At 41.1% G+C, this 461,373-nt stretch carries 347 protein-coding genes, 5 tRNA genes, 3 rRNA genes and 9 pseudogenes (2 of these 364 running past the window's edge); 198 read left to right on the top strand and 166 right to left on the bottom strand.

What is annotated here, in order from left to right; all coding sequences use genetic code 11:
• From HUW48_RS10000 to HUW48_RS09975, 6 genes are all read left to right on the top strand, one after another.
• Positions 1-1,379: the end of a GEVED domain-containing protein gene (locus tag HUW48_RS10000; protein ID WP_182415531.1), read on the top strand. Its footprint begins 2,986 nt before the window's first position; only the last 1,379 of its 4,365 coding nucleotides appear in the window; the start codon falls outside the window, past its left edge; it ends in the stop codon at positions 1,377-1,379.
• 570 nt (positions 1,380-1,949) lie between these two features.
• Entirely contained in the window at positions 1,950-3,050 is a 1,101-nt protein-coding gene (locus tag HUW48_RS09995; protein ID WP_182415530.1) for an alpha/beta hydrolase family protein, read from the top strand.
• Positions 3,051-3,306: 256 nt separating this feature from the next.
• Positions 3,307-4,197 carry an AraC family transcriptional regulator gene (locus HUW48_RS09990; protein WP_182415529.1) on the top strand — a complete coding sequence of 297 codons (891 nt, stop codon included), beginning with the start codon at positions 3,307-3,309 and terminating at the stop codon, positions 4,195-4,197.
• 186 nt (positions 4,198-4,383) lie between these two features.
• Positions 4,384-4,863 carry a cupin domain-containing protein gene (locus HUW48_RS09985; RefSeq protein ID WP_182415528.1) on the top strand — a complete coding sequence of 160 codons (480 nt, stop codon included), beginning with the start codon at positions 4,384-4,386 and terminating at the stop codon, positions 4,861-4,863.
• Positions 4,864-4,894: 31 nt separating this feature from the next.
• Positions 4,895-5,260 carry a hypothetical protein gene (locus HUW48_RS09980; RefSeq protein WP_182415527.1) on the top strand — a complete coding sequence of 122 codons (366 nt, stop codon included), beginning with the start codon at positions 4,895-4,897 and terminating at the stop codon, positions 5,258-5,260.
• A gap of 234 nt (positions 5,261-5,494) precedes the next feature.
• Complete coding sequence (locus tag HUW48_RS09975; RefSeq protein ID WP_182415526.1) at positions 5,495-6,118, top strand: YceI family protein; 624 nt, start codon at positions 5,495-5,497, stop codon at positions 6,116-6,118.
• A gap of 299 nt (positions 6,119-6,417) precedes the next feature.
• On the opposite strand, the gene HUW48_RS09970 is transcribed toward HUW48_RS09975, so the two are convergent.
• On the bottom strand, positions 6,418-7,632 hold the full coding sequence (locus HUW48_RS09970; RefSeq protein WP_182415525.1) for a sensor histidine kinase: 1,215 nt from the start codon (positions 7,630-7,632) through the stop codon (positions 6,418-6,420).
• 639 nt (positions 7,633-8,271) lie between these two features.
• Here HUW48_RS09970 and HUW48_RS09965 point away from each other — a divergent pair.
• The 4 genes from HUW48_RS09965 (at position 8,272) to HUW48_RS09950 (ending at position 11,779) form a co-directional block, all read left to right on the top strand.
• Complete coding sequence (locus HUW48_RS09965; RefSeq protein ID WP_182415524.1) at positions 8,272-8,415, top strand: hypothetical protein; 144 nt, start codon at positions 8,272-8,274, stop codon at positions 8,413-8,415.
• 137 nt (positions 8,416-8,552) lie between these two features.
• Entirely contained in the window at positions 8,553-8,774 is a 222-nt protein-coding gene (locus tag HUW48_RS09960) for a sensor histidine kinase (RefSeq protein ID WP_394368473.1), read from the top strand.
• Positions 8,775-8,784: 10 nt separating this feature from the next.
• The gene (locus HUW48_RS09955; protein ID WP_182415522.1) at positions 8,785-10,779 is read left to right on the top strand and encodes a nuclear transport factor 2 family protein; all 1,995 of its coding nucleotides are present in this window, start codon (positions 8,785-8,787) and stop codon (positions 10,777-10,779) included.
• 31 nt (positions 10,780-10,810) lie between these two features.
• Positions 10,811-11,779 carry a sensor histidine kinase gene (locus tag HUW48_RS09950; RefSeq protein WP_317173785.1) on the top strand — a complete coding sequence of 323 codons (969 nt, stop codon included), beginning with the start codon at positions 10,811-10,813 and terminating at the stop codon, positions 11,777-11,779.
• Positions 11,780-11,840: 61 nt separating this feature from the next.
• Here HUW48_RS09950 and HUW48_RS09945 read toward each other — a convergent pair whose 3' ends face one another.
• From HUW48_RS09945 to HUW48_RS09935, 3 genes are all read right to left on the bottom strand, one after another.
• Positions 11,841-13,349 carry a SpoVR family protein gene (locus HUW48_RS09945; protein ID WP_246343810.1) on the bottom strand — a complete coding sequence of 503 codons (1,509 nt, stop codon included), beginning with the start codon at positions 13,347-13,349 and terminating at the stop codon, positions 11,841-11,843.
• 22 nt (positions 13,350-13,371) lie between these two features.
• Entirely contained in the window at positions 13,372-14,640 is a 1,269-nt protein-coding gene (locus HUW48_RS09940; RefSeq protein ID WP_182415521.1) for a YeaH/YhbH family protein, read from the bottom strand.
• A 205-nt stretch (positions 14,641-14,845) separates the two neighbouring features.
• Complete coding sequence (locus HUW48_RS09935; RefSeq protein WP_182415520.1) at positions 14,846-16,774, bottom strand: PrkA family serine protein kinase; 1,929 nt, start codon at positions 16,772-16,774, stop codon at positions 14,846-14,848.
• A 738-nt stretch (positions 16,775-17,512) separates the two neighbouring features.
• Between HUW48_RS09935 and HUW48_RS09930 the strand changes: the two genes are divergently transcribed.
• Entirely contained in the window at positions 17,513-18,733 is a 1,221-nt protein-coding gene (locus HUW48_RS09930; protein WP_182415519.1) for an acyltransferase family protein, read from the top strand.
• Between the two features lie 132 nt (positions 18,734-18,865).
• Here the strand turns inward: HUW48_RS09930 and HUW48_RS27260 are convergent, their stop codons facing one another.
• The 5 genes from HUW48_RS27260 to HUW48_RS09910 all read right to left on the bottom strand — a co-directional run bounded on the left by HUW48_RS27260 (position 18,866) and on the right by HUW48_RS09910 (position 23,954).
• The gene (locus HUW48_RS27260) at positions 18,866-18,994 is read right to left on the bottom strand and encodes a hypothetical protein (protein ID WP_262891505.1); all 129 of its coding nucleotides are present in this window, start codon (positions 18,992-18,994) and stop codon (positions 18,866-18,868) included.
• 72 nt (positions 18,995-19,066) lie between these two features.
• Positions 19,067-20,452, bottom strand: coding sequence for an enolase C-terminal domain-like protein (locus tag HUW48_RS09925; protein ID WP_182415518.1), 1,386 nt, complete (start codon positions 20,450-20,452; stop codon positions 19,067-19,069).
• Positions 20,453-20,571: 119 nt separating this feature from the next.
• A complete protein-coding gene (locus HUW48_RS09920) occupies positions 20,572-21,651 on the bottom strand; it encodes a dihydrodipicolinate synthase family protein (RefSeq protein ID WP_182415517.1) in 1,080 nt (359 codons plus the stop codon).
• A 69-nt stretch (positions 21,652-21,720) separates the two neighbouring features.
• Positions 21,721-22,671, bottom strand: a complete 951-nt coding sequence (locus HUW48_RS09915; RefSeq protein WP_246343808.1) for an NAD-dependent epimerase/dehydratase family protein — start codon at positions 22,669-22,671, stop codon at positions 21,721-21,723.
• A gap of 14 nt (positions 22,672-22,685) precedes the next feature.
• A complete protein-coding gene (locus HUW48_RS09910; protein ID WP_182415516.1) occupies positions 22,686-23,954 on the bottom strand; it encodes an Nramp family divalent metal transporter in 1,269 nt (422 codons plus the stop codon).
• A gap of 565 nt (positions 23,955-24,519) precedes the next feature.
• On the opposite strand from HUW48_RS09910, the gene HUW48_RS09905 reads away from it, so the two are divergent.
• The 6 genes from HUW48_RS09905 (at position 24,520) to HUW48_RS09880 (ending at position 34,144) form a co-directional block, all read left to right on the top strand.
• The gene (locus HUW48_RS09905; RefSeq protein ID WP_394368458.1) at positions 24,520-27,909 is read left to right on the top strand and encodes a two-component regulator propeller domain-containing protein; all 3,390 of its coding nucleotides are present in this window, start codon (positions 24,520-24,522) and stop codon (positions 27,907-27,909) included.
• A 31-nt stretch (positions 27,910-27,940) separates the two neighbouring features.
• Positions 27,941-29,296 carry a sensor histidine kinase gene (locus HUW48_RS09900; RefSeq protein WP_182415514.1) on the top strand — a complete coding sequence of 452 codons (1,356 nt, stop codon included), beginning with the start codon at positions 27,941-27,943 and terminating at the stop codon, positions 29,294-29,296.
• 38 nt (positions 29,297-29,334) lie between these two features.
• Entirely contained in the window at positions 29,335-29,712 is a 378-nt protein-coding gene (locus tag HUW48_RS09895; protein ID WP_182415513.1) for a response regulator, read from the top strand.
• Positions 29,709-30,755 (top strand): adenylate/guanylate cyclase domain-containing protein, encoded by a 1,047-nt coding sequence (locus tag HUW48_RS09890; protein ID WP_182416336.1) that lies wholly within the window; start codon positions 29,709-29,711, stop codon positions 30,753-30,755. The genes HUW48_RS09895 and HUW48_RS09890 overlap by 4 nt, the downstream gene beginning before the upstream one ends.
• Before the next feature lie 184 nt (positions 30,756-30,939).
• Complete coding sequence (locus tag HUW48_RS09885) at positions 30,940-33,678, top strand: hypothetical protein (protein WP_182415512.1); 2,739 nt, start codon at positions 30,940-30,942, stop codon at positions 33,676-33,678.
• Positions 33,679-33,685: 7 nt separating this feature from the next.
• Positions 33,686-34,144 (top strand): Crp/Fnr family transcriptional regulator, encoded by a 459-nt coding sequence (locus tag HUW48_RS09880; protein ID WP_182415511.1) that lies wholly within the window; start codon positions 33,686-33,688, stop codon positions 34,142-34,144.
• On the opposite strand, the gene HUW48_RS09875 is transcribed toward HUW48_RS09880, so the two are convergent.
• From HUW48_RS09875 to HUW48_RS09865, 3 genes are all read right to left on the bottom strand, one after another.
• Positions 34,113-34,715, bottom strand: a complete 603-nt coding sequence (locus HUW48_RS09875) for an HD domain-containing protein (protein ID WP_182415510.1) — start codon at positions 34,713-34,715, stop codon at positions 34,113-34,115. The two genes, HUW48_RS09880 and HUW48_RS09875, sit on opposite strands and share 32 nt — an antisense overlap.
• Positions 34,716-35,363: 648 nt before the next feature.
• The gene (locus HUW48_RS09870) at positions 35,364-36,299 is read right to left on the bottom strand and encodes an SMP-30/gluconolactonase/LRE family protein (RefSeq protein WP_182415509.1); all 936 of its coding nucleotides are present in this window, start codon (positions 36,297-36,299) and stop codon (positions 35,364-35,366) included.
• A gap of 315 nt (positions 36,300-36,614) precedes the next feature.
• Positions 36,615-40,985, bottom strand: a complete 4,371-nt coding sequence (locus HUW48_RS09865; protein WP_182415508.1) for a CheR family methyltransferase — start codon at positions 40,983-40,985, stop codon at positions 36,615-36,617.
• A gap of 222 nt (positions 40,986-41,207) precedes the next feature.
• On the opposite strand from HUW48_RS09865, the gene HUW48_RS09860 reads away from it, so the two are divergent.
• Positions 41,208-42,266, top strand: a complete 1,059-nt coding sequence (locus tag HUW48_RS09860) for a chemotaxis protein CheB (RefSeq protein ID WP_182415507.1) — start codon at positions 41,208-41,210, stop codon at positions 42,264-42,266.
• A 413-nt stretch (positions 42,267-42,679) separates the two neighbouring features.
• Here the strand turns inward: HUW48_RS09860 and HUW48_RS09855 are convergent, their stop codons facing one another.
• From HUW48_RS09855 to HUW48_RS09845, 3 genes are all read right to left on the bottom strand, one after another.
• Positions 42,680-43,807 carry an MFS transporter gene (locus HUW48_RS09855; protein WP_182415506.1) on the bottom strand — a complete coding sequence of 376 codons (1,128 nt, stop codon included), beginning with the start codon at positions 43,805-43,807 and terminating at the stop codon, positions 42,680-42,682.
• 14 nt (positions 43,808-43,821) lie between these two features.
• A complete protein-coding gene (locus tag HUW48_RS09850) occupies positions 43,822-44,616 on the bottom strand; it encodes a thymidylate synthase (RefSeq protein WP_182415505.1) in 795 nt (264 codons plus the stop codon).
• A gap of 185 nt (positions 44,617-44,801) precedes the next feature.
• Positions 44,802-45,128, bottom strand: coding sequence for a hypothetical protein (locus tag HUW48_RS09845; protein WP_182415504.1), 327 nt, complete (start codon positions 45,126-45,128; stop codon positions 44,802-44,804).
• A 108-nt stretch (positions 45,129-45,236) separates the two neighbouring features.
• Here HUW48_RS09845 and HUW48_RS09840 point away from each other — a divergent pair, with 108 nt between their 5' ends.
• From HUW48_RS09840 to HUW48_RS09820, 5 genes are all read left to right on the top strand, one after another.
• Complete coding sequence (locus tag HUW48_RS09840; RefSeq protein WP_182415503.1) at positions 45,237-47,531, top strand: efflux RND transporter permease subunit; 2,295 nt, start codon at positions 45,237-45,239, stop codon at positions 47,529-47,531.
• A gap of 126 nt (positions 47,532-47,657) precedes the next feature.
• Positions 47,658-47,819 carry a hypothetical protein gene (locus HUW48_RS09835; protein WP_182415502.1) on the top strand — a complete coding sequence of 54 codons (162 nt, stop codon included), beginning with the start codon at positions 47,658-47,660 and terminating at the stop codon, positions 47,817-47,819.
• A gap of 801 nt (positions 47,820-48,620) precedes the next feature.
• A complete protein-coding gene (locus tag HUW48_RS09830; RefSeq protein WP_182415501.1) occupies positions 48,621-49,178 on the top strand; it encodes a hypothetical protein in 558 nt (185 codons plus the stop codon).
• Between the two features lie 179 nt (positions 49,179-49,357).
• The gene (locus HUW48_RS09825) at positions 49,358-51,319 is read left to right on the top strand and encodes an AAA domain-containing protein (RefSeq protein ID WP_182415500.1); all 1,962 of its coding nucleotides are present in this window, start codon (positions 49,358-49,360) and stop codon (positions 51,317-51,319) included.
• A gap of 77 nt (positions 51,320-51,396) precedes the next feature.
• Entirely contained in the window at positions 51,397-51,909 is a 513-nt protein-coding gene (locus HUW48_RS09820) for an FKBP-type peptidyl-prolyl cis-trans isomerase (protein ID WP_182415499.1), read from the top strand.
• Between the two features lie 393 nt (positions 51,910-52,302).
• Here HUW48_RS09820 and HUW48_RS09815 read toward each other — a convergent pair whose 3' ends face one another.
• Positions 52,303-52,884, bottom strand: a complete 582-nt coding sequence (locus tag HUW48_RS09815; protein WP_182415498.1) for an acyl carrier protein phosphodiesterase — start codon at positions 52,882-52,884, stop codon at positions 52,303-52,305.
• 175 nt (positions 52,885-53,059) lie between these two features.
• On the opposite strand from HUW48_RS09815, the gene HUW48_RS09810 reads away from it, so the two are divergent.
• The 3 genes from HUW48_RS09810 (at position 53,060) to HUW48_RS09800 (ending at position 55,527) form a co-directional block, all read left to right on the top strand.
• On the top strand, positions 53,060-53,554 hold the full coding sequence (locus HUW48_RS09810; RefSeq protein ID WP_182415497.1) for a pyridoxamine 5'-phosphate oxidase family protein: 495 nt from the start codon (positions 53,060-53,062) through the stop codon (positions 53,552-53,554).
• Positions 53,555-53,628: 74 nt separating this feature from the next.
• Positions 53,629-54,360 carry a spheroidene monooxygenase gene (locus tag HUW48_RS09805; RefSeq protein ID WP_182415496.1) on the top strand — a complete coding sequence of 244 codons (732 nt, stop codon included), beginning with the start codon at positions 53,629-53,631 and terminating at the stop codon, positions 54,358-54,360.
• A gap of 75 nt (positions 54,361-54,435) precedes the next feature.
• Complete coding sequence (locus tag HUW48_RS09800; protein WP_182415495.1) at positions 54,436-55,527, top strand: alpha/beta hydrolase; 1,092 nt, start codon at positions 54,436-54,438, stop codon at positions 55,525-55,527.
• Between the two features lie 86 nt (positions 55,528-55,613).
• On the opposite strand, the gene HUW48_RS09795 is transcribed toward HUW48_RS09800, so the two are convergent.
• Entirely contained in the window at positions 55,614-57,290 is a 1,677-nt protein-coding gene (locus HUW48_RS09795; RefSeq protein WP_182415494.1) for an alginate lyase family protein, read from the bottom strand.
• Between the two features lie 401 nt (positions 57,291-57,691).
• Here HUW48_RS09795 and HUW48_RS09790 point away from each other — a divergent pair, with 401 nt between their 5' ends.
• On the top strand, positions 57,692-60,637 hold the full coding sequence (locus HUW48_RS09790) for a leucine--tRNA ligase (protein ID WP_182415493.1): 2,946 nt from the start codon (positions 57,692-57,694) through the stop codon (positions 60,635-60,637).
• Positions 60,638-60,698: 61 nt separating this feature from the next.
• On the opposite strand, the gene HUW48_RS09785 is transcribed toward HUW48_RS09790, so the two are convergent.
• A complete protein-coding gene (locus HUW48_RS09785; protein ID WP_182415492.1) occupies positions 60,699-62,396 on the bottom strand; it encodes a PAS domain-containing hybrid sensor histidine kinase/response regulator in 1,698 nt (565 codons plus the stop codon).
• A gap of 23 nt (positions 62,397-62,419) precedes the next feature.
• Positions 62,420-64,864 carry a bifunctional aminotransferase class I/II-fold pyridoxal phosphate-dependent enzyme/GNAT family N-acetyltransferase gene (locus tag HUW48_RS09780; RefSeq protein WP_182415491.1) on the bottom strand — a complete coding sequence of 815 codons (2,445 nt, stop codon included), beginning with the start codon at positions 64,862-64,864 and terminating at the stop codon, positions 62,420-62,422.
• An 88-nt stretch (positions 64,865-64,952) separates the two neighbouring features.
• On the opposite strand from HUW48_RS09780, the gene HUW48_RS09775 reads away from it, so the two are divergent.
• The gene (locus HUW48_RS09775) at positions 64,953-65,360 is read left to right on the top strand and encodes a DUF7793 family protein (protein WP_182415490.1); all 408 of its coding nucleotides are present in this window, start codon (positions 64,953-64,955) and stop codon (positions 65,358-65,360) included.
• A 248-nt stretch (positions 65,361-65,608) separates the two neighbouring features.
• On the opposite strand, the gene HUW48_RS09770 is transcribed toward HUW48_RS09775, so the two are convergent.
• From HUW48_RS09770 to ispG, 3 genes are all read right to left on the bottom strand, one after another.
• Positions 65,609-65,989 carry an MmcQ/YjbR family DNA-binding protein gene (locus HUW48_RS09770; RefSeq protein WP_182415489.1) on the bottom strand — a complete coding sequence of 127 codons (381 nt, stop codon included), beginning with the start codon at positions 65,987-65,989 and terminating at the stop codon, positions 65,609-65,611.
• Entirely contained in the window at positions 65,989-66,153 is a 165-nt protein-coding gene (locus HUW48_RS09765) for a DUF6728 family protein (RefSeq protein ID WP_182415488.1), read from the bottom strand. The genes HUW48_RS09770 and HUW48_RS09765 overlap by 1 nt, the downstream gene beginning before the upstream one ends.
• Positions 66,154-66,322: 169 nt before the next feature.
• On the bottom strand, positions 66,323-68,302 hold the full coding sequence (ispG, locus tag HUW48_RS09760; protein ID WP_182415487.1) for a (E)-4-hydroxy-3-methylbut-2-enyl-diphosphate synthase: 1,980 nt from the start codon (positions 68,300-68,302) through the stop codon (positions 66,323-66,325).
• Positions 68,303-68,519: 217 nt separating this feature from the next.
• On the opposite strand from ispG, the gene HUW48_RS09755 reads away from it, so the two are divergent.
• Entirely contained in the window at positions 68,520-68,978 is a 459-nt protein-coding gene (locus HUW48_RS09755) for a hypothetical protein (protein ID WP_182415486.1), read from the top strand.
• Positions 68,979-69,070: 92 nt separating this feature from the next.
• Here HUW48_RS09755 and HUW48_RS09750 read toward each other — a convergent pair whose 3' ends face one another.
• Positions 69,071-71,263 (bottom strand): glutamine synthetase III family protein, encoded by a 2,193-nt coding sequence (locus HUW48_RS09750; RefSeq protein ID WP_182415485.1) that lies wholly within the window; start codon positions 71,261-71,263, stop codon positions 69,071-69,073.
• A gap of 253 nt (positions 71,264-71,516) precedes the next feature.
• Between HUW48_RS09750 and HUW48_RS09745 the strand changes: the two genes are divergently transcribed.
• Both HUW48_RS09745 and mtaB read left to right on the top strand, forming a co-directional pair.
• Entirely contained in the window at positions 71,517-73,370 is a 1,854-nt protein-coding gene (locus tag HUW48_RS09745) for an LTA synthase family protein (RefSeq protein WP_182415484.1), read from the top strand.
• 214 nt (positions 73,371-73,584) lie between these two features.
• Positions 73,585-74,910 (top strand): tRNA (N(6)-L-threonylcarbamoyladenosine(37)-C(2))-methylthiotransferase MtaB, encoded by a 1,326-nt coding sequence (mtaB, locus tag HUW48_RS09740; protein ID WP_182415483.1) that lies wholly within the window; start codon positions 73,585-73,587, stop codon positions 74,908-74,910.
• Between the two features lies 1 nt (position 74,911).
• On the opposite strand, the gene HUW48_RS09735 is transcribed toward mtaB, so the two are convergent.
• The 3 genes from HUW48_RS09735 to HUW48_RS09725 all read right to left on the bottom strand — a co-directional run bounded on the left by HUW48_RS09735 (position 74,912) and on the right by HUW48_RS09725 (position 78,975).
• Complete coding sequence (locus HUW48_RS09735; RefSeq protein WP_182415482.1) at positions 74,912-75,559, bottom strand: hypothetical protein; 648 nt, start codon at positions 75,557-75,559, stop codon at positions 74,912-74,914.
• A gap of 928 nt (positions 75,560-76,487) precedes the next feature.
• Positions 76,488-78,020 carry an ATP-binding cassette domain-containing protein gene (locus tag HUW48_RS09730; RefSeq protein WP_182415481.1) on the bottom strand — a complete coding sequence of 511 codons (1,533 nt, stop codon included), beginning with the start codon at positions 78,018-78,020 and terminating at the stop codon, positions 76,488-76,490.
• 82 nt (positions 78,021-78,102) lie between these two features.
• Entirely contained in the window at positions 78,103-78,975 is an 873-nt protein-coding gene (locus HUW48_RS09725) for a hypothetical protein (protein ID WP_182415480.1), read from the bottom strand.
• Between the two features lie 381 nt (positions 78,976-79,356).
• Between HUW48_RS09725 and glgP the strand changes: the two genes are divergently transcribed.
• Both glgP and HUW48_RS09715 read left to right on the top strand, forming a co-directional pair.
• A complete protein-coding gene (glgP, locus tag HUW48_RS09720) occupies positions 79,357-81,006 on the top strand; it encodes an alpha-glucan family phosphorylase (RefSeq protein WP_182415479.1) in 1,650 nt (549 codons plus the stop codon).
• A gap of 288 nt (positions 81,007-81,294) precedes the next feature.
• Positions 81,295-81,852, top strand: a complete 558-nt coding sequence (locus tag HUW48_RS09715; RefSeq protein ID WP_182415478.1) for a DUF1003 domain-containing protein — start codon at positions 81,295-81,297, stop codon at positions 81,850-81,852.
• A 6-nt stretch (positions 81,853-81,858) separates the two neighbouring features.
• On the opposite strand, the gene HUW48_RS09710 is transcribed toward HUW48_RS09715, so the two are convergent.
• Positions 81,859-83,097: an ABC transporter permease gene (locus HUW48_RS09710; RefSeq protein WP_182415477.1), complete on the bottom strand. Its 1,239-nt coding sequence runs from the start codon at positions 83,095-83,097 to the stop codon at positions 81,859-81,861.
• A gap of 154 nt (positions 83,098-83,251) precedes the next feature.
• Between HUW48_RS09710 and HUW48_RS09705 the strand changes: the two genes are divergently transcribed.
• Both HUW48_RS09705 and HUW48_RS09700 read left to right on the top strand, forming a co-directional pair.
• Positions 83,252-84,517: an asparagine synthetase B gene (locus tag HUW48_RS09705; RefSeq protein ID WP_182415476.1), complete on the top strand. Its 1,266-nt coding sequence runs from the start codon at positions 83,252-83,254 to the stop codon at positions 84,515-84,517.
• A gap of 205 nt (positions 84,518-84,722) precedes the next feature.
• The gene (locus HUW48_RS09700; protein WP_182415475.1) at positions 84,723-85,253 is read left to right on the top strand and encodes a hypothetical protein; all 531 of its coding nucleotides are present in this window, start codon (positions 84,723-84,725) and stop codon (positions 85,251-85,253) included.
• Positions 85,254-85,642: 389 nt separating this feature from the next.
• Here the strand turns inward: HUW48_RS09700 and miaE are convergent, their stop codons facing one another.
• The 3 genes and pseudogenes from miaE to lpxK all read right to left on the bottom strand — a co-directional run bounded on the left by miaE (position 85,643) and on the right by lpxK (position 89,422).
• Entirely contained in the window at positions 85,643-86,254 is a 612-nt protein-coding gene (gene miaE / locus HUW48_RS09695) for a tRNA-(ms[2]io[6]A)-hydroxylase (RefSeq protein WP_182415474.1), read from the bottom strand.
• A gap of 172 nt (positions 86,255-86,426) precedes the next feature.
• A pseudogene (locus HUW48_RS09690) lies at positions 86,427-88,345 on the bottom strand (putative porin).
• Positions 88,346-88,375: 30 nt separating this feature from the next.
• Positions 88,376-89,422 carry a tetraacyldisaccharide 4'-kinase gene (gene lpxK / locus HUW48_RS09680; RefSeq protein ID WP_182415472.1) on the bottom strand — a complete coding sequence of 349 codons (1,047 nt, stop codon included), beginning with the start codon at positions 89,420-89,422 and terminating at the stop codon, positions 88,376-88,378.
• A 78-nt stretch (positions 89,423-89,500) separates the two neighbouring features.
• Here lpxK and HUW48_RS09675 point away from each other — a divergent pair, with 78 nt between their 5' ends.
• From HUW48_RS09675 to groL, 10 genes are all read left to right on the top strand, one after another.
• Positions 89,501-90,598 (top strand): Nif3-like dinuclear metal center hexameric protein, encoded by a 1,098-nt coding sequence (locus HUW48_RS09675; protein WP_182415471.1) that lies wholly within the window; start codon positions 89,501-89,503, stop codon positions 90,596-90,598.
• A gap of 7 nt (positions 90,599-90,605) precedes the next feature.
• Positions 90,606-91,340, top strand: a complete 735-nt coding sequence (locus HUW48_RS09670; protein WP_182415470.1) for a zinc ribbon domain-containing protein — start codon at positions 90,606-90,608, stop codon at positions 91,338-91,340.
• A gap of 182 nt (positions 91,341-91,522) precedes the next feature.
• Complete coding sequence (locus tag HUW48_RS09665) at positions 91,523-92,809, top strand: anthranilate synthase component I family protein (protein WP_182415469.1); 1,287 nt, start codon at positions 91,523-91,525, stop codon at positions 92,807-92,809.
• A 355-nt stretch (positions 92,810-93,164) separates the two neighbouring features.
• Positions 93,165-94,595 carry a tRNA (N6-isopentenyl adenosine(37)-C2)-methylthiotransferase MiaB gene (miaB, locus tag HUW48_RS09660; protein WP_182415468.1) on the top strand — a complete coding sequence of 477 codons (1,431 nt, stop codon included), beginning with the start codon at positions 93,165-93,167 and terminating at the stop codon, positions 94,593-94,595.
• A 181-nt stretch (positions 94,596-94,776) separates the two neighbouring features.
• Positions 94,777-96,039 carry a sigma-54 interaction domain-containing protein gene (locus HUW48_RS09655; RefSeq protein ID WP_182415467.1) on the top strand — a complete coding sequence of 421 codons (1,263 nt, stop codon included), beginning with the start codon at positions 94,777-94,779 and terminating at the stop codon, positions 96,037-96,039.
• On the top strand, positions 96,026-96,547 hold the full coding sequence (lptE, locus tag HUW48_RS09650) for an LPS assembly lipoprotein LptE (protein ID WP_246343806.1): 522 nt from the start codon (positions 96,026-96,028) through the stop codon (positions 96,545-96,547). The genes HUW48_RS09655 and lptE overlap by 14 nt, the downstream gene beginning before the upstream one ends.
• A gap of 196 nt (positions 96,548-96,743) precedes the next feature.
• Positions 96,744-98,177: a hypothetical protein gene (locus tag HUW48_RS09645; RefSeq protein ID WP_182415466.1), complete on the top strand. Its 1,434-nt coding sequence runs from the start codon at positions 96,744-96,746 to the stop codon at positions 98,175-98,177.
• Between the two features lie 5 nt (positions 98,178-98,182).
• A complete protein-coding gene (gene secG / locus HUW48_RS09640) occupies positions 98,183-98,587 on the top strand; it encodes a preprotein translocase subunit SecG (RefSeq protein ID WP_182415465.1) in 405 nt (134 codons plus the stop codon).
• A 331-nt stretch (positions 98,588-98,918) separates the two neighbouring features.
• Positions 98,919-99,209, top strand: coding sequence for a co-chaperone GroES (gene groES, locus HUW48_RS09635; protein ID WP_220464010.1), 291 nt, complete (start codon positions 98,919-98,921; stop codon positions 99,207-99,209).
• A 68-nt stretch (positions 99,210-99,277) separates the two neighbouring features.
• Complete coding sequence (gene groL, locus HUW48_RS09630; RefSeq protein ID WP_182415464.1) at positions 99,278-100,918, top strand: chaperonin GroEL; 1,641 nt, start codon at positions 99,278-99,280, stop codon at positions 100,916-100,918.
• A 103-nt stretch (positions 100,919-101,021) separates the two neighbouring features.
• On the opposite strand, the gene HUW48_RS09625 is transcribed toward groL, so the two are convergent.
• Positions 101,022-101,618 carry a hypothetical protein gene (locus HUW48_RS09625; RefSeq protein WP_182415463.1) on the bottom strand — a complete coding sequence of 199 codons (597 nt, stop codon included), beginning with the start codon at positions 101,616-101,618 and terminating at the stop codon, positions 101,022-101,024.
• Between the two features lie 221 nt (positions 101,619-101,839).
• Positions 101,840-103,366 (bottom strand): peptide MFS transporter, encoded by a 1,527-nt coding sequence (locus HUW48_RS09620; protein ID WP_182415462.1) that lies wholly within the window; start codon positions 103,364-103,366, stop codon positions 101,840-101,842.
• Between the two features lie 214 nt (positions 103,367-103,580).
• Between HUW48_RS09620 and HUW48_RS09615 the strand changes: the two genes are divergently transcribed.
• Positions 103,581-104,297: a 16S rRNA (uracil(1498)-N(3))-methyltransferase gene (locus HUW48_RS09615; protein ID WP_182415461.1), complete on the top strand. Its 717-nt coding sequence runs from the start codon at positions 103,581-103,583 to the stop codon at positions 104,295-104,297.
• Between the two features lie 10 nt (positions 104,298-104,307).
• Positions 104,308-104,970 carry a DUF4159 domain-containing protein gene (locus tag HUW48_RS09610; RefSeq protein ID WP_182415460.1) on the top strand — a complete coding sequence of 221 codons (663 nt, stop codon included), beginning with the start codon at positions 104,308-104,310 and terminating at the stop codon, positions 104,968-104,970.
• A 15-nt stretch (positions 104,971-104,985) separates the two neighbouring features.
• On the opposite strand, the gene HUW48_RS09605 is transcribed toward HUW48_RS09610, so the two are convergent.
• Positions 104,986-105,480 (bottom strand): hypothetical protein, encoded by a 495-nt coding sequence (locus tag HUW48_RS09605; RefSeq protein WP_182415459.1) that lies wholly within the window; start codon positions 105,478-105,480, stop codon positions 104,986-104,988.
• 865 nt (positions 105,481-106,345) lie between these two features.
• Here HUW48_RS09605 and smc point away from each other — a divergent pair.
• Both smc and HUW48_RS09595 read left to right on the top strand, forming a co-directional pair.
• Positions 106,346-109,873 carry a chromosome segregation protein SMC gene (gene smc / locus HUW48_RS09600; protein ID WP_182415458.1) on the top strand — a complete coding sequence of 1,176 codons (3,528 nt, stop codon included), beginning with the start codon at positions 106,346-106,348 and terminating at the stop codon, positions 109,871-109,873.
• Between the two features lie 1,318 nt (positions 109,874-111,191).
• On the top strand, positions 111,192-114,125 hold the full coding sequence (locus HUW48_RS09595; RefSeq protein WP_182415457.1) for a ligand-binding sensor domain-containing protein: 2,934 nt from the start codon (positions 111,192-111,194) through the stop codon (positions 114,123-114,125).
• 149 nt (positions 114,126-114,274) lie between these two features.
• On the opposite strand, the gene HUW48_RS09590 is transcribed toward HUW48_RS09595, so the two are convergent.
• The 3 genes from HUW48_RS09590 to HUW48_RS09580 form a co-directional block, all read right to left on the bottom strand.
• A complete protein-coding gene (locus HUW48_RS09590; protein ID WP_220464009.1) occupies positions 114,275-115,156 on the bottom strand; it encodes a glycoside hydrolase family 16 protein in 882 nt (293 codons plus the stop codon).
• Between the two features lie 922 nt (positions 115,157-116,078).
• Complete coding sequence (locus HUW48_RS09585) at positions 116,079-117,383, bottom strand: MFS transporter (protein ID WP_182415456.1); 1,305 nt, start codon at positions 117,381-117,383, stop codon at positions 116,079-116,081.
• A 199-nt stretch (positions 117,384-117,582) separates the two neighbouring features.
• Positions 117,583-118,581, bottom strand: a complete 999-nt coding sequence (locus HUW48_RS09580; RefSeq protein ID WP_182415455.1) for a 2-dehydro-3-deoxygalactonokinase — start codon at positions 118,579-118,581, stop codon at positions 117,583-117,585.
• Positions 118,582-119,093: 512 nt separating this feature from the next.
• Between HUW48_RS09580 and HUW48_RS09575 the strand changes: the two genes are divergently transcribed.
• From HUW48_RS09575 to HUW48_RS09525, 11 genes are all read left to right on the top strand, one after another.
• Entirely contained in the window at positions 119,094-120,119 is a 1,026-nt protein-coding gene (locus tag HUW48_RS09575) for a LacI family DNA-binding transcriptional regulator (protein ID WP_182415454.1), read from the top strand.
• Between the two features lie 68 nt (positions 120,120-120,187).
• Positions 120,188-121,429 carry a mandelate racemase/muconate lactonizing enzyme family protein gene (locus HUW48_RS09570; RefSeq protein WP_182415453.1) on the top strand — a complete coding sequence of 414 codons (1,242 nt, stop codon included), beginning with the start codon at positions 120,188-120,190 and terminating at the stop codon, positions 121,427-121,429.
• A gap of 251 nt (positions 121,430-121,680) precedes the next feature.
• Positions 121,681-122,919 carry a galactonate dehydratase gene (gene dgoD / locus HUW48_RS09565; protein ID WP_182415452.1) on the top strand — a complete coding sequence of 413 codons (1,239 nt, stop codon included), beginning with the start codon at positions 121,681-121,683 and terminating at the stop codon, positions 122,917-122,919.
• Between the two features lie 654 nt (positions 122,920-123,573).
• A complete protein-coding gene (locus HUW48_RS09560; RefSeq protein WP_182415451.1) occupies positions 123,574-126,708 on the top strand; it encodes a SusC/RagA family TonB-linked outer membrane protein in 3,135 nt (1,044 codons plus the stop codon).
• A 44-nt stretch (positions 126,709-126,752) separates the two neighbouring features.
• Positions 126,753-128,309, top strand: coding sequence for a SusD/RagB family nutrient-binding outer membrane lipoprotein (locus tag HUW48_RS09555; RefSeq protein ID WP_182415450.1), 1,557 nt, complete (start codon positions 126,753-126,755; stop codon positions 128,307-128,309).
• A 75-nt stretch (positions 128,310-128,384) separates the two neighbouring features.
• Positions 128,385-129,746: an enolase C-terminal domain-like protein gene (locus HUW48_RS09550; RefSeq protein ID WP_182415449.1), complete on the top strand. Its 1,362-nt coding sequence runs from the start codon at positions 128,385-128,387 to the stop codon at positions 129,744-129,746.
• A gap of 153 nt (positions 129,747-129,899) precedes the next feature.
• Positions 129,900-132,992: a SusC/RagA family TonB-linked outer membrane protein gene (locus tag HUW48_RS09545; RefSeq protein ID WP_182415448.1), complete on the top strand. Its 3,093-nt coding sequence runs from the start codon at positions 129,900-129,902 to the stop codon at positions 132,990-132,992.
• 21 nt (positions 132,993-133,013) lie between these two features.
• On the top strand, positions 133,014-134,480 hold the full coding sequence (locus HUW48_RS09540; protein ID WP_182415447.1) for a RagB/SusD family nutrient uptake outer membrane protein: 1,467 nt from the start codon (positions 133,014-133,016) through the stop codon (positions 134,478-134,480).
• Between the two features lie 102 nt (positions 134,481-134,582).
• Positions 134,583-136,043, top strand: a complete 1,461-nt coding sequence (locus HUW48_RS09535; protein ID WP_182415446.1) for a glycoside hydrolase family 140 protein — start codon at positions 134,583-134,585, stop codon at positions 136,041-136,043.
• Positions 136,044-136,298: 255 nt separating this feature from the next.
• The gene (locus HUW48_RS09530) at positions 136,299-137,285 is read left to right on the top strand and encodes a hypothetical protein (RefSeq protein WP_182415445.1); all 987 of its coding nucleotides are present in this window, start codon (positions 136,299-136,301) and stop codon (positions 137,283-137,285) included.
• Positions 137,286-137,319: 34 nt separating this feature from the next.
• A complete protein-coding gene (locus tag HUW48_RS09525; RefSeq protein WP_182415444.1) occupies positions 137,320-139,551 on the top strand; it encodes an outer membrane protein assembly factor BamB family protein in 2,232 nt (743 codons plus the stop codon).
• A 533-nt stretch (positions 139,552-140,084) separates the two neighbouring features.
• On the opposite strand, the gene HUW48_RS09520 is transcribed toward HUW48_RS09525, so the two are convergent.
• The 10 genes from HUW48_RS09520 to HUW48_RS09475 form a co-directional block, all read right to left on the bottom strand.
• Positions 140,085-140,252, bottom strand: coding sequence for a hypothetical protein (locus HUW48_RS09520; RefSeq protein ID WP_182415443.1), 168 nt, complete (start codon positions 140,250-140,252; stop codon positions 140,085-140,087).
• Positions 140,253-140,278: 26 nt separating this feature from the next.
• Entirely contained in the window at positions 140,279-140,713 is a 435-nt protein-coding gene (locus HUW48_RS09515) for a nuclear transport factor 2 family protein (RefSeq protein ID WP_182415442.1), read from the bottom strand.
• A gap of 179 nt (positions 140,714-140,892) precedes the next feature.
• Positions 140,893-142,053 (bottom strand): mannonate dehydratase, encoded by a 1,161-nt coding sequence (locus tag HUW48_RS09510; RefSeq protein ID WP_182415441.1) that lies wholly within the window; start codon positions 142,051-142,053, stop codon positions 140,893-140,895.
• Between the two features lie 185 nt (positions 142,054-142,238).
• Complete coding sequence (locus HUW48_RS09505; protein ID WP_220464008.1) at positions 142,239-143,423, bottom strand: mannonate dehydratase; 1,185 nt, start codon at positions 143,421-143,423, stop codon at positions 142,239-142,241.
• A gap of 103 nt (positions 143,424-143,526) precedes the next feature.
• Positions 143,527-144,663, bottom strand: coding sequence for a mannonate dehydratase (locus HUW48_RS09500; protein WP_182415440.1), 1,137 nt, complete (start codon positions 144,661-144,663; stop codon positions 143,527-143,529).
• A 90-nt stretch (positions 144,664-144,753) separates the two neighbouring features.
• Entirely contained in the window at positions 144,754-146,358 is a 1,605-nt protein-coding gene (locus tag HUW48_RS09495) for a SusD/RagB family nutrient-binding outer membrane lipoprotein (protein ID WP_182415439.1), read from the bottom strand.
• Positions 146,359-146,405: 47 nt separating this feature from the next.
• A complete protein-coding gene (locus tag HUW48_RS09490) occupies positions 146,406-149,846 on the bottom strand; it encodes a SusC/RagA family TonB-linked outer membrane protein (protein WP_182415438.1) in 3,441 nt (1,146 codons plus the stop codon).
• Between the two features lie 192 nt (positions 149,847-150,038).
• Positions 150,039-151,088, bottom strand: a complete 1,050-nt coding sequence (locus tag HUW48_RS09485) for a FecR family protein (protein ID WP_182415437.1) — start codon at positions 151,086-151,088, stop codon at positions 150,039-150,041.
• Between the two features lie 201 nt (positions 151,089-151,289).
• Complete coding sequence (locus HUW48_RS09480; RefSeq protein WP_182415436.1) at positions 151,290-151,871, bottom strand: RNA polymerase sigma factor; 582 nt, start codon at positions 151,869-151,871, stop codon at positions 151,290-151,292.
• A gap of 384 nt (positions 151,872-152,255) precedes the next feature.
• Positions 152,256-154,457 carry an outer membrane protein assembly factor BamB family protein gene (locus HUW48_RS09475; RefSeq protein ID WP_182415435.1) on the bottom strand — a complete coding sequence of 734 codons (2,202 nt, stop codon included), beginning with the start codon at positions 154,455-154,457 and terminating at the stop codon, positions 152,256-152,258.
• Between the two features lie 426 nt (positions 154,458-154,883).
• Between HUW48_RS09475 and HUW48_RS09470 the strand changes: the two genes are divergently transcribed.
• The 7 genes from HUW48_RS09470 to HUW48_RS09440 all read left to right on the top strand — a co-directional run bounded on the left by HUW48_RS09470 (position 154,884) and on the right by HUW48_RS09440 (position 164,470).
• Positions 154,884-156,758, top strand: coding sequence for a PQQ-dependent sugar dehydrogenase (locus tag HUW48_RS09470; protein WP_182415434.1), 1,875 nt, complete (start codon positions 154,884-154,886; stop codon positions 156,756-156,758).
• Positions 156,759-156,849: 91 nt separating this feature from the next.
• Positions 156,850-158,232: a glycoside hydrolase family 88 protein gene (locus HUW48_RS09465; RefSeq protein WP_182415433.1), complete on the top strand. Its 1,383-nt coding sequence runs from the start codon at positions 156,850-156,852 to the stop codon at positions 158,230-158,232.
• Entirely contained in the window at positions 158,232-159,062 is an 831-nt protein-coding gene (locus tag HUW48_RS09460) for a sugar phosphate isomerase/epimerase family protein (protein ID WP_182415432.1), read from the top strand. The genes HUW48_RS09465 and HUW48_RS09460 overlap by 1 nt, the downstream gene beginning before the upstream one ends.
• 311 nt (positions 159,063-159,373) lie before the next feature.
• The gene (locus HUW48_RS09455) at positions 159,374-160,600 is read left to right on the top strand and encodes an alpha/beta hydrolase family protein (RefSeq protein WP_182415431.1); all 1,227 of its coding nucleotides are present in this window, start codon (positions 159,374-159,376) and stop codon (positions 160,598-160,600) included.
• A gap of 62 nt (positions 160,601-160,662) precedes the next feature.
• On the top strand, positions 160,663-161,814 hold the full coding sequence (locus HUW48_RS09450; RefSeq protein WP_220464007.1) for a Gfo/Idh/MocA family protein: 1,152 nt from the start codon (positions 160,663-160,665) through the stop codon (positions 161,812-161,814).
• A 68-nt stretch (positions 161,815-161,882) separates the two neighbouring features.
• On the top strand, positions 161,883-162,653 hold the full coding sequence (locus tag HUW48_RS09445) for a 3-ketoacyl-ACP reductase (protein WP_182415430.1): 771 nt from the start codon (positions 161,883-161,885) through the stop codon (positions 162,651-162,653).
• A 521-nt stretch (positions 162,654-163,174) separates the two neighbouring features.
• Entirely contained in the window at positions 163,175-164,470 is a 1,296-nt protein-coding gene (locus tag HUW48_RS09440; protein ID WP_182415429.1) for an MFS transporter, read from the top strand.
• Between the two features lie 396 nt (positions 164,471-164,866).
• Here HUW48_RS09440 and HUW48_RS09435 read toward each other — a convergent pair whose 3' ends face one another.
• From HUW48_RS09435 to HUW48_RS09425, 3 genes are all read right to left on the bottom strand, one after another.
• The gene (locus HUW48_RS09435; protein ID WP_182415428.1) at positions 164,867-167,014 is read right to left on the bottom strand and encodes a TIM-barrel domain-containing protein; all 2,148 of its coding nucleotides are present in this window, start codon (positions 167,012-167,014) and stop codon (positions 164,867-164,869) included.
• Between the two features lie 210 nt (positions 167,015-167,224).
• A complete protein-coding gene (locus HUW48_RS09430; RefSeq protein ID WP_182415427.1) occupies positions 167,225-168,583 on the bottom strand; it encodes a Gfo/Idh/MocA family protein in 1,359 nt (452 codons plus the stop codon).
• Between the two features lie 182 nt (positions 168,584-168,765).
• Positions 168,766-169,890 carry a mevalonate kinase family protein gene (locus HUW48_RS09425; RefSeq protein ID WP_246343805.1) on the bottom strand — a complete coding sequence of 375 codons (1,125 nt, stop codon included), beginning with the start codon at positions 169,888-169,890 and terminating at the stop codon, positions 168,766-168,768.
• 263 nt (positions 169,891-170,153) lie between these two features.
• On the opposite strand from HUW48_RS09425, the gene HUW48_RS09420 reads away from it, so the two are divergent.
• Complete coding sequence (locus tag HUW48_RS09420) at positions 170,154-171,158, top strand: LacI family DNA-binding transcriptional regulator (RefSeq protein ID WP_182415426.1); 1,005 nt, start codon at positions 170,154-170,156, stop codon at positions 171,156-171,158.
• 408 nt (positions 171,159-171,566) lie between these two features.
• Here the strand turns inward: HUW48_RS09420 and rrf are convergent.
• The 11 genes from rrf to HUW48_RS09365 all read right to left on the bottom strand — a co-directional run bounded on the left by rrf (position 171,567) and on the right by HUW48_RS09365 (position 183,237).
• Positions 171,567-171,678: ribosomal RNA gene (rrf, locus tag HUW48_RS09415) — 5S ribosomal RNA — on the bottom strand.
• Between the two features lie 143 nt (positions 171,679-171,821).
• A 23S ribosomal RNA gene (locus tag HUW48_RS09410) occupies positions 171,822-174,715 on the bottom strand.
• Between the two features lie 186 nt (positions 174,716-174,901).
• Positions 174,902-174,975: transfer RNA gene (locus HUW48_RS09405), tRNA-Ala, on the bottom strand.
• Between the two features lie 6 nt (positions 174,976-174,981).
• Positions 174,982-175,058, bottom strand: a tRNA-Ile gene (locus HUW48_RS09400).
• A gap of 208 nt (positions 175,059-175,266) precedes the next feature.
• Positions 175,267-176,787 (bottom strand): 16S ribosomal RNA (locus HUW48_RS09395).
• The 16S, 23S and 5S rRNA genes sit together here with 2 tRNA genes alongside, the layout of an rRNA operon.
• Positions 176,788-177,395: 608 nt before the next feature.
• Entirely contained in the window at positions 177,396-177,569 is a 174-nt protein-coding gene (locus HUW48_RS09390) for a hypothetical protein (RefSeq protein WP_182412023.1), read from the bottom strand.
• Positions 177,570-177,696: 127 nt separating this feature from the next.
• Complete coding sequence (locus HUW48_RS09385) at positions 177,697-177,768, bottom strand: DUF2480 family protein (RefSeq protein WP_246343891.1); 72 nt, start codon at positions 177,766-177,768, stop codon at positions 177,697-177,699.
• Positions 177,769-178,062: 294 nt separating this feature from the next.
• Positions 178,063-178,899, bottom strand: a complete 837-nt coding sequence (locus tag HUW48_RS09380; protein WP_182415425.1) for an FkbM family methyltransferase — start codon at positions 178,897-178,899, stop codon at positions 178,063-178,065.
• 791 nt (positions 178,900-179,690) lie between these two features.
• Positions 179,691-181,199: a sodium:solute symporter gene (locus tag HUW48_RS09375; protein ID WP_182415424.1), complete on the bottom strand. Its 1,509-nt coding sequence runs from the start codon at positions 181,197-181,199 to the stop codon at positions 179,691-179,693.
• Entirely contained in the window at positions 181,196-182,140 is a 945-nt protein-coding gene (locus HUW48_RS09370; RefSeq protein WP_246343804.1) for a dihydrodipicolinate synthase family protein, read from the bottom strand. The genes HUW48_RS09375 and HUW48_RS09370 overlap by 4 nt, the downstream gene beginning before the upstream one ends.
• A gap of 62 nt (positions 182,141-182,202) precedes the next feature.
• A complete protein-coding gene (locus tag HUW48_RS09365) occupies positions 182,203-183,237 on the bottom strand; it encodes a sialidase family protein (RefSeq protein ID WP_182415423.1) in 1,035 nt (344 codons plus the stop codon).
• A gap of 417 nt (positions 183,238-183,654) precedes the next feature.
• Here HUW48_RS09365 and HUW48_RS09360 point away from each other — a divergent pair, with 417 nt between their 5' ends.
• Both HUW48_RS09360 and HUW48_RS09355 read left to right on the top strand, forming a co-directional pair.
• Positions 183,655-185,295: a M28 family peptidase gene (locus HUW48_RS09360; RefSeq protein ID WP_182415422.1), complete on the top strand. Its 1,641-nt coding sequence runs from the start codon at positions 183,655-183,657 to the stop codon at positions 185,293-185,295.
• A gap of 307 nt (positions 185,296-185,602) precedes the next feature.
• Positions 185,603-186,358: a DUF6503 family protein gene (locus HUW48_RS09355; protein WP_182415421.1), complete on the top strand. Its 756-nt coding sequence runs from the start codon at positions 185,603-185,605 to the stop codon at positions 186,356-186,358.
• 103 nt (positions 186,359-186,461) lie between these two features.
• On the opposite strand, the gene HUW48_RS09350 is transcribed toward HUW48_RS09355, so the two are convergent.
• Together HUW48_RS09350 and HUW48_RS09345 are read right to left on the bottom strand one after the other, a co-directional pair.
• The gene (locus HUW48_RS09350; protein ID WP_182415420.1) at positions 186,462-186,710 is read right to left on the bottom strand and encodes a peptidase associated/transthyretin-like domain-containing protein; all 249 of its coding nucleotides are present in this window, start codon (positions 186,708-186,710) and stop codon (positions 186,462-186,464) included.
• A 1-nt stretch (position 186,711) separates the two neighbouring features.
• Positions 186,712-187,044, bottom strand: coding sequence for a winged helix-turn-helix domain-containing protein (locus tag HUW48_RS09345; protein WP_182415419.1), 333 nt, complete (start codon positions 187,042-187,044; stop codon positions 186,712-186,714).
• Between the two features lie 82 nt (positions 187,045-187,126).
• On the opposite strand from HUW48_RS09345, the gene HUW48_RS09340 reads away from it, so the two are divergent.
• Positions 187,127-187,873 (top strand): DNA-formamidopyrimidine glycosylase family protein, encoded by a 747-nt coding sequence (locus HUW48_RS09340; RefSeq protein ID WP_182415418.1) that lies wholly within the window; start codon positions 187,127-187,129, stop codon positions 187,871-187,873.
• A 214-nt stretch (positions 187,874-188,087) separates the two neighbouring features.
• Here HUW48_RS09340 and uvsE read toward each other — a convergent pair whose 3' ends face one another.
• Positions 188,088-188,999 (bottom strand): UV DNA damage repair endonuclease UvsE, encoded by a 912-nt coding sequence (gene uvsE / locus HUW48_RS09335; protein WP_182415417.1) that lies wholly within the window; start codon positions 188,997-188,999, stop codon positions 188,088-188,090.
• 433 nt (positions 189,000-189,432) lie between these two features.
• Between uvsE and HUW48_RS09330 the strand changes: the two genes are divergently transcribed.
• The 4 genes from HUW48_RS09330 (at position 189,433) to HUW48_RS09315 (ending at position 195,353) form a co-directional block, all read left to right on the top strand.
• Entirely contained in the window at positions 189,433-190,134 is a 702-nt protein-coding gene (locus HUW48_RS09330) for a dihydrofolate reductase family protein (protein WP_182415416.1), read from the top strand.
• A gap of 176 nt (positions 190,135-190,310) precedes the next feature.
• Positions 190,311-190,961 (top strand): NAD(P)-dependent oxidoreductase, encoded by a 651-nt coding sequence (locus tag HUW48_RS09325; protein WP_182415415.1) that lies wholly within the window; start codon positions 190,311-190,313, stop codon positions 190,959-190,961.
• Between the two features lie 460 nt (positions 190,962-191,421).
• Positions 191,422-192,078 (top strand): 3-keto-disaccharide hydrolase, encoded by a 657-nt coding sequence (locus HUW48_RS09320; RefSeq protein ID WP_182415414.1) that lies wholly within the window; start codon positions 191,422-191,424, stop codon positions 192,076-192,078.
• A gap of 398 nt (positions 192,079-192,476) precedes the next feature.
• A complete protein-coding gene (locus HUW48_RS09315; RefSeq protein ID WP_182415413.1) occupies positions 192,477-195,353 on the top strand; it encodes a PVC-type heme-binding CxxCH protein in 2,877 nt (958 codons plus the stop codon).
• Between the two features lie 199 nt (positions 195,354-195,552).
• Here the strand turns inward: HUW48_RS09315 and HUW48_RS09310 are convergent, their stop codons facing one another.
• The gene (locus tag HUW48_RS09310) at positions 195,553-196,608 is read right to left on the bottom strand and encodes an LLM class flavin-dependent oxidoreductase (RefSeq protein WP_182415412.1); all 1,056 of its coding nucleotides are present in this window, start codon (positions 196,606-196,608) and stop codon (positions 195,553-195,555) included.
• Positions 196,609-197,028: 420 nt separating this feature from the next.
• Between HUW48_RS09310 and HUW48_RS09305 the strand changes: the two genes are divergently transcribed.
• Positions 197,029-197,943 carry a pirin family protein gene (locus tag HUW48_RS09305; protein WP_182415411.1) on the top strand — a complete coding sequence of 305 codons (915 nt, stop codon included), beginning with the start codon at positions 197,029-197,031 and terminating at the stop codon, positions 197,941-197,943.
• Between the two features lie 18 nt (positions 197,944-197,961).
• Here the strand turns inward: HUW48_RS09305 and HUW48_RS09300 are convergent, their stop codons facing one another.
• The 8 genes from HUW48_RS09300 to HUW48_RS09265 all read right to left on the bottom strand — a co-directional run bounded on the left by HUW48_RS09300 (position 197,962) and on the right by HUW48_RS09265 (position 208,589).
• The gene (locus HUW48_RS09300) at positions 197,962-200,145 is read right to left on the bottom strand and encodes a carboxypeptidase-like regulatory domain-containing protein (RefSeq protein WP_220464006.1); all 2,184 of its coding nucleotides are present in this window, start codon (positions 200,143-200,145) and stop codon (positions 197,962-197,964) included.
• A 327-nt stretch (positions 200,146-200,472) separates the two neighbouring features.
• Positions 200,473-201,702, bottom strand: coding sequence for an efflux RND transporter periplasmic adaptor subunit (locus HUW48_RS09295; RefSeq protein WP_182415410.1), 1,230 nt, complete (start codon positions 201,700-201,702; stop codon positions 200,473-200,475).
• Entirely contained in the window at positions 201,699-203,114 is a 1,416-nt protein-coding gene (locus HUW48_RS09290; protein WP_182415409.1) for an efflux RND transporter periplasmic adaptor subunit, read from the bottom strand. The genes HUW48_RS09295 and HUW48_RS09290 overlap by 4 nt, the downstream gene beginning before the upstream one ends.
• On the bottom strand, positions 203,092-204,348 hold the full coding sequence (locus tag HUW48_RS09285) for a TolC family protein (protein WP_182415408.1): 1,257 nt from the start codon (positions 204,346-204,348) through the stop codon (positions 203,092-203,094). The genes HUW48_RS09290 and HUW48_RS09285 overlap by 23 nt, the downstream gene beginning before the upstream one ends.
• Positions 204,335-206,227, bottom strand: coding sequence for an efflux RND transporter permease subunit (locus HUW48_RS27255; RefSeq protein WP_182415407.1), 1,893 nt, complete (start codon positions 206,225-206,227; stop codon positions 204,335-204,337). The genes HUW48_RS09285 and HUW48_RS27255 overlap by 14 nt, the downstream gene beginning before the upstream one ends.
• Positions 206,220-207,515 carry an efflux RND transporter permease subunit gene (locus HUW48_RS27250; protein ID WP_182415406.1) on the bottom strand — a complete coding sequence of 432 codons (1,296 nt, stop codon included), beginning with the start codon at positions 207,513-207,515 and terminating at the stop codon, positions 206,220-206,222. Before HUW48_RS27250 ends, HUW48_RS27255 begins: the two co-directional genes overlap by 8 nt.
• Before the next feature lie 49 nt (positions 207,516-207,564).
• Complete coding sequence (locus HUW48_RS09270; protein ID WP_182415405.1) at positions 207,565-207,843, bottom strand: heavy metal-binding domain-containing protein; 279 nt, start codon at positions 207,841-207,843, stop codon at positions 207,565-207,567.
• A 347-nt stretch (positions 207,844-208,190) separates the two neighbouring features.
• On the bottom strand, positions 208,191-208,589 hold the full coding sequence (locus tag HUW48_RS09265; RefSeq protein ID WP_182415404.1) for a hypothetical protein: 399 nt from the start codon (positions 208,587-208,589) through the stop codon (positions 208,191-208,193).
• Between the two features lie 401 nt (positions 208,590-208,990).
• On the opposite strand from HUW48_RS09265, the gene HUW48_RS09260 reads away from it, so the two are divergent.
• The 5 genes from HUW48_RS09260 to HUW48_RS09240 all read left to right on the top strand — a co-directional run bounded on the left by HUW48_RS09260 (position 208,991) and on the right by HUW48_RS09240 (position 212,062).
• The gene (locus HUW48_RS09260) at positions 208,991-209,434 is read left to right on the top strand and encodes a hypothetical protein (RefSeq protein ID WP_182415403.1); all 444 of its coding nucleotides are present in this window, start codon (positions 208,991-208,993) and stop codon (positions 209,432-209,434) included.
• Positions 209,435-209,485: 51 nt separating this feature from the next.
• The gene (modA, locus tag HUW48_RS09255) at positions 209,486-210,238 is read left to right on the top strand and encodes a molybdate ABC transporter substrate-binding protein (protein ID WP_182415402.1); all 753 of its coding nucleotides are present in this window, start codon (positions 209,486-209,488) and stop codon (positions 210,236-210,238) included.
• Positions 210,239-210,256: 18 nt separating this feature from the next.
• The gene (gene modB, locus HUW48_RS09250; protein ID WP_182415401.1) at positions 210,257-210,928 is read left to right on the top strand and encodes a molybdate ABC transporter permease subunit; all 672 of its coding nucleotides are present in this window, start codon (positions 210,257-210,259) and stop codon (positions 210,926-210,928) included.
• Entirely contained in the window at positions 210,925-211,542 is a 618-nt protein-coding gene (locus HUW48_RS09245) for an ABC transporter ATP-binding protein (RefSeq protein ID WP_182415400.1), read from the top strand. The genes modB and HUW48_RS09245 overlap by 4 nt, the downstream gene beginning before the upstream one ends.
• Before the next feature lie 295 nt (positions 211,543-211,837).
• A complete protein-coding gene (locus tag HUW48_RS09240; protein WP_182415399.1) occupies positions 211,838-212,062 on the top strand; it encodes a hypothetical protein in 225 nt (74 codons plus the stop codon).
• A gap of 575 nt (positions 212,063-212,637) precedes the next feature.
• On the opposite strand, the gene HUW48_RS09235 is transcribed toward HUW48_RS09240, so the two are convergent.
• Complete coding sequence (locus HUW48_RS09235) at positions 212,638-213,984, bottom strand: GntP family permease (protein ID WP_182415398.1); 1,347 nt, start codon at positions 213,982-213,984, stop codon at positions 212,638-212,640.
• Positions 213,985-214,019: 35 nt separating this feature from the next.
• Here HUW48_RS09235 and HUW48_RS09230 point away from each other — a divergent pair, with 35 nt between their 5' ends.
• A complete protein-coding gene (locus HUW48_RS09230) occupies positions 214,020-214,367 on the top strand; it encodes a hypothetical protein (protein WP_182415397.1) in 348 nt (115 codons plus the stop codon).
• Positions 214,368-214,838: 471 nt separating this feature from the next.
• On the opposite strand, the gene HUW48_RS09225 is transcribed toward HUW48_RS09230, so the two are convergent.
• Entirely contained in the window at positions 214,839-217,877 is a 3,039-nt protein-coding gene (locus HUW48_RS09225) for a TonB-dependent receptor domain-containing protein (protein WP_182415396.1), read from the bottom strand.
• Positions 217,878-218,943: 1,066 nt separating this feature from the next.
• Between HUW48_RS09225 and HUW48_RS09220 the strand changes: the two genes are divergently transcribed.
• Complete coding sequence (locus HUW48_RS09220; RefSeq protein ID WP_182415395.1) at positions 218,944-219,348, top strand: T9SS type A sorting domain-containing protein; 405 nt, start codon at positions 218,944-218,946, stop codon at positions 219,346-219,348.
• A 301-nt stretch (positions 219,349-219,649) separates the two neighbouring features.
• A complete protein-coding gene (locus HUW48_RS09215; RefSeq protein ID WP_182415394.1) occupies positions 219,650-220,159 on the top strand; it encodes a hypothetical protein in 510 nt (169 codons plus the stop codon).
• A 754-nt stretch (positions 220,160-220,913) separates the two neighbouring features.
• Here HUW48_RS09215 and HUW48_RS09210 read toward each other — a convergent pair.
• Positions 220,914-221,291: a T9SS type A sorting domain-containing protein gene (locus HUW48_RS09210; protein WP_182415393.1), complete on the bottom strand. Its 378-nt coding sequence runs from the start codon at positions 221,289-221,291 to the stop codon at positions 220,914-220,916.
• Between the two features lie 71 nt (positions 221,292-221,362).
• Positions 221,363-221,530: a pirin family protein gene (locus HUW48_RS09205; RefSeq protein ID WP_262891527.1), complete on the bottom strand. Its 168-nt coding sequence runs from the start codon at positions 221,528-221,530 to the stop codon at positions 221,363-221,365.
• Positions 221,531-221,773: 243 nt separating this feature from the next.
• Here HUW48_RS09205 and HUW48_RS09200 point away from each other — a divergent pair, with 243 nt between their 5' ends.
• The 3 genes from HUW48_RS09200 (at position 221,774) to HUW48_RS09190 (ending at position 224,396) form a co-directional block, all read left to right on the top strand.
• The gene (locus HUW48_RS09200) at positions 221,774-222,673 is read left to right on the top strand and encodes an SDR family oxidoreductase (protein WP_182415392.1); all 900 of its coding nucleotides are present in this window, start codon (positions 221,774-221,776) and stop codon (positions 222,671-222,673) included.
• Positions 222,674-223,025: 352 nt separating this feature from the next.
• Positions 223,026-223,691: a GTP cyclohydrolase I FolE gene (folE, locus tag HUW48_RS09195; RefSeq protein ID WP_182415391.1), complete on the top strand. Its 666-nt coding sequence runs from the start codon at positions 223,026-223,028 to the stop codon at positions 223,689-223,691.
• 39 nt (positions 223,692-223,730) lie between these two features.
• Positions 223,731-224,396 carry an FAD-binding oxidoreductase gene (locus HUW48_RS09190; RefSeq protein ID WP_182415390.1) on the top strand — a complete coding sequence of 222 codons (666 nt, stop codon included), beginning with the start codon at positions 223,731-223,733 and terminating at the stop codon, positions 224,394-224,396.
• A 102-nt stretch (positions 224,397-224,498) separates the two neighbouring features.
• On the opposite strand, the gene HUW48_RS09185 is transcribed toward HUW48_RS09190, so the two are convergent.
• Genes HUW48_RS09185 through HUW48_RS09175 form a run of 3 tightly spaced genes read right to left on the bottom strand, consistent with a single transcriptional unit; the run spans position 224,499 to position 226,079 of the window.
• Complete coding sequence (locus HUW48_RS09185) at positions 224,499-225,158, bottom strand: sigma-70 family RNA polymerase sigma factor (RefSeq protein ID WP_182415389.1); 660 nt, start codon at positions 225,156-225,158, stop codon at positions 224,499-224,501.
• Between the two features lie 45 nt (positions 225,159-225,203).
• Complete coding sequence (locus HUW48_RS09180) at positions 225,204-225,530, bottom strand: plastocyanin/azurin family copper-binding protein (protein ID WP_182415388.1); 327 nt, start codon at positions 225,528-225,530, stop codon at positions 225,204-225,206.
• 6 nt (positions 225,531-225,536) lie between these two features.
• Positions 225,537-226,079 carry a DUF4142 domain-containing protein gene (locus HUW48_RS09175; RefSeq protein ID WP_182415387.1) on the bottom strand — a complete coding sequence of 181 codons (543 nt, stop codon included), beginning with the start codon at positions 226,077-226,079 and terminating at the stop codon, positions 225,537-225,539.
• An 801-nt stretch (positions 226,080-226,880) separates the two neighbouring features.
• Here HUW48_RS09175 and HUW48_RS09170 point away from each other — a divergent pair.
• The 3 genes from HUW48_RS09170 to HUW48_RS09160 all read left to right on the top strand — a co-directional run bounded on the left by HUW48_RS09170 (position 226,881) and on the right by HUW48_RS09160 (position 229,236).
• Positions 226,881-227,837, top strand: coding sequence for a glycosyltransferase family 4 protein (locus HUW48_RS09170; protein ID WP_182415386.1), 957 nt, complete (start codon positions 226,881-226,883; stop codon positions 227,835-227,837).
• Positions 227,838-228,035: 198 nt separating this feature from the next.
• Positions 228,036-228,230 carry a hypothetical protein gene (locus tag HUW48_RS09165; protein WP_182415385.1) on the top strand — a complete coding sequence of 65 codons (195 nt, stop codon included), beginning with the start codon at positions 228,036-228,038 and terminating at the stop codon, positions 228,228-228,230.
• 577 nt (positions 228,231-228,807) lie between these two features.
• Entirely contained in the window at positions 228,808-229,236 is a 429-nt protein-coding gene (locus HUW48_RS09160) for a hypothetical protein (RefSeq protein ID WP_182415384.1), read from the top strand.
• A gap of 344 nt (positions 229,237-229,580) precedes the next feature.
• On the opposite strand, the gene HUW48_RS09155 is transcribed toward HUW48_RS09160, so the two are convergent.
• From HUW48_RS09155 to gwsG, 4 genes are all read right to left on the bottom strand, one after another.
• Entirely contained in the window at positions 229,581-230,879 is a 1,299-nt protein-coding gene (locus HUW48_RS09155) for an HlyD family secretion protein (RefSeq protein ID WP_182415383.1), read from the bottom strand.
• 309 nt (positions 230,880-231,188) lie between these two features.
• The gene (locus tag HUW48_RS09150; protein ID WP_182415382.1) at positions 231,189-233,393 is read right to left on the bottom strand and encodes a peptidase domain-containing ABC transporter; all 2,205 of its coding nucleotides are present in this window, start codon (positions 233,391-233,393) and stop codon (positions 231,189-231,191) included.
• Positions 233,394-233,398: 5 nt separating this feature from the next.
• Positions 233,399-234,568, bottom strand: coding sequence for a grasp-with-spasm system SPASM domain peptide maturase (gwsS, locus tag HUW48_RS09145; protein ID WP_182415381.1), 1,170 nt, complete (start codon positions 234,566-234,568; stop codon positions 233,399-233,401).
• 185 nt (positions 234,569-234,753) lie between these two features.
• Positions 234,754-235,758, bottom strand: a complete 1,005-nt coding sequence (gene gwsG / locus HUW48_RS09140) for a grasp-with-spasm system ATP-grasp peptide maturase (RefSeq protein WP_182415380.1) — start codon at positions 235,756-235,758, stop codon at positions 234,754-234,756.
• Positions 235,759-237,182: 1,424 nt separating this feature from the next.
• On the opposite strand from gwsG, the gene HUW48_RS09135 reads away from it, so the two are divergent.
• From HUW48_RS09135 to HUW48_RS09125, 3 genes are all read left to right on the top strand, one after another.
• A complete protein-coding gene (locus HUW48_RS09135) occupies positions 237,183-238,415 on the top strand; it encodes a DcaP family trimeric outer membrane transporter (protein WP_182415379.1) in 1,233 nt (410 codons plus the stop codon).
• A 51-nt stretch (positions 238,416-238,466) separates the two neighbouring features.
• The gene (locus HUW48_RS09130) at positions 238,467-239,813 is read left to right on the top strand and encodes a M20 metallopeptidase family protein (RefSeq protein ID WP_246343802.1); all 1,347 of its coding nucleotides are present in this window, start codon (positions 238,467-238,469) and stop codon (positions 239,811-239,813) included.
• 515 nt (positions 239,814-240,328) lie between these two features.
• Positions 240,329-240,820 (top strand): VOC family protein, encoded by a 492-nt coding sequence (locus HUW48_RS09125; protein WP_182415378.1) that lies wholly within the window; start codon positions 240,329-240,331, stop codon positions 240,818-240,820.
• A 149-nt stretch (positions 240,821-240,969) separates the two neighbouring features.
• On the opposite strand, the pseudogene HUW48_RS09120 reads toward HUW48_RS09125, so the two are convergent.
• The 7 genes and pseudogenes from HUW48_RS09120 to HUW48_RS09090 all read right to left on the bottom strand — a co-directional run bounded on the left by HUW48_RS09120 (position 240,970) and on the right by HUW48_RS09090 (position 250,929).
• Positions 240,970-241,485 (bottom strand): annotated as a pseudogene (locus tag HUW48_RS09120) (NADPH-dependent FMN reductase).
• Between the two features lie 583 nt (positions 241,486-242,068).
• A complete protein-coding gene (locus HUW48_RS09115) occupies positions 242,069-243,589 on the bottom strand; it encodes a TolC family protein (protein ID WP_182415377.1) in 1,521 nt (506 codons plus the stop codon).
• Positions 243,570-244,961, bottom strand: a complete 1,392-nt coding sequence (locus tag HUW48_RS09110; protein ID WP_182415376.1) for an HlyD family secretion protein — start codon at positions 244,959-244,961, stop codon at positions 243,570-243,572. The genes HUW48_RS09115 and HUW48_RS09110 overlap by 20 nt, the downstream gene beginning before the upstream one ends.
• A gap of 2 nt (positions 244,962-244,963) precedes the next feature.
• On the bottom strand, positions 244,964-247,150 hold the full coding sequence (locus tag HUW48_RS09105) for a peptidase domain-containing ABC transporter (protein ID WP_182415375.1): 2,187 nt from the start codon (positions 247,148-247,150) through the stop codon (positions 244,964-244,966).
• 10 nt (positions 247,151-247,160) lie between these two features.
• Positions 247,161-247,838, bottom strand: a complete 678-nt coding sequence (locus HUW48_RS09100) for a TetR/AcrR family transcriptional regulator (RefSeq protein WP_246343801.1) — start codon at positions 247,836-247,838, stop codon at positions 247,161-247,163.
• A gap of 610 nt (positions 247,839-248,448) precedes the next feature.
• The gene (locus tag HUW48_RS09095; protein WP_182415373.1) at positions 248,449-249,408 is read right to left on the bottom strand and encodes a bestrophin family protein; all 960 of its coding nucleotides are present in this window, start codon (positions 249,406-249,408) and stop codon (positions 248,449-248,451) included.
• 342 nt (positions 249,409-249,750) lie between these two features.
• Positions 249,751-250,929 (bottom strand): glycoside hydrolase family 1 protein, encoded by a 1,179-nt coding sequence (locus tag HUW48_RS09090; RefSeq protein ID WP_182415372.1) that lies wholly within the window; start codon positions 250,927-250,929, stop codon positions 249,751-249,753.
• 428 nt (positions 250,930-251,357) lie between these two features.
• On the opposite strand from HUW48_RS09090, the gene HUW48_RS09085 reads away from it, so the two are divergent.
• The 5 genes and pseudogenes from HUW48_RS09085 (at position 251,358) to HUW48_RS09070 (ending at position 258,510) form a co-directional block, all read left to right on the top strand.
• Positions 251,358-251,513: a hypothetical protein gene (locus HUW48_RS09085; RefSeq protein WP_182415371.1), complete on the top strand. Its 156-nt coding sequence runs from the start codon at positions 251,358-251,360 to the stop codon at positions 251,511-251,513.
• Positions 251,503-251,739: pseudogene (locus HUW48_RS27695) on the top strand (hypothetical protein); the annotation flags it as partial. The gene HUW48_RS09085 and the pseudogene HUW48_RS27695, both read left to right, overlap by 11 nt.
• Before the next feature lie 422 nt (positions 251,740-252,161).
• Positions 252,162-254,939 carry a hybrid sensor histidine kinase/response regulator transcription factor gene (locus HUW48_RS09080; protein ID WP_182415370.1) on the top strand — a complete coding sequence of 926 codons (2,778 nt, stop codon included), beginning with the start codon at positions 252,162-252,164 and terminating at the stop codon, positions 254,937-254,939.
• A gap of 453 nt (positions 254,940-255,392) precedes the next feature.
• The gene (locus tag HUW48_RS09075; protein ID WP_182415369.1) at positions 255,393-257,810 is read left to right on the top strand and encodes an outer membrane beta-barrel protein; all 2,418 of its coding nucleotides are present in this window, start codon (positions 255,393-255,395) and stop codon (positions 257,808-257,810) included.
• A 157-nt stretch (positions 257,811-257,967) separates the two neighbouring features.
• Entirely contained in the window at positions 257,968-258,510 is a 543-nt protein-coding gene (locus HUW48_RS09070; RefSeq protein ID WP_182415368.1) for a DinB family protein, read from the top strand.
• A gap of 181 nt (positions 258,511-258,691) precedes the next feature.
• On the opposite strand, the gene HUW48_RS09065 is transcribed toward HUW48_RS09070, so the two are convergent.
• Positions 258,692-259,171: a transposase gene (locus HUW48_RS09065; RefSeq protein ID WP_182415367.1), complete on the bottom strand. Its 480-nt coding sequence runs from the start codon at positions 259,169-259,171 to the stop codon at positions 258,692-258,694.
• A gap of 6 nt (positions 259,172-259,177) precedes the next feature.
• Positions 259,178-259,414: pseudogene (locus HUW48_RS09060) on the bottom strand (transposase); the annotation flags it as partial.
• A 196-nt stretch (positions 259,415-259,610) separates the two neighbouring features.
• Between HUW48_RS09060 and HUW48_RS09055 the strand changes: the two are divergent.
• The 4 genes and pseudogenes from HUW48_RS09055 (at position 259,611) to HUW48_RS09040 (ending at position 261,960) form a co-directional block, all read left to right on the top strand.
• Positions 259,611-260,075 (top strand): PolC-type DNA polymerase III domain-containing protein, encoded by a 465-nt coding sequence (locus HUW48_RS09055; protein ID WP_182415366.1) that lies wholly within the window; start codon positions 259,611-259,613, stop codon positions 260,073-260,075.
• A gap of 321 nt (positions 260,076-260,396) precedes the next feature.
• Positions 260,397-260,837: pseudogene (locus HUW48_RS27575) on the top strand (DEAD/DEAH box helicase); the annotation flags it as partial.
• A gap of 158 nt (positions 260,838-260,995) precedes the next feature.
• The gene (locus tag HUW48_RS09045; protein WP_182415364.1) at positions 260,996-261,667 is read left to right on the top strand and encodes a 3'-5' exonuclease; all 672 of its coding nucleotides are present in this window, start codon (positions 260,996-260,998) and stop codon (positions 261,665-261,667) included.
• Positions 261,652-261,960 carry a hypothetical protein gene (locus tag HUW48_RS09040; protein ID WP_182415363.1) on the top strand — a complete coding sequence of 103 codons (309 nt, stop codon included), beginning with the start codon at positions 261,652-261,654 and terminating at the stop codon, positions 261,958-261,960. Before HUW48_RS09045 ends, HUW48_RS09040 begins: the two co-directional genes overlap by 16 nt.
• 268 nt (positions 261,961-262,228) lie before the next feature.
• Here HUW48_RS09040 and HUW48_RS09035 read toward each other — a convergent pair whose 3' ends face one another.
• Complete coding sequence (locus HUW48_RS09035) at positions 262,229-262,681, bottom strand: transposase (protein WP_182415362.1); 453 nt, start codon at positions 262,679-262,681, stop codon at positions 262,229-262,231.
• A gap of 63 nt (positions 262,682-262,744) precedes the next feature.
• On the bottom strand, positions 262,745-263,143 hold the full coding sequence (locus HUW48_RS09030; protein ID WP_182415361.1) for an IS110 family transposase: 399 nt from the start codon (positions 263,141-263,143) through the stop codon (positions 262,745-262,747).
• Between the two features lie 556 nt (positions 263,144-263,699).
• On the opposite strand from HUW48_RS09030, the gene HUW48_RS09025 reads away from it, so the two are divergent.
• From HUW48_RS09025 to HUW48_RS08990, 8 genes are all read left to right on the top strand, one after another.
• The gene (locus HUW48_RS09025) at positions 263,700-264,677 is read left to right on the top strand and encodes a GNAT family N-acetyltransferase (RefSeq protein WP_182415360.1); all 978 of its coding nucleotides are present in this window, start codon (positions 263,700-263,702) and stop codon (positions 264,675-264,677) included.
• Positions 264,678-264,687: 10 nt separating this feature from the next.
• On the top strand, positions 264,688-265,428 hold the full coding sequence (locus HUW48_RS09020; RefSeq protein ID WP_182415359.1) for a long-chain fatty aldehyde decarbonylase: 741 nt from the start codon (positions 264,688-264,690) through the stop codon (positions 265,426-265,428).
• On the top strand, positions 265,404-266,507 hold the full coding sequence (locus tag HUW48_RS09015; RefSeq protein WP_182415358.1) for a hypothetical protein: 1,104 nt from the start codon (positions 265,404-265,406) through the stop codon (positions 266,505-266,507). Before HUW48_RS09020 ends, HUW48_RS09015 begins: the two co-directional genes overlap by 25 nt.
• The gene (locus tag HUW48_RS09010; protein ID WP_182415357.1) at positions 266,497-267,606 is read left to right on the top strand and encodes a DUF3419 family protein; all 1,110 of its coding nucleotides are present in this window, start codon (positions 266,497-266,499) and stop codon (positions 267,604-267,606) included. The genes HUW48_RS09015 and HUW48_RS09010 overlap by 11 nt, the downstream gene beginning before the upstream one ends.
• 12 nt (positions 267,607-267,618) lie before the next feature.
• Entirely contained in the window at positions 267,619-268,515 is an 897-nt protein-coding gene (locus tag HUW48_RS09005; RefSeq protein WP_182415356.1) for a fatty acid desaturase, read from the top strand.
• Positions 268,516-268,902: 387 nt separating this feature from the next.
• Positions 268,903-269,517, top strand: coding sequence for a Crp/Fnr family transcriptional regulator (locus HUW48_RS09000; RefSeq protein ID WP_182415355.1), 615 nt, complete (start codon positions 268,903-268,905; stop codon positions 269,515-269,517).
• Between the two features lie 85 nt (positions 269,518-269,602).
• Entirely contained in the window at positions 269,603-270,070 is a 468-nt protein-coding gene (locus HUW48_RS08995; RefSeq protein ID WP_182415354.1) for a cupin domain-containing protein, read from the top strand.
• A gap of 614 nt (positions 270,071-270,684) precedes the next feature.
• Complete coding sequence (locus HUW48_RS08990) at positions 270,685-272,919, top strand: GEVED domain-containing protein (RefSeq protein WP_182415353.1); 2,235 nt, start codon at positions 270,685-270,687, stop codon at positions 272,917-272,919.
• Positions 272,920-273,104: 185 nt separating this feature from the next.
• Here HUW48_RS08990 and HUW48_RS08985 read toward each other — a convergent pair.
• The 14 genes and pseudogenes from HUW48_RS08985 to HUW48_RS08925 all read right to left on the bottom strand — a co-directional run bounded on the left by HUW48_RS08985 (position 273,105) and on the right by HUW48_RS08925 (position 285,037).
• Positions 273,105-274,638: pseudogene (locus HUW48_RS08985) on the bottom strand (IS1182 family transposase).
• Positions 274,639-274,778: 140 nt separating this feature from the next.
• Positions 274,779-275,666, bottom strand: a complete 888-nt coding sequence (locus HUW48_RS08980) for a cation diffusion facilitator family transporter (protein ID WP_182415352.1) — start codon at positions 275,664-275,666, stop codon at positions 274,779-274,781.
• Positions 275,667-275,707: 41 nt separating this feature from the next.
• Positions 275,708-276,061 (bottom strand): efflux RND transporter periplasmic adaptor subunit, encoded by a 354-nt coding sequence (locus HUW48_RS08975; protein WP_182415351.1) that lies wholly within the window; start codon positions 276,059-276,061, stop codon positions 275,708-275,710.
• A 53-nt stretch (positions 276,062-276,114) separates the two neighbouring features.
• Positions 276,115-276,897: an HAD-IC family P-type ATPase gene (locus HUW48_RS26765; protein WP_246343880.1), complete on the bottom strand. Its 783-nt coding sequence runs from the start codon at positions 276,895-276,897 to the stop codon at positions 276,115-276,117.
• 192 nt (positions 276,898-277,089) lie between these two features.
• Positions 277,090-278,265, bottom strand: a complete 1,176-nt coding sequence (locus HUW48_RS26760; RefSeq protein ID WP_220464003.1) for an HAD-IC family P-type ATPase — start codon at positions 278,263-278,265, stop codon at positions 277,090-277,092.
• A gap of 164 nt (positions 278,266-278,429) precedes the next feature.
• Entirely contained in the window at positions 278,430-278,675 is a 246-nt protein-coding gene (locus HUW48_RS26755; protein ID WP_220464002.1) for a heavy-metal-associated domain-containing protein, read from the bottom strand.
• Between the two features lie 566 nt (positions 278,676-279,241).
• The gene (locus tag HUW48_RS08965; protein WP_182415350.1) at positions 279,242-280,156 is read right to left on the bottom strand and encodes a ClpXP adapter SpxH family protein; all 915 of its coding nucleotides are present in this window, start codon (positions 280,154-280,156) and stop codon (positions 279,242-279,244) included.
• Positions 280,157-280,244: 88 nt separating this feature from the next.
• Complete coding sequence (locus HUW48_RS08960) at positions 280,245-280,691, bottom strand: DoxX family protein (RefSeq protein ID WP_182415349.1); 447 nt, start codon at positions 280,689-280,691, stop codon at positions 280,245-280,247.
• Positions 280,692-280,832: 141 nt separating this feature from the next.
• On the bottom strand, positions 280,833-281,624 hold the full coding sequence (locus tag HUW48_RS08955; RefSeq protein ID WP_182415348.1) for a glucose 1-dehydrogenase: 792 nt from the start codon (positions 281,622-281,624) through the stop codon (positions 280,833-280,835).
• Between the two features lie 232 nt (positions 281,625-281,856).
• On the bottom strand, positions 281,857-282,432 hold the full coding sequence (locus HUW48_RS08950) for a YceI family protein (protein ID WP_182415347.1): 576 nt from the start codon (positions 282,430-282,432) through the stop codon (positions 281,857-281,859).
• 23 nt (positions 282,433-282,455) lie between these two features.
• Positions 282,456-283,118, bottom strand: coding sequence for an NADPH-dependent F420 reductase (locus HUW48_RS08945; RefSeq protein ID WP_182415346.1), 663 nt, complete (start codon positions 283,116-283,118; stop codon positions 282,456-282,458).
• A gap of 114 nt (positions 283,119-283,232) precedes the next feature.
• Positions 283,233-283,817: a Crp/Fnr family transcriptional regulator gene (locus HUW48_RS08940; protein ID WP_246343798.1), complete on the bottom strand. Its 585-nt coding sequence runs from the start codon at positions 283,815-283,817 to the stop codon at positions 283,233-283,235.
• Positions 283,818-284,123: a phosphoribosylpyrophosphate synthetase gene (locus HUW48_RS08935; protein WP_182415344.1), complete on the bottom strand. Its 306-nt coding sequence runs from the start codon at positions 284,121-284,123 to the stop codon at positions 283,818-283,820.
• A gap of 344 nt (positions 284,124-284,467) precedes the next feature.
• Positions 284,468-285,037, bottom strand: a complete 570-nt coding sequence (locus HUW48_RS08925; RefSeq protein WP_317173781.1) for an NADPH-dependent FMN reductase — start codon at positions 285,035-285,037, stop codon at positions 284,468-284,470.
• Positions 285,038-285,592: 555 nt separating this feature from the next.
• On the opposite strand from HUW48_RS08925, the gene HUW48_RS08920 reads away from it, so the two are divergent.
• The 4 genes from HUW48_RS08920 (at position 285,593) to HUW48_RS08905 (ending at position 287,675) form a co-directional block, all read left to right on the top strand.
• Entirely contained in the window at positions 285,593-285,763 is a 171-nt protein-coding gene (locus tag HUW48_RS08920) for a hypothetical protein (protein ID WP_182415343.1), read from the top strand.
• A gap of 133 nt (positions 285,764-285,896) precedes the next feature.
• Positions 285,897-286,988, top strand: coding sequence for an NAD(P)-dependent alcohol dehydrogenase (locus tag HUW48_RS08915; protein ID WP_182415342.1), 1,092 nt, complete (start codon positions 285,897-285,899; stop codon positions 286,986-286,988).
• A 72-nt stretch (positions 286,989-287,060) separates the two neighbouring features.
• Positions 287,061-287,309, top strand: a complete 249-nt coding sequence (locus tag HUW48_RS08910) for a glycoside hydrolase family protein (RefSeq protein ID WP_182415341.1) — start codon at positions 287,061-287,063, stop codon at positions 287,307-287,309.
• Between the two features lie 60 nt (positions 287,310-287,369).
• Entirely contained in the window at positions 287,370-287,675 is a 306-nt protein-coding gene (locus HUW48_RS08905; RefSeq protein WP_182415340.1) for a glycoside hydrolase family protein, read from the top strand.
• Positions 287,676-288,258: 583 nt separating this feature from the next.
• On the opposite strand, the gene HUW48_RS27010 is transcribed toward HUW48_RS08905, so the two are convergent.
• The 3 genes from HUW48_RS27010 to HUW48_RS08890 form a co-directional block, all read right to left on the bottom strand.
• Positions 288,259-288,468, bottom strand: coding sequence for a DoxX family membrane protein (locus HUW48_RS27010; RefSeq protein ID WP_246343796.1), 210 nt, complete (start codon positions 288,466-288,468; stop codon positions 288,259-288,261).
• 98 nt (positions 288,469-288,566) lie between these two features.
• The gene (locus HUW48_RS08895) at positions 288,567-289,775 is read right to left on the bottom strand and encodes an MFS transporter (RefSeq protein ID WP_220464001.1); all 1,209 of its coding nucleotides are present in this window, start codon (positions 289,773-289,775) and stop codon (positions 288,567-288,569) included.
• Positions 289,776-289,891: 116 nt separating this feature from the next.
• The gene (locus HUW48_RS08890) at positions 289,892-291,466 is read right to left on the bottom strand and encodes an aryl-sulfate sulfotransferase (protein WP_182415339.1); all 1,575 of its coding nucleotides are present in this window, start codon (positions 291,464-291,466) and stop codon (positions 289,892-289,894) included.
• 230 nt (positions 291,467-291,696) lie between these two features.
• Between HUW48_RS08890 and HUW48_RS08885 the strand changes: the two genes are divergently transcribed.
• The 3 genes from HUW48_RS08885 (at position 291,697) to HUW48_RS08875 (ending at position 294,630) form a co-directional block, all read left to right on the top strand.
• Positions 291,697-292,377, top strand: a complete 681-nt coding sequence (locus tag HUW48_RS08885; protein ID WP_182415338.1) for a sulfotransferase family protein — start codon at positions 291,697-291,699, stop codon at positions 292,375-292,377.
• Positions 292,378-292,610: 233 nt separating this feature from the next.
• Positions 292,611-293,474 (top strand): sulfite exporter TauE/SafE family protein, encoded by an 864-nt coding sequence (locus tag HUW48_RS08880; protein ID WP_220464000.1) that lies wholly within the window; start codon positions 292,611-292,613, stop codon positions 293,472-293,474.
• 460 nt (positions 293,475-293,934) lie between these two features.
• A complete protein-coding gene (locus HUW48_RS08875) occupies positions 293,935-294,630 on the top strand; it encodes a VOC family protein (protein WP_182415337.1) in 696 nt (231 codons plus the stop codon).
• Between the two features lie 578 nt (positions 294,631-295,208).
• On the opposite strand, the gene HUW48_RS08870 is transcribed toward HUW48_RS08875, so the two are convergent.
• The 4 genes from HUW48_RS08870 to HUW48_RS08855 all read right to left on the bottom strand — a co-directional run bounded on the left by HUW48_RS08870 (position 295,209) and on the right by HUW48_RS08855 (position 301,990).
• Positions 295,209-296,129, bottom strand: a complete 921-nt coding sequence (locus tag HUW48_RS08870) for a hypothetical protein (RefSeq protein WP_182415336.1) — start codon at positions 296,127-296,129, stop codon at positions 295,209-295,211.
• 186 nt (positions 296,130-296,315) lie between these two features.
• Positions 296,316-296,987, bottom strand: a complete 672-nt coding sequence (locus tag HUW48_RS08865) for a hypothetical protein (protein WP_182415335.1) — start codon at positions 296,985-296,987, stop codon at positions 296,316-296,318.
• Between the two features lie 145 nt (positions 296,988-297,132).
• Positions 297,133-297,588, bottom strand: coding sequence for a hypothetical protein (locus tag HUW48_RS08860; protein ID WP_182415334.1), 456 nt, complete (start codon positions 297,586-297,588; stop codon positions 297,133-297,135).
• Between the two features lie 265 nt (positions 297,589-297,853).
• A complete protein-coding gene (locus HUW48_RS08855; protein WP_182415333.1) occupies positions 297,854-301,990 on the bottom strand; it encodes a hybrid sensor histidine kinase/response regulator transcription factor in 4,137 nt (1,378 codons plus the stop codon).
• A 574-nt stretch (positions 301,991-302,564) separates the two neighbouring features.
• On the opposite strand from HUW48_RS08855, the gene HUW48_RS08850 reads away from it, so the two are divergent.
• Entirely contained in the window at positions 302,565-302,984 is a 420-nt protein-coding gene (locus HUW48_RS08850; protein ID WP_246343795.1) for a helix-turn-helix domain-containing protein, read from the top strand.
• 429 nt (positions 302,985-303,413) lie between these two features.
• On the top strand, positions 303,414-303,929 hold the full coding sequence (locus HUW48_RS08845; protein WP_394368472.1) for a DDE-type integrase/transposase/recombinase: 516 nt from the start codon (positions 303,414-303,416) through the stop codon (positions 303,927-303,929).
• A gap of 283 nt (positions 303,930-304,212) precedes the next feature.
• On the opposite strand, the gene HUW48_RS08840 is transcribed toward HUW48_RS08845, so the two are convergent.
• The 6 genes from HUW48_RS08840 to HUW48_RS08815 all read right to left on the bottom strand — a co-directional run bounded on the left by HUW48_RS08840 (position 304,213) and on the right by HUW48_RS08815 (position 309,599).
• The gene (locus HUW48_RS08840; protein WP_182415331.1) at positions 304,213-304,878 is read right to left on the bottom strand and encodes a hypothetical protein; all 666 of its coding nucleotides are present in this window, start codon (positions 304,876-304,878) and stop codon (positions 304,213-304,215) included.
• A gap of 49 nt (positions 304,879-304,927) precedes the next feature.
• Positions 304,928-306,295 carry an amidohydrolase family protein gene (locus HUW48_RS08835; RefSeq protein WP_182415330.1) on the bottom strand — a complete coding sequence of 456 codons (1,368 nt, stop codon included), beginning with the start codon at positions 306,293-306,295 and terminating at the stop codon, positions 304,928-304,930.
• A 155-nt stretch (positions 306,296-306,450) separates the two neighbouring features.
• Positions 306,451-307,782 carry a T9SS type A sorting domain-containing protein gene (locus HUW48_RS08830; protein ID WP_182415329.1) on the bottom strand — a complete coding sequence of 444 codons (1,332 nt, stop codon included), beginning with the start codon at positions 307,780-307,782 and terminating at the stop codon, positions 306,451-306,453.
• Positions 307,783-307,885: 103 nt separating this feature from the next.
• Entirely contained in the window at positions 307,886-308,320 is a 435-nt protein-coding gene (locus HUW48_RS08825) for a hypothetical protein (RefSeq protein ID WP_182415328.1), read from the bottom strand.
• Between the two features lie 134 nt (positions 308,321-308,454).
• Positions 308,455-308,952: a cupin domain-containing protein gene (locus HUW48_RS08820; protein ID WP_182415327.1), complete on the bottom strand. Its 498-nt coding sequence runs from the start codon at positions 308,950-308,952 to the stop codon at positions 308,455-308,457.
• Positions 308,953-309,029: 77 nt separating this feature from the next.
• The gene (locus HUW48_RS08815; protein WP_182415326.1) at positions 309,030-309,599 is read right to left on the bottom strand and encodes a Crp/Fnr family transcriptional regulator; all 570 of its coding nucleotides are present in this window, start codon (positions 309,597-309,599) and stop codon (positions 309,030-309,032) included.
• Between the two features lie 607 nt (positions 309,600-310,206).
• Between HUW48_RS08815 and HUW48_RS27690 the strand changes: the two are divergent.
• The 8 genes and pseudogenes from HUW48_RS27690 to HUW48_RS08770 all read left to right on the top strand — a co-directional run bounded on the left by HUW48_RS27690 (position 310,207) and on the right by HUW48_RS08770 (position 316,985).
• Positions 310,207-310,922: pseudogene (locus tag HUW48_RS27690) on the top strand (IS1 family transposase).
• 110 nt (positions 310,923-311,032) lie between these two features.
• Positions 311,033-311,809, top strand: a complete 777-nt coding sequence (locus HUW48_RS08800) for a hypothetical protein (RefSeq protein ID WP_182415323.1) — start codon at positions 311,033-311,035, stop codon at positions 311,807-311,809.
• Between the two features lie 108 nt (positions 311,810-311,917).
• Positions 311,918-312,133 carry a hypothetical protein gene (locus HUW48_RS08795; protein WP_182415322.1) on the top strand — a complete coding sequence of 72 codons (216 nt, stop codon included), beginning with the start codon at positions 311,918-311,920 and terminating at the stop codon, positions 312,131-312,133.
• A 136-nt stretch (positions 312,134-312,269) separates the two neighbouring features.
• The gene (locus HUW48_RS08790) at positions 312,270-312,509 is read left to right on the top strand and encodes a hypothetical protein (protein ID WP_182415321.1); all 240 of its coding nucleotides are present in this window, start codon (positions 312,270-312,272) and stop codon (positions 312,507-312,509) included.
• Positions 312,510-313,363: 854 nt separating this feature from the next.
• On the top strand, positions 313,364-313,945 hold the full coding sequence (locus HUW48_RS08785) for a hypothetical protein (protein ID WP_182415320.1): 582 nt from the start codon (positions 313,364-313,366) through the stop codon (positions 313,943-313,945).
• Positions 313,946-315,124: a serine hydrolase domain-containing protein gene (locus tag HUW48_RS08780; RefSeq protein WP_182415319.1), complete on the top strand. Its 1,179-nt coding sequence runs from the start codon at positions 313,946-313,948 to the stop codon at positions 315,122-315,124.
• A gap of 75 nt (positions 315,125-315,199) precedes the next feature.
• A complete protein-coding gene (locus tag HUW48_RS08775) occupies positions 315,200-316,237 on the top strand; it encodes a sensor histidine kinase (protein ID WP_182415318.1) in 1,038 nt (345 codons plus the stop codon).
• Positions 316,218-316,985, top strand: coding sequence for a LytR/AlgR family response regulator transcription factor (locus HUW48_RS08770; protein WP_182415317.1), 768 nt, complete (start codon positions 316,218-316,220; stop codon positions 316,983-316,985). Before HUW48_RS08775 ends, HUW48_RS08770 begins: the two co-directional genes overlap by 20 nt.
• 101 nt (positions 316,986-317,086) lie before the next feature.
• On the opposite strand, the gene HUW48_RS08765 is transcribed toward HUW48_RS08770, so the two are convergent.
• From HUW48_RS08765 to HUW48_RS08750, 6 genes and pseudogenes are all read right to left on the bottom strand, one after another.
• Positions 317,087-317,749 carry an IS5 family transposase gene (locus HUW48_RS08765; protein ID WP_182416319.1) on the bottom strand — a complete coding sequence of 221 codons (663 nt, stop codon included), beginning with the start codon at positions 317,747-317,749 and terminating at the stop codon, positions 317,087-317,089.
• 437 nt (positions 317,750-318,186) lie between these two features.
• Entirely contained in the window at positions 318,187-318,999 is an 813-nt protein-coding gene (locus HUW48_RS27000) for a transposase (protein ID WP_246343791.1), read from the bottom strand.
• Positions 319,000-319,232: 233 nt separating this feature from the next.
• Positions 319,233-319,721 carry a transposase gene (locus HUW48_RS26995; RefSeq protein WP_246343789.1) on the bottom strand — a complete coding sequence of 163 codons (489 nt, stop codon included), beginning with the start codon at positions 319,719-319,721 and terminating at the stop codon, positions 319,233-319,235.
• Between the two features lie 133 nt (positions 319,722-319,854).
• Positions 319,855-320,910 (bottom strand): annotated as a pseudogene (locus HUW48_RS26990) (DUF885 domain-containing protein).
• Positions 320,911-321,131: 221 nt separating this feature from the next.
• The gene (locus HUW48_RS26740) at positions 321,132-321,485 is read right to left on the bottom strand and encodes a DUF885 family protein (protein WP_220464048.1); all 354 of its coding nucleotides are present in this window, start codon (positions 321,483-321,485) and stop codon (positions 321,132-321,134) included.
• A gap of 199 nt (positions 321,486-321,684) precedes the next feature.
• Positions 321,685-322,588, bottom strand: a pseudogene (locus tag HUW48_RS08750) (IS982 family transposase).
• A 493-nt stretch (positions 322,589-323,081) separates the two neighbouring features.
• Here HUW48_RS08750 and HUW48_RS08745 point away from each other — a divergent pair.
• The 14 genes from HUW48_RS08745 (at position 323,082) to HUW48_RS08680 (ending at position 334,706) form a co-directional block, all read left to right on the top strand.
• Entirely contained in the window at positions 323,082-323,519 is a 438-nt protein-coding gene (locus tag HUW48_RS08745) for a transposase (protein ID WP_182415316.1), read from the top strand.
• Positions 323,520-323,953: 434 nt separating this feature from the next.
• On the top strand, positions 323,954-325,180 hold the full coding sequence (locus HUW48_RS08740) for a site-specific integrase (RefSeq protein ID WP_182415315.1): 1,227 nt from the start codon (positions 323,954-323,956) through the stop codon (positions 325,178-325,180).
• Positions 325,181-325,216: 36 nt separating this feature from the next.
• Positions 325,217-326,044 carry a hypothetical protein gene (locus tag HUW48_RS08735; RefSeq protein WP_182415314.1) on the top strand — a complete coding sequence of 276 codons (828 nt, stop codon included), beginning with the start codon at positions 325,217-325,219 and terminating at the stop codon, positions 326,042-326,044.
• A 107-nt stretch (positions 326,045-326,151) separates the two neighbouring features.
• Entirely contained in the window at positions 326,152-326,511 is a 360-nt protein-coding gene (locus HUW48_RS08730; RefSeq protein ID WP_182415313.1) for a helix-turn-helix domain-containing protein, read from the top strand.
• Between the two features lie 4 nt (positions 326,512-326,515).
• Complete coding sequence (locus HUW48_RS08725; protein ID WP_182415312.1) at positions 326,516-326,734, top strand: hypothetical protein; 219 nt, start codon at positions 326,516-326,518, stop codon at positions 326,732-326,734.
• A complete protein-coding gene (locus HUW48_RS08720; protein WP_182415311.1) occupies positions 326,727-328,235 on the top strand; it encodes a DNA primase family protein in 1,509 nt (502 codons plus the stop codon). The genes HUW48_RS08725 and HUW48_RS08720 overlap by 8 nt, the downstream gene beginning before the upstream one ends.
• A gap of 111 nt (positions 328,236-328,346) precedes the next feature.
• Positions 328,347-329,714 carry a DUF6965 family protein gene (locus HUW48_RS08715; protein ID WP_182415310.1) on the top strand — a complete coding sequence of 456 codons (1,368 nt, stop codon included), beginning with the start codon at positions 328,347-328,349 and terminating at the stop codon, positions 329,712-329,714.
• A 134-nt stretch (positions 329,715-329,848) separates the two neighbouring features.
• Entirely contained in the window at positions 329,849-330,169 is a 321-nt protein-coding gene (locus HUW48_RS08710) for a hypothetical protein (protein WP_182415309.1), read from the top strand.
• Complete coding sequence (locus HUW48_RS08705; RefSeq protein WP_182415308.1) at positions 330,153-330,488, top strand: hypothetical protein; 336 nt, start codon at positions 330,153-330,155, stop codon at positions 330,486-330,488. The genes HUW48_RS08710 and HUW48_RS08705 overlap by 17 nt, the downstream gene beginning before the upstream one ends.
• 4 nt (positions 330,489-330,492) lie before the next feature.
• Positions 330,493-330,684, top strand: coding sequence for a hypothetical protein (locus tag HUW48_RS08700; protein ID WP_182415307.1), 192 nt, complete (start codon positions 330,493-330,495; stop codon positions 330,682-330,684).
• A 21-nt stretch (positions 330,685-330,705) separates the two neighbouring features.
• Positions 330,706-331,323, top strand: a complete 618-nt coding sequence (locus HUW48_RS08695) for a hypothetical protein (RefSeq protein ID WP_182415306.1) — start codon at positions 330,706-330,708, stop codon at positions 331,321-331,323.
• A gap of 245 nt (positions 331,324-331,568) precedes the next feature.
• On the top strand, positions 331,569-332,219 hold the full coding sequence (locus tag HUW48_RS08690) for a hypothetical protein (protein WP_182415305.1): 651 nt from the start codon (positions 331,569-331,571) through the stop codon (positions 332,217-332,219).
• A 257-nt stretch (positions 332,220-332,476) separates the two neighbouring features.
• Positions 332,477-333,493 (top strand): AlbA family DNA-binding domain-containing protein, encoded by a 1,017-nt coding sequence (locus tag HUW48_RS08685; RefSeq protein ID WP_182415304.1) that lies wholly within the window; start codon positions 332,477-332,479, stop codon positions 333,491-333,493.
• 427 nt (positions 333,494-333,920) lie between these two features.
• The gene (locus HUW48_RS08680; RefSeq protein ID WP_182415303.1) at positions 333,921-334,706 is read left to right on the top strand and encodes a hypothetical protein; all 786 of its coding nucleotides are present in this window, start codon (positions 333,921-333,923) and stop codon (positions 334,704-334,706) included.
• A gap of 104 nt (positions 334,707-334,810) precedes the next feature.
• Here HUW48_RS08680 and HUW48_RS08675 read toward each other — a convergent pair whose 3' ends face one another.
• From HUW48_RS08675 to HUW48_RS08645, 7 genes are all read right to left on the bottom strand, one after another.
• Entirely contained in the window at positions 334,811-335,881 is a 1,071-nt protein-coding gene (locus HUW48_RS08675; RefSeq protein ID WP_182415302.1) for a tetratricopeptide repeat protein, read from the bottom strand.
• Positions 335,871-337,238 (bottom strand): hypothetical protein, encoded by a 1,368-nt coding sequence (locus HUW48_RS08670; protein ID WP_182415301.1) that lies wholly within the window; start codon positions 337,236-337,238, stop codon positions 335,871-335,873. The genes HUW48_RS08675 and HUW48_RS08670 overlap by 11 nt, the downstream gene beginning before the upstream one ends.
• A gap of 522 nt (positions 337,239-337,760) precedes the next feature.
• Entirely contained in the window at positions 337,761-338,366 is a 606-nt protein-coding gene (locus HUW48_RS08665) for a hypothetical protein (protein ID WP_182415300.1), read from the bottom strand.
• A gap of 178 nt (positions 338,367-338,544) precedes the next feature.
• A tRNA-Arg gene (locus tag HUW48_RS08660) sits at positions 338,545-338,618 on the bottom strand.
• A 151-nt stretch (positions 338,619-338,769) separates the two neighbouring features.
• On the bottom strand, positions 338,770-340,860 hold the full coding sequence (locus tag HUW48_RS08655) for a M3 family metallopeptidase (protein WP_182415299.1): 2,091 nt from the start codon (positions 340,858-340,860) through the stop codon (positions 338,770-338,772).
• A gap of 269 nt (positions 340,861-341,129) precedes the next feature.
• Positions 341,130-341,203 (bottom strand) — tRNA-Pro (locus HUW48_RS08650).
• A gap of 110 nt (positions 341,204-341,313) precedes the next feature.
• A tRNA-Ser gene (locus HUW48_RS08645) sits at positions 341,314-341,401 on the bottom strand.
• 604 nt (positions 341,402-342,005) lie between these two features.
• On the opposite strand from HUW48_RS08645, the gene HUW48_RS08640 reads away from it, so the two are divergent.
• The 13 genes from HUW48_RS08640 to acs all read left to right on the top strand — a co-directional run bounded on the left by HUW48_RS08640 (position 342,006) and on the right by acs (position 356,877).
• On the top strand, positions 342,006-342,977 hold the full coding sequence (locus HUW48_RS08640; protein ID WP_182415298.1) for a vWA domain-containing protein: 972 nt from the start codon (positions 342,006-342,008) through the stop codon (positions 342,975-342,977).
• A complete protein-coding gene (locus HUW48_RS08635; RefSeq protein WP_182415297.1) occupies positions 342,974-343,936 on the top strand; it encodes a tetratricopeptide repeat protein in 963 nt (320 codons plus the stop codon). Before HUW48_RS08640 ends, HUW48_RS08635 begins: the two co-directional genes overlap by 4 nt.
• A gap of 103 nt (positions 343,937-344,039) precedes the next feature.
• Entirely contained in the window at positions 344,040-345,224 is a 1,185-nt protein-coding gene (locus tag HUW48_RS08630) for an acetyl-CoA C-acyltransferase (protein ID WP_182415296.1), read from the top strand.
• 324 nt (positions 345,225-345,548) lie between these two features.
• A complete protein-coding gene (locus HUW48_RS08625; protein ID WP_182415295.1) occupies positions 345,549-346,961 on the top strand; it encodes a toxin-antitoxin system YwqK family antitoxin in 1,413 nt (470 codons plus the stop codon).
• Positions 346,962-347,427: 466 nt separating this feature from the next.
• Complete coding sequence (locus HUW48_RS08620; RefSeq protein WP_182415294.1) at positions 347,428-348,177, top strand: DUF4349 domain-containing protein; 750 nt, start codon at positions 347,428-347,430, stop codon at positions 348,175-348,177.
• A 602-nt stretch (positions 348,178-348,779) separates the two neighbouring features.
• The gene (locus HUW48_RS08615) at positions 348,780-349,094 is read left to right on the top strand and encodes a DUF485 domain-containing protein (protein WP_182415293.1); all 315 of its coding nucleotides are present in this window, start codon (positions 348,780-348,782) and stop codon (positions 349,092-349,094) included.
• 8 nt (positions 349,095-349,102) lie between these two features.
• Positions 349,103-350,683, top strand: coding sequence for a sodium:solute symporter family transporter (locus HUW48_RS08610; RefSeq protein WP_182415292.1), 1,581 nt, complete (start codon positions 349,103-349,105; stop codon positions 350,681-350,683).
• Between the two features lie 669 nt (positions 350,684-351,352).
• Positions 351,353-351,793, top strand: coding sequence for a VOC family protein (locus tag HUW48_RS08605; protein ID WP_182415291.1), 441 nt, complete (start codon positions 351,353-351,355; stop codon positions 351,791-351,793).
• Between the two features lie 248 nt (positions 351,794-352,041).
• Positions 352,042-352,521 carry a GNAT family N-acetyltransferase gene (locus HUW48_RS08600; protein ID WP_182415290.1) on the top strand — a complete coding sequence of 160 codons (480 nt, stop codon included), beginning with the start codon at positions 352,042-352,044 and terminating at the stop codon, positions 352,519-352,521.
• A 316-nt stretch (positions 352,522-352,837) separates the two neighbouring features.
• Positions 352,838-353,437 carry a dihydrofolate reductase family protein gene (locus tag HUW48_RS08595; protein WP_182415289.1) on the top strand — a complete coding sequence of 200 codons (600 nt, stop codon included), beginning with the start codon at positions 352,838-352,840 and terminating at the stop codon, positions 353,435-353,437.
• A 13-nt stretch (positions 353,438-353,450) separates the two neighbouring features.
• Positions 353,451-354,020: a dihydrofolate reductase family protein gene (locus tag HUW48_RS08590; protein WP_182415288.1), complete on the top strand. Its 570-nt coding sequence runs from the start codon at positions 353,451-353,453 to the stop codon at positions 354,018-354,020.
• A gap of 126 nt (positions 354,021-354,146) precedes the next feature.
• Positions 354,147-354,524 carry a VOC family protein gene (locus HUW48_RS08585; protein WP_182415287.1) on the top strand — a complete coding sequence of 126 codons (378 nt, stop codon included), beginning with the start codon at positions 354,147-354,149 and terminating at the stop codon, positions 354,522-354,524.
• Between the two features lie 454 nt (positions 354,525-354,978).
• Positions 354,979-356,877 carry an acetate--CoA ligase gene (gene acs, locus HUW48_RS08580; protein WP_182415286.1) on the top strand — a complete coding sequence of 633 codons (1,899 nt, stop codon included), beginning with the start codon at positions 354,979-354,981 and terminating at the stop codon, positions 356,875-356,877.
• 268 nt (positions 356,878-357,145) lie between these two features.
• Here the strand turns inward: acs and HUW48_RS08575 are convergent, their stop codons facing one another.
• The 5 genes from HUW48_RS08575 to HUW48_RS08555 all read right to left on the bottom strand — a co-directional run bounded on the left by HUW48_RS08575 (position 357,146) and on the right by HUW48_RS08555 (position 368,332).
• Entirely contained in the window at positions 357,146-358,225 is a 1,080-nt protein-coding gene (locus HUW48_RS08575; protein WP_182415285.1) for an amidohydrolase family protein, read from the bottom strand.
• 236 nt (positions 358,226-358,461) lie between these two features.
• Positions 358,462-359,616 carry an acyltransferase family protein gene (locus tag HUW48_RS08570; protein WP_246343786.1) on the bottom strand — a complete coding sequence of 385 codons (1,155 nt, stop codon included), beginning with the start codon at positions 359,614-359,616 and terminating at the stop codon, positions 358,462-358,464.
• An 8-nt stretch (positions 359,617-359,624) separates the two neighbouring features.
• Positions 359,625-363,233: a VCBS repeat-containing protein gene (locus tag HUW48_RS08565; protein WP_182415284.1), complete on the bottom strand. Its 3,609-nt coding sequence runs from the start codon at positions 363,231-363,233 to the stop codon at positions 359,625-359,627.
• Between the two features lie 431 nt (positions 363,234-363,664).
• Positions 363,665-365,200, bottom strand: coding sequence for a RagB/SusD family nutrient uptake outer membrane protein (locus HUW48_RS08560; RefSeq protein WP_182415283.1), 1,536 nt, complete (start codon positions 365,198-365,200; stop codon positions 363,665-363,667).
• A gap of 42 nt (positions 365,201-365,242) precedes the next feature.
• Positions 365,243-368,332, bottom strand: a complete 3,090-nt coding sequence (locus tag HUW48_RS08555) for a SusC/RagA family TonB-linked outer membrane protein (RefSeq protein WP_182415282.1) — start codon at positions 368,330-368,332, stop codon at positions 365,243-365,245.
• A 668-nt stretch (positions 368,333-369,000) separates the two neighbouring features.
• On the opposite strand from HUW48_RS08555, the gene HUW48_RS08550 reads away from it, so the two are divergent.
• A complete protein-coding gene (locus tag HUW48_RS08550; protein ID WP_182415281.1) occupies positions 369,001-370,473 on the top strand; it encodes a flavin monoamine oxidase family protein in 1,473 nt (490 codons plus the stop codon).
• A gap of 765 nt (positions 370,474-371,238) precedes the next feature.
• On the opposite strand, the gene HUW48_RS08545 is transcribed toward HUW48_RS08550, so the two are convergent.
• The 6 genes from HUW48_RS08545 to HUW48_RS08520 all read right to left on the bottom strand — a co-directional run bounded on the left by HUW48_RS08545 (position 371,239) and on the right by HUW48_RS08520 (position 382,947).
• Positions 371,239-374,010 carry a S8 family serine peptidase gene (locus tag HUW48_RS08545; protein ID WP_182415280.1) on the bottom strand — a complete coding sequence of 924 codons (2,772 nt, stop codon included), beginning with the start codon at positions 374,008-374,010 and terminating at the stop codon, positions 371,239-371,241.
• Between the two features lie 261 nt (positions 374,011-374,271).
• Positions 374,272-375,045: an ethanolamine ammonia-lyase subunit EutC gene (gene eutC / locus HUW48_RS08540; protein ID WP_182415279.1), complete on the bottom strand. Its 774-nt coding sequence runs from the start codon at positions 375,043-375,045 to the stop codon at positions 374,272-374,274.
• A gap of 264 nt (positions 375,046-375,309) precedes the next feature.
• Positions 375,310-376,686 (bottom strand): ethanolamine ammonia-lyase subunit EutB, encoded by a 1,377-nt coding sequence (locus tag HUW48_RS08535; RefSeq protein WP_182415278.1) that lies wholly within the window; start codon positions 376,684-376,686, stop codon positions 375,310-375,312.
• Positions 376,686-378,062 carry an ethanolamine permease gene (gene eat, locus HUW48_RS08530; protein WP_182415277.1) on the bottom strand — a complete coding sequence of 459 codons (1,377 nt, stop codon included), beginning with the start codon at positions 378,060-378,062 and terminating at the stop codon, positions 376,686-376,688. Before eat ends, HUW48_RS08535 begins: the two co-directional genes overlap by 1 nt.
• A 1,443-nt stretch (positions 378,063-379,505) precedes the next feature.
• A complete protein-coding gene (locus HUW48_RS08525) occupies positions 379,506-380,126 on the bottom strand; it encodes a porin family protein (RefSeq protein ID WP_182415276.1) in 621 nt (206 codons plus the stop codon).
• 265 nt (positions 380,127-380,391) lie between these two features.
• Positions 380,392-382,947 (bottom strand): Kelch repeat-containing protein, encoded by a 2,556-nt coding sequence (locus HUW48_RS08520; RefSeq protein ID WP_182415275.1) that lies wholly within the window; start codon positions 382,945-382,947, stop codon positions 380,392-380,394.
• 657 nt (positions 382,948-383,604) lie between these two features.
• Between HUW48_RS08520 and HUW48_RS08515 the strand changes: the two genes are divergently transcribed.
• Positions 383,605-384,468, top strand: a complete 864-nt coding sequence (locus HUW48_RS08515) for a DUF6371 domain-containing protein (protein WP_182415274.1) — start codon at positions 383,605-383,607, stop codon at positions 384,466-384,468.
• A 370-nt stretch (positions 384,469-384,838) separates the two neighbouring features.
• Here the strand turns inward: HUW48_RS08515 and HUW48_RS08510 are convergent, their stop codons facing one another.
• The 7 genes from HUW48_RS08510 to HUW48_RS08480 all read right to left on the bottom strand — a co-directional run bounded on the left by HUW48_RS08510 (position 384,839) and on the right by HUW48_RS08480 (position 393,319).
• The gene (locus HUW48_RS08510) at positions 384,839-385,789 is read right to left on the bottom strand and encodes an NADP-dependent oxidoreductase (protein WP_182415273.1); all 951 of its coding nucleotides are present in this window, start codon (positions 385,787-385,789) and stop codon (positions 384,839-384,841) included.
• Positions 385,790-385,934: 145 nt separating this feature from the next.
• Positions 385,935-387,995, bottom strand: coding sequence for a hypothetical protein (locus HUW48_RS08505; protein ID WP_182415272.1), 2,061 nt, complete (start codon positions 387,993-387,995; stop codon positions 385,935-385,937).
• Between the two features lie 123 nt (positions 387,996-388,118).
• Positions 388,119-388,331: a hypothetical protein gene (locus HUW48_RS08500; protein WP_182415271.1), complete on the bottom strand. Its 213-nt coding sequence runs from the start codon at positions 388,329-388,331 to the stop codon at positions 388,119-388,121.
• Positions 388,332-388,696: 365 nt separating this feature from the next.
• A complete protein-coding gene (locus tag HUW48_RS08495) occupies positions 388,697-389,593 on the bottom strand; it encodes a helix-turn-helix domain-containing protein (RefSeq protein WP_182415270.1) in 897 nt (298 codons plus the stop codon).
• Positions 389,594-389,658: 65 nt separating this feature from the next.
• On the bottom strand, positions 389,659-390,663 hold the full coding sequence (locus HUW48_RS08490) for an aldo/keto reductase (RefSeq protein ID WP_182415269.1): 1,005 nt from the start codon (positions 390,661-390,663) through the stop codon (positions 389,659-389,661).
• Positions 390,664-391,339: 676 nt separating this feature from the next.
• Positions 391,340-392,284 (bottom strand): manganese catalase family protein, encoded by a 945-nt coding sequence (locus HUW48_RS08485; protein WP_182415268.1) that lies wholly within the window; start codon positions 392,282-392,284, stop codon positions 391,340-391,342.
• Between the two features lie 405 nt (positions 392,285-392,689).
• Positions 392,690-393,319 carry a MarR family winged helix-turn-helix transcriptional regulator gene (locus HUW48_RS08480; RefSeq protein ID WP_182415267.1) on the bottom strand — a complete coding sequence of 210 codons (630 nt, stop codon included), beginning with the start codon at positions 393,317-393,319 and terminating at the stop codon, positions 392,690-392,692.
• Between the two features lie 365 nt (positions 393,320-393,684).
• Between HUW48_RS08480 and HUW48_RS08475 the strand changes: the two genes are divergently transcribed.
• From HUW48_RS08475 to HUW48_RS08400, 16 genes are all read left to right on the top strand, one after another.
• Positions 393,685-396,117, top strand: coding sequence for a TonB-dependent receptor (locus HUW48_RS08475; protein WP_182415266.1), 2,433 nt, complete (start codon positions 393,685-393,687; stop codon positions 396,115-396,117).
• 642 nt (positions 396,118-396,759) lie between these two features.
• Positions 396,760-397,569 carry a hypothetical protein gene (locus HUW48_RS08470; protein WP_182415265.1) on the top strand — a complete coding sequence of 270 codons (810 nt, stop codon included), beginning with the start codon at positions 396,760-396,762 and terminating at the stop codon, positions 397,567-397,569.
• A gap of 359 nt (positions 397,570-397,928) precedes the next feature.
• Positions 397,929-398,531, top strand: a complete 603-nt coding sequence (locus tag HUW48_RS08465; protein WP_182415264.1) for a hypothetical protein — start codon at positions 397,929-397,931, stop codon at positions 398,529-398,531.
• A gap of 787 nt (positions 398,532-399,318) precedes the next feature.
• Entirely contained in the window at positions 399,319-401,916 is a 2,598-nt protein-coding gene (locus HUW48_RS08460) for a thiol protease/hemagglutinin PrtT (protein WP_182415263.1), read from the top strand.
• The gene (locus tag HUW48_RS08455) at positions 401,913-402,425 is read left to right on the top strand and encodes a hypothetical protein (RefSeq protein WP_182415262.1); all 513 of its coding nucleotides are present in this window, start codon (positions 401,913-401,915) and stop codon (positions 402,423-402,425) included. The genes HUW48_RS08460 and HUW48_RS08455 overlap by 4 nt, the downstream gene beginning before the upstream one ends.
• A gap of 389 nt (positions 402,426-402,814) precedes the next feature.
• Positions 402,815-403,300, top strand: coding sequence for a GyrI-like domain-containing protein (locus tag HUW48_RS08450; RefSeq protein ID WP_182415261.1), 486 nt, complete (start codon positions 402,815-402,817; stop codon positions 403,298-403,300).
• Positions 403,301-403,474: 174 nt separating this feature from the next.
• A complete protein-coding gene (locus HUW48_RS08445) occupies positions 403,475-404,347 on the top strand; it encodes an alpha/beta hydrolase family esterase (RefSeq protein ID WP_182415260.1) in 873 nt (290 codons plus the stop codon).
• Between the two features lie 1,485 nt (positions 404,348-405,832).
• Positions 405,833-407,083, top strand: coding sequence for a GDSL-type esterase/lipase family protein (locus tag HUW48_RS08440; RefSeq protein ID WP_182415259.1), 1,251 nt, complete (start codon positions 405,833-405,835; stop codon positions 407,081-407,083).
• A 1-nt stretch (position 407,084) separates the two neighbouring features.
• A complete protein-coding gene (locus tag HUW48_RS08435; protein WP_317173780.1) occupies positions 407,085-410,642 on the top strand; it encodes a PVC-type heme-binding CxxCH protein in 3,558 nt (1,185 codons plus the stop codon).
• A 575-nt stretch (positions 410,643-411,217) separates the two neighbouring features.
• Positions 411,218-411,553 carry a hypothetical protein gene (locus HUW48_RS08430; protein ID WP_182415258.1) on the top strand — a complete coding sequence of 112 codons (336 nt, stop codon included), beginning with the start codon at positions 411,218-411,220 and terminating at the stop codon, positions 411,551-411,553.
• Positions 411,554-411,687: 134 nt separating this feature from the next.
• A complete protein-coding gene (locus HUW48_RS08425) occupies positions 411,688-412,344 on the top strand; it encodes a hypothetical protein (protein ID WP_182415023.1) in 657 nt (218 codons plus the stop codon).
• A gap of 302 nt (positions 412,345-412,646) precedes the next feature.
• A complete protein-coding gene (locus HUW48_RS08420) occupies positions 412,647-413,096 on the top strand; it encodes a hypothetical protein (protein ID WP_182415257.1) in 450 nt (149 codons plus the stop codon).
• 337 nt (positions 413,097-413,433) lie between these two features.
• Positions 413,434-414,441, top strand: a complete 1,008-nt coding sequence (locus HUW48_RS08415; RefSeq protein WP_182415256.1) for a sensor histidine kinase — start codon at positions 413,434-413,436, stop codon at positions 414,439-414,441.
• Positions 414,438-415,079, top strand: a complete 642-nt coding sequence (locus HUW48_RS08410) for a response regulator transcription factor (RefSeq protein WP_182415255.1) — start codon at positions 414,438-414,440, stop codon at positions 415,077-415,079. The genes HUW48_RS08415 and HUW48_RS08410 overlap by 4 nt, the downstream gene beginning before the upstream one ends.
• A gap of 296 nt (positions 415,080-415,375) precedes the next feature.
• Entirely contained in the window at positions 415,376-416,077 is a 702-nt protein-coding gene (locus HUW48_RS08405) for a pseudouridine synthase (RefSeq protein ID WP_182415254.1), read from the top strand.
• Positions 416,078-416,431: 354 nt separating this feature from the next.
• A complete protein-coding gene (locus HUW48_RS08400) occupies positions 416,432-417,439 on the top strand; it encodes an SDR family oxidoreductase (RefSeq protein WP_182415253.1) in 1,008 nt (335 codons plus the stop codon).
• A 169-nt stretch (positions 417,440-417,608) separates the two neighbouring features.
• On the opposite strand, the gene HUW48_RS08395 is transcribed toward HUW48_RS08400, so the two are convergent.
• Positions 417,609-417,956 carry a hypothetical protein gene (locus HUW48_RS08395; protein WP_182415252.1) on the bottom strand — a complete coding sequence of 116 codons (348 nt, stop codon included), beginning with the start codon at positions 417,954-417,956 and terminating at the stop codon, positions 417,609-417,611.
• A gap of 334 nt (positions 417,957-418,290) precedes the next feature.
• On the opposite strand from HUW48_RS08395, the gene parS reads away from it, so the two are divergent.
• From parS to HUW48_RS08375, 4 genes are all read left to right on the top strand, one after another.
• Entirely contained in the window at positions 418,291-418,797 is a 507-nt protein-coding gene (gene parS, locus HUW48_RS08390) for a type II RES/Xre toxin-antitoxin system antitoxin (RefSeq protein WP_182415251.1), read from the top strand.
• Positions 418,794-419,258 carry an RES family NAD+ phosphorylase gene (locus HUW48_RS08385; protein ID WP_182415250.1) on the top strand — a complete coding sequence of 155 codons (465 nt, stop codon included), beginning with the start codon at positions 418,794-418,796 and terminating at the stop codon, positions 419,256-419,258. Before parS ends, HUW48_RS08385 begins: the two co-directional genes overlap by 4 nt.
• Before the next feature lie 116 nt (positions 419,259-419,374).
• Entirely contained in the window at positions 419,375-420,202 is an 828-nt protein-coding gene (locus tag HUW48_RS08380; protein WP_182412169.1) for a transposase, read from the top strand.
• 413 nt (positions 420,203-420,615) lie between these two features.
• Positions 420,616-422,790 (top strand): penicillin acylase family protein, encoded by a 2,175-nt coding sequence (locus HUW48_RS08375; RefSeq protein WP_182415249.1) that lies wholly within the window; start codon positions 420,616-420,618, stop codon positions 422,788-422,790.
• 276 nt (positions 422,791-423,066) lie between these two features.
• On the opposite strand, the gene HUW48_RS08370 is transcribed toward HUW48_RS08375, so the two are convergent.
• A complete protein-coding gene (locus HUW48_RS08370; RefSeq protein ID WP_182415248.1) occupies positions 423,067-426,468 on the bottom strand; it encodes a DEAD/DEAH box helicase in 3,402 nt (1,133 codons plus the stop codon).
• A gap of 310 nt (positions 426,469-426,778) precedes the next feature.
• Here HUW48_RS08370 and HUW48_RS08365 point away from each other — a divergent pair, with 310 nt between their 5' ends.
• From HUW48_RS08365 to HUW48_RS08350, 4 genes are all read left to right on the top strand, one after another.
• A complete protein-coding gene (locus HUW48_RS08365) occupies positions 426,779-428,458 on the top strand; it encodes a GMC oxidoreductase (protein ID WP_182415247.1) in 1,680 nt (559 codons plus the stop codon).
• Between the two features lie 30 nt (positions 428,459-428,488).
• Entirely contained in the window at positions 428,489-429,088 is a 600-nt protein-coding gene (locus HUW48_RS08360; protein ID WP_182415246.1) for a gluconate 2-dehydrogenase subunit 3 family protein, read from the top strand.
• Between the two features lie 270 nt (positions 429,089-429,358).
• On the top strand, positions 429,359-429,814 hold the full coding sequence (locus tag HUW48_RS08355; protein ID WP_182416316.1) for a cold-shock protein: 456 nt from the start codon (positions 429,359-429,361) through the stop codon (positions 429,812-429,814).
• A gap of 350 nt (positions 429,815-430,164) precedes the next feature.
• Positions 430,165-430,755, top strand: a complete 591-nt coding sequence (locus HUW48_RS08350; RefSeq protein WP_182415245.1) for a hypothetical protein — start codon at positions 430,165-430,167, stop codon at positions 430,753-430,755.
• 484 nt (positions 430,756-431,239) lie between these two features.
• On the opposite strand, the gene HUW48_RS08345 is transcribed toward HUW48_RS08350, so the two are convergent.
• Positions 431,240-431,449, bottom strand: coding sequence for a Sec-independent protein translocase subunit TatA/TatB (locus HUW48_RS08345; protein WP_182415244.1), 210 nt, complete (start codon positions 431,447-431,449; stop codon positions 431,240-431,242).
• A gap of 526 nt (positions 431,450-431,975) precedes the next feature.
• Here HUW48_RS08345 and HUW48_RS08340 point away from each other — a divergent pair.
• Positions 431,976-432,527 carry a hypothetical protein gene (locus tag HUW48_RS08340; protein ID WP_182415243.1) on the top strand — a complete coding sequence of 184 codons (552 nt, stop codon included), beginning with the start codon at positions 431,976-431,978 and terminating at the stop codon, positions 432,525-432,527.
• A gap of 103 nt (positions 432,528-432,630) precedes the next feature.
• On the opposite strand, the gene HUW48_RS08335 is transcribed toward HUW48_RS08340, so the two are convergent.
• Entirely contained in the window at positions 432,631-433,425 is a 795-nt protein-coding gene (locus tag HUW48_RS08335; protein ID WP_182415242.1) for a hypothetical protein, read from the bottom strand.
• A 217-nt stretch (positions 433,426-433,642) separates the two neighbouring features.
• A complete protein-coding gene (locus HUW48_RS08330; RefSeq protein WP_182415241.1) occupies positions 433,643-434,146 on the bottom strand; it encodes a nuclear transport factor 2 family protein in 504 nt (167 codons plus the stop codon).
• 620 nt (positions 434,147-434,766) lie between these two features.
• On the opposite strand from HUW48_RS08330, the gene HUW48_RS08325 reads away from it, so the two are divergent.
• The 11 genes from HUW48_RS08325 to HUW48_RS08275 all read left to right on the top strand — a co-directional run bounded on the left by HUW48_RS08325 (position 434,767) and on the right by HUW48_RS08275 (position 448,636).
• A complete protein-coding gene (locus HUW48_RS08325; RefSeq protein ID WP_182415240.1) occupies positions 434,767-436,557 on the top strand; it encodes a thiamine pyrophosphate-requiring protein in 1,791 nt (596 codons plus the stop codon).
• Positions 436,558-436,600: 43 nt separating this feature from the next.
• The gene (locus tag HUW48_RS08320; RefSeq protein WP_182415239.1) at positions 436,601-437,596 is read left to right on the top strand and encodes an SMP-30/gluconolactonase/LRE family protein; all 996 of its coding nucleotides are present in this window, start codon (positions 436,601-436,603) and stop codon (positions 437,594-437,596) included.
• A gap of 73 nt (positions 437,597-437,669) precedes the next feature.
• On the top strand, positions 437,670-438,206 hold the full coding sequence (locus tag HUW48_RS08315; protein WP_182415238.1) for a (2Fe-2S)-binding protein: 537 nt from the start codon (positions 437,670-437,672) through the stop codon (positions 438,204-438,206).
• The gene (locus HUW48_RS08310) at positions 438,199-439,194 is read left to right on the top strand and encodes an FAD binding domain-containing protein (protein ID WP_182415237.1); all 996 of its coding nucleotides are present in this window, start codon (positions 438,199-438,201) and stop codon (positions 439,192-439,194) included. The genes HUW48_RS08315 and HUW48_RS08310 overlap by 8 nt, the downstream gene beginning before the upstream one ends.
• Positions 439,194-441,419: a xanthine dehydrogenase family protein molybdopterin-binding subunit gene (locus HUW48_RS08305; RefSeq protein WP_182415236.1), complete on the top strand. Its 2,226-nt coding sequence runs from the start codon at positions 439,194-439,196 to the stop codon at positions 441,417-441,419. The genes HUW48_RS08310 and HUW48_RS08305 overlap by 1 nt, the downstream gene beginning before the upstream one ends.
• A 376-nt stretch (positions 441,420-441,795) precedes the next feature.
• Positions 441,796-442,350 (top strand): hypothetical protein, encoded by a 555-nt coding sequence (locus HUW48_RS08300; RefSeq protein WP_182415235.1) that lies wholly within the window; start codon positions 441,796-441,798, stop codon positions 442,348-442,350.
• Positions 442,351-442,622: 272 nt separating this feature from the next.
• The gene (locus tag HUW48_RS08295) at positions 442,623-443,183 is read left to right on the top strand and encodes a carboxymuconolactone decarboxylase family protein (protein ID WP_182415234.1); all 561 of its coding nucleotides are present in this window, start codon (positions 442,623-442,625) and stop codon (positions 443,181-443,183) included.
• Between the two features lie 20 nt (positions 443,184-443,203).
• A complete protein-coding gene (locus HUW48_RS08290) occupies positions 443,204-445,972 on the top strand; it encodes a TonB-dependent receptor (protein WP_182415233.1) in 2,769 nt (922 codons plus the stop codon).
• Positions 445,973-445,976: 4 nt separating this feature from the next.
• Positions 445,977-447,245, top strand: coding sequence for an MFS transporter (locus HUW48_RS08285; RefSeq protein ID WP_182415232.1), 1,269 nt, complete (start codon positions 445,977-445,979; stop codon positions 447,243-447,245).
• Between the two features lie 279 nt (positions 447,246-447,524).
• The gene (locus tag HUW48_RS08280; RefSeq protein WP_182415231.1) at positions 447,525-448,082 is read left to right on the top strand and encodes a carboxymuconolactone decarboxylase family protein; all 558 of its coding nucleotides are present in this window, start codon (positions 447,525-447,527) and stop codon (positions 448,080-448,082) included.
• A gap of 2 nt (positions 448,083-448,084) precedes the next feature.
• On the top strand, positions 448,085-448,636 hold the full coding sequence (locus HUW48_RS08275; RefSeq protein WP_182415230.1) for a carboxymuconolactone decarboxylase family protein: 552 nt from the start codon (positions 448,085-448,087) through the stop codon (positions 448,634-448,636).
• A 140-nt stretch (positions 448,637-448,776) separates the two neighbouring features.
• Here HUW48_RS08275 and HUW48_RS27225 read toward each other — a convergent pair whose 3' ends face one another.
• The 4 genes from HUW48_RS27225 to HUW48_RS08260 form a co-directional block, all read right to left on the bottom strand.
• Entirely contained in the window at positions 448,777-448,911 is a 135-nt protein-coding gene (locus tag HUW48_RS27225; protein WP_262891498.1) for a hypothetical protein, read from the bottom strand.
• A 506-nt stretch (positions 448,912-449,417) separates the two neighbouring features.
• Complete coding sequence (locus HUW48_RS08270; RefSeq protein WP_182415229.1) at positions 449,418-449,834, bottom strand: hypothetical protein; 417 nt, start codon at positions 449,832-449,834, stop codon at positions 449,418-449,420.
• A gap of 626 nt (positions 449,835-450,460) precedes the next feature.
• Positions 450,461-450,814, bottom strand: a complete 354-nt coding sequence (locus HUW48_RS08265; RefSeq protein WP_182415228.1) for a bleomycin resistance protein — start codon at positions 450,812-450,814, stop codon at positions 450,461-450,463.
• Between the two features lie 217 nt (positions 450,815-451,031).
• Positions 451,032-451,394, bottom strand: a complete 363-nt coding sequence (locus HUW48_RS08260; protein WP_182415227.1) for an iron chaperone — start codon at positions 451,392-451,394, stop codon at positions 451,032-451,034.
• Positions 451,395-451,776: 382 nt separating this feature from the next.
• Here HUW48_RS08260 and HUW48_RS08255 point away from each other — a divergent pair, with 382 nt between their 5' ends.
• The gene (locus HUW48_RS08255; RefSeq protein WP_182415226.1) at positions 451,777-452,835 is read left to right on the top strand and encodes an AI-2E family transporter; all 1,059 of its coding nucleotides are present in this window, start codon (positions 451,777-451,779) and stop codon (positions 452,833-452,835) included.
• Positions 452,832-453,500, top strand: a complete 669-nt coding sequence (locus tag HUW48_RS08250; RefSeq protein WP_182415225.1) for a hypothetical protein — start codon at positions 452,832-452,834, stop codon at positions 453,498-453,500. The genes HUW48_RS08255 and HUW48_RS08250 overlap by 4 nt, the downstream gene beginning before the upstream one ends.
• A 249-nt stretch (positions 453,501-453,749) precedes the next feature.
• On the opposite strand, the gene HUW48_RS08245 is transcribed toward HUW48_RS08250, so the two are convergent.
• Positions 453,750-454,178 (bottom strand): hypothetical protein, encoded by a 429-nt coding sequence (locus HUW48_RS08245; RefSeq protein ID WP_182415224.1) that lies wholly within the window; start codon positions 454,176-454,178, stop codon positions 453,750-453,752.
• 421 nt (positions 454,179-454,599) lie between these two features.
• On the opposite strand from HUW48_RS08245, the gene HUW48_RS08240 reads away from it, so the two are divergent.
• The 3 genes from HUW48_RS08240 to HUW48_RS08230 all read left to right on the top strand — a co-directional run bounded on the left by HUW48_RS08240 (position 454,600) and on the right by HUW48_RS08230 (position 456,404).
• Positions 454,600-455,010, top strand: coding sequence for a hypothetical protein (locus HUW48_RS08240; RefSeq protein ID WP_182415223.1), 411 nt, complete (start codon positions 454,600-454,602; stop codon positions 455,008-455,010).
• Positions 455,011-455,260: 250 nt separating this feature from the next.
• The gene (locus HUW48_RS08235; RefSeq protein WP_182415222.1) at positions 455,261-455,830 is read left to right on the top strand and encodes a Crp/Fnr family transcriptional regulator; all 570 of its coding nucleotides are present in this window, start codon (positions 455,261-455,263) and stop codon (positions 455,828-455,830) included.
• A 109-nt stretch (positions 455,831-455,939) separates the two neighbouring features.
• The gene (locus HUW48_RS08230; RefSeq protein WP_182415221.1) at positions 455,940-456,404 is read left to right on the top strand and encodes an SRPBCC family protein; all 465 of its coding nucleotides are present in this window, start codon (positions 455,940-455,942) and stop codon (positions 456,402-456,404) included.
• Positions 456,405-456,678: 274 nt separating this feature from the next.
• Here HUW48_RS08230 and HUW48_RS08225 read toward each other — a convergent pair whose 3' ends face one another.
• Both HUW48_RS08225 and HUW48_RS08220 read right to left on the bottom strand, forming a co-directional pair.
• Positions 456,679-457,257 (bottom strand): hypothetical protein, encoded by a 579-nt coding sequence (locus tag HUW48_RS08225; RefSeq protein ID WP_182415220.1) that lies wholly within the window; start codon positions 457,255-457,257, stop codon positions 456,679-456,681.
• A gap of 915 nt (positions 457,258-458,172) precedes the next feature.
• The gene (locus tag HUW48_RS08220) at positions 458,173-459,195 is read right to left on the bottom strand and encodes an ABC transporter ATP-binding protein (protein ID WP_182415219.1); all 1,023 of its coding nucleotides are present in this window, start codon (positions 459,193-459,195) and stop codon (positions 458,173-458,175) included.
• A gap of 306 nt (positions 459,196-459,501) precedes the next feature.
• On the opposite strand from HUW48_RS08220, the gene HUW48_RS08215 reads away from it, so the two are divergent.
• Positions 459,502-460,608, top strand: a complete 1,107-nt coding sequence (locus HUW48_RS08215) for an SGNH/GDSL hydrolase family protein (RefSeq protein ID WP_182415218.1) — start codon at positions 459,502-459,504, stop codon at positions 460,606-460,608.
• A 154-nt stretch (positions 460,609-460,762) separates the two neighbouring features.
• Here HUW48_RS08215 and HUW48_RS08210 read toward each other — a convergent pair whose 3' ends face one another.
• The gene (locus tag HUW48_RS08210) at positions 460,763-460,951 is read right to left on the bottom strand and encodes a hypothetical protein (RefSeq protein ID WP_182415217.1); all 189 of its coding nucleotides are present in this window, start codon (positions 460,949-460,951) and stop codon (positions 460,763-460,765) included.
• 187 nt (positions 460,952-461,138) lie between these two features.
• Positions 461,139-461,373, bottom strand: partial view of a peptidoglycan DD-metalloendopeptidase family protein gene (locus HUW48_RS08205; protein WP_182415216.1) — the 3' end only. Its footprint extends 1,097 nt past the window's final position; 235 of the gene's 1,332 nt are visible here — the last part of the coding sequence; its start codon lies beyond the right edge, outside the window — the gene reads right to left on this strand; the stop codon is at positions 461,139-461,141.

The raw sequence follows: 461,373 nt of genomic DNA, 5'->3' as shown, positions 1-461,373 counted from the left end.
CTTTAATTGCTACTAGCGACGGTGGTTATTTATTGGGCGGTAACTCCTTATCAATTCAAACGGGAGATAAAAGCCAGGGTTCCCGGGGAAGCAAAGACTACTGGGTGGTGAAGGTGAACGCCAGTGGCGTGAAGCAATGGGACAAACGCTTCGGCGGAACTTTAGATGATGATCTGCGCGCACTTATTCAATTACCAAGTGGTGAATATATTTTGGCGGGTCATACTTTATCCGGTGACAATGGTGATAAAAGCGAAGAAAACTGGGGAGCGAGCGATTTCTGGGTTGTAAAAATCAGTAGCACCGGAAATAAAATCTGGGACAAACGTTTTGGTGGTACTGGCGAAGATTGGTTAGAAGCCGCCTTGCTAAATTCCGATGGCAGTCTGTTGCTGGGCGGTCGTTCCACTTCAGGCAGCAATGGCAATAAAACGCAGGCTTCGAGAGGCGGCAGAGATTACTGGGTAATCAAAATCAATTCAAGCGGTACCAAACAATGGGATAAACGGTTCGGCGGCAGTTTAAATGATGATTTACAAACTATCATTCGCACTTCTGATGGTAATTACCTGTTAGGCGGTACTTCCAATTCTTTTGCCAGTGGAGATCATTCGCAAACTAACCAGGGAGGTACGGATTACTGGCTGGTGAAGATGAACAGCAGCGGCAATAAACTTTGGGACAAACGCTTTGGCGGCACGGAAGTAGAAGAACTTCAATCGCTCATTCAAACCACAGATGGCGGCTACTTGTTGGCTGGGCGGTCCAACTCAGAAAAATCCGCCGATAAATCGCAAGGAACCCATGGAGGCTTCGATTATTGGATTCTGAAAACCAACAATAACGGAACCAAACAATGGGATAAGCGCTTTGGCGGTAATGCCGATGATAACTTACGTTCTGCCTTACAAACAGCAGATGGAGGGTATTTACTGGGCGGCAGATCCAATTCCGACCTTTCGGGCGATAGAACCCAGCCTACTCAGGGAAGCACCGATTACTGGCTGGTAAAAGTATCGCCCACCGGTGGTGCCATTGCTCCACCAGCAGAAGCTAACTCACCAGTAGAATTAGCACCAGAAGTAACATCCGTATCGGAGCAAGCAGTTGAGAAAAAAACCTTTCGCTTAGAAACGTATCCTAATCCTTTCTCAGATAAACTCACCGTTAGCTTTACTCCGCAAAAATCTGAATTTATTACCGTTAAAGTATACAACAGCCAAGGGCTGGAAATAAAAACTTTGTTCCAGGGATCAGCAGAAGCGGGCAAAAAGTTAGAACTCACCTGGCAGGTTTCTTCCGAAAAGGCTGGTATGTATATCGTCCGTTTTGTTTCTAACAGCATTACTACTTCCCAGAAAGTGCTGCTCAGAAAGTAATGAAAAAGGCGTAATGGAGGCGAATGGTAGAAATTCATAAAAAATTTCCTGCCATTCACCTCTCTACGGCCACTACTACATTCAGACAAAAACTTACTATGAATTTGAGGCCATTATGTTCTCGATTTCTTTCGCGAGCACGCCATGCTAATGAGCTTTATCTTCAGGCCTCAGGTCGGTTGGAATTAATTACTGTCTTATCTTTAAAGAAAAGTAAATCGATTCGCTAGGATGTAGATTTACTAAATTATTAAAAACGATGCCTCAGCGCCAGCTTTTCATCTAGCAAACTTAACAGCCCTAACCTTTAATAAGAGTTAGGGTATCTGGAAGCATAAAGTTATTAATAGGGGTTTTAGGGATTAGTAACTTTCAATAACAGCCCTTTTCCTCTTATTTATTTTCTCTTAAAGGCCACTTTTCAGATGTGTAAAGAGCTTGCTTGGATAGGTAATTTAAATAAATAACTTTTTCCTAAGCGTAGAATTAATGATCCTGTCCAATTCTATAATCCGAAATCTTCTTTTGCCAGCCCTAATCTAAAAAGTCAATAAACTTTATTTAAACGCTATGAAAACAAATAATCCATTCATTTCTACCATCTCCATGGTACCGAATTTAGAAAAAAACCGTTCCCTTACCCGACGCTCTTTCCTGCAATTATCTGGTTTGGGCTTAGGCGGGCTTCTTTTATGGAGTTGCAACGAGCCTCCACCTAATCCTTCACCGATTAGCTGGCAACCGCATGCCTTAACGCCGGTATTTTACGGCTTCAAAGACTACAGCACTACCGAGGGTGTACCGGGTAAATGCCGGGTATTCTTTCCTACTATTGATGGTTCACCCCAAAATGCGACTATTTTACCCGCCCGCTATTCTTACCCACTTATAATTTTAGCGCATGGCCACTGCGACGAGATGAACCATTATACAAAATGGTTTCAACTACCGGCTCAACTAGCCCGTTGCGGGTACGTGGTAGTGGTACCCGAAATGCCCGGCATTAGCATTCACCCTTCTAATCCGGATCATCCCAGTTTAACCCGCCTGGCTCAAATAGTAACCTGGATGCGGTCGGGTTGGCCGCATAGTAATTTATTATTTTCTTCGGCTGCGCACACGGGCATTATTGGTCATTCTTACGGAGCCTTATTGGGAGCCCGTTTTGCGGTGCAGCAGCAATTAGCGGCTTATGCCTCTATAGCCGGAGTTTGGGAAGATTGGCCATCCGGCTCGTTGCCTATAGCAGGATTTACTAAACCTACTTTATTTATCCGGGGCACGGATGATTGGTTTACTAATGTGAGTAATTTGTTATGGTCTTCGCTGGCCTTGCAAAAACACATGACAGTATTTAAAGATGGCCGGCACTGGGATTATTTACCAGCCGGTATGAGTACCTGCGAGAATGGCCGCGGCCCTTGTACCCGCACTCCGGTCATAACCGCCGATATAGTTTCCATGTTCTTTGCCAAATACCTGCAACCGAAATTTACCTCGGCCTTAAGCCTGCGCATTCCCGACAGCCTCGTTCCGCCACTTCCCCTGCAACTCACCTACGAGCAGGAATTTTACGCCGGATCTCATCTTACCGGATTTCCCATTTCTAGCAACTCGGGGTGTACAGTTACTTTATCCTGGGAAACCTACAACGGAAGTGGCAGTGTTTAAAATAATAATTCAGTAACAATAAAGAAAAGTTGTTTTTACATAATTATGCTTATAAGTCTAGTATTATCTGACTCCATATTCATTAAGTAAATTCATAAAAATATAAGGCCTAAATAATATTCGCAGCACGGCTTTTTACCAATAAGGGTAAAAGATAAGGAATACTCTTTCTTCTACATGTCGTTTTTGTACAAGCGTAAATATTTTTAATACTATATCTTTGAAGAAAGTAAAAATCTTATTAGTTTAAGAGTACATGAAGGCCGAAATATTTAAACCAAGTCCTTTTCTTAGGCAATACATTGATAATTACATGCTGGTAGATATCAACTGGCAAGATACGGCTGCGCTGGCATCGGTGTGGCGGTTAATACCTTACGGAAAAATATCGATGCTCTTTCTGTACGGCGATGCCCATGAATATAACTTAATAGGGCCAACTGCCCCCATGCAAAAAACCCGGCAAGCTTTTATGGTTGGGCAGCTAACGCAGCCTATTTGGTTAAAATTTTCCGGTCATACCCGTTTAATAAAAATTCAGTTTAAAGATACCGGCGCGCAGCAATTTCTGCCCATGAACATGGAAGAATTTACGAATGTACCGAGCCTGGATTTAGAAGCCATTTGGGGTAAGTCTATTTCTTTACTGTTAGAGCAAATTTTTGAGGCCAACTCAGATGTGGAAAGAATAAATTACTTAAACAATTTTTTGGAAAATCGCCTGTTGCCCCAAAACAATCAGGTAGATTACGTAGATTATACGTTGGCTCAATTAAAGTTAAACCAAGGTAATTTAGCAATTAAAAGCCTGGAAGGGCAACTAGGTATCAGTACCCGGCAACTCGAACGGTTATTCCGGACCCGGCTAGGTTTATCGCCTAAGGAAATGAGTAAAATTATTCGGCTCAACTGCGCTTTTTCTAACCTCGAAGCTAACCCTACTGCTTCTCTCACGCAACTTTCTTACGAAGCGGGTTACTACGACCAAGCTCACTTCTCCCGCGACTTTAAGGGAATTGCAGGGGTTAGTCCTTCCCAGCTTTTTTCGCAAACTTCCCATGAATTATTTGTTACCCACGGGGAATGTTTTGTGAAGCAAAAGCCTATGAACTTGTCTCGGAAAACGAGCATTTTAGCAACTAAGTAATACTGCAAATATTTATAAAACAGATAGGCGAACCACATTTTTTTGTGTGTTCGCTTTTATCATTTTAATCCTAAACAAAAATTTATTTAGTTAATCATCAATTAATATCATGTCGTTTTTATACAATCATTAACTTTAGCGGTGTTCTATATTTGTATCATTCTAAATCACTAAAAATTTATAAAGATGCAAACCTTAACCACAAACCTTATTAACCCTGAGATTAGTGCTTACCGTAACTACCAGGGTGGATTTTTTAAAGTTTTAATTTCGCCGGAAGAAACCCAGGGCAACTTTGCGTTGATTGATATGACCTTACCGCAAGGAGTGGAACCTCCCGTACATTTACATTCGCGCGAAGACGAAACATTTTACCTTTTAGAAGGGGAAATTACTTTTTACGTAGGAGAAAAAGTTACTAAATTAAAGACCGGAGAATCTATTTTTGCTCCCCGGCAAGTGCCGCACCATTTTAAAATAAATACCCCCAGTGCCCGGTTTTTATCTTTAATTACCCCCGGTAACTTCCTGGAATATTTTATGCAGTTTAGTTTTCCGGCCGCCGAAGAAGTACAAGTAATTCCTCCTCAAGGGCCTCCACCCTCTGAACATATTGCGTTTATGATGTCGGAATTAAATCAAAAATACGGGGTATTATTTATATAAGCCTTTTTCAACCAGCCATTATTCTGTAAATATGACTAAAGCAACCATCCTTTTTAAATCACCGAATGTTTCGGTACTCCGGCCACCGGAAAATAAGGATGGTACGTTTACAATTAATCCGGCCAAGCTCGTTATTGGCAAAAAATCCGTATTACTGGAGCAGGATGCGGCAGAGCTACTAGTAAACTATTTACAGGTTATTAGCGCTTATTTTTATTCTTTTCAAAATTCAAAAAATATAATAGCAGGTTTGTTTGAGCAGATAGGCGTTATTTTAACAGAAATCTCGCTTAAACCAGGTCATTCAGTAATTACCAACGGCCAGATATCCCTATTAATTCAACAATTGGGCTGCCTCGACGAATGGCGAAAACAATATCCTTACACCCTTAAATAAATCTTATCTTATAAAAACTAGATTGTGCAAGTAAACAGCTAGCGCTGGCTGTTTTACCTTTCTAAATCTGGCAGAAATTTACTTTTTTTAAGTTTACCCACTCTTATCTAAATAAAACAACAACTATAAATAATACAAAAGCAGCTATTATAAAAATAATAGCCTGGCAGTCTTATGCCCAAAACTTACTAAATTCTAATTAATTCTTAAACTATAAAATTTTCTATAATCGTCATGAAATCAATTCTAACTTTTTGCACCCTCTTATTTATAAATGTTTTGCTTTTATTGAGTAGCTGCAAACACACCGAACCAGAAGCAAAAGAAACGTATGTACTCGATAACAACTCAGTTGCCGAATGGAAAGGCTCCAGTCCAGCCTTATTTCACGAAGGAGATTTTTCGGTAAGTAGTACTAACCTAAAAGTAGTAAATGCTAAAATAAAGAGTGGTACGTTTACTATTCCCATTGCTTCGATCCGGAATTTTGATTTATCAGAAGAAGTAAAACCGCAGCTTTTAAACCACTTAAAAAGTCCTGACTTTTTTAATTTAGCTTTGTATCCGGAAGCTTCTTTTACGATTGTGCAGGTAACGCCTTATACTGGCAAAGAAAGTACGGCCATTATAGGCGCTAACTACCTTGTAAACGGCAATTTTACTCTCTTGGGAAAAACTAACTCCATCAGTTTTCCGGCTAAAATAAATATAAATAACAAAAAGCTTACGGCGGAAGCTACTTTTACCCTCGACCGCACTAAATGGGGCATGAACTATGCCGCTGATCCTGCCTTAGGAGAGCATCATATTTTACCCGCAGTAAGCATTCACCTACTATTAAACGGACACAGATCTTAAGGGTAGGCATTTTAATGTAGGTCCTTCCGGAGAAAACTAGTGACCACGTGACGCTAATTTTTTCTCCGGAAGAACCTCATTAAAGTAGAATAACTAATTTCTAAAGGTGTTCCTTTCTTAACTTGAACGCATATTAGAATAAGTAAATTAAGACGTAAACAGTCTATTATTTATTTAAAAGGAGAGTTGACTGTAAGTCTTAAAAAAGTTTTTGCCGAAAAAATTCATGCGTTATTATAACTTTGTTTCCAGGGATTCTTTAAATTATAGTTAAAGAAAATTAGTAATTAAACTCACCTTTAAAATAAAATAGTAATTGTGGTGCCTTGGTTTAAGGTGCTGTTTACCAGAATTTGACCGTTAATATTATCGACCATTCGCTTTACAATGTACAAACCAACACCGCTGCCTTCTACGTGGTTGTGAAAGCGTTTAAACATAGTAAATATTTTATCCTGTTTGTCAAACGGAATTCCCAAACCATTGTCGGTTACTGTAAGAATTACCTTGCCATTTCCATGGTTTATTTTTACTAAAACTTCCGGAACTCTTTCTGGCGAACGATATTTTAAGGCATTACTCAGTAAGTTATATAAGATGCTTTTAAAATTCTTTTTAGATAAATTTAACCAGATATGATCTTCTCCCTGCACCTTGATGTTGGCGTTGGATTCAATAATCCAATTATTTAAATCTTGTTTCACACTTTCTACCACTTCAGAAATATTTATTTCTTCGCATCTTTCTGTATCGTTACTATTATTAACTTCTACAAAAGTGGTAAGGTCTTTTATGGTGCCGGTAAATCTCTTTAAGTCAGACTTTATCAACCCTATAATTTGCTGAGTCATTGGTTTATCGATAATTTCTTCTTCCACAATTTCCCCCAAAATATCAACTAAGCTGGCAATATTGGTAATCGGCGATTTTAAATCGTGCGAGGCAGAGTGAACAAAATCATCTAGTTCGTTATTTACATTCGTGAGAATTCTGTTTTTATTCTGTAAACTAATATTACTGGTATGGCTCCGTTCCAGTAAGTCCACGCTTTGTAAATGAAAAGATAGAAGTTCGGTAAATAACGAGAAGGTGCCAACAACCTTTGTATTGTTTAAATCGGCTGGTTTAGCATCTATGGCGCATAGCGTACCGAAGAAAGTTCCATCTTTTAAAATAATTGGAAAAGAGATGTAGCTTTGTAAACCGTATATTTTAGGAGTATGATGGTTACAAAAAACCGGATCTTCCGCTACATTATCAATAATAATGGGCTGGCGAATATCCCGGATTTCGTTACAAAGTGTTGTTTCTACTTTTAATTCTTCACCTTCTTTTAAGCCAAAAGCCACTTCATCCCGCACCTTACAAGCCAGCCACCTGTCATTTGTTACCCTTGCTACAGCGGCAAAACCCATTCCGGTTAGTTGGCAAATAACTTCTAACATGGTGGGGATAATCGAAATCTGCCTTACGGTCTCGAAATCTTTAAACAAATCGTCTTGAGAATTAATCATCTAAATAGCTAGTATTAAATTACTACGGTGGAGTGCTACGCTACAGGTTAAATAGCCCGACTGTTAATCAGCAGGAAAACCTAAATGGATAGGGAAAGGTTTCAAGGTTCTATTGCTTTAAGACCAGAAATTAGTATTACCAGATTTAACCGGTATTATTTTGTTTAAAGTATTTACTCGGTTACCAATTATTGGCATTTATTAAAGTTGTAGTTAACATTAGTTACTAGCCTAATTATTTAAATTTTGGCCTATTTTTTCTATTATAATTTATAAAACCTTATATTGTTTAAGTATTTTATGCATTTAACAGCGGGCAACAAGAGAAGAGATTTATATCTACAATACTTTCTTTAGCGGCTTTAGAACCAGCACCTAACCCCAACAGCGCTTAATTTCTTATAATTATAAATGATTTTCAATTTATAAGAAAGCTGAATAGTTGCTTTCCTAAAGACAGTAAAATTTATATTTTTAAACAGAAAGGATGATTTAATGCAAATCAGAATATAACAGGTATCAATCATCGTGGACAAGATTTTTATTTACTAAAAATGCTATTCTAATTTAAATTTCTTTAAGTGCATCTTTCATAAGCTTAACGATGAAAGTTATTTTATAGCCCTGTTACTATGGTGTATGGCGGCAACTGCCCCAGCGCAAAGTACCCAATTAGATAGTTTGGAGTTACTAATTATAAAAGCTGCTTCGGAAACAGCCCGCATTAATTTGATAAACCAAAAAATACGGCTGTTGACTCGCGTTAACCTGGATTCGGCTTAAATATTAAGTAAAGAAATTATTAGAAGGGCTCAATTGCTGCGCTATCATTACGGGGAAGCAGTTACCCGGATTAATCAGGCCAGCAGTTCCAGCATGAAAGGTAATTTCTCTTTAGCCGTTCTAAATTTAGTAACGGAATAGTAAAAGTAAGAGTGGGCGACAATGGCATGGGTATTCCGGATTCAATCAAACAGAAAATCTTACAACCCTTTTTTACTACTAAACCCACTGGGCAAGGTACTGGTTTAGGCTTGTCATTAAGCTATGATATTGTTATTAAAGGTCTCGGCGGGGAGCTGAAGGTGGAGACAAAAGAAGGAGAGTTCGCAGAATTTATAGTTATATTACCTATTGCTTAAATATTGAAAGATGACCCTACAAAAAGAACAAGCCTTACTTGATGCGTATGAGAAATTTATACAGCTAAATTTAGGCAACGTGCCCTTAGAATTAGCTCCTGGTCTTGTGGCAGAAAACATGATGATCTATGATACTGCCAAGGATGAAAGAGTGTTTTCATTAAAAGATTATCTGCAAATAGTATCCAATCAACGGGAACAATCAAAAGGTCATATTGTCCAAATTGCAGCAACTCCTGTATTTCACAAAACTTCAGCAAAGGAAGATGTCGCAACCATTGTCACAAAATTAATACTAAAAATAATGGTAGAGGGCAATCAGCATGAAATCTGTATTAGACTAACAACGGTAATGGAATTTCAGAATGAACAATGGCTGGCTGTTCATGTACATGCTTCTAAATCTGACGATAGATCAACAAGCGGGGGCACTTTGCATTTAAAGGAGTGGGAAAGTAAAAATGAGCAACTACAACAGCTGGTAAATGAAAAAACCGCTGACCTGGAACATAAAAACCGGCAGTTAGAGATTGAAGCCGCTTTGGAAAGAGTACGAGCCAAGATGATGGCCATGCATAAAAGTGAGGAGTTGAAGGAAGTCATTCAACTGATACTGGATCAGCTATGCGGGCTACAATTCAATATAGACTCAGCGAGCTTTGTGGTAGATTTTAGAAAAAGCCTTGATTTGCGAGTTTGGGTGGCAGCCCCCGGTCAGCAATACGCTTCCCTAATCAATCTTCCTTATATAGATCATCCAATATTTAAACGCTTGGTTGAAGCACAGGAGAAAGAGGAGCATTTTTATGCACTTACCTGCACAACGGAAGAGAAAAACAGGTTTTTTGATCATTTTTTTAAATACGCTCCGGTAACGGAGGAAAGAAGAAAAGTCATGTACAGTAGCACTGGTTGGACGCAATCATCTGTATTAATGAAAACAGTGGCCTTAAATATTTATAATTACTCCGGAATTCCTTTTTCCGAAGAACAGAATATTACGGTTTTACGATTTGGTAATGTCTTTGAACAAACCTTTACCCGTTTTCTCGACTTGCAAAAAGCTGAAGAGCAAGCCAGAGAAGCCCAAATAGAAACTGCACTCGAAAGAGTAAGAAGCTGCTCCATGGCCATGCAAAAAAGTGAGGAGTTAAGAGAAGTAATTCAGTTGGTGTTGGATCGGTTATGCGACCTTAATTTTAACATCCATTCAGCAAGTTTTGCGGTTGAATTGAACGAAAGTAATGATTTAAGGGTCTGGGTGGCGGCACCCGGCCAGCAATATGCCTCCCGGATTAATTTTCCTTATTTAAATCATCTAATATTTAACCGTTATGTGGAAGCAAAAGAAAAAGGAGAAGAATTTTATATACTTACCTGTACCAAAGAGGAAAAAAACAGATTTTTTGACCATTTTTTTAAATATGCACCAGTACCGGAAGATAGAAGAAATATTGTGTATAGTAGCAATGGCTGGGCACAATCTTCTATGTTAATGAAAACAGTTGCCCTGAACATTCAAAATTACGACGGCGTTTTATATTCAGAAGAACAGAATAATACCCTAAAACGGTTTGGCAAAGTGTTCGAGCAAACCTATACCCGCTTTCTGGACCTGCAAAAAGCTGAAGCAGGCGCCAAAGAGGCAGTAAGGCAAGCATCATTAGATCGGGTACGTGCCGAAATAGCCAGTATGCGCACCACCAGCGACCTGGAACGGATTACGCCATTAATTTGGAAAGAATTATCCGTACTGAATGTGGCATTTATCCGATGCGGTGTTTTTATCATGAGCGAAGAACAACAGCAAGCTCATGTTTATTTATCTACACCCGATGGGAAGGCCATTGCTGCCTTTCAGCTGCCGTTTAAAAATACAGAATTAATTGAAGGTGTATTGAGCCACTGGCGAAACAATCGAATATTCGTTGACCATTGGGATGCACAAAAATTTGCCGCCTGGACAAAAAGCTTAGTGGAAGCAAGCCTTATAAAAAAAGGATGAAAAATACAGTGCTGAAAAACCACTAGAAAACTTGTATTTACACTTTGTGCCTTTTTTGCAAGGCATGTTGTATGTAGGCAATACCGCACCACTTACCGAAGATGAAATCAGCCTGGTTCAATCGCTGGCAAATGCCTTTTCTACGGCTTATGCCAGATACGACGATTTTACAAAACTGGAAAGTGCTAAACAACAAATTGAAGCAAGTTTATCTGAGTTAAGAACTATGCAGTCGCAGTTAATTCAAAAAGAAAAAATGGCTAGCCTCGGTGAACTCACCGCAGGCATTGCGCATGAAATACAAAACCCTTTAAATTTCGTCAATAACTTTTCAGAAGTAAACCAAGAGTTAATTGCTGAGATGAAAGAAGAACTGGCAAAAGGTAATCTGGAAGAAGTAAAAGAACTGGCAGCTAATCTGGAGGAAAACGAACAAAAAATAAACCACCATGGCAAACGTGCCGACTCCATTGTAAAAGGTATGCTACAACACTCCCGCAGCAGTTCGGGCGAGAAACAATTAACAAATATTAATGCTTTAACTGATGAATACTTACGCCTCTCCTACCATGGCCTCCGATCCAAGAATAAGGATTTTAATGCCATCTTAGTCACTGATTTTGATTATAGCCTTGACAAAGTGGAAGTTGTACCGCAGGAACTGGGAAGAGTGTTATTAAACTTATTAAATAATGCTTTCTATTCCACCCAGCAGAAGAAAGCACAATTGAACGGCCAATTTCAGGCCGAGGTGAGAGTAACAACCTGCCGGACTAATGGGAAAGTGGAAATTAGGATCCGCGATAATGGTACCGGTATTCCGGAAAGTGTAAAACATAAAATCTTCCAGCCTTTCTTTACCACCAAACCCACCGGACAAGGTACCGGATTAGGCTTGTCGCTGAGTTACGACATTATTACCAAAGGGCATGGCGGTGAGCTGAAGATTGAAAGCCGGGAAGGAGAATATTCGGAGTTTACAATTTTGTTACCGTTGTAATACCAAATAGTAAAAAACACCTAAGGTTACTTTTTTTATTTTTCGAACTTATAAAAACCTACTACGCTTCAAACGTATTTTCATTGATCCCCAGCTTGTTTTTAGAGTGAAGTTCAACCGGGAATTCCCATAAATACCGGATATGCTCCAGCGTTTCTTGCGTACTTTCAATATCCAGTCTGCGATCTTTTTGAATATAATGCGTCAGGTATAATTTACTGGTTTGGTGCTGATCTATTTTAGTAACCTGGATGTTCGGGACATGAAAAGATCGGTCGTATTGGTTACTTAACTGTTCCCGGATTTTTTTGTAACCCCGCTCATTGTGGATGGATCCTATCTCGTACTCTTCATCGTTTTCGTTATCTACAATGGTAAATAATTTCATATCCCGGATAACTTTCGGTGACAGGTATTGTAAAATAAAACTATCGTCCCGGAAATTTTCCATAACATAATGCATCTGTTCCAGCCAATCTTTTTCGATCAGGTTCGGGAACCATTGTTTATCTTCTAGGGTCGGATTCTGGCAAATCCGTTTAATATCCATAAAAATATTAAAACCTAAGGTATACGGGTTCAGGCCCGAATAATATTTACTATTGTATTCTGGTTGGTATAAAACGCCGCTGTGGCTTTTTAAAAACTCCAGCATAAAGCCATCGTTTAAATAGCCTTCCTCGAAAAGCTTATTAATAATATGATAATGCGTAAAAGTGGCAAAACCTTCGTTCATTACCTTAGTGGCACCTTGGGGGTAAAAGTATTGCGCTACTTTTCTTACAATTCTAATAATTTCTCTTTTCCAGGCGGGCAGAGCGGGGGCGTATTTTTCAATAAAATACAAAATATTTTCTTCGGGCTCTTTCGGAAACTTCTGTTCTTCTCCGGGGCTAGGTTCCGGTAATTTTAAACCGGTAGGTAAGGTTTTCCATAGTTCGTTAAAGTTTTCTCTTTTAATCGTAATCAGCTTTTTCAGCCTTTCGTTTTCTTCTACCGACGATAAACGAGAAGGCTTTTTGTAATTATCCACTCCGTGGTTCATCAGGGCATGGCAGGCATCTAAAACACTTTCTACTTCGTCTCCACCAAATTCTTCTTCGCATTTTAAAATAAAATCACGGGCAAAAACCATATAATCTACTATTGTTCCCGCCGAAGTCCATTCTTTAAACAGGTAGTTGTTCCTGAAAAAGGCATTGTGTCCCTGGCAGGCGTGCGCAATAACCAGCAGCATCATACAAGTAGAGTTATTCTCCATGTTATAACTAATGCAGGGATTAGAATTAATAACCATTTCGTAGGAAAGCCCCATACGCCCTTTGGTATAGTTATTCTGGTTCAAGACGAAATCTTTCCCGAATTTCCAGTGCGGGTAAGAAGTAGGTAAACCCGTTAGCGAGTATGCATCCAGCATTTGCTCCGAGGTTACAATCTCTATCTGGTTCGGGTACGTTTTTAATTTCAGGTATTCTTTCCCGATTTTACTTATAATTTTATCTGCCGCTTCCAGGGTGTCATAATCCCAATTCGGGTTACAGAACAGGGCCCTATAATTTTCTGTATCCATTATTATTTACTTTTTTCCGCCTCTACCCTGCTTTTACATTATTTCTTTTCCGGAATAGTCCCTGGAAGACCGGCCATATGTCAAATACTTCGTTAATATGCCTGATGGCAAAGTTTTCGTCATTGCTGATTTGGTTGTAAGCCTGCCACAGATCGCTTTGTTTGGTCCGATTGTTTATTTCGATATAGGCCATGTATTGAATAATTGGTAAAATAGTTTCCTTTACCAGCTTTTTACATTCCAGGGCATCTTGTTTCGACCACACGTCTCCGTCGGATGCCTGGCAACAATACACATTCCAGTTTTCATCGTACCGGGTGCGAATAATCTGATGCATTAATTTTAAAGAAGGAGCCACTACCGTTCCGCCGCTTTCTCTAGAGTTGAAAAATTCGTCTTCGTTTACTTCTTTGGCTTCGGTGTGATGACGGATGAATACCAGTTCTACATTTTTATACAGCCTGGTAAGAAAAATATACAAAAGCGTAAAAAACCGCTTGGATATATCTTTCTCGTGAAAGCCCATGGAACCTGAAACATCCATAATACAAAACATAACAGCAGATGTAACCGGAATATTTATCCGTTCAAAATTGTTATATCGTAGGTCGATATCCTCGAAAAAAGGAATGGTAATAGACTGCCGTTTTACTTTTTCTATTTCCTCTGCCAAAGCTTCCTTTTGGTCAGGATGGTTACAATTGGCAAATTGCGCCTGAAGGTTCTGCAGTTTTTTATCTAATACCCCTTTTAAAGCTAAACGTCGGCCCAACGATTGCTGGAAGCTTGACTTGATATTTAAGCGGGAAGGAACGCTATCGCGGGTATAGCCTGCCCTTTTCATTTCAAAGGTTTCGGTACTTTCCATTAACTTTTTTACCATATTGGGAAGCGCCAGATCATCGAAAAAGTATTTCATAAATTCTTCCCGCGACAAAACTACGGTAAACTCATCTTCCGATATTTCCGGGCTGTTAGATCCTTTTTGGCCACCAATACCGCCCTCTCCTTCTTTTGGTTTAGGGATGCGGTCCCCTTCGTTAAATCGGTCATTGCCTGGCTTTACAATTTGTTTTTTGCCGGTTTTAGGATCATGCTGAAAGTTAGGTTCTTTTAATCCCCGAACGGGTACTTTTACATTGCCCCCCGTATTGCTGTCTTTAATGCTTTCCTGGCTTATAATATCCGGAATAGCCCTTCTGATTTGGCCCTCCACCCTTCTCAGGAACTTTTGCCGGTTACCCGTAGATTTTCCTTTATCATTTTTTCTTCTATCAATTATATGGCTCATGCGTCTAAAATTAAAAGTTATGAGTTATGAGTTATGAGTTATGAATTACAATTAAGGAGTCCGGATTGTATGGGGTGGGTACTTAAGTAAAAACTATAGCCCGAAATGAACTCCTACCAAGAGCTTGATTAAAGTAATGAGCAATAAATTGATTCAATATGGTGCAATCATCAACTCATTACTCTTAACCCATAACTCTTAACTGCTAAGCTAGTGTTTTTCTAACGCGCATAAACCAATCTACCAGTATCCGGATTTGCTTATCGGTATAGCCTCGGTCTTTCATTCTTCTGGTAAAATCACGGTGTTTCTTCTCGTCTTCTTCGTTGGTTTTTACGGTAAAGGAAACTACCGGCAACAGGTCTTCGGTATTGGTGAAAATTCTTTTCTCGATAACGTTTTTAATTTTTTCGTAGGAATCCCACCGCGGGCTTTTACCGCTGTTATTAGCCTTATGCCGCAAAAAGAAATTAGTAACTTCGGCCCGGAAATCTTTTGGATTGGCAATACCCGCCGGTTTTTCAATTTTCTCTAATTCATCATTCAAGATTCTGCGGTCAAGCATTTCACCGGAGTCCGGATCCCGGTAATCATTATTTTGCATCCAGTGGTCGGCATAAATGACATACTTTTCAAAAATATTCTGACCATAAGAACTGTACGATTCGATATAGGCTTTCTGAATTTCATCGGAAATAAATTCGGCGTATTTACTGGCCAACAATGATTTTATCAGATGCAAATACTTGGTTTCCGTTTCAGGCGGCAACATCATTTTAATTACTTCCTGCTCCAGTACATACAATAAATGCACCGGGTTGGCCGCAATTTCCTCGCTATCAAAATTGAAAACCTTTGATAATATTTTAAAAGCAAATCGGGTAGATATTCCTTGCATTCCTTCGTTTATACCGGCATCATCGCGATATTCTTGGATAGACTTGGCATTCGGATCGGTTTCCCGTAAGGTTTCTCCGTTGTAAACCCGCATTTTAGAATAAATAGAAGAATTTTCCGGCTCTTTTAACCGCGACAACACCGAAAATTCGGCTAGTAACTCAATGGTTTTAGGAGCACAAGGCGCATCGCGGAGAGAGCTATCCCGGATGAGTTTTTCATAAATTTTAATTTCTTCACTTACGCGCAGGCAATAAGGCACCTGTACTTTATAAATTCTGTCCAGAAAAGCCTCGTTCTTTTTATCATTCAGGAATTTAGCCCATTCTGATTCGTTGGAGTGCGCCAGAATAATGCCATCAAACGGAATAGCGCCAATGGGTTCGGTGCCTTTATAATTCTTTTCCTGAGTGGCGGTTAAAAGTGGGTTAAGTACCTTTATGGGCGCTTTAAACATTTCTACAAATTCCAGTAAACCCTGATTAGCCAAACAAAGACCACCGGTATAGGAATAGGCATCCGGGTCGCTTTGCTGGTAATCGGCCAGTTTACGAATATCCACTTTGCCTACCAGGGTAGAAATATCCTGGTTGTTTTCATCGCCGGGTTCCGTTTTAGATATTGCAATTTGTTCCTGGATAGAAGGAAACAAACGGATTACTTTAAACCGGTTTATATCGCCGTCAAACTCCCGCAGCCTTTTAGAAGCCCACGGACTCATACAACTAGGAATGTAACGCGCCGGAATGTGGTACTCTTCTTCTAACTCTCCGGTATAATCGGCAAATAAACCCAGCGGGCTCTCGAACACCGGACTTATTTGATCACCTGCCTTTAATACGTAAATGGGGTTTTGCTGCATCAGGTGCTTTAATTTTTCGGCTAAAGAGCTTTTACCCCCACCTACCGGCCCCATCAAATATAAAATTTGTTTTTTTTCTTCTAAGCCTTGCGCCGAGTGCCGGAAATAAGAAACAATCTGTTCGATGGTACTCTCCATCCCATAAAAGTCCTTAAAGGCTGGATAAATTTTAATCTTTTTATTGGAGAATATCCTGCTAAGCGCCGGGTCCTGACGCGTATCTAATATTTCCGGCTCCCCAATTGAATCCAGGATTCTTTCAGCGGGCTTGGCATACACTTTCGGGTCCTTCTTACATTCCTCCAGGTAAGCCGCCACTGTCATTTCATTCATTGAGGCACTGTAATTAGTCTTAATTTTTTCTAAAATGTTCATGTTGGTAATCTTTAAATTAACATTCTCAGAAATACTTTACACCGTAGACTATTTAACAGCTAATCAACTCAATTATTTACATAACAAAGGTTGCTGTTAAGCAACTAATCTATTTTTGGGCATATAAAGCGCTTTTTGTATAAAATACCTGTTGTTTCTTAAGTTACAAAAAATATATGTAATGTGTAATATGTTCATTGTTATATTTATAACGCTTTTAATCTATTTTTTAACATACCAATTCAAACTATACTTTCAGACTTGTTCCTTTATTGTTCTGTACCATGCAACGAAATGGTAAAATCTGTAATTAGCCTGAATACGAACACTAGGATGGCTTTAAATAAGTTCTTAAACCCGCTTGTTTGATGTTTGTCTCCGCTTTTAAATAGTCTAGACTTTGTTCATCAACAGAACACCTGATTAAGTTATTCTAGATTAGGGAACAAATAGTAAATTTAGAATGCCAGTAGAGTTAACAGGCGAATTGCTGGAAGGTAAAGTTTTAAAAACTGTAGTGTAGAAAGAATGAAGCTATATTAATCGAAAAGAGATAATTTCTATTCCGAATTTTTAATTATATTGAAAGGATTCTTGTAGCACCCAAAGAGCATTTAGTTTAAGGCAACTAAGTCCTCAAATAATAACCAATAATTCAATTTTAGATAAAAGTACTTTCCCCATTTACGAATAAGCTTAAATCATGTAATCTGATATTTACAAAATTTCAATAGGTCCATGAAAAATCAATCTTTGCTCCATTCCTGGTCTTCTTCCGCGAAGCAATTGGTTCAACCCCAACGTTCATCGGATGTAAAAGCGAAGTATCCTGCCCCATCCACTCTACCTTTCAGTAACGACAAAAAAGCAAATCGCTTACTTTCGATTGATGCGCTACGAGGTTTTGATATGTTGTTGATTGCCGGCGGTGGTACCTTTCTGGTGTTAATGAAAGATAAAACCGGATTGTCTTGGATAAATTGGATAGCCGATCAATTAACCCATCCGGCTTGGCACGGATTTACTTTTTACGACTTTATTTTTCCTTTATTTCTATTTCTGGCCGGCGTGTCGTTGCCTTTTTCCCTGAACAAGGGCTTGGAAATGGGAATGAACAAATCAGATTTATACCGCAAGGCTTTCTGGCGGATGGTAATTTTAATTGTCTTGGGTATTTTAGATAAAAATGCACCTTTTCCTTTTTTCGAACCTTCGCAAATAAGACTTGGTAGTGTTTTAGGGCGAATTGGTTTAGCTGGTTTTGTTACCACTTTACTGTATCTAAATTATTCCTGGCAAAAGCGTTTAACTGTTGTAGGTATCATACTAATTTTATACTATGCCGCTCTCTTTCTTATTCCTGTGCCCGGTTATGGTGCCGGTAACCTGACTTTTGAAGGAAACCTGGTAGGCTGGATCGATCGTACTTTCTTACCCGGCCGGTTATTGCAAAAGACTTACGATGAATTAGGCCTCCCAACCCAATTTCCGGCTATTTGTCTTACTATATTAGGGGCTATGGCTGGCGATATTTTACGAACCACCTGGTCAGAAAACCGAAAAGTAATTACGCTTTTGCTGGTTGGTATTGCCGGAATTATTTTTGGTCTTCTCTGGGACTTGCATTTCCCGATTAACAAACACCTTTGGTCCAGCTCTTTTATTTGCTTAACAGCAGGCATGGCTTTTATTTTTCTGGCCGGTTTTTATTTAATTATTGATGTCCTTAAGTTCCGAAAATGGGCTTTCTTCTTTATGGTAATCGGGATGAATTCCCTTACCGTGTACCTGTCTTACCGGTTCATTGATTTTATGCATACTTCAAAACTGCTTTTTGGCGGTTTATATGCACCTCCTCCAGAACCCTGGCACGAGGTTTACCAGGCTTTTGGGGCTATGTTACTCGTGTGGTTCTTCCTGTATTTTCTATATCGGAATAAAATATTCTTGAAAGTTTAAATTCGGTAAAGATTTAATGTATTAAAGCAAGATATAGCACACAAGTTCTTCTAATTATTTACAGCCTTAATCAAAAATTAGCTTTGGTTAATCACAAAGGTTATGCTTATCGGCGAAATTTCATAAATATTACTACTGGCGCGAGCGTCCACGCTCGTGTCTACTATCTGGTAGGCCTCTGGCCGGGCGAACCGATAAACCTATATACAAAGGATATACAGATAAATTCCAACCGGCCAGAGGCCGGACGATCTTCATCACGAGCGTGGACGCTCGCGATATAAATGTTATAAAACGTATTTCAATCGCCAATAAATTTAGTTCTGCAAAAATTCACGGAGTTTTAGTAAATACCTGCTGATAATGAAGAGAGGGCTGAAGAATACCGCTGCTTTGGTCGTAAAAATCCTTACCTAACTCAAATACGCCATTGTTCACTTTGTTCCAGGAAGCATTTGCCGCTGGGTTATACCCCATCATGGTTTTCCAGTTTTGGTAATTCATGTTACCGTTGGTTTCCATTAACCCCATGTTTATACCCGGAAAAGGAGTAACCCGCGCCGCCAGGTTCTTATGCCAATCTACTAAAATGGGGTTTACCGTTAAATCGGCACACAGGCATGGCACACCCCGTTCTTGAGCGAGTTTGGCTACTTTCATCGAAAAACTTAAAGTTTTAGCTATTCCTTTCAAAACCAAAGCACCGTAACCTTGCTCCAACCTTCTAATAGCGCTGGCTTCGTCGTGAACACTTTCATCGCCGGCAATGGCAATACCCAGGTCTTTTACATTTTCATCGTTTTTTTCATTTAGCGGTTCTTCGGCAAATAAGATTTGTTCGAATGCGCCTATTTTTTTAGCATGATCGAGGTAACGTTGAAACGTTTCCTTTTTCTCATAGCGCGCATTGGGATCGATGGTGTAAATTAGTTTACCATTAGGCGTATGATCGGTCCGGAGATTCTTTAAAGTAGCATGAATTAAAGTAAGACGTTCCATGTCTTTTTGTAACATTTCGGCTTGAGAACCCGGTGCACCACTTTTTATTTTAAAGACAAAATAACCTTCCTGAGCCGCCGCTTTCAAATCGTTCGTGGGCATACCATAGGGCACCTGGTACATAATGGCTATTTTGTTGCTGCGCGCCGATAAAGCCTTTTTATAAGGCTCCGGAACCATCTCATCGAAATTTTTAAATTTATTTTCCGCCGTATACAAAACCCAGGCCGCATTGTCCAGACTTACCAAAGCGATATAAGTAAAAATAGGGCTTAAATCTTGCTTGCCGGTTATCTGTTTACCTAACCGCATCGCTTCCGGAAATATCTTTTGGATTAGTTCTACCGGTGTTGAAAAAGGGGTTTGCTTTACCAATTGTAAGGCTTGTTCGGTTAAAGCATATTTTAAAGCATTGCCGCCAGCCTCGGAATGAGCAGCAAATAAATCGGCATCGGCGTATAAAACGCTCTGGGTAGCCAAGCCAATGCCGCTATTACCCGAAGCTGTTTCCAGTTTCGTTATTGTTTGCCATAGCTCAGTTAAATACCCCCCTTTAAAACCAAATGGGCGCACCAATTTTTCACGCTCAAAATTAGAATCGGTACGGGTAACTTGTATTGTTTTGAGAGCGTATTTAATTGGGCTGGCAAATGTTTCCAAAGGAATAGTATTAGCGGTTATCAAGGCACTAGTTAACTTTACAAAATCGCGTCTGTTCATTAATTAGTAGTTGCTCGTTCTTAGTTGTTCGTTGTTCGACTAATAAGATTCAGGTTTTCAGGGTACTACTTTAAATCATGCTCTTAACTAATTTCGTTGAAGTACTTATTTACTAATGCTTATGCTTGGCTTACTCCTACTTCTCCGGAGAGTAGTTCCTTAACAAATTCATCGTCCACCAGGTCAGGGTATGCGGCACATACCCGCTCAATTTCTTCCATTTGACAGGGCGATAATTCTTCATCCGGATTTAAGCACCAAGTGCCGGCTAATAAACCTTGGCGGCGTAGAACTTCGTGAATACCCGGTATACAACCTTGAAAATGATGCGCCGGATCAAAAATGGCGGCATTCATATCAATTACGGCAATATTCTTGGTTAACAACTCTGCTAATCCTACTCCTGCCTGCTGCTTAACTGTTTTTACTTCGGTCAGCAATTCAACTGCTTTTTTGGTCCAAACGGCCCAATGGCCTAATAAGCCACCCACGAAATCTTTTTCTAGAATTTCACCTGCTACTCTAAAACGATAAGTAGTTAGCAAATCAGCGATAATGTTATCATCGTTGCCGGTATACAAAGCAATTTCCTTCCGGCGATTGGAAGAGCAAACGGCCCGCACCACATCTAAAGTCTGGTACCGGTTAAAAGCTGCTACTTTAATGGCATGTACATTTGAAATTTGAGCAAAGGCATACCAGAAATCATAACTAAAAATCCTGCCGCCGACACCAGGCTGCAAGTAAAACCCAAATACCGGAATAATATCTGCTACTGCTTTCACCCGCTCCAAAATTTGCTCTTCGGTCCAGCCTTGTAAACCACCCATGCTCAATAAACCTAAATCATAACCATGCTTAACGGCTATTTGCGCTTCTTTCAGGGCTTGTTCAGTTGGGCCTACTAATCCGGCAACTTTTATAATAGGTCGATTTAATTGGGCAGCTGCCACTTCTTCGGCGGCCAGGCGCAGTACCGTTTCGTACAGATTTACCTTCGGGTCCCGGATTTCGAATTGGGTAGAATGAACCCCTACGGCTATTCCACCGGCACCACTTGCCAGGTAGTAACGGGTGAGTCCACGTTGGCGTTCTTCGTCTAATTTCTTTTCCTGCGTTAAGGCTAAAGGATGCGCCGGAATAACCGTGCCCTCGTGCAATAAAGTTTTTATCTCGGGTTTTAATTCGTATGTTTTCATATATTAAAACTTACCTTGCCTTTCCTGAAAATGAGTAGGTTTATTGTAAATTTTGCCTCCGCCCTGCAATCAGGTAACCGTTATCTCCATCATTTGGCGCAAGGTAACGCGGGGGTAACCAAACAACCAGTGCGCTTCCGAAGCATTGCTTAATAAGGCAGTGGGTTGTACTTCGTTTATGAAAGTTGGTTCTTTGCCCAGGAGTCCGCCAAATTGTTCAGCCAGCCATTTAACAGAAACAGTTTCGGGACCGGTTACATTTAAGATTTTGGTCGGAACACTACAATGCTTTAAAGCCCGGAGAGCTATTTCATTAGCGTCGCCCTGCCAAATTACATTTACATTGCCGGTGGTTAAGTCAATTGACCGTTCCTCGTTAACCGCTTTTGCAATTTCCAGCAGTACCCCATATTTAAAATCGATGGCGTAATTCAGCCGGTAAATAAGCGTAGGAGTCTGGTTTTTTTCGGAGAAGTACTGGAAAATGCGCTCCCGACCCAAACAAGATTGACCGTATTCGCCCACCGGCCCGGTAGGATAATCTTCGGAAGGACCGCCCGAACTTACCGGGCTAAAGGGATATACATTACCCGTGGAAAAAGCCACAATCCGGGAATCTTTATAACGTTCCGCCACCCGGTCCGGCAAATAAGCATTCATGGCCCAGGTAAAAGGTTCTTTTCCGGTGGTGCCAAACTTAGTACCCGCCAAGTAAAGTACGTTGGCCGCATCGGGCAGCGCCGCTAAATGGCTTTCATTTAGTAAATCGGCGGCAATAGTTTCAATTCCTTCAGCTTCCAGTTCGGTTTGGGTCTGAGGGTCTGAAAAACGGGAAACTCCTATAATGCGTTTTTTTACTCCGGCTAAATCAATTGCTTGCCTGGCTAAGCGCGCCATACTTGGGCCCGTTTTCCCACCTACTCCCAACAAGATAATATCCCCTTCCAGGTCGTACATGTCGGCTATTAAAGCTTCCGAAGGTTTTAGTAATTCTTGTTCTAATAATTGTAAATCAATCATATAAAAGCTACATACTATTTTAAGAACAACTCGTTTATATTACTGGCGGCCAATAAAATAAGGATCAATAAGCCTAAAGAGCCAAATATTTTCATGGTAACTGTATTCTTGAGCTTACCCATTAAGTGGGCATCGTTGGCTACAAAATAAAGAGCAATGCCTATAAACGGTACTAAGAAAATAGTAACGCTCTGAGCAAAAACAATCAACTCCAAAGGCAATTTCCCAAAAACAATCGCGATTATGGCTCCAATAATCATTACCAAGGCAATAAGTAATCGTACCATTTGGTTGTTCAATTGGCTACCATAACCTAAGGCATCGCCCAATAAAGTACCACCTACACTGGCATTACCTACCAGCGAGGAAAAAGCTGCTCCAAACAAACCCGTTAAAAACAGGATAGAAGAATATTTACCAAATAGTGGTTCCAGTGCTTTGGCCATATCGGAAGCGCTTGTTACCGGAATGCCTTTGGGATGTAATACCGCAGCCGCACATATTAAAACAATGGCACTCATTAAACCCAGAATAAAAATACCGGGTATACTATTGCTATCTTTTTCTTTTATTTCCGGGTTTAGTTTAATCCGCTCCTGCACCAGGTAGGATTGGTAAAAAGCGCCCACAATGGAGAAACAGGAAGCCGTAAAGGCAATTACCAAACCTAAGGAACCCGCTGGAATAGAAGGTACAAACCCGCTGGCTACTCCCGATAAACTGGGCTTAACCATAAACAAAGTAGTAATAAAGGCAAAAAGCATAAGGGCAATCAGAAAGATCATTAGTTTTTCCAGTACCTTATAAAAACTCCGGAAAAAGAGTAAGGCAATGCCTAAAATATTAAAGAAAACAATCCAGATAACCGGTGAGGTACCGCTGGCTTCGGCAATGGAAATACCTACCCCCACGGAATTTCCCGCCTGGAAAGAAGTAGTCACAAAAAACACCCCAATGCCTATAGCAATGGCTGCCGCTTTCCCCCATTTAAGCCGGATAGTACTTAACAAGGATTGCTGCGTAGCTACTCCTATCCGGGCGCTCATGGTGGTAAATAAGGTCATAAAAAAAATAGCTACCACTACTATCCACAAAAGCGAATAACCATACACCGCCCCTAATTTAGAGGTGATGGTCATTTTACTCGGTCCAAAAACCAAAGCGGCTGTAATAATACCCGGACCCAAAGACAGCAAACCTTTTTTTAAATAGTTTATAATTTTGGGGGTATGGGTTCTACTGGCAGTGCTATTCTCTGGTTGGTCCGTAACTTTAATATCCATCCGATTTATGATTAGGAGGTTTAAGATGTTGTTTTCTTATTAAATTAAATCTATGTAGTGCATTAGGTTAAACTAATAATGATTGTAGTTTATTAATTTTTCGTTAGTTGTTTACTTATTCTATGTCAATGGAAATAAAGTAAAACTAACGGGTACATGCATCAATATAGAAATTATTTAAATAAAATTTGGCCTATCTATTTACCCCTTTAGGTTAAAAGAATTTTAGAAAAATAATTAAAACATTAAAAGCAATAATTATATAATTTATAAGAATAAGCTTAACTTGGAGAACTAATTTCAACCTTTTCTTTTAAGTTAATAAGGTGAAAGCAACCAAGTGGACTTGGCTTAACCTTTAATATAAATTGAACTCCCCGTTAAGCAAGGCACCTGCTCTTGTTTCTAATCTTCTTGAGCTGTTTGAATAGAAGGATAACCTTGCTATATTAAAAATTTTGCCTTAATTTTTAATCTAAGGCTTTAGATGGTTTGGGTCATAGTTCTATTTAAATCAGATTAGCTATATACGTTTTCATTTTAGTAATTCCTATTTCACAGGTTAATGAAAACTCTTTTACTCATTTGTTTAATTAGTTTATTCCTTCTAATAAACAATCAGTATATAAGTTTCGCTCAAACAGGAAAACTTCGTTTCGAACACCTTACCACTGCCGATGGATTCTCTTCCAATACAACTTGGAGAATGTTGCAGGATAAGAAAGGTTATCTGTGGTTTGGTTCATACATGGGTTTGGACAAGTACGATGGATATTCGGTTAAAACGTACAAAATGGATCCGTTTGATCCTACATCGCTTATCCACAACTTTGTTTCTGCTTTATATGAAGATAAAGATGGTTTAATCTGGATAGGAACAGCCGAAAGTGGTATAAGTAGATTTGATCCAACCACCGAAAAATTTACAAATTTTCAGCCTACTCAGCTTAAAAACAGTTTCGTACCAGAATTTAGATCGGTTTCGGTGATTAACAGTGATAACGAAGAGCTGCTTTGGATAGCTAATTGGGGCGGTGAATTACGTCGATTTAATAAAAAAACTGGTAAATTCTTGGCAAGTTATGAAATAGAGCCACCCTCCATTAAGGGAAATAATAGTTCCTCTGATTTCGCTATTTTAAGTTCTTTCAAAGATAAAAGCGGAACATTGTGGTTTGGTGGTAAAACTGGTTTACATCAACTTATTCTCACCCCCGAAAAGAACGGTGCTCCCAATAAGGTCAGTTTTAAACATTTCCATCATGATTCCTTCAATCCAAGCAGCTTAAGCCATAATTATGTAACTAGTATATACCAAGACCATACTGGGGTACTTTGGATTGGAACTGATGGCGGAGGTTTAAACCGGATGGATCCAAAAACAGGTGCCTTTACCCATTTACAGCACGACCCACAAAACTCTTTTTCTTTAAGTAATAATTTTATTGGCCTCTCCAGTATTGCGGAGGATTTAGCGGGTAATCTATGGGTAGCCACGCAAAACGGTTTAAACCGCTTTGATCGAAAACAAAGTAGATTTACGCATTATTATCATGATACCACTGATCCTTCCAGCCTCAGCACCAATTTACTTTCGTATCTCTTCCTTGATCGGTCAGGAATTCTGTGGATAGGATCCAATTCAAGTGGTATAAACAAATTGGATCCTCATCAAAAACCATTTAAGCTACTTCGAATTAACCAATATCTGCCTAATTCTTTAAGTAACAATTTAGTTACTTCTATTTGCGAGGATAAAGAGGGCGTTCTTTGGATTGGCACCCAGAAAGACGGCTTAAATGCTTTTGATAATAAAACAGGTAAGTTTACCCAATACCGACATGACCCGAACAACCCCCAAAGTATTTCAAGTAACAACGTACAACCCCTCTTGGTAGACCAGTCTGGGATACTTTGGATCGCAAGTTCCGGAATGCTATCTCAGTTCAACCCCAAAACCGGAAAATCTAATCCTATAATTAAGGGTTTAGACTATGTTATTACCCTTTACGAAGACCCTCATGGAATTATTTGGATAGGCACTAAAAATGGGATTAAAGGCTTCGATCCTGTAACCCGAAAAATAATTCATCATTACGGGCACGATCCCAAAAACTCCCAAGGGTTAAGTGATTACGAAGTCTATACTATCCTAAAGGATAAAAAAGGTGATCTTTGGGCAGGCCACGGCAGTGTTGGTGTAAGCAGATTAGATGCTAAAACAGGTAAATTTAAACACTACCTACCTAACCGGCTCGATACTACTAGTTTAAGCTCCAGTATTGTTTTTTCTATTTATGAAGATTCAAGGGGAAACCTCTGGTTTGCCACCTTGGGTGGCGGTTTGTGTAAATTCAACTTTGAGCAAGAAAACTTTACTACTTACACCGAAAAGCACGGTCTTGGTAACAATACAGTTTTCTCTATTCTAGAAGATGAAGGCGGTAATCTGTGGTTGGGTACAGGTAAAGGGCTTTCCCGGTTTTCACCTACTCAGAAAACATTTATTAATTACGATTATAGTGACGGTTTGCAAGGTAATGTATTCAGTATAGGAGCTGCCTTTAAAGGGAAAGATGGAACACTTTACTTTGGGGGAACAAATGGCCTAAGTTATTTCCAGCCAAGTTCCATAAAGCCTAATAATTACTTACCACCAATTGTAATTTCCCAAATAAAAGTTTTTAATAAACCACTGGTAGGCAAGCTCCCAAAAAGAGATATTGAGCTTAAGTACCGGGAGAATTTTTTCTCTTTTGAATATGCCGCTCTCAATTATACAAACAGTCAGAAAAACCAATATGCTTATAAGTTGGAAGGAGTTAACTCCGATTGGGTTTATTCCGGATCTCAGCGATTTGCCAGCTATACCAATATCGATCCTGGCACCTACATCTTCCGCGTAAAAGGTTCTAACAACGATGGAGTTTGGAATGAAAAAGGTACTTTTATCCGTATTATCATACATCCTCCCTGGTGGCGAACTAGGTTGGCCTATGGATTCTATTTTCTATGCTTTTTAGTTGGAATGTTTGCCTTAGACCGTTTTCAGAGGCGGAGGATAGTACAAAGGGAGCGGAACAAAGCCAGAAAGAGAGAACTAGAGCAAGCCCACGAAATCGAACGGGCTTATCATGAGTTAAAACAAACGCAACAACAACTTATCCAAAAAGAAAAAATGGCTTCTTTGGGTGAACTCACTGCTGGCATAGCCCACGAAATACAGAATCCTTTAAATTTTGTCAATAATTTCTCAGAAGTAAGTACCGAGCTGGTCGAAGAATTAAAAGAAGGGCCTTTCCTAAACCTGCCATTCTCAGAAAAAAAAGAAGCAGAAGTAATTTTGAATGACCTGGAGCAAAATTTAGAAAAGATACAACATCACGGCAAACGAGCCGATTCCATCGTTAAAAGTATGTTGCAACACTCCCGTGCATCAAGTGGTGAGAAACAATTAACCGATATTAATGCAATAGCTGAAGAATACTTGCGTCTCTCCTATCAAGGCGTAAGAGCAAAATACAAAGATTTCAACGCCAGCTTAATAACCGAATTGTATAGCACCATCGGGAAAGTTGAAGTGGTACCCCAGGACCTGGGAAGAGTACTACTTAATGTATACAACAATGCTTTTTACGCCACCCAGCAAAAGAAAACTCAACTAAATGGCCAATACCAACCGGAAGTAAAAGTAAGCACCTGCAATCACGATGGAAAAGTAGAAATCAGAGTGCGGGATAATGGCACTGGAATACCTGAAAATTTCAAGCACAAAATTTTTCAACCTTTCTTCACTACTAAACCCACTGGCCAGGGAACGGGTTTAGGTCTCTCCCTTTCCTACGATATTATTACCAACGTCCATAATGGTGAATTGAAAGTAGAAACCGAACTAGGTGCTTTTACCGAATTTATTATTATATTACCCCTAGCTACTAAAACCATTATAGGCTAAAAACCGCCTTTCAGATTTAGAATATTATTTTATGTATTTTTTTACGTTTCTAGCGGTTTTCCTGCTTTTAAGACGCCTGATTAGTTCTACCCAGGGCAGTCCGGCTTTTTTTAAATGGAAACAATGGTTGAATATTACCAGTTGGGTGACGGTTGGTCTTGCTTTTTCTATCAGCGGTTTCGTAAACGATAAAGTAGCGGGCTTAGCGGCAGCCTTTTACCTCTGGATAGTATTGGTTTACATTTATAAAGAACCTGAATTTTTTCCTTTCCGCTCGTTTCTTTATCCGGTTATTCCATTTGCGGTAATCACCTTTTTAAGCGCAATTGTTGATTTAATTTTACCTGAATTTTATGAAAAATGGGAAAACTATTGGAGCACCGCTCTACTGGCCGCTTTTGTCTGGAATTTTGCGAATTGGGTAAATGCCAACAAACAGCAAAAAGCCCTGGAATACGAAAGGCAGCAACGCTTACAGGAAGAACAACAGAATAAAATTATTTCAGCCCGGAAAGAAGAGTTAGAAGTTTTAGTAGCCCAACGCACCGCCGAAATTACCAAACAAAAAGAAGAACTGGAATTAGCCGTAAAGGAACTCCAAACCACCCAAGCCCAATTAATTCAGCAAGAAAAACTAGCCTCTTTGGGGGAACTTACAGCTGGCATTGCCCACGAAATCCAAAACCCGCTCAACTTCGTCAATAATTTTTCTGAAATAAACATGGAGTTGCTGGACGAATTACAGCACGAAATAGATCAGGGTAATCTGAACGAAGTAAAATTAATCGCCAAAGATATTGTAGATAATGAGCGTAAAATTATTCAGCATGGTAAACGCGCCGATAATATTGTAAAAGGAATGTTGCAGCATTCGCGGGCAAGTGTGGGCGAAAAACAATTAACGGATATAAACGCCTTAGCCAGCGAATATTTGCGGCTTTCGTACCATGGTTTACGTGCCAAAGACAAAAATTTTAATTCGGCTTTGCAAACCGATTTAACGCCCGATTTAATTAAAATAGAAGTAGTGCCCCAGGATATAGGCCGCGTATTGTTGAATTTGTTTAATAATGCATTTTATGCCGTTGCCGAGAAAAAGAAAAAGCTGAATGGGACCTTTAACCCAACTGTAACCGTATCTACCAGAGAACAAAACGGACAAATAGAAATCCGGGTGCGCGATAATGGCACGGGTATTCCGGAAAATGTAAAAAATAAAATTTTTCAACCTTTCTTCACTACTAAACCTTCGGGGAAGGGAACCGGCTTAGGCTTATCTATTTGCAACGACATTATAACCAAAGGGCACGGCGGGACTATGGATATTAACACCATAGAAGGAGAGTTTTCCGAATTTATCTTGCGATTGCCTCGGAGAAATGGATAATTAATAACAATTTAGTAATAATCTGTAATAGAAAATTCATGAAAATATTGGTTGTAGACGATGAAGCAGATGTACGCCCGCTGTTTGAACAACGTTTCCGGCGCGAAGTGCGGGCGGGTGAGCTGGAGTTTCAATTTGCTCTATCGGGCGAAGAAGCCTGTGCTTACCTTGAACTACACGACTCTGAGGTAGTGCTTATTTTATCGGATATTAACATGCCCGGAATGAGTGGCCTGGATTTGTTGCGCTTTATCCGGACGAAACACGCCAGCAAACCGCCCGCCGTAATGATGATTACAGCTTACGGCGACGAACAAAATTACCAGCAAGCCATGCAATATGGGGCCGACGACTTTTTAACTAAACCCTTGGACTTTAGTACCTTAAAAGAAAAACTTAAAACGATTGCAACCTGATGGCCAAAATATTGGTGGTAGACGACGAGACAGATTTAGAATTACTTATAAAGCAAAAATTCAGGCGCAAAATAAGAGAAAATGTTTATGAGTTTGTTTTTGCTCATAACGGGCTGGAAGCTTTGCAAAAAGTAACCGAGCACCCTGATTTAGACATTGTTTTGAGCGATATTAACATGCCCGAAATGGATGGCTTAACACTATTAACTAAATTGCCCGAATTAAACCCGCTGTTAAAAGCAGTAATGGTTTCGGCCTACGGCGATATGGATAATATTCGGATGGCCATGAACCGTGGGGCCTTCGATTTTGTGTGCAAGCCCGTTAATTTCGAAGACCTGGAATTAACCATGGATAAAACTTTGAACCACGTAGGGCAAATGCGGGAAACCATGCAGGCCATTAAGGAAAATAACATCCTAAAAATGTACGTGGACGAGAATGTGCTGCAATTTATGACGCACAAAGAGTTCGAGAACGGCCTAATGGTAAACGAGACCCTGGAAGCCACCATTATGTTTATTGATATTTGCGGCTTTACATCCATTACCGAAAAAGTGTCGGCGAACTTGGTAGTAAATCTGCTAAATAAATATTTCGACTTGATGGTAAAAGAAATTATTGCGCAGAAAGGGCACGTAGATAAATTTATGGGCGATGCGGTAATGGCAGTATTCCGGGGAAAATTCCACCTGGACCGGGCCATTGATGCTGCCCTGGCGGTTAAAGAAAAATTAGCCCGCGAAGCAGAAGTGCAGTTAGAAGGCATTGCGTTTCAACCCAAAATTTCCATCGGCATTAATTCGGGCGAAGTGATTTCAGGTAATATTGGCTCGGCTTCGCTGCGGCGTTTAGATTATACTGTTATCGGCGACGAGGTAAACTTAGCCCAGCGCTTGCAGTCTATTGCCGAACCAAACCAGATTTTAATTTCCGAGGCTTCTTACGAAAAAGCAAAAGAATCTTTTAGCTGCCAGAAAATCAAAGAAGTAAGTCTTAAAAATAAAGTGAAGCCGGTTGTTATTTACGAAGTTTTAGAATAACAATAGATTTTAGACGCTAGATGTTAGACAGTAGACAATAAATAGTAAATGTTCATTATTCTACTTACTTGATAATAACTGGCTTAATTTGTTTTAATATAAATGCCTGACAGATTATCGTATTAACCAATAGTATCCAACATCTAATATCTAATGTCTAGTGCCTAGTGCCCAGTATCTTCTTATGAAAAGTCGGATAGTTACCTTATTAAATATTAAACCAACGGAAGTTGGGCTGGTAAAGCAACTTTTTCTGGTGCAGTTTTTTTTAGGGGTAGCTACTTCCTTTTTATTTACCAGTGCCCTAACGTTATTTTTAGCAACCTACCCCATTAAAGAACTGCCCAAAGTATCGTTGCTGGCGGCCGGGTTATTGTTGGTGGCCAACTATATTTACGCTCGTTTAGAAGCCAAATTATCCGCGAAGAAGCTGCTTCAGGTAATAATATTATTTTCTTTAGGTTCTATTGTTTTCACCTGGTTAGAGGCTACCCTTTTTTCCATTTCGTGGCTGCCCTTTTTCTTATCTGCCTGGAATTTAGTAGTGTACATGCTGGTAGGTTATGCTTTCTGGGGAATGACGGCCATTATTTTTAACGTACGGGAAAGCAGAAGAATATTTTCTATAGTGGGTTCCGGCGATATTCCCGCCAAAATTATTGGTTATTCAGCCGTGGCCGTTTTAGCCCCCTTAATTGGGGTAATAAATGTGTTAGCTCTTTCTATAGTGGCTTTCCTTTTAGGCTATTATTATTTAAATAAATTTAATCATGCCAGTATTGTAGCTATTCCGGAACATAGCCATTCTTCCCATGCGCCTGGCCATTTAACCAATCACCATTCCGGCCTGGTTGAACGTTTTTTTCAGAATAACCTCATATTGGTAATTGCTTTTTGGTCCTTCGTTGGTTTTACTATTTACTCCCTTATCGATCTTACTTTTATTACCGAGGTTAAAGTTAGATTTAAATCGAGTCACGAATTAGCTTCTATTCTGGGGATTTTCTTTGCTATTGGCCGCGTGTTAGCCATTTTTTTAAAATTACTTTTTAGTAGCCGCGTAATTAACCGGCTGGGTTTAGCTAATTCTTTACTTATTACTCCGGCTGTTTTATTATTTATTACCGCCACCGTTTTAATTCCGGGCAATTCCTTAAATACAGGTTTAATCGTTTTTGGAATAATGGTTTTATTCTCGGAAGTCTTGAAATCGGCGGTACAGGACCCGGCTTTTTTTATTTTGTTCCAGCCTCTTCATCCCCATACCCGTTTAAAAGGCCATTTAATTACCAAAGGCTATACTTTGCCCTTTGCCTTAGTAGTGGTTAGTATTTTTGCTTTTATTTTCCGGAATAAAAATGGCGATATTTCCATTTCGTTGGTTTGCGGTACGCTGGCGGTATTACTAATTTTCTGGTCAGTACTCGTTTACCGGATTAAAAAAGAGTATTTACAAATAATTATTCAGGCCTTAAAAAAAGGATATTTTACCGGTAACCAGCTATTCTTAAACGACCAGGCCGTCAGAAATTTATTATTAGCCAAAGCCGAAAGCGCAAAACCCAAAGAAGTGCTTTTTGCTTTAGAATTATTGGAAAAATCGGGCTATACGAAATTAAATAATTTACTTTTAAGAGAACTTATTAGCCCTTTTGCCATAGTTAAAAAATTTGTTCTTTCCCGCATTATCCGCCGGAACATTTCTGGTGCCTTACCACTGGTGCAACAACAATTACATACTGGTCCTGATCCGGAAATAAAACCCGATTTAATTAGAACTTTTTATTATTTAAACCCGGACCAAACCTGGGCACAAGCTGAATTTAATAATTATGAACCGCTAAGTAAGAAAGCTGCTTTGCTAGGTTTGGCTGCCCGAACCGAATTGAAATTTAGTAATCTTGTAGAGCAGGAAGTAAGTTTACTAGCCTCCAGTACACACAAAGAAGACCGAACACTTGCACTGGATATTATATCCGAAGCGCTTCATGGTAATTTTAACCTTAGTCTAAAACTTTTATTGCAAGATCCGGCGCCCTCTATTTACAGAAAAGCAATAGAAACAGTTGGTAAGGTAAAAGCCTTTACTTTGTGGCAAGCAGCAGCACAAATGGCCATTCAAAATAAAGCGGTTCATTCTCTGCAGAAAGCAATGTTTTTTTTTGGTGATTCTATTTTTGCTCCGGAATATAGGCTTTCCGATAATGTACCAGATACTTTTCTATTAGCACAGATAAATACGGCAGGTAATTGTACCGGCAAATATTCAACAGCTTACCTACTACATTGCTTAAATTTACAGAAGGAATTTAAAGATGCTGCTATGGCATCGCTCTTCCACAAAAAAGTAAATCTGGCTGGCTCCGGTGAAAAAGAAATTGTTTTATGGCTGGAAAATAAGTTAGATCAGTGTACCCATAAGGTAAGTACTTATCAAAAGCTAGCGTCTTTTGCATCCGTGGCTTTGTTGGCTAATGCCATTAAATCAGAAATAGAGCAAGACTTGCTGGTTATTATTAAAGCATTTGCCCTGTTGTACGATCGGTACGGACTGGAACGGGTGTTGCAATTAGTAAAAAATGCCGGCAACGATACCCGCATTTATAATGCCATTGAGATGTTGGAACTGAGTATTCCCAAACGGTATTTTTCACGGGTAGATAGTATTCTGGAATTTTTACTCGATAGTAGCCTTACTCCAACTGAAAAATCATTTAACTCTGCCTCAGAATTTACCCCGGTTATACAGGATGTAATAAGTTCCGCCAGTTTTAATGTCTGGACGAAGTCGGTGGCTGTTTACTTAATTCCGACTTTCAGGGATAAATCGCTAAATAAAATCTTAGTGGAGGCTCAGGTCGAAGAGAATAATCCTTTGTACAGCGAAACAAAAAATTTTATTTTATCGCAAGTAGAGTTATAATTGCCCAATGTTATTAATTGAAAAAGTTTTAACCTTACGGTCTTCGGAAATTTTCCATAATACTCCCGAAGCAGAATTAGTGGAGCTGGCCAGCGTATTAGAAGAACTTTACCTGGAACCTAACGAGACTTTATTTAAAAAAGGGGACGTGGGCGAATGCATGTATTTTATTTACAAAGGACAAATCCGCATTCACGACGAAAATCTTACGCTAGCGGTTTTAGAAGAGAATGAAATTTTAGGTGAATTATCGGTGCTGGATGCCGAAACCCGCTCGGCGAGTGCTACGGCGCTGCAGGAAACTATCCTTTTAAAGCTGGAACAAGAACCTTTTTACGATATTATGATGACCAATGCCGAAGTACTCAAAGGAATTTTAAAAACTCTGGGCCGGCGTTTGCGCATAATGGACGCTAAAATGGCGGAAGTAAAAGTTAACTCTCCAGCCGGGCAACCTTCGCTTTAATCTGGGCTAAATGCTGCTGTTTCACAGGGTTACGGCGTTGCCTAGAAGAAGGCGTAAAATAATGATGGCTTTCCAGGAACTTAACCTGTACTTTGTTCCAATCTAAATCATTTTTTACCAGGCCTTGCCACAAAAACTCCTGGTACAGGCTTTGGGCAATAACATCAAAATCCTGTCGGCCGAGGTAATCTAAATCGGCATCACAAATTATTTGCTGCAATTTTGTTTCAGGAGCTTGCGGAATGCGGGTAGCTCTGATTAAGCCAAACACAATTTCTTTTTGTAAGGAAGTTAAGCCAAAATACGTTAAATCTTTTTCCGCAATTTCACATCCTTTTTCTTCGTGGCCCTGGTAAGTATCTAAAAATCCTACATCGTGGTACAATGCCCCTATTTTTAGTAAAAATAAATCTTCTTCGGCAGTGACATTTTCTAAATCAGCAATAACTAAACTTTGTTCGAACACATCCAGAGTATGTTTGAGGTGGTGATAGGTAAGTTTTTCTGATAATCCGGTAACTAATTTATGCGTAACAAATTCTTGAATTTTAGAAAAATCAATGTGTTTCATTTTATCGGGTGGCTTAGCTAAATATACTTAAAAAACTATTTTTTGAATTCTGATTTAGGTTACACTTAACAAATGTACCTTTTAATTATAATGAGTAAAATAAAGTAAGAGACCAGAAAAAAAGTAAATTATTCTAATATTCAGGCGGAAACTTCCCGGTGGCAGTATAATTAAGTTCTTTTATACAAAACCTGGCGCGAGCGTCCTCGCTTGTGTCTAGCTATTTGGGAGGCTTCTGGCTGGGCTAACCGATATACCTTTCTTAAAAGCAAATCAGCAACAAATTCCAATCGGCCAGAGGCCGGACGATGGGCATCACGAGCGAGGACGCTCGCGATATAATGAGAATTCTACTTTTTGGAGAGAGTAGTATAAGATATTTTCGTTTTTAATAATTAAAACTTTGGCAAAAGCAGGCAGTGAAGACACTGCCCATGAGCGATTAAATTTTGTTGCAATTGTTTGTGTCTTCACAAACGATTTTCCGTGTACAATCCCAAAAAATTGTCTTTCGCTACTTTAAGCTAATTTCGTCCACTTACTTATATCCTTTCCATTTAAACCGTATAATTATATAAATAAAGTAAGCCGGTCTTTCTTCTTGAAAGACCGGCTTACTTTATTTATGCTGGTACAGAAACTAATTTTTTAAGGAATAGCTACCCGCGAAATAGTAAAAGGTAACACCGGATCGTTAGTTGTCCGTTTGTTCAATTGGCCGTTTACTACCAAAAAGTAATTTCCTACTTTATCAATTGTAGTATTAAATAATAAATTGCTGCCAAAGCCTGTGCCTACATTACCTTGCGTAAAATCGTCGTTTAAGGTTACCGGAAAAATCTGGCCGGTAGCGTTGCGGGAAACATACAAGGTTTTATCGATTAAATAAAGACCATCACCGGCAGTTACGGGGGTATTTAGCGTTATTTCGGTAATGGCTTTGGTGGCTTTTTCGATACGGTACAGCTTACCCGAGCTGGAAACTACTATAATTAAATATTTATTATCCGGCGTATTAACAATTCCATTCGCGTTGGTGCTGGTACCATAAGGTATTTGGGTATCGGTAAAAGTTAGCCATTCTTCCATGTCCTCCGAAACGGTTTCGCCAATGGTGGTGCGGTAAATCTTTTTTACCTGCGAATCGGTGAAGTAAATATGCGTATCGTCGTAAATGCAATCGTTAATAAAACCTGAGTCAAATAAAGCTTTGGTATTCCAGCTTTGCAGAACCATGCCGTTCATATCCAGCACCTGAATGGTATTACTTGATCCTCCGCACACCCAAAGGCGGTCCATGGGATCAATCTTTAAACCGGTAGCCGCTCCCCGGTATTGCAGGTCGCCTTTAGCAAATAAATTGGCTTCACCGTTTTGTACTTTCACCCGCAGAATATCGCCGTTGGTAACGCTACCGGTAAAAAAAGCATTGGACTTTTCGTGGTAAGCAATACCCTCCGGGAAAAAGGTATTACCGGGCAGCACATAACTTTCCTGGGTTACAGGACCAGAAGTGGTATCATCGTCTTCGGAGCAGGAAAAAACAAAAAAACTAATAAAAATAATTAAAAGTAAATTTTTCATCTGGATGCAATCTAGGTAACAAATACCTGGATAAACGGATAGCCTTGCCTATTGGTTGGCTAAGCCCCAAACTGCTTGATTAACCAAGGTGCTTTACAAGTTAGGACCTTAACATTACAAACGCGTAGCCAAAGCTTATCCACTTGCCCGGTCAGAGGCCTACCCGATAATAGCCACGAGCCAGGACGCTCGCGCCAGTTTATGCACGGAAGGACTTAACTATCCTGCCACCGGGAGTTTCTGCCTGAATATCAGAATAATTTACTTTTTTTCTGGCCTCTTACTCACCTACTGGTAAAATCAATTGATTTAATTTTACTTTAACTTAGTTTTATTAAACTTAATCGTGAACAAACTGCCTTTGCCGGGTTCGGAATCAATGTCGAGGGTACCGTCGATGAGTTGCAGGCGGTTGCGAATGCTGCTGAGACCAAGACCGGTTATGTCTACTTGTTCAGGGTCGAAGCCTATGCCATTATCTTCCACGCGTAATACAATTTTTGTTTTTTGATTTAAAATCTGGATGCTGGCTTCGGTAGCTTGCGAATGTTTTAAAATGTTATTGAGCAGTTCCTGGCAAATCCGGAAAATGGCCGTTTCCAGTATTTCATCGAGCCGGTCGGGTAAACCCAATACTTCGCATTGCAACTGAATTTTAGTAGAATTTACCCGTTTGCAGATTTCCTGAATGGCAGCGGCTAAACCAAAATCGCGCAGGATAGAAGGCATTAACTCAAACGAAAGCTGGCGGGTTTCTCTAATGGCATCGTTCAATAATGTATCAATACCGGTTTGTAATTCTTTATCTTCCTTTTTATCGGGGTGCATGTCACTGAGCTTTAACTTAGTGGCATAAAGCAACTGACCCAAACCATTGTGCAGCGCCTCTGAAATTCGTTTACGTTCGCTTTCCTGGGTTTCCAGAATAACATTTAAGATTTCTTTTTGTTGGTTTAGTTTGGTATTAATGCGCTCATCTTCCAGGCGCTTGCGTTCGGTAATATCGTGGATAATACTAAAACCGCCCATTACTTTCCCTTCATTGTCGAAGAGCGGAATGGTAATGGTTTCGTAATAGCCTTGCCGCAGCCCGTAAGGGTGATCGTGCAATATGGTTTTTTCGCCTTCTAAAGCTTTTTGTATGGCTTTACCTTCGTCGTTAATCCGATATTCCGGAAAAAGCTCGAAAATACTTTTACCTAATACTTCTTCCCGAGGTAGGCCGTTGTATTCTTCCATTACGGTATTCCAGGCAGTTATACGGGCATCCATATCAAAGGCCACAATACCATCGATGCTGTTATTGAGCAGGCTTTCCGAAAATTCTTTTTCGTGCTTTAATTTCTCCTGGGTAGTTACTTCGCCGGTTACATCCTGGGCCACACTCATTATTTGCAGGGGTTCGCCGGTGGGAGCGTATTTAAACACCGTAAAGCGGTCGCGGAACCAACAATATTGGCCTTTTGCGTCATTTACCCGGTACATTAATTCCTGAATAGGACTATCCTCCGAAATACTGGGTTTTTGTAAAAAATCTTTTAGCCGCGGTACATCGTCCGGGTGAGCGAGTTGAAGCAAAATAAATTCCGGATTGTGATTAAATTCTTCGGGCGAGTAGCCCAAGGCTTCGGCAATACTGCGGTTCACGTAAATCTCTTGTTGCGTAGCCAGGTCAAACACATAAATTAAATCAGGAGAGGTTTCGGCTATTTGCCGCACAAAGTAGCGGTTTGTCTCTAGTTCTTCTTCGGCCAGTTTGCGGTCGGTAATATCATTAAAAGTTAGTACCAGGCCATCGTTAAGTTTAACCGCTACTACGTAAAACCAGTAGGTTTTACCTTCGTATTCCTGGTTTACTTCTGTTTTTAAAGTTTGCTCGGTTTCTACTACCTGCACTAATTTATTAAATAAATCAGGTTGTAAAAAATCCGGAAATTCTTGTCGGATGCGCCGGCTAAGGAGTTGAAACTCGGAACATTTTAAAAATTCCTGGGCCGGCGCGTTTAACAAACTCCATTCAAAATCTACAATTTGGCCAGCCTGGTTGCGAATAGACTTAAAAGCCTGAATTAAATTTACAGAACTGTTTAAAATACCCGAATGCAATAACTGCAAACTTTTAATTTCATTAATATCTATAAAAATAATAATGGCGCCGTCTATCCGGCCATCCTGGGTAATGTAAGGCATTACCCGCATTAAATACCAGGTACCCACTTTGTCTTGTACTTCTTTCTCAATGGGAGTGGGCCGGACAATTACCTCTCTTATATCTTCAATTAAATTGTTATAAATTAAATTATTAGAAATCTGGTAAATAGAACGGCCTATGTCGCTTTCAATTAAGTTAATCTGTTGGGTAGCGGATGGCGTATATTTCCGGATTTCCAGTTTACGATCCACAAAAATCTGGCTGATATTGGTGCTCCGGAAATAATTATTCAGGTCGTCGTCGAGCTCCATCAGCAATTTTATTTTATACTGGTGCTCGGCGTTAATGGTATGCAGCTCTTCGTTTAACGATTGCAGTTCTTCGTTGGTGCTTTGCAATTCTTCGTTTGACGAAAGCAGTTCTTCATTAGTACTTTGCAGTTCTTCGTTCGAAGTTTCCAATTCTTCTACCACGGCCTGCAAATCTTCTTTGGTGTGCTGCAATTCCAGTTCCAGGTCAGAAACCCGGCTTTCGTTTTGCTGTTCGTACCAATGTTTTTCGGGATCTTTAATGCCAATAGACTCCGACACTTCTTCGGAGAAAAGCACTAGAATAAATTTTTGCAGTAAGCGGCGGTCCTCTAAGTAAGGTTTTATTACTAAGTTCAGGCGGCGCATCACGTCGTGGTGACGAACCTGTACGTTGGTAATGGTAATTTTTTCTTTATCGCGTACGGCTTTGCGAAGCAGTGTGCCCAGGTTCAAAGCCAAATCGGCGGGTACCATTTTCAGCAAATTCATGGTAAGCGCTCTGTCCGGCAAAGTAAGGTAATGATTATAATTACCGGCCCCATGCATAACGTTAAAATTTTCGTCGACGTAAACCGCAGCGTACCCGAGTTCTTCCAGCAGGGTTTCGTTTAAAGCTTCGGCAATATGATTGGTAAGCGCCAGATTATGGCTTACCTCCCGAATAAATTTTTGATTATCCGGATTATAATCTTTGCGGGTTAAGCCAACCGAAAAATTCTCCAGGCCCAGAGGCATAGCTTGCTCCGTGTTGCGGAAAATTTTCCATTTTTTATTAATCTCCACAAAGTTTTTCATGTCGCCCACGCTCTCGCTGGAACCTAAAAACAGGTAACCACTTTTCTGGAGGGCATAATGAAACTTGGCCATTACTTTTTTCTGAAGCAAAGGATTCAGGTAAATGAGCATGTTGCGGCAACTCACCAGATTTATTTTGCTAAAAGGCGGGTCGCTGATAATATTATGGGGCGCAAAAATTACCATTTTCCGGATTTGCTGACATACCCGGTACTTGCCTTCTTCTTTCACAAAATATTTCAAGATTCGCTGTTCCGATACCTCGTGCAAGCTGCTGTAGGGGTATAAACCTTTACCGGCAAATTCCAGCGAGTTCCGATCAATATCCGAAGCAAATACTTTTACTTCAATGTCTTTTTTGGTGTTTTCGAGATATTCGCGCACTAAAATAGCCAGAGAGTAAGCTTCCTCGCCGGTAGAGCAACCGGCTACCCAAATACGTAACTGACCGGAGTTTTCTATTTCGTCGATTAAATCGGGGATTACCGAATGCTCTATTACCTCAAAGGCATCTTCGTCGCGAAAAAACTTGGTTACGCCAATTAAAAATTCCCGGCTAATGGTTTCTACTTCTTCGAGGTGCAGTTGCAGGTAATCTAAATAATCGACCAGGTTGTATTGGTTGGTAACCGCCATTCGCCGCGACAAACGCCGGATAATAGTAGGCCGCTTATAATTATGAAAATCCAGGCCGGTGCGGTCGTGTACCATGCCCAATATTTGTTCTATGGTTTCGTTGTTTTGGCTCTTAATAGATTCGGATATTTCCTCGGATAAGGGCGCAACTTTAACGTAATTAAAAATTTCTTCGGGCATAAGCTCGGGCGGCAATACAAAATTAGCGTGCCCTTTTTGAATAGCATTGCGCGGCATGCCATCGAACTTAGCTGTTTCCGGATCTTGCACCACTACCAGGCCCCCGGCTTTTTTAATTGCCGTTACCCCCTCGGCACCATCGTTGCCGGTACCCGATAATATAACGCCAATCGCTTTTTTGCCTTTATCGGTGGCCAATGATTTAAAAAATAAATCAATAGACCGTAACGTGTTTATTTCGGTTTGGCGATCGGTTAAATACAATACATTATCCCTGATAATTACGTGCTTGCCGGCGGGCATTATATACACCCGGTTTTCTTCTATGGGCATGCTGTCCTGGATATCGGCAATTAATAATACCGATTGGCGCTTTAAGATGCTGCTGAGCACATTTTGGCTTTCCGGGGCCAGGTGCTGCACCACTACGTAGGCCACACTATCCGGGGGAGTATGCTCAAAAAAAAGCTGCAACGCCTGCAAGCCTCCTGCCGAAGCGCCAATTCCTACTACAAACGGATCGTTCTTTACATTAGTAGAACCAGCACGGGTTGGTTCTTCGGGTTTATCTTTATCCAGGTTGTTTCCTGGGTTCTCTTCAGAATACGTCATCACAAATAAGGCAAGAAAGCGTTAAGTTAGTAAAAGGCAGGCAGGGATTTGTATGGTAAACTATATAATACGTATAAACCGCTAAAATGCCGTAACAAACAAGTATACAAATTACGGTAAACCCCGATGGCGGCGGTAAGGATACTTAAATTTATGGGAGATTTATCCTTAATCTATTTTTATGCGTTAAGTAACTTATAAATTGTAAAATAAATTTAATAAATGGTTGCCTCAGGACATGATATTGTGGTTATTGGCACTTCGGCCGGCGGTATGGAAGCATTGTGTAAATTAGTTTCACAACTTCCTGCAGACCTGCCCGCGGCCATTTTTATTGTGCAGCACCTAAGTATGGACTCTTCCAGTAGTCTGTTGGTGAATCGTTTAAAAAAACATACCGCATTAAAAGTAAAGGTAGCCGAACATAACGAAGTTTTTCACCATGGCATGGTGTATATGGTACCTGCGGACCGCCACATATTGCTCACCAAAAAGCAAATTTTAGTAGTAAAAGGTCCCCGCGAAAACCAATTTAGGCCCGCGGTAGATCCTTTGTTTCGTTCGGCAGCCGCTTACCATGGTTCTAAAGTAATCGGCATTATTTTAACCGGTATGATGAACGATGGTACCGTAGGACTGGATGCCATAAAACGTAGCGGTGGTATAGCCATAGTACAAGACCCGGATGAGGCGGAGTACCCGGACATGCCCCGCAATGCCCTCCGTAGTGTATCGGCTGATTATGTAGTACCTATTTCGGAGATGGGTAAATTGGTACATAATATTAGTCGTATGCCCTCTAGTGATAGTATTACCGTACCGAATGATATTGTAAGCGAAGCCCAAATGGTTGAACGGGTTATGACCAATAGTACCATGAGTAGTATAGAAAGCATGGATGAATTAGGGCAGCGTTCCAGTTATAGTTGCCCCGAATGCGGCGGTGGCCTTTGGGAATTAAAACAAGGAAAGGTTAACCGCTACCGTTGCCACTCCGGCCACGCGTATAACGATGAAAGCCTATTGAACAGCATGAGCTCCATGCTCGAAGAAACCTTGTGGGTATCGATGCGGATATTAGAAGAACGCCGCAACATGCTCATGACCATGGCCGATCAAGACCGCAACAAAGGCCAGTCGCGCTGGGCAGCTATGCAACAGGAACGCGCCGAAGAAATGAAAGTACACGTAGACCGCCTAAAAGAAATTCTCCTGAATCGGAATTCAGTAGCCCGCCATTTAGATCTTAATAATGGAGATGATAACCGGGAAGCTAGTTGATTTTTACTTTTTTTGGGAATTCCCTATTAGAGTAATTTAGTTATAGTTTTATCGCAACCTTCTTCGCTCCTGATGCATATTGTCCGGTCTCAGGCCAGCTAGAGCTTTTATTTACTTTTAAATTCAAGTTTATTCGACCAGTGGCCTACCTGATAGTAGATACTATGCAGGAGCCTTGCGCCACCTTTTCGATGAAAGGATTTTAACCACTCTGTTTCTCTGAAGTAGTTAAGCGGAGGATTTTCGTTTTTTTAGGTTAATAGAGGGGAGATTTTATAAATCTCCCCTCTATTAACCTAAAAACTGAAAATCCTCCGCTTAACTATTCCAAAGAAGACATTTCATAACTAGATGTAGATTCTAAATAAAAGCAAAGAACAAAATTTAGTAAATATGAAATTAAAAAGCTTCCCCTAAAACTTACTTCTAAACCCCAGAAAAGTCATTAAAGCAAATAATACAGCTACAAAAAGAAGAGCGATCCGTAAAGTCTGCCAATCTGCGAGAAAACCAATAATGGGCGGGCCAAACAAAAAACCGGAATATCCGACCGTAGTAACCATGGATAGGCCCACTCCCGACGGCAAACCCGGCGCATTACCGGCAATGCTGTAGGCAATGGGTACCACGGTAGCTAGACCCAAACCCACAATAAAAAATCCAGTAATTACTAATAACGAAACCGGAAAAGCCAAGGACAAGGCAAGCCCAATAAAAGCTACGCTACCACTATAAACCAACAACTTCCGGTCGCCAAAGTAAGATCGTGCCCGATCGCCAAACAAGCGGCCAATGGTCATGGCCATAGAAAACGCGGCTAATGCAATAGGCGCTAATGCTTGGGAGGAATGGGCAACGTTTTCCATGTAATTCGAGCTCCAATCCGACATGGCTCCTTCACCGGTCATGCCGCAGAAGGCAATAATGCCAATACTCAATATGGCTTTAGTTGGTAACTGGAACCCTCCCCCACTTTCGCCGGATTGTGCCTGCGGAGTATCCCGGATCAGATGCCGGGAAGCCCAAGCCACTAACAATAGGCTGACAATGACTACACTTACAAAATGAGCGAATAAACTTACATTAAATTGGGCAAATAAAGCGCCGCATCCTGCTCCTATCATCATGCCCACGCTAAACAAAGCATGAAACGACGACATAATGGGCATTTGGTATTTTTTTTCTACTAAAACCGCCTGGGCGTTCATGGATACATCCAGTAATCCCGCCGACACTCCCAGTAAATAAAACAAAATTCTTACCTGCCACACTTCCGGCAGCAAGGGAATAGGCGGAACCAAAAGGCAAAAGATTATAGCTCCCAGCAAAGTAATAAAGCGGCTGCTTTTTTTATGAATTAGCCAACCTGTGAAAGGCATAGAACTGATGGCTCCCATCGAAACAAAGAGCAGTACCAACCCTAGAGATTTATTATCGAGATTATACAATTCCTGGATGCGCGGCAGCCGGGCAATCCAGTTCGCGTAGATAAAGCCGTTAATCAGGAAAATAACGTTAACGGCCAGCCGGTCTAATTTCATGCGATACCGGCGGCTTATACGGCTACCGGCGCTTTAATTGCCGGGTGAGGATTATAATTTTCGAGTTTAAAATCGTCGTAAGTAAAATCGAAAATAGAAGTAACGGCCTGATTTATTTGCATTTGCGGCAAAGAACGAGTTTCACGACTTAATTGTAGTTGCGCTTGTTCCAGGTGGTTCAGGTACAAATGAGTGTCGCCACCGGTCCAGATAAATTCGCCGGCTTGTAAGTTACAAACCTGCGCTACCATTAAGGTAAGCAAAGCGTAAGAAGCAATGTTAAACGGCACACCTAAAAATACATCGGCACTGCGCTGGTACAACTGGCAGGAAAGTTTACCATCGGCCACGTAAAATTGAAAAAAAGCGTGGCAAGGCGGCAGTTTCATTTTATTAATTTCGGCTACGTTCCAGGCGCTCACAATCAGCCGCCGCGAATCCGGGTTAGATTTAATCTGGTTAATAACCTGGGTAATCTGGTCGATGTGGCCACCGTCCGGCGTAGGCCAGCAACGCCACTGCGATCCGTATACCGGACCTAAATTACCATTTTCGTCGGCCCATTCGTCCCAGATTGAAACGCCGTTATCTTTTAAATACTTAATATTGGTATCGCCTTTTAAAAACCATAGCAGCTCGTGAATAATCGACTTTAAATGTACTTTTTTAGTGGTTACTAACGGAAAGCCTTCGGCCAAATCAAAGCGCATCTGGTAACCAAAAACACTTAGCGTGCCGGTTCCGGTCCGGTCTTCTTTCCGGGCTCCATTTTGAATAATGTGTTCGATCAGGTCGAGGTATTGCCGCATAGTTGTTTATTCTGCTGGTAAAAAAAGTAAAAATTTTAAAGCTGTTTACTCCCTGTATTCCCATCTTAACCCTAAACCTCTTTTTTTGTTTAAAGTTGAGGGAAGCTGAAACTGAAATTGCTTAAAGCCAAAAATAAAAAAGTCTGCCGAAACTAGCAGACTTTTCCCATGCTTATATTTTTTACTTAATTCAACAGAGATACGATAGGATCGGGTGTGGCTTTCGCTACCAGCAAACTAGCTTTTTGGTGTAGGCAAGATTTTTTAGGCCGAACAACAGTTTTAGTAACCACCGAGCAGGCTTTTACTTTTACTAAACATTTAGAAGCTGGAAAAGCTGAGCAAGTAGAATTAGTTGTACTTTTATTTACCTTTTTTCCAGTAACCGTATGGGTGGGTTTAACTTTAGCGGGCAAATCGGCAAACGAGACGGTGTTTACCAGAATAGAGCCTTCGGAGGCATAATTGCCCACGTAAGCTAAGAAAGAGAGCAATAGGGCAAATTTTTTCATGATAATATCCGTTTATAGTCGAACAATGGAGGTTATTATCGGGTTACTTACCTTAGAAAAGGCTTCCTATCTTTTTGTGAAACGCTGCATTCGGCGTAATATTTTAAAATGTTATATAAAAAACTTAGTTATAGCGTACTCCTCCTGATTTTTCTGTTTACGTGCCTTAGTTTATTTTTTATTTCGCGCCTGCGCTTTGATTATAACTTTGATCACTTTTTCCCGAAACACGATCCGGATCTGAGTTTTTATTTAAAGTACCGCGAAAAATTCGGCAACGATAACGATTATTTATTACTCGGTTTATCGCACCCCAAAACTCTGTTTGATTCAACTTTTTTAAAAAAAGTAGATTCTTTAACAACGTTTATTTCTCAGCTTCGCCACGTAGAACGGGTACAATCTCCCACTACCCTCAGCAGCCCGATTATTGAATCTTTTGGCATATTTGAAGTGCCTTATCTGCACGTGAACCAACCGGAACGATACCGGCAAGATAGCCTGGCTATTTACCAATCCGAAGGTTTGGTAGGTACATTTTTTTCGCCCGATGCCCGGTCCGTTACGCTCCTGATTCAAACTTCGCCGAACCTGACCAAATTACCCAGCGATTCTTTACTCCTTCACCTGAAAGAGAAACTCCAGCAAATCAATTTACCGGATTACCACATTGCCGGGAAAGCGGTAGCCCAATCTATTTTCGTGGACCGGATGCAATACGAACTGGCGTTGTTTATGTCCATTTCCATTGCGATGGTAGTTATTTTTCTCTACTTCACTTTCCGGACCTGGTGGGGCGTGGTAATGCCCTTAATGGTGGTTTTAATTTCTATTTGCTGGGCGATGGGCTTAATGGGTCTTACCGGCACCAACATAGATGTTATGACCATGCTGTTACCTACTATTATGTTTGTGGTGGGCATGTCGGATTCGGTGCATATTTTAACCCAGTACGTTTCTGAAGTAGCAGAAGGAAAATCCAAAACCAAGGCTATTGTTACCACCGTTAAGGATGTGGGATTAGCAACTTTTATTACGGCTATTACTACCGCTATTGGTTTTTTAACTTTACTAACGGCCGATATTGGTCCGATCCGGAATTTTGGGGTGTACACGGGTATTGCGGTGGTAGTAGCCTACCTGCTCTCTATGACAATGTTGCCCGCCATGATGATGCTCATGCCTTTACCACCGCGCACGGCTCCTAAAAAAGAAGCTTTTACCTGGCCTTTTTTATTGCGCCGCCTGCTTTTATTTGTGTTTAAATACCGCAATCGCATTTTGGCAGGTACCGTGGGTATTATTCTGGTTTCAGTTTATTGCATTAGTTTAATCCGGTTAGATACCACCTTGCTGGATGATTTATCAGACGATGATCCCGTAAAACTAGACTTTAAATATTTTGAGCAAAATTTTTCGGGTGTTCGCCCTTTTGAGTTGTATTTGAAAGCCGTTCCGGGCCACACTCTTTATGAATTACCGGTTCTGCGCGAAGTAGAAGAAATAGAAAAGTACCTGGGTTCTCAATATGGATTAAAATTTATTTTTTCTCCGGTAACTATTGTTAAAAACCTGAACCGGGCGGTAAATGGCGGCTCGGAGACTTTTTTTAAACTACCAGATACGGAAATTCAATGGCGTAAACTGCAATCCAAATTAAAACTATTCCGGAAACGTCCGGAGTTAAATTCCCTGGTAAGTGCCGATCAAACCGAAGGACGCTTAAGCGGCAAAATGGGGGATATTGGCAGTGCCCGGGCTACCGTGCTTACAGACCAGTTTCGGGAATTTATACGGCAAAATACAGACTCTAAATTGCTGCTGACCCATGTAACGGGTAGTTCTTTGCTACTGGATAAAAACAACGACACGCTTACCCGCGATTTAATGGAAGGCTTGCTGCTGGATATTTTATTTATCGGCGGAATAGTAGGCTTAATGTTCCGGTCGTTTAAAATGATTGTGATTACCTTGTTACCCAACATTCTCCCAATCGTTCTTATTGGAGCTTTTATGGGAATAGCGGATATCAACTTGAAAGTATCTACCTCCATTATTTTCACCATTGCCTTAGGTATTGCCATCGACGATACCATTCACTTTATTAGTAAATTAAAATTAGAATTACTAAGTGGCAAACCTTTGTATTACGCTGTTAAGCGAACGTATTTAACAACCGGCAAAGCAGTTATAATTACCAGTTGTATTTTAATGGCGGGTTTCTGTACCCTGATATTTTCTTCTTTTGAAGGTACTTTTTACGTTGGCTTACTAATCAGCTTAACCTTATTATTCGCCGTTTTATCCGATTTATTGCTGCTTCCCATTTTAGTAGTTTACTTCTTCCGGCCTAAAACTAAAGTGGCCGGGAAAGTAGCGCAGAAGCAAATTCAGAATCAGTAACATTTAGTTTTCCAGTAGTATTAGACCAGTGTTATCCTAATTAAAAAATTAAAGGCTTTTTCTTTGGAGCCTTTCCAAGGCTCGATGCTTAAGTGCTAACTAGTTTGCTAGCTTCAAGTTTGCCTCATGGCCGGCGGGCCTCGTTTGGCTCTCTCGGGCGGTTTAGCGAACCTTGGCTCACTCCGTTGCGCCATGCTGCTTTGCAGCACCGGAACGCTAAAAGGCCCTCCACAGCCAAACTGGTGTCAGTTGCCAGTAGCCACTGTTCTTGTAACTTTAAACAATTAGAGCATTTACTAATTGAGTGCCTGCACTAAATTAGTAAAATAAATCTATCCTTCTGGAGGAAACTAGTTAACTACGTAGCCAACTATTCTCTTCCTAAATTACGGGTACGATAGAAGGATTCAATTGAAGAAGCAAATCAATCCGATGGCAAACTCATATGAAACGGTAAGCTTTAAAAAAGCTAATTTTACTAAAATACTATAGTTAATATTCTGGTAAAAAAGGTAGCTACTCGCAACAATACCAGTTTGGCTATGGAGCACCTGCTAGATTTCCGGTGCGTAGCATGCCGACGGCAGGAGGAAAGATAGCGAGTGCGAAAGAGCCGAACGAAGCCCGCCAGCCACGAGGCAAACTGGTTACCGTTCCCCGCATCAGCACCATTAAATGAAGGCTTTTCAAGCCTTCACGTAAATAGCTATTATTAAGGAGTAACTAATTCCTTTTACAAATTCTATAAAATCATCTTTAAAAGAAAGCTGTATTGCCTTTTAGAAGTTTATCCATTATAGGGTAATTTCTGTAACAATAAGTCCGCTGAAAGCCCATACAAGGTTGTGAGGACACCACTTTAGGCGAATTTTTTACTTATTTTAAAAGTATTAAACAACTTTAAGGTGAATGACTACAATTTACTAAAAGCAAGTAAACTGAATATTGTTACGTTACAAACCAAGAACCATTTATAATGAGCGTTCAACGCGAATTAGAACTTGAAAGAAAAAGCTCCTTTGAGCGAAGATGTTAGAATTTGTCTATCTTTCCATCTGAATAAATTGCTTTTAATGCCTTACTTTTAAAATGAAAATAATCTTCTTTGCAATCCTGTTCTCGTTAATTACCTGGCAATCCTACGCATTTGTACAAGACGATAGCTTGCGTGTTTTATTAACGCAACGCGAAAAATTAGTAAAAGACTACCAGTTTTATAATGCGCAGAACAGCAACTTTTGGGGCAAAAAATCGAAAAAAGATTTACTCCGGATTATTGATACCTTGAAAGGTATTATCCGGAACGACAGCAAAATTATAAACACTATTAAAACCAGCACTTTACGGAAAGCGGCTACTTTAACGGTAGAACAAAACAAAGTTGCCGAACAGGTAAAAGACGATAAAGTAGCCATTACCAACACTATTTACACGCTTAAAACCCAGATTGCCAACCTGGATAATTTACAAAAATCGCGACAACGGAAAATAAACGAATTAACCGAAGAAGTAAATCAGGAACGTGCCAAACGCAGCGACCGCGACAAAATTATTGCCCTGACAGCTATGCTGTTAATTGGAATGCTATTGTATATTTTTAATTTACGCCGGAAACTAAGCCTTTCTGCCGGTAAATTCCGTAAATAAGCGCACACCCAATTTTCCCTGTCTAGGTTGGTAGTATACCCATTGAGATAGTACAAACCCAGGAATTTCGAAACCTTTTTACAGTTAAATGGATTATATACTATTGCACTTAATTGATTCATTTTTAAATACTAGGCTGCTTATTTTTAATAAGTAAAAGCAGCCTGCCACCTAAATTAATGATAGATATTACAGAAGAGTTAAGGCGAACCCAAGCCTTGCTTAAATTAGAACAAGAAGAAGACTTAAATCAATATAAATTAAAGAGTACCCGCAGTCCCATTTCGGAGCGAAAAGAAAATGGCTTATGCTGGTACCCGATTGTAGTTACTAAAACCGAAATTGGTTTTGGCAGTAAGGTAGTAGTTGAACTGGAACGCACCTCCGGGAAAGACCAATTACACTTATTTCAAACCGGTAAAGCAGCTCAGATTTTCTCCAATGCTTCGGGTAGCCAGGGCCACGATGGGCAGGTATTAACCGGGGTTATTACCAGTTTAAAACGCAACAAACTCACATTAGCTACTACCAAAGAAGACTTACCCGACTGGATTGACGAAGGCAAATTAGGTATTGACCTGACCTTCGACGAGATGAGTTACCGGGAAATGGAAATTGCCTTGCGGAAGGTGATAGAGGCAGATAAAAGTCGTTTAGCCCAACTAAGAGATATTTTACTGGGTAATGAGCCGGCTCGGTTTAAAGAACATTTTACGTTTCAGTCTATTCCGGAATTAAACGAATCGCAGAACCAGGCAGTAAAAAATATTCACCAGGCCCAGGATGTAGCTATTATTCATGGTCCTCCAGGTACGGGCAAAACCACTACCCTGGTACAAGCCATAATGCACACCTTGCAAAACGAGCGCCGCTTACTGGTATGCGCCCCCAGCAATACGGCCGTGGATTTACTCACCGAGAAACTTGCCGCCCAAGGGATTAACGTTATCCGGATTGGTAATCCTTCGCGCGTGTCGGATTTGCTTTTGGAACATACTTTGGATGCCCAAATTATGGCGCACCGGGACTACAAAGATATTAAGGTGCTGCGCAAAAATGCCGAAGAATACAAATCGATGGCCTTTCAGTTTAAACGCAAATTTGGCTGGGAAGAACGCGAACAACGTCGTTTAATGAAAGAAGAAAGCCGGAGAATGCTGGCCGAAGCCGAAAATATGGAACGGTATATTATTGATGATTTACTCGATCGGGTGCAGGTTATTACTTGTACTTTGGTGGGTTCGGCAAACCGGGTAATCCGCCATTTAACCTACGATACCGTTTTTATCGACGAAGCCGCTCAAGCCCTGGAGCCTGCCTGCTGGATTCCGATTACGCGGGCCAACCGGGTAATTTTAGCCGGCGATCATTGCCAGTTACCTCCTACGGTAAAATCCATTGAAGCCGATAAAAAAGGCCTAAGTACAACTTTGTTCGAAAAATGCATTGAGCGACAGCCCCAGGTAGCGGTAATGCTCAAAACGCAATATCGCATGCACGAGCACATTATGAATTTTTCGAACCAGCAATTTTACGGGGGCGAATTATTAGCGCACGAAAGCGTAGCTGCGGCAGATTTACCAGCCTTTCACGAGATTTTTGCCGGTAACCTGGCCGTTGAATTTGTAGATACAGCCGGTTGTGGGTACAACGAAAGAGCCTTTTCCGAAAGCTCCAGCGTAGCTAACCCCGAAGAAGCAGATTTACTATTACAGCATATTCAGAATTTACTAAAAGATTATAGCCCGGAGCAAAAACAGGAAATTCCGTTAAAGATTGGCATTATTTCGCCGTACCGGGCTCAGATTAATTACCTGAAAGACGAAATTGAACACAATCCCCAATTAAGCGATTTACAGAATCGTCGGATGTTAAGTGTGGGCACCGTAGATTCTTTTCAGGGCCAGGAACGCGATATTATTTACATTAGTATGGTTCGTAGTAACAGCGTGGGCGAAATTGGTTTTTTAGCCGACATCCGGCGCATGAACGTTGCTATGACCAGAGCCCGCAAAAAGTTAGTAATTATTGGCGATAGTGCTACGCTTACCCGGCATCCGTTTTACAACGAATTTTTAACTTACACCGAGAGTATTGGGGCATATAAAAGTGCCTGGGAACTGACCAATATTCTAGAATAACCGTATACCGGAAATAATTACCGGGAACGTAGATAATATATCCTTAACTTTGCCAACTTAAAAAACTATTAGACTTTATGAAAATTAGCAATAATACCGTGGTAACGCTGACTTATGATCTGAGTGTATTAGATGAAAACGGCGAAAAAAGCCACGTAGAAACAGCGGGTTCCGAAAACCCAATGGTTTTTCTTTACGGCGTGAGCGGTTTACCAGACAAATTTGAAGAACACCTGGATGGTTTACAGGAAGGCGATACTTTTTCTTTTTCTTTAGAATCTGGAGAAGGCTACGGCGATTACGACGAAAATGCTTTAGTAAGTATACCAAAGAATGTTTTTGAGGTAGAAGGCTCTATTCCGGATGGAATGCTGGAACCCGGCAACTTTATTCCTATGGCCGACAGCGAAGGTAACCAGATGCAGGGTCAGGTTGTAGAAGTGGGAGACAATGAAGTTCAGATGGATTTTAACCATCCTTTGGCTGGTCGTACTATGCATTTTGATGGGAAAGTAGTAAGTGTACGCGAAGCTACAAAAGAAGAACTATCCCATGGACACGTTCACGGCGAACACGGTCACCATCATTAATTTAGACTTAAGTTTAAATGTAAAAGCGGGAGAACATCCCGCTTTTTTTATGCTCGTAATTTCCTTCTTGCTGTAATATCTACTACAAGCAAACAGGGCTAAGGTCAATTACTTAAAACTTAGTAGTAGGTAAAAAATTAGTTAAAGTAGATAAATCTTTTTTCGATTCATTTAGCAGGAAACAAGTTTACTACGCACCTAAATAGTTTCCTGCTGAGTGAATCAAATACCTCAACTTATTTTTACTTTTTGCTTGAGTTTAATTTAGGTAATCAATCTATTTTACCTTGTTCTTTTCAGTTGAATGATACCAATAGAATAGTACTTAGATTTAGTAAAATTCAAACCCCATATAATCCTTCTAGCCGAAAAGAACAATCCCTCAAAACAAAATTAAGTAGCCACAACCTGTTTAACATAATTCTGCAACTCAGGAAAAAATTGCTCAAAATCTTGCTTATAAATTTGATAATTTTCTTCTAACGTTTGGGTGGCCGTAGACATATTGGAAGCAAATGTACTTCGGCGGCTTAAACCATTTAAAGAATCTTGAATGCCCGCAATTTGAGCGTAGCGGTGCAACCAGTTTTGTTTGACCATGTACGGCAAAAAATAGTGAACCCTTTCGGGTAATATATGGGAGTAACTTTCTACTGTTTGGTAGACGTACAACGAAAAATCGAGCAAGGAAATGGAAGCGTACTTCTCAAAATTTGCTGCCAGAAAGTGGTCGTAAAACATGTCGGTGGTAACACCAGCAAATTTCCCTTGCTCAGGCCGGAGCCGCTCTTTGGTCTGATGCACAATAGGATGCGAATCGGTATACGTGTCAATTAACCGGTGCAGTTCAATTCCCCGGCGAATACCCGCGGGGTATCCATCTTTTTGCCGGCCTTTTACCGAATCGGCAATAAAGTTACCTACTAATAGTTCTTCGTCGGAACCAGATAAAAAAGTATGCGCTAAAAAATTCAATATGCTTTTATTTATCTTCTCCAATCAAAACCAATTACCTGGTTTTTGGTTAAATCTACATAAATAAATTTATCCCGTATAAAAGAATTAGTACGTGTACGCTTGATTAGTCCGGAAATAACTTTTAAAAAAGTCATTCGTACTGGAATTAACGAAAAATTAAACGATAAAAACTATGGAAAATACGCCTAGCCAAGATCTGGAAAAGCTAATAGATTTAATTAAAGATATTAAAACGGCCATGTTTACTACCGCCGAAGTGGATGGTACTTTGCGCAGCCGCCCTATGCGGACGCAACAGGTAAAACCTGATGGTATACTTTGGTTTTTTACCGGAGAAGATTCGGCTAAAACGCACGAAATACAGCAAGACCGGCACGTAAACGTAAGTTATATGGATGATGCCAGCAATACGTACGTATCTGTTTCAGGCAGAGCCCGCACCGTTAAAGATAAAGCCAAAATAGATGAACTTTGGAAGGAACCGTTAAAAGCCTGGTTCCCCGAAGGCAAAGACGATCCTAATATTGCTTTAATTAAAGTTACAATTGACCAGGCTGAATATTGGGATGCGCCTTCGAGCACGTTGGTGCATTTGTATGGTATGGCGAAAGCAGCTATTACCGGCGAACCCGCTCATCCCGGCGATAACAAAAAAATTAATTTATAATAATTTAGTAAAATGGCACAGAAAGGAGCTGCATAGCTCCTTTTTTCATTTGGTATTTCTTAAATTCTTCATTCTTGCCTCAGTCCAACGTACCACCTACTTATACTACTCTTACTTTATTCGGCTTAAAGCCGAACCGAATCCGTTGGGGGCTGGCACAAATGGGAACCTCTCCTCCCCTGCTTAAATCAGTTCCAGGTTTAAGTTTTTTTAAATTATTAGGCAGCGGTAAAGGCCAGGTATTTTCTCTAAAACCTGATTTTAAGCGTTATGGTTTATTTGCTACCTGGCAATCCGAAGATGCCGCAAACGATTTTTTTACTAAATCGGAGATAATGCAACTTTATCAGGATAATAGCCAGGAAATATGGACGATTAAACTTTTACCTTATAAAGCACACGGGCTTTGGGATGGGAAAAACCCTTTACCTAACCTTGCTGTTGAACCTGCTCCCTTGCAATCAGTTGCCGTTTTAACCCGGGCTGCCATTAACTGGCGATCTTTGCCTGCTTTCTGGAAAAACGGTACGCTTACCAGCCAGGCTTTGGAAAGTGCTCCGGGTGTAATGGCAGCAATTGGTTTAGGCGAACTTCCCTTTGTACGGCAAGCTACTTTTAGTATCTGGAGCAGCCAGGCCCACATGCAAAATTACGCTTATCAAAACCAAGCCCACCGGAAAGTAGTGCACCGTACCCGCTCCGAAAAATGGTACAAGGAAGAATTATTTGCCCGTTTTCAAGTCCTCTCTGCCGAAGGTACCTGGAATGGAATTAATCCGCTGGTTACCGGATTAGCTGGTATTTAAAGGTTTGTACCTGTTGTTTATCTACCACTAATTATAGTTATTTAAGAAATTTTAACTTTTCAGCCTGCTTAAACCATGAGAAAATTAACAAGTACTCGTTGTTTTATTTTTGGTTCTGTAATTTGCTTTTTCTTTTTTCTTTCTTCACCGGTCATAAGCCAAAATACCCCAACTCTGGCTAAGCAAGGCACCGTAGAACGCATTAAAGTACACGGAAAAGGTTTGGAAGGTAATTTATCCGGCGACTCTCCCGACCGGGAAGTTTCTATTTATCTGCCGCCCAGTTATAAAACCAATCCTAAGCAACGGTACCCGGTTGTTTACTTATTGCATGGTTTCACCGACAATGATGCGCAATGGTACGGTTTTCAAACGCACTGGATAAACTTGCCCAATGTGGTAAACAAAGCATTAGCTGCTGGTCAGTTAAAAGAAATGATTTTGGTTACGCCCAATGCCTATACTCGTTTTCAGGGCAGTTTTTATTCGAATTCTGTTACTACCGGCAATTGGGAAGATTTTGTAGCCAAAGAACTTGTGGCCTATATTGATAGCCATTATCGCACTATACCGCAGGTGGCCAGCCGAGGCATAGCCGGACATTCCATGGGTGGCTACGGAGCTTTTCGGATTGGGCAGAAATATCCGGAAATTTTTTCGAGCGTGTATTTATTAAGTCCGTGTTGCCTTAGTCCTTCTGAAAACGAATTAAAAAATCTGGAAAATTTAACCCGATTAGAGAATATACAAACGCAGGAAGAAGTAAATAAAGCCGATTTTTTAACGCGAGCTACTTTTGCTACGGGTGCTGCTTGGGCTCCAAATCCCAAAAAACCACCTTTTTACCTGGATCTACCCACTGCTAAAGGCCAGGTTCAACCTTTAATCCTAGCCAAGAGAATGGCGAACATGCCCATCGCGAACCTGGATCAAAATATAAATAATGTAAAAAAGTTGAACGCCATAGGTTTTGATGCCGGTACAAAAGACACGAATATAGCCGCCAGCATCCAGGTTTTAGATCAGCAACTAAATAACTACGGCATTAAACATTCTTTTGAAATTTACGAAGGCGACCACATAAATCGGATTGCCGAACGGATTGAAACAAAAATGCTGGGCTTCTTTTCGCAAAATCTATCTTTTGAAAGTAAAAAGGTTAAATAAATTTACTTAAAAGCGCCTCTTATAAGCTTATTTTACCCACTTAGTATAAAACTAAGTGGGTAAAATAAGCTTATAAGGGTATTCATTTAGAAAGTGTAGCCTAGCTTGTGCACTAATATTTGCCAATCTAAACCTTGCCGGTAAGAGGTTTCGGAATAACCCGAATTTGCACCTAACAGCTTATCCAGTTGGGCCAAATATCCTTGAATACTTTTTTGTAATTCCTCGTCTTTGGGCCAGGCGCCACTTGCCCGGCGCATGGATTGCCGGAAAATACGGTAAATGGTGGGGTTCAATATATCTTCGTGTTCGGTGCACGGCCATTCTTTGGGATTAGCAGCAAAGTATAATATGGCTTCAATGGCTTTTTTAATTGAAACGCCTTCCGGAGTAACGTAATTCCATAAATCAATACCGGCATTTTCGGCCAAGCTCCCTAAGCGCAATAAAAAATCCAGGTTTTTCTGACAATAAGTCGCGGGTTTAGTCCGCCTTAACTCCTCGGGCATGGCGCCTGCGGGTACCGCAATTTCTTTAACAGCACCCATTTTATCTTTTACCTCAATTTTGCCCGCCTGGGGTAAAATTTGATTGGATAATAGACCTTTGGAGGTTTCCGTGTCTTTAATAATTTTGTTAATTTCATCTACCACCCAAGCATCTTCGCCGATAAATTGAGCATAAGTTAATACCTGAAGTTCGTACGCACTCCGGATATTATTATGGGCATTTTTTATACCCAACATCATCTCGTAATGGTAAAAATCTTCGGTACCTTCCTTGGGAGCTTCTTTATAATTGGTAGTCATCCATCCCCATAAGCTTCGGAACCAATCTTTTAAACCGGCATCCACATCAGAGGCAGCCGTTAATGCCTTCGAGCCTTGTAGCAATTGGTAGCCGTCTAATAATATCGTTAGTACTTCGGCATCTACAAACCCGGTGGCCCGCCCAAACCCTCCGTTCATACCCTGAATAATCTGAGAGTATTTAAAATGTGGATTCATTTGAGTGGTTTTATCCAGAAAAAATGCCTTTAATAAATTCAAGGCTTGTTCGGCATAAGCTTCTTTCCTTGTAAAAAAATAGCCTAAGCCTAAAAACTGAATATCCTCGCAAATATTTCGTAATAAAGTTTGATCCGGAATGGCGTTAGATTCAGGATTGGTTTTGCCGTCAATAACAACATAAGGCAAGCCTTTTTCATTGATTGGATCTGGCCACCAATAGGTTGCTAAACTTACATAATCGTTCGGCGACCCGGTTGCTAACATGGGCTTGGTTATTGTAGCGCCACTTTCATCCTGAAACCTATAGGTCTCGGGTTTAGGAGCAATACCGTAAGGAGTTTTATCTAAAATATTCCTTTTCTTAATATAGCTCTTAAGCTTATCGACAGCCGTTTTTAAAGCAATGCGGTTAGAGGACCCGGATAAAACAGCATTATACGTTTCGGCATTCGTTTGCAATGCCGCAAATGACCAGGTAAATGTACCGCGAAGGTTATTAAATGTGCCTAAATGAAAATCTGCATCCGTATCAGATTGATCAGTAGTATCATCGGTTGTTCCTGCTTCCGGTTCAAATTCAAAGTTAAGGTACTGGTCCTCCGAATAGGGTTGATCAATTTCTAGTTCAGACTCATCCACGCTAACAGCTTGGGCATTATCCGAAAGAGTTCTGGCTCCGGATAATGTAGCAGTTGGTAATGCCGAAGGTTCAACAAGTTGCTGATTATAATTTCCAATAGTATTATTTTCCATTTTACTGCGTAAAAATTACTTCATGCTCTAATTTAAACAGGTACGGGTTGCAAGTAACGATAGGGATAGGTAGTTTTTGAATACCTTTTAGGTAATAAATAACTTTGTTTCACCTGATAATTGAACTTATCAGGAATTGAAGTAGCCGGAATTCTGGTTATTTTTTTACTAAATATAAGTTTATTTTTAAACGCTACGATTAAAATATTTATTTAAAAATTTACAATTCTCTGCCTGGAATTTCCTTAGTTTTTAAACTCGCAACTAAATTGGGTTCTATTTATAATAACTGCAAGGTTTTTAGCGAAATGATGACATACTTAGTAAAAAAAAGTATTTTTGCTTTTATCTCGTTTATAGAGCGGATGAGATTGGCGAATTTATAGAAAGAAAGTACCGAAATGTCAGACTACAACTTTAACCAGATTGAGAAAAAGTGGCAACAATATTGGAATCAACACCAAACTTTTCGGGTAAGTATTGACCCAAACCGGCCAAAATACTACGTTTTAGATATGTTCCCGTATCCGTCCGGTGCCGGATTACACGTTGGTCACCCGCTGGGTTATATTGCCTCTGACATAGTAGCTCGTTACAAGCGAATTAAAGGATTTAATGTTTTGCACCCCATGGGCTTCGATGCCTTCGGCTTACCCGCCGAGCAGTACGCGATTCAAACAGGTCAGCATCCAGCCATTACCACCGAACAAAATATTACCCGCTATAAAGAGCAGTTAGCGAATCTGGGATTTTCTTTTGACTGGAACCGCGAAGTTCGAACCTCCGACCCTAGTTATTATAAATGGACGCAGTGGATTTTTTTAAAGTTATTTGATTCGTGGTATAACCAGGAAACGAACAAAGCCGAACCTATTGCTACTCTCCTACACAAATTTAAAAATTCAGGCAATGCCACAGTTAAAGCAGCCTGTAACGAAGAAGAAATTCCAGATTTTACCGCAAGTCAATGGCAGCAATACAGTGAAAAACAACAGCAGGAAATATTATTAAATTATCGCTTGGCTTTTTTGTCGGATGCTACCGTTAACTGGTGCCCGGCTTTAGGTACCGTTTTGGCCAACGACGAAGTAAAAGACGGCGTATCGGAACGAGGTGGCTATCCGGTAATTCGCCAGAAAATGAAGCAATGGAGTTTGCGCATTTCAGCCTACGCCGAACGATTACTAAACGACCTCGACCACATAGATTGGACCGATCCAATTAAAGAAATGCAACGCAACTGGATTGGTAAATCTATTGGCGCGGAGCTTAATTTTAAAATTAAAAATTCAGACCAACAGCTTAAAGTATTTACTACTCGTCCGGATACCATTTATGGTGTTTCTTTTTTAGTGATAGCACCGGAACACGAATGGGTACCCGAACTAACAACTCCTGACCAGAAAAAGGCCGTTGAAGAATACGTAAATACGGCCAAAAACCGTTCGGAACGCGACCGCATGAGCGATGTAAAACATATTAGCGGTGTTTTTACCGGTTCTTATGTTATAAACCCCATTAATGGCGAGGAAGTACCCTTATGGATTGCCGATTACGTACTAGCCGGCTATGGCACCGGTGTGGTTATGGCGGTACCAGCCAGCGATAGCCGCGATTTTAATTTTGCCAAACACTTTAATTTACCTATTATTCCGGTAATAGAAGGCTCTACCCCCGACGAAGTTTACGAAGCTAAAGAAGGAATACTAATGAACTCGGGCTTTCTGAATGGTTTAGCGGTAAAAGAAGCTATAAAAGCGGCCGTAGCTAAATTTGAAGAATTAGGAGTTGGTAAAGGTAAGGTGCAGTACCGGATTCACGATGCGGTGTTTGGCCGCCAACGTTACTGGGGTGAACCTATTCCTATTTACTATAAAGACGACATTGCCTACCCGTTACCCGAAAGTGAGTTACCGTTAATTTTACCAGAGATTGATGCCTTTTTGCCCACCGAAACCGGCGAACCACCTTTAGGCAGAGCCAAAGATTGGAATTACCAAGGTCAATATCATTATGAGTTAACTACAATGCCGGGTTGGGCGGGCTCAAGTTGGTATTATTTGCGGTACATGTCGCCGGAAAATAAGGCACAGTTTGTTACTCCGGAAGCCGAAGATTACTGGGGTAGCGTTGATTTATATATTGGCGGCTCGGAACATGCCACGGGCCACTTATTATACTCGCGTTTCTGGTATAAATTTTTAAAAGACCTGGGATTAGTTTCGCAGGAAGAGCCATTTAAAAAGCTCATCAACCAAGGCATGATTCAGGGTCGATCAAATATCGTTTATAAACAATTATTTGGTTTATTTAGTAATAATTTCACTGGTGAAGAAGAAGATGAAGGTTTTCCTAGTTATCACTTCCCAAGTGTTTTTGTTTCAAAGCACTGGTATAATGTTTTGAAGGAGAATGATGGCAAACAAGAGTATGAAAGTTTATTAAGCCCGATATTAGATAGAATTAAAATCGACTTAAAAGAAAAGTATCCAACTAAAAATATAGAACCGTATTTGCAGGTAATATCACCGCAGTATGTTGATGTTAATATTGTAGAGAACGACATACTTGATTTAGAAGCTTTTAAAGCCTGGCGGTCAGATTTAAGTGATGCTGAATTTATCCTGGAAGATGGAAAATACATTTGCGGTTGGGAAATCGAAAAAATGTCGAAGTCAAAGTACAACGTAGTCAATCCGGACGATTTAGTGCATAAAGTTGGGGCGGATACTTTGCGGATGTACGAAATGTTCTTGGGTCCATTAGAGCAATTTAAACCCTGGAACACCAACGGCATCGACGGCGTACATAAATTTTTAAAACGCTACTGGAAGTTATTTTTTGATGCAAACGGAGTTTTTTACGTTTCCGACGAAGACCCTACGCCAGCCGAGCTGAAAACTTTGCACAAGACCATAAAAAAGGTAGAAGAAGATATTGAACGGTTTTCGTTTAATACTTCGGTAAGTACGTTTATGATTTGCGTTAACGAACTTACTGCCTTAAAATGTAATAAGCGCGCCATTTTAGAACCGCTTACTATTGCTTTATCGCCGTACGCCCCGCATATTTCCGAAGAGCTTTGGCATTTGCTGGGCCATGTAGATAGTATTTCGTATGCCCGTTTTCCGCAATGGCAAGAACAGTTCTTAACGGAAAACTCATTTGAATACCCAATTTCAGTAAACGGCAAAATGCGCGGTAAGCTTACTTTCCCGACAAACATGCCAAAAGAACTTATTGAGCAGGAAGTAGTGAGTTCGGGGTTAATTGATAAATACTTAGAAGGTAAAACTCCTAAAAAAGTAATTGTAGTACCTAATAAAATTGTAAACGTAGTAGTATAAAATGTAAAAGCCCGGTAAGTACTAAAACTTACCGGGCTTTTAAATAGGATTTTATTTTAAATTATACCGGAAAACTATATTTAACAATTCTCTTATATAATTCATCCGGGTTAAAAGGCTTACTTAAGTAATCATTCATACCCACTTGAAAAGCTCTATCCTGAATATCTAACATAGCCGAAGCCGTTAAAGCAATAATGGGTAGCGTCTGGTACTTCTCCCCTTCTAAACGTCGAATGGCTAAAGTGGTATCATAACCATCTTGTTCCGGCATTTGCAAGTCCATCAAAACTAAGTTATAATCGTTGCTTTTCACAAGATCCAAAGCAATCAACCCATTTTCGGCAATATCAAAATCTATTTCCCACTGGTTCAGGAATTGCTTCACCAGAAAAATATTAATCTGGTTATCTTCGGCAATTAACAACCGGATTCCTTTTAAACTTTTTGGGGCAGAAACTATAGGATCTTTAGAGTCAGAAGAAAATTGCTGGGTACTATTTTCGAAAGTTAAGCTAAAGTAAAAAGTAGACCCCTTACCCACCTGGCTTTCTACCTGAATATTACTGCCTTGTAGTTTTAGTAAGTGTTTGATAATAGTAAGTCCTAAACCAGAACCTCCAAATTCGCGGGTAGTATCAGATTTTGCCTGAGTAAAACTCTCAAAAATAAGCTCCAGTTTATCTGCCGGAATACCAATACCTGAATCGGTTACCCGGAAATCAACAGTAGTGTGAGTTTTTGTTTGATCTTTTATAGCTGCCGAAACAATAATGCGTCCGGTTTTAGTAAATTTTACGGCATTGCTGATAAGGTTAGTTAAAATCTGACTCAATCGTACGGGGTCGCCCACCAAAGTAGTAGGTAAATCCTGATCTAATAATAATTTTAACTGTAAACCTTTTTCAATGGCTAATTGATGAAGCGGATCACTGATTCTGGTAATTAATTTTTTAGGATCAAAATCAATTTTTTCAAACTCAATTTTTCCGGCTTCTATCTTACTAAAATCCAGAATATCATTAATCAAGGTTAATAAATTATCCGCCGAAAATTTAAGTACTTTTAAATACTCCTGTTGATCTGGCCGGGGATCGTGATTCAATAATAAACTGGTAAAACCAATAACGGCATTCATTGGGGTCCGGATTTCGTGACTCATTGTAGATAAAAAGTTGCTTTTGGCTTCGTTCGCTGCCTCCGCTTTATTTTTTGCCTCAATCAGTTCTCTTTCGGTTTGTTTAAGTTTGGAAATATCTTTTGCAATAATCAGAATACCATCTACTTCTTTGGCATTATTCTTTAAAAATGAAAAAGAGCAGGAAGCAGGAATTTTAGAATCCTGCTTGGTAGTAAATAATAACTCCTCATTTAAGGCTTTACCTTCGTACCTAAACTTTTCCAGCAAGGCAGGCAATAAAGAATTATCACTCTGCTGCACCACCATTGAAAAAGGAATTCCCTGCAGCTCTGCTTCTGTATAACCAAGTAATTCTTCTACTGCTTCGTTTGCATTCCGAATAGTAAAATCCGTGTTAAGAATCAAGAGCATATCTACCACCCCTTGATAAATGCTCTGCATAAAATCGCGGGAGACGGTAGAGTTTTTCAACTCTTGTCCCAGCATACTTACCCCGGCAATTAAGGCATCTAATTCGTCGCCGGTTTCGGAAGCTTCCATAGTGTAATCGAAATTACCGTTAGCTACTTCCGCAATCAGGGTAGTTATTTCTTCAATTCTATCGTTCAGAACTTTCACGTACTTGATTTTAAACTTTGAATCTAGTCTTTTTCTACAGCAATGGTGGCTTCTATTAACTCCATGGCATAGTTGTCTTTGGCTTGGAAGTAACCTACTTTAGGGTAAAGGGTAGCTCCTACTCGTTTCTTTTCAATAGATGCCGAAATACCAAAGTTCACTTTTTTGCAGCCTAAAGCATTTGCTCTTCTTATTACCTGATATAAGGTTTGCCGATAAACGCCGTATTCCATTAAGTAATCATAATCCATACCAATTAACATTGGGCTGTATATTTCAGCAATATTTTTATGGCAAAAACAAACAGAAACGGGTTTACTATTGCTGGAATATTCTTCTTTCAGGTACAATACTACAAACTCCCATGCCGGATCTTCGTTCATTTCGTAAAACAACTTATCCGGGCTAAGGAAGGTATTTAAGTCAACATTGTTATCTTTTACGTTTTTAAACAAGCCAATTGCATATTCTAGTTCCTCAGCGGGTAATTGGTTTTTAACTTTTACTTCGAAAAAGTGCTCATTTCTCTTAATTTTTTGCGAAAAATGCCGTCTGCTTTTCGGAGAGATGCTTTCAACGTAACCATCCACCGAACTCCAGTCTAAATTCTCCAGTACACATGATTCCGGCATATCTATTTTCACAAAGCCTTGTTCTACCATAAATTCATCCATTACGGTATCACCAGCAGCAAAATCTCTTAAAACCAAATTACTCGCATTTACTTTATCCTGCTCTTTATAAACTTCTTCCAGTATACCTTTAAATGCTTTCTTCCAGTAAGGGCTTTCTCTATCTATGTAAAGATGGTCGCCTTCGGTGAACAAGCTACCCATAAAAATACCTGTCGAGGTCAGATAATACGGATTCAGTTCTCTTTCTTTCTCAATAACTCTGGATACAGAACCTTGGGAGAACATGTCTTCTTTGTGCAAGCCAACTACAAAAAACGTCATTAAAACTATTTTGCCTTGGCTGTCTTCTACTACATAGTATTTAAAGTCCCAGTTGTTTTCTTGTTCTTCATTATTCCGGAAAGATTTTTCTAAAAACATTAATCCATGCCAATCAAACATGCCTCTGTTGCCTAAATATTGGTTCCATAGAGTAGTATCAATTTTTTCAACGGTAGAGTAGCGTTTAACAGTAAGAAGATTTGAGGTTACCGGCTTGGCAATAGCAGCAGTTGAAATTTGGGCCGAGGGAGCCATTTTAAAAGCTTTCCGGATTTTTTCGTCTGTTTGATTCGTTTCAATCAAGGCACTTTCGAAATGAAGCTTCAATTTATCAACCAGTACTTCTATTTGCTCTATTGAATTGTTAAGCGAAATAGTAATTCTAATTCCAATATTTTTGGCAGGAACCGCCGGGAATGTAGCTAAATTTACGTAAACCCCATCATTTAATAATTCCTGAACCAAATAATTACCCATGTCCATGGTTCCGGTTCCAATAAAGAATATTGGGCTGTTATTTTCGTGAACCAAGGGTAAATTAGTTTGCTTCAGTAAGCTATTAAAATAAGCTATTTTCTGTTGCAGTTCTTCCTGGTACTCGTATATCTCATCACTTAAGTGGATGCGGGCTGAGGCAATAGCAGCTCCAAGAGTAGCGGGCTCTATCTGCACGGAGAAAGTAAGCGGCCCGCCAAAATTATTTACTTTATTATACCATTCTTCATTCGGGAATAACGACAAACCTCCGCAGGCTCCAAATCCTTTACCTAAGTTGGCGGTAAGAATCATTTTACGGTATAAACCTTCGGGCATTTGGCTCATTACATAACCCGTACCGTGTTTTCCGGCCCAGCTCATGCCATGCGCATCATCTACATATAAATATAATTGTTCGTATTTCTCGGCTAATGCAATTAATTCTTTAACAGGAGCATAATCTCCGTACATAGAGTAAACACCATCGGCCATGTACCAGATCTTATCATATTTATTGCGTTGCTTTTTAATACGATCTTCGAGCATTTCCAGATTATTATGCCGGATCATTTCTACCGCTACTCCTTGCGTAAGCAATTTTTTTACGGCTTCCTGCACACTGGCGTGTACCTGGTGGTCCAGAATTACTAAATCGGTAGAACGGATAATGCTGGGAATAGTAGTTAAGTGAGAAAGCGTACAGTTTTTAGAAATTACCACCGGAACATTGTACATTTCCTTAACTAAGCTTTCCAGTTCACTGTATAAAGGGTTAGATATATAAGTCCGGGACATTGGGAACTGAGTTCCGAAGCGCTCAATGGCATCAATAGCACCTGCTTTAAGTTTAGGATGATGCTCTAATCCTAAGTAGCCACACGTACCAAAATGTAAAACTTGATGGTTGTTTAAAGTTAAATATTGTCCATTTAAAGAATGGTCTTGCGCATGCAGGTGAATGATTCCTTTCTTCTTGGACACCGACAAAACAGAATCTACCGTATCAATAATGTTATTATGTCTAATTTTTGCCATTTTAATTTTTAAATTTGTAGGGTTGATTTTTCTTAGTTTTTCTCTTTAAATTGGACAACACTAATATTGCACTTTATATTCAAAATAAATGTCACAATTCCAAGAAGGTAGTAGAACCCGAACCCAAGAAACAAAATATGTCTTAATGTATATCCAAGACGGGATCTTTCAGTGCTTCTTTAAAGCAATGGATGTTATGGATATTAACGTGGCTAAGGTTACCGTAGAAAACCGGCTGGAGTTTTTTGCAAAAGAATCTTACCCTTGTTTGTTTGATATTACGCAGGTGAAAGAAACTACTAAGGAAGCCCGCGATTTTATGGCGAATGAAGGCAATGATTTAGTTTTAGCCAGTGCAATGGTGGTAAATTCCCCCATGCTGAAGATGATGGCTAACTTTTATATTATGGTAAATAAACCTAAAAACCCTACCCGCTTGTTTACGGACCGCGAAAGCGCTTTAGAATGGCTGAAACAATTTAAGAGCAATATTTAAGAAGATATTGTACTTAAGAAAGGTTAAACTAAATTAAAAAGCTTAAATCAAAAAATAGTTATTTATTCTTTTTTAAGAAGTATAATTTTCAGTTTTCAGAATGAAGTATGACTTATTTGATATTCCATCCAAAAAAGCAGCTATTTTCATTCCTTGCAACTAAAATTAAACCTGGTATTTAGCTGATTATAAAAAAGATAAGAGCAAAAGTAGTATATAAATTATACAAACTAATTCTGCTCTAATAATTATGAGAGAAGGCCAATAGGAGGCTCGTCCTGAATATTAATGTTTAATTTTTGAGCCCGGGTCAGTTTAGCATAAACAAGGTTGTAAGATTGATCTATCCAATCTTTTAGAACCAAGTCGGGTATGCTGCCCTTAGTACTAATAGTATTCCAATGCTTTTTATCCATGTGGTAGCCAGGCTTTACTTCCTCAAACTGCTCCCGAAGTTCAATAGCTTTTACAGGGTCACACTTTAAGTTAATGCTGGCAAATTCATTAATATCGGTAAGGGCAAAAATTTTACCTCCCACTTTAAATACCAACGTATTATCCCCGAACGGAAGTTCTTCGGTAACCCCAGCCTTAGAAAGACAATATTCCCGAAAATCTTCGATGTTCATTAGAACAAGTATTTGATGGCCATATAAATTAAACCTGCCAGAAAAATACTCATAGACAACTTATTAATAAAGTGCATGGTACGCAGGTTGAAATTAGTTTTACGGTTAGGGTCTTTTTTGCGAAAAAAATAAGTAGCTACTTCCGAAAAATTAAATAATCCCATTTTCTATAATTACATTTAAGGTATAAGTGTATAGTATTTAGTAACAATTCAGAAGCAAAAAGAATTTAATATAGCTGGCTTTAGTAAGTAATTAGCGCATCCAATTATTGATTATCCTCTATTACCAATTTTTAATCAATTAACCGATTAAAAGCTTTTATTTTAGTAATTAAGCAATATTCAGTTCTGCTTCTACGGGTTCCACCCAACGGTTATCTTCTTTAATTAAATTAATTAGTTCATTTACCGCTGCTTCTTCGGGTACCGATTTTTTTATTACGGCTTGCCCCCGGTATAAGGCTATTTTGCCTTTACCTACTCCTACGTAACCATAATCAGCATCGGCCATTTCGCCGGGGCCGTTTACAATACAACCCATAATTCCAATTTTTACGCCTTTTAAATGGTCGGTACGTTTCCGGATCATGGCGGTAGTTTCTTGCAAGTCAAATAAAGTACGGCCGCAGCTTGGGCACGAAATATATTCCGTTTTACTCATGCGGGTACGGGCTGCTTGCAAAATACCAAAAGATAAGCGGTTGAGTTGGTCAATTTCATTCAACCACGTTGTCTTTTCTCTATCCCCTAAACTTTCGGTACTTAATAAAATGCCATCGCCTAAACCATCAATTAATAAACCGCCAACATCCGTAGAAGCATATAACTGGGTTTGTTCTGCCGCCATCTCCGGATAACTTCTTTTAATAATTACCGGATTTTGCACCCCATTATTCATTAACCGGAAAAAGTTCTTGCGCAATTCGGCCATTGCATGGGCATTATCAGTTGCAGCGATTAATATCACCGAGGTATCCATTTTTAATCTTCCAACCATTGCATCGGTTAGATCCTCGATGTGAACGCTTAAAAAATTTACTTCAGGATGTTTCTCGGTTGGATTTAAATATTCGGAAGGAGTAAGTAATGGATAACGGTCATTCCGGTTTTCAGAAGTTAACCAAGCCGAATAATCTACTATTTCTTTTAAGCCGTTGGGCAGCATAAAAGTAATTGGCTGCTGACCTGTGTAAATATAATCCGCCCCCAAGTCGTTCATGTTGAACTTATCCAACAACATAGAATAAAGATGGCCAACACATTTTAAATCGGCGTACTGAATAGTAGTTAAACGGCTTAAATCGGCAAATACTCTGGGAACATTCTGCCCTCCTATATTATTTACTTCTACCGTTTCGCGCCGGAAATACTGAAAAGGATTAAGGGGTACGTTACAAATGGGTTTGATATACTTATGTCCGGCCCGTTGCGCATACCGATCAATGAGCATCCGGGCAACAGGAGCTTCGTATTCCGGTGCCTCAGTTAAAGAAACACGCACCGTATCTCCAATCCCATCTTCCAGTAAAGTACCAATCCCTACTGCTGATTTAATTCGTCCGTCTTCTCCTTCGCCGGCTTCGGTTACACCTAAATGAAAAGGATAAGGTTGTAAACCTTCTTCCTCTAATTTTTGGGCTAATAATCGGTACGCCTGCACCATTACCTGGGTGTTGCTGGCCTTCATGGAAAGTACAATATCGTAATAGTTCAAATCTTCGCAGATGCGCAAAAACTCCAACGCACTTTCTACCATTCCGAGTGGCGTATCGCCGTAACGGCTTAAAATACGATCGGATAAAGAACCATGGTTGGTTCCAATGCGCATAGCCGTGCCGTATTCTTTACAGATTTTAACTAATGGTACAAATCGTTCCCGGATGCGCTCCAGCTCAGCCTGATAAGTGCTATCGGTATAATCTATTACTTCAAACTTCTTTTTATCGGCGTAATTACCGGGGTTAATTCGTACCTTTTCAACAATACGCGCAGCCAGTTCCGCGGCATTCGGTGTAAAATGAATATCGGCAATTAATGGAACCTGGTACCCCCGGCGGCGGAGTTCCGCTTTTATATTTCGTAAATTTTCGGCTTCTTTTACACTTGGAGCGGTAATACGCACGTATTCGCAACCTGCATCAACCATCCGGATGGTTTGCTCCACTGAGCCTAAGGTGTCCATGGTATCCACGGTGGTCATGGATTGCACCCGAATAGGGTTATTTCCTCCTAGTGCTAAATCACCAATATAAACTTCGCGCGTTTGTCGGCGCAGGTATTCAGTAAGGCTGGGGCAATACGTTTTATTCATGATAACGATTGTTGTTATTTCTACAACAAACTAGCCGGTAGGTTAGTGTCCGGCACGGTAAAATTACTATGCAATGATTAAACCACCATCAACATTAGATTGTTTTACTTATAAATAAATACCGAATTTTATTATTATTCGTTGTAAAAATGGTAAATTAAAGATCTTAACAGAATTTTAAACATTAATTTTTATAAGAAATTTTAATTAGCATAGTATGTCACCTTTAAATATACAGAACAGTTGGCAAGGCAAGGTCTTTAAACAGGCAGCGGCCTTTGGCATTAAAGGTCAGCAAATTTTAGATGTTATTTCGTTAACCAGAAACGCGATTAAGGAAGAACTACATACAGAAGTAAGAAACGGCCAATATAAAACAGTTTTACAGTTTTTACTCAATCAATCGGTGCAGCACGGTAAAAATGTTTTATTTGATAAAATTATTCAGCGAGTAGCCGGTCGTTTAATTCTTCGATTGGGTTTACCTGGTGGCTTAGCCGTAACCATTGCGAGTTTAATTGTGCCGATTTTAGTAAAAGGACTTGCAAAGAAAGCAATGAAGAATGTAAACGTACAAAATTTATTGGCTCGCTTGGATGCCCGGGATCAACTGCCCGATTTAACTGCTTTAAAAAGTATTTTCCGGCGGAACAACCCTGGGGCAGCGGCGGCTTAAACGTTTGCTTTAAATTGTATACAATAAAAAAGGCGCCATTTGGAGCGCCTTTTTTATTGTATACGTTCTTATTTATATAAGAAAAAATATTATTAGTGTCTAAACAGCATTTCGCGGTATTTCACTAGTGGCCAATCCTCATCGTCCACCATTAATTCTAATTTATCTACGCTGTAACGAATAACATCAAAGTAAGGACGAACTACATCGCAATAGTTAATAGCGCGTTCCCGGGCATCTTCAATTTTATTAGCTACTTTACGGGCTTCAATCATTTCTTCCACGTTTTTCTTGATAATGTTTACGTGTTTAGAAATAAACTTAATAGATTCAATGGTTTCTTCGGTGTACTCACCCTGGTCTAAACCAAGATCCCGAAGTCCTTTAATATTATGAATTAATTTATTTTGGTAAGCTACGGCAGTTGGAATAACGTGGTTATTGGCCAGGTCACCTAATACACGAGCCTCAATCTGAATCTTTTTGGTATACTCTTCCAATAAAATTTCATGACGGGCATGTAATTCTACTTTCGAGAAAATACTATTCCGGATAAATATATCTTCTGAGGTTGAACTTACTAAGAAATCAAGTGCTTGCGGAGTAGTGCGTACATTAGATAAACCACGGCTCGCCGCTTCGTCTTCCCAATCCTGAGAATAACCATTGCCTTCGAAACGGATAGCTTTAGAAGCTTTAATGTATTCGCGGATAATTTCGACAATAGCTACTTCTTTTTTCTTGCCTTTTTCAATTAAAACATCCACCTTTTGCTTGAAGTCAACCAATTGGTCCGCTACAATTGCGTTCAGGATAGTCATAGCCGAAGAACTGTTAGCAGATGAACCTACCGCCCGGAACTCAAACTTATTACCGGTAAAAGCAAAAGGAGAAGTACGGTTACGGTCAGTGTTATCTAATAAGATTTCCGGGATTTTGTCAATACCTAATTTCAGGTAAAGGTTATCTCCTTTATCAATAGAAATCTGAGAATTATTTTCCAGTTCGTTTAATACAGCATCTAACTGCGAACCAATAAACACCGACATAATAGCGGGAGGCGCTTCGTTGGCTCCTAAACGGTGGTCGTTGTTAGCTGAGGCAATCGAAGAACGCAATAAATCGGCGTGCTTGTAAACTGCCATTATAGTAGAAGCAAAGAACGCTAAGAACTGCAAATTTTCTTTAGGCCGTTTACCCGGGCTTAACAAGTTTACACCAGTATCGGTCGAAATTGCCCAGTTATTGTGCTTTCCGCTACCATTTACACCTTTAAATGGTTTCTCGTGCAATAAGGCTTTAAAGTTATGACGCTCGGCTACCTTGCTCATTAAGTCCATTAACAACTGGTTGTGGTCAACGGCTAAATTAGCATCTTCAAACGTAGGGGCACATTCATACTGGTTAGGCGCCACCTCGTTGTGACGGGTACGTAACGGAATACCTAACTTTAAAGCTTCTTGCTCAAAGTCAACCATAAAAGTATGTACCCGAGGAGGAATAGAACCAAAATAATGGTCTTCTAATTGTTGCCCTTTAGCAGGAGCATGGCCAAACAAAGTACGACCGGTCATTACTAAATCCGGGCGGGCATCGAAAAGAGCTTTATCAATTAAGAAATATTCCTGCTCAATACCTAAGGTAGCAGTTACGCGGGCAACATCTTTATCAAAATACTGGCAAACATCTACTGCAGCTCTATCCAAAAAGGTTAAAGATTTAAGCAAAGGCGTTTTATAATCCAGGGCTTCACCGGTGTAAGCTACAAACACCGTAGGAATACAAAGGGTTTTAGCGCCGTATGTTTCCATGATAAAGGCCGGAGAAGTAGGATCCCAGGCAGTATAGCCCCGCGCCTCGAAGGTATTCCGGATACCACCGTTCGGGAAAGAAGAAGCATCCGGCTCTTGCTGAACTAATGCCGAACCTTTAAAATTTTCGATAGCTTGGCCATCGTTATTTAAATCAAAGAAAGAGTCGTGTTTCTCGGCGGTAGCGCCGGTTAAAGGTTGAAACCAGTGGGTGTAATGCGTAGCTCCTTTGGAAAGAGCCCAGGTTTTCATAGCAGCAGCTACCGCATCTGCTACTGCCCGGTCTACTTTAGTGCCATGTTTAATGGAAGCTACCAGCTTTTTGAAATACTCTCCTGACATGGTAGTACGCATGGCTTCCATGCCAAATACGTTTTTACCGTAATATTCAGATATTTTTTGAGAGATTTGAGGTACATCTACTGGTTTACGGTGATCTACCAGTTCCAGCGCTTTAAAACGAAGTACGGCCATAGTATGATTAAGTGTTTATTAATAAGTTAGTCAAAGGTAATAATTAATCTTTTGCCTCAAAATGGTAACATTAAATTTTTAAACATTTTTTTAAAAATAATAAAAATATTACAACATCTGCCTTTTATTAAAGACTGATTTTTTTAAAAAAGTATCTTTTTAGATCAAAATGATTAATTTTTATTGGGTAATTTTTAAAACCCATAGAGCTACTCTTTTAAACTTAAATTTAAAATAAATTTATATTTGCGGAGTGAAACAAGCATATCTCCGACCTGTTATTTACTTTTTTTTCTGGCTGTTTGTAAGTGTAGTAATTAAAGCTTTATTTATAGGATACCATTACACCAAGGCAGCCGAACTCACTTTTTTAGAAATTTTTAAGGTATTTTTGTACGGCTTGCGCATGGATGCTTCTTTTGCAGCCTACTTATGTGCTGTTCCGTTTATTTGTTTTCTGCTGGAAAGCCTTAAAAAACATTTATACCTCTACCGGTTAGTTAATGGTTATACCTTTCTAATAATCCTTGTTGTGGCCGGCCTGGTTACCGCTGATCTGGAAATGTATAATGCCTGGGGTTACCGGCTCGATGCAACTCCTTTGCAATATTTAAATACTCCCCAGGAAATGGTAGCTTCTGTTTCTGCAGCACCCGTATTTTTACTAACGGCTATTTTTTTGCTATTAGTTATTTTGTTTGCAGTAATTTACCACCGTGTTGTTAATCCACTTCTAAAGAAAAAAAACAACGCCTACTTTTCTAAAGGAAGTAGAGTGATGGCGTTTTGTTGCCTGGCTTTATTAATCATTCCTATCCGTGGCGGGCTGCAACATATTCCTATAAACCAGAGCGATGTCTATTTTTCCAATAAGTTGTTCGCGAATCACGCTGCGGTAAATCTACCCTGGAATGTACTCTATTCGTTAAACCGAAGAAATTACGCGGCCCAAAACCCTTACAAATACATGGCTATGGGTCAGGCACGAAAATACGTGGATTCGCTGTATGTACTGCCCGCTTCAGCCGATAACCAAAATATCTCCGTTTTAAAATCAACGCGCCCCAATGTTTTATTTATTATTCTGGAAAGCAATACTGCAAAGCTGGTGGGATGCTTGGGAGGCGAACCAGGGGTAACTCCACACATTGATGAATTAGCCCGCGAAGGAATTCTTTTCACGAATATATATTCTAGCGGCGATCGCAGCGAGAAAGGATTAGTGGCTTTATTAAGTGGCTATCCGGTGCAAACTACTACCTCTATTATTAAACTACCCCGTAAAACCGAGCACCTCCCCCACCTAAGCCAAGTATTAAAAGCGCAAGGGTACGGTACCAGTTATTATTACGGCGGAGAGCTGGCTTTTGCTAATATTAAGTCGTATTTACTAAATGCGGGGTATGATCGGTTAGTAAGTAAATTCGATTTCCCTTCTAAAACGTATAATTCCAAGTGGGGAGTACACGATCATGTTTTATTAAACCGGTGGTTAACGGATTTAAAAAACGATAAACAACCTTTCTTTTCCACCTTATTTACGCTTAGCAGCCACGAACCTTATGATATTCCTATTCCGGCTAAGTTTGCTGGTTCCGATGAAGCTACTAAGTTTAAAAATTCAATGTATTATACCGATTATGCCATTGGTAATTTTATAGAAGAAGCTAAAAAGCAACCGTGGTGGAATAATACGGTAATTGTTATGGCGGCAGATCATGGTCACCGGTTTCCAGGCGACGATCCTAATTTTAAACCTAGTAAGTTTCGCATTCCTTTTTTACTTACCGGAGGTGCACTTAAACAAGCTTATCCGCCCGTATCTATTATTGGTTCGCAAACGGATATTGTACCAACCTTGCTCCATCAGCTAAAATTACCTACCGAGCAATTTAAATGGGGAAAAGATCTTCTGAATCCGGCTACTAAATCTTTCGCTTTTTACGTTTTTAACGATGGCTTTGGCTATGTAACCCCTGCCGGCACTATTACCTTCGATAATGTTGCTAAACAAGTAATTACCAAAGATTATAACGTACCCCCGCAACAACTTAATTATGGTAAAGCCTACATGGAGCTTTCCTTCGAAGATTATTTAAATAAGTAGTCCATAGTCGATGGTCCACAGACCACAGTAGGTTTTTTAGTTTATTAAATCATTATAATTATGATGCCAGAAACGGTAAACTGTTAAACTTTCAGACAAATAAAGGGGCATTCATTTTAAGCATTACATAATAAAAAAATCTGCGGACTGTCGACTATGGTCTGTGAACTAACAACCAACAACTTTCAACTATTTTTACTAATTTTGCGGCGCAATGAAAAAGGTGGCATTTTATACGTTGGGTTGTAAACTGAATTTTTCGGAAACTTCTTCTATTTCCCGGATTTTTCAGGAGCGGGGTTTTCAAAAAGTAAATTTTGAAGATCAGGCCGATATTTATGTAATTAATACGTGCTCGGTAACGGATAATGCCGATAAAAAATGCCGGAAAGTAGTTAAAGAAGCTTTAAAACACTCGCCTAACGCTTTTATTACTATTGTAGGTTGTTATGCCCAGTTAAAACCGCAGGAAATTGCTTCTATTCCGGGAGTAGATGCTGTATTGGGCGCCGCCGAAAAATTTCAATTAGTGGATATTCTGGAAGATTTTGTAAAAAAAGAAAAACCCCGGATTCACGCCAGCGCTATTTCGGAAGCCAATACGTTTCATAATGCCTATTCTTTCGGCGACCGCACCCGTACTTTCTTAAAAGTGCAGGATGGCTGCGATTATTCGTGTTCTTTCTGTACTATACCTTTAGCTCGCGGTAAAAGCCGCAGCCAAAACGTAGCAACTGCCGTAGCTTCGGCCAAAGAAATTGCGCAAAGCGGCGTAAAAGAAATTGTACTTACCGGTGTTAACCTCGGAGATTTCGGGATTATACCCGTATTGGGCCGCCAGGAAACTTTTTTTGATTTAATTAAACAGCTTGATCAGGAAGTTACCGGAATTGACCGGTTCCGGATTTCTTCGATTGAACCTAATTTGTTAACCAACGAAATAATTCAGTTCGTAGCTGGTTCGCAAAGGTTCGTCCCGCATTTTCATATTCCGCTGCAATCGGGTTCCGATAAAATTTTAAGATTAATGCGCCGCCGCTACTTGCGCGAATTGTACGCCGATCGGGTGGCTTCTATTAAGGCAGTTATGCCGCATTGCTGTATTGGGGTTGATGTAATTGTTGGTTTTCCCGGCGAAACGGAAGCAGATTTCCTCGAAACCTATAATTTCCTGAACGAATTAGATATTAGCTATCTTCACGTTTTTCCTTACTCAGAACGCCAAAATACCAAAGCAATAGAAATGGCGGGCAGTGTACCTCTTTCTGAAAGAAACCGCCGAGCCAATATGCTTCGGATTTTATCTGAAAAGAAAAAACGCCACTTTTACGAACAACATGTTGGCCGCGAAACTACCGTACTTTTTGAAGCCGATATTACCAATGGTTTCATGGAAGGTTTCACCGATAATTACATTCGGGTGCAGGTGAAGTACGATCCCATTTTAGTAAATGAATTAAAAAAAGTGCGATTAGCGGGAATTAATGCTGTTGGTTTAATGGAAGCGGAAGAAGCTTTTGTGGAAGTTTTTCAGCATTAAATTAGTTAACGGAAAGCGGAACATCAGTATTCTTGTTCCCTTTATTGGTTTTCTTATCTAACTTAAATCGCAAACCAAACGATAAACTTATCAAACTGGGATATCCGGGTACGAAGGTGGTAGAAAAATCTAAATTATTGGTAAGCTGGTAATTATATTCTAACTCACCGGCGTACGGAATAAATTTATACTGCCAATATGATTCTGTAGTGCCATTGAAAAAGCCGGAATCCTGGTAATCTGGTAATCGGTACCAATTACGCCGGTAAATAAAAGTTGGCCCCAAACCACCGCTCAGAGAATGTCTGTGGTTTTGAAAAATAATGGCTCTAAGACCTATGTGCGTGAAACCACCTAGCTGCGCAGCGCAATCCGTATAAATAGCCTGAATTCCTTTTACCGAGAACTTTTGCGGTTTCCAGAATTGCTCGTAAGAAAGCATTCCGCCCAAATTAAAAACAAAATAACCTTTTTTGTCCGGATTGAGCGGCATTAACGGGGCGTTTGGATCTCCTTTAGGATGCAGACTTAGCCCAAAATACTTAATGCCCCAATATTGTTGCGCATTAGCATTATTCAAAAGCCCTACGCTTAATAGCAACAGCGTTAAACAAAATTGCTTTTTATAATATTGTAAGAGGCTCTTCATCCAATAAGTGAGGTTTGAAACTGCGCATTTATCTACTTGCCACAATTAGTTCAGATATAAAATTTGCACTAGATTGAAAGTAGATGCATTATTTATTTAATATTAAGGCAAACTATTGTACGTATTACGGCTATATAACCGCCTTTTTGCTTTAAGGTTCTGCTGGTTCCGGTTTAATTAATAAAACCAATTACCAATATTAAATCCTTTTTAGTTTAATCCTCAGGAAACGAAAAGAAAAATCCTCCAGTGGGTACTACAGATTTGATGAATTCAAATCTGTAGTACACTTACTTAGTAATCACCAGCCCTATATAGTAAAGAAAACTCATATGTTATTACCTTGCTTAACGTAAATCGGATTAGCCAATCGTCCGGTAGAGTCCACAATTTTTAAGAATGCACCTCATTTTACCTCTAAAAGAAGTATTACCTTGTCAAATAAAAGTTTCGAGATTGTTATCTGATGGAATGGCTGGGCACGTAGTTTATTATTTAAAGCTGTGGAATAATATTCCGGAAGGAAATTATAATATTATGGAAGCACTGCTGTTTTAAACCAACCAAGAATAATTATGGGGCGGCTACAATCCACTAAATCCTACAAAGCAGTGATATGGTTGGGAATTGCTGGCGGAGGTTTGGATGGTTCGGCGTGAAGAATAGATATTCGGTTAGCTCAAAAATTAGTTTCCGACGAAATTGCTGTTTTACGTTTGCACTACCGTTATGCTAATGATTTATAAGATTGCGTCCTGAATATTTTTTTAGGAGTAGATTATTTCAAGCTACCCGATACATGCTCCCGGGAAATTTACGCGTGGAAAAGTACCTAAATAAAATTACAGTCAAGTTGCTAGCACGAGTTAGACGAATACCAGGACCAGGTAGATCAGGATTTACTAAATTGGCTGAGTAAAAAATTAAATTAACTATTGATCATCCTTTTTATCCGCCCTTGTTCCAGGTAAAGATAGTTAGGCACAAAGTCTGGAATCTCATGATCGTAATGCGAAACCAGGATTAAAGTGGTGCCATTATCACAATATATGCTTAATAAATCGGTAGCCATTTCGGTATATTCCGGACTCAAGCCTTGAAAAGGTTCATCCCAGATTATAAGATCCGGATTCTTAACCAGCGACCGAATAAGTAAAACCAAGCGCTGTTCACCCGCCGAAAGTTGCAAAAAAGGCTTATTTAGTAAATCCAGCCGGTTGAAGAACGAAAAATGTTCCTGAATCAATTGAGATTGTACGTCGGTTAGTTGGCGCGGGCGAGTAAGCGTGTCGGTAAAACCGGTTGCTGCCACTTCATTGCCCGTTAACGGTTGCCGAAAATACAAGTGCAGTTCGGGCGATACAAACCCTATGCGTTTTTTAATATCCCAAATACTTTCGCCGGAGCCTTTACGGTGGTCAAACAATACAATTTTATTAGCAAAAGCCTGAGGGTTGTCCGCGTAAATTAAAGAAAGCAGGGTGGTTTTACCCGAGCCGTTAGGACCAACTAAGGCCCACTTTTCTCCTTTTCGCACTGTCCAAGTAATATTATCCAGAATTACATTTTGTTGGTATTGCACCCGTACTTTATTCATCTGAACGGCTATCTGGAAATCTTTACCCGGTTTAGGCATTTTTATTAAATCCCCGGAATCTAAACTAGTTTCTTTTAAAGGCTGGGCTGGCTCCTTCTTTCGTAAAACTTCGTAAAATTCCGCCCGGGAATACTGGCTTTTCATTTTAAAATCCTCCAACCAAAGTACCCGGGAAATTTTCTCCGGTAGATCGGGCTGGTTGGAGGCTAACAGCACCTGAGTGCCTTGTTGAATTAATTCGTTTATTATTTCTTTTAAATGCTGACGCGATTCCACATCCAATCCGGTAAACGGATTATCTAAAATCAATAATTTCGGCTTTTGCAGCAAAGCACGGGCAATTTGCAATTTTCGCGTTTGGCCATTCGATAGTTTTATCAGTTCAAATGGCAACAAATCTTTTAATTGCAATAAGTCCGTAATTTGCTCTAGTTCTGCCGGCGAACAATGCGAAGCTGCCGCAGTTAATAAATCATTTACGGTTGGTATTGCCAATTCACTTTCCAGACTTTGGTAGCGTTGCTGGTAAAAGGCGCGGCTGTAGTTAAAAAAAGAGTTTTGCTGCTGAAAAGTAACTAAAGCTGTTTGGCTACGGTATGCAGATCGATCTATTACCTGAAAAGAAGCATTTTCGGCGGACCGAACTTGCAATTCGAATTTACCGGACCGTAAAGGCAACTGGCCCGCTAAAGCGGATAAAAAAGTAGTTTTACCTGCTCCAACCGGTCCGTAAATTGCCCATTGTTCATCAGGCTGTAAATGCCAGTTTATATCAGAAAAAACTATTTGATTTTGCCGGATAAAAGAAGCATGTTCTAAAAATAATTGCAGCGAACCGGCCAGGTTCTTATCAGATGAATTCATGTATTGGAAAATCTGGGGCAAAATTAGTAAAACCCCAGATTATACAATTACGGAATTATGGTAAAGAACAAGTTTGTTGATTTTACTTGCGCTGGTAAAAATATAAATTAACCGTTTGCGTAAAACCTTTCTCGCTTAATGTAAAAAAACCAGAATTATCAACAGCAAATGTTAAAGCTTCGCCCTGGGGCTCTAACTGGTACGGAATATTCGTAAAATTATTCTTTAGGGCCTCTACAATAGATTCTTTATCTTGCCGGGTTCGGTGATACAAACTGGTGTAAGTTTTTAGTAAAATTTCTTTCCCATCTTCTGAAAGAGCAGCACTTACAATGCCCGTATATGGAGTATTACCAACCTGCGTAACTGAATTAACGCCGTTATAATTATAAGGAAAGGTCAATTGATAAATGCGCGAAGGATTATCCTGTTTGGTAATAATATAGATGTCTTTGGTTTCCGGATTTACTAAAAATGCTTCCGCATCGTGCGACCCATCGGGGTATTGGAAACGGATAGCTTTTACATTACGGACGGTATCTTCGGTTAAAGCGGGTTCGGTAAATTGATAAAAAGTATATTCTGGGTAAACTTTACTATTATCTCCAATATCGCCGATATACAGCTCATTACCTACTCGCGTCATATCTTCCCAATCCCGGTTTACTGCGCCAGCTAAATAAACGGGCTTTACTACATTTCCATCATGATTTAATAAATAAAGCTGCGTTGGTCGGCCACTGTCTTCGTGCACCCACAAATTACCCGGATTGGTTTTGCTATCTGCAATGCCGGAACTTTCTTCTATAATCGGTTTAACCGCGTGCTTATCGGGGGTTTGTTCAAATTCAGCCGTTTTAGTTAGCGGTATTTCAGGGAGCTTATCGCAGGCAGAAAGCAAACCCAAAATGGAAATTAAAACTATAATTAAAAAAGGAGAGAAATACTTTGCCATTTTCTGGTTAGTTAAACAACTAGATGCAATTTCATTTTTGAAATATCTGTAAAACTAAATAGCTAATAACCTGCCATTTATTTTAACTCCTTACGGCTAGTAAAAACAAAATAATAAATCAGTTTTCAGTTTTTATATAACTAAACCAATACCTAGCCCACAATAGCTGATTAACTTAATGCATATTTCGCAAAAAACATATTCATCCATTAAACTTTAGTAATTCGAGTATTCTGGAAACAATAATATTATCTCATTTATATTTAGTAGACTTCGGCGGCAATCAAATTACTTTATCTATATTTAATGCTTTACAGCATTAGCTTTTAGTTTAAAATGTATTTGTGAAACTTAAAATCAGTTTACTTTAAATAGAAATTTATGACATTTTCCGACCTACAACCATCTCCTACCTACGACAACGCCTATAAAAAGCGGGTGGCTTATTTTTCCATGGAATTCGCCATTCATCAACCTTTAAAAATATATTCCGGTGGCTTGGGGTTTTTAGCTGGTTCGCACATGCGAAGTGCGTTTGAGTTAAAGCAAAACTTAATTGGTGTTGGTATTTTATGGAAATACGGCTATTACGACCAAATCCGGAAGGACGATCAATCAATGAACGTTTTATTCCAGGAAAAGCTATACTACTTTGTAAAAGATATTGGTGTCCGGTTCCAGATTGATATAAATAACACGCCGGTTACCGTTGCCGCCTATTACCTGGCCCCGGAAGTATTTGATACCGTTCCTATGTTTTTCTTGTCCACGGACTTACCAGAGAACGATTATTTAGCGCGAACTACTTCCCACCATTTATATAACGCCGATACGGCCGGTAAAGTAGGCGCGAGTATTTTGTTGGGTGTTGGCGGGGCTAAGTTGCTAGATATACTGGAATATAACGCCGACATTTACCATTTTAACGAAGCCCATCCTCTACCCGCTGCTTTTTACCTTTACGATAAGTTTAAAGATTTAGAGGAAGTAAAAAAACGCGTGGTATTTACAACGCACACACCCGAAGAAGCCGGAAACGAAAAAACCGATATCCATTTATTAAATAAAATGGGCTTTTTCTGCAACACTCCGCTAGAAGAAGTACGCCGTATTTCCGGAGAGTGGGGCGATATTTTTAATCATACCCTGGTAGCGTTACGCATGGCCAAAATTGCAAATGGAGTATCTAAAATGCACGGAGAAGTAGCCCGCCAAATGTGGAATGCTTACCCGGATATTTGCCCCATTCTGCATGTTACCAATGCGCAAAACTGGTGTTATTGGGCAGATTCTCGTTTGTACCAGGCTTTAAAATCCGGCGATGACCAAGCATTCCTTAAACGGAAAAAACGCTTAAAAAAGCAGTTGTTTGAGGAAGTAGCTAATCAGGTGGGCGACATTTATAAAGAAAATGTATTAACTATAGTGTGGGCGCGCCGGTTTGCCGGTTATAAACGTGCCGATTTGCTAATGCGCGACCTGGCCCGTTTTGAAAGATTGGTAACTAATGAAAAATACCCAGTGCAAATTATTTGGGCGGGTAAACCTTATCCGATGGATTATGGCGCTATAGGAACTTTTGACCGGCTGGTACAAGAATCAAAAAAATTCCCGAATTGTGCAGTAATGGTAGGGTACGAACTAAAATTATCTAAATTATTAAAAGGCGGTGCCGACCTGTGGCTGAACAATCCGCGAATCCGGAAAGAAGCATCGGGTACTAGCGGTATGACCGCCGCCATGAACGGTGCCTTAAACTTTTCCATTCCAGACGGCTGGATTCCTGAATTTTCTGAGCACGAACACAACAGCTTTATTGTTCCGGCGGCTGGTTATATGAGCGATTTTGAAATGGATGAATTTGACCATAACAACATTATGGACATGCTGGAAAACGTTATTCTACCTATGTATTACGAGCAACCGGATAAGTGGCTCCAGATGGTAAAAAACAGTATGAACGAAATTATTCCAACTTTTGAATCCGGCAGAATGGCCGATGAATATTATAATAAAATTTATAACGCTTAATTAACGTTTGTAATTTAGGAATTTAAAAGCCGTCAGAGACTTAACTCTAACGGCTTTTGCTTTTACAAAAATTTACTTTTTCTTCAATCAGTTAAAGTTTCAAATCAGAAGCCTGGTTATGGGCAATAATTTACTTTTTACTATAAGTTCTTTACTTATCTTTTTTTGCTCCAAACTTTATTTTAGATTTTTTCAGTATTTATCCCAGAATAAAAAGGTAAAAAAACCTAAGTAAACAGTTTACATCTTCCGTAAAAGATTCTGAATACAGGTAAAAAGTGGATTTTAATGACTTCAAATAAAAATACAAAAAATAAATTAAGAGAATCGGCGCCTGGCATGGCCCAGATTGTGGAACGGAATATAAAAGCCTTACTACAACGCCGTCGCGAAGATGCCCAAAACAAATCGTGGCAAGATAAAATTGCTGATACAGTAACTAAGTTTACGGGAAGTATGAAGTTTGTGATTATTCACTTGCTTTTATTCGGTAGCTGGATTCTCTGGAACGCTAAAATTTTCCCCGTTAAACCGTTTGACCCTTCGTTTGTGGTGTTAGCTATGTTTGCATCCGTAGAAGCCATATTCCTATCCACCTTTGTGCTTATTAGTCAAAACCGAATGGCCGCCCTGGCCGATAAACGCGCCGATTTGGATTTGCAGGTAAGTTTACTATCTGAACACGAAATTACCCGGCTAATTACCTTAGTAACACAAATAGCCCGCAAAATGGATATTAAAGAATCACACGATCCGGAAATCTCGGAATTAGCCCAGGATGTTCACCCGGAAAAAGTATTAGATTCTATTGAGGAAAACGAAGAAAAATATTCCGAAAAAAATTAAATTTTACTACTCGTACCGTAAAGATTCAATAGGATCGAGCTTAGAAGCTTTAAATGCCGGATAATAACCCGAAAATAAACCTACCATTACACAAACCAATAACCCAACTATAACCCAAAGCCAAGGCACAATAAAAGTACCATTGCCCACCAGGGAAGCTACCCCGTTGCCCATCAGTACGCCAAATAAAACACCGGCAACACCACCTAAAAAGCAAATTACAATGGCTTCTATCAAAAATTGTTGCCTGATTTGCCGGGCAGTAGCACCCAATGCTTTCCGAACGCCAATTTCGCGGGTGCGTTCGGTAACGGAAACCATCATAATATTCATTAACCCAATAGAGGCACCCAACAAAGTAATAAAACCCACTAAAAAGCCGCCTACTTTTAAATAACCGGTAATCTCGTTCATAGATTTTAACATGGAATCGCTACGGTTAATTTCAAAAGAATCTTCCTGCCCTAAAGCGTCGCGCCGAACTTTGCGCATAATGCCGGTCGCCTGGTTCATGGCGAAAAATAAGTTTTCTTTTTTAAGGATAGCCGTTTTAATATCGTACGTAAGCGCTTTTTGCCGGGGCATTTGGTTGCCTGTTACTAATGGAATAATTACCAGGCGATCGGCTCCGCCACCACCCATGTTATTGCCGCTTTTCTCTAATTGGCCCACCACTTTAAATCGTCGGCCTAACATAAAAATAGACTTACCTACCGGGCTTTTGCTTTTAAATAATTTATCGCTGATTTCATTTCCTACAATTGCCACGTTGGCACCGGTTTCCAGTTCGCTTGCTGAGAATGGCCGCCCAATTTGTACGTTATAATTTTCGTTCAGCAAATAATTTTCGTCGCCAGCCGTAACGTTAATGTTAGGATTAGTTTTAACATTTCCGTTTTTAACAATAGTAGCGCCCGAAATAAAAGCTGCTAAACTTACCCGGGCCTCTTCGCCGGATATTTCTTTGTACCGTCGCGCCTGCAAATAAGTAATAGGTGGGTAAATTTTTCCTTGGCGGCCATTTTCCTGGTATCGATTAGTATACCCTTTCGCCACAATGTCAAAAGAATTGGCGCCTAACGAAGAAAAAGTTTGATCAATTGAATACTTAATGGAGTCAACGGCAGTTAATATACCTACCAACGACATAATACCAATGGATACTATAAGAGCTGTGAGAACAGTCCGGAGTAGATTGCTTTGAATAGAACGTAAACCTTCTTTAATATTTTCGATTAAATTCATGGTATACTTAGTTTTTCGCAACCCGATGCCGGAGGTTAACCGTTAGAACTACTTCGGGTTAGAAGGTTTAAATTTAAGCGTAATTTCGGGAAAACCCCTCGTTTATAAAGTTTAATTTGTGTAAGTTACAATAGTTTACTTAAGTAATAATTAAATGGTACATAAGTTATTTAGCACCTTGGTGCTTCTTATTTTTATTTCGTTGCGCGGGTTGGCATCGCAGGTACTTATTCCGATGGACGAATCCCAAAAAGATCATTTAAAATCGTATGGATTAGCCTATTGGGTTTTACAAAATCAGGTTGAAGTAGATTGGCTTTTAAATTATAAGGGCGGTTCTTTTGCCTTTGCACATAATCCTAAATTAGAGAACGAAATGGTAGTGCGCGGTATTACCTATCAGGTAATTTCGGATGCTCAGTATAACCAGGTTCTGTCTAAGATTGCTTCACCGGAATCGAACATGGATGTGATGAAGCTGGAAAAAGTGCCGAAAATTGCCGTTTACTCTCCTAAAACCAAACAACCCTGGGATGATGCCGTTACTTTGGTTCTCACCTACGCCGAAATTCCGTACGATGTAATTTATGACGAAGAAGTAATGCAAGGTGTACTACCCAAATACGACTGGCTCCATTTGCACCACGAAGATTTTACCGGCCAATACGGTAAGTTTTACATGTCGTACCGCAATTATCCTTGGTACATTGCGCAGCAACAAGAATCGGAAGCTACTGCTAAAAAGTATGGTTTTAATAAAGTAACCCAATTAAAGCTGGCTGTTGTAAATAAAATTAAAGAATTCTGCGTAGGGGGTGGTTTCATGTTTGCCATGTGTTCAGCTACCGACACTTATGATATTGCGCTGGCTGCGGATGGAGTAGACATTGTAGCCGAAATGTTTGATGGTGATGCGGCGGATCCGGGCGCTCAAAAGAAGCTTGATTTTAGTAAAACCTTTGCCTTTAAAGACTTTATAATTAGCCGTAACCCTTATGATCCGGAGTTTTCGAATATTGATAACCAGCAACACGAGCGGGGTTTAATGGAAAGCAACGATTTTTTCCAGTTATTTACTTTTTCGGCTAAATGGGACCCCATTCCTACTATGCTCACGCAAAACCACGAGAAAACCATTAAAGGGTTTATGGGGCAAACTACTGCTTTCAAAAAACAACTCATAAAATCAGAAGTAGTTATTATGGGGGAAACCAAAGCTGCTAACGAAGTTCGCTACATGCACGGCACCTTGGGCAAAGGTACCTGGACCTTTTACGGGGGCCACGACCCCGAAGATTATCAGCACCACGTAGGCGAAGAACCCACTGATTTAGCACTCCATCCTAACTCACCGGGCTATCGTTTAATTCTGAACAATATACTTTTCCCTGCCGCCAAAAAGAAAAAACTTAAAACCTAGTTTAGTTGCTGGTTGTTAGACAAGACAAAAATTAACCACTAACAACCAGCAATTTAAGTTTTACATTCATTTGCAAAAAAGCCGGTTAAACCGGCTTTTTGTTTAACCCCAAAAGTAATAATGAATATATGTTACTATGTTCAATACCAACCCGTTGCAAGTAAAAATATATTGAAATAGATGTCTAGGACTCGGTAATTCAAGTATGGGTTCTGCAGAAGTACAATTATCTTTAGGAATTATTAAAACCAGATTTACTGTGCACCTGAATAATTTATCTTTCCTTTTACTATTAATTTTACTATGTTTTAATTCTTCTTGTTCTATTGTGAGCCACAATTCAGGTTACGATGCTAATCCGGTATTTACGCCTTTTCACGAGAAATCCGGCGAAATAAAAGCTAGTGCTGGTTATGGCCGGGTATTAGGTATTCAGGCTAATGCTTCTTATTCGTTTTCTAACCGATTTACCGTAATGGCAGGAGGTGTTTACAATCATCAAACTATTTCTACGATTGGCATATTTAACTCGGTTTATTTTAAAATGAAAAGCCATTATGCGGAAGGTGCATTAGGTTATTATTTTCTACTGCCAGGAAAACCCTTTACGCAAGTAGAAATATTTGCTGGATTAAGCTCTGGTATAATGAATAAAAAAACAGATCGGACCGGGATTTCTCGAGTTATCAGGAATGGAGAAGTAGTTATAAAAAGCCATTTTTACAAATTTCAGTAAGGAAATCAGCGGCTGACAATTTAGAAGTGGGCCTTGCAAACCGTTTTTCCGTTGTAAGATTTGGTGAGTTAAACTATACTGCTTATGCCGATACTGCCAGTTATAAAAATGTGAGTGCACTGTTAACTGAACCTGTACTAGTAGTAAGTTACGGAAAACGTTTAAAAGCTACTTCCCAAATTGGGATAGCTATCCCACTCACCAAGGCTTTAAATTCTTCAAGCGGAACAAGCTTTTCCAATGCCAGTATACTTTTTCAACTCGGAATAAAATACACTTTTAGGTAAAAATCCTGGTATCTAATTTTAGTAGTTGGTAGTTCGTTATTCGTGAGCATTAGTAATTTTCCTTTTATTTCAAAAGCCAACAACAATCAACCAGTAACTAAATCAATGCATTCTATCCGGGCGGTGTTCCAGGTTTTGGATGATTTCGGCTTCAATTTTTAGAAGTTCCTGCAAACGGGCGTCTACTACTTCGGCGGGCATGTATTCTTTGGCTAGTTTTACAAAGCTAACGTAGTGCCCTGCTTCTGAAGCCATTAACTCGTAATAGAATTTTTGCAATCCTTCGTCGGGAATATTTTTCCAGAGCAGTTTAAAGCGTTCGCAACTCCGGGCTTCAATTAATGCATTTACCAGCAAATGGTCCATTAACTGGCGTTCGCGCTTATCACCTTTTCTTATGTGTTTGCTTAATTCTACAACGTATTCATCCGGACGGTTGCGCCCCAGTTCATAACCACGTTTTTTTAATTCTTCTAAAACCCGTTCAAAATGGCCCCATTCTTCGGCAACTAAGGCCGTCATCTCGTCAACCAATTTACTTTTATCAGGGTATTTAACAATTAAAGAAATAGCCGATGTAGCCGCCTTCTGCTCGCAGTATGCATGATCAATCAAAATTTCCTGGATATTTTTTTCTGCTATATTTACCCAACGCGGATCGGTAGGTAATTTTAATTTCAATATAGTTTTACCCGGATTAGTTGCTTCTTCCATTAGGTTACAAGTTGCAGGTTGTAAGTTACAGATTATAGGTTTAAAGTTTTAAGTTATTCTATTACAAGTAAGCAGGAGTTTGTTGAAACTGGGATTGATACTAGTTATACGATTAATAAAATCTTTCTTTTAAACACAACTTGCAACTTGCAACTTGTAACCTTTTAACCATTTAATCAAAAAACATCCACCGAATACCAAAAGTTAAATTGCGGGGCTGTCCCAGATAAATGGGTGTAGTAAAATATCCGTCTCGCGGAAACCCTTGATTTACGTGGGCCATTTTAATAAAAATATTTAACGACTTTATATCAGCCGTAATAAAGGCATCTATAACCGGGTAAGAAGGCAACAGGAAAGTATTCTGCAAATAAAAATGCTGGTTAGCCGGCATGTAGGCATCGGCGTAAAATTGATCTTGCAAAAACATTTCGGCACCCACCTGGCCATACAACACCTTTTTAAATAAATGGCCTTCAAAATAAACTTTAGAATTTACCATCCATTTCGGTACCCGGATAACTTCAGCTTTTGTATTGTCGGTGTAATTAAAAGTATTATCGAAATGAAAGGAGCCTAGCCCCAAATGATGGTGCAAGCTTAAAGTATATAGTTGCAACTGTTGGCTAGTTTGCCTTGGAACTGCATCAGTGTCAAAATAAATGTAATTCTGCAGGTTCGTACGGGCAAATTCTACATCTAAAGTATTATGAAACAACTTGCCGTTAACCCGAATAGACGTTCGATCGGCAACGGTATTCTGGAAATTATTATTTTCCCAATCAAAGTGATTCGACAGTAATCGTTGTTGGGTGTAAGTAGGTGAATACGACATGCGGGTTTGCGCTACCGTTAAGAATTTTAGGCGAAGGGCTGCTTCTAACCTATAATCTTTAAATAACTGATACTCGCCATTAGCGGTAATATCAAATATATCTCTAAACTTAAACTCGGCCTGTCCACCTAAAAAGTATTGTCTTTCTTTGCTTTTAAAACTTAGATTTATGGTATCAGTTGGTGGAGTTACCTCTTTTTCTACATTTATTAAACTATTTAGGTAACTCGTATTGCGTTGTTTAAAATACCCTTTAAAAAAATGCAGTTTACTGTCGCTCATAATGCCAATGGAGTTTTCCAGAAACCGAAAGTCAGCTGCTTCGTTGGTGCGTGCCGAATCATAATAAGTCGCCGGATAAAAATAAGAACTCGTTTTCCTGCCTGTACTGTCGTTATTATAAGTTAAAGCATTGTCTTTAAATCGATTAAACTGCGAATAGTAATCAAAAGTATGATAAACTTTCAGGTGTTCATTTGCTATACGGAACACCTGACTCAAATGTACATTTTTACGGTACTCACGGTTCGATGCTGAAGATAGATATACCTGTACTTCGTCGGTTTCATATAAACTATCTAAACTGCCTTCATCCAGTGGATCGGGACGGATACCGCCGGATTCGAGCATGGCTTGCTCAGTATACCGCACGTTGGCAAATAAATGATACCGGTTTTCTTTGGTTTGCAGGTGAGTAAAAAAAGTAATTCCTGTTCTTTCTACTTGCCTCGATCCACGGACATTACTGCTTCCATAAAATTTTTCACTGGCGATACGCTCGTACGTGAAGCCTACATTAGCGTTCTCATTAACATTGCGGCTAAAAGTACCATCAAAAATCTGCTGCCCATTGCCCCCTGAACATAATTTAAGCGCGAGAAAGGTGACTTAGTATCATAATACGTTTGATTGGCGGGGTTCAGGTTATAACGGTCAAAAATAGTACGACCAAAACGGGCTCCAATTTGTTCGGGCAAGGTAAAGAGCAAGCGCTTAGCCGGAGTAGCTAAATTGCCTAAATCCTGGTAAAAGGTAGTATCGTGGTACCAGTTTCGCAGTTGCTGTAAGTTTGTAAGGGCAGTATCTACGGTGGGTAAATTATAATTACCCCGGAAAATTAAATCTTCCCGTATTACCTTGGTGGTTTTAGGACTGTAAAGGTTAACGGTAGAATCATTTAAGATTTGCGCCTGGGCAGTAGAAAATACCAGAAGGCAAAATAAAAACGAGGCTAAGACGGTTTGAATATACTTCACGTTCAAAATTAATTAATTTCCAGTTCTTCTTTACCTCTTACCTGCCACATGATTTAAAATAAGGTTATCAAAATTAATTTGATCTATTAAAAAATTTACTTTTACCGGAATATAAAATAAAGGCATTGTTTGCCAGATAGCAGCTAATTTAGGTTCAACCAGTTTAACTGCATCTTTTCGGGTAGTAAGGACACTTACCGGTTTATCCAGAGCATAACGTTGCCAGTCTGATAAAATTTTCTGTATATCTTTTTCTGTGTACGCGTGATGGTCAGGAAAACGATAATGGTGCAAGATCTGATAGCCTTGCTGCTGCAAATATTCTTCTAAAGGCTGCGGTTGAGCAATGGCCGTTATTAATAGTACAGCTGGAGTAAATTTTACATTTGCACTGCAAGCTACTGGCGTACCATATTCGTAGCGGGTAAAAAATACCGGCACAGTTTTACCGGCGGTTTGAATAATAGCTTGCCGGATAATTTTCATTTTCTCCTGCGGCAAAGCAGTTTGGCATTTAGTTACTACTACAGCATCAGCCCGGTTTGCTCCCTTCGGAAATTCGCGCAGACGACCCGCCGGTAAAACTGAATCTTTGTAAAATAAACGCGAGTAATCAGTTAATAAAATATTTAGGGAAGGCTGCACCGGGCGGTGTTGAAAAGCATCGTCCAGAATAATTACTTCTAAATCTGGTTGCTGCTGAAGCAAGTGTTTTATTCCAATTACCCGATTTTCCGCAACCGCTACGGTAGTTGCCGGAAAATCGAGGAAATATTGAAAAGGTTCGTCGCCCAAGGTAGCCGCCGAGGCAGAGGTATCTGCCAGTAAGTAACCTTTAGTTTGGCGTTTATAGCCTCGGCTAAGAGTCGCAACTTTTTTATTGGAGAGTAACCGCAGTAAATATTCTACGTGCGGGGTTTTGCCCGTGCCGCCTACCGTTAAGTTACCGACACTTATAACCGGCATCGGAAATTTAGTTGCAGAAAAATATTGCTGATCGTATAACTGATTACGCACCGCCATTACGGCACCGTAGAGCAGCGAAAAAGGATACAATAAAAATTGGCTTACGTTCATGCCGCTCGTAATTTGACGGCAAAATTAAAATATTTTTAGGCTTAAAACAGTCCGAATCTAAAATTATCAATTGCTACCATGACTAAAATAAGAGAAATAACCAACCTACTCGAAAAATCAGCGCCTCTCTCCTACCAGGAAAGTTATGATAATGCGGGTTTGCAAACCGGAAACCCCGCGGATACCGTTACCGGAGTTTTATTAACCTTGGATTGTACCGAAGAGGTAATAGAAGAAGCTTTGGCAAATAACTGTAATCTGATAGTTGCTCATCATCCGGTTATTTTTAAACCTCTAAAAAAATTAACCGGCCAGAATTCAGTTGAAAGAGTAATTATAAAAGCTTTGCAAAATAATCTGGCTATTTACGCCTGCCATACCAACCTGGATAGTATTTTAACCGGGGTAAATGATAAAATCTGCGAAAAGCTAGGTTTACAAAACCGGAAAATTTTAGCTCCTAAATCCGGATTGCTCCGCAAACTTATCACTTTTGTACCCGTCGAAAATACTGAAACTGTATTGCAAGCGCTTCACATGGCAGGTGCCGGCAATATTGGCGATTACAAAAGTTGTTCTTTCCAGGTAACCGGAACGGGTTCCTTCCAACCAACCGGTAATGCTAACCCGGCCATCGGAGAAATAAATAAACAGGAATACGTTAACGAAGACCGGATAGAAGTTATTTTTCCCACTCCCATAGAAAGTACTTTATTAAATGCCTTGCGCGAATCTCATCCGTACGAAGAAGTAGCCTATGATATAATTCCGCTTACCAACCTTAACCAGGAAGTAGGAGCAGGTATGATAGGTGAACTACCGGAATCTTTACCCGAAAAAGCTTTTATAGAGCACTTAAAACAAAGCATGAATTTAAATTTAGTAAAACACACCCGTTTCCGGCAGCAGAATATTAAAAGAGTGGCGGTATGTGGCGGAACCGGCAGTTTCCTGATTAAAGATGCTATCCGGCAACAAGCCGACGTATTTATAACGGCCGATTTAAAATACCACGAGTATTTTGACGCCGAAAATAAAATAATTTTGGCCGATATTGGCCATTATGAAAGCGAAGTTTTCACAAAGGAATTATTTTATGATATTATTAAAAAAAGTTTTACTAATTTTGCAGTCTTGTTATCAAAAGTAAATACCAATCCTGTCAGTTATAGTTAAGCACTAAATGGAAAGTACCGTAGCTAGTAAATTGGAAGCCCTCATGAAGCTTCAGCAAATAGATTCCCAGTTAGATGAAATAAGACGTGTTCGGGGAGATTTACCGGAAGAAGTTAGGGATTTAGAAGATGAAATAGCCGGTTACGAAGTTCGGGTAAACAAATTTGATGAAGAAATAGAAAACCTAAATCAAACTATTGCCGCCAGAAAACAAGCCATTAAAGATTCTGAAGGTCTCATCCGGAAATACGAAGACCAACAATCAAATGTGCGTAATAACCGGGAATACGATGCCATTACCAAAGAAGTAGAACTGCAACGGTTAGAAATTCAGATTTCTGAAAAGAAAATCAAAGAAGCCTACTATCAAATAGATCAAAAACACAACGAAATTGCCGGCACAAAGCAAAGATTAGATGAACGTCGCAAAGACCTTAACTCTAAAACTGGTGAATTAAACGTTATTGTTTCGGAGAGCGAGGAAGAAGAACGCAAACTTTTAACGGACCGCGAAAAAGCTGTTCAGAATATTGAAGACCGTTTGTTAAATGCCTACACCCGTATTCGTCAGAATGTGCGCAATGGTTTAGCCGTAGTAACCGTAAAACGCGATGCTTGCGGCGGTTGCTTTAACACTGTTCCGCCACAACGTCAGTCAGATATTGCTTCACACAAAAAGATTATTGTTTGTGAGCACTGCGGTCGTATTTTCGCCGATGTAGAGCAAAAAGCAGTTATCTAAGTCTAATAACGAAAAGAATATAACAAAAAAGGATGGCCAATAGCCATCCTTTTTTGTTATTCCTGTACCAGAGTTTCTATCTTAATCACCTGGAATTTACTTTTAAGAGATAAAGAGTTTATCAATACGTTCTGCCGTAAATGAACGTAATAACCAGTTTACCTATTACTCTCAAATAGATTATGTTTCAACAGGCATTTTCGGTTGATCCACTACCCATTTCTTTGGCCGAGTTTAAACAGAAAGCCTTACACTGGGCGAACTCGTTTCCACAGGTAGCATATTACGAACCGAACCAGATTGCGTTCCCTCACCAAGGTTTTCAAAACTTTCTGGCGGTTAGTAATACTTTTCTGACGATTAACCAAGATAAGGCTTTAGATTCTTTACAAACCAAAGTCGATAATATTCAGCAAACCCTGTGTTGTATTCTCAGCTACGAATTAAAAAACCAAATTGAACCCTTAACTACCCGCCATACGGATAAAATTCAATTTCCAGTTTTGCATTACTTTTATCCTGAAATCACTATTAATTTTAGGGAAAATTTTATTATTATTTATTCTAAATCAAACGATTGTCACCATCTATTTAAAGAAATACTAAATACTCCTTTACCGGATAAAATATCAGAACAATCCATTCAAGTAAAAGAAAGTATTTCAAAAAAAGAGTATATCCGGCAGGTAAATAAAATAAAAAAACAGATTCTGGAGGGGGATGTTTACGAACTTAATTACTGCCAGGAATTTCACGCCGAGGTAAAAGCTTTCAATCCAATAACAGTGTTTAATGCTTTAAATCAACTTTCGCCAATGCCATTTGCCGGCTTTTACAAGGTGAATGACCGTTATTTGCTATGTGCCTCGCCCGAACGTTTTTTAAAAAAGTCCGGAAATACCTTAATTGCCCAGCCTATTAAAGGCACCATCCGCAGGGGGCAAACTGCTATAGAAGACGAACAATTAAAACAGGAATTAGCTACCAACGAAAAGGAAATTGCGGAAAACATGATGATTATGGATTTGGTGCGGAACGACCTGGCCCGATGTTCCAAAATCGGCACGGTAAAAGTTGAAGAAATGTTTTCCGTTTACGCGTTCCGGCAGGTTTATCAAATGATTACTACTATCCGTTCCCAGGTAGCTCCAACAACTCCCTTAAGCCAAATATTACGTTGTACTTTCCCGATGGGCAGCATGACCGGTGCCCCCAAAATACAGGCTATGCGCTTAATTGATCATTACGAAAACTTTGCTCGTGGTTTATACTCCGGAAGTTTGGGCTATATTTTACCAAATGGTAATTTTGATTTTAACGTGGTTATCCGAAGTATTCAATACAACCAGTCAAATGAACACTTATCTTTTGCGGTAGGAAGTGCCATTACCTACGATTCGGATCCGGAAAAAGAATACGAAGAATGTTTACTTAAATCTGAATCTATATTAAAGATAATCAACAGTTAATAACTATTTAATTAAACAATAACATTAAATCTTAAACTACTTATAATATCGGTTTTTAGTAAGTAAATAAACCTTTTACCTAATAATAACCTCTCTTATTATTCGAACCTTGGAAGTTCTTTATATTTAGTAAATATTATTAAAGCTTAACCAATTTAGTTCATCCAATCTAATTGGTTAATCAAACATTGGCTAAAGGGAATAGTTAATTATTCGTATTTATTCAGCTATCAGGCAAATAACTCCTCTGGTGTTTTCGTTCAGTTTTAGGTTTGTCTTTTATTCAATATTAATATCTCTGCCATTCTGTCATTCAAAATAAAATTTGTAAATTTGCCCTCTTTAAATGAATAGCATGAACAACTTAGTGGTAGATCTGGATTTTATTGATAACCGCACGGCGGAACAAGCCGCTTGCGAAACCAAAATCAGCGCGGAGACAAATACCGGCCATTTCCGGAAATTATATATTGAGAGTTACGGCTGCCAAATGAATTTCTCGGACAGCGAAATAGTAACTTCTATTTTATTTAAAGAAGGCTTTGATACTACCTCTGACATTAACAAAGCAGATGTAGTATTTCTGAATACCTGCTCGATACGTGAAAAAGCGGAACAAACGGTTCGGCACCGTTTGGTGCATATTAACGGTTTGCGGAAACGCCGTCCGGGTTTAATTATAGGAGTTCTGGGTTGTATGGCCGAGCGTTTAAAGAAGAACTTCCTGGAAGAAGAAAAGATTGTGGATTTGGTAGTAGGACCAGATGCTTACCGCGATTTACCAAATTTACTAAACGAAGTAGATAATGGCCAAAAAGCCGTTAATGTACTTTTATCGCGCGAAGAAACTTACGCTGATATTAATCCGATCCGGTTAAATTCAAATGGGGTTTCGGCGTTTGTTTCCATTATGCGGGGCTGCAATAACATGTGTTCTTTTTGCGTAGTACCTTTTACGCGCGGACGCGAACGGAGCCGGGAACCTTTCTCCATTATCCGGGAAGTAGAAGATTTAGTATCTAATGGATTTAAAGAAGTTACCTTATTAGGTCAGAACGTAGACTCTTACCAGTATATATCCGAAGATGGTTCAGTAAATATTAATTTTGCCGGATTGCTGGAAAGGGTGGCCCAGGTAAACCCTAATTTACGGGTTCGTTTTTCTACCTCACACCCCAAAGATATTACCGACGAGGTTTTGTATACCATAAAAAAGTACGACAATATTTGTAATTACATTCATTTGCCGGTACAAAGCGGTAACTCCCGGATTCTGGAATTAATGAACCGGACCTACGACCGTGACTGGTATTTGAACCGGGTAGATGCTATTCGCCGGATTTTAGGCGAAGATTGTGGTATTTCATCAGATATGATTACGGGTTTCTGCTCCGAAACGGAAGAAGAACACCAGGATACGCTTACCTTAATGGATTACGTACAGTACGATTACTCGTACATGTTTTACTATTCCGAACGTCCTGGTACCCTAGCTGCCCGCAAATTACAAGATGATGTGCCACTGAAAGTAAAAAAACGCCGCTTAGCCGAAGTTATCGAGAAGCAACGCCAGCTTTCTTTGCAGCGCAATCAATTAGCTTTAAATACAGTACACCGGGTTTTAGTAGAAGGATATTCTAAAAAATCGACGGAGCATTTAAGTGGTCGTAACGATCAGAACAAAGTAGTAGTGTTTCCGAAGCAACATTTCCAAAAAGGGGATTACGTGAATGTTTTAGTTACAGATTGTTCGGTTGGTACTTTAATAGGCGAAGCCGTTGATTAGTCAATAGTCGACAGACTACGGACTATGTTGATTTATAAATGCTAATATATTTAGATATAGCTTTAAATATTAATAAATATTTCATGACTATGGTCAGTGGGTTAACTAAATATCTCCATGGATACAGGTCAGTAGACTATCAACTATGGACTATTGACTATGGTCTATGGACTAATAAAACATGAATCAATCAGAAATACAAAGTATAAAACAAAGATTTGGTATTATTGGTAATTCACCTTTGCTCAATTATGCCATTCAGGTAGCGGTACAAGTGGCTCCCACCGATATGACCGTACTTATTACCGGCGAGAGCGGTAGCGGAAAAGAATCGTTTTCGAAAATTATTCATCACTTAAGTCCCCGTAAGCACGGCCAGTTTATAGCCATTAACTGCGGGGCTATTCCGGAAGGAACCATCGACTCCGAATTATTTGGCCACGAGAAAGGCTCCTTCACCGGCGCGCAAGAAGCGCGTAAGGGTTATTTTGAAGTAACCAATGGCGGCACCATTTTTCTGGATGAAATTGGCGAGATGCCTTTAGGTACCCAGGCTCGGTTGCTGCGGGTACTCGAAAACGGCGAATTTATAAAAGTAGGCTCTTCTAAAGTACAAAAAACGGATGTGCGGGTAGTAGCGGCTACCAACGTAAATTTACTAAATGCAGTTCGGGAAGGTGGCTTTCGCGAAGATTTATATTACCGGCTCAATACAGTGCCGATAACCGTACCCCCTTTACGGGACCGGGGAGATGATGTATACTTATTATTCCGGAAGTTCGCGGCAGACTTTGCCGAGAAATACCACGTTAAGCCCGTAACCTTAACCCCCGATGCGGTAATTGAACTGCAACGTTTTCGTTTCCCGGGGAATATTCGCCAATTAAAAAATATTGCGGAACAAATTTCCGTTTTAGAGTACGATCGGGAAATTGATAGTACTAAGTTGCGCCATTATTTACCTCAAGAAGAGGTAAGTTCGTTACCTATGGTACTTCCTGGCATTCGTAAAAACGAGCAAAATTTCTCGGAGCGTGATCTGCTTTACAAGGTGCTTTTTGACATGAAAAAAGACGTAACTGATTTAAAAAAATTAGTGTACGAATTTATTAGCCCGCAAACGAATAAAGCTTCTATTTTACAGGAACACGGGCATCTTTTTGAAAACATGGACGACATTGATCGTCATAACTATTCAACCCCGGAGAAATCAGATAATATTTTACTTTCGGTAAATGAGGATTCCGATGATTACGATAAAGTAGAAGACATTCCGCATGAAACCGAAGAAGAGACCTTATCTTTAGAAAGTAAAGAAAAAGAAATGATTTTAAAGGCTCTTAAAAAGCATAATAATAAACGGAAGTACGCGGCTCATGATTTAGGCATTTCGGAGCGAACTCTTTACCGCAAATTAAAACAATACGACATTGAAGAATTATAGTGTATTTAAAACAAGCTTATTCTTTTGGCTTGCTTTTACTTTAACCGGTTGCGGTGTTTATTCTTTCACCGGTACTAACATCGATCCATCTATTAAAACCATGAGCGTTCTCAACTTTGAGAATAACTCCGGCCAGGGACCTTCTAACTTAACGCAATTGGTAAGCGAAGAATTTAGAGATTATTTTCAGCGTAACACTAATTTAAAATTAATTCCGCAAAACGGAGATTTACAGTTTGAAGGACAGATATTGTCTTTTAATTTTAGTCCGGCAGCTTTACAGAAACAAGGAGAAACAGATGTGGCTTCCGTTAACCGACTAACTGTAAGCTTGCAGGTACGGTACAAAAACAACAAAGATCCGAAGCAGGATTTTGAACAATCTTTCTCCGCTTTTCGCGATTTTCAACAAAATCAGAATATTTCCTCGATTGATAATGCCGCCTTGCGCCCAATCGTAGAACAGTTGGTTATGGACGTATTTAATAAATCTCTGGCTAATTGGTAGTGGGTTAAAAGGTTTGAATGTTAGAAGGTTAAAATTATATTTTCCATTATCTAATAAGTGCAAGAATATATTTTCAAGTTTTGCGATTTATGCTTTTGTTGATTGAATTAATATAAACAACTAAACTTTATAGTCTTCCAAATTTTAACCTTTTAACTTTTCAACCTTCCAACTTTTCAACCTTTTAACAAATAGCATGAATAAATCAGCTTTACTCCAAATGATGAACCACGTTTCGGCGCTCTCCGATCAGGATGTGGAAGAATTGGAAAAGTTGGTTAAGAATTTCCCGTATTGCCAAACGGCTCATTTGCTTATTGCAAAAGCGTCGTTGGATAAAGGTAGTATGCTGTCGAACCAAAAGCTGCGCAAAGCAGCGGCTTACGCTACTAACCGACATTTACTAAAAAAATTAATCTACACTTCTGACGCTGCCGTTTCGCTTGCTGCCATTAACGAACAAGAGTATACCGAAACTCAAACGGAAAAACCGGTTTTAAATAACTCTAATCATCTGATTGAACCGGATGATACGGAGCAAAACCAAGTTGGTGCCCCCATCAGTGAAGATGAGGTAGAAGTGGCAGAACCTGCACCAGAAAGTACTACAGCAAACTCCGCATTAGCCACCAATTCTCTTTCTATCTCTCCGGAAGAAAAGGACCATACCGAATCAGTCGAAATAATTATTTTACCTGATGAAGAAGTAACAGAAATAGAGAATTCGGAAATTGTATTGGATGAAGTAGAAAGTATTCCTTATTCACCAGAATTAGAAACTACTTTACCTAATGATTTGCCTGTTGTGGAAGAACCACCGTTATCTGTTCCGGAAATAGAAGCGGTAACTCCATTACAACCGACAACTTCATTTACAAAAGACGAGGTAGATGAATTATTACAGGTTGAAAAATGGAAAATTAATACCTCTTCTTCACCAAAAGAAAATCCAGTTGAAATAAATAATAATGGCTCCGAACAGGACTTGGAATCTACCCCAATTACGCAGGAACCAGCTGAAATTATTCGGTACGAATTAGAAGTGCCGGAAGAACCGGAAGAAGGAACTTTAAACCAAACACTAGCGAATTTTGATACTTATCTGTTTCAGCCGGAGCAAGATGAATATTTACCTGGTGAATTAAAAGCAGCTACTAACGAAGAATTTATTCGCGATGTTTTTCTCTCCAACCAGGTAGGTTATTGGATGGGCTCCAGCCGTTTAGGCGAGTTATTACAAGTAAAAGACGAAGTAACCCGTCATACGCCGTTGCAGTTTTACCCGGATTTAATATTAGAGTACAGCAAACAAAATTACTTAACCCCAACCGATCCGCCCAAAATTACTCCGGTAGGCCGGCAGTTTGAAATTATTGACCAGTTCTTAAAAGCTAATCCAAAGCTAAAAACTTTTTCGAACGAAAAACTGCGGACGGAGCCTCAGGATGATTTAGCTTTTAAGAGCACGAAAAACACCAAAAACCTAGCTTCAGAAAACTTGGCTACTATTTTGATAAAGCAAGGAAAACTTAAGAAAGCTATCAAAATTTATGAGCATCTGATAGTTAAAATACCAGAAAAAAAAGCTTACTTTGCGTCTCAAATTGAAAATTTAAGAAACCAGTTATAACTTATATGTACATTGCCCTTATTTGTATCATTATTTTTGTTTGTGTTCTACTTATTTTAGTAGTTCTGTCCCAAAATTCAAAAGGTGGAGGTTTATCAAGTCAATTTGGCGCAGGTTCCAGTCAATTAATGGGTGTAAAAAGAACCGGCGACTTACTCGAGAAATTAACCTGGGGTTTTGCAATTGCTCTAGTTTTACTCACTTTAACTTCGCACGTAATTCTTGACGAAAATAGCAGTGCGGTTGAGTCGCGCAGTGTAAACGTAGAAAAAGCTAGCCAGGAAAGAGCCGCTCCGGCAGCCGCACCAGTTATTCCGCCAGCCGGCACTAAAACACCAGCTGGTACTACTACTCCTGCCCAGCAGCCAGCCGTTAGTACTCCGGGCGTAACTACTGACACTACCAAGTAATACTTTAATCACCAACTAATCATAATACCGGGATTGCCCAAAGCAATGCCGGTATTTTATTTTATGCATCTTTAATTTTTTTTCCAGGGTTATCGGTAAAGAGGTTTGATCGGGAAAGTGACACGCTTTTTTAGACTGACAGACTAATCTGACAGTTCTGACAGGTTGCCGATAGATAAAACTGAAAAAATGACGACATTAGTCATGAAAACAGGCTTGGCACAAGAAATGTTAGAAACCTTACGCCTAACAATTAGAAGCATCTGCTTTAAAAACGAACTTAATTAGAACATCCATATTTACTTTAAACTATTAAACTATAGAAAAACCTATGGCAATTAACATTAAACCATTAGCAGACAGAGTAATTGTTGCTCCGGCAGCAGCTGAAGAAAAAACCAAATCAGGTATTATTATTCCGGACACTGCCAAAGAAAAACCACAAAGAGGTGAAATTGTGGCAGTAGGTGAAGGAAAAGTTTCGGAGCAAGGGGTTTTAGTTAAACCGCAATTGCAGGTCGGCGATCAGGTTTTATACGGTAAATATGCCGGTACTGAAATCACCATTGATGGTCAGGATTACCTGATTATGCGTGAGTCTGATATTTTTGCGGTAGTTTAATATAACCGCTCTTTTATCTGTAAAAACTAACTAAACTTATTATTTATTATTTAAAGACTTAAAAAATTATGGCTAAGAATATTTCGTTTGATACCGATGCCCGTAATAAAATTAAAGTTGGTGTAGATAAACTGGCCAACGCTGTTAAAGTTACCCTCGGTCCAAAAGGCCGTAACGTTGTAATCGATAAAAAATTCGGAGCACCAGCTATTACCAAAGATGGGGTAACTGTTGCAAAAGAAATTGAGCTGAAAGATCCTATCGAAAATATGGGTGCTCAGTTAGTAAAAGAAGTTGCTTCCAAAACTGCTGATCAGGCCGGTGATGGTACTACTACTGCTACCGTATTAGCCCAGGCTATTTATACTGCCGGTTCTAAAAACGTAGCTGCCGGTGCCAACCCAATGGATCTGAAAAGAGGTATCGACAAAGCCGTTCAGGCAGTAGTGGAAAACCTGAGAACTCAATCCAAAAAAATTGAAAATTCAAGTGAGATTTCTCAAGTAGGTACTATCTCTGCTAATAACGATGCTGAAATCGGTAAAATGATTGCCGATGCGATGGATAAAGTAGGTAAAGATGGCGTTATTACCGTTGAAGAAGCAAAAGGTACTGAAACCGAAGTAAAAACGGTAGAAGGTATGCAGTTCGACCGTGGTTACTTATCTCCCTACTTCGTAACCAACCCAGAGAAAATGGAAGCAGATTTAGATAACGCTTTCATTTTAATCTACGACAAAAAAGTTTCTACCATGAAAGAATTACTGCCTGTATTAGAGCAAGTAGTTCAGACTGGTAAGCCATTAGTTATTATTGCAGAAGATGTAGACGGCGAAGCCCTGGCAACTTTAGTAGTAAACAAACTGCGTGGTTCTTTAAAAATTGCTGCTGTTAAAGCTCCTGGCTTCGGCGACCGTCGTAAAGCCATGTTAGAAGATATCGCCGTATTAACCGGTGGTCAGGTAATTTCTGAAGAAAGAGGTTTCAAATTAGAAAACGCTACTTTAGATTACTTAGGACAGGCTGAAAAAATTATCATTGACAAAGACAACACTACAATTGTTAATGGTAAAGGCGAAAAATCTGAAATCACTGGCCGTATTGCGCAAATTAAAGCGCAAATGGAAACTACCACTTCTGATTACGACCGCGAAAAATTACAAGAACGTTTAGCTAAATTATCTGGTGGTGTGGCTATTCTTTACATTGGTGCTTCTACCGAAGTAGAAATGAAAGAAAAGAAAGACCGCGTAGATGATGCGTTACACGCTACCCGCGCTGCCGTTGAAGAAGGTGTTGTAGCTGGTGGTGGTGTTGCTCTGGTACGGGCCATCGAAATCCTGAAAGACGTACAAGTTGAGAACGACGACCAGTTAACCGGTGTAAACATTATCCGTACTGCTCTGGAAGCTCCGCTTCGTACTATTGTATCAAATGCTGGTGGTGAAGGTTCTGTAATTATTCAGAAAGTACGCGAAGGCAAAGATGATTACGGTTATAACGCTCGCGAAGACAAATTTGAAAACTTGTTCGCGGCTGGTATCATCGACCCAACTAAAGTTACCCGTTTAGCTTTAGAGAACGCTGCTTCTATTGCCGGTATGTTATTAACTACCGATTGCGTAATCTCTGATGAGCCAGAAGAAGAAAAAGCTGGCGCTGGTGCTGGTATGCCAGGTGGCATGGGCGGCATGGGTGGCATGATGTAAGATCCTCCCCTTTTAAAATAAACAAAAAGCCCCGTAAATTTCCGGGGCTTTTTGTTTTACAATATTATAACCACCACTTTAAACGAATGCTTATACTAGCATTTTATTGTAATTCCTTTATTAAAATGGTAATATTGTGCGGGGCTGTTTCATCGCCGCCAAAATAAGGGAACAGCTTGTATTTATTGGAATTACCGGAGCAGCCACGTTCCATCTCAACGGTTTTACCATCCAGCTTAAAAACGTATTTACCATCTAAAGCTTCCAGCTCGTATTCATATTCTTTGTTTAATTCAACTGCCGTAATAAATTCTTCGTTACGGGTTTGGTTTTTATACGTGTAAGCTAGAATTTCTAACTGATTATTGTACCAACGCCAGCCAAAGCGCGCACTATTACTCTGGTGGTCAGAACCGCAATCAGAAAACCCATACAATTTGTTTATATCAGCCTGGTTCCCTTTATCCTTGGTAATATAAACAGCCGATTTATCAAATTTTACAATAAATTTAAGCTTGTTCGATGTAACTAATCCTATATTATTGTTTGTGTAATGATTATTTTCCGGAATAACGTAAGTAGTAAAACCAGTATAAGTTTCTTCTTTGGGCTCATCCAGAATAATTTTTTCTATTTCGTCGCAGCTAGTAAACAAAACAGTTAAAGCTAAACAAGCCGCCGAAAAGTAAGTTTTTAACATATTTTATATTTTATCAGGATAGATTACTGTGTCAACATAGCTGAATAAGCTTTAAGTTCTCGTTAAGATTTAGGTTTTATGGCAATTGGCGGGAGTACTATCCACTTCTAAAATAAATTATAATTCTTTAAATATATTAACCAAACGTCTTAAACTGCTTAAAACAAAAACAGCCGGTAATTGCTCTAATTACCGGCTGTTCTTACTTACCAACTATAGAATTATACGGGAGCATTCATCATCTTAACCAACCTACGATTTACTAAAAACAATATTAAAGAAGCCAGCGCTGCTGAAACCACAAATACCATAAAGAAGCTATATAAGTCAGTTATTTCATAACCAAATAAATTAGGAGCAGGTTTGCCCGCCTCCGGGTATAAACTACTCATGAAACCAGCCAGGTAATTAGCTGCCGCATTTGCTAAAAACCACACGGCCATTAACAAAGAACTAAATTTTAAAGGCGCTAATTTATTCACCAGAGATAGACCAATTGGTGATAAACACAATTCTCCAATGGAATGAAGAAAATACAAGGCTACCAGGTAAAACATGCTTACTTTAATACCGGGTTGTAAATCGTCTACCCCAAAACACATTATTAAATAACCCAGAGCAAGTAAAGCCAAACCTATTACCATTTTAAGGGGCGAAGGTGGTTCCATGCCACGATGACCTAATGCCGTCCAGAGCAAAGCCATTAAGGGAGCACAGGTAACAATAAAGAAAGCATTTAAATTTTGAAAAATACTGGCGGGTAAGGTATAACCAAATATGGTGCGGTTCATTTGTTCGTCGGCGAAGAAAGTAAGCGAGGCAGGAGCTTGTTCAAAGGCCGCCCAAAAGAATACCACAAAAAAGGCTACCGTAAATATAACGTAAACCCGCTGCCGGTCGCCAGCTGTTAAAGATTTATCTAATAATATTAAAGCGGCAATGCCTAATGCAGATAGAATAAGCAAGGGCATAATCACCGAAAACGTAGTAGTATCTATCCAAAGAAAACCTAAGGCTACCGCTAGCATTACAGGTATTAACATAAATACACCTTTTACTCCCGGCGAGGAAACGGGGGTATTACCAACTTGCTCCCCTTCGGGGGTGTGCAGGTATTTATTTTTTCCCCATTGAAACAAGGCGGTTCCCAAAAGCATGGCAATGCCGCAGGCCAGAAAAGCCCAGCGAAAATCTTCGGGCCGGCCGGTATCTCCTACTAAACTGGTAATGGTGTTGCCAATAAAAGAACCCAGGTTAATGCCCATGTAAAAAATAGTATAAGCAGCGTCTCTTCTTCTATCTTCCGGGGTATAGAGCGAACCTACCATAGTAGAAATATTTGGCTTAAAAAAGCCATTCCCTATAATCATACCGCCCAAACCTAAATAAAGCAAGCCTTGCCCCAGAGGAGTACCATAGGTGCTGCCGGCCGCAAATAAAACAAATTGACCCAGGGCCATTAAAACACCACCCGTTAAAATGGAACGCCGATTGCCCCAGTACCGGTCAGATATATATCCCCCAATCAATGGGGTCAGGTAAATTAAACTGGTATAACCACCATAAAATTTGGATGCAAAAGCTTTATCCATCATCATGGCTTTAGTTAAGAAAAGCACCAGCACCGCCCGCATGCCGTAATAACTAAAGCGCTCCCACATTTCCGTCGCGAAAAGCAAATACAAACCTTTGGGATGCCCTTGGGTTTTGGTACTTGGTTCCGCGTATAAGCTCGTAGTTGGTTCCATGTATAAGATTTAGAAATTTTTTAAATAAATAACGTATTTTTGAATAAAGTAAATCTACAATCTCTCCAGCAATTACACAATTTTTAATTTTCTAATAATAAGATTTAAATCTATTTTAATCGTAAATTCTAATAGTATAATCCTTAAGAATGTATGCCTTACTTTTAAGTAAAACTTACTAAATTCTTATTCAAAAAAATTTCAAAACTCCTATATGCACCTATTTTATACTCCGGATATTGCAATAGAAACGTACACCTTAAGCGAAGACGAATCAAAACATAGTATACGGGTATTAAGGTTACAGGAAGGTGACGAAATAAACCTGATAGATGGGAAAGGCACTTTTTACACGGCTCGTATTACCACTGCCAACCCTAAAAGATGTGCCTTACAGATAATAAATAAGATACCAGAATTCGGGAAAAGATCGTTTTACGTACATGTGGCGGTTGCACCCACCAAGAATCTTGACCGCATGGAATGGTTTGTAGAGAAAGCAGTAGAAATTGGAATAGATGAAATTTCGTTTTTACTATGTGAGCGATCGGAACGGAAAAATTTAAACCTGGATAGGTTAGAAAAGATAGCGGTAAGTGCCATGAAACAATCAGTGAAAGCATATTTACCGCAGTTAAACGAAATGCAGGCTTTTACGTCTTTTATTCGACAAGTAGATGCGGCAAACACGTACATCGCCCACCTCGAAAATCATGACCGAACTGCTTTAAGCCAGGTGCAAGTGAGCAAAAAAACTTGTATATTAATAGGCCCGGAAGGAGATTTTTCCGTTAAGGAAATTGAACTGGCCTATAGCCTCGGAATAAAACCGGTTACCTTAGGAATCTCGCGGTTACGCACCGAAACAGCAGCCTTGGTAGCGTGCCATACCGTAAATTTAGTGCATGAACTTAAATCAGTATTACCTTAGTTAATTTTATATGAAAACCTTTATTTGTTTGTTGGCACTGCTTTGGGTAAGTGCGGCTACCGTTAATGCGCAACAAGCCAGTTTTAAAATTGCCAAATTAAAATACAATGGCGGAGGCGATTGGTACGCAAACAAAACGTCTCTCAGCAATTTAATTCAATTTTGTAACCAAAGCCTGCGTATGAATATATCGCCGGAAGAAGCCGTGGTAGAAGTGGGTAGCCCGGAGTTATTATCTTACCCGTTTGTTCACATGACAGGCCACGGAAACGTGGTATTTTCTGAATCAGAAGCGGAGAACTTACGCAAATATTTAACGGGGGGCGGTTTCCTGCACATCGACGATAATTATGGTTTAGATAAATTTATCCGGGCCGAGATGAAAAAAGTATTTCCGGAGCTTGAATTTGTAGAATTGCCTTTTAACCATCCGGTATACCACCAGAAGTTTGATTTTGATAAAGGCTTACCTAAAATTCACGAGCACGATAACAAGCCGCCGCAAGGATTCGGATTAATTTTCCAGGGCCGCTTGGTTTGTTTTTACTCTTACGAATGTGATTTAGGTAACGGTTGGGAAGATCAGGAAACCTACAATGATCCGGAAGAAAAACGGCAGCAAGCTTTACAAATGGGCGCCAATCTTCTCTCCTACGCTACTACTCAATTTTAAAATTCCGGTATTTATTTAATAATCTACCCGGCGGTTCAACACTTCTGACAAAATAAAAGCAGTTCGTACGCTTTGCGGATTCCGCAAAAGTTTAGCATAATTAATGGTTGAGTTAGTCTGCACAACGGGGGGCTTGGTCTGGCGAGCCTGTTCTATAGCCGATGGTTTCCGGATAATTTCTCTGGGACTTACAGGAATTGTTTCTAAAGATTTCGGCCGAGTATCTGTTTTTTCTAAAGTTCTGGCGGGCATTACAGTTCTTTCGGAGGGAGCGCGTCTTTCTAGCGATTTTGGAGGAGTTACTTGTTTTGCCCGTTCGCTGGAGGCTTTCATTTCTTTTAAAATATCCTGATAGGAGGTTGCCGGAGGAGCCGGTACCGGATACACACTCGGTGCTTTAGGTCGGTTGCCAGTCGTTGACTCTGGTGATTGGAAAGCTTTCAGCCACATTCGCACTACCCAAATAATTACCGCTATTAAAATATAAAAAATCCATTTAAATTCTTCCATGCTTTAAGTTACAGGTTTTGAGTTAATGTTTGTAAAGTTTAGTAATAATTAATACCAAATTGCATCAAAAATCTACTAAGATTTTGCTTGCTAGTAAGCGTTTTCTTTGGAGCCTTTTCAAGTCTCCAATCATCGGCGCTAACTTGTTTGTTAACTTCAAGTTTGCCTCATGGCCAGCGGGCCTCGTTTGGCTCTTTCGAGGCTTATCTAAGCTTCCTTTGCTCGTAACTCGCAATGCCTCGTTCCTCGGCACCTAAACCTTAGAAGGCCCTCCACAGCCAAACTGGTATCTTTGCTAGTAGCTCCAGCTTTTCTTCCACATCTTGTATAATGTAAGAAGAAGAAGAATGGTTTTCATGAGCTGCTACTAATGACAAGAATTAACGGAATTAACTTTCCTAGTTCTGCTTCTCCTCTCCGAAATTCCTAATAAATTCGGCTTCATACAAGCTAATACTACAAAAAAAGTAAAAGCCGGAGCTACTAGCATCTGACATCAGTTTGGCTGTGGAGCACCTGCTAGAATTCCGGTGCCGCAGGCATTCCTCAGACGGAGTCGAGGAAAGGAGGGCTGGCTAGCGAGTGCGGAAGAGCCAAACGGGGCCCGCCGGCCACGAGGCAAACTCAGCCTTGTCATATAAGTTAGCACCGCTGCCTGGAGTCTTTGAAAGGCTCCAAAGAAGAAAATCAAAGTCTGCTAGAGCAACCACTGCTTACTATGGGGTATAACTGCGTTGATGACTTACTCTAATTTAAAAACTTACTAATTATAAAACCAAATTCCCTGACAGGTGCGAGTTTCTTTCAATAAAAAAGAATAAATCGTATTTTTGTTTTGGCGGAGAAGTTTCCGGTTGATGATTAGATGCAAGTATCAAAATTAGAAATTAAAGGTTTCAAAAGCTTCGGCGATAAAGTTACGATCAATTTTAACGAGGGTATTACCGGGATTGTAGGCCCTAACGGTTGTGGTAAATCCAACATTGTAGATGCTATCCGGTGGGTGCTAGGCGAGCAGAAAACCCGAAATTTGCGTTCCGATAAAATGGAGAACGTTATTTTTAACGGCTCCAAAAACCGGAAACCGCAGCAACTCGCCGAAGTGTCGCTTACCTTCGATAACAATAAAAACATTTTACCCACCGAGTACTCGCAGGTAACGGTTACCCGGCGTTATTTCCGGAACGGCGATAGCGAATATTTACTAAATAATGTAACCTGCCGACTTAAAGACATAACCGATTTATTTCTGGATACTGGTATTGGCACAGACTCGTACGCCATTATTGAATTAAAAATGGTTGATGAGATCCTGAACGATAAAGAAAACTCCCGTCGAACCTTGTTTGAGGAAGCCGCCGGAATATCTAAATTTAAAGTCCGGAAAAAGCAAACCTTAAAAAAACTCGAAGAAACCGATGCTGATTTAGAACGGGTAGAAGACGTATTATTTGAAATCGGGAAAAACCTAAAATCCTTGGAACGGCAAGCCAAGGTTTTTGAGCGTTACTCCCGTTTAAAAGAAGAATATAAAACGTACAGTCTGGAGTACGCCCGCCGTAACATTGCCCAACATTTACAAACTCTTGACCGGCTGGAAAATGATTTGCAAAAAGAATCCGATCAAAAGTTGAATTTTGCCCGTGAACTAGATGAGTTAGAAACTTCCTTATTTGAACAAAAAACAATTCTAAATTTAATTCAGGAGCAACTAGCTGGTGAGCAGCGAAACTTATCGGAGCAAACAGCTAAAATTCGGCAACTGGAAAACGATTTAAAATTAAAATCGGAGCGAATTAATTACCTGAAGGAACGTTTACGCACGCTGCACCAGCAAATTAACCTTGATTCGGTAGCGCTTAACCAAACTCAGGAAAGCATTACGCAACTGCAGGAAGAAACCGTTGATTTGCAAAGCCAATATGCCGAAGCGGAACACCAGGTAAGTTTATCGCGCCGGGAACTGGAACAAGCCAATCAGCACAAAATGATTATTCAAAATACGGCCCAGGATTTAACCAACCAGCAACGAACTAAGCAAAATGCAGTTTTCCAGCTCCGCAAGGATATGGAAATTACCCAGATGCAGATTGTTAATCTTACCAACGAAATTGACCGGATTGGACAAACGCAGCAAAACGACCAGCAGCATGCCGATAAATATCGTACGGAGCTAACCGATTTAGAAGAAAATCTAACTCAGAAAAACCACGAACTAGAACATTTATTACAGCAAGAAGAAGAACTCCGGGCGAATATTACTAAATCTGAAACGGAAATTCAGAATCTACGGGCTAAATTGCAGGAAATTAACCGTAAAATAGACGCGAAGAAGAACCAGTATAATCTTACTAAATCCTTGGTTGAAAATCTGGAAGGATTTCCGGAGGCAATCAAGTTTTTATACAAATCTAAAAACTGGCAAAAGCCAGCCCCGCTCCTCTCCGACCTGATTGTGTGTGATCAGGAATACAAAGCATTAATAGAAAGTTACCTGGAGCCCTACATGAATTTTTTCGTGGTGGATACCGTAGAAGATGCCTTAGAAGCAATTCAACTACTGAACAATCAGAACAAAGGGCGGGCTAATTTTATTATTCTGGATGAAGTGGAAGATTTAGAAGCCTCTCCTACCGCCTCCACTCCCAAATACAAAGCCGCTTACGAAGTAGTGTCAGCGGCCGAAAAATACCACAACCTGGTACGCTACATTTTGCAGGAAGTTTATATTGCCCATGATTCAACCCCCGATTTTAGCAGCCAGGATAACCGCACTTTTATCTTAAAAGATGGTTCTATTATTAAAAAGCCGTTGAGTATTTCGGGGGGCTCCGTGGGGTTGTTTGATGGAAACCGGATTGGCCGCAAGCAAAACCTCGAAAACCTGGCTCTGGAATTACAACAATTGATGCAGGAAGCGGAGTTATTAAAAGTAAAAATCAACACGCAACAACAGGTTTTACTAAATTATCAAAATGCTACCCACCAAAACGCCATCAAGCAATTAGAGAAAAATATTTCGGGATGGCAGCAGGAATTAGTAGCTGTTCGGGTCCGGCACGAGCAACACGAACTTTTAAAAGCTAACAGCCAGAACAAAGTTCTGGACTTAACCAGCCAACTCGAAGACTTACGGTATAAAAGTTACGAACTAAGACCGCAGTTAGAGGAAGAACAACAAGAATTAAAACGGCTGGAAAATGAATTTCAGGCTTTTAACGAATCTTTGGCGCGGCAGAACGAGGTCATTCAAAATATTACCACCCTTTACAACCAGGAAAATATTAAATACCACCAGCTTAAAAACCGCTTAGGTAGTTTGCAGCAGGAAATTAATTACAAGCAAAAGTCTTTTGATACCAATTCAGCCCGATTAAAAACGCAGGAGGAAGAACTGAGCAACGCCGAAGAAGAAATTTACATTTTAGAAGAGTTTATCCAAGAGAATTCGGCTTTACTCGAAGAATTTAATAGCCAGCGCCAGGAGATTGCCCAGAAACTGGATCAGGTAGAAAAAGAGTTTTTCACCGTTCGAGGTGAGATTGATTTAAAAGATAAAAGTATCCGCGAACTACAACGCAAGCGCCAAAACGCCGACGAAATTGTAGCCAGCGTACAACAAGCCGCCAACGAAACAAAAATTAAATTAGTAGCCGTGCGCGAACGCTTGTTAGCGGAGTTTAGTATTTCGGAAGAAGAAATTATGCAATCGTCGGAAGCATCTCTTGATTTGCCTACCGACGAGCTAAACAAGCAAATTGCCGAAATAAAAATCAAGCTGGATAACGTTGGTCCGGTAAACCCAACGGCGGCCCAGGCCTACGAAGAAATTAACGAACGGCACAACTTTATTAAAACCCAACGGGAAGACTTATTTCAGGCGAAAGAAGCTTTGCTGCAAACCATAAACGAAATTGATACGGTAGCCAAGCAAAAGTACCTGGATTCTTTTGAGATGATCAAGAATAACTTTATCCGGGTTTTTCAATCGCTATTTTCTGAAGACGATTCTTGTGATTTAGTTATTGCCGATCCAGCTAATCCACTGGAATCTAAAATTGAAATTATGGCCCGGCCAAAAGGAAAGCGGCCCTTAACCATTAATCAGTTATCGGGTGGGGAAAAAACATTAACGGCTATTTCGCTATTATTTGCCATTTACCTGTTAAAACCAGCGCCATTCTGTATTTTCGATGAGGTTGATGCCCCTCTGGATGATGCCAATATTGATAAGTTTAACAACATTGTAAAGAAGTTTTCCGGTGAATCGCAGTTTATTGTGGTTACCCATAACAAGCGAACTATGGTATCAACGGATATAATTTACGGAGTAACCATGCTGGAACCAGGTGTATCAAGAGTTATTCCGGTTGATTTGCGCCAGTTAGCTTAATTCGTTCAGGTTAGATAATAAATTAAATGTCAGGGTTTTAGTAACCCGTGGCTTTTACTTTATAAAAAATTACTTTTTTCTTATGATAGGATTAAAAATATAAAGCCTTTACTACCTTTTGTAAGAATAAGTAACCCGGAAAGCTCCCCAAACAAGATTATCCTGCACCTAGAACTCAGCTAAGTCCATCAACGCATCTTATCCCTCATCTTGCAAGGATCTAACCGGTTCAAAGCAATCGCCTGTGCAGTATTAAACCGCAATTTTCTGGTTAAAGGAGGTAACATGAATTACTTTACATCGGGTCCTCTTTTCTGCCGGTTAGATCCTTCCAGAATGACTTAAAGGAAATAATAGATTTAACTTTCAACTCAGGTTTTAAGCATTCTTGTTGTCAAAACTTACTGAATTTATTGACTCTTTATTAGTAGAGCATTTTCGGAACAAAAGGCAGTTCAGGCGATTATTTGCATTTCTGAAAATTCAAATTTCTTGCTTTTACCTATTTTCTGCTTTTGTACTTCTGGCAAAATTTCTTCCAGAATAAATCGGGCAATCCGGTCGTTGAGTTTATGAAATATGTTGCTTCGGTTATAGAGAACTACTGGGCTGTCTTCTTGCTTAATAGCACCCGGCTCTAAAAATGCCCCAAGATAACGGACATTTATTTAAGGGAAATCAGGCTGTCCATTATTCTAGGCACATTATATAGAATTCCATTTAAATAATGGTACAAGCAGCCAGAATTTTCAGTCATATACACCGTTGGAATATAAGCCCTATACCAACAGCGAGTAACTGGAGATATAGCAGCGTTTTTAAATCGAAAGCGCAAAATCTCACCTTTTGGTATTGGTTGTAACTGGTTTTGAGACGTTTTTAATAATAATTGTTCATGTGCCACATTACTAGAATCACTTAGAATTTTACTACTATTACGCTTAGGCCTACTAACAAAAGCCAGGCTACTTAACAGGATTAAATAAAGATGAAACTTGGCGAATGTTTAATTCAATTTTTAAATTGAACAGGTGCTAAAACAAGTAAGCATATCATTTCTGAAACCTTTATCTTCCAAAAAAATTTAGCGCAATTACAAAAATCAAGAACTTGAAAGTGTGAAGAAACCAGAATAAATTTGTTTAGCAGGATAAAAAATAAACAGACCTGTTTTGTTACGTTCAAACCAATCGAACCTTCTTTTCTCCGACGAATTTTGCTTACGTTTTAAATTTTATAAATAACCTTAATCCGGAGGAAAGGTTAGTTTAACTCATTATTTTTATAAAATAGTAAAATCGAATTTAGATTAAAGTAAGTGCTAAGAATACTATTTTTAATTTTTCAAGTTCTCCTATTTATAACACCTGCTTTTGCTCAACTTACTAATGAGGGAAATCCCTTTATAAATAACTATACGCAAAAGAATTTTAAGGCTTCTCCGTTAAATGGCGCTATTGTACAGGATAACCGGGGAGTATTATTTTTTGGCAACACTTATGGTTTTTTAGAATTTGACGGAAATAATTGGCGATTAGTAGAGCTGCCGAATAAAACCATTGTTCGTTCATTGGCGAAAGATAACAAAGGCCAGATATATGTAGGCGGTCAAAATGATTTTGGATATTTGCAGCCCGATGCGCAAGGGCAAATGCAATATGTATCTTTAAAACCATTGATTCCGGCCAAATTTAAAGAATTTGAGGACGTCTGGAAAATTTACCCCACCAACGAGGGCGTTTATTTTAGCACCAGTTCCGGGTTTTATGTATTCCGAAACGGGAAAATTTACTTATTCCCGATTCCGGGTGGATTAAGTGGTTCCTTATTTTACGTACAGGAACAATTATTCATTCAGGTGCCCGGAAGAGGTATTTACGAAATCAAAAACAAGCAGGCGACTTTTATTCCGCACAGCGAGCCATTGGGCAACTACACTGTAGTAGAAATGCTGCCCTTTACCAATAACCGAATTTTAATGGTTACCCAAGAGAATGGCGTTTTTGTTTACGATAATTACAGTGACTTTAAATCATGGCCAACTCCGGCTGCTGATTTTTTTAAATTAAATCGTATTAACTGTGCTATTGCTCTGCCAATTGGCTATGCCTTTGGGTCTACGTTGGGTGGGTTGCTGATATTAGATCAGAATGGGAATCCTCAAAAATTATTAAACAGGGAAAACGGATTACAAAACAACCATATTCAGCAAATTTGCCAGGATAATGCTGGTAACCTATGGCTAGGCTTGAACAATGGAATTGATTACGTAGAAATTAATTCTCCTTTTACCCAGTTTAACGCGAAAAACGGCGTTCCGGGTACGGGTTATGCTTCGTTGTTACACGCCGGTAAATTATTTTTAGGTACCAACGATGGTTTGTATTACAAAAATTGGGCGGCTAACGAAAATCCTCTTGCCAGCTCTTCTTTCCAGCTTATGGCCGGTACTCAAGGGCAGGTCAATAACTTGCAGCTAATAAACGGACAAATATTGTTAGCGCACCACAATGGCCCTTTTGCCATTATGAACAATAAAGCCGTACGAATTTCGGACCATACCGGCCTATGGCTATTTTTAGAGTTGAAATCCAAACCCGGCTATGTTTTGGGGGGCACGTACACCGGCATTTTATTGTATAAAAAAGAAGCGGGTAAATTAGTTTTTGTTCGCAAGATTAGTGGTTTCCAGGAATCATCGCGGGTAATGGAAGAAGACGAATTTGGTAATATTTGGGTGGGGCATGTTTATAAGGGTATTTATAAATTAAAACTTTCGGAAAGTTTAGATAAAGTACAAAACCTGAAATTTTATAATAACCGCCACGGCTTTCCTTCTAATTTATTTATAAATGTGTTTAAAATAAATAACCAGTTGGTATTTACCGGCGAAAGCGGAATTTATCAGTACAATAAACAAAAGGATCGCTTTGAGGAAAACGAAGAATTTAGTAAATATTTTGATAAAAATACTCATATCCGCAAGCTCATTCAAGATCGGGAAGGTAACATCTGGTTTTCGGCGGGCGATGAAATGGGTGTGTTACAAAAGCGGGGCGATGGCACCTATACAATCGAAATTAAAACTTTTAATAAACTGGCCGGTCGGTTAGTTTCCCGGTTTGAGCTTATTGCTCATTATAATGACTCCACTGTTTTCATTGGCACCAACGAAGGATTTGTTTTATACAACCCTGCTTTTCCGGAAGGTAAATTACCCGATCCATCATTTCTTACTTTAATCCGGAAAGTAGAAACAACGGCTGGCTCCCGCGATTCTTTACTATCTGGCGGAACTTACCTTGCAAAAGGTGTAAGTACGGTCGTTCAGCCGCCAAATAAAACGCCACAATTGCCATATCGATTAAACTCGTTACGATTTACTTTTAGCGCCACTTCCTACGAAGAAGCTAATAAAATGCAATATCAATACTTTTTGGAAGGCTACGATCCCAATTGGTCCTTGTGGACACCAGCTTCCCAAAAAGAGTATACCAATTTAATGGAGGGAACTTATGTATTTCATGTGCGCGGCCAGGATATTTACCATAAAACCAGTTCCGAAGCTACTTATACCTTTACCGTTGCCCCGCCCTGGTACCGAACTATTTGGGCGTACATTTTTTATGTTATTTTTGCTTTCTTACTAATTTTATTGCTCAGAAAATTTATTAAACAACAAGAAATAATAGAAAGAGAAAGGTTGCGACAGGAACAAGACAAGGCTTTAAAATTACAAGAAGCGCAACACGCCGAGCAAGTATTAAAAGCCGAAAAAGAAATAATTAAACTGAATAATGAAAAACTGGAAAACGAACTCCTCCACAAGAATAAAGAATTAGCCTCGTCGGCGATGCACGTAACGCAAAGCTTAGACAGTATTCACCGGTTGAAGGACCAATTACAGGATACCATGATCCGGATTAACGACGGAGAAGCGCTGCACCACATGCGAAAGTTATTACGGTCGGTGGAAGAAGAGATAAACTTCGAAAATAACTGGGAACAATTCGAAGTTCACTTCAACCAAATTCACCAGGATTTTATAAAACGCTTACGAAATGATTATCCGCAGCTTACCCACCGGGATATTAAATTATGTACTTATCTACGTCTTAATCTTTCGAGTAAAGAAATTGCTTCTCTTCTCAATTTATCTTTAAGAGGAGTGGAAACCAGCCGCTACCGGATCCGGAAGAAAATGAACTTAGAGCAAGAGGTAAACCTAACTGAATTTATTTTGAAGTATTAAACAATGGCCTTTACTTTTAGTTAGTAAAAGCTAATGTTTAATGGGCTAGCCAGGTCTAAATTTATTATACTAATTGAGCACTTTACTAAAAGTTATTTGCGCTACTTTCGGAATAATATTTACAAAAAGCCTTAAATAAAATTTAAGCCTTACAACCGCTTTGTTATTTTTACCCAATCTACCAATACTTTTCCTTTCCCCTCTTTTATCTTCTGAACGGTAGTTTCCGGAATACCATTATAGGGATTTTTCACGCCATTGGTTTTAAAAGGATAAGCACCACCTAAAGCCAGATTAACAATTAAATACTTCGGATTATCGTACGACCATCTGCCGTAATGTTCTACCATGGGCCGGGTAGCGCGGTAAACAATTACATCATCTACCTTAAATATTAACGAATCTTTGGTCCAATCTACCGAATAAACGTGCCATTTGGTTATATCATTGCCGCGTTTTAGAAAGCCTTTGTTTACCAGCGGCGTTTCACCCGAATAACCAGGACCGTGTAAGGCTACGCCCGTCCAATCTGGTTCACCTACGTTTTCCATAATATCTATTTCTCCAATGTCGGGCCATCTTCCATCGCCCATGGCCCAAAAGGCGGGCCAAAAGCCCGCTCCCTCAGGTAACTTCATGCGGGCAGCCGCCGTGCCGTACTGAAATTCCACTTTTTTGCGGGTATCCAATCTTCCGGAAAGAAAATCAAATTTCTTTCCATCTTTCGTAACAAAACCCAGGCTGTATTTAGGTTCAATCACCAGCACCCCATTATTCGCTCCGGCAGCTTCCGCTTTATGAGAGATGTAAATGGTAGCCGAAGAGTCTACATAAGCTTGTTGTTCGTTATTTACGTGAAACCCGGTTACAATCACATTCCATTTAGACCGGTCCAGTTTTGGACCCGAAAAATCATCGAAAAAGACCACGTGTTGATTCGTGGCTTTTGGTTTTGGGTTCTGCGCCGAAACTGCTACAGCACACAGCATCCCGAGACAGGTAGAAATTGCTTTAATTCTATAATTGGCCATTTAGTATAACGAGTAAATTTTTTAAATTTTTTTGAACTTAGAAGATGGTTTTGCGGATGAAGACTTTTTTTGATAGTAGGTAAATTTAAGACTTAGCAGCTTAAGTGCATTTATTTTTGCTACACTTCTGCTACTTAGTGAGTACTTCAATACTACTTCAAGTTCTTGGTTTCAGCTTTTGCATGCGTAGTGGCTGTTGCTTTGCTGGTTATCGTTCCCATAGTTGCGGCTGTTGCTTTAGTTTTTGATTGAAGTTGTTTCATGGTTTAGGTCTTGTTCTTTTTGTCTTGACACAAAAAGAACCAAAAAAGTCAAGACGCTAAAAACTCGCTGACCGCTCGAACAGTTTAGCGTCAATGATTGCACTTGGCTAAGCCAGTTTGTTTTATAGCTGCTAGAATTTATAAAATTTATTCACGGTGTCATTCCGCAGGAACCTATTTGGCTACGTAGCTAAATAGTTCCCTGCGAAATGACGCCTATAATGATTTTGAAAAAGAAAGTTCCAGGTAAATTATTTACTAAAATTACATTGAATTTGAGCTAAGTAAATAGAAAAGCGGTAGCTACTAGCACCAGACACCAGTTTGGCTATTGAGCGCCTTGTAGACTTCCGGTGCTGAGGAACGAGGCATTCCGTAGCGGAGCGAGGAAAGGAGGGATACACCGCGCGAAAGAGTCATACGAGACCCGCCGGCCATGAGGCAAACTTGAAGCATCAAACTAGTTAGCACCGCAGCTTGGAGACTTGAAAAGGCTCTAGGTAATGAAAGTAAATAAACGTTTTAATAAGTTTCTAAAGGAAGAAACTACTAAAATTTTCTTTTAGCAGCAGATTAAAGCCGATGCTGGTTCCGGCCTTTAGCCGGAGTAAAGTCACAGGCTCCAAAGAAAACCATCAGAAAAGACAATGAAAATCTTGTTACGCTAATTGATACGCCTCTACTTTTTTCGCTTTGCGGGTGAGCAAATGAATGATAATCCAGGCAGTTAAATAAGTAAAGCCGCAAATAGTAAATAATAAATTGTAACCAGCCGAAATATTACCCTGTGCTTTATAACTATCGAGTAAGTATCCTACCAGAATCGGGAAAAAGATACCTCCTACTGCTCCGGCCATTCCTCCAATACCAACTACTGAACTAACTGCCTCTTTCGGAAACATATCTGAAGCAGTTGTGAAAACGTTAGTAGCCCAGGCTTGGTGTACAGCTACCGCTAAACTAATTAATCCTACGGCCACCCAAACATCCGTTGCAAACTGAGCCAGAATAATGGAAATTTCTAAAATTGCAAAAATAAATAAAGCAGTTTTACGGGCTTTTAAAGTAGGCATTCCCCTTTTTATCAGGTACGATGAAAAGTACCCACCCCCAATGCTACCCACCGTAGTTGCGGCATAAATAATCATTAAGGGCAGACTTGGTTTTTTTAAATCTAAATTAAATGTGGAAGCAAAATAAGAAGGTAACCAGAACAAAAAGAACCAATATATAGGATCGATTAAACCTTTACCGGTAATAAACGCCCAGGTTTGCGGGAAAGTAAATAATTTAAACCATTTAACAGAATTCCCATCAGTTGGAATGTTGGTTTCCTGGTCTTGTCCATTGGTAATGTATTCTAACTCCGAAGCAGATAAACGTTTTTGCCGGGCTGGAACTTCGTAAAAAATTAACCAGAAAATTAACCAAACAAAACCTAGCGCCCCCGTAATCCAGAAAACTTCCTGCCAACCATAATATTTTAAAATCCCGGGTACAATTATTAAGGCCATTACTACGCCAATGCTGGTACCAGCGTTAAAAATACCGGTAGCTTTGGCTCTTTCGCTTTTCGGAAACCACTCGGCAACGGCTTTCATAGCTGCCGGAAAATTACCTGCTTCTCCAATTCCTAAACCCACCCGGGCTATGCCAAAACCAACCGCACTTTTGGCAATGGCGTGCAACATAGCCGCAGCGCTCCATACCACTACGGTAATGGTATAACCCAGCTTAGTACCAATTTTATCTATTATCCGCCCCGATAATAAAAGTCCAATGGCGTAAGCGGCTGTAAATGCCATTACAATGCGGGCAAAATCAGTTTCGGTCCAATTAAATTCTTTTTCGAGAGTAGGCTTTAATAAACCAATTATTTGGCGGTCCAGGTAATTAATGGTAGTAGCCGTAAATAATAATCCTACTACAACCCATCGATAATTTCCAATTTTTGTACGCGACATAAAAGTATGTTCTGGCTTTTTTAAATGCGAAATAGTTTACTCTCCTGGCAAAAAAACTTAATTATCCGAAAAATCTAATCTTATTCTTATTTAAACCGTACTTGCTTTTGCTATTCTTTGATCTACAACAAACTTCCGCCACCATAAGAATTACAGCAAATACTATTCAGGATTAAAGGATATTTTAGTAAATTCTTGATCAGAAATGCGTGAGCTGTTGTTCAAAAATCCGCACCTGCCCTACCATGGCCGCTTTGTCAATTATTTCTGGCGAAACATACAGGGTTTGGTCAGCTAAATGCAGTTCTTCTATGGCTCTTTGGTAAAACGGATACAGATTACTTCCGCTACTTAAAATTATTTGCGACTTAATTCTTTGTTGTAAGCTTCTTAATTCAGTACCGATTAATAGGCCACTTAAATAATAAAAGTTTTGCGTTTTAGTGAGACGGTTAAATAGTTGATTCGTCCGGGCGGAAAATAAAGTATGCAAAATGGTTGCTTGCGCCGATTCCTGAATTCCTTTACTAAAGCCCTGCCAATCTTCTTCAGTTAATTCTTCGTGAAGGGGGCTTTCAATTGAATTTTTCAAAATACTGTTCTGTGCCACTACATTAAAAATCTCACCCGTCATATAGGTTTGAAAATCGACGATCGCTCCCTCTCGTACTTGAATGTGCTTGGAATGTGTACCCGGAAAAACAAAAACAATTTCCTTTTCCCTGCTATCTGGCAAGTCCATTAAGTTTACCAGGCCTATTAATTGGGTTTCTTCGCCCCGCATCACATCGCGGTGGTTCCGTACTCCTGAGATTAACACGGTTTCGTGCGGAAATTCAGGTTGTTTCTCAAATAATCGTACAGCAGCTTTGCTTCCGTCAATGGCAAAGGGCACTTCGGCATAAGCAAGCTCTTCCAAACCAATGGAAGAAGATGCCATTCCTGATAATACTACCGGAATACCATTCAAATCAATGCCCCGTTTAGTAGCTAAAACATTAATTTGTTGCTGCAATATCTGCTGAAAGAATTCTTTCTGAGCTATTTTTTTTTCTGTTCCCTCTTTCCAGGCATTATAGGTGCTGGCAATTCCTTCTTGGCCCGAAACTTCGTCTATGACCTGCAACTTCTGGGTATTTACCAAACTTAATCGCAAACTAGACGTGCCCCAATCACAGCATAGTAAAGTATTTCTCATCAAAATAAGGGTTGATACAATGAAGTAGGTACGTATTAGTTATTCCGGAAATGATTTTTACGAAATAACAATTTTGAATTAGTGTTTAATTTATGAAGGGATTACTAAAGGATATCAGATATCACCCATCACTTAAAATGGGAAGCAATATAATCTGCTTAATCGTTAAAACAAATTATCTGGAAAAATTTACAAATCTTTGCATCAAATACTTTATTTATTATCAAATAAACAAAAAATAAACTTCAACTTCCCAAATACACGCTTTCTATTCTATTAAGTTTAGTAATTTTAAAATTAAACTAGATATAAATTTAATAGTACATACTTAGAATGATTATAAAATATTAACTAATTTTAAATAGATTAACCTTTTAGCAAATAAATTCTTTAACATTCTATTTAATCAGATAGTTATTTTATAAATTTTCAAAATTAGCTATCTTTTTATTTTTTTGTTTAAACGATTAACATTATGTTTGGTTGGTGCTTTTCTCAAATCTGCTTACTAAGTGAACAAAAAGGTTTCATTAAAAGACATAGCTCAACAAGCCGGAGTTTCTACCGCTTTGGTATCGTATGTTTTGAGCGGCAAAGAAAAGGAAAGCCGGGTTGGGCGCGAAATTGCTTCTAAAATTAAAGAAATTGCGCACGAACTAAATTACCAACCCAACCATCTGGCAAAAAGCCTAAGAAGTGGCAAGACGCACACTATCGGTTTAATTATTGCAGATATTTCTAACCCGTTCTTTGCCAACATTGCCCGGATTGTAGAAGACGAAGCGAAGAAATTTGGCTATACTGTTATCATTGGCAGCTCCGACGAAAATCCAGAGAAATCCTGGGACTTATTAAATGTACTACGTAATCGCCAGGTAGATGGCTTTATAATCGTTTCCTCCGAAAACTCTCAAAATCAAATATATTTCTTAAAAGACCAGCACATACCTTTTGTTTTGCTGGACCGGTATTTTCCGGATATTCAATCTGATTTTGTATCCATCAACAATTTTAAAGCCGCCTACGATGCCGGCTTGCATTTGATTAAAAATGGCTACTGCCGCATTGGGTTTATCGGTTACAAATCCGAACTTTTTCATATGCAAGAAAGAATCCGGGGCTACCAGCAGGCTTTAAAAGAAAATAACCTAAATAACAAAAAAAACTGGTTAAAAAGAGTTAGCATCCAACATATAGAGAAAGAAGTAAGAGCTTCCATTAACGAGTTAACAGCTACTGATAATGGTGTGGAAGCAATTATTTTTGCTACCTATAGCTTAGCGGTGAACGGTTTAAAGTACTTGAATGAATTAAAGTTAAAAGTACCTGCCGATGTAGCTATTGTTAGTTTTGGCCAGGCCGAAGTTTTTGATTTGTATTATTGCCCCATTACTTATTTACACCAACCCATTAGCGATTTAGGTAAAACGGCAGTGGAATTATTGATTAAAAAATTAAAAAATCCGGATGAAGGAATGCGACAAGTATTAATGGAAGCCAAGTTAATATGCCGAGAATCTTCTGAAGCTAAAATTTGAGGTTTTGTTTTATTTATTTGCTTAATCGATTAACAACAACTACTAAATTTTAAAAATCCATACGTATTATGCAAAGAAGGCACTTCTTAAAGTCGGCCATGCTTGGTTCTGCTGCCGTGTTAGCAGGTTTTCCTCTTATGAAAGCGGAAGCAGCCTCTAAAATGAAGATTACTAAAATCCGGTATTACAGTGCGCCCGGCTACAACAAACCTTTGTTTAACCAGGCCCGCGGCATCGTGGAAATTGAGACCAGCGGCGGTATTATTGGCATTGGCGAAGGCGGCTCTAAAGACATGATTGAGCAATGCGCCCAAATGATGATCGGGGAAGATCCTTTCCGGATTGAGCATATCTGGCAAACCTTGTACCGGGGCATGTTTTACCCGCCAGGCCGTGAAAAACTACATGCCTTGGGCGCTCTGGAAATGGCTTTGTGGGATATTAAAGGCAAAGCTTTAAATGTGCCGGTTTACGATTTGCTAGGCGGCGCTACCCGCGATTACGTGGAGTGCTACGCTACCGGTTTCCGGGCTTCTAAAGCAAAAGACGAAGAACAACGCGCCCGCGATTGCATTGAAGCGGGTTTACGCGCTTACCGCATAGGCCCCACCGGTGGTAACGGCGATGCCCGGTTTGATTTTTACGAAAACGCCAAGAAAACCATTGAATTCTCGAAACGCATAGATGCCGCGGTAGGCGGCGGGGGCAAGTGGGCCATCGACTTACACACCCGTTTTGATACGCCCGAAGCTATAAAGATATGCACCGCCCTGGAAGAACTGGAACCTTACTTCGTGGAAGATCCCATCCGTTCGGAAAACCCGGAAGTTTTTAAAACCCTTCGGCCGATGCTGAAAGTGCCTTTAACCGTGGGCGAACAGTTCGGTGACCGTTGGGACATAAACACCATGATGGAACAGCATTTAATTGATTACTCGCGGGTTACACTGCCCAATACCGGGGGCATTACCGAGTTTAAAAAAATTGCTTCTATTGCCGAAACCCATTATGTAGGCCTGATCCCTCACTTTACTGGTCCTTTATCTACGGCGGCGTTGGTGCACGTGCTGGGTTCCAGCAGCCCGATTCGGGCTATGATTGAACTTGCCGGCGGCGAACCCGAAAAGATACCTTACTTCAACGACGATTACGTGCACTTTAAAAACGGCAAACTTTACCTAAATCCTGCCCCGGGCCTAGGTGTTAAGTTCAACCCCAAAAAGGCCGATTTCGTGATGGAAATTACTTCTAATACCAAGTTCCCGCACCCGGTTTTACACAGCCCGGACGGAGCGGTACACAACTGGTAGCATCCCATATATAAAAACGACAGGCAGTTTTTACATACTGTTTTAATAAAGAGAACAACCTGAATACCACGGCCGGGAGGAGCATCTAAAACAATTAAATAGATTATTTCTCACTGCCTGTAAATACTACGAAATAAATCATCAAGAGCAATACAACTTTTTTATTCATTGACTTTGACTGGCCGGTTCTTGCCGCTCAGCTTACTAAAAGAAGAATTGATAATTAATTTTTTTAAAATATAAAATCTTCTATGAACAAAACTGGTATTTCCCGGCGCAAAGCCATTGAGTCGGTATTAGGGGTAGCCGGCATGGGTTTATTGCTGCCTTCTTCGTCCTACGCCTATGATTCCGGGCCACCAAAAAACTATTATAAAGAAAAAGTAAAAATTACCCGCCTGGAAACCTTCCTGATTAAGCCCCGCTGGATTTTCCTGCGCATTCATACCGATGCCGGTGTGGTAGGTTTAGGCGAACCCTTACTGGAAGGCCGCGCACTTACCATTCAAACGGCCATTAAAGAAATTGAGCCTTACTTAATTGGCAAAGATCCTAGGCAGGTGGTGCACCATTGGCAGGCCATTTACCGCCACGCCTTTTATCGCGGTGGACCCATTTTAACCAGCGCTTTAAGCGGCATTGATCATGCCTTATGGGATATAAAAGGCAAATTGCTGAACGTGCCCGTTTACGAACTGTTTGGCGGACCCACCCGCGACCGGGTGCGGGTGTATGGCCGCGCCAGCAACGCCGAAGATATGAAGAAACGCCTGGCGGAGGGATATAAAACCATTAAAACCGGGGTAGCAAAAGAAAATCACGCCCGTATGGTCGAGAACCCGAAGTTTATTCAATACGCCGCCGATAATTTTGCTTCTTTGCGCCAGGCCGGCGGCAATGACATGGACATTGCCATCGACTTTCACGGGGCTATTTCGCCGCAAACCGCTAAGGTTTTAATTAAAGAATTAGAGCCTTACCAACCAATGTTTGTGGAAGAACCTTGCCAGGCACAAAATGTAGATATGCTCGCCGACATAGCCCACGGTACGCACATTCCGATTGCGGCCGGTGAAAGAATATTTACTAAATGGGGCTTCCGCGAAATTCTGGAGAAAAAAGCCGCCAGCATTTTACAACCCGATTTATGCCACGCCGGCGGCATTACCGAAGGCCGCATTATTGCTGGCATGGCCGAAGCTTACTACATTCCGATTGCGCCGCACAACCCCATGGGGCCGATTTCTTTAGCGGCCGGTTTGCAGCTCGCCGCCAGCATTCCTAATTTTTTAGTGCAGGAGCAGGTTTCCTTGGGCGAAGGTTATTTAAAAAAACCTTTTAAGCTGGAAAAAGACGGCAATGTGCTGATTCCCACCGGACCGGGTTTAGGAGTTGAACTCGACGAAGACAAGATAAAAGATAAAATAGGCCACGACTGGAAAAACCCGGAATCGTACGATCCGCGTGACGGCTCAGTAGTAGATTGGTAAAGTAAACAACTGACTAAAAGCAAAATTACGCCGGCTATTTTTAGCGCAAGCTGCTATCCGGCGTTAACTTTAGTCAGGTAAGGTCTCTAAAAGGGCTCACTAAGGCATAACCAAGCTTCTGACGTACTTCATCCGCAGCAACAAATCTACGTCAACTGGCAAAAACTAGTCTTTGCGGCATTTAGAACCAGCCATTAACATAGATTTTTTAAATTTTTAACCTGAACAGAATGTAAGTCTAATCTAGATTCAATAAAGAATTTTAATTAGAACCTTGCTTTTATAGCAAAATAGCAAATTGAAGTAGTGCTGACGTACTGGTGAAGTAATAAAGCGATACCTCTATTTATTTTTTATCCGATTCTTACGCCTATCCTTGATTAAGTTCTGCAACTGTTTTTAAAATGAAGTACTGGTGCATTGCTTCAGCAGGGGTTCTAAAAGGATAGCTTAATCCGGATTTATTCTATTAAAAACGAAAGTGAATAAACCTTTATTCCCCCCCGATGGAGCTTAATAAAGCTGGTACCAGCAAAGAATTTTTTAAATTTTAAAAAATGATATTCTAAAACTGGTCATTCTGCCCATCCTGCCTCTTACGAGGAGAAATTAATGCTTGTTTTGATTTTGTATTACTTTTTAACGAAGCCATTTATGTTGAAAAAAGCTTTACAATTAATTCTCCTGCTTCTGACGCTGTGTCAGTTGCCGGTATTAGCGCAGGATGACCGAATCACCGGAAAAGTAACCGGTGCGGAAAATGAAGGTCTTCCGGGGGTAAGTATCCAGGTTAGCGGCACCAACCAAGGTACCGTTACCGATGCCGAAGGTAACTTTACGATTAATGCTCCCGGCAATGCCACGCTCGTTTTTTCTTACATTGGGTACACCAATCAAACCGTAAACGTTAACAACCGGTCTATCATTAATGTAACCCTATCCTCAGATACCAAAGCCCTCGACGAAGTAGTAGTTACAGCGTTAGGTATTAAACGCGAAGCTAAAACCCTGGGCTACGCCACTGCCACCGTTAACGCCGACCAGATTGCCGTAAATCGCACGCCTAACGTGATGAGCGGTTTGCAAGGTAAAATGGCGGGGGTTAATATCTCCACGATGGCTACCGGTCCGGGAGGTACCAGCAAAATTCGGATTCGGGGCCAGTCGTCGTTTTCCGGTCAGAACAGCCCGCTTATTGTAATTAACGGCGTTCCGGTAGATAACTCCAACTATGCTTTAGGCGGGAATTTCGGTAACCGGATAGCCAACAACTCCGACGGCGGCGATGGTTTGCAAAGCATTAACCCCGACGATATTGAATCCATGACGGTTTTAAAAGGCGCTACCGCTGCCGCACTGTACGGTTCTCGGGCAAAAGATGGCGTGGTAATGATTACCACTAAAAGCAAAGGCGAAGGCCAGGGCTTAGGCATTGAATACAATACCAACTTAACCACCGAAACCCCGCTGGACTTTTCCGATTTTCAATACGAATACGGCCAGGGGGAAGGCGGCGTGCGGCCTCAAGCGCCCAATCCGTTATCCGGTGTGTGGAGCTTTGGCGAGAAATTCCAGCCGGGCATGACCCAAATTTTGTTCGACGGCGAAACGTGGCCCTACGAACCAGTGCGCAATCGTATCCGCAAGTTCTACAACGTGGGTACCAATTTTACCAATACCGTTCGGGTTTCTAACAACGGGGCGAATGGGGGCTTTAGTCTTTCTTTTGCTAATTTAGACAGTAAGAGCATTGTTCCGAATTCTAAGTTTAACCGCAAAACCATCAACTTAGGCTTTAACCAAAATATTTCTAAAAAACTTTCTACCTCCGGTAATTTAAACTACTCCAACGAGTACAATAAAAATCCGGCCCAGATTAACGGTCAGGAATTTGCTACTCCCACCGTAGTAATGACTTTGGCTAACTCCATGCCTTTTGAAGCGCTGGAACAAAACCAATTACTGCCGAACGGTTACGAGTTTCCGTTTGCCCGCTTTTTGGTGCGCAACAACCCGTATTACGCCGTTAACCAGCATTTTGAAAATATCCGCCGCGACCGGCTTTTCGGGAACATTGCTTTAAAATACCAGTTCACCGATTGGCTGTATCTGCAAGGCCGCATTGCTCAGGATTATTATTCCCGCGACCAAGATTACAACGTGCCTAATGGTTACGCCGCGATTGCACCGGCACCGGTTGGTTTTATTAATGGTAGCTACACGCAGGATGTACGCCGTTTCCGCGAACGGAACTACGACTTTATCTTGGGTGCCAACCGCACTTTCGGGGATATTGGGGTAGATGTAACTTTAGGTGGTAACACCCGCTACGTGCGCATGGATTATAACAGCGTAACGGTGCAGGATTTTATCCAGCCGGGCTTATATACCGTCATGAACGGCCGGGTGAAAAATCCTTTCTACAGCTTATCCGAACGTAAAGTAAATTCTTTGTACGGAGCCGCTACTTTCTCTTTCCGGGAATTTTTGTACCTGAACGTTACAGCCCGCAACGATTGGTTCTCGACGTTAGCACCGCAAAACCGCAGCATTTTGTACCCATCGGTTACCGGTAGTTTCGTGTTCTCGCAAGCGTTTGAAAGTTTACCGGCCTGGCTTTCTTTTGGTAAGCTACGGGCCGCTTACGCCGAAGTGGGCGACGATAACGTAGCGCCTTATTCCAACGCTTTATATTACAGTGTTAATAACAACTTATTCCCGAACCCATCGGGCCAGGTAGTTCCGGTAGGTGGTATTAACGCCACTACCATCCCGAACCCGAACTTAAAACCTTTGCGCGTAGCCGAAGCCGAAGTAGGTTTAGAATTAAAGTTGTTTAACAATTTCTTAGGATTTGATATTGCGTACTACCGCAAAATAACCAACGACCAAATTCTGGCAGCCCAGGTATCCGATGCTTCGTCGTACACCAACCGCTTGATTAACGTGGGTAAAAGCATGAACAAAGGCGTGGAAATGTTAATCTCCGCGGCGCCCGTGAACACGCCTTCCTTCCGCTGGGATGTGAGTTTTAACGCATCTTACAACACCTCCGAAGTATTAACGCTGGGCTTAAACGCCGCCGATACCATGATTGTGGTGGGTGGCTCCGGCGGTACTACTTTACGCCAGGTTGTTGGTCAGCCTATTGGGCAGTTATATACCTTTAGTTACCTCCGCGACGACCAGGGCCGGCAAGTATTTAATAAAACCAGCGGTACGCCGTTGCGGGGTGGTTTAGTAAATGCGGGCAGTGCTTTACCAAAATACTTTGGAGGTATTACCAATACCTTTACCTATAAGGGAGTAAGCCTTTCTACCCTCATCGACTTTAAGCTGGGTCACAAAATGATTGGCGGCTCTAACATGAACTACCTGCGCCACGGTCTGCACAAAAGAACTTTAGTAGGCCGCGAAGAAGGTTACGTGATTGGCCAGGGCGTGAACCCCGATGGCGAGGTAAATACGACTCGTTCGCCAGTGCAGCCTTTCTACGAGTGGCCCAATGCCAACGGCGTTTTCGAAGATTTTGTGTATAACGCCGGCTTCTGGAAACTTCGCCAGATTACCCTAAGCTATGACTTTACCAAGATGTTGCCCGAAAAGTTTTTCATTAAAGGTTTGAAATTTAGCGCGGTAGCCAACAACGTGGCCGTGCTGAAAAAATGGACCGAAAACATGGACCCCGAGCAGGTAAATAACGCCTCCGATAACCAGACTGGTTTAGATTTCTGGCCGAGTTTGCCTTTAACCAGAAGCTTAGGATTTAACCTGAATGTTAAATTTTAAAATTTAGGCTAAAAAGATCAATGAACAGCAAAATATCTGGAATCATGAAAAATTTTAAAATTTATATAGCAGGATTGCTCACCCTGTTGGGGAGTTTTACCAGTTGCGACGAGGGGTTTGATGAACTGAATACCAATAAAGTAGACCCCACGACTCTTACGCCTTCGTTCCTGATGAATAATGCCATTATCAATACGTCTTTTCAGGATGGCTTTGGTACGCTGGTGCATTTATCGTATACTTTCCCGATTGTGCAGCAGATTGTTACACCTTTTGGCAGCTCGCTGTCCGGGGGTAATTACAACCAAAACAACGTCGATAACACGGCCCGCATCTGGACAACTTATTACCGCACGGTGGTACGCGACATAGTAGATGTGGTAGAAAAAACCAAAGACGTAGAAGCCAGTTCCAACACCTACCACTCCGCCCGCATCTGGAAAGCTTACGTGTTTCAAATGTTAACCGATACCTACGGCGATGTGCCTTATTTTGAGGCCGGCAAAGGTTTTTCAGAAGAAATTATTTCGCCGAAATACGATGCCCAGGAAGTTATCTACAAGGATATTTTAAAAGAACTGGAAGAAGCAACCGCTGCCCTCGACGCGACCAAACCGGCTGACCCCACCGATATTCTGTACGGTGGCAACGCCGACAAATGGAAACGTTTTGGCTATTCATTGATGCTACGGGCGGCCATGCGCCTGACGAAAGTAGACCCGACGCTGGCGCAAACCTACGTGGCCAAAGCCGTAGCCGGGGGCGTAATGCAATCTAACGCCGATAACGCGGCCACTCGCCACACCGCGCTTTACGTAAACTGGCTGGCCGACCATTTAGGTGCCCGCGAAAAAGCCAATTATTACCTGGCTGCCCCTTTTGTAAATTACCTTAAAGAAAACAACGATCCCCGGTTAAAAGCCATTGCGGTACGTTACGTAGGTGCCAAAAGCGGTTCCGAGCAAGTTGTTGCCCGCGCCACCACCGACCCGGCCCAACAAGTGGGTATGCCCATGGGCTACGACAACGTAAGCATTGCCCAAACTTTTGCCGAACTGGGAGTAGCCAGTTTGTGGGATTTTTCGCAGGTAAATATTAATACAGTACTCAACCGCACAGCGGCACCTACTTACCACGTAACGCACTCGCAAACACAATTACTTTTGGCCGAAGCGGCGGTAAGAGGTTGGGTTACCGGCGACCCGGCTACTTATTTCACCAACGGCATTACCGCCCACCTGGAGCAATTTGCCGAGTACGGCCCTAATGCGACCATTCCATCAGCGGATATTCAGGCATATGTGCAGGCGCACCCCTTGGATGTAAGCACTCCCGAAAAAGCCCTGGAACTGATAAACACGCAATATTGGGTTTCTTCTTTTTTAAACGGCTCGGAGTTGTTTGCCAATTTCCGGCGCAGCGGTTACCCAACTTTAGCACCAAATCCTTACCCCGGCCGGGAAATAACCGAAGAAGAATTTATTCGCCGGTTAAATTATCCGGATAGCGAATTAGTAGTGAATCAAGCGAATGTAACCGAAGCCTTAAACCGCCAAGGCCCGAATAAATTGGATACCCGCGTGTGGTGGGATAAAAAGTAATTAATTCTTGTACCGGAGCCTGCTGATAGGCTCCGGTACTTTATTTTTTAAATTTTTTAAATAAACACCTTATTAATGGAAAAATTAGACAAATACGAACTGGAAAGTCGAAGAGAGAACTTAAAAAAATTAGGCTTAGGCGCTGCAGCAGGTGTACTGGGCTTATTTGGTACCGCAGAAAGCCGGGCGGCCGAGCGGGTAACTCCGGCTTACGCCAAAGGCCTGAAGCCTGTAAAAATCAAAAGTTTAAAAGCTATTGGCACCGCCCCACAAGGGTCTAATTTAATTGTGGTAAAAGTAGAAACCACCGAACCAGGTTTGTACGGCTACGGTTGCGCCACGTTCACGCAACGCGCCGAAGTAGTTGTAACGGCCATTAATAATTACCTGGCACCTCTCTGCGTCGGCAAAGACGTAGATAACATCGAAGATGCTTGGCACTCGGCGTACGTGAGTTCGTACTGGCGCAACGGGCCGGTGCTCAACAATGCTCTAAGTGGCCTGGACCAGGCTTTGTGGGATATTAAAGGCAAAAGAGCCGGTATGCCGGTGTATCAGTTATTGGGTGGCAAAGTGCGCTTTGCGGTGCCTTGCTACACGCACGCCAACGGTAAAACTCCCGAAGAAACCGCCAACGATGCCAAACGCATCATGGATAGCGGCTTTAAATACGTGCGGGTGCAACAAGGGGGCTACGGTGCTACCGCTATTTCGTCGAAGCCAGATTTTAAAGATGCCGGTTTTGGGGGCGCAAACGACCAGTACATGAACCAAACCGCCTACATGAAATCGGTGCCAAAACTTTTTGAGGCGGCTCGTAAAGTATGCGGCGAAGAAGTAGAAATCCTGCACGATATTCATGAGCGGCTGGACCCGATGGATTCCATTAACATGATAAAAGCGCTGGAAGAGTACCGGCCTTTCTTCATCGAAGATCCTTTTTCCCCGGAAAACCCCAAGTGGTTCCAGATGTTGCGCCAGAGTACCACGGTACCCATTGCCATGGGCGAGTTGTTTAACAACCAGAATGAATGGAAAGAAGCCATGATTAACCAATGGTTCGATTATATCCGGATTCACGTGTCGCAAATTGGCGGCATTACCCCAGCCATGAAAGTAGCCCGTTTAGGTGAGTGGTTTAACGTGAAAACCGCCTGGCACGGTCCCGGCGACGTGTCGCCGGTAGGCCACGCGGCGCAGTGCCACATGGATTTGGCCATCTGGAATTTTGGTATTCAGGAAGCCGTGAGCTTTAACGACAAGACACTGGAAGTATTCCAGGGCTGCCCTACCATGAACAAAGGCTACATGTCGGTGAACGAAGCGCCCGGCATTGGCGTGGAAGTAAACGAAAAAGCCGCTGCGAAATACCCGATATCCAACAAAGCCGGGAACTGGCAAGTGCGCAAATTCGACGGCACGATCATTCGTCCTTAGTAAATTTTTAAAGTTTTAAATTTTAACATCTCCCCAACCATAAAATCAGCATTGCTACTGGAGCAAAACTTACCGGCAGCAAAGGCTGGTTTTATGGTTTAACGCACCAATACCTTAATTCAAAAATTCACCCATAACAATGAAGTAACCTTTATGAAAATCCCTTACAATTTAGGCTCAGGCCGACCTTTGTTTTCGCGCCTGGCTTTAGTGCCTGCCTTGGTCCTGGCGTTAGCCCTGGATGCCAACGCTACGCCGGAAAAAGTAGCTACGGCCACTACCAAAAACGTAGTAGCCGAAACCCTGACTGGCTCGGTGAAAGACACCAAAGGTGTGGCCCTGCCAGGAGTGACCGTATTATTAAAAGGCACCAGCACCGGTACTACCACGGATGCCAGCGGTAATTTTACCTTACAGGTACCTTCTTTATCGGGCACGTTAGTTTTCTCTTTTATTGGCTATTCGGCGCAGGAAGTAGCTATTACGGGCACCGGTCCGTTTAATGTAACTTTGCAAGACAACGCCAAATCGCTGGAAGAAGTAGTGGTAGTGGGTTACGGTACCCAACGTAAAACCGACGTAACCGGTGCTTTAACCTCTATTTCCACGAAAGAATTTGCCCAGCAACCCGTTACCCGCATCGACCAGGTTTTACAAGGCCGGGCTGCGGGCGTACAGGTAACGCAAGCAGGTGGCGCTCCGGGTGGCGAAGCCCGTGTGCGTATCCGGGGAGCCAACTCCGTGTTGGGTAACAACGACCCTTTGTACGTAGTGGATGGTTTTGTGGGCGCGGATTTTACCAGCGTGAACCCCAACGACATTGAATCCATTCAGGTACTGAAAGACGCGGCTTCTACTTCTATTTACGGTAGCCGGGGTGCTAACGGAGTAGTGATTATTACTACTAAAAAAGGCACTAAAGGCGGCTTTAACGTAACCTACGAAGGCCAGGCATCTACCTCCGAAGTAATTAAAAAATGGGATGTTCTGGGAGCCGCTGATTTTGCCGATATTACCAATCAGCGTTCTGCGGCTTTAGGTTCTTCTCCTATTTTCACGCCCGCGCAAATTGATGAATACCGCGCGAATGGCGGCACCGATTGGCAGGATTTAGTTTTCCGGCGCGCCTGGGGCCAGCAACACCAATTAGGCGTATCGGGTGGTAACGAAAAAACTACTTTCCTGTTATCCGCGAACTACCTGAACCAAAACGGTATTATTGAAAATACCGGTTATAAAAGATACATCATCCGCTCGAATGTAAACTCCCAGTTAAACGATAAAATTTCGCTGCGCTTAAACGTATCGGGTAGCCGGGTTCAGAACCATAATACAGGCTTAACCGGTGGCACCGCCAACCCGGTAGTTCAGGCATTGGCCTGGTCACCCACAACCAGGCCGTACGATGCCAACGGGAAAATAATTGCTTCCGATCCGGTAGGTTCGGTAGCTACCAACCCCATGGCCTTACTGTACGACCGGAATTTTGACGTAGACCGGAACATTGCCAACATTGTAGGCGGCGCTAATTTTAAATTGCCGGTAAACGGTTTGGCTTTAGATTTACAATACGCGGTTAATTATGTTACCGCCAACGGTAAATACTTTAACGGGGTAGATGCCACCCGGGGTAACCCCAACGCCAACCGTACTTCTAACGAGCAAATCACCTTACAAAGCACCAACTCGCTCACGTACACCCGCACCTTTAACGACGTACACAACATTAATGCGGTAGCCGTTTTTGAAACCCAGCAATTTACTGATAACAGCTTTTCGGCTACCGGTAATACTCTAAAATTCCCGACGCTGGGTTATTATAATTTACCATTAGCGGGTTCTTACAACGTAGGTTCCGGCTTTACGAAATGGACGCTTTTATCTTATTTAGGACGGGTAAACTACTCTTTTAAAGATAAATACCTGTTTACCGCTGCCGTACGCCGCGATGGCTCTTCTAAGTTTGCGGAAGGTAACCGCTACAGCGTATTCCCTTCTTTAGCAGTTGGTTATAATTTAGCCGAAGAAGATTTTTTAAAAAAAACCAATCTGTTTAGCACCTTAAAAGTAAGAGGTAGCTGGGGCATGACCGGTAGCCAGGCCATTAATCCATACGCTACCTTATCGGCTTATAATCCGAACGCACCAGTAGCCTTTAACAACAACGGTATTATTAGTGGTATTCAGTTAGGCAACCCTGGTAACTTAAACCTGAAATGGGAAACAACCAAACAAACCGACATTGGGTTAGAAGTTGGCGTCCTGAATGGCCGCATTACGTTTGAAGGCGATTATTTTATTAAAAACACCACCGATCTGCTGTTAAATCAATCGTTGCCGGCGTACGTGGGTGGCGGAACCCAGACCATTAACGTGGGCGAAGTACAGAATAAAGGTTTTGAATTTGCCTTGGGCGCCACTATTCTGCAATCCGAAGGCTTAAACTGGACCAGTAACCTGAACATGTCGACGGTTAAAAACCAGGTGGTAAGCTTGGGCGGTATTGCCGAACGCATTCCGCAGGGGACTGGGGTAGGTGCTGGTATGTCTACTACCAATGAATTTATGCTGGTTCCCGGACAATCTTTGGGTTCTTACTGGGGCATCAAGTACTTAGGCACCTGGAAGCCAAATGAAGCCGAGGCAGCTAAAGTGTACAAAGCCAATCCTGGTGATTCCCGGTACGAAGACGTTAATAACGACGGAGCCATTAACGCCAACGATTTCCAGATTATCGGGAAAGGGATACCAACTACTACCGCTGGCTGGAACAACACGTTTACTTACAAATCACTGACGTTGAATGTATTTTTTCAGGGCGTATTTGGTATTGATAAGTTAAACTACACCCGGGCGGCAGCCATGTCGGGTAGCGGCGATGCCCGCCAGTACATCTTGAGCGAAATTAAAGACCGTTACATTCCCGGACAAAACGAAACTTCGGATATTCCGGCCTTTAGCAGCACCAACGTGGTATTTACCCAATCGAGCCGCTTTATGGAAAATGGTAATTACGTACGCTTAAAGAACGTGAGCTTAGCTTATAATCTGCCGGCTTCTTTGGTAGGCAAAGGCAATATTAAAGTATTTGCCAGCGGCGTAAACCTGTTAACATTTACCAAATACAAAGGCATCGACCCGGAATCCAGCAACGTGGGTGCCTCTACCGATACGGCGCAAGGCATCGACTATGGCGCATATCCTAACTCTAAAACCTATACCGTAGGTCTTAACTTATCTTTCTAACTAGTATTCTATTTAAAGGAAATGAAAAAAATAAATATATTAGTACTGGCGGTGCTGTTAGCTGCCGGTACGGGCTGCAAAGATTACCTCGACGAAGAAACCAATGGAGCTTTATTAGGTGCCCAGGCCTTAAGTTCGCAGCAAGGTTTAGAAGCCGCCTTAACCGGTGCTTACAAAGGCTGGGCAAATACCTGGGGAACTGGTTTTATTCACGCCACTGCTATTGCCGCTACCATGGGCGGCGACGATGTAACCACGCATAAAGCCAGTAACAAAGCTGATTTTCGGGAGTTCGACCAGTTTAACGTACCGGCCACGAACCAAAGAACCCAGGCTTTATACAGCGGTTGCTACAAAGCCATACAAGGAGCTAATAACGTTATTGCCAACTACAAAAACACCACCGGCGATGCCGCTACCATTAATGTTATCGTGGGCGAAGCTTACTTTGTACGGGCGGTATCCTATTATTGGCTAACCCGCTTGTACGGCAGTATTCCTTTAATTACCCAGGCCGAATTTTCGAATGAATTGTTAACCATAGGCAAAACGGCACCCGCCGAAGTATACAAGTTAATCGAAGCGGATTTGCTCGAAGCCGAAAAACTGGTACCCGATACCAAGCGCGATCCGGGTCGGCCAAATAAAGGCACCGTAAAAGCTTACTTAGCTGATGTATATTTAACCGAAGCCGGCTATCCTTTAAAGCAAACCGAAAAATATGCCTTGGCTGCCGCTAAAGCCAAAGAAGTAATCGATAATAAAGCAGTTTATGGCTTTGATTTATTGCCTACCTACGCCGCTGTTTTCGAAAACGATCCTACTAAAAACGGAACCGCCGAAACAGTATTCCAGATTTCTACTTTCCAGGGCAATGGCTCCAGTACCAACGCTAATTACGGCTGGTCAGCGATGCCGGGCGAGGAAACCGGTTGGGATGATTTCTTTGCGGAAATCAACTTCTTCAACAACTTTCCGGCCGGCCCCCGCAAAGACGTAACCTTCCGGACTACTTTTAAGAAAGCTGATGGTACTACTGTTTCGTGGGAACAAAGCCAGACCCAGCACCCGTACTACCAGAAGTACTACATAAAAGGCGAAGTGAAAAACTGGGCTTCATCGGTACCGGAATCCATGATGCGCTACGCCCACGTGTTAACCATTTACGCGGAGGCGCAAGCCCGCGCCACTGGTTCACCGGACGAACTGGCTTACACCTCTATCAACGCCATTCGTACCCGGGCCGGTCTACAACCTTTACAAGGCTTATCCGGTGAGGAGTTTGCCGCGGCAGTAGTTCAGGAACGTGCCTGGGAATTTGCCGCCGAAAGAACCCGTTGGTTTGACTTAGTGCGCTTGGAAATGGTAGAAACGGTGAACGCCAACAAACATCCCAACGATTTGCAACCCATTGGTGGCATCGCCAAGGAAGATTATGCCTTCCCGCTGCCATTCTCCGAAACTTCGGTTAATCCTAACTTAAAGTAATTTCTAGGTTAGTCGCTAATTTTTAAAAAACATAGTTATCTTGCTGGGTTTATACCTGGTTAGGTAGCTATGTTTTACTAATTTTCACTTCTACTTCTTATTATGAAGCAAAAGCTTTTTTCCCTTGCTTTTATAAGCTGTTTAATTTCCAGCGCCATTCAGGCACAAATAAAAGTAAGCCCGAATAATCAATATTTAATTACCCGGGATGGTAAACCTTTCTTTTGGTTAGGCGATACCGATTGGGAATTATTTCATCGGCTCACCCGGGAAGAAGCCGAACAATTATTAGAAATCCGGAAACAACAAGGTTTTAACGTAATCCAAGCCGTGGCATTAGCCGAGTTTAACGGCATACGGGAACCTAATCGCTACGGCGATACCCCTTTACTAAACGACGACCCTACTAAACTAGCCATAACACCGGGCAACGACCCGAACAATGCCGACCAATACGATTATTGGGATAATGTAGATTTTGTAATAAAAAAAGCGGCCGAAAAAGGCATGTATATTGGTTTGTTACCCACCTGGGGCGACAAAGTAACGCCCAAATGGGGCGATGGCCCGGTAATCTTTAATCCGGAAAACGCGCAAGTTTACGGCACTACGCTGGCAAACCGTTATAAAAATCAATGGAATATTATCTGGATTATGGGCGGCGACCGTCCAGCCAAATACAAATCAGACCGGGAAGGCCAAATGAAAGAATACGACCAGGTACCCGTGTGGCGGGCTATGGCCAAAGGTATTGAAAGTGTATTGGGCAAAGAAGCTTTCATCACCTACCATCCGGGGGGTGGCCCCAACTCTACCTCGCAGCAAATTCATCAGGAAGATTGGCTCGACATGAATTCGTTCCAGTCGGGCCACGGTTCCCGTGAAGCCGAAGCCTGGGTTTACGTTACCCGCGATTTAGCGCTTACACCTAAAAAACCGACCTTAGACATGGAGCCGTGCTACGAAGAACACCCGGTAAACCCTTGGGATGGCAAATGGACGCGGCAAAGCCGTGGTTACTTTACGGCTTACGATGTGCGCGCCCGCATTTACCGCGGCATTTTTGCCGGCGCTTGCGGCGTTACCTACGGTCACCACAGCATCTGGCAATTTGTGAACCCCAAGCTGTATAAAACCATTAACCTCGGCGACACCTTAGTAACCTGGCAACAAGCTACCAAAGCACCGGCGGCTAGGCAAATGCAATTTTTAAAAAATCTGATGTTGTCGCGGCCATATTTTACCCGCGTAGCCGACCAAAGCCTGGTTATTTCGGATAAAGGCAGCACCTACGTAGATGTAGTCACCGCCACCCGCGACGAAAAAGGCGCTTACGCCCTAGTGTATTTACCGCAGAACAAACCCGTAACGGTTGATGTATCTCGTATTACCGGTAAAACTAAAAACATTTGGTGGTATAACCCAAGCACCGGAAAAGCCACCGCCGGAAAAACGATCCAAGCAAATGATAAACAAACTTTTACTCCGCCTTCCGAAGGAAAAGATTGGGTGCTAGTAATCGATGATGCTTCTAAAAAGTTTAAAACGCCGGGCAAGCTTTAACTATTGGTTCAATGCTAGAAAACTGCACAAAATCGTTTTTTACTACTTGTATTTGAGCTTGGGTTTTCTAAAATAAATAGAACCAGGCTTTTAGAAGGAATGTTAGAAAAAAAAGTAAATGTTAACCCTGTTAGGTAAGGAAAAGCTGGTTAAAATAAAACTTTTTGTACTTTCTACAAGAACCTAAGCCTAAAAGCATTAAAGTCCGCAGTAATTTTAGTAAATTTAATATTGCTTAAAACTTAAATTAACTTCATGAAGAGATTAATCTTTATTTTTTGGGTATTTATAGGATTAACCAGTTTTGTGTTGGTGGCCGATTTTCCGGAAGCTGAAATCAAAAACGAATCCATTAAAGCCAAACTGTACCTACCAGATGCCCAGCAAGGATATTACCGGGGAACCCGTTTCGACTGGTCCGGACTTATTCCCAGTTTGGAGTATCAAGGCCATCAATACTTTGGTCAATGGTTTGAAAATTACGACCCTAAAGTGCATGAGTCTGCCACTGGCCCAGTTGAAGAGTTTACCGTTTTAGGTTACGACGAAGCCAAAACAGGCGACACTTTTCTTAAAATTGGAGTAGGTACCTTGCGTAAACCTGATGACACTAAATATTCCTTTGCCAAATACTACGACATCGTGGATCCGGGAAAATGGACAGTAAAAACGAAATCGGATCGGGTAGAATTTACGCACGAATTAAAAGATGCAGCCGGTTATTCTTATATCTACCGCAAAGTAGTGCGACTGGTAAAAGGTAAACCTCAACTTGTATTAGAACACAGCCTTAAAAACACCGGTAAAAAAGCCATCTCTACCAGCGTTTACAATCATAATTTCTTTACCATCGACAAACAACCTACAGGTCCGGCTATTGAAATTAAATTTCCTTTTAATGTGCAGGCTACCGGAAAAGGCTTCGGCGATGTGGTAATGGCAAGTAATAATAAAATTACCTATACCCGGGCTTTAAACAAAGGCGAAAGTGTGTTTAGCAGTGGTTTACAAGGTTTTTCGGCCAACGTGAAGGATTACGATTTTAAAATTGAAAACCGCGAAACTGGCGCCGGTGTACGCATTACCAGCGATCAGCTTTTAGAAAAAATAGTGTATTGGGCGTGTGCTACTACGTCTTGTCCCGAACCTTACATTAAAATACAGGCCGAACCCGGAAAAGAAACTACCTGGAAAATCTTTTATGATTTTTATACTTTTCCTAAAACAGCCTCAGCAAAATAATTTACTAATATTTCTCAAATCTGCTTACTAATAAATGAATTACCCTTTAAAATCCTTGACAGTAGGCCTACTGCTATTGGGAAGCTGTGTCCAATCTGGTCGGGAAACTGGTTCCAAATCAACTATAAAAAACGAAGACTGGACTTCCTATGGTGGCAACAAAGCAGGAAACCGGTACTCGCCCTTAACGCAAATTAACACCAGCAACGTCCAGAATTTAAAATTGGCCTGGTCCTACGATACCGGGGATAACAATAATCCCAAAGAACGAGGTATAGATATTCAATGTCAGCCCATTGTGGTAAATGGCATTTTGTACGGCACTACTCCTCGTATGAAGCTTTTTGCCGTAAGAGCCAATACTGGTGAACAAATCTGGCAGTTTAATCCCTTCTCCGATCCCAGTAAAAAGCCAAGGTTCCATGCCATCCGGGGGGTTGCGTACTGGGAAGACGGTGATGATAAACGAATTCTTTATTCCGTAGGATCTTCGCTGTATGCTATCAATGCTTTAACGGGCGAAAAAGTACCCGGTTTTGGCACCAACGGCGAAGTAGACTTGCACGAAGGCTTAGGCGATAGGGAAGTTTTTGGCCACGATGTAACCAAACTTTCGGTGGATATGACTACACCGGGCGTGGTGTATAAAGATTTTTTAATTGTAGGTTCCCGGGTATCGGAATACGGCGATGCGGCTCCTGGTTATATTCGGTCTTTTAACATTCGATCGGGTAAACTCGAATGGGTGTTTCATACTATTCCTCGTCCGGGTGAGTACGGTTACGAAACCTGGCCTAAAGACGCTTACAAAAATATGGGCGGCGCCAATGCTTGGAGCGGCTTAGTAGTAGACGAGAAACGGGGAATTGTGTATACCGGAACTGGTTCGGCGGCGGTAGATTTTTATGGTGGAGCCCGGAAAGGAGAAAACTTATTTGCTAATTCGGTGCTGGCGTTAAACGCCGAAACCGGCAAACGAGTATGGCACTTTCAAACGCAGCACCACGACCTCTGGGACCGCGACCTGCCCTGCCCACCTAATTTAATGACGGTAAAACATAATGGTAAATTAGTAGATGCGGTGGTACAAGCTACTAAAGACGGATTAATTTTTGTTTTTGATCGGGATACCGGTACACCTCTATTTCCGGTTAAGGAAGTACCCGTACCTACTTCACCAGCTTTACCCGGCGAACATCCCTGGCCTACGCAACCTATACCTACTAAACCTGCTCCATTTGCTAGGCAAGAATTAACCGAAGCCGATATTACTGATCGTACTCCGGAAGCGCACGCTTACGTTTCAGACAGATTTAAAAACAGCCTGCACGGTAGCAAATACATGCCGCCCAGCATAGAAGGCACCTTGTTTTTTGGATTTGGGGGAGGTGCCGAATGGGGAGGGAATGCCGCCGACCCGAATGGTATTTTATACCAGAACTCCAACGAAATGCTATGGTGGCTGAAAATGCGTGATATGCGCGACCAAAACAAAGGCGTGGTTTCGAAAGGAAAATCTTTATTTAACAGTACTTGTGCGGTATGCCATGGCGTAGATGGAAAAGGCAGCGGCGGTGGAGATCAAGCCCAGGCTTATCCTGTTTTAACCGATGTAGGTAAGCGCTTAACCAAAGAACAGATTGCTGCCACAATCCGGACTGGCCGGGGTCGGATGCCTTCTTTCCAGCATATTCCGGAAGAAGATCGGGAAGCTATTATTAATTTCTTGTTAAATACTGAGGCGAAAACCACACCAACTGCCGGTGCCTCAGCCAGCACTGATTTTCACAACCAAGGGCCTTCTGCTACTGCCAATGATAATTCAGGATTTCCGTACGTACCTCCTTTCCTCAACAATGGTTATACCCAGTTCCGCGACCAGGATAAATACCCGGCCGTTAAACCACCTTGGGGTACTTTAAATGCCATTGATTTAAATACCGGCGAGTATTTATGGCGGGTACCACTGGGCGAGTATCCAGAGCTATCTAAAAAAGGCATACCGCCAACCGGTACTGAGAACCATGGTGGCCCCGTTGTAACGGCCGGTGGTCTTATTTTTATTGCCGCCACGTACGACGAAAAACTCCGCGCTTTCGACAAAAAGACCGGCAATGTGGTATGGGAATACAAATTACCCGCTGGTGGTTTTGCCACTCCGATTACCTATATGGTAGATGGTAAACAATACGTAGCCATTGCTGCCGGTGGCACCCGCTACGGCTTAAAACCAGGCGGAACTTACGTTGCTTTTGCCTTACCTTAAATCTGCTTGCCTACTTTATTAAAAGTTAATTTTAAAACAGAAAAAGTAAATCTCAACAAAAAGCCCTGTAGTTGTGGAACTACGGGGCTTTTTTTACAAGTATATTCTGGTTTATAATAAACCTTATTCTTAACCTTCCTTAAAAGCAGCTTAGAGTTCCTTCTAACAGTACTTAACTAAAAAGAAGTGCTTAACGATATATAGTACCTCATTCGACTTTACTTTCTTATGGCTCCTAACTATCACACTTTATGGTTGCAGAATTACTTTTGTGCTTTTCTCATCAAGAAAAGACAGTTCCTAATTACCGGGAAGTTGATTAGTGGTCTAAGTGATTGAATAAAGATGTGTAGAAAGGCACGGAAGTAACTTCCGCGCCATTGGAACATTATAACTTATATGTCATCGCCATTTCAATTTAGTTTAAGTAAATTCCACAAAAAAGGCAGGCATTTATAAAATAGCCTGCCTTTTTATTTTCAAAAAGTATATTCCGATTTTCAGCTTAAATTCAAGAAACCTCAACTGTTTGGCTATGGAGCACCTGCTAGGCTTCCGGTGCGTAGCATTTCGCGGACGCAGTCGAGGAAAGGAAAGATAGCGAGCGCGAAAGAGTCAAAAGAAGCCCGCCGGCCATGAGGCAAACTGGTTACGGTTAAAGTAAGATAGCTCCGCTGAATGGTGACTTGAAAAGTCTCCACAGATAAACAGATTATAGCTTATAAAACTAAACCAGTTTAAAAGCTTGACGGGCAACTAACTTCCATTTACCTTGCTCTTTTTGCCAAACTAATAATACGCCTAATTTGGTACTACCAGGAGTACCGCCATTGTTGGTTTGAGCGGAAAAATTATGCCGCACAATCGCAGTATTTTTGTTCAGGAGTTTAATGGTTTGATCTGTTACATCCATGGTCACAAAATCATTTTCCCCACTAGCCAACACCTGAATAAAAGTAGCTTTATCTTCTAATTTACCGTTGGAGTGACCATAAGATAAATTAGCGGAAGTAACCTGGTCTAATAAATCTTTATCCCCGTCCAGCATTCCCTTTCTCAGGTTAGCAACAGCTTCGGCAACGGCTTTTTCGTTTTTAGACTGGGCTTGTACACTAAATGAAATTACTAAAAAGGTAAAGAGTAAATAAAAACTTTTTTTCATGTTTAACTTTTAAATTAAAAAATGTAGGACTTAAATAAGTTAAATTTCTTTAAAATTTAAAATACTACCGGTCTTTAAAAATTACCAGAGAGCTTTTTAGGCAAATCTAATCGATTCAACTACCTCTATACAGGTATAATGCGTCATTGATTTTTTCCTGAAAAAACTCCCCATTATAGTTACGATTTTCTCGCGTTTTTGCTTACGGCTTCCATTAATCCGCGCATGTAACCAATGGCAAACAGGTTTCCTAAGGTCATATAGCCCGGTCGGGTATTTTCTTCACCGGCCATGGTCGGAACGTGGTCTGGCCGAATAGCACCTTTAAAATTAATTTCGTAATAAGCTTTCATCGCTTCGTACATATCAATCTGGCCTTCGTCGTGGAAAGTTTCGGTGAATTTGGTGCTGGGCAACACCCCACTTAAATCCTGCACATTCCGGAAATGCACAAAGTGAATCTTACCGGCTTTACCCCACCGTCTAATTAAAGAAGGAATATCTTTACCCATTAAAGCAAAATTTCCTTGGCACATTGTTATACCATTAAAATCGCTCGGCATAATTTTTAACATACGGTCAAAGTTTTCCACGGTATTCATAATCCGGGAAATTCCCTGGATGCTATGCACCTGCGGATCATCGGGGTGCAAGGCTAGTTTCATTTCAATTTTTTCGGCTTCGGGTACCACGGCTTTCAGGAAGTATTCCAGATTCTTCCACATGGTTTCTTTGGTTACTTCGCCGTATTTAGTAAGTGGTTTATTTTTAATATCGTTGTAATCAAAGGCAGTTACCAAAGCACCACCGCGGGCCGGCCGGTCCATTTGTGTACGGGCCCAGCTAATTACCGGCATCCAGTTGTAGCAAATTACATCTACGCCAGCTTTTTTTAAATTTTTCATGAAGGTGATGAAGTTAGAAATTTCTTCATCGCGGCCTTCCAAGCCTAATTTAGTTTTTTCTCCGAGTGAAGGCGGGCCTTCTACCACGTTATAATTTAAACCTACTTTTTTCCAGGCTTCTTTTACGCCGGCAATAGCCTTATACTCCCAGGGTTTTACATCGGTTAATCCAGTAATGCGGGTATCAATACCGGCAACTGCGCCTAAAGCATCCATTTGTTTCGCCAATTCTATTAATTGTTTATTGGCGTCAATCCCAGCAAAATAGGCCGTACTCATTTCCATACCCGCATCTTTTACCATAGATTTTAAAGCGGAATTTGCTTTTTTAGCAGAGGTCAGAGCTTGGGAAGTAACAGGGTTTATTCCTCCCAAAGATAAAGCGGCTGCCAGGGAGGCACTTTTTTTTATAAAGTCCCGACGATTGTCTTTCATTACTAAATTTAATTTAAAATGATTATTTGAATAAGTATGAGGCGTTTGTTAACCGGGAAAATAGTGAAAAGAAATCTGGCTGATAGATTTTGTGCAATAAGGATTCAAATTCTACAATTTTCATTTGTTAATCCCGCATTTTACAAAAAAACGGGAAATTAATCAACCTCCTTCTTTTCTTAAAATCAAACATTTACTCCGGTTTCTTTTAACGAAACCACGGCTTGCATCATGGCTTTGGTATAAGCTACATTGTAGGCTTGAGCGGCGTATCCGCCGCCACCGGGATACATATTTTTAATTCCTCCCGGGTGCTCTTTATCGTAATCCAAGGCGCGCGGATGTTCGGGATAAATACCAAATTTGTACCCTTGTTTAAAAATCTCCTGCATTACCGCAAACATATTTACCTGGCCCTCATCAAAGAAAACTTCGGAGTATTTTACATAGGGCTTTTCTACGGTTACATTGCGGTAGTGAATGTGATTAATCCGGTCGCGCGAACCCATATAGCGGAGAACTTCTACGGGGTCTTCGCCCATTTCGCGGGTTACGCCACAGTCGTACGTCATACCGTTGGAAGGGCTATCTACAATTTGAAGCAGGCGCTGCCAATCTTTATAAGTAGCCATTATTTGCGCATGGCCATGACTAACCGGAATGGGGGGATCGTTGGGGTGCAGCGCCATCCGAACGCCCGCTTTTTCAGCTACCGGAATCACTGCTTTTAAAAAATACGTTAAATTATTCCAGAGCATTTCGGCGGTTTGCGGAGTGCCAAGTTTTGGATCGGTGGGTAAATTTTTGCCTTTTTCGTAATCAAAACTGGTGTTACCAGCTCCTCCACGCGTTTTTTCTTCGTAATAACCTTCCATGAGCCGGTGGGCGTAAAAGTTATACTCCACTACTGGTAAACCCGCTTGACCGGCTGCCACTAACGAGTCTTGTATTTTTTTAATTTCCTCATCTCTTCCTTCCCGGCCATAAATGGTATGCGGGTGTTCCCCGATTATCATGTTTATCACCGTTAAACCTTCGGCTTTAAAGCGGTCCATAATTTCCCTGAGGCTTTCAACGGTCCAGGGAATGCGTGGCCCGCCCATTAGCACGTAATCCACTCCAAGTTGTTTAATCTGGCGCATTTCGGCAACCGAAGCATTGCTCCCAACGCCAAGGGTTAGCCGGGGCATGTTTTCTCCTATTTTAATGGGCCATTCGGCACCTTTAGCGGTATTTGCCCCGCCAGTACGAACAGCGGTTGCATTTTCGGAGGTCTCATTTCCGGAAGAATTGCAGGCATTTAAACCGACAACGGAAAGAGCAGCTAAAGCAGTACTTTTTTTTAAAAATTCACGACGGTTATCTTTCATGTTTAATCAAAATTTGGGTGGAAGATGGAAGAAAGTTAAATACCGAATGCTCCAGGATAAAGCACCCGGTATTCTCTGGATTAAAGCAGATGAAGCAGATAAATTAAGCTTTGGCGTTTGCCTTAGCAATAGATTCGGCCAAGCCACGCATGTAGCCGATGGCGTACAAGGTACCTAAATTCATGTAGCCGGGGCGGGTATTTTCTTCGCCGTGCATGGTAGGAACATGGTCCGGCCGAATAGTACCTTTAAAGCCAATATCGTAATAAGCTTGCATGGCGGCGTGCATATCAATCTGGCCTTCGTCGTGGAAAGTTTCGGTGAATTTAGTACTGGGCAGAACGCCACTTAAATCCTGCACATTCCGGAAGTGCACAAAATTAATTTTACCAGCTTTGCCCCATCTTCTAATCAGGGCCGGAATATCGGTTCCCATTAAAGAAAAATTACCCTGGCACATGGTTAGGCCACTGTATTTACTGGGCACCAACTTAAGCATGCGGTCGAAATTCTCAACGGTGTTCATAATCCGGGAAATGCCCTGAATACTATGAACCTGTGGATCATCGGGGTGCAACGACAAATTCATACCTATTTTCTCGGCCTCAGGCACAACGGCTTTCAGGAAATACTCTAAATTCTTCCACATAGCTTCTTTCGAAACCTCACCGTATTTAGTAAGTGGTTTATTTTTAATATCGTCGTTATCGAAAGAAGTTACCAAAGCACCTCCCCTGCCCGGCCGGTCCATGGTAGTGCGCGCCCAGCTAATTACCGGCATCCAGTTGTAGCAAATCACATCCACGCCGCCGTATTGCTTCAGGTTTTTCATAAAGGTGATGAAGTTGGCTATTTCTTCATCCCGCCCTGATAATGCTAATTTGGTTTGCTCACCCAAGGATGGTGGCCCTTCTACCACAGTCCATTTTATTCCTTCTTTATCCCAGGCTGCTTTGGTAGCTTTAATGGCTTCCGGTTCCCAGGGTTTAAGATTAGCTGTTTTTATTATTCCGGAAACAGCGTGCCGTACATCTATTTGCTTGGCAAAAGGTACGCGCGGAGAATCGGGGCTCATAGCCAAGGCAAATTTTAAACCTGCATCCCGGGCAAAGGCTTTAAGTTTATTTGGTTTTTCTTTAGAGATCAAATGGTTAGCCATAGCTGACGTAGTTCCACCTATTGACAAGGCAGCAGCTAAAGAGGCACTTTTCTTAATAAAATTTCGGCGGTTATCTTGCATGTTTTTACTTTTTTAATTTGATGATGAACAGCGAATATTTTTTACTCTAAGGGAAAGGCCATCCACTGTATGGATGGCCTTTCAACTGCCTTATTCTTTATCCCACCAAACCCGGGTGGTATATAAATCTGGTCCTTGGTTTTTAATAGCATTTTCTACGCTGGCGGCATTTAACGATTTCTCTTCGAAAGAATACATCAGGCGTCTAAGCGGAGTACCACCGGTGGCATTCAAGGCATAGTTAATAGGCTGCAAGGCCGGAACACCAGTACGGCGCCAGTTCGACCAGGCTTCAAAAAAGTCCAGGTACATGTAATGCGCCAAATAAAACTGCGTATGAATTTGCGTCATCATTTCTTCCATGCTGCCGGTTAAAGGATGCGAGGCAATGTAGGTATCAATTTCTTCGGGAGTAATGGCAACGTTGGCTACGCCGCTGTTCGGATATAAAGTTGACGACTCCATATTGGCCCGAATGGCCTTATGATAATGTTCTTGTGGTACCCCGGTTTCCCAGCCGCGCAAAGCGGCTTCGGCCAATAAAAATTCTACTTCCGAGTAACTCAGAATTATAGTTGGGGCGGAAAAATTAGCCACGGTAGCCGTATTAGGTTCAGAATACTCGCGCAATAACTCGTTTTTCCAGCCAGGTATTACGGTACCAATGGTATTCGGGTCGTAGCCGTTGGGTAAGGCCTTTTGCAGTTCAGTTGTAGTAGTTTGCGAAATTACCTGCCCTTGTTTTGCATCGATATTGCCTTCCCACAAAGTCATGTAAAACGGAATGCGGGGATCTTGATTGGCTTGCAGCAAATCCAGGAAGGTTTTACCCATTTTTACTAAGCCTAAGCCTTGGTTTCCTTCGGGTAAGCTTTCTCTTTTTAATTCGCGGGCATCCCAGTTCCAGGTATTTTCATTAGCTGAAATATGCGCCAGTTTGGCTAAATCAGCATTGCTTTGCATCACGCCCCCGGCAATGGCTTTCTGCGCCCAGGTTTGCGCCAGAGTGGGATCTACTTTAGTTAAGCGCATTGCCAAACGCAACATTAAAGAATAGCCAAACGCTTTCCACTTCGGAACACTGCCGGAATAAATAACATCGGCGGCTCCAAAAGAAGCTTTTGCCGGATCCATCTGGTTTAAAGCCGCTTCCAGATCTTGCAGCATCCAAGGGTAAATCTCCGATTGTTTATCGTAAGCAGGTTTGTAAATTCCTTCGGGAGCACCTGCGGCTTGTTTATAAGGTACATCGCCGTACGCATCGGTGACCCGGTGCAAGGCATACACTTTCCAGATTTTAGCAATGGCATTTTGATTTACTAATTCCGGATTGGCTTCTGTTTCCCGGATTACAATCATTAACTCCCGCAAATGCGAAGTATAAACCGTTTCGAAGAAATTACCCGTTTGAGCGTTTACAATGCCTTTTTCGCCGTACCAGAAGTTTTGCAGCGTGGCATGATACTGCATAATGCCCGACGCATATTTAATATTAGTCCGGTTTCGGTCGGCGGTACCGGTTCCTACGGTGCGGATAATACTATTAGTAAACAAAGGCTCAATAGACGGCTCAGTAAAGGAGTTTGGGTTAATGTTCATTTCTTCAAAACCTTTATCGCAGGAGGTTAAAATGAAAACTGCTAAAAAGCCGGTCCGGAATGTAAAGGCAGCTATTTTACGTTTTATATTATTCATCTTATTCTAATTCTTTTAGGATTAAACACTTTTACCTTTATCTGTATTTATAATCGCACGCTCAAATTAAAGCCATAAGTGCGGGTAGAAGGCAAACCAAAATTCTCCAAACCCTGGGCGTTGCCGCTGCTGTAATTTGATTCGGGATCGATGTTTTTAGTAGTGCGGTACAGAATAAGCAGGTTTCGGCCCACAAAGGAAATATTAGCCGATTGGAAAGGAGTTTTGGCCAATAGTTTAGAAGGCAAGGTGTAGCCAATGTTAAATGAACGAAGCTTTATAAAATCGGCTTTTTCAACAAACTCACTGGTTATAGTGTTCCAGATGCCTTTGTAATACGTTTCGGCCGGTACGTTTTTGGTGAAGGCTTCGCCTTTTTCGTTTACTCCGGTTACGGTTACGCCGTTTTCTCTTACATTATTTTCAACGGTCCGTTTATCTAAACCAAACTGGGTACCATAGGCGCTGGTAGCTGAATAAATACTGCCGCCCCAACGGCTATCGAGCAAAAAGCTTAAGTTGAAGTTTTTAAAGCTGAAATCGTTATTTAAACCTAAGGCTAAAGGTGGCACTCCTTTTCCTAGAGGTACAACTGAGCTGGCAATAGGTATACCATTGGAGCTGTTGTAAATTATCTGGCCGTTGGCATCGCGGGAATAGGTACTACCGGCAATCTGGCCGAAAGGCTGTCCCTGGTAGTGGGTAATCCAACCGTTTTCGGTACGGGTAGTAGCACCGGGTAAGCGCAAGCTGGTTAACCCTAATTCAGGCGCAATACTAATTACTTCATTCTTATTATAAGCCGTATTTAAAGCCATATTCCAGGATAAACCGCTTTCGCTGGCAATCGGAGAACCACTTAACATTAACTCAATGCCCCGGTTTTTCATTTTACCCACGTTTAAAGCTACTGCCGTATAGCCACTGGATTGCGGCAAGGTAGCATTCACAATATCGTTGGTGGTAGTGCGGTCATAAAGAGTTACATCTATTCCTAAGCGATTATTTAAAACTTTGGTCTCAATACCTAGCTCAGTGGTAGTAGAGGTATAAGGAGTTAATAAAGTAGGCAAAGTGGCACTGGTCACGTTCATTAAAGTTTGCCCTAAATGCTGCTGCGACTGCGCCGAAAAAGTTTGGGTAATAGCGTAGGCATTAGGTGCGCCACCCCCTACTTGCGCCCAGGAAGTCCGGATTTTAGCATAATCCAGCCAGCCCGGTTTTGTAGCCCAGGCATCGGATGCTACAAAACTTAAACCTACCGATGGGTAGAACAAGCTGTTATTTTCAGGATCTAAAGTAGAGAACCAATCGTTACGACCAGTTAAGGTGAGATATAAGTAATTATTAAAATCAATATCCGCCGAGGCGAACAAAGAATTAATTCCTAACTCACTATAGTTGATACCAAAATTCTGGCTTCTACCATTCGCGATAAAGTATTGGTAAGGTCGGTTAAACTGACCGCTGGAAAGGCTAACCCCATCAAAGGTGTTGCGCATTTGGTTACCGCCGGCAAAAACATTAATCGAAAAAGCGCCTATATCTTTGCGATAGCCAATGGTACCTTCCAGGTTAGTTTCAGATTGTACACTTTGGTCGGTAGTCATGGAGCCGGGCTGGTTAAAGGCAAGTCCGGTAGGTTGAATAGCGTAACCATCGAAGTTTACCTGATCTATTCCAAAGCGGGCCCGCACGTAAAGCGCATCGGTAATGTTGTAAGTAGTATTAAAAGAACCGATAAAGCGTTTTTTAGTGTCGCCGTTTTGTACTTTGTTAATGGCAAAGTAAGGATTAGTAGCATATTCGTAATCGCTCCATTTAAACTCATTTCCGTTAGGTAAGTAACCCGGCGATAAAGATTCAATGGGAATATTGGTGGCCAGTAATTGAGCTCCGGTATTAGGGTTTTGCTGAAAATCGGCTAAATAGGTGCGGTTTTTTACATTTTCAATGTTGTACTGGGCATTTCCTTCGAACACTATTTTCTTAGCCAGGGTAGCGCTGGCACTTAGGTTAAAGGTTTTAATGTTCATAGTGTTATGCGGCACAATGGCTTTGTTATCCAGGTTGGAGGCCGAGAACCGGAAGCGGGCAAGTTCATTACCGCCGGTTAAAGCCAGGGTATTCACGAAGTTAGTACCGGTTTGGTAGAAATTTTTAAAATTATTTTTTTGCGCCGAGTAAGGCCGGGTTTGACCATCCGGCTGGACAACCGGCGAACCATCTAAGCGGGCTCCCCACGACATGCGGCCATTGGCAATGGCTTGCGCCTCGGTAGTAGGTGCTGCTCCCAACGAACCAGAACCATATTCATATTGCCAGTCGAGTAAATTTATGGCTTGCTGCAAGGTATAATTGGTGTTGTATTCTACCCCAATGCCTTTTTGCGCTTTACCCGATTTAGTAGTAATTAAAATTACCCCGTTAGCTGCCCGGGCACCGTACAAAGCGGCCGCCGTACCTCCTTTTAACACCGAAATACTTTCAATATCGTCGGGGTTGATGCTAGCTAAACCATCGCCTCGGTCTACGCCGCCAAAAGTACCCGCCGAACCTTGATTGTTATTGGTAATAGGCATACCGTTTACCACGTACAAGGGCTGGTTTTCCCCGTTTAAAGACCCATTACCGCGAATAACAATGCGGCTCGAACTGCCCGGTCCTCCTGAAGTACCTGAAGAAGTTACGCCTGCTACCCGACCGGCTAAAGCATTACCCACGTTAATTTCGCGGGCCTGAGTTAATTTTTCACCTCCTACTTCCGATACAGCATAGGTTAAAGCTTTCTTTTCGCGCTTAATACCTAAGGCCGTTACCACTACTTCGTCTAAAGTTTTAGTGTCATCGAGCAGGGTAACGTTAATGGAAGCGCTACCACTAAAAGCTACTTCTTTAGTAGTATACCCAATAAAAGAAAAAACCAGCGTACCATTATCGGCAGGTGCGGTAATGGTATAAGAACCATCGGCGCCGGAAGCAGTACCAGTGGTGGTTCCTTTTACTAAAACTGTTACGCCCGGTAACGGCTCACCATTTGACGAGGTAATTTTACCGGTAATAGTAGAAGCAAGTAGCGTTTTTTTGTTTGTAGCCAGAACGGTATTATTATCAGCAAGGGGAATGGCCTGGCTCATTCTAAACCGTTTGAGTACTATCTCACCGCCCACCGGTTCAAAATCTATCCGTAATGGGGTAAGTAAATCGGTTAGCACCTGGGCTAATTTTCTATCGGAAGCATCTATCGAAACTTTGCGGGAGGCATCAATCATTTGAGTACTGTAAATAAAATGAATTCCGCTGCGGTCTTCAATTTCTCTTAATACTACACTTAACTCGGTATTTTGAAATTTTAGCGTAATGGGTTGGTTTAAGGCTGATTTGGCTTTATTTTCTTCAGCGTAAGAATTACTGCCAAGTAGCAATAGTAAGACAGAAAAAAAAGTAAATTTTAGCCAAAGCCTTTGTTTGCAGGGTATAATTTCCATAGGTGAATAAGTTTTATATTTGATTCAGATAAAATCAATAGAGGAAAGGCAACAACATTCCAGGCATCTAACAGATGCTAGGGCAAACAACTAAAAGAAATAGGTTAAAACCCGGGCATTTAACCTATTGTGGAGAAGCAGTATTTATTTAAATCAAGGGCATTTCGATTTTAAGAAATATTATTTGTTTTGTTATAAACTGCATCCGTTTCCAAAAATTATAAATTTATCATGATCTGCTTTATAATTAGCCCCGATAGATTTACAAATCATTTCGAGTTTTACTTCTAAAGGCTGATCGTAAAAGTAAGCGGTTAAGGTGCAACTTTTTAGCTGCGGATTTTGCATCCGGATGGCCACTTTATGCTGGTCTTCCAATTTAGTAATTATTTCAGCTAAGGGCGTTTCTTTAAAAATTAATTGCGATTTGATGATCTGTTTCGTCCAGTAATCAGCCGCCAATTTACTTTTTAATAAATTTTTGGATTTAGTATTTAACCGGGAACTTTCATTGGGCAACAAGTATGTTTTTTCTTTCGTCGGCTCTAAAAAGTTAAAAAAACCAGGTAAACTTTGCTTTGTTGGCGTAACAGCCACTTCGCCGGAGCGTACTAGAACGCTAGCTTCTTGCTTTTTCGAATTAAAATCTACTTCAAAGCTGGTTCCTAAAACCTGTACGTCAACGGCCTCTCCTTTTACCAGAAAAGGATGCTGTGGATCGCGGGCTACATCCAGAAATGCTTTTCCATTTAACATAATATTTCGACTAGCACCCTTAAATCTTTTAGGATATTTAATTTCGGCGAGCGGCTCCAACCAAACCAAAGTACCATCGCTTAAAGTTACTCTTAAGGTGGAGGTTGTTTTATTTTGCTGCGAAACATAGGCCAATGAGCTTTTAGATAAATCTGTTAAATAAGAAACCGTGTACCATTGGTAAGCAATACAAAAGAAAACCAGCATTGCCCCTACCCACGCCAAAGCTTTTCTCCGCTTTTTTTGAGTGGATTTAAATTTATTTCTGACTCCCCGGTAACTTGTTTTTTGAATCCGGGAATTTAATTCTATCCAATTGTTAAGCTTTTGATTTTCCATGTCTTCATCTTTATTAAAAGAAGAAGACTGTTCAAAATTTAACTGGTTGTACCATTCTGTAATGTAACTTTCTTCCTCGGGGGTAGCCTTGCCTGCTAAATACTTTTTTAAAAGCTTAGCCAGCCTTTCTTGTTCATTCAAATTCATGTAAATATTGGGGCAACCCTTGTTCCTTAGCCGTTTTATAAATACAGTCAGTTAAGTCGTGGTTAACCCTAAAAATTTTTTAAATATTTTTTAAAATTGAATATTTGGAAATAGACGGGGAAGAAAAATCAAGCAACCGCCAGAATAAGGTGATATTTACTCCAAATATTTACTAAAAAGTCTTTAATAAATTCAGTAAGGCTAGCAGGGAGAAAAGCAAATAATAAACAAAGGAAGAACGAAGTCTTTCAGGAAAACTTTCAGGTGCTTTAAGGATTTGGTAATATGAAACTCAACAGCTTTATCGGTGAGCTGCAATTCGTAGGCAATTTCTTTGTTTGATAAGTTCTGGAAGCGGCTCTTTTCGAATATCTGCCTGGTTTTTTTAGATAATGATTCCAGTGCTTTTTTAAAAGTGGAATTTAATTCTTCGGTTAAAACTTGTTCTTCGGTAAAATTGGCGGCTGCAGGTAATTGATGGGTCGTAAGTTTAAATCTGCTCCTTACTATTTGGGCCTTGTAATGATTAATAATGGAGTATTTAACGGACGTAACCAAATAAGCTTCTAAACTGCTTTTAATAGTAATTGACTTACGTTTAAGCCAAATATTTAAAAATATTTCCTGAACTAATTCTTCTGCAATTTCTTTACTGCCGGTCTTACGGTAGGCTATTTGGTACAGTTTATTCCAGTGTAAATCAAAAATCTGCTTAAAGGCGGATGCAGATTCCTGGCGTAAACCATTTAAAAGTTCTTCATCCGTTATACAGTTCTGGCTCAATGATTCTCTGTTTGGTACTTGTCAAATATAATTTTTAATCATATTAAAAAAAATAATTAGGAAACTACAGGTTTTAGCAAAATGAAAATTTCATAATAAAACCATTAATTAAAAATAAAAATATTACATAGAAATCATCTTTATTGATTCATTTTAACCAATACATCTAAAAAAAATAAAATTTTAAATTTTCTAAAAATTACTAATTATATCCTTGAATTATGCTAAATAAAAATGCTTCGTTCAACAGTATAACAAGTTGAACGAAGCATAATAAAAGCGTCTCTATCTTAATGTCTAACTTCCAGATAAATGCAGCTATTCACCTTTCATCCAGAATATTTCGTAATATTTAGAATAGTTACAATAGTAAAATTACCTTATTTAGGGCAAGGCAAAAGCCACGTATTTACCGCCGGCTTTTAATCCTCGGGCGCCACCAGCGGCAATTACCACGTATTGTTTACCATTTACCATGTAGGTAATAGGAGTAGCAAACCCTCCGGCGGGTAGTTGGTATTCCCAAACCACTTTTCCGGTTTTCTTATTAAAGGCGCGTATTTTTTCGTCGCGGGTAGCAGCAATAAATACCAGGCCACCGGCGGTTACTACCGGACCACCATAACTTTCGGTTCCTGTTATCGGGATGCCTTTTTTAGTTAGTTCCGGATATTCGCCTAATGGTACTCGCCACAGATATTCGCCGGTATTTAAATCAATAGCGCTTAAGGTGCCCCAAGGTGGCTTAATGGCCGGATAACCATTCTGATCGGTAAATTTCTTCCACACTTTATTTACGTAGCGCGGCACATACGGGAAGCTTTCTTTTTTACCAGTTTCAGAAGGACCGGTTTCGCTGTGCTCACTTTCCTCTTTATCAGCCGCAGTTTCAGTATTTAGTAAAAATCGAACAATAGCTTCGCGGTTTTCTTTTGGTATATGTTCGAAGGCCGGCATACGGCCGCTGCCTTTTGCCAGAATTGCCATTATACCTTCGGCATTATTTCTTTTACTAATATCTGTCAGGTTAGGAAACTCTGAGCCGCTCCCTTTTCTATCTTTTCCGTGGCAAACCGCGCAATTAGCCAGGTAAAAACCGTGCCCTTTCGAAAGCGAAGCCATTTCCTTATTTCTTTCTTCCTGCGACACCATTTGTAAAATCCAGGGATCGTCATTGGCATTCTGGTACAAAATACCGTCAGGATCAATAGAGTTACCGCCCCACTCGGCACCTCCGCTGTAGCCAAAAAGAATGGTACCTTTTTCACTGGGCGGGGTAAACTTATGGTCGGTCCGCATTTCTTCGAAACGCTCTTTCACGTAGGCATGCGCTTCCGGCGAAATATTCGTGATATCTGCTTCGGTAAATACCTGGTGGGCAAACGGTGCCGGTTTTAAAGGAAACTTTTGAGTAGGAAATGGATGCTCCCCCGGCAAAGCCGGCGTAGTAGGAACCGGCCGTTCTTCTACCGGAAACAAAGATTTACCGGTATCGCGATCTAAAACGTACACTACCCCATCTTTCGTAGCTTGTACTACCGCATCTATTTTTTTACCCTTGTGTTTTACAGTAGTTAAATTAGGGGGCGAGGGATGATCGCGGTCCCATAAATCGTGGTGAATGGTTTGGTAGTGCCATTTTCTTTGCCCGGTTTCGGCATCAAGGGCCATAATACAGGTAGCGAATAAATTTTCACCTTCGCGTGCTCCCCCGTAAAAATCAGATGCCGGAGAGCCGGTACCAAAGTAAACGGTGCCTCTTTTTTCATCGAGCACCAGCCCACTCCAGTTGTTAGCGGCACCAATATATTTATATGCATTGGGTGGCCAGGTTTCGTAACCATATTCGCCGGGTTGCGGCACGGTATGGAAAACCCACTTTAACTTGCCAGTTATTACATCAAAAGCCCTAATGTGACCCGGTGCCGCATCGCCCGATTCAGAAACGCTGGAACCCATTACAATGGTATTTTTATACACCACGCCCGGAGTAGAAGCGGTAACCGATAATTTACTCACATCGTGATCCATATTGGTTTGGAGCCCTTCGTGTAAATCTACCGTACCATTCTTTCCGAAGCTTTCTATTTTTTGCCCAGTCTGGGCATTAACCGCGTACAAATTAGAACCCACCGAATACAAAATCCGCTGATCATCGCCGTTTTCCCAATAGCAAACTCCCCGGCTCGTATTAAATTTGGTATCTTCTTTTAAAGGCTCAAAAATCCAGAGTTGTTCTCCGGTGCCGGCTTTCAGAGCAAAAAGTTTTAGTTCGGAAGTAGTACCGTACAAAACTCCATTTACCACAATTGGTTGGCATTGAATGGCTTTAGGCCGCTGCGGTTTTGGATCATTCTGGTCGGGCTTTTCAGCAGTATCGTACATCCAGGCTACCTGTAGGTTCTGGACATTGTCCGGGTTAATCTGATTTAAAGGCGAGTAACGATTACCGGCTTTGTTGCCGCCGTAATTAGGATAATCTACTTCCTTCTGGTTAGAAATAACATTACTTTTTTGGCGATTAAGATTTAAACAGCTTCCTAGTAATAACAAGCCTACAGCTAAAGGCTTAATTGAGTACTTCATTGAGTAGAGATAGATAATTTTAGTATAATTAAGAATGTAAAAAATTAAAGCAGTCCTTAAGTAATGAATAGAACAAGCCTATCAATTTTAAAGATAAGAAAAAAAGTAACCGTCGTATTAGTCAACAATAGTATTGCAGTAGAATTTAAATTTAAAATTGCTTGATATTAAAATTAGGAAAGGATTCGCTAACTCTATTTTCCTCTACTTTATTAATTTCAAAAGATTTCACCTTGCGTTTTAAACTTTTCTTTTTTAACTAGGAAACCTTTTACTAATTAAATTAAAGGGATAAAAGTCTCTTTTTATTTAATTACTATCCTGAAATTTTTAGTCTCTTTTTGCAGCTCTCAAAAAGGACACTTATTTAAAAGTAAGCGAGCCAGAAATTTATTATTTAGCGTGTAAAACCAAATACCTTTTGAAATGCGGTTAAACCAATTAATACCTACTCTAATTTCTACCCGGATTCTACCCTTCTTAAAAATAAAAATTGGTTTATTGCTTATAAGCGGAGCTATTGTCTTGCCAGGGTGCATCGGAGGAAAAAACACCAATAATCAGCAAGCTGATAATACCCCGCAAACAAATACTAATGCACAAGTATCTACAACAAATAATTCTTCTAAACCCAGTATTCCATTCAACCAAAGTGCCTACTCCACCGACGAGCACGATATTATTCACGGCAAGGAATTGTTCCAGTCGAATTGCACAGCTTGTCATAACTTTGAGCAGAAAGGCATTGGGCCTAATTTGGCCGGTGTAACAAGCCGCGACTCCCCCGAATGGCTGAGTAAATTTGTGCGAAATGCCCCGGAGGTTATAAAGTCCGGCGATGTTAATGCAGTTAAGCTTTATGAAGAGTACAAGCAAATGATGCCTCCTTTTACGGCTTTTACTCCGGAGGATGTGCAATCTATTCTGGCTTACCTGCATACGCAGCAACCCGCCTCGGCAGTAGATGAAAATACCGCCAAACTAGGGCCTCCTTTGCTCGACCCAATTCCTACCAAAATTCCTAAATCAGAATTACTCCTTAGCCTGGAATCGTTTATTACTGCTCCGGCTACCTCCGATAAAATTCCACTGGCTCGCATCAATAGTATGGTGGTATTACCGGGTAAAAAGAACCGGGTATTTGTACAGGATTTACGCGGCAAACTCTACGAAATGGATGGTAAAAATTTGCGGGTGTACATGGACATGGTTAAAGAACGACCCGGTTTTATTCCTACTCCTGGTTTGGCCACCGGTTTTGGTAGCTACGCATTTCACCCGGAATTTTATAAAAACGGACTTTTTTACACCACTCATACCGAAAAAGCGAACACTGCTCCTGCCGATTTTGCTTACGCCGATTCCATTAAAGTAGCATTGCAATGGGTACTTACCGAATGGAAATTGCCCAACCCAAATGCGCCGGTTTTTGCCGGTCAGGGCCGCGAATTATTGCGGGTAAACATGGTAAACCAGATTCATGGAGTTCAGGAAATTACTTTTAATCCCTTTGCTAAACCAGGTTCCCCCGAATACGGGCTATTATATATAGGTATCGGCGATGGTGGCGCTGCTGAGCAGAAATATTCTTTTTTATGCAATTCCAATAAAACCGTATGGAGTACGGTCCTCCGGATTGACCCAAAGGGCACCAACAGTAAAAACGGACATTACGGTATTCCGGCTATTAACCCATTTGCTCAGGATAATGACCCCGAAACGTTGGGTGAAGTTTTTGCTACCGGTTTTCGCAATCCGAATCGCATTTATTGGTCTCCGGATGGTAAAATGCTTATTTCTGATATAGGTTTAACCAATATCGAAGAGTTAAACATTGGCAAAGCCGGTGCTAACTACGGTTGGCCTGCCCGCGAAGGAACTTTCTTACTAAATTACCAGGGTAAAATGGACAAAGTTTATGCTTTACCAGCCGATGATTCAAAGTATAACTATACCTACCCCGTTGTTCAGTTCGACCACGGCGAAGGCAATGCATTTTCCGCCGGTTTTGTATATACCGGTAATATTCCCTTACTCAAAAACAAATATATTTTCGGGGATATCGTAAGCGGCCGGGTGTTTTTCGTGGATAACAATCAACTTAAATTAGGGCAACAAGCGCCTATTCAAGAATTCATCGTCCAGTTCGATGGTACTGTTTCTACTTTCCAGGCAATTACCGGTAATAAAAAAACCGACTTGCGATTTGGGGTAGGTCTGCATAACGATTTGTATCTCTACACCAAAACGGATGGTAAAATGTGGCGGGTAAATGGCTGCTTGCCAAACAAGAAAATTTAATTTGTTATATCTGTTGAAATTCTTTTTTATTAGCCGGATAAACTACCTTTTGTAAAATCAGAAACCGACACAAACCAAACTCCTTATTGGAATGATTCAAATTAAAAAAGATTTACAAGCCGCCGCCCTGCAACCTTTGTTACAAAGGTTCTGGGAACTATCCGGACAAAAAATTAAAAGTATTGAGCAAATTTACGATACCAGCAAAGGCTCGCCGGTTTTTACGGTAAAAGGTCAATATACTACTCGCGGCTGGACCGAATGGACCCAAGGATTTCAGTTTGGCTCAGCTATTCTGCAGTTTGATGCCACCGGAGAAATGGATTTTCTGGAATCCGGGCGTTCAAAAACGGTACAGGTTATGGCTCCCCATGTAAGTCACATTGGGGTGCACGACCATGGTTTTAACAACGTAAGTACTTACGGCAACTTGTTGCGGTTAATGCAGGAAGGAAAAACAAATTTTAACGAGTGGGAAAAGAATTTTTACGAACTAGCCCTTAAAATATCAGGAGCGGTACAAGGCAGTCGCTGGACTACCACAAAATCTGGCGGGTTTATTCATTCCTTTAACGGTCCGCATTCTTTATTTGTCGATACTATTCGTTCGTGCCGGGCTTTAATGGTCAGTCACCAGTTAGGCCATGTGTTGCAAGCAGAAAACGACATAAAAATTAATTTACTCGAACGCGCATTGCTGCATTGTCAGGCCACGGCTCAATTTTCGGTTTATTATGGCGAAGGTAGGGATTCGTTTGATATTTGGGGTCGTACGGCGCATGAGAGTATTTTCAACACCAAAGACGGTAATTACCGGGCACCCAATTCGCAACAGGGCTACACTGGTTTTAGCACCTGGACCCGAGGTTTAGCCTGGGCAATGTGCGGTTTTGCCGAAGAACTGGAATTTTTGCAAACTATTTCCGATACAGAATTACTAAACTTTGGCGGCCGGGAAGAAATAGAAGGTTATATGCTAAAAGCGGTACGGGCCACCTGTGATTTTTACATCACACATACTCCTGTAGACGGTATTCCGTACTGGGATACCGGTGCTCCCCACCTACATAAACTAGGCAATTATCTCGATAGACCTGCCGACCCTTTTAACAACCAGGAACCCGTAGATGCTTCGGCTGCGGCCATTGGCGCTCAGGGCTTATTGCGTTTAGGGAAATTCTTACAGGAAAAAGGCGAAACAGAAATGGGTGATAAATACTGGCAAGCCGGCCTAACTGTGGTGCAAACCTTATTGCAGGAACCTTACCTGAGTACGGACCCCAATCACCAGGGAATTTTGCTGCATTCGGTTTACCATTGGCCTAATGGTTGGGATTACGTCCCTGAAGGCAGTTCTATTCCCTTAGGCGAATCCAGCATGTGGGGCGATTATCATATCCGGGAAGTTGCGCTTTACCTGCAAAAAATTATTAACGGGGAGCCTTATTACACATTCTATAACGGCGTACAATAATGGCGAAGGAGTTAACTGATTTTAAACGTATGTGCGTGCATACCATTACCACTAAGCCTTGGCCCATTGAGAAAGCGGCGCAGGAATTTTCGGCGGCGGGTATTGGAGCTATTACGGTTTGGCGCGATGCTCTGGCAAATCGGGATATCAGGCAAACCGGCAATCTGCTCCGCGACTTAAACCTGGAAGTGGTGTCGTTGTGTCGGGGAGGCTTTTTTCCGGCCCTTACCGCCATCGGCCGACAGACAGCCATCGAAGATAATTTAAAAGCTATCGACGAAGCCGAGGCTTTGGGTGCTCCCATGGTAGTTTTAGTATGCGGCTCTGCTCCCGGCCAATCTTTAGTGGAATCCCGAAAACAAATTCAGGATGGAATTGGGGCTTGCTTATCGCACGCTGCCGCTGCCAGGGTAAAATTAACCATTGAACCGCTGCATCCCATGTATGCCGGCGACCGTTCCGCCTTAAATACCCTAGCCCAAGCCAACGACATGGCTGAAGCTTTAAACTCTCCTAATGTAGGAATAGCCGTAGACGTTTATCATTTATGGTGGGATCCTGATTTAGAAAACCAGATTAAACGCTGTGCTCAAAACAGAAACTTATCGGCTTTTCATATCTGCGACTGGAAAACACCTACCCTGGATATGTTAAATGACCGTGGCCTGATGGGAGAAGGATGCATTAACCTCAAACAAATACGAGGTTGGGTAGAAGAATCAGGCTTTACAGGTTTTAACGAGGTAGAAATTTTCTCGAACATTCACTGGCAACAAGACCAGCACCAATTTTTAGAAAAGATAAAAGAAACTTATTTAAAATATTCATAATGGTATTATTACTTTTTGGTACAGACCTACCAAATTATCCGAAGTACATTTTTAGCTTAGAAATAAATTGAGAAAATTTATGTAATCTCAAAACTGGCGCGAGGCTCCAGCCTCGTGTCTACTTATTTGGTAGGCCTCTGGCCGGGATAATGGATATAAGTTCCTTAAAAGCAATCAGCCTTCATGTTCCTACTAGCCAGATGTCTGACAACACTACTCACGAGCAGGCCGCTCGTGAATGAGAAGGTAAAAGCCCTACCTCTATGGAGAGAATAGGATAGTAAACTAGTTTTAAAAAATAATTACAATCAATGAAGTTATCTTCCCAAAGGAGTATTCTTATTTTGGTTATCTGCTATATATTGTGCTTTAACCTGATTGCGCAGGAAAAAAATAATGAATCCATGCTTTGCCGGGGAGCTTATTTTACAGAGGTTGAAGGGAAAGCAGCCCTGGAAAAATTTGCTTCTACCTATTCAGACAAAGAAAGTTGGGGAAAAAGAGCTTCTATTATTCGGGAAGGCATTATTACCGGCGGAGAATTTACTAATCTCCCGACAAAAAATCCTCTAAAGCCAATCATTCATAGTAAACGGGTTTACGACGGGTATACGGTAGAAAATGTTGCGTTTGAAAGCTTTCCTGGTTTTTTTGTCACGGGCAACCTGTATAGGCCAACTCAACCTCAAGCCTCTTACGCTGCTATTCTTTCGCCACACGGGCATTCCAGCGACCCGAAAACCATGGGACGGTTCCATGAATCGGTACAGAAACGGTGTGCTACTCTGGCAAAAATGGGGGCTATTGTTTTTACCTACGATATGCTCGGGTACGGTGAATCGGACCAAAGTACGCATAAAATGCCCCAGGTTCATCCAAAAGCCTTAACCATCCAGGTAAATAACGGATTGCGGTCCATTGATTTTTTGCTTTCCTTACCTAAAGTAGACCCGAAGAGACTTGGAGTAACCGGAGAATCGGGTGGTGGAACGCAAACTTTTTTACTAACGGCGCTGGATAAACGGATTGCCGTTTCGGTTCCGGTGGTAATGGTATCGGCTCATTTTTTTGGTGGCTGTAACTGCGAAAGCGGCATGCCCATTCATAAAAGCGCACATCATCAAACCAGTAATGTAGAAATTGCTGCCTTAGCCGCTCCCCGCCCCATGTTGCTGGTTTCAGACGGACAAGATTGGACGAAGAATACCCCTGAAGTGGAATACCCTTACATTCAAAACATTTATAAACTTTACAACCAGGAAAACTTAGTTCAAAATGTACACCTTCCCAACGAAGGCCACGATTATGGCCCCAGCAAACGGCAGGCGGCTTATACTTTTTTAGCGAAGCACTTAAACCTGGATCAAACCAAGGTTAAAACCACCAATGGAATAATTGATGAAAGCTCTGTAATAGTAGAAGACCGACCAAAGCTTTTAGTTTGGGATGCCAATCATACTAAACCGGTTAACGCGATAAAAGACGATAATGGCATCAACAAAATGCTGCAATCCTATCAATTCAAATCCAAAAACTAACAGTACTTTCTAAAAAGTTGAAACCTGCAAACTCATAACTTTTAACTCTTAACTCATAAAGCATGTCCCCCACTATTCATAAAGTAGGTATTATCATGAACGGCGTAACAGGCCGCATGGGTACGAATCAGCACTTATTGCGTTCTATCGTCGAGATTATTAAACAAGGTGGCGTAAAAGTTAGTCCCTCAGAATTTATTATACCGGATCCAGTACTGGTAGGGCGCGATGCCGTTAAGCTGCAAAAATTAGCGGAGCTTTCGGGGGTACCTGCCTTCACTACCGACCTGGAAAGTGTAATGAGCGACCCGCATTATCAAATATACTTTGATGCCCAGACTACCGGCCGAAGGGCAGAAGGGGTACGGCAAGCCGTAAAAGCCGGTAAGCACGTTTATTGCGAAAAACCTACTGCCGTTAGTACAGAAGTTGCTTTGGAATTGTATGAGCTTTGTAAAAAGAACAACATTAAAAACGGAGTAGTACAAGACAAATTATGGTTGCCGGGCTTGCTTAAGCTCCAACGTTTAATTCAGAATAATTTTTTCGGAGAAATTTTGTCGGTGCGGGGGGAGTTTGGATATTGGGTTTTCGAAGGGCATACTATTCCGGCGCAGCGCCCTTCCTGGAACTATCGCATAGAAGATGATGGCGGAATAATTGTAGATATGCTTTGCCATTGGCGCTACGTATTGGATAATATTTTTGGCAAAGTAAAAGCTGTTTCGTGTTTGGGTGCCACCCACATTGAAGAAAGAATTGACGAAAACGGTAAGCCTTACAAATCTACCGCCGACGATGCAGCCTATGCTACCTTTGAATTAGAAAACGGGGTAATTGCGCATTTTAATTCTTCCTGGACCGTCCGGGTACGCCGCGACGATTTACTAACCTTACAGGTGGATGGTACCAAGGGTTCGGCAGTAGCTGGCTTACGCGAGTGTTATACCCAGCATTACGGGAATACACCTAAACCCGTCTGGAACCCCGATATTCCGCAACCTATTAATTTTTTCGAAGGTTGGTCGAAAGTACCCGAACAGGAAGTGTACGAAAATGCTTTTAAGGTGCAATGGGAGCTTTTCCTAAAGCACGTTGTAAAAGACACCCCTTTCCCCTGGGATTTACGCGAGGGAGCCAAAGGCGTGCAATTAGCCGAAAAAGGTTTAGAAAGTTGGGCCAAGCGCTGTTGGGTAAACATTCCGGAATTGTAAGATTAAACTTAATCTTACTTATCATCAAAATAACTTAAAGATTTAATTTCTTAAATTTTAGTGAATGCATGAAACGTGTAGCATTTATTACAGGGGGAAGTCGGGGTATTGGTTTGGGTATTGCCAAGCAATTGGCTCAAGCTGAATTCGACGTAGCCATTAATGGCGTACGCCCGGCAGAAGCCGTGGCGGATGTTATTAATGATTTAAAACAATACGGAGGCGAAGCAATTTACTGCCAGGGCGATGTGGCTTCTGTAGCGGACCGTACCCGGATGATAAAAGAAATTAAAGCTCATTTTGGAGCACTACACGTGCTGGTAAATAATGCCGGCGTAGCTCCTAAAGAAAGGAAAGATATTCTGGAAGCTACCGAAGAAAGCTTTACCCATGTGTTCACCACCAACCTGCAAGGTCCTTATTTTCTAACCCAGGCCGTTGCTAACTGGATGGTAGAGCAAACCCAAACTAATCCGGAATTCTCCGGCTGTATTGTAAATGTTTCGTCGGTATCGGCTACCGTGGCCTCAGTTAATCGGGGCGAATACTGCATGGCCAAAGCTGGTTTAAGCATGGCTACTCAATTATTTGCCGCAAGGTTAGGTGAATACAACATACCGGTTTACGAAGTACGACCCGGCATTATAAAAACCGATATGACCGCCGGAGTAACCGAAAAGTATGATAAATTAATTAGCGAAGGCTTAACCGTACAAAAACGTTGGGGCGAAGCCCAGGATGTAGGAAAAGCCGTTGCAGCCTTAGCTTTGGGTTACTTTCCCTACTCCACTGGCCAGGTACTAATGGTAGACGGCGGAATGACCTTACCACGTTTGTAACTATTTATTACTGGATACGCCTTTTTACTACCAAAAATTATTAAAGCACCCAAAGAAAACTAATAAGCGAAAAATCAAACATCCCTACTCCTCTTCAACTTAGGAGGGTAGCTTTAACAGAATTTAAATACAGAATGTATATTTTCCATTTTGATTCCATAAACGGTAGAAATGGTGGTATCAGAAGTTACTAGCAACTAATACCAGTTGGCTTCATAGATCCTTATAGCGTTGCACCATGCTTCTTACGTCGGCACCGGAACGCTAAAAGGACCTTAACAGCCAAACGAGACCCGCAAGTCACGAGGCAAATTGGTTACGGTCCAAACAAGTTAGCACTACCAAAAGGAGACTGTAATAGGCTCTACGAAATAATTTTAAATAACTAAAAAAGCTATTTAGCATCATTACCCTCTTAGACCCAAATTCTCTTACTTACTAATTGCTGGAATTCTTTTACAAATTGGTAAATTGAAGATTACTCTTTCGGAACAACGTTTTAAAATTTAACAAGCAAATCTATGGCAATATCCCCTGTGCTGAAGCAGCTTTTAAAAATACCCGTTTTAGTAGCCGCCTTAGGCTATATGGTAGATATGTATGATTTGTTTTTGTTTAATATCGTGCGGGTACCCAGTCTAAAAGAGTTAGGTTTAACCGACGATGACTTGTTCCATAAAGGTTTATTTATCCTGGATATGCAAATGGCCGGTATGTTAATCGGTGGTATTTTGTGGGGTATTCTGGGTGATAAAAAAGGTAGGCTCTCGGTGTTATTTGGTTCTATTTTGTTGTATTCCCTGGCCAATATTGCCAATGGTTTTGTTACTTCTTACGAACAGTATTTGCCTTTACGTTTTATTGCTGGTATCGGTCTGGCGGGCGAGTTAGGAGCAGGAATTACCTTAGTAGCCGAAATATTACCGAAAGAAATCCGGGGCTGGGGAACCACCTTGGTGGCTACAGTTGGGGTGTTTGGAGCCATTCTAGCCTACTTTGTTGCCTCAACTTTTGATTGGAGAGTTTCCTATTTTGTGGGCGGTGGTTTAGGATTGTTATTGCTATTTATGCGGGTTCGAGTTTTTGAATCGGGTGTGTTTCTGCACCTGAAAAACAAACACGTAAAACGGGGCAATTTCCTGATGCTGTTCTCGAATGGTACCCGTTTTAGTAAATATTTATACTCTATTTTAATAGGTACGCCCATCTGGTTTGTTTCAGGGGTTCTCATTTTCTTTTCTCCGGAATTTGGGGCGGCTTTAGGAGTTACAGAACCTATAGTAGCGGGCAAAGCCGTAATGTTAGCCTTTGCTGGCCAGGTGGCCGGTGATATAGTTTCGGGGTACCTGAGCCAGCGGTTTAGAAGTCGCAAGAAAGGAATGTTTATCTTTCTGCTAGGTTCTTATTCTTTAATGCTGGTTTATTTACTGGCTAAAACCCAAAGCCTGACTACTTTTTACTTTTTCTGCGCAGCACTGGGCTTCTTTAACGGGTACTGGACTTTATTTATCACCATTGCGGCCGAGTTATTTGGGACTAACTTACGAGCCACGGTAGCTACCACGGTACCTAATTTTGTGAGAGCTTCGGTAATTCCCATTTCAGCCTTATTCATATATGCCAAAGGACATTTTGGTCTTACCACCGGAGCGGCTCTGGTAGGTGCCTTAATCGTGGGGATTGCGTTGCTGGCTTTATCCCGCTTAGAAGAAACCTTCCACAAAGACCTGGATTACGAAGAAGTAGATGGACAGGAACCCAGTCTATCCCCTTCCTCGGGTTTTGTCCAACCAACTAAAGTAACCGAGAAAAGTTAAATTTTAATTACTGATTAAAGGCTTTTGTCTATACGTTTTCCCTAAACAGCCTTTCTAAACTGATTAATTATTAGTTTGGATTACAATATTGGCAAATAGGGTATCAAGTGTTATAGAGGCTGACACACTTTAACTTTAGAGCACCTGCTAGGCTTCCGGTGTAGCGCAGCCACATTCCGCAGATGCAGTCGAGGAAAGAAAGGATAGTGAGTGCGAGAGAGTCAAACGAGGCCCGCCGGCCGGGAGCCAACTGTGGGTACTTAACAATCCTCATAAAACCTAAATATGGAGACTGGAACAGTCTCCACGTAAAAGACCTTTATTCAACTAATATGTTCTTTCACTTTTAGCCTATTTTGCAATTGCTTTATACCATTCTGCAAAAGCTTCACCTAATTATTTAGAAGTAGTCATAAACTCCCAACGGATATTCTTATAATGGAAATTATTTTTCTTTGCAATTAAGGCATTTCCTTTCAGCAAGCCATTTTTATCTTTTTTAACTTCTAATCTGGTCCAGGTATAAGCACCTTTTTCGTAATTAAAGGTTTCACCATCGTCGTCGTACAAATTCCAGGAACCTTCTTTTTCCCCGTAATGCCGGACGGTAAGTGGTAATATTGTTTCATTAGCCGGACTTTTTAAACAAGGTGGAATAAGCGGAATAATGCCTCCATCTTTTACAAAAAGTGGAATTTTATCCATCCCTGGTGTAATTTGAAATACTTCTCCGGCACCTGCCAACTTTCCGGTGTAGAAATCATACCATTTGCCAGCCGGTAAAATAACTTTGCGGCTTTTTTCGCCGGCAAAAAGCGGAGCCACCAACAAATAATCACCCAGCATGTATTGGTCTTTAATGTCTTGCTTTAAGGCCAAACCATAAGGATTATCAGTTGAATTTAAGCCAACAGTTTCAGATTTAGTAGTAAATGAAAAACCTTCCACCAGGTTCATAGCCCGTACGGGTGGTTTGCCTTCGAAATGGTACTGCGCAAAGGTGGTGTATAGATACGGCAACAGTTGCATCCGGAGTAACATTACCTGCTTAATGGGTTCGGCCACGGCTGGGTAAGTCCAAGGTTTGGTACCATCTGCCCAGGCATTAAGCATAGCCATCGGCGAAAAACATACAGTTTGCATCCGACGCAGCCATTCTTCATCTGTTTTAGAAGAACGCGCTTCGGGAGTCCATAAAACACCCAGAAAGGAACTGTTGCACAAGGCAGTAATAAAATCTCGGTGGTCGTAATAATCATTATAAATTACAAAAGGCAAATTAGAAGCCCCGGCATTAGAAGCCCGCACCAAACCGTACGTGCGCGTATTTCGCCCCCGAAACCAGCTATCCACCATTTTTTGGAATTTAAGGCCGTACACCTGCCGCATTTGCTCCGCAGGTATACCCGATGGGAAAGTAGCTACATCCGGCCAAAGCCAATTATCATATCCATCTACCTCGTCTACTTTATACCCGGACACCCCCATTTTTAAATGTTCGGACGTAAACAATTTTTTATATAATTCCTGAGCTGGTTTCAGGGTAAAATCGGGTACTAAACCCATCCAAACAGTATGCGAAGAAGTATATGGTCTTATCTGGTCGTAGACCGGAGATTTAGAACCTGTATAAGGATTAATCCATAAATTTACACGTATGTTCTTTTTTCGTAATTCGCTTAAAAATTGCTGCGGTTGCGGAAACCGGGTTTTATCCCAAACAAAGGAATTCGGGTAAGAGGTACTTTGCCAGCCAGGCTCCAGACCCACAAAACTTAATGGATAACCTTTCGTCTCAAAAGCTGCCACTTCTTTTAAAACTTGTTTATCGGTAAATAAAGTAGGTGTACGATGCGTAAAACCTAAACCCCATTTAGGAGGTAAGGTACCGCCGCCATTAAATAAATTATAGCGCTGAACAACTTCTAAAGGGGTTTTGCCCACAAAAACATAAACTTTAACGCCTATGGCCGGTACCAGAATTTCTACCGCATCTGAATAGGGCTGGGCCTCCCAACCTGCCTTTGGGTCGTTCCGGTTTCGCTCAGACGGGAAATCTTTACTATCCGCCCGGACGCTGGTTCCGGCATAAACTGTTAGGTAACGAGCCGAATTTATAAGAATGCCGTAGCCTTTATCTGATACATAAAAGGGAATAGGAGCATGGGTACGGCCATCGTCCTGACCATTATAATGGTCTACATGCAGATTTTTGATGGTTCCCCGTTGCTGGACAGTTTTAAAATTTAAGCCTAAACCAAATAGCTGTTCTTCTTTTTGCAACGGAAATCGCAAATAAGTTTTATTATCATTTATGTCGGCACTACTGGTTTTTAGAAAATCCGGGAAAGGAAGTTTACCTAACTTTTGCAGCGCGTCTGTGCGTGGTTGAATTTCGGCTATCCTTAATAAGTCAATTTCTTCGGGGTTTCCAATAACAGCTTCCCAAATTCCCGGTGTAATTTCCTGCCAGTTTATTTCTTGTTTCTGGGCATAAACGGTAGTATTGAAAAAAACAACCAGAAGAAAGACCAGCTTTTTCATAAAATTTGAACTTAGGCGTACTATTTTAAGCTTTTATAACACTTCCGAATTTACTAAAATCTCGTGTTTCACATGAGATAAAATAAAACTGTCCTTCAAGAAAACTAAATTGCTATTGAAGCAAAATATTTTCCGGAAGGACAATCTATTTAAATTTTAAATAACAGTGTACTTAATTGGTAAGCGGTTCTCTATTTATGAATTATTTACTTAAACAGCGAAAGCGGGTTGGCGGTTTTTCCATTTGCCACGGGTAAAATCAGGAATCGGAATAGAAGCAGAATTTTGAGCAATAGATTGTTCCGATAGAGGACTAATAGCCGACCAAGCCGCGGCATCGTATACGTCAATGGGTGGCGCTGTTTTGTTCCGGATGGCTTCCACAAAATCCCGCATCACGAAATAATCCATCCCCCCATGACCGGCACCTTCGGCTTCTTTCTCAAATTGCGACCAGAGTTTATGGTCGTATTTTTTCATGTATTCAGTATCGGGCTCCCACTCATCGTTGGTTTTACTTACTTTTTCAATGTAAATTTTATCGCCATCATCCATCCAAAGGCCATTGGTGCCCTGCACCCGGAAACCCAGGGAATAAGGTCGCGGCGAATTGGTATCGTGGGTAATTAAAATGGTTTCGCCGTTGGCGCATTTAATCATGGTTTGCACTATATCGCCCAGCTTAAAATTAACTTTGGCATTCGGATGGTTTTCGCCGCCATTATCTACAATGTATTTGTGCAGGCCACGGCTTTTAGTAGCCATAGATGTTAAATACAAAAACTGGTTACCCCGGTTAATGTTAATCATTTCGGCAACTGGTCCTAAACCGTGAGTAGGATATAGATCGCCGTTACGGTCTACAGAGTGCTGCGTGCGCCACTTAGCTTCGCTGAATGCCTTGGGACCAAACTCTACCCCACCTCCGTAAGCCTTCTGACCATTATTAAACTTTACTCCTCGCAAATCGTGCTGGTAACCACATTCCAGATGAGTAATTTCTCCAAATAGGTTCTGGCGCACCATGTTCAAGACGGCCATTACATCGCGGCGGTAACACACATTTTCGAGGATCATACAATGCGAACCGGTTTTTTCGAAGGTATCCACCAAAGCCCAAGATTCTTCTAATTTTACCGTAGCTGACACCTCTACTCCCGCGTATTTACGGGCATTCATAGCTGCCAGGGCCATAGGTACGTGCCATTCCCAGGGAGTAGCAATAATTACCCCGTCAATATCGTCGCGTTTTACTAAATTTTCGAAATCGTGATCGTTCTTGCCGTAAACTTTGGCTTCTTTGTGGCCAGCTTCCCGCAGCATTTTCTGAGTTGCGGCAACAGCGGCCGGGTCGATGTCGCAAATAGCGGGGATGGTTACTCCCGGGAAAGCCAGGGCATTGTGCACGTGATTCCGTCCCCGCAAACCAACCCCAATAAATCCTAACCGTACTTTAGGGGCAGCTTTTTGCGCTAATAAACTTACAGGTAATAAACTGGTAGCTGCCGTAGCCGCTAAAACGGTTGAACTCTTCCGGATAAACTCACGCCGGTTAACAAATTTTGTCATTTGTATTCAAATTATCAAAGTTTATAATTCACTCCTTTATATAATTGGTTCGATTAAATCATTCTTGCTTAATGTATCGTAATTGTACCTAGCGTTAAATAATAGTACTTACAATATAATTTTATTCTATTACTGTTTAATATCGGCTAAACTAAGGAGGTAAAAATGAATTTAAGTTATTATTAGGATTCCTTTACTATTGGCTCAACCATTATTTCTAACCGTGTTCCTTCATCAATGGTGATAATATAAGCTTTACCGCCTTGTTGCTCTATTGCTTCTACCACTGCTTCGGGTTGCTCCGGGGCATACGCAAACATACAGCCGCCCCCACCAGAACCATTTATTTTGGCTCCTAAGGCTCCAGCCCTTAACGAGGCCTCTATCATAGCATTGATCTTAGGGGTAGAGACCTTTTTTGCATCCCGCAAATTATCCTGGTGTTGGTTTAGCAACCCTCCAAGTACTTCAGAATCTAACCGGCCTTGTTCCAGTAATTGTTTTGCTTGGCGTAAAATATCACGATCCGATAAATTACTTTTAAAGAGTATCATTTCGTCTTCAGTCAAGATGGACCGATATTCAGATGCATTACTTAAAGGATTCACGTGTAAATCAAAGGTAGGATCGTAAGCCTTAATTTTCCGCAGAGCCTCTAACATCCCGTATTTTACTCGTTTTAAGATGTTTATAGTATCTTTTGGTTGCTGGGAATCGCCTAATACAAAGGTGCCAAGCTTAGGCCTATAGGTTTGAACGTGGATTTTGGGTTGAGACTCTAAATATATTATATTCCCCATAGCCGTAGAGTAATGATCCATCATCCCTCCGGGTTCCCCAAATTCCAATATTTCGGCCTTATAGGCTAATTCACCTATTTCAGCTGCTGATTTAATAATGGGCTTATCTGCTGTGTGCAGCAGAAAATTTATCCACGAAACGAGTAACGCCGAAGAACTGGAAGTACCCGAATTGATAGGAATATTACCCCGAACAGTAGCTTCCAGACCCCTGTTAAAACTAATTCTTTCTTCCCGTTGAATAACGTTTACAGCACTCCGGAAATAATCGCGTGATTTTTCGTAAGTTAGTTGGGGAGCTAAGTCAAAAGTCTCCTGTTCGTTTATATCTGGTAAATGCAGTACCACTTTTTTATCCGGTCGAGGGTGGCCTGTCAGGTAAATTCGCCGGGAAATAGCTACAGCAATAACCGGTAAGCCTAAGTAATCTTGGTGTTCCCCAAACAGACAAATTCGACCAGGTGTAGAAATACTGATACTAGAATCCGATGCAGAAATTGTAGTCACTTTTTATCTTTTAAATTTCAGCTTTAATACTACCGAAATAGTTCGGCCAGTATTTTCAATATGATTAAGATTGTTGAATATAAATATTATATCTTACTTATTCAAGGTATTATTAACTGTCGAATGCAACCAGCGAGCTTAATTATTGCTTTAGGGCCGTGCAACCGATTGCGCAAATTGTAGCTTAATTAAAGAAATTTGATTTATTAGCTTTATTGCTCAGAACACTGTAGTTTTAGTCTACCATCTCTTAACCATTTTTTATGGCTCATAACACGCCCACCATGAAAGAAATTGCCAAACGTTTGGGCGTATCAGTTACCACAGTTTCCCGAGCACTACAAAATCATCCACGCATTGGTTTACGCACCCGCGAACAAGTGCATGAATTAGTTCAGGAAATGGGTTATGTGCCTAATTCAACGGCTATCTATTTAAAAAAAAGATGTACTTTTAATATTGGGGTGGTACTACCTTTTTTAACCGAACAGTTTTTTTCACTGGCTATTTCGGGTATTGAAGACACTACAACGAAGCAAGGCTACAGTGTGTTGGTGGTACAATCTCGGAATAATTTTGAGCGGGAAAAAGCAGCCATTACTTCTTTAATCAAACATGGCGTAGATGGCATTATTGTATCAGTAGCTTCTGAAACCCAAACCTACCTGCATCTTGATGAAGCCCAGAAACATGGAGTACCTGTAGTATTGTTCGACCGCGTGATTAAGCGAGCTCCTAATAGTTGCGTGTATTCTGATATCGTTGTTGGTGCCTACGAAGCCATTGCTTTTTTAATTTCACGCGGCCTAAGAAGAATTGCTTTATTAAATGGTCCAAATACTTTGCAAGCCACAGAAGAACGCTTAAGAGGCTATGTAAAAGCTTTACAAGAGTACGAAATTCCGGTAAACATTCACTACATTAAAAGTTTAAACCTAACTAAGGAAGACACGATCCGGAAAACTAACGAATTATTAAATTTATCAGAATTGCCCCAAGCTATTTTAGCTTTTCACGATTACATTGCCCTAGATTCCATGCAGGTATGTAAAGAGCGAGGCTTTCGTATAAACAAAGATATTTTTTTCGTCAGCTTTTCCAATCTTTCCTTCTGCTCTTACTTGGATAACCCTCCTATTGCTTCTATTGAACAATTTCCATATGAAATGGGCGAAAAAGCTGCGCAAATTTTAATGAACGATATCACCAATCCAGGAAGCTCAATCCGGCAAGAAGTAGTAATTAAATCAAAGCTGATACAACGGTAGGGTGCATTAACTTAGGTTTTATTACTTTATTATCCAACTCTCAAGTCAATACCAAGTAAGTACTTTTTGCAATTATTTAAAGTACTTACTTACAGGGATTTTAGGAAGGTCACCAAGGTTCAAGGGTTAGATTACCAATCATTTCCACTAATCTTGGTAGGCAAGAACTTTTTGGAAGTTGTTCTCTTCTACTTGTACGTTAAGGTTCTAAATATTGACGTTCTAAATAGTGAGGTTCTAAATAGTTAATTATGGTAATACGTGATACCTAAACCCGTGATTATACCTTTCCAGGTTCTTTCATTTTTATAAAGAGAGAAGAATAAGGCAAGAATCCGCTACCCATTTCACTAAAAAGCAGAACGCCCGCATCTTCAAGGAAGGTGGGGGCGTTCAGAGGAAAAAAGGGGTTGGCGGCTACCTACTCTCCCGCATGTGATTGCAGTACCATTGGCGCTACGGGGCTTAACTGCTCTGTTCGGAAAGGGAAGAGGTGAACACCCGCGCTATAACCACCATTATTGTTCGGCTTACTGGTTAAGTAAGCGAAGCTGCCTGGGCAGCTTTGATAATGGCTAAAGTCTTATTCACTAGCACCACGTGCTAGCGTAACATAAATGGGCAAGAGAAAACGCTACCGTGGACTGGAAGTAAACAGGGTTTTTAAGAAAGTTTACGGGTAATTAGTACGGCTCAGCTTTGCAGTTTCTTGCTTTACACCTGCCGCCTATCAACGTGATCATCTCTCACGACCCTTAAAAGAAATCTCATCTTGAGGTGAGTTTCGCACTTAGATGCTTTCAGCGCTTATCTCATCCAAGCGTAGCTACCCGGCGCTGCAACTGGCGTCACAACCGGTGCACTAGCGGCTTGTCCAACCCGGTCCTCTCGTACTAAGGTCAGGTCCTCTCAAATTTCTTACGCCCACAACAGATAGGGACCGAACTGTCTCACGACGTTCTGAACCCAGCTCGCGTGCCACTTTAATCGGCGAACAGCCGAACCCTTGGGACCTTCTCCAGCCCCAGGACGTGACGAGCCGACATCGAGGTGCCAAACCTCCCCGTCGATATGAGCTCTTGGGGGAGATCAGCCTGTTATCCCCGGCGTACCTTTTATCCTTTGAGCGATGGCCCTTCCATGCGGAACCACCGGATCACTATATCCTACTTTCGTACCTGCTCGGCTTGTCGGCCTCACAGTCAAGCACCCTTTTGCTATTGCACTCTACGCACGGTTACCAAGCGTGCTGAGGGTACCTTTGAAAGCCTCCGTTACTCTTTTGGAGGCGACCACCCCAGTCAAACTACCCACCAAACACTGTTTCCCTTGCGAGATTAGGCTCCAAATAATTCAAGGGTGGTATTTCAACGTTGTCTCCACGATGCCTAGCGACACCGCTTCATAGACTCCCACCTATCCTACACATGAATTATCCAGAGTCAATGTTAAGCTATAGTAAAGGTGCACGGGGTCTTTCCGTCCCGTTGCGGGTACTCGGCATCTTCACCGAGACTACAATTTCACCGAGCTCACGGCTGAGACAGCGCCCAGATCGTTACACCATTCGTGCAGGTCGGAACTTACCCGACAAGGAATTTCGCTACCTTAGGACCGTTATAGTTACGGCCGCCGTTTACTGGGGCTTCGATTCAGAGCTTCGCCCTTGCGGACTAACCCCCCCTCTTAACCTTCCAGCACCGGGCAGGTGTCAGGCCTTATACTTCATCTTTCGATTTCGCAAAGCCATGTGTTTTTGTTAAACAGTCGCCTGGGCCTTTTCACTGCGGCTTCTTGCATTGCTGCAAGGAAGCGCCCCTTCTCCCGAAGTTACAGGGCCATTTTGCCGAGTTCCTTGGCCGTGATTCACTCGAGCGCCTGAGGATGCTCTCCTCGACTACCTGTGTCGGTTTACGGTACGGGTAGCTTCATAGTAAACGCTTAGCGGGTTTTCTTGGAAGTCGGATTAGGGTCATATCACCGCCCCCGAAGGGTTGGTGTACTATCGGCTTTCAGCTAGTTCGGCGGATTTGCCTACCAAACTACTACCTACCACCTTCAACGTACTATTCCGTCAGTACGCAGACCTTTCACTCCTCCGTCACCACATCACTCTATGAAGCTAGTACGGGAATATTAACCCGTTGTCCATCGACTTAACCTTTCGGTATTGCCTTAGGACCCGACTAACCCTGAACCGATTAGCGTTGTTCAGGAAACCTTAGTCTTACGGCGTGCAGGTTTCTCACCTGCATTATCGTTACTTATGCCTACATTTGCTTTTCTCATCGCTCCAGCACCCATTACCAGGCACCTTCAACGCCGATGAGAATGCTCCCCTACCACATGTATTACTACATATCCATAGCTTCGGTACTATACTTGATGCCCGATTATTATCGATGCCCTGTCGCTCGACCAGTGAGCTGTTACGCACTCTTTAAATGAATGGCTGCTTCCAAGCCAACATCCTGGCTGTTAAAGCAACTGGACCTCCTTTGTTCAACTTAGTATAGATTTAGGGACCTTAGCTGATGGTCTGGGTTGTTTCCCTCTCGGCGTGGGACCTTAGCACCCCACGCCTCACTGCCGCGTATATTTTAGAGCATTCGGAGTTCGTCTGGATTCGGTAGGATGTGACTCCCCCTAGTCCAATCGGTAGCTCTACCTCTCTAAAACTCTAACCACGACGCTGTTCCTAAAAACATTTCGGGGAGTACGAGCTATTTCTCAGTTTGATTGGCCTTTCACCCCTACCCTCAACTCATCCAAATCCTTTTCAACGGAAACTGGTTCGGTCCTCCATGTGGTGTTACCCACACTTCAACCTGGTCAAGGGTAGATCACAAAGTTTCGCGTCTACCCCCTCTGACTATGCGCCCTATTCAGACTCGCTTTCGCTGCGGCTCCATGTTTTCAAACATTTAACCTTGCCAGAGAGGAGTAACTCGTAGGCTCATTATGCAAAAGGCACGCCATCACCCCACGAAGAGGCTCTGACCGCTTGTAAGCGTATGGTTTCAGGTTCTATTTCACTCCTTTATTCAAGGTTCTTTTCACCTTTCCCTCACGGTACTGGTTCACTATCGGTCTCTCAAAAGTATTTAGCCTTACCGGATGGTACCGGTAGATTCAGACGGGATTTCGCTGGTCCCGCCCTACTCAGGATCCCACTAAGGCTGAAAAGCTTACGCTGACAGGGCTATCACCTTCTCTGGCTTACCTTTCCAGGTAATTTAGCTTTACTTTTCAGTCCCATCTCGTGGTCCTACAACCCCAGTATTGCCGTAACAATACTGGTTTGGGCTCTTCCCTTTTCGCTCGCCACTACTCAGGGAATCATTTTTATTTTCTCTTCCTCCGGGTACTTAGATGTTTCAGTTCTCCGGGTTTGCTCACCTTGCGGTGTGACTAGTCTTCAACTAGCCGGGTTGCCCCATTCGGAAATCTCGGGATCACTTCGTATGTGCCAATCCCCCGAGCTTATCGCAGCTTATCACGTCCTTCCTCGCCTTTGAGAGCCTAGGCATCCCCCATACGCCCTTAGTAACTTTCTTAAAAAATTTACTCTTTACTCGTATTTACAGTCTACTCTAGTTTTTCTCTTGCCATTATGTCAAAGAACTTTATCTTAGGCGTTAGTTGCTCGCTTGTGGGTCGATGGGATACATCGGCCAGCCAAACAAAAAATCCTAAGTTTAGTAGTAAAGACCTGTTGCCTTTACTGAGGTACTATTTAAGTGTGGAGAATAACGGAGTCGAACCGTTGACCTCCTGCGTGCAAAGCAGGCGCTCTAGCCAGCTGAGCTAATCCCCCATGTGCTGGTGGGCCTGCCTGGACTCGAACCAGGGACCTCTACATTATCAGTGTAGCGCTCTAACCACCTGAGCTACAAGCCCTCATTCTTCAGTTGAGTTGCATGCTCCGGCTTTCTTAAGCTTGAAGTCCTTCTTTCTTGTCCTTGCCCGCTCTCGTTTGCTTCTCAAGCTTACACGCAGCTATGATGCCACTTCTTTTTTTCCTGACTACTAACCAGTCGTTAGTAGCAATAAGGTTTGAATAAGAGAGAGAGAATAGCTAACCGGTTAGAGTAACCATCAGCTCCAGAAAGGAGGTGATCCAGCCGCACCTTCCGGTACGGCTACCTTGTTACGACTTAGCCCCAGTTACCAGTTTTACCCTAAATCGCTCCTAGACGGTTACGATCTTCAGGTCTCCCTGACTTCCATGGCTTGACGGGCGGTGTGTACAAGGCCCGGGAACGTATTCACCGCGTCATTGCTGATACGCGATTACTAGCGATTCCAGCTTCATGAGGTCGAGTTGCAGACCTCAATCCGAACTGAGAACGGTTTTTTGAGATTGGCATCTTATTACTAAGTAGCGACCCTCTGTACCGCCCATTGTAGCACGTGTGTAGCCCTAGGCGTAAGGGCCATGATGACTTGACGTCGTCCCCACCTTCCTCACTGCTTGCGCAGGCAGTCTCTCTAGAGTCCCCGGCATTACCCGCTGGCAACTAAAGATAGGGGTTGCGCTCGTTGCGGGACTTAACCCAACACCTCACGGCACGAGCTGACGACAGCCATGCAGCACCTTGCTTTGTGCCCCGAAGGGAAGCCTCATCTCTGAGGCGGTCACGCGCATTCTAGCCTAGGTAAGGTTCCTCGCGTATCATCGAATTAAACCACATGCTCCACCGCTTGTGCGGGCCCCCGTCAATTCCTTTGAGTTTCACCCTTGCGGGCGTACTCCCCAGGTGGATAACTTAACGCTTTCGCTAAGACGCTGGCCGTGTATCGCCAACATCGAGTTATCATCGTTTACGGCGTGGACTACCAGGGTATCTAATCCTGTTCGCTCCCCACGCTTTCGTGCCTCAGCGTCAGTTACAGTCTAGTAAGCTGCCTTCGCAATCGGTGTTCTGGATAGTATCTATGCATTTCACCGCTACACTATCCATTCCGCCTACCTCGTCTGTACTCAAGCCTGACAGTATCCATGGCAGTTCAACAGTTGAGCTGTTGGCTTTCACCACGGACTTATCAAGCCGCCTACGCACCCTTTAAACCCAATAAATCCGGACAACGCTTGCACCCTCCGTATTACCGCGGCTGCTGGCACGGAGTTAGCCGGTGCTTATTCACCAGGTACCGTCAGTTCCCTTCGCAAAGGTATTTTCTTCCCTGGTAAAAGCCGTTTACAACCCAGAAGGCCTTCATCCGGCACGCGGCATGGCTGGGTCAGAGTTTCCTCCATTGCCCAATATTCCCTACTGCTGCCTCCCGTAGGAGTCTGGTCCGTATCTCAGTACCAGTGTGGGGGATCATCCTCTCAGAACCCCTAGTCATCGTTGCCTTGGTGAGCCGTTACCTCCACCAACTAGCTAATGACACGCATGCCCATCTTTTATCGCCGTAGCTTTAATCATCCTCAGATGCCCTCAAATGATATTATGCGGTATTAATCCGAATTTCTTCGGGCTATCCCCCAATAAAAGGTAGGTTGCATACGCGTTACGCACCCGTGCGCCACTAACTGGAGTATTGCTACTCCAGCCCGTTCGACTTGCATGTATTAGGCCTGCCGCTAGCGTTCATCCTGAGCCAGGATCAAACTCTCCATTGTAGAATATAATTTGTGAGTATCACTACTCAAATTTGTCTCGCTGGATGGTTACCTGCTCTTTTAACATAAGACCCTCTCACCATCAAGATGAGATGTAGCACTTATGCGGTTTGCTATTCTCTTTTCTCACTCATTCAAAGAACTTTTGTAAACCTGTCGTTTACTTAGGCAACCTTCTTAACTGCTCATTAAGCAAGATTATTTTCTCTCTTTTTCCCGTCTTTTCTCTTTTGAAAAAACCTTGTTTCGTTTTGGGAGTGCAAAGGTCAACATCTTTTTCCTTCTTTCCAAATCTGAAAGTAAAAATTTTAATCTTTTTTTTTCACTCCCCTATTTCCTCCTCCCTCTCTCCGAAAACTACCTCTTCGCTCCTTCAAACGAAAAGGCTTTCCTGCCTGCTTTTCTTGCCTCAACCTGCTGTCGATTTGGGAGGGCAAAAGTCCGAATCTTTTCTCAAACCTCCAAACTTTAAGGAAACTTTTTTTTCGAAATTTACCGGGCTTTAATCGGCGCTTTTCGCCGAAACAGAAGACAAAAGTACGAGCCTTTCCCCGCTTGCGCAAACTTTCTGCTCACTTTATTTTACCCCCCTTATGGGTCCCTACTTTTTATCGGAGTAGAACCCCGGTCCAGCCGGCTACCAGACTCTTCTTTTTCTTTTCGGGCTCGCCTCCCGCCCATGCTTTTGGCCGAAGAAAAAAAGGAAACTTATCTCCCCCTTTTTCGTTGCGGTGCACAAAGGTAACACTTCCCCCGCCGCTTTTCCTAATACCAACCCCCATTTTCCCTCGCCCCCGGCCTAACTCCCTGATTCCCCCTAAGAAAAAATTTCTCCTAAACCTCTAACTCGTTCCTAATCACGAACGGCGTACCTGCCTTAGTAAGAGTTCAACTATTTTCAACAAACGTTTACGCTTTCGGCTTTTTATAGAGGGGTACCGTGCTACACGCCTCCCCGTACATGATACTACTCGCTACCATCATTAACCTATGCATGATATAGATAGGTATGCGTATGCATTTATCATCTGTTTCCTATTATCTATAATAGCAGCTCTTTCAATGCATAATACTAGATTTTCAGCTTCCAAACTTTTTGGTTTAGCTTAATTTTTGGTTAGATAGATAAATGAACTTCGTTATTCTCACCCATAAATCGTGCGGAAAAAAAACTAATCAAGAAAATTGCAGTAGTGCCCAACACAATGGCCAAATTAGGATGCAGGGTACTTTAAATTTCAAACCTTTCTAAAGTAAAAACTAATTGTAGCCTTTTTACTGAACAGGAGAGTATATTACATCCGTTAACGGTAATAAACCAAACTTTTCTAAAACTTCTTTTCTTGATTTATGAATACCTAAAATATTTCCGTTAACCTTCTTTAAATTATTTACCAGCCTTTTCTTTGGGTTTAAAAGAATGTAATCCAAATTATTTAACAGCTGTAATACTTCATAGTCATTTACAGTTACTTCAATCATTAAATTAGGCTTGTGCTTTGTTAAGGTTTCGGTCATTCCTGTCAAAGCAAATAATTCCGCTCCTTCAATATCCATTTTAATGAAATTAATAGAAGCATTAAGATAAAATTGCTTTAAATAGCTATCAAGAGATACAGTTTCTACTTCTACTGTTTTCTTACTCACTTTAACTCCCGAATTAGCTAAAGCAGCATTAAATCTTTGGTAATCATTTATTAAAGAATTATTCTGACCGGTTAAATTTTCTAAGTAAAAGTTGGCTACTCCATTCTTATCAGATACGGCTTTCTGAATTAATTCCACATTGTTCAATTTTGCAATATTCCTTTGTAAATAGGGAATATTGTTAATTCCTGGTTCAAAAATTAAAACTTTTCCCGTTTCTCCGGTTAAAGAACTTAAATACTGACTCACATAACCAATATGAGCCCCTACCTCAATTACTGTACTACCCGGAGTTATACAATCTCTAAAAAAATCCATTGTATCCAGTTCTCTATTTTTACCATGATACCAATAACCTTTGTGCATAAATGTATCCAGAAAGAAAGGTTGGTGGGTGTAATGATGCCGGATTTTAATAGTACCAGGATTAAATATTTTTAATAGATTTAAAAATAATTTTCTCATTCTATTACAACTTAATTTTTCAGCTAACCAGTAAGTAGATTATAGCTCTTAAGCTATAAATTCATTTTTGTAGTCTTAATATTCTCCGGATAAAAACCGGCTTAAAGGAGGTTTAATGCACAAGGTGGGGCGGTATGCTACTATTGCGATATCTTTTCAGAAAGTGTAAATGAATAACTGTAGCAATACAATTAAACTGGTAAAACCAAAATAGAAATTAATTACTCTTAAACCAAATAACTCAATAATTATTTCAAGATGTTTTATGCTTCTATACAGTTAAAAGTTTTGAATTCAGTTTACAATTGTTTAATAAAATTAATTCTACCTAGCAATTTACCAGCAGAATTAAAAAGTGAAGCTAGCATAATGTACTTGCACTCTCCGGTTGTGTAGACTAAGGCAGTAGATTTTAATAATTTTAATGACGGTGATTGGTATAAGTTTTTTATTTAAAAACAATGCTTTATTATATTTCTAATAAGGTAAACAGGAGGTTACTTTATTAAGAATTTGCATTATTTATTATCCGGGAAATTCAGAAGATTATTTTTGATAAGATAACCTGAATATAAACCGCCTATTCTGTTAAAAGATATATTGAAAGGCTAACCATTACTGTTTAATTAGGGCAATAAACTCCTAGCATATTATATATAAAAAACATGTTTTATCAGGCTTTTCTAAGCTTAATAAAATTTTGTTTTCGTGCAGATTGAGAGATTGAAAATCTAAAACATTATAATTATTCCTCTTACCAGCGTTTTTAATTATTGATTTAAGGTAGCTTCTTACCTGCTTTTGAGATTAACATTTACTTTTCGATTAAAAATTTGCGCGGTAAAAAAACCAATTAAGAAGATGGCAGTAGTACCTAACACAATGGCCAGATTAGGATGCAGCGTACTTTTAAAAGGTGCCCAGAAATCATTTCTGAAATAAGCAGGCGAAAGGCTAATCCAACAGATCACCAATACTCCTGCAATAACTCCAAGGAGCGCATCGCGGTTACGAGCCTTTTGTGAAAAGTAACCCAATAAAAACAAGCCTAGCATACCACCACTAAAAATAGAAGACAAAGCCCACCAAGCGTCTAAGGCACTTTTTACCTGTAACATAGCCAAAGCGACGATCACTCCCAGAATACCCATTACTAAAGAAGCCAGATAAAGTACCCACATCGACGTTTTTTCATTTGTATTTTTCTGAAAATATCGCTGGTAATAATCCGTAAGTATAATGGTAGCAGAACTATTCAGGCTGGTGGAAATAGTACTCATTCCGGCAGCAAAAATAGAAGCAATCAACAAACCAGTAAGCCCAGATGGTAATCCATTGGCAATAAAATAAGGGAATACCCGATCAGACAAGGAAGGTTCTTGCAGATTAGCAGGTAATAAATGGGGTTGGGCTTGGTAGTAAGCAAATAGTGCTGTACCGATAAAGAAAAATAAAGCCGAAACAGGTAAATAAAGTAAGCTGCCCAGCCAAGTTGAGAATTTGGCATCTTTCTCAGATTTAGTGGTTAAATAGCGCTGCACGTAGCTTTGGTCGATACCAAAGTTTTGTAAATTAATAAATAAGCCGTAAACAAGTATTACCCAAAAAGTAGAGTCAGACAAGCTGGAACTTAAACTTCCCAAGCTAAATTTATCTTGCTCCGCGGCAATTTTAAATACTTGACTGGGACCTTCGGGCATGGAATAAAGCAATACTAATGCACAAGCCAAAGCGCCGGCAATTAAAATAATAGCTTGAATCGCGTCCGTCCAGATTACTGCCTGTATACCGCCCATTAAAGAGTATACCAGAACGCCAATGCCGGTAACGATTATAATGGCAGGAATATTCCAATCAAAAAGGGCGTTCATGGGCAAGGCCAATAAAAACATAATAGAACCCATGCGGGCTAATTGCGTGAGCAGGTAACACGCCGATGCATATAAGCGAGCCCAAGCCCCAAAGCGGGTTTCTAAATAATAATAAGCCGAAACGCTGTTAATACCGCGGTAAAGGGGGACAAAAAACCGCACCGCTATGTAAGAAGCTATTGGTATGGAAAGGCTAAATACAAAACCGTTCCAGTTGGTTTGGTAAGCTTTACCGGGTAGGGCCAAAAAACTAATGCTACTCACATAGGTAGCAAAGATAGATAACCCCACCACCCAGGCCGGCAAATTACCACTACCCACCGTAAAAGCATCTGCGGATTTGTTCCGGAAATAAAAAGAACAGCCGTACAATACAATACCAACCATATAAACCAAGAAAACCAGCAAGTCAAGTAGCGGTAGTTTCATACGGCTGCGTTGGTGGGTAGCATCACATTCAGTTCTTGCAAGTATTGCCGAACAATAGTTTGTTCTTTCTCTGGAAGTGGTTGAAGAGGCTCAGCTAAAACATTTTGGCAAATACCCATTAAAGACAGAGCACATTTTACTCCTTGCAAATAACTGGCTTGCGAGCTACCTACCGTATATAAGTTAGTGCTTATTTGCATTACCCGCTGGTGCAAAGGCAGCAAACGGTCCAGATCGCGGGCAAGCGCGGCTTCGTATAAGTCTACGTACAACTTCGGAAACATATTCGCGCCACCGTTAATGCCCCCGTGTGCTCCCAGTAGTACTACTTCAGCGGTTAATTCTTCCGGGCCAACGAGCAACGAAAAATCCGGATTATCTTTTAATTGATATTGCAGTAGTTGAAAGTTTACCCCGTTGCCGGAACTATCTTTTATGCCTATTATATTAGGATGCTGCGTCAGAATTTTTACCGATTTTGGCTCTAGCGAAATTTTGGTGTGCGAGGGCATGTTGTACAAAAACAAAGGCAATGGCGACTGATCGGCCAGTTGCTGGTAATAACGAATTAACTCCGCCTGACTTAAACTAAAATAATAAGGCGCGGCTGCCACTACTGCGGCTGCCCCGCACTTTTCGGCTGTTTGAGCTAATTGGATACTTTCGGCCAAAGCAGTATCGGTGATGCCTACTAAAACAGGTACCCGGCCAGCTACCAGTTCGCAGGTATGCTCCACAAATTCATGGCGAAGACGATAACTTAAACTACTTAATTCGCCGGTAGTTCCTAAAATAAATACCCCATGTACCCCGCCACTTAAAATATGTTCCAACAATTTTTCTAAACTCTTAACATCAAGAGTATTACTATCCAGTAAAGGCGTAATAATGGGCGGAATAATGCCGCGTAAGGGTTTAGGAAGAACAGCTTTTTTCATCATGAAAAGGTATGTAGGTATTTCAACTTCTTAATTACAAAAATTTTAGAAAGAAAGCTGGCTTTTTACTTTTTTTCCGCCAGTATTACGTGTTTGATGTTTTTGCGGTCGTAGGTATAGGTAAGATGTACTTTGCCATCCTGGGTTTGAATAACCGCCGGGTAGCTAAATTCACCTTCCGGTTTATCTTCTAAAATAATAATATCTTTCCATTGCTTGCCGTCTTTAGAAATTGCTACGCTTAACTTGGCCCTACCTTTTGACCACTCGCTGCCGCGAATAGTAGGATTATACACCAATAACTGTAAGCCATTTTTTAAGGTAACGGCATCGGTACCGGAGTTAGGATTTAGTAAATTAGTTTTAGTAAGTGGCCCCCAGGTTTGTCCGTTATCTTTTGACCAAGCTTCCACAACTCGATCGTGTTTACTCCGGCAGAGAATTTGTAAACGATTATTCGGATAAAATAAAATACTTGGCTGAATTACATCTAATTGGGTTGCCGGATCTACCGGAACGATTTGCCAGGTTTTACCTAAGTCGGTTGATTTTTCCAGGTGTACGCGCCATTTATCATTAGTTTCGGTGCTGGTAGGCGACAAAATGGTGCCGTTGGCAAGTTGAACGGGTTTGTTCTTAATAGGGCCTAAAACTCCATCGGGAAGCCGCTCCGGGGCAGACCAGGTTTGGCCATTATTCATAGAAGTCCGTACCAAGCCCCACCAATCGCTTGGCGAAGGACCCACCTTGTAAAATAAAAATAGCTTCCCTTCTTTCGCTTTAAACAATACCGGGTTCCAGCAAGGATAGCGTAAGGTGTCGTTTATAATTCCTTCAGCCATTAAAGTAGGTTTGCTCCATTTCCCGTTTTCCTGTACTGCCAGCCAAATTCCTACGTCCGGGTGCCGCTCGTGGGTACCACCAAACCAGGCCGCCAGCAATTTACCGAGGGTAACCTCAACCAAGGTAGAAGCGTGACACTGCGGGAAAGGCACATTTTGAAAAATAAGTTCTTCTTTCTCTTTTTGCCAGGCACTTTGCCCAAAAACAGTAATAATAGTAGATAACAGCAAAACCAAAATGGCGGATAGTAGCTTCATAGTGGTTCCAAGTTATTGGGATAATTTAATAAAAAGCAAAAAAAGTAAATTATTTAAGCGATAACCTAAATACATTACCACATACTAGCCTTTTTACTTAACCTGGTTCTAACATGCAGTTCAGAAAAATGGTTAATTAAAAAATTAGAAGCTATGTCATCTCAAATTTTAGCAGCTATTCTGCACGAAAGAGTTTTGGTTACCGCCCGGACTAAGTGGATAAGCTATTCTATTCATTTAATAAGGATTTTACCTAACTAATTAAGATTATAAATCCATGTTTAATAAAATTTATGTTTAGGTTCGGTTGTTACCTCGGTTTTAGTAAATAGGTAGAGTAAAATGGGAGTTTTAGGTTATTTTAACGTTTACCTGTTCTTTGCGTAACTTCATTAAAATTTATTCCTGGCAATAAGTATGAAAGTATCAGGCTTTATTATTTTTTATTTCTGTATTATCCTCACAGGAACTGGCTTGGCTCAAACGTTTAAACCGAATAAAAATGTTGAACAGGCTTTGCAAACCATTGATCCCAAGAACATAGAAGCGCACATCAGATACTTAGCGGATGATCGTTTGCTTGGGCGCTTGCCGGGCACATCCGGTTACCAAATAGCTATGGATTACGTAGTTAATCAGTTTAAAACAGCCGGGGTAGAGCCAGCCGGTGAAAATGGAAGTTTCCTGCAACAAGTTAGGTTGCGAAAAGCTTTTACGAATAAAGGAGCCCGATTTGCTTTATCAGATGCAAATGGAAAAGAGGAAGCTCTCCGAAATGGCGAAGATTTTATACTGTACCCACATTTCGAAAATGCTCAGGTTACTTTACAAGCTCCCCTGGCTTTTGTGGGCTACGGCATTAGCGCTCCCGAATTAAACTACAACGATTATGCCGGTCTGGATGTAAAAGGTAAAGTTGTGGTTATTAGACGTGGGGCTCCGCGGAGTTTTCCTTCGAGCGTGGCTGCCAGCAGCATGAGCCTCAATACTATATTAAATACAGCGCTAAAACACGGAGCAATTGGAGTTATTATTAGCTCTCCCAGCAACTATTTACGCGAATTAAACGGGGTAAATAGCGTCCGTTTTCCGGATGGCAAAATTGCAGCTTCGGGCAGTTACGTATCTGATAAAATTAAATTACTGAGTTTATTTAATCGAAAATGCTTTAATCAATTGCTACAAAACAGTGGTTTAGATACCAGTCAAACTTATACTTCCTTATCGGCTGGCAAAACTGCTTCGGCAGACCTTCCGAACCAGATAAAAGTATCTTATCAAAACACGTATCAGGATTTAGATAGTTATAACATAATTGGTAAAATTACCGGCTCTGATGCAAAGCTTAAAAATGAGTACGTGCTGCACACCGCTCACTTAGATCACATGGGCATTAGTACTCCGGTAAAAGGCGATTCAATTTACAACGGCGCCCACGACAATGCTTCGGGAGTAGCTTGTTTGCTCGAAATTTCAAAAATGTACACCCAACTCAAAGTTAAGCCTAAACGATCTATTTTAATTGCTTTAGTAACCGGCGAAGAAATGGGATTACTGGGCTCTTCATACCTGGCTATAAAACCAATAGTACCAAGTAAAAATCTGATAGCTAACATCAATACCGACATGCCTACGCTTATTGCGCCTTTACTTTCGGTGGTAGCCTTAGGAGCCGAGCACTCCTCGTTGTATAATCCGGTAAAAGAAGCTGCTACCTATTTAAACTTAGCGGTTGAAGCAGATCCGGAACCCGAGCAAAACCGTTTTGTGCGCAGCGATCAGTACAGCTTCGTGCGGCAAGGTATACCCGCCCTGCACATTAAATACGGGAATAAAACTGCTGATGGAGCCAATAATTTAAATAAAATTGTGCAGCAATGGCGCGAAACCTATTATCACAAACCCCAGGACGATATTAACGGAACTTTTGATTTTAATGCGGGCAAAGTGTATACTCAACTCAACTTTTTGATAAGCTACCAGGTTGCCCAAAACTCTACCCGACCCACCTGGAACCCCGATAGGTATTTTTCCAAAAATGCTGCCGTTAGTAAATGACCCATTATTATGGTGCTGCTGCCCACAGAAGAATAAAGTAAAAGAAGCTGTTTATTATTAAGGATTGAAGCAAAAAAATTTTGCTATAGTGACGTCCTTACCACTAACTTTAATCCTTCCCCGATTTAGTAAATTAGTTGGTCAGGTTATTCTTAATTTGCGGTCATATAATCCCGGAACCGGATTATTTTAATTACAGTAAGAAGTTTGGCCTTAATGCCGCTTTGAAATTTTATATGAAAATGTAATTTAGCTTTTCATTCTTCTAGTATCAGAATAATTAACGAACTGCCTTTCACCATTTAGCATGCGCCACTACCAAAGCTACTTATCTTTTTTACTTTTACTAATTGCCTGTCAATCGAGCCCGAACCAAACGGAAATGGCCACTGACAAGGTACAGGAAATTATAGATAAGGCCATTGAAGTACACGGCGGTAAAAAATTCGAGAAGGTAAATTTAGCATTTGATTTCCGGGGCAGACATTATGAAGCCCAGCGTCAGGCGGGCAGTTTCACCTACACCCGTTCCTTTACTGACTCCACAGGTCAGGTAAAAGATGTTTTGAAAAACGATAGTTTCACCCGAACTATAGATAATCAGGTAAAAAGCTTACCGGAGGAACGAATAAAAGCATTTACAGCTTCGATAAATTCAGTAATTTATTTTGCCTTATTACCTTTTGGCTTGAACGATCCGGCTGTAAAAAAAGAATTATTAGATACTATTACTATTCGGCAAATTCCATATTATAAAATTAAAGTAACCTTTAACCAGGAAGGCGGCGGGGAAGATTTTCAGGATGAATTCCTGTATTACATTAACCAGAAATCCGGCACGATGGATTATTTTGCCTACACCTACGCTACCGAAGGCGGCGGCATTCGTTTCCGTCAGGCTATAAACCCACGCGAAATAGGTGGTATCCGTTTTCAGGATTATATAAACTTTGAACCCGTAGGAAAGATAAATTTTTGGCAAATTGAAGATTTATTTAATGCAGGTAAGCTAAAAGAATTCTCCCGAATTGAGTTAAAAAACATTCAAGTTAAAGAATTATAGTTGCCGCTAAAACAACACGAATTATCTTAATCTAATACTTTAAAATCCATCTCTATACTCTTGCTTCTCACCTGAGGAAATTTGGTTGTTACAAGCACTAACATTAGTTTGGCTGTGGAGAGCCTTTTAGCGTTCCGGTGCAGCAAAGCAGCATGGCACGACGGAGTAAGCCAAAATTATCGTTCGAGTTGGTGTTGTTCCCTAATTTCGCTCCTTTTAGTTGGATGGTAGCAGATGGAATAGGCTTTGGGGTAGTTTTGTCAAGCACACTACCTAATATCGAATTTAAGGTTTGCGGTTGGCTCGAAAAGGAATTAAAATAAGAGCAAAAGTAACAGTAAAAAAGAACCATATTATGCAGGTTTTAAATTGCGTTGTTGTAAGTTTTGGTAGGCTTGTATGGCTTGTTTACCTTCTTCGGTAACGATGGCTCCTCCTCCTTTCTTACCGCCGGTTTGAGTAAGCACAAAAGGTTGTTTGGCTTGCGTATTCATAGAGGTAACTAAATCCCATGCTTTTTTATAGGACATTTGCATGGCGGCTGCGGCTTTCGCAATAGACCCAAATTCCATAATTTTTTCCATCAACTCTACCCGGCCAGGACCTAAAAAACGATCGTGTTCACTTTCAACCCACAAACGACCGCTAATCCGAAAAGATAATTTTTCACTAAATAGCTCTTTCATAAAATTTTCTTCTTTGTAAGAGAGCGGTAAGTTAGGTATTTTCGTTTAACCCCAAGTTTACTATTTAAAGCTAACCTACCCTATGCCTGAAGGCCCACAAATTATTATTCTGAAAGAACAACTTGAACAATATGTGGGGCAGGAAATATTAGAAGCCAAGGGTACCGTCAAGAATATTCCTGTACAAAATTTGAAAAATCAGATTTTAACGGAAATCAAAACTTATGGCAAAGTACTCTTATTGTGCTTTCCAACTTTTACTATTCGCATTCATTTAATGCTTTTTGGTAAATACGCTATTAACCAGGAACTAAACCGGGAGCTTCGGCTAGGATTTACGTTTGAAACCGGCGAAGTTAATTTTTATGCCTGCGATTGCCGCCTTATCTCGGAGCATTTAAATCAGGTTTACGACTGGAGCACCGATGTAATGCATCCTTCTTTTAACCAAGTTAAAGTTCTGGAAAAATTTTATTGCCACCCTGAACGCCTTATTTGTGATGCTCTCTTAGATCAAAAGATTTTAGCTGGAGTGGGTAACGGCATTAAAAATGAGGTTTTATTTCGTACGCACATTCATCCTGCCAGTTTGATGGGTCAAGTCCCGGAAGCTGCGTTAAAGAACTTAATTCGAACCTGTGTTACGTTTAGTAAGGAATACCTTTCGTGGAAACAAGAAGGCACTGAAAAAGAGAATTGGCAAGTTTATCAGCAACGGGTTTGCCTAAGGGATCAGGTTCCTTTACGCAAAGAAAAAATCGGGAAGCCGGTTCGGTCTTGTTATTTTTGTGAGAAATGTCAGGTTTTGTATTCTTCTTGCGTATTCTAAATTTAATTAAGTAAAGAGCCACAAGTATCAAGATAGTAGATATCAGACTTTTATAAATTTACTAAATTTAATATCAATACCTTATTTCAGTAATTCCGGCATCTAGTTATTAAATTAATTTTGTTCAGTTACTCATTTTTTAACGGTATCGATTTAAAATTAGAATTATTAATTTATTTAAAACATCCCAAAGGATGAATCGGAATGTTACCACTTATTCTTGCTTGATATTGTAATCCTGCAGGTATTTGGCAACGGCTAGTTCTTTCGCTTTTGCCTCGAACATAATATCTATTTTTTGATAGTAGGTGTTTACTTCTTCGTATATATAGTCGGCATGCGCTGTTTGTACGGAAGCGGGATCTTCGTACTTTTTCTTGGAGCTGGAATAATGTACAACGGGAGTTATATCTTTTGGCCATGTACTTACGGCTGCTAATAAGGCTTCTTCTTCGCTTAAACCACCCGTGCAAAATTGGTGATGGAAATAATCAAAGGTTATGGGAATAGTAGTTTGTTCGTGCAGCCAAATTAGATCCTTCACACTGAACATATTGGCTTTGTCGTCGTTTTCAACGGCCAGTCTTTTCCGGACGTTATCGGGTAGGCGCATATAGTTATCTGCAAACCGGACTAAGGCCGAGGTTTTATCGCCAAAAGCGCCGCCCACGTGAATATTTATTTTGGCATAATGCGATTGCGGCAAGTTTAGTAAATCCATAACCACGGCGTGCTGGTCGAGTTCGTGCAAAGTTTTACTTAATACATTAGGAGACTGAGCCGCCAAAACGTTAAACGGTCCGGGATGGTAGGTCAAACGAAGTCCGCTTTGGGCAGCCTTTTCACCGCAACGCTGTAAAATTTTACTAATTTGTTCGAAATCTGGTAAATCCACTACCTGGTACTGACTCATCCAAGGGAGCATATCCGAACTCATCCGGAAAAACAAAATTTTATGCTCTATATTCCAATCTAAAACCTTTTCAAAATCAGTAAAATTTGCCAGGGCCAGCGACGAAGCATAGGAAACTCCTTTCTCCTGGTAAGTCCGTTTCATCATGGAACGGTTTACCTGAATTTTTTGAGCAGCCAAAGTTAAATTAATGGAAGCATAGCCAAAGCGCATAAATCATTGGGGTTAGATGGTGTCTTAGCTAAACTAAAACCAATTAAACTTGTTACGAAGAATGCATACTTTCATCTAAAAATACAAATGGCTTAAATTTTATAAAAATCTTCGTTTGAGAAAATGGCTTTGCTCTTCAGGCAGTTCTGGAAAATGTTAAACATTCTTAGTAGCTCAATTCTTGGCGTAAAAAGTAAATGTAAGCGGTTGCATCCTCTTGGTAGAATTAGACTCTTCCTATTTAAATTAGATAACATTAACCATCTGGCAAATAGTTACTGATTAATTATTTAACTTCCTGAAAGTCAATAAACCGAATATTTAGTAAATAATTTAGGCAACAATTTTCAGCTTAAAAGATTATTCATTCGTTCTTCCTGGTTAGATAATTATTTGAGAAAGTTTGTCATTTTTAACTAAAACCTTATACAACATGAAGCCTTATGTTATTTGTCACATGCTGGGATCGGTGGATGGTCGGATAAAACAGGATATTTGGGGATTTAAAGACCACCACAAGTATTTTGAAGAAACTGCCGAGAAAATAGAAGCAGACGCCTGGTTAGTTGGTCGGGTAACGATGCAGGAATTTTCGAGTAAACAACGGTATGAATTAGAACCGCCCCAAGAAGACATTCCCAAAGAAGACTTTGTGGCCAATCAGCCGGTTAAATCTTTTGCTGTAGTAATTGATCCCTCCGGAAAATGTTTCTGGGATTCCAATATGGTTTCTACGGAACATGTTATTGAAGTACTCACTGAAAAAGTACCAAATAGTTATCTTAAGCATCTTCGAAGCAAAAACGTATCTTATATTTTTGGTGGGAAAGAAGAACTAAATCTGGAATTAGTATTAAATAAATTATATGACCTTTTTAACATTCGTACGGTGCGCATTGATGGCGGCGGCCAGGTAAATGGTTCATTCCTAAAGGCAGGATTAATAGATGAATTCAGCTTGGTGTTGGCTCCCGTTGCTGACGGCACCATTGGCTCTCCTACCGTTTTCGAAGCAGAAGAAGGCTACGGCTCCCGGAAAGCAACTCAATTCAAAATAAAATCGGTAAACCAGATTTACGAAGACTTTCTATGGATTCGATATGAGGTGGTAAAAGATTCTAATCAGGAGAGGTAAACCGCTGAACGGTTAAAATTTAAAATTACAATTGTGATTTACTAAAATACTGATACAACATATTGTAAACGAAAGCTAATAGTTTAAACATTGTATTTTGACGTAAATGTACAACCTTCTTAAGAAAATCTGGTTAGTACCTCAACCGTTTTAAATTATATTATAAGTAGTTAATTATGAAAGTAGCACTAATTGGAGCATCCGGCTTTGTAGGCTCGGCCGTTTTACAGGAACTGGTTCAACGAGGACATCAGGTTACGGCTATTGTCCGGAACCCAGAAAAAGTAAAACCTGCCGAAAACGTTACCGCGGTTAAAGCTAATGTTTTAGATGAGAACGAAGTGGCCAAAGCTGTTAAAGAACATGATGTAGTGGTAAATGCCTTTAATCCGGGCTGGACAAATCCGAATATCTACGAAGAAGCTTTACAAGGTTCGCAGGCCATTCAAAACGGAGTAAAAAAATCGGACGTAAAACGGTTGTTCGTAGTAGGTGGCGCGGGTAGTTTATATGTTTCTCCAGATACTCAATTAATCGATACGCCGCATTTCCCCGCCAGTTTTAAAGCCGGGGCATCTGCTGCCCGCGATTACCTAGATATCTTAAAAAAAGAACAAGAGTTAGAATGGACGTTTTTAAGCCCCGCCATTGAAATGCACCAGGGAACATCGGGCGAGCGCAGAGGCACGTACCGCCTGGGTTTAGAAAATCCGGTTTATGACGAAAATAATCGCAGCATTATTTCAGTAGAAGACATGGCTATTGCTATTGTGGATGACTTGGAAAATCCCAAACATATTCGCCAGCGGTTTACGGTTGGATATTAAGTAATTCTATTTTTCCGGAGAAAAGAGAATAGATTTTTTTCTTTGGTGCGGATTGGTGCGGATTTGATACTATTCTAAAGAAAAAGTGCTTTAATATAGAACCACTATGGCACGGATTTACTTGCGTGCCATTTTAATGTTAAGGGTACCTTATTAATGGCAATACCTAAGTTTGGAATGGGTGGTACGTACCGTTGGTTAGGAGTGGTCTACTCATAATCCTAAATTTAAAAGTAATACGTTCCAGTTTTTATAGTAAACCTTGCGCCATAGTAACTTGCACAGTATATTAGGTTCCGGCTGCCATCAAGGCTTACCTATAAATCTTCAATAATTATAATAAGGATTAACAATAAATTTTTCTTTTAACAGATAAAAGAAATTTAATCCAGAATATTATAATTTCGAAGGTTTTAAAATAAAGTAAGTATTCTGGGTAAATCGCCTTAACCAATCTGTTATGAAAAAATTATTTTTACCGCTCGTTCTTTTTACTGGTTATTTTTGTCTCTCCTTAACTCCGCCTAAGCCTAAAACGATTCAATTATTTAATGGTAAAAACTTTAAGGGTTGGCAGGGCGATACCCTGCATACCTGGCGCATCCAGGATGGCGCTTTTGTAGGAGGATCACTCACCGAGAAAGTACCCCATAACGAATTTCTCAGCACCACTAAGAGCTATTCTAATTATATTTTAAAGTTAAAGTTTAAGCTTACCGGTTCAGAAGGCTTTATCAACGGGGGGGTTCAGTTTCACAGCCAACGTATTGCCAATCCACCTTATGAAATGACTGGCTACCAGGCTGACTTAGGTAAAGGTTTTTGGGCAAGTTTATACGACGAATCGCGGCGTGATAAATTACTTGCTACCGCCGACTCTATGCTGGTAAAACAAGTGCTCCGGCTAAATGACTGGAACGACTACGAAGTAAGAACCCAAGGAAAGCAAATTCAAATATTTTTAAACGGCAAACAAACGGTTAATTATGCCGAAGAAGATGCCTCTATTCCTCAGGCAGGTTTGATAGCTTTACAAACCCACGGCGGTGGAAAAGTAGAAGTGTACTATAAGGATATTCAACTGACGGAAATACCTAAAAAAAAGTACAGTAATTAAAAAGAACTTTACCAAAAATATCCACTCTTCAATTAAAATTGTTTTGTATTACGAATAAAATTAAAAAATATGGCCAATAGTGGTGTTCTCACCGTCTATTATAATCCTTCATTCATATACTTACCGGGGCAAACACCCAGCCAGTGCTTTTAATTAGTAAACTTTAAAATTCTAATCAGATTCTTATATTAAATCTGAATGCATCTATTTTTTTTATCGGTTTATCCTTAACTTCCTGATATAAATTTTTAAATTTTTAATCTTGGTCATTGTAAGCTGGTAAAAAAACTTTTTACTAAGATAAAAATGCTATTTACTATTTGCTTCTGCTTGCCCAAGGTAATTGCTCAAAGGATGTACTTTTCATTTTTATATTAACTTAAAACAATACCGTTATCATGAACCTACCCCGGTCGTTTATTTTAATTGTTTTTACTTTATTATTAAGTGCCCCTATCCTGGAAGCCAAACCCATGCCTGCTCTACCGCAGGTGAAAAAAGCAGCGAAATACGATCGCGATTATACCTTGCAAACCACCATTTTAGGTTATTACAGCACCGACGGAAAACGGAACCCGGTACTACAAGCAAAAAAAGGAGAAACCGTACGCATAAAAATTGTGAACGGCGAACTAATGACCCACGATATAGCGCTGGAGAAAATTGGGGTTAAAAGCAAAGTACTCGTTGAAAAAGGCGATACCGCCAGCGTGGTATTTAAAGCTACGCAAAGCGATACGTACTTTTGTACCATTCCAGGACACCGGGCGGCCGGTATGGTGGGCAAATTTGAGGTAGTAGCCGAAATTGCCTCTACCGAAGAATCAATTGTAGGTTTAATCCCTAAGAAAGCCGGCAAAGCCTTAAACTTAAATTTTGAAAAGGGCAGTCTGCAAGACTGGACCGGCGAAGGCGATGCCTTTACTAATCCGTTGGTTTCTGGTGATCCTTCCCCGATGCACGAAAAAGACATGCCCATTAACAAAACCGGTAAGTATTTTGTAAGTAGCGGTGGCACCAAAAATTATAAACGTACAGGTACTCTTACTTCCGTACCTTTTACCGTAACCCAACAATTTGCTTCTTTTAAAGTTTCCGGTGGTGCCTTGCAGGACACCCGGGTAGAACTGGTACGGGCCGATAACAAAGAAGTATTTTTTCAGATTACCGGCACCGGTCGCGCAACGTTGCAACCTGTAGTAGTAGATTTATCGCCGGTAATGAATAAGGAAATATTTATTCGTCTGGTAGACAATGAAACCGGGATTTCTACTATTCCTTACATTAAAGACGATATCTGGGCGCACATTAACTTTGATGATTTTCAGTTCCATGCCACCCGTCCGAATTTTACGAATGAGCTGAAGCAAAGCGATATTATCATTCTTCCCCCATTAGATCCGGTAACGCATTCCGGGCTTTCCGGAGTAGAAGCCGCCAAAGCTATGACCATGGCACCGGGTTTTTCAGTTAAATTAGCTGCCTCCGAGCCCGAAATTATTCGTCCGATTAGTTTTACCATTGATGCTAAGGGAAGATTGTGGGTAGCCGAAGCCCATACTTACCCGGTAAGAGCTCCCGAAGGACAAGGTAAAGACCGGATTCTGATTTTTGAAGATACCAACGGGGATGGAACGCTCGACAGCCGGAAAGTATTTACCGAAGGTTTAAATTTAATTAGTGCCATTGAAATAGGTATGGGTGGTGTTTGGCTAGGTTCTGCGCCGCATTTATTATTTATTCCAATTGACAAATCCGGTGACAAACCGGCAGGGCCGCCGCAGATATTATTGGATGGTTGGGGCTACGAAGATACCCACGAAATGCTGAACAACTTCCGGTGGGGACCCGATGGCTGGTTATACGGCACACATGGCGTATTTACCCATTCGAATGTAGGCAAACCAGGTTCCCCTGATTCAGAAAGAACTAAATTAAATGCCGGGGTATGGCGTTTCCACCCTACTACCAAAAAATTTGAATTATTTGCCGAAGGAACCAGTAACCCCTGGGGAATTGATTGGAACGATTATGGCCATTCGTTTATCACCGTTTGCGTTATTCCGCACATGTTCCATGTTATTCAGGGCGCCCGCTACCAACGGCAGGCCGGTGAGCACTTTAACAAATACACCTACGATGATATTAAACAATCCGGCGACCACGTGCACTGGATTGGCGATCGCGGCCCGCACGCCGGTAATTTTAGATCCAACTCCAAAGGTGGCGGTCATGCCCATGCCGGAGCCATGATTTATTTAGGCAACGAAAACTGGCCCAAAGAACTGCGTAATCAGATTTTTATGAACAACATTCATGGCAGCCGGGTAAACATGGATTTACTAAATCCGAAGGGTTCTGGTTATCAGGTAAGCCACGGCAAAGATTTTCTGGTTACCAATGATACCTGGTCGCAGTGGTTAAATTTCCGGTACGATGCCAGCGGTTCGGTATTCGCTATTGATTGGTACGACAAAAACCAATGCCATAGCTCTAACCCTGATGTGCATCAAAAAACCATGGGCCGGATTTTTAAGATCAGCCACGAGTCGGATAAGTTTGTGAAAGTAGATTTAACTAAAGCTTCGGATATGGAATTAGTTAATTACCAACTGAATCCAAATGAATGGTACGTCCGCAATGCCCGTTTAATTTTGCAGGAACGTGGCCCAAATAAAAAAGTACACAAAGCATTAAAGAAAATCCTGAATGATAATGCTGATCCTACCCGTAAATTACGGGCTATGTGGGCACTACACGTTACCAAAGGTTTAAGCGAGAAAGAACTATTAGCTTTATTAGATAACGAGAACGAACACGTAAGAAGCTGGGCCATTCAGCTATTAGCCGAAGACAAAAACTTATCGGATGCGGCTTTGAAGCGTTTTGCCGACCTGGCTAAAAACGATAAATCGGCGGTAGTAAGGTTGTATTTAGCTTCTGCTATTCAAAGAACCACTCCTGAGAAAAGATGGGAAACTTTAACTGCTTTAATGCAGCACGAAGAAGACAAAGAAGACCATAATCTACCCTTGATGTTATGGTATGCTTTTGAACCAACTGTACCAACCGATATGAACAAAGCTTTAGAAGTAGCGCAAAAAGCCAAAGTGTCGAGTATTTTACCGTATACCGTAAAAAGAATCAGCGACATGAAGTCGGCGGAGTCTTTAAAAACTTTACAAGGTTTCCAGCAACGCTTGGATGCCAACGATCATTCTCATCAAGGCCATGAATTACAAGCTTTGTTAAAGAAGGCTCTGGAAAGTAAATAACCTATAAATCTATACTTGAATAAGTTTTCTTCAGGCTCAGGATAAAACTAAAAAGCCGATGAATTTGCATTCAGCGGTTTTTTAGTTTTAAGCTTTCCTTAAAACCTTATGCCACACAATGGCGCGGAAGTTTCTTCCGTGCCTTTCCATAACATTAGAAACGATTAGATAGTAAGTTTAATTGTTAATTTGGCAAAGCCTACTTTGCGCTTACCTGTTTCTGCTTTTCTACTTCTTTTTTCACGGCCGGAGCTACCACTGTACCTAGTAATTCTATCGCCCGTAAAACTTTGGCGTGCGGTAAAGTACCCACACTTATATGCAGCAAAAAGCGGGTATTTCCAAAAAGCTCGTAATTAAACAAAATTTTATCAATAACCTGGTGCGGGCTGCCTACCAGTAAAGAACCTTCCGGCGAGCGCATCCATTCGTATTGTTGCCGGTTCATCGGAGACCAGCCTCGCTCCTGCCCGATCCGGCTCATTACTAAAGCATAAGGTCCGTAAAATTCATCGGCAGCTTTTTTTGAATCATCGGCGATATACCCGTGTGAGTTAATTCCTAATTGAAATTTGCTTTCATCGTGTCCGGCTTTTTTATAGGTAGTTTTATATAAATCAGTAAAAGGTACAAACCGCTCGGGCATGCCGCCAATAATAGCCAGGGCCATTGGTAAACCATAATCAGCTGCCCGCACCACCGATTCCGGCGTACCGCCAACGGCTACCCAAATGGGCAATTCCGTTTGGTAGGGCCGGGGGTAAACGCCGCGGTTGTCGATGGAAGGTCGGTGATGTCCCTCCCAAGTTATTTTTTCACCTTTATTTAATTTAATTAATAATTCTAATTTCTCGGAGAAAAGAGAATTGTAGTCTTTTAAGTCGTTGCCAAAAAGCGGGAAAGATTCAATAAAAGAACCCCTACCAGCCATAATTTCGGCCCTTCCTTTGGATAGTAAATCTACGTGGGCAAAATCCTGAAATACCCGAACCGGATCATCCGAACTCAACACAGTTACGGCGCTGGATAGCTTTATTTGTTTGGTTTTCACTGCCGCTGCTCCCAAAACTACCGCCGGAGCCGATACTAGAAAATCGGGCCGATGATGCTCCCCAATGGAAAAAACATCCAAGCCAACCTGGTCGGCTAATTCAATTTCTTCCATCAGGTTACTCATTCTTTCATAGGGAGCTAAAAGCTTGCCGGTAGATGGATCAGGAGTATTTTCAACGAAGGTGGTAATGCCTATTTCCATAATATATGTAGCTACATTGTTTATTTTGTAAATAAAGTAAAACAAGTAATAATAACGGATGTTTAAGGCAAAAGTGCTTAAATTTAGTTTTACTAATTATTCCAAAATTGGACTTTGAGTAATCCAGGATAACACAAACTTCATAATGCCAGAATCAGGTATAGAATTTAGGAAACAGGTTCTATCTTTTCATATTATAAAACTTCAGGCAGCTTTTTCTTTGGCCCATTTCTAAAATGATGCATCACTCTGTTATAAGGGATAATTCAGGGGTGGGGTGTAATGTAGTAGCATAACCTACAAATAAAAGTACTAACTGCCTTAACCTTAACTTTCTCCTTTTTGCTTGGTTTTACTTAATTATTTTGTCTTTTTACCGGGTATTTGCGTTTTTAAGGGCAACAAATTAATTGAAAAGGTATGCTGGATATTGTAATAGAAGCTCGTAAAGCGTCCATTGGTCCGGGAATGGACGTTCGCCGGATACTTCCTTTCCGGTTGCGCCGGATGGTTGGTCCTTTTATTTTTATGGATCATGCCGGTCCAATAGAATTAGCTCCCCAACAACCCACTAATATGGATGTTTTGCCGCATCCGCATATTGGTTTATCTACGGTAAGTTACTTGTTTGGCGGACAAGTTACGCACCGCGACAGTTTGGGTGTGCAACAAGTAATTCGTCCGGGAGAAGTGAATTGGATGACGGCTGGCAGCGGCATTGCCCATTCAGAACGGTTTGAAGATCCGGCAGCTTTAGCCGGTGGCCAATTAGAAATGATTCAAACCTGGGTAGCTTTACCGGAAAACGAGGAAGAATTAGCTCCTACTTTTGATAACTACAAACCCGAGCAGTTGCCTGTTTTTACCGATACCGGCGTATGGATGCGCCTTATAGCTGGTGATGCTTTTGGTTTAAAGAATAATGTAAAAACACACTCACCATTATTTTACCTGCATGTGGTATTACAGCAAGGAGCCCGATTCGGTTTGCCGCGGGAGCATTCCGAAAGGGGCGTTTATATAGCCAAAGGTAGCGTTGAAATCTTGGGCAGGTCATATTCAATTGGGCAAATGCTGGTCTTCAACAAAGGGGTAGATCCGGTAATTGTCGCCAAAGAAACTTCTACTTTAATGTTGCTAGGCGGCGAACCTCTGGGCCAGCGTTTTATCTGGTGGAATTTTGTTTCCTCCCGAAAAGACCGGATTGAACAAGCTAAAGCCGATTGGAAAGAAGGCCGGATTCTTCTCCCTCCAACTGATAACCTAGAATTTATTCCCCTACCTGAAGATAAATCCAGACCAGCCAGCAGTCCCGCTCCCGAAGCTCTTTCCTAAAAATATAATGTATTCTTATTACCTGGCTAAAGGGTCCGGACGCATTTGGAATTTAAATACTTTGCTGGTAGTACCTTTGCCGCCTTCCATATGGAAAGGAGCCCGGGTGCTAATGGTAGCCCAGAGTCCTCTGCCCTTCCAACCGCCTTTCGGATCATCAATCCGACCATCCAGCCATTTAGTGTAAAAGCCCATTGGGTAAGGAACCCGTAGTTTCACCCATTTCCCATCTTTAAGCACCAACAAAGCTTCGGATTCATTGCCGGTATTAATGGGAATATTCTCGCCCAAGCCAAACGTATTAAACTGGTCTACCCAGGTATAATAACTGGATTCAGCGCTTCCTTTGTAATTTACGCCTTTTAGTTGCGGCAAAGGTTCGGTGTAAAATGTCCAGCCATCACCACCGTGCTGGCCGGTGGCATTAGGACCATTGAGCGGATTTTTAACTTTACGCCGATCAAAGCTGGCCAAATGTCCGCTGGCTAATGCCACCCAAGCTACGCCGTTCCGGTCAATGTCCATCCCCCTAGGAGAGAAGCCTTCAACGGGTTCCCCTTTGTCATCTATGGGTAATTCGTAGTATTCTACCAAAGCTGTTTCAGATGGATTGGTACCCGGAACTAACCGTACTATTCCGCCCGGATAACCCAACGTTGATCCCCAAACCGAACCATCCGGAGCTGGAGCTACCGAGTAAAGACCTTTAGTAATCCGTTTGTCTTTTTTGGGATCTACCGGTTGGTCTGGTTCCACATACGCATCGCGCTTGCCGTTGCCATTGGTATCCAGAATAAGAGCCGTCCATCCCTGAGCTACTTTTTCATCACCGGTTTCCTGGTATTTTTTTGTATCAAACCACCCAATAACTTCTCCCCCGCCGCTGGTCCAAAGCGTATTTTTATTATCCTCCGCAAACATTAAATGGTGAGTACTAAAATTGGTACTGATTGGAGTATATTTTTTGGTTTTCGGATTATATACACCTAAATGGCGACCGGACCTTTTCAGCGGAAAAAGCTTGGCCGAGGGATGATCTTTAAAGTTATCGAGATTATCGGTGGGCCGTACGGCGGCAGTAATCCAAACATTGCCCTCCCCATCCATCATGGGATTATGCACGTTAGTTTTGCTGTTCCAGATGGCCTCCGTACCCCAGTAAGGCGAAGGTTCGAGTACTTCTCCGGAAATAACGGGAGTATTCGGGTCCCGTACAGTAAGCGGTATTTGGCTGGTAGTATGAGTTATGGGGTCCAGTACCGGTAGGTAATCGGCACTTGCTTCCAGGGCACCATACAAAGGTCCGTTCGCGTTTACAGTGGGGTTCCTTCTATCCGTAGAAACCAAATCGTGCAGATAAACCTTTGGATCAGCCCAGTCCCATTGGGTAATCACTACATTCCGTTCAATTCCTTCTGGCCGGGGTGGAGCCGGGGGCAATTCACCCGCTTTAATCCGGTCGGTCCAGTCGGCAAACATACGGAGTACTTCATCTTTTCCGATTTGGTGCAAGGCCGAAGTCATAATAGGTCCAGCCTGCCCCGAACGCAAACGGCGCTCCCACGCATCTACCGAATTATTAAAAGTACCTAAGGATTTCTGAAATTCCCGGGTGCCCTTACTGCCTAATTGATGACAAGCGAGACAAGTTCCTGATTTAATGCTAGACAGAAAGTTGGCCTGGGTTTTAACATTCGATAAAATGCCGTTACCATCGGGACCGGTCCCCGGAAATTTACTTTTTTCGGGCACATGTAACATAGAAAACCAATAACCAGCCGGGTAATATTCAGCGGCAGCTTGCGGAGTGGGTGCTACTACCGCCGTTAAGTCCAGATTTTGCCCGGGTTTAACTTGCTTTTTAGGAGAATCAACCAGCCCATAACCCCGTACCCAAACCGAGTAGTTAGCTTTGGGCAGATCAGGTAGTACATAACGGCCTTTGTCGTCAGTCACAACAATTTTGGCAAATCGGGTAGGCAAATCATGCGTTTCGGCAATTATCCATACTCCGGCTTCCGGACCATTAGGGCCGGTAACTACTCCACCCAGATCGCCCTCCCCCACTTGAATGTTTTTCGTACCAGAATTACTGGAGTTACAAGCGTTTAATGCCGCTAAAAAAGTAAGGCAAAAGAGGTAAATAAGCTTACTTAAAATAGATTCTTTCCTGTTACTGATACTATTTAAGGTGTGTTTCATAGTTATTAGTTTGGGCTTAAAAGGAAGAAAATACCAATTTTACATCTTAAAATCAGCAAATTAGGCCAACTAATATATCAATTTTATATTTTTGAATCAATAATCAGGAGAATTGAATTTTTACCCTTGTAATTTTTTATTAATTACTCTTCAATTGTTCGGTTGCTTTTTCAGGATAATAAAACTTAAGAGCCTATCTTTTTTGCATTGCCAGTGTTGTTGGAATAAAACGAAAGCATTTAAACAGCTCAGCAGGATATACCAGCAATCCGGAAGTAAGACTTTTTCTTTTTAGTAGGTTCGTTTTGGCAACAGGATTTCATAGGATTAATGATTGTGACCAGCCATCTGGTCGGATCCATTTTTTAAAACAGATTCGCTGTGAAGCAGGTAAGCTCCGGTTACAACCACAGTATCGTTGGCATTCAACCCACTAGTTATAGCTACCTGGTTAGCACTTTCCTCTCCCAGAGTAACCATTTTTGGCAAAAAAGTATTTTTGGCAGTTTGTAGCCACACATAGGCTCCGCGGGAATCGCGAATAACAGCATCTAATGGCACAACAAGAGCCTGATTGGTTGCACCTGGAAGAGTAATAGTAGCTTGCGTGCCGGCAATAAACTGTCCTTTTGGATTGGGCAGTTCTGCCCGGGCAATTAATACCTGAGTATTTTGCCGGAACTCCGGATTGATAAAAGCTATTTTCGTATTTATCGGTTTAGAAGTCCCTGCTATTCTTACTTCTATAGGTGTACCTATTTTTAACTGGTTGGCTTCCGAGGTGTATAATTCGGCTTCCACCCAAATTGTAGAAAATTGGTTAAGGCGGTAAAGTAAACTTCCTTCGGCTACATAAATTCCTTCTGCTGCGGCAATTTCGGTTACCGTACCGGAAGTGGGAGCCAGAAAAGTAATACGGGCATCTAATTGGCGGGCATTGGCTATTTTGTTTATCTGCGCATTCGTTAAGCCTACCAACTGCAATTTGCGTTCGGCAGCTTCCAGAATCGAAACAAACTGCTTTTGCCCCGGAAAAGCTTTTACCTGATCCAGTGCCAGCAAATATTCCTGCTCCATGGTGAGCAAGGATTCGCTGTACAATTCGTAAAGGGGCTGTCCTTTCCGGATTGGCCGGCCAGTTTCCTTCACATATAACTTTTCAATTCGGCCAGCGGCCCGGCTGCTTATTAAATCTACCTGGGTTTCGTCAAAAACTAACCGACCCGTTAAAATAGTATTACTCCCCACCTGACCTGTTTGCACCGTCCGTGCCGTTATATTACCCAGCTTAATCTGGGTATCACTCAACATGATACTGGTTGTATTATCCTGAGAAACCTGTTTCGTTACCGGTTCCAGATTCATACCACAGATGGGGCAGGAACCGGGTTCGCTCTCCACAATTTGCGGGTGCATCGGGCAAGTATAAGTAATGTTGGAAGCTGCTTGGCTAGATGCATTTTCGGCTTCGTGGTGCACGTGTTTGTCTTTTTCAAGACAAGAAACGAATACCCCGACCATTCCTAACAAGAAAAATTTACTAATTTTTTTTTTCATTGCATATTATCCTCCACCTTAATAAAGCTTTCGCTATCCACTAAAAATTGAGCGTTGGCTGCTACTACATCTTTGGCCGTTAATCCCGATACTATTTCTACCTGACTATTTGCCCGCTGCCCCACCTGAACCAGAACCGGTTTAAAAACATTATTAGATTTTTGAAAAGCTACAGCTTGCGTACCAATATCCAGAACGGCTTCTTTTGGTACCCAAAGTGCTACTCCGGTGTTGTAAGTAGCTTTTCCGGTAATTAATTGACCAATTTGGGTTGATTTATTTTTAGTTGGAAGTGAAGCGCGGACTTGGGCAAAATTTTCTCCTGCGGCATAAACCGGTTCTACCAGGCTAACTCGGGTGCGTACGGAGTCGCCGGGTATTTGATTAAAATAAATAGAGATAGTTGTTCCCGGTAATAATGGATTAGTTTGGTGACTGGGCACCTTAAATTGCGCCCATACCTGCGAAGCATCCACTACTTTTAGCAATGCCTGCCCGGTGGTTACGTACATTCCTTCCCGGATAGCAAATCCATTACTAGTTGTTGGTGTAGGAGTACTCGCCCCAGCACTACTACCCGTATTACCTGAATTACCCATTGTTGCCATGTTATCTCCTCCGGCGGTTGCGATTGAAGAGGCAGGAACTACAGACGGAGCTGCAGTGACTGCTGGGTCGAGTACATACCCGGTATAAGGACTGTACACCGAGAAAATATAGGATTCTTTTCCATTTTCGGCTAAAACATTTAATTGCGCCTCGGTAGCACCTAAAAATTTTAATTTTTGTCGGGCACCGTTGATTAAGGCCGTATTGGTAGGATCATTTTGCAACAGGTAAAGCAATTCTTTTTGCGCCGTTACCAATTCAGGGCTATAAATATCAAACAACTTCTGCCCTTTGCGTACCGGCTGGTAATTAAACTGCACGTATAATTTTTCAAGCCGTCCGCTAAACCTAGCTGGAATAATAAATTGTTGCCGGGTATCATAGGTTACTATTCCACTCATTATTATTTCATTTTGCACCTGTTTTTGTACCGGCCGAATAGTTTTTAAGTCAGCCACAATGGTTTGGTTCACTGGTTGCAAAAGATAATTTAAGTCGGATGTAGTGGTTACGGCAGGCGTATTCGCAGTTTGTTTAGCTACCAAGGTCATGCCGCAAACCGGGCAATCACCGGGCTGGTCGCGCACAATCTGCGGGTGCATGGGGCAGGTATATTGCACCTCAGTGGCATTTTCAGCAGCATGGTTATGGTTTTTGCGGCAAGCAGTAGTGGTAATGGCTAGTAGTAGAGAAATGATAACAATTGGAATTTTGAATAAAAATAATCTTCCCCCTACCTCCTCTAAAGGAGACCATGGATTCGCAAAAGTTTTTAATAAATTATTTTTCAAGTTCTTTCTCATAATTGACTCCAATCAAGTAGAGTTGTTCCAGGTTATTCAGGTATTCCATTTGGGCCATGTTCAGAGCTTCCCAGGCATCAATAACTAAGGGTAATTGTCCGGTATTTTGCTCGTAGCTAAGTAAAGTGGTTTCGTAATTTCGCCTTAGAGCCGGAATAATTTTGGTTTGGTAATTTTGAACCTGCGTCTTCTTTGTTTTTAACTCCAAAGCCATATTGGCTGCCATACCTTGGGCCTCTTTTAGCAGGTTTTCCCGACCAATTTGCATGGCTTTTATTTCCAGGCTCATGGCCTTGGAATTGGCTTTAAACATTCGGTTCGACCACGGCGCAATCGGGATAGATACCATACCCATAGCGGTAAATACCTGCGGCATCATCCGGTCGCGGGGCAGCATGTTTTCAAACCGGACATTAAAATCTGGCTTACGCATTATATTTTCGAGGCGCAGGTTCAGCCGCATCGATTCAATTTTTTTATCTAACTGCCGTACATCGCTCCGGGCCGAGCTGAAATAAGCAGTATCCAAAGACATAGTAACATCTGGGGTATTTACCACCGTATCTATTGTAAAACGGGTTTCTTTGGGCAGGTTCATCAGAATGTTCAACTGGATGTTCCTCATTTCAATCTCACTTTCATTCATCAGCTGCATGTTTTCCACCTCGTGCAATCTTCCTTCGGCTTTGTAAATACTGCCTAAGCTGCTTTGGTTATAAGGATATCTTACCTTGGCAAGCTTGAGCATAAACTCCATTATGCGTTGATTTTCGCGGAGGACAGATTTTTTTTTCTCTAAAACTACCCATTGGTAATAAGCAGTTTTAGCCTGGGTCCGAAACTGATTGTACATTACTTCATGACCAGCATCTTCAACTTCTGCCTGCGATTGCATGTATTTTTCTTTAGCTTTCAGTTTCGCCGGATTAGGAATTTCCTGCTGGGCCGCGGCCATAATCATACCTTTATCCCGGTCTTCCATAATCCTTTGCCCCGGATAAGGATACATAAACACTCCGGCTCCTACCATGGGCGGCATCCAGCTTTTGGCTCCTTCAGCATATTTTTTTAGGGCTTGGGTTTGCAAGTCGTGTTCCTGCAACATTTGATTATTATGATGAATATAGAGTAGTACACTATCCAGGTTCAATACCCGGTTCTGCGCTTGTAGAGGTAAAACAGCCAGTAATAAAAACACGCTTACCAGGTGTTTTATATAATTAATGTTTAACATCGTAAATTTCAATTTTGCCGTGTTTTCTGAGTTCGTACTCTTTTGTCATTTCAAAAACCACCGGCGTAACCAGCAAAATATGGATAGAAGAAGTAAATACACCACCAATCAAGGGCAACACAATAGGCAACATTACATCTGTACCAACTCCCGTAGCCCACAACACCGGAATTAAACCAAACAAAGAAACTGAAACCGTCATTATTTTGGGTCGCAAGCGTTTGGCTGCTCCTCTAAAAACATATTCCCGAATGTCCTGCTTGGTAATGGTTTGACTGGAATTGCCTTTTTCTGCTACTAACTGGTTCATGGCCTCGTTGAGGTAAACTACCATCACCATGGCCGTTTCTACGGCTAAACCAAACAGAGCAATAAAACCAACTGCTACCGCTACCGATAAGTTAATGCCGTAGAAGTACACAATAAATACCCCCCCAATCATGGCAAAGGGAATAGTTATTAAATTGAGTAAAGCTTCTTTTAAGGATTTAAAGGAGAAATAGAGAATCAGGAAAATAATGATAAGTACCAGAGGAATAATGATTTTCAGGGTTTGGTTGGCCCGAATTTGATTTTCCCATTGCCCGCTCCATTCCAGGTGGTAGCCAGTGGGTATCCTGGTTACTTCCTGGTTTATTTTCTGAATAGACTCCTGTACGGTACTTCCCAAATCCCGGTCGCGCACATTAAAAAGCACGGCTCCACGTAACTGGGCATTTTCAGACGCAATCATGGGCGGCCCTTCCACGAATTTTACTTCTGCCACTGCCGATAAGGGTACGGAACCCAAAGAAACGGATTGGATAGGAATGCGTCGGATGCGGTCTAGACTATTGCGGTATTCCTGGGCTAATCTTACGTTAATAGAAAATCGCTGGCGCCCTTCTACGGTATTCCCAATGGGTGTGCCACCCAAAGCAGATTCGACAACCGCATTTACATCATTCACCGACAATCCGTACCGGCCCAGTTCTTCCCGTTTTGTCTGAATTTCTAAATATTTACCACCGGTAACCGGCTCAATGTATAAATCCTTCACCCCCGGAATTTTCTGAAGTGCGTTTCTTACTCTTTCCGAAACCAAAGCAATGGAATCGAGACTTTGCCCATATACTTTCACTCCTACATCCGTACGAATACCGGTAGCCAACATATTAATCCGGTTAATAATAGGTTGTGTCCAGCCGTTTATCACCCCAGGAATTTGCAGCTTTTGGTCGAGTTCGGCTATAATTTTAGCTTTGGTCATGCCTTCCCGCCATTCCGTTTCGGGCTTTAATTGAATAATGGTTTCAATCATGCTGATAGGCGAATTATCCGTAGCGGTACTCGCCCGGCCCGCTTTACCTAAAACCTGCGCTACTTCCGGCACCGATTTAATAATTTTATCCTGCACTTGTAAAATGCGCTTGGCCTCGGAGTTAGAAATATCCGGCAGTGTGATGGGCATAAATAAAATGGAGCTTTCGTCCAGAGGCGGCATAAACTCCGAACCTAACCGTAATATCATCGGAATGGCAATAAGCAAGGCAATAATGTTAATGCCAATAGTTGTTTTACGCCACTCCAAACACCAGCGCAAAATAGGCCCGTATACCCTTTCCAAGCCGCGATTAATAGGATTGGTGTTTTCGGGTTTAAACTTACCTTTCAGAAAAAGGGAAAGTAGCACGGGGGTAACGGTTATGGCTATAAATGCATCTACAAGTAATATAAAGGTTTTAGTCCAGGCCAACGGGCTAAACAAACGGCCTTCCTGTCCAGATAATAAAAACACCGGTAAAAAAGAAGCAATGGTGATAATGGTACTCCAAAACACGCTAGGCCCAACTTGCTTCGAAGCTTTTTCGATGATTGCTAAGCGTTTCTTATTATCCATAATTTTCTTTGTTAAAAGCATCTTCCCTACTTTGCGCATCTGCTAAATGCCGGTACGCATTCTCTACCATTACTATAGCATCATCTACAATCACCCCAATGGCCAGAGCAATTCCGGTAAGCGACATTATGTTAGAAGAAATATCAAAGGCATTTAATAAAATAAATCCAATGGCAACCGAGAGCGGGAGTTGAATAATAATGATAAGGGCACTGCGCCAGTGAAAGAGAAAAATAAAAACTAAAACAGAAGCCACCAGCATTTCTTCTATCAAAGTGGCTTTTACCGAGTCTACCGATTCTTTAATTAAACCGCTGCGGTCGTAAACAATATTAAATTTTACCCCTTTAGGTAAACCAACGGCAACCTCTTTCATTTTGGCCTTTACGTTGGCAATTACTTCAGCGGCGTTTTCACCGTAGCGCATTACTACAATTCCCCCCACCGCTTCGCCCTCTCCGTTCAGATCAAAAATTCCCAATCGGGATTCACCGGTCATTTGCACAGTAGCAACATCTTTTACCCGTACCGGAATAGTATTGGTGGTTACCACCGGAATATCTTCGATTTGCTCCGTGGATTGCAGGTAACCGGTAGTTTTAATAATATACCCAATATCACTTAGTTCGAACTTGCGCCCCCCGCTCTCGTTGTTGTTCGCCCGCACCGCGCCAATTACCTGTGGTACTGATAGATTAAAATAAGTTAATTTGTTAGGGTCTAAGGTGATCTGGTATTGTTTCTGGAAGCCACCGAACGAAGCAATTTCGCTGACTCCCGCAACATTTTGCAACGAGAATTTCACGTACCAATCCTGAATGGCTCGCTGTTCGCCTAAATCCATACCGGGGGCATCTAAGGTGTACCAAAGAATATGGCCCACTCCGGTTCCATCCGGTCCTAAGGTAGGAACGGCGCCTTCGGGCAGTAAGCGGTTAGCGTAGTTGAGGCGCTCCAGCACTCGTTCCCGCGCCCAGTACACATCCGTTTTATCGTCAAAAATGATGTAGATAAAACTCATCCCAAACATAGAAACCCCGCGTACATACTTTACCTGAGGCATTCCCTGGAGGTTTGTAACCAAGGGATAGGTAACCTGGTCTTCGATAATCTGGGGGCTCCGGCCCATCCACTCGGTAAAAACAATTACCTGGTTTTCAGATAAATCCGGAATAGCATCCACTTTGTTTATGCTAATGGAATATACGCCCCAACCAAATAACCCAGTTGCCAGCAGCAAAACCACCAGCCGGTTGCGGAGAGAAAAAGAAATTAAACTACCAATCATAGCCGAAAAAATTAGTTCTCCCGGCTGTTTCCCGGGAGAAATTTAAAATTTAGTGCTGATCTCCGTCCGTGTGCTCGTGGTCGGCGGCGGCTACTTTTTCGAGGTTCATGCCGCACTTGGAGCATTTACCGGGTTCGTTGCTGGTAACTTCGGGGTGCATAGGGCAGGAATACTCCGCCGCCGCTAAATCGGAACCAGTTTGCTGACTGGAGTCAGCCTTTACAGTAGTTTGTTCCGTGGTATTTTGAGTAGAGCCACCGTTGTTACAGGCGGTAAAAGCAGTTAATCCAATCAGGACAAAGCAGATATTAAAAAGAATTACTTTCATGATGTGAGCGATATAAATTTTTAAGATTTAGTAAATTTTCTATCTAAAAGGCAGCCTCTTCCAAAAAAGCTTTTGCGCCATTTAAGAAGTAGAATATAAAAAAGATTACATAAGAGCTGTGCCAGCCAAGCTTAAATGAATTTTGCTGAAAAGTTTTTAACTTCTGAAAAAGGATGGCAGAATTAAAAGCATCTGTTCAGACGCAGATTACCTTTGACTTAGAACCACCCGTTGGGCAGATGAAAGCCTAAGTAAAACTCAACCAAAATGTTAAAATGAATACAGCTGCGGCGAAGCCAGGCTAAAAGGAGAAAATAGCCGGACAACTTCTGCTAAGAGAAAGGAAATTAAATAATAAATATTTGATGCAAAATACCTTTAAATCTACCGGAGTGAGGCGGTGGCAAAGAAAAATAAGGCTGAGCTGCCTGTAAAGTTAAAGAAATAACTTCGGTGTAAGCTCGGTAAGAGGGAGCAGGTTGTAGTAATTTTGCTACTTGCTCATAGTTCTGCCGGGAATTAAACGACCAGTAAACAGAGGCAGGCAATACACACGACCCAATTCCGCAACTTTCATCGGAAGTTTTAGAATTTTGCTCTGGCTTGCTGCAGCAGCAACCAGAATGAGCAGAATTAGTTGTTGTTTTTTCGTTGAAGCAATCCGATACAGGCACACGAAATCCGGAAGAAGCTAAGCTTACCGCCAGGATTATCAAGAAGTGCATGATTTTCTGAATTGCTTTCATGTAAAGGATTAAGAAAAAAATTATTTACAAAGGTGTAAACTTTTTATTTATAACAAAAATAACAAACGATTAGGTTACAAGCTTTATATAATTTAGTAAAAAATTAACACAATTTGCATGACCGGTTTATTACGCAACTTTGTAAGGAGTAGGCAGTGGCTTACAAAACACCTTTAAAATTAATTTGTTGATTTTTCTTCCTTACCTAAATATTAATAAAGGGTAGTTGTTTCTTTATTTAACGTTCTCTTGAGTCAGGAGGTATAAATAAGATTTTAAATTTTATCCGGGTTAAAGATTCCTGCATTTTAAAACGCTTGGCTGAATTACTTTTTAAAAGCGCCGTAAATAAAAGAATGAGGGTTCCGAAAAGAAGATTCTTAAAAAGTGTAAATTGGAATATGAAAATACTACTACTACTTGCCTGGGTCTTGTTTTTCGTGACTGGATGTCAAAAGGATGAGGTAATTCCTAAATCCACGACGGAACTTTTGCAGGGTTCCTGGAAAGTAGCTTCTCATACTTACGACGGTTACGATGCCTCTAACCTTAAAGTGTACACCAACACTACCCAAAATACTTCTATTTACATAATATCCGGACAAAACATTAGCATTTCCGATGGCACTACTACCGATCCCTGGGCTACCTACACTTTAAGCGAACAACAAAATAAAAAGTACATTCACGTAGCCGGCTTTGGTTTAAACGCTACTTTTGAATTGGCGCAACTCACGCCCAATAACATGACCTGGCAGCGGGAAACCCAGAACGACACTTATCAGACAACCACCGGCGTAAGAAAAGATGCGAAATCCATTATTACCATTCAATTTCAAAAATAAAGTAGTTAGCACCCCGTTTCACGGGTAACAGAATTGATTACCGCCCCTTTTATGCGCTTTCTAATTTCCTGCTTTTTCTTGCTTTTAGGTTTCCATCTGGCTGGTTTTGCCCAACCATTACGGGTAGCTGTGGCGGCAAATGCTCAGTTTGTAATAAAACCCTTGCAGAAAGATTTTCAAAAAAAAACCAAGCTTCAAATAGAAATAATTACAGGTTCATCGGGTAAGCTCACCGCTCAAATTAAAAACGGTGCACCCTATGACGTATTTTTATCAGCTGACATGGAATACCCAACTAACCTTTTTAAAGCAGGGTTCGGCTTGAGTGCTCCTAAAGTATATGCCTTGGGTAGTTTAATTGTGTGCAGCACTTCTGAAGTAGCAATACAAAACTGGCAGCAATTGCTCCTCTCCCCTTCTATTACTAAAATTGCGCTGGCTAATCCGGAGCTGGCACCTTACGGGCGGGCAACTCAGGAAGCCATGCGACAGTATGGCTTGTGGGACAAAGTACATCCCAAACTAATTTTCGGCGAAAGTATTGCCCAGGTAAATACGTATATTACTACCGGAGCCGTAAAGTTAGGCTTTACCAGTGAAGCTTTAATTTACGAAAATTCAACTAAACATAAATTTAAATGGGCCCGGATAGATCCGAAAGCATATTCTACGATTGAACAAGGTATGGTGGTACTGAGCCACGCTAAAAAAGGAAATTATAGTAAGGCTATGCAATTTTACCATTATCTTTCGAGCCCGGCTGCTAAACAAATACTCCGGCAAAACGGATACCGGGTGCTGTAACGGGTAAATCAGAATACTATGGATTGGACTCCCATCCTGCTGAGTTTAAAACTTTCGTTTATTACCACATTAATTTTACTTTTTATTGGATTGCCGGTGGCATACTGGCTATCCGGAAGCCATTCTATTCTTAAAATTATTCTGGAAGCTATTATTACCATGCCGCTGGTTTTACCGCCTTCGGTTTTAGGATTTTATTTACTGCTAACTTTTAGTCCGCAGAATGCTTTGGGTAAATGGCTGCAGGATACTTTTGCGCTGCAATTGGTTTTTTCTTTTAAAGGATTGGTTTTAGCCTCGGTTATATACAGTTTGCCATTTATGATTAGTCCGGTAAAATCGGCGTTCGATCATTTGCCCAAGTCCATGACCGAGGCTTCTTATACCATGGGAAAATCCCGCACCGAAACTTTTTTTCTTATTTTATTACCCAACATTAAAGCTTCTATTTTAACTGCCGCCGTGCTCACTTTTGCGCATACCCTAGGCGAGTTTGGCGTAGTGCTTATGATTGGCGGCAATATACCAGGTATTACGAAAGTGGCTTCTATTGCCATTTATGATTCGGTGGAGAGTATGGATTATGCTAACGCCAATTATTATTCGTTGCTGTTATTTACTATTACCTTTGTAATTGTAGTAACTGTTTTTGTTTTAAACCGGAAATCGGCTAAAAGTCCTTTGGAATGATAGAGGTAGATATTTTAAAAAATATCAAAACGTATAACGGCCACCATCCGCTTCGCATAAAAACTACGTTTGCTACTAATAAAATTACGCAGATCTTTGGCCCGTCCGGAATTGGAAAAACTACTTTGCTTAAAATTCTGGCTGGCCTGGTGCAACCCGAGCAAGGTTTTATCCGGGTGAATAACGAAGTTTGGTTACATACGCAAAAACAGATTAATTGGCTCCCCCAGCAAAGAAAAGTTGGTTTTGTGTTTCAGGATTACGCCCTTTTTCCGCATTTAACGGTAGAACAACATTTATTGTACGGCACTCCGGATAAGGAATATGTAGCGCGTTTATTAGCAATTGGTCAAATGCAGGCTTTTCACCAACACAAACCCAAACAACTATCGGGGGGGCAGCAGCAACGCTTGGCCATCTTACGGGCACTCGCCATTAAACCCCAAATATTACTAATGGATGAGCCTTTTTCCGCTTTGGATTACACCTTAAAAAAGAGCTTGCTTACCGACCTAAAACCATTATTAATTGAGCTGCAAACTACATGTTTGGTGGTTACGCATTACCCCCTGGAAACAGAAGGCTGGGCCGAACTTTCTTTTACTTTAGAATAAAACCAGCTACTAAGTAAAAAGACACAAGTATCAGGATATTAGATGTTAGACTTTTTTTTGTGTGTGCATAAATAACTAATTATTAATTCCTTTTTACTACGATCGATACATGTATAGTAAATTAAGTTGGGCTGGTTACTTAATTACTAATTTAATCCAAAGTAAAATAAATAAGAGAGTAAAAATTAAAATAAAAAGTAAAAAGCTCGTCTTAAATTGTTATTTTAAAAGCTCACTTTTCGGGGGTAAGCCCTTTAGTTTAGCTAGTGCTTTAGGCAGAAACGTAAAAATACTAATGGTAAAAAGATACACGGCCCGGCTGGTTCAAAAATTCAAAGAAAAACAAGAACTGGTACGTCTTGTCCGTTTATTACCTTTCTTATTTCTGGTAGCGGTATTAATTACCAATACCATAGCCTGGTTAAAAGGAGCTGCCTGGTACGATACTGTATTAAACCCTTTGCTATTGTTCGTTTGGATAGTGGCTACCATATTCATTTACAAGAATAAATTCCGCTAAGGGTTAAACCAATTTACATTTCCTTTATATAGTAGCTACTGCAAACCCACAAGTTGCTAAAAACAGCAGTGTCGGAATTAGAAGTTTAAAACAATTTTTCTACTTACCCCCGTGATCCTGAAAGGATCAAACTAATTTAGAGTGACTGCTGCAGGGAGGTCTGGAAAGTTATACATTACATTCAATAAGTAATCTCCTTTACTATCAACAATCCGTTCTTCTTTTCTGCCGGTTAGTTCCTTCCAGGAGGACAAAAGTGAAAGAAGTAGCTACCATCAAACTATTGCTCAGGCAAGTTTTCGATAACCTGTTTTCAATACCTTCCGGGTTGGCTTCTTTTTAATATTCCCTTATGGTCATTATTAATATTACCTAATATAAGTAGGCTGCAGACAATACTGCTATCAAAACTAACCAAGTTTGTTATATATTATAAGCAAGGTAAACCAGCCAAAAGTAACTACGATGCAACTTTCTTTAATCTAGCAAATCCAAAACCGCCATAACCACAGTTTCATGTTTAATTAAAATATACGTAGTTAATTAAAATAGAAGGATAAACTCTATAGCTCGGGTTAGTTTAAGGTCATGAACAATACCCAAATAATAAGTTGCACGGTTATTCCCATCCATAAAGTAGCCACGCTGTACACTTTTAAAGTAGCCTCGGTCGTTAAATTAGAAAAACGACTAATTACCCAAAAGTAAGCATCATTGGCATGGCTGATCATCATGCTGCCGGCACCCATGCTTAAAAGCGCTAACGTTAAACCTATAGGCGATTGCAAACCTAAACTGCCCAGCATGGGGGTAACCAGCGAGGCAGCCGTAATAACTGCCACCGTAGAAGAACCCTGTGCCGTTTTTAAAATAGTAGCAATCAAAAAAGGAAAGAAAATACCCAGCGAAAGGCCACTAAGCAAATCGCCTAAGTTTTTACCCATACCCGTAGCCTGCAACATTTCCCCGAACATACCGCCTGCCGCAATAATGGCTAGTATCATTCCGGCCTTATCTACTCCATCCGTTAACCAATGCGATAATTCTTTTTTATTTTGCTTTTGAATCAGGGTTAAGGATAAAATAATACCAATACCTAAGGCAATTACCGGTTCCCCCACAAAGGAAATGAGCTGCAGGAGAATACTTTCGGCTACTGTTTGCTTAGCGGCATAAAGTAAAACAATAGATTTTAGTGCAATCAAAGCAATGGGTAGCAATACCGGCAGAAAGGAAAGCAAGGCGGGTGGTAATTGTTTTTCGGACTCCGGCATTATTTCTAATTCAGAATCAATGTACTCGTGCGTTATTTTACTACCGCGCCATACACTCCATCCAAAACCTACGAGTGCTGCTGGTATAGCCAGTACCAAACCATAGAGCATTACCTTACCTAAATCTCCGCCGGCGGTACCCACGGCCGCCGTAATACCAGGGTGCGGGGGCATAAGGCAATGAACAGCGTATAACGAAGTGGCTAAGGCGGCCGCCATTACCGGCATTTTGTGGTGCGATTTTTTTACTAAAGAATGATTTAAACCGCTTAAAATAATAAATCCGCTATCGCAAAATATAGGAATACCAATCAGAAAACCGGTTAAAGCAATGGCCGTGGGGGCATTTTCTTCTTGTACCATTCTTAAAATAGCGTTGGCCATACTTAAGGTAGCGCCGGTTTTTTCCAGAATTACTCCCAGCGTAGTGCCTAAAATAATAAGCAAGCCAATTTTTTCCATGGTATGGCCAAAACCGGTTTTCAGTACGGTTACAATTTCGGCCAAAGGTAAACCGCTGAGTAAACCCACTCCCAAAGCAGCCAACGTTAAAGCGAAAAATGCATTTACTTTTTTGTAAGCCGTAACCCAAATAATAAAGCCAATACTCGTAACCAGAAGAAAAAGTAAGTAGTAGGTGTTTGTCATGCAACTAAGTTTTACTTTATGGTCAGTTGGGGCGTATGGCATACGCCATAACAACCAACCGTAACCCAAAAGCTAAAGGTTTATTCTTAAAAAAACTAATACCGCTGAAATCCGGTGCGCTGCCTGCCAGCGGCGAGATGAAGTTAAATCCCTTCGGACAAATTGCCTACAAAGAATGGCTGGAAACCCCAACCGTTCGGCCCAACGTTGCATTAGATGTTTTTGTTATCATGCCTAATCATCTGCACGGCATCCTCATCATCCGTAAGGGCGAATTGCATTCGCCCTTATTGCCTCCTCCTGATTTGCCTCTGCCTGTATCGGATGTACCTGTAATGCATGATCCGCCGGATATTACCTATGCAACGAATTCGGGCGAATGAGATTCGCCCCTACGATCACCATCGAATACCATTGGGGCTATTGTGCGGGGATATAAATCGGCGGTAACTAAACAAATAAATTTACTAAATCGCGGCACACTGGTTTGGCAACGTAAGTACTACGAACATATCAACCGGAACGAACAAGCGTACTAGACCATCTCGGAATACATTATCAATAATCCTTTGAAATGGAAAGAAGATAAATTTTATGGTTTGTAAAGCCTTTCAAGTAAAAAGGCCAATTAAATGGTAGATAATAAGTTAGGAAAAAAGCTTCCCTCCTAAGTTTAGGAGGGGTAGGGGTGGTTGTTTTCCTATTTAAGCTACGTCTGTGAATGAATATTTATTTTTGTCAAGGTACTTATCTTCAGTTGTTGTAACGAATGCGCCTTTACGTATCTAAATCTTATGCCTAAAAAAAAGACCTGGATTTACCAGGTCTTTTGAAAAACAAATTTCAAAATCAACTTACTTCATTCGGGTAAAGGTAATAACTCGTTCCTGACCCTGGAAGGTAGAAGTTAAGGTAAGGGTATCGCCTTCTACTTTTCCCTGGTGCGGCACGTCGGTGCCCATAATATTCAGGTTAAAGCTAACTTCATTGTTAATTATTTTGCCGTTAGAGATTGGAGTTGCTCCCATAGCCGTTTGCATGGAACCGGTTAAAGTTTCTCCTTCGGCTTTTAATTGTAAATTCAATTCAAAATCCTCAATTTTTCCTTGCCAGTTACCGTTTATGTTAGCTGGTTGCCTGGCAATAGCGGAGGTATCGCTTGCCACAGAATTGGTAACTTGCGTTTGGCCCGGTATGGTTCCGGTTGTTGGAGCAGGCGCACCGGCTGGTCTTTGTCCGCCGGCTGGCAAACCTGCTGGCATTCCACCTGGCCGGCCACCAGCAGGGGCACCGCCTGGAGCACCACCCTGTGCTGGAGCGCCACCAGTAGTACCTCCGGCATCCTGACCACCACTTTCGCCACCTTTTAAATCATCATTCGAAACTGATTTTCTGCTTCTACGCGGCGCATTATCGTTGCTCATTTTACCAATCCGATAGCTAAAGTTTACTTTCAGGTTAAGGTTATGGAAAACATTTGTGCTTTTTTGACTAAAGATAGGCGAGTTTTGCTCGCTTCTTACTTTAATAGTAGTAGTAAAAAAGTTTTCGGCGCCAAAGCCAATGCTGCCTTTTTTCTCGTTAATATCTTTCTTAACGTTTAAGCTATAAATACCAAAACCGCCTTGGTACCCTTGTAACTGCACTTGCCGGCCCCGGTAAAAACCAAAACCTTGCAATCCCCAGCCCTGGCCTAAGTTATAAGAACCAAAAGCCCGTAAGTTGTACACCCAGCCTTTGTTACTGGCATTGTAAATCGGGTCGGCCACGTTATTATCAATTACAGAATAATAGGTATCAGTACCCCCCATCAACATCAGTTTACCCACATTCACGTTGCCGTTAATACTAAAACCATAGGCATTTTCCTGACCGATATTAGCATAAGTTGTACGTACGGTATCTAATCCAACCACATCCCGGATGCTTTGAATAGAATTATTCGTATTGCGGGCAAAAACGGAGAAGTTGAGCGAAGTGCGTTTAATAAAAGCACTGTAACCTAACTCCATATTATTGGTGTATTCCGGGTCTAGGTTAGGATTACCTTGCGTAATATTTTTGGTACTACCACTCGCGCCAAAGTTAGAGCCGGCAATTTGAATAGCCGGGTTCAGAAACTGCAACGAAGGCCGCTGAATCCGGCGGGTGTACGAAGCTTTTACTGTGTTACCGCCTTTCAATTTTTTTGATAAATTAACGCTGGGAACCAACACCCCATAAGAAGGAATGTCTCTCGTAGTTTCCTGATTATTTTTAAAATCGGCGTCTATATTCGTGTATTCATAACGGCCACCCACTTTTAAGCTGTATTGTTTAGGCGTTGTTAAAGTATATGATAAATAACTACCCATTACATTTTGGTTGTAGTTAAAAACGTTGTTGAGCTGCGCATTGGTGCTCCGGACAAAATCGCCGGTTGATTCGGCAGTAAAACGTTGGAAATCGCTGGAAACCTGCCGCATAATACCTTTTACTCCTGCTTCTACCATCTGGTTTTTACCGATTGGGTTCTGGTAATCGACCTGTACAGTGCTTTCCTGGTTCGAACTCTCGTTCAGGTTCTTTAACCGGGCCGGAGTAAATGCATCCGGGTTTAAAGTACTATTCAGGAAGTCGTTCGTGCGGTTATTCCGGCTAAACTGCGTTAATATACTAAGTTCCTGCTGCGGCTTGGCAAATAAGTGGGTATAGTTCACATTTACATCTACCTGGCCAGAATTATTTTTATTTTCTGCCTCCTGGTTTAAAGTACTAAGTGGCGTTCCATTCCGGAAACTCTGAGTAAGTAAATCATCCTGATAAGAACGCCCGTTGAAGGTGCCGAACATGATCGAAGAATTTAAATAATTCTTCTCGTTAATATCATAATCCCAGCCTAAAGTATACCGGCCCATTAAGTTGTTGGTACGGGTATCGGCATTTTGCTGGGTAGCCATTTGGTCCCCGGCTCCATTTATAGTGGTTTGAGTATTTTCGAAACTACCGGGCGTATTATAACCGGTCCGGCCAAAGCCACCCAAAGAAAAGCCCATTTTGCCTACCCGGTAAGAACCATTTAAACCTAAGTTTATGCCGCGTAAACCAATGCCGGTATCAATTCCTAAACTACCACCTTGTAAGTTATTTTTCTTCAGGATGATATTTACAATACCCGCCGAACCTTCAGCATCGTATTTTGCCGAAGGCGACGTGATTACTTCTACTGATTTTATTAAATCCGAAGGAATTTGTTTTAGCGCATCGCCCACACTTCCCGCAGTAATGGTAGACGGGCGGTTGTTAATTAAAACTTTAATATTCTGGTTACCACGCAGGGAAACGTTACCATCTAAATCCACGGACAACATCGGCACTTTGCGTAATACATCGGAGGCATCACCACCTCGGTTAGAGGCATCGTTTTCAGCGTTATAAACCGTACGGTCTACTTTTTCTTCTACTATGGCCCGCTGGGTCTGGATTTCTACTGCTTTTAAAGCAATGGCACTGGAGTTAATTTTTAATTCGCCGAGATCTACGTTTATATCTTTATCTCCTACCTTCACGTTATCAATGGTGCGGGTTTCGTAGCCGATAAAGGTAATCACTACCTGGTAAGTACCAGCTCCTACTTTCGGAATCGTGAATTTACCTTTATCATCGGCCAGGGTTCCATCTACGGCTTTGCCCGAAGCCGGGTCGTTTAAAGTAATGGTCGCAAAACCTACTCCTTGCTGGTTAGCCGCATCGAGAATGGTACCTGTAATATTGGCATCGCCTTTTGGAATGATAGAAGCTCCGCTGGTAACGGCAGCCGTTAAATTTTGATTTTTGGTAGGCCCACCCGGGCTTTGGGCCATTGCAAACGGGCTACTAAAGGCCAGTAATAATAATGGTAAGAATACTTTCATGTTTATGGTAAGTTAAAAAATTCAAGAATTAATCAGGTTAAGTGGCCTGATGGACGATACAAACTTAGTTCAAGCCAGTCAAAATCTTTTGGTAAATAGATGAAAGCCCTCTTTTTCTAGACAGAATTGGTCTATTTTACCGACTAAATCCTATAAGACACTGTAGATTTACTAAATCATCCTTAAAACCATTAACCCGAAAAACCAAGCTGTTAAAGAAACCGCTTTAGCAAATTGTATACTGGGAATAACTCTAACTTGGGTTTAGGTTTGCCAAAACGACCTCTCTGTTTATTATATTCCTGAAAAGTAGTAGCACCTTTTGGAGCTGCCAACAGGGTAAAGGTAACTGCTCCCTTAAAGTCGGTGATTACGGGTGAATTACAGGTAGAAATTTCAGAAATAAGGCTCGCTCCATATTTCAATTAAGGAAAGTCGGTTGGATTCTTAAAATTACATAAGGTTAGCTTAGCCTTACCCTAATTTTGGGTTAACTGTATAAGCGTAGTTCAATATTCTTCAATTGTGGAGGGTGGGTACATACCTCGATAAAGTAAACCTGCTAGCCGAAGGGATTTAACAAGGCAATGTCATTACTCTTATTTCAGGTCAATTTTAATTTACGCAAAAAGCGACTTCCTTACACTTATATATAGATGAGCGTTTTGCTGCTTTAAGACAAAAATGGATTCTTCTTTCTACTACTAATGAAGAATTGTAAAGGATTTATTTTCCTAATTGGATTTGTACCCTATTAATGGAAAATTTAACTTGGCCATTATTTAAACCAGCCCCACTTTCTAATAAACTACTTTTTTTATCTATTAAACAAGTATTTCCATCGACTAAACCCACCTTTTTCATCTCCCAAATAGATATTTACTCCTGATTATCAGTTATTTTCCAATTTGTAGCTTTTCTTTCCCGACCGGTCGGTGTTCTTGACTCATCCATCGATTCTGTTTTTTTCTTAAACCAAATAATGCTCCCTTTGAATCACTGAACGGCACAGGAAAGCCGCTAGTTAGTTCGAAATCAATTATTTAAAATTAAAAAAACAGAAATTATGAAAAATTTATTTGTTGCTGCTTTATTAGCCATAACTGTAAGTACTACCTCTTCCAGCTTTGCAAACTCTTCCCCGGTAATCCGCACAGAACATACTAAGTCAGATGCGGCTGCTACCGTAACTTTAAACCAAACTAAAAAATCAACATTGGAAGTAGTAATTAAAAATGCGCCTAATCCTAAATTAACGGTAAGTCTTTACGATTCTTTTGGGAACTATTTAGCCTCCAGAACTTTATCTAACCTAGAATCTGGAGTACGCCTAAACTTTGACTTAACTCCTTTAGAAGATGGTGTTTACCAGGTTAAAGTAATGGATGGTATAAGTACCCAGGTAAAGAAATTTGCCCTAAATACCGTAGTTCCTACTACCTCTGCTTACCAAAACCTTACCCTGCTTTAGAAATCTAGGTTAACTACCTCTTTTAAGTTTTAAACTAAGCATTCCAAGCTTCAAATCTTACTTTGGAAACTGGAAGGCTTTTTTATTTCATTATAATACTTACGCTTAAACCAATTCCAGAAGAAAATTATCTATTTAAAGCAGTAAACCATCGGTCAAAATCGGCTGTTGGTCGGTACATTCTTCTAAAATCCTTTTAGCACCTCTATTTTCCTAATACCGGCACTTGGTTTGAAATATTATTAGTACCAGGGTCTTAAATCTGGATGTAAAATAACTTAACCCTAAAAATGAAGATAAAATGAAAAAATTAGTAATAATGCTCGCCTTAGGTTTGGTAATAACCGGAACTTCGTTCGCTCAAAATACTCCCGATCGCCCTAATCCATCAGATAAATCTTTCAGTCCGGAAAAAGATGGCAAAAGAGAAAGAAATAAGTTTCGCCGGGATCGCGATGGTCGTTCCCGAATATCTTTGGAAGAACGAGCCGCAAAGCATACAGAAATGTTGAGCCAAAAATTAGATTTAAGCAAAAGTCAGAAAAAGAAATTGCAGGCTCTTAATTTAAAACAAGCTCAGGAACTAGAAAGCTTACATGGTCAGTTCGTGCAAGGTCGCGTGTGGAACAATAAACAACGCGAGCAAAGGCAACAAATCCAGGCCAATTGGGATAAAGATTTTAAGCACATCGTAGGTAAAAAACAATACGCTAAATACGAAGCCGAACGAAAGCAAATGCAAGCTAATCGTGGCAAGCGTTTCGGAAAAGACGATAACAATGCCCAGTTCAGAAGACCAGCTAATGGATAATTTAAGTTTGATAATAAAAGAAAAAAGTAAGCTAAGCAGCTTACTTTTTTCTTTTATTATCAGTAGGGTTAGTTTTTGTTTTAGTCTAGTAGAGCTTTATATAATGATTTCTATTGGATTTACACTGTGGGGTCTTTTCGAAGCTCTAGGTATAAGTGCTAACTTGTTTGAACCGACTAAGTTTTGCCTCAAGGCCGGCGGGCCTCGTTTAACTCTTTCGCACTTGCTATCCTTCCTTTCCTCGACTGCATCTGTGGAATACTGCTGAGCAGTACCGGCAAACTAGCAGGTGCTAAATAGCTAAACTGGTGTTAGTTGCTTTTAACAATCTATTTATGCAGAAAAAGTAAATATATTCTTTTAGCATTTAACTAACGTTAATTCCATTAGTCCGAAAAACACTCAGCGAGTACTCACCCGATTGAATAGCTAGATAAGAAAGTGGAGTAGCCCCGAAATAAGCACCTCATCTTTTTGCCACGGAAAAAAGTTTTAGAGAAATAGCCCGCCAAAAAATTTAAAAAATTCATCCGAGTTTTATTGTGACAAAGGCTAAAGTAGTTGCCATTCAGAACCGCAAAGCCTTATGGGTAATTATCTATCAGCGACTCGTATGCCAGCTTTATTCAGGAATGATCGCAAACCAATGCCCAATAAGATTCTTATAGTTTAAAAGAAGTAAAATTTACAAAGGGATATTCTTCCAAGGATTTTCGGGTATGTTTTACGTACAGAATATATAAACTAGACAAGGTTATATAATATATACTTTACGCATTTCGCTGTACTTTTCGGCATCTACCTTCACGTAATATAATCCTTTGTTAAAATTACTAAAATTCAGCACCTTAGTAGCCTCATCGTTCATTTCGTTAAAGCTTTCCTGCAATACTAAATTGCCAATAACATTAGTTACCCGTACCTGAATGCGCTTTCCTTTAAACCCGGCTAAAGACAAAAATACTTTACCCGTGCTGGGATTAGGGTACACTCCTATCTCTGGAGCAACATTATGGGTATAAAAGTTGGAACCAGGTAGTTTAATTGGAGCGGCATATTCATATATTTGGCTCTGGGCAAAAACATTAAAAGCCAACAGCCACACACTTACAGAAAGTATTATTTTTTTCATATTAAAGTTCGTCTAAAAATTTATTATGATTATAAATTTTCTACTTTATCAAATTGCAAATATCCGACCAATTAATGCAAATTACCGAACACATTTAATTCCATTATCAGTATTCGAATGTGGTTGCTTAAGGCTTCTAATTCTACTTCTTCGGTATCCCATAAAGCCAAACTATCTTTCTCGTGCAACAAACGGCCTTGTACCTCAAAGGCCCCGCGGTAAGCACAAAAATAAAGCAGGTAGATTTTTTATGCTGCAACGAATAATTCATTTTCTGACAGTCACCTATATCAATAATGTATTGGTAAATAGGATTTTTGTATCGACGAGTGCTTTGCTGGTATGGATTGTAAACCCTGAAAAACTATAGCTGCTGATTTTCAAGTGCTTAAATTATTGCTGAAACGAAATCCTGCCTGCTTCGTTTGATGATTTTATTCTAATTATAACCTATTAATAACCAATATTTTATATATAATATTATGGCTGAAAACGAGAAAACCCAATCGTCTATGCAGGATCCGCAGAAGCAATATCCGCAACCTCCCTATTCAGAGAAAGAACAATCGATACCTGGTACCGAATCCGAGATGCAACTAAAGCCCGATCATGGTGAAGAAACTTATCGGGGAAGCGGTAAATTAAGTGGGCGCAAAGCCATTATTACGGGCGGAGATTCCGGCATTGGCCGGGCAGTAGCTATTGCTTTTGCCCGCGAAGGAGCAGATGTATTAATTTCTTACCTGAATGAAGACGAAGATGCCCGGGAAACTGCCAAGTACGTAGAGGAAGCCGGACGAAAAGCGGTTCTGGTGCCAGGCGATATTAGCGAGGAGACTCATTGTAAGCAAATAATTCAGCGGGCAGTAGAGGAGCTCGGCGGCGTGGATATTTTAGTAAATAATGCGGCTTTCCAGATGGAGCGGGAGTCTTTGCAGGAAGTTTCGACGGAAGAATGGGACCGCACCTTTAAAACAAATATTTACTCAATGTTTTACTTGTGCAAAGCCGCCGAACCGCACCTAAAACCCGGCAGCACCATTGTGAATACTACTTCCGTAAACGCGTATAAGGCTCCGCCCAAATTAATTGCATATTCGGCTACTAAAGCAGCTATTCAAAACTTTACGGTAAGTACAGCTCAGCTTTGGGCAGATAAAGGTATTCGGGTAAATTGTGTAGCCCCAGGTCCCATCTGGACCCCACTGATTCCTTCTACCATGTCGCAGGACCACGTGAAAAATTTTGGCGAAAGTGTACCCATGAAAAGGGCAGGTCAGCCAGCGGAACTGGCTCCTATTTTTGTGTTATTAGCCTCGCAAGACTCCAGTTATATGACTGGTTCTACTGTGCAAGTAACGGGAGGTTATCCTACCATATAAAATTGAAAGATCTAAATTAATTTCCAAATAAAACTTGCCCGATTAATAATAGATTGATTATTAATTTACTAAAAAGTAAATTTTAAAAATAAAAAGCCTCCTGATTTATAAACAGGAGGCTTTTTATTTTTAAAGCGGATGATCTCGCAGGTACAAACCCAAACATTTTTGGATAGACGGTAGCGAACCTACACACATGACTTTTGCCAGCCATAGTCTTTCCCTTTTATTAGTTTTTTACAAGCTCTTTGTAACTCTTTAACCTGCCATTTACTCTAATAAGGTAAAGGAGATAATCCTAGAAATTAAACTCTTCTTACAATTAGTAACAAGCATAATCTAATTCACAACCATGATTACACTAAATAATACCAAAGCAACGGTGAAGGAATTGAACGGCAAACATTATTCTCCTTTTCCTGAAATGCTGCCTAATTCAGAAGTACTTCTTCTGGACGAAAAGGCCAAAATTAAAGTTATTAGCCATTATTTTAAACATATTATGCTAACTCTTGGCTTAGATTTAGAAGATGATAGCCTGCAGGGAACCCCAGAACGAGTGGCTAAAATGTACGTCCAAGAAATTTTCCGCGGTCTGAATCCCCAAAACAAACCCCATATCACACTTTTCGAAAATAAATACAATTATAAAGAAATGCTGGTAGAGAAAAATATAACAATTTATTCCTACTGTGAGCATCATTTTGCACCAATTATTGGCAAAGCGCACGTGGCTTATTTTTCTTCGGGTAAAGTAATTGGCTTGTCTAAAATAAACCGGTTGGTACAATATTACAGCAAACGTCCGCAAGTGCAGGAAAGACTCACCGAGGAAATTGCCCAAGCCCTGAAAGAAGCCTTACAAACAGAAGATGTGGCTGTAATAATGGAGGCGACTCACCTCTGCGTAGCTTCCCGGGGAGTAAGTGATGTTTCCAGTGCCACTTTCACCAGCCATTATTCAGGCAAGTTCCAAACCGAACAAACCAGAAGAGAATTGTTTTCTCATCTCCAGTAATTTATTCTAAAGCCTTAAATCTTTCTTATTTGTTAAAACATGGAAACCGTAGTCAAAATTAAAGCCATTGAAACGCTAACGCACAACGTAAAAAAATTTAGATGCGAAAAGCCTCACGGGTACACCTTTCTACCGGGTCAGGCCACTGAAGTAGCAATCAATAAAAAGGGTTGGGAAAAAGAAAAAAGACCTTTTACTTTTACCTCACTAAATGAATCTCCGGAACTTGAATTTATTATAAAACTGTACAAAGACCATCCGGGAGTAACCCATGAACTTGATTCGCTTAAAATTGGGGATGAATTGATAGTGGATGATGCATGGGGAGCTATCAGCTACCAAGGGTCGGGTTATTTTATTGCAGGTGGGGCTGGTATTACTCCATTTATTGCCATCCTGCGGCAACTACATCAGGAACAAAAGCTAGCTGGTAATAGGCTTTTCTTCTCTAATAAAACCGAGCACGACATTATACTCCAACCAGAACTAACAGCAATGCTCGATAACAATGTTATTTACGCTATTACCAGCGAATCTTCGAACAACTATTATTCAGGCTATATAAATGAATCATTTTTGAAAACGTACGTGCAGGATTTTAGCCAACATTTTTATGTATGCGGACCTCCCCCAATGGTAGAAGATTTGCAGAGTATTTTAGCAAAGCTGGGAGCTTGCCCGGAAACAGTCGTTTTTGAAAAATGAAATAATTCGTTTCAATAGACTAAAAAGAAAATGCTCCAGAGGAAAATACTGAAGCATTTTGGTTAAAGGTAAAAAACACAAATTTGGAGAATATATTAGGAATTAAGAAGTAGTAAAATTTTCTTTGGCTATTGCATTCATCACCTTATCCACTATCCGGTCGCAATGGATAAGATTAAATTCAAATATTTCTTCGGGCGAATAATATTTTTCGATCTCTTTGCGCAGCATATTTTTAGCCCGGTTTAGCCGTACCTTTACGTTTACCTCCGTTATAGCTAATGCTTCGGCAGTTTCCGCCACACTTAATCCGTTTAACTCCCTTAACGAAAATACCATCCGGTAATCAAGGGGAATTTTATTGACGGCTTTTTCCATTACAGCCTTGAGCTCCTGGTTAAAAATTCTTTTCTCCATATCTGAAGGGCTACCCGAAAACAACGGAACATTTTTATCTACTATTTCTCTATAACCGGCTTTTTCGTATTTAAAACTAAACTTATGATTTTTCTGGTAACAATGGCTCAGCATAATTTTAATAATCCAGGTTTTAAAAGACGACCGGTGTTGAAAGCTGCCTAAACTTTTATAGGCGCTAATAAAAGTTTCCTGCATCAAATCTTCGACATCCTGGTGCTGGTAGCCATACGACTTGCCTACTTTATAAAGAAAAGGATTATTTCTTCTAATTAGAATCTCAAAAAGCTCTAATTGTCCCTCCAAAATTCTTTGAATAATTTCCTCTTCGGTGTTTTGTACCATAGCAAATAATTTTTAAGTGCTTTTCTCTCTGATATTATTAAAAAATTATTGTACCTGTATTTGCCCTTTCATTACCGGGTGTAGCGTACAGTAATATAACGAACTTTCTTTTACTACCATTTTCCAGGATTTCCCAATAGGAATTAGAGAGGAGGTCCAGGCTTTTCTTTTTTCTTCTGTAACAGTATGAACCACTATATCTTTATTTATCCAAACAATAGTATCTCCTTTTTTTACTTTAATCTGAGCGGGCAGAAACTCCATACCTTTTATCTCTACTGTATAAACTTTCGGCGGGAAGCTTTCCGAATGTTCGAAGAAATAACCTGTAATCAGGTTAAGACATAATCCCAAAATCCAAATATTAAGCATATTCTTTTACTTAGAACTAAATTGCTTTTGCAACATTTGGGCGTGCTGCAGATGTGCCTTTAAGGCGGGTATAATATTTTGCAGTAATCCTTTCAGCTCTTGGTTGTCGGTTTCAGGAATTAAAAGATCACTCACAGCTGAGATTACGGCCTGGTGATACGTAACTTCATTATCAATATAGGCTTTATCAAAGTCTTTACCATTTTTTGCCTGTAAAGATTTTTCTGTTTTATTCGCTTCAGCTAATAATTGTTGATTAACGGCATTATCCTTTGGAGTAACTCCTAACTTTTTCACGAGGGCCGATGCTTGTTGAATTACTCCCTGGTGATCGTTTGCCATAGTTTCGGCAAATTGAAGAACTTCTGGATTCTTAGATTTATCTTTTGCGAGTTTGGCTTTATCAATGTCAATCTGATTAGCCGTAACCGCTACTGCTGCTACTTCTGCATCGGAAAGTTTAGGGTTGTTTTGGGCAATGACGGGAAAAACAAGAATGGAAAAATACCCCGCTAGTGCTAATTTTCTAAATTCTGAAAGCGTTTTCATATCCTATTAGTTTAGTTCTATCTATATGGAGTAACTAAACAGGTGAAAGGTTACAACTGAACAGTAGAGGATTTGAAGAAAATTAAAAATAAATAAAAGCAAGAGTCAGCTTTATACCTTAATTCTTTTCTCACTTAGCAGTTTACTTATTGATTACTGCTCAATAGTTGTAATCAAGATCCTTAATCTGATACTGTAAAATAGATAAGGCATTTTTGTAATCACTATGAAATAGTATTAAATATACTGTTATCCAAAATAGTTAATTTATATAAGTGCATTATCCTGATGTAATATTACTGGCGGGTCAAGTTATTTTTTAATATAAAGTATTACATTTTAATTGCTTCATTATCAGAAACTAGTTGCCTAGAGCTACGTTTCGCCCAATTATAGATTTAACTTTACTGGTATGAAGAAATCTAGTCTCATAATCATTTTGTTCTAAATCTTCATCTGCTTTATAACATTAGGTTACATTTAAAAAACTGCAAGACCCACTTTAAAAGGCATTATTGTAGTTGCTCTATCCGTATAAATACTTAAATTTTAAAAATTTATTACGTATAACTTCCTTTTTTAGGGATATTATAGCAAATTACTAAAACTGTAAATATTGCATTTTATTATATATAAAGTTATATTTATTTATAAAACCTATATTGATATTGGATAAAATGAAGTTTAACAGCTATCCGGATTTAAGAATGAGCTATACCTATTTTACAAATTGGGAAATGCCAATAAATTATTGGACTTGGTTTCCTTGATTATTTAAATGTTTAATCAAATTAATTTATTATGAGCAAACTGAATGTATTACTTCTTGGTTGGGAATTTTCTACTGCTATTCGTGAAGAGCAGGAGACTAGTTGTTACTATATTGCTAAAGCCTTATCTCAACGGGTAGATTTATCGGTGCTTTTGCCCCATACGGATCCGAATTTTATTCTCAACAACGCCGAACTCACAGGCTTGGATCAGTTAGATTTGCAAGGAATCCAAACTAGTTCCACTAAGCCGCGTCCGTTGCCATTTGCGAATGAACCTTATATTAAAAATAATATTCCTCTTTATGGTACCAGTAATTATGTAACGCCACCAGAAGGCTATGTAAGACCAGAAGCGTTCAAAAGAATAAGTACATCCGGAACAGGTTCGCAAAGTAATTCCAGTAAAATTCAGGAAAAGAATACAGGACCTGCTAACATTTTTGGGTATAAAGAGTTCGATGCTTTAAGTTTAGATGCGCAAGTAATTGAATATGCCCGATATACTAGTCGTTGGGCACTTCAGCGAAATTTTGATATTATTTATGCATATAACTACAGAACCTTTTTGGCTGGAACAGAATTAAAATTATTGACCGGAAAAAAACTAATACTCCAGGTAGACTCTTTAAGTTATGAACATTGCCAACCGGATAGTAAAGGGTGGATGTATGAACTGGAAAAACAAGCCTTCCGAAAGTGTGATTATATCCTTACCAGTACAGGTGATATGGCTGTTACTTTAGTAAAGGATTATGGTATTTCTCCTGCTAAACTCGAATCTATAGAAATAGAAAAGAACCAACTTCTTAAAAGCCTACATGCAACAGGTGAGCAGCAACCAGCTAATTTAAAGAGTGCCTCCTTAAATAAATCAGCTGTAAATAAAGCTAATATGCATTTATTTATTCAAGAAAAGGTAGAAGCTAGTTGGCAACCTACTGCTGATGCTATTTGGGAGGTTATTCAAATGGTAGCCACCACTTAGACCTTACCTGGTAAAACCTATTAAGAACAGGTTTGAGCAAAAGAGTATAAAATTAACTCTGAACAGGAATAACTTAATATTCCTGGATAGCAGTCATACTTTTTACTCTAGTTCAAAGGTAAAGCTATGCCTCCAAGTGGTTTGTAATTCTTTTCGCTCTATTGTCCTTATTTCCATTTTTAATCAATTAATCTGTCCATGAAAAAGCTTATGTTAAATAATATTTCTTTTTATACCCGGCATAAAGAACAGCTCAAAAAAATTTATGCTGGAAAGTATTTAATTATTCACCATGAAAAAGTTTTTGGTGTTTGCAACTCTTGGTGGGAAGCTAGCAGAAAGGGCTTGGAATTATTCCGGGAAGATACTTTCCTGATTAAATACTGCATTTAGCCCCCATATACCTTCTTATTAAATCTACCATTATCTGCCCTCTATAGGATGTTTTCTATATGGGATTTTATAAAATAATCTTTTAAGTATTGGCTATTTAAACAAATAATTAACAATCCATCTAAACTGAAGCATTATGGATTTATATGAATTTAGACGAAAATCAATTAATCAGCAAGTTTCTCTTATAGGACAATTCGGCATTAAATTGTTGGACCGTTCGCTTGGTTCCCACGATATTAGCTTGCATTTTTTGGAGTATTTTTTCGTGGAGATATGGCTTTCTTCCAATTTTCCTAGAGTGGTTCGGTTGGTTTCCTATCGTGATCATGCCTGTTTTGAACCATATCTGGATTCCATAAATCTATCGGACCTGAATCTCTCCTAAAACTTATAAGGGCTCTCTTTTACGATAAATTGTTGAGTTAAAGGTTAAAAGAATATAAAAAGTTTAATAGAATAAATAAAGTTGGTAGTTAAGTAAGCCTGATAAGAGTAAGCGAAAAAACTTGTGCCCCTACTCTTGCCAGGCTTATACAACCCAATTAGAAATAGAATAATAAAAATTTGCTTGCTCATGATTTTATTTACCTTAAATGATATAGAACTAGAGTTTAATACCGAAAGCAGCATTTTGACGGTGCGCTGGATTGGACCTTTAAAACAAGATGACTTTGCCATTATTTGGCAACAAGTATTAATCTTAGCCACTAAACATCAGATCAGATTTATTTTACTGGATACTACCTTTGTTCATACTCAAAACAGTCCGGATATTGATGATTATAGTATTCACCAATATTTTAGGCAAACTTTGGCTCTACCTTATCTGGAAAAAATTGCGCGTATCGTTACAAATAATACAACTTATGACCAGAAAATCACAAATCTATATACTACTTTGCTACAGCAGAATAAGGGTATCCAATTTCAAAATTTCAACCATTATTATGAAGCCATGGATTGGCTGCTAGAAATGCATTACGTTGAAAATAAACAGTTATGAAAGAAAGAGATTACCAAATGGCCTACATGATTTAATTAACCATCCTGCTTTCTAGGAGATGTATAAACCTAAACGTTAAAAGTTTTAACGAATAATCTTCAAAATGTAAGCCATTCATTTAATGGAAATTAAATGTAAAAGGGAGTACCTCTGTTCCCTTAGCCTTTTAGCTATCTTTCCTTTGTGCCATTCTAAATAGTTATATTTTTAAAAATGCCTAATCTGTACTATGGCTACTATTTAATTATTAAAACCTTTTATTTTGTGTCTTATAAATAAACTGAGTCTGGCCAAGAATTAAGTGCTTTGTCCAGACTCAGTTTATTTTTAGTTTAAAGATATTTTTATATATTCTGCCTCAAGACCCGGAATTGATAAAATATTCGTTCCAATAGTCTTAATTCTTCTGTAATAATTTCGGCACTGCCCTGCATTTCCTGCTTAAAATCTAACTTTTTATGATAACTGGTTTTTAGACCACTTGGAAGTATAATTTCAATTACATACAAATTATCTTTCGGAACCAATGATATGGATTTTACCAGGCCAAGTATAGTTCCAAACTCCTGGTAAGGATAGTTTTTCAAGTAGATATTTACTTTTTGTCCCACTTTTACTTTGCCGGAGTTTTGGATAGGCAACGCTATTTTACCAATGATTGTCTGGGCCGTATGCGGTACAATTACCATTACTTCATCCCCTGTGGTTACATATTGATTATTGCTCCAGTATTTTAAATAAGTTACTTTCCCCGAAATAGGAGATTTTAACAGGTATTTTTGCTCCCAGTTTGATAGTGCGCTTAATAAATTTTTATAAGACTCCGTAAAGCTTAACTCATATTGATTTCTTTTTTCCTGATTTTGTATTACTAATAAAACTAGGGCTTTTTGCAATTGCACTAACTTAATTTTAGTGGAGGCAATGTTGGATTCTAGTTGTTCAAAGCTTCGTTTAACCCCGAGTAATTCCCTTTCATTATCTTCTATTTGCTTGTCGGCAATAACTTTATTTTTGTACAGAAAGGCATTTCGATCATAATCTTTTTTTACTAAGTTAACTTCGGTTTTATAAAATTCCTTTTCCTTGGCCTGCTTTTCCAATAAGTTTATATGTTCCTTTAATTCCTGCCGTGTGGCTGAAATTTCTTTGGCAACCGGATCTATTTGGTTGAAAAGTTTTAATTCCTGGTAAGCCCGGTTAAAAGCTGCGTATTCTTTCTGCAATTCGCCCAGGTTACTTTCATCGGGTAAATTTAGGGTTTGTTTAGTAAGTAGGGTTGAAAAATGAGTAGAACGTAATGAATTTAGTAAATCCAATACTTCTGAACTATTCGCCGGGTTTTCGATTACGCCTAGTAATGCTCCTGTTTCTACCTGGTCGTTTTCTTTAAAAAAAATATGCTGAAGTTTACCATTAGCTTGCGCTACTATTCGAGCAGGTGGATTAGAGGAAGTAAGTATCAGCTTCGAATTAATCACATCCGGATACCGGATAAACCAACCAATGCCTAACAACGAAACAATGCAAAAAAATAAGTAAGTCATTCCTCCTCTCACTATCCAATGCGGAATTTGCGTCATTACCTCGGTAATGTCGTCGCTTCTATCCAGGATATCCTCTACTTTGCTGTACCTGTCCATACTATTACGTTGTTCATTATTGATTGCTCGTTGTTAAACTGATATACATTTTTATTCGAATAGTTAATATAAACAGGGCTCCCGCAAATAGAATGGGCTAAGCTTTTTATCCTCCCCTTATCTCCTTCAAAGAGGGACTTTTTGCCTACTTTTTACTCTTACAGATTCAACTTCTTTATTCCGCTTACTTTTTCCTTCTGCACTAATAGATTTGCCCAGATTAGGACTTTTATCATGTTAGGCGAAAGTCCTGATAAATTTATTTAGTTAACAATGATCAACTACTAACGAGCAACTATTTAGTAAATATTAATTGCCTAGTTCCAATTGATTTTTAACCAGGGTATAATACGCTCCTTTAGTCTGAGTTAAATAGTCGTGAGAACCGCTTTCAATAATTCTTCCCTGGTCCATCATAAGTACCTGGTCCGCATTTTTTACGGTGCTCAACCGGTGCGCAATCACTACTACTGTTCGGCCGGCATAAAAATCCTCTAAGCGCTTCATTATAATTTTTTCGTTATTGGCATCCAGCGCGCTGGTAGCTTCGTCGAAAAACAAAAATTCCGGATTTTTATATACTGCCCGGGCAATTAATAAGCGTTGTTTTTCGCCGCCGCTTAGAGCAATGCCATTACCGCCAATATTAGTGTTGTACCCCTGTGGTAGAGATTCTATGAAATTTTCTATATTGGCTACTCGTACCGCATGCAGCAACCTTTTTCTATCGATGGAAGTGTGGGAATCTGATTCGGTGATATTGCGGGCTATGGTGTCGGCAAAAATAAAACCGTCTTGCATTACTACTCCACATTTTTCTCGCCAGGCTCGGGCACTTATTGTATTTAGGCTAATATTACCCACTTGTATTTTGCCTTGGGTAGGAGCATAAAATTTAAGTAAGAGTTTTAACAAGGTGGTTTTACCGCTGCCGCTGGCTCCCACAATGGCGGTAACTTTACCCTGCGGAATATAAAAATCAAGATCTTTTAAAATTGCCGGACTATTGGGCCCACTGTAACTAAAGCTTACATTATTTATAAAAATATCTTTGGCATAAGTAGCAAGAAAAGGAGTTTGCGCTAAATTATTTTTTTCTTCCTCTTCTTTATCATGAATTTCACCCAGTCTTTGTAGGCTTAAAGAAGCGTCCTGGGCCGTTCTGGTAAAAGATATAAAATTATTGATAGGCTCATTTAATTGTCCGATAATGTATTGTACCGCCAGCATCATCCCTAATGTCATATCTCCCTGTATTACTGCCTTGGCGGATAAAAACGTAATGAAAATATTCTTGATTTGATTTATAAAGTTGGCACCTAAAGTCTGGTATTGAGCTACTGTTAATCCTTTCAGGGAAATTTTAAATAATTTTACCTGGGTAGTTTCCCATTCCCAGCGCCTTCTCTTCTCCGAATTATTTAATTTAATCTCCTGCATTCCCTGAATTAATTGAATGAGGCTGTTGCGGTTTTCCGATTCATAACTATAACGCTTGAAGTCCAGGGTGGCTCTTCTTTTCATAAAAAATAAAACCCAGCCCGAATATAGCACGGCCCCTAGCAAAAAAATCAGCAAAATAGATAGGTTATAAAATGCCAGGATGGTTCCGAATACAAATAAGTTAACCACCGAAAATAAAACGTTTAAGGTAGTAGATGATAATAAAGATTCGATGCGGTTATGGTCTTCTATCCGTTGCAACAGGTCGCCGGTCATTTTTGAATCAAAAAAAGCAATTGGGAGCTTCATTACCTTAACCAGAAAATCAGATAATAGGGAAATGCTCATTCTGGAACCCACGTGCAATAAAATCCAGCTTCTAATTATCTCTACCGTAGATTGCGAAAAGAACAGCATTAACTGGGCAAATAGCATTAAGTAAATAAAGTGGATGTTCTGGTTTTTTATGCCGTAATCGACTACCCCTTGGGTAAGAAAAGGAAAAATAAGTTGCAGAATACTGGCTATGATTAAGCCGACAAACAACTGTAAAATATATTTGGTAAAAGGTTTCAGGTAAGGAAATAATATTTTTATTCCAGTCCGGCGATTCTCTGTGCCGGTTTCTTCTTCAAAAAATTGAACTGTAGGTTCTACTATAAAAACAATGCCTTCGTCGGTAGCGGTTTTTTTCTTGTTATATAGCCAACCGGCTAAAAATTCTTCTTTGGAGTAGGTGATTAAATTAAAACTCGGGTCGGCTACCCATATTTTATTCTTTCCAATCCGGTAAACTACTACAAAATGGTTTTGTTGCCAGTGAATAATACAAGGTAAAGTTACATCGTTTAGCAGGGTAGTAAAATCAACTTTTACCGCGAAAGATTTCATAGCAATAGCTTCTGCTGCCTCGGATAATCCCATTAGCGAAACTCCTTCGCGGGTAGTATGGCTTAGTTCCCTTAAATACTCGGTTGCGTATACTTTACCATAAAAAGCAGCAATCATTTTCAAACAAGTAGGACCACAATCCATCTCATCTAGTTGCCGGTAAAAAGTAAATTTTTTCATTCAATTTACGCGCTAAGAGCGGAAGTTACCTTGGTCCGATTTTGATCCATTATCGAATCATTTAAGTAGTAAAAGGCAATGGCTTTCTGCTTTAAAGGGTTCTGGCTCCACTCTTCCCACTCACAGGTATAAGGATTATAGCCGCACTTTAGAGGTTTACTAAAAATATCCTCTGGATTCTCTACGTACGCCCGGCAATCCGAACAGACATACCTGAATTCACAATCCTTACAAACGGCTATCTGGTCTTTGGTAATCTTCCATGTATCTGTAAATCCGTAGTTATTAATCGCTTCGCTTAAACTTGTATCCTTAATATTGCCGTAGGATGTTAGCATGGATGGACAGTTTTTGATCTCGCCATTGGTATCAACCGACACTTTCCGGTTTAAGCAGCCATTAAATAATTTGGTTTCGAAAAAATTATTTACGGTAGGTGCATTTAAACTCTTTACATTTATAATTCCGCAATGAGCTTGAGAAGTAATTTGTTGAGTAACCAGGTGAATGTGTTTATCAACGTAGCGAATTGATTCTATATCACAGCCATAATCCACAATTAAGGTTCTTTTTTCCGGCGAAGAATGAATTGTTAAACCCGCTATGATAGGATGATCTTCTATTAATTTTATATAAGCTTCATCCGAAATATGAGCGTTATATTTTAAAATTAATTCAATGCTCTGAATAGATTTATGATGAGCAGATGAAAGCACCTGGTACAAGCCATCTAGTGATAGAATATCAGAAAAAGATCTTATCTGAACAAACTGACAACCCAGTTCATCTAATTCCTGAAAAATTTTATCAAAGTCGTGATAAGTAATATCTACATCAATAATGGCATTTTGAATAATCGCTGGTATATCCCATTTTTCTTCAATAGCCGGAAACAAAGAAGGATCGTGCAAAAAGGAAATAAATTCGTGTTGATTTAAGAATTCTATAAATTCCACAACCAAAGTTTTTTCTTCTTCACTGATTATATCTTTTAGAAGAAAACCAATCTTATCGCTTCTCAAATATTCCAATACTTCATAATATTCGCTTGGAAAAAATAGTAATTCGTTTCTGGTTAAGTCGCAAATTACAAACCGCGTGGCTCCCTTTACCGGAATACAATCAGCATGCAGATGAAGATAAGTATCTAGATTAATATTTAATTGTAAGCTCATAGTTGAATTACTTTTATTCCAAAATTTTTGAAATGGGTTTGTTGGCCACGGATACCTGCTTGGTGCTGAAACAATACTTTTTATTATAAAGTACAAGTTTATTTTCTATTTGAAGAGGCGGTATCTTCTCCAGATGAATCCTTTTGAATCCAAGAGGAAGGTGTGATTCAGCGGTACTCCAAAGATTAATTTGTTCTGGTTCGTGCATGATGTAAGAGGTGTAAAGCCACTTGTTTTTCTAAAAAATAATTACACGGATCAGATAACATTCCAAATTGACCAACCGGATTTATTTCCAGAAAATAAGCATTATCTTGCTGATCAATCATCAAATCAACGGAACCGGTATTTAAATCAAGCTTTTTGAATAACAGCTTGATCTTTTGATCAAGCTCCCGGGGAAGTTTATAAGGAACATACCGGTTAGGCTTTTTTTCATTGTATTTCCGGTAATCGGTTTTGGTTTGCTCATCGTTCTGGGAAAGTATGGCCATAGAATAGCACGTATTCTCTAAAAAAAACACTCTGACTTCATATTTCTTATGTATATTTTTCTGCAGAAAAGACGGCGATATTTGTTCGGGTAAAAGGGTAGTTCCGTTTTTATTTAATTTTTCCGTGTAGGAAAAATAACCGGTTGATTTCTCTATAGTATCAAATAAATAAAGTCCATCGGACATAGACTTTGTAATTAAATCCGGCAATTGTCTAAATACTTTTTCTACTCCTTCTCTGTAATTAGTAATGTAAAAGTCCGGAATCAGCAACCCAGTAGCTTTAGCCATAGCCAGTACCACTAACTTATTTAAATTACCTTTTGTTGAAGATCCCAGAGCAGGAACCGTGTTTTCAATAATGTAATGCAGGTACTCTGTTAATCTCGCCTCTTCGTTCTTTAATTTATTATTAAAATAGGAGGTAAAAGAAGCACGATCTTCCACAGTAACCGAAAAGAATTGATCGCACAGCCAATTTTTTCCTTTTCGGTACCATACAGCTTCAATATCATTTAAATAAACAAGTTTTTCATTCCATTTAAAAGAAAATTGCCCTTCTGTAATATCCAAACAAATGCGAATGTTCCTATCATTATAATTCACTCTGATTACATCTTTTTTGCCTAAATAATGAAGCCATCGGATTACTTCAGTTGTGGATTGATCGAGGGAAGTGCTAAATATACAAATCACAATTACTCTATTTACAAGTTAATACAATTGAAATAAATAGTCTGCTGGTATAGATTACACCAACAGACTATTCGTCTTTTAATCATCTGTTCCGTCTATATGACAAACATTGTAGGTGTTGCAAGTACAAGTTGAGCGCAACCCACCGGATGTTAGAAACATTTGATCTTTCGTTAATTTCGATGCTTCTAAATTTTTACCTTTTTTGGTGATCTTAAACTTTTTCATAAAATAATAATTGATTAATTGTTGCCTACTCTACCCGCTTTTCGGCTTCCGCGTAAATTGTTTATTTGATATTATTATGTTTAAACTTCTATTAGTAGATTTATAATTTAGTAGCTATTTATAAAAAAAGTTAACCGGGAAAATTGAAAAAATAGTTAATTAAACTTTCATCTGACGGATGTACAGATTAGTAGCTGTTTGAAGAAAAGGTTAACAGAAAAAATAAATTATTTTATAAAGTATTTGTGGAGCTGCTGTTAATTTTTCAGTTGTTCATAATTTTTAGAAAAAAAATAAATACCAACTGATACTGGAATTAAAACTTAATACGCAGGCAAGAAGGATCTTGACCAGCTGGAATAAAGTTTGTTTAAGTCTGGGAACTGTTAAATTCTTACCTTAAAAGTAATTTCTACTAAATCCGGGAAGAGTTAAGTAAAGCTACTCGTAAAGAAATATTGTATTTAAATAGATTTGGTGCCGTCCAGAATTACGGTATTTAAACCGGTAGAATTAAAATAAAGTAAGCAGAGAATCAGGAGAAGTTCACGAAACTGGAACTAGGTAAGTTGATTTACTTATTCAAAAAATCTTATCAAAGTAATAAAATAAAGGCAACTTAAGATATTATTACTGGAAAGCCCACCATTTGTAACCATCCAGCGCATGGAAACAATGAAACATTTCGCCATTCAGCAAAGCATCACTTATGAACCTTTGGCTAATTTCACCCGCACTTTTGTATTCCTCAAGCTCTTGGAGAACTTTGGATTTTTTTTGGGAAGTTAAGGTTTTCCCTCATTTAAGATAGTTCTATTTTCAAGGAAGCTTACAATACTATGTTTCCTGATTAAAATTAAAGAATGGAATGGCTTATAAAATAAAACGAAGTTGTTCAGATATTATCGACCAAAATCAGCTTTTCCGCTGAAACTTTCATAGCACCTGCTGATCAGGTTAAGCAATAATTAACTTAAACGCAAACGTAGCTAATACAATTTAACAGCAAAATACTGCCTTAAAGACCATGATAATGGTGGCTGAAAAACAGCTAAAAGTAGAAATTAAAAAAACATGATTTCAAGCGGTTACAAGGAATTTATTTATAAAAGATAATTTTATATATAAATAAAAAATTCATGCTCATTTCTTAAGGCATTCGTATACAAAGGTATAGCCTGCCAAAATAATATGAAATGAGCCATTTCAATTATTCCCTCAGTATAAATTTTCGACAGGTCTTGTTCCTGTTACTTTTTCTGTTAATCATCAATTCTGCGAAAGCGCAGGAACAAGAAAAAAGCCTGGAAGTATATGGGTACATCAAGGCCGATGTAGGTTATAATTTCAAGCAAATTGATCCCAATTGGTTTGATGTACTTCGCGTTACCAAACTCCCCCAGTATAAAGACCAATTTGCGCCGGATGGGAAAATATATTTCAGCGTTCGTCAAACCAGATTGGGGTTAAATAGCCTGTCGCAAACGCCTTTGGGCAAGCTCAAAGCTAATTTTGAATTCGACCTTTTTGGTGTCGGACCGGACGTAGGCCAAACCACTTTCCGCTTCCGGAAGGCTTATGTTGAACTAGGAAGATTTACTGTTGGGCAAACCGAAAGCCTTTTCACCGATGTTGATGTAACTCCCAACACCCTAGATTTCGGAGCCCCGCCCAGCAGAGCCTTTCTGCGGCCTATCCAGGTGCGTTATATGCAGGTTGGGGAACAGGATAGATGGGGAATTGCCTTGGAACAACCAGGTGCCGTTACCGAGTCGGGTATTTATGCCGAACGAATAGAACTGCAAAACGTGCGGCCCGAATTTAAATTACCAGACTTGGCCATGGATTACCGCAGAATTACCGGAAAGGGATACATCGAGTTGGCGGGTGCTTTAAAATGGATTCGGTGGGAAGATACCGGTAATGCTCCTATTGACTTAAGTGGAAATGAAATCGGATGGGGTTTTAACATCAGCTCCAACCAGCAATTAGATAGTAAAACTCTTTTCCGAGGACAATTGGTCTATGGCAAGGGTATTGAGAACCATTTAACGGATGCTGGTGCTGATGTAGGCATTAAAAATAATTTAAGCGATCCTACTACACCCGTTTTAGGAATGGCATTGCCGGTTATGGGTGGCCTTGCCTTTCTGGAACGTAACTGGAATAGCAAATGGAGCAGCACGCTGGGGTATTCCCAGGTACGAATTTCTAACTCGGATGCTCAAGCGCCTAATGCTTTTAAAAAGGGGCATTATGCCACTTTTAATTTACTCTACCAGCCCTTTTCACAAGCTATGATGGGAGCTGAACTGCAATGGGGAAAGAGGAATAATTTTAGTGATGGTTTTAGCTCCTCGGTGGTTAGAGTGCAATTTTCAATTAAATACAGTTTCTCCCATTTAGTTTTTGAGAACACAAATCAATAAGACGATATAATTCGAGTAATATGGATTTCCCACTTTAGATATTATGAAAACATGAAAAAAGTTCTGACGTTCCTTTATTTGGCTGTCATGGTTGCCATGGTACTGGCTTGCAGTCAGTCCAAGACTGAAAATGAAACTAAAACAGGGCCTGGATCCGAAACAAAAACTGAAAAACAAACCGAAACCGAATCCTCTTCTAAACCTCAGATGAATCCACCTAAAACTACTCCTCCCAATAATAACAATGCTACCTGGGTGCAAAACATACCAACCCAAGATCTTATAAAATGGAGAAGGCACATCCATCAAAATCCGGAAGTATCTTTTAAAGAAGAGCAAACCAGTAAGTACGTGGAAGATGTACTAAAATCCCTTTCCAACATTGAAATTATAAAACCGGCTAAAACCAGCGTTATTGGTGTACTAAAAGGTGCCCAACCGGGAAAAACCGTAGCTTCTAGAGCCGACATGGATGCCTTGCCATTGCAGGAAGAAACCGGGTTGCCTTATAGCTCTAAAATGAAAAATGTTAGTCACGCTTGTGGTCATGATGCGCATACGGCTATGCTGCTAGCTACTGCCACTACCTTATCCAAAATGCAGGATCAGATTAAAGGTACGGTTTACTTTATATTTCAGCACGCTGAGGAACAACCACCCGGAGGAGCTTTAGATATTGTTAATTCCGGGGATTTAAAGGGAATAGATGCTTTTTTTGGAATGCATGTTTTGCCTAATTTCCCAGCCGGCCACGTTGGTATTTTGCCTGAAGGAGCCGCTTCGACCGCTCAGGACATCTTTAATCTAACTATTATTGGAAAGGGATCGCATGGTTCTATGCCCCATCTGGGAATTGACCCGATAGTGGTAGGCGCGGCAGTTGTGAGCGCTTTACAAACTGTTGTATCCCGCAATGTGACACCCGGAGAAATGACGGTAGTTTCTATCGGTAAATTTCAATCGGGGGATGCGCCCAATGTGATTGCAGACAAGGCGGAATTAGCTGCCAGCATTCGTACTACGTCAGAAGAAACCAGGAAAATGGTAGAAAACAGAATAAAAACTATCATTGACAACACCACCAAGGCCTATGGCGCTACTTACAAATTAGAATATATTCCTACCTATCCGGCCATTCAAAACGATGCTGCCCTTACTACTCTGGCTAGAAACAGTGCGGCTACCATCTTGGGGAAGGATCAAATTTTTAATGCTCCCATGATGACCGCTAGTGAAGATTTTGCCTATTACAAAAAAATAGCACCGGTCGGTTTTATTACCTTGGGCATTGGGGAAGGTGCTGCCAACCATAACCCTAAATTTAATGTGGATGAAAGCGCCTTACAAAATGGAGTAAAAGCTCAAGTACAAATTATTCTGGACTACTTAAATAACTAAATCAATAGACTATTTATTAGAGATCAACCATGTTTAAACCTAAATAAAAAATTGGCTTTGTTAATAACTAAAGTAGTAGTAAAGTTAACGCTTGTTATCACTTATTCGGGATGCTCCAAGCAGGGGATTTAATAGGATTTCAACCCCTTTAGGGTATTTGATCTAGGGTTGAACTTATCTAGGTATTGGCTATTCTAGACCGAAGTAGTTGATTCTAAATTAATTTTAATTGGTTTCGCTACCTTGTTAGCCGCCTTATCCTAAATTTTTACAATGTTGTAGCGGTTCTTTTTATTCATTCCCCAGAATCATTTATTTTTAATGAACCAGCTTTACCACTTTAACTGGTTTATGCAATTATTAATTGAAAGCAGCAAAAATTACCTGGATTATTTATCTCGAAGTAAAACTTTATAATCCTATCAGAATGAGATTAATAAGCAAGAGTAGTAATGCCACTTTCTAAATAGTGCGTCATTAACAAAAAATATTTTTTAAATTAATTAAACGTTTTTATGGATACCGAATATAAAATACCGACAGAAACCAGAATTGGACACGTTCATTTAAAAGTATCGGACTTAAAACGTTCCCTGGCCTTTTATTGCGACTTGTTAGGCTTTGAACTTATGATGTACTACGGTGATGCAGCTGCCTTTATTTCAGCCGGCGGTTATCATCATCACATTGGGTTAAATACCTGGAATAGTAAAGATGCCCCTCCCGCTACCCGGGAAGGAGTGGGGCTATATCACACGGCGATTGTTTATCCTACCCGGAAAGATTTGGCAAACATTTACAAAAGGCTGCGCACTGCCAACTATCCTAACATTGGAGCTTCTGACCATGGTGTGTCCGAAGCCCTATATTTACGCGACCCCGATAATAATGGTGTGGAACTGTATTGGGACAAACCCAGAAATAGCTGGCCAAAAGAATCTAATGGTTCCCTTACCATGTATACGCACCCCCTTGATCTGGAAGATTTGCTGAAAGAAGCAAGTTGATGTAGTCATCAGGTAGTTTTATTTATTTGAATTTAATTACCAAAGGTTTATTTTAACGTTTGCTAAAAATAAAAAGGAATAGATGAATGCCAGCACCTCTTTAAAAACAGAAATTAAGGAGGCAACTGTGCCTTCCTAATTTCTGCAGCTTACTTTTTTGCATGCATAGCAATCCATTTTTCAAACGCCACCATAAAGCTTTTTAAGAAATCTCTGGTAGATTTGTTGATAAGATTTCCGTTATCATTAAATAAATTGGCAGCTCCTCCTATATAGGCTTTCGGTTGTGCCATTGTAGTCACATTTACAAAGACTAGTGACTGGCGTAAATGGTGGTTTGCACCAAATCCACTTATATTTCCAATGGATACACTTATTACCCCGCCAGGTTTTCCATCCCAGAAATTTTTTCCGTAAGGACGGGAACCCACATCAATAACATTTTTTTATACTCCAGGTACCGAACGGTTGTATTCAGGGGTGAGGAAAAGTAAGCCATCGGCAGCAACAATTTTCTTCCGAAGTTCTAGCCATTCCGGAGGGGGAGTTGCTTCTAGGTCTTCATTAAACATGGGAATTCCTGCAATACTTATAATGTTAAGCGATAATGATTCAGGAGCAAGGGTAAACTCCTGAAATAGCTTTACACTAAGTACGGAAAGCAATGAAAAAAACGAGAGTTAATAGAAAACACAAAAATTTGCTCAGGTAAATTTTCTGCTGAGCATCACCTATTATTAAGCAGAGATAATCTTTATGTGCTGGTCGGCTAAGAAGAACGTTAATAAAAGGTAGAGCGAATTTGTACTCATGCTCCTGGTAATTGCTGCCGAAATTTACTAAATCTATCTATCAAAAATCCTAAAGGCAAAAGCAACAAGTTCAGCATGTGCCCAGAGGATAAACTCCCATTGTGTCAAAGAGCTTTATTTGAATTGATAAAAAAAATATAATCACCAGCGTATTTGACGTAGAGTGTACCCACCTTAGTAGTGCTATAAATGCCTTTGCCCGATAATGGAGGTTTTAACGGCTTGCTGCTTCTATTACAATAAGCACGCTAATTTCTTCTCTAATGCAAAACAAATTCAACGATATTGACCAGGCGAAAAAATGGCTTTTTACCCCGCAGTATTAACCATCAGCATCCATATTCGGCTAGGAGGAACTAAAAAATAATGGTAGTAACGCCAAAAAAGGCTGGATTACATAATCTTACTTATCTGAAAATCCCACAAAATAACCAAGTTATTCTAAATGGTCCATATTGCCAGCTGACCAATATAAAAATGCGATTGATTTTACGTATTTGGTTTTTAATTCCCAAAATTTTACATTCTGGTTAATTACATTCATTTCCCGGGTATTTACTAAAAACAAAGAACTTTCGCCGTTTTCGAACCGGGTTTGTTCGCCCCGGCGCAAGATATCAGCTTGAGAAACCAGGGTTTCCTGGGTTTTTATTTGGGCCGCTAACATCTGCAATTCGTTATAAGTGGTTTGCAGGGCGGTGGTTATATCGCGTTGGGTTTGGGTTAGCGCTAAATCGGTTTCAGTTAACTTGTACCGGGTAAGCTGCCATTTGCCGCGTTCGCTCCGGAGCAGCAAAGGGTAGTTAAAACTCACTCCTAATTTGTAATTATTTAAAAAATAAGTAGAGTTCAGCTGTTCTACGAGTAAGCCAAAGTCCTGGCGCAAAAAATTATATTCCAGGTTTAATTTTGGTTTAAATTTATCGGCGGCTAACCGGCGCTCAATTTCGAGTTGCTTATATTTATAACCCAGTTTTATTAAATCCGGATGGTTCTCCTGGGCAAACCGGAAAAGTTGCTGCAGCGTGTCCGCGGGTATCAGGGTTAAGTCAGATTCATTAAACGCCGGTACAGCTGATGAAACTAATTCTACAGGATTTTGATCCGGAGTCCAGAGGTAGTTTGAAACTATCAGGCCGCTATTCTGGAATTCGGTTAAGGATTGCTGCAACAATTGCTGCCGGTTTATTAAATCAACTCGGGCTTCTACGGTATCTATGGCAGCTAAATCGCCGTACCGGGCCCGTTCGGACACTCCACGGTAGCGTACTTCCGATAAGTTATAGGCAGTTTGGTATAATTGCCATCGTTGGTACGCTAACACCCAATCCCAGTAATCTTTAGAGGCTTCCAGTAGTAATTTGTTGATAATTTTAATTTTATCAGCTTCAGCGGCATTAATTAACAACTGCGCCTGGCGCAAGGTGGCCCGCCGTTGGTCGATGAGCCATCCTTGGCCGATGGGCAGGGAAATACCTGCGTAAGTTAAACCCGAGGCAGGCGTTTTTTCTTCTGGGTTAACGTTTACGCCTTTGTTGCGCTCGTAACCGGCTTTTAAATCGGCACCAAACCACAAGGGTACTTTTACCATACTATTCCAGTTCTCGTAGTACAATTGATTTTTAAAATTTTTGCGGTCGTAATAACTAATGGCCTGGGGATCGAAATTACCGCGGGCTATGCGAAGTTCCTGCTGCGCCTGTTTCGGTAATAAAGCAGCCTGACGCACCACCGGATGATTGGCTTTAATTTGATCGTAAAAAGCCGCAAAGGTTACTACTTTTATAGTATCGGCCTGGCTGCGGATGGGGTTACCGGTAATTAGCAGCCCTAGCAGCAAGAGCAATTTACACTGGTTAATTTTTGTTAAGAAGGCACGAAGTGGTTGACCGGAGAATACCCGAGAAAAAACTAATAGCGCCCGTTGGGTAATATAGTTATTCAGCACTGGTTTCATCGGTTAAAGCATTTAATTCTTTTTTATCTTTCGGGGCATAAGTTGCCCCGGTTTCCTGGGTCGGATAATCGGCCGGGAAGCCGTTTAGCTGCCGCCACAGTTCATACCAGATGGGCACGTCGTTTAATAAAGCCCAGCCATAAACGCCGGACCCAATGCGCAAGGCCTCCGGCCAGGGCTCGGTTTGCGGATCTGGAACTACCAGAATGCGGTATTTACCCATGGTAGCTACGTTATCAATCACGGCAATCCGGCCGCCGAAGGTACCAAAACCCGAATTGGGCCATCCCGAAAAAACCAGGGCCGGCCAGCCATCAAATTGCAAACGAATGTGTTGTCCTTTGCGGATCAATGGAAAGTCCATGGATTTTACGAACAGCTCCACGGCTAACTGCGCTTCGCGTGGTAAAATGGTGGCCACGGCTTCTCCTTCTTTTACAGTTTCGCCAATACCGGCTTTCATGGCTTTAACTACAATGCCATTCTGCGGAGCCTTTAAGTGGTAAAAGCTCGTCCGGATTTTTGTATTGGCGTATTCGTTTTTTATTTTAGCTAGTTCGCCGTCGGTGGTATAGGCGTAGCCGCGGGTGGAACTTAACTCCGATTCGGCTTTGGCGGTTTTTTCGCCGTACTCGGCCGTTAAAGAATTCAGCTCTATTCGGGCATTTTGTAATTCGTTGCGGGTGCTGGCTACTTTGTTTTCGTAACCCTGCAATTTCGCCCGCACTTCCTGAAACTTCAAACGGCGGCTTTCGAGTTCAGTCAACGATTTAAGACCTTGCTGATACAAAGCTTCCTGGCGTTCCAATTGCACTTGGGCAATTTTGTAATCGGCTTGGGCGGCTACTAATTCGGCGCTGTCACTTTGCAGTTTAAATTTTACCTGGTTTATTTTGTTCCGGGCTTTATTTAAGCTAAACGTTAAGCCGCCTTTTAAATTAGCAATTTGATCTTCCAGGGCTTTGGCTTTTTGTTGCGTAGCCAGTAAACTCAATCTTTTGGCTTCAATTTGTTCATTTAACCGCTGCAATAGTTGCGGGTCGAAGTACTTGTCTTTTACCTCCGAGATGCTAATCAGGGTATCGCCTTTTTGTACGGTTTGTCCTTCTTGCACATGCCATTTTTCAATCCGACCAGAAATTACACTTTGCAGCGTTTGCGGCCGGCCAGCAGGGTTTAAAGCCGTAAGCGTACCATTAGAACGGATATTCTGCGTCCAGGGAAGAAATAAGGCCAGGCAAAGAACTAAAAAAATGCCACCACACCAGAGCGCCAGCGTACGCCCGGTAGGAGCCGTTTTTAACAAATCGGCAGTACTGTAATGCGGATGAGTTTGTACGGGGTATTCTTTATTTTTAACAGCGGGTGCCATGATTATACAGTAGTTTCGGTTAACACGGTTAAAGGTAAATGCGGTTGAATAGCGGCGTAAGTACCCTGGTGGGTAATGGTTCCTTCTTGCATCAACAACACACGGTCGCAGAACTGCATAATTTTTTTATCGTGCGAAATAATAATCAAGGTGCAATTTAAACGCTGGTGTAAGGCTTGTAACATGGGAAGTTTCTCGGCCCGGTTAATAGCTAATAAGTTATTGTCCAGAACAATCAATTTGGGTTTGCGTACGAGGCAGCGGGCCAGCATAATTTTAGAAACTACACTGCGGGGTAATTGCCAATCGGTGCCGGTTAAAAAAGTGTGTAATCCTTTAGGCAAATTTTGCACGTAAGCCGAGAGCTGACAAATTTCTAATGCTTCGAGCACCTCCTGAGTGGTAATGTTGCTTTCGCCGCAGGTAATGTTTTGCAACAGAGTACCTTCAAAAATCTGGTCGGTGGCAATAATGGCGGCCATCTGGCTGCGCAAATTCACCACATCTAAATCGCGGAGCGATAAGTTATTGTAGGCCAATCGCCCTTCGTAACCCGAGGTTAAGCCTAATAATATTTGCGATAATGTAAACTTCCCGGCATCGCTGATGCCCGTTAAAGCAACTTTTTCCGAAGCGTTTATTTTTAAGTTAACGTTGTGTAATTTAATCTGCGCTTCAGAAGGACTGTGGTAGGCCAGATGGCCGGCTTGTACGCTTAAGCCCGAGCCAGTTTCTGTTTCGGTAATTTTTAATCCCCGAGCTTCTTCTAAAGGTAAATCCGTTACCGCGGTAATCTTTTTTAAGCCGGTTAACACATCATACACCACATCTAATTTTAAAATTATTTTCTCTACCGAGTTCATGGTTAAGATGATGATGATTTCGGAGGCCACAAATTGCCCGATGTTGATTTGCCGCTGTAAAACCAGGTAACAACCCAATATAAGTAAGCCGGCTGTGATGAGCGATTTAAAAAAAATAAAGCCCCAGTACTGGGTCATGAGTACGCTAAAATGCTGCCGACGGGCTAATATGTACTGGCTGGTAATGTAATCGGTTTGTTGCATACCCAGATTAGAGTAGCTGGCCATTTTAAAGGTATAGATTGCCCGGGCCATACTCTGCAGCCAACTTACCAACTGGTATTTATATTTGGATTCTACTAAACTGGTTTGTACCCCTTTATTACCCGTGGCATAAATAATTAGGCTAAGCGTAGCCGCCAGAAAAATCCCGAAAATGATAAATGAAGAATGGTACAAAGACAGCAGGATTAAACCAAAAAGTATTTGCAGCAGGGCGGCGTTAAATTCGAGTAAAATTTTGGCAATGCCTTTTTGCAAAGTTAGCGTTTCAAAAAAGCGGTTCATGAGCTCTACCGGTTGCTCCGACTGTAAACTTTCGAGTTGCAGCCGGGGCACCCGGTGGGCAAAATCAAAAGACATGCGGCTAAATAAGCGTTGCTGTAAATGTTCTACCAAATAAACCTGCATAATTTGCAGCCCACCCACCGCAAAAATGCCCACTACAATAAAGCCAATAAGAACCACAATAGAGGTAGACATTTGCCCCCCCGAAACAAACCCGATAATGCTTTGAATACCCAAAGGCAAAGAAAGACTAATAATACCCGCAATGGCGGCATAGATATATATGTACCCAATCTGGCTTTTTTCAACGGCTAAAAACTTAAATAAACGCCCCAAGTGCGAGGGCTTTTTAGCTTGGTTCGTATCGGTAAAGCCGGGAGGTTGGTGCACCAAACTGGTCAGCAAATACGTTTGACTTTCCGGGCGATTTGGGATTTGGTAGCAGTTCCGGCTTATTTCATCTACGGAATTTACTATTAATTTTTCAGGCTTGGATTGGGTAAACCGATATACGTGATAGTGATTATGCTGCCGCTGAATAACTATTGGTACCACCTGGTAATCTATTACCTGGCACAAAATTACGGGAGATTTGCTATGTTCTAGAATGGTTGGCAATTCTGCTGTAGTTGGTTCCGATAAAATGTATATTAGTTTTTCTTTAACGGCCGCTTCTTGTAAGTAAGCCAAAAACGAAGGCACGCTGGCCGGTTTATCGGCCGGGAGAGTTACAGGTTCTTTGGCCAGGGTAGGAGCCGCAGAAAGCCCTTGCAATTGGCTTACGATTTTGTTTATGGCTGGTAAAAGGGTTAAATCCATTGTCTGAACTTTAAATTTTGTAGGCGGCAATGGCCGCAAAAACCAAATGTTTTAAAAAATCAGCTACTTTACCCGTTGTATTTTCGCCGGATTTAATATCTGTGAGGGAAGGCAGGTGTTGCACAAAGTACGTTTGTTGGTGAGTAGCTTCCATTACTGTGCTAATAAGCGTATGCGGATACGGGTAATTCGGGGCAATCTCCAGAAGAACCGCCGCAATTTTTCTGCATAGCGTTTTATATTCCCGAAAATATTGGGCATTGTTATCCTCATCCACTCCTTTGGTTAAGTAAGCTTTTGCCGCATCGGCAATAACAATCCGGTGCAAGGCGGCTTCGTCAATGTAAGTAGTTTGCAAATTATCTAAAGAGGCCTCCGTTAGAATACGAATGATAATGCCAAGTCGCTGCGCCGGATCGGAAATGTTATTGGTCTGAAAGCTAATTTGATAGTCGAGCCACACCCAATAATAGGATACCAGGTAAATCAGCAATTTGTGTTTATTCTCAAAATACCTATACACCGAAGCCTCCGTGGAGTTAATTTCCTGGGCTAACTTTTTAAAGGTAAATTCTTCAAAACCTAAATAGTCGATCAGGCGAATGCTTTCGGCTACTATTTTCTGTCCGAGAATGGTTACTTCTGGGTTCCGGAGGTAAGATTTATGATTTAAATTAATTTTCAACACGGCGTTCACCTGGTTTTTGCCTTAAAACTAAAAAGGGAAGATTAAAATGATATTAAAACTATCAATTAATACATAAAAATTATTATTATTAATAGTAATACTATTATAGATATATCTTGTGTTAACCCAAAAGTTAAGATTTAAGCTATTATAGAATTATTGCCGTGAAATATACTTTAAATGGCTTTCGGAAAAGTGGCTGATAGATATGGGATTTATTACAGAATTTTATAAAGCAAAGCGATACTTAACTGGAAAAAGCAGGGTGGAGTAAGTAAACAGCATACTGAAGGAAGAGCTGTTACGAAGGAACACCTCATCTTCAACCTGGTATAAGTAATGTTGGGTCATGTAATCAATATAGACAACCACTACGACCAAAAAAGAATTACCAAGTTTACAAATCAACTTTTTTCAAGACGAATTGAAATCAATATTATTTTAACAAACGATATAGACAAGAGATCACATCGGAAATAGCTCCATTTAGTATTTGTGGCGGAATACTCCTCGCAACTATTCATCTCAGGAAATAAATAAAATTTTGATGGCTGGGATGATTTAAGGAGAATCCATTCCCTATATGTTTGTTTCCTTTAAAACTAAGTTATTAGAGAACAATACCGCCAGGCGCATGCTTTTTAGCAGGGAAATCTGGATCTCCCCATTGTTCTTTCAAATTCGTCTCAATTGTAAGACTCAGAGCCGTTAGAGGCACATCTTCTAGCCGGTTTTCAAACGGATCTTCGGAACGTTCGCCGATTAAATCTAAACAAAGGAAAACAAAGGAAATAGTAATGGAAATGGGAATACTGGCCCAACCCAATTCTTCGACAAACACAAAAGGCAATAAGGACGCGTGAATAAAGACAAATACCCGCGAGAAGAAGCTATACTGCCGGGGAAAGGGCGTGTTTTTAATGCGTTCACTGCGCCCTTGCACGTTGTTAAACTCAACCAATGTTTCTTCCAGTTTAACAAACCGGAAGTCCGTTAACCAGCCTTGATCGTAAGCCCTTCGCAGATCCTCGCCTTGTAGTTCGAGCAGGTAGTTAGGTGGATTGTGCTTCCGGGTAAACAAATGGTATTCAGCCGGAATCAGAAAAGCTGCCGTATCGGAATATTCATTGGGTTCCTCGTAAATCTCTTCTTGTCCCTGCTCATTATAGGTGTGTTTCTTTCTTAAAAACACTCGCAAGGCATGCACAAATGCCATGTGCCGGTAGACCATACGATATTGTAAGTCTTTAACCGCTGCCGCTTGTGCTTGTCCTTCGGGAATAATCATGGTGATGACCTGCCGAGCCCAAGCGCGGCTATAGTTGACCAGCGAACCCCAGATTTGCCGGGCTTCCCACCAGCGCTCGTAGGCATTGCTGGTTTTAAAACCCAGGAAGATCGCCAGGGCTGTACTTAAAGCCGAAATAGCGGTAAAAGGAATATGCAACTTCCAGATAGCAAAGTAATCGTGAAGCAGATAGACGGCAACAGCGAGTAAGAGGTAATAGAGCATACTCTTCCAGGTATAATAAAAAATCACGCTAAATTTTAGATTGCGTCTGATCAGCATAGTCAAAAATTTATTGGCTAAACCGTTAAGCAACCATAAAGTTTAACCCTTAGATATAAAGTCCGGCTAGTAGCATGGCTCATTTGTCCCCTAATAAAGGTTATTTCACTCCTTAATCACTAATTGGATAAAGGGCAGGTTAGGAAAAAAATTCCTACTTATAACTAGCAATATGCCCCTTTGAGTACTGCTCAACTATTATTAACTGTCACGCCAATTTCTGTCAGAAAATTAAAATTTTGCTGGTCATTAGCTGGATGATACCTGGTGATCTTAGTTACTTTTCATTAACATCCCTCTCAGGGAGGTTAACTTAAATCTTCAACAAAATCTCAAATAATTCTAGGTTGAGGTAGAAAATAGCTCCTTGGTAGCAGTAGATGAAAAAAGTTGCACGGCGCGTTGTATTTCGGCCGCATAGTCGGGAGCTAAGACCCGCAAGTGACGTCCCTCTGGTCCTAAACTATAATCCCACAAGCCGCTATTATGCCAATGATCATCATTTTCCCAGTCCGAGCGATCAAGGATCGGATAAAGGCATACCCCCAAAAAAGGAATGTCCTGGATTAAAACTTTTTGTATTTCGCGAATGATCATGCGCATCCAGGCTGGCCGGTTACCACCGTAGTGGCTGGTCTCGCTGATGATAATTGGTCGCCGGTAACGCTTATAAATTTTTTCAATTAACTGATGCAGCGGTACCCAATTGGAATCCGGTGTTTCTTCGTGCCAGGGGATATAGGCACCGTAATAAAACCATTCGTTGTCGTGGTAGAAATTACAGCCAATAATATCCAGATATTTGGCATTGCCGCCTAATTCCGGATGCCGCATTCCCGCCATTATATCATAAGCTTCAAATTGGGTGGCGTGATCGGCATGAGCCGCCTCCCGCAGCTCCGGTTGATCTGGCGGTACCGCCACGTGAATGAGGGGCTCCACATGCACGAAACGCGCCTGTGGGCAAACTTCCCAAATGGCATCCATGCTGGCCAGAGCCGCCCGCACTAGTTGCAGCTTCATTTCGTACCCCCTACCCTTACCATAGGGGTAAACGGTACCTACCTCCCCGCCCACCCAGCAGAAGTACGAAATTTCATTAACCGGCGTGAAGAAAGGTGTATCGTCACTATATTGGCTTAGAAAAGTAGCAACTGCTTGGCTGAAAGCAGCAAAGCGGGTAATGAATTCGGGACTAAAAACATCCAGGTCGTCGGGCCAGCCGTAATGGCACAAGGTCCAGATAACTTGCATTCCTAGTCTCTGGGCTGCTACGGCCATAGGTTCCAGGGAGGAAAAGTCGTACACGCCCGGTTCTTTTTCAATTAGGGGCCAGCGTACACCATCCCTTACCGTTTGAAAGCCCTGGCTTTTTACCAGCGCATAATCTTGCTCCACTTGAATATCGTGCTGGGTCTGCCGAATCATATCTAACCTTCGACCTTGCCCATTCACATGACAGGCGGCCTCAAATCCGCCCATCAGAAAGGATTTGAAATGCGGCTTCTTACTTGCTACCATTTACTATTTTAAAGATTTTAAAAGGCCTGCTTAGGTCAATGCTTTTTTACCACTTAGTAAAAAGTGAGGCTGACCTAAAATCGAACTCATTCGGCTTACATCGACGGACTAATTTTGGAAAGATAAATAAAGTACTAATTAGCTAAAAAACATTTTATAGCTTTTTTGCCTTCTTCTTCCGATGGACCAGCTTGCAGCTGGCCTAATGTATTGGCAGTACCAACTCGCTACTAAGGAATTCTCAATCACTAGCTATTCGGGTACATTTTGGAAGAAATTTAACCGTGTCCTGCTGGGCACCCATTAGGTATAGGCCATAGCTGCACAAAGCACCTGCTCGGGTCAAGCTTCATCCGGTTTTTTAAAGATTATAGGATATATTTTTGTACCTTCCTCCAAGAGTACAAGCTTTCAAAAACCAACGGTTTATGAAAAAGGTGTTTTTGCTGTTGTTAGTCTTTGTCTTTTCCCAACTGACTTCGCTCGGTCAAGATACAGCAGTGCTGGCACTGAAAACAGCCTTGCAAAAAGCAAAGGAGGATACCACTCGTTTGCGGCTGCACCTGGCTTTACATGCTGCGTAAAAGAGCCCTAATTGAATTAGTAATTTATTTTTTGAAGAATACCTGTTAGATCTAGCATACCCGTCACTGAAGTAAACCCAACTGGCTGGTGAACTTACCCTCTGGGTTAGTAGCTTATTCTTTCCTGCCCCAAAGCCCCAACTTAAATTCTTTAACCAAGTCCACCAACTATTTATCCCCTCACTTATTTCGAACTCACGTTATTTACCATAACCATCGTTACTAGAGAAATAGCCAGATATTATTCATATAATTCTGTTACTTCACTTCTTTTTTTAATTCAATCCAAAAATAGCATACTGGGTAAATATTGGGCTATTAGCAAATTTCATAAACCTTAAAGAAATAATATGATAAAAGTAAAATAATTCTTAAATTTTTACCAAAACATAAAAAGGCAATAAAGGTATGAAAAAGCTACTTTTAACGTATTGCTATTCAATCCTTTCCTTTGCATATTTTATACATTCTTTCTTAATAAATTCTCCTATTTACAGTTGGCCTAGAAGCTTTGTTATTCCTCTATCGCAATATAGAAAGAGAGTTTTTAATTCTTTATTTTCTATAATTCTTTCAACTAACATTTGCTTTGGCTATTCTTCTGATTCTATCAAATTTAATTTAAATTCTCTCCGTAATAAAAAAGTAGTGGAACTGAACCGAAATTGGAGGTTTCACCCAGGAGATAATGATCTTTGGGCTGATCCTGCTTTTGATGATAGTAAATGGCAAGTACTTGACCCTACCCAGGATGTTCACTACCTAAAACAGCTTCGCGCAGCAGAGATTGGCTGGTTCCGCCTTCAGCTACAAGTAGATTCCTCATTGTTGAATATTCCACTGGCAATGACACTGTCTCAATTAGGGGCTTCAGAAATTTACCTTAACGGCAAATTGATTCACCGGCTTGGGGTAGTTAGCTTGGATAGGGAAAAAGAGGTATTGTTCAATCCTAATAATGCTCCGTATAGTTTGCAGTTTACAGGAAGCAGCCATCAGGTGCTGGCAGTAAGGTATTCTTTTACGAAAGGTAATCCCTATTGGAATTTTTTGGGTATCTGGGGTGGGAATCCAATTTTGGTAATAAAAGTTATGCAGGCGGATGTGGCAATACAGGATTTAGTATATTCAAAATCGGTTGTTACCTCCCGTTTGGTGGGTAAGGCTATGTTTTTGTTTGTATTGGCTTTGCTTCACCTTTTCTTTTATATAACCTACCCGGTTAAGCGGGTAAACTTATATTATAGTCTATTCACGTTTAGTTTAGCTTTTGGTTATTTTCTGGAGCACGTCTTTCGTTTCATGCCCCGGGAAGGATCTTCTTACTTTATTATTGGACTTATCTGTTCCCTTTTTTTTGCCCAATTTATGATTTGGGGATTACTGGCCGTTTACTCCCACGCCCGGCAGAAACCAGGTACCATCTTCTTGTTTCTATTATTTTGCGATCTGCTCTACATCATTAGTTGGAAATGGCCTTATGAAGCAGGATATTATTTCTTTCCTTTCTTCATTTTAATGAGTCCTCTGGATGCCATCCGAGTAAGCCTCCTGGCCATACGCAATAAAATAGATGGTGCCCGGGTGGTATTTTGGGGTTGGCTGGGTTTCTTTGTTTTCTGGGCCTTGTTTTGTTTATTCTACTATCAAGTTTTACCTAATTTCCAGTACGCCATGGCTATCACCCTGGACCTGGCTGTTTTTTGTGGAGCGGTAACCTTTTCGTTGGTGCTGGCAATGGAATATGCTAAAACCAAAAAGTGGTTACAGGCTAGCCTCTTAGAGGTGGAGGTAGAGCGTTTAGAAGCAGAAAAGATGCGGGAATTAGAAAAAACAAAATCGGATTTATTCTCCAATATTTCCCATGAGTTCCGCACTCCCCTTACTTTAATTAACGGCATATTAAGAAAACTGCGGAAGGAGGAAGAAAGATCGACCGATCTTCAGGAAGAATATGGCCTTATTCAAAGGAATGCGGATCGGCTGCTGCAATTGGTCAACCAATTTTTAGATTTATCAAAACTGGAGGCTGGCCATTTGCAGGTGGATAAGAAAGCGGGAGAAATTATTACTTTCCTGGATCATCTGGCCGGTTCCTTCGAATCCCTTTTTGAAAGTAAAGAAATTATTTACCAATACGCGCTTCCTGCTGAACCAATACAGGCCTTATTCGATGCGGATAAAGTAGAGAAAGTACTTACTAATCTGCTATTTAATGCCTTTAAATTTACTGCTCCGGGCGGAAAGGTAAACCTGAGGATTTCGGCAATAGTGGAAGCTGCAGATCGAAGTCAATTGGAATTAATCGTACAAGATACGGGAATTGGTATTTCTAAAGAGCAAATACCGCATATCTTTAAAAGGTTCTACCAAGCTGATGCCAGTGCCATGCGCTCCTATGAAGGCACTGGCATTGGCCTGGCCCTGGTAAAGGAATTGGTGGAACTACAAGAGGGCACCATCAGCGTCTCTAGTACAATTGGAGTGGGCACCACGTTTAAAGTTTTGCTGCCGCTACAGCTGGTTACTCCGGAAGAAATAGCTAATCCGCGGGAGCAAGAAGTTGAACCAAAGCAGTTAGAAAACGAAATTAAACCTACTACGGCAGCAGCCTCGGAAACTTTTATGCAGGACGAAGGAAATTCTTTGCCTGGAATATTGGTGGTGGAGGACAATGCTGATCTCAGGTACTTCATTCTCGGGAGTTTGATAGGCCAATACCGGGTGCAGGAAGCCGCTAATGGGCAAACAGGTTATGAACTTGCCCTTGAAAAAATCCCCGACCTGATTATTAGCGATATCATGATGCCCGGTATGGATGGGCTAAGTTTGTGCGAAAAGTTAAAAACAAACGAGCGCACCAGTCATATTCCCGTGATCTTGCTTACTGCTCGTGCCGATATGGGAAGTAAATTGGCAGGATTGGAAACTGGTGCTGATGATTATTTGACCAAACCCTTTCAGGTAGAAGAGCTTCAGATGCGCATCAGAAACTTGATTGAAATGCGCCGGAAATTGCGGGAGCGGTACCGCCGTTCACTTACCCTGCAACCTTCTGAAGTGGTGGTTACCTCCTTAGACGAGAAATTTCTGCAAAAGGTAATAAGTATTCTGGAAGCAAATTTATCCAACAGCGACTTTGATGTGGAGATGTTCAGCCGCGAAATTGGCATGAGCCGGGTTCAATTACACCGTAAACTAAAAGCCCTGACAGATCAGTCGGCAAGTGAGTTTGTTCGTACTTTCAGGCTTAAAAGAGCAGCCAGTTTATTGGAACAGCAAGCAGGAAATATTAGCGAGGTGGCCGATTCCGTTGGTTTTAACAGTATAGCCTATTTTACAAAGTGTTTTAAAGAGCACTTTGGCCAAAAGCCTTCTGAATTCATCGCCGCCTTAAACGAAAATAAATCAACCAAACCGGATTAAATGCCACATCCTAACTTTTGACATTGCAAAGCTTCCTTTCACTTTCCCGCTTTCAGGGCACAGGATGGAACTAAAATCCACTATTCCCCGGATTGGTATTCCTTAAAGAAATAAGTTGCTGTTATCCTGGCACATCCATTTTATCCGTTCTTAATCCTTTCGGACACATTTCTACTGCTCTATTACCTGGTGTCAATAAGTATGATTATAAAGCTAGATTTTAAGCCTAATAATTTGATTTCCTTGATCTTATTAATGAATTACCTTTCTGAAGTAACATCCGTGATACTTTTTGAAACATAGGTGATAACTTGCTATTTACCCTTCATTAAAATTTTTCCCATAGGTAACATCCGTTATTTTTTTTGAAACATAGGTGCTAACCCCCTTTGGATGGAAGGTGGTAATTTTAAGACTACTCCTTCCATTTAATTTTAAAATCACCTATTAGATATGAAGACATTACTCCTGCCTTTGGCTTTAATTTTTCTGTATTTCCTCTCCACTCCTGTACTGAGCCAGTCTATCCAGGGACAAGTACAAGATCCGGATGGGAAACCCTTACCCTATGTGAGTGTGCTCTTGTTAAATAGCAGAGATTCCTCGTTAGTTAAGGGAGCTATTTCTGATGCGTATGGTGCCTATATAATCGACCAGGTTCGTAGCGGGAATTATATCCTTTCTGCTTTATTTATCGGTTATAAACTTGCCCAAGGCCAGCCAATTATTCTCACTGGTAACCAGGTACAAATGAAAGCGTCGGTATTGGTGCTCGTGCCCGACACCAGGCAACTGAAAGAGGTAACAGTATCAGCCAAACGGCCATTTATTGAACAACAAATTGATCGAATGGTGGTGAATGTAGCTAACAGCATTATTGCCAGTGGCAGCACTGCTCTTGATGTGCTGGAAAAAGCGCCCGGTGTAATGGTAGACCGCCAGAATAATCAGCTTCTGTTACGGGGAAGGCCTGGCGTAATGGTGCAGATTGACGGCAGACAAACATACCTGGATATGGCGGACGTAGTAGCCCTGCTTCGAAGTATGTCCAGCGACAACATTGACCAGATTGAACTCATTACGAACCCCTCGGCTAAATACGATGCGGCCGGTAATTCGGGGGTTATCAACATTCGACTCAAGAAAAACAATAATGTGGGTACAAACGGCTCGTTGTCGCTGGCAGGCGGCTCCGGCCGCTATGATCGGGAGCAAGGTAGTTTACAACTAAATCACCGGAGCCAGAAGTTAAATCTATTTGGGAATTACAGTGCCAACCAAGGCGGCAATTATTGGCATTTTATCTCCAGTCGCCATCAGGCGGATGGGCAGCAACACAATGTTATAAATCAGGAAGCTTACTTTCGATTCAGGGATTGGGGACAAAATACAAAAGCCGGGGTTGACTACTTTCTGAGTAAACATACTACCATTGGCTTGGTCTGGACCGGCTTTTGGCTTAACAATAGGCAGAGAGGACCGGCTTCTGCTGTTTTCCGGCGCCAGGAAGGGGGGGCAGTATATTGGCAAACCCAAACGGATAAGTTTGAGCAAACAAAAGCCTTTAACCATATTGGAAACGTAAACCTTCAGCATACATTTGGTAAACAGGGCGGCCAGGTAACAATAGACTTTGACTTAGGGCATTTTGACCGGACTTTTAACAATACCCTATCCACCGAAACAATAGTTCCCGTGACCGACCAACCCCTGAATGGTTTGCTAAGTCAAATGCCTACTACTATTTCTATTCGTACCGCTAAGGCGGATTATAGCCGAACCTTATCTGGTGATTGGAAAATGGAGACAGGTGTTAAGAGCAGCTTTATTCAAAGTAAAAATGACCTTACCCTAAGTAGTGGTGTCGTCGGTCACCTGCAGTTGGACGCTGCACTTTCAAATAACTTTCAATACACGGAGCAAATACAAGCGGCATACGTAAACTTTTCGGGAAAATTAAAAAACAAAACGGAGATTCAGTTAGGCCTGAGGTCTGAACAAACGCACTCAATGGGCCATTCGCTTAACCTTAATCAAAAGGTTACCCGAAATTACCTAAACTTCTTTCCCAGCCTGTTTATCACCCGTCCATTGTCTACTAATCACTCATTAACGCTATCGTACAGTCGCCGCATAGACCGGCCCAACTATCAAAGTCTCAATCCGGGCCGGGGCTATGTAGATCCATATGCGTTCGGTCGGGGTAATCCTTTTCTGAGGCCTCAGTATACCCAATCCCTGGAGGTAAAACATACTTACAAAAATATATTTACCTCCTTAGGGGTTAGTTATATAAATGACTTTATGTTCAGTACCATCCAGCCAGTAGATAGTATCCGATACGAAGCATATCGGGAAAATATTGGCAAATCACAGGCTTACAATCTGACGATGAGTTTTCCGCTAACGGTAATGAAGGGCTGGACAATACAAGCTACCCTGCTGGGTGTTTTCAGTCAATTTCAATACGTTTACCTGAGCACTCCCCTTACGGTTCAACAGATTTCCGCCCGGCTAAATGCTTCAAACGCCATCATGTTGGGCAATGGATTTACGGCGGAGATAACTGGCTGGCTGAATACCCCTACTACCATTGCTATGGCTCGTAGGCCATGGCTAGGAAGTTTGGATGTTGGTTTGCAAAAATCACTCGGTTCTAGTTGGAAAGCAAAGTTTAGTCTGCAAGATGTGTTTCACACTAACCGGTTTGAAAATAGAATTCAGGTTCCTGACTTTTCTACCATCACGGGTTATTCTATGGATACCCGCATTGCCATGCTCAACTTGACCTATACCTTCGGTAATCAGCAACTTAAGGGCAGTCGCCAGCGCCTAATGGGCTCGGAGGAAGAAACGAAGCGAGCGAATTGATATTTCTGGTCAGGAAACAACTTAGGGTATCTATTGCAAGGAACAAACATTTTCCCGAGTAGTGATAACCTAATTTGATATAATTGCACTTATAAAAAATAAGCTTTAATTTATTCTGGTAAACTAAAATCAGGGCACTAGTCCTCTCTTTTTACTTGTGAAGCTAAAAGATTTAATTCAAAACGTTCAAGATGCTCGCCTTCATTTCTTAGCTACCACTTCTCCTCTCACCGATGAACAGGTAATTTTTAAACCTTCCTCAGAGAATTGGTGTATTACGGAGATTGTAGAGCATATGGTTTGGGCAGAGCTGGGTGGTATTAATGGGATTTGGAAGGCGATTGCGGGGATTAAAAACAAACAGCCCGTTTGGATGGGGGAAGCAATCCATCAAGGCCTATCTATCGAGCAGATTATCCAAAAGACTTGGCGGGAAAAAGAAATCGTTCCGGAAAATGCTAAACCTAGTTGGGGTGGACCCATTGATTACTGGAGGGCTTCCCTTTTAAATAACCAAAACTTATTACAATTGTTATCTAGTGCCTTGGAGGGCTTGAACCCAGAAATAGTAATTTATCCGCATATTATTTCAGGTCCCTTGAACGTCTACCAACGCCTGGAATTCTTACGCTTTCATTTGGAACGACATCAAAAGCAAATAGAAAACATTAAAGCGCATCCGGATTTTCCTCAATCCTAAATAATTAGCTTTTCTTGTAACAAATTTCATATTAAATAAACTGGCCCAAACCTTTATTTTAAACATGATACAACTTGTATGAAAGTAAATACTATACTTTGAAAAGTTAGACCTTTGAAAATTTGAAAATAATCCGCATAAAAAGAGCTTTGTAAATAGAGCTTAGAGTATGTTTAAAAATTCAAGATGGTAATCTTGCAAGAATAATATGAATAAAAGCTACTTGCATAAAGCACAGGGAAGAACGTGTTGTTTTCTCATAATCTTTGCTCAAGCGACGAAAGAAGTGGAACCAGGCAAAGCTTCTTTCTACCTGCCATCTACCTTTCTGAGGCACAAACCCTTTCTGAGTTTCCGGCCTTTGACTTATAGCTACCTGCCAGTTGGATAAATCAGCACAATCTTTAAAGTAGCCGCTGTAGGCATGATCAGCTCTAATTAACTGGACCTGGTCGGAAGCCTGCTCTAATTGCCAGAGCAGTTCTATACCCGCTTGCCCATCCTGCACCTGAGCCGAAGAAACAAGTAGCGCCAGCGGTAAACCTAACGTATCAACAGCTACATGCCGCTTGCGCCCATTCACTAACTTAGCCCCATCCACACCGGTAACCAGGGAAATAAGACTGCCTTTCTTCACGCTTTGACTATCTACGGCTGCCACTCTGACTTACTTTTGCCGTCCCTGCCTTTTGCGTTCTTTTACTACTAACCCGGGTAATACTTTCGACCAGGTGCCATCGGCTTGCCATTTACGGAAGTAGTAATAAACCAACTCCAACGGTGGATAAGTGGACTCCAGATTACGCCATTGCATACCAGTACTGGTAAGACGCAAAATAGCATTGACTACCAAATCTAAATTATGCTTCCTTTTGCGGCCATTATCTACTATCTCTTTTATATATTGCCATTGCGCTAGCGTTTAAACTTCCGTTTCTTCTTTGATATCGTAACTAGGATTTAGACACTCATAGTTACTCGGCTACTGCTTTTTTTTTGTTCTTCTATTTTATCCTCCTATAATTTTTAAACATACTCTTAATAGAACTAAGAACTTGGCAATTTGAACAGGCATTGCTTTATTCAATTTGGAAATTGCTGTGCCTAAAATAAGGATCAGCAGCATCGGTGCGCTTTATCAGGGGCAAACCTGCCACGGTACGTCTATTCGTGATTTTGAATTGTTCACGCACGAGGCAGCTTACCTGTGCGGGCACAATATCTTTGCCCAGGATCTTCCTTACTTAGAAAAAGCGGGTATTGGCACAACCTTCCTGAATAAAGAGTTTATTGACACGCTCTACCTATCCCCACTCTTCTTCCCCAACCGGCCTAATCACCGGTTAGTGAAGGATTACCAATTATTAGGGGACCATCTTAACAATCCGGTAACAGATTCCCAGCTGGCCAAAGAAGTACTCGAGGAAAGCGTCGAAGCCTGGCAGCTTTTGCCCCTGGACTTATTGGATATCTACTCGGGATTGCTAGGTACCGAACAATACTTCGAGGCCTTCTTTAAACTTTTTCCGAACATTCTTTACTGCGGTCCGAGCCGGCTTATTTGATTGGTTTAATGGTAAGGTACTACCAAGGGAAGATTTGTGCCAACGCGGACTTAATAGGGCTGATTAGAGAAAGACCTGTACAATTAGCTTATGGCTTATCCTTGCTGCAAGCCCCTGATCCCAATTTGATCATTCCGCCCTGGTTGCTTTTTAAATATCGTGATTTACCCGAAGTCCTGCACCAGCTGCGGGCCAATGTCTGTAATAAACCGGATTGTACTTACTGCACCACGTATAATTTCCCAGTTGCCAGCTTACAGCGGTACTTTGGTTATCCTGAATTCCGGAAGTTTGATCCCAAAGTAAGAAACGCCCTTACAGCAATTAGTAGTAGAACCGGCTTTACGGGGCGAATCCTTGCTAGCTATCTTCCCAACGGGAGGAGGTAAATCCTTGACCTTTCAACTACCCCCCTTGATGCGCGGGGAAGCTTACCGGGGATTAACCGTGATCATCTCCCCCCTGCAAGCTTTAATGAAAGATCAGGTCGATGTGTTGGCCTACCGGTTTGATATTACGAATGCCGTTTACATCAACGGTTTATTGTCACCCCTAGAAAGAGGCGATGCGATCGAGAAAGTCCGCAAAGGCGGCACCAACCTGCTCTACTATGAGTTCTTGCAAACAATTACCGCGTTAGCTGGCGAGGTGCGGGTAATTGTCGTGGGGGATGATGACCAGAACATTTACGAGTTCCGCGGTTCCTCGGTGGCTTTTATGCGCAACTTCCAGCGGGAATGGCAAGCGAAAGCTTATTTTTAGAGTAAAAACTACCGGGCTGGCGCTAACCTGGTGAGCTTCTCAAATCAATTTTTGAATTTGATTACTTCTGAAAGATTGAAAGCCCATTTGCCTTTACGGGCCCATAAGCAGCAAAACGGGACTATCCAGATTACGAACCATTCGGCGGATTCTACCTGGTGGTACCATTAGTAAATGACTTGGTTAAACAAAAATTAACGGGCACCATAGCGGTATTAACCCACACCAACGAAGAATCCTTACTGGTCCAACAGGCTCTATGGCAACAGCATGTACCGGCGCGCCTGATCTTAAAAGAGGTGGGTTTTTCGCTCCGGCAATTACTGAAACTTAAATGCTTTAGCCATTACCTGCATACCAGCATCAAAAAAGAAGTGGGCTTTATTTCCGAAGTGGACTGGCAAGCTTGTAAGGAGCGCGTGAAATGCGAGATTGCCAGCTCCATTAATTTGAACTTGGTCCTTCAGGTCATCGAGGTGTACGAAAAAGGCAGCAGTCCGCGGCGATACTGGTCAGAGTGGCAGGCTTACCTGCAGGAAGTGAAAGCGGAAGACTTCTTCTTTCCCGAGACGAGCAAAGTGTTAGTGTCTACCATGCACAAGGCCATAGGTAAAGAGTTTGACCACGTGTTTTTGCTCCTGAAAGAATACAAGCTCACATCTGAGGACCGGAAGAGGGTGGTGTACGTGGCTATTACCCGGGCCCGGCTATCTATGCGCATTCATACCGATCAGTTCTTCTTTAACCAGCTGCGGGGCCCCAGCTTACCATTGAGAATGATGCTCCTTTCTACCCGGAGCCCAAAACCATTCAGTTGGAACCAGGCATAGGGGACGTGGTACTCGGATACTTTCGCCAACCGGAGATTGTAAAAGAAGTAAAGAAACTTCGATCCGGGGAAAAGCTCGAAGCTGGAAGAAACCTGGAGGGAGGACTTTATCAGATAGATGGAAAATGTTTAATCCTCTTCTCCTCTCGGTTTAAGGAGCGCTTACATTGTTATCAAAACCAAGAGTATGTATTTGCCAGTGGCAAAGTAGCGCAAGTAGTAGTTTGGTGGTGCCAGGAAGACAATCGAGAGTACCGGATTGTGTTACCACGGTTAACATTATTAAAAAACTAATGTGTTTTTTGCCTCTATTTTATAATTCCTACTTTCTACAGGTACAGGTATTAGCAGGATTACCAATAATATGACCTATTTGATTTTATACCAGATTTGGCACAACGTGATGCCTCCACTTTCAAGAATTTAATTCTATTTTACATGAACTGTGATAAAAGCCAAGGTTTTTAGGTTATAATTTTAGTGTAATCAAGCTGGTAGGGAATACCCGATTTAACAATGGCAAATGCCTGTTTCAAGAGCTTATTGCAAACTGCAATTAAGGCTAGTTTGCCATTTTTGCCTTTAGCCACCAACCGCTCGAAAGGGCCTTACAAGCGGCATTGGATTTCTTAGCCGAAAAGCTGCATACATACAATTTGCTGCGGATTAAGCTGCCGCCCATTTTGGTGATGTGCGTCTTTCCTCTAACACTCGAGCCGGAAGTATATTCCCGAGGCGATAAACCCGCTTTGGCAATCAGTTGGCAATAATTATCCATTTTATGGAACCTGCCGGCAAATAAAAGCAACATTCCGGCGGTCTTTTTACCAATCCCTGGGATAGAAGAAAGTAATTGGATCTCTCTTTTAAAAGTATTCTCCAGAGTGGCTAGTAGCTTTTCCTGGATTTGCTTGACTTGCTTATTCAGCATTTTTAAGGTTTGCTGGAGGCCTTTCACGGCTAATTTGCTCACCACCGGTTGTTGCTCCAGCGCCTCCAGAGAGTTAATGACCATGGTTCTTTGCTTATTGAGTTGCTCGGTAACTTGTTCTAGTTGCCGGCATTGGACGATCACCGGCTACTCGGGCTGCCAGGAGGTCATTTGATTCTGCTCTCCATAGCGCCGAATCCATTGAGCATCCTTCTTACCACTTTTACCTTTGCCCAGATGCATCTGGATGTAGCGCTTGATAATTACCGGATTTACTACTCCTACCTTGCGCGCCTTGCTCAAATAAGTAGTAAGCCAGTTGCAAATAGTAGATGCCAAACCTACCGACCTGATGCCGTGTATCTGGGGTTTTGCTTCCATTACATAGAGGCTCTCCGTGCCACATTCCTTAATTAGCTGCCGAAAACCAGCTTTGGTATTTTCTTCTTCCAAGTGTTGCACCTTTTCCTCTACCAGGTAGCTAATGGCCAAAAAATCTTTACTTACATCAATTCCAACTACTTTTTGTTTTGCGGGTGGGATCATAACTTTAACCGTTTAAACAGGTAGATTATAAAGAAGGGTATGTAGCTTTCTCTATCCTGATGCAAGCTCATGTAGGCTTAATGGAACTGTTCAAAGTAAACCATAGATAAAAGAAGGGGATTATCATGTAAAACGGGTTTTTTACACCTTATAACAGTAAGAATCTTACTCCTTCCTTTCTTCTCTTTTTATCCGAATATAAGTATCCAGACAATCATAGGATAACATTGGTTATAGTCTTAAACTTAGCAGAAGTCTAATTATAAGAAGATTATACTTTACTAAGTGTAAACTTAATTAATAGTATTTTTAAATAAATTATTAACAAAAAGTTTAATTAAATCTAAAAATTTTACATATATTTATTTATATCATTTTAAAATAGCCTATATAATTATCTAACATCCTATCCTTTTAAAAACAATTGATTAATAATTAATTAAAAGATAAGTACATATATAGTATAAAGTTATTAATTATTTCTTAGATGTTTAAGATTCGGAACGCAGTGCCGTTTGATTCAGAAAAACTGATAACCCTTACGGGGCTTACTCCCATGAAAGGGGTTATTAGTTTGCGAGTAGATCGCCATCCAGATTTTTTTGAACTGCTGCGACAAAGAGGAGAATTCATAGCTCTGGTAGCCGAAAATGAAAATAAAGAAATAGTAGGATGTTTTACCGCAGCCAGGCAAAATTTTATGTATAGGCAAAATCAAACCCCAGTATTCTATTTGGGTGATTTAAAAGTGCATCCTTTTTTAAAAGGAAGTTCTCTTGCTTATCGTTTAGTGGGGCACATGTATGATGAACTTAAGAAACACAATGCTGACTTGTTATTGTGTACTGCCGCAGATGGTAATCAGGCGGTCATGCCTTTTTTTGATGGAAGATTAGGTATCCCGCAGTTTAAAAGAATGGGTCGATTCTTTATATATCAGGTTTTACCGCGAAGAACGTCGCCTGGTTACCACGTTTTGGAAGGTATCGATGTAAACAATAAATTGAATTGTTTTTATACATCCTTTTATCAACGATACCGTTTTCACCCGGTTATTAATCATTTAGATGGCTGTATTCATTTCATAAAAGAAAATTCGGGTTTTATAAGTGCAGCCATTTCTATTACTGATACAAGCAGTTATAAACAAAATGTGGTACTTGATTATCCATTTAGTTTAGCTCTTCTGTTAAATTTATTAAAAGGGGTAAGTGCTTTTATTTCAATACCAACCTTGCCCCAGAAGAATGAAGCGTTGCGCATTGCCTACGTACGATACTTAGGGGTAGAAAATAATAAGGAAGCAGACCTGGTCAGTGTCATCCAACAAGCTCGGCACTGGGCCTTCGACAATAATTACCATTTTTTGAATATTGCAATAAATGAAAATGATGAACGACTCATAAAGTTAATGGATCGCTGGAAGCAATTTATATTTATATCCCACGGATTGTTGACTAGCTTAGCCGGGCATTCCGAAATGGTAGATGAGATCAGTCATAGTGTGATTTACGAAGATTTTTCACTTGTATAAAATAATATCCATGGAAAAGCCGCTATTATCCGAACCGATTGCTGCCGAACAACAAGCCGTTATAACGGATATATTATCCCAAGCTATTACCGGAGAGCTCATTGGGATGTCCAATTTTGCCTCTTTGGCTGGTGCCATTGATGATGTACACGAAAAAATGGAAGCGGTAGAACATGCTAACTGCGAACGAAACCATGCTGAGGGTTTCATCGCGGTGGCCAAGCAATTTGGGCTGCAGCCTATCATTAATATGGAAGGATATTATTGGAAAAATGTGCGGGATTGTTTCTTAAAATATGCTAAGCAGAAAGATTGCATTGGCTGCATCATTATCCAGGAAGTAATGCTGGAGTGCTTTGCGGTAAGTATGTACCATGATGTTGGCCAAGTCTTAGATAATGAAATTGGTGCCTTGTTCAGGGCCATCTCGGCAGAAGAAGAAGAACATATTGAACATTCTATTAATCTGTTGCAGGCTGAAATGAATAAAGACTCTTTTGCTTTTTACCAAAAAGTAGAAGCGATTCATTGGGATTGTATGGGGATATTAGCCGAGTGGACGGCTCAAACTGATTTAAAAGGACATTGTGGAGTTTGTAAAGGAACGTGTATGAAGGAATCATTGCCCAATGTATCGCTGGATGTAACTACCATGCGAGGTAACGCCTTGAACTTATATATGAAAACCTTGGATCGAATAGGCTTGCCAGGCGAAAAAACGCTGCAATGGGTCATCAACCTTCCCGCTTAAATTTCGCCATAATAGGCCACCAGGATAAGTGGACAAAAGTGGAGCGCTTTGTAAATGCCCTACGGCAGAAAGAGAATAATGCACCCTTATCAGTAGAAAAAATAAAAGAAGTTTATTCTTTTATTCCTCCCCGTAAATTATTCGATATCAAAATGGTATCCGCGGTGCGAGGAGTTGTGCATGGTTCATATATAGAAACCTTTATTTCTCCGGATGAATTAGACAGTAAATACCTTCACAAGAATCTGAATAAAGTTAAAGATGCCTGTGCTTGTGCCGCCTCTTTGGGAGCTAATGTAGTTTCATTAGGGGGATTTACTTCTATACTATTAGAATGCGGAAATAATAGTATTACCCAACTGAAGCAGACAAGTTTTACAACTGGTAATACCTTAACAGCAGCATTTATTGCTGAAGGAATAGAAAAAGCAAGCAAATTATGGGAGCAACCGCTAAGTGAATCCAAGTTACTAATTATTGGTGCTACCGGCGATATTGGTAGAGCTTGTGTTACTTATTTTGCCGGCAAGGTAAAGCAATTACTATTAAATGCCAGACAATCCGGTCCTTTGCAAAAACAACAAGCCTTGTTGGGCAAAGAAAATATTAAAGCCATAAGTTCGGTTCATATCAATGACCTGCTGCCGCAAGCCGATATGGTTATTTGTGTAGCTAGTTCTTTATTACACAATTGTGATATGGGGTTATTACCAAAGCACGCAATTATTTGTGATGCGGGTTATCCTAAAAACTTACATTCTTCTCCAGAACTTCAAGAACGTCGCTTATTTTTTGGCGGTATGGGAATGGTAAAAGGGGGCTTTACAAGTAGTCAGGATTATAAGCAACACATTTATCAGTTTGCCATCCAAGATGTATCGCATGGCTGCATTTTGGAGTCAGTAGTTCTGGCAATGGAAAATAACCCCGTTTCGTATTCAATGGGTAGAGGTAATATTACCACCCAGGCCATGGCAGAAATACGGGCTATGGCGGCGAAACATGGTATTGTAACGGCTCCTTTGTTTGATGAACAGGGTTGTCTGGAAAGCGAAATGATTTTGAAAAATGAAGCCTGAAACCAAAGGACAAGTTCAGCTAAGCAAATTGATTTTCACTCATAACTGGGAAGATCCAGCTATGGATGAAAGAGCTTTGCAAATAAAAGCAGATGATACTGTTTTTACTATTACCTCCGGAGGATGTAATACACTGGGCTTTCTGCGTTTTAATCCGAGACAAATTTATTGCGTAGATATAAATGCCGCTCAAACTTATCTGATGGAGTTAAAACAAGCTGCTTTTCGGTATCTTGACTACGAAGAATTATTGGCATTTCTCGGACTCCGCCATCACCCTAAACGTTCACTTATTTTTCGAAAACTGATATCTGACCTTTCTCCCGAAGCCAGGTCCTTTTGGTTGAACAATAATAGTCTCATAGAAAAAGGGATCATCATGAATGGCCGGTATGAACGATTTGTAAAAATCGCGAGCTGGCTACTGCGCACTTTACAAGGATATGGAAAAACAAAGAGGTTGTTTGGATTAAAAACCTTAGAGGAACAAAAAAAGCTTTATGATACGGAATGGAACAATGGTCGATGGCAATGGATATTCAAGACTTTGTTCAATAAAAAACGTTTAGCAAAAGGAGGGTTAGATGGTGATTATTTCCATTTTGATGATGGCTCCGCATCCTTTTCGGAAAGTTTTCACAAAAGAGCTGGCCATGCCATCTGTGATTTGCCCGTACAAACCAATTATTTTCTTGCACTTTATTTACTGGGGCACTATCAGAATGAAAAAAGCATTCCTGCTTATTTACAACAGGAGAATTTTAATGTTATTAAAAAAAACATAGATCGGATCCATCCGGTAACAGCCGATAGTAAATATTGGTTGGAAGTACAGCAGGATAATTTATTTGACGCAATGGCCTTATCCAACATCTGTGAATTGATGGATAAGGCCGATACTCACAAGTTATTTTCAGAAGTACTACGCACCAGCAAGCCCGGGGCCCGACTTATTTTCCGCAATTTAATGATTCCGAGAGAGGTGCCGGAAAATCTGCAGAGCAACATTATTCAAGACAGTGATCTGAGTAAGGAGATTCAATTCCAAGATCGGTCTTTTGTATATGGCAAAGTAGCGGCTTACACCATTGTTAAATAAAAACCAGTGTTGTTGAATTTATATAAAATACCGGTTAAAACAAACATCATTCTTACTGCTGTTTGTACAGTTTCCTATTTCTCTTTATTGTGGAAAGCTTCTCATGCTACTCACTTAGGATGGGTAATTATGTATGGGATTATGTTTGCTTTTATCATGGTACCTGTTTATTCTCTTATACACGAAGCCGAACACAATATTCTTCATCCTAATGAAAAAATGAATGCTTTTATGGGACGATGGTTGTGTACCCTGTTTATAGTGCCTTATAGCTTTTTTAAACATTGTCATTTAAAGCATCATAAAAAGAACCGAACCGATGAAGAAATGTGGGACCTGTATTATGAGCACCAGGAAAAATGGCGCCGATATGGTAACTTATATGCCATGATGATTGGGTTGGGCTATTTTGCTCTTTGGTTGGCAGTAATACTATTCGCCTTTGCACCACGCTTATTATTTACCAAATTTTTTCGTTCTCACAAAGAAATCGCAGGCTTCATAAAGGGGAGTGAGCAAGAACAAAAGGTTAAGCGATCAATGGTAGAGAGCTGGCTTATTTTGTTATTTTGCACGGCTTGTTTTTACTTACTTCAACTTAAATGGTCTTGCTGGCTGGTGCTCTTTGGGATGCATGGTTTTTTGTGGTCCTCGCAGAATTATGTAAACCATGCCTTCAGCCCAAGAGATATCATCAACGGAGCACATAATCTTCATGTGCCATTTTGGGCAAATTGGCTCTACCTGAACTTTAATTTACATTTGGCGCATCATCAGAACCCCCAGGTTTCCTGGATTCATCTCCCTCTATTAGTCAAAGCTGGAAGCCAAAGAATTACCTTTTTAAAGAATTATATTCGTTTGTGGAAAGGGCCCCGGTTAACGAAAGAGCCAGAACCTAAAAATTGAAGGTAAGAAAGCGTCCTTATATAAATACCAAGCGAAATTTACTTTAGAATTTTGTTCTAATTTTTCAGTTAAACACGTTCTAATAAGATATATTAACTTATTTAACATAAAACGACTTATAAGACTGAAATACATTTCTTGTTAAGGTGAATGGAAGGGGATTTAATAGATATAGATTAAGGTACTTAAACTCGTTTGATTTAAGTACCTTCCAAAAACTGAAGGTATACCCCGTTGGTTTCTGTTCTGCCGTAAAAAATTATATAATCAAAACTTTATGTAGCATGTAAGACCCTATTTATAAGCTTCTATTTCTCGAAAAAATTTAATTTCCCACTAAGGCTTTTTCAATAGAATTTATTTTATTTAGAATAAATTCTACTGGGCATGGTTCATCCGAATACATTTTTACCCCTGCGCCAAGTTCTCGAAGCAGCGGGCGACATCACTTTTAGTGCGGAAGAGTTCCACCAACTAACTTCCTATTTTAAGGTGCGGGTTTTGAAGAAAAAGGAATTTTTTAATCACCAGAATCAATACTGCCGCTATGTCGCGTTGGTAAACTCAGGTTGTCTGCGAGGGTTTCATACCAACGACAAAGGCGATGAACTGACGCTATTCTTCGCTTTTGCCGGCCAATGGGCTGGTGATAAAACCAGTTTTTACTCGGGCCATCCGTCTATCTCCGGCATCCAGGCTCTGGAAAAAACGGAAATCGTGTACGTGGACAAGCACGACTGGGAAACGGCTATGGATCGCACCCCGGCATTTGAAAAATGGTACCGCCGGCGCTCCCGCGAAACATTAGAGGAGACGCAGCGCAAGTTCATTGCCCGGCAAACCGAATCGGCCGAAGAAAAATACCTGAACCTGCTTAAAAATGAACCTGCCATCGTGGCCCGGATACCCCAGCAATATATTGCCTCTTATTTCGGCATTAAACCCCAATCGCTCAGCCGCGTGCGTAAATTAATTTCGGTGGATGCTGATTTCTTAACATAGGTGCAGAATTTTAAAGATCCAGCCTGATACTTTTGGTTTGTTAATGAACTAATTCACTGCCGGCACTAGGCACTAATTTGAAAACATGCAAACCCAGCCATTATCTGGCGGCATCGTCCATCAGAGTCAAGGAAAAAACTTTTATCTGCTTGGCCATTCCATCACTACTATTTTCTCGCAACAAACCACCCAAGGTGCTTATTATGTGTTTGAGGTAGTTACCCCGCCCGGCCTGGGACTTCCCCCGCACATGCACGAGCGGGAAGATGAATTTATTTACCTGGTAGAAGGCAAGTTAGAGATCTTACTGGGTGAAAAGACTTTTCTCGCTCAGGCGGGTGCAAGTATTTTCTTTCCCAAAGGGGTAGCCCATGCTTTTCAAAATGCCAGCAGCAAAGCGGCGAAAGCTATTTTCACGGTTGTACCTGGGGCTAATTTTGAAGCTTTTTTTACGAAACTAGCGGCCCTGCCACCCGGCACACCGGACCTGCCCCAGATTATTGCTATCTTTGCCGAGTACGGTATGCAAGTGCTGCTGCCGGAAACCGCTTAGCACCTAACCTTAATTTACCCAAACCATTGCTCCAACGGGCTGGCCTTACAACCAAGGAAGACGGGCGTCGCTTCGGATTATTACAAACATCTGTCTTGTACCAATACTAGGTCATTTTAATCTCTCCTGTGGTGCTATCAGACGTGTTCCGGTAGATTTTTTAACAATAACTCCTAATCACCATCAAAAGAATCCTGATTAGGCTTATTTCTTGATTTCAATCAACTTTTTATAGAGTAAGTTTTGCTTGCTTTGTTAATCAGCAGTGCTCCGGGAAAATACCGAATTAATCTAGAATAACTAACTAGAAAACGAACCCAAAGCGTTCTGCAGCAAGCGCCTAGCTATGACATGCATTTTACCTAACCCATGCAGGGATAGACTTGAAAGATAGCCCAGTAAACCGGTGGTCATTGGAAGGGAAAAACAAATATTGTTGAAGGTATATTGGAAGCCTTACCGAACGTCTTTATACTCCGGCAGGTTTATCACAAGTAGGGTGCAGCATTAGCGCATCATGCAGGAACAAGCTTTTATTAAGTATCTACTCTGGTTTCCTTAATATTCTATTGCAAGTAAGTCTTATTAAATGTTTCACTCCTAACTCTACTCACATGAAAATTTTTACCAAACTATTAATCTTTTCTTTTTGCTGGCTAAGCTGGACCACCGTGGTACAGGCGCAAACCCAGATTAACTTAGGGAAAGCAACCAACTTGGTTGCTGTTTATAAAGCCAATGCCAGCTCTAAAGCAACAAATGCGGCCACCACCGGTAAAAAGATCCGGCAAACAGTACCCGGTCGGGTAGCATTGGTTTTAAGAATAAATCTGAGCAAAAAAGAAGGAACCACCGAGGAGTTCATCGGCAGCGTAGATGGTCATGAGAATGGTTCTTTCTTCATGCAGTTTGATGGCAATAACCTGTCTGGCTTTATTATATTAAAGGACCAGAAAAAAGCTTATCAATATTCTTCTGATGCCAAGGGCCAAGCTTATTTGCAAGAGGTGGATATAAATAAGGTAATCTGCGTAGAATATAAGAAAAGCAGTGGTATAAAAAGCCAGACTTCTAACCAGGTCGCTACTACCACCGCAGCGGCTGTACCTCTTCTGGAGAGTTACCCGGGAGCTAATGCGGTTATTTTGCTGGATTTTGATGGGCAATACGTAAGCGGAACTTCCTGGAACGGCAGAGGACCCATTAATGCGGCGCCTTCTAACTTAACTACTGCCCAGATGGTAGAAGTGTGGAATGTCATGAGCGAAGATTTTCGTCCGTACGCGCTCAATATCACCACGAACGAAGCGGTATTTAATAGTACGCCTAAAAACCTGCGTATGCGGGTTATATTTACACCTACTGATGCAGCTTACCCTGGTGTTGGTGGCGTTGCATATCTTGGATCATTAAACTGGAACGACGATACACCTTGCTGGGTGTTCATCAATGATAATGGAAAATTCGCTGGCGAGTGTGGTTCGCACGAAGTGGGACATACCTTAAAGTTAATGCATGATGGCAAAATGAATGTAGGGTACTATTCAGGCCAAGAGTACTATGAGGGCCAAGCAAACTGGGCTCCCATAATGGGCATTAGTTATACCAAGCGCCAGACACAGTGGAGCAAAGGCGAGTATCCATCTGCTAACAATACCGAAGACGACCTCGCTATTATGGCAACTAACGGGTTTGGTTTCCGGATTGATGAAGCTACCAGAAACCTGGCTAGAGATGCCTCCGGCAACATTATTGCGAGCTCCAACTATGGCGTAATATCTACCCGAGCAGATGAAGATATTTTCTCCTTTACTATTGCCGCTAGTACCGTAACCCTAAACGTAAAACCCAATAACTATCATCCTAATTTAGACATTAAACTCACGCTGAAAAATTCTGCTTCAACTATTCTGGCATCCTCTGATCCGGCTGATATGTCGGCTTCCATTACCACCGAATTAGGAGCTGGCACCTATTATCTTCATATAGATGGTGCTACCGGAGCAATGGGCGCCAACTCCGATTATGCTTCGCTAGGGGAATATTATGTTTCAGGCACTATAAAAGCAACTTATTGTATACCAACCTACACGGTTGGCTGCTCTCCTACCCCGGTTCTAGTCAATAATTTTAGTTTTAATACTTTGGTAAACAACAATTCCGGGTGTAGCACTGGTACTGTCAAAGGATACACGAATTATTTACCAACCGGTACCTTTACTACTTCGGTTAACCGGGGCCAAAGCTATCGGATGAACTTGCAAGCCGCCGGTAATCTCCAATATTTTGGTGTTTGGATCGATTACAATAATGACGGTGATTTTGCAGATGCGGGTGAATTTGTTTATGTCTCACCTACTCGTTCCATGACCCTGTTTTCTCCTACTATCACTATTCCGGCTACGGCAGCCTTGGGAAAAACCCGCATGCGGGTGCGCAGTAATTATGACGCGCCCCTCACTGGTAACCACTCCTGTAGTTCCATGATTTATGGGGAAGCAGAGGATTATACCATTACCATCGCGGCACCAGCTACTCTGGCGGCTCGTATCACTAACAACCAGCCTCAGGTGGAGGAATATAAGAAGCAAGGAACTATCTTCCGCAGCTATCCTAATCCTTTCACCAATAAATCAACTATTGAATTCGATTTCGATCAGGAGCAGGAGTATGAAGTTCGAATTTACAATGCGACGGGTTCGATCGTGAGAGCTTTACCAATAGGTCAGGCAAAAGCTAACACCTTGGTGCAAGTAGAGTGGGCTGACAAAAAGATTCCAACCGGGGTTTACCTGGTACAATTAAGGAGTAGAAAAGGCGTACAAACTCTGCGATTGATACGGGAATAAAACCAATTTCTTTTGGTTAAGAATAAGCCTCTTGCTCTCCAGAATAGGAGGCTTTTTTTGTCGATATATCTGAAAGAATCACATTCTAAATCGGTCTCCCAAAACGGTTGTGGCTGTTGCACAACGCTATTTTGAGCTGCGCCGATTTCCTTGTTCATACTTATTGCCGTTCGTATGGTGTTCTCTTAGTATAAAAACAGCTTAGTAAAAGCAAAAGAATAGTGGTTAAAAACAGATTCTTGCTCTTTTTGCAGCGCAATGGCTTGGCTTACCACTTGCACTGGCTGAAACTTCAGATATTTTTTTAAGTTAAAAGCACAAGCAGCCAGCAGCAGCACTTTGTGAGCCCCAGCTTTCCCGCGAACCCCTATTTTCCGGAGCCCATAGTGCTGAATCAAACTACCAAATACGGGTTCCACCGTGCTTTTGCGGATGCGCTTCATTTAGCTTACCTTTTGGGCTTTGTTGCCTCTCCAATGCTCGTCGATACTCCGGATCGTAAGCAGTACGGGTAATTTGCCGGCATTGGCTTTTGGGAACACACGTAGGTTTTAAAGGACATTGTTTACAGTCTTGGTAGGTAGCCCGGTAGATTTTTAGTAATCCTCCCTCGGCATTGGTGTCATAGGTCTTAAAGGCGAGTATCTTTCCGGTTGGACAGGTAAAATGGTCCGCTTCCTGGTCATAGGGAAAACCTTTTATTTCTGGTTTGTACTGACCAAATACGGGTATCCAGCCCGTTAGCTTTCTTTGCTCTAGGAAGGCGTAGTTGCTGCCATTAGAATAACCTCCATCTGCTAGCAGCTCCTCCAGACGTAATTCATGATCGAGCAACCGCCGCTGCAATTTCAAAGTTATAGTGGGCAGATATTGGCTGTCCCGGCCAACCGCATAGTCCGCCTGCACATGGCTGATAACGCCTTTGGCCGTATCCACCGCCAGGCTGCAATGATAATTAAGTTGTCTTGCTTTACCTGGTTTAACCGATATCCGGGCATCCGGATCGGTAGGACTGTAGTGCGTCGTATTACTGACCAGCCGGGCTTTCTCATGTTTGGCGCCTAAAGCACCGGAGCCTTCCTTCAAATAATTTTGGTGCTTTTCTAGTTTTCTCAATTGATGCGCGGGAGCCGAGAGAAATTGCTCTGACCTCCCGCTAGTATTTGGGCTTGTTACATTGATAGCTAACCCATTTTCTACCTCCATTTTAATAAGGGGTATTTTCAGTGATTCGGCTGTTTGCTTTAAAAGTAAGCTGTCCATCGAAGCGTTTGCTTTAATGGGTGCCGAGTCAATGGCCTGCCGGTCTCCCGCCACCATCCCTTTCTCGACACACAAGCGGAAAACTTGATTAAACAGCGATTCGAACAAGAACTCGGGGTAAAGTTGCCGAGTACGGCTAAGAGTAGAATGCCAAGGCAGTGGCTCGTCTATCTGGTAGCCCAGAAAATAGAGTAGGTCTAACCTTAAAGAACAGTGTTGGATCAACTTCCTGTCACTTATGATGTTCTCCAGATAGCCTATCAGGCTAAGCTTAAAGAAAACAACCGGGTCAATCGACTGCTGACCGCACCGACCATAATAGGGTTGGGTAAGCTCGTAGAGAAAATCCAGATTCAACTGCTGTTTCAAGCGGCGATAAAAGTTTTGTTCTGGTACGGGTGCCGGGAACGAAAAGAGCACTATCTTTTCCTCTTCCAAAACCTTCCTGCCCTGCATAAGCATAAAGAATTAGTATTACCCTTCTTTCAACGATTAACTCCTATCTGGTGGTTGTGCAACAGCCACGACCGTTTTACAAGATAATTTTGGTCAACTTATTTTAGGAATAGAAATCTATTTTGAACAAAAAACACCTTTCAATTGGGTTCAATATTTATAATAACGTCCTGAATGGTTGGAAAATAGATTAATAGCCGATTTTTCAACGCATGAGCTATCTGATGACCTTCTTCCACCGTTAATTTTCCATTCACAATCACATGCATATCCACGTAATGGTCCAAGCCCATCTTGCGAACATTGGTTTTATCTAATCCTAAAACCTTTTCTGTTTTAAGGGCCACTTCTCTTATTTGTGCTTTAAATTGTTCAAAAGGCGCCTCATCCATTAATTCCCGGATAGCAGCTTTGCCAATGATAAACCCATTATAATAAATAATTAAGGAAGCGAGGAGAGCCGCATAATCATCTGCATTCTCATATCCTTTACCCCCAATTAAAGCTATTGTAATACCAATAAAAGCTGCGGCAGAAGTAATCGCATCACTGCGGTGATGAAAGGCATCTGCTTCCATGGCCTTGCTCTCCACCGCTTCCCCTTGTTTTTTAATATACCGGGCAATCCATTCCTTCGCGATTACAACGGCAATTAGCACGATTAGGGTAAAGGGTTCGGGTATGGCGTGCGGCGTGCGTAAATTCTGAAAGCTTTTTGCCACAATGATGGTGGCGGCTACAATCAAACCTAATACCACAATGAGGGAAGTGATCGGCTCGGCTTTCCCATGACCATACGGATGATCTTGATCGGCCGGTTTAGAAGCTACTCGGAAACCCACTAACAACAGGGAAGAAGTAAATATATCGGTTAAAGACTCAATCGCATCCGCAATCAAGGCATAAGAATTACCAATAATTCCCGCTATACCCTTCACGATGACCAGCAGAAAACTTGTCCCTATTCCAATTAATGTCGTGCGCTGGGCCTTTTTCCCCTTAGCAATCTTGTGATCTTCCCGATCCATTTTGAACAATTAGTTTAATATTATTTTAAAGACACTAGCATTTATTCGCCCGCGTTAGCTTGAATTGTCAGCAAATTATGGGCACCCTGCAAGACTATTTTCTCCGAAGCTTTTATTTCTTCGGGTAATTTAATTTCCACTTTATTATGATTTTTTATTCCTATCTCTACCGGAATCTTTTTGAACTGATTTGTTTGCTCTTCCATAAAAATGTAGTCTTTCCCTTCCAGTTGTACCAGGGCTGTTTCCAGTAAAACTGAAACTTTTCGCTGGCCAGTTTGGATAGAGGCAGTTACGAACATACCAGGCAACAGTTTAGGATCTTTTTTAATAAGATGAGCGTGGCAAATACAACCTGAAGAAAAAGTAATAACATCGAAGCGTCGTAAGTACAAACTGGCCTTAACCCCTGGCTGTAAGCTGGTTAGTAAGGCTATTTATTTCTTTATTATTTTAAGGTTAAGTTTCGCAAACGCAAGGAGTTTACAATTACCGAAACCGAACTAACGCTCATAGCTGCGGCCGCAATTATGGGTGAAAGCAACAGGCCAAATGCCGGATATAGCACGCCCGCGGCGATGGGGATACCCAGTACATTATAAATAAAGGCAAAGAATAAGTTTTGTTTGATGTTGCGCATGACCGCGTGGCTAAGTTCTTTTGCTTTTACAATGCACTGCAAATCGCCTTTCAGCAAAGTAATAGCGGCACTTTCAATGGCTACATCGGTGCCCGTACCCATGGCTATGCCTATATCAGCCTGCGCCAGGGCGGGCGCATCGTTGATGCCATTACCATCCATGGCCACTACTTTTCCTTGTGCCTGCAGTTGCTTTATTTCGTTTAATTTATCGGCCGGTAAGACTTCGGCTTTAAAGCTGCTTAAGTGCAGTTCTTCTGCTACGGCTTTTGCCGTATTAGCATTATCGCCGGTGAGCATAATTACTTCTACGCCATTTTCCATCAAATATTTAATGGCTTGTTTACTCGTGGCTTTAATCGCATCGGTAATGGCAATATAACCTTTCACTTCTCCATCCACGGCTAAATAAGAAATGGTTTTACCGGCTGATTGTTCTTTAATAACTTCTGCTTCCATCTGCGGGGAAACCGTTGCCTGCACCAGCTCCATTAATTTTTTATTACCCAGGGCCGTCTTTTTCCCGTCTACCAAACCCATTACGCCTTTGCCGGTTACGGAAGAAAAATCATTTAAAGCAGCAAGTCCTATATTTTTTTCCTGAGCGGCTTTTACAACCGCTTCCGCCAGCGGATGTTCGCTGTGCTGATTAACCGAGGCGCTGAATCTTCATATTTCGGTATTATCGTTATTATTAAAGGCAATTACTTTTTCTACCGATGGTTTACCTTCGGTGATAGTGCCGGTTTTATCGGTTATCAGCACATCAATTTTATCCATATTTTACAGTGCTTCGGCATTTTTAATCAGTACGCCGCTTTGGGCGCCTTTACCTACGCCTACCATTACCGACATGGGGGTGGCCAGCCCTAAAGCACAAGGGCAGGCAATAATTAAAACCGCCAGGGCATTTACGAAGGCAAAAACATAAGCAGGGTCAGGACCCCAGATAGCCCATACCATAAAAGTGATTACTGCAACGCCAATAACAATCGGTACAAAAAATTTGGCTATTCTATCGGCCAGTTTTTGAATGGGCGCCCGGGAGCGGCTGGCAGTATTTACCATCTGTATTATCTGCGCAAGCAAGGTGTCCGCGCCTACTTTCTCGGCTTCCATGATAAAAGAGCGGGTGCCGTTAATGGTGCCGGAGCTAACTTTATCGCCTTCTTTTTTATTTACCGGAATGGGTTCGCCGGTTATCATCGCTTCATCAACGCTGCTGGAACCTGCTGTTATTCTTCCATCTACCGGAATTTTCTCTCCCGGCTTTACCCGCAGCAAATCGCCTTTTTTTATATCATTTATCGAGATACTTCTGTCTTCTCCGTTCACGACCAAAATCGCATCGGTTGGCGAAAGTTTTAAAAGCGCTTTTACCGCCCCGCTGGTTTGGCTATGGGCCCTGGCCTCTAATAATTGCCCCAGTAAAACCAGGGTAAGAATAACGGTTGCCGCTTCAAAATAAAGGTGCACGCTTCCGTCATGACCCTTGAACTGGGCGGGAAAAATGGAAGGAAATAATAAGGCTATGATACTAAATAGAAAGGCGGCGCCAGCGCCAATGCCAATCAGGGTAAACATATTCAAATTCCAGGTGCGAATGGAAACCCAGGCCCGCTGGAAGAACATCCAAGTGGCATAAAAGATGACCGGCAGGGAAAACAAAAACTGCAGCCAGTTAGAAACCGCCGGAGGTAATACATGAGAAAGCGGATTGCCCGGTATCATTTCTCCCATGGAGATAATAAAAATGGGAAGGGTAAACAGAACCGCAACTTTAAATTTCTGCAATAATTCTTTATAGGTGCCATTTTCTTCCTCGGTTGGGGTTATGGGTACTAAATCCATCCCGCAAATAGGGCAGGAACCGGGTCCATCCTGCACTATTTCCGGATGCATGGGGCAGGTGTATTGCGAGGTAACCTGCGGCAGTTCCGGAATTTTTTCCAGGTTCATGCCGCATACCGGACAGCTGCCTGGTTATCATACTCGCAGTGCATGGGGCAGTAATATTTGCCAGCACTGTTTGGGGCAGGCGATTTGACAGCCGTTGTTGCATGCTGGTGGCTAGCAGGTTTGTCTGCATGGTGCTCATGGGCGGGTGGCGTATGGCTATGTACTTAATGAGGTTGGTGATGATGCCCATCATGTGATGGAGGAAGGGTCATTTGGATGGTATAATTTCCCGCAGCGGATAAGGCGTCCTGCAATTCTTCGGTGGGCACATGTTTTTCCATGGTGATGGTTGCCTCCATGGGATTTAAGGTAACCGTAGCCTGAACGCCTTCTATGGTATTGAGTGCATTTTCAACTTTCGTCCGACAACCATCGCAGGTCATGCCGTTTATTTTATAGGTATGAGTCATTTCTGAAAGCTTTAGTTATACAAATTAAGGCTAATTATCTCTGGCATTTATTACATAACTTTGGAATGATGTTATAACATTCCTGCTTCATCATACGCTCCTTTTTCCATTATAAGCTTCCCCAGCTAAAAATTATTGCCAGATATTATAAGAGTTCTCTTTTTTAGCAATCGCTGATAAAGAAACATGAATCATCCCAAACTTTAAATCGGGGATAAAAGCTAAAACCTCCCGTTAAAGTGAATAGCGATATCAATTTTAACGGGAGGTTCTTATATTATACAGCACTAATAACGGCACAACTATAACAAAGGGAGCCATAGGCACTATTTTTACATCTCGGCGGCAAGCATTTCTTTCGCCCTGGATAGTTGATGTTGGAAACTTCCAGAAAACCAGTAGTTACCTGTAAAGAAGCTGTAATTATTCTAATCCACCAACGTTACGTGAAAATCACTTAAGTTAGCCCGGTGCTTTGCCAGATTTATTCCGGCAAAGCCACCACGAATAATTACAACTTCTTTTTACATAATATTATATATTAAGGGTTTATATAATCCTGAATATTACTTCAATCTCCACAAGGCGCCGTTTTTGGAATTATATTTGTCTAATTTTCCCTGATAAGTGAGCTCACTCAAAAGGCGCTCTGCTGCTTCTTCCTGGCTGCCGGTTAACACCGCAAACTCTTTTAAAGTTAGCGTAGGGTAATGCGAAAAAATCTTTTCGTAAGCGGTATCGACCGGCTGTTTAACCGCTTCCGGGTACAGTTTCAGCAAGGCCTGTTCGTAATTTTCGTACGGTTTGGAGCCATATACCTTAAACCGGTTATCGTCCGCATCGGTGAAAAACAAAGTTGGGAATCCCCGGACACCTAATTCTCTGGCTAGTTCCAGGTCTTTTTCAAATAATTGCACCGCCTGGCCTTCAAAGTCTGCTTTGAATGTTTGAACATCCAAGCCGGTTTCCAGGGCTGCTTGCTGCAGGTGTTCCCACCGGGTAATGTTCTTCTTTTCTAAAAAGATCATCTCCTTTATTCTTCTTAAAAAGTTTAGTCCTTTTTCGTGCCCCTGCAATTGAGCCGCTTTAAAGGCAATGGACGGCGGATAAGAGGAAGGCAGCGGATCTTCGAGCCACAAATCACCATCAATCGGCATGCCATAATAAGCGCTGGCTTCGTCCCAATGCGATGCCACATCTGTTGGGTTGCTTACATCGCTGCCACCATACACGTCCCATCCTTTCAGCAAGCCACCCATTTTATAGTCTATATCGAAATAGTTTCCGTATTCCAGTTTTAGTTTGCGTAGTTGCGGTTCTATACCCCAGCAAGAGGAACAGATGGGATCGGTAAAATAAAGAATTTGTACTGGCTTTTTGTCGGCCGGAATATTTTCCCCGGCTAAAGCGGTTGCTGGTACTTCACAAATGCCGGTTTCCGGATCGCACAATAACGGATTGGTTTTTTCTATTATTTTCATCTTTTTAATATTTATTTTATGCAATATTCTTTTTCTAAAAGTAGAAAGAATATTAATTGTGGTTGGCTAAGGACGTTTATCTTTAGCATTATGTACTCATACTTAAAGCCGGCTTTAAGGACTGGCGCTGCCAGGAATTATCAACGGAATATCTGCCACTACCTGCAAAAAACAACACCACATAAACCAACAGGTATTGCAGGGCCGGTTCTTTTTTCATAAACGGATCGGCTGCGTGTATATAAAAGGCTGCTACCAGCATTGTAATTATTAGCGGAATTACGGCTAGCCGGGTGCCCAAGCCCACGAGCACCAACAGGGAACAAACTACTTCGGCAAAAATAGCCAGACCCAGGGATAATTGCGGGCTTAAACCATACACACCGGCAAATTGAACCGGCTCTCCTGAAAAAAGCATAGCCAATTTGGGCAAGCCATGCGTGAGCATTAAGGCCGCTACGGCTATTCTGGCTATTAATAAGGCCACATCTGTGGCATGGGCAGCCGGATAGACCGTTAATAATTTATCTTTCATTTCAAATTTTCTTTATTTGTTTTACTCCTAGAATGAGGTAAGTTTCATGATTGAAACTTTTTAAAGGTGATGAAATCAGCATTGGGAATCGTTAATGTTCTGGATTTCATTTCAGAACTAAATCGATGCTGCGAGTATCTATTAAACAAAGCCATACGCATTGGACTGCCCGCCATCTACGGCAATGGTTTGCCCGTTAACGTAGGAACTATCTTCACTTAACAAAAAGATGACGACCCTGGCCACTTCTTCCGGAAGTCCCAGCCGCTTGGTGGGGTTAAATTGGGCGTATTCCGATTCCGCTTTTTTGGGGTCATCCGGGTTTACCTGCCGGAAAGCTTCTGCCACCATCGGGGTTAATATAGCGCCGGGGGCAATGGCATTGGTAATAATTCCGTGTTTGCCGTATTCCAGGGCAGCATTTTTGGTCATGCCCGAAACAGCGTGTTTACTGGCTACATAAGGCGTTTGATTCATTACGCCCCGGATGCCGCCGACGGAGGCCACGTTCACAATACGTCCGTATTGCTGTTGTTGCATGATGGGAATGATGTACCGCATACCATAAAACACCCCCATCAGGTTAATGTCAATTACCTTCCGGAATACTTCTAAATCGTAATCCGCCATCAGGGCCTGCTTACCTTCAATGCCGGCGTTGTTGTAGAATCCATCTATGCGGCCGAACGCCTTTACCGTCTCGTCTACATACTTTTTCACTTCCGCTTCTTTAGATACATCGGCCGCTATGGTTATAACTTTTGCTTCCGGGTATTCTTCTGAAAGGCCTTGTTTTGCCTCGTTCAATGCTTTTTCATTGTAGTCTACCAAGGAAAGCAGGGCGCCGTTCTTTGCTGCTTCCTTCGCGGCGGCCAGTCCCAGCCCCATACCGGCGCCGGTAATTACAATAACCTTGTTTTCTAATTTTTTCATAGCTGTAAATTTTATGAGTTGAATGAATATTTTTAATAAAAGACCTTACAAACGAAGTATTCGAGGAGCAAAACCCAGCGGGGTCTTAAAGACCTGCCGGGTTTGTAAATCTATTACCACATCGTATATTATTTTATTGAATATCAATATTTTACTTAATGCGGTAACGTTCCATTATCTACTTAAATACTCGTTTATTGTTTAATAAATTGTTTAGGTAAATAAACTGCTTCTATTTTTGGCCGAACTCACCATCAGCTTTTATTTCTACCTCATCACTAATCATGGGTGCCGGAAAATCCTTGCCGAGGCCAAAATCAGAGCGTTTTATGGTGCCGGTAATTTGGATACCGGCTACGGGAGCGCCTTTGGCGTTAGGGTTGGCCGTGGTGCCCCGGTAGCGCATATCAACGGTTACCGGTTTGGTGATGCCGCGTAAAGTCAGATTTCCGGTGAGTTTGTACTTATTCTCTCCTGCTTTCCTGATAGAAGTACTTTTAAAGGTCATGGCGGGGAATTTTTCCACATCAAAGAAGTCAGCACTTTTCAGGTGTTTGTCGCGGGGTTCTACGCGGGTATTTATGGAAGCCGTCTGGGCTGTCATTTCCACCACGGCATCGCTAAAGTCTTGATTAGAAGCCGTTATGGTAACATCGTACGCATCAAAATGCCCCGGCACATCGGCAATACCCAGGTGCGTTACAGTAAATCCTAACCTGGAGTGGTTAGGGTCGGCTTTCCAGGCACTTTGGGCAGATACTCCCAGCGATAGTACCAGGAAAGATAATATAAATGATAACTTTTTCATGATAGTATATTTTATAGGATTAATTAATGGTGCAGGATTTTCCAACCGGCTAACCAATTGTAATTGTTTTTCAGGTTTAATTGAATTAGCAGCAGTTGCATTCTTTCGAGTGTACCGCTTACCAGTAACTTGCCGGCCACAACAGGATTAAAACCGGCGGTTTTCACCAATTCCGACACTGTTTGCAGGGCCTCGTCCTCATTGCCCGCGATAAATGCATCCACTTGTTTGCCATCAATTACCGGGGTGTAAAAATCGGCCGCGAACGTGGTGTTAAAAGCTTTCACCACTTTTGAATGCGGCAACAGCTTTTGCAATTCCTCTGCCGCGCTGGTATCGGGTGCCGTTACCAGGCCATCGTAGGTCTCGTTCAGGGGGTTGGCAATGCTGATGACAATTTTCTGGTTGGCTACTTCTTTAATTTTTTGAGCCACCTCTTTTTCGGCCGCGTAAGGAACGGCCGCAATAATAATATCGGCCTCCCAACTGGCGTTCACCGAGCAGTCAAGCGCTTCTACCTCGGCGTTAGGATTACGATGAGTAATTTCCTGTACCAGTGCCTGCACTTTTTCTTGCTGATTCGCGCACAGGAGTAACCTATAATTACCTTTGGCCAGGCTTTTAGAAATAGCCAAACCCATACTGCCAGTGGCGCCGATAATAGCTATGGTTTGTTTCGTTTGCATATCGTATATAAATTTGAAAATGCAAAGTTACCACCAGGAAGGGCCTCGCTCCATTGCGTTCAGGCAAGAAAAAGCATTGACAAAAGTCAACGCTTTAAAATAAATGAGGGAAATTTAATTGCCGGCCATTCTTCTTCTGACCCGGCTTAGGGTTTCGGGGGTAAGTCCCATATAAGAAGCAATCATGTGCTGCGGCACCCGCTGCACAATGTCCGGGTAAAGGGCGGTAAAGCCAGCATACCGTTCTTCTAAAGGCAAGCTGATTATGGAGGTCAACCTTCGTTGCATGGCAATATAGGCGCCGGTGAGTTGGAGGCGGGTGTAGGTTTCGTATTTGGGTAATAATTTCAACAGTTCTTCGTGGGCCGGTTTGCTGATTAATACCAGTTCGGCATTTTCCAGCGCTTCAATGTTATAGGTAGCGGGTTCGCCGGTTAAAAAGCTGTACAGGTCCGCAATGAGCCAACCCTCCAGCGCAAACTGAATAATGTGTTCTTCATCTTTATCGTTAATCGAAAAAGACCGTAAGGCTCCTTTCTCTACAAAGGCTATAAATTTGCAAACATCACCTCCCTGTAAGAGGTATTGCTTTTTGCGCAGCTTTTTAGGGGTCAGGTAGTTTTTTATAAGCTCCTGCTCTTCCGGGGTAAGCGGAACGATTTCGTTAAATTTCTGGAAGAAAAGCTCATACAAGACCATTCAGTTTCGTATTTGCATTTTTTCCATCATTTCATCCGTAACCGGTTCGCTGTAAATGCCATAAGCATTCACCAGCACCCCTTTTAATCCGTGGCGGTCAGAAGAAATGGCGTAAAGTATCGCCGCATCCGAAGGATTGCTTTCTCCTTCAAACCGATAAAAGCTATCTACCTTAAAGTCATCTGCAAATACTTTAAACTGGCCGTTGCGGCACTCCAAGCAGTTTTGACGCAGATTAAAATCTTCGGTATAGCCCTGCTTGCGCAGGTCATTCATGGTTTCGGAAAGGGTGACGTATGGTTCCATCGTTTTGATTTTAAGACTGCTTTATGACCTGTTTGGGGTTAATATACGAAATTTATTATAATCTCTTTTTAAGGTTGGTGCATTAATGTCATGTCGTTGCCGGCGCTCCCTTTATCATCGGCAAAAAATAAATGATGTGTCTTTATATCATCCTGATAAGCCCTTTTTAACTAAACGCATTTCTAGCACATAGGTAAAAAATAGGTAGTTATTTTCCGTATTACTGGTAATGGCGATAACTTGGTGTATTCCTTTTAACTGGCTCATTTATATTTCTTCCGCTTTGGTATTTAAAATAAATAAAAAGGATAGCGTATCGGGGTCGTAAAAATTTACCATCTTCCTTATGCCGTAATCGGTTTTTTTACATGAACTTTTACCCAATTCTCGAAAGCAGTCATGAAAGTTTGCAGAAACTCGCGGGTAGATTCATTGGTAAGGTTGCCACTTTCGTCGAATAAATTTTGGGCATTTCCGATATAGGCTTCTGGCTGCGGCATAGTCGGCACATTTACAAAGACCAGCGATTGGCGTAAATGATGATTGGCGCCAAACCCTCCTAATGAACTTATGGAAACACTAACAACACCACCCGGCTTTCCATCCCAGCAATTTTGTCCATAAGGACGGGAGCCTACATCGATGGCGTTTTTTAATACCCCTGGTACGGAACGGTTATACTCCGGCGTTAAAAAAAGAAGACCGTCAAAACTTCTGAGTTGCTCCCGGAACCGGTTGTATTGCTCCGGCGATGCCCCATCATATTCTTCATTGTAAAGGGGCAGATCTCCGATAGGCAACAGCTCAAAGGATAAAGTTTCGGGGGCCATCCCTATCAATGCTTTTGCGGTTTTAAGATTATAGGATTCTTTCCGAAGGCTGCCTACGATTACAGCTATTTTGTATGCATTCATAATAGTAATGATTTAGGTTGAGAATGAATATTTAGTAGTGATTGGTTGTGCTGAATTGAAACAAAAGCCACGCTTTTAATAACTTTATAAAAACAATATTATATAGGTTCTAAATGCTTAAATATCCGTATTGTAGTAAGCCTAAAAGCCTGTTTAGCAAAACAAGGAATTAAGCTGTAATCAGTTAATAGTTGGATGAAGCAAGGAATAGGGAATTATTAGGAAAAGAATTAAAAGCGCTTTGAATGAGCAAATAGGTAGCCATTTTAAATCCTAGCTAAAATTAACTTAAAGTGGATTTTAGGTTATACTACCTGGTAAGCCTGATGGTTTATGACTAAAGAAAATTATTTTTTCCCTATAATTTCTAATAATTCAAAAAACAAAAACTTTGCTTCATTCCAGCCTTATTTTTCATAACTTCATACGGTCTATTTTACACCATAGTTGTAAGTTATGATCTAAATTACAGGTACATTTTATTCATGCGCTGCCGACGCATTTTCATTAATTCAATGACAGGGTCTTGGGAAAGCCGGAGATAAAAGCGCTTTAATGGAATCAGTCAACGATATTCTCATCACTCTGTTTGATTTAAAACGTACCTGCCATGGCAGCGTGAAGAATGCGTATGACTATCTTCTAGCGGCTTTAACGGCTTATTGCTTTTACGACCACAAACCCGCTGTCTTCTTTCCTAACTCAATCCAAATAACTTGCGCTTAATCCATTACTCACGTTAAAATATCTTAGTTGCTTTGACTCGTCCTCAATTAGATTGACTAAAAAAATAAACACTTTTAGTCAACAACACCGTTTAATTCGTAAGTTTATATAAACAATTAAACTTCAAATATTTATGAAAATTCAAGCAGCAATTTCACACAGTAAGGGCGAGCCTTTACAAATTGAAGAAGTAGAACTAACTGCACTCGCTGCAGACGAAGTATTGATAAAAATTGTTGCTACAGGAGTGTGCCATACGGATGCAGAATCCATGAATGGAAGAGGCGTGCCTTTCCCAGCGGTACTTGGTCATGAAGGAGCGGGAATTATTGAAAAAGTGGGTGCCGGGGTGACTAATCTGCAGCCGGGAGATCATGTTGTGCTTTCGTTTTCATACTGTGGCGAGTGTTCACAGTGCTTGAGCGGCCATCAAAATCTATGTGAAGGGTCGGTAGAACTAAACTTTGGCGGTAAGTCAAAGGATGGCAAAAACCGTATTCACCAGCACAATCATCCGCTTTCTACTTTCTTTGGGCAGTCTTCGTTTGCAACCTATTCTATTGCTAATAAAAATAACGTAGTGAAAGTAGACAAGGACGTTGATCTAGCGCTGTTAGGGCCTCTAGGCTGCGGTATCCAAACCGGCAGCGGTACTGTCATGAATATTTTACATCCTGAACCAGGTACATCACTTGCCATATATGGAGGAGGTGCCGTTGGCTTGAGTGCCGTGATGGCGGCTAAAATCATGGGGTTAAAAGATATTATAGTAGTAGATCTTCATAAAAATCGTTTGGACCTTGCCATGGAACTCGGTGCCACCCATGTATTGAATGGCAAAGAAGTAGATGTAGTAGAAGAAATTAAAACAATCACGAATGGTGGTGTTCATTATGCTATTGAAACCACTGGTGCCTCTCCTGTGATTTTACAATCCATCCATGCTTTGCGTGTAGCAGGTAAGGTGGCCATTGTCGGTATGGGTGGGGATGTCATGTTAAACTTTACAAATGACATATTGATGGAAGGAAAGAAGATTGTGGGTGCTGTTGAGGGAGATTCCATTCCTCAATTATTCATTCCCAAATTAATTCAATATTATAAAGAAGGGAAATTTCCTTTTGATAAATTGATAAAATTCTACGACTTTGAAGATATCAATACGGCATTCGAAGAATCCAAAAGCGGTGCAACACTTAAGCCTGTTTTGAGAATAGGCAAGTAGTCAATTGGATTAAATATTATTACGAAAAATAAAGAATGTACCAATCAACCCAATCTATCTCCTTTGCCTTTGATGAAAGAGGTACGGAATGAAGCCGGAGCCTTAGCTCAAAATATCTGGGCTCCTGAGTGGTTTTTTGATGTTACTACTCAAGAACACGTCTTAATCTGGTCTTCTTCTTTTCAAGACGCGAGCTGGAAAGAAAGTCGGTTATGGTCCTGTAGAACCAAGGATTGGAAAACATTTACTCCGGCTAAAGTATTTTTTGCGCCGCCCTATTCTGTCATAGATGGAACAGTATTTAAAGATAAAGAAACGTAGTACCTCTACCATAAAGAAGAGGAATTTGGAGTTAAAACCGGAGAAAGGCGTTCTATTCGCGTGGCTACTTCTCAGAACTTGAATGTACCTTACCGCATCATAGAAGGATCGTTAAACAAAGGTCAAATTGTGCCGGTCATCATCGAGGGACCTACCGTCATGAAAGATCTTGTTAAGCTCGGGTGGTTATTGCTTTATAATTATTGTATGACCAACCGATTTGGAGCTTCTTACTCGCCTAATTTAATCCACTGGAAAGTGGAAGAAGATGTAAGTTACCCCTCCGAGGCGCGGCACGCTTGCGTTTCGCCATTAACACCAGAGGAAGCAAAGACTTTAATAGAAAATTATTCCAGTAAAAAGTAAAATATCCTAAGCACAACCACTATTACGCACACCATTGTTAAATTGCCCTATTGAACATAAAAGTAGTTATAAGGCTAGTCATTTAACGGTATTCCCCACCACTTGTGGCGACACAAATTAAATAAGATACCCGCTTTGCGGCAGGGAGTTTCATTTTAAATATCCTAAGAGGATAATAATACTATATATTATTAACTAGGTGAAATTCTTCAAATTAAAAAGGTTAAGCAGACGCTTGAACTAGGTTGTTAATGGAACAATGTTTAGGTGATTTGGTAAAATCATCTTATTGTGGAAGCATAAAGGCAAATTATTACGAATTATTATGGTTTTAGCAATGCTTTTATTTTCTGCATGGAAAAGGGTTGCTGGTTTTAGCAATGAATATAAGGACTTTTTAGGGTGTCGATTCTAGAATTTTCGGGCGTAATAACTTATTGTCCACTGAATAGCGACCCGGACCAACTATCACCAAAAGAATCAATAGTCCCGTAATCAGGAGGGAGATCCAAAGTTCGGTATTTTCTACATGTATCCCACCCTGGAGGTTCACGACCAGTACAGCAGCCACTAGGATTGGTAACTAACAGAGAAGCCAAAAGCGCGTTAAACAACCTAGGGCAATCATCAGCCCGCCTACTATATGAACAGTGCTGGTGATCAGGGAGGTATTTTTCAAGGATAATACTTCTTGGTCGGAGCTGAATATATACAACACATCGCTGGAGTATTCTAAAAAGGTAATACCTTTAACAAAAAGAAAGATCCCCAGTAAAATGCGTAAGCCATCCATCCAAATAGGATTGCGGGCGCTATTTAGGTGCTAGGTGTTTTGGTGAAGTTCAGATGTTACGTTCATAGGATGGAGGAATGAAATAAAATGTGAAGGAATTATCCAACTGGCTTTGGAGAAACTGATTTTCCGGTTATACTAAATTGAAAAATTAGGAAGCTGATAGAAAGCAGGAAAAGAAATCCTGAGGCCAGCATAAAGGTAGAGGAAATGGAAAGCATGGTTAAAACCGGGTAAATAATAATGGGCGATAAGAACTGGCCCAAGAACCAAAAGGTGGTTAGCTTGCCGATTTCTTTCCCTCTAATTTCCGGCGGAGCAATTTTCATTACCCACATATTAGTATTGGGAATCATCATTCCCATGCCCAGACCTGATAACATCATGGCTAAAATTACCAATAGATAGGAGTTAGAAACAGAAATACAGATAAATCCGGCAGCCATAAGTAAGTATCCCAAAGAAAATATAGTAAGGGAACTAAAGTGCTCCTTGATTTTAGAATAGGAAAAAGATGAAGCTGCCGAAAAGGCTGTGCTGATGGCAATAGCTGCACCTATCAACGAATTCTTTTCAATCCCAATGGCTTTCAGGTGAAAGGGTATTTGCACCGGTATTAAAAAGAAAAGTACCCACATAATCATAGTATTCAAGCACAATAGCCAGATTTGGCGGGGTGCTTTTAGGTGCTGGTTAAACTGATTATTTTTCCCAACAACTGCCGGCTCGGGCAAATACATCATACTCAATGGAAGTACCAGAAGGGCAAACAAATAAATAAGAAACGGATATTTCCAGCCGAAGTCTGTTAAAATTCCGCCTAGCCCAATAAACAAAATTCCGCCTAAAGACATAAACGCTATTTGTAAGCCAACAAATTTCTGGCGCTCCAGGCCTTCAAAGTAGTCCGCAATCAGGGTAATTACAATGGGCATAGACATACCTACTGCTATACCAAGTGCTGCTCTGGATAAGAGGAGGTGATAAAGATTATTCAGGAAAAAGCCGCCTGCACCGGAAATAGCATATAGCGCCAGTGAAAACCACAAAATACGCAATCTGCCGTAGCGGTCAATCAGATAGCCGGTAATTGGGGAGAAGATGGCAATCATTAAGGCCGGCAGCGTTAATACTAATTTAACCAGGAACGCTGCATTTTTTACAGCTGAGAATGCGAGGGTCATTTGGGGTAAGGCCGGCGAAATGGTAATAACCGACATAATGGTCAGACTACTCACCAAAAGTAAAGTGAACTTCAACTTCAATTGCTTATTTATCACAGTTGTAGCTTGCGTGTTGGTGAACATTATAGGGTGCCCTTAAGATTATTTAGCAATGATAAAAACTAACCTTATTCTAATTATTTGTTCTCTCTTAAAGAAGCAAAAGATGTTATTAACTAATTTGATGACCGTGGTTACTTTTATTTTTTAACACTTTGTGGTGGGGAAGGCATAACAAATGCAGTTGGTTGGGGATTTACTGGTTCCAATTTACGATTGACTAAGGCGGGGTGATCTGCCGGAATAAATGTGCCCCGGAAACCACTAAAAACCATTGGCATTAAAGGATTAGGATCACCGTTTGGCTTCCGGATTTCACCACGGTATGGATTTAAATATTGCCAAACGATTTTACCTTCTTTAGTCACCTCAAAATAACGCCCTTTTGGACCTTCGTCGATAAAGGTATTTCCGTTGTTCATTCGGTGCGCACCCGAAATAAAACTACCCCAAAAGGAAACACTATCTGGAGCTATGTATGTCCATACTGGTTTTTCGGGGCCATAAGGCTTTCCTTTTTCTAAAAGGTAATTGCCATTTTTATCAACAGGCGGAGCTATTTCATAAATTGCAGAATAGTTCAGGCTGTCGCGGTTGTGGATATCATTATTAAATACGGTTAGGTTACCTGTCCCCGGCTTTCCTTTCTCAATCCAGCGAACATCATGCTGGTGAAATAATTTCTGATCCGTAGAATCTCCCCGGTGATAATTTAGTGGATTGCCCCAACGATAAAGGAAATCGCCTCCTTTGCCCCAGCGACCACCGGTGTGGCCAGCGGCTTCTTTCGTGGTAGTACTATGGTCTATAATAAAGATTTCACATAAATTAGGGGAACTAAAAGCAATCTGGTTCAACTCCGGGTTATACTTAACCGCATTAACATGATACACATCAGATTGCATATTCTCAGGGGTATTATTTCTCCTTTCCTTTCCCATGGCTATCAAAACATCCAGGCTATCCTGGGAAATGAGGGGAGGTATGGAATCTCCTGTATTAAAATTTAATAATTCCGGGTGGTCTGCCGGGTTGCCATAGTTAGCTTTCTTAGAATCATAATCCTGAATTAAATGATCCCAGATATGCCACTCCCAAACGATTTTACCACCATGTTTGCCTTGTGGTTCAATCTCTACTATTTTATCGGGCCAAAGGCCAGCTTTGGGAGTTAGTTTTGGTTTTCTGCCCGCAGCCAGAACTTCCTGAAGGGTTTTTGCTTCCCAGGCAATAGCTAATATGTTTCCATTAGGCATTACTGCGAAATCATGGTGGGCGTGAGATTCTTCATTCGCGTATTCAAAGTCCCAGGTTAATTTATTGTCCCAAGAAATTTTTTGTATTCTTCCGTTTTCTCCACCACCAGCAAACACCGGGAAATCTGGATCCGCAGCATTTTGTACCAGCGATCCGTCTTTACCTAAGTAAGCCCCCAACACATTATAATTTCCTTTCCATTCGTGTACTACCTGGCCCTTTCGGTTAATAAGGTAAACGGAGGCAGAATTAGGAACGGCAAACATCACATAACCTTCGGTTAAGCCTTCCGAGTTTAACGTTAACCCGCGCGGGATGCCAAGGCCGAACATATTTCTATCTTTTGCAGCAATTGTTTTTTTATTGGTTACTTCTTTGGTTGCATCTTTCTTTTCGGCCCCGCAGGAAGACACTAGTAAACAGATTAAAAGCAGGAGTAGTAAGTGGATCTTTTTCATAATAACAGGATAGGACTTAAAATCTCGATGTAAGACTTTGGAACAGAAATCCGAGGGGAGCATAATAAATATACTCATTAATAAGCGTAAGTAATAATAAATCGTTATATTTATTATGTTATAATTTATGTATTATAATTTATTTAATACCAATTGAATAAATTCATTAATTATAAAAAAAATAAAAATTTAAAGTATGATTCTCAACCTTAAACTAAATAACTATAGCAATGTCAATCAAGATCATTGGAGCCGGATTGCCACGAACAGGCACAAATACCCTTAAAGAGTCTCTGGAGAGATTAGGTTATAATAAGACTTACCACATGAAAGAGCTACTGGTACATCCCGAAAATCTTCATCATTGGTTAACGCTTAAAGAAACGGGAATGACAAAATGGGAGGAATTATACAATGGTTATGAGGCAACCGTAGACTTCCCGGGCTATCCCTGGTATAAGGAGCACATGAAACAGTATCCTGACGCTAAGGTAATTTTAACCATTAGACCCTTTGAGAAATGGTACACCAGTATCTATAGCACCATTTGGCAAGCCGGACCTCAAAACATATCCCAGAAAATAGCGATGATGTCCAAATTACTTTTTAATCCTCACCTTCGGTCGGTAATTAAGTGTGTTAAATTTGCCAAGGGCACTATTTTCGGCGTTCATCTCCAAGGTCAGTTTGAGGACAAAGTCTTTGCCGAAAAAATATTTGATAAGCACATTGCCGATGTTAAAGCCTATGTTCCGGCCGACAAATTACTGGTGTATGATGTTAGTGAAGGTTGGGCACCGCTTTGTAAATTTTTGGGGGTACCCGAGCCCAATGAATCATTTCCTCATTTAAACAAAAAAGAGAATTTTAAGGCAATGTTAGTGGAACTCATGGAAGGGCATATGGTTTAAGAACTTGGCAAGGTTGCGTATATAGGCATTCCTTAAAACCTTTGTAGGTGTTCTTCGCCCACCAGGAGATTCTGAAGCAATATCTTTTAATTTGTTGGCGATCTAGCCTGTTTCCTAGATAACTTCCCAATCCTTACTCGAATCTATAATACCCGGAGACTTTTCGGGGAAGGAACTCAGGCTTCGGCTACTGTCGTGGCTAATAACCATGTACTTTTAGCTGATTTAGCACTATGTTACATAGACTTTCCCTGAAACAAATCAGCGCCGTAATTATAGTCCTGAAGATTGGCCTTTTATTTTTGCTGATTCTGAAAATAATTTATTACTCCACCAGTCCACCTGATTTTTCATTAAACCAGGAGTTTTTCATTATTATGGGTGCCGGCTTTCTGGCTCAACTCATAGATGGTACCCTGGGAATGGCCTATGGGGTGAGCTGTTCTACGTTGCTATTAACCTTTGGCCTCTCCCCCGCGGTGGCCTCGGCGAGTGTGCATACGGCCGAAGTCTTTACAACTGGAGTTTCAGGTTTATCGCACCTTTTTTTGCAGAATGTAAACAGAACGCTTTTCTTCAAGCTAGTGATTCCGGGGGTTTTGGGTGCGGTTATTGGGGCTTATTTAATTTCAGAAGTGCTGGATGGCAATACCATTAAACCTTACATTTCTGGTTATCTGCTGCTTATGGGTAGTCTGATCCTGGTAAAGAGTTTTCGGAGTCGGTCTGGTGAAGAGCGGGTCCGACGGGTTTCGCTGCTGGGTTTGTCGGGCGGCTTGCTGGATGCCGTGGGAGGTGGGGGTTGGGGTCCTATCGTCACTTCTAACCTAATATTTCAGGGGAAAACGCCGCAGGAAACCATTGGCACCGTGAATACCGCTGAATTTTTTGTCGCTTTTTTCAGTACCATCGTTTTCTTGTTGTTAGTCGGCCTTGATAGCTGGAAAATAGTGCTGGCTTTGATACTAGGCGGCATACTGGCAGCCCCTGTAGGAGCCGTGCTGGCCAAAAAGGCAAGACCAAAAACAATGATGCGCCTGGTGGGTATAGTTATAATGCTGGTATCAGGTTATACCATTTACAAAAGTATTTTTTGAAGCCTTAGTTTGGCTTTCTAAGGAGATTCAAATAAGCCTACCAACTTGTTTAATTTAGAATGTCTTTTAAAACCTTTTTCTTTCCATCCTTAGTAATTTTATCTCCCTTCACTTATCTCAAAATATAAATCATTCTTTGATTTAGGAGATGCTCGTTTGAGAGGGATTTGCCGCAAAAAAGACCTAGCATTTCCAAGCTTTATCCACTCTCTTTTTTAGGTCATTTCGTGAGATAAACTAATTTAAATTTTTGATAATGAGATAGCAGATTTTGCCCATTTAATACTGCAATTTTATAAACTTTCCAGATGCTTTTATAATGCCGTAAAAAGCAAATTTTTCTCCTGCGTTCTAATTTATATTATTTTTAATCTGTATTTTCTTTAACTCAATTATGATTATACTATAAGGAAAGGTAAGTTAAAAAATTATAGTGACTTTAGATTGACAATAAGGCTCAATGAAAATGCTTCCTATGGAGTTAGACCATATATTTTTATTTACCCAGAATCATGTTCTTTTAGCAGAATCACTTAAAGATTTTGGTCTGATTGAAGGTACTCCTAACGAGCATCCTGGACAAGGAACAGCTTGTCGGCGTTTCTTCTTTCAGAATGCTTACTTGGAATTAGCATGGGTAGTTAACGAAGTAGAGATTAAAAGCAGTGCTCTTGCTAAATCTAAATTGTTTGAAAGATCCCAATATCCTCGTACCCCATATTCTCCCCTTGGTCTGTGTTTTCGAACCAATGAACACCAAAGCCTTGCCCCCTCTTTACTTTTCGAGGATAGCTGGCGTTACTACTCCAACTTTCTTCCAAAGCAACAATTTGCGAACATAGCTTCTAATGAAAACTTTCCTGATGAGCCAATGTTATTTGAGATGCCTTTCTTTTCACTCGCACCAGTAGAATATCCAATAGAAAAAAAACAATCCTTAACACATATAAGGGGATTCCAAGAAATCACCGGAGTTTTATTAACACTTCCTACTACTAGCAGTAACTTATCATCGGCAATGAATATAGTGCTGGCTGATAGTATGGTGAAGATTTCAAAAGGGAAAGATTATGGGATTACTTTAGAATTTGACTTTGGTAAAAATAAACAAAAGAAAGACTTTTTTCCTTTAGCTCCTCTCATCTTAAAGTGGTAACAAACACCTATCATGATGCTTCTGCAAGGGGACCAAAAAGTAAATCAACACTTATGGATCTGTTGAAGCTCTGTCTCCTAACTAGAACAACTGAATGAATAGAATAAGGTAATCCTACAATTTATAATTACCAGACTACTTTTTAAAATAAATTTTTAAAAAACTGCGTAGCATTGCTATAAATACGGAATGGATAAAAAGTAAATATCGCTTTCTTTAACTCATTTAATAAGTTGAGCCTTCCGATGTTACTTGGCAACAACTTTACATGAATGTAAGGAGCGAGTTTAATAAATTTTGAAAATTCAGTCTTGGAGCTTTGATTTACTATAGAGTAACGACTGGTAAAAGAATCAGCTAGTCAGCAATAATCCGGAAAAAGGGAAGCTTAATTGGTGTAAAAACTGGCTTCTATTAATGATTTCTAGCTACTGAAAAGTTATTTGCCCTATAAGTTCAATGGTGTAAAATGACTAAAATCGGATCTTAGTAAAATGCTCGTGTCGTGGCATACTCTTTTTCCGGAAACAACAGATAAAACAATAGTTGCTTAAGACATATTGCCTAGTTCTTTAAGATTATTTTAATCGTTTTACTTCCCATACGAAAGCTATTTGATCATTAACGACCTTCGTGACCTGACCATCTGCCCCTTTGACAAAAAGTAACTTCCAGTTGATAGTTCGCACAAACAATTTGGTATCCGAAGTAGCTCCCAATTCCCATTTTGGCTGTTCAGGTAATTTTAGGTAAAGCTTATTATCTTCGCGGTTAATGGTCATGTGCCAATTCTTATCCCCGTAGTCGCCCACCAGCAAATCCGCTTGCACATCGTTGAGTTTTACTTCCACTACTTGCTCCACAAAAGGAGAAATGCTATTAAACCAGAACCGATGCCACGCTGGTGACTCCCAACCCATGACAATGCCCACTTGAAGGAGGACAATAAACAAGGTACCCAACCAGGTAGTTTTGTGAATACGCCTGAGGGTAAGCCAGTCATAGAAGAACAAGGGGATCAAGAGCGCATCCAAATAAAGGAAACGTGGAAATAGAGCCATGTGTATCCCCGGCAAGAAACGAATGCGGTCAATGGCGGCCTGCATGGTAATGAGGGTTGCCAGCAACAACAGGCGCTTGTGGGAAGTGGCATTTTTCCTCATCCACATACCCCAGGAGAAGAAAAGGCCAAACAAGATCAGGCCGTATAATTGGATAAACAAAATATCAAATTGGGAGTCAGCCAGCGGCGGATTATTGCTGATCAGGGCTCGAAAGGTAACAACCCCCATTGTAAGCCAAACTATTATGCCTAGTCCAAGAGATAGCAAACCAAGTTTCCGATGAAATTTTAGATTTCCTCTGGCTGCCAGGATGGCCTGTGTCAGAAATACGGCTAACCAGGTGGTCATAATGGCTCCGTGCACGTGGCCAAACCAATGTACCTTCACTTTCCCACTTAGTAAATCCTGGTAGTCGGGCAGGAAACCGGTTATCACGAGGAGGGGAAACAGGCAAGCCATCCCCACGAAGAAATAGCGGACATAGCCTGATTTTGGAATGTTTGTTTTCACCTCATGGCTAGTATGAAAAGGGTCAGCAACGGCAGGAAGTACTATCTTATTTATCATAATATTTACATGTAGCTGTTTATTTTATATTTTTTTTAGGTTTGGGTCGAACGCCTATCTCAAACATATCTCATCCAATGTGTTTCTCTCCCGCAACAATAGGTTACCTACTAAAATGCTCCAAAGTGGATAGGTTGGAAGGCCCATTATAGAACCAATCCAAAGGATTTGATGGAGAATTAAGTTAGCAGTGTTTATTTTTATAACATACCCCTCCGGGGGTGGACCGCCTTGGAGAATAATAGGATCAACAAAAAGGGCATATCCAAGAAGGAATAGAGCGATAAGGATGAGGCCGAATCCAGAGGCCGTTCCTAGCCACCTAAGAGCCCGGGAGAGCTTGCCCGCCATTAGCCGACAAATTAATATAAGCCACAGCCCAAAGATTCCTTGTGGAACCATGTAGAGTAAGTCGCCCAAACTTTTAATAAATCCGGCTAACATGATGAAAACAATAAACGAAAGCGCTCCCAGGCCCAGGTATAGAGCCAGCCGGCTCTTGTCAATAGATTCTCGTCGGGCAAGTGCGTGAAGAGCATAGACAACTGGGAGCATAAAAAGAGATTGGATAATAATACTTACGTCATGGGGCAGAGTTGCAGTACCTTTTAATACGGCCGATAGCAAAAATCCAAAGGCCGCAATACCAATTAGTCCACTTCCAATGGCTGCCCACCCGGCCAAGCGATACGTAGGTACTGTTAAGGTAGAAGTTTGTAATGCCATGAAAGTTATTATAAATGGTTAGGGAATATGATTTAACTATTTTGTTCTTTGAAAAGAATAGTAAATAAGGTGGAACTATGCCTTGACTAGTCAGTGGAAGAAAAGGATTTCTATTGATAACCAATCACTCAAATGGTAAGGGTTTTTATAGAAATAAGGATGTAAATACTATTCGTAGGTTTAACTGTTTAAAAGAAATCTTTATTGGCCTCGGTTGGGCTTCTTCTTTAAAGTGTATTTCAGTTGTTACCTCTTGAACCGACCCGCCATTATTTTTTCTTTTTCCCTGTTTGCGGCGGAGCCTGGTTACACAAAAAAATGTAAGTAGAAAGAATAGGTATAAACCTAGCGTATAAGCAACCCCATAACTTAATAACCAGCCTATCCATTGGAAGACGTTCCCTTTTAAATCCGCAAAACTTTCCACTTCCGCAGGCACAATAGAAGAGAGGTTTGTAGTAAGGAATAAGGCCTTTACCGGCTGGATAGTAGTGCTAACGATCCGTTGCTGAACAGCAGAATTTGCCCATTTAGCTCGACAGAAGGCAGCTTCAGAAGAATGGAAACTAGGGATGGGAAAGGAGTGGAAGCGGGATTTCATAGCAATAGTTTTTGGAAGTGGACTATTGCTGTAAATATAGGTATACCTGGAAAGGCCTACCTAACAGTTAGCGCCCTGATGCTATCAATCTGGTAACATAAAAAATCAAGTACATCCTCAGAAAAACTACCCCTAGCAACTACGTCACAAAAGCTGTAAATGGGGTAACATAATTTATCTGGTGACCTACAGACCAGGCAACAGAAAGGTTTAGTAAAAATCAACCAGCACTAGTCAAGTCAGGTATTCCCATATTCTAGGGAAGTCAGGATGTTGGAGCTTGGTCGGCCACATATTCGGAAGGGGTTCTGCCGTACTGCTCGGCAAAGCACTTGGAAAAGTAGGAATGGGAGGAAAAACCAACCTGGTACGAAATTTCTGAAACGGTCCCACTATTTTTTACCAGCAACTGCGCGGCATATTGCAGGCGCATAGTTTTTATAAAATCGCTGGGCGATTGACCGGTTAGTGCTTGCAGCTTGCGATACAACTGCATCCGGCTCATGCCAATTTCCTTGCCCAGCCTCTCCACGCTGAAATCAACTTCCCCGATGTGCTGTTCCAGGAGAACCATTGCTCGGGTCAGGAATCGTTCGTCGGCCGAGGTAATAGCAATATCCTTGGGTTGTACCCGCACTTGCCGGCTATAGCGTTCCCGGAGCTTGCGCCTACCTTCAATCAGGTTATGGAGGCGAACCATCAGTTCGCGTAACTGAAAAGGTTTAGTCAGGTAATCATCTGCGCCAGTTTCTAATCCTTCTACTTTGCTGTCTCCTGAAGCTTTAGCCGTTAGCAGAACAATAGGGATATGACTGGTCTTCTCATCCGTTTTTAGCTTATGGCAAAGCGCAATACCGTCCATTTGGGGCATCATAATGTCGCTAATAATCAAATCGGGAATGTGTTCCAAGGCTTGGTGAAGCCCCTCTACCCCGTTGATTGCTTCGATGACCTCAAAAAAAGAAAACTCTGTCAGTGATTGGCTAATGAACTGACGCAAATCGGCATTGTCCTCCACCACTAACACCAATGGAACCTGGTGATTAGATTCTAAAGGAGCTACTTCCTTGGTTATCACCCGTTCAGCTCGCTGGATAGGTATCGCGTTAAAGGCCGGATAACTCTCCTCCTGAGCTGGTTCGGTTCCATCCTGCTTCCATAGAGGCACCAGTTCCAGAGGAAGAGTAACGACAAACTGACTTCCTTTTCCGGGCTCACTGTTTACAACAATAGTACCCTCATGCAATTCTACTAGCTCGCGCGTCAGAGAAAGGCCAATACCCGTGCCTTCCTGCTCACGGGTGAGGGAATTGTCTACTTGGTGAAAGCGGTCAAATATCAACTCCAGCTGCTGGGGTGAAATCCCAATGCCCGTGTCCTGAACCGTAAACTCGGCTTGGAGGAAAACTTTTTCTGACGGTAGGATTAAGGGAGTCAGGCTGAATTTTAAAGTTAAGATAGCAGTAACCTCGCCATGGGCAAGCGTAAACTTGAAGGCATTAGAGAGCAGGTTATTGAGGATTTTTTCCAATTTATCGGCGTCGAAGCTTACCCAGCGGCTTTCAGCGGGAGCCAGTACTGTGAAATGTATCTTTCGATCCTCGGCCAGGGATGCGAACGCATCCGTAATTCGGTGGAAGAAAGGCACGAGATCACCTTGCTGAGTTTCCAGCTTCATTTTGCCCGCTTCCAGCTTAGAGAGGTCCAACAGCTGGTTGACCAGGTGCAGCAGCCGCTGGCCATTCCGTTGCATCAACCGGAAATCGGCCTGATCTGGATGATTAGCCTCTAGCGTCCGCAGCTTCTTTTCCAGGGGACTAAGGATCAAGGTTAATGGCGTGCGGAGTTCGTGGGAGATGTTAGCGAAGAAACGCGACTTGAGCCGCTCGATCTCCAACAACTGCTCGGCTTTGAGTTGGGTCAACTTACGTTTATTTTTGGCGCGTTCCCTGCCCAGCAAGGTTTGCCAACCGCCATAGAATATGCCAGCAAAAGCTAGCACGTACAGGGCATAGGCCCAGGTGGTTCGCCACCAAGGAGGAGCTATAAGTATCATTACTTCTTTTTCAACCCATATGCCATCACTATTAGCTGCTCTGATCCGAAACCGATGTTCTCCGGGTGGCACGTTATAATAGTTGGCGGTGCGTTCACTGCTTACTGGTCGCCAGCCCAAATCGTAGTTTTCCAGCCGATAGGTATACAGGTGCTGGTCAGGATGGCGGTAGTCGATGGCCACAAAATCAAGGGAAAAAATGCTTTGGTCGTGGGCAAGATGAATCGTGGCGGCCTTGGCTAAGCTCTCGCGCAAAGGGCCGTTGGGCTGGGAAGTTACCAGATGATTGCGTACCCGCAGAGCAGAGAGCACCAGCATTGGCGGTATCGGCCGGCTCTTTAGGAGGGCTTCTGGCCGAAAGTGGAAATATTTGTCCATACTTCCAAAAAACAGGGTGCCGTCCCGGCTTTTGTAACGGGAACCGAAGAAAATATCTTCCCCGGGCGGAATGCCATAATTGGCACCAAACCAACGGAGAGAGTCACGTGGAGTATCAATGGCTACAATACCATTTGGGGTAGCGGCCCACAAGTTGCCGCCATTGTCTTCCAATAGAGCTCTTACAAAAGGGAAGGTTTTGCCTGAGCCAGGGTCCAGAAAAGGCAGGAATCGCTTGCCCAGTTGGTCATACCGGTATAACCCGCTGGAGGCCGACACCCAGAGCGTACCGGAGGCATCCTCTAGCAATTGCGTAATCACTTCCCAACGAGGGATATTGGTAAGGGTAAACTTTCCGGTGGCTCGATCTAGTAAGTTGAGCCCCCCACCATTGGTAGCCACCCAGAAGGCCCCGGTATGGTCCTCCAGGACTTGCAGACAGGAACTGGCACTAATGGAGGTGGAATCATTGGGATCGTGGCGGTAGTGGGTAAACTGGCCCGATAGGTCATCGATCCGGTCCAGCCCACCTTTAGTCGGTACCCAGCGGGTTCCACTACGATCCTGGTAGACGCCTATCACCTCACCCGGACTGAGACTGGCGGTTTGGAGCGAATCGTGCTGATAGTGAATAAACCGCTGGTCAGCTGGCTGGTAGCAGTACAGCCCGTTTCTCCAGGTGCTGATCCACCAATTTCCCTGCTGATCTGGATCAAGTCGTGTGACATGGTCGGTCAGTAGACTGGTTTGCTCCGAGATCTGTCTAAGCCAAGCCCGGCTAGAGGTTGACACAGGTTCGCGGGCAATCAAGCCACTAATGGTCCCCATCCAAAGTGTGCCCGCCGAATCCTCCCGGAAAATATGTACGCCCGAAGATGTATTTACCCGGGTGATGAGTTTGGGCCGCGTTACCACCTTAATCAGATGTCCAAGGAGGGTGCCCATCCAGAGAACGCCCTCCCGGGTACGGTAGGCCGATAGAAGATTGTAATCAGGTAATCCGTCGGCGGGGGTTTCAAAATGCGTTACCCGACCCGAGGTCGGTTCGAAGCGATTGGCTCCACCATCATAGGTGCCGATCCAGATGGCTCCAGTAGGATCCTCCACAATAAAACGAATGCCAAAGCCATTAAAACTTGTTTCCCTTATCTCTTTCAATTTGGAGTAGGGACGACTCAGTTTCTCAGGATGATTTTCTTGGTAGGGGAAACGCGTAAATTGACCTTTCTTCCGGTCCATCGTGTGCAAGCCATTCCCAGCCGTACCCACCCAAAACGTACCCCGGCTATCTTCAAAAAGGGCCAATATCCGGTTATCAACTAGACTGTGGACATTGGTTGGCTGGTGGAGATAACGAGTGAAGCGGCCCGTTTGCGGGTCTAATTTATTCAATCCACCTCCCAGGGGTTGGTTAGCCTCTGGATCACCGGTCCCAATCCAAAGCGTACCCTCTTGGTCTTCATAGATGACATTTACCTGAGGGTGACTCAGGCTGGTGGAATCCTGGGCTCTGGAGGCATAGTGAACAAAGCGTCCTGTCTTTGCATCGCGGCGATAGAGTCCACTTTTAGCGCCTACCCAAAGATTACCCTTCCGATCTTCGAGTATGCAAGCGATATGGTTCTCCCCATAATTATAGTCTTTACGGTTGACCAGCTGGTGGTGAGTGACCTTTCCTGTTTCCGGATCTAGGCAATCCAGCCCCATCCCCCAGGTACCCACCCAGACTAGCCCGTCACGGGTGGGACAGACTGTTTTAACGTTGTCGTTGATTAGCGAATGGGTATTTTTCGGATCGTGCTGGTAAGTGGACCAGTTATACCCATTGTAGCGCATCAAGCCCATAGTGGTAGCCACCCACAAATATCCCTGCGGATCTTGGCGAATATCGAACATATCGTGCGGATCCGAACCTGGCGGCAAGGTGACGTTCTCGAATGTAATATCTTGTGCCCATAGGGGAAGCATAGTAGCGAGATAACACATGAATGCTAATAGAAATCGGGAAAACTGGCAGCCCTTTGTCTCAAATTTAATACGGACATGAATAGAAGGGGGCTGGAAAGAGGGGAGGTAGTGAAAAGTGCAGCCCATAAGGAGGTTGGCTATAGTAATATTAAGTTAAATATCTGCTCATTTCAAGATAATCTCCTATCCCTGATTTGTATTAGTAATCGTGTTATTGGACGAGAAGGTGATTACTTGTCATCCAAATAAAATTTTTCAGACGATATTTAACTAATATATAAATACTTATAGAGTAATAGCTTACAATAGTTAAGTTTATTTCCAGCTATTATTATTTCCTGGTCGAGCCCCTAAACTTTCGCATGCACTTTTTAGCCTTATTTATAACAACTAACGAAAGTTAAAATTACCTTGAGTAAAATTTATAAATCAGATAATATTCTTGAAGCCTCTGAACATCTATTGTATAATTTATTTTGAGGTAGTTATAGTATCCTGAAACTAGTCCAATAAGTAAGAATATGTAAAATAAATGTCTTGTCCTGAAAAAAGTTGACCATAAAAATAGTAACTTATGGAACAACTTTCTCAGCTACGTATGCAAAATCAGAAATTAACCATGCGTCAAATGGTAGAGGAAATCCACCGCGGCCTGTTTAATATCGAGCAGGCGGCCATCAAGTTTGAGGTGAACCGTAAAACCGTGAAGCATTGGTTGGATAAGGTAGAGCAAGAAGCCTTAGCCCAAAAAGAATCCTCGGAATTCCCTCTTAAGCGACCATCCCGCAAGAAGAAGACACCTCCTGTCTCCTTGGAACAGGCCAGCGCTCAGCTGCTGGAACTGCAAACCATAGTGCATTCCTTAGAAAGGGAGTTAGATGCCGCCAACTTTAAAGCCCTTTACTATTCCACGCTGGTTAAAGTAGCCGAACAGGAGTTGGGTATTGCTATCGAAAAAAAGTCCGTTACCAAGCGGTCCGATTCATGCAGCTGAACTATCCTCCTGTCCATATCCGGCAACTGGAACGATTGCTTGGCTTCACTCGACAAAGCTACTATCAATATTGGCACCGACAGACGCTCGGAGTTAATCCAGAAGAGCAGCTAATAGAAATGGTAAAAGAGATTCGTAAGGAGCATCCTCGGATGGGTGGCCGAAAACTGTATCAGTTGCTTCAATCCGATATAAACAAAAGGGGAATAAAGATCGGGAGAGATGCTTTTTTCGACTTGCTCTCCGAGCACAGGTTGCTGGTTCGAAGAAAAAGGCGCCATGTAGTGACTACTTTTTCCCGGCATCAATTTAGAAAGTACCCGAACTTGGTAAAGGAGATAGAGATTACTCGAGCCAACCAGGTGTGGGTTAGTGATATCACTTACTGGTTTACTGGCTATGGTTGTCTTTACATCAGTCTGGTAACAGATAGTTATTCCAGAAGGATCATGGGCTACGGGAGTAGCCGAAACCCTAGAAGCCGTTCATTGTAAGCAGGCTTTAGTGATGGCCTTGCCGCACCTGAACAGAAGAGAGGGAATGCAGCTGATTCATCATTCCGACCGAGGACTTCAGTATTGCAGCAGAGAGTACATCCAGGTACTGGAGTCTTACGACATTCAAATTAGCATGACTCAGAACGGGGATCCGCTGGAGAACCCGATAGCCGAAAGGATCAATGGGATTCTCAAGCAGGAATACCTTGGCCACCAAAAGTCTATTCTTTCATTCAAGCGCAGCGGGTGCTGGAGCAAGCGGTATTTCTCTACAACTACAAGCGACCCCATCTCCAGTTGTGACATGTTGGCTCCCGATCAGGCTCATCACCAACCGATGCAACTGAAAAGAAGATGGAGAAATTACTACAACAAAAAGTATTTAGCGACACTAACCAGCAACGTCAAACAAGAGGAACCAATAATGGTCAACTTAAGTAAGGATTAACAACAAACGGTCAATGTTTTTCAGGACGAGTCAAAACCGAGTTCATCTCTTTATTCCGTCGTTTCTCGAGACAGTTTCAGTTCAACCTTTTTTAGGACTTAAACCTATATTTGATACTTGCTGAGCTTATTGGGATAAGTGGCTCTTTAATATAATCTAGAACCGGATATTGCACCACTTGAACTATACTCAAATAGCACTGAAAAGAACTTACTTTATCTGAAGTTAAATAAATGCTAAAGTTCGTCTAATAAGGCTATATCCTCACTTATTGGATACAGAATTAGACTATTAATTTCTCGAATTCAGAAAAGGAATGATGACTGGCATATAACTCCGGCAAGAAAAATTCAAAATTTCCAACTTCCTCTATATTATGTTTTAGCCAACTAATACCCATTTGTTTCGTGAAAATTTTGGTGTGCAATAAAGGGTTAATGAAATATTTACCTATAAAACTATCCGCTCCTACTTGCATCCGCGAAATATATCGAGTACCATTAGAAACCGGAATAAATTGGTGTTCCAGGCTAAAAACTTCTATTTCCCCAATTTTGCGAATAAGTTTAATTCCAGTGATATCTAACTTCACCACTTCTTCCGCGCTATCTACTAACTGGTTTAGGTCGCCACCAAATGCTTCTACAATTCTAAATTGTGCGCCTACCCCTACACTGCCGTCAGGGCTGGTTCTAGCTAACTCCCATTGAATATGATCAATGGGGTGCCATACCAAATACTTAGAGTATGTTTTGCCTTGGTAATCCATTATACCTTTGATGTTTTTAAACCACCATTCCAGCATAACCGGGGTAACATTTCGGATAGTATCGTGCTGAATGCAAAGTTCAAAGCTGCCAAAAGGTAAAATATTAAATTTGGTGTGAGCACTATCCAGTGTTTTCATATTCCAACCAAATTCCCGCGGATTAGGTAGTTGCCATTTCATTAGTAGAAAAAGTTAAGTTCCTATGATGGTTAACACCCATACTATTTAATTAAGCTAAAGACGCTTTCTCCAGTGCTTCTACCTTTTCCAACAGATAATTTCTGGAACTCATTGCTTTTTGTTGCAGCGCATTCAGGTCATGATGCAGTAAGTGACCATTCCTTTTCACGGCTCTGCCTGCTACAAAAACAGTGTCCACATTAGAGGGGTTGGCATATAACACCACGGCAGCAGCAGGGTCATGAACGGGAGCCAGGTTAATGGCACTAGCATCTATCATGATTATATCTGCTTGCTTACCTGGCGTTAGGGTTCCAATTTTTCGTCCTAAATTTAAAGCCTCAGCACCATTTTGAGTAGCAAATTGTAAGGCATCCCAAACTGTTAAGTTTATACTTTGTGGCATTTCCCCTTGTTGTAAAATCTTCTCGTTCTGCAGCGCCCGCTCCGTCTGCAAGGCTATTTTCATTTGAGAAAAAAGGTCTCCCCCTGTACCTGTTACCACATCCACCCCCAAGCTCGGACGTATACCGTTGGCCAGTGCCCTGCCTGTGGCTGGAAAGCCAAGCCCCATTTGCATTTCAATTTCGGGGGTAATGGATACGGAGCATCCATAAGCAGCCAGTAATTTAAAATCAGCATCGGTCAGGGTATTGCAATGGGCAAAATTCATATCAGCACCTAACAAGCCTGCTGTATGCAGCTTTCCAATGGCATTGTACTTAGGCCCAAAACTGCCGCTTCCAATGTGCATAGACATTTGCAAGCTTAGATCTCTGGCAAGAGCAATATCATTTCTGCTTACGTCCATGGTAGCATATTCCGGGCCCCGAATAGCCATTGCCATGGTAACTAGTTGATCATCGGAAGCAAAGTAGCTTGATCTGAGGCGGCGTGCATCCTCCGGATGCGTCAATTGGCTCTCGTAGAACCATTCCCACACGGAGAGCCCAGGCGTTCCGTAACCAAATTTCGCCCGAATGCCGGCTTCTCTAAGCCCCCGAATAGCCTCATCAGCGTGATCAGGCGTATTCATGATGTGCGACCAATCAAAAACAGTGGTTATACCCGCATTTAACGCTTCCAGAGCACCCAGCAAGTTAGCTGTATAAACATCTTCCGGGCGAAAGGAAGCGGCTAAAGGGCCCAGTACATGCTGCAGGTACTGCAGCAAACTCCAATCTGCCGCGATGCCTTTAAGAGAACTCTCCCAAAGGTGCCGGTGCGTATCTATAAGTCCCGGCATTACAATCATCTGACTGGCGTCTATCACTTCCGCTTCCTCCGCATCCAGTGCAATCCCCACCGAGGCAATGGTATCACCGGTAATAAGGATGTCTGCTTTTTTAAAATTTCCCAGGTGCTTGTCCATGGTAAGTACCCTGCCCCCTTTCAGGAGCACCTTGTTCTTTTTCATAATTGTAGGTTTTTGTTCTAACTAATTTCTGATACATCTGATACAAAGGAAGCGAAGCAGTTCTTGTTTTAACTTGATGCAAATCAAGTTCGTCTTCTTGCGGAAAGAATATTTTAACTTAGATGGGATTACCTGTTACACAAGAAAGAGCATCCTTACCTGCTCCGGATTACCTTTTTTACCAGAATTTGTCGCTCGGTTTGCACCTGTACCACATACAGACCTGATGTAGTATTAGCAGCCTGCCACATAAAACGATGGGTACCCGCAACCAACTGCTGTTTCTCCGTAAAAATTATTTTACCTAGCGCATCGGTAACGCTTATGTATACCGGGCCGGTTGTGGGCACTGTATATACCAGGTGCAGCTTATCGCGGAAGGGGTTGGGATAGGTTTGCAATTGCACCGGCACAAGCGGATCAACAATGGCTAAGGGTTTCTGTAGGCTATAAATCACATTACTATCGTAACGCAACAAGGCATACAGACTTCCGGTGGCATCCTGGGCAAAGTCTACAATGTTATAGCTGCTGTTCATGCCGCTCATGTGCTGTACCCAGGTAGCACCATGGTCATCGGAAAAGTAGATACCCAATTTCCGGGGAATGCTGCTCCAGAGCCGGCCGCTGCTACTCAAATAAAAACTTTGCAGGTATACATTGTCAAAGTAAGGATTAAAAGGCGACTGCCGCAGTGCAACCACTTGCCAGTTCCCGCCTCCATCTTTTGAAGTAATGGTGCGCTGTACCACTGCCCGCCCGGATGTGCCCTCAAATGATACAAAGAGGTGCCCTTGCCGATTTAATCCGATCATGTGCACATAACTCGCTTTTACATCATACAGGTCTTCTATATCCAGTGGAAGTCGGGTCCAGGTGGTGGCGCCGGGCGCCCAGGAATAAACTCCACCTGCTTGTCCATCTTGGTCCTCATTGGTGCCTAAATACAATTTGTCGGATGCGTCAATGGCTAAGTTAATAATATTCAGGTTTATAAGCCCGTTATTGAGGCTTTGCCAGGTTTGGCCGTTGTTGGTGGAGGTGAAAACGCCTTCGCCGTACGCACCCGGACTACTGCTTTCGGCTATATTGGAGGTGCCGGCAAAAAGATGGCCTTGGATATTAAAAACCAGTGATGATATAGGGGTGGTACTGGGGAAAGAATAGGATGCCCAGCTTTGGCCTTCATCGGCGGAAGTAAAAATATGGCCGCTGCCCCCAGCGAAAATAGTACCATCGGAGCGTATACTAACGGTATAAACCGGCTTATCTAAAATTGTTTTCCAGATATTGCCGTTGTCGGTGCTGCATTGCAAACCTTCTTCCTCTAAGCTTACATACAGGTGACCGGAAGTTGGTGAGACGGCCAAAGAATTAGTAGTAGTATAATCGACTTTGGAAAAGGGGGTGGTAGCCCGCCAGGCGGGCTGGCTAAACCCTGGCCTGCTCCACCAAAGAAGCAAGACGAGGATGAAGTAGTTTTTCATAGTTTTAAATAGTTCTACTAAATATAATTAGCTCTTTGAGTACTAACTGATCCCGATGCATCTACTCCTACTTTTCTAACCAGCATAATTTACTTTTACACCTCTATAGCTCTTTGTATTTTTCGGTCAGCCATCGTTCTGCTTGCGAAATGGTCTCGCATAATATAGTGGGTACTTTGGTGTTCTTCTTATGGTAGAGGGCTTGAGATGATAATTTGGAGAAAAGATCAGGAGAAAGAATACTAATGTTATACCGTAAACCCGCTTCAAAACCCATAGGGAAAAGCTCGTTGTTAATCCAGTCAACAAGCCCACTCCAAGCGCCTTCGATCTCCTTCGTATCATGCACATGAAACTTGCAGTCCTTGCGTTTTCCTTCTTTGCGCTGCCAATCCAGCATTCGCAGCGATGCTGCTTTTACTTCCTCATCGGTGCAGTGGCCAAACCATTTTATCATCAGGTAGTTCTTCAGCGGTTCATAGCTGAGAACCGCGTATACTTCTCCGATCGTGTTTTTTATTCTGTCTATTATAATCACGGCAGTAGATGTTAAAACATTTTTAAAAGCAGATTCAAACGAGCAAAACGAAAGGCAATCTTTTATGGGAACAGGCAAAAATTAAGGGAATCAGCTACAAAAGAAATAGTTTGTAGCTGATTCCTCACAATCAACTATCCCACTACTTCCGGGAGGTAGAAGCTAATATCGTACTTAGGTGCCAACTCAAAGAATTTAGTAGGATCTAACTTGGCAAAGTCAGGCGGTACAGACAAATCAGGGCGAACGGAACCCTTTCCGAGAGATTGTCCAACTTCTCTAAAATAGTTTTCCAGATTGCCAGGGGTTACAATGGTGATCATTTTACCAGTGGTTTTACCTATATTTTTAAAAGTATGAAGGGCATACGACGGAATATGCACAACACTACCAGCTACTGCCCGGATAGGATTGGTCAGATCATTCAGAACAAATTCAAATTCACCCGAAAGGATATAAAACACTTCTTCGTCAGGATGCGTATGCGGCGGCGGACCACCAAGCGGGGGCACATTATCTTCAAAAATTGCGTATTGCCCACCCGTGTTTTCTTGTGGTACTATCAGCTTTACCAGGTTGGTGAGGACCAGTAGTTCTTGATAAGGTTGCTGTTTTGTTATTTGCTCTTTCATAATGGATGTGTGTTTTTAGTACACTGCAAAGAAACAGCAGCATTCAACTGGCGCACTTGATTTAAATCAAGAACGGTTTAGCGTTTGCTCTTACTACGGTAACGGCTAAGTGTTTCCGGCGTAATACTAAGGTAACTAGCAATATACTGGAGTGGCACCCGTTTAAAAACTTTCGGGTGCTCTTCAATCAGGTTCTTGTATCGTACTTCTGGAGGGTCTTTCAGCAAAGAAGCCTCTCTGCACTCTGCCCGAACGAACTGGTCCTGAACAATAATATGTCCGAGCTTTTGCCACGAAGAATAGGTTGCAAAAAGATGCATTACATCCTGATACTCTAACTCCAGGAGCAGTGTCTCTTCCATAGCTGCAATATTTACTCCAGATGGCATTTGAGACAAGAAGCTGGCAAAAGAGCCTATCAGGGCATTCTCAAAAAGGAAATCTTTACAAATTTCTTTTCCTTCCACATCATAATAAAGCCGAACGCTTCCTTTTTCGATAAAAGCTATTTTCTGGCACACTTCTCCCTCTCGCAGAAAATACTCGTTTTTTTGCAGCGTTCGCTGCCGTATTATATTTTCAAACGCAGCTTTATCCTCGGGAGAAGGATGAATAATCCGGTCGATGTTATAAAGGATGCGATGCACGCTGAATGATTATTAAATGCTTTATTATATCAAGAAATAGTTTATTTAGAGCTATATCTTATTTCTAGTAAAATATAAAATATAATTTTTTTAAGCTGGCTGCCGAAAACTCTACCCACTTTTTCAGCATAAACATATTTCGTCTTAATGCTGCTACCCTAAAATCTAATAATCGCTCAAATAATAAGGAAACATATTCAAAGCTAAAGGTGGTAAAGCAAAAAGAATTATACATATGTTAAGATATGAGTAGAAAGGCAATATATAAATTCAACTCATTTATTTTTTAAATTTTACACAATTCTAGAGTTATTAGAAATGCTAAACTTTCCATAAACTATAGTATCAACGGCTTACCTATATTGATGGAAGCCAAATTGATGCTTTTTACCAAGCACCTAAATGGCAAAAATGTAGTCTGCTACATGTTGGAGCTATCCTGTAGCAGTAAGGCTTACGAGTTACTTTTCGGATTCCTTTTTTAACAACACGAGCCAGGTTTGCATGCCTTTAGTCAAACTTTCTTAAAGACGTTTTAATAATTTTGGTAGAAGTTTGGAAAGTATGATGGGATAAAAAAAGGCAGTGAAGGGTTTAAGGAGATGGAATGTGCGAGATTCTCATCAAAATAAATTGTCCTCACTGCCAGAGCTGTAAGATAGTAAGAAACGGAAAGAAAAAGAATGGTTCCCAGAACCTGTTGTGTCGTAGTTGTGGGAAACAATTTCAGCCCGCTTACCAATACAAAGGGGCTGATCCCGCAAACAAGCAGTTGATTATACGACTATTGGAACGGAATACCGGCATCCGGGACATTGAGCAGGTACTACAAATAAGCCGTAAGTGTACGCTGAGCACCTTGCTTAGGTATGGCAATTCGATTCAGATTAAGCCCGCCCGAAAGCGCTATTATTCTGTTCAGATCGATGAAGTTTGGAGTTTTGTTGGTAAGCGGAAGAGAGGCAAGTACGGGTTGTTTTATGCTTACAGTGCAGAATACGATTAAATATTGGCCTATACGTGCGGGAGCAGGAGCGCTACTACAGCACGGGCATTATTCAGAAAGCTACAAGGAGTGGCTATTGACCTATATTGTACCGATTATTGGAAAGCATTTGCCAAAGTTCTGCCGCCAGAAAAACACCGGATGGGAAAGCTTATACCAAAAATATAGAAGGGGTGAATACCTGCTTGAGAGCCAGAAACAGACGTTTTGTTAGAAAAACTACCTGTTTCTCCAAGAAAAAAGAAAACCATATGACTAGCTTAAATATCATGTTCAACTATCGAAATAAAACCAAAATGAAACATTATACTTTTTAATCCTCTACCTTATTTCTAAATGCAGCTGTTTAGGGAAGAATATTTGTGCCGGATTGCTTTTATATCCCGAAATAAAATATCTTTATCAGATCACTGATAACTAGGTATATATGATTATTCAGACACTATCTACTGAACTTAAGTCTCCCCAACAGCAGTTAGAGCCTTCACTCTCCTTACTCGCCTTTCCGGGACGATGGATTGGAGGAGTTAGTTTAGTACTAGGTCCGCTACTTATTCTTACTGGTGCTTTGCTGCGCATTCAATTCCACTTTTTTGCCCCGCAGCAATTAGCCGCATTCGCCGCCCATCCTGATCTTATCACGGCCGCTTACAGTTGTTATGCCATGGGTAGCGTGGTGCTTTGTTTGGGCATTATATTGCTGGCAAACTTGATTGGAAGGTGGAACCGAATGTGGGAAATCTGGGGAGGAACCCTGGCGATCCTAGGCCTTTTTACCCGCACCTTTCACGCCGGCATTGATCATATGGCTTTCCGGTTGGTTCTGGTACAAAGTCAGGAGATGGCCTGGCAAGCAGTATCCGATTCGTATCGCGCCTTTCACATCTTCCGCCATTTGAATGGAACTATCATGGTGGGTTGGGTGGTATTGGCGATAGGGGTTTATCGCTCCGGTACGCTTACCTTAGTCCGCGCTCTTGCTTTAGGTTTGATGGTCATGGTTCCTTTTGGTACCCTGAAAGGCACAGAAATCCGTGCCATTGGCCTCCTTGGTCTTTGTGTAGCCCTCGTGCCTTTGGGTATAACCATACTCCGTCAGGGACCACCGCTCAGCCGGAAAGCCCTCTTTTGGATTATTTCCATTAACCTGCTGGGACTTATCTTCACCATTCTTTCCCTGTTTTTCCCAGCCTTGAAAAATTAAATACCTGGTCCGCTTCCTGCTTTAGGATTTGGCACAATCCTAAGTTCCTAATTTTAAAGCTAGAAGCTATATCCAAAAATATGCGGCAATTACCTGAAATCAAATAGTATGAAAACTAACAAAGGGCTTGGCTTTATCCATCCTATTGCAACTTACGCAGGAGTGAAGGTAGTACATCTAATTATGGGATTCCACTACGATCCTTTTCAGGAGGGTTTACTCACCTATAAACTTTTAATTGATATATTATCCTGGGGAATTATTGCTGTGCTTACTTATTTTTTAAGCAAGTGGTTTTTTCCAGAAAAGAATAATTCCATCTAGGAAATGAAGGGAAGTTGCTCTACTTAACATAATCTCGATTATAGAACGATATCTAAGCCGTAATATTTTATTGAATCAGCAAAGATAAGTCACCTAAAATCAGCATCTTTAACTACTTTCTCTAACAACAATTAGTATGAAAAATAATAGTCAATTTGGCTTTGCTCATCTTGTTGTCACTTATATAATCGTGAAAGTAGTTCATCACTTGGCAGGATTCCACTACAACCCTTTCCAAGATGGTTTACTCACCTATAAGCTTTTAGTAGATATTCTCTCCTGGGGGATGGCCGGATTGATATACTTCTTGAGCAAGCGATTATGGCCCCAAAGAATAAGTCCATTTAATCACAAGCTTAAAACACGAAAGATCTAAAACTGCATTCTTCCAGTCAGAACGATTATTTAGAAGCGTTGCGGAAAAAGCACGAGAAAGCCGTCTATCTCATACAGGCCAAAAACTTGACGGAAGAGGAAAAGTGGCAGCAAATACAAAAAGCCAAACAGGAGTATGAAAAAGAGCGAAAGAAAGCCCGCCAAAGTTAATTCTAAAATGAAACCGTCGGCTCTCATTTGCCTAAGCATAGTTATGAGAAAATATCCTGATAGAAGGTGTATTTTCTAGTAATTAATTAGGTCTTACTCGTTATCAGATTCGCTTTCTTCTTTCTTTTTGCGCCCGCGGTACCCGCCTCTTTTCTTAAGCTTTAATTCTCCCGTCTGACCTTAAGTCACCAAATTCTCTAGTTCCGCTAAACCCTCTTTTTGGCTCGCTACATAACGCTCCTAGCTGGTTGTAAAGCTTCGAAGAGCTCTTTGTTTTGTTGCGCTTCCTGGAGTGTCTGAACGATTTCGGTAATATTTGCTTCTTTGGCCATAAGACTAGAGTTGTTTTAGCACCAAATATATTGATAGTAGCCTAGAAAACAGTAACCTCAAACTCATCTCGAAAATTATAAATTTAACTTGATAGATGAGGTGAACTTTTGAGATCCAGATCTGGTAAAAAAGACCCATAACTACCAGGCCTTTCCTCATCCCAAAATTCCGTCGTTTCACGAGACAAAATTAAGCTGTTTATACCCGGGCTAAATGGGCGAACACTGTCTAAATTTTACTGCTTTACACCTGAAATTTACTGCTTGATACTGGCTTCTGTTTCCTACATCTTGTTTCCTGCTTTGTTTTGTGCATTCCTAGCATTTTAAACTTTAAAACAGCGCATGAAACATGAAAAAGCTATTACTCTTTTTAGCAATTCTATTATTTAACACTCTAGCCCAAGCTCAGCCATCGTCCAGAGTAGCCTACAGCCTCCATCTAGACTGGCAGGGATTTTCCGTACCCTTGGCTAAACCTAAAACTTATGGGCAGAACAGAGGCCTTTCATTTGGGTTGACTTATAACTGGAACAAGCCCGGCTCTCTTCAGCAAACGGTCAAAATCGGGAATTTCTTTAATAAATATCATGGTAGTTCCTGGCATGCCTCCACTGTTACTCACTTTAATCCTATTCATAGTAAAAACATTAGAACTGGTTTTTATGCGGGATTTGGGTATATGATCACTGGCTCCAACCAAGGAGGCTGGCAGCAGCAACCCAGCGGGGAGTGGACGCCTTCTGCCAACAATAAGGGATTATTGTTTATTCCGGTAGGTTTACAAGTCCAGTTAAAAGCATTTGAAAATAACCAGTTCGTTTGGTCCCCTACTATTGCATATCAGGCCAACGCCCTTTTTAATTATACCCCTAAAACCTTGGTATTACCGCAATCTTTCATCTCGGTTGGTTCACAATTAAAATTTAAATAAATGAAACGTTTACTCCTTATTTTAGTATCCGTGGCAAGCTTATGCGCTTGCCAAAAAGATGACATGGAAATGGTAACCAATGAAGGTACTACCTATACTCCTGGTCCGCACCCCAAAGCCGATTCTCTGCAAAAAATGCTAAAAAGATATACCTCTAAGGGAATTCCTGGGGCTATAATTGCCATTAAAGATGCCAATGGTTTATGGTTGGGAGCAGCTGGATATGCCAAATTAGAAGACAAAATTAAAATGACTCCCACCATGCTGCAATATGGCTTTAGTATAACCAAATCCGTTACGGCGGTGGCTATTATGCAGTTAAAGGAAAGTGGAAAAATTGATTTGGATCGTCCCATTAAGGATTATTTACCGGCCAATCTGCACAGCCTGGTACCTAAAACCAATCAGGTAACGGTTAGAATGCTGCTTAATCAAACCTCGGGGTACAATGATTACGTCCGTACCAACGAATTTACCATGCGCTGGATGGATGACCCCTTAAAGGTATGGACCAGAGGTGAATATTATGATTTGATTAAACGGAAAACAACCAATCTTTTTACCCCCGGTACCGACTTCCAATATTCTAACACCAACTACTATTTGCTTTCAATTATTATTGATACTGTCACCGGTCGGCCGCACAGCGAATGGTTTCAGCAGCATATCTTTAATAAACTAAACCTCTCTACGATGTTTTACAAACAAGCCGCGGGATATCCTTTTTATAGTAATTTGCCTAACACTTACTGGCCCCGGTTTGATAATGGTAAGATCGAAAATAATTCGAAAGCCCAGTCTGCCTGGATGCAAAGCGAAGAGTTTGGCGCCACCGGGATAATTGCTTCTCCCGAAGATTATATTCGTTTTTTAGAAGGGCTATTAAATGGAAAACTGGTCAGCGAAGCTTCCTTACTCGAAATGAAACAATGGGTACAGGGGAAAGCTTCAGTGGAGCCTGACTACGGTTTAGGACTCACCTATTTTGGCTATAGAGGCAAACCTAATTTTGGGCATGATGGAGATGGGATTGGAGCCAATGCATTTTTATTGTATTTTCCTACTAGCCAAACTTATATGTTTATTGCCTCCAATTCTTCAACAGAATTTGGCGGGCCAATGCAGCAAAATATTAGCAATTTCCGAAACGAAGTAGGGAACTTTTTGGCGGGTTTCTAAGCATCTATTTGCAACCATCAGTAAGCTCATAAGAGTATCTGAGGTAATAAAAGATATTTATTAAAATAAAAATGAATGAGCGAACGGCAAATTAAAATACTGGCTATTCTTATATTCTTCCTGATGACAACTGCTTCTGGTTGGATGTTTGAAAATGGCAACACCTTTACCATAATTCTGCGTTTTTTCATCACCTTAGCTTCTATCAGTATGCAGTGGGAGGCAGCCCATCTGATCATCCGGTATGGTAGAAAAAAATTTCCCGAATTACCATTAGTAAAGAAAAGAGTAAAATTTACAGTTATCTATTTACTACTTTTAGCCATATTCATACAACTTATAACCGATTACCTGCTGGATGGTGTTATAGAAGCGCAGCCTTTTCTTGCTAATCCCTTCCGCATAATTACAATTGTGTTGCAGGCTTTCGTCTTTACTTTAACAACTATTGGTTTATTTGAATCGGTTTATTACTACACTAATTTCAGTAAATCGGAACTGGAAAAAGAAGAGTTAAGACGAGCTAACCTGCAAAGCCAGTTTGAATCATTAAAAGGCCAGGTAAATCCTCATTTTCTTTTTAATAGCCTGAATTCATTAAGCTCTTTAATACTAAAAGATCCTGTTAAAGCGGAACGGTTCGTAGAAGAAATGTCTAATGTGTATCGTTTCCTGTTGCAAAGCAACGAGCAGCAACTAATTACTTTAAAAGAAGAATTAGATTTTATTCAGTCTTACCTGCATTTACTTACTACCCGTTTTGGCGGTAATCTCAAGGTGTCCTTGACCATTGCAGCAAAGTATCAGAGCTATTTATTGCCACCTCTCACTTTACAGATGTTGGTAGAAAATGCCGTTAAACACAATATCATTTCTAAGAGCCAGCCCTTGTATCTAAGCATGTTTACGACCGAAAGCGATCGCTTGCATATGGTCAATAATCTACAGAAGAAAACAAGGGAAGTATCATCGGGAAAGGTTGGATTGAGTAATATAATAGCTAAATACAAATTGCTCCGACAGCCGGATGTAGAAGTAAAAGAAACAGAAGCTGAATTTATGGTTATAGTACCTTTAATTAAAGCCGAAGAATATGCAAGTATTAATTATTGAGGATGAACCCTTAGGAGTCGAACGGCTGGAAATTCAGTTAAAAGAAATAGATCCTTTCATTCAAATTATAGGGATAACCGAAAGCATCCAGTCTTCGGTAACGTGGTTAGAGCAGCATGCCCCACCCGATCTGATTTTTATGGATATAGAACTGGCGGATGGGCAAAGCTTTGAAATATTCCGGAAAGTGATTGTCACTAGTCCGGTTATTTTCACTACTTCTTACGATGAATACGCCCTCCAAGCATTCAAAGTAAATAGTATTGATTATCTGTTGAAACCAATTAAAAAAGAGGAACTCCGCCACAGCATTCAAAAATTCCGGCAACTCAAACAACTATATGGGCAAGGGCCATCCTTGGATATTGAAAAATTGGTGATTGGGCTGAAGCAGCAACAGCCGAAAGAGTATCGCAGCCGCTTTCTGGTAAAACAAGGTCAGCGGTATGTATCGGTAGAAGTAGCAGAAATAGCCTATTTTTATGTGGAAGAACGTCTTACTTTTTTTAAAACCTGGAATAAAATCAGATATGTAGTAGATTATTCACTAGATGAACTGGAAAAAATGCTTTCGCAGGAAGACTTTAACCGAATTAACAAATCATTTATTGTTCATATTAAAGCTATAGCTCATATTCACAGCTACTTTCACGGTAAATTAAAACTGGAGTTATCCCCTTCCCTGGATAAAGAAGTGCTCGTGAGTAGGGAGAGTGCCACCTCTTTTAAGCGATGGATGGGAAAGTAATTTTAACTTTCTTGTTCGGAAATAAGTTTACCCAGTTGACATAAATAAGTGGGAAGACTAATATTGAAAAAATATAAAAGGAGTAAGAAGCTGTTAAGAAATTAAATTCTATTACTCATAAGCCTGATAGCCGATATTTGAATCCAAGCTTCCGCAGAAGCAGGTAAAAGTTCAAAGTCTTTGGCTAATCTTCTATAAGGTTCAAACCAGGCAAAAGTTCGTTCTATGACCCAGCGTTTGGGCAGGAGTTGAAAGCCTTTTTTGTCTGGCTGTTTCGTAATGATGTTTATTTGCCACCCAAACTCTTGTTTAACTTGCTCCAAAAGCTGACTGCGGTAAGCCTTATCGGCAAAAATGGTTTTTAGCTGATCATACTTATACTTAACAGTTTGCAGCAAGGCCATGGCGGATTTACTTTCGTGTTCATTGGCCGGATGTACTTTAATTCCCATAATCAACCCATTGGTATCGGTCAGCAGGTGTCTTTTGCGGCCTTTCACCTTCTTGTTGCCATCAATCCCCCTTTCTCCGCCTTTTAAACTCGTCTTCACGGACTGGCAGTTGAGGCAGGCAGCCGTGGGCTGAATCATTTTTCCGGCTTGTTTCCGGGTCTTTTCACGGACTAAATCCAATATTTCCTCCCACCTTCCATCCTCCCGCCAGCGTTTAAAGTAGTAGTATACCACGGGCCAGGGTGCAAAGCCTACTGGTAAAAGGCGCCACTGGCAACCCGTTTTTACTAAATAAAACAGGGCATTGACGATGCCCCGTAAATCCTACTTCCGTTTTCTTTTATACGGAAAATGGTCTTTTACTATATCCCATTGAGAGTCGGTTAAATCACTTACGTAGTGCATAGGTTAGGTCATCTTGGTCGATAACTAAACACAACCAACTCTCTTTTTTATTCCTATTTGTTTTATTTCTTAATAGCTTCTTAGTCTTTTTGGTTGGGTAACTTCCTTTAAAATCCGGAAATGTAAAGGCTATATGCTTTACATTTTTCTACATGCCCATTATCTCTCCTCCCCTATCTTATTCCTGGTCCCCGCACCCCCTCCACTAATTAGATCTAATAAGTTAGCTTATGTTTCATTGCATAAAAAAATATCTCGTAAAACGGTCGTGGCTGTTGCACAATTAACTATTCAATTTTGCGGATTTCACCACCTGAACTTATTGCTACTACGAGAGGGCTTTCCTAATTGAAAAGGAGCCTGGTAAAAGCAATAAAATGGTTACTAAAGATATCTGTGGGTTCTTTTTGCAGTGCAATAGCCTGACTTATAATTGCTACTGGCTTAAACTTTAGATATTTCCTCAGATTGAAAGCAGTAGCCGCCAATAGCATCACCTTGGATGCTCCTGCTTTTCCTCGAACGCCTATTCTTCTTAGGCCATAATAATGGATTAAACTACCAAATACCGGCTCCACCGTGCTTTGCCGAAGTCGCTTCATGCTCTTACCTTTTAGGCTTTGCTGCCGAGCATAAGCTCTCAAATACTCGGGGTCGTAAGCAGTGCGGGTGATCTTTCTACACCGGGTATTGGGGGCACAAGTAGCTTTCAAAGCACAGGCTCTACAATCTTTAGGGGCGGCCCAATAGTTTTTTATTAGTCGGCCCTCTGCGGTGTGGTCAAAACCTTTAAAGGGCAGGGATTTACCCATAGAGCAGGTATACTGGCCATTTTCTTTGTCGTAGGGAAAACCCGCTACTTTTGGTTTATACATACCGAATACAGGTATCCAGCCGGTAATACCCCGTTGTTCTAAAAAGGCATAGTTAGCCCCGTTGGCATAAGCCGAATCCGCTAACAATTCATGCATAAATAACGGGCTTACTTTCAATCGGTCATGCAGTTGCATGACCAACTGAGGTAAATACTGGCTGTCGCGCCCATCCGCAAAGTCAGACTGGATATGGGTAATAACACCTTGACCGGTATCCACGGCAATACTGCAATGACAGCCAGAGTCTTCTGGTTTTACCTGGTTTGACGGATATTCGGGCATCCGGGTCCGAGGGGCTGTATTGTGTTTTATTGGTGACCAAACGGGCCTTTTCGTGTTTGGCACCTAAAGCACCAGAGCCTTCTTTTAAGGTATCTTGGTGTTTTTGCAGCTTTCTTAATTGATGGTCCGGGGCGAAGATAACTGGCGTTTGTTTAGCGTAACCCTTCTTGGCTTGCTCAGTACTAGTTGGACAATTATTAGTGTTTACCAAGTTCAGATGTAACTTTAGTGATTCAGCTGACTGCTTCAAAAGTAAGCTGTCCATCGAAGCATTTGCCGGAACAGGAGCTGAGTCGACCGCCCAGAGTATGACCGGCTACCATGCCTTTCTCAACACACATACTAAAGATTTTATAAAACAACGTCTCGAAAAGAGTCTCGGGGTAAAGTTGCCGGGTACGACTAACAGTAGAATGCCAGGGCAGAGGCTCATCTATCTGATACCCTAGAAAATAGAGCAGGTCCAGCCTCATGGAACAATGTTCAATCAGCTTCCTGTCACTGACAATGTTCTCCAGATAGCCAATCAGGCACAGCTTAAAGAAAACCACCGGATCAATGGATTGCTGACCACACCGACCATAGTAGGGTTGGGTAAGATCATAGAGAAAATCCAGATCAAGTTGCTGTTTCAGCTGACGGTAAAAGTTGTGCTCCGGCACATGAGCCGAAAGCGAAAAGAGAAGCTCCTTCTCATCCGCAAAAACCTTCTTGCCTTGCATACTCCAACAATCTAGGCCTATCTTTCTTTAACGGCTAGATTCATCAAGTTAGTTGTGCAACAGCCACGACCGTTTTACGAGACGTTTTCTGTTAATCTACGCTAGGACTAGATAGAGAAAAAAGAATTAAAACTTATTTCTTTTGCCGCTTTGCCCATACATCCATTTTTTGTTCCAGTATATCCAGGGGCATACTGCCATCTTTCAATACTAGCTCATGAAAGTCGGCCAGATTAAAAGCCTGCCCTAATTGTTTGGTATATTTCTTTCTTAGTTCCTGCAGTTTCAGTTCCCCAACCTTGTATGCAAGGGCTTGGCCCGGCAGAGCCATGTATCTTTCAATTTCCGCCGTAGCGAATTGCTCCGATATGGGGGCATTTTCCAGCATATAGCTAATCGCCTTTTCTCTGGTCCAGCTTTTGGTATGCAGACCCGGGTCCACTACCAGCCGGATGGCCCGTTGGATTTCATCTCCCAGAGCGCCTATCTGCTGATAAGGGTCCGTATACAAGCCTAATTCATTCCCTAAACTTTCACTATACAATCCCCAGCCTTCATTATAAGCAACAAAACCGCCAAAGCGTCTAAAATCTGGTAAGCTTTCATTTTCCCGCTGCAACATTACCTGGTAATGATGCTCCGGAATAGCTTCATGAATAAAAAGGCTTTCCCGGGCATAACTTTCTTTCGTAGCATCTACAATCGGAACGTAAAATATACCTGGGCGGCTTCCATCAGCTAAACCAGCATTATACTGCGCCGCAGCGGAGGCTGCCCGGAAGGCTTCTGTCTACCGAATTTCAAAAGAAGTTTTAGGCGTTTGCCGAAACATTTTGGACAGGTTAGGGTCAATCTTCTGCTGAATAACCCGGTAAGCGGTTAATACTTCCTCCGGGGTTTTATAGGGGAAGAATTTAGGGTCAGTGCGCAGGTGTTCAAAAAAGGCCTTCAAATCACCTTTAAAGCCCACCGCGTTTTTGACTTTCTCCATCTCGGCTCGGATTCTTTTTACTTCCGAAAGACCCGTGTTATACACTTCATCGGCCGATTTAGTAGTAGTGGTCATCAAGCGTACCTGGTAATTGTACCAGGCAGCGCCACCGGGTAAAGTGCTTAAACCACTGGTGGTTCTTGCTTTCGGCAGATACTCATTTTGTAAAAAATCATGGAGTTTTTTATAAGCCGGCACGAGCTGCTCGTTAATCAGTTTTACATAAGCAGTGGTTAGTTACTGCTTTTCGGCAGCACTGAAATCCTTGGGTAAATTAGTAATAGGACCATAAAATACACTTTTATTGGCGTCGGTCGTGACAAAACTTTCAATTGCGGAATTATCTTGGTCACTAATGTTTTGGGCAGCACAATGCCCTCGGCCATCCCTTTTCTAAAATAAACTATGGCACTGTCGGCTCAGGCAGAAAAAGCGGTAGCGCGGCTTATCCAGTTCTGGTAATCCTGAACGGATTTAAAAGGTTGTATTCCTGTTCCACTGCCCAATTGCGCAAACTGTAAAGGAAGGCTAAAAACAAACTGGTTAAAGGGTAGGCGGTTATCCTTTCGCATCAGCCCTTCTACATTCATGTTAAGGCGCCATTTAAATATATCATAGCTAAGCCGATCATTTTCATTCAGGTCCGCTCTTTTGAATTGAATCAAGGCAGTTAGATAATGAGTATAAAAGGTTTTCAGCTTAACTCGATAACTCTCCGTGAATTCAGCGGGTAATAAATCATTATAGCGGTTGTCGCCTCGAAAGGTGGCCAGATAGGAAAAAGCTTTACTTCTTCTTCACTAAAGGAGGCAAATAATTTGTCCAGTTCTTGATTATTTTCTTTTGCGGTTGTTTGCGCTCGGAGATCAGGATAGACGAATAGAAGTAGAACCAGGAGCATCAAGGAAAAGTATTTCATAGGAGTACTATTATTCTGTAAGATATATAATTATAGTAACGTTAACTCGGGAATTAGGCAATGGTTCTAAGTCGTTTAAATTTGGGATTGTTATGATCCAGAAAGGAGTAAGCAGTTAGTATGGAGAAAATCTGAACCAGGGCATTAAGCGGATTCCGATGACGGGTATGGTCAATGTCACAGACCCTAATCAGAATATCATTGACTGCTTCTATGGTTCCTCTTTTCATTAGGCCGAGTTTATCTGGCAGTCTCAGCAGCATGTTTTTCATGTTTTTTCGGACTTTAGTAACCAAGTGCAAGCCTTTTTTCCAGCAACTCTTCCAGTAGGGAAGTCAGATAGCCTTTATCGCCGTAACACTTACCTTTTAAATCAGCTAACAAGTACCCAAGCACCTGCTTGTTATTATCCGCCACATTGGCTGGGGTAAGCAGAAAGCGGATGAGTTGTCCCTGCTGGTTTGTTACTAGATGTAGCTTAAAGCCATAAAACCAACCGGTAGAGGACTTGCCCCGCTGGGCTAAGTCTACAAAGACCCGATGGCTGTGGATGCGGTGGTTGTTACAAACCGGCAGCTTCTTAGAATCAATGTAATAGTGTTGGGTGTGCTCAGAAAGGCTGCAACGGTATTGTGCCAGCAACAGCATGTGGAAACAAGCTTGACGGGACAGGCACAGGAACTGGGTATAAGAAACAGCTTGGGGAAAGAAGCTCTTGAGCTGCTGTAAGAGCAGTCGTTCATAGAAGTACTCGAAGCACTTAAAGCCTGATAAATGGTAAAGTACCAGAATGGTGAGTACTTCACTCTCGGATAGAGAAGCTTTTCTGCCTGCGGGATGCCGCGGTGTTAAACCGGCAGGAAGGGGATGAGTAGCATAATAAGCAGCAACTTCTTTGCAGAAATCATCAAGGAAGCAAAACACTTCAATTATTTTAGTACTATCTATCACAAACATAAGGCTGGCGGTGAGGTGAAACATGTGGTATTATTTCTACCTAACCTACAGCCTTATGGTTTTTACCTATTGCCCTTATTTCCCAAGTTCACGTTATAGTAGTACCTAACTAAACTATTCTATTAATAATTACCTAGTTTCCTTTTTATTGGAAGCTATATTAATGGAACATCTCCTCAATCAAACTCCCTTTTTAGTATTATAAGACGGCATGCCTGAGAAAATAAAAATCAGGGTGTCAATGGCGGGAGCTATCTTTATAAGCGGTTTTCACCACCCCATGGCTCAGTTGGCAGGGAGTATACCACCATTTTCAGAAATGGGCAAATGAGGGCAGTTTGACTAGGGCCTGGGTATGCCTTCTAAAAAGCCAACGCCGATTGCCAGACTTATCAAGTGTACAAGTATATGGTAGTCAGACGGTCTGCCAGAATGGAGGAGAAAGCATTAGTTATTAAACCAGGAAAGCGGCTACTACCTGCAACAGCCTGTTTTGGCCGATAAAAAGGGACAAATGCTCGGGTGTAGTCAGCCTGAAGCAGGTGTTCATCACTATTTATATGATATAGGGCTTGTATTTACAGAACTGTGTAATTTGCTAAAAGAAGCAGGGATTGAAACAGAGGGCTTATTTTTAAAGGCCGATGCCGGCTTTGACTCAGATGGGTTTAGAAGTTTGTGTGCCGATAGGAAAATAGAAGCTAATAATGCTTTTAATCCCAGAAATGGAGAACCATCAGATGATTCTCTTTATTTTGAGGAGCAACTATTTAAAAGAAGGAACACGATTGAAAGAGCCATTGCCTGGTTAGATAGTTTTAAAGCTTTACTCATCCGGTTTGAAACCAAAGCCATCCATTGGGTCAACCTGCACCTTTTAGCTTTTATGGTCCTTTTCATCCGAAAAATTAATAAAACTCTAAAACTCTAAACAGGTTCTATACCCAAGAACATTAGAATAAAGGCTAAAAGCTATCCTTCAAATGTTTATAATTTTTAAAATGAAAGTGTTCAATTTGGTAGTTTAATTGGGAGGGACCTGATATCACACAATATTTTTATCTGATTCGCAAACAAGTAAATTGTATCCAAATTGTGTGCAAACAAAAAAGCACTTACCGAATTCCTTCATGTAAGTGCCTCACAATGAATGTGATCCCGTTTGGATTCGAACCAAAGACCTACTGCTTAGAAGGCAGTAACTTAGTAGTATTATTTATTTATAAATAGTATCTGTTTTCTTACCTAAAACGCTGTAATTTAACAATTTTACCACAATTACTATCTGTTTATTATTTGTTTGTTTTGCATTGTTTTGGTACATTTGTTTAAACCAATGTTTAAACCAGTGTTTAAACTAGATCAATGAAAGACATTAATACTACCGTCGCTGTAATCCTTTATAAATCTAAACTGCTTTCTAATGGAGAACACCCGTTAATGTTAAGGGTTACGAAAAACCGGAAAGTAAGCTACAAATCTTTAGGTATATCCTGCTCCGCTAAATACTGGAACTTCGAAAAAAACGAACCCAAAAAAAACCATCCTAAACGGGCTCTACTCGAAAGCATAATCAATAAAAAATTAAGCGAGTATAACGATAAGGCATTAGAATTAAAGTCCGTAGAACGTGAATTTACTCCTGCCTCTCTAATCGAAGGAATAGAAAGGAGAGTTAGGAAGGTAACTGTATTCAGCTTTTACCAGGAAACAATAGATAGGCTCTTTACCTCTAAGCAGATTGGAAACGCTAATACTTATAAAGATAGCTACCGTTCCATTCGAGCATTTACAAAAAATCAGGATCTTACTTTCTTCGAGTTAGATTATTCTTTCCTTATTAAATACGAAACATACTTAAGAGGTAATAATTTAACAGATACTTCCTTATCCGTTTATTTCCGGACATTACGAGCCATTTACAATAGAGCTATAAAAGAAAATGCAGCTAGGCTCCAGGATTACCCCTTTAAAGTATTTCAAATTTCTAAATTCGATACGAGTACCCGAAAAAGAGCAATCTCAAAGGAGGAAATAAAAAACATTGAAGCCTTACATCTGCCTGAAAAAAGTTTATCTTTTACCGCTAGGCAATATTTCCTATTTAGTTATTACGGCTCCGGAATTAACTTTATTGATATAGCTAATCTAAAATGGAAGGATATTGTAGCTGGCCGGTTAATTTACAATCGAAGTAAGACCGGAAAAGAACTAAATTTTAAATTACTTGAGCCTGCCCAAAGGATTATAGAGCATTGGCAGCCTATTACAGGAGCTACTCCGGAAAACTACATTTTCCCTATCCTCGATAAAACTAGGCACATTACTCCTACTCAGATTGATAACCGAATTACGAAAGTTATAGGCCAGGTAAATAGAGAACTTAAAAATATAGGGGATTTAGCTGGGATCTCTACTCCTCTGACTACTTACGTAGCTAGGCATACCTTTGCGACAGTGCTAAAGAAAAGTGGCGTAGGAACAGCTATAATAAGCGAATCCCTTGGCCATGCTAGTGAAGCCATTACCCAAGTTTATCTAAAAAGCTTTGAAAATTCTATTTTAGATACTGCTGCTGAAAATTTACTTTAAAATACAAGAACTTAACCGAATAGCAAAATAGAACAAATGGACAAAACATATAATGGAGACGATTTACCTGCGGAGGAATCAGAATTAATAATGTATACAGGGTTAACAAAGGCAGAAAATTATCAACATTTTTTTAAAACAAAGGATTTGACTGAAACTGTTTATGAAAAGGCTTACGATATAATTAACAATAAAGGAAGTGATATTGAAGCTTTAAAAAGTAAAAAGCGTGAATTAAAACAAGTTGTTGCTAAACACGAGCTCTTTCTAATCAAAAATAATACTACACTTGACTGGCGGGTTTCAGATGAAATTTATGGTCAATACGAGATTTGGGTCAAGGATTTGATTCATCGTTGTAAAGCTTTAATAAAAGTAGTAAATGTAACTTTACCATCTATTAAAAAAAGGCTTATATTAAAACCAAATGCACAACTAAGCTTATCCATAGAACAACCAGAAACTAATTATGATGAAATTCTTTTAGAAATTAGGGGTGCCGAAAATCAATTTTGGAAAGGGTTACCTATGGAGGGTGTTATAAAACATTTTGAGATAATGACTAAAAAGAAAAGCAAAAACGGCGAAGTATTCCTGACCAATGAACAGCTTCTTTCTTTTTTAAAAAAAGGGTTTTTAAATGATGCCAACCAACCAATGCAAAAGATAAATTGTACGACTACAGAAAAAGGATTTATAATAAAAAGGTTTTATGAATTGTTTGACTTGGCTGTTTCGCAGTATGCATATCCCATGAATAAAAAAAACAGATTCATCAATTTATTTACCGATTGCTTTGATAATTGGGATGCTAAAACTATTCCTACATTTTTTAAACCGGGCAGAACAAAAGAAAAATGGTAGTATTTCTTGCCCGCTTTGCCTTTCTTTTTGCCCGTTTTGCCTGTAAAAAAATAACTCCTTAATATCATAATACCATTGCAGTATTATTAACCTAAATAATAACTGTAATGAAACATGGACCTGTAGTAACCTTTGAACAACTACCTAAAGCTGTTACTCAATTATTTATTGAGTTAGAAGACCTTAAACAGCTAGTACTTCAAAAAAACAACACTCTTCAACCTGTAGCTGACCATTGGTTCACTATTGATGAACTTTGTGCGTATTTACCCGGCAACCCTGCTAAGACAACCATTTACAGCAAAGTACACAACCGAGAAATACCTCATAAAAAAATAGGAAAGCGTTTAGCGTTCCGAAAATCTGAAATTGACCAATGGTTAAGCTCCCAGACCCGCAAAACCATTTTAGAGATTGAAGCCGAAGCAGAGGCATTTATTCAAACTTCCAAAAATAATAAAGCTTAAGATCATGGAGCGAAGACATAATCTTAAGCCTGAATATTCTTTGTTTAATGAACAAGACAAAGATAACAAAATAGTACATTTTTTAAAGGCTTGCAGTCAATTATGTGCCCCCTTGGGTAGCGAGGCATTATCCATTGCGGCTGATCGTTTTGGGATATCCCGTTTCGAACTCTTTCTGCAAATGGCTGAATTCAAAGCCAGGGAGGGGCAACAAAATGGTTAACCCGGAAACCATTATTAAGCATGTTGAGCAGTTGGTTAAACAAGCTAAGCCCTTAAGCCACACTGAAATTCTAACTCAACTTCTTAAGCAATTCAAACCATTAGATTTCGAAGCACTCGCTTTTCCCCAAGTTTTGCAGCTAAGGGAAAATTTAGAGATTGCTGAATCTGGCAGTAATGAAGCAAAAGAAATAATAAAGCAACTAGAAAAGTTAAAGCTCAACACAAAACATCTTTTAGTCTTATCTATAAATAACGTACTTAAAGTTGCGGAAGAGAATAAGTGGGGGTTGTGTAAAAATCTAGACTTCATTTACTTGTACAATGGTGCCTATTGGGCAGTTATAGACAAAGAAGCCTTTCAAAAGTTCTTAGGGGAAGCAGCCGAAAAAATGGGGGTTACTAAATTCTCGGCCCAATTTTACCAATTTAGGGAACACCTCTTTAAACAATTTTTGGCAACAGCCTACCTTCCTACTCCCGAACAGTCCAAAGATGTTGTTTTAATAAACCTGCTCAACGGAACCTTTGAAGTTACACCGAAGGGAACGCGATTAAGAGATTTTGATAAAACTGACTTTCTCACCTATCAATTACCTTTTGAATATAATCCTGAAGCTAAAGCATCATTGTTCGAAACCTACTTGAGTAAGGTATTACCCGACAAACAGAGACAAAAGGTACTATCAGAATATTTAGGTTATGTATTTATCAAAAACGGTACGATAAAAGAGGAAAAAGTTTTATTCCTGTATGGTACGGGAGCCAACGGAAAATCAGTGTTCCATGAAGTAGTAAAGGCTATGTTAGGAAACGAAAATATTTCCCAATACTCCTTACAAGACCTTACTAACGAAAATGGTTACTACCGAGCCATGATCGCCAATAAACGGGTGAATTATGCTAGCGAAATAAGTGGTAAACTTCAGGCAGCAATCTTTAAACAACTAGCATCTGGAGAAACCGTTTCTGCGAGATTGCCCTACGGGAATCCGATGCAGATTTCGGATTATGCCCGGTTAATTTTTAATGTCAACGAATTACCGAGGGACGTGGAGCAATCAGATGCTTTTTTCAGACGGTTCCTGATTATTCCTTTTGATGTTACCATCCCTGAAGCGGAACAGGATAAGCAGCTACATATTAAAATCATTGAAGGTGAGATTTCAGGCGTTTTTAATTGGGTACTGGAAGGACTAAACCGACTGCTCCAACAGAAGCAATTTACTCATTGCGAAGCCTCTCATATAGCCAGGGAACAATATAAAACAGAATCCGATAGCGTTAAGATGTTCTTAGAGGAAGAACAATATTCCATCTCTCTTACCCAAAGCAAGGCCTTTAAAGACCTTTATAATGAATATAAAAGCTATTGCTTAGACTGTGGTTTTATAAAAGTGCAAAGTGTAACTTTTAGTAAGAGGTTAAAAGCAATAGGGTATCAAATTATAAGGCAGAATTACGGAATGAAAATTTCAATAGAAAAAAAAGATAATTTTTAAGCTACACTAGATACACCTACTACACCTATATTTTATTTAAGTGTAGAGGGTGTAGATAGTGCAAGGCTAAAAACAAATTCTTTTTTCTCGAAAAAACTCAACTTTCAAACCATGACTTCCATACACCGCTATATTTTACAGCCAGGGAGCAAAAAGCACTGGTGCCCAGATTGTGGCAGAAAAACCTTTGTGCTTTATTTAGATATAATTACCTCCGAGCCATTGCCGGCACAGTATGGCCGATGCGATCGAGAAGAAAAATGCGGGTACTATCTTAACCCATATTCGAATGGATACGCGAAAATGATAAGCCAACAGGAACGTGGCGATTTTACTAATCTATGGCAACCTATTAAGGGAATAAATAAGTGTAAGCCTGCTACTAACCCAGCACCCTCCTATATTCCATATCAGATGGTTAAACAAAGCCAAACCAGGTACCACCAAAACAATTTTGTAAAATGGTTAACAGATGTGTTTGGTTCTGAAATTATTAAACCAGTAATAGAACAGTATCAGATAGGAACTTCTAAGTACCTGTTTAGCAGCAAGGATTTTCCGGGTTATAAAAGTGATCCGGGAGCGACTATATTTTGGCAGATTGATGTACACGGTAAAGTAAGGACGGGTAAAATAATGCTTTACGATCCCACCTCCGGTAGAAGAATGAAGGAACCATTCAATCATATTACTTGGGCACATAAAGCTATGAAACTGCCTGAATTTGAGTTAAAGCAATGCTACTTTGGCACTCATCTGCTAAAAGATAATATTAAATCCGTCGCATTAGTAGAGAGTGAAAAAACAGCCATTATTGCTAGCTTATATTTACCTGAATTTATCTGGCTTGCCGTTGGTAGTTTATCTAATCTGAATGCTGATAAGTGCCAAATTTTAGCCGGACGTAAAGTTTGCCTGTTTCCCGACCTAAACGTTTTTAATAATTGGGACAGTAAGGCTAAAGAACTTTCCAAACTGATTCCCGGAACCCAGTTTATTGTTTCGGATCTATTAGAGGTTTATGCTTCAGAAGTAGAACGGCAACAATCCATGGATATAGCTGATTACCTGATAAAATATGATTTAGGAAAATTTAGGGACCTACCTAATGAACCAACACCTACGATTATAAATTTAGAAGACCAAAGCCCACCAGAACAATTATCATCAGTCGAATACCTGGAAAAAAATGCTAATTACGCGAGTACACAGGAAAACTATTGCACATCAAGTAATAAAATACCCTTAAAAGAACTTGATATTGATTGGAACATTATCGAACTGGAATCTTATTTTTCTGGGATTCAACTAACCAACCAATCAGTAAAACTAAACCAAGCCACCACCATAGTAAATGTTTCTTTATTCCTTTCCGGGCATTTAGCTACTGTAAAGGCAAACGAAGGTAAACGGGCTTTTTTACCCTATTTAAACCGACTACAATCACTTAAACAGGTTTTAACATCCAACCGGGAATAAATGAATGAGCCAATAAAATTAATCATACGGAAAAGAAAATTATAAGCCTTATAGAATAGCATTTTAAGGTACCACCCAGATGCTAAGGATATTATTATAAATAACTCTTTTGTAAACAACAAAAATAAACAGATATGCCATTAAAAGAAGGACAAACAAATAATCCTAATGGCCGACCACTTGGTTCGTCTAATAAAACCACGAAGGGGATGCGGGAAAGAATTACTGCGTTCCTGGATGATAACTTTGACCAAATACAGGAAGATTTTGGTAAGGTTAAGCCCAAGGAAAAATTGGATTTTTATGTAAAACTGATGCAATACAGTTTACCCAGCCTAAAAGCAATAGAACATAATAGTATTGTAACGAATAAGTTAGATAATTTAAATGATAGGCAATTGGATGAATTAATTGACAAAATTCTAAACCCAGAAGATAATGAGCCTGAACCGTAAGCAAGTTATTGATGCTATTTTGCAAAAAGACTTGCGGCTGTTACGCATCCTAAAATATGGTTTGCCTCCCATCAAGACCTTTCATAATGAATATGGAACGGATAAGTACTACGATACTTCTGGTAAACCAGTAACTAAGGAAGAAATAGACAAAGATAAAGGTTTATTTCCACCAGGTTTTATCTCCACTGTTATAGTATGCTACCCAATCGGAACAGATATTCCTGCCTATTTAAAAACACAAGCAGATGAACAGAAAACAAAAGATAGAAGCTCTACAAGCTATACTGTCTGGCCAGCCAATAGGCCGATTCTTTAAGATAATGGATTTAATTCTAGTTGAATCAGAATCCGAAACTTTGGTTTTACAAACCCAAAAAACATTTCTCCATCACGAAGTAGATGCTTATATAAAAAATTTTAAGGCCAGATACCCGGATAGATTTGTTCAAGTTACTCGAATGACGAAAGCTGAATACGATAAAATAAATAAGGAGTTAGAAGAAAATTTTTAAACTTAAAAACCTAAATAATTAATGGAAATTACAAATTTATGTAGAGAACTAACGCCGGAGGAAGACGAAAACCTAAAGCAGGAATATAAGAAAATAGTAATTAAAGCAAGAAGGGCAAGAAGGAGAGCGGTTATAAAAACCCCCGAAAAAATAGATTCATTACTTTTCGGTATAGGAGTAGATAGTTTTACCCGATTTGATGCTTTTATAGATATAGTCGGAGGAATTAATAATAATGAGCCTAATATTAGTAGTTATTTATTTTGGTATGGGTTAAAGTCAGCCTATACTTCTTCTGATAACCTATATCACTTAAGGGATTTTGTTAGAAGAGCTTTTAGATCCAAGCGACCTAATAGAGATGTGTTAATGAATGAAGAGGAAAAAGCAATCCTTTTAGCATTACCTGATACGTTGAAAATCTATAGAGCAATGACGGTAGAAGAAAAACTGTCTGGTGATTATGGAGTGAGTTGGACATTAAATCTTAAAGTAGCTGAGTTTTTTAGGGATGACTATTGGAGAAATATTGCCACGCAGGATAAGGAGAAAACTATTATGGAGTTAGAAATACCTAAAGAAAAAATAATTGCTCTTTTCCTAGAGAGAGAGGAAGAAGAAGTTATTTATATTGGGTGAATTTATTTAAAACGGTACTATTTAAAATAATAATTGGTGCTAAATAAGATTAATCAATATTTAACCTAAACTTTTCATATAATACCTTAAACCTCCGTGCTTTATGCTTACTTACCAGATTTAGGTTAATGGTTAAACTAAGGTAGGTAAGAATTACGCCATTTATTTGGTATTTATAGCTAATACAAAAAATGAAAAATAATTGAAAAAAAACATGTAACTGATTTGTTGGGTTCTATGATATAATGGGCTTTAAGAATCTAGTAGCTACAAATGAACATTCAACAATACTAAAAAAACTACAAGGACTTGTAACCAGGGTGAAGGCTTCAGACAATAGTAGATATAGAAAATCTATTCTTAAAACAACTGTTTTTTCTGACTCTATTATTTTTATTACAAATGGAAGTACAATTGACGATGGGAATCATATAATGATTCAATCAGCTTTATTTATAGATAGTTGTTTGAAAGGTGGAATTCCTATAAAAGGCTGTATTAGCCAAGGCAAGTTTACTGCGGATTTCGATAACTCATTATTCTTCGGGCAACCTTTGATAGATGCTTATTTACTGCAAGAAGAAATGGATGTTTATTCTGTGGTTCTTCATCATAGTTTTGAATTAATGATGAAACATAAGAAAATTCTTGGCCGTGAATTTCATGAAAGTATAAGATGGCTTAACTATAAGAATTCATTTAAAGGAGGTGCATCTTATCATTACCATCTTAACTGGGTTGCATACCTTGTTGACTTAATGAAAAAAGACATAAACGATGTAAAAACGGAGGCAAGTTACTTTTATAACTCCATAAGTGGTAGCAAAAGAAAATATGTGGATAATACAATGGACTTTATAGAAAAAGCTTACAAAGCAGTAGAAAATTATAGTTGATTTCCAATTATACCAATTTGAATAATTAACTTGCTGTAACTATAGTTAAAAAGCCTTAAAGCACTTATTAGTCTATTATAGTAATGAGTATAAAAAATAAAAAAGAAATATTAAGAATTATAAAGGTATTAAGGAGTTTAGCCAACTTACAGTTGGTAATAATTTTTCAAACTTTAATAACCTAATTGACAATTTACAATTTATTAATACTACTCCATCTGTAGGTACTTCTAAATTAATTAATATTTTAAGCACATATGAGTTTTAGTAAGTCATTATTGGGAAAAGAATTAAATGAATTAACAATCCAGGACCTTAAAATCTATTTCCAGAATCCACAACAAGAATCTAATATAGTAGAATATAAATCGTACAATCCTAACGGAGACTTTGAAGGGAAACTAAAAGGAGTTTATAAAGCTGTTTGTGCCTTATTGAATTCGGAAGGTGGCTTAGTAATTTGGGGGGCACCTAAAGGTAAAAGGGTTGAAGGAAGGAAGGAGGAAATATTTGAAGGAGAGATTACACCACTTAATCGAATAATAGAGAAGGATAATTTTATAAACAAACTAGTAAGTAACATTACTCCATTGCCAAATGGTATTACAGTAAATATAATTGAAGGGGAAAATAGCTGCATTTGCGTGCTTGAGGTGGCTAAAAGTCAATATTCTCCACATCAAACAGATAACACCTATTATATGAGGCTCGATGGTCAATCAGTGCCTGCTCCTCACCATTTTATAGAGGCCTTATTTAAGCAGATTAAATATCCAAATATAGAAGCATATTTAAAATTTGATAAGGCAAGCCATGATGTAATTTCAGAGGTTTGTACTGTGAATTTTACAATATTGATATTTAACTTTTCTGAATTACAAAATGAGGAAAAACTTACTTATCGTTTAATGGCTTATCCAGGAAAATTCTTTAGTCAATACCAAAAAGAAGAGCCTTTCATAATAACTGGCCATGAAGAACTGTTGCATTTTGGAGTACCAATGATGAATTCTCAACTACTTATTATTTCCAACAAGGAGCTAAAAGCAAGTAATTACCAACTTAGATTAGTTTTATCTTTTGGTGGTAAAAAATCCCCAGCAAAGACTTCAAGTTATACTTTAGATTTAATGAAAACTGATTCTAGCTATCCAACTAATACAACAAATCTAATAATTGAAAAAAATGAGAATCAATTGATGGCTGAGGTTAAAAGGCATTTAGGTACTACCAGGGAATCTACCCTGCAAGCTGTTTTAGGAAGAGCTCTATGAGACAGTATTTAAATATGAAATAATTATTTAGATGCCAGTTAAAGCATACCTATATCGTAAAGCAGTAAATAAATGGGAACACATTGTACTACATGGTGCTGAATTCTGTTGTTTCTATCCCTTGTCTGAACCAATATGGTTTCGCCATATTTAGGCTTCTTATCAATAATGTTTATCCATTCCTTGTTATATGTTACTTAAGGTTTTTAATCTGTTTATCCTTCAGAAAGATAGGACTTTCAGGTAAAGGTTCCTTTTACAGCACACCGTTTTTTTCTACTATCTAATGCATGAATACAAATTTGCCGAGTAGTGCTACGCATACGTGTGAAAGTATGGGTTTATGGGTTCGCTTTTTCATTGTATTCTAATTAAAATTATATTACTAAGTTTTAAAACAAGGTTTATCTTAAAATGAAATACAATTATGGAAAAACAAAAAATAGACAATATAATTGTATATACCAAAAGGCTTAAAAAGCATTTTGACTATAGTAAACAAATTTACGATGAAAATGAGTTAATAGACTTAAAAGTGAGTTTAATAGACTTAGCTCATACACTAAGAAATTGGGTAGACATGAAAATGGATGTCCAAAAGTTTTTGGAAGAATATGCACCTGGCACTAGGTTTAATAGTCAAGATTATACAGGTAGTTTAAAAAAACTTATTAGACCGTATAATTATGTAATAGCTCCAATTCCATTAGGTTTAACTATAAACCATAAAACAGTTGATGGAAAACTTGACTTTATGTTACCCACAGATAATTTTGATTATGCTACAGGAGTACAATGTAAAATAAATAAAGAATCTTCAGAATTAAGTGTTAGAAATTTTTGGTTTGTTTATAAACATTTTGATAATTCCCAAATGAATATAATGTTCAAAGGTTTTATTCTAAAAAAATTAAATTTTTTAGAATGGTTGGGTGCCGAAGCAGTCAAAATTGCCAAGTTAAATAACAGTGGTGTAATGGAAAGAAATTCAATATCTAGAGAAACTCTAATTAAGCGCGTTTCTAATATATTAGGAGGAAGTCACCCTGAAGGACTTGAAGTAAAGCATACCTTAGACAATGAACACGTTAGATATATATTGGAACATTCTTCTTTTATAAACAGACCTCTTCCCTATTTTATTCTAATGAAGTTTGCCAGTGATTTACTTGATGTTTTTACTCCAATATGTGAAAAATTACAACAATCTTAAATGTATATAGTATTGCCTTTTATTTAAGTACTTATTCGGGAGGGGGTATTAGGTGTGGTCGCCCCAGTTCCTACATAAAGAGGCGGTCCGGGCAGAAAACACTTTCAAACAAACCAGCGTTTCATTACTCGTCGTTCGACAAGGGCTGCGTTCCTAAGCTCCTCCCATAACCGTTCCTGTTCTCCGACTGTCCCGAAGCCAATGATATTCATAACAGAGGAGTCTTCGAGGCGGATCCGGAGCATTGCATTACGAGTGAGATTCAAAAAGATGGGTTGCCTAAGTTCTATACCTTTGATCTCAAAGAGCCAAGCGCTTTGTCGGCTCCGGCTGAGCACCCCTTTTACCAAGTTAATCCGGCGTTCATAAACATCATATCGGGTGCGGCTAGCGGCTAGAATGGCGTAAATTATGAGGAGTACTCCCGCGATAGGTGCGAAAAAAGCGAGGAAAATCAGCAACTGATCGAACTTTGCCGAGGTTAAGGCCTGCTGTTTCTGTGCATTTTCTAACTCTTCACGTAACACCCCCACAGGTAGGCCTTGACCCTGGACAACATTAATTTGCCGCTCAAAAAATTGTGGGCTCGGAAAGGTGAGACTCCCTGCTAGCCAATCGAGTCTGCCAGGTTGCTCCGTAAGGAAAAGCGCCAATCCTAATACTATGAGTAATGCCGCAAAAACAAAATGGCCAGCGAAAGAACTGAGTCGGCGGGTTCCTGAACGAAGTAAATCGCCTGGCCCAAGACGCTCCTCGAATTCAGCTTCCATTGGTTGGGAAGTAATGCCCGAAGGCTGCCCGACCTTACTTGCTGTAACGTTTAAGTCTTCCAGGCGCCGTCTTGCCCGATCCAGACTAGGATTTGCATCCAGAGCAGCTTTCAGCCATTTGCGTGCTTCCTCCGTGCGACCCAGCCTAATAAGGGTTAGAGCCAAGTTATAATTCCCTCGGTCATCCCCTGGTGCTACTTCGATCATGCGGCGGAAGATGGTTTCGGCCCGAGTGTTATCTCCAGAACGGGACAGCGCAATACCATATAGGTGAAGGACCTCAGGATCCTTGGGATGCTGCCCTAGGTATTGGTCGAGAGCCTGGATCGCCTCCGGATATCTGCGCGAGTCGATCATTGCCTCCACCAACTTCAACTGCCCAGATAAATTTGATTTACTGCTCATAATCCACTTCCTGCTGAAAATTCACTGAGCCAGGTGGGGATGAAGGTAATTCTATTCCAAAGTTGACAACCTCAACTTCGTCTAAATAGTCCATCCCACCTACTTCATTGCTATCACTTACTTGGTCAATACTACTTTCAGGCGGGCTCGTCGGAAAGTCATCCAGGTAATCCATCGCGCCAACTTCAGACGCCTCCTCAACTTCGTCTAAATAGTCCATTCGACCTACTTCATTGCTATCACTTACAGAGCCAACACTACTTTCAGGCTGGCTCGTCGGATACAGTTCCTGGTCCAGTGCCTCTGCCGGGTTTACACCTTCAGCAGGCTGGCTCGTCGGATACAGTTCCTGGTCCAGTGCCTCTGCCGGGTTTACACCTTCAGCAGGCTGGCTCGTCGGATACAGTTCCTGGTCCAGTGCTTCTGCCGGGTTTACACCTTCGGTAGGCTGGCTCGTCGGATACAGTTCCTGGTCCAGTGCCTCTGCCGGGTTTACACCTTCAGCAGGCTGGCTCGTCGGATACAGTTCCTGGTCCAGTGCTTCTGCCGGGTTTACACCTTCGGTAGGCTGGCTCGTCGGATATCCAGAGTCACTCACTGCTGCATCATGGGCATTCCCCAAGAAGGGATACAAAGCATTGGAGAATGGATCTTCACCGATCCTTTCATTGAAATCAGGCGGGGACATTTGTGTGGAGGTGTCTGGTACCGTATCGCTGTTTGAGTCGTCGGTATGGATCTGTAAATCTTCTGCTGAAGGGAGTTTGCAACTATTGTCACAGATTGACTCAAGGAGAAGCAAAGGAACTATATTTAAAGCCTCACCTCTGTCATAAAACAACGGCGTCTGGAAGGGAACATCAGCCTGATCTACGGACTTTGCAACAAGCCATTGCCCAACCGCAGCAGTAGCGCTGTAGAGAGCATCATCCTGGGGCTCAGCCTCCAGTGCCCGTGCCAATACCTCGCCGCCTATTCCACCCTTGAAACCTATGATTAGGCCAGCAGCTGCATGTTGAACCTGAAAATAATCATCCCTTAGCTCCGGCTTAAATCCGCTTGACCCATTATAATTTGAATTCAAACCAACGAAATAGGGTCCCTCCGATCTCCCCTCATCATTAAACATACTTTCACCGATCAGCACCTGCTCAATAAGCTCTACCATTTCGGAGAAAGGCTCGGAAATTGGCTCAGTACTGGCAGACTCAGTAATTGGTCGAGAATTGATTATATCGGAGGCCTTTGCCACAATGTTTATGAAGGCCTGAGCTTTGTTGGTTCCGGAGAGCTCTTGGCGAGCATATTCTTGCAGCTGCAAACGATCCAAATGCTGTTGAAGTTCGTGGTTTGACATAGAAGGCTTACTGCTGGACAACTAAGGGATGGAATTCAGTAGAATGGTGAATTTTGTCTCCTATTTAAGGGGAACTTCCATTGTTTAGGTAAAGTCCAAACCCTATAGGATATTGGGAGTCAAGTGCTTTATTTTAACACCATATGTTTTTAGCACATTAGAAGTAGGTACCTTAAAACTTTTTTTTAATTTAAATATTCTCATAGTTAAATCCTACAATAAATTAGAAATTTTAAATGGTGTAATTGCTTCTGATTAACAAGATTCATGTAGTTCTGATCTTCATCTGGTTCAAATAAAATAGGTTGGCAGTTTACGTTAACTTCTAACTTGTGGGTATAGCCAGTAGTAATAAATCGAACAGGGAATAGCAGCTCCTCCCCTTTAAAAGTTACGGGCAATTCTAAATTTTCATTTATGTATAGGATTTTAGCTGATAATGACAAAGTCCAGGTAGGTTGGCATTACTCCTATAAAGATAAAATTATATATGTCACCAAATAGTTAATTTTGAAGTGTCCATTATTTTTTAGGAGGTTGTTGAGGTTGTACTGATGGAGGATTTCTAGGGGGTATAGGTAATGGTAGTCCTTTTTCGTTAGGTTTAGGCCTTGGATTAGGTGATATATTAGGAGAAATTTTAGTATTTTCTTTAAGCATAGGTTTATGATTTAAAATATTAATTGAAGCATAAATAATTAAAAATATAATACCTATTATAAGCACACAAAATGCAAGGTAATTATTTGTGCTTAGGATTTTGTTATTCTTATTAGATGCTCTTATAAAAGCACTCCATTCTTTATTTAGTAAATCTTCATTAATAGTTTCTTCAGTATTTAATATTACAATTCTAATATACCTATTGAATGCTGAGCCATGAGCTACTGTTGAATAAAAGTGTCCTGTAAGACTTATGGTTAAAGTTAAGGCTAAGCAAATCCAGGAAAGAACAAGTAAAATATTCAGGATAGGTTCAGAACCAATTATTTTTTCAATGAGAGTCATTGAGAGAACTAACCCTCCAGAAGAGATAAGTATTAAAGTTTTATCAAATGCTTCTGTACTCTTTACATATCCATCACCTAATTCTTTAAGGTACTTTTCATGCTCATTTGAAAGGCTCATATTTAATTGGGAAGTAAGAATGGATTAATTTAAAAGAAGAAGTATACCTATTACTATAAATAAAGATTCAGGAAGCATTTACTAATTAAGAAGTTTCAAATAGGACTTGTTTAAACCAGAGTTTAAACCATAAAAAAAGGAACTACAAAATTACTTTGTAATTCCTTAATTATCAGTGTGATCCCGTTAGGATTCGAACCTAAGACCTACTGCTTAGAAGGCAGTTGCTCTATCCAGCTGAGCTACGAGACCAACAAAAAAGCAGCAATAAGGCCGCCGCTTTTTTCAGAGTGCAAAGAAAAGAAAATATAAAGAACAGCGCAAATTTTGACCAGCATTTCTTACAACCTGCCTTTAATCTTCTGCCTAGGTCGGTAATATGCCATGGGGCAGGTTATTTAGTTTACAAGCCCAAAGATTTTAGAAAAGCCTCCTGGTTGGGTTCTCTGCCCAAAAATTCTTTTACTAATTCGTATTCGTCGCGGCTGGAACCATTCGCTAAAATAATATTGCGGTAGCGTAAACCGGTTTTCTGATCCATTACCCCGTTTTTCTCAAATACCGAAAACATATCTTCGGCGTATACTTTGCTCCACATATACCCGTAGTAACCCGCGCCATAGCCAGTCAAGTGACCGAAAGCTGCTTGCATGTGGGTACCTTCCAGGTACGGATAAGGCATTACTTTATTCTGCACCTCCTTAAGTACGTCGGTGGTAGTCTGGGTACCCTCGGGATTAAATTTATCGTGCAAGGTCATGTCTAAGGTACCGTAAAAAATTTGGGCCGAAGCGGCCAGACCAGAACCTACGCTCCGGGAATCCATCATTTTTTGATGCAGAGCCGGAGGCAGCACCTCGCCGGTTTTATAATGTTTGGCAAATAATTGCAGTGCCTTATAATCCCAAACCCAGTTTTCGAAAATCTGAGAAGGCGCTTCCACAAAATCCCGCTTTACCGAAGTACCCGATTGCCCGGCTAACTCGGCGGTAGTAAGCATATTGTGCAGCACGTGGCCAAACTCATGAAAAAAGGTTTCGGCTTGCCGGTGCGTGAGCAAAGCAGGTCTATCCGCACTGGGAGCATTAAAATTACAGATGAGGGCAGCCGTGGGGATTTGGTAACCTGTCGCGTATTTTTTGCCTTTACGAATGGGAAAACAAGCTGCGTGGGTATATTTATTATCCCGCGGGAATAAATCGAGGTAAAAACGGCCAATGGTGGCACCATTTTGTTTTACTTCGAACATGCGCACCTCTGGGTGCCACACCGAGGCGTTTTTTACTTCTTCGTATTTCACCCCGAATAAATGCTCCGTTGTTTGAAACAACCCGCTTAAAACATTTTCCAACGAAAAATATTCTTTTAGCTTCTCCTGATCTAACTGGTATTTTTGAACCATTAGCAAGTTGGAGTAAAAAGAAGCATCCCAAATATTGAGCGAAGTCGGTGGCGATTCTTTCAGATAAGCTTGTTTAACTGCCAGTAATTCATTCAGGTCGCTTTGCGTTTTTTGTTTTACTTTTTCGGCCAGGCTGGTTTCCAGTTCCCAAACAGCTTCCGGATTTTTAGCCATCCGGCTCGACGTCTGATAGGCCGCGTAAGTAGGAAAGCCTAAGAGCCGGGCTTTCTTCTGGCGTTCTATTAACAATTGCTGGAGTACATCCACATTTTTATCGGCCGCACGGTTGTTGTACTTAATGTACAGTTGCTTACGGGCAGGTTCCGAATTAGCAAACTTCATGAAAGTAGTATAAGAAGGTCCGTCTAAACCAATGCGGTATTTATCTCCTTCCTTTTTCAGACTTTTCACGTAATCTTCCGGCAAACCCTTCAGTTCTGCTTCCGGCACCCATAAATAATCCTGGTAGGCAGCAATATTTTTACTAAATGCTAAGCTCAGTTCCGATATTTTATCGTTAATATGCTGCAACTCCTTGCGTTTTTCGGGAGTAAGGGCAAAGCCATCGCGTTCGTAATTTTCAACTAAGTCTTTTACATAAAGCAGGTGAGCGCCCTTTAACTTTTTCCCTTTTTTAGATGTAGAAAAATCTTTTACTGCCGCATATAACTTTTCGTCGAGGCTCAATTGATTATCATATTTATCTAAAACTTCCAGGCTGCGTAATGCCTGGTTGCGTACTGCCGAATCAGGACTGGCATTGGCTAAAATATTAATACCCATAGCCACCGAATTTAACTGGTCAGATAAGTCATCGTAAGCCAAAATGGTATTCTCGAAAGTATGTTTTCCATTTTTAAGGGCATAAATGGCTCCCAGGGCAGTTTTAGTATTGACAATGGCCTGATCCGTGGCTTCTTTTATATGAGCCGCAGTTACGGATTTAAAGTCGATGGATTGGTTAAAGGAAGTCAGCAATGGATTAGAAGATGCCTTCGGGACCGCAAAGCTAGAAGCATTAGCCGAAATAATTAGTAGCCAGGTACCAACAACTACCCAGCAGATGAATAAATTAGTTTTAATTTGCTTCATATGGTTCATTAAGAAAGAAGTATAAAGGTGGGGTATATAATATTTTGCAAACAAGAATTTAACTACTCCTTGTTTTAAGGTTAATTTAATAAATTAAATCTAAAATTTACTTTTTAATAGCGCAAACCTTAAAACAGAGCCTATTCTACTTTAAATTTAGGAAAGGAGATTATTAGAAAGCTTTAATTAGTACCCGGGGTAGATAGGTTAAGGCAGAAACAAAAAAGCTTGAAAATAAAAAAGCCACTAATAAAATTAGTGGCTTTTTGTCGGGGTGGCAGGATTCGAACCTACGACCTCCACATCCCAAATGTGGCGCGATACCGGGCTACGCTACACCCCGAACAATTTACCGATTTTAGAAAAGCACTTAGTTAAAAGATGTTTTCCTGAAAGGCGGTGCAAACTTAAGTTATTTTTTTGAATAAAAAACTTTATGTCAAAAAAAATTTGCGGAGTAAGGGGGATTCGAACCCCCGGTACCCTTTAGAGGTACGGCAGTTTAGCAAACTGCTGGTTTCAGCCACTCACCCATCACTCCGGCTCTTTCGTTTAAAGAGATTGCAAATATACCAGAATAATTTTTACAAATACAAAACTCCTCCTAAATCCACGAAAAAAATTTAGCATTTTATACTAAATAACTCCTTCTCAGGGCAATAATTTAATGTTGTTGTAAACTAGTTTCTTCAATGCCTTTTCAATTTAAAATAATCAGAATTTTAAAATTAATTAGTAAGCTCTGATTTACAGCTACTAACCAATTTTCAGCCATTTTATAATTGGTTAAGCCGAGTTTAGAATACAAAGTCCACTTAAGTGAACCGGATTAAGTTTCTCTTTTTTTTAACGGAAAGCCTTATTTGCTTTTTGCTGTAGCACCTTCTACATTTTTTATTTTTTCTATTCAAGTAAATATTCTGCATTAAGGTTTTATCATAAAAATAATATGGCTTCCTGTGCTTCGTTTTATTCAGAATAAAGCTAGTATTTACTTTATTTAACCCGTGAAACAATTTTAATAAGGTAAATGAGAGAAATAAGGCTAGGTTGGCACCTCGTAATTCTCCGGAAAGAATTTATACATTTGGTTGAAAATAAGTTTAAAATTTGCTGGCAGAAGCTAGTAAACGAATCACGCAAGCATGAATTGGGATCAGTCCATTACTTCACTAGAGATACTAACGGGCATTTTGTTCTTGATTTTGTACTTGGGGTATATTTTCAGAATTCACCGCCTGGCCCGGCATTTTAAACAAAAGCCAAATGTAGTTTGGATAAAGTTTGGTTTCCGGACCGTCTATTTTGTTTTAATCATAATTGCCCTTTTGGGCCCATCGTTCGGGGCCATGAAAAAACAAATTAAAACTATCGGTAAAGATATTTTTATTCTGGTTGATATAACGGCTTCGATGAATGCCCGGGATGTACCGCCTTCGCGCTTAGAAAAAGTAAAATACGAACTCCGCCAGCTCATTCAAAAGTTTAACTCAGACCGTATTGGCCTTATTGTTTTTTCTTCGGATGCTTATGTGCAGTGCCCCTTAACGTACGACCAAAGTGCCTTGCTGTTATTTGCTGAAACCTTAAATACAAATTTGTTACCCCGCGCCGGAGCGAATTACGAAGTGGCATTGCAACTCGCTTTAACTAAGTTTAAAGCCAATAACCAGCCGAACATTCCGGAAAAACGGGCCGAAATAATTGTACTGATTAGTGATGGCGAAGATTTTAGCCCTAACCTCAACCCCATTTACCGGGACTTAAATCGCGAAAATATTCGGGTAATTAGTTTAGGAGTGGGTTCTGAAAATGGGGTACCTATCCCCTTAACCAAAGGATTTGTTACTGATGATAAAGGCAAACGGGTAATTAGTAAATTAAACGCCGAACGCCTCGCCGAAATAGCGGGTAATACCAATGGACAGTATTTTGAAATTGGAGCGCATTCCTCCGAAATTCCCCGGTTAATCAGCGCCATTAACGCCATTGAAGGCGAAAGGCAAGAAACCCGGACCGTAGACGTTCGGGCCAATAAATATTATTACCCGCTGTTTATTGCCTTTATTTTTATTATGCTCGATATATTGATTATCTTTAACGTAATCAGGTTATGAGAATTTGGATTATACTAGCGGTGTTACTTGCTTTTTTTAGTCAAAAGCTGACCAAGATTTCGCGTATAAACCAGTACCTATCCGAAGCGCAGACAGCATATAACCGCCAGGATTTTTCTACTGCTATTTACTTTTACAAATACTTAAACGACTCGCTGCAGGTGCGCGACCGGGCCGTACGGGTTAATCTGGGACACGCTTATTTTCAACAAAAGAAAATGGGTGAGGCCGTAAAATACTACCAACCCTTGTTAACCAAAACGCCGGCCCGGATGGCTTCTTTGGTTAATTTGCAATTAGGAGTAATAACCGTATTGGAAGATAAATCAAAAGCTTTGGCTTATTTTAAAGAAGCTTTGATTTTGAATCCTTTAAACGAAGAGGCTCGCTATAATTACGAATGGTTAAAGAAATATTTAGTTCTACATCCCGAAGAAGATCAGGCAAGCGTCCCTCCTACTCGTCCGGAGCCATCTAACCCGGATAAGAAAGAACAGAAAAAAGAAAATCCGAACTCCGGCCAGAAAGAAGACAACAAAGGCACCACCCAGCAAGAAATGCCGGACCCAGCTAACTCCGATACACAAAATCCGCCTCAGCCGAATGCAAACTCAAATAACCCAGATAATGGAGAAAGTACCGCCAAAGAAAATTTATCCGATGTTGGTGCCAATCAAAAACAAGAAGAAAAAAGCGGTATGCTGCCGGGTACCGTACGTGGTTTAAACAATGACGGCAATTCGGGTAACGGAAGTAGTTCATCCAAAGGCGGCAGCGAAGCAAGCGACGAAAACGACAATAATAGTCAAACTACTTACGAACGACTGCGGCAAGCCAACCTGACACCGGAAAAAGCAAAAATGCTGCTCGATGCCATGCGCGAATCCGAAGTCCAGTACTTACAACAAATTCCGCGGAAAAGTAACCGTAAAAGCAATTCCGGCAAACCGGATTGGTAAAATATTAAGATTAATTAGATACAGAAGAATCGAAAAACTTAGGGCGCTTTATCCGGTTCTTACTTTTATTTCGTTTTATATTTAAAACATTGAGCTTACCATTATGCAGGTAAAAGAAGTATATATCATATCCGCCGTCCGGACGCCGATTGGATCTTTCGGGGGAAGTTTAGCCGCTTTAACCGCTACCCAGTTGGGCGCTGCTGCCATAAAAGGAGCCTTAGAAAAAGCCGGGGTAGCTAAAAACGAAGTGCAGGAAGTAATTATGGGCAACGTGCTTTCGGCGAACTTAGGTCAGGCGCCGGCCCGGCAAGCTGCTCTTTACGCTGGTTTAGGCTACGAAGTAGAATGTACTACTGTTAACAAAGTATGCGCTTCCGGTTCTAAGGCCATCATGTTTGCCGCTCAGGCTATTATGCTGGGGCACAAAAACGTAATTGTGGCGGGTGGCATAGAAAGTATGAGCAACGTACCTTATTACCTGGATAAAGTGAGGTTTGGTACCAAACTGGGCCACGGCCAAATGACGGATGGTTTGTTAAAGGATGGTTTATGGGATGTGTACAACGATTATCACATGGGTAATGCTGCTGAACACACGGCTCGCGAAATGGGAATAACCCGCCAAATGCAAGACGAATTTGCCATTGAATCATATCGCCGTTCAGTCGCCGCTGCGCAAGCCGGTCAGTTAAAAGATGAAATAATACCCGTAGAAATTCCGCAACGCGGCAAAGACCCCATTTTAGTAACTGAAGACGAAGAATATACCAAAGTAAACTTCGATAAAATTACCAGTTTAAAACCGGTTTTTGATAAAGAAGGCACCATTACCGCTGCCAATGCTTCTACGCTAAACGACGGTGCTGCAGCGGTAGTACTAATGAGTAAAGAAAAAGCCGAAGAACTAGGAGTAAAACCCATTGCCAGAATTTTAGGCTTCGCCGATGCTGAACAGGAACCTAAATGGTTTTCTACTTCGCCCGCTTTGGCTATTCCGAAAGCGTTAAAAGTAGCGGGATTAACGCCCGAAGAAGTAGATTTTTACGAAATAAACGAAGCGTTTGCCGTGGTGTCTATTGCCAATAACCAGAAGTTAAATTTAAAAAACAGTAACGTAAATGTTTTTGGGGGTGCCGTTTCCCTGGGCCATCCGCTGGGTGCTTCCGGCGCACGCATTGTAACAACTTTACTAAACGTACTAGATAAAAAGAACGGGAAAATTGGAGTAACGGGTATTTGCAATGGAGGCGGTGGCGCTTCGGCCATTGTACTGGAAAAACTGTAAATCTTCTGCCTTAAAGAAAAAGCTAAGGAAGAGAAGGAGAGGCTGTGTTTTTCATTAAATATAGATTGGCTTTAAAACAAATATGCTGGCGTGTTGCCTTTACCTTTAAACAAAATACCCAAACAGTAATCACTAAAAATTGTTCCTAATAAAATCACCTCGAAATAAATTAATGAAAAGCGCAAAATGTTATAAGATTAGTTGCGCAACTTTTGCGGCCTCTCCTCCCCTGTTTTTAGCTTGGATTTAGGCAGAGGAGTATACCATTTACAAACAGCCTTGCGTTACTAAGTAAGGCTATTTTATTCTATTAAAGGCTTATTCATGGTTTATTCCTGGCGATACATTTTATTTCTCTTCTTATTTACTTTAATTAGCTTTACAAGTGCGGCCCAGAATGCCCGGAAAAAAGTTGTTAGTTACCACGACTTGCAACGCACGGCCATTAAACAAATTTACTATATCGTTCCACCCGACACGGTGCCCGATGGAACCTACAAACGCTTTTACCGGAGCGGCAAACTCGAAGCCATTACTCACTTTACGAACGGCAAACAAGATAGCATTTACCAGGAATTTTATGAGAACGGAGCGAAACGGGTAAAGGTGGCCTACCAAAATGGCTTAAGACAAGGTTTATTCGAATCTTTTTACCCGAATGGCAAGCCCTTGCAGCAAGCCAGCTACACCGACGATAAACAAACCGGACCCATTAAATCTTTTTACGAAAACGGCAATCCAAAAACTGAAGCTACTTTTATAAACGGCTTTCCCGAGGGAGAAGTAAAGGAATATTATCCCGAAGGAGGCTTACAATCAATAATTACGTATGTAAAAAGTCAGCAAAGTGGCCCGGCCATCACCTATCATCCTAACGGAAAAGTACACACCGAAGCCGTTTACAAAAATGGGGTATTGGATGGTTCTTACAAAACCTACTACGATAACGGCCAGTTAGAATCGGAAGCAAATAACGAGAATGGCAAACGCAACGGCATCGTGCGCACGTATTATCGCTCCGGAAAGTTAAAATCAGAAACTAATTACAAAACCAGCACCTTGGTAAAACCCAAAGTAATTACCCCCGACGGTAAAATTAACACAGAGCGGGTACTTACTAAATTTAAAAATACTACCAGCCAAGCCGATGGTCCGGCCCGGACATATCACGAAAATGGCCAGAAAATGAGTCAGGTAACTTTTGATAAAGGCAAAATGACGGGGTTGGCGCAATATTTTTACCCAAGCGGCAAATTAAAGCAGGAAATCCGGTTCGCGAACGAAGAACTAGACCGGAAAATTATTAGTTATTACGAGTCCGGTAACGTACAGGAAGAGCAATTGTACAAAAACAACGTTAAAATCGGCGACTGGAAAACGTATTACGACAGTAAACAACTGCAAACCAAAGAAACCTACCTGGAAGGAAAACTAACCGGCGAGCGCCTCGCTTACCACGAAAACGGCCAGATTAAAGAAAAAGCTACTTACCAGAACGGTAAAATTCTGGGTAAATTAACTACCTATTTTGCCAGCGGCAAAGTGCAATCCGAAACCGAATATAAGAATGGTTTAAAAAATGGACCTTTTCAGCAATTTTTCGAATCGGGCAAACCCGAAATTACCGGTACGTACCGCTATAACAAACAGATTGGCACCTGGAAACAATTTACAGAAGACGGAAAATTGCTAAAAACTACCGAATACAAAAACGGGGTAGCTATTGCCGAGAAATAATTATATTTATTAAATTTTGAAAGAGGCGGAAACTATACATTTCTGCCTCTTTTTTTATTTCTAGCAATTACCTATAAATTCATTGGTATGAAGAACTCAGGTACTCTCCTAACTCACCCATTCACAGCCTTAAATAAAAATTAAACTATTCTTTTATGCAGAAAGTGCCATTGCTGCATCCTTAAAGTAAATAACAAACCCAAGCTGTCCTACCTGTTACTTATTGTTTGCCGATCAAATTTATTTAATCAACTCATTTACCAGCGCTGAATAGCTGCTTGGTTAAATCCTATTTATATTTTAGTTAACAAAAAGAAAAAACTTTTAATAAATCTATATAATCATTACTTACATGAAAGAATTCTTCTGTTTCCGCCGATTTTTTATTTTTTCACTATTTCTACTCCATTTTAGTTGCCAGAAAGATAACCAACAAGTCTCAAAAGAAGAACTCAGGAAACCTCCCGTGAGTGCTCCTGAAGAGGTTCTCCAGAACATGGATGCTTCGTATGCAAAGCATGAAGAACAACAAGCTATCTCTAAAAGCTCGCCGATAGATGCTAAAATAATCCGGACGGCCAATTTAAAGTTTCAGGTATCGGATTTTAAGAAAAGTACAAGTGCGATAAATCAACTCATTCAACAATATAAGGCGCAACTCTTAACTGCTAACGAAACCCGGACCGATAATACTTTAGAAAATAATTTAATCATTAAAGTGTTGCCAGCGCAGTTTGAATCTTTGCTAACCGGTATTACCGAGCAAAGTATTTACCTCGATTCAAAAAATATTATCGCCGAAGATGTAACCACTGAGTACATTGATATTTCGGCCCGGCTTAAAACTAAAAAAGCCGTAGAAGCCCGGTACCTGGATTTACTAAAACAAGCCAAAACGGTAAAAGACATTATTACTGTGGAAGAACAATTACGACAAATGCAGGAAGAAATTGAAAGTACCGAAGCCCGCCTTACTTACCTGAACCGGCAAACCAATTACAATACCATTAACCTTAATTATTACCAAAAACTAGCCACTACTTCGCTGCCTGATACCAGTTTTGCCGTTCGGGTACGTAATGCTTTGCAGGGTGGCTGGGATTTTATGGTAGCCTTATTAATTGGTTTGCTGCACCTGTGGCCTTTGCTCCTTGTTATTCCTATTTTTATTCATTACTTCCGCAAATTCATCCGTAAGTATCCACCCGTTAGGTAAGGTTGCGCCAATTTTCTTGGCGCTAAAAAGCTGTATCGTAAAGGAACAAAATCCATTTAAAGTAAAATCGCATTTATCAAAGTCTTCCTTCGGGAGTACATTAGCTAGCTACCTGGTTAACTAGTTGCCTTCTGAAGAACCTATTAAATTAGCTTTTCCTTGTTCAGACACTTATACTTGAAAAGAGGATTTTCTTCTTTTGAAATCCCTGTTCTTCATTTTCTATTTTACTTATTAGCGAAGTCAAGGCAAAAAGTTCGGAGAAAAGGTAAGCTTATACCATGATTTTCTGCGGGGATTTTATCATATTTAGCCAGCGTATTGGGCTAAATTTAAATTATAGTTTAAGCCTATTCTCTTTCATGAAATTTTTAGGTTAACTAGACAATCGGGAAAGATTACTATTTTGTCTTTATAATCCGTTGCTTATGCTGTTTACCAACGTGGGAAAATTTTGTATTATAGTTAAAATCCGCCTGGTATAATGGGTCCAGTACCAGGTAAGTTTAGGCAACAAAATCAAATAAGAATAAACGCTTTATATAAAATACTTGAATTAACTCTGAAACGAACGAAAACATTTTATTTTAACTCTCCCAAATATGCATCACCCCAACAAAACAGCACACGCCGTTATTGAAAGTCCGGAATTTAAACGATTGGTTAGCAAACGCTGGTCGGTTTCGTTGCTACTTACCATAACCATTCTGGTAATTTACATTGGTTTTTTACTAGTGGTGGCTTTTGATAAAGAGTTACTCGCCACCAAAATTGGCAGCTATTTACCCTTAGCTTTGCCAATTGGTTTCGGCATTATTGTAACAGCCTGGCTGTTAACGGGTATTTACGTTTTTTGGGCCAATAACACCTACGACACCGAAGTACAGGAAATAAAAAATAAAATAAACGCCAATTAAGTTATCTCATGCTTACTTCTTCCCTATTACTGCAGGCCTCTGCCCTGCCGGCTGCTTCTACTTTAGGCACCGCTAATCCGGTTTCCATTATTATGTTCTTTTTGTTTGTGTTGATTACTCTGTACATTACTTATTGGGCCGCAAAAAAAACAAAAACCGGTTCTGAATTTTATGCGGCGGGTCGTAATATCTCGGGTTTTCAGAACGGACTAGCTTTAGCCGGCGATTACATGAGTGCTGCTTCTTTTTTGGGCATTGCAGGTATGGTAGCCACCAAAGGCTACGACGGTCTGATTTATTCGATTGGTTTTTTAGTGGGTTGGCCATTAATTATGTTTTTAATTGCCGAACCATTGCGAAATTTAGGTAAATACACATTTGCCGACGTAGTAGCTTATCGACTGCAACAACGCCCCATCCGGATTGTCTCGTCGGTGGGTTCGTTGCTGACCATTGCTTTTTACCTAATTGCGCAAATGGTTGGTGCCGGCGGTTTAATAAAAACTTTGTTCGGGTTACAATACGAGTTAGCGGTGGTGGTAGTAGGCTGCGTTATGACGGCTTACGTTTTGTTCGGTGGTATGCTGGCTACTACCTGGGTGCAAATAATTAAAGCTGTTTTATTGCTGAGCGGAGCCACAGTACTGGTAATTTTATCTCTGGCTACTTTTAACTTCAGTCCGGCTAATTTATTTCAATCGGTGGCCGATAAGTACGGCGAGGCCATGCTTTCTCCCGGTGGCTTTATTACGAATCCTTTCGATGCCTTGTCCTTAGGCTTGGCCTTAATGCTGGGAACAGCCGGTTTACCGCATATTTTAATGCGCTTTTACACCGTTCCCGACGCCAAAGCCGCCCGTAAATCGGTTTTCGTAGCCACTGGTTTTATTGGTTATTTTTATATTCTTACTTTTTTTATTGGTTTCTCGGCCATGGTGCTGGTGGGCAAACCCATTATCGAAGGCATTGACAAAGGCGGCAATATGGCGGCCTTACTGCTAGCTGAACAAACGGGAGGTACGGCTTTTCTGGGTTTTATTGCCGCTGTGGCTTTTGCCACTATTCTGGCGGTAGTAGCCGGTTTAACGCTTTCGGGTGCTTCCAGCATTTCGCACGATTTGTACGTGCACGTGTTCCAAAAAGGTGTTTCAAACGAAAAAGGCGAAATGAAAGTAGCGAAACGCGCTACCGTAGCCTTGGGAATTTTATCAATTGTTTTAGGATTGGTTTTTAAAGGCCAGAATGTTGCCTTTATGGTGGGCCTGGCTTTTTCTATTGCGGCCAGCGCCAATTTTCCGGCGTTACTAATGTCGATTATCTGGAAGAAATTTACTACGCAAGGTGCCGTTTGGAGCATTGCTACGGGCGCTACTTTATCGCTGGTGCTTATTGTGCTTAGTCCTACTATTTGGGTAGATATTCTACAAAATTCCGAAGCTATTTTCCCGCTCAAAAATCCAGCCTTGGTCTCTATGTCGGCCGCATTTTTAACGGGTATTGTGGTATCTTTAGTAAATCCGGAACCGGAAGCGGCTGAAAAATTTGAATCTGAAAAGCTAAGGACGTATCTAGGGATCGGCGCCGAGTAATTATTAGAATCACGGATTTACCCGGATTCCGCAAATTCTTATGTGCATTTAAATTTTTTGAATGCAACGACGGCTTTGTAAGCTAAAATTTCGTGCTTATGTTGATAGAATGACAAACGCCGCTTCCAATAAGTAAAATTATTTACTTATTGGAAGCGGTTATCGGTTGTTTTGAGGTGGACCTGTGTAAGAAGCAACTATACTACTCCGTTTATTCTCCTTTCATAGTACTAATAAGCGTATGTTATTACTTATATCTGATAGTTGAGCCAAATGCAAATCATAAAATGTTCTTTAAAACCATGCCCGCAATCATTGAAAAATATAAAGAAAGGCTTACTAAAGTAAAGACAGATAAAACTGGCTGGATTAGGTACTAATTTGACAAAAACAATTAAATTGAGTGGGTTGAATATTACCCTTATCAAGAAGATCGTGCCTCTTTTATACTCAGAAGAACAGACTTGCAAGATGGTTTAGAAAATTTGATGAAAGCTTGCTTCTCACCTAACGATATTGACCGCGTCAATGTAATTAATAGCTTTCGCCAATTTGGCTCTGATATTTACACATAACTTTTGTCGCAATCAACCCCTTTTTTGACGCGATAAACCCTAATTATTTCGTAGTTAAGCAGTAGGTTTAAAACTTAAAATTAATAAAACAACTATGGCACTAATCAATCCTCACATTAACTTCAACGGAAATGCCGAAGAAGCATTTACCTTTTACAAATCGGTATTTGGCGGAGAGTTCGCCAAAGTTATTCGTTTCAAAGACATTGCCAGTCCTGAATTTCCGGTAGCAGAAAAAGAGGAAAATAAAATTATGCATATTGCTTTGCCTATTGGTACAAGTAATATGTTGATGGCGAATGATGTTCCGGAAAGTATGGGAAAAACAAACGAAAACGAGAACAGAAGTAAAATTGTAATAATTACGGAAAGTAAAGAAGAAGCAGACAAATTGTTTAATGGGCTTTCGGTAGGTGGACAAATAGAAGGGCCTATTGGCGATAGCCCCTGGGGATCCTATTTTGGAATGTTCAGAGACAAATACGGTATAGAATGGATTGTGGAATTTGATCCAAAATATAACGAAAAAGTATAAGCCGAAAACAACGAACCCCTTTCCGTGAATTTATGAAATTGTGGCTGGACGAACGCGCCTTCGACTTTAAATTACTACTTTGCTTTTGTGCTTGATTGAAATTTACTTTTTTTCAATTACCACAACTTCATAAACACGTTACGATTAGCGGTAAGTCCATAAGTAGATTTTAAAACAGAAATAAATAAAGCTATTTCTAAAAGTTAAATAAGGTATTTACGCCTTTCCCTACCCTTGCAACGAAAAGGTTGACACTTCGGCAGCTTTCCGATAGTGACAAGGAAGAAATCTGGGCGCTTCGCTCTAACGTGCATATAAACAAGTATCTTGAGCGGCAACCAAGCAAATCACTCGAAGAGGCCATTACCTTCATCAATAGAGTCAATAGCAATATTTCAAATAATGATTCCCTGTATTGGGCCATTACACTTACGGGCCACAAAAATTTAATCGGAACAATTTGCTTATTTGACTTTTCGGACGAAAAAAGTAAATGCGAGATGGGCTATGAACTTTTAATTGATTATCAAGGACAAGGTATAATGCACGAAGCTGCTGAGAAAGTTATTGAGTATGGTATTCAAACAATTTGCCTTACCAGAATAGAAGCATTTACTCATAAAGACAATCAAAGCTCTACCAATCTCTTAAACAAATTAGGCTTTAAAATATCAGATAAACCTGACCAAGCAAATAATGATCTTTTATTATTTAGCTTAACACGATAATACCTATGGTGAAGCAAAGGCAAACAACAAAGCCCGCACTACTAATATAAGTTTGGCACTGGGCAGGCAAACGGGTAAAGGTACTATTCAGTGCTTGGACTGAATTTAAAAGTAAATTAAAAATTTGTGCTTCGTAACCAGCCCGAACAGAAAGTCTAAAACGGTTAGTAGTTATGTATAAGGAGAATTTTTATCATCTGGAAAATCCTTTTTCTACTGCCGTTTTTAACCCCAAAATTGTCGCAAGTACACCCTATACGGCCGCGTATTATTCACGAGATTTGTTTGGTAACAAAGCCATAAAAAATAAATTATAATGAGTAAGAGAAAAATAATTGTGTTATCCATGATTACACTGGATGGCGTCATGCAAGGGCCTGGAGGACCCGAGGAAGATACATCAGGCGGTTTCGCGTATGGTGGTTGGGTTGCACCTTATGACGACGAAGTTTCTGGTAAGATTATGGAAAAACTATTGAAACCGGCAGATCTTCTTTTGGGCAGAAAAACCTTTGAAATTTGGGAGAACTACTGGCCCCAGCACGCAGATGCATGGCCAAGTATTAATAATGTTACAAAGTACGTCTTGTCTAAGACCAGAAATAAATCTGATTGGGAAAACTCCGTTTTCTTTAATAACCAGGTAGAAATCGAAAATCTCAAAAATTCAGATGGCTCGGCTATACAGGTTTGGGGCAGTGGTGAACTCATTCAACTGCTGCTCCAAAATGATTTGGTGGACGAGCTCTGGCTTATGATTCACCCGTTAACTCTTGGTCAAGGAAAAAAATTGTTTAACGATGGCCCGATACCGGCAGCATTTACTTTAGTAGAAAGTACCGTTACCCCCAGTGGCGTTGTTATTGTACATTACCAGCGAGCCGGAAAAGTGGAAACAGGTACAGTTGGAGCTTAAGAAGAATTAAAACATGAGAAAGATAATTTTATCCTTACACACCAGCTTAGACGGCTTTGTTGCCGGCCCAAACGGAGAAATGAATTGGATTAAAGTGGATGAAGAATTGTTCGACTTGGTGGGAGAATTTACTAAAGAGGCGGATACTGCCTTATACGGCCGGGTAACTTATCAAATGATGGATAGTTACTGGCCATCTGCCGCCGACGAACCTAATGCCAGCAAGCACGACATAGAACATTCAGAATGGTATAATCAATCAGAGAAAGTAGTGCTATCTAAAACCATGAAAGGGGCGGATATAAACAAAACTACCATAATCAGCAATAATGTGGTTTCTGAAATAGAAAAGCTTAAAAGTAAGAGCGGCAAAAATATTCTTATTTTTGGAAGTCCTACTGCTGCCCACAATTTAATGGAACACCAACTAATTGATGAATATTGGTTATTTATAAATCCCATTATATTGGGCCGGGGAATTCCGGTATTCGCCAAAATTGCCGATAAAACAGGATTGCAACTTGTAACCAACAAAGTATTTCCATGCGGTGTCATAGGGCTTCATTATACGGTAGTACGCTAAATAACGAATCGGCAATAAATTTCCACAATTTAAAAGCTTAGAAGTTTGCCTGATTTTCCATTTAAACTGGTCTACTATTCTGCTACTTAAAAAATTCCTAAACGTACCAATACCTTCTTTATATAAATGAATACCATCGGTTATTTTGAAATTCAGTCTTCTAACCCAAAGAGGGATATCCAATTCTATGGAAATGTATTTGGCTGGCAGTTTATAAAAGAAGAATACGTACCCATCGAATACTACCGGATTGAGACGAACAGTATTAATGGCGGATTATTACAAAGGCCAGCCTCGGTACCTGCGCCGGAAAGCGGTACCAATGCCTTTGTTTGTTCCATTCAGGTAGAAAGTTTTGACGAGACCAGCCAGTTAATTCTACAAAATGGCGGACTAGTAGCTTTACCCAAGTTTGCCATTCCTGGTAGGTGCTGGCAAGGCTATTTTGTAGATTTAGACTACAACACTTTCGGAATATTCGAGGTAAATGCGGCTGCCAATTAAATTTTAGTAAAAAACTCTTCTACCTCGGAGTATCAGCACGATGTATCAAGCCGATACCCGAGGCTACCCTTTTGTACCACAAAGAAAAAGTAAAAGCCACTACCAACTAAGGACTTGGACAAAAATAAATATTCATTTTAACGCGCAGCTTTAATAAAAAAACAACCAATCCTACCCCTCCTAAACTTAGGAGGGGAGCTTTTCCCCTAACTTAGCCTCTATCATTTAATTAATGTCTTTCCTTAATTTATCATAAAGGAGAACTACAGAGGATAATTTTAAATCTATCAAAAGTTTATCCTTCCCCCTAATTTGTTCTGGCCCGTTTAAAGGTTTAGAACCTATAAAGCTTTATTGGAAATAAAGGTAAAAATCTTTTAGCCGATTTAATTGATTAATCCGCTTCAAAATCGCAAATTCCGGCTTTAAACCTATTACTATCACCTTTGAAACTATGAGTTCACGTATTCATTCGTTCGCCGGTTACCAGGCTGCTTACCAAAAAAGTATTAAAGACCCCGAAGGCTTCTGGGACGAAATAGCCCAAACCTTTACCTGGCGGCAGCCCTGGGACAAAGTGCTCGACTGGAACTTTGAAGAACCCCGGGTAAAGTGGTTTGTTAACGGAAAATTAAACATTACCGAAAATTGCCTCGACCGCCACCTCAAAACCCGCGGAAATAAACTAGCTCTAATCTGGGAACCAAACGACCCGAAAGAACGCTTTGTGCGCTACACCTACCGCGAGCTGCACGAGAAAGTGTGCCAATTTGCGAATGTTTTGCGGAACAACGGGGTAAAAAAAGGTGACCGGGTATGTATTTACATGCCCATGATTCCTGAACTGGCATTTAGTGTGCTCGCTTGCGCCCGCGTAGGAGCCGTTCATTCGGTTATTTTCGCTGGTTTCTCGGCTAATTCTATGTCCGACCGCATTAAGGATGCCGAAGCCAGTGTAGTTTTAACGTCGGATGGTTTAAACCGGGGAGCTAAACAAATTCCGGTAAAAAGGGTAGTAGACGAAGCCCTGGAAGATTGCCCCAGCGTAAAAAAAGTAATTGTGGTAGACCGGTTAGGTTGGGCCGTGAAAATGGTACCCGGTCGGGATGTGTATCTGCACGAAGAGCTGCAAAAAGTAGATAAAAACTGCGAAGCCGAAGAAATGGATTCGGAAGACATGCTGTTTATTTTGTACACTTCCGGCTCTACGGGTAAGCCGAAAGGGGTAGTACATACCTGCGGTGGCTACATGGTATACACCGACTATACATTCCGCAATGTTTTTCAGTACGACGAAAGTGATATTTACTGGTGTACCGCCGATGTTGGCTGGATAACGGGTCATTCCTACTTACTATATGGGCCTTTGCTGGCCGGCGCTACTACGGTCATGTTCGAAGGTGTACCTACCTTCCCGGATCCTGGTCGTTTCTGGCAGGTAATTGATAAACACGGCGTTAATATTTTTTATACCGCTCCTACGGCTATTCGTTCGCTAATGGCGGCTGGCCTGGATCACGTTTTATCGTATAGCCTGGATTCTTTAAAAGTCCTTGGCTCGGTGGGAGAACCTATTAACGAAGAGGCCTGGCATTGGTACCACATCCACGTGGGTAAAGAAAGATGTCCCGTGGTAGATACCTGGTGGCAAACCGAAACCGGGGGCATAATGATTTCTGCGCTGGCGGGAGTTACGCCCATGAAACCCAGCCACGCCGGCTTGCCTTTACCGGGAGTGCAACCCGTACTGGTAGATCAAAATGGCGAAGAAATTACCGAAAATGAAACCGAAGGTTATTTGTGCATGAAGTTCCCTTGGCCGGGCATTATTCGCACTACTTACGGCGACCACGAACGCTGCCGCTTGAGCTATTTTAGCACTTATAAAAATTTATATTTTACCGGCGATGGCGCCCGGCGCGATGAGAATGGCTTATACCGGATTATTGGCCGCGTAGACGATGTAATAAACGTATCGGGGCACCGTTTTGGCACCGCCGAAATTGAAAATGCCATTAACCAAAACCGCCACATCGTAGAAAGCGCCGTAGTGGGTTATCCACACGCTATAAAAGGACAAGGCATCTATGCTTTTGTTATTTGCGGCGACGAAGCACCAGTCAATGAAGAAAACCTTCGCGCGGAAGTAATTGAAACGGTAGTGGAACACATTGGCAAAATTGCTAAACCAGATAAAATACAAATTGTGAGCGGCTTGCCTAAAACCCGGTCAGGTAAAATTATGCGGCGTATTTTACGCAAAGTAGCCGAAGGTGATACCACTAACCTGGGCGACACCAGCACCTTGCTCGATCCGTTAGTAGTGGATGAGATTATTCAGGGAGCTTTGTAAGTAGTTAATTCTGATTTTCTTTCACAAAGTTTATCTGTAAAAAGTTAAAGCCGTGATTTCAGCAACTTTATAGTGAAGATTTGCTGGAATCACGGTTTTTACTTTTATTGATTAATATCCAGTTTATATGAATTGATAGTACTTAAATGGAGTTGAAGAAAGTATAAAATGCTTCCGTGAAGCCTTTTAAAATCAACAGTTACAGGTGCTGATGCAGATAGAAATGCACCCTGCTATTTTCAGCACCAGGTAAATTTGCTAAATAAGCTTACTTCATTAAAATTTTAAGGGCATTGTCGCGGTATACTTTGCGGAGCGTTTCGTCATCGAGGCCAAACCCATTAAGGTACCAATGATAGCCGAACTGGTCAAATTCGTAAAAATGTTCGTCGAGCGTTTCCAGAATCCGGAAGGTAGTACTATACATTTTGGCGCTGGTACCCATATCCGTTCCGTATACTAACCGATCCTGGTATTTCTTAAAGAAAGAATTCATGTAACGGGGTATCGGAGAAGTTTCGCCGTAGCGGGCAGCAATATCCGCGTAGAGATTAGGATACTTATCGAACAAATTTCCTAAAATGCTTAAGTCGTACTCAGAATTAGCAAAGTGGCAGGCAATAAAAGTAGTTTTAGGATTATCGCGCACGGCATTTTCTAAGGTTTTAATTAAAGCGGCATGACCCAATAAACCGGGTTTGGTTTTATCAATTTTCCATTGGTAAGCATTCATTAAACCATCGTTGGTCGAATCCATGGGTTCGTACATCCAGTACGGTTCGGCTACGTGAATACTAATCGGCATTTTTAACTCGGCGCATTTTTGCAACAGAGGCTTCATGCGCGCATCATCAATGTGCAAACCATAACCGGCCGTAGGTAACGAGTAAAATTCACCTAAACCTTTATCACCTAATTCGCCTACGCCCCGAGCGCCTGCCTTGTAGCAACGTTCCAGTTCTTTTACGGCCTTTTTAATCCAGCCCGGTTTATCTTTGCCCGTAAAATCAAAACCGCACCAAACCTCAAACCGCTTACCATATTTACTATACTGCTTCTGAATAGAATCGAATTTAGCTCCGGTAGAATAAGATAAAATAACTGTTTTGTCTATTCCCACTTCATCCATGGTTTTTACCCAATCCGCCAGTTCTGCATCAGATTTAGGATAAGGATGCGAATGCAAATCAATCACCGGAAACTTGGCTTTGGGAACCGCAGTTATTGGTATTTTATAAATAGATTTCGGGCGATAATCTTTTAGTAATAATTTATCAGGATTTTGCGCCAGAGTTGTTCTAACTGAAAATAAGCTAAATGCTAATAGCAGGAAAAGGCCTTTATTCATAATGATGGTCGATTTTATTTGTATTTTTAGTAATTAGTAGAGCCGGTTCCCGTTTCCAGGCGCAGGGGCTAATTAGTATAATGTTTTAAGTTTGTCTTTTAACCAGCTTTGTTTGAGCCTTTTTTTTGCGAATCTTGGAATCTAGGATTTTGCGCTTTTTGTTGCAGAACCCTGACACGTGCCGGGTCCGGAACATTAATTAGCTCCCCTATTCACTAATAATATTTTCTGATTAATTATATTTTAAAGAATATTCCGCGCCGGTAAAGGAATAACAGCATTCGCCATTCCAGGAAGAAAATTACCAGAGAGGTAATAATACCAATTAAATATTCCGGAATATGCGCCATTCCCAACAATCCACCGGTTATAGCGCCAATGTACCCGTTAAACCAGCGGCTACCCACTATTTCGAAAAACAAATAAATAAATAAGGAATTCATCCCCACTACGGTAAAGAAGAACAGGTATTTTTTATGATTTTTAATATCAATCCACCAGAACAAAAAGGTTAGAGCCAGTAAACACCAACCACCCGATACAAGAACAAAAGAACTGGTAGCAATGCGTTTAATAACCGGAGTAATAGTAAAATCGAGCAGGTACCCGGCCAGTAAGGCGGCAATACCCGAAAGTAAAAGCCATTTTACTTTTTCGTAACCGGGCTTACTCGAAAGCAACAACCGGCCGGCCATAGCTCCCCATAAGGTATGCGCCGTAGTTGGAATACAGTTAATAGCGACCCATCCGCCCCCATTAATAGTGTTCATTAATAGTAAATCGACGTAGTTACCAAAATTATGCTGATCAGTGAAGGGCTGATCGAAACCGGGTATGTGGGTGAAACGGTACAGAACTTCGGTGAGCAACAATAAAGCAATACTGAAAAAAAACTGGCTAAGTAACGACCACCGGAAAACTAAAAAAGTAACCAGGGTAGTAAAAGATAATTGCGTAAGTACATCCCAAAGTTCAAAAGACAAACCGCGCGGACGAACGGCATAATCCAATACTCCCCAGAAAAACAACCAGCCGGACCTTTTTAAAACTTTCACCAGCGATTGGGTCCAGGGCATTCCTTTTTGCTGTTGCCGGTAAAGGGAATAAGCCAGAGCGGTACCCGCAATAAACATAAAACCAGGTTGAATTAAATCCCAAAAGTGCAGCCCGTGCCAAGGGTGATGTAAAAACTGTCGCATAAGCGCGTTGAATATGCCTTGCCCATTTTCGTTGTATAAATGCTCGTATAAACCGGCTCCTTCCAGCATCAGCAAAACCATTATAAGCCCCCGCATAAAATCCAGCGAAAGCAGACGGGAAGAACTGGTCTGGTTTATGGATTTCTGCTCAATATCTGCCGAAGTATCGGTAGCAGTTGTTAGTACTTTCATAAATTAAATTACTTTTTTAATGATTTATAAGGATGAATTGAACCGTTGGCTAAAATATCTGGCGGCAAAGCCAGATTCCGGCTTTTACCTTGGGAATTAGTTATAACAACCTGCACCACGTTTTCGGATAGATTCAGATGTCTTTCGGCTTGGGAGAGGAAGGAAGCACCATAATGAAATTCGTGTTTGTAGCTTTTCCCGTTCGTTAACCGCACTTCCGCCCAAGCGTCTTCCGGCTGCGCCTGGTAATATTGCCCGGATTGCTGCACCTGATACACTTCTAAACCGCTGTTGTTATTACCAACAACTACTAGTTGTTGTCCGGTTGCCTGGCTTACCTGCACTAAACTCTTGGCATCTTGCTCAGCTACAAATCCGCTCTTTCGGGCTGGTACGCTGCTAAACTCTCCTTTGCCATTGCCCTGCAAATACCAGCCGAGGCCGGCATCATAGCGGCCCGTACTCACTTCCGGTGCGTAGGAGTTACCTACTGCCAGCACATCTAAGTGCCCGTCTTTATTATAATCATCCACTATCATTCCGTACAGAGGGGCGAGTTGTACTTCCCGGGGGAGTGGTTGAATTCTAAACTTTCCTTTACCCAGATTCTCCACGTAGCTGCTCTGCATCCACTCGGCACATAGTACCTGCGCCCCAGCCAATTCCTGAGGTAAAAACGAATCTTCAAATTGAGCTTGAGCGTAGGATTGGTACGTCGGAAAACGCCCCCGCATGGTATTGATCTGGTCGATTAAATCATCTCTGCTGTGCAGAATGTAACGCTTGCCTTTATTATAGTAACTTAAAATGGGATCTATGCGTCCGTCTTTGTTGTAGTCTTTAGCGTGCACGCACAATGGCTCTTCTGGGCTGGCCTGGTAACGGGTATTTAGCCCCACGTTACCGGCCACGTAATCTATGTCGCCATCCTGGTCAAAGTCTGCCCCCGCTAAGCTGTTCCACCACCCTACGGTATGTTCTAAACCAGTTTGATTGGTTTGCTCTACTAACTTGCCGTGTTGATTTTGGTAAAAGCGCAAGGGCATGAACTCACCGGCCAGAAGTAAGTCTACCCAACCATCGTTATCATAATCGCTCCACAATGCACTTGTTACCATACCCGCCTGTACTAAACCAGGACTTACTTTTTGGGTAACATCTTGGAAGCGACATACGCCATTCTTACTCTCGTTTTGTAATAAATAACTGCGGGGAGTAGTGGGGTAAGCGCCCGGCGTAATCCGTCCGCCCACAAACAAGTCTAAGTCCCCGTCCTGGTCGTAATCGGCGGCAACAACGCTGGCTTTACTCGAACGCATCATCGGTAAAGCATTCTTATCTAAGGAGAAGTTGCCGTTTCCATCGTTTATGTAAAGTTCATCCTGGTACCAGGCCGAGTTGGGCAACTGCTCAGAACTACCCCGCACTAGGTACAAGTCTTGATCCTGGTCCTGGTCGGCGTCGAAAAATAACACGCCCAAGCTCTCCCCGGAACTATCGATAGCCGGAGCAGTTTGTCGCTGAAACTTACCCGAAGCTTGTTGCAGAAACAAAGCACCCTCCTTGTCGGTAGCTCCGCCTACGTACACGTCCGTTAAACCATCGCCGTTAACATCGCTTACTGCTAATCCGGGTCCCTGGCGAGAGTGGCCGTGGGGCAGCAAAGGTTGCAGCTTAAAATCTACAAAGCTATTTTCCCGATGTTGGTACGCTAAACCAGCTTTATCGCCTACTAAAGTAAACAAAGCAGCAGAAACAGATGAAGCTGCTGGAGCCGGCACGGCATGAGCATAATCTACTTTTAAGATCTGGTTCGCTTTTACTTTTTTTAGTAACTGGTACTTGCCATCCGGCCAAAGTACTTCTACATTATCTACTACCCGAAGGCTGTCCAGGCCAAAGTGAACAATGGGATCAATGGAGGATTCAAAACCACGGGAGAGAAAATGTTCGTAGAACTGCTGTTTGCCCTGGTAACTTAATTTAATTTTAGCACCAATGCCGTTACGGTTCTGCGGGCTGCCAGCCAGCTTAACTTTTAAATAATTTCGGCTTAAACGCTCGTTGCTTTTATTTTCGTAAACCTGCACCTCCGAGTTAATGGTATTTACTACTAATTCTAAATCCCCGTCATTATCTAAATCAGCGTATAAGGCCCCATTGGAAAAACCTTTGGTATCCAGTCCCCACTCTACCGAACGGTTTTGAAAATTGATATTACCCGTATTTTCGTATAAATAATTTTGCAGCGGTACTCCAGGTAAAGATTTTATTGCCTCTAATTTATTTTTGATTTTGGCTTGCTGGTTACCCATCGGACCATTGTACACATTTTGGTAATGCACGTAATCCAGGTCGCCCATGTTTTTTAGAAAGCCGTTGGTTACAAACAAGTCGCGGTCACCATCATTGTCGTAATCGGCTAGTAAGGCGCTCCAACTCCAATCGGTACTACTAATTCCGGCCAAAAAACCGGCTTCGCTAAATTTGCCATTTCCCTGATTTAACTGTAAGGTGTTGCGACTATATTGAGCATCATAGCCCCGGTTCAGCGTTAATTGAAAACGATCATAACCCGTAGACGGAATAATAAGTTTTTGCCGGGTGTTATCTTCCGGGCGCATATCCAATTCTACTATATCTACCAGTCCATCGTTATTAATATCGGCTATATCGTTACCCATACCGGCGTAACTAGTATGCTTCAGACATTCCGAAGCTTTATCGGTGAAGGTTCCATCTTGATTATTGATATACAGAACGTCGTTGCTGATAAAATCATTAGAAATATACACATCGGGCCATCCATCGTTATTAATATCACTTACGGCCAATCCCAAACTATAACCTTCCGATAAAATACCGGCTTCCCGCGATACATCGGTAAAAGTATTATCACCATTATTGCGGTAAAGAACATCGGTACTGGCGCTCTCGCCTTTTAATTGCCGGGTACGAATCACATTCACATTGTCGCGCAAGGAGGCTGGATTCACAATCAGGAAAACATCCAGATCATTATCCTGGTCGTAATCAAAAAAAGAAGCATGCATAACCTGGCGGGTATCAGCCAGACCGTACGCTTCGGCACTTTCAGTAAAAGTATTATTCCGGTTATTAATATATAGTAAATTGGCGCGTTCTTTACCGGTAGCAATACCGGCCACACAAACGTATATATCCAGCCAGCCATCCTGATTTATATCTACCATGGTTGCGCCGGTTTGCCAGCGTTTACTGGTGAGACCCGCAGCGGCCGTAATATCTTTAAATTGCAGATTACCTGTATTCAGATACAAGAGGCCTGAAACCATGCTGCCACTAAAAAACAAGTCGGTTAAGCCATCGTTGTTAATATCACCGGCCGCCACACCCGCCCCCGTGTAAATGTTGGTGTAAGTAAATACATTATGCTGATCGTCTTCCTGAATTGTATTAGTAAAGTGAATACCTGTTTCTGCGGCCGAAAGTCTTTCAAAAACGGCATCATGCTTTTGGCAACCAGTTAAGAACCAGCAAAAACTAAAAAATAATAACAGTTGGAGGAAGGTACGCAGGCGAATGCCAGGAAACAATTTACATTTTACTTTAAAATTTAAGAACAGCTGATTCTTCATGAGGCAATCCGGCAACTTACAGCAAGTATTTTAAAGACTCTAAATTTTTATTCTAATGAGAAGCTTCTCCGTGTAGCCTTACCAAGTCTCCGGATTATGGCATTTTATCGCTTGAACTATAGTCCATTTACCTTGTGGCCGGCAGGTCTCGTTTGTTTCTCTCGCACCTGGTAGTCTTCTTTTCCTCTACTTTGTCTGTGCAATGCTATCAAAACCGGAAACCTGGCAGGTACTCCATAGGCAAACTGGTTTCTGTTTCGGTAGTAAATTTTTCTTTCGGGTATTTCTTTTTTATCTAATTCTTTCAATCAGCTTATTAAAAAGCTCCCCTCCTATGTTCAGGAGGGGAAGGGTTGGTTGGCTGTTTTAGTAAGATTAAATAATTTATACCTTCAATAAATAAATAGAAAGATCTTAAACGCTTAAATTTATTAGTAACCTGGGTTTTGTTTTAAAGTACCACCAGTGCGGTCAATTTCCGTTTGAGGTAAAGGATATAAATTGTACCGATCCTGCCATTTGCTACCAAAAACCTGTGCACCAATTCCCCATCTAACAATATCAAACCAGCGGTGTGGCTCGAAGGCCAATTCTACTTGCTTTTCGTGGCGCAGAGCTTCGGTAAGATCTACGCCAGCAGCTAAATCAGGCAACCCGGCCCGTCTCCGGATATCGTTGATTTGTTGAGCAGCATCAGCCGTTCTTCCCTGGGCTATTAAAGCTTCCGCGTATAAAAGCTTTAATTCGGCAAATCGGTATAGCCGTTCGTTGTTAAAATTAGCTTGTTGGTTTGGTGAATTATCGGCGGGCACCATGTTTCTGGCTCCACCATATTTCTTCATGGTATAGCCGGTCAGGGACCATTCCGGATCGTAGGGTACCGGGGTATAATCGGTGGTATAATAGGTATCTCCGGCCTTGTACACATACACATTTAACCGGGCATCACCGGGTTCATACGCATTTACCAGTTCCTGGCTGGGTGCCCACCACCCAGATTTACCGCCCGGAGCGCCATTACCGGCATCCCAGTACAAACTACGGGTAGTACCTTGGGTAGCTTTAAAGGCTTCGGAGTGCGTATCATCAAATACCCAAACGTTATCATCGGAAAACGGCCCCCCAAACTGAACTTCGAAAATTGCCTCTTGGTTATTTTCGTTATTATAAGCAAAAACATCATCTAAATCTTTCGCCGGATTACCCGTATTAATTAAACTAAATGGTCCGTTGGCAATAACGTCTTCAAAGGCAGAAATGGCAGCCGGCCAATCTTTCTTCCAAACATTTACTTTGCCAATATAGGCTTGGGCGGCGTATTTAGTAACCCGGCCTTTATTAGCATCATCCCAAGTGATGGGCAGTGCATTATAAGCATCGGTGAAATCGGCCAATATCTGGGTATATAGTTGTTCTTGGGTAGCGTTGGGCAGGGCTAAATTACTTAAATCGCGTTTTACTTCGGTGGCCAAGGGCGGGGTACCCCAGAGTTTTAAGGCTTCAAAATGAAAGAAAGCCCGCAAAAACTTTGCTTCGCCATCAAGCCGGCTTTTTTGCTCTTCGGTAAGTTGGTTCTCGTTATTTAAATTTTCCAGTACCAGGTTGGCTCGTAAAATACCTTCGTAAATTTGCGTATAAACGGCAGCAAAAGGCTTATCGCTGGCCCTAATGATAAGGTTATCCGCATCGCGCGAGATGCCGTCTGTACCGGCATTCACATCGGCTACTACATCATCGGAAGTAACAACGGAGATTTTCCAGTATTCACCAGATTCCCCGAGGGTTTCTGTACTGGTGCCCCAAAAATCCTGGATAGAAGAATAAGAAGCAAAAATAGCTCCGTCAAAATCAGCGGCTGTTTTATAAAAATTTTCGGAAGTGAGCTTATCCAGCGGCACCAGGTCCAGGTTATTACAAGAATTAAGCGTTAAAAAACTTGCCAGTAAAGCAATAGATATTTTTTTCATGGTTTGATGCTTTATTAAGAATATCAGAATGAACCCATTCCACTAGAAAGAAACTTGTACACCCAACTGATATATTTTTGGTTGCGGTGAATTGCCTGGGTCCTGCCCATTCGCCAATACAACATCGCCCTTCTGAAAACTGAAACCCCGGGTTACCTCTGGGTCGAAGCCCAGGTATTTAGTAAAAGTGTGCAGGTTTTGGGCCGCCACGTAGATGCGTACTTTCGAAACAAATTGATTGGTCCAGGTTTGTAGTTTCGCACTGGGTAGGGCGTAGCCGATTTGTAAATTTTTAATCCGCATAAAGCTGCCATTCTCAATCCAACGGTCGGAATAGCGGCTATTACCATTGGGGTCGTTAGCCACCGCGCGCGGCATAGAATTACTCGAACCCGCTTCGGTCCAACGATCCAGAACTCTAGTGGATGAATTGTTACTACCCGTCATACTTTCTAAACCTACCCGCGCTTCGTTGTAAACTTTATTTCCGCCTACACCTTGTAGTAACAAAGAAAGATCAAAGCCTTTATAACTCGCGGAAGCATTAATGCCATAAAAATATGTTGGATTGGCATTACCAATTTTAGTACGGTCGGCCGCATCTACTTTACCGTCTTTATTCACATCCACGAACCGGATATCGCCGGGAGCTCGTTCGGAAGAAAAAGCATCGGGTAATGCTGCATCCACTTCGGCTTGGGTTTGGTAAATTCCATCGGTTTTATAGCCGTAGAAATAGCCTAGTTGTTCGCCTACCGTTGTGCGGTGCGTGGAAGCTCCGCTAACCCCGGTAATAATTTCGGGAATATTACCTAAATCTAAAACTTCGTTGTGCACGGTAGTAATATTACCCCCTACACTGTAGCTTACCTCCCCAATGCGGTTCCGGTAATTAACTGCCAGCTCCAACCCGCGGTTCAGAATTTTGCCAACATTGGCATCGGCGGCCAAAAAATAACCGGAAGTAAACGGAATGGGCAAACCAATTAATACATCTTTTGTTATTTTCCGGTAATAATCGGCGGTTATTTCTATGCGTCCCCGCAGCAAACTAATATCAGTACCTATATCCAACTGATCGCTGGTTTCCCAACGAAGGTTTTCGTTCGCAAAATTAACAGGTGCCGGACCGCGGGTAATTACCTGGCCTACACCAATGGGATAAAAAATAGTAGTTTTAAGGGTAGATAAAAACGCGAAGTTAGCGCCGGTAAATTGATTACCGGATTGACCCCAACTGCCCCGGATTTTAAAATCATCCACTACGTTTCCTTTCGGGAAGAAACTTTCTTCGCTGATGCGCCAACCAGCCGAGAAAGACGGAAAGGTTTGCGAACGGTTACCTTTGGCAAAGCGGGAAGTATTATCGTTACGCACGTTGGCCGTGAATAAGTAGCGGCCTTTATACGAGTAATTGATGCGGCCCAAATAACCCCGTAATGCCCATTGGTCGGCTTCGTTAGCGGCCGAAACCGAGGAACCGGTAGAAGCAAACTGGATTTTAGAATTAAACAGATTATTACCTTGTAAACGAACTTTATCAAAACGGAAGTTGGTTTCTTCTTCTCCCACGAGTAAGGTAAGGCTGTGATCGCCGAATACCTTGTTATAAGTAAGAGTATGGCTTAAGTTAGTGGTGAGTTCAATGGGGCGTTCCTGCACCAAAAGCGAACTGCGGGGGGTAATATTATCAAACGCAATTGCTTCCTGAAAGAAGTCGCCGCTACCTACGTTATAATCCACACCGCCCGTAATTTTGTACTTTAAACCCGAAAATATTTCCCATTCTCCGTAAATACTGGCTAATACTTTCCGGGTAACAATCCGGGTAGAATTAGCGCGGGTATCGGCCCGTAAAAGAATATTGGAGGCGTCTCCTCCTTCACCAATAGTAGTGGTGTTTTCGGGGTTATAGCCCAGCGGGCCGTTCGGATCATAGATTTTAAAATAAGGAGCGTTATCTGCCGCACCAATACCGGCAAAGGAACCACTCTCCGATTGCGTTAACCGATTAACAGAACTAAGTAAAAGCGACTCGCCAAATTTTAATTTTTTTCCGACGCTGATATCGGAATTGGCTTTAATGGAATACCGGGTAAAACCCTGGGCCGGCTCAATCCCATCCTGATCGTAGTAGCCGGCTCCCACAAAATAATTGGCGTTCGGCGATCCACCGGAAACGGCAATATTATGATTAACTATGGTGGAGGTTCTAAATACGGCATCTTGCCAATCTACAAAAGGTTGCCCCCGAAACTGACTGAAATCGCGTCCTAATTCCTGCTGCAAATCAATGTACTGCTCAACATTGAGCACATCTAATCTTTTTTGCGTAGAGCCTTTACCAACGTAGCCATCGTACGTAAAATTTGCTTTTCCATCTTTGCCTCTTTTAGTAGTAACTATAATCACCCCGTTGGCTGCCCGGGCCCCGTAAATGGCCGCCGCGGAAGCATCTTTTAAAACGTCAATGGATTCAATATCACTTGGGTTAATACCTGCTAGCGGATTTGATTCGGTGTTAGAACCTGTATTTACCGTCATATTTTCGGTTTGTACAATAGGCACCCCATCAATTACCCATAAAGGCTGGTTAACACCCGGCGAACCAATTCCCCGGATACGAACGTTAATGGGCGCACCTGGGTCGCCGCTACGGTTAGAAATACTTACCCCGGATGCCCGACCAGCCAGAATTTGGTCGGGGCTGGAAATAGGTTTAGAAGTAATACCCACATCTTCCCCACGTATACCCCCTACTGCTCCGGTTAAATCGGCTTTCTTCTGCGTACCAAAACCTACTACTACAACCTCTTCCAAGGCTTTAATATCTGGTTTTAATACTACGTTTATGGTAGCCTGATTATTTACCGGTATTTCCTGCGAGGCATAGCCTACATAAGAAACTACCAGGCGGACAGAATTACCAGGAACAGTTAACTGAAAATTGCCATTTACATCGGTAGAGGTACCATTGGTAGTACCTTTCACCAAAACCGAAACGCCAGGCAACCCATCGCCCTTATCCGAATCGGTAATCCTACCTCTAACTACCTGATCCTGCGCATATAGCGGAATAACAATAGTTAGTAAAAGTAAACATAATACAATTTTAAGAGTAGAGTATTTCATAGCTAAAGTTTAATAAATCCGGTGAAAGTATTTTTACTACTATAGTTCGTACCTACTATAGGTTTTTTAAACTGAGAACATAAATTATCAAACCTGCTCCACCAACCCACAAAACTTAGTATGTATAACAGAAGATATTTACTTGCTATCTAATAGTGTTTGTTCAATTTAAAACTTCTTATAGCCAGAATAGTAAAGAAAACCGGCTCTAACGGGCGAAATAATTCGGCGACATAAATCGCTTAAATCAGGTACTGAATAGCTCGCTTCCTATATTTTAGAACTGGTATAACCGCTATTTTTTGTTGTAGCCCGAAATTGACTGCATTTACCAGGCAGCCTTACTCTTAATATTTATATTCCGGGAAAAAGGTAAACTTAACTTGACTATTCAATATACAAAAAAATAATATTTTAATCAATATATTTTTTTTGCTTTTAGTAATAAATAATAGTAAAAAGGAAGTACAAGGGCTTGCGCAAACGTTTGCGCAAATTTTATATTAGAGGAGTACAAAAAGCATCCTTACTCACCAGAGAAAAATATATTAAAATATAATGGTATTATACTAATTATAATGTACCTTACCTAGCTCAATCCCTACAATCCGGTAGCGGTAAAATCCTTAATTGATCTACTTTTTAGTCCGTCTTTAAACAACTTAATCATGAAACAGGTTAACCGAAGAGATTTTCTTAAATCCACTATGGTGGCAGGCCTTAGTTCTTCTATATTAACTCCGGATATATTATCCAGCCAGAGTAAACCGGAAAACGTAACCACACCGCAAGTGTTTCCTACTAAGCCGGCTGGAAAAAAAGTAATTGTGGCCGGTGCCGGAATTGCCGGACTTTGCTGTGGGTACGAATTAATGAAACGGGGACACGAGGTAACGGTACTGGAAGGTTCACCGCGTCATGGGGGGCACGTACTTACCGTGCGGGATGGCTTATCGGATGGGTTGTACGCCGATTTTGGCGCCGAAAATATTACCCAGCCCGGTTACGAGTTGTTCTGGAATTACGCTAAACAATTTAACCTAACGGTACTTCCTTATCCTAAGCGGGAAAATGTTTTAAGACGCATTAAAGGCCAGTTTTATTCGGAAGAAATGCTGCGGGATCCTACGGTTTTGAAAAAGTTTGGGTTTAATGCCCGGGAAATTAAATATTTAAGCGAGAATGATTGGCCAGAATTAGATCTACTATACACCAAACCTTACCTAACAAAGTTTACGGATGAATACCAACCTTTTGGCGTAGGTTACGATAATTTAGACACTACTCCCATTGCCAATATTTTCCGCAAAGAAGGTGCTTCTAAAGCAGCCCTGGAGTTTTTAGGGGGACAAGAAACTTCGGCCCAGTTTGAATTATGGCGCCAGGCAATCTTACAAATGCGAGGTTTACCCCTTTATCCCAAGAAAGTATTCCGGCTGCAAAACGGAAACCAAAGTTTACCGAATGCCTTTGCCAAACAATTGGGAGAACGGGTAAAATTAAATTCTCCCATTACCGCTATCCGGCACGATCCAAAAGGAGTTATGGTTAAGTACCTGGAGTTTGGGAAAGAAAAAGAAATAACCGCCGATTTCCTGGCGAATTGTATTCCCCTGCCTGCATTTAGTAAAATAACCATGACTCCTGCCTTACCTCCCGAAAAACAATATGTGTTAGACCATATTGCTTATGATTCCTACGCCCGGTTTGTGTTTCAGGCCAGTTCTAAATTCTGGCTCAAAGATAATCTAAGCATTAACATGGAACTGAACCATCCGGAAATTGGCGGCATCTGGCAAGTAGCCGAGGAAATAGATACGCATCGGGTAGCCTTAATGGGCATGGGTCCTGGCGGCACAACACCCCAACGCGCCGTAGCTGCTTTCCGGGAAGTATACCCCGGCAAACAAGATACCATTGAGCAAGCCTTGGTAAAAGACTGGCCCAGCGAAAAATATGCTTTTACCTGCGAACGGCTTAATTTTGCCATGGGATCTTTGAAAAAATTATGGCCCCATGTAATGCGCCCGCACGGACGCATCCATTTTGCCGGCGCCTACGCTGACAACTTAAACTGGGGCATGGAAGCCGCCACACGCTCCGCCAACCGGGTAGCCCAAGAAATAGATCAGATAGGATAAGGTATATTATTAGCTTTTTGCTTGCTAGTAAGCGTTTTCTGTGGAGCCTTTCCAAGGCTCCATGCACAGGTTCCATCTTATTTGCGAAGCCTAAGTTTGCCTCATGGCCGGCAGGCCTCGTTAGGCTGTTTCGGGCGGTTTAGCGAACCTTGGCTCACTCCGTTGCGCCCTGCTGCTACCGCAGCACTGGAACGCTAAAAGGCCCTCCATAGCCAAACTGGTATCTTTGTACTTAGCTACTGATCATACTACTTATTATAACTCCTCCAATTATTTTATAAAATAAGGCAAGCTCCCCTCCTATTTTAGGAGGGGCAGGGGTGGTAAAAATAGTAACCTAATTCAAGTCACTAGCTTTAGGAAATTAGTAATTACTACAGTGTAAATATAAAAAGTTAGTAAAGACAGGAAAGGCTTTGGCTACCAGCAACTGACACCAGTTTGGCTATGGAGGGCCTTCCAAGGCTCCGGTTCTGCGCAGTAGAATTCTGACGCCAGGAGGAAAGGAAGCTTAGACCAGCCCGAAAGGGCCAAACGGGGCCTGCCGGCCACGAGGCAATCTTAGGCTTCTCAAATAAAATGGAAGCTGTGCATGGAGCCTTGGAAAGGCTCCACAGAATAGCATCAAAGTCCGTTATAGCAAAACTTCTTACTATTGCGTATTTAAACTGTTCTTATTTTACTTTTTACAACAGAGTAGAATAAAAAAAGAACGAGTGTTGGCACCCGTTCTTTTTAGCATTAAATTCAAAATAGCTTTAAAATTTATTTCTGAAGCTGAATGGTACGGTGAATAACCCCTGATTTAGTAACCAGGCGACTAATATATAGTCCACCAGGTAAGTTACGGGCATCCCACTCTAACTCGTACTGCTTACCGGCCTCTACGTTGCCGCTAAACAAAGTAGCTACCGGACTACCATTTAAATTATAAATAGTAAGGGAAGCATTACTTGCTTCGGCCGCTTGAAACTGAATTTTGGCTTTTTGTGCGACCGGGTTAGGAAATACGGTAAGCCCTTCGCTTTGCTTCTTGAGTTTATCAGTAATACTAGCTACATCGGCCAACACACTAGCCGCCCCAAAGAAAATGGTTTTGGTATCACCAGCCTTGCCCTTGGCCATGTCGCTGGGGTAAGTAGTAGCCGATAGCACGTACACGGCGGCGCTAAAATCAATACCATCTCCGGAACTACCCGCCATTTCATAAGGCTGCTTGTTCTCCACTTTAATAATGCCGTTTAAATTAAACTGTACACTGCCCACCTCCGCAGGACTGGTAATAGCCCGAATGTTTAATTTATCCGGCAGATCGGGTAAATACAAGATATTACCACTTTCCAGGGTTTGAATAACTTTACCGTTTGCTACATTAACCAACTCAAACCGAACAATTTGTTCTTCCAGAACTTTAAAATGAATGGTATACGGAATACCAACCTCGCCTTCTCCGTTCGCTTTGGTGTAGGGAGTAGCTGTTAAGGTATAATCCCCAGCCTTTAACTCAAAACTATCCGATGAATTTGGGTAATCGTAAGGTGCTTTATTTTCCGTTATTTTTTTACCATTTAGTTCCAGTACTACGCTGCCTACTTGCATCGGGCCAGTCATAGCCCGGAACCGTACCTTTTCGGTAGAAAGGCGGGTAAGATTCACTACAGTTCCTTCATTAATCATTTGAATTTCTTGCCCGTTGCTCGCATTAATTAAAGCAAAGGAGCGTGTTCCGGGTTTGGCTACGGCATTTACAGCTTCAAAAGCGTTCAGAAAACCATAGCCGGTATCAAAATCAAAACCCGGTTCTTCCATGTCAATGGCAGTTTCCTGCATGGTTTGCAAGATTTTTTCCCGACTTAGATTATGGCCAGCCGATTCCTGCATAAGTGCGGCTACGGCCGCCGCGTGCGGTGCAGCGGCTGAGGTGCCAAAAAAGTAATATTTGCCCTGGAATAACTGGTAGAAAAAGGTTGTATTACCGCCATCGGGTGCCATAATTTCCGGTTTTTGACGAACAACCTCTTTTATGCGTTTACCATCCGCATCAATCAAAATGGGAGTACCACCCGCAGAAGAAAAGCTCTCCGCCACTAGTTTGGGCGTACCGTAAGCGGGAGTATCGCCCCAAAAAACTGCCCCGGTGCTTACCGCTCCGGCCGCGTTGCTATGCCCTACTATAGTAGAGCTCTTGGTATCATGTTCCAAAGGTTCGGCATCGCCAAAGTTTATCCATTTAATGTATTGGGGATCCGGACCACTGTACTTAACTATGGAGATATCAAGGTCGACACTTTCGGTTGTATCCGTAACAATCCCGAGGTACTCTACCGGATCATTGCCTCCATTTTTATCCAGAGAAGAAAGATAGGTTAGCAATTCCCCTTTATAAAAAACCAATACATCCAAATCAGTTTCTGCTCCTGGTAAGCCACTCACCGAATAGAAAGGATCATCCCATTGCAGCGGAGCACTGAGTAATCCCCCTTTGGGGATACGAATGGTTTGCGTGATATCACCCTTACCAAAGTCGTGGGCTACGCCGTAATTTACGCCATTTACTACTATGTTTTTACCGGAATTTTTAAATTTAGCCTGGTACGATTGACGGGCGCTGTTCCCTGCTGCGCTAAAGTAGGCTACATTTTTTTTCGCTACTTCATCTACCGCTTGGGCAATAATACCGTCTTGAAACATGGGTTCAAATGGGTAGTACACGTCATCGGTAATAATATTACAACCGGCTTTTTGCAAGTCCAGAATACCTTGCGCAAAATTTGCTTGCCCTAAAAAAGCCGTATGAAAGGCCAACTCGGCGGCAGGGGCCACATCGTGGATAAGTTCAATCATAGCCCGACCTTCATCAATGTTCGAAAAATTAATATAATCTTCTAACACTTGCACGGGAGTAGTATAACCATTGGGGTTGCCCTTGCCAGGTATATCACCAGATTTAACACCTTTTTCTGCCCCAGCCCGGCTGTTATAGCTGTCGGATAATACTCCTATTTTGTTGCCTTTGCCTTTTAAAACCTGGTACTTTCGCACGGAATCGGCGTACATAGCTACGTCGCCTTGACTAGTAACCTCCCCTATTCTATTAATGGGTTTATACCCAGGTCGGGCAAAATGCAAATTAGGCAGAGCCGCAACTTTATCTAATTTACCAATAGGCATTAAGCCCGAAACCATCCGGCCATAAGAGGCGGCATGAGTCATGCCTAATGCTTTTAGATCGGCGAGCAGTTGGGCCGTTTGGTTGGGTTCGGCTACTGCCTCTATAACCACGTAATCGCCCTGTATTTGCAGCAGGCTTTTCTTGGTTAGCTTGCCCGGACCAGGCTTCAGAATAGCATTTGTTCCTGCTTTGTGACTAATCTGCAGTTCGGCTAACTCGGAGCCAATTTTAGCTAAAGGATGCGTAGCCGACATTTTGTAATTGGGTTTAGAAGGCGTTTGCGCGCGAACTACCAAACCGGGTAAGATTACCAACCAACAAAAGAGTGTAAGCTTAAAAGTTTTGATTTGGAAAAAGTGAATCATGTGCCTTTGCGTTAAATGATAAATGATTAAAAATCAAAAATTCTCCCTGTTCCAAATTAATACCGGTAGTTACTAGTATAATACTGGCGGGGCAGCTATGGAGCGAAATAAATTGTAAGCTTAAAAGGTATTGATATTGGGTACTAATGAAGTGATAAATTAACTACTAGATTACCTTATAATTGTTGCGATTTATTTGACTCAATTTTAAATAAACAAGAGAAATAATAAAATCTTAATAAATAATAGGCTTAGGTCGATTTACAGTAATAAGTTCTCAGTATCTTTTAACCGAAAACCGGAAAGTTGTAAGCGTAAGGACTCTTTTATTAAATATAATAATTTTTCAGCAGCCACCGCGTACGTAAGGCCTGCAGGTCGAATGTTAGATAGGCAATTACGGGATTCGTCGGTTAAACCTGGCTGGGGTTGATAGGTAAAATAAGCGCCCATGCTGTCCGGAGAGCTTAAACCCGGCCGTTCGCCAATTAAAATTAAAGCCACTTTGGCATTCAAGGCAGCTCCTATCTCATCGCTTATCGCTACGCGGGCTTGTTGCACCACCGTTACCGGCGACAGGCTTATGCCCGCCGCTCGCAGCCCCGGAATTAAGACTTGCAAAAGGGGTAGTGCATTTACGTTAATTGCCTCCGCCGATAAACCATCCGCTAAAATAAGGGCTATATCGGCAACAGGCGCGGCGAGTTTTGTTAATTGCTGCAGAGACTCTAAATTTAACTTACGCCCCCAATCCGGACGCTGTAAATATTCTTGCCGGTTGATTACCTGACTTTTTAGTAAATAAACCGGTAAAGCAAATTTTGTTTCAAGAGCATGAATTAATTCTGAGGTATTTAATTCGGAAAACACCGCATCGCGGGCATGGGCATGCGCCAGTTTAAATTGCAGAGAAGGTTTTAAGGGTTCGGATACACCAGCATGACCTAAAGCAATACGGGCATCTGTAAAGGCACGTAACGAAACCCAGGGATCAGCCCCATCCGGTTTAGAGTCAGGTAATGATTCGTCTTCCATCTTTTTACTTAACTAATAAGGCATCCCTATCCAGAAATTAAACGCTTAATTTTTTGAGCAAATGATTAGCAGAATACTACACCGAATATTGAGCGATATAATAGAATAAAGTAATTTTGACTAAATAACTGTATGCGTTAAGATTTTTCAATTTTTGTACCACCTGGTGTGCTGATACACTTGAATTTACTAATTCTAACAACACCTCTCTAAATAGTAGTTATAAACAACCCCAGCTAATATAATATAAAGATTTAATGTATTTTAATCCAATGGCTGCAGCAAAGGATGACTATTACCAACAGGTAGAATCTGGCCTGCTTGGTTCATGATTCCTTGCTGGAGTAACCACTGTTCAAACTCGGGAGCAGGTCGTAAACCTAGCACCTTACGGGCATACAAAGCATCATGAAAAGAAGTAGACTGATAATTTAACATAATATCATCGGCCCCGGGTACGCCCATGATAAAATTGCAACCGGCCACCCCTAAAAGTGTCAGCAGATTATCCATGTCGTCCTGGTCGGCATCGGCGTGATTGGTATAACAAATATCTACCCCCATGGGTAAACCCATAACTTTGGCGCAAAAATGGTCTTCCAAGGCTGCCCGGATAATTTGTTTACCATTATACAAGTATTCCGGGCCAATAAAGCCAACTACCGAATTTACTAAATGCGGTTTAAAGTGGCGGGCTACGGCATATGCCCGGGCTTCGCAGGTTTGCTGATCGACGTTCGCGTGCGCATTGGCCGACAAAGCGCTGCCTTGTCCTGTTTCAAAATACATTACGTTATTCCCGATGGTGCCGCGCTTTAAAGACAAAGCCGCTTCGTACGCTTCTTGCAACAAAGCCAGGTTAATTCCAAAACTCTGATTACCTTTTTCGGTACCGCTAATAGATTGAAATACTAAATCTACGGGAGCCTGCTGCTCTATTAGTTCCAGGGTAGTGGTAACATGGCATAAAATACAACTTTGGGTAGGAATGGCGTATTGCTGCCGCAGGTAATCGAGCATTTCGAGCAGAAGCACTGCAGTAGCCGGATGATCGCTGGCCGGGTTAATACCAATAACCGCATCGCCGCTACCATTTAGTAAGCCATCCAGCACCACGGCAGCAATACCTTTCGGATGATCAGTTGGATGATTGGGTTGAAGCCGCGTAGCTAAATGGCCTTTTAACCCAATGGTATTCCGGAACCGCGTAATTACTTCACATTTCTGAGCCACCAAAATTAAATCCTGGTTACGCATGAGTTTACTCACGGCAGCCACCATTTCGGGAGTAAACCCGGGAGCTAATTGTTGTAAAGTAGCCGTATCGGCCGTTTCACTTAATAACCAATCGCGCAATTCTCCCACCGTAAAATGACTTACCGGAGCAAAGGCCGCCGCAGAATGCGTATCTATAATTAATCGGGTAACTTCATCTTCTTCGTACGGAATAAGCGCTTCGTTTAAAAAAGTCCGGAGCGGCACATCGGCCAACGTTAACTGCGCTGCTACCCTTTCCTCATAATTAAGAGCGGCTAACCCAGCTAAAACGTCCCCGGAACGATACGGCGAAGCTTTGGCCAGTAATGTTTTTAAATCCGGGAAAGTATAAGTATGCTGGCGTATGGTATACCGGTAATTCATTATTCCGAATGGTTAGAGGTCGGATTAATCAGGGGTAATCCGGCCGCGGATATAGATTTTATCGTAACATCGTGGCTCGAAAGCTTTTTATGGCTACCGGTTAAAAAGAAAATAATAAGAGTAAACAGCAAACCGGCCAGAAACAGGCAACACAACCAGATATAGTAATACAAAAAGGCGAGGGCCGCAACCACAGCCAACAAAAAAGCCACAGCCGGAAAGTAAGGGTAAAACGGAGCTTTAAAAGGCCGGGATAAATGGGGTTCTTTCTTCCGTAAGATAAACAGGCTCACCATACTTACTAAATACATTACCACCGCTCCAAAAGTAGATAAGATTACCAGTTTACTCGTATCCAGGAAAAATAAAGCCAACATTCCAAAACCAGCACCCGCTAATAAGGCCACGTGCGGTGTTTTAAAACGAGGATGAATCCGGGACAAAGCAACAGGTAAATACCGGCTCCGGGCCAAAGCAAACAATTGCCGCGAATAAGTAAGTATAATACCGTGAAAAGAAGCTATTAAACCAAACAAACCAATACCGGCAAAAAGCTGGGTAACAGGGTTGTTTTTTCCTAAAACCAAGCCAATGGCGGCGGGTAAGGGATAATCAATAGCAGCCAGGTTTTGCCAGTTAGTAATGCCGCCGGTAACAATCATTACGGCTAAAGCCAACACGAGTAAAGTTAAAATACCGGATATATAACCTTGAGCGATAGCTTTTTTACTATCTTTTACTTCTTCGGCCACCATGGCTACTCCTTCAATGCACACGTATAACCATATAGCAAAAGGCAGAGCTGCAAATACGCCCCACCAACCAAAAGGCAAAGGATTTAGTAAAAAATTTTCGGTTTTAAAAGCGGGAGCTACAATTCCCAGGTAAACGACTAATTCCAGCACGGCTAAGGTTGTTACCACCACCGAAAACAGCGCCGATTCTTTTACACCCAGTACGTTTAAGCCGGTAAAAATAACGTAGCAACCTAAAGCCGTAACTAGAACAGGTATTTCGGGATATAAAAAATGAACATAGCTGCCTAAGGCAAAAGCAATAGCAGGCGCGGCAAAAACAAATTCCACCAAGGTAGCATAGCCAGCCACCAAAGCTCCCACCGGACCCATGGCGCGGTAGGCATAAGCAAAAGGACCACCCGCGTGCGGAATAGAAGTAGTTAGTTCGGTAAAACTAAAAACGAACGTTACGTAAAACAGAGTTACCACCAAGGTAGCTACTAAAAAACCTAAAGTACCCGCTACACCCCAACCGTAGTTCCAGCCAAAATATTCGCCCGAAATTACTAAACCAACCGCCATCGCCCATAAGTGAACAGGCTTTAAAACTTTCTTTAATTCTGGTTGGTTAGTAGCCATATTAATTAATTAAAGCGAGTATCAAAAATTACGGCAATGATGAGTAAATAACTAAAATTATCAGGAATTTACCTAAAAATAAAAGCTAATCCCATGAATTTAGTATATAATTATTGAGATTAATATTTAAAATTAATCTACTATAAAAAAGTATCAGCTTTTACTTTTAGTTAGTTATATTTTATATCTGAAAAGTTAAAGACGCGTTTAAGAGTATGAATTTGGTATAGATTAATCTCACTAAATGTATCTATGTTTAAACTTAATATGATCTTTTATTATTGTTATTTACGATTATGAAATTAACGATAATAATTTCTATAAATTAAGAAGCAAAATTATTTAAAGTAAATCCGCCTCCTCAATAGTGGTTATTCGGGAGGAACCTTTTGAGCTACGTAGCTAACTCGTTTTCTGCTAAATAACCGAGTGGGACAGTAAAAACAGCATAAATAGATTTTTCATATTGCTATTAGTACGGCTCTTGGCTGTTTGTATAAGTAAGTGCTTCTGTTGAACGCACATTAATTATCTAAAATCAAATATTAATAAATAAACCAATTTAATTCCTTATATTTAGATAAATATAATAAAACATATATAAACAAATAAATGATTTGTTTGTTCTAAATTAAATTCTATTGCCCATAACTCGCCAAAAAAGTGAACCAGAAGCTAAGTATGAAGGTTTATACAATAGAGATTTCTGTAATATTATCAGAAAGGCTATCCTTTTAGTAAAAGTATAATTTTGAATTATGCTAATTCGTAATTTGTATTATTTAACTATAGCAAATTTATTTGTGGATAGTTATAGTTATTTTTGAAAATTCATCGTTAACAATAATTGAATGTCTAAATTAAATAGAATTATGCAAGTATTAGCTTATATAGTAAGTCCGCTTATTCGAATTTTTACCGTGGTTAAAAGCAAATATGTGGTTCAACAACCAGCATTGGCTTTAGTGCCAGTTAGAAGATAATTTCTGAGGCACCCATTCTCTGGCAATTCTCGCTTATTTAATATAGATAAGAAGAGAGTTAGATAATAAGATTATTAATTTTAGCGGTACTAAGGTAAAGAGGCTTTTAATTCAATTTTCAACGAGATTAAATTATAAATTCATTTTTTTATAGCAGTCTTCTCACTTCCTGTTTTCAGAAATTGTTTATTAAATCTGCCTCTTTACTTAGTATTTGCTTAACCTACAATATAATTCCTCTTTTACTCTTTCCCCTGTTTTCTTTCCTTTTTAAGCCCAATTTTTACCAAATTCTTAACCGGCTTTAATCTGGCTACTCTACATTTTCCTCTATTAACCCGGTTTTTAATTAAATGGACACTAGTATCAAGATATTAGCTGCTAGACATTTGGGATTATACAATAAGGAAAAAGTATGTATAACTTGGTTATGGTTCTGGAAGGTTTCGGACAATAATTATTAAAAACGGAAATCAGTGGTTATTTGCACCGATTCATATTTGTATTCCAGCGCGTTTGTTCTTTGAGTAATACCGATGTGGTTAAAACCATGCATAAAGCGGGCATTAAAACTTAAAAATTTACTTACCCGAAATCCCAATCCACCACTTAAGCCAATACTCCGTTCTTCTGTTTCGTGGGTAGTATTAATTGTTTGCCCATTCGTTTCTTCTTTCGCTGCAATTAACAATTCGAATTGCGGCCCCACCATTATTACAACTTTGGGCAAAATCCGGTATTTAAGCATTAAGGGCAAAGACAAATAACTGTGGTTATATTTCGTATTTAAGCTCTGGTGCTCACCATTGGTTTGAGAATACAAATATTCTTGTTGAAGCGAAAAATTATACGGCAAAGGAACCTCCAATAAAAAGCCAAGTAGAAAACCTGGCCGCCAGGAAGATGCCACCGGAGTAGTTGGAGTGGGGTAACCTTTATTGAAATTCATATTGGAGTAGTTCAACCCGAATTTAAACCCATAATGCACCGCGTGCCGAACCGGATTTACTTCCGTATTCGTTTGAGCTACTACTTTAAAATAAATAACGCAAAAGAATAAGATTAGTAAAAGTTTTTTCATGTTCCTGGAAAACTTAAAAGCTGTTAAGCAGCTAGCCTAGTTTAATCATTGTACTTATAAGAAGCGGGTGGGTTTATGATAGTTAAATCAGGAAACTGTTTCGCTCTTAAAAAATTAAAAAATTCTCTTTAGTTTATGATCTCACCACCTTACAGGAGCTTGCAACAGATTAATGGTTACTAAAATTACCTTTAATGGATAAACTTCTAAAATGCGAAACAGCTTCTACGTTTTACTAATTTACGGCTTTTGGCAGGTTGATTATTTATTCAATTATTAATTTCTCTTGCCGGGCGCCGGAGGTGCTTACCGTTTTTATTAGGTAAACGCCCGCTTTTAGTGACCCAGGAAGTGAAATAGTTGTATTAACTTTTCCCTGGTAATTGGTAATAAGGGTTTGGGAGAGAACCGTACGCCCCGCTACATCGTGTAAGGTAACAAATACAGGTTCTTCTTTGCCGAAATTTTCTAAAGTCACATATAAGTGATCGGTTGTCTTGATAGGATTAGGAAAGATTTTCAGCGAGCGGTTAGTTCTATTTTCATTCAGGTTTTTAGGATAATCAGCGATACCGGTTACTAATTTAGCTGTGTCTTGTTGTTCCTGAATAACAATAAAATAATTACTTAAAGAGCCTTCCGCGGGATTAGCCCGGTTACCATCAAAGGTGATGGGGCCAGCGGTGAACAATTGGCTATAAAGCTGGTAACGATTATTCTTCGGATCATTTACTAAAATTTCTTCGTTGAGCTTTTGCCAGCTTTCTAACCAGGCCGGTAAAATGGTTACCCTTGGATCATACGCCACGTAAACCATAGCCGGTCGCATTAGTTGCAGCGAAAATACACCGGCATTGGTATTGTATTTATCGTCGTTAGGGGTTTTCACGATAAGTGAATTTAGTAAAGATTCCGGTACCGAGGTAGTCACGTAAGGGCGGTCGGTGTAAATAGGCACGCCGAGCTTTAAAGTATCTAATTCGTACTGTAAATTGCTGTTGCTGGCTAAATTGCTTACCAGGGATGTATCCGTAATTGTAAAATTTATTTTTAAAGTAGTTCCCGGTAAACCTTTCCCCTGAGCCGCCGAATAAGGCGTAATATCTAAAGAATATTCGCCTGGTACTGGCCGCCAGGGAACATAAGAAGAATCAGGTCGGTCGCCCAGTAAAGCGTAAGGCATCTTAGATTCGGTTTGCGTGATGGTTTGCGGACCATTCAATTGAAATACCACGCTACCTACCGTATCCGGGCTGGTAGAGGCCCGGATACTAATATCGCGGGTAGGTAAATTGGCCAGATTAACGGTGGCACCTTTGCCGATTAACCGGATCTCTTCGCCGTTCGCGGCATTTACTAAAGCTACCCGAATTATTTTTTGATTTGTTAAGGGATCACCCACGTAGGTGCGCTGCACGTTTTTACCGCCGGTATAATACAATTTTCCCCCGATTACTCCCGCCACCCCACCACGCATAATAATAGGTAATTGCGTCAGATTCGTCCAGGTGTTCGTAGCCGGGGTATAAGCCGACACCAGCCGGGTTCCTTTTTGAAATTGGTATTCGCCCCCAATTACAATTATCTGGTTTCCTTTTACCACTACCGAGGATGAAATATGGGCTATACCGCGGGTTCCTTCCTGCACCGGAATGTCGGCTAATTGTGTCCAGGTATCTGTTTGCGGATCGTAAGCATGCACCAGGCGGAAGGCAACGGAACCTTCGTCGTGGCCGGTTTGGCCTCCAATAAAGTAAATTTTCCCTTCGTATACGGCCGAACCAGCGTGTTGCCGCGGACTCGGTAAGGGAGCTAAAGTATCCCAACCCGCAGCCAGGTTATCTAAATCTAGCACGTAATGATCCCCTAAATCAATTTTAGCCACCCGGTCGGTGCCGGCAATGTAGTGCAGTTTTCCCTGCAGGTACTCTAACTGGCCGGTGGCGCTTATTTGCGGCAAATCTGGTAAACGCTCGTATTGGTCTTTGTTTACCACGTACTTCCAAACTTCTTTGGTGCCTAAAATCTGGCCTTTACCGTTGGCATTGGAGGTATACCCGCCGGCAAAATAAATATCGTTATTATCTGTGGTAAAACCAGCGTGCGTTACCCCGCCGTAATTAGTGCCGTTCATGGGCGGCATAGGAGCAATTGGCTCCCAGGTATTAATGGCCGGATCAAAATAATGAGCGCGGCTCGTAGGAGTAAAACCCGATTTCTGGCTATCGAAACCGCTGAAGGTATACCATTTTCCGTTTACGACCTTGCCCTGCCCTTCGTAAAATATATAAGGCTGATTGGCTACGGAACTCCAGGTTATTTTAGCCACGGCAGGTTCTTCGGTTGGGGGAGTAAGTGTAATAGCCACCATGGCACTATCCGCCAGACCGCTAGGATCCAGTGCCTGTATGTTTAACTGGTAACTACTTTGGGTATGCCGGTTTAAATTTTTAGCAACGCTTAAAGCACCCGTGACAGAATCCAGGACAAAGGCCTGGTTGGTATTGCCGGTAATAATTGTATAGGTTAAAACCTCACCATCAGCATCGGTAGCTTTTACGGTTCCAATAGTACTACCTGGGGTTGTACCCTCCGGAAGAGTAATAGTATACTGTTCTTTTTCGAATACCGGCGCTGAAGAAAAAGTAAGTGCAGCCGAACGAATAAATGTTTCAGCGGCCGCTGGTAAGGTAGAGCGATTCGGAATTACTTTTTTAGAAGTGTTTTCAGGGAAAGCTGCCCGGGAAGTTAAACTAATAAAAATACCAAGTCCGAATAGAAGAACCAGCAGGAATCTAGAATAAAAAGGAACCGTAACCATAACACAATAAGTAAAGTTTTAAATATAAGCTTCAGGTTTATAATGAATAAAAACGGGTAGGAGCACTTTTTTAATTACTTACTATTACTGCAAAAAAGTGAAAGCAGTTGCCACAAAATTTACGCAAGTACGGGTAGAATTCTTTGATTATATCTTTACTGTAAGCAACCCCGGCCGTAGTTCAGGATACATATATTAATACCTAGTCAGTAGCTGAAGTATTAAGTAAGGCTTATTTTAAAAAAGACTTTCTAATTTTACTTACTTGTATTAAATACATTTGGTTGAATATATTTTCCGGAAGTTCCTAAAAATAAAAGAACCATTGCTGAAATGTAGTGGGCTCACTCATTTCAGCATTGGATCTGAAGTAAGTTTAACTGAGAGAAATAAAACCTGAGGCTTTTCCTAAAGTGGGCCATTATCGCGAACACCTTCCTTGTTCTGCCACTTACTTTGGCTAAATTCTAACCTTTTCTATCTTAACCTTTGGGTCTATTTACTTATATTCTTACCGGTGAAAACACCCAACCAGCGCTTTTAATTAGTAAACTTTAAATTACGAAACAGATGCTAAATTTTACCGTGTAATCTTTACATAGAGGTAGTGCCAAATAGGTGAAAAATGATTAAAATTACCTGATTATCTTTTCTTCCATGAACTATCCATTTGTCCAGTCGAACCGGTTTAAGGTAGCTCCTACCTGCCCTTGCGGCAAAAATAACCGGGACGGCAAGTTCTCTCCAATTATTCTGGATGGGGTACCTAACCCGGCTTTCGGTCACTGCCATAGCTGCGGTCAAAGCTTTTTTCCGAATGCAACATCAAAAGAAGTTTCTTTAAGCCCCGTAATTACTCTCCTGCCTAAAACGCCGGCCCGTATCATTGCCGCCGATCTGGTTCAAAAAACGCTTAAAAGTTATAATCTCAACAATTTTGCGCTTTGGTTACAGAACAAATACCCGACTACCGCCGATTATTTATTAAATTACTTTTCGATTGGCACTACCAAAGCAGGCGGCACCTTGTTCTGGTACCAGGATAAAGCGGGAAACTATAGAAAACCCAAACGCATTTACTACAAACCTGACGGCCACCGGGTAAAAGCAAGCGAAGACGAAACCAAAAGCAAGCCCAGCCCATTGATGTTCACCAACCAGCAAGGTTACGAGTATTGTTTGTTCGGGGAGTTTCAATTAGGTACATACCCCGCAACGGCAAAAATAGTAATGGTCGAAAGCGAGAAATCAGCCATAATCGGGCACGTGCATTTTCCGGATTTTATTTGGGTGGCTACCGGCGGGGCGGTTAGCTTAAAAAAAGAACGCGCCGTTGTACTGCAAGGCCGCAAAGTGATGATTATTCCGGATATGCACCAAACCGGCCGCGAAGGCGCTTTGCGCATGCAAACTATTCTAAAAGGAGTAGGTTGCCGCACCCGCATTCTGGAAATGGACAAACACCGCCAAGACGGCGACGATATTGCCGATATCCTGGTGCGCCGCTCCGGACTGCTATAGAGATTCAACTAGTTTAAGTTTGAACGTGAGTTCGCGATAAGGATCGAATAGCTAAAAGGATAAACTACCTTTTCTCCTCCCCCAACCCCCTCCAAAGGGGGACAAAGGGTTCTCAACCTATCCCATATCGCGAGCGTCCTAGCTCGTGATGATTATCGTCCGGCCTCTGGCTGGCAGGAATTTATTGCTGATTAACTCTAAATCCAAGTTTATCAGTTTGCCCAGCCAGAGGCCTACCACTTGGCCAAACACGAGCGTTGGGTACTCGCACCAGCTTTTCGACCAGAGAACTTAACAGCCCTGCCTTCTAACGGGTACTTTTTACTAATTTTTAAAAATTTGAATAAAATTAGTTTTGACAACTTTACGTTTACGGCACAATTACAATTTTTCCGGTTGTATGTTTGGTTTGAATCTGATTAAAAGCATCTACGGTTTGGTCCAGGGAATACGTTTGGCTCACGTGTACTTTTAGCTGACCATTATCCGCTAATTCGCGCAAGTGATCGAGCTGGGTACTATTGGGTTCCACGAATACGTATTGAAAATCAATGGCTGGGTCCAAGCCGTCGCCGTGGTGCAAAATGGAAACCAACTTGCCTCCCGGCTTCAGAGCCGATAAACTTTGCTGCAAAGTTTCGCCGCTCGCGCAGTCAAAAACTAAATCTACGCCGTCGGGTACTAACGCTTTTGCGGCAGCACCAATATCGCCTTGCCTGTAATCTATGGTAAAATCAGCGCCGAGTTGTTTCATGAAGTCGTGGTTTTTCGCGCTGGCTACTCCTATTACTTGGGCGCCTTTAGCTTTAGCTAACTGAATACCCAAACTACCCACTCCACCGGAAGCTCCCAATATCAACACGGTTTGGCCCGCTTGCAGCTTGCCCGCATCGAACATTGACTGGTAAGCCGTAAGCCCGACCAGCGGAATGCCGGCAGCTTCTTCAAAAGAAAGTGTTTCGGGTTTATGCGCCAGGTAACTCTCCGGAATAACAATATACTCGGCAAAAGTACCGTACTGCACCATTGGTCGCCGGGCATAGGCGTACACCTCGTCGCCGACCGCAAACCGGCGGGCACTAAAACCCCGGTCTTCTACCGTGCCGGCCATGTCCCAACCAGGAATAATGGGGAAAGTATAAGGCAAATAATCTTTTAAATAACCTTCCCGCACACCGGCATCCACTGGGTTTACGCCCGCTGCCTTTAACCGGACCAACACCTCGCCTTCTTTTAATTCCGGAATAGCAATGCTGCGAATTTGAATTTTATCTACCCCGCCAAACTCTTCGTAAACGGCCGCTTTCATCTGTTTTTCCATGGTATTTCGTTATAAGTCTTTGGGGGTTATACCGGATTTAGCAGGAGGAGGTTAAATACTTTGGTATAATATAAATATTAAAACTAAATACTAGTCTTAATATAATGAATATGAATGATGAAAGTAGAGCTAAACACAATGATTTTTAATGATAATCAATACCTAATTTCTCAAATAATATCTGATTTCTTTGTGTTGAATCTGAAATTATTTTATTATATGAAACAACTTCCATGTATGTATTGATATTTTTCAATGGAGCAAATAAACCTTCGCCTTCCATCATAGGAGTAAATTCATGCATTTCAATTATTTCGTTTTTTAACTTAGGAGTTAAATCGCAAATAAGGTAAGCAAAAAATCTACAATTAGCTGAAACTATAATAGGCCTTCCTTTAGGATCTAATGCCGTACCATTCCTAATTGTTCTAATGTAATTCTTTACTTGATCAATTGGATCTTGACTTTCGGAATAGCCTTGTCTCATTGGCCTTTTGAATTCAATGATTACCATAGAATCGTAAGCTGATTGTCTAGTTTTTTCAGAGTAAGCTAATGGTATATCAAAATCCGAAATACTTTTACCAATTAATATATCTGGCCTTCCAGAATCTTTTTTCTTTCCATACGGAATATCAGATGCAATAAAACTATGATAAGATAATCTTTCATCAACTAACCATAAGTTTTGGTTAATTTCTAATAAGTCAGAATCGGAATATCCTTTTGGAAAAATCAAATTATGTATTTCTTCTTCCCAAAAATAAGTACCATCATCTCTTCGCGAAAGTAGCTTTTCAAAAATTTCCAACAAAATTCGTCGATGAACAACATATTCTGATAATTCTGTTTTTGTTATATCAGTTAATGTATTTACAACTTTTTCAAACTTCTCTTGGTATAACTTGATTGTTTCTCCTGTTGCATTTTGATTAGAAATTAAATCCATAGTTCTCTCTATAGATGTAACCTCCTTTTTGGCATCTAACAGAATATCATACTTTGCTTTGGACAAGGCGAGATTCAATTTATTTTTATCATTTACAATTTCAGGAGGGATTTTATCAATAACATCCACGTATTGCAACAAAGGCGCAAAGTGCGGAAAGTTAATTTTGATACTCCCTAACATATCATTCTTTTTCTTTTCTCGAAGATTTAGTAAATAATCTTCATAGTATTTTTCAACTTGTTCAGAAGCAGTGCTTTCTATTTCTTCAATACTAATATCATGAATGGAATCCTTACGTTTTACATTAGAAGGCAGGTTAAATTTTGTACGTTCAGCATTAGAATAACTATTAAGATAATCACTTGACACTAAAGCTATAATAACAAATTTTTCACCACTTTTATTCTCTATAAGGGACCCTAGCAAATTTGGAATATATTCATTTAGATTAGTAACAGTTACAACTCTTTCGTCTGCACTCAACCAAATAGCATGATTAAATTTACCATCATTATTCTTAACCTTTAATAATGCAATGGTAAAATTAGCTTTTCCTAAGGTAAAAGAATCTGCATCTTTATCAATTAAAAACTCATTTTGGAACCTATCATTAATGTTGATTTTCGTTGTATTGTTGTTTCTTGTATCTATAACTATAATCTTTGGGCATAGTGGTGATATCAACTTCATTACCAAATGTTCAATTATCCTATCACAAACATTTTCAATGGTCCTAGGAAAACTATTTATATATTCTTTCCTTAACTTAGTAAGCTTTACAACAGTTAAAATAGAGGCGCTATCATTTGGAATATTGTTTTCATTCACTATAGCTTCTTTATTATTTACGAAATCAAATTGTCTATTATAAATTAAATTATCCTTTTTATATACACTATATATTGAAGCATAATTAAAAACTTTAAGCCAAGTAAATCTACCAACACCTTTACCACCACGATTTAGCTTATAGGTTGAATCTGCACTTAAAAATGAGTTGTAATTTAATTCGTTAAACCCAGCTCCATTATCAGTTATAATAATATCTTCAAATGGTAAAAAAGTCTCTCTCCCATCTTCAAATAAATCTTTAGCTCTATGCAATTCAATTATTATCTCACCTTCCTTTTGGTTTGCCTCCTCTATACTCTGTAATGAATTGTTTATTGCTTCAAATAATGCCATAATCCCATTCTTTTCCGCAAGCTTTGTGTTGTTAACTTTTCCAACAACATCAGCATTCATTTTGGCCATAAGTTTTTTTAATCAATTTGGTTACTCAACTTAATTTAAAAATTCAATATAATTGAAACATTTTTAAGCTCTAATATCCGCTATACCTTCAAATAAGTTGAAAAATTATATTCTAAAAACTACTTAAATATATTCAAAATCATAACTCATCCAAAGTCTTATACTTATACTGTAAGAACTGCTGATGATGAAAGCTTTCAGCTTTTTAAAAATTCCGAGCAGTTGCTGTTTTTCCAGAAGGTTCAGGTTGCCGCTTACAATACGGGGTACTTTGCGGAGTTGCCCTAGTGAAGCAAACAAAGCTGCTTTGGCTCGATTGTTAATGGTTAAGTACACACTATGGCACGGAAGTTACTTCCGTGACTACTTAAAAAAGGCACGGAAGTAACTCACGCACCATATAAGGCCATATAAGCGGCAATCTCCGCTCCGGCGTTAAAGGTTTGTACCTATCTGTGGGTGGCTTCTCCACAGAAGCCCGCTACCAAGCCGAGCGTACCAATATCCCGCTCACCCTCATCAACTTGACCATACTTGTCCAAATCATAATCCAGCACTACGACAAATCTGACTCCGAAATCTTCGCCTTAATTTCGCTGAAAAAATTTAATAGCTGGTTTAAATTATCCTTATTCCTTTAGCATAAAATATAGTTTGGCTTAAAGATTTTATATATGAATAAAACCCGTACCCGAAGGTACTCAGTTAAATGTCTGCCGAAATTCCAAGGGCGACATGTTGGTTTTTTTCTTAAAAAGCGTACTGAACGATTGGGCATGTTCAAAGCCCAGGGCATAAGCTATTTCGCTGACCGATAAGTTGGTAGTGGATAGCCTTTCTTTTGCTTTCTGAATCAGTTTCTCGTGAATGTGTTGTTGGGTATTTTGCCCGGTATGTACCCGCAGCATATCGCTCAGGTAATTGGGCGAAAGATTCATGCGTTCGGCTATATACTGCACGGTTAACAGACCTTGTTCGGCGGTGTCGTTGGCAGTAAAGTACTGGTTAATTAATTGCTCAAATTTGGTAAGGAGCTGGTGGTTGTTGTTTTTACGGGTAATAAACTGGCGCTCGTAAAAACGGTTAGAATAGTTGAGCAACAAATCAATCTGCGATAAAATAATTTCTTGGGTGTGCCGGTCGATGTGTGCACATTCTTTGTTAATCTTATTTAAGATGGTAATCAGGTCGTCCTCTTCTTCCTCGGAAAGGTGCAGGGCCTCGTTTACGGCGTAAGAGAAAAAGCCATATTGATGAATGGTGCTGGCCAAAGTATGTTTCAGCAAAAAATCTGGATGAAAAATAAGCAGGTAGCCCGATCCGCATTCCATATTCTGCAAATCCAAAGATTGTACCTGGTTAGGCGCCGTAAAGCTTAATACGCCTTTATCGTAATCATAGTGTTGCTGCCCGTATTTTATCTTTCCTTTTGCTTCCCGTTTAAGTGCCACGCAGTAAAACCGGTTTACAAAGCCTTGCCACACCTCATCTTCCAGGAAAATGCTTTCATTCAGATTAATTACACTTACCAGCGGGTGCCGGGGTGCCGGCAAAGACAATAACCGGTGGAATTCCGATACAGATTTAATGGCGTTCATAAAACAAATTAAACAATAAGTAACGTAAAACGGCTACACTATAAAAATGCAGCCGTTATAATATATTAGTCAATCAGCCCCATGCTGAATTCATCGTAGGGTTTACCGGTATCGGTACCTAGCGGCACAATACTTTCTAATTTAGTTAAATCGGCTTCGGTAAGTTGGATAGTGGTAGCCGCTATGTTTTCCGCTACATATTTCCGGCGTTTGGTGCCCGGAATGGGAACAATGCCTTTGCTTATTACCCAAGCCAAAGCCAACTGCGAGGAGGTAACATTTTTTTCGGCCGCCATGGCCTCTATGGCTTTAACCAACTCCAGATTTTTGTAGAAGTGCTCTTCCTGAAAGCGGGGAATTGACCGGCGGAAATCGTTATCCGGTAAATCATTGATGCTCCGGATTTGCCCCGATAAAAACCCGCGACCCAGTGGCGAGTAAGCCACAAAGCCTATACCCAGGTCCTGTAGGGTTTGCAAAACACCGCGTTCTTCTACGGTGCGCTCAAATAAAGAATATTCGCTTTGCACTGCCGTAACCGGGTGCACCGCATGGGCTCTTTTTACCGTTTCGGAAGATACCTCTGATAAGCCGATATAACCTACTTTTCCTTCTTTTACCAAATCGCTCATGGCTTGAACCGTTTCCTCAATGGGTGTAGTTTTATCGAGGCGATGCATGTAATATAAGTCAATATAATCGGTGTTGAGGTTTTTGAGAGAACGCTCCAAAGCTTTTTTTACATAGCTTTTTTTACCGTTTATAGCCCAGGTTATTCTATTGTTATCATCTATCTCCCAACCAAATTTGGTAGCAATAAGGTATTTGTTCCGGTTGCCTTTAATTGCTTTGGCAATAAGCTGCTCGTTTTTTAATGGACCATACAGGTCGGCGGTGTCCAGAAAGTTGCCGCCTAATTCCAAAGATCGGTGAATAGTGGCAATGGCTTCCTGCTCATCTGCTTCGCCATACGTGTTAGCTTCTTCAAAGCCGGTCATACCCATACAACCTAAACCAATAACCGGAACCGACAAACCCTGACTTCCTAATTTTATTTTCTTTATTTCCATAGTAGTAATTTTATAATTCAAAATTACTTAACCTGGTAAAGCTGCCTGTATGCAAAACCCGGTAACTTGTGTTCAAATCGGGGATTGACGAATAGATAGCCTATTGTGCTTAAAAGATTTTCTGGTCAATGTAAAAAAGCTAATATCCATCAACCTGAATATCCTTCCTATGTAAAGAGACACAAGTATCAAGATGTTGGATGTTAGACTTTTCTTAATTTACTAATTTTAATATCAGTAGCTTATTACAACAATCCAGTCATTCAGTATATTAAATTAATTTTGTTCAGTTAGTTTAAAGTGTGTGTATCAGATAAATAAAAACGTGTTTTACCAAAATGTAAAACCCGAACTATTAAACTAACTCATCCAAAGCCTTATTTTTATTTGGTAAAAACTTCTGATGAAGATAGTTTTTCAATTTTTTAAAATAGGGAGCAGTTGCTGTTTTTCGAGTAGGTCCAGGTTACCGCTCACAATGCGGAGTAAGGGTATAGAGGTTAACCAGGCTGCTTTGCTGCGGTTGTTAATAGAAAGTTTTCCGCTAAATAATTAAAAAACAAAAGCTTGCCAGGTTAAACCTAACAAGCTTCTGCATTAGTCCAGTGATGATAGAAATTTTTAAATTTTAAGAAAATCTATTATTCCATTTAGTAATCCAAAATATCCCGGAACATTATTTAGAATCTTCTCCGTCGTAATTACTCCATTGCGCTACCCCTTTTGGTTCGGCACTGGTAATTTCGGCGCTTTTGGTTTTGCTTAATTCTTTGTTTAGTTTTTCCGTTAACTTCATTTCTTTTTCAATGCCTTTCTCCCGATTCTGCAATCCTGTTGTTTCTTTCACGTGCGCCAGCGGGTCTGCTATATAATCCCAGGGTTTACCGGTTTTCGGCATTTCACCTTCGTTCCAGGGGCCGCGGGCACTTTCGCCTTGCGACAAGTTAAAGTACTGGTTGGTAAAACGCGGATCCGCTTGTAATACGCCGGGCGGGTAGTTTGGTTTAATGGTTCCTAAAGCCGCCTGAAACATTTCAAAATGGGCTACTTCCCGGGTCATTAAAAAAGAAAGGGTTTCTTTTACGTAAGGGTCATCGGTAAATTGCATTAAATACTCATACACCAGCTTGGCCCTCGATTCGGAAGCAATATTAGAGCGCAAATCAACGGTTAAGTCGCCGTTAGAATGAATATAGGAAGCGCACCACGGAATGCCCTGGCTGTTGGTGAGGCGGGGTCCACCGGCGCTAAGAGTGCCAAATTGCGGGTTAGTCAAAGCCTGATGAATGATATTTTCTTTGGCTGCTTTCCCGTTCATTACTTCCATAATTTCAGATTGGTCGGCGGCATCTTTTAACTCGCCGTTTACGCCTTTCAGCAGCATCTGGATAGTTGCCCCTACAATTTCCAAATGGCTAAATTCTTCCGTTGCAATATCCATCAGCATATCATATTTATCCGGATAAGGCATTTTAGCTGCAAAAGCCTGGGTAAAATATTGCATGGCTGCTGCCAGCTCGCCGTTTTCACCGCCGAATTGTTCCAGCAATAATGTTGCAAACCGAGGGTCTGGCTTAGATACACGGGCATTAAATTGTAAGTCTTTTACGTGATGAAACATAGCTTATTCGTTTAGATTTCTGTTATGCGCAAACGGGCACTTACATAAATGGTTCGGTAATTTTGGTTACCACCTTACACTCAACTAAATAAATATTAAAGACCGGATTTAATAACAGCACGTGAGTTCGGGATAAGAAAACAATCCTAAAAAGTAAGCTCACCTTCTTTATATCTGTCCTTTTGGAAGAATTAGGCAGAAAATTCGACAGTTTTATTTTTTGCTAATACAGGACAAGTATTTTTTTATTGTTTAGTGCTTCTATCGAACTCATGTTAACCATCCTCCAACACCACTACAATTATAGTTCCGTTACCTGCGCCTACACGCTTCTGAAAAGATTTATTGGATTAGGAAAAAATGGCTTAGATCAATCCATCGCCATCTATTTTTAAAAAACTACAATTATAAAAACTCATCTATGGATTTATCTTTATTCGGTACAAACTGGTGTTGATGGAAGTTTTCGAGTTTTTTTAAAATTCGGAGCAACTGCTGTTTTTCCAATAAGTCCAGATTGCCGCTCACAATGCGCGAAACTTTGCGGAGTTGACCCAGGGAAGCGAACAATGCCGCTTTTCCGCGGTCGTTAATGGTGAGGTACACTTTTCTTTTATCGGCTTCGTGGCGGGTTTCGTTTACCCAGTCTTGCCTGATCAGGCGTTTAATAATTTCGGTACCCGATGGAATATCCTGAATGTTTTTATGAATTAAGGTAGATTTAATCATGCTGCCGCCGTCGAGTAAGTGCATGAGGTAGCCAAAATCGTCCAATGATACAAACTCGGTGTGCTGCAATGCTTTTTTGGTGTAATACTTGGCGTACCGGTTCAGGGATGTCAAGTAACGGGCGATTTCCCCATCCAATGCTTCGGCTGGGGTGCTGGCGGGCATGGTTTCTTTTTCCTGGATCAACCGCTCACCCAGCCACTTTTGAAATTCAGGTAAATTCACTTGCCCCGGACCTTGCTCCTGCTCGTAACGAGCCAGCCAGGGTAAAAGCTCTTGTAGTAACTGGTAATTGGTAGCCGACATATAGATAGGCTTGGTAAAATTTTAAAAAATTAAACTATAATAAAGTAGTTTTCACTAAGACTTATGCAAAAGGAAGGTTGTGAAGACACAACCTACGGCAGCAGGTCTTTAAATTTGACTATTTAGACATAACACATGGCAGCAGCCGTGGTCAGTGTCTTCACTGACTACTTTTAAGTAAGCTCCGTTGGGAATGCTTTTACTACTATTTAAATCCGAATTACTTATTGTTAGTTAAATAAACAACCAGTAACAAAACAGCCCCAATTTCTAATACTTAATTTAAATTTTTTGCTTTAATCTTCAGCTTAAAAACAAGTTCGGGAGTATTATGTTATAATAATGTTTTACTATTATAACATAAAATGAAGCGCTTTTTACTTTTACTTACCTGGTTGTTACCGGTAGTTTCTTTTGCTCAAACCGGCATTATAACCGGAACAGTGCGCGATGTAAACACCCAGGAAGCATTAATTGGGGTTACCGTGCAACTGCCCAACTCCCAACTGGGCACAGTTACCAACGAAAACGGCACGTACCGCCTCGAAAACATTCCGTTGGGTAGCTACACGGTGCAAACCTCTTATGTTGGTTACCAGCCGCAAAGCAAGTTTAACATTAATGTTACCTCGGGCAATAGCCAGATTGTAAATTTTGAATTAGCGCCAGCGGCCAACAATTTGCAGGAAGTAGAAATTACCACCAACCGTAGGCAAAGTGCCGCCGTGGCCGATTTAATCACCCCGCTGTCGGTGCAAAGTTTAAGCCTGGAAGAAATTAGAAGTAACCCGGGCGGCAATTTTGATATATCTAAAGTAGTGCAGGTTTTACCCGGGGTAGCCAGCAACGGCGCGGGTGGCGGCAGTCGCAACGATATTATTATCCGGGGTGGGGCTCCCAGCGAAAACGTGTATTACCTCGATGGCATCGAAATTCCGTTAATTAACCATTTTACCACGCAGGGAAGCGCGGGCGGGGCCACCGGTATTTTAAATGTATCGTTTATCGAAGACTTAAAAGTTAGTTCGTCGGCTTTTGATGCCCGCTACGATAATGCGCTATCGTCGGTGTTTCAGTTCCGGCAACGCTACGGCAACCCCGACCGCTTTTCGGGTAACATCCGCTTGAGCGGTTCTGAATTCTCAACAACTTTCGAAGGGCCCATATCATCTCGCACTACTTATCTGGTTTCGGCCCGACGCTCCTACCTGCAATTTTTGTTTAAGCTCCTTGATTTACCCATCCGACCGAATTACTGGGATTTTCAGTACAAAGTAGATCATAAGATTAATGATAAAACCTCGCTTTCTTTTATAGGTGTGGGCGCCATTGATGAATTTTCGTTTGGCATCCCCCGCAACAGCACTCCCGAAAACGAATACATTTTACGGTCTATCCCTTTAAACAATCAATGGAATTACACCACTGGGGTGGCATTAAAAAGATTAGTAAACGACGGCTACATTAATTTGGCGTTGAGCCGGAATGCTTTTAACATTGACCTGGAAAAGTTTACTGACGCTCAAAATGACAACCCGGCGCTGCGTACTTTAAAATCAAACTCCCGCGAAACCGAAAACAAACTGCGCCTGGACGTAAATAAATTTCGCAACGGATTTAAATATGCCTACGGCGTGTCTGGGCAATACGTGCAGTTCACCAACGACGTGTTTAACGTAATACGGCCGGAATTAATAAACGAAGAAGGTACGGTGGTGCAACCCGGCTTAACCGTGAACTACAACACTAATCTCGACTTTTTCCGGTACGGTGCATTTGGGCAAGTTTCTAAATCTTTTTTTAATAATAAACTAGGTTTGTCCTTCGGTGTTCGCTCCGATTTAAATTCTTTTACCCAGGACGGCCAGAATCCCATAAAAACATTATCGCCACGCGGCGCTATTTCGTTTGCCGTATCCGATAAATGGACGATTAACGCTTCGTCAGGGATTTATTACAAACTGCCCACCTACACAGTTTTGGGTTACCAGCAAGACGGGCAATATCTGAATAAAGCCGCCGATTACATTAAATCTACGCACTACGTTGTAGGAACTGAGTTTTTACCCCGCCTAGATTTGCGGTTTACTTTAGAAGGATTTTATAAAAGATACAGCAACTACCCGGTCTCTATCCGCGACGGCATTTCACTGGCCAACCAAGGCGGTGATTTTGGCTCCATTGGCAACGAACCCATAGTTACCAACGGCAAAGGCCGAGCCTACGGGTTGGAGTTTTACCTCCAGAAAAAACTTACCGGTAGTTTATTTTCGGTGCTTTCGTATACCTACGTGGTGAGTGAATTTGCCGGTACCAACGGCCAGTACGTTTCCAGTTCCTGGGATTACCGCCATTTAATTTCGGGATTGCTGGGTAAGAAACTACCCCGTAATTGGGAACTCGGTGCCAAATACCGCTTTGCGGGTGGCGCTCCTACCACTCCTTTTGATTTGGAAGCTTCGCAGCGCAATTACGGTTCTTTGGGCGTAGGCATCCTGGATTATTCCCGCTTAAATTCCGATCGTTTGCGGCCCTTTAGTCAGTTTGACATCCGGGTAGATAAAAAGTGGAACTTCAATAAATTTACATTCGACCTGTTCCTGGATATTGCCAATGTACTGGGTAGCAAAACGCCAGGCTACGATCGCTACACGTTCCAGCGCAACGCCGATAATACCGGCTTCGCCACCACCAACGGCAACTTACTAAGCGACGATGGCAGCAACGCTATACCACTAATTTTGAATAACGATGATGGTAATTTAGTACCGACACTGGGCTTTATTGTAGAGTTTTGATTGGGGTAGCAAGTAGCAGGTATAAAGTAATAAGAAGTTGATATTAAGATTTAAGTTGAGGATTTAAGTAGGGAGTACTTTTATTGTTGATGTTTTTAGAATATAAAAAGAGAAAGCTCCCCTCCTAAGATTAGGAGGGGCAGGGTTGGTTGACTTTTCCTACTTGAAGCCAGTCCCCGTTTCCAGACTACGGTGCTAACTTGCTTGAAAAGTATTCAGTATGCCACCTGCGTTGGTATCGGAACGCTAAAAGGTCCTCAACAGCCAAACTGGTATCAGTAATATTAATATATTATAACTAAACACCAAACTGGCGCGAGCGTCTTCGCTCGTGTCTACTATGTGGTAGGCCTCTGGCGGGGCAAACAAATAAGCTTTGACTATTATTAGTAATGAGAGTAAGTTCCTCCCGGCCAGAGGCCGGACGATAAGCATCACGAGCGAGGACGCTCGCGATATTAAATATTAAACTTTAATAATGCTTTATAAAATGAAAAACTAGTACAAATATGGCGCGGAGGTTACTTCCGTGACTTTCTGAATAGATAGAAAACTGTGTCTTGCATCGGCATATTTGCACAATTCAGTTTGACTAAAACTCTATTCATCAGAAATTAAATAAATGCTCTAACCACCTTAACTATGAAAAACATAAAAACTTTAGCTATTCTGAATTTTATATTTTTTCTGGTACACTTACTACCCACGCAGCTCACCCAATTTAAGTTGCTGAATAACCAAACCATTGGCGATGTATCAAATAAATACCCGGCCCTGTTTACGCCGGCGGGTATTACTTTTTCTATTTGGGGCTTGATTTACCTGGCTTTAACTGCTTTTTGTATTTACCACATAGTAAAGGCTTTTAAAGCTGATGCTACGCACGAAGCTAACCAGGATGTGAGCCGTTTAGGTTACTGGTTTATTTTAAATAATCTGGCAACCGGCGCCTGGACTTTTGCCTGGGTTTACGAACAGTTAACCTTATCGGTAGTTTTAATCTTTATTCAATTAATTACGCTAATCGCCATGCACATCCGGTTACAGATTTACAATCCGGCCCGGTCTACGGCTTCCCGGTGGTTTACGCAATTTCCGTTGAGCATTTATTTCGGCTGGATTTGTATTGCTACTGTAGCTAATGCCAGTTCCGTTCTGGCGGCTTCTGGCTGGAACGGCTTTGGTTTAGCAGCCGGTTTCTGGACTATTTTTATGCTGGGAGTAGCTACTGTGTTAACGCTGTTTCTGGTTTTAAAGCGGCGTAATCCGTTTGTAGGATTAGTAAGTATTTGGGCCTTTTACGGCATTAATTTAAAGCATCAGGAATTAAAATTAGCGGTAAGTCCCGAAATAATTTTAGCTTCTTGGCTTGGATTGGGGTTGATAACCTTGGCCGTTCTTTATCAAATTTATCGGAATAGTCAAATTCGTTCGAGGCCGGTACAAGCCTAAAATTCTGACGTTTTTAATAAGTAAACCAGAACAAAATTTACTAATCACAATGTCCTTACCTTAATTATACTTGTAAATTCTGAGTTATATTTTAAGATGATTTAGGCAGTTAATGGCCTCATTCCCACCTGATTTCCCCTCTTATTTACTAAATGCTTTTTTAGGTGTTAAATATTCATTTTTTAAGCGCGCATGCAACCCTTACCTGGCTAGTAGTACTCATATAAATGAGCAGCAAAACCTATACCGCTCCGGGTTTAAACCGTCTATTTTTGTTGGATAAAATTCAAATACGAATTCTATCCAACCTAAAGTAAATAAAAGCCGCGGCTAGCAGGGCTACAACGGCGCTTAAAATTATGAAAAAGGCAGTCTTTTTTTTGGTATGCTTCTTCGGTCTGTTCACTACTCAGGCCCAAGACATTATTTTTAAAACTTCCGGCGATCAGCTCCACGCGAAAGTTACCCAAGTTAATGAATCTGATATTTTTTACACTACTTCTGATTCTCTGCAAAGCCTTACTTTGTCTTTGCCCAAAACCGAAGTATTTATGATTCAGTACGCCAATGGCACCACCGAACTGATTAAAATAGAAGTACCTCTGGATACCTTAGGCTTACCCGTAAAATCGGCGGAAGAACTTTACGCGCAGGGCCGCCGCGATGCGCGTCTTACCTACAAAGGCAAAGGAGTGTTCTGGGGATCGGCGGCGGCCGGAGCTACATCTCTGTTTACGGGCGGTACTACCCTTGCCATTCCGGTAGCCATGGCGGTAACCCCTCCTAGTCGGGTTGCGTTGCGGGTACCCGATCAGCGATTAGCGCAAAACCGCGATTACATGAATGGCTACCGCAAGCAAGCCCATTGGCGGAAAGTAGGCAAAGCCGCCGCCGGTACCGGAACGGGTATTTTAGCCAGTGCTGCCTTAGTAGTAGCCGTTGTGCTGATCGTATTTTTATAATTTCCTAATTAAATGCCAATTGCTTTAGGTCTAGCCAATTAAAATCTAATTTATTTACTTTTTTAAAACGTCTATCGGTTCGCTCGGCCAGAGGTCTGCCACATAATTAACACGAACGAGAAGACGCTCGCGCCTCCAAGAAGCCAATAAAGCTAATTTACTGCTCAATTAGTTTTCAGGTCCTTTTTCCTCCCCTAACACCTTCCGAAGGGGGACTTTTCTCCTGATACTTTAATTTAAAACAGGCTTTAAGGAAGGGATATCCGCTTCTGTCAAATTTCAAATTGCCTAGATTTAGTAAATTTAAAACAGTACTAATCAAAATGAAACAGCAATAGTTGAAAGGAACAACAGCAGCTACTACCAACCATTTCCAGTTTGGCTATTGAGGGCCTTCTTAGGTTCTGGTTCTGCGCAGCAGAATTCCGACGTTAGGAGGAAAGGAAGCTTAGACCCGCCCGAGAGAGCCAAACGAGGTCTGCCTGCCATGAGGCAAACTTAGCCGTTTCAAACAAGTTAACACCGCAGCTTGGAGACTTGAAAAGGTTCCAGGTAAGAATACCTAGGTAGTACTACCCAGATAAATGAGCAACAAAACCTATTCCCTTCTGCCTGGCCCTAAATTACTTTTGCAACAGTAGTCTAAAAAGGTAAAAGCAACAGAATGAATATTTTAACCATAACCTGAAATACACTTGACTGAATAAAGTCATTTTTCTACTTTTGAAACATTGAACTATTCTTAGTATTTTTTAAACATACCTAAGCACTTAATCTCCATCCAAACATGAAAAAAATTTACTTTCTCGCCCTGATTAGCTGCTTCAGTTGGTTCAGCGGCGCGGCCAAACACGTACCCGCCGAAGATGCACAACGGGTAGCCGCTAACTTTTTCTCACAGGTAGCTCCCACTGCTATAAACGGTAAAAGCCAGCAAACTTTAAATCTGGTACACCAGGAAGTATCTAAACAAATCAATTCTAATTCCCGCCAAACGCCCTTTACCTTTTATTATGTATTTGCTTCCCAGCCTACGGGCGGCCTGGTTTTCATTTCCGCCGACGACAATGTAAAGCCGGTGTTAGGTTATACCCGTACGGGTACGTTTAATACAGCCAAAATGCCCACCAACTTAGCTAAATGGCTGGAAGGGTATAAAAACGAAATCCGGTTTGCCGCTAAGCAAAATAACAGCAACGAAAAAACCAAACGCGCCTGGAAAGCTTTACAGGAAGGAACGGCTCCATATGCGCGCACCCACTCTACCTTAGCCGCATCAGTAGATCCGTTAGTTTCAACTACCTGGGATCAATCGCCTTATTACAACGAACTTTGCCCGTACGATAACGATGCGAACGACCGCGCCGTTACGGGTTGCGTGGCTACGGCCATGGCGCAAATTATGCGTTACTGGAAATATCCTGCCCGGGGCAGCGGCTTCCACTCCTACAACCACGAAAAATACGGTACCCTTTCGGCGAACTTCAGTAACACTACTTATGATTGGGATAATATGCCCAATAGTATAAACGGTTCCAACACTGCTATTGCAACACTAATGCGCGACGTGGGGATCAGCGTGGATATGAGTTACGGGGTAGGTTCTACCGGTGGTAGCAGTGCTTACGTTATTTCGGCAGCCAGTCAGGGCGATCATAATTCTGAGTATGCTTTAAAAACGTATTTTGGTTACGAAGACGTTAAAGGTGTACAACGCCGGGATTATTCTGATTCAGAATGGATAAATTTAATGAAAACCGAATTAGATAACGGCCAACCTATTTTGTACGCGGGTTTTGGCAATGGCGGGGGGCATGCCTTTGTGTGCGACGGGTACGACCAGAACGATTTGTTTCACATGAACTGGGGTTGGAGTGGTTACTACGATGGTTTCTTTGCTCTGTCTGCCTTAAACCCCGATGGTCAGGGAACCGGCGGAGGAACGGGTAGTTATAACAGCAACCAGCAAGCCTTAATTGGCATTAAAGCCCCGAATCAAAACCCAAATGAAGAAATTGCCGAACTGGAATTATACGATGATGTCACCATTAGCACTCCGGTAATAAGTTTTGGCCATCCTTTTACAGTACATACCGATATTCACAACAATGGTAAAGGCACTTTTAAAGGAGAGTACGGCGCAGCTGCCTTCGATGAGAATGGTAATTTTATTGATTTTATACAAACCATTGCGGAAGACGGATTAGCACCCGATTATCATTATACAGATGGACTTACTTTTAAAACCGAAGGTATGGTGTCACTGTTGCCTGGAGTGTACGACTTGTATATTTTCCATAAAGCCGAAGGCCAATGGGTACAACTAAAAGGTGGTAATTTCTACTCCGACCACGTTACCCTGGAAGTAATTAACCAGAATAATTTAAATTTATACGAAGAAGTAGCGGTGCAGAAACCCAAGGAAGTGTACCAGGGCAAAAAAATAGCCGTGAGTACCTTTATTCAAAATGTAGGCAAAGCTTCCTTTAACGGAATAGTAGCCCTAAATTTATACGATCTGGAAGGGAATTTTGCTTTTGAAATCGGGCAAAAACAAGTAGATCAATTATGTAAAAATTGTAAAACCGGTGAGGTAGTTTTTACTAATGACAAACTGGACGTAGAGCCCGGCACCTATTTAATGGCCGTGCTTCATTATACAGATACCGATAAATGGCGTATTACTGGTTCCGAAGATTACGTTAACCCAATTCGGGTGGTAGTACAAGCCGCTCCCATTGGCGGGGATAAATACGAAGAAAACAACACCGTAGAAGATGCGGCTCCACTAGCCTTGAATTTTACCGGCAACACGGCCAAGGTAACTACTCCCCAGGCCAATATACACGTGGGTACGGATTACGATTATTACAAAATAACCTTACCGGCCGGCCGTAAATACGAAATCAGCGCCCGGGTAAACGACTCGTACGAGTCTAAAGATGGTAAAACCTACACCAACGATGTGCTGTTTTCGTTATCGGATGACGGAGAAAACTGGACCGATGCTTACGACCAGGAAATGGAAACTGTGGAAGTAGAAGGCGGTAAAACTATTTATGCTTCGGTATCGCCGTACTTTCAGGGTGAAACAGGTACATACGCCCTGGAAATAACCTTAAAACAATCACAAGTTACTGGTACCAAAGATGACTATGAAGAACTGGCCGTTCAGGCGTACCCGAACCCTACATCCGGCGTGCTGCACCTGCACGAAAAGAAAGAATATACCCGCTACGAGCTCACCAACTTAACCGGCAAAGTAATAATGACTGTTCCGAAAGGCACAGCCCAGGTAGATATATCTACGTTACCGAACGGTGTTTACTTGCTCCGTACGCTTTCTAAAACCGGTTACCAGGTACAAAAAATCGTAAAGCAATGAAAATAACGTATTATCTGGCTGCCACTACTTTTCTGGCGGCAGCCTGCCAAAGCCCGAAAGAAAGCATGAAAAACTCTGCCGCTGCTACTACCGGTAACCAACTGGATTTCTCGGCCGGACCGCCAACTATTGTGTACAAAACCAAACAAGATTATACCGACAAAGTAGCCGTTATTTTAACTCTGGACAAAACCGGGATAGCCTCTTACCCGCACCCGCAAGATATTGCGAAGCGGGGCAATAAGGTAAAGCCATTAATGCTAGCTGATGGGTATTTACTCGATAACCAGGGCATTAATCAAAATGTGGCTTTTACCAGCTATACCTTTGAGCAATACGCAGCTTTACCGCAAGCTCCCAGCCTGGAAGAACTAAAAACCCGGATAATTGATAAAGAGCCATTGCAGTATATGTGCCACTGCGGTAACCGCAATCAGTTTACTTCCCTAGAAACTACCCTAAACAGTTTTATTGCGCAAAAATTAGCCCCTTGTAAAACCCTGAATTAAATACAACTTTACTTTTATTCCGTTAAATAATACAAAATAATAAGTTTAGCATTGCTGAAATTATTTTCTTATTCTTTTATAGCCCTGGCTGCGGATTAAATTTTACTAAAATCCGCAGCTAGGGCTTTTTTACTAAATGAGCAAAGTTATTATCGTGCGTTCGAGATGAGAAAAGAACACCTAGGCAAAGGAGTTATTTAACTCCTTTGCCTAGGTGTTCAGGAGGAAGCTATTAAGCTACGTATCCAAAAAGTTTCCGCGTGAATAAACCGATAAATAACATTTCAATACTTCAGGCTACGGCTTAAATATACCGGGTTGGCTTTTTTAATATCAGCTTAGGTAATTAGCAAATTCTACCTGTTATAATTTATATTTAAATCCAGAGAATGGAACCACGCATTGAGTTTATAGCCGAAAAGAAGCTAATTGGTAAGCACCTGCATATGAGCTTTGCCCACAACCGAACTGCCGAACTATGGCGATCTTTTATGCCGCAACGGTACACCATAAAAAATAAAGTAAATTCAGACTTGATTTCCATGCAGGTTTACGATTCGTCCTTAAAAGTCGATTTTAGTAATCCACAAACAGAATTTGAGAAGTGGGCTGCCGTAGAAGTTTCCGGCTGGTCGGAAATACCCGAGGGCATGGAATCTTTTCTTTTACCAGGCGCCCAATACGCCGTTTTTACGTATAAAGGAGCCGCCAGCAACGGCGAAAAATTCTTCCGTTATATTTTCAAAAATTGGCTACCGGCCTCTGACTACTTATTGGATAATAGACCGCATTTCGAAATTTTAGGAGAAAAATACAAAAACGAAGACCCTGATTCGGAAGAAGAAATTTATATACCTATTAAATTAAAAGTTTGATCCGGCTTGATTAATATCAAGTAGGCACATGAGTATTAATTTTTTTAATAGCTGATTCGGCTAATATTTTAGGCTACTAGACACGCTTATTTATTTTTCAACTTTTCATACATTCTAATAAATAGAATTGTATTATTACCTTTCTAAGAAAGGTGCGCAACTCAAAACAGGAATATGAAAAGTATTTGTCTCCTAATAACTCTTATAAGCTTTTTAGAAGCAAAGTGTCAGGTAATAACTGATTCGGTTTTAGTTGAAAACCATTATCGGACATTTCATTTCAACCAACCTAAAACACATACCAAAAATTACAATTTGATATTTGTCTTGCACGGCTCCGGTGGGGATGGAAAAGGCATGATTAAAGCGGCGCAGAGTTTAGAAAATCAATCCGGCAAGCAACCTATTTTCCTGGTATATCCGGATGGTTATAAAAAATACTGGAACGAGTGTCGCAAAGCCGCGACTAGCGCCGCCAACAAGGAAGATATTAACGAGCAAGCCTTTTTTAAGGCCATGCTCCGGTATTTCACGCAAAAATACGGCGTAAACAAAGATCGTTTTTTTGCAATTGGTTTGTCGGGAGGCGGACACATGGCTTATAAACTGGCCCTGACCATGCCGGATAAATGTAAAGGTATTAGTGCTTTTGTGGCGAATTTACCCGACCCACCTAATTTAGATTGTATAGAAACTAAAAAACCAGTTGCCGTGATGATTAGCAACGGCACCCAAGACCCTATTAATCCTTACCTGGGTGGCCCAATGGTCGTAAACGGCAGTTCCTTTGGCAGCGTGCGGTCTAGTAACAACTCTTTTCATTATTTTGCCGATTTAGCTGGTTATCAGGGTAAACCCAAAATAGAAAATGTACCCGACAAAATTCCCAGTAATAAACAAACCATTACCCGCTACACCTACAAAGAAAAAAATAAGCCTGAAGTAATGCTTTTAGAAGTAAAAGGCGGCGAACATAATTTTCCGGAAGACATAGACGGTTTTACTGAATCCTGGCAATTCTTTTCCCGGCAAATAAAAGCTAATTAGTAAATCTAATTCTTTCAGAGAAGTTATTTCAGAACTGGCTTTTGTACCTGGTTCATGGAGTTTTATGCACGCAACTTGTTACAAGTAAGCCGAACCCTTTTCTTTAACTAAGTAAAGCTATACCAATATCAAGCTATTAGATGTAGTATAAGAACCTGTTTCGTATTTATAAAAAAAGTAAATAATTTGGGTTAAGGTGGCGTCGTGATCCCCTTATAGGAGCTGCCAACGAACTAATGGTTGCGGAAATTAACCGATAATGAATAAACTTATAAAAGGCTAAAATATCTTCTAAGTAATGGAAGGTTAATACCTTTTTATACCCATAGTAAGCAGTTTTGCTATAGCAAACATTGATGTTGTTCTTTGGAGCCGGTTCCCGTCTCCAGTCGGCGGTGCTAACTTGTTTGACGCTTCAAGTTTGCCTCATGGCCGGCGGGCCTCGTTTGGCTCTTCCGCACTAGCTAGACTTCCTTTCCTCGACTCCGTCTGAGGAATGCTTCGCATCGGAAGCCTAGCAGGTGCTCCACAGCCAAACTGCTGTCATTATTCTTAGCTACTGTTTTTACTTTTTTAATAGTATGAGATTGTATTAAACCGAATTTATCAACATTTTCTGAGCGGTGAAGTAGAACCAGGGAGTTTCTTTCCGTTAATTCTTAAAATTAGTAGCAGCCTATAAAAACCATTTTCCTCCTCCTTCATTATACCAGATGGGGAAGAAAAGCAGTAGCTAAGAGCAACAGACACCAGTTTGGCTATGGAGGGCCTTTTAGCGTTCTGGTGCTGCAAAGCAGCATGGCGCCGTGCAACGAGCCAAGGTTCGCTAAACTGCCCGAGAGAGCCAAACGAGGCACGCCGGCCACGAGGCAAACTTAACCGGTTCAAACAAGTTAGCACCGCCGCCTGGAGACTTGAAAAGGCTCCACAGAAAACGCTTACTAGCAAGCAAATCTATAGTAACTTTTTGATACGATTTGTAATACTAAAATATCAATAGCTTATAAAGTAAATTAGTTTTACTTAATTGCCTTTTAAATAATTACTTGAGCAACATCAATTTAAAGTAAATCCCCATCTCCTATAATATATCTTCTGGAGAAAACTATTCTGCTACGTAACTCAATATATTCCTCCTGATTAAAAGAATTATTTAACTCGTTTTCACTAAATTCTTAACTCTTAAAACAGCTCCAATTCAGCAACATTTTTTAATTACCTCTATCTTTCAATAGAATAAGAAGAAATTATTCATGCTGATATTATAACTATATATTTATTAAAAGCCAATTACTTATCTTTAACTTTATCCATCGAATTTAAATTTAAAAACTCGCTGATAGTTGCTTTATACAGGATACAACAGGATTGATAATTTTACTTTTCTAATTAATATGCTCTTTTAAATCGGTGCACCTGTATAGTATTTTACCAGGTGAATCAGCCATAATATAAATTCATGAAAATTACCTATCAACCAAATAAATGAGAAGACTAAAGTTATCTTCCACCCTTAGTTGTATCCTGTTTGCGTGCCTTACCTTACCCTCTCCTACCGTTTTGGCGCAAAATAAACCCCAAACCAATGTAGAAGCCCCCAATTCAGCCTTTGAGCTCAAAGATGGAGACCGGGTAGTCTTTATAGGAAACTCCTTGTTTGAGAATGACTTGCAGTACGGCTACTTGGAGTTGGCCCTTACCACCCGGTGGCTCAACCGCAATGTTACTTATCGCAACATCGGATGGACCGGCGATACGGTTTGGGGCGAGGCTCGCAGCTATATCACCAACCCACCGACACCCTATGATCTGATGATGGATCAACTGACTAAAGCCCAGCCTACGGTGGTGTTTATTGCCTATGGGGGAATTGAGGCCCAGGAAGGCGAAGCCGGCCTTTCTCACTTTCAGGAGGGTTTAAACAAACTACTAGACAAAATTGAGCAGCTTGGAGCAAAGGCTATTCTTCTATCGCCTATTCCGGTACTATCGGCCTTAGCTCCGGAGGAATTGGCAAGTCGCAATGCCATGCTGGAAAAATATGGATCTGCCATTGCTAAAACGGCTGCCGAGCGAAACAAGCGGTATATCGATGTTTTTAAACCGCTGCTAGCCCGGAACAAGGAAGTTGCCTTATCCGACAACGGCATTCATCTGAATGAAAGCGGCTATTACTATCTGGCGGCTGAAGTCGAAAATGGATTGGGTTTAACCTCCCGCCAGGAATCGATTACTATTGATGCTGCCAAACACACTGCTACAGCCACGAGTGCGGCTAAAATTCTGGATTCGGGTAATAAGGAGGCATTGAAATTTACCGTGGAGGAAAGAATACTACCGCTTCCGTTGCCCCACCAGTCAGAGAAAGTAGCAGAAGAAGCACGAGTAGTAAAGATAACCGGTCTGAAAAAAGGCATTTACACCTTAACTGCCGACGACTCCCAGGTAATCACCGCCTCGGCCAATAAGTGGAAAGAGGGGGTGGTTATCCGGCAAGGGGCTTCCTTCAGTCAGGCGGAAGAATTACGCGAAAAGATCATTAAGAAAAATGATTTGTTTTTTCAACAGTACCGGCCCCTGAACAAGACCTATATTCTGGGTTTCCGCTCTTATGAGCAAGGCCGCCATGTAAAAACCTTAGATGATTTAAGTTATATTATTACCTGGCTGGAAGGACAAATTGCCTTAAACCGCGCGCCCAAGTCAAAGGTGTATCAACTTACCTTGGTAAAGTAGCATGAAAAAGATAAATGTAAATAAAGATATCACCATTTCCGGATTCTCTGGTTTCCTAAAAAAATCAATGGGCAGCAAACGTTTCTTATTAGCAGGTTGGCCTTTAAAAATTTTGGGTGGGCTTTTAACCATCCCGGCCATAGTTCTGGTAACGGCTATGGCAACCGAGGAAAAAGACAAAGATTATCCGGATCCGAAGGAAGAACTGGAGTCGTTTCAATTGGCCGATGGTTTTGAGGTAAGCCTGTTTGCCGCCGAGCCCATGGTTGCCAAGCCTATTCAGATGAACTGGGATGCCGATGGCAGATTGTGGGTGGTAAGTAGCAAAGCCTATCCGCACCTGAAAACCGGGGAAGAAGCTAACGATAAAATATATGTGCTGGAAGATACGGATGGTGATGGCAAGGCTGATAAATCTACTATTTTTGCCGAAGGCTTATTTACTCCCACCGGCATTCTACCGGGCGATGGCGGCTGCTACGTAGCTAATTCCACCGAGTTGCTGCATTTTGCCGATACGAACGGGGATGGTAAAGCCGACAAAAAACGCAAGGTTTTAACCGGTTTTGGAACGGCCGATGCCCACCACCTGATCCATACCTTCCGCTGGGGACCGGAAGGAACACTTTATTTCAACCAGTCCATTTATATCTACAGCCACGTAGAAACTCCAGCGGGAATTAAACGGCTCGAAGGCGGTGGTGTGTGGCAACTGCGACCGAAAGACTTGAATCTGGATATATATGCCAAAGGTTTGATCAATCCTTGGGGGCTTCAGTTTGACCGCTGGGGGCAGACTTTCCTGACGGATGGTGCCGGTAATGAAGGTATTAATTATGCTTTTCCCGGAGCAACTTTTGTAACCAGTCCGGGTGCCGAACGAATTATCCGCGGCCTGAACCCGGGCCAACCCAAACATTGCGGGTTGGATGTTATCTCCGGACGACACTTACCCGAATCCTGGCTAGGAAGTGTCATTACCAATGATTTTCGGGCTAACCGGATCAACCGCTTTCGGTTAGAAGAACAAGGCAGCGGCTATGCTTCCAAGCAGGTAGAGGATTTGTTATGGACTGATCATGTGGCTTTCCGGCCGGTAGATATCTCGGTAGGTCCGGATGGCGCTATTTATGTAGCCGACTGGTACAATCCCATCATTCAGCACGGAGAAGTAGATTTCCATGATCCGCGCCGGGATCAGCAGCATGGCCGTATCTGGCGCATTGTGGCTAAAAACCGACCTCTGGTCAAGAAACCACAATTAACCAAAGCCTCAGTGCAGGAACTATTAGAAGCTTTGAAGTTACCCGAGGATTGGACCCGCGCCCAAGCCAAGCAGGTACTAAAGGACCGCGGAGCAGAAAATGTAATTCTGGAATTAAAAAAATGGGTGGATGGCCTGGACAAAAATAATACTGATTACGAACACCAGTTGCTCGAAGCTTTATGGGTTTACCAATCGCTGGATGTAGTAAACGAGCCATTGCTGCTGCGTTTAATAAACGCAGAAAGCCACCAGGCCCGGGCAGCCGGCCTCAGAGCCCTTCAACTCTGGCATAATAAAGTGGCCAATGTACCCGCCCTGCTGGCTAAATCAGTTGCTGATAATCATCCGCTGGTACGCTTGGAAGCTGTTATTGCTTTACGGAAAACCCAAACGGCAGAAGCCGCAAAAACAGCTTTATCGGTTTTAGACAAACCTATGGACGAGTTCCTGGATTATGCTTTGTGGCAGACCACCCGCGAGCTTGAACCTGTTTGGGTGAAACGATTAAAGACGGAACCAGATTTCTTCGGCGATGCCCGCAAAACGTCCTTTGCCCTTAAATCAGTAAACAATCAGGAGGCTGTTACACAGCTGGTTCAGCTTTACCAAAAAAACCAGGTACCCGAAGAGTACTCCAAAGATGTGCTTAATTCCATTGCCAAGCGGGGACAAGCTGCCGACCTGAATGTACTTTTTAATATGGCAGTAGAAGGCCAGGCCAAGCAAGAGAAAGGAGTTGCAGCCCAACTCGCGACTTTAGTGGATGCGGCCCGCCAGCGGGGAGTAAAGCCAGACAAAAACCTGAACCGTATAGCCAGTTTTATTAGTAGTAAAGATGAACCTACCGCCATTAATGCTCTGCAACTGGTAGGTTACTGGCGCCTGCAGGAAATGACCAGTCGGTTGACCAGTTTAATCCAGAAGGGAGATAAAGACATTAAAAGAGCCGCCTTGGGCGCTATTGCTACCTGGGGCGATACTAAAGCTGAAAAGTTATTAATGGACTTGGCTAGTGGTAAAAACCCCATGGAATTACGGCTGTTAGCTACTGCCCAATTGGCTCAGGTGAATGTAACGGAAGCAGCCCGCCTGGCAGTAGACTTGCTGCGGATTATGCCAGAGCAGACCGATGTTTCTGAGCTTTTCCAGGCCTTTATTGCCAATAAGCAAGGCGCTCAGGTGCTTGCCGGGACTCTGAAGGCTAAAAAGATTCCGGTAAATATGGCAAAGGCTGCCCGGTTGGCTGTACAACGACAGGTGCCCTGGCACCGGCAAAAAAGCGAAGACATTGTATTGTTGCAACAAGCCCTCGAAGCCTGGGGTGGGGTGCTTCCTGTGGAACGAATGCCCCAACAGCTTAACAGTCAGGAAATCCAGGGTCTGGCTATCCAGATTAACCGGGGCGCTGATCCCATTAAAGGAGAAGCCATATTCCGTAAAAGCAATTGCGTGACCTGCCATGCCATTGGCGGAGCCGGAGGTTTGATCGGTCCTGACTTGAGCAGCCTAGGAACCAGTTCACCGGTCGAAACTATAATTAATTCCATTCTCTACCCCACCAAATCAATTAAAGAAGGCTACGAACTGCAACGGGTAGTAAAAAAAGATGGCAGTGAGATGATGGGCTACCTGGTAAGTAACGGGGCATCGGAAGTAGTGATGCGGGATGTTACCGGCATGAGTGTGCCCGTAGCCAAAAGCCAAATCGACAAAATAGAGAAGATACCCGGATCGCTTATGCCAGCCGGCCTGACTGCTGGTCTGGAAAAAGAAGAATTTATGAACCTGGTGGGTTTTCTATCAAAGCTAGGCGAATCAGGTAAATTTCGGGTGCCTACCGACAGGTACGTGCGGCGATGGGAAACTGTGCCGGGCAATGCAGACCTGGCCCAAAAGATTAGTGATGCAGGGGTAGGTGGTATTTTAAAAGCAAATGCAAAAACGCCTTTTAAACCCGCTTATAGCACCGTGTCTGGTCACCTGCCTATTGAGGAGCTTCCGGTAATTAAAGGAAAATCTAACCAACAATATAGTTTTGTTAAGTTTGGGGTAGAAGTGCTGAGCAAAGGAAATGTGGACTTGGCTATTAACTCCACTACCGGTATCACCGCTTGGGTTGACCAAAAACCAATTAAACTGGCCGACCAGGGTGTGGTGGTTGACCTTCCTCAAGGAGTTCACCATATTACATTGGCTATTGATAGGGGTGTACGCCAGAAAGGCCCTTTGAGTGTACACTTACAGGATGCTAAAAATTCTCCTGCGCAAACCAGGTTGGTTATGGGGCAATAAAAAAATTCTAACACTAACAATTAATAAGAGAAGCCGGCCGGTAAACGCCGGCTTCTCTTGTTTTACCCTGAAAAGTGCCTTTCTCTTAAATTCCTTCGCAATCGGCTTTAAATAGATAAACCTGAATTTTCTTCTGTTATCTTTCTAATTAAAATTTAGTAAAAACCTCTTCAATTTTCTTGGTTCTTTGTCTGCTGAAAGCTAATAATTCAATGGCCTCGCTAGTTGCTATTTATTTGATTGAACTCTTTTTAGGTGCAACCAGTAATTTTCGGAAAAGCAATCAGTTCTAGTGTCTTATTGGAAAATTCTGGATGCTGACCTTCAAAAATTGAAGATGCTCGTAAAAAAAAGTAAATCCATCCATACTCCCTCTAAATTAACCTGACACAATCTCCTGTACGACTAGCAATTAAGCAGTACTACCTATAAAAATGAGCAATGGAGCTTATTTCCTGCGGGTAGTGGGTGGTAGTACCTTTGTCTTGTTCTTCCAGTGCATCATTCAAGAGAAACTAAATACTTAACTATAAAAACAGAACGATTAATCATCCATCCTTAACCCTAAAATGAAAATGAAAAAGATTACTCAAGTAGCCGCTGTTGTTTTACTTACCGTTTCCATGTCGAGCTGTGCTACCTTGTTCGGGGGCAAAGTAACCGCTTACCAGAAAACCCGTCCTGCCGCCGGTGAACCGCAACGCGAGATCCGGATCGGTGCCCTTGTAGCCGATGTGCTCTTATTCTGGCCCAGCTTAGCCGTCGATTTTGCCACCGGTGCTATTTACAAACCCCAGGAGAAAACCAGTACCAACTTGAACTCTAACTCTAGCTCGAACTCAAACACCAACTCCAGCACTAAAGCTACCACCAGCACCAAGGAGGAGACGAACACGAAAGCCAGCAACTAAGCCTTTGGGTTTTCTGAACCTACTAGAACGGAGCCGTAAGTCCGCTCTCTTTTAAGTACCTGCTGCTTCCTTGTTCTTTCTTCCTAAACCCTAACTCAGTTAAACTCTCCTAAACCTACTTCTAAACTAACTCTATGAAAACCTTTTGTACTTTCTTATGCTTCTTCTTAGCTACTACTTTGTTTTGCTCGGCGCAGGTGCTGCTGGGCGAAGGATCCAAGCAGATCTTTGCTAGTCCTCAGTTAGCCACCGCTATCAAGCAACACCAAACCGTAGCTATTCTGCCTTTTGAAGCCAAGATCACCTACCGCAAACAACCCAAGAACTTTAGTGCCGAAGCCCACCAGGAGCAAGAAGCCACATTAGCCCAGAACATTCAAAGCAGCATGTACACTTACCTGTTACGCAAAGCCAAATCCTACTCGGTTACTTTCCAGGACGTGGAGAAAACCAACATCTTACTCCAGAAAGCGGGCATGTACGGCAAGTTAAAGGAGTTTACTAGAGATGAGATTGCCAAAGCCTTGGGCGTAGATGCGGTAATCAGCGGTAAGTTCGATATGGAGCAGACGCGCTCGGATGGCGCGGCTTTGGCCACGGCGGTGGTGTTCGGCGGCTATGCCGGCAAGACGGGTTCGGGTTCGCTGACCATGACCATCAACAACGGGCAGGATGGGGAGCTGCTGTGGCGCTTTTTTAAGACCATGGACGATGACTTTACTTCTTCTACCGACGACATGGTTGAGCGCATGATGCGCAAAGTCTCCCGTAATTTCCCGTATGCCCTTTAACTCTGAATGCAAGTAAATACCTGAGAAACATAAGCTTCGTATTTACTTTTTTATACCAACTTTTCTGTACGTTTACCAATTAATCCAATCCAATAAACCCAACCGCAAACTCACCGGCCAGCAGGCTTGGTGAGTTTTGGTCTATAGTTGAATCAATAACTGGTTAATGAAATTCCAGTAAATAAATTTACTAAAAAGTGTTAACCTCAACCTTCATCCGGAAACTAATCGCAAAAGAGTAATCATCGAAATCGCACCGTTGTGTAGATTTATTAATTAGCAAGGATTCAACAAACAGACAAATGAAAGATTATAAAGAATTTACAATCGGCTGGTTAATTTTTGTTTTTGTGGTGCCTATTCAACTTCTGCTAACTTATTTGTACCTAAATAATATGGGAGACAGACCAATGGATATAAATAGTTACACAATAATTACCTTGATACTTGTTCTGGTATGTTTGCTCTTTTTCGGCCTGACAACCACAATAACTTCGGACTTAATTGTAGTCTCATTTGGCATTGGTCTTATTAAAAAGAAAATAAAATTAAAGAGAATAATGGCTGTAGATATAGTTCAATCACCTTGGTACTACGGTTGGGGCATTCGACTTATTCCGAATGGAACTTTGTATAATATGAGCGGCACGGACGGAGTGGAATTGAAATTTAACGATTCCGACCAAATAATTAGAATAGGTACAAGAAACCCATTGCTCTTAAAAAACGAAATTGAAAAGAGAATGCTGTGAATAAATGGCAACAGTTGCTATTTGGAATAGCAGGAGCCAGTATTCGAATAAGATTTTTTTTTCTCTTTTCGTCTTGTCGCAGAAGACAAGCACCTTTCAAAAGCCAACTACTGCCAAAAGCTTAGTGGCATTTAGACAACATTTAATCTAATAACAGCAGTGCTGATATAGGTAGTACTACCTATAAATATGAGTGCCAATACCTATTTTCTTCCTGCGTTAGCCTGGGTAGATTTGTTAAACCCGAATACCGGAAGAATAAAATTACGTAAATAAAACTCTTACAAAACCCTCCTTGGCCCTTTAAAAAGGAAGCAAGGAGCTTTGATTATATAAAATGGCCGCGCCCGCAAAAAAATCTTCTACTTATTGGTTACCGGTAACTCCGGTTCGGGAAAGCCGTGTCCAGACCAAATCAGTACCAAACACCTCTTTCCAAACGGGAGAGTCAAGTTCGAACGCTCAACCTGTCCTCCAGAATTTACTAATAAGTAGTAAACATAGTCTTCCGGTACAGTATTATTCTGGTTATACCTGGGTAAGCAAGCCCGATTCTTTGTTTAAACAATTTGGGCGAGTACGGTCTGTTTCACCCGTAGAATCCTTAACAGATAAAGGTGAATTATGTATTTCCTGTAGTTTCAGCGCTGAAAAAACACTTGGTTCGAGTAATGAATTACCTGAAAACACTTTTTCGCAGGACCTTTTACAAGCCCAGGAGCAGGAACGCCATAATCTGGCCAATGAACTGCACGATACTTTAGGGCAAAGTGTGATTCTGATGAAGAATCATATTTTAAGATTAAAAAATAATTTACCCGAATCTACCGAAACCATTGAGCAAATAAATACCTTAGCTGAAATGGTAACCGACACGCTTCAAAAAATAAGGGAAATATCGTATGGTTTAAGGCCTTATGAATTAAACTTGTTTGGCCTGACGCATGCTATTCGGAGTTTAACGGAGGACATAGCGGAGGCGGCTTCCTGGCATTTAACTTTAGAGTTACCCAAAATAGAAAACTTGTTTTTAAAAGACCACGAAATTTATGTTTACCGGGTGCTTCAGCAATGCCTGGAGGTAGTACAAAAACAAGCTGCCGCTACAGTGGTAAATTTTGTAGTACAACCTAATCCGGATACAATTGAGTGGCATATTCAGGTAACCGGCCATGCTTCTTTTTGCTCGTTTTTGAAAACTAACAGCAATACCGATTTTAATCTTTTACGCCTGCAAGAACAGCTTAAAATTGTAAGCGGAAGCATTTCATTTACTTTTTCTGCCCCGGAAGTTACTACTATTCATTTAACGATACCTATCCAACCAATTGCCAAACACCCATGAAAAAGCTTAACTTAATTATTGCCGATGATCATCCCATTTTTTTGAAAGGATTGCGGGAAGGTTTGGAAATGGAAGATGATTTTAATGTAGTAGCGCAAGCACATAATGGTCTGGAAGCACTGCACGCCGTGCAAACAAACCGGCCCGACGTGGTAGTGCTGGACATTGACATGCCCCGGATGAATGGTTTAGAAGCCGCCGAGAAAATGCTCGAACAAAACCCTAAATTACCCATCATCCTGCTCACCATGCACAAAGAAAAAGCGCCGTTGCTGAAAGCTTTAGAATTAGGTATTTGCGGCTACGTGCTAAAAGAAAATGCCGTAACGGATATTATGCACGCCATCCGGATTGTGGCAGAGGGCAATCCGTACATTAGCCCGGAAATGTCGGCTTTTTTGCTCCGGAAACCACAAAACGTTCAGAAGCAAAAAACTCAGGAGGCCATGGAATTGCTCACTCCTGCCGAAAGACAAATTACCCAATTAATCGCCCAATATAAAACCAGTAAAGAAATTGCCGACGAGTTATTTATCAGCGAAAAAACTGTTTTTAACCACCGCATGAATATTTCTAAAAAATTAAATTTAACAGGTAAAAATTCCCTGCTCCGCTTCGCCTTAGAACATTTTGCATAAAACAGATTGGGTAATGAGGGTACCTATCCGGGGTAAAGCCCCCCTCTCCTAGTCGAAAAGTTGGCGCGAGCGTCCACCCTCGTGTTTAACTATTTGGTAGGCCTCTGGCCGGGCAAACCGATAAACAGCAATTAAAGAGAATCTGCAACAAATTCCTACCGGCCAGAGGCCGGACGATAGTCATCACGAGCGAGGCGTGCTCGCGATATAACCAATGCTACTTATTAAGTTATTAGAAGTAACTTTGGCGAGAGAAAATGATATAACTTTTTCCATAATCATTTTCTATTTTAAGAATGAAAAATCTTACGGCTTCGCTCAAACATTTTATCGTTCAGAAACTAAGAATTTCTAACCAGCAAGCATTAGACTACATTCTGTCGGGTCGGGTGCAGGTGAACGGGAAAAAAGGCGCGTTGCAACAAGCTTTGCTGCCCGAAGATGAAGTTACCTTTGAAGAGCAAGTATTAAAACAACCCACAGCCTACCTCTACCTGGCCTATTACAAACCCCGGGGCATTGAATCTACGTTGAACCCAGCTATTCAGAATAATTTAGGGGCCGCTTTACCATTCGAGCAACGGGTGTTTCCCGTAGGGCGCTTAGATAAAGAGTCGGAAGGATTAATGCTGTTGACCAACAACGGAAAGATTTACGACAGAATTATTCATGCCGAGAGCCACCAGGAAAAAGAATATCGGGTAACTGTTAACAAACCGCTAACCTCCGCGGCTCTCGAACAATTAACGGCAGGAATAACTATTATGGGTAAAAAGACCCGTCCTGCCCGAGTACAACCCATAGATGATAATACTTTTTCTATTATCCTTACCCAAGGCCTTAACCGCCAAATCCGGCGGATGTGTTACAAACTTCATTACGAGGTACAGCAACTCGTCCGGGTACGAATGATAAATATTCATTTGGGCCAACTAAAACCCGGAGAATGGCGCTTTTTGAGTCCGCCGGAAATCCAGGATTTAAATCAAACTAAATAAAGAGATACAAGTATCAAGATAGTAGACTTTTGTAAGTTAAACACCTGATTAAAAATAATATACTAAGCTTATATTAACATTTAAATAGTAATTTTTTTTATCAAAAAAGAAGTAAAACTTTAAAACCTGGCTTACTTTATAACACTTTTCTTTTTAAGAATTTAATAGAAACAATCCTATTCCGAATAAATTGGAGATAGGCGTTTTTGCTATATATAACGGCGGTTAAAAGAAATTTTTAGTTTAGTAATTCCAAAATACTTTCTTAGGCAAAGCCAGGTAAATTCCTATTTTTCAGAAACATTCTGCTTGCTCATTAGTTTAACCTTAAAATATCCGAAAATTTACTAAACTATGAAAGAAGCAGTTAAAATGAGCCGGCGAAAAGCCATTAGCGGTTTAGGAGCGGGGTTTGCTACCGCCGCTATAAGTCCGGTATTATCCGTTAGCGGGGAACCAAATCCCGTAAATTCTACCGCCGAACCCCTCGAAAATCCTAATAGTAAATATCCCAAACCACCATTTAATGGACAGTCACAACCCTGGCCGGGATTAGCCAGCAAAATGGATCCCAAGCCAGATCACGGGGAGAAAAGTTATAAAGGCTCCGGTCGCTTAAAAGGCCGGAAAGCATTAATTACCGGCGGCGACTCGGGTATAGGCCGGGCCGCTGCTATTGCCTATGCCCGCGAAGGTGCCGATGTGGCCATTAACTATTATCCCTCCGAAGAACCAGATGCCAAGGAAGTAATTGAATTAATTAAAGCTGAAGGCCGGAAAGCCATTGCCATTCCGGGCGATTTGCGTGACGAGGCTTTCTGCCAGAAAATGGTAACTGAAGCCGTAAAAGGATTAGGCGGACTGGATATTTTAGTAAGCAACGCGGCACGGCAACAAACCCGGGCATCCATTCTGGAGGTTTCTTCGGAAGATTTTGATGCTACCATGAAGACCAATATATACGCTCCTTTTTGGATTATTAAAGCTGCTCTGCCGCACTTACAGCCCGGTTCCGTTATAATTGGAACCACCTCCGAGCAAGCCACCGATCCTTCGCCGGAATTATACGACTACGCGCAAACTAAAGCTGCTACCACTAATTACGTGCGGTCGCTGGCCAAACAACTCGCCCCCAAAGGTATTCGGGTAAACGGAGTAGCCCCCGGCCCCATCTGGACACCATTGCAGGTAAGCGGCGGTGCGACGCAGGAAAAATTAAAAAAATTCGGTGGTGACACACCTATGGGCCGACCTGGTCAGCCGGTGGAATTGGCTTCTATTTACGTGCAATTAGCTGCCAGCGATGCTAGTTACGCCACTGGGCAAATTTACGGTGCCACCGGTGGCGGCGGACAACCTTAATGTGATTGTTCTTAATAAGTTGCTCGTTTCTTGACCTATCCATTATTGGTATCCAGAAATTAACTGTCAGTTATAATTAAAACCACTTTCGCCAGAGTAATTATTCCTTATATTTAATTTTAATTGTAATAAAAGGAGCAGCGTAAGGCTGCTCCTTTTTTGTTTTATTTTAAGCTGTTTCGCTAGTTTTACTGCTTACCCGGATAAAGCCCTGATCATACATTCTTTTCTGCGTATCTGGATCTATCTCATACCAAATATCGAGCACATAGGCAGGAGTATAATAAGTAGTAGCAAATTCTTCCTGATCGTTAATAGCTTTATAATCGTTCACCATTTCGTATCCTTCGGCTACAGCCTGGTAGTGGGCATCTTCCTCGTCATCCAACTCCTCCAGGTACCGGTTATATACGTCGTGGTAAGCATCCGTAATACTTTCGTATAAGCGTTGCAGTTGAGAGGAACTAAAGTCCATGTATCCTTCACTATCCTTCGTCCAGGTGCCTTGTAATTGCATGTAAGTTAAAATTTATTGATAAAATCCTTAACGAATTTATATAAGATAAAGCTGAAAAACCTACTCTTAAAACGGCATTTCGCTCCGGTATAATAGTTAAATAGTAAATTTCTATAAGCCCTGAAGGATTGCAAGCGAAAACAACTATTCCTTACTTCTAGCAAAAAGTAATTGCTCAGTTATATAAGCAATATTATTAATATAAGTAATTCAGCTTTTAAATTTAAATAAAACCCATTTGTCAGAAGCAGAATTTTCCTGCATAAACTTTATTCAGACATTTGTCGTTACTATAAAGACAATATTCTTTATATTTACAAAAAGCAAAATAATAATGAAAACTACCGGGGAGAAAAAGTTAGCTTCTGATCAGGTTAGCAGGAAGAAACGAACCACGAACGTTACTACTCTATTAAAAGAAGAACCTGTTTCTGGTTTATTCCACTCCGAAGAGGAAAAAGAAGAGCAAAATATATTTTCCCTGATTCAGGCAGTGCGAGCCGGCGTGCATTTTAACTTATTTCAAGAATTTGCGGCCGATGTACCTTTCTCGCAAGCCGAGTGGTCGCAGTTTCTGCACTTGTCCGAGAAAACCTTACAACGCTATAAAAAGGAAGAAAGCACCTTCGATCCGCTACAATCCGAACGGATTTTAGAAATAATTCATTTATTTAAAAAAGGAATAACCGTTTTCGGCGACAAAGAAAATTTTAATACCTGGTTAACAACTAGTAATGTTGCTTTAGGCAATATAAAGCCTAAAGATTTATTAGATAGCAGCTTTGGCATTCATTTATTGCAAGATGAGTTAATCCGAATCGAATTCGGCGTATTTGCATGATCGTTTTCCGGTTGAGCAAGCAACTATACTGCACCGACTTGTCGGGAACCGGAGCATTTAAAGCAGGCGGTCGTTGGAATAGTAAAGGTACTGCCCTGGTTTATACCGCCGATTCGCGGGCATTGAGCATGGCCGAAGTAGCCGTTCATATTCCGGTGGGAATGCTACCAAAAGATTATTTTCTGGTGAGTATTGCCATCCCGGATGATTTTATTAGCGAAGTAGATAGAAACAGCCTTCCTCCTGATTGGAACGTATTTCCGCACCCCATTTCTACCCAACAATTTGGCGATAATTTTGTAAAAACTGGCAAATCCTTAATCCTGAAAGTTCCCTCGGCAGTTGTTCCCGGCGACTTTAATTACCTGATAAATCCGCAGCATCCATCCATGAACCAGGTAAGCATAGTGGGAGAACCAACGCCATTCCCTTTCGATAACCGATTGTTTCAAAAAAAGTGAATTTATTTTACAGGATAGTGTCAGCTTAGTTTGAAGTTGTTTAGAGTTTTAAAACTACCAAAGAAATAGGAGTGTAAAAGAGTTTGCAAAGACACTTTACACAAGTTCCTATTTCAATGGCAGTATTAAGCGAAGATAAAATAAATCGGTGGATAGTTCCATATTTGAGCCAAGGAAAGAGAGGCAGTAAATTACAAGTAGCACCAGCAGCCATTATTTCAGGTATTTTATATCGGTTGAAAACAGGCTGTCAATGGCGAGAGTTACCCCTAAAAGAAATATTTACTGGCCCAACCATTAGCTGGCAAGGCGTGTATCATCATTTTCGAAAGTGGGTAAATGATGGGAGTTTTAAGAATGTATGGCTTGGCCTACTAAAAAGCCAGCGTTGCTTACTAGATTTATCAGGTGTTCAGTTAGATGGTAGTCAGACTATCTGTAAGCAGGGAGGGGAATGCATTGGTTATCAAAACAGGAAAGCGGCCAATAGTTGCAATAGCCTGTTTTTAGCTGATAACAAAGGGCAGATGCTGGCTTGTAGTTTACCAGTATCAGGAGCCCACCATGACTTGTATGAGATTGAAGTAGTATTTAAAGAATTATGTAATTTATTGAAAGAAGCAGGTATTGAAACTAAAGGTTTATTCTTAAATGCCGATGCCGGATTTGATTCCCAAGCTTTTAGAAGTATATGTTCAGAAATGAAAATAGAAGCTAATATTGCCACTAATCCCAGGAATGGCCAAATCACGGATGAATATATTTATTTTGATGAACAACTCTTTAAGCAGAGAAATGCCATTGAAAGAGCTAACGCCTGGATGGACAGCTTCAAAGCTTTGCTCATTCGATTCGAAACCAAAGCACTACACTGGTTCGTGCTTATTTTAATTGCTTTCTCCGTCTTATTTATTCGTAAAATCCCTAATAAACCAAAACTCTAAACAAGTTCTATGTTTAAAAGGAAACTTGCTAATAAGTCGGTTATAAATTTATTATTGAATAGCTGTTATAAATTAGAATCGGAAAATAGCCGACTGAGACTAGAAATCTAACAAGTTTCCTTCTGAATAACAATTAGCAGTACAGATTCTACTATTTACCAAAAGAGGTGATTTGCTTAAGTCTTTCCCTTGTAAAAAATTTACTAAAACATTCCCCCAAGTTTTCTTCTGTTCTTACCAATCTTTAGAAATTATCTTGTTATAAAATTAACTGGTTAGCTATTCTGAAAATAAAGTAAATTTTTAAAGAGTTATATAAATAAATAGGTTTCCTGAGGTCGAATTTATAAATATGTGCTTAGGCAACTGCTTTGGTTGGTTGCTCTTATTTGTACCAGAATTTGTGTTTCCCTATGAAAAATTTACTTTTTCTTTTATTCCTCCCGCTTCCCTTATTGGCCCAAAAGTTTACTCCCACAGAGATTAATCGTTGGCAGCAACAGGCCAAACAAGCAACCATTATCCGCGACAATTACGGTGTTCCGCATATTTACGGCAACACCGATGCCGATGCCGTTTTCGGGTTACTATACGCGCAGTGCGAAGACGATTTTAAGCGGGTGGAGATGAACTACATAGAAAAACTGGGTCGAATGGCCGAAGTAAAAGGGGAGCCGGAACTGTATAAAGATTTGCTCATTCGCTTGCTTATTGATTCTACGGATGCTATTGCTGATTACAACAAAGCCGAGCCCTGGCTCAAAAAATTATTAAACGCTTACGCCGATGGCATTAATTATTACTTGTACAAAAATCCGAAGGTAAAACCGGCTTTGCTGTACCGCTTTAAACCTTGGTACCCCTTACTCTGGACCGACGGCAGCATTGGGGCTATTAATACCGCTGATGTTACGGTTACCGAGTTAAAGAATTTTTATACCGGCTTTCCGAATTTTTCGAGTGCTATTCCAAAAAAAGCAGAGTTACCGAGCGGCTCCAACGGATTTGCTTTTGCACCGGCCAAAACCGAATCGGGTAATGCTATTCTGTACATCAACCCCCACGTTACGTTTTATTTCAGGCCCGAAGTACAGGTACAAAGTAAAGAAGGCTTAAATGCATACGGAGCGGTTACCTGGGGTCAGTTTTTTGTATACCAGGGATTTAACGAACACTGCGGCTGGATGCATACTTCCGGCAACACCGACGTAGCCGACCTGTACGAAGAAAAAATAGTAAAGAAAAACAAAGCCTTATTTTACCAATTTAACAACGACTTAAAGCCAGTTACCCAAAAAAAGATAAGTATCCGTTACTTAGATGGTGCTGCCTTAAAAACTAAAACAATTAATACTTATTACACCCATCATGGCCCAATAATGACGCAACGGAATGGCAAATGGATTAGCTTAAAATCATATAACCGGTCTATGGTTAGTTTAGTCCAAAGCTGGCAACGTACTAAAGTGCAAAGTTTTGAGGAGTACAAAAAAGCAATGGATTTAAAGGCCAACACCTCTAACAATACCGTTTACGCCGATGATAAAGGCAACATTGCTTACTGGCACGGTAATTTTATTCCGGTAAGAGACACTAAGCTCGATTGGTCGAAACCCGTAGATGGCAGCTTAGCCGCTACCGAATGGAAGGGGCTACACAAAGTAGACGAATCAGTGCACCTGTATAACCCAGCTAGCGGCTGGATTCAGAATTGCAACTCCACTCCTTTTACCGCTTCAGGGACCAGCAGCCCGAAAAAAGAAAAATACCCGGCTTACATGGCACCCGATGGGGAAAATTTCAGGGGAATTAATGCGGTGAAAATTTTTAATAACAGTGGTAAATATACTTTAGAAAAAGTAATTGCTGATGCCTACAACACCCACCTGGCGGCTTTCGATGTGCTGCTGCCCGCCTTACTAAAAGCCTACAATGCCAATAAAGCCACTGCCACGTACCAACCTCTGGCCGGACCTATTAAAATACTAACCGAATGGGACCGCAATTCTTCTGAAACATCCGTGGCTACTACTCTGGCTATTGAATGGGCGCAGAAACTAAGTCCGGCCATCCGGCAAGTTTACATTGATCAAGGCGACGCTGACCAGGTACAAAAAACGGAGAAATTTGCAGAAACCGCTACCGCCGATCAGTTATTAGCCCCGTTGCTGGAAGTAAAACTGGAACTACAAAGTAAGTTCGGGAAGTGGCAGATTGCCTGGGGGGACATAAACCGTTACCAACGCCTTTCAGGTGATATAGATCAAAAATTTGATGATACCCAGCCTAGCCTGCCCAGTGGTTTTGCACCTTCTACCTGGGGATGTTTGCCTTCATTCGTTAGCCGCACTTATCCGGGCACTAATAAACGCTACGGTTACAACGGCAACAGCTTTGTATGCGCCGTAGAATTTGGCAAAAAAATAAAAGCTAAATCTTTACTAGCGGGCGGTAACAGCGGCGATCCTGCTTCCAAGCATTTCAACGATCAGGCACTCATGTACACTAAAGGTCAATTTAAAGATGTGCTGTTTTACAAAGAAGACGTAGAAAAACACGCCGAGAAAACGTATCACCCCGGCGAGTAGATAAACGAAGACTCAGGATAAAAAGTAAATTTTATTGCTCGAATTCACTTTCTTATTTATATAATCACCTAGAAATTGATAATATTTGAGTTGGTTCTGTTGTGCTTAGAGTTAGCGCTAAGCGCTCTAAGCACTTTCCGGACAGCCAATCTCCTGATTGGCGTAGAATAGCATCTGTTTACTGGTTAAACGCCAATCAGGAGATTGGCTGACCCTATATGCGTAGTGATCCCTTTCGCGAACACTACGCATAACAGCACGATAATTTGGTATCCATCAACCAAACAATCCAAGCAAATCCTGTTTAGTCAAAGATTTTAGCAGGGTATTATCGGTTTTAATTACTTCTTGTACCAATTCTTTTTTGGTTTCTTGTAGGGTTCTGATTTTTCCCTCCACGGTGTCGGGGCAAATTAAGCGTACGGCTACTACGTTTTTGTTTTGCCCGATGCGGTAAGTACGGTCGATTGCTTGGTTTTCTACGGCGGGGTTCCACCACGGATCTACCAGGTACACGTAATCGGCGCGGGTTAAGTTAAGGCCGGTGCCACCCGCTTTTAAACTGATTAAAAATACCCGGATGTTATCATTGTGCTGGAACGAATTTACTACTCCCGACCGATCCCTAGTTTGGCCGGTAAGTATAGTAAAAGGTATATTGCGGGTTATTAATTCTTTTTGAATTAATTCCAGCATGGAAACAAATTGAGAAAATACCAAAATTTTATGATGAGGGGCTTTGCCTTCGATTTGCTCTAATAAGGTTTCAATTTTAGCGGAAGCATTAACGTTATAATCACCTGTAGAGAGCAAGGCCGGCGAATTGCAAATCTGACGCAGTTTAGTAAGCCCGCGCAACACGTGCATGCTGTTCTTCTTAATTTCACCCTCGTCCTGCGCCGAAATATAATCCCGGATTTCCCTCTCGGCTGCTTCGTACACGCGGCGTTGCTCCAGACCCATTTGGCAATAAATAATCATTTCAGTTTTATCGGGCAGTTCCTGGGCGACCTGCTCTTTAGTGCGCCTTAAAATAAACGGACTTACCTTTCGCTGCAATTCAGCTGCCCGACGGCTATTTTTAAACTTATCAATCGGGGTAGAATAATGATCCCGGAAATATCGTTTATTTCCCAATAAACCGGGGCAAGCAAACGAAAGCTGGCCGTACAAATCGAAAGTATTGTTTTCGATGGGCGTACCCGTGAGTACTACTTTGTTCCGTGATTGCAGCAATCGTACTGCCTTATAACGTTGCGATTCGGGATTTTTAATATTCTGCGATTCGTCGAGAAAAATGTAATTAAAATTGTACTCTTTTAACAACCGGACATCCGACAACAAGGTACCGTAAGAAGTAAGTACTATTTCGTATTGATCCAGTTCTTTTAGGTTTATTACCCGATTGGAGCCATGAACAATTAAAATTTTTAAAGAAGGGGCAAACTTATTTACTTCTTCCTGCCAGTTAAACAATAAAGACGTAGGTACCACCACCATATTGGTATTAAATTTACTTTTTTCGCGTTGCAACAGAATAAAAGCCAATACCTGAATGGTTTTACCTAAACCCATATCATCGGCCAGGCAACCCCCAAAGTTAAATTGATCCAGGAAATTCAACCATTTTAAGCCTTCTTTTTGGTAATCGCGCAAAGTGGCTTGTAAACCAAAAGGTACGTCCACCTCCGGGATGGCTTCAAAATGAGCTAACTGCTCGTGGAAATACGCTATTTCGGTGCGTACTTCCTGGCTTAGCACTTCGGTTTCGTACAACTCGGTAAGGCCTGAAAAGTTGATTTTAGGCGTACGTATTTGTTCACCCACAAATTCGCCGGCTTCAAAATACGAGGCAATCCGGGTAATCCATTCTTCGGGAATAATGCCTTGGCTGCCATCGTCGAGTTTAACGAATTTACTTTTGTTCCGGATAGATTGGTGCAGGTACTTTAATGGCACTTTCTGTTTCCCAAACCGGATATCAACTGCCGTATCGAACCAATTTATTCCACTCGTAACCAGAATCGTTATTTTAGCCTTGTTTGGGTTTAAGTTGTTATTTTTAAGTTCTTTAAAACCCAAAATAGTAATTCCCTGTTGCTGCCAGTTATCAAAAGCATCCAAAAACCAGCCATTCTCCAGAAAGCGCGTCCGGTGCAGGTAAAAACAATCCAGGTGTAATTGCTCGTAAAAGAAGGGATGTTCTTGCAAAACGGCGGCCATCAGCTTACTTTCAGCTTCTTCGTCGCGCGCCAAAGTAAAAGCATTTCCCCGGGCATCCGTAGCATAAATCTGCTTTTTAGAATGGATGGGAATTTCCAAAGGGCCGTAGCGCATTACGGGGGTAATCAGAATAAAATCCTCCGACTCGCTCAGGTAAATCAGCCATTCGCGCGTTTCATCGAAACCGTAGTCTACTACTTGTTTTTCGGTGGCCGGTTTCACGTACGAATAATTTATCCGGATTTTACTTTCCAGGTTAGCCAGAATGGTTTCCCGGAACTCCGCAAATTTAGACTCGTGAATTAGGATTTTATGATGCCGTTTTTTAAAGAACTGAATAATCCGAATAAAATCATGACTCTGAACCAAGTACAGGTTATTTTTTAATTGAATAAAATACTCGTGTTTAACGAATAGCTTGAGTAAATTGATTTTTTGTTCCTGAATGGTAAGGTGGCCGGTAATCTGGTAAAATTGATCTTTTACTTCTACATCCAATTCCAGGTTTACGGGTGCATTTTGCAGTTGCACCGGCACTAAAGTAGAGGCTTCTATTCCGCCCGCAGTTTTTTTGGGTTGATGCAGGTAAAAGCTTAAGCCCAACGGGTTTCTAACCAAAGCTTTCAAGGCTTCCCAATCCGACTCAGCCGGGTCGGTGTGGTAATTCTTTTGAAACTTAGTTATAGCCGAATAAAACTTTACTTCTTCTGGACTTTCCGTGAGCCAAATTAAATCAGAAGGAGAAATAGCATGTAAAGGGTTTTTAATTTTACCTTCCTGGGTGGTAGTTGCCTGGTATAATTCTAGGTAAAGATGCTTGTAATATTTATGCTCGGTTAAAATAACAATCAGGCGCGCCGTTTCTTTAATGGCTACTTGAGTGGGTACAAGCAATTTAGGGGCTGGCAATAATGCTTCTGCTAAATAAGCCTTTGTTTCGGCATTTACGGGTAGTAATTCTTTTTGCCGGGGTGTTACCGTAAGGGTTTTATTGGAGTACTCCAGTTCGAAATATTCATCTAAGTTTTCGGCATCGGCCAAACCGTAATCGCGTGCCGTCGGTTTTATTTTCTCGCGCCGCAGTTGAACATCAAAAAACGCCCGCAACTCCGGCCGGATAGTTAAGGCTTGCAGCACCTGGGCCTGGTGGGCGCATAAACTAATCTTAGGTGCTGCACAAGGGCAGGACAGCCAAATAGTTTCCGGGTACTGTACTACTTTTACCTCCGGAATTGCCTCGGTTCTGCCCGAAAAAGTAAAAGCCCCATGGTTTAAAGTTAGAAACGTGGGATAAACTTCGTAGGAGGAACCAATGGTGGCGAGTACTTCCGGGGCACTGTGTTTTACTATATCTTTATAAGTAATGGTGGTTATGCTGGTACCTTCCAGGATATAATCGGTTGTTGGCGTCTTATTTTTTTCCTGGTTTTTTACTATTTGTTCTTTCTCCCGCATTATTCCTTAACGATCTGGTCAGAAAGTTACGCATAAAGTATTTTATTTTTAAGAAATAGCTTTTCGCCCGGATTCCCGCACTCGCCTCCTTACACGCAACATTCAATCTTAACAAAGGAATGCCACCTAAAAAAATTAAAAAAAGTTTTTAAGTAAATAGTTAGAATATATTACCACAAATAAATATATTTCTAAGCTGTAGATTCCCAATGGCTTAAAACTGATTCAAGTTTAGCTTTTTCCCTGCTTCAGCATGTATCTACCATTACTTTTAAATCAATTAACAATCAATTCAGGTAAAAATTTAATTATGGCTACACAAACTTATGATGCAATTGTAATTGGCTCCGGGGTGAGCGGTGGCTGGGCAGCAAAAGAGCTGACCGAAAAAGGTTTAAAAGTATTAATGTTGGAACGGGGCCACAATGTAGTGCACGTAAAAGATTACGTTAACGCTACCAGAACGCCCTGGGATAACAAGTACCGGGGCTATATGCCGCAACAAGCTATTATGGAGGCAGCTATTGCCGCCAAAGATAAATCGGTTTACTCGCCGGGTAAGTTTAGTGTTTCTACCGAGGTAGAAGGAGCGCCTTATACTCAAACCAAGCCATTTAACTGGTACCGGAGCTATAACGTGGGCGGCAGATCATTAATGTGGGGGCGGCAAAGTTACCGTTTCAGCGAAATGGATTTTGAAGGAAATGCGAAAGAAGGTATTGCCATTGACTGGCCCATCCGCTATAAAGATTTGGCCCCCTGGTACAGTTACGTCGAAAAGTTTGCCGGCATCAGCGGTAACAAAGATAATTTACCCCAACTACCCGACGGGGAATTTATGCCGCCTATTAAATTAAACTGCGTGGAGCAGGATATATCTACTAAAATAACGGCTCATTTTAAAGGTAAGCGCACCATGATTAGCGGCCGTACCGCCAACTTAACCCAACCCCTAGGCGACCGCAACTGTTTAAGCCGGAGTAAATGTGCCTTAGGTTGCCCTTACGGCGGTTATTTTAGCACCCAATCCTCTACCCTGCCTGCCGCTATGAAAACCGGTCGGTTAACCTTACGACCTTTATCCATAGTAACCCGCATTTTATATGACCGGGACAAAAAGAAAGCAACCGGGGTAGAAATTATAGATGCCGAAAGTAACCAAACTTACCAGTTTAAATCTAAAATTGTTTTTGTTTGCGCCTCTACCTTAAATTCCACCTGGTTGCTCATGAACTCGGCTACCGAGGTCTGGCCCGGTGGCTTAGGCAGCAGCAGCGACCAATTAGGTTATAATTTAATGGATCACCATTTAGGCGTTCGGGTAAGTGGTGAAGCGGAGGGCTTTGAGGATAAATATGTTTATGGCCGCAATCCATCGGGTATATACGTGCCGCGCTTCCGGAATATAAACGGCGAAAAAAGTGAATTTTTACGAGGGTACGGTTACCAAGGCTCGGCTAGTAGGGGCAATTGGACTCGTAATGTAGCCGAATATAGCATTGGCGCAGATTTAATGGAGGCAATTACTGAGCCAGGCAACTGGACTTTTGGCATGGGAGCTTTTGGGGAAATGCTACCCTACCGCGAAAATAAAGTTACGCTAAATATAAAAGATGTCGATAAATGGGGGCTGCCTACTTTAACCATTGATTGCGAGTTAAAAGAAAACGAAAGAAAAATGCGCCTGGACATGCTGGAAGCCGGCAAAGAAATACTGGAAGCCGCGGGTCTAAAAAATGTAAACGGCAATGACCCGGGCTACAAACCAGGTGGCGCTATTCACGAGGTAGGCACTGCCCGCATGGGTCACGATCCCAAAACATCAGTATTAAATAAATTTAACCAGATTTGGGATGCTAAAAATGTATTTGTAACGGATGGTTCTTGTTTTACTTCCTCGGCCTGCCAAAATCCTTCCCTTACTTTTATGGCCATTACGGCCCGGGCCGCCGACTTTGCGGTGAGTGAATTAAAAAAACAAAATATTTAAGAAATCCTTAACCGTAATTTATAACTGAACATGAACAGAAGAGAAGCCTTATCTAAAGTAGCCTTAATAGTAGGTGGCACCGTAATTGGCGGCGAGGCTTTTGCGGCGGGTTTACACCTAAACCAGAATGCCCACCCGAGCTCGTTATTTACCCCGGAAGACGAGAAAATACTACACGAAATCGGGGGTATTATTTTACCTGCTATTAATGGTAAGCCCGGCGCAAATGACGCCAACATTGGACCGTTTATGGCTATGATGGTTTCGGATTGCTATAGGGAGGACCAGCAAAAAGTATTTACCGCCGGACTCCATCGAATTAAAATTGATTTTAAAACAGCCTATGGCAAAAATTTTCTGGAGGGAGATACAAAATCTCAGCTCGAATATCTAAAAAAACTGGACGCGGAGCAGAGGGCAAATACCTTGGAAACAAAGCCTGGCCGAAGAGAGTATCTAACGGTAGATGGCCCGCCGGTTCACTTTTTTACCATGATGCGGCAGCTTACCATATTAGGATTTTGCACATCGGAGATTGGGGCCACCAAAGCTTTACGGTATGTTGAAGCCCCCGGACGTTATGATGGGAACGTACCCTACCAAAAAGGGCAAGGTGCCTGGGCTACTTAATACTTATTTAAGTAAAAAATTAACAATTCTAAACTCCAATATATAAATATTTATAGAACATTACTCCGCTCTATCCTTTTTTAAAATCTGGCTCAAAAACAAAGTAATAAATTCTTGTTTAATGGAATTATGATCAATTATCGCCAGTTGTAATAGATATCTTTAAGAAATACGGTAAAAGAAAAGTTTATTTCTTATCTTTATTAAGAATCCATAGCCGGCCGTATGACGCACATACGGTCTAAGCGCACAAACCCTAAAAAACAAAGCATGGGCAGATCACAGGAAACCTTTAATAAAAAAGAAAACGAAAAGAAAAAGCAAAAAAAACGGCAGGATAAAGAAGAAAAAAGAGAAGAGCGTAAAGCAAATGCCAGTAAAGGTCAAAGTTTAGATTCGATGATCGCTTACGTAGATGAATTTGGCAACTTCTCCTCTACTCCCCCTGATCCGAAATCAAAAAAAGATATTGCCCTCGAAGATATTCGGATTGGCGTACCCAAACAGGAAGACATACCTGTTGAAACTACCCGCCAAGGAGTTGTATCATTCTTTAACGAATCTAAAGGATACGGCTTTATTAAAGATCAGCAGACGCAGGAAAGTATTTTTGTGCACCAGAACGGTTTAGTTGATGCCATCAAAGAAAATAATATGGTAACCTTTGAAGTGGAATCTACTCCGAAAGGATTAACGGCAGTGAACGTTAAAAAGGCCGTTAAATAAACGATGATGCTGGTGTAAAAGGTGTTCTAACCCTTTTACACCAGGAAAATCAATTTTTCTTAAGCTTTATTTTTTACTAAACGGAACATCCGTATACTCAAAACCACTACTGCGGCGGGCAAAGCTAAAGCCGATATTATTTTCATTGGATCCATAAAAAAACGTATTTTTAAGTAAAAATTTATTTAGCAAATAGCCTTTCAACAGAATATCTCTAAATCTATTTTGTGCAGTTCTTTACTTACGATCGTATTATTAATTTAGGTTCAGTTGCTTTTCTTTTATTCTTATTCATTTGTAATATAAATTGTACTTTTTAAAGCGCCCTAAATTCCTTAGACTAGTATTTTATGCAAAAACTTGTACTATCTAGTATCTGGCTTTTGTTTTTATTTTATTCATTACTGGGCTACTCGCAGAAACTAACCCGTTCTTTAGAAAAAAGAGTGTTAGTAAAAACTAATTTGTTCAGTTTAATTGCTCAAAAACCTACCTTTTCGTTAGAAAAAATCTTTAAGCGAGGATATAGTGCCGAAATTTCTTTTGTCCAAGGCGAATTCAATTTTTTCTTTTTCACGGACCATTATCAATACCAAGGCTTTTTAATAAGAACAAAAAAGTATTTGGGGGATATGGAATTTAGTAAATTAAATCCGTACATGGCCGTTTACACAGGAACCTTGAAGCGCACCATTCAAACGGAAGGGCAATCGAATAATGCTGGTTGGTTTGGTTTTTCAACTAGAAATTTTTCTTCTAATTCTATTCGGGGAGGCGGCTCATTCGGCTTAGCTTATTTTTCTAAAAGTAAAATAGTATTGGACGGGCAAACCAGTTTAGGTTATGGCCGGTACATTCACCTTAACCAAGCCAATCCTAACACCTACGCTAAGGGCTACTTAGATATGCAAGTTTGGCTTTCGGTGGGTTATGCTTTTTAGTAAGTAATACTAAACAAGTATCAACCAATTTTCTTGCTCCATAATGTTAAATTAAAATAATTTAATTAGCAGGCTTATAGGTTTACATAAGCACTTACTTATACAAACAGGCATTAGCTGTATAGGTAACAACATTCAATAATATCTTTCTACTGTTTTCACCGTTTATTTCAGTCCTTGAGAAGGAAATTTGTTGGCTAAGTAGCTCACGAATTGGAATAGAATAGCTCCTTTCCACAGGGGGGATTTCTTATCCCGAATGAATGGTATTATTATTTTTAACTGTCTACTACTTGAGTTGCAGCAGGTAATAAAGAAGAGGTTAAAAAGGTATGTTTATAGGTAAATAAAATTTTAGGCAGCCTCAAAAATAACCTGAAGCAATGGCCAGGATTAATTTATTTGAAGGCTGCCTATAATTATAATTTTGTCCGGATAGCTTATTTGCTACTTTTAATACAGCAAAGTGCCAGAAATTCAGCTTTTAAAGCTGTTCCTTTCTATCTTTTTCGACTGTATTTTCTATTTCATTTTTAATTCCGTTCGTGGCATCTTTAAACTCCCGAATACCTTTACCCAATCCCCGGGCGAGTTCCGGAATACGTTTGGCTCCAAAAAACACTAATACCACCAGGAGAATAACCATTAGTTCAGAGCCACCAACGTCTCCTAAAAACAAAAATACTGTTGCCATGATTTAATTATTTAAATTTTATTCAGTAATCTCTTTATTTTCCAATATTGCTCCTGCCAAGCTATTCCCCTTATTGGATTCATCATTAAACTATATACCAGGCAGTCGGTTTATTTAAATTTAAAACCGGAATAAGTAATCTATCATCATTTCGGTAACGCTTAATTCGCGTTTCTTAGTATAACGGAACAGATGGTAGTATAACAACTTTTTAAAAGCAACTAAAGGTTCAAATGCACGATAGAAAACACCTCACTTTTTCCTCAAAATCAAATTATTACCTAAATTACATCATTTTGCCGGTAACCCTAAATTGGAACTGAAAAATACATTAAATTAACTATTAACCTTAGCAGTGGTTAAGTATTTGGGACTGGAGAAAAACTGAATTTTAAAGTACTTGGGCGATAACTCAAATCTATAATACCTACAACCATTATTTTGCAAAAACAAATACCGATCCTGACAGTTAACCAATATTAAAAAACAGGGTATAATCTTAAGACTACCTGGATAAAATATTCGTATGTTTTCTGCTTGCCCACCCACATTAAAATCAGACATTTATAAAGCGGAAGCTTTTCTTAGACCCAACCGGGTGGCCAAGGAAGCTTTTCTGGAAAATATTAAATATTTATTAGCTTCGTTAAACCTGGAAGAAAATTCGGAGAGAAAAGAAATAGAATTGTTGGATCTCTTGCATAATCTATTTTTACCTTCAACAGATAGAGAAGATTCTGAAAACAGCAGCCCCATTTGTTACGCTCATACTTCCGGATTACGTAACGATTTTCTGGATCCATTCACCGTGCCGCAAAACAATCCTCCCAAAAACGGTTCGGGCAATAACCGTTTACAAGATAATCCTGAATTAGCATCTGCCATACAGAATATCAAGCGTGCAATTGTACTTACGGTTAAAGCTACAAACCCCAAATCTTCTGCTACCAGGATCGAAAAGCATGTAGCGCATCTGGTGTACCAACTTTATGATCTTACTCCGGCAGAGATTAAGATTATGGAAGAAAATGATGACTTAGCTAGAACTAAGCGTCATTCGGCAGATACCCAAAATTAAGGTAGAGTTTAATAATGCTTATCGCTCAACGGATTGTAAGGATAAATCAACTGTAGGTAGTTGGGTTTCGCATTGCCAAGCTATAAAGAACAATGAAATACTATTATTTAGTAGCAACTGCTTTATTCGTTTTTCCAGTTACCTTTTCAAATACATCTGAAAACGTTGAAATTGTTTTTCCGGTAGCATCCTTTATGGTGCCCTCCCAATATAGCTTATTATTTTCTACCCGTTGGATAATTTCTGCCTTATCGATTTTATTAATGGGGAAAGAAGCATATTCGAATTTAGGATACATTTTGTTTCCTTGCATGGTATAAGTGCCCATCATGGCATTTTCAAATTTTTTATCCCGATGGCTTATCCGAATCCAGTGGGTAGGAGTAATTACCTGGAACCGGGTGGCCGTAGCGTTGGTATGCGAGTCTTTTGTTCCATCTGCCATGGTATACGAGGAGGATAGCTGGTTCCAGGTGCCAATAGAAGGGTTGGCAGCAAAAGATTTTTCTGATTTTACCTTTTGCCATACTTCATCTATAGGGATCCTGGTACCATCGCCTAATATTAAAGTTCCTTTCTGATAAAACTTGTCGCCACTAACTTTATAAGTAAAATCCGTTTTTACTTTACCATAATCTTCCCAGGAGCCTACCTGAATGTTTTCAACGTATTTATCTCCGTTTAAAGTATAGGTTCCACCTGAAGACCGGATAAATTTACTTGAATCTTCCTTTACAGATTCGGTATATAACATCCAATGGGTGGGCGTAATAATTTTAATGGATCTTAAAGTATCTGTGTCTGTTTGCATTTGCCAGGTTCCTACCAAGGGATTTTGGGCGAATGACTGCCACGCGCAAATTAAAAATATAACTAGAAAATAGAGTTTTGTTTTCATACCAGTAAGGATTAATAATTAAAAACCATGAAAAATTTAAAGAGGTGATTTTAGAAGTTTCCTGGAGCATAAATAAAAAACCACCTTTATAGAAAAGATTTAACTAAATAAAAAAGTAATTCGTGAATGCTGACCAGGTAGATTAAAAACAGGTATGCTTAAAATAATAACCAGTCAGCATTCTGGATTATAGAAAAATCATAAAAGCGTTATTAACTTAATGAGCTTCTTGCATTACACCTTTATATAGCCGGACATCATGCGAATGATCCAGGAAGCCTTGCAAGCGCGTTATTTTTCCGTTTTGAACTGTTAATACATGTACCCAGTCTTGTTCAAAGGATTCTCCAGCGACTTTGGTAGTACCGCGGTCATGGCCTAAAACTACCACCTTATCACCTTGGGCAATAAATTCACGTGGTTCAAAAGTTTCAAATTTTATGTTATCATTAATAATAGCAAAGATGTTCCGGACTTGTTCCTTACCCCGAAACGTACCGGAAATGGGATTAACCTCCGGGTTGCCCGAAAAGACAAATTCAATTTCATCAGAATAAGTGTTCAAAAGGTTAGGAATGTCGCCTTTCAAAAATAGAGCATAACCTTGTTGTACCAATTGGGTGTTTTCCTGAATATTCATAATGGTGAATGGGTTTAGGTGAAGGGCTGCCACGAAAGAATCTGGTACCGCATCCCAATAAGTACCAGACCTGTTTAACATCTCAAACAGAAAAATTTATTAAAAACAGTAGCTACGCTTGGCTTTGATCTGTGCTTCTCGCTTATGCTTAACAATGTTTTTTAAGAAGCAGTAGGGCGAATATTAGAATTTGTAAAGAAGCAAAACGGCAGAATCTACCTTATATCAGATTAAGAGATTAAATGAAGATCCTGCAAGAGGTATCTCACGGAAGCGCCTTTTATGCAACCTCAACTATATAATTGCAAACTTAGTTGAGTGAATGGAAATAGAATGGGATAAATGAATTAATAAAAAGTAATAGCCAGATAATTACTATTAGTTTAAAGTTAATAAAATTTTATTAGTAAAAACAAATTCTTTATTAAAATTTTTACATGAAAACTTCCTTAAATTTTGTAGCATTGCTGGCAACAGCATTTGTGTATAAACCCATACTATTGATACAGAAATTACTACTATACTTATTTTGTTTAAAACAATAATTCAAGTCATCGTTCTCACTGGTACCAGGTTAACCTACTTCCTTTTTAAAATTTAAGTTGTTAGGTTAGTTTTTATAAACTTCTGTAAATACTTACCTTTTTTTCGGCAGTAAGTCAATCATTTACGTTTGTTACCCTTAAAACCGGAAATAAGCGATGAAAGAAAATGTAAGTGATTTTTTGGTGAAGCGTCTGCAAGCCTGGGGAGTAAAACGGATATTTGGTTATCCGGGGGATGGCATAAATGGCATTATGGGCGCTTTAAACCGGGCTTCCGAAACCATTGATTTTGTGCAGGTACGCCACGAAGAAATGGCTTCTTTAATGGCTTGCGCGCACGCTAAATTTACGAAACAAGTAGGGGTTTGCCTGGCTACTTCCGGACCGGGTGCCATTCACTTATTGAATGGTTTGTACGATGCCAAATTAGACCACCAGCCGGTGGTGGCCATTGTGGGGCAAAAAGCTTTAAAATCTTTGGGCGGCAACAGCCAGCAGGAAATAGATTTAATGTCTTTGTTTAAGGATGTGGCGTCCGAGTATATCCAAATGGCCGTAGATCCGGCTCAAATCCGACACTTAATTGACCGGGCTTTCCGGATTGCTTTATCCCAAAGAACCGTTACCTGTATTATCATCCCGAATGATTTACAAACCAAAGAATACGAAAATCCGCCGCACGAACATCAAACTATTCATTCAGGCGTAGGTTTCTCGGCACCTAGAGTTATTCCGCAAAAAAATGATTTACTACGTGCCGCGGAAATTATAAACGATGGTAAAAGGGTAGCAATTTTGGTGGGTTCCGGTGCCATTCATGCTGCCGAAGAGGTAAAACAGGTTGCCGATCTACTAGGTGCCGGCGTAGCCAAAGCATTTTTAGGAAAAGCCGCCTTACCAGACGATTTGCCTTATGTTACCGGTGCTATTGGTTTGTTTGGCTCCAATGCCTCGCATTACATGATGCAAAACTGCGATACCCTGCTTATGATTGGCTCCAGTTTTCCGTACGCCGAATTTTTACCCGAAGAAGGCAAAGCCCGTGGAATTCAGATTGAATTGGATGGCCGCATGCAAAGTATTCGCTACCCCATGGAAGTAAACCTTACCGGCGACAGTGCCGAAACCTTACAAGCCTTACTCCCCTTATTAAATAAAAAAACCGACCGTACCTGGCAACAGCAAATAGAACAGCAAGTAAAAGACTGGTGGAACCTGGTGCAGGAATACGCCTCGCACCCAGCCAATCCGGTAAACCCTAGGTTGTTGTTTCAGGAGTTATCGCCCCGCTTACCCGATAATTGCATTTTAGCTTCCGATTCCGGTTCGTCTTCCAGCTGGACGGCCCAGCACATTCGAATCCGGGAAGGCATGCAATTTTCGGTTTCGGGTACTTTGGCTACCATGGGTTGCGCCGTTCCGTACGCCATAGCGGCTAAATTTGCGCATCCTAATCGGGCAGTATTTGCCTTTGTGGGGGATGGTGCCATGCAAATGGGCGGTAACGACGAGCTATTAACTATTCAAAAATACTGGCGACACTGGCAAAACCCGCAATTGATTGTACTGGTATTAAATAACCGCGATTTAAACTTTGTAACCTGGGAACAACGCCTGATGCAGGGTGAGCCTAAGTTCGACGACTCGCAGGTATTACCTGATTTTAATTACGCGCAGTACGCTGAAAATATTGGTTTAATAGGTATTCGGGTAGAACAACCTGATCAGGTAATTCCGGCGCTGGAAAAAGCCTTACAAGCCGATCGTCCCGTAGTAATTGATGCCCTCACTGACCCGGAAATACTGGTTTTTACCCCGCAGGTAGCCACCAAATTTGCTTCTGAACTTGCAGAGGCCATAAACAAAGGAGACACCGCTGCTCAGCAGCACCTGGAAGAACCTTTACGACATGCTGTTCAGGAAGAAATCAAAAAAGAAAAAGAATAAAATTTAAATAATTGGCCCAGTTCTAAAAGCTATAACTACCTCTATGAAAGAAATAACCAAAGTAGCTTCCTTTAAAGGAATTCAGGTAACTGGCGTTACCATCAGCACCCACGGACGCTTATTCGCCAATTTTCCGCGGTGGCACGAAAACCTGCCTTTTTCGGTAGTGGAAGTTAACCTGAATGGAGAGTACCACCCCTACCCCAATGCCGAATGGAATACCTGGAACGGCAAACCCGAGGAAAATAAATTTACCTGCGTGCAGTCCGTAGTAGCGCACGAAAATTCTTTGTTTGTGCTGGACCCAGCCAGTCCCATGATGAAAGGTGTAGTAGGCAACGCCATGTTGTATGAGTTCGATTTAACCACCAACGAATTAATTAATAAATGGACGTTCGATAAAACTATTGCCCCGGAAAAATCTTACCTAAATGATTTACGCATCGACCGCGAAGCCGGCAAAATCTACATTACCGAGTCGGGCATTGGAGCCATTGTGGTTTTAGATTTAAAAACTAATATCCCCCGCCGTTTATTAGATAACCATTCTTCTACCAAATCCGAAGATGTGTGGTTAACCGTGGAAGGCGAAAAATGGGTAAAAGAAGGTGAGAAACCGCAAATGCACGCCGATGGTATTGCGCTTTCGCCGGATAAACAATACTTGTACTATCATGCCTTAACCGGTTATACCTTGTACCGCGTACCTACTCAGGCCCTAAATGATGAAAGTTTAAGCGAAGAAGAATTAGCGGGAAAAGTAGAAAATCTGGGCAAAACCTCCGCTCCCGACGGTATGATGTTCGACCACCTGGGCAATTTGTATTTGGGCGATTTAGAAAAAAACGCGGTGCTGTACCGGACTCCGGAAGGAGAATTAAAAACTTTGGTGCAGGATACCGAGTTAAAATGGCCTGACACCTTTACCATTGATGAGCAGGATAATTTTTATGTAACTACCTCCCGCATTCACCAGATGGAGGGAGATATTTCCGAACTGGAATTTAACATTTTTAAAGTGCCGCTTTTCGAAGGCTAAATTCTTTATCCGCCCCGCAGTAAATATTTATTCACCAGAACAGTCTGCCGTAATCTGTAAAATAAAACTTAAAATGGAAAAAATTGCCGAAAAGGGAGCTTTAGATAAGCCGGTTGTTGGTTTGCCTCCCACCCACACTATTACCTTACGGGTAAACGGTTCCGAAAAAAAGCTGCAACTCGCTCCCTGGGTATCCTTATTAGATGCCTTACGGGAATACCTGCATTTAACCGGTACTAAAAAAGGTTGCGACCACGGCCAGTGCGGTGCTTGTACAGTTTTAGTAAATGGCACCCGCATTAATTCCTGCCTTACTCTCGCCATAATGGAAGAAGGTAACGATATTGTTACCATCGAAGGCCTGGCCAAAGGCGACGAACTGCACCCCATGCAAACTGCTTTTATCGAGCACGATGCCTACCAATGCGGCTATTGTACCCCCGGTCAAATTTGTTCGGCCATCGGTTTAATTTCGGAAGGAAAAGCCAAAACAACTGAGGAAATAAAAGACTTAATGAGCGGTAATATTTGCCGGTGCGGCGCTTACACCAATATTCTGGCAGCAGTGCAGGAAGTATGGCAAAAGGAAGGAGGCGATATAAATGAATAGCTTTACCTATTCCCGGGCAGAAAACCTGGAAACTGCCTTGCAGGAAAAAACTACTAGCCTGGAAGGCCGCTTTATTGCTGGCGGCACTAATTTACTTGACCTGATGAAGGTAAACGTGGAGCAACCCAGCCATGTAATTGATATCCGCCATTTGCCTTTTAACCAGATTACCGGAAATGATGCCGGAGGTTTACGCTTAGGGGCCCTGGCTACCAACGCCGAAACGGCTTATAACGAACAAATAGAAAACCGCTATCCGCTCTTAGTTAAAGCAATTTTAGCGGGCGCATCGGCCCAATTACGGAACCGGGCTACCAACGGCGGTAATTCTTTGCAACGCACCCGCTGTTATTATTTTTACGATACCGCTACTGCTTGCAATAAACGGGAACCTGGCAGCGGCTGTTCGGCCATTAATGGTTTTAACCGCATTCATGCCATTTTAGGCACCAGCGAGTCGTGCATTGCCGTTCATCCTTCGGATATGGCGGTGGCCTTAGCCGCCCTAGATGCTACGGTAAAAGTAACTGGTCCCAATGGCGAACGCACCATACCTTTCCTGGAATTTCACCGCTTACCCGGCAATACCGCGCACCTGGATAACAATCTAGACCCTGACGAAATTATTACGTCCATCGACCTTCCGGCTAAAGGTTTTGCCGAGTACAACACTTATTTAAAACTGCGCGACCGGGCTTCGTATGCTTTTGCGTTAGTATCAGTTGCCGTTGGTTTAGATTTGGAGGGAACCATTATAAAAGAAGCTCGCCTTGCTTTGGGCGGGGTAGCGCACAAACCCTGGCGCCTACCCGAAGTGGAAGCTAGCCTGGTAGGGAAAGAAGTGAATTTGGAGAATTTAAAAAATGCTGCCAATGCTTTACTAGCCGGAGCAAAAGGGTACGGACACAATAATTTTAAAATTGAACTGGCCAAACGCGCTATTGTGCGGGCTATTTTACAAGCTGCTAAAATGGAGGATTTAACATAATGGAGACAAGCACCAGCTATATTGGCCAACCTACCAGCCGCGTTGACGGACGGGCTAAAGTAACCGGCGAAGCAAAATACGCCGCCGAATTTTATCAGGAAGGCTTAACCTACGGCGTGGTACTTTCCAGTGCCATTGCCAAAGGTAGAATTACTAAAATAAATACCGAAGCAGCCCTGCAACTATCCGGCGTTTTGCAAGTGTTTACCCACGAAAACCGGCCCGGTTTGGCTTGGTTCGATAAAAGTTATCAGGATGAAGATGCTCCACCCGGTGCACCCTTTCGACCCCTGTACGACGATAAAATTTTGTTCAGTCAGCAACCTATTGCTTTAGTTGTTGCAGATACTTTTGAGTTAGCCCGGATTGCAGCCTCCTTGGTGGAAGTAACTTACGAAACCGAAACTCCCGTAACTGAAATAAAAGCCCGGAAAGCCGAAGCTTACACCCCCAAAGAATATAAATCTGCTGAACCTTCGCCCCGCGGCGATGCTCAAAAAGGGTTAGGCGAATCAGCAATTAAAATGGAAGCTGAATATTTTCATTCAAGCGAACACCACAACCCCATGGAAATGCACGCTTCTACGGTAATTGTAGAAGAAGATGGCAAGCTGACCGTTTACGATAAAACCCAGGGAGTACAAAACAGCCAGAAGTATATTTCTAAAATATTTAATTTATCCAAAGAACAGGCACACGTTATATCGCCGTTTGTAGGCGGGGCATTTGGTTCGGGTTTGCGGCCGCAATACCAGTTGTTTTTAGCGGTAATGGCCGCCTTGGAATTAAAGCGTTCGGTGCGGGTGGTATTAACGCGTCAGCAAATGTTTTCGTTTGGTCACCGACCCGCTACTTTGCAACAGGTAGTTTTAGGTACTTCGCCGGATGGTGCTTTACAAGCCGTGGTGCACGAAGGCTTTTCTGAAACATCGCAATTCGAAGATTATACGGAGAACCTGGTTAATTGGTCGGCTATGTTATATAAATGCGATAACGTACAACTGGCTCATAAATTAATTAAAATAGATGCTTACACGCCTTTGGACATGCGGGCGCCGGGTGGGGTAACGGGTATGTATGCTTTGGAGTGCGCCATGGACGAACTAGCGTACCAAGTAGGCGTAGACCCATTAGAATTGCGTTTTATCAATTACTCCGACCTTGACCAGAGCCAAAATAAACCTTATTCCAGCAAAGAATTAAAAGAATGTTACTGGCAAGGAGCCGAAAAATTTGGCTGGAATAAACGTAATCCTGAGCCCCGATCTATGCGCGAAGGCAAAATCTTAATTGGGTACGGTATGGCTACCGGTGCCTGGGAAATAAAACAGCAAAAAGCCACCGCTAAAGCATTTTTATCCGCTGATGGTAAATTAAAAGTTTCCAGTGCTACCGCCGATATAGGCACGGGTACTTACACCATTATGACCCAGATTGCCGCCGAAACGTTAGGCTTGCCCTTGACAGATGTTACTTTTAAACTAGGTGATACTTCCTTGCCCGAATCTCCCTTGGAAGGTGGCTCCTGGACGGCTGCTTCCGTAGGTTCAGCGGTAAAAGCCTCTTGCGAGGGTATTCAGGAAAAATTAATTGCCCACATCCGCAAACTAGAAAATTCACCTTTAGCAGGAGTACACCGCTTAGAAGAAGTAATTTTTGCTGATGGTAAAATATCTTTAAAAAGTAATCCAGCTCAGTCCATGACATTAACGGAAGTTATGCAGCAAACCGGCCAGAACTTTATGGAAGCCTTGGTTACTACCTCGCCAGAATCAAAACAAAAGAAATTTTCCATGTTCACGCATTCGGCAGTATTTGTGGAAGTTCGGGTGGACGAAGATTTTGGCACCGTACAAGTTTCAAGAGTAGTAAGTGCTATTGCAGGTGGTCGGGTGATTAATCCGAAAACAGCCCGTAATCAGATTTTAGGGGGTATTGTATGGGGTATTGGTATGGCCCTGGAAGAAGAATCGGTGATGGACCCTACTTACGGCCGGTTTATTAACCACGATTTAGCCGAGTACCACGTACCGGTAAATGCTGATATTCAGGACCTGGAAGTAATTTTCGTGGAAGAGCACGACGATATTGTGAATCCATTGGGGGTAAAAGGAATGGGAGAAATTGGTATTGTGGGTACAGCCGCTGCCATTGCCAATGCTGTTTACCACGCTACGGGCAAACGCATCCGCGATTTACCTATTACTTTAGATAAACTGCTTTAATTTCTATTTTCAAAGATTCGTTAGAAACGAGTTATACAACCACATCTTTTGAGCTAAAAGGAAATTTCTAACAAAAAAGCTTCCTTTTTGCTTAAAAAAGAATAGATCATTAGAAAATTTTAAATTTAAAGCTAGAGATCACAACCACCATCTTTCCAGGACTAGCTGAGAAAATGGACGTATTCCTAATCGTAAAGAAGTTTTTGGTAAATCGATTTTCCTAAACCACTTTTAAAATTACTAACTAAGTGGATTTTATTTTACTAAAAATACCGTAATAGGTAAAAGTGAAAAATAATTAAATTAAATACATTATAAAGTTATCTGAAAAATGTTAGATTTAGGCAAGATTTTCTAACAACTCCAGCCAGCTTTAGTGAGACGATTATTTGCCATTGGTCTACTCGCGATTCATCTATTCAACATAGCTGGCTATTCTCTGTTGTTCCAATATTTTATTTACCAAACGGATACCAACCTGGTGGCGCGACTGGACTTAAACCAGTATCGGGAAAGTGAGCTGATCCAATTTAAAATTCCGATTTCTGTACCCTACATTACCGACCGGCCCGATTATGAACGGGTTGACGGGCAAGTAGAAATTAAGGGCGTTTTATACACCTACGTGAAGCGCAAAATTGAGAAAGATACTATTTACTTGCAATGTTTGCCTAACCGGGCAACGCAACGTTTAAGTAAAGCCCGTGTAGCTTATACGAAACACGTAAACGATCTGCCTCAAAGCAAGAAAAATCAAACAGGTAGTACCATTAAAAAAAGCGGAATCTTCAGCGAGTACGACTTTAAAACCATAGATTACCAATTTGCTGCGCCCATTGCTACGGCCAATTCTTATATCTCCTATCTTTCATGTGCGCCCATTCCTTTGGCGTTTGATGTTCCCGGCGAACCGCCAGAGAACCGTTGTTAATTCTTCTTTTCTGTTTTCGCGAATAACCTACCGGATTTTACCCAGGAGGGCGTATTTTGCTTTACTTACCTGTATTCCGGGTTAGGTAAATACGCTATTCCTGTGGTAGTTGCCGCTAATTGTAGCTGCCAGCAGCTATTATAAGCTGTTGCGTGGCGCAATTTGCTCTGGCTTATTCTATTCGCTTCTGTTTGCTTTCCGCCAAATAACGCTGTTTTAAACGGCTAGTGATTGGGCGGCTGGCTGTCTATTTACTTTTTTAATCTTATTTCATGTCTTATATTCCTCTGGAAGCGCATTTGCCGGGCATTACCGGCTTGCTCGAATACCGGCAAGATTCCGCCGAACCTATCCGCCATTTAACCCAAGTGTTGCTACGCGGCCCTTCTACGCTCACCGAAGCCGAACGCGAACTAATTGCCACAGTGGTATCATCGGGTAACGAATGCACGTTTTGCACCACGGCCCACACCGCCGCTGCCGATTTGCTGCTCGGCGACCCCAATCTAACGAAACAAGTAAAAGAAGATGTGGCCACCGCACCACTAAGCTTTAAAATGAAGGTGCTGCTCACCATTGCGGATTTAGTGCGGCAAAGCGGTCAACTAGTATCGCCCGAGATTATTGCCCAAGCCAAAGCTGCTGGTGCTACCGATTTAGAAATCCACGATACTGTTTTAATAGCCGCCTTGTTTTGCCTCTACAACCGCTACGTCGATGGCCTGACTACTGCTTTGCCAGCGGAACCGGCCTACTATGACCAGCTCGCGCAACGCCTCGTGGACCATGGTTATACCCGCTTGCCCCAAGGCTACGATCACCTTAAAAAATAATTTTTTAAAAAACATTTAAAATGAAAGCAATCCTACTCCTATATTTCTCTTTTTTCTCTCTTTCCTTATTCGCCCAGGACTCTCAAGTTTCCGGCACCATTACCGACGCAGCCACCAAAGAACCACTGCGCGGCGTAAGTATTTCCGTAAAAGATAATTTGATCGGTACCATTACCAACCGCGAAGGCATCTTTAACCTATCCGTTCCAAAAGTAAAATTGCCGTTTAACCTGGTAATTACATCGGTAGGTTTTGAGCGGCAGGAAGTGGCCGTTACAACCTCGGGCCAAACCATAAACATTGCCTTGCAGCCCCAATCGGTACAGCTCAACGAAATGGTTTTTGCGGCTCGCCGCGTGAACGAAGGAATCCTGGAATCCCCGGTTAGTATCGAAAAAATGACTACCCAAGCCATTCAGGAAAATCCTTCTTTTACTTTTTATGATGGCCTGCAAAATTTAAAAGGGGTAGAAGCTGTAACCAGCAGCATTACCTACAAACAGGTAAATACCCGCGGTTTTAACAGTACCGGCAACTCCCGGTTTTTGCAGTTAGTAGACGGCGTAGATAACCAAACGCCCGGCCTTAATTTTTCCGTGGGCAACCAGTTCGGCGCGTCCGATATTGACGTGGAAAGCGTGGAAATTATACCGGGTGCGGCTTCGGCTTTGTACGGCCCAGTGGCATTTAATGGACTGCTATCGATGCGCACCAAAGATCCGTTTACCTACCAAGGTTTAACAGTGCAAGCCAAAGCCGGCCTGAACCACCTCGGCGAAAACGAAGTGCAGCCCAAGGGTTTGTACGATTTTGCTGCCCGCTACGCCAAAGCTTTTAACAATCGGTTCGCAATTAAAATCAACGCTTCTTATTTGTCGGGGGTAGATTGGTACGCTACTAATTTTACCGATGTAAGTGCCCAAACTGCCCCCGCGCAGCGCGGACCTAATAACCCGGGCCGGGATGCTCTAAATATTTACGGCGACGAAGTATCGCGCACTTTGCCGGGTATTGGTCTGGTATCGCGCACCGGTTACGAAGAAAAAGATCTGATGAATTATAATGTATACAGCCTGAAATTAAACGGCGCGCTACATTACCGGATTTCGAATAACCTGGAAGCCATTTATCAATATAACTATGGGCGGGGAACGGCGAGTTATACCGGCAGCAGCCGCTTCGATTTAAATAATTTTGTACTGCAAACCCACCGGGCTGAGTTAAAAGGCAGTAATTTTTTCCTGCGCAACTATGCCGTATCAGAGAACTCCCACGATTCGTACAATACGCGCTCGCTGGCTCAGTTTATAAACCGCGATTGGGTACAAAACCTGGACGGCCAAACCGTTGCCCCCACCCAGGCCGACGATATGTGGTTTACCCGTTATTCCCACGCGTTTAACGGAAGTGCTACGGGCGTAACGGCCAACAACCATACGGCTGCCCGCGCCTTTGCCGACCAAGGGCGGTTTTTACCCGGTACCGCTACTTTTGATCAGGCTAAAGATGCTTCTATTCATAACTATGGTTTAAGCGGGGCTGGCGTGTTTAGTAATAGTAAATTTTACCATTCCGAAGGACAATACGATTTTACCAAGTTTACTAAAGTAGTAGAGTTGCTGGCCGGGGGTAGTTACCGGTACTACGATATGTTTACCAACGGCAGTTTGTTCGACGATAAAAACCAGAAAATTACGATTAAAGAATACGGTAGTTTTGTGCAGGCTTCCAAAAAGTTATTCGACGATAAACTTAAACTAACCGCCTCGCTGCGCTACGACAAAAACGAAAATTTTAAAGGCAACTTTACGCCGCGTTTTTCGGGCGTCTACGCGATCAATAAAATGCATTACTTCCGGGCATCGTACCAAACCGGCTTCCGCAATCCTACTCCCGTAGATCAGTTTATTAATTTAAACGTGGGGCCGATTACTATTTTGGGGGGTGCACCTAAAAACAGTCGGGGCTTAAACGTGTACGAAAATTCGTTTACGGCCGCTTCGGTAGGTGCTTTCGGTGGAGCTTTTGGGGCAGCTGCGGGCGGTGGTAAACCTTTTCCGCAAGCGGTAGCCGAAAATTTAAATTTATTGCAAAAATCTAATGTGGCCTACATTAAGCCGGAACAGCAAAAAGCGTTTGAGGTAGGTTATAAAAGTTACCTGGCCAGCAAATTATTGGTAGATGTTAATTATTACTATAGTTCGTACACCGATTTTATTTTAAATACGGTAGTCATTCAGCCACAGAACAACGTGTACGATGCTAACGGCAATATTAATTTCGATGCGGCTACTGATATTTTAAACGGCAAAGTGCACGCCTTTCAGCTATATACCAACGCACCCGATAAAGTATCTTCACAAGGCGCCGGCCTATCGCTGACTTATCTCCTGAACAAAGGCTACAACGTGGGTGGCAACATTACCTGGGCCGATTTTAATTTAAAAAATGCGAACCGCGACAACATTGCGGCCTTCAACACTCCCGAGTACAGCACCAATGTTACCTTAGGTAATCCCAACGTATTTAAAGATTTTGGTTTTAACCTGGCCTGGCATTGGCAAAGCGCTTTTGACTGGTACGGCACATTCAACGGCAACCAGCCTGGTCGTATTAAAGCCTATTCTTTAGTAGATGCTCAGATCAGCAAAAAGTTACCGAAAGCCAATTCCACTTTAAAATTAGGGGCTAGCAATTTATTTAATAATCAGGTATACCAGACCTACGGTTCGCCGGCGATTGGCGCCATTTACCATGTGTCTATTATTTTCAACGACTTATTAAAGTAACCACATGGATACCACAGTATTACCCCCCCAACTAGCTACCCGCCAAGACCAAACCGGACAACGCTACCGGACTGTTTTGTTCTTGCTTTGTTTTATTAGTTGTGCCCTGGGCGGCACGGTTTCTACTTTAATGGCTGTATATCTGCCGATTGTAATTGCCGATTTGCAGGGTAGTGCCAGCTTAGCAGTTGGCAGCGATACCAGTGCCTACATCAATGCTATGTTTATTTTTGGCTGGGCTTTCGGAGGTTTTTCCTGGGGACTAATCAGCGATAAGTTTGGGCGCAAAAAAGCTTTACTACTGGCGATTGGGTTTTATGGTTTGTTTACCATGGCTACTGGTTTGGCACCTACCTGGGGAGTAGTAGTCATTAGCCGTTTTCTGAGTGGTTTTGGGGTAGGCGGCGTACTGGTAGTTTCGTTTACTTTGCTCAACGAAGTGTGGCCTGCTCGTAACCGGGCAATTTTTACGGGTATATTGTCCATTGCTTTTCCGGTGGGTATTTTTTCGGCAGGTTTGCTTAATTACACGGTGGCATCGTGGCGGGCCGGGTTTTTAATCGGACTAATACCTTTAATCCTGGCTTTAGTGGGCATCTGGTTCGTGCAGGAATCAGGTAAATGGCTGGCTTACCGCCGCGAAAACCAAACATCAGAGCCACACTTAACTGCGTTGTTTTCCGCGACCCACCGTGCTGCTTTGCTCCGCGGTTCTTTAACATTTGGGGCCATGCTCATTGGTTTATGGGCCATATTCTCATGGTTACCTACCTGGGTACAAAGCCTGATTGCTACGGATGCGCCGCACGAACGGGGCCTCAGCATGATGTTTTTAGGAATGGGAGGTTTAAGCGGCGGTTTCCTGTCGGGGTGGCTTATTCGTTTTCTGGGACTGCGGCAGTCGTTGGTGTTGTGTTTTAGCGTTTGCACGGCCATGTCGTTTGTTTTATTTAAAACGAACCAGGTATTTACGTCCATTATTTACGTCGAGATTATGGTACTGGCGTTGTTTTTTGGATTGAGCCAGGGTGTTTTGTCGGTGTATGTTCCGCAGTTGTTTCCAACGGGCATCCGGTCTACTGCTACGGGTTTTTGTTTTAATATTGGCCGCTTGTTTACCGCTTCGGCGGTTCTGCTGGTAGGCATCTTGGTTTCCAAGTTGGGCGGCTACGGTAACGCTATTTTCCTGTTTTCCTTAGTTTTTCTGGTTGGCCTGCTGGTAGTATTGTTCCTGAAAGATAAACAGGGATTTACTCCTGAAACGGAGCATTAACGCTTATGAAAACTTCAGAAACATAACAAATTTCATTATCGGGGGAAGCTTTTGGCGATAGATTTTTAAATTTTATCCCAAAAGCAATCGTAAAAATTTACTGCAAACTGGTTAATCAATCCTTTACCTGGCTAATCCAAAGCCAAATTTCAAAATCTGTAGTTCCGCTGGAAACTTGATGCTTGGTTTTTTCAGGTATTGAGTTTTCGGTGGGTTAACAGTCAAAAATTAATTTATCTAACCTTTCATAATTTACTAATTTTTAAAATACACAGAACTATGGCTCACATTAACGTTCCGGAAGGAGTACCGGGAATTCGATCGCTGGCAATGTTCCGGCCCGACACCGGGCAACATTTATATAATCTGGCGCAAGTATTATTGCGGGGCGAGTCGCCGCTTCCGGCCGCTGACCGGGAATTGATTGCCACGTACGTGTCGCATTTAAATAAATGTATGTTTTGCCGAAACAGCCACGCCGCCGCAGCCCGGTGTTTGTACGGCACCGAAGAAGCGCACCACGTAGACGCTGTTTTGGCGGATATGCAACAGGCAGAGGTTAGCCCGAAGCTTAAAGCTTTATTGCACATTGCCGGTAAAACGCAAATATTGGGTAAAGCTGTACTGCCTGAGGATATTGCCGCTGCCCGGGAATTGGAAGTTACTGACCGCGAAATCCACGATACAGTACTAATAGCTGCCACCTTTTGTATGTTTAACCGCTACGTAGATGGCTTGGCTACTTTAACACCTACCGATGATGCTGCTTATACTGCCATGGGCGAACGCCTGGCTGAACACGGTTATGTTACCCCGCAACCCGCCCTAAAATTTTAAAAATGGCTCATATTGATTTAAATAACGAATTACCCGGAATCCGGGGTTTAATGGCGTACCAGCCCGATACAGCCAAACACTTAAACGCCTTAGCCGAAACGCTGCTGCGCTCGGATGATAATACCCTAAGCCGCGGCGAACGCGAATTAATTGGATCGTACGTGTCTTACCTGAACAACTGCTTTTTCTGCCAGCACGTACACGGCGCTTTGGCCGGCCATTATTTGCATTGCGATATTCAAACCATTGAAGAAATTAAAAAAGATTTTTCCTCCGCTGACTTATCAGAAAAGATGAAAGCCTTACTAACTATTGCCGGAAGCGTGCAGCAAAGCGGCCAAAAGGTAACCTCCAATCAAATAGCGCAAGCCCGCAACTTAGGCGCTACCGACCGCGAAATCCACGATACAGTTTTAATTGCGGCCGCCTTCTGTATGTTCAATCGCTACGTAGATGGTTTAGCTACCTGGGCACCCGATGATTTGCAGTTTTACGTGAACCGGGCCCCGCAACGCGCCGCCGAAGGGTATATTGCCACTGACTTACGGACTTAGCGGCTAGTTACTAATTTATTTTCTAGTCATTAACTAAGCGGACTAAGGCGTTTTGTGAAATATCGGAGTAATGAGATACCAAAAGAAGTGGAATTTCCAGGTCTTTGGTATCTCATTTCCTTTTTAAGCCATCTCCATAATTAATACCAGGTAGTATTTACTAAATACTCTAATAATATTAAAAAGAAACCAATCCGGTAGGTATTGAAAACAGGAATGTCGAAAACCAGCCGGAACAATAGTTTGATTGTAGCTACTTCTTCCAATTTTGTCATCCTAAAAGGAACTAACCGGCAGAAAAGAAGAACGGATTGTTGGTATTAAGGGGGATTACTTGCTAAAACTTTCTAGAAAACACTACGGCAGTCACTCTAAATTGGTTAAATCCTTCCAGGATGACGGAAGTAAGAATAAAAATTGTTTTAAACTTTTATTTCCAACAATCCTGTTTTTAACTACAGGTCTTGAACCATCCAAGGTTCTTTTACTATTTAATTTGAGTTTGAGTTTAATTTTAAATTCTAAAAATAGGGTTGATTAATCAAATTACTTCCTGTAATCTCGCTTTTTAAAACAATAATAACGCCAAGTAGCCATTCAGAACGAAGGCGTTTAGTACTCCTTTTAAGAGCTGGCAGAAAATTAATAATCAAAATCATATCAGAACCAAAACACTTATTGCCCTAAAATAAATATTTAGTCTAACTATTTATACCGGCATCTGGCATACTGTTCCCGTTCGTAAACCAAAATAACTTATACTCTTATAATTTTACTTGTTCTATTTTATTTTGTCTATCAACCAAAACATCGCCTCATAATGATGCTTAAAATTTCTAAATTCTATATTAGAGGCTTTAAATTGAAGAAGAGTTTGATACTGCTGCGTAATAGCCTCATCGTAAGGATCATGGCCAGAAGTTACCCGGGCAATTTTTTTTATCGTTGGCAAAGGCCAGGGAGCAGTAAAGTATTCCAGAACTGGTCCGGTTTTAATAGCCGTTAAGCTTTTACTGGCTTCCACGTAAGTAGCATCTAATAGGATATTTTCTATTTTATACTTGTCCACTACTTCAACAATTTTCCTAATCATTAAAACGAGTTCTTCTATTTCTAAGATTCCCATCCATCTTACTACTAACAGGCAGTATTCCGGTAGATATTCTAATTCAAAACAATCACTTTCATACACCATCATAGGACCCTAATTCTAGACAAAATACCGAAATCAGGATTGAACCGTTAAGAAGATAAATAGAATTAAATCCTTAATAATTAATTGTTTAATGGACAGCAAAAAGGATCAGGCGCGAATAGCGGAGAAGAAGATAAATATAAAATAAAGTTTAAAGTTCAAACGAACTTTTACTATAATGTAAAATAGTTATTTTATACGTAAAATATAAAAAACAGATAAATTGGCTTGCACCAATTTTCAATTCAAATTATTTCTTGTATACGCCTTTATATATTTCCAATCCAGTATAATTATTTTAATAAGTCATCTACTTATCAGATGCTCGTATTCACCTGGTACATACCTATCCTATTCTGCCTTAAAACGGTTAAAGTGCAGGTAGATCCAAGTTGAAGCTAAGTAACCAGACAAAAAAATTTACTAAACTGGCTGGAGAGATTGTAAGAATATACATTTGGTAAATAACCATTAACTCGACTAAGACTTTAACATCTTAAAGCTTGATATTCGAGCCGCTTTACTCAATCAGCAATAATCTGGTTTATTCATCTGGTTAGTGCTTTAAGGCCACTTATTCATCCTGCTATTTTCTATACTAAATTTCCTTATTATGTTTAGTAAATTTACTAAATAGCCTGCCCAAAAGTGAGTAAGGTTCCATTAGGATCGGTTACTGCAAACTCTCTCTGCCGCCAGGATTTCGTTTCCAATTGGCCATGCGGGTGTATGGCAATGCCAGCTTTTTGTAGTTTTAAATACAGCTCTTCAATGCCTTTCTGTACCCGGAGATAAATCATAAAGTCAGATTTACTAGGCACTAGGTTGGGGTAAGCAAAAAAGTGCAGCTCGGCAGCAGGTGAATCGAGAATAAGATATTCCCCATAATCGGATCGTAAGGTAAATCCCAATTGCTGAACATAAAACTGAAGGGTGGCGAACTTATTAATATAGGGTAGTTTCGGAACAACTTTTGAAATCATAAGTTTGGGGGTAATTAAACTGAAAGGGCAAATTGGTATAATAATGTTCCCTACCCAATCGGCCTAAAATGTTTTAAGTATTTCCAAAAACAGAGAACTAATTAACTACCTCCATTTTTATTTTAAATGTAGGTGATACATGGAGGTTTTTATATCTAATTTTTTTATCTAATCTGTTATTTCCGGATCAACAATGTTCCTTTCTTTAAACAAGTTTTCATTTTGTTTTTACTAAATTTTCTTTAACTCTAAACACTACTATTCTCTCGATTAAGTTATACGGCAGGGGTTTATCCAGGGGAAATTGAACAGAACCTTTCCCCTGCTTATAGCCGGAAAGTTCCTTTTCAAATTCAGAGTGTCCGCTTGGAGTGGCATAAAATCCGATATGCTTTTTAAAACCGGCAAAATAGACTAAGGGGCTCCCGTTTAACTTATACGCTGGCATGCCATAAGCAATACTCTCCACCGCATCGGGAGCATTGGTGGTAATGGTAGTACGAACCCGATCCAATAAAATTTGAATATCACTAGGAAAGGTTTGAATGTATTCGTCTACATTTTTAAAGGCAGTTTTCATGAGCTAATATGGTTGACAGATAATGGCTGAAACGCTACTTGTTATTTCTTTTAACTTGTTGTAATTGGTAAAAAAACAATGTAAAACATTTGCCGGAGATTATTACTTGTAATCTCTTTCTTGTATTTTAATTAAACCATAATTAAGTTAAATAGAAAAATTTAGATTTGTTTTTTGCTCATGATAAATTAGGGAAGTGGTTATGGCACGTTCCAATTTTCAACAGTGCCTTAGTTGCGGTTGTCTAAAGAACGGAGCAGCAGCAGTAAAACTCAAAACCGGAACCTGAAAAAAACTTATAACCGGCTATTCCACCATTGTAGAATATCTCTGGAGGAAGTAAAAACATCCCGGTAGTTTTTGCGTTTAGTTTTTTTTACAGATGAACGCGAAACGAATAAACCTAAACCAATTTAATAAGCTTTTACTGGCCGTATTTCTTTTATCTTTAATCCTGTATTTAGGTAAACCATTCTTAATTCCGGTGGCTGTTGCGGCTTTTTTCGCTATGCTCTTGTATCCCTTCGTCCTGAAGTTGCAACGCATAGGTTTTAAAAAATCCATGGCTGCCCTATCATCCATTCTGCTCGTGCTATTGGTGCTGGCTGGTTTAAGTACCGTAGTGTATACTAAATTAGCGAACCTGAAAACCGACTTACCCGAAATAGAACAAAAAATTAAACACAAAACCAACCGGCTGCAAGGTCTGTTATCCGAAACTACCGATATTTCAGAATTTGAACAAGAAGTTATATTAGAACAAAAAAAGCCCGATTTTTTAAAAGAGGTAGGTAAAACCCTTAAAAACTTTTTGGTGCAAGGCCTTTATTTGTTATTGCAGATTTTTATAGTGCTAACGTACACCTTCTTTTTTCTGGTGTACCGCCACCGCATTCAAAACTTCTTTATTAAGGTAAACTGGTTTCACAACCACGAAGAATCGCGGCGGGTATTTTTACGCATTAATCAAGTAGTACACGATTATTTGCAGGGTACTTTTATGGTGATTAGCGTTTTAGCTGTTATTTATACCTTAGGTTTCTGGGCAATTGGTTTGAAGCACGCCTTGCTATTTGCCCTTATTACCGCTTTACTACGCATTGTACCTTATTTCGGCTCTTTTTTAGGAATTGCCTTTCCTATTGCCTTTTCTTTGCTTATTCAGGATGCGTTGTGGCAACCGGTACTAATATTATTATTTTTTATGGTAACACAATTGCTCGAAGCCAACTTTCTAACACCTTACATTACTGGCTCGCGCGTAAAATTAAATCCTTTGTTTACAATTATGGCTATTTTATTAGGCAGCCTAATTTGGGGCGTATCCGGCATGGTTTTGTTCGTGCCTTTTTTTGGCATTTTAAGAATTATTTTCGACGAAATTACCCAGCTACAACCTTACGCTTATATACTAGGCAATGAAGAGGAGGAAACTCCATGAACCGCTTGTTACCCTTAACAATTGCCAGGCAAGTACTAAACCACCTCCCCGAATCAGGTTTAGCCTACACGTATGATTCTGAAAAACACCGGCTTATTTTCTTAGATGCGCATAATAACGAACTTTTTTATTTTCGACTGCCTTTGGTGCTATCTCCCAACCTGGCGACAGACGAAGAATTAAGTAAGGTTAATTACATTATATTACTTATTCAATCAGGCCATTGTGCCATGGGTTTTTTCGAAAACGGATTAAACCTGGATCATAAGGTATTCCGGTCGTACATGGTGCGAATGAAACAAGGCGTTAGCCAGGTAAAATATTTAAAAACCAAAGGCAAATCCCGGGCGGGCTCGCGGGTACGTTTGGCCGAAACCTCCGAATTTTTCGAAAACATTAATCAACGTTTACAAGATTACTTTGCCGATTATCCCATCCACCGCATTGCCCTAAGTTGTTCTAAAATTCTGATTCCTTATCTTTTTAATTCTAAAGTACCTACTCCCTTTACTAAAAACGACGAACGGGTTTATAAAATCCCCAAACACATTCCTATTCCTAATTACGAAGTACTGCTCGACACCAATAAGTTTTTATTAAGAGGTGAGTTTGTTTACGAAGAAAAATACCAAAACCAGATAAATGCTTTTCTGAACTTTCAGTAAGACAACTTATCGGATACCATCTAAGACTTATTTTTGCTTTTTGAAAGAGCAAAAAGTAGCGTTGAAAAGCACTTCAATCAAAAAATCTAGTGATTGTTACAAGCGTGCTAACCCCATTTTAGATTAATTACAAAAAGAAAAGGCTTGGTAGAAACCAAGCCTTTTTTTAAAACTACGTTGGGTACTATCTTCTTCCATAATCAAACAATACCTTACTAAACTTTCAATAAAAACTTGTAAAGCAACATGTTATCTCGTTTGCATTAACCAGTTTATAGCTTCATCTTTATTCAAAAATGTATTTAATTCCATCTGATTTTTACCGGGCATATTTGCTTCAACGGCAGCTTGAATCCGGAAAATATCCATGGCGGCTAAAGTTGTTTTACTTATTAAATAGGCAAATCTTAAATTATTCTCTTTAAACAATGGCATAATTTCGCGCATGAGCCAATTCTGATCAACTACTTCTAAATAGGCACGTTCGCGGATATCAAACAAAGCTTTATTAATATGATTGGCTAACGCGTAATCTGTTACCCATTGCAGTTGCTCCCGAAAGGTAGCGCTCGTTGGCTGTTGCAGCCAGGTAGCTAGCAGATAGTCTTGCTCCCGATCGGCTTCTATTTTAATAAACTCACTAGAATAAACCAGGGTTAAATTTAGTTTGTAGCTCAATTATGTATCTCCTACCTGATAGTTATTTAAACAAGAATTATTTAAACATACCAATCCTTGTTTGCACCAATAATGCGTAAAATATTAAAACTGGTTTCTGAAAACCCAAAATTTAATTTAGAAATGAATTTAAGTTTTAATTTGAATTTACTACTATTAAAAGGTTTAAATAATCTATAATGGTAAGTTTTATTCAGGTTTAATAATAAGAACAAAGCAAAAAAGAGAACTTAACTTACAAAAAGCATTATTCTCTTGTTGCTCTGTTTCGTATATTGGTTTTAAATGGGTTCTACTATTTGCGCTATTTATAATTGGTTGTTTATAATTCTTCTGTTAGCCAAGCTTAAGAGCAAACAAGGTATTGTCTGGTTAGAAGCTTTAAAAATTTAATAACCTTACAGCCAATAAAAAAACGAGTATGCTAGTATTTGCGAAAAATAATATGGAACTGGAGTATCATCCGGAGTTAAAGATGGTAGAAGTGAGATGCATCGGAGACTTTTCGTTGGATGATTTAGCTTTACTTTGGTTAAAAGTTATAGAAGTAATTAACAAATACGAAATAGAAAAAATTTTAATAGATGCCACCCATGTTACAGCCAAGCTCAACTTTGCAGTAGACGAGGAACAGGTACAACAATATTTTGCGGAGAATTATCCAATTCCGGTAGTAAGAAAGGTAGCCCGGGTTTGCGCCGGGTCCACTCCTTATGATGAACACATGGCAAATTTGTATCAGAAAGTTTTAAAACAAAACCACTCGGCCTCCAGCTTTGGTAATTTTCAGCACCATTATGAAGCCATGGAATGGTTATTGGAAAAAAGCTAATTGGTTGGTTTACTTTATCATCCAGATAAATTTTTTACTATTTACTTTATAAATCAAGTTTATCGATGCCAACTTAACATCAATGGCTTAACTTAGATTACCTTCCTCCTTAATTTTAACGGCAGGCTCGCTGGAGCGAATAAATTTACTTTTACGTATATTCGTTTTATTTATTGATGGATTTCCAAAACCACCGGTCAAAAAAGATTCTTGTATACTTACTAAAAGCGTTTTCTCGAAACATAAAGCCGTGACCGAACTGGAACATTATATTAATTCTTATTTTGGTTTAAGTAAGGAACACGTACAAACTATAACTTCATTCTTTCATTTAACGGAATTAAATAAAGGTAATTTTTTCTTGAAAGAAGGACAGGTATGCAACGCATTAAGTTTTCATAAATCGGGGCTCATTCGGGTTTATGTAAACACCGACCGGAAAGAAATAACCCAATGGATTTCTACCAAAGGCTATTTTGTAACCGATCTTTCGGGTATTATTTTTAATCAACCTTCCAAATGGAACATTCTGGCTCTAACCGATAGTCAGTTGTATTCCATTAATAAATCCGATTACAATAACTTGGGGCACATTATTCCGCAATGGCACGAATTAGAAAAACTGTTTATTGCCCGTTGTTTTACCCTTTTAGAAGACCGCATTTTTACCTTACTTTCCAAGACCGCCGAAGAACGCTACCAGTTGTATTTTGCCCAAAATCCGGAGCTCTTTAACCAGGTTCCCTTACATTATTTAGCCTCTATGATGGGAATGACTCCTGAAACCTTGAGCAGGCTGCGTAAAAAAATTAAATTTTAATTTCTTGATTTTTGTCAAGGGTGATGAAAAATGAATAGTTGAACTTTGTATTGGTTCTTAGCACCTGAGAGCCGGAACGTGAAAAGTTCAACTACTAAAATCTTAAGAAATGATACCTATCAATGATCAGGCACCCGTAGTATGCAGTCAAAAAATTTTAATACAGGCCAGAGTTGAACAAGTATGGTCGGTGCTTACTAATATAAGTAATTGGAGAAGCTGGATGCCAAACGTAAAAGAAACCAGGCTAAACGGTTCTTTAGCGCCTGAAACTACTTTTGACTGGAAAACTGGCGGAATGAAAATTCACTCTAAGCTGCATACGGTTTCTCCTTACAAATTTTTTGGCTGGACCGGAAAAGTGTACGGCATATATGCCATTCATAACTGGGTTTTAACGGATTTAGGAGAGACCACCGAAGTTCAGGTTAGCGAAAGCATGACCGGTATTCTGGCATGGCTGTTCCGGAAAATGTTAACGAAAACTCTTGCTCAGGATATGGCTCAATCCCTGGAGTTCTTACAAGCAGCCAGCGAAAAGCAAATTACTAAGGAGAAAGAGCAAACGGCTTAAATTTTTGGAGTTTAGCTGGTCAAAAAATCTCCTATTACTAGTAAATTTTGCCTGTTACCCTTCCAAGACAGAACAGAACTATACTAAAATAATCTTATTTTTCCTTTCCCTATGGTACAAAGGGGTGATTAAACCTTAAAAAAAGCCTGGCTTTGTACCAGGCCTTTTCAGTGGAATCCGGTTTAACTCTTAATAATTAGAAATAAATCAATTTTTACTGCTCATCTAATTAAACAAAATAAAAGCAGATTGCCTTTGCTCTAATTTTAAATTATTAATTCAAAAAAATAGTAGCAGTTAATTCCTGAAGCAGAAAGTTCTTATTTTCCTTTACTTCAATTAATTTACTCCTAAACAGCTTAAATCCTTGTTTTAAGATTTTGGCTAATTTACATACTTCCGCCGGGGACCATTCCGGAATATAAAATTGCCCACTAGGGTGCCCCAGAATGGGATCGCCTACAAAATCATTATTACCCCAAAAGAGTTTATCGTAAATCCGGTTTCGTAATCTACCAATTTTGTCGCCGTTAAAAGTTAACTTTAACGAATACGCTACATCGGTAAATAAATTCCAGGCCGCCAAACAATCATCACAATTAATGTTATTGTTTGGTTGTTGCAGCCATTCTTCTACGGCATCTAAATTGTGCAAGATGGGTTCTTCCTTTTTTATTTTTATACCCTTAGTCTTAGCGTACTTTACCAAATTTAATTCACTTTTAAACACCTGTACCCGACCTTGCCCATCTAATAAAACTTCTTCCGGGTCACTATTCGATTTATTTATCCAAATTAAATATTGGTCTACTTGATCCAGCCGAAACCAGCAAGCATAATAATTCTTTTTCATTTTTTATCAAGATTTATAATAATCTCCCTGCTTATCAAATGCGCTTAAATCAATTCTTAAGCTCCCGCGCCTTTACTATTACTAAAAAATAGGGGCGCACTCGTTTTTACAAAAAGCCATAATTAATTGGCTTTCATAGTCGATAAGAAGGAGTTATTTAGTTAAAACAAAATTTATTAAACCTTATTCATTCTAAGGGAATCCCTTTCAGAAAGCAGAGCCATTAAATGGCCTTGCAAAGAAAAGTAATGGCTAGAAGTACTTTTTACTCGTGGTAATTGGCATAAAAACTTCTTTAATTACACTATGGAACTTCATGCGAAATTTTATTACCAGAAGTAAAAATAGCCTCTTCCCACTTTCTTTTAGAAAGGGTATAAAATGAATAATATAGGTATGAAAATAGAAGGAGAGTTATAACGATGTCCGTTCTTCCTTCTTAAGGGATAGGATTATTTCTCTTTGAAGAGGAAATAGAAAATGTTCAACTGTTTCATATTGATATACATAGTTTAACAATGCAAATATGATAAATTTATTGTATAAACTTTACACCTGGTATTTTTATTATATTTCAAGGGTATGAATTTGAAATAAATCAGAACAACCAGAACAGATTATGGTACGAAAAGAAAAACCAATGGTTCTAAGCTTAGAACTTTTAATATTATAGGAGCAATTATATTTTTAATTGATTGAAAGAAGAAATGCGCTCGAAAACAGAAAAAAGTTATAACCGCCTCTCCTTCCCTGTGCTTAGGTTATTAATAATGGCAGAATAAACTAAAACAAGTCCACTGGTTATAAAGCAAATTTGAATTCCTGAACAAGTTAGTACTATAGACAGGGAACTAAGAATCCCTCCAATCAAAATTGCAGAATTCACAAAGATCAGTAATTCTAAAAGTTAAAAAATTACACATACCAAAGTGCTTTCGGAGCAATTGAAATCGAGACAGTATCACCTGTTTTAAAATCACGTACATCCGTTCTCACTTTCACCATCAAACCTGGTAACCCTACTTCCAGCACGTAATAGCTGCCATAAAAATTTACTTTTTTAATCTTTCCCGTTAAGCTACTTCCGTCAGAAGAAGAAATTTTAAAATCTTCCGGCCGGATAAGTACATTCTTTTGGGTTTTTATTTCTGTTGGCAGTTTAGCTATTTTTTTTGCTTTTACTAAGGGTAACAAATTAAAATCGCCAAATAAACCCGCAGCATAGGCATTTACCGGTTGTTGGTAAATTTGCTTGGGTGCTCCTTGCTGAATAATCTTTCCGGTTTGCATTATTATAATTTCATCTGCCCACGAAAGCGTGTCCTGCGGATCGTGAGAAATGAGCGTACAAGTAATTTGCAGACTTTCACTAATGTCTTGGATAACTGCTTTCAGAATATTCTTGTGCATAATATCCAGGTTAGAATAAGGTTCGTCGAGCAATAACAGTTGAGGGCCGGAAAGAAGTAAGCGTGCCAGGGCAATCCGTTGCCGCTCTCCCCCTGATAAATGTTCGGTGCGGCGCTGAAGCAGGTGAGATATGCGACAAACTTCGTATAAGGTTTCGGCCTCTTCTGGTGTTAACTTATTGGCATATTGTAAAACTTGTTCGACCCGTAAGAAACGCGGTAACTCAAATTGCTGCGACAAGTAAGCAATACCCGGATGCCCCGGAATTAAGTGTTCCTGGGGTCCTTTTACTCTTTTCTGTTCAAAACGCACTTCGCCGGAACTAGGCTGTACTAAACCGGCAATGGTTTGCAGCAAAGTACTTTTACCAGAACCTGTTTCGCCGGCAATGGCTATTTTTTGCAGTCTTCGTTGCGATAGGTTTATATCTTTTAGAACCCAGTTACCTGCCTCCAGTAAATTAATGCCGGATACCTGCAATAAAGTTTGCGTAGCCGGTGCTTTTTTGGGCCGTAAAGTTGAGTTCATGCGTAATCGGGAGAATTTACTAGTGAAGATTAATAATTTTGTAGCCGGATAAATGAGTTAATAGTTTTTAAAGATTTACTATTTAATGTCTGGGTTAGTTAGAGCAAAGAACGGAAAACCTGCTTAAAGTAACCAAGTAATACGTAATTCTAAGCAAACCTTTCTTTTCCACTTAAACCAAGAAAATCAGAAATGAACAGGATTTGCCTTCTAAAAGGAAAGTTCAATTTTAAAATTTACCCGTAGAACCTAACTGGATTGTTCGTAATCTTGTCCCTACCCGTAAGAAAATCGTGTTAAAAGTTTATGAAGTATTATTTAAATTTCCTGCTTTTCATCTTTTGCTTTTTAAGTTTAAGTTGTGTCCGCTCCGCAATTAATTTCCAAACGGCAGATACATTGCCGGCTACTGCCTTGCAGCCTTATGGTCGGTATTTAGTAAACCAAGAACAAAATGTAGAGTTAATCAGCTCAGCCGTACATTTTGGTTTTACTTTTGAAGGCGAAGAATGCCAATTATTTGCTACTATTCCTAATTTTGAAGGGCATAATTATTTGCAATACGAGTTAGATGGCGTGTATCAGAAAAGAATTAAAATTTCTGGCAACTCACTAGAACCTATCCAAATTAAAGCTTCTAATGCAGGTACGCATACTGTCTGGATATATAAAGCAACCGAAGCCCACACCGGAGCCATTGTAATTCAAAAAGTTACCGGTAAAAATGTAAAATCTGTAAAAAAACCAGCTCAGCCATTAATTGAGTTTATCGGAAATAGTATTACCTGCGGGGCAGCGGCTGATCCTTCGGAAGTACCTTGCGGTACCGGCGTGTACCACGACCAGCATAACGCCTATATGGCCTATGGGCCCAGAGTTGCCCGCCAGCTCGGGAGTAATTTTGTGTTAAGCAGCGTGAGTGGGATTGGCATTTACCGCAACTGGAACAGCAACGAGCCAACCATGCCGCAAGTATACGGAAAACCAGATTTTCAGGTAAATAATCCGCAAAGTTGGGATTTTACTACCTACTCCCCGCAAGTGGTAAGCATAGCCTTAGGCACCAATGATTTTAGCAATGGAGATGGTAAAAAAGAAAGATTACCTTTTGATAGTGCCCGTTTTGTGAGTAACTACATTGCCTTTGTACAATTAGTAAAAACTAAATACCCACAGGCTCAAATTGCCCTTTTAAGCAGCCCCATGATAAACGGCACTAACCGCACTCTTCTACAAAATTGCCTCACGGCAGTAAAACGAAATACGGATGCCTTGTACCCAACGGCTAAACCAGTAGCTCTATTTTTCTTCGAGTCCATGCAAGCCCGGGGCTGTTCGGGCCATCCTAACGTTGAGGATCATGCTATTTTGGCTAACCAACTAGTGCCGTTCTTTAAAAAATTGTTACCTTAACAGGTAAAGCAAAATAGTATTGAAGAGGAAATAAGTAGTTGTTCGTTATTAGTTGCTACTTCATTAAATACCTGATAAGCAATAACTTAATATAAAATATATTCTTAACTAATTACGTCGAAGTATTTATCATTTAGTAAATTAATTTATCTTACTAAGAGGCTTTTTTGGGATTTTGAATAACATCGTACACCACAGGTCCAAAAAAAGCTAAGTTTTCGAGAATACAAGCCATGCTGTAGAATTTCTCCGGTTTTACTTCCGGATGTTCCGCCATAGCAATTAAAATATTTTCTAATGTATCCTGAAACTTATAATTAAAATCTTCTTTGCTTAATTCCATTTAAAATTATGATTAACAGTAGTCTATTAACCTTTCTATACTGAATAAAATTTCCTAAACCGCCACAGGTTAATTATTTTTTGCTGGCGTAAATAGTAAAATTTACTAAAATTGCTAAATAAGAATTTAGTTCTTGAGAGTTAATCCCCTCTATAAGCAAAAAAATGCTGGATTTAGTTTTTACTCTTTAGCTTTTCCGCGAAGTTTCAGCTTTTTCCGATGCCAGGAGATCAGATTTAGTTGGAGTAATGGCCATGGCTTCCATTCTTTTAATAATTAATTCTTTATTGGCAAAGAAAGTTGCCTGGTTTTTCTTATTAATAGGATCAGCTAAAGGCAACTTTACGCGTAAGGCATCTACTTGCTTGCCATTTTTCCAGAGGCGGTAACACAAATGCGGACCGGTAGAAAGCCCTGTACTG

The organism is Adhaeribacter radiodurans (genome assembly GCF_014075995.1).
GTDB classification, from domain to species: Bacteria; Bacteroidota; Bacteroidia; order Cytophagales; family Hymenobacteraceae; genus Adhaeribacter; species Adhaeribacter radiodurans.
Note: the sequence above shows the minus strand (reverse complement) of the source record. Positions and strands in the feature narration are given on the sequence as shown.

Excerpts from the sequence above, each read along its gene's own strand:
- HUW48_RS08315 (WP_182415238.1), top strand. The coding sequence starts at position 437,670 with ATGGAAAAAATTGCCGAAAAGGGAGCTTTAGATAAGCCGGTTGTTGGT.
- HUW48_RS08955 (WP_182415348.1), bottom strand. The coding sequence starts at position 281,624 with ATGAAAAAATTAGAAAACAAGGTTATTGTAATTACCGGCGCCGGTATG.
- HUW48_RS09730 (WP_182415481.1), bottom strand. The coding sequence starts at position 78,020 with ATGAATTCATCTGATAAGAACCTGGCCGGTTCGCTGCAATTATTTTTA.
- HUW48_RS08295 (WP_182415234.1), top strand. The coding sequence starts at position 442,623 with ATGTCTTATATTCCTCTGGAAGCGCATTTGCCGGGCATTACCGGCTTG.
- groL (WP_182415464.1), top strand. The coding sequence starts at position 99,278 with ATGGCTAAGAATATTTCGTTTGATACCGATGCCCGTAATAAAATTAAA.
- eutC (WP_182415279.1), bottom strand. The coding sequence starts at position 375,045 with ATGGAAGACGAATCATTACCTGACTCTAAACCGGATGGGGCTGATCCC.
- modB (WP_182415401.1), top strand. The coding sequence starts at position 210,257 with ATGGATTGGACTCCCATCCTGCTGAGTTTAAAACTTTCGTTTATTACC.
- HUW48_RS09985 (WP_182415528.1), top strand. The coding sequence starts at position 4,384 with ATGCAAACCTTAACCACAAACCTTATTAACCCTGAGATTAGTGCTTAC.
- HUW48_RS08715 (WP_182415310.1), top strand. The coding sequence starts at position 328,347 with ATGACTTCCATACACCGCTATATTTTACAGCCAGGGAGCAAAAAGCAC.
- HUW48_RS09655 (WP_182415467.1), top strand. The coding sequence starts at position 94,777 with ATGAATCAATCAGAAATACAAAGTATAAAACAAAGATTTGGTATTATT.
- HUW48_RS08855 (WP_182415333.1), bottom strand. The coding sequence starts at position 301,990 with ATGCTTCCCCTATGGGCACAAGATATTACATTCGAGAACGTCACCTTG.
- HUW48_RS08255 (WP_182415226.1), top strand. The coding sequence starts at position 451,777 with ATGAACGCGAAACGAATAAACCTAAACCAATTTAATAAGCTTTTACTG.
- HUW48_RS09230 (WP_182415397.1), top strand. The coding sequence starts at position 214,020 with ATGGCATACGCCATAACAACCAACCGTAACCCAAAAGCTAAAGGTTTA.
- HUW48_RS08695 (WP_182415306.1), top strand. The coding sequence starts at position 330,706 with ATGGAAATTACAAATTTATGTAGAGAACTAACGCCGGAGGAAGACGAA.
- HUW48_RS09420 (WP_182415426.1), top strand. The coding sequence starts at position 170,154 with ATGGCTCATAACACGCCCACCATGAAAGAAATTGCCAAACGTTTGGGC.
- HUW48_RS09390 (WP_182412023.1), bottom strand. The coding sequence starts at position 177,569 with ATGGGGGTTGGTATTAGGAAAAGCGGCGGGGGAAGTGTTACCTTTGTG.
- HUW48_RS09940 (WP_182415521.1), bottom strand. The coding sequence starts at position 14,640 with ATGAGCCATATAATTGATAGAAGAAAAAATGATAAAGGAAAATCTACG.
- HUW48_RS08450 (WP_182415261.1), top strand. The coding sequence starts at position 402,815 with ATGGAACCACGCATTGAGTTTATAGCCGAAAAGAAGCTAATTGGTAAG.
- HUW48_RS09925 (WP_182415518.1), bottom strand. The coding sequence starts at position 20,452 with ATGAACAGACGCGATTTTGTAAAGTTAACTAGTGCCTTGATAACCGCT.
- HUW48_RS09975 (WP_182415526.1), top strand. The coding sequence starts at position 5,495 with ATGAAATCAATTCTAACTTTTTGCACCCTCTTATTTATAAATGTTTTG.
- HUW48_RS09610 (WP_182415460.1), top strand. The coding sequence starts at position 104,308 with ATGAAAACCTTTATTTGTTTGTTGGCACTGCTTTGGGTAAGTGCGGCT.
- HUW48_RS08335 (WP_182415242.1), bottom strand. The coding sequence starts at position 433,425 with ATGAAAACAAAACTCTATTTTCTAGTTATATTTTTAATTTGCGCGTGG.
- glgP (WP_182415479.1), top strand. The coding sequence starts at position 79,357 with ATGACATTTTCCGACCTACAACCATCTCCTACCTACGACAACGCCTAT.
- HUW48_RS08325 (WP_182415240.1), top strand. The coding sequence starts at position 434,767 with ATGAAAGAAAATGTAAGTGATTTTTTGGTGAAGCGTCTGCAAGCCTGG.
- HUW48_RS09615 (WP_182415461.1), top strand. The coding sequence starts at position 103,581 with ATGCACCTATTTTATACTCCGGATATTGCAATAGAAACGTACACCTTA.
- HUW48_RS09920 (WP_182415517.1), bottom strand. The coding sequence starts at position 21,651 with ATGAAAACATACGAATTAAAACCCGAGATAAAAACTTTATTGCACGAG.
- HUW48_RS09545 (WP_182415448.1), top strand. The coding sequence starts at position 129,900 with ATGAAAATCCCTTACAATTTAGGCTCAGGCCGACCTTTGTTTTCGCGC.
- HUW48_RS09075 (WP_182415369.1), top strand. The coding sequence starts at position 255,393 with ATGAAGACATTACTCCTGCCTTTGGCTTTAATTTTTCTGTATTTCCTC.
- HUW48_RS27250 (WP_182415406.1), bottom strand. The coding sequence starts at position 207,515 with ATGATTGGTAGTTTAATTTCTTTTTCTCTCCGCAACCGGCTGGTGGTT.
- HUW48_RS09300 (WP_220464006.1), bottom strand. The coding sequence starts at position 200,145 with ATGAAACACACCTTAAATAGTATCAGTAACAGGAAAGAATCTATTTTA.
- dgoD (WP_182415452.1), top strand. The coding sequence starts at position 121,681 with ATGAACAAAACTGGTATTTCCCGGCGCAAAGCCATTGAGTCGGTATTA.
- HUW48_RS09550 (WP_182415449.1), top strand. The coding sequence starts at position 128,385 with ATGGAAAAATTAGACAAATACGAACTGGAAAGTCGAAGAGAGAACTTA.
- HUW48_RS08780 (WP_182415319.1), top strand. The coding sequence starts at position 313,946 with ATGAAACGTTTACTCCTTATTTTAGTATCCGTGGCAAGCTTATGCGCT.
- HUW48_RS09735 (WP_182415482.1), bottom strand. The coding sequence starts at position 75,559 with ATGAAGAGCCTCTTACAATATTATAAAAAGCAATTTTGTTTAACGCTG.
- HUW48_RS26760 (WP_220464003.1), bottom strand. The coding sequence starts at position 278,265 with ATGAACCTGGAAAAAATTCCGGAACTGCCGCAGGTTACCTCGCAATAC.
- HUW48_RS09465 (WP_182415433.1), top strand. The coding sequence starts at position 156,850 with ATGATTCAAATTAAAAAAGATTTACAAGCCGCCGCCCTGCAACCTTTG.
- HUW48_RS09440 (WP_182415429.1), top strand. The coding sequence starts at position 163,175 with ATGGCAATATCCCCTGTGCTGAAGCAGCTTTTAAAAATACCCGTTTTA.
- HUW48_RS09835 (WP_182415502.1), top strand. The coding sequence starts at position 47,658 with ATGGCCGGCGGGCCTCGTTTGGCTCTCTCGGGCGGTTTAGCGAACCTT.
- HUW48_RS09500 (WP_182415440.1), bottom strand. The coding sequence starts at position 144,663 with ATGCAAGATAACCGCCGAAATTTTATTAAGAAAAGTGCCTCTTTAGCT.
- HUW48_RS09245 (WP_182415400.1), top strand. The coding sequence starts at position 210,925 with ATGATAGAGGTAGATATTTTAAAAAATATCAAAACGTATAACGGCCAC.
- HUW48_RS08820 (WP_182415327.1), bottom strand. The coding sequence starts at position 308,952 with ATGAAAGAGCAAATAACAAAACAGCAACCTTATCAAGAACTACTGGTC.
- HUW48_RS08790 (WP_182415321.1), top strand. The coding sequence starts at position 312,270 with ATGAAAAATAATAGTCAATTTGGCTTTGCTCATCTTGTTGTCACTTAT.
- HUW48_RS08630 (WP_182415296.1), top strand. The coding sequence starts at position 344,040 with ATGCAGGTAAAAGAAGTATATATCATATCCGCCGTCCGGACGCCGATT.
- HUW48_RS08615 (WP_182415293.1), top strand. The coding sequence starts at position 348,780 with ATGCATCACCCCAACAAAACAGCACACGCCGTTATTGAAAGTCCGGAA.
- HUW48_RS08385 (WP_182415250.1), top strand. The coding sequence starts at position 418,794 with ATGATCGTTTTCCGGTTGAGCAAGCAACTATACTGCACCGACTTGTCG.
- HUW48_RS09430 (WP_182415427.1), bottom strand. The coding sequence starts at position 168,583 with ATGACAAAATTTGTTAACCGGCGTGAGTTTATCCGGAAGAGTTCAACC.
- HUW48_RS08635 (WP_182415297.1), top strand. The coding sequence starts at position 342,974 with ATGAGAATTTGGATTATACTAGCGGTGTTACTTGCTTTTTTTAGTCAA.
- HUW48_RS08460 (WP_182415263.1), top strand. The coding sequence starts at position 399,319 with ATGAAAAAAATTTACTTTCTCGCCCTGATTAGCTGCTTCAGTTGGTTC.
- HUW48_RS08860 (WP_182415334.1), bottom strand. The coding sequence starts at position 297,588 with ATGAAATCCCGCTTCCACTCCTTTCCCATCCCTAGTTTCCATTCTTCT.
- HUW48_RS09240 (WP_182415399.1), top strand. The coding sequence starts at position 211,838 with ATGGTAAAAAGATACACGGCCCGGCTGGTTCAAAAATTCAAAGAAAAA.
- HUW48_RS09130 (WP_246343802.1), top strand. The coding sequence starts at position 238,467 with ATGAAAAAAGTTCTGACGTTCCTTTATTTGGCTGTCATGGTTGCCATG.
- mtaB (WP_182415483.1), top strand. The coding sequence starts at position 73,585 with ATGAAAAAGGTGGCATTTTATACGTTGGGTTGTAAACTGAATTTTTCG.
- folE (WP_182415391.1), top strand. The coding sequence starts at position 223,026 with ATGATTACACTAAATAATACCAAAGCAACGGTGAAGGAATTGAACGGC.
- HUW48_RS08280 (WP_182415231.1), top strand. The coding sequence starts at position 447,525 with ATGGCTCACATTAACGTTCCGGAAGGAGTACCGGGAATTCGATCGCTG.
- HUW48_RS08950 (WP_182415347.1), bottom strand. The coding sequence starts at position 282,432 with ATGAAAAAGTTATCATTTATATTATCTTTCCTGGTACTATCGCTGGGA.
- HUW48_RS09015 (WP_182415358.1), top strand. The coding sequence starts at position 265,404 with ATGGGTCATCAACCTTCCCGCTTAAATTTCGCCATAATAGGCCACCAG.
- HUW48_RS08240 (WP_182415223.1), top strand. The coding sequence starts at position 454,600 with ATGCTAGTATTTGCGAAAAATAATATGGAACTGGAGTATCATCCGGAG.
- HUW48_RS09375 (WP_182415424.1), bottom strand. The coding sequence starts at position 181,199 with ATGAAACTACCGCTACTTGACTTGCTGGTTTTCTTGGTTTATATGGTT.
- HUW48_RS08210 (WP_182415217.1), bottom strand. The coding sequence starts at position 460,951 with ATGGAATTAAGCAAAGAAGATTTTAATTATAAGTTTCAGGATACATTA.
- HUW48_RS08995 (WP_182415354.1), top strand. The coding sequence starts at position 269,603 with ATGCAAACCCAGCCATTATCTGGCGGCATCGTCCATCAGAGTCAAGGA.
- HUW48_RS09150 (WP_182415382.1), bottom strand. The coding sequence starts at position 233,393 with ATGAAAAAATTTACTTTTTACCGGCAACTAGATGAGATGGATTGTGGT.
- HUW48_RS08535 (WP_182415278.1), bottom strand. The coding sequence starts at position 376,686 with ATGAATTACCGGTATACCATACGCCAGCATACTTATACTTTCCCGGAT.
- HUW48_RS08570 (WP_246343786.1), bottom strand. The coding sequence starts at position 359,616 with ATGAAAGTACTAACAACTGCTACCGATACTTCGGCAGATATTGAGCAG.
- HUW48_RS09225 (WP_182415396.1), bottom strand. The coding sequence starts at position 217,877 with ATGAAAGTATTCTTACCATTATTATTACTGGCCTTTAGTAGCCCGTTT.
- HUW48_RS09290 (WP_182415409.1), bottom strand. The coding sequence starts at position 203,114 with ATGAGAAAGAACTTGAAAAATAATTTATTAAAAACTTTTGCGAATCCA.
- HUW48_RS08465 (WP_182415264.1), top strand. The coding sequence starts at position 397,929 with ATGAAAAAGGCAGTCTTTTTTTTGGTATGCTTCTTCGGTCTGTTCACT.
- HUW48_RS08940 (WP_246343798.1), bottom strand. The coding sequence starts at position 283,817 with ATGGTCTTGTATGAGCTTTTCTTCCAGAAATTTAACGAAATCGTTCCG.
- HUW48_RS26995 (WP_246343789.1), bottom strand. The coding sequence starts at position 319,721 with ATGCAAGGCAAGAAGGTTTTTGCGGATGAGAAGGAGCTTCTCTTTTCG.
- HUW48_RS08305 (WP_182415236.1), top strand. The coding sequence starts at position 439,194 with ATGGAGACAAGCACCAGCTATATTGGCCAACCTACCAGCCGCGTTGAC.
- HUW48_RS09830 (WP_182415501.1), top strand. The coding sequence starts at position 48,621 with ATGAAAATAATCTTCTTTGCAATCCTGTTCTCGTTAATTACCTGGCAA.
- HUW48_RS08395 (WP_182415252.1), bottom strand. The coding sequence starts at position 417,956 with ATGCAATTACAAGGCACCTGGACGAAGGATAGTGAAGGATACATGGAC.
- HUW48_RS09725 (WP_182415480.1), bottom strand. The coding sequence starts at position 78,975 with ATGGCAAAGTATTTCTCTCCTTTTTTAATTATAGTTTTAATTTCCATT.
- HUW48_RS09315 (WP_182415413.1), top strand. The coding sequence starts at position 192,477 with ATGAACCTACCCCGGTCGTTTATTTTAATTGTTTTTACTTTATTATTA.
- HUW48_RS08865 (WP_182415335.1), bottom strand. The coding sequence starts at position 296,987 with ATGGCATTACAAACTTCTACCTTAACAGTACCTACGTATCGCTTGGCC.
- HUW48_RS08775 (WP_182415318.1), top strand. The coding sequence starts at position 315,200 with ATGAGCGAACGGCAAATTAAAATACTGGCTATTCTTATATTCTTCCTG.
- HUW48_RS09320 (WP_182415414.1), top strand. The coding sequence starts at position 191,422 with ATGAAAAAATTATTTTTACCGCTCGTTCTTTTTACTGGTTATTTTTGT.
- HUW48_RS08420 (WP_182415257.1), top strand. The coding sequence starts at position 412,647 with ATGAAAGATTATAAAGAATTTACAATCGGCTGGTTAATTTTTGTTTTT.
- HUW48_RS08655 (WP_182415299.1), bottom strand. The coding sequence starts at position 340,860 with ATGAAGCAAATTAAAACTAATTTATTCATCTGCTGGGTAGTTGTTGGT.
- HUW48_RS08670 (WP_182415301.1), bottom strand. The coding sequence starts at position 337,238 with ATGTCAAACCACGAACTTCAACAGCATTTGGATCGTTTGCAGCTGCAA.
- HUW48_RS08515 (WP_182415274.1), top strand. The coding sequence starts at position 383,605 with ATGAACTATCCATTTGTCCAGTCGAACCGGTTTAAGGTAGCTCCTACC.
- HUW48_RS08725 (WP_182415312.1), top strand. The coding sequence starts at position 326,516 with ATGGAGCGAAGACATAATCTTAAGCCTGAATATTCTTTGTTTAATGAA.
- HUW48_RS08895 (WP_220464001.1), bottom strand. The coding sequence starts at position 289,775 with ATGTTCACCAACACGCAAGCTACAACTGTGATAAATAAGCAATTGAAG.
- HUW48_RS08575 (WP_182415285.1), bottom strand. The coding sequence starts at position 358,225 with ATGAATAAAGGCCTTTTCCTGCTATTAGCATTTAGCTTATTTTCAGTT.
- HUW48_RS08270 (WP_182415229.1), bottom strand. The coding sequence starts at position 449,834 with ATGATGGTGTATGAAAGTGATTGTTTTGAATTAGAATATCTACCGGAA.
- HUW48_RS09155 (WP_182415383.1), bottom strand. The coding sequence starts at position 230,879 with ATGGACAGGTACAGCAAAGTAGAGGATATCCTGGATAGAAGCGACGAC.
- HUW48_RS09770 (WP_182415489.1), bottom strand. The coding sequence starts at position 65,989 with ATGAACATCGAAGATTTTCGGGAATATTGTCTTTCTAAGGCTGGGGTT.
- HUW48_RS08685 (WP_182415304.1), top strand. The coding sequence starts at position 332,477 with ATGAGTTTTAGTAAGTCATTATTGGGAAAAGAATTAAATGAATTAACA.
- HUW48_RS09790 (WP_182415493.1), top strand. The coding sequence starts at position 57,692 with ATGTCAGACTACAACTTTAACCAGATTGAGAAAAAGTGGCAACAATAT.
- HUW48_RS08705 (WP_182415308.1), top strand. The coding sequence starts at position 330,153 with ATGAGCCTGAACCGTAAGCAAGTTATTGATGCTATTTTGCAAAAAGAC.
- HUW48_RS09800 (WP_182415495.1), top strand. The coding sequence starts at position 54,436 with ATGAGAAAATTAACAAGTACTCGTTGTTTTATTTTTGGTTCTGTAATT.
- HUW48_RS09180 (WP_182415388.1), bottom strand. The coding sequence starts at position 225,530 with ATGCTTAATATTTGGATTTTGGGATTATGTCTTAACCTGATTACAGGT.
- HUW48_RS08585 (WP_182415287.1), top strand. The coding sequence starts at position 354,147 with ATGAATACCATCGGTTATTTTGAAATTCAGTCTTCTAACCCAAAGAGG.
- HUW48_RS09855 (WP_182415506.1), bottom strand. The coding sequence starts at position 43,807 with ATGAAATTAGACCGGCTGGCCGTTAACGTTATTTTCCTGATTAACGGC.
- HUW48_RS09000 (WP_182415355.1), top strand. The coding sequence starts at position 268,903 with ATGGTTCATCCGAATACATTTTTACCCCTGCGCCAAGTTCTCGAAGCA.
- HUW48_RS08960 (WP_182415349.1), bottom strand. The coding sequence starts at position 280,691 with ATGAAAGATAAATTATTAACGGTCTATCCGGCTGCCCATGCCACAGAT.
- eat (WP_182415277.1), bottom strand. The coding sequence starts at position 378,062 with ATGGCTACTAACCAACCAGAATTAAAGAAAGTTTTAAAGCCTGTTCAC.
- HUW48_RS09705 (WP_182415476.1), top strand. The coding sequence starts at position 83,252 with ATGGTACATAAGTTATTTAGCACCTTGGTGCTTCTTATTTTTATTTCG.
- HUW48_RS08965 (WP_182415350.1), bottom strand. The coding sequence starts at position 280,156 with ATGAAAATAATAGAAAAAACCAATCCGTTATTGTGCGATCCGGAAACC.
- HUW48_RS08980 (WP_182415352.1), bottom strand. The coding sequence starts at position 275,666 with ATGGATCGGGAAGATCACAAGATTGCTAAGGGGAAAAAGGCCCAGCGC.
- HUW48_RS09875 (WP_182415510.1), bottom strand. The coding sequence starts at position 34,715 with ATGAAACACATTGATTTTTCTAAAATTCAAGAATTTGTTACGCATAAA.
- HUW48_RS08215 (WP_182415218.1), top strand. The coding sequence starts at position 459,502 with ATGAAGTATTATTTAAATTTCCTGCTTTTCATCTTTTGCTTTTTAAGT.
- HUW48_RS08550 (WP_182415281.1), top strand. The coding sequence starts at position 369,001 with ATGAAACAGGTTAACCGAAGAGATTTTCTTAAATCCACTATGGTGGCA.
- HUW48_RS08925 (WP_317173781.1), bottom strand. The coding sequence starts at position 285,037 with ATGAATGCATACAAAATAGCTGTAATCGTAGGCAGCCTTCGGAAAGAA.
- HUW48_RS08880 (WP_220464000.1), top strand. The coding sequence starts at position 292,611 with ATGTTACATAGACTTTCCCTGAAACAAATCAGCGCCGTAATTATAGTC.
- HUW48_RS08525 (WP_182415276.1), bottom strand. The coding sequence starts at position 380,126 with ATGAAAAAACTTTTACTAATCTTATTCTTTTGCGTTATTTATTTTAAA.
- HUW48_RS09010 (WP_182415357.1), top strand. The coding sequence starts at position 266,497 with ATGAAGCCTGAAACCAAAGGACAAGTTCAGCTAAGCAAATTGATTTTC.
- HUW48_RS08560 (WP_182415283.1), bottom strand. The coding sequence starts at position 365,200 with ATGAAAAAAATATCTATTGCTTTACTGGCAAGTTTTTTAACGCTTAAT.
- HUW48_RS09625 (WP_182415463.1), bottom strand. The coding sequence starts at position 101,618 with ATGTTAAAAACTTACTTTTCGGCGGCTTGTTTAGCTTTAACTGTTTTG.
- HUW48_RS09020 (WP_182415359.1), top strand. The coding sequence starts at position 264,688 with ATGGAAAAGCCGCTATTATCCGAACCGATTGCTGCCGAACAACAAGCC.
- HUW48_RS08785 (WP_182415320.1), top strand. The coding sequence starts at position 313,364 with ATGAAAAAGCTATTACTCTTTTTAGCAATTCTATTATTTAACACTCTA.
- HUW48_RS09710 (WP_182415477.1), bottom strand. The coding sequence starts at position 83,097 with ATGAATTTAATCGAAAATATTAAAGAAGGTTTACGTTCTATTCAAAGC.
- HUW48_RS08610 (WP_182415292.1), top strand. The coding sequence starts at position 349,103 with ATGCTTACTTCTTCCCTATTACTGCAGGCCTCTGCCCTGCCGGCTGCT.
- HUW48_RS09825 (WP_182415500.1), top strand. The coding sequence starts at position 49,358 with ATGATAGATATTACAGAAGAGTTAAGGCGAACCCAAGCCTTGCTTAAA.
- HUW48_RS09125 (WP_182415378.1), top strand. The coding sequence starts at position 240,329 with ATGGATACCGAATATAAAATACCGACAGAAACCAGAATTGGACACGTT.
- HUW48_RS08435 (WP_317173780.1), top strand. The coding sequence starts at position 407,085 with ATGAAAAAGATAAATGTAAATAAAGATATCACCATTTCCGGATTCTCT.
- HUW48_RS09360 (WP_182415422.1), top strand. The coding sequence starts at position 183,655 with ATGAAAGTATCAGGCTTTATTATTTTTTATTTCTGTATTATCCTCACA.
- HUW48_RS08605 (WP_182415291.1), top strand. The coding sequence starts at position 351,353 with ATGGCACTAATCAATCCTCACATTAACTTCAACGGAAATGCCGAAGAA.
- HUW48_RS09025 (WP_182415360.1), top strand. The coding sequence starts at position 263,700 with ATGAAAGGGGTTATTAGTTTGCGAGTAGATCGCCATCCAGATTTTTTT.
- HUW48_RS09305 (WP_182415411.1), top strand. The coding sequence starts at position 197,029 with ATGCTGGATATTGTAATAGAAGCTCGTAAAGCGTCCATTGGTCCGGGA.
- HUW48_RS09970 (WP_182415525.1), bottom strand. The coding sequence starts at position 7,632 with ATGATTAATTCTCAAGACGATTTGTTTAAAGATTTCGAGACCGTAAGG.
- HUW48_RS08990 (WP_182415353.1), top strand. The coding sequence starts at position 270,685 with ATGAAAATTTTTACCAAACTATTAATCTTTTCTTTTTGCTGGCTAAGC.
- HUW48_RS09585 (WP_182415456.1), bottom strand. The coding sequence starts at position 117,383 with ATGTCGCGTACAAAAATTGGAAATTATCGATGGGTTGTAGTAGGATTA.
- HUW48_RS09840 (WP_182415503.1), top strand. The coding sequence starts at position 45,237 with ATGTTATATAAAAAACTTAGTTATAGCGTACTCCTCCTGATTTTTCTG.
- HUW48_RS08430 (WP_182415258.1), top strand. The coding sequence starts at position 411,218 with ATGAAAAAGATTACTCAAGTAGCCGCTGTTGTTTTACTTACCGTTTCC.
- HUW48_RS09850 (WP_182415505.1), bottom strand. The coding sequence starts at position 44,616 with ATGCGGCAATACCTCGACCTGATCGAACACATTATTCAAAATGGAGCC.
- HUW48_RS08345 (WP_182415244.1), bottom strand. The coding sequence starts at position 431,449 with ATGGCAACAGTATTTTTGTTTTTAGGAGACGTTGGTGGCTCTGAACTA.
- HUW48_RS27255 (WP_182415407.1), bottom strand. The coding sequence starts at position 206,227 with ATGGATAATAAGAAACGCTTAGCAATCATCGAAAAAGCTTCGAAGCAA.
- HUW48_RS09570 (WP_182415453.1), top strand. The coding sequence starts at position 120,188 with ATGCAAAGAAGGCACTTCTTAAAGTCGGCCATGCTTGGTTCTGCTGCC.
- HUW48_RS08370 (WP_182415248.1), bottom strand. The coding sequence starts at position 426,468 with ATGCGGGAGAAAGAACAAATAGTAAAAAACCAGGAAAAAAATAAGACG.
- HUW48_RS08735 (WP_182415314.1), top strand. The coding sequence starts at position 325,217 with ATGGACAAAACATATAATGGAGACGATTTACCTGCGGAGGAATCAGAA.
- HUW48_RS09345 (WP_182415419.1), bottom strand. The coding sequence starts at position 187,044 with ATGAAAGAGCTATTTAGTGAAAAATTATCTTTTCGGATTAGCGGTCGT.
- HUW48_RS08910 (WP_182415341.1), top strand. The coding sequence starts at position 287,061 with ATGAAAGAGGTACGGAATGAAGCCGGAGCCTTAGCTCAAAATATCTGG.
- HUW48_RS09525 (WP_182415444.1), top strand. The coding sequence starts at position 137,320 with ATGAATTACCCTTTAAAATCCTTGACAGTAGGCCTACTGCTATTGGGA.
- HUW48_RS09340 (WP_182415418.1), top strand. The coding sequence starts at position 187,127 with ATGCCTGAAGGCCCACAAATTATTATTCTGAAAGAACAACTTGAACAA.
- HUW48_RS09160 (WP_182415384.1), top strand. The coding sequence starts at position 228,808 with ATGATTTTATTTACCTTAAATGATATAGAACTAGAGTTTAATACCGAA.
- HUW48_RS09755 (WP_182415486.1), top strand. The coding sequence starts at position 68,520 with ATGTCACCTTTAAATATACAGAACAGTTGGCAAGGCAAGGTCTTTAAA.
- HUW48_RS08220 (WP_182415219.1), bottom strand. The coding sequence starts at position 459,195 with ATGAACTCAACTTTACGGCCCAAAAAAGCACCGGCTACGCAAACTTTA.
- HUW48_RS08890 (WP_182415339.1), bottom strand. The coding sequence starts at position 291,466 with ATGAAAAAGATCCACTTACTACTCCTGCTTTTAATCTGTTTACTAGTG.
- HUW48_RS08330 (WP_182415241.1), bottom strand. The coding sequence starts at position 434,146 with ATGTTAAACAGGTCTGGTACTTATTGGGATGCGGTACCAGATTCTTTC.
- HUW48_RS08360 (WP_182415246.1), top strand. The coding sequence starts at position 428,489 with ATGAACAGAAGAGAAGCCTTATCTAAAGTAGCCTTAATAGTAGGTGGC.
- HUW48_RS26755 (WP_220464002.1), bottom strand. The coding sequence starts at position 278,675 with ATGACTCATACCTATAAAATAAACGGCATGACCTGCGATGGTTGTCGG.
- HUW48_RS09165 (WP_182415385.1), top strand. The coding sequence starts at position 228,036 with ATGAAAAAGCTTATGTTAAATAATATTTCTTTTTATACCCGGCATAAA.
- HUW48_RS08800 (WP_182415323.1), top strand. The coding sequence starts at position 311,033 with ATGATTATTCAGACACTATCTACTGAACTTAAGTCTCCCCAACAGCAG.
- HUW48_RS09845 (WP_182415504.1), bottom strand. The coding sequence starts at position 45,128 with ATGAAAAAATTTGCCCTATTGCTCTCTTTCTTAGCTTACGTGGGCAAT.
- HUW48_RS08740 (WP_182415315.1), top strand. The coding sequence starts at position 323,954 with ATGAAAGACATTAATACTACCGTCGCTGTAATCCTTTATAAATCTAAA.
- HUW48_RS08405 (WP_182415254.1), top strand. The coding sequence starts at position 415,376 with ATGAAAAATCTTACGGCTTCGCTCAAACATTTTATCGTTCAGAAACTA.
- HUW48_RS09110 (WP_182415376.1), bottom strand. The coding sequence starts at position 244,961 with ATGGCACCCGCTGTTAAAAATAAAGAATACCCCGTACAAACTCATCCG.
- HUW48_RS09965 (WP_182415524.1), top strand. The coding sequence starts at position 8,272 with ATGGCGGCAACTGCCCCAGCGCAAAGTACCCAATTAGATAGTTTGGAG.
- HUW48_RS09715 (WP_182415478.1), top strand. The coding sequence starts at position 81,295 with ATGACTTCAAATAAAAATACAAAAAATAAATTAAGAGAATCGGCGCCT.
- HUW48_RS09445 (WP_182415430.1), top strand. The coding sequence starts at position 161,883 with ATGAAACGTGTAGCATTTATTACAGGGGGAAGTCGGGGTATTGGTTTG.
- HUW48_RS09380 (WP_182415425.1), bottom strand. The coding sequence starts at position 178,899 with ATGAGAAAATTATTTTTAAATCTATTAAAAATATTTAATCCTGGTACT.
- HUW48_RS09915 (WP_246343808.1), bottom strand. The coding sequence starts at position 22,671 with ATGATTGATTTACAATTATTAGAACAAGAATTACTAAAACCTTCGGAA.
- HUW48_RS08470 (WP_182415265.1), top strand. The coding sequence starts at position 396,760 with ATGAAAAACATAAAAACTTTAGCTATTCTGAATTTTATATTTTTTCTG.
- HUW48_RS08555 (WP_182415282.1), bottom strand. The coding sequence starts at position 368,332 with ATGAAATACTCTACTCTTAAAATTGTATTATGTTTACTTTTACTAACT.
- HUW48_RS08290 (WP_182415233.1), top strand. The coding sequence starts at position 443,204 with ATGAAAGCAATCCTACTCCTATATTTCTCTTTTTTCTCTCTTTCCTTA.
- HUW48_RS09515 (WP_182415442.1), bottom strand. The coding sequence starts at position 140,713 with ATGAAAAAAAGTTTTTATTTACTCTTTACCTTTTTAGTAATTTCATTT.
- acs (WP_182415286.1), top strand. The coding sequence starts at position 354,979 with ATGAGTTCACGTATTCATTCGTTCGCCGGTTACCAGGCTGCTTACCAA.
- HUW48_RS09775 (WP_182415490.1), top strand. The coding sequence starts at position 64,953 with ATGTCACAATTCCAAGAAGGTAGTAGAACCCGAACCCAAGAAACAAAA.
- HUW48_RS08410 (WP_182415255.1), top strand. The coding sequence starts at position 414,438 with ATGAAAAAGCTTAACTTAATTATTGCCGATGATCATCCCATTTTTTTG.
- HUW48_RS09210 (WP_182415393.1), bottom strand. The coding sequence starts at position 221,291 with ATGAAAAAAATAATACTTTCTGTAAGTGTGTGGCTGTTGGCTTTTAAT.
- HUW48_RS09955 (WP_182415522.1), top strand. The coding sequence starts at position 8,785 with ATGACCCTACAAAAAGAACAAGCCTTACTTGATGCGTATGAGAAATTT.
- HUW48_RS09670 (WP_182415470.1), top strand. The coding sequence starts at position 90,606 with ATGGAAAGTACCGTAGCTAGTAAATTGGAAGCCCTCATGAAGCTTCAG.
- HUW48_RS09035 (WP_182415362.1), bottom strand. The coding sequence starts at position 262,681 with ATGGTCATTAACTCTCTGGAGGCGCTGGAGCAACAACCGGTGGTGAGC.
- HUW48_RS09865 (WP_182415508.1), bottom strand. The coding sequence starts at position 40,985 with ATGACGTATTCTGAAGAGAACCCAGGAAACAACCTGGATAAAGATAAA.
- HUW48_RS09510 (WP_182415441.1), bottom strand. The coding sequence starts at position 142,053 with ATGAAAGACAATCGTCGGGACTTTATAAAAAAAAGTGCCTCCCTGGCA.
- HUW48_RS09645 (WP_182415466.1), top strand. The coding sequence starts at position 96,744 with ATGAATAAATCAGCTTTACTCCAAATGATGAACCACGTTTCGGCGCTC.
- HUW48_RS09265 (WP_182415404.1), bottom strand. The coding sequence starts at position 208,589 with ATGAAAGCAATTCAGAAAATCATGCACTTCTTGATAATCCTGGCGGTA.
- HUW48_RS08355 (WP_182416316.1), top strand. The coding sequence starts at position 429,359 with ATGGGCAGATCACAGGAAACCTTTAATAAAAAAGAAAACGAAAAGAAA.
- HUW48_RS08700 (WP_182415307.1), top strand. The coding sequence starts at position 330,493 with ATGGATTTAATTCTAGTTGAATCAGAATCCGAAACTTTGGTTTTACAA.
- HUW48_RS09215 (WP_182415394.1), top strand. The coding sequence starts at position 219,650 with ATGAAAAAATTAGTAATAATGCTCGCCTTAGGTTTGGTAATAACCGGA.
- HUW48_RS08375 (WP_182415249.1), top strand. The coding sequence starts at position 420,616 with ATGAAAAATTTACTTTTTCTTTTATTCCTCCCGCTTCCCTTATTGGCC.
- HUW48_RS27000 (WP_246343791.1), bottom strand. The coding sequence starts at position 318,999 with ATGCCCGAATATCCGTCAAACCAGGTAAAACCAGAAGACTCTGGCTGT.
- HUW48_RS08945 (WP_182415346.1), bottom strand. The coding sequence starts at position 283,118 with ATGCAAACGAAACAAACCATAGCTATTATCGGCGCCACTGGCAGTATG.
- HUW48_RS09485 (WP_182415437.1), bottom strand. The coding sequence starts at position 151,088 with ATGAATTTGAATGAACAAGAAAGGCTGGCTAAGCTTTTAAAAAAGTAT.
- HUW48_RS08840 (WP_182415331.1), bottom strand. The coding sequence starts at position 304,878 with ATGAAATGGCAACTACCTAATCCGCGGGAATTTGGTTGGAATATGAAA.
- HUW48_RS09555 (WP_182415450.1), top strand. The coding sequence starts at position 126,753 with ATGAAAAATTTTAAAATTTATATAGCAGGATTGCTCACCCTGTTGGGG.
- HUW48_RS08260 (WP_182415227.1), bottom strand. The coding sequence starts at position 451,394 with ATGAAAACTGCCTTTAAAAATGTAGACGAATACATTCAAACCTTTCCT.
- HUW48_RS08935 (WP_182415344.1), bottom strand. The coding sequence starts at position 284,123 with ATGGAACCATACGTCACCCTTTCCGAAACCATGAATGACCTGCGCAAG.
- HUW48_RS09580 (WP_182415455.1), bottom strand. The coding sequence starts at position 118,581 with ATGAGAAATACTTTACTATGCTGTGATTGGGGCACGTCTAGTTTGCGA.
- HUW48_RS08230 (WP_182415221.1), top strand. The coding sequence starts at position 455,940 with ATGATACCTATCAATGATCAGGCACCCGTAGTATGCAGTCAAAAAATT.
- HUW48_RS09820 (WP_182415499.1), top strand. The coding sequence starts at position 51,397 with ATGAAAATTAGCAATAATACCGTGGTAACGCTGACTTATGATCTGAGT.
- HUW48_RS09560 (WP_182415451.1), top strand. The coding sequence starts at position 123,574 with ATGTTGAAAAAAGCTTTACAATTAATTCTCCTGCTTCTGACGCTGTGT.
- HUW48_RS09700 (WP_182415475.1), top strand. The coding sequence starts at position 84,723 with ATGGGTTCTGCAGAAGTACAATTATCTTTAGGAATTATTAAAACCAGA.
- HUW48_RS08690 (WP_182415305.1), top strand. The coding sequence starts at position 331,569 with ATGGGCTTTAAGAATCTAGTAGCTACAAATGAACATTCAACAATACTA.
- HUW48_RS08770 (WP_182415317.1), top strand. The coding sequence starts at position 316,218 with ATGCAAGTATTAATTATTGAGGATGAACCCTTAGGAGTCGAACGGCTG.
- HUW48_RS09675 (WP_182415471.1), top strand. The coding sequence starts at position 89,501 with ATGACTAAAATAAGAGAAATAACCAACCTACTCGAAAAATCAGCGCCT.
- HUW48_RS09460 (WP_182415432.1), top strand. The coding sequence starts at position 158,232 with ATGGCGAAGGAGTTAACTGATTTTAAACGTATGTGCGTGCATACCATT.
- HUW48_RS09895 (WP_182415513.1), top strand. The coding sequence starts at position 29,335 with ATGAAAATATTGGTTGTAGACGATGAAGCAGATGTACGCCCGCTGTTT.
- HUW48_RS09135 (WP_182415379.1), top strand. The coding sequence starts at position 237,183 with ATGAGCCATTTCAATTATTCCCTCAGTATAAATTTTCGACAGGTCTTG.
- HUW48_RS09330 (WP_182415416.1), top strand. The coding sequence starts at position 189,433 with ATGAAGCCTTATGTTATTTGTCACATGCTGGGATCGGTGGATGGTCGG.
- HUW48_RS09780 (WP_182415491.1), bottom strand. The coding sequence starts at position 64,864 with ATGGCAAAAATTAGACATAATAACATTATTGATACGGTAGATTCTGTT.
- HUW48_RS08445 (WP_182415260.1), top strand. The coding sequence starts at position 403,475 with ATGAAAAGTATTTGTCTCCTAATAACTCTTATAAGCTTTTTAGAAGCA.
- HUW48_RS08350 (WP_182415245.1), top strand. The coding sequence starts at position 430,165 with ATGCAAAAACTTGTACTATCTAGTATCTGGCTTTTGTTTTTATTTTAT.
- HUW48_RS08795 (WP_182415322.1), top strand. The coding sequence starts at position 311,918 with ATGAAAACTAACAAAGGGCTTGGCTTTATCCATCCTATTGCAACTTAC.
- HUW48_RS09665 (WP_182415469.1), top strand. The coding sequence starts at position 91,523 with ATGTTTCAACAGGCATTTTCGGTTGATCCACTACCCATTTCTTTGGCC.
- HUW48_RS08920 (WP_182415343.1), top strand. The coding sequence starts at position 285,593 with ATGGAATCAGTCAACGATATTCTCATCACTCTGTTTGATTTAAAACGT.
- HUW48_RS09995 (WP_182415530.1), top strand. The coding sequence starts at position 1,950 with ATGAAAACAAATAATCCATTCATTTCTACCATCTCCATGGTACCGAAT.
- HUW48_RS08680 (WP_182415303.1), top strand. The coding sequence starts at position 333,921 with ATGGAAAAACAAAAAATAGACAATATAATTGTATATACCAAAAGGCTT.
- HUW48_RS09945 (WP_246343810.1), bottom strand. The coding sequence starts at position 13,349 with ATGGATACAGAAAATTATAGGGCCCTGTTCTGTAACCCGAATTGGGAT.
- HUW48_RS09295 (WP_182415410.1), bottom strand. The coding sequence starts at position 201,702 with ATGAAAAAAAAAATTAGTAAATTTTTCTTGTTAGGAATGGTCGGGGTA.
- HUW48_RS08440 (WP_182415259.1), top strand. The coding sequence starts at position 405,833 with ATGAGAAGACTAAAGTTATCTTCCACCCTTAGTTGTATCCTGTTTGCG.
- HUW48_RS09980 (WP_182415527.1), top strand. The coding sequence starts at position 4,895 with ATGACTAAAGCAACCATCCTTTTTAAATCACCGAATGTTTCGGTACTC.
- HUW48_RS09885 (WP_182415512.1), top strand. The coding sequence starts at position 30,940 with ATGAAAAGTCGGATAGTTACCTTATTAAATATTAAACCAACGGAAGTT.
- HUW48_RS09990 (WP_182415529.1), top strand. The coding sequence starts at position 3,307 with ATGAAGGCCGAAATATTTAAACCAAGTCCTTTTCTTAGGCAATACATT.
- HUW48_RS08340 (WP_182415243.1), top strand. The coding sequence starts at position 431,976 with ATGTTTTCTGCTTGCCCACCCACATTAAAATCAGACATTTATAAAGCG.
- HUW48_RS09115 (WP_182415377.1), bottom strand. The coding sequence starts at position 243,589 with ATGAAACCAGTGCTGAATAACTATATTACCCAACGGGCGCTATTAGTT.
- HUW48_RS08590 (WP_182415288.1), top strand. The coding sequence starts at position 353,451 with ATGAGAAAGATAATTTTATCCTTACACACCAGCTTAGACGGCTTTGTT.
- HUW48_RS08320 (WP_182415239.1), top strand. The coding sequence starts at position 436,601 with ATGAAAGAAATAACCAAAGTAGCTTCCTTTAAAGGAATTCAGGTAACT.
- gwsS (WP_182415381.1), bottom strand. The coding sequence starts at position 234,568 with ATGAGCTTACAATTAAATATTAATCTAGATACTTATCTTCATCTGCAT.
- HUW48_RS08475 (WP_182415266.1), top strand. The coding sequence starts at position 393,685 with ATGAAGCGCTTTTTACTTTTACTTACCTGGTTGTTACCGGTAGTTTCT.
- HUW48_RS09370 (WP_246343804.1), bottom strand. The coding sequence starts at position 182,140 with ATGATGAAAAAAGCTGTTCTTCCTAAACCCTTACGCGGCATTATTCCG.
- HUW48_RS09095 (WP_182415373.1), bottom strand. The coding sequence starts at position 249,408 with ATGCTGATCAGACGCAATCTAAAATTTAGCGTGATTTTTTATTATACC.
- HUW48_RS09090 (WP_182415372.1), bottom strand. The coding sequence starts at position 250,929 with ATGGTAGCAAGTAAGAAGCCGCATTTCAAATCCTTTCTGATGGGCGGA.
- HUW48_RS08490 (WP_182415269.1), bottom strand. The coding sequence starts at position 390,663 with ATGGAAATAAAGAAAATAAAATTAGGAAGTCAGGGTTTGTCGGTTCCG.
- HUW48_RS09605 (WP_182415459.1), bottom strand. The coding sequence starts at position 105,480 with ATGGAAGAATTTAAATGGATTTTTTATATTTTAATAGCGGTAATTATT.
- HUW48_RS08510 (WP_182415273.1), bottom strand. The coding sequence starts at position 385,789 with ATGGAAAAACAGATGAAAGCGGCCGTTTACGAAGAGTTTGGCGGGGTA.
- HUW48_RS09470 (WP_182415434.1), top strand. The coding sequence starts at position 154,884 with ATGCGGTTAAACCAATTAATACCTACTCTAATTTCTACCCGGATTCTA.
- HUW48_RS09355 (WP_182415421.1), top strand. The coding sequence starts at position 185,603 with ATGCGCCACTACCAAAGCTACTTATCTTTTTTACTTTTACTAATTGCC.
- HUW48_RS09325 (WP_182415415.1), top strand. The coding sequence starts at position 190,311 with ATGAAAGTAGCACTAATTGGAGCATCCGGCTTTGTAGGCTCGGCCGTT.
- HUW48_RS08365 (WP_182415247.1), top strand. The coding sequence starts at position 426,779 with ATGGCTACACAAACTTATGATGCAATTGTAATTGGCTCCGGGGTGAGC.
- secG (WP_182415465.1), top strand. The coding sequence starts at position 98,183 with ATGTACATTGCCCTTATTTGTATCATTATTTTTGTTTGTGTTCTACTT.
- HUW48_RS08835 (WP_182415330.1), bottom strand. The coding sequence starts at position 306,295 with ATGAAAAAGAACAAGGTGCTCCTGAAAGGGGGCAGGGTACTTACCATG.
- HUW48_RS09365 (WP_182415423.1), bottom strand. The coding sequence starts at position 183,237 with ATGAAGCTACTATCCGCCATTTTGGTTTTGCTGTTATCTACTATTATT.
- HUW48_RS09765 (WP_182415488.1), bottom strand. The coding sequence starts at position 66,153 with ATGGGATTATTTAATTTTTCGGAAGTAGCTACTTATTTTTTTCGCAAA.
- HUW48_RS09310 (WP_182415412.1), bottom strand. The coding sequence starts at position 196,608 with ATGGAAATAGGCATTACCACCTTCGTTGAAAATACTCCTGATCCATCT.
- HUW48_RS09810 (WP_182415497.1), top strand. The coding sequence starts at position 53,060 with ATGGAAAATACGCCTAGCCAAGATCTGGAAAAGCTAATAGATTTAATT.
- HUW48_RS09535 (WP_182415446.1), top strand. The coding sequence starts at position 134,583 with ATGAAGCAAAAGCTTTTTTCCCTTGCTTTTATAAGCTGTTTAATTTCC.
- lpxK (WP_182415472.1), bottom strand. The coding sequence starts at position 89,422 with ATGAACGTAAGCCAATTTTTATTGTATCCTTTTTCGCTGCTCTACGGT.
- HUW48_RS08275 (WP_182415230.1), top strand. The coding sequence starts at position 448,085 with ATGGCTCATATTGATTTAAATAACGAATTACCCGGAATCCGGGGTTTA.
- HUW48_RS08640 (WP_182415298.1), top strand. The coding sequence starts at position 342,006 with ATGAATTGGGATCAGTCCATTACTTCACTAGAGATACTAACGGGCATT.
- HUW48_RS09350 (WP_182415420.1), bottom strand. The coding sequence starts at position 186,710 with ATGGTTCTTTTTTACTGTTACTTTTGCTCTTATTTTAATTCCTTTTCG.
- HUW48_RS09870 (WP_182415509.1), bottom strand. The coding sequence starts at position 36,299 with ATGAAAAATTTACTTTTAATTATTTTTATTAGTTTTTTTGTTTTTTCC.
- HUW48_RS08380 (WP_182412169.1), top strand. The coding sequence starts at position 419,375 with ATGGCAGTATTAAGCGAAGATAAAATAAATCGGTGGATAGTTCCATAT.
- HUW48_RS09495 (WP_182415439.1), bottom strand. The coding sequence starts at position 146,358 with ATGAATAATATAAAACGTAAAATAGCTGCCTTTACATTCCGGACCGGC.
- HUW48_RS08425 (WP_182415023.1), top strand. The coding sequence starts at position 411,688 with ATGAAAACCTTTTGTACTTTCTTATGCTTCTTCTTAGCTACTACTTTG.
- HUW48_RS08310 (WP_182415237.1), top strand. The coding sequence starts at position 438,199 with ATGAATAGCTTTACCTATTCCCGGGCAGAAAACCTGGAAACTGCCTTG.
- HUW48_RS08495 (WP_182415270.1), bottom strand. The coding sequence starts at position 389,593 with ATGAACGCCATTAAATCTGTATCGGAATTCCACCGGTTATTGTCTTTG.
- HUW48_RS09185 (WP_182415389.1), bottom strand. The coding sequence starts at position 225,158 with ATGGTACAAAACACCGAAGAGGAAATTATTCAAAGAATTTTGGAGGGA.
- HUW48_RS09900 (WP_182415514.1), top strand. The coding sequence starts at position 27,941 with ATGTATTTTTTTACGTTTCTAGCGGTTTTCCTGCTTTTAAGACGCCTG.
- modA (WP_182415402.1), top strand. The coding sequence starts at position 209,486 with ATGCGCTTTCTAATTTCCTGCTTTTTCTTGCTTTTAGGTTTCCATCTG.
- HUW48_RS09260 (WP_182415403.1), top strand. The coding sequence starts at position 208,991 with ATGAAAATACTACTACTACTTGCCTGGGTCTTGTTTTTCGTGACTGGA.
- HUW48_RS09175 (WP_182415387.1), bottom strand. The coding sequence starts at position 226,079 with ATGAAAACGCTTTCAGAATTTAGAAAATTAGCACTAGCGGGGTATTTT.
- HUW48_RS08265 (WP_182415228.1), bottom strand. The coding sequence starts at position 450,814 with ATGATTTCAAAAGTTGTTCCGAAACTACCCTATATTAATAAGTTCGCC.
- HUW48_RS08250 (WP_182415225.1), top strand. The coding sequence starts at position 452,832 with ATGAACCGCTTGTTACCCTTAACAATTGCCAGGCAAGTACTAAACCAC.
- HUW48_RS09435 (WP_182415428.1), bottom strand. The coding sequence starts at position 167,014 with ATGAAAAAGCTGGTCTTTCTTCTGGTTGTTTTTTTCAATACTACCGTT.
- HUW48_RS09530 (WP_182415445.1), top strand. The coding sequence starts at position 136,299 with ATGAAGAGATTAATCTTTATTTTTTGGGTATTTATAGGATTAACCAGT.
- HUW48_RS09200 (WP_182415392.1), top strand. The coding sequence starts at position 221,774 with ATGGCTGAAAACGAGAAAACCCAATCGTCTATGCAGGATCCGCAGAAG.
- HUW48_RS08720 (WP_182415311.1), top strand. The coding sequence starts at position 326,727 with ATGGTTAACCCGGAAACCATTATTAAGCATGTTGAGCAGTTGGTTAAA.
- HUW48_RS08545 (WP_182415280.1), bottom strand. The coding sequence starts at position 374,010 with ATGATTCACTTTTTCCAAATCAAAACTTTTAAGCTTACACTCTTTTGT.
- HUW48_RS08485 (WP_182415268.1), bottom strand. The coding sequence starts at position 392,284 with ATGTTTCATCACGTAAAAGACTTACAATTTAATGCCCGTGTATCTAAG.
- HUW48_RS09235 (WP_182415398.1), bottom strand. The coding sequence starts at position 213,984 with ATGACAAACACCTACTACTTACTTTTTCTTCTGGTTACGAGTATTGGC.
- miaE (WP_182415474.1), bottom strand. The coding sequence starts at position 86,254 with ATGGAAGAAGCAACTAATCCGGGTAAAACTATATTGAAATTAAAATTA.
- miaB (WP_182415468.1), top strand. The coding sequence starts at position 93,165 with ATGAACAACTTAGTGGTAGATCTGGATTTTATTGATAACCGCACGGCG.
- HUW48_RS09620 (WP_182415462.1), bottom strand. The coding sequence starts at position 103,366 with ATGGAACCAACTACGAGCTTATACGCGGAACCAAGTACCAAAACCCAA.
- HUW48_RS08415 (WP_182415256.1), top strand. The coding sequence starts at position 413,434 with ATGGCCGCGCCCGCAAAAAAATCTTCTACTTATTGGTTACCGGTAACT.
- HUW48_RS09220 (WP_182415395.1), top strand. The coding sequence starts at position 218,944 with ATGAAAAATTTATTTGTTGCTGCTTTATTAGCCATAACTGTAAGTACT.
- HUW48_RS08225 (WP_182415220.1), bottom strand. The coding sequence starts at position 457,257 with ATGAAAAAGAATTATTATGCTTGCTGGTTTCGGCTGGATCAAGTAGAC.
- uvsE (WP_182415417.1), bottom strand. The coding sequence starts at position 188,999 with ATGCGCTTTGGCTATGCTTCCATTAATTTAACTTTGGCTGCTCAAAAA.
- HUW48_RS09935 (WP_182415520.1), bottom strand. The coding sequence starts at position 16,774 with ATGAACATTTTAGAAAAAATTAAGACTAATTACAGTGCCTCAATGAAT.
- HUW48_RS08455 (WP_182415262.1), top strand. The coding sequence starts at position 401,913 with ATGAAAATAACGTATTATCTGGCTGCCACTACTTTTCTGGCGGCAGCC.
- HUW48_RS09285 (WP_182415408.1), bottom strand. The coding sequence starts at position 204,348 with ATGTTAAACATTAATTATATAAAACACCTGGTAAGCGTGTTTTTATTA.
- HUW48_RS08625 (WP_182415295.1), top strand. The coding sequence starts at position 345,549 with ATGGTTTATTCCTGGCGATACATTTTATTTCTCTTCTTATTTACTTTA.
- HUW48_RS08285 (WP_182415232.1), top strand. The coding sequence starts at position 445,977 with ATGGATACCACAGTATTACCCCCCCAACTAGCTACCCGCCAAGACCAA.
- HUW48_RS09490 (WP_182415438.1), bottom strand. The coding sequence starts at position 149,846 with ATGGAAATTATACCCTGCAAACAAAGGCTTTGGCTAAAATTTACTTTT.
- HUW48_RS09190 (WP_182415390.1), top strand. The coding sequence starts at position 223,731 with ATGGAAACCGTAGTCAAAATTAAAGCCATTGAAACGCTAACGCACAAC.
- ispG (WP_182415487.1), bottom strand. The coding sequence starts at position 68,302 with ATGAATAAAACGTATTGCCCCAGCCTTACTGAATACCTGCGCCGACAA.
- HUW48_RS08915 (WP_182415342.1), top strand. The coding sequence starts at position 285,897 with ATGAAAATTCAAGCAGCAATTTCACACAGTAAGGGCGAGCCTTTACAA.
- HUW48_RS08520 (WP_182415275.1), bottom strand. The coding sequence starts at position 382,947 with ATGGTTACGGTTCCTTTTTATTCTAGATTCCTGCTGGTTCTTCTATTC.
- HUW48_RS08400 (WP_182415253.1), top strand. The coding sequence starts at position 416,432 with ATGAAAGAAGCAGTTAAAATGAGCCGGCGAAAAGCCATTAGCGGTTTA.
- HUW48_RS09270 (WP_182415405.1), bottom strand. The coding sequence starts at position 207,843 with ATGAAAGTAATTCTTTTTAATATCTGCTTTGTCCTGATTGGATTAACT.
- smc (WP_182415458.1), top strand. The coding sequence starts at position 106,346 with ATGCAAGTATCAAAATTAGAAATTAAAGGTTTCAAAAGCTTCGGCGAT.
- HUW48_RS08595 (WP_182415289.1), top strand. The coding sequence starts at position 352,838 with ATGAGTAAGAGAAAAATAATTGTGTTATCCATGATTACACTGGATGGC.
- HUW48_RS09540 (WP_182415447.1), top strand. The coding sequence starts at position 133,014 with ATGAAAAAAATAAATATATTAGTACTGGCGGTGCTGTTAGCTGCCGGT.
- groES (WP_220464010.1), top strand. The coding sequence starts at position 98,919 with ATGGCAATTAACATTAAACCATTAGCAGACAGAGTAATTGTTGCTCCG.
- HUW48_RS09795 (WP_182415494.1), bottom strand. The coding sequence starts at position 57,290 with ATGGAAAATAATACTATTGGAAATTATAATCAGCAACTTGTTGAACCT.
- HUW48_RS09880 (WP_182415511.1), top strand. The coding sequence starts at position 33,686 with ATGTTATTAATTGAAAAAGTTTTAACCTTACGGTCTTCGGAAATTTTC.
- HUW48_RS08885 (WP_182415338.1), top strand. The coding sequence starts at position 291,697 with ATGTCAATCAAGATCATTGGAGCCGGATTGCCACGAACAGGCACAAAT.
- HUW48_RS09905 (WP_394368458.1), top strand. The coding sequence starts at position 24,520 with ATGAAAACTCTTTTACTCATTTGTTTAATTAGTTTATTCCTTCTAATA.
- HUW48_RS08850 (WP_246343795.1), top strand. The coding sequence starts at position 302,565 with ATGGAACAACTTTCTCAGCTACGTATGCAAAATCAGAAATTAACCATG.
- HUW48_RS09030 (WP_182415361.1), bottom strand. The coding sequence starts at position 263,143 with ATGATCCCACCCGCAAAACAAAAAGTAGTTGGAATTGATGTAAGTAAA.
- HUW48_RS09475 (WP_182415435.1), bottom strand. The coding sequence starts at position 154,457 with ATGAAGTACTCAATTAAGCCTTTAGCTGTAGGCTTGTTATTACTAGGA.
- HUW48_RS09590 (WP_220464009.1), bottom strand. The coding sequence starts at position 115,156 with ATGGCCAATTATAGAATTAAAGCAATTTCTACCTGTCTCGGGATGCTG.
- HUW48_RS09105 (WP_182415375.1), bottom strand. The coding sequence starts at position 247,150 with ATGGATTTAACCCTTTTACCAGCCATAAACAAAATCGTAAGCCAATTG.
- HUW48_RS09860 (WP_182415507.1), top strand. The coding sequence starts at position 41,208 with ATGGTTGCCTCAGGACATGATATTGTGGTTATTGGCACTTCGGCCGGC.
- HUW48_RS09450 (WP_220464007.1), top strand. The coding sequence starts at position 160,663 with ATGTCCCCCACTATTCATAAAGTAGGTATTATCATGAACGGCGTAACA.
- HUW48_RS08730 (WP_182415313.1), top strand. The coding sequence starts at position 326,152 with ATGAAACATGGACCTGTAGTAACCTTTGAACAACTACCTAAAGCTGTT.
- HUW48_RS27010 (WP_246343796.1), bottom strand. The coding sequence starts at position 288,468 with ATGGATGGCTTACGCATTTTACTGGGGATCTTTCTTTTTGTTAAAGGT.
- HUW48_RS09085 (WP_182415371.1), top strand. The coding sequence starts at position 251,358 with ATGAAAAAGGTGTTTTTGCTGTTGTTAGTCTTTGTCTTTTCCCAACTG.
- HUW48_RS08675 (WP_182415302.1), bottom strand. The coding sequence starts at position 335,881 with ATGAGCAGTAAATCAAATTTATCTGGGCAGTTGAAGTTGGTGGAGGCA.
- HUW48_RS08565 (WP_182415284.1), bottom strand. The coding sequence starts at position 363,233 with ATGAAGAATCAGCTGTTCTTAAATTTTAAAGTAAAATGTAAATTGTTT.
- HUW48_RS08665 (WP_182415300.1), bottom strand. The coding sequence starts at position 338,366 with ATGAGCCTTTCAAATGAGCATGAAAAGTACCTTAAAGAATTAGGTGAT.
- HUW48_RS08830 (WP_182415329.1), bottom strand. The coding sequence starts at position 307,782 with ATGAAAAACTACTTCATCCTCGTCTTGCTTCTTTGGTGGAGCAGGCCA.
- HUW48_RS08505 (WP_182415272.1), bottom strand. The coding sequence starts at position 387,995 with ATGGCCAAAATGAATGCTGATGTTGTTGGAAAAGTTAACAACACAAAG.
- HUW48_RS09170 (WP_182415386.1), top strand. The coding sequence starts at position 226,881 with ATGAGCAAACTGAATGTATTACTTCTTGGTTGGGAATTTTCTACTGCT.
- parS (WP_182415251.1), top strand. The coding sequence starts at position 418,291 with ATGAAAACTACCGGGGAGAAAAAGTTAGCTTCTGATCAGGTTAGCAGG.
- HUW48_RS08480 (WP_182415267.1), bottom strand. The coding sequence starts at position 393,319 with ATGTCGGCTACCAATTACCAGTTACTACAAGAGCTTTTACCCTGGCTG.
- HUW48_RS09455 (WP_182415431.1), top strand. The coding sequence starts at position 159,374 with ATGAAGTTATCTTCCCAAAGGAGTATTCTTATTTTGGTTATCTGCTAT.
- HUW48_RS08875 (WP_182415337.1), top strand. The coding sequence starts at position 293,935 with ATGAAAATGCTTCCTATGGAGTTAGACCATATATTTTTATTTACCCAG.
- HUW48_RS09750 (WP_182415485.1), bottom strand. The coding sequence starts at position 71,263 with ATGGCCGTACTTCGTTTTAAAGCGCTGGAACTGGTAGATCACCGTAAA.
- HUW48_RS08710 (WP_182415309.1), top strand. The coding sequence starts at position 329,849 with ATGCCATTAAAAGAAGGACAAACAAATAATCCTAATGGCCGACCACTT.
- HUW48_RS09930 (WP_182415519.1), top strand. The coding sequence starts at position 17,513 with ATGAAAAATCAATCTTTGCTCCATTCCTGGTCTTCTTCCGCGAAGCAA.
- HUW48_RS09505 (WP_220464008.1), bottom strand. The coding sequence starts at position 143,423 with ATGAAAGATAACCGTCGTGAATTTTTAAAAAAAAGTACTGCTTTAGCT.
- HUW48_RS27225 (WP_262891498.1), bottom strand. The coding sequence starts at position 448,911 with ATGACAAAATTGGAAGAAGTAGCTACAATCAAACTATTGTTCCGGCTG.
- HUW48_RS09910 (WP_182415516.1), bottom strand. The coding sequence starts at position 23,954 with ATGGATATTAAAGTTACGGACCAACCAGAGAATAGCACTGCCAGTAGA.